The 461,373-nt window shown below is 58.9% G+C and carries 387 protein-coding genes, 4 tRNA genes, 3 rRNA genes, 2 pseudogenes and 1 riboswitch (2 of these 397 running past the window's edge); of the genes and pseudogenes, 186 read left to right on the top strand and 210 right to left on the bottom strand.

Features of this window, described 5'->3' with window-relative positions:
- Positions 1 to 72, top strand: partial view of an NAD-dependent epimerase/dehydratase family protein gene (locus AABC73_RS04110; RefSeq protein ID WP_341522572.1) — the 3' portion only. It extends 924 nt beyond the left edge of the window; the window shows 72 of its 996 coding nt (coding positions 925-996); the start codon falls outside the window, past its left edge; the stop codon is at positions 70 to 72.
- 60 nt (positions 73 to 132) lie between these two features.
- Here AABC73_RS04110 and AABC73_RS04105 read toward each other — a convergent pair whose 3' ends face one another.
- The 3 genes from AABC73_RS04105 to AABC73_RS04095 form a co-directional block, all read right to left on the bottom strand.
- On the bottom strand, positions 133 to 1,374 hold the full coding sequence (locus AABC73_RS04105; protein WP_341522571.1) for an OprD family porin: 1,242 nt from the start codon (positions 1,372 to 1,374) through the stop codon (positions 133 to 135).
- A gap of 272 nt (positions 1,375 to 1,646) precedes the next feature.
- Positions 1,647 to 2,573 carry a glyoxylate/hydroxypyruvate reductase A gene (locus AABC73_RS04100; RefSeq protein ID WP_341522570.1) on the bottom strand — a complete coding sequence of 309 codons (927 nt, stop codon included), beginning with the start codon at positions 2,571 to 2,573 and terminating at the stop codon, positions 1,647 to 1,649.
- Positions 2,570 to 3,346, bottom strand: coding sequence for a class II aldolase/adducin family protein (locus AABC73_RS04095; protein WP_341522569.1), 777 nt, complete (start codon positions 3,344 to 3,346; stop codon positions 2,570 to 2,572). Before AABC73_RS04095 ends, AABC73_RS04100 begins: the two co-directional genes overlap by 4 nt.
- Positions 3,347 to 3,468: 122 nt before the next feature.
- Between AABC73_RS04095 and AABC73_RS04090 the strand changes: the two genes are divergently transcribed.
- On the top strand, positions 3,469 to 4,440 hold the full coding sequence (locus tag AABC73_RS04090) for a LysR family transcriptional regulator (RefSeq protein WP_341522568.1): 972 nt from the start codon (positions 3,469 to 3,471) through the stop codon (positions 4,438 to 4,440).
- Between the two features lie 69 nt (positions 4,441 to 4,509).
- Here AABC73_RS04090 and AABC73_RS04085 read toward each other — a convergent pair whose 3' ends face one another.
- Complete coding sequence (locus tag AABC73_RS04085) at positions 4,510 to 5,484, bottom strand: LysR family transcriptional regulator (protein WP_341522567.1); 975 nt, start codon at positions 5,482 to 5,484, stop codon at positions 4,510 to 4,512.
- Between the two features lie 162 nt (positions 5,485 to 5,646).
- Here AABC73_RS04085 and argH point away from each other — a divergent pair, with 162 nt between their 5' ends.
- The 9 genes from argH (at position 5,647) to AABC73_RS04040 (ending at position 14,776) form a co-directional block, all read left to right on the top strand.
- Positions 5,647 to 7,074, top strand: a complete 1,428-nt coding sequence (argH, locus tag AABC73_RS04080; RefSeq protein WP_341522566.1) for an argininosuccinate lyase — start codon at positions 5,647 to 5,649, stop codon at positions 7,072 to 7,074.
- A 22-nt stretch (positions 7,075 to 7,096) separates the two neighbouring features.
- The gene (locus AABC73_RS04075; protein ID WP_341522565.1) at positions 7,097 to 7,972 is read left to right on the top strand and encodes an amino acid ABC transporter permease; all 876 of its coding nucleotides are present in this window, start codon (positions 7,097 to 7,099) and stop codon (positions 7,970 to 7,972) included.
- Positions 7,973 to 7,988: 16 nt separating this feature from the next.
- Positions 7,989 to 8,753, top strand: coding sequence for an amino acid ABC transporter ATP-binding protein (locus AABC73_RS04070; RefSeq protein ID WP_020293085.1), 765 nt, complete (start codon positions 7,989 to 7,991; stop codon positions 8,751 to 8,753).
- Positions 8,754 to 8,814: 61 nt separating this feature from the next.
- Positions 8,815 to 9,618 (top strand): ABC transporter substrate-binding protein, encoded by an 804-nt coding sequence (locus AABC73_RS04065; protein WP_229635578.1) that lies wholly within the window; start codon positions 8,815 to 8,817, stop codon positions 9,616 to 9,618.
- A gap of 66 nt (positions 9,619 to 9,684) precedes the next feature.
- Positions 9,685 to 10,533 carry a polysaccharide deacetylase gene (locus AABC73_RS04060; protein ID WP_341524169.1) on the top strand — a complete coding sequence of 283 codons (849 nt, stop codon included), beginning with the start codon at positions 9,685 to 9,687 and terminating at the stop codon, positions 10,531 to 10,533.
- On the top strand, positions 10,526 to 11,428 hold the full coding sequence (locus AABC73_RS04055; RefSeq protein WP_341522564.1) for a polysaccharide deacetylase: 903 nt from the start codon (positions 10,526 to 10,528) through the stop codon (positions 11,426 to 11,428). The genes AABC73_RS04060 and AABC73_RS04055 overlap by 8 nt, the downstream gene beginning before the upstream one ends.
- Positions 11,425 to 12,786, top strand: a complete 1,362-nt coding sequence (locus AABC73_RS04050) for an MmgE/PrpD family protein (RefSeq protein WP_341522563.1) — start codon at positions 11,425 to 11,427, stop codon at positions 12,784 to 12,786. The genes AABC73_RS04055 and AABC73_RS04050 overlap by 4 nt, the downstream gene beginning before the upstream one ends.
- Positions 12,787 to 12,824: 38 nt before the next feature.
- A complete protein-coding gene (locus tag AABC73_RS04045) occupies positions 12,825 to 13,640 on the top strand; it encodes a transporter substrate-binding domain-containing protein (protein ID WP_341522562.1) in 816 nt (271 codons plus the stop codon).
- A 146-nt stretch (positions 13,641 to 13,786) separates the two neighbouring features.
- Entirely contained in the window at positions 13,787 to 14,776 is a 990-nt protein-coding gene (locus AABC73_RS04040) for an NAD(P)H-quinone oxidoreductase (RefSeq protein WP_341522561.1), read from the top strand.
- A gap of 170 nt (positions 14,777 to 14,946) precedes the next feature.
- Here AABC73_RS04040 and AABC73_RS04035 read toward each other — a convergent pair whose 3' ends face one another.
- The 8 genes from AABC73_RS04035 to AABC73_RS04000 all read right to left on the bottom strand — a co-directional run bounded on the left by AABC73_RS04035 (position 14,947) and on the right by AABC73_RS04000 (position 21,920).
- A complete protein-coding gene (locus AABC73_RS04035; RefSeq protein WP_341522560.1) occupies positions 14,947 to 15,249 on the bottom strand; it encodes a DUF3077 domain-containing protein in 303 nt (100 codons plus the stop codon).
- A 762-nt stretch (positions 15,250 to 16,011) separates the two neighbouring features.
- Entirely contained in the window at positions 16,012 to 16,245 is a 234-nt protein-coding gene (locus AABC73_RS04030; protein ID WP_341522559.1) for a hypothetical protein, read from the bottom strand.
- Between the two features lie 26 nt (positions 16,246 to 16,271).
- The gene (locus tag AABC73_RS04025) at positions 16,272 to 16,514 is read right to left on the bottom strand and encodes a pyocin S6 family toxin immunity protein (protein ID WP_341522558.1); all 243 of its coding nucleotides are present in this window, start codon (positions 16,512 to 16,514) and stop codon (positions 16,272 to 16,274) included.
- 7 nt (positions 16,515 to 16,521) lie between these two features.
- Positions 16,522 to 16,761, bottom strand: a complete 240-nt coding sequence (locus tag AABC73_RS04020) for a pyocin S6 family toxin immunity protein (protein WP_341522557.1) — start codon at positions 16,759 to 16,761, stop codon at positions 16,522 to 16,524.
- A 14-nt stretch (positions 16,762 to 16,775) separates the two neighbouring features.
- On the bottom strand, positions 16,776 to 17,909 hold the full coding sequence (locus tag AABC73_RS04015; RefSeq protein WP_341522556.1) for a colicin E3/pyocin S6 family cytotoxin: 1,134 nt from the start codon (positions 17,907 to 17,909) through the stop codon (positions 16,776 to 16,778).
- Between the two features lie 115 nt (positions 17,910 to 18,024).
- Positions 18,025 to 18,912: a 3-hydroxyisobutyrate dehydrogenase gene (mmsB, locus tag AABC73_RS04010; RefSeq protein WP_047576922.1), complete on the bottom strand. Its 888-nt coding sequence runs from the start codon at positions 18,910 to 18,912 to the stop codon at positions 18,025 to 18,027.
- A 96-nt stretch (positions 18,913 to 19,008) separates the two neighbouring features.
- Positions 19,009 to 20,535, bottom strand: a complete 1,527-nt coding sequence (locus tag AABC73_RS04005; RefSeq protein WP_341522555.1) for a CoA-acylating methylmalonate-semialdehyde dehydrogenase — start codon at positions 20,533 to 20,535, stop codon at positions 19,009 to 19,011.
- Between the two features lie 56 nt (positions 20,536 to 20,591).
- Positions 20,592 to 21,920 carry an MFS transporter gene (locus tag AABC73_RS04000; protein WP_341522554.1) on the bottom strand — a complete coding sequence of 443 codons (1,329 nt, stop codon included), beginning with the start codon at positions 21,918 to 21,920 and terminating at the stop codon, positions 20,592 to 20,594.
- 150 nt (positions 21,921 to 22,070) lie between these two features.
- On the opposite strand from AABC73_RS04000, the gene AABC73_RS03995 reads away from it, so the two are divergent.
- Positions 22,071 to 23,018 (top strand): LysR family transcriptional regulator, encoded by a 948-nt coding sequence (locus AABC73_RS03995; RefSeq protein WP_341522553.1) that lies wholly within the window; start codon positions 22,071 to 22,073, stop codon positions 23,016 to 23,018.
- A 100-nt stretch (positions 23,019 to 23,118) separates the two neighbouring features.
- On the opposite strand, the gene hxsC is transcribed toward AABC73_RS03995, so the two are convergent.
- From hxsC to hxsA2, 4 genes are read right to left on the bottom strand one after another with little or no spacing between them, the layout of a single operon-like run.
- A complete protein-coding gene (gene hxsC / locus AABC73_RS03990; protein WP_341522552.1) occupies positions 23,119 to 24,282 on the bottom strand; it encodes a His-Xaa-Ser system radical SAM maturase HxsC in 1,164 nt (387 codons plus the stop codon).
- The gene (gene hxsB, locus AABC73_RS03985) at positions 24,276 to 25,733 is read right to left on the bottom strand and encodes a His-Xaa-Ser system radical SAM maturase HxsB (protein ID WP_341522551.1); all 1,458 of its coding nucleotides are present in this window, start codon (positions 25,731 to 25,733) and stop codon (positions 24,276 to 24,278) included. Before hxsB ends, hxsC begins: the two co-directional genes overlap by 7 nt.
- Positions 25,726 to 26,028, bottom strand: coding sequence for a His-Xaa-Ser system protein HxsD (gene hxsD, locus AABC73_RS03980; protein ID WP_341522550.1), 303 nt, complete (start codon positions 26,026 to 26,028; stop codon positions 25,726 to 25,728). Before hxsD ends, hxsB begins: the two co-directional genes overlap by 8 nt.
- Positions 26,028 to 26,312, bottom strand: a complete 285-nt coding sequence (hxsA2, locus tag AABC73_RS03975; protein WP_341522549.1) for a His-Xaa-Ser repeat protein HxsA2 — start codon at positions 26,310 to 26,312, stop codon at positions 26,028 to 26,030. Before hxsA2 ends, hxsD begins: the two co-directional genes overlap by 1 nt.
- 146 nt (positions 26,313 to 26,458) lie before the next feature.
- On the opposite strand from hxsA2, the gene AABC73_RS03970 reads away from it, so the two are divergent.
- Entirely contained in the window at positions 26,459 to 27,058 is a 600-nt protein-coding gene (locus AABC73_RS03970; RefSeq protein WP_341522548.1) for a GNAT family protein, read from the top strand.
- Between the two features lie 21 nt (positions 27,059 to 27,079).
- On the opposite strand, the gene AABC73_RS03965 is transcribed toward AABC73_RS03970, so the two are convergent.
- On the bottom strand, positions 27,080 to 29,038 hold the full coding sequence (locus AABC73_RS03965; protein WP_341522547.1) for an EAL domain-containing protein: 1,959 nt from the start codon (positions 29,036 to 29,038) through the stop codon (positions 27,080 to 27,082).
- A gap of 179 nt (positions 29,039 to 29,217) precedes the next feature.
- Positions 29,218 to 29,913 (bottom strand): helix-turn-helix transcriptional regulator, encoded by a 696-nt coding sequence (locus AABC73_RS03960; protein ID WP_341522546.1) that lies wholly within the window; start codon positions 29,911 to 29,913, stop codon positions 29,218 to 29,220.
- Positions 29,914 to 29,987: 74 nt separating this feature from the next.
- On the opposite strand from AABC73_RS03960, the gene AABC73_RS03955 reads away from it, so the two are divergent.
- On the top strand, positions 29,988 to 31,244 hold the full coding sequence (locus AABC73_RS03955) for an MFS transporter (RefSeq protein ID WP_341524168.1): 1,257 nt from the start codon (positions 29,988 to 29,990) through the stop codon (positions 31,242 to 31,244).
- Positions 31,245 to 31,659: 415 nt separating this feature from the next.
- On the opposite strand, the gene AABC73_RS03950 is transcribed toward AABC73_RS03955, so the two are convergent.
- The 3 genes from AABC73_RS03950 to AABC73_RS03940 are packed head-to-tail and all read right to left on the bottom strand — an operon-like array spanning position 31,660 to position 35,557.
- Entirely contained in the window at positions 31,660 to 32,886 is a 1,227-nt protein-coding gene (locus tag AABC73_RS03950) for a cytochrome c (RefSeq protein ID WP_341522545.1), read from the bottom strand.
- An 11-nt stretch (positions 32,887 to 32,897) separates the two neighbouring features.
- The gene (locus AABC73_RS03945) at positions 32,898 to 35,093 is read right to left on the bottom strand and encodes a molybdopterin cofactor-binding domain-containing protein (protein WP_341522544.1); all 2,196 of its coding nucleotides are present in this window, start codon (positions 35,091 to 35,093) and stop codon (positions 32,898 to 32,900) included.
- An 11-nt stretch (positions 35,094 to 35,104) separates the two neighbouring features.
- Positions 35,105 to 35,557: a (2Fe-2S)-binding protein gene (locus tag AABC73_RS03940; RefSeq protein WP_341522543.1), complete on the bottom strand. Its 453-nt coding sequence runs from the start codon at positions 35,555 to 35,557 to the stop codon at positions 35,105 to 35,107.
- 596 nt (positions 35,558 to 36,153) lie between these two features.
- Here AABC73_RS03940 and AABC73_RS03935 point away from each other — a divergent pair.
- From AABC73_RS03935 to AABC73_RS03920, 4 genes are all read left to right on the top strand, one after another.
- Positions 36,154 to 37,005: a TIM barrel protein gene (locus tag AABC73_RS03935; RefSeq protein WP_341522542.1), complete on the top strand. Its 852-nt coding sequence runs from the start codon at positions 36,154 to 36,156 to the stop codon at positions 37,003 to 37,005.
- A 15-nt stretch (positions 37,006 to 37,020) separates the two neighbouring features.
- Positions 37,021 to 38,082, top strand: a complete 1,062-nt coding sequence (locus tag AABC73_RS03930) for a 2-oxoglutarate and iron-dependent oxygenase domain-containing protein (RefSeq protein ID WP_331149263.1) — start codon at positions 37,021 to 37,023, stop codon at positions 38,080 to 38,082.
- Positions 38,083 to 38,166: 84 nt separating this feature from the next.
- Complete coding sequence (locus AABC73_RS03925) at positions 38,167 to 38,970, top strand: ABC transporter substrate-binding protein (RefSeq protein WP_341522541.1); 804 nt, start codon at positions 38,167 to 38,169, stop codon at positions 38,968 to 38,970.
- A 163-nt stretch (positions 38,971 to 39,133) separates the two neighbouring features.
- Complete coding sequence (locus AABC73_RS03920) at positions 39,134 to 40,645, top strand: amino acid ABC transporter permease/ATP-binding protein (protein WP_341522540.1); 1,512 nt, start codon at positions 39,134 to 39,136, stop codon at positions 40,643 to 40,645.
- Between the two features lie 110 nt (positions 40,646 to 40,755).
- Here the strand turns inward: AABC73_RS03920 and recD are convergent, their stop codons facing one another.
- The 9 genes from recD to tyrS form a co-directional block, all read right to left on the bottom strand.
- A complete protein-coding gene (recD, locus tag AABC73_RS03915; protein WP_341522539.1) occupies positions 40,756 to 42,855 on the bottom strand; it encodes an exodeoxyribonuclease V subunit alpha in 2,100 nt (699 codons plus the stop codon).
- Positions 42,852 to 46,559, bottom strand: a complete 3,708-nt coding sequence (gene recB, locus AABC73_RS03910; protein WP_341522538.1) for an exodeoxyribonuclease V subunit beta — start codon at positions 46,557 to 46,559, stop codon at positions 42,852 to 42,854. Before recB ends, recD begins: the two co-directional genes overlap by 4 nt.
- On the bottom strand, positions 46,556 to 50,041 hold the full coding sequence (gene recC, locus AABC73_RS03905) for an exodeoxyribonuclease V subunit gamma (RefSeq protein ID WP_341522537.1): 3,486 nt from the start codon (positions 50,039 to 50,041) through the stop codon (positions 46,556 to 46,558). The genes recB and recC overlap by 4 nt, the downstream gene beginning before the upstream one ends.
- Positions 50,042 to 50,220: 179 nt before the next feature.
- Positions 50,221 to 50,336, bottom strand: a 5S ribosomal RNA gene (gene rrf / locus AABC73_RS03900).
- A 151-nt stretch (positions 50,337 to 50,487) separates the two neighbouring features.
- Positions 50,488 to 53,381 (bottom strand): 23S ribosomal RNA (locus tag AABC73_RS03895).
- Positions 53,382 to 53,632: 251 nt separating this feature from the next.
- Positions 53,633 to 53,708: transfer RNA gene (locus AABC73_RS03890), tRNA-Ala, on the bottom strand.
- Between the two features lie 30 nt (positions 53,709 to 53,738).
- A tRNA-Ile gene (locus tag AABC73_RS03885) sits at positions 53,739 to 53,815 on the bottom strand.
- A 123-nt stretch (positions 53,816 to 53,938) separates the two neighbouring features.
- A 16S ribosomal RNA gene (locus AABC73_RS03880) occupies positions 53,939 to 55,477 on the bottom strand.
- Together the 16S, 23S and 5S rRNA genes with 2 tRNA genes alongside form the textbook arrangement of a ribosomal RNA operon.
- Positions 55,478 to 55,977: 500 nt before the next feature.
- A complete protein-coding gene (tyrS, locus tag AABC73_RS03875; protein WP_341522536.1) occupies positions 55,978 to 57,177 on the bottom strand; it encodes a tyrosine--tRNA ligase in 1,200 nt (399 codons plus the stop codon).
- 211 nt (positions 57,178 to 57,388) lie between these two features.
- Between tyrS and AABC73_RS03870 the strand changes: the two genes are divergently transcribed.
- Entirely contained in the window at positions 57,389 to 58,828 is a 1,440-nt protein-coding gene (locus AABC73_RS03870) for a peptidoglycan DD-metalloendopeptidase family protein (RefSeq protein WP_341522535.1), read from the top strand.
- 3 nt (positions 58,829 to 58,831) lie between these two features.
- On the top strand, positions 58,832 to 59,926 hold the full coding sequence (locus AABC73_RS03865; RefSeq protein ID WP_341522534.1) for an anhydro-N-acetylmuramic acid kinase: 1,095 nt from the start codon (positions 58,832 to 58,834) through the stop codon (positions 59,924 to 59,926).
- A gap of 77 nt (positions 59,927 to 60,003) precedes the next feature.
- Here AABC73_RS03865 and erpA read toward each other — a convergent pair whose 3' ends face one another.
- Together erpA and argC are read right to left on the bottom strand one after the other, a co-directional pair.
- The gene (erpA, locus tag AABC73_RS03860; RefSeq protein ID WP_020292766.1) at positions 60,004 to 60,354 is read right to left on the bottom strand and encodes an iron-sulfur cluster insertion protein ErpA; all 351 of its coding nucleotides are present in this window, start codon (positions 60,352 to 60,354) and stop codon (positions 60,004 to 60,006) included.
- Between the two features lie 168 nt (positions 60,355 to 60,522).
- A complete protein-coding gene (gene argC / locus AABC73_RS03855; protein ID WP_341522533.1) occupies positions 60,523 to 61,557 on the bottom strand; it encodes an N-acetyl-gamma-glutamyl-phosphate reductase in 1,035 nt (344 codons plus the stop codon).
- Between the two features lie 134 nt (positions 61,558 to 61,691).
- Between argC and hemJ the strand changes: the two genes are divergently transcribed.
- The 7 genes from hemJ to AABC73_RS03820 all read left to right on the top strand — a co-directional run bounded on the left by hemJ (position 61,692) and on the right by AABC73_RS03820 (position 66,508).
- Positions 61,692 to 62,114 carry a protoporphyrinogen oxidase HemJ gene (hemJ, locus tag AABC73_RS03850; RefSeq protein ID WP_065831810.1) on the top strand — a complete coding sequence of 141 codons (423 nt, stop codon included), beginning with the start codon at positions 61,692 to 61,694 and terminating at the stop codon, positions 62,112 to 62,114.
- Positions 62,115 to 62,152: 38 nt separating this feature from the next.
- The gene (locus AABC73_RS03845; protein WP_341522532.1) at positions 62,153 to 63,121 is read left to right on the top strand and encodes a nitronate monooxygenase family protein; all 969 of its coding nucleotides are present in this window, start codon (positions 62,153 to 62,155) and stop codon (positions 63,119 to 63,121) included.
- Between the two features lie 76 nt (positions 63,122 to 63,197).
- Positions 63,198 to 64,106 (top strand): DUF805 domain-containing protein, encoded by a 909-nt coding sequence (locus AABC73_RS03840; RefSeq protein ID WP_341522531.1) that lies wholly within the window; start codon positions 63,198 to 63,200, stop codon positions 64,104 to 64,106.
- A 58-nt stretch (positions 64,107 to 64,164) separates the two neighbouring features.
- A complete protein-coding gene (locus AABC73_RS03835) occupies positions 64,165 to 64,956 on the top strand; it encodes an SDR family oxidoreductase (RefSeq protein ID WP_341522530.1) in 792 nt (263 codons plus the stop codon).
- 104 nt (positions 64,957 to 65,060) lie between these two features.
- Positions 65,061 to 65,399 (top strand): histidine triad nucleotide-binding protein, encoded by a 339-nt coding sequence (locus tag AABC73_RS03830; RefSeq protein ID WP_331150500.1) that lies wholly within the window; start codon positions 65,061 to 65,063, stop codon positions 65,397 to 65,399.
- A gap of 126 nt (positions 65,400 to 65,525) precedes the next feature.
- Positions 65,526 to 66,173 carry a 2-polyprenyl-3-methyl-6-methoxy-1,4-benzoquinone monooxygenase gene (gene coq7, locus AABC73_RS03825; RefSeq protein WP_020292759.1) on the top strand — a complete coding sequence of 216 codons (648 nt, stop codon included), beginning with the start codon at positions 65,526 to 65,528 and terminating at the stop codon, positions 66,171 to 66,173.
- Between the two features lie 140 nt (positions 66,174 to 66,313).
- Positions 66,314 to 66,508: a hypothetical protein gene (locus AABC73_RS03820; RefSeq protein WP_341522529.1), complete on the top strand. Its 195-nt coding sequence runs from the start codon at positions 66,314 to 66,316 to the stop codon at positions 66,506 to 66,508.
- A gap of 70 nt (positions 66,509 to 66,578) precedes the next feature.
- Here the strand turns inward: AABC73_RS03820 and speD are convergent, their stop codons facing one another.
- Complete coding sequence (gene speD / locus AABC73_RS03815) at positions 66,579 to 67,373, bottom strand: adenosylmethionine decarboxylase (RefSeq protein WP_341522528.1); 795 nt, start codon at positions 67,371 to 67,373, stop codon at positions 66,579 to 66,581.
- 284 nt (positions 67,374 to 67,657) lie between these two features.
- Complete coding sequence (locus AABC73_RS03810; RefSeq protein WP_331150497.1) at positions 67,658 to 68,080, bottom strand: OsmC family protein; 423 nt, start codon at positions 68,078 to 68,080, stop codon at positions 67,658 to 67,660.
- A gap of 209 nt (positions 68,081 to 68,289) precedes the next feature.
- Between AABC73_RS03810 and crp the strand changes: the two genes are divergently transcribed.
- Positions 68,290 to 68,934, top strand: a complete 645-nt coding sequence (crp, locus tag AABC73_RS03805; protein ID WP_341522527.1) for a cAMP-activated global transcriptional regulator CRP — start codon at positions 68,290 to 68,292, stop codon at positions 68,932 to 68,934.
- Between the two features lie 29 nt (positions 68,935 to 68,963).
- On the opposite strand, the gene AABC73_RS03800 is transcribed toward crp, so the two are convergent.
- Genes AABC73_RS03800 through AABC73_RS03785 form a run of 4 tightly spaced genes read right to left on the bottom strand, consistent with a single transcriptional unit; the run spans position 68,964 to position 72,229 of the window.
- Positions 68,964 to 69,677 (bottom strand): lipoate--protein ligase family protein, encoded by a 714-nt coding sequence (locus tag AABC73_RS03800; protein WP_341522526.1) that lies wholly within the window; start codon positions 69,675 to 69,677, stop codon positions 68,964 to 68,966.
- Between the two features lie 47 nt (positions 69,678 to 69,724).
- The gene (gene trpC, locus AABC73_RS03795; protein ID WP_341522525.1) at positions 69,725 to 70,561 is read right to left on the bottom strand and encodes an indole-3-glycerol phosphate synthase TrpC; all 837 of its coding nucleotides are present in this window, start codon (positions 70,559 to 70,561) and stop codon (positions 69,725 to 69,727) included.
- Positions 70,558 to 71,607: an anthranilate phosphoribosyltransferase gene (gene trpD, locus AABC73_RS03790; RefSeq protein ID WP_331150510.1), complete on the bottom strand. Its 1,050-nt coding sequence runs from the start codon at positions 71,605 to 71,607 to the stop codon at positions 70,558 to 70,560. Before trpD ends, trpC begins: the two co-directional genes overlap by 4 nt.
- Before the next feature lie 22 nt (positions 71,608 to 71,629).
- The gene (locus tag AABC73_RS03785) at positions 71,630 to 72,229 is read right to left on the bottom strand and encodes an aminodeoxychorismate/anthranilate synthase component II (protein ID WP_331150493.1); all 600 of its coding nucleotides are present in this window, start codon (positions 72,227 to 72,229) and stop codon (positions 71,630 to 71,632) included.
- Between the two features lie 546 nt (positions 72,230 to 72,775).
- On the opposite strand from AABC73_RS03785, the gene AABC73_RS03780 reads away from it, so the two are divergent.
- Entirely contained in the window at positions 72,776 to 77,605 is a 4,830-nt protein-coding gene (locus AABC73_RS03780) for a glycosyl hydrolase family 28-related protein (protein ID WP_341522524.1), read from the top strand.
- A 53-nt stretch (positions 77,606 to 77,658) separates the two neighbouring features.
- Here AABC73_RS03780 and AABC73_RS03775 read toward each other — a convergent pair whose 3' ends face one another.
- Positions 77,659 to 78,441 carry a GntR family transcriptional regulator gene (locus AABC73_RS03775; RefSeq protein WP_341522523.1) on the bottom strand — a complete coding sequence of 261 codons (783 nt, stop codon included), beginning with the start codon at positions 78,439 to 78,441 and terminating at the stop codon, positions 77,659 to 77,661.
- Between the two features lie 252 nt (positions 78,442 to 78,693).
- Between AABC73_RS03775 and AABC73_RS03770 the strand changes: the two genes are divergently transcribed.
- From AABC73_RS03770 to estP, 13 genes are all read left to right on the top strand, one after another.
- Positions 78,694 to 79,707, top strand: coding sequence for an SIS domain-containing protein (locus AABC73_RS03770; RefSeq protein WP_341522522.1), 1,014 nt, complete (start codon positions 78,694 to 78,696; stop codon positions 79,705 to 79,707).
- Positions 79,708 to 79,709: 2 nt separating this feature from the next.
- Positions 79,710 to 80,564 carry a PfkB family carbohydrate kinase gene (locus tag AABC73_RS03765; protein WP_341522521.1) on the top strand — a complete coding sequence of 285 codons (855 nt, stop codon included), beginning with the start codon at positions 79,710 to 79,712 and terminating at the stop codon, positions 80,562 to 80,564.
- A gap of 66 nt (positions 80,565 to 80,630) precedes the next feature.
- A complete protein-coding gene (locus tag AABC73_RS03760; RefSeq protein ID WP_341522520.1) occupies positions 80,631 to 81,401 on the top strand; it encodes an ABC transporter substrate-binding protein in 771 nt (256 codons plus the stop codon).
- 439 nt (positions 81,402 to 81,840) lie between these two features.
- Entirely contained in the window at positions 81,841 to 82,908 is a 1,068-nt protein-coding gene (locus AABC73_RS03755) for an IS630 family transposase (protein WP_034136202.1), read from the top strand.
- A 229-nt stretch (positions 82,909 to 83,137) separates the two neighbouring features.
- On the top strand, positions 83,138 to 84,124 hold the full coding sequence (locus tag AABC73_RS03750; protein WP_341522519.1) for a glycosyltransferase family 2 protein: 987 nt from the start codon (positions 83,138 to 83,140) through the stop codon (positions 84,122 to 84,124).
- Between the two features lie 4 nt (positions 84,125 to 84,128).
- Positions 84,129 to 85,199: a dTDP-glucose 4,6-dehydratase gene (rfbB, locus tag AABC73_RS03745; protein WP_341522518.1), complete on the top strand. Its 1,071-nt coding sequence runs from the start codon at positions 84,129 to 84,131 to the stop codon at positions 85,197 to 85,199.
- The gene (rfbD, locus tag AABC73_RS03740) at positions 85,196 to 86,098 is read left to right on the top strand and encodes a dTDP-4-dehydrorhamnose reductase (protein WP_341522517.1); all 903 of its coding nucleotides are present in this window, start codon (positions 85,196 to 85,198) and stop codon (positions 86,096 to 86,098) included. The genes rfbB and rfbD overlap by 4 nt, the downstream gene beginning before the upstream one ends.
- Positions 86,095 to 86,979 (top strand): glucose-1-phosphate thymidylyltransferase RfbA, encoded by an 885-nt coding sequence (rfbA, locus tag AABC73_RS03735; protein WP_341522516.1) that lies wholly within the window; start codon positions 86,095 to 86,097, stop codon positions 86,977 to 86,979. Before rfbD ends, rfbA begins: the two co-directional genes overlap by 4 nt.
- Complete coding sequence (gene rfbC / locus AABC73_RS03730) at positions 86,979 to 87,524, top strand: dTDP-4-dehydrorhamnose 3,5-epimerase (protein WP_341522515.1); 546 nt, start codon at positions 86,979 to 86,981, stop codon at positions 87,522 to 87,524. The genes rfbA and rfbC overlap by 1 nt, the downstream gene beginning before the upstream one ends.
- Positions 87,524 to 88,342, top strand: coding sequence for an ABC transporter permease (locus AABC73_RS03725; RefSeq protein ID WP_341522514.1), 819 nt, complete (start codon positions 87,524 to 87,526; stop codon positions 88,340 to 88,342). Before rfbC ends, AABC73_RS03725 begins: the two co-directional genes overlap by 1 nt.
- On the top strand, positions 88,332 to 89,684 hold the full coding sequence (locus AABC73_RS03720) for an ABC transporter ATP-binding protein (RefSeq protein ID WP_341522513.1): 1,353 nt from the start codon (positions 88,332 to 88,334) through the stop codon (positions 89,682 to 89,684). Before AABC73_RS03725 ends, AABC73_RS03720 begins: the two co-directional genes overlap by 11 nt.
- A gap of 6 nt (positions 89,685 to 89,690) precedes the next feature.
- Complete coding sequence (locus tag AABC73_RS03715) at positions 89,691 to 92,501, top strand: glycoside hydrolase family 99-like domain-containing protein (protein WP_341522512.1); 2,811 nt, start codon at positions 89,691 to 89,693, stop codon at positions 92,499 to 92,501.
- Positions 92,502 to 92,725: 224 nt separating this feature from the next.
- Positions 92,726 to 94,645 carry an esterase EstP gene (gene estP, locus AABC73_RS03710; RefSeq protein ID WP_341522511.1) on the top strand — a complete coding sequence of 640 codons (1,920 nt, stop codon included), beginning with the start codon at positions 92,726 to 92,728 and terminating at the stop codon, positions 94,643 to 94,645.
- A gap of 79 nt (positions 94,646 to 94,724) precedes the next feature.
- On the opposite strand, the gene trpE is transcribed toward estP, so the two are convergent.
- From trpE to pbpC, 4 genes are all read right to left on the bottom strand, one after another.
- Positions 94,725 to 96,200, bottom strand: coding sequence for an anthranilate synthase component I (trpE, locus tag AABC73_RS03705; protein ID WP_341522510.1), 1,476 nt, complete (start codon positions 96,198 to 96,200; stop codon positions 94,725 to 94,727).
- 70 nt (positions 96,201 to 96,270) lie between these two features.
- Positions 96,271 to 97,089 carry a phosphoglycolate phosphatase gene (locus tag AABC73_RS03700; RefSeq protein WP_331150486.1) on the bottom strand — a complete coding sequence of 273 codons (819 nt, stop codon included), beginning with the start codon at positions 97,087 to 97,089 and terminating at the stop codon, positions 96,271 to 96,273.
- A complete protein-coding gene (rpe, locus tag AABC73_RS03695; RefSeq protein ID WP_065831794.1) occupies positions 97,086 to 97,760 on the bottom strand; it encodes a ribulose-phosphate 3-epimerase in 675 nt (224 codons plus the stop codon). Before rpe ends, AABC73_RS03700 begins: the two co-directional genes overlap by 4 nt.
- A gap of 98 nt (positions 97,761 to 97,858) precedes the next feature.
- Entirely contained in the window at positions 97,859 to 100,234 is a 2,376-nt protein-coding gene (gene pbpC, locus AABC73_RS03690; RefSeq protein ID WP_341522509.1) for a peptidoglycan glycosyltransferase PbpC, read from the bottom strand.
- 192 nt (positions 100,235 to 100,426) lie between these two features.
- On the opposite strand from pbpC, the gene AABC73_RS03685 reads away from it, so the two are divergent.
- A complete protein-coding gene (locus AABC73_RS03685) occupies positions 100,427 to 100,720 on the top strand; it encodes a hypothetical protein (RefSeq protein WP_020292721.1) in 294 nt (97 codons plus the stop codon).
- Between the two features lie 107 nt (positions 100,721 to 100,827).
- On the opposite strand, the gene AABC73_RS03680 is transcribed toward AABC73_RS03685, so the two are convergent.
- Positions 100,828 to 105,786, bottom strand: a complete 4,959-nt coding sequence (locus AABC73_RS03680; protein ID WP_341522508.1) for an alpha-2-macroglobulin — start codon at positions 105,784 to 105,786, stop codon at positions 100,828 to 100,830.
- 583 nt (positions 105,787 to 106,369) lie between these two features.
- Between AABC73_RS03680 and AABC73_RS03675 the strand changes: the two genes are divergently transcribed.
- Complete coding sequence (locus AABC73_RS03675; RefSeq protein ID WP_341522507.1) at positions 106,370 to 107,719, top strand: MATE family efflux transporter; 1,350 nt, start codon at positions 106,370 to 106,372, stop codon at positions 107,717 to 107,719.
- Positions 107,720 to 107,827: 108 nt separating this feature from the next.
- On the opposite strand, the gene AABC73_RS03670 is transcribed toward AABC73_RS03675, so the two are convergent.
- The 5 genes from AABC73_RS03670 to AABC73_RS03650 all read right to left on the bottom strand — a co-directional run bounded on the left by AABC73_RS03670 (position 107,828) and on the right by AABC73_RS03650 (position 113,814).
- Entirely contained in the window at positions 107,828 to 109,219 is a 1,392-nt protein-coding gene (locus AABC73_RS03670) for a contractile injection system protein, VgrG/Pvc8 family (RefSeq protein WP_341522506.1), read from the bottom strand.
- A 234-nt stretch (positions 109,220 to 109,453) separates the two neighbouring features.
- Positions 109,454 to 111,367 carry an arginine decarboxylase gene (speA, locus tag AABC73_RS03665; RefSeq protein ID WP_341522505.1) on the bottom strand — a complete coding sequence of 638 codons (1,914 nt, stop codon included), beginning with the start codon at positions 111,365 to 111,367 and terminating at the stop codon, positions 109,454 to 109,456.
- A gap of 138 nt (positions 111,368 to 111,505) precedes the next feature.
- Positions 111,506 to 111,877, bottom strand: coding sequence for a translation initiation factor Sui1 (locus AABC73_RS03660; protein ID WP_341522504.1), 372 nt, complete (start codon positions 111,875 to 111,877; stop codon positions 111,506 to 111,508).
- A 308-nt stretch (positions 111,878 to 112,185) separates the two neighbouring features.
- Positions 112,186 to 112,731, bottom strand: coding sequence for an NUDIX hydrolase (locus AABC73_RS03655; protein ID WP_341522503.1), 546 nt, complete (start codon positions 112,729 to 112,731; stop codon positions 112,186 to 112,188).
- Between the two features lie 3 nt (positions 112,732 to 112,734).
- Positions 112,735 to 113,814 (bottom strand): DUF2333 family protein, encoded by a 1,080-nt coding sequence (locus tag AABC73_RS03650; RefSeq protein WP_341522502.1) that lies wholly within the window; start codon positions 113,812 to 113,814, stop codon positions 112,735 to 112,737.
- 425 nt (positions 113,815 to 114,239) lie between these two features.
- Here AABC73_RS03650 and AABC73_RS03645 point away from each other — a divergent pair, with 425 nt between their 5' ends.
- The gene (locus AABC73_RS03645; RefSeq protein WP_341522501.1) at positions 114,240 to 114,755 is read left to right on the top strand and encodes a Bro-N domain-containing protein; all 516 of its coding nucleotides are present in this window, start codon (positions 114,240 to 114,242) and stop codon (positions 114,753 to 114,755) included.
- Positions 114,756 to 114,776: 21 nt separating this feature from the next.
- Here AABC73_RS03645 and AABC73_RS03640 read toward each other — a convergent pair whose 3' ends face one another.
- The 9 genes from AABC73_RS03640 to AABC73_RS03600 all read right to left on the bottom strand — a co-directional run bounded on the left by AABC73_RS03640 (position 114,777) and on the right by AABC73_RS03600 (position 120,298).
- A complete protein-coding gene (locus AABC73_RS03640) occupies positions 114,777 to 115,193 on the bottom strand; it encodes a hypothetical protein (protein ID WP_331150477.1) in 417 nt (138 codons plus the stop codon).
- Positions 115,194 to 115,202: 9 nt separating this feature from the next.
- Positions 115,203 to 115,763 (bottom strand): DUF4166 domain-containing protein, encoded by a 561-nt coding sequence (locus tag AABC73_RS03635; protein ID WP_341522500.1) that lies wholly within the window; start codon positions 115,761 to 115,763, stop codon positions 115,203 to 115,205.
- Positions 115,742 to 117,208 (bottom strand): TIGR01777 family oxidoreductase, encoded by a 1,467-nt coding sequence (locus tag AABC73_RS03630; protein WP_341522499.1) that lies wholly within the window; start codon positions 117,206 to 117,208, stop codon positions 115,742 to 115,744. Before AABC73_RS03630 ends, AABC73_RS03635 begins: the two co-directional genes overlap by 22 nt.
- Positions 117,205 to 117,702 carry a hypothetical protein gene (locus AABC73_RS03625; RefSeq protein WP_341522498.1) on the bottom strand — a complete coding sequence of 166 codons (498 nt, stop codon included), beginning with the start codon at positions 117,700 to 117,702 and terminating at the stop codon, positions 117,205 to 117,207. Before AABC73_RS03625 ends, AABC73_RS03630 begins: the two co-directional genes overlap by 4 nt.
- 25 nt (positions 117,703 to 117,727) lie before the next feature.
- Positions 117,728 to 118,057, bottom strand: a complete 330-nt coding sequence (locus tag AABC73_RS03620; protein WP_341522497.1) for a hypothetical protein — start codon at positions 118,055 to 118,057, stop codon at positions 117,728 to 117,730.
- 102 nt (positions 118,058 to 118,159) lie between these two features.
- Complete coding sequence (locus AABC73_RS03615) at positions 118,160 to 118,486, bottom strand: hypothetical protein (protein WP_341522496.1); 327 nt, start codon at positions 118,484 to 118,486, stop codon at positions 118,160 to 118,162.
- A gap of 75 nt (positions 118,487 to 118,561) precedes the next feature.
- Entirely contained in the window at positions 118,562 to 119,269 is a 708-nt protein-coding gene (locus tag AABC73_RS03610; protein ID WP_341522495.1) for a peptidoglycan recognition family protein, read from the bottom strand.
- 148 nt (positions 119,270 to 119,417) lie between these two features.
- Entirely contained in the window at positions 119,418 to 119,816 is a 399-nt protein-coding gene (locus AABC73_RS03605) for a hypothetical protein (protein ID WP_341522494.1), read from the bottom strand.
- Complete coding sequence (locus AABC73_RS03600; protein WP_341522493.1) at positions 119,792 to 120,298, bottom strand: Hcp family type VI secretion system effector; 507 nt, start codon at positions 120,296 to 120,298, stop codon at positions 119,792 to 119,794. Before AABC73_RS03600 ends, AABC73_RS03605 begins: the two co-directional genes overlap by 25 nt.
- Positions 120,299 to 120,607: 309 nt before the next feature.
- Here AABC73_RS03600 and AABC73_RS03595 point away from each other — a divergent pair, with 309 nt between their 5' ends.
- From AABC73_RS03595 to AABC73_RS03535, 13 genes are all read left to right on the top strand, one after another.
- Positions 120,608 to 122,257, top strand: coding sequence for a PleD family two-component system response regulator (locus AABC73_RS03595; RefSeq protein ID WP_341522492.1), 1,650 nt, complete (start codon positions 120,608 to 120,610; stop codon positions 122,255 to 122,257).
- 147 nt (positions 122,258 to 122,404) lie between these two features.
- Entirely contained in the window at positions 122,405 to 124,189 is a 1,785-nt protein-coding gene (locus tag AABC73_RS03590; protein WP_341522491.1) for a protein-disulfide reductase DsbD, read from the top strand.
- Positions 124,190 to 124,318: 129 nt separating this feature from the next.
- The gene (aroQ, locus tag AABC73_RS03585) at positions 124,319 to 124,771 is read left to right on the top strand and encodes a type II 3-dehydroquinate dehydratase (protein ID WP_341522490.1); all 453 of its coding nucleotides are present in this window, start codon (positions 124,319 to 124,321) and stop codon (positions 124,769 to 124,771) included.
- A gap of 81 nt (positions 124,772 to 124,852) precedes the next feature.
- A complete protein-coding gene (gene accB, locus AABC73_RS03580) occupies positions 124,853 to 125,305 on the top strand; it encodes an acetyl-CoA carboxylase biotin carboxyl carrier protein (RefSeq protein ID WP_020292703.1) in 453 nt (150 codons plus the stop codon).
- Between the two features lie 17 nt (positions 125,306 to 125,322).
- The gene (gene accC / locus AABC73_RS03575) at positions 125,323 to 126,666 is read left to right on the top strand and encodes an acetyl-CoA carboxylase biotin carboxylase subunit (RefSeq protein ID WP_341522489.1); all 1,344 of its coding nucleotides are present in this window, start codon (positions 125,323 to 125,325) and stop codon (positions 126,664 to 126,666) included.
- 128 nt (positions 126,667 to 126,794) lie between these two features.
- On the top strand, positions 126,795 to 127,673 hold the full coding sequence (prmA, locus tag AABC73_RS03570; RefSeq protein WP_341522488.1) for a 50S ribosomal protein L11 methyltransferase: 879 nt from the start codon (positions 126,795 to 126,797) through the stop codon (positions 127,671 to 127,673).
- Positions 127,674 to 127,697: 24 nt separating this feature from the next.
- Positions 127,698 to 129,077, top strand: coding sequence for a DUF3426 domain-containing protein (locus tag AABC73_RS03565; protein ID WP_341522487.1), 1,380 nt, complete (start codon positions 127,698 to 127,700; stop codon positions 129,075 to 129,077).
- A gap of 318 nt (positions 129,078 to 129,395) precedes the next feature.
- On the top strand, positions 129,396 to 130,409 hold the full coding sequence (dusB, locus tag AABC73_RS03560; protein ID WP_341522486.1) for a tRNA dihydrouridine synthase DusB: 1,014 nt from the start codon (positions 129,396 to 129,398) through the stop codon (positions 130,407 to 130,409).
- Complete coding sequence (gene fis / locus AABC73_RS03555; protein ID WP_020292698.1) at positions 130,406 to 130,726, top strand: DNA-binding transcriptional regulator Fis; 321 nt, start codon at positions 130,406 to 130,408, stop codon at positions 130,724 to 130,726. Before dusB ends, fis begins: the two co-directional genes overlap by 4 nt.
- Before the next feature lie 79 nt (positions 130,727 to 130,805).
- A complete protein-coding gene (gene purH / locus AABC73_RS03550; protein ID WP_341522485.1) occupies positions 130,806 to 132,413 on the top strand; it encodes a bifunctional phosphoribosylaminoimidazolecarboxamide formyltransferase/IMP cyclohydrolase in 1,608 nt (535 codons plus the stop codon).
- A 168-nt stretch (positions 132,414 to 132,581) separates the two neighbouring features.
- The gene (purD, locus tag AABC73_RS03545; protein ID WP_341522484.1) at positions 132,582 to 133,877 is read left to right on the top strand and encodes a phosphoribosylamine--glycine ligase; all 1,296 of its coding nucleotides are present in this window, start codon (positions 132,582 to 132,584) and stop codon (positions 133,875 to 133,877) included.
- Between the two features lie 144 nt (positions 133,878 to 134,021).
- Positions 134,022 to 136,811, top strand: a complete 2,790-nt coding sequence (locus AABC73_RS03540; RefSeq protein WP_341522483.1) for a response regulator — start codon at positions 134,022 to 134,024, stop codon at positions 136,809 to 136,811.
- 74 nt (positions 136,812 to 136,885) lie between these two features.
- Positions 136,886 to 137,482, top strand: a complete 597-nt coding sequence (locus AABC73_RS03535) for a MarC family protein (protein WP_020292694.1) — start codon at positions 136,886 to 136,888, stop codon at positions 137,480 to 137,482.
- A gap of 12 nt (positions 137,483 to 137,494) precedes the next feature.
- Here the strand turns inward: AABC73_RS03535 and AABC73_RS03530 are convergent, their stop codons facing one another.
- From AABC73_RS03530 to cobG, 9 genes are all read right to left on the bottom strand, one after another.
- Positions 137,495 to 138,160 (bottom strand): hypothetical protein, encoded by a 666-nt coding sequence (locus tag AABC73_RS03530; protein WP_341522482.1) that lies wholly within the window; start codon positions 138,158 to 138,160, stop codon positions 137,495 to 137,497.
- Positions 138,157 to 138,864, bottom strand: coding sequence for a hypothetical protein (locus AABC73_RS03525; RefSeq protein WP_341522481.1), 708 nt, complete (start codon positions 138,862 to 138,864; stop codon positions 138,157 to 138,159). Before AABC73_RS03525 ends, AABC73_RS03530 begins: the two co-directional genes overlap by 4 nt.
- A 52-nt stretch (positions 138,865 to 138,916) precedes the next feature.
- Positions 138,917 to 139,489, bottom strand: coding sequence for a hypothetical protein (locus AABC73_RS03520; protein ID WP_341522480.1), 573 nt, complete (start codon positions 139,487 to 139,489; stop codon positions 138,917 to 138,919).
- On the bottom strand, positions 139,464 to 139,712 hold the full coding sequence (locus AABC73_RS03515) for a hypothetical protein (RefSeq protein WP_341522479.1): 249 nt from the start codon (positions 139,710 to 139,712) through the stop codon (positions 139,464 to 139,466). The genes AABC73_RS03520 and AABC73_RS03515 overlap by 26 nt, the downstream gene beginning before the upstream one ends.
- A gap of 326 nt (positions 139,713 to 140,038) precedes the next feature.
- Positions 140,039 to 140,689: a hypothetical protein gene (locus AABC73_RS03510; protein WP_341522478.1), complete on the bottom strand. Its 651-nt coding sequence runs from the start codon at positions 140,687 to 140,689 to the stop codon at positions 140,039 to 140,041.
- A 162-nt stretch (positions 140,690 to 140,851) separates the two neighbouring features.
- A complete protein-coding gene (gene cobJ / locus AABC73_RS03505) occupies positions 140,852 to 142,555 on the bottom strand; it encodes a precorrin-3B C(17)-methyltransferase (RefSeq protein ID WP_341522477.1) in 1,704 nt (567 codons plus the stop codon).
- Positions 142,555 to 143,286, bottom strand: coding sequence for a precorrin-2 C(20)-methyltransferase (locus tag AABC73_RS03500; RefSeq protein ID WP_065831864.1), 732 nt, complete (start codon positions 143,284 to 143,286; stop codon positions 142,555 to 142,557). Before AABC73_RS03500 ends, cobJ begins: the two co-directional genes overlap by 1 nt.
- Positions 143,286 to 143,912, bottom strand: a complete 627-nt coding sequence (locus AABC73_RS03495; RefSeq protein ID WP_122521540.1) for a precorrin-8X methylmutase — start codon at positions 143,910 to 143,912, stop codon at positions 143,286 to 143,288. The genes AABC73_RS03500 and AABC73_RS03495 overlap by 1 nt, the downstream gene beginning before the upstream one ends.
- Complete coding sequence (gene cobG, locus AABC73_RS03490; protein ID WP_341524167.1) at positions 143,905 to 145,257, bottom strand: precorrin-3B synthase; 1,353 nt, start codon at positions 145,255 to 145,257, stop codon at positions 143,905 to 143,907. The genes AABC73_RS03495 and cobG overlap by 8 nt, the downstream gene beginning before the upstream one ends.
- 130 nt (positions 145,258 to 145,387) lie before the next feature.
- On the opposite strand from cobG, the gene cbiE reads away from it, so the two are divergent.
- The 17 genes from cbiE to ureC all read left to right on the top strand — a co-directional run bounded on the left by cbiE (position 145,388) and on the right by ureC (position 161,727).
- Positions 145,388 to 146,590, top strand: a complete 1,203-nt coding sequence (cbiE, locus tag AABC73_RS03485; protein WP_341522476.1) for a precorrin-6y C5,15-methyltransferase (decarboxylating) subunit CbiE — start codon at positions 145,388 to 145,390, stop codon at positions 146,588 to 146,590.
- Positions 146,590 to 147,684, top strand: a complete 1,095-nt coding sequence (locus AABC73_RS03480) for a cobalt-precorrin-5B (C(1))-methyltransferase (protein WP_341522475.1) — start codon at positions 146,590 to 146,592, stop codon at positions 147,682 to 147,684. The genes cbiE and AABC73_RS03480 overlap by 1 nt, the downstream gene beginning before the upstream one ends.
- Positions 147,684 to 148,409, top strand: a complete 726-nt coding sequence (locus AABC73_RS03475) for a cobalt-precorrin-6A reductase (protein ID WP_341522474.1) — start codon at positions 147,684 to 147,686, stop codon at positions 148,407 to 148,409. The genes AABC73_RS03480 and AABC73_RS03475 overlap by 1 nt, the downstream gene beginning before the upstream one ends.
- A 298-nt stretch (positions 148,410 to 148,707) precedes the next feature.
- Positions 148,708 to 149,205, top strand: a complete 498-nt coding sequence (locus AABC73_RS03470) for a copper chaperone PCu(A)C (protein WP_341522473.1) — start codon at positions 148,708 to 148,710, stop codon at positions 149,203 to 149,205.
- A 12-nt stretch (positions 149,206 to 149,217) separates the two neighbouring features.
- Entirely contained in the window at positions 149,218 to 149,673 is a 456-nt protein-coding gene (locus AABC73_RS03465; protein ID WP_341522472.1) for a DUF2946 domain-containing protein, read from the top strand.
- A gap of 97 nt (positions 149,674 to 149,770) precedes the next feature.
- Positions 149,771 to 151,159 carry a PepSY domain-containing protein gene (locus tag AABC73_RS03460; RefSeq protein ID WP_341522471.1) on the top strand — a complete coding sequence of 463 codons (1,389 nt, stop codon included), beginning with the start codon at positions 149,771 to 149,773 and terminating at the stop codon, positions 151,157 to 151,159.
- A 324-nt stretch (positions 151,160 to 151,483) separates the two neighbouring features.
- Positions 151,484 to 152,749, top strand: coding sequence for an urea ABC transporter substrate-binding protein (gene urtA / locus AABC73_RS03455; RefSeq protein WP_341522470.1), 1,266 nt, complete (start codon positions 151,484 to 151,486; stop codon positions 152,747 to 152,749).
- Between the two features lie 124 nt (positions 152,750 to 152,873).
- Complete coding sequence (gene urtB / locus AABC73_RS03450) at positions 152,874 to 154,454, top strand: urea ABC transporter permease subunit UrtB (protein WP_341522469.1); 1,581 nt, start codon at positions 152,874 to 152,876, stop codon at positions 154,452 to 154,454.
- Entirely contained in the window at positions 154,454 to 155,533 is a 1,080-nt protein-coding gene (gene urtC, locus AABC73_RS03445) for an urea ABC transporter permease subunit UrtC (protein ID WP_341522468.1), read from the top strand. Before urtB ends, urtC begins: the two co-directional genes overlap by 1 nt.
- Entirely contained in the window at positions 155,530 to 156,390 is an 861-nt protein-coding gene (gene urtD / locus AABC73_RS03440) for an urea ABC transporter ATP-binding protein UrtD (RefSeq protein WP_341522467.1), read from the top strand. The genes urtC and urtD overlap by 4 nt, the downstream gene beginning before the upstream one ends.
- A 130-nt stretch (positions 156,391 to 156,520) precedes the next feature.
- Entirely contained in the window at positions 156,521 to 157,219 is a 699-nt protein-coding gene (urtE, locus tag AABC73_RS03435; protein ID WP_065831826.1) for an urea ABC transporter ATP-binding subunit UrtE, read from the top strand.
- Positions 157,220 to 157,267: 48 nt separating this feature from the next.
- A complete protein-coding gene (locus AABC73_RS03430; protein ID WP_331151585.1) occupies positions 157,268 to 158,107 on the top strand; it encodes an urease accessory protein UreD in 840 nt (279 codons plus the stop codon).
- A gap of 46 nt (positions 158,108 to 158,153) precedes the next feature.
- The gene (locus tag AABC73_RS03425; protein ID WP_020293711.1) at positions 158,154 to 158,456 is read left to right on the top strand and encodes an urease subunit gamma; all 303 of its coding nucleotides are present in this window, start codon (positions 158,154 to 158,156) and stop codon (positions 158,454 to 158,456) included.
- Positions 158,457 to 158,482: 26 nt separating this feature from the next.
- On the top strand, positions 158,483 to 159,028 hold the full coding sequence (locus AABC73_RS03420) for an N-acetyltransferase family protein (RefSeq protein WP_341522466.1): 546 nt from the start codon (positions 158,483 to 158,485) through the stop codon (positions 159,026 to 159,028).
- A 10-nt stretch (positions 159,029 to 159,038) separates the two neighbouring features.
- The gene (locus tag AABC73_RS03415; protein ID WP_341522465.1) at positions 159,039 to 159,572 is read left to right on the top strand and encodes a GNAT family N-acetyltransferase; all 534 of its coding nucleotides are present in this window, start codon (positions 159,039 to 159,041) and stop codon (positions 159,570 to 159,572) included.
- A complete protein-coding gene (locus tag AABC73_RS03410) occupies positions 159,569 to 159,874 on the top strand; it encodes an urease subunit beta (protein WP_020293708.1) in 306 nt (101 codons plus the stop codon). Before AABC73_RS03415 ends, AABC73_RS03410 begins: the two co-directional genes overlap by 4 nt.
- 152 nt (positions 159,875 to 160,026) lie before the next feature.
- Positions 160,027 to 161,727, top strand: coding sequence for an urease subunit alpha (gene ureC, locus AABC73_RS03405; RefSeq protein WP_341522464.1), 1,701 nt, complete (start codon positions 160,027 to 160,029; stop codon positions 161,725 to 161,727).
- Between the two features lie 50 nt (positions 161,728 to 161,777).
- Here the strand turns inward: ureC and AABC73_RS03400 are convergent, their stop codons facing one another.
- Positions 161,778 to 162,137, bottom strand: a complete 360-nt coding sequence (locus AABC73_RS03400; protein WP_341522463.1) for a thioredoxin domain-containing protein — start codon at positions 162,135 to 162,137, stop codon at positions 161,778 to 161,780.
- 208 nt (positions 162,138 to 162,345) lie between these two features.
- On the opposite strand from AABC73_RS03400, the gene AABC73_RS03395 reads away from it, so the two are divergent.
- Entirely contained in the window at positions 162,346 to 163,479 is a 1,134-nt protein-coding gene (locus tag AABC73_RS03395; RefSeq protein WP_341522462.1) for a HAMP domain-containing sensor histidine kinase, read from the top strand.
- A 125-nt stretch (positions 163,480 to 163,604) separates the two neighbouring features.
- Here the strand turns inward: AABC73_RS03395 and AABC73_RS03390 are convergent, their stop codons facing one another.
- Both AABC73_RS03390 and cbpA read right to left on the bottom strand, forming a co-directional pair.
- Positions 163,605 to 163,910, bottom strand: a complete 306-nt coding sequence (locus AABC73_RS03390; protein ID WP_341522461.1) for a chaperone modulator CbpM — start codon at positions 163,908 to 163,910, stop codon at positions 163,605 to 163,607.
- A gap of 2 nt (positions 163,911 to 163,912) precedes the next feature.
- A complete protein-coding gene (gene cbpA, locus AABC73_RS03385; protein WP_341522460.1) occupies positions 163,913 to 164,860 on the bottom strand; it encodes a curved DNA-binding protein in 948 nt (315 codons plus the stop codon).
- A gap of 301 nt (positions 164,861 to 165,161) precedes the next feature.
- Between cbpA and AABC73_RS03380 the strand changes: the two genes are divergently transcribed.
- Positions 165,162 to 166,427, top strand: coding sequence for an Hsp70 family protein (locus tag AABC73_RS03380; RefSeq protein WP_341522459.1), 1,266 nt, complete (start codon positions 165,162 to 165,164; stop codon positions 166,425 to 166,427).
- A 121-nt stretch (positions 166,428 to 166,548) separates the two neighbouring features.
- On the opposite strand, the gene AABC73_RS03375 is transcribed toward AABC73_RS03380, so the two are convergent.
- From AABC73_RS03375 to AABC73_RS03360, 4 genes are all read right to left on the bottom strand, one after another.
- Positions 166,549 to 167,559: a hypothetical protein gene (locus tag AABC73_RS03375; protein ID WP_065833846.1), complete on the bottom strand. Its 1,011-nt coding sequence runs from the start codon at positions 167,557 to 167,559 to the stop codon at positions 166,549 to 166,551.
- A 173-nt stretch (positions 167,560 to 167,732) separates the two neighbouring features.
- Positions 167,733 to 168,017 carry a PsiF family protein gene (locus AABC73_RS03370; RefSeq protein WP_341522458.1) on the bottom strand — a complete coding sequence of 95 codons (285 nt, stop codon included), beginning with the start codon at positions 168,015 to 168,017 and terminating at the stop codon, positions 167,733 to 167,735.
- A 129-nt stretch (positions 168,018 to 168,146) separates the two neighbouring features.
- Entirely contained in the window at positions 168,147 to 168,392 is a 246-nt protein-coding gene (locus AABC73_RS03365) for a hypothetical protein (protein WP_331151575.1), read from the bottom strand.
- 60 nt (positions 168,393 to 168,452) lie between these two features.
- Positions 168,453 to 169,343, bottom strand: a complete 891-nt coding sequence (locus tag AABC73_RS03360) for a triacylglycerol lipase (protein WP_341522457.1) — start codon at positions 169,341 to 169,343, stop codon at positions 168,453 to 168,455.
- 209 nt (positions 169,344 to 169,552) lie between these two features.
- Here AABC73_RS03360 and osmE point away from each other — a divergent pair, with 209 nt between their 5' ends.
- Both osmE and AABC73_RS03350 read left to right on the top strand, forming a co-directional pair.
- Positions 169,553 to 169,891: an osmotically-inducible lipoprotein OsmE gene (osmE, locus tag AABC73_RS03355; RefSeq protein ID WP_341522456.1), complete on the top strand. Its 339-nt coding sequence runs from the start codon at positions 169,553 to 169,555 to the stop codon at positions 169,889 to 169,891.
- A 383-nt stretch (positions 169,892 to 170,274) separates the two neighbouring features.
- The gene (locus AABC73_RS03350; protein WP_065833851.1) at positions 170,275 to 170,808 is read left to right on the top strand and encodes a ferritin-like domain-containing protein; all 534 of its coding nucleotides are present in this window, start codon (positions 170,275 to 170,277) and stop codon (positions 170,806 to 170,808) included.
- Between the two features lie 92 nt (positions 170,809 to 170,900).
- On the opposite strand, the gene AABC73_RS03345 is transcribed toward AABC73_RS03350, so the two are convergent.
- A complete protein-coding gene (locus tag AABC73_RS03345) occupies positions 170,901 to 172,970 on the bottom strand; it encodes an AsmA family protein (RefSeq protein ID WP_341522455.1) in 2,070 nt (689 codons plus the stop codon).
- Positions 172,971 to 173,187: 217 nt separating this feature from the next.
- On the opposite strand from AABC73_RS03345, the gene AABC73_RS03340 reads away from it, so the two are divergent.
- The 7 genes from AABC73_RS03340 to AABC73_RS03310 all read left to right on the top strand — a co-directional run bounded on the left by AABC73_RS03340 (position 173,188) and on the right by AABC73_RS03310 (position 178,076).
- Entirely contained in the window at positions 173,188 to 173,406 is a 219-nt protein-coding gene (locus AABC73_RS03340; protein ID WP_341522454.1) for a hypothetical protein, read from the top strand.
- A gap of 83 nt (positions 173,407 to 173,489) precedes the next feature.
- Entirely contained in the window at positions 173,490 to 174,119 is a 630-nt protein-coding gene (locus tag AABC73_RS03335; RefSeq protein ID WP_341522453.1) for a TetR family transcriptional regulator, read from the top strand.
- 236 nt (positions 174,120 to 174,355) lie between these two features.
- Complete coding sequence (ureE, locus tag AABC73_RS03330) at positions 174,356 to 174,856, top strand: urease accessory protein UreE (RefSeq protein WP_341522452.1); 501 nt, start codon at positions 174,356 to 174,358, stop codon at positions 174,854 to 174,856.
- Positions 174,853 to 175,527 (top strand): urease accessory protein UreF, encoded by a 675-nt coding sequence (locus AABC73_RS03325; protein ID WP_341522451.1) that lies wholly within the window; start codon positions 174,853 to 174,855, stop codon positions 175,525 to 175,527. The genes ureE and AABC73_RS03325 overlap by 4 nt, the downstream gene beginning before the upstream one ends.
- 33 nt (positions 175,528 to 175,560) lie before the next feature.
- Positions 175,561 to 176,178, top strand: a complete 618-nt coding sequence (ureG, locus tag AABC73_RS03320; RefSeq protein WP_065833857.1) for an urease accessory protein UreG — start codon at positions 175,561 to 175,563, stop codon at positions 176,176 to 176,178.
- 26 nt (positions 176,179 to 176,204) lie between these two features.
- Positions 176,205 to 176,777 carry a HupE/UreJ family protein gene (locus tag AABC73_RS03315; protein ID WP_341522450.1) on the top strand — a complete coding sequence of 191 codons (573 nt, stop codon included), beginning with the start codon at positions 176,205 to 176,207 and terminating at the stop codon, positions 176,775 to 176,777.
- 162 nt (positions 176,778 to 176,939) lie between these two features.
- A complete protein-coding gene (locus tag AABC73_RS03310) occupies positions 176,940 to 178,076 on the top strand; it encodes an AGE family epimerase/isomerase (protein WP_341522449.1) in 1,137 nt (378 codons plus the stop codon).
- 139 nt (positions 178,077 to 178,215) lie between these two features.
- Here the strand turns inward: AABC73_RS03310 and AABC73_RS03305 are convergent, their stop codons facing one another.
- From AABC73_RS03305 to AABC73_RS03270, 8 genes are all read right to left on the bottom strand, one after another.
- Positions 178,216 to 178,980 carry an SDR family oxidoreductase gene (locus tag AABC73_RS03305; RefSeq protein WP_341522448.1) on the bottom strand — a complete coding sequence of 255 codons (765 nt, stop codon included), beginning with the start codon at positions 178,978 to 178,980 and terminating at the stop codon, positions 178,216 to 178,218.
- Between the two features lie 887 nt (positions 178,981 to 179,867).
- The gene (locus tag AABC73_RS03300) at positions 179,868 to 180,584 is read right to left on the bottom strand and encodes an ABC transporter ATP-binding protein (RefSeq protein WP_341522447.1); all 717 of its coding nucleotides are present in this window, start codon (positions 180,582 to 180,584) and stop codon (positions 179,868 to 179,870) included.
- Positions 180,581 to 181,456: an ATP-binding cassette domain-containing protein gene (locus AABC73_RS03295; RefSeq protein ID WP_341522446.1), complete on the bottom strand. Its 876-nt coding sequence runs from the start codon at positions 181,454 to 181,456 to the stop codon at positions 180,581 to 180,583. Before AABC73_RS03295 ends, AABC73_RS03300 begins: the two co-directional genes overlap by 4 nt.
- A complete protein-coding gene (gene livM, locus AABC73_RS03290; protein WP_341522445.1) occupies positions 181,453 to 182,772 on the bottom strand; it encodes a high-affinity branched-chain amino acid ABC transporter permease LivM in 1,320 nt (439 codons plus the stop codon). Before livM ends, AABC73_RS03295 begins: the two co-directional genes overlap by 4 nt.
- Positions 182,773 to 182,775: 3 nt before the next feature.
- Positions 182,776 to 183,690 carry a branched-chain amino acid ABC transporter permease LivH gene (locus tag AABC73_RS03285; protein WP_341522444.1) on the bottom strand — a complete coding sequence of 305 codons (915 nt, stop codon included), beginning with the start codon at positions 183,688 to 183,690 and terminating at the stop codon, positions 182,776 to 182,778.
- Between the two features lie 173 nt (positions 183,691 to 183,863).
- Positions 183,864 to 185,000: a branched-chain amino acid ABC transporter substrate-binding protein gene (locus AABC73_RS03280; protein ID WP_341522443.1), complete on the bottom strand. Its 1,137-nt coding sequence runs from the start codon at positions 184,998 to 185,000 to the stop codon at positions 183,864 to 183,866.
- Positions 185,001 to 185,357: 357 nt separating this feature from the next.
- Entirely contained in the window at positions 185,358 to 186,641 is a 1,284-nt protein-coding gene (locus tag AABC73_RS03275) for an FAD-binding oxidoreductase (RefSeq protein ID WP_341522442.1), read from the bottom strand.
- A 147-nt stretch (positions 186,642 to 186,788) separates the two neighbouring features.
- Entirely contained in the window at positions 186,789 to 188,279 is a 1,491-nt protein-coding gene (locus AABC73_RS03270) for an aldehyde dehydrogenase family protein (RefSeq protein WP_341522441.1), read from the bottom strand.
- A gap of 151 nt (positions 188,280 to 188,430) precedes the next feature.
- Here AABC73_RS03270 and AABC73_RS03265 point away from each other — a divergent pair, with 151 nt between their 5' ends.
- The 4 genes from AABC73_RS03265 (at position 188,431) to AABC73_RS03250 (ending at position 192,888) form a co-directional block, all read left to right on the top strand.
- On the top strand, positions 188,431 to 189,321 hold the full coding sequence (locus AABC73_RS03265; protein ID WP_341522440.1) for a LysR substrate-binding domain-containing protein: 891 nt from the start codon (positions 188,431 to 188,433) through the stop codon (positions 189,319 to 189,321).
- Positions 189,322 to 189,554: 233 nt separating this feature from the next.
- On the top strand, positions 189,555 to 190,754 hold the full coding sequence (pncB, locus tag AABC73_RS03260; RefSeq protein ID WP_341522439.1) for a nicotinate phosphoribosyltransferase: 1,200 nt from the start codon (positions 189,555 to 189,557) through the stop codon (positions 190,752 to 190,754).
- A gap of 47 nt (positions 190,755 to 190,801) precedes the next feature.
- A complete protein-coding gene (nadE, locus tag AABC73_RS03255; RefSeq protein WP_341522438.1) occupies positions 190,802 to 191,629 on the top strand; it encodes an ammonia-dependent NAD(+) synthetase in 828 nt (275 codons plus the stop codon).
- Between the two features lie 239 nt (positions 191,630 to 191,868).
- Entirely contained in the window at positions 191,869 to 192,888 is a 1,020-nt protein-coding gene (locus tag AABC73_RS03250; protein ID WP_341522437.1) for a DUF1338 domain-containing protein, read from the top strand.
- A 152-nt stretch (positions 192,889 to 193,040) separates the two neighbouring features.
- Here AABC73_RS03250 and azu read toward each other — a convergent pair whose 3' ends face one another.
- Positions 193,041 to 193,487, bottom strand: coding sequence for an azurin (gene azu, locus AABC73_RS03245; protein ID WP_065833870.1), 447 nt, complete (start codon positions 193,485 to 193,487; stop codon positions 193,041 to 193,043).
- 417 nt (positions 193,488 to 193,904) lie between these two features.
- Here azu and AABC73_RS03240 point away from each other — a divergent pair, with 417 nt between their 5' ends.
- Positions 193,905 to 194,102 carry a hypothetical protein gene (locus AABC73_RS03240; RefSeq protein WP_341522436.1) on the top strand — a complete coding sequence of 66 codons (198 nt, stop codon included), beginning with the start codon at positions 193,905 to 193,907 and terminating at the stop codon, positions 194,100 to 194,102.
- An 87-nt stretch (positions 194,103 to 194,189) separates the two neighbouring features.
- On the opposite strand, the gene AABC73_RS03235 is transcribed toward AABC73_RS03240, so the two are convergent.
- The 12 genes from AABC73_RS03235 to rnr all read right to left on the bottom strand — a co-directional run bounded on the left by AABC73_RS03235 (position 194,190) and on the right by rnr (position 212,638).
- On the bottom strand, positions 194,190 to 195,083 hold the full coding sequence (locus AABC73_RS03235) for a transglutaminase family protein (protein ID WP_341522435.1): 894 nt from the start codon (positions 195,081 to 195,083) through the stop codon (positions 194,190 to 194,192).
- A complete protein-coding gene (locus AABC73_RS03230) occupies positions 195,083 to 197,578 on the bottom strand; it encodes a circularly permuted type 2 ATP-grasp protein (RefSeq protein WP_341522434.1) in 2,496 nt (831 codons plus the stop codon). The genes AABC73_RS03235 and AABC73_RS03230 overlap by 1 nt, the downstream gene beginning before the upstream one ends.
- Positions 197,579 to 197,677: 99 nt before the next feature.
- Positions 197,678 to 200,968: a transglutaminase family protein gene (locus AABC73_RS03225; protein ID WP_341522433.1), complete on the bottom strand. Its 3,291-nt coding sequence runs from the start codon at positions 200,966 to 200,968 to the stop codon at positions 197,678 to 197,680.
- An 817-nt stretch (positions 200,969 to 201,785) separates the two neighbouring features.
- Positions 201,786 to 202,460 carry a hypothetical protein gene (locus tag AABC73_RS03220; protein WP_341522432.1) on the bottom strand — a complete coding sequence of 225 codons (675 nt, stop codon included), beginning with the start codon at positions 202,458 to 202,460 and terminating at the stop codon, positions 201,786 to 201,788.
- Between the two features lie 321 nt (positions 202,461 to 202,781).
- Positions 202,782 to 205,097, bottom strand: a complete 2,316-nt coding sequence (locus AABC73_RS03215) for a YgiQ family radical SAM protein (RefSeq protein WP_341522431.1) — start codon at positions 205,095 to 205,097, stop codon at positions 202,782 to 202,784.
- Positions 205,098 to 205,316: 219 nt separating this feature from the next.
- Positions 205,317 to 206,711 (bottom strand): replicative DNA helicase, encoded by a 1,395-nt coding sequence (gene dnaB, locus AABC73_RS03210; protein WP_020293666.1) that lies wholly within the window; start codon positions 206,709 to 206,711, stop codon positions 205,317 to 205,319.
- A gap of 124 nt (positions 206,712 to 206,835) precedes the next feature.
- Entirely contained in the window at positions 206,836 to 207,282 is a 447-nt protein-coding gene (rplI, locus tag AABC73_RS03205; protein WP_020293665.1) for a 50S ribosomal protein L9, read from the bottom strand.
- A gap of 19 nt (positions 207,283 to 207,301) precedes the next feature.
- The gene (locus AABC73_RS03200; protein ID WP_331149122.1) at positions 207,302 to 208,198 is read right to left on the bottom strand and encodes a hypothetical protein; all 897 of its coding nucleotides are present in this window, start codon (positions 208,196 to 208,198) and stop codon (positions 207,302 to 207,304) included.
- 37 nt (positions 208,199 to 208,235) lie between these two features.
- Positions 208,236 to 208,466 carry a 30S ribosomal protein S18 gene (gene rpsR / locus AABC73_RS03195; RefSeq protein ID WP_002551829.1) on the bottom strand — a complete coding sequence of 77 codons (231 nt, stop codon included), beginning with the start codon at positions 208,464 to 208,466 and terminating at the stop codon, positions 208,236 to 208,238.
- 28 nt (positions 208,467 to 208,494) lie between these two features.
- Positions 208,495 to 208,920: a 30S ribosomal protein S6 gene (gene rpsF / locus AABC73_RS03190; RefSeq protein WP_020293663.1), complete on the bottom strand. Its 426-nt coding sequence runs from the start codon at positions 208,918 to 208,920 to the stop codon at positions 208,495 to 208,497.
- Positions 208,921 to 209,225: 305 nt separating this feature from the next.
- A complete protein-coding gene (rlmB, locus tag AABC73_RS03185) occupies positions 209,226 to 209,987 on the bottom strand; it encodes a 23S rRNA (guanosine(2251)-2'-O)-methyltransferase RlmB (protein ID WP_341522430.1) in 762 nt (253 codons plus the stop codon).
- Positions 209,984 to 212,638: a ribonuclease R gene (gene rnr, locus AABC73_RS03180; protein WP_341522429.1), complete on the bottom strand. Its 2,655-nt coding sequence runs from the start codon at positions 212,636 to 212,638 to the stop codon at positions 209,984 to 209,986. The genes rlmB and rnr overlap by 4 nt, the downstream gene beginning before the upstream one ends.
- A 212-nt stretch (positions 212,639 to 212,850) precedes the next feature.
- Here rnr and AABC73_RS03175 point away from each other — a divergent pair.
- Both AABC73_RS03175 and AABC73_RS03170 read left to right on the top strand, forming a co-directional pair.
- Positions 212,851 to 212,937, top strand: a tRNA-Leu gene (locus AABC73_RS03175).
- A gap of 201 nt (positions 212,938 to 213,138) precedes the next feature.
- Positions 213,139 to 213,225, top strand: a tRNA-Leu gene (locus AABC73_RS03170).
- Between the two features lie 182 nt (positions 213,226 to 213,407).
- Here AABC73_RS03170 and AABC73_RS03165 read toward each other — a convergent pair.
- From AABC73_RS03165 to AABC73_RS03110, 12 genes are all read right to left on the bottom strand, one after another.
- Positions 213,408 to 215,342 carry a methyl-accepting chemotaxis protein gene (locus tag AABC73_RS03165; RefSeq protein ID WP_341522428.1) on the bottom strand — a complete coding sequence of 645 codons (1,935 nt, stop codon included), beginning with the start codon at positions 215,340 to 215,342 and terminating at the stop codon, positions 213,408 to 213,410.
- A gap of 151 nt (positions 215,343 to 215,493) precedes the next feature.
- A complete protein-coding gene (locus AABC73_RS03160) occupies positions 215,494 to 216,786 on the bottom strand; it encodes an adenylosuccinate synthase (RefSeq protein WP_020293659.1) in 1,293 nt (430 codons plus the stop codon).
- Positions 216,787 to 216,840: 54 nt separating this feature from the next.
- Entirely contained in the window at positions 216,841 to 218,028 is a 1,188-nt protein-coding gene (locus AABC73_RS03155) for an ATP phosphoribosyltransferase regulatory subunit (RefSeq protein ID WP_341522427.1), read from the bottom strand.
- Between the two features lie 305 nt (positions 218,029 to 218,333).
- Positions 218,334 to 219,203 (bottom strand): protease modulator HflC, encoded by an 870-nt coding sequence (gene hflC / locus AABC73_RS03150; RefSeq protein WP_341522426.1) that lies wholly within the window; start codon positions 219,201 to 219,203, stop codon positions 218,334 to 218,336.
- The gene (gene hflK, locus AABC73_RS03145; protein WP_341522425.1) at positions 219,203 to 220,369 is read right to left on the bottom strand and encodes an FtsH protease activity modulator HflK; all 1,167 of its coding nucleotides are present in this window, start codon (positions 220,367 to 220,369) and stop codon (positions 219,203 to 219,205) included. Before hflK ends, hflC begins: the two co-directional genes overlap by 1 nt.
- A gap of 96 nt (positions 220,370 to 220,465) precedes the next feature.
- Complete coding sequence (hflX, locus tag AABC73_RS03140; protein WP_020293655.1) at positions 220,466 to 221,767, bottom strand: ribosome rescue GTPase HflX; 1,302 nt, start codon at positions 221,765 to 221,767, stop codon at positions 220,466 to 220,468.
- A 12-nt stretch (positions 221,768 to 221,779) separates the two neighbouring features.
- Positions 221,780 to 222,040: an RNA chaperone Hfq gene (gene hfq / locus AABC73_RS03135; RefSeq protein WP_020293654.1), complete on the bottom strand. Its 261-nt coding sequence runs from the start codon at positions 222,038 to 222,040 to the stop codon at positions 221,780 to 221,782.
- Positions 222,041 to 222,127: 87 nt separating this feature from the next.
- Complete coding sequence (gene miaA / locus AABC73_RS03130) at positions 222,128 to 223,099, bottom strand: tRNA (adenosine(37)-N6)-dimethylallyltransferase MiaA (RefSeq protein WP_341522424.1); 972 nt, start codon at positions 223,097 to 223,099, stop codon at positions 222,128 to 222,130.
- Positions 223,100 to 225,055, bottom strand: coding sequence for a DNA mismatch repair endonuclease MutL (gene mutL / locus AABC73_RS03125; RefSeq protein WP_341522423.1), 1,956 nt, complete (start codon positions 225,053 to 225,055; stop codon positions 223,100 to 223,102).
- Entirely contained in the window at positions 225,052 to 226,470 is a 1,419-nt protein-coding gene (locus tag AABC73_RS03120) for an N-acetylmuramoyl-L-alanine amidase (RefSeq protein ID WP_341522422.1), read from the bottom strand. Before AABC73_RS03120 ends, mutL begins: the two co-directional genes overlap by 4 nt.
- Before the next feature lie 14 nt (positions 226,471 to 226,484).
- On the bottom strand, positions 226,485 to 226,955 hold the full coding sequence (tsaE, locus tag AABC73_RS03115; RefSeq protein WP_341522421.1) for a tRNA (adenosine(37)-N6)-threonylcarbamoyltransferase complex ATPase subunit type 1 TsaE: 471 nt from the start codon (positions 226,953 to 226,955) through the stop codon (positions 226,485 to 226,487).
- Positions 226,943 to 228,439, bottom strand: coding sequence for an NAD(P)H-hydrate dehydratase (locus AABC73_RS03110; RefSeq protein ID WP_341522420.1), 1,497 nt, complete (start codon positions 228,437 to 228,439; stop codon positions 226,943 to 226,945). The genes tsaE and AABC73_RS03110 overlap by 13 nt, the downstream gene beginning before the upstream one ends.
- Positions 228,440 to 228,501: 62 nt before the next feature.
- Between AABC73_RS03110 and queG the strand changes: the two genes are divergently transcribed.
- A complete protein-coding gene (gene queG / locus AABC73_RS03105) occupies positions 228,502 to 229,581 on the top strand; it encodes a tRNA epoxyqueuosine(34) reductase QueG (protein ID WP_341522419.1) in 1,080 nt (359 codons plus the stop codon).
- A 108-nt stretch (positions 229,582 to 229,689) separates the two neighbouring features.
- Here the strand turns inward: queG and AABC73_RS03100 are convergent, their stop codons facing one another.
- Together AABC73_RS03100 and orn are read right to left on the bottom strand one after the other, a co-directional pair.
- Positions 229,690 to 230,301: a trimeric intracellular cation channel family protein gene (locus tag AABC73_RS03100; RefSeq protein ID WP_341522418.1), complete on the bottom strand. Its 612-nt coding sequence runs from the start codon at positions 230,299 to 230,301 to the stop codon at positions 229,690 to 229,692.
- 75 nt (positions 230,302 to 230,376) lie between these two features.
- Positions 230,377 to 230,913, bottom strand: coding sequence for an oligoribonuclease (gene orn / locus AABC73_RS03095; RefSeq protein WP_331149704.1), 537 nt, complete (start codon positions 230,911 to 230,913; stop codon positions 230,377 to 230,379).
- A gap of 100 nt (positions 230,914 to 231,013) precedes the next feature.
- Here orn and rsgA point away from each other — a divergent pair, with 100 nt between their 5' ends.
- Positions 231,014 to 232,045, top strand: coding sequence for a small ribosomal subunit biogenesis GTPase RsgA (gene rsgA, locus AABC73_RS03090; RefSeq protein ID WP_341522417.1), 1,032 nt, complete (start codon positions 231,014 to 231,016; stop codon positions 232,043 to 232,045).
- A 129-nt stretch (positions 232,046 to 232,174) separates the two neighbouring features.
- Here the strand turns inward: rsgA and motB are convergent, their stop codons facing one another.
- Both motB and motA read right to left on the bottom strand, forming a co-directional pair.
- Positions 232,175 to 233,191, bottom strand: coding sequence for a flagellar motor protein MotB (motB, locus tag AABC73_RS03085; RefSeq protein WP_341522416.1), 1,017 nt, complete (start codon positions 233,189 to 233,191; stop codon positions 232,175 to 232,177).
- A gap of 3 nt (positions 233,192 to 233,194) precedes the next feature.
- The gene (gene motA, locus AABC73_RS03080; protein WP_020293643.1) at positions 233,195 to 234,046 is read right to left on the bottom strand and encodes a flagellar motor stator protein MotA; all 852 of its coding nucleotides are present in this window, start codon (positions 234,044 to 234,046) and stop codon (positions 233,195 to 233,197) included.
- A gap of 210 nt (positions 234,047 to 234,256) precedes the next feature.
- On the opposite strand from motA, the gene AABC73_RS03075 reads away from it, so the two are divergent.
- The 4 genes from AABC73_RS03075 (at position 234,257) to AABC73_RS03060 (ending at position 239,600) form a co-directional block, all read left to right on the top strand.
- A complete protein-coding gene (locus tag AABC73_RS03075; RefSeq protein ID WP_341522415.1) occupies positions 234,257 to 235,792 on the top strand; it encodes an HDOD domain-containing protein in 1,536 nt (511 codons plus the stop codon).
- Between the two features lie 46 nt (positions 235,793 to 235,838).
- Positions 235,839 to 236,654, top strand: a complete 816-nt coding sequence (gene rhdA, locus AABC73_RS03070) for a thiosulfate sulfurtransferase (RefSeq protein WP_341522414.1) — start codon at positions 235,839 to 235,841, stop codon at positions 236,652 to 236,654.
- A gap of 51 nt (positions 236,655 to 236,705) precedes the next feature.
- A complete protein-coding gene (asd, locus tag AABC73_RS03065; RefSeq protein ID WP_341524166.1) occupies positions 236,706 to 237,575 on the top strand; it encodes an archaetidylserine decarboxylase in 870 nt (289 codons plus the stop codon).
- A gap of 237 nt (positions 237,576 to 237,812) precedes the next feature.
- Entirely contained in the window at positions 237,813 to 239,600 is a 1,788-nt protein-coding gene (locus AABC73_RS03060; RefSeq protein ID WP_341522413.1) for a molecular chaperone, read from the top strand.
- Positions 239,601 to 239,681: 81 nt separating this feature from the next.
- Here the strand turns inward: AABC73_RS03060 and serB are convergent, their stop codons facing one another.
- A complete protein-coding gene (serB, locus tag AABC73_RS03055; protein WP_065833902.1) occupies positions 239,682 to 240,896 on the bottom strand; it encodes a phosphoserine phosphatase SerB in 1,215 nt (404 codons plus the stop codon).
- 130 nt (positions 240,897 to 241,026) lie between these two features.
- On the opposite strand from serB, the gene AABC73_RS03050 reads away from it, so the two are divergent.
- Positions 241,027 to 242,586: a histidine kinase gene (locus tag AABC73_RS03050; protein ID WP_341522412.1), complete on the top strand. Its 1,560-nt coding sequence runs from the start codon at positions 241,027 to 241,029 to the stop codon at positions 242,584 to 242,586.
- 125 nt (positions 242,587 to 242,711) lie between these two features.
- Here the strand turns inward: AABC73_RS03050 and AABC73_RS03045 are convergent, their stop codons facing one another.
- The 9 genes from AABC73_RS03045 to AABC73_RS03005 form a co-directional block, all read right to left on the bottom strand.
- Positions 242,712 to 243,404 carry a PqiC family protein gene (locus tag AABC73_RS03045; RefSeq protein ID WP_341522411.1) on the bottom strand — a complete coding sequence of 231 codons (693 nt, stop codon included), beginning with the start codon at positions 243,402 to 243,404 and terminating at the stop codon, positions 242,712 to 242,714.
- Between the two features lie 178 nt (positions 243,405 to 243,582).
- Positions 243,583 to 245,847 carry a DNA topoisomerase IV subunit A gene (gene parC / locus AABC73_RS03040; protein WP_341522410.1) on the bottom strand — a complete coding sequence of 755 codons (2,265 nt, stop codon included), beginning with the start codon at positions 245,845 to 245,847 and terminating at the stop codon, positions 243,583 to 243,585.
- 10 nt (positions 245,848 to 245,857) lie between these two features.
- Positions 245,858 to 246,379, bottom strand: a complete 522-nt coding sequence (locus AABC73_RS03035; protein ID WP_341522409.1) for a TIGR02281 family clan AA aspartic protease — start codon at positions 246,377 to 246,379, stop codon at positions 245,858 to 245,860.
- Positions 246,376 to 247,356: an esterase-like activity of phytase family protein gene (locus AABC73_RS03030; RefSeq protein WP_341522408.1), complete on the bottom strand. Its 981-nt coding sequence runs from the start codon at positions 247,354 to 247,356 to the stop codon at positions 246,376 to 246,378. Before AABC73_RS03030 ends, AABC73_RS03035 begins: the two co-directional genes overlap by 4 nt.
- Positions 247,356 to 249,260, bottom strand: coding sequence for a DNA topoisomerase IV subunit B (parE, locus tag AABC73_RS03025; protein WP_341522407.1), 1,905 nt, complete (start codon positions 249,258 to 249,260; stop codon positions 247,356 to 247,358). Before parE ends, AABC73_RS03030 begins: the two co-directional genes overlap by 1 nt.
- A 62-nt stretch (positions 249,261 to 249,322) precedes the next feature.
- Positions 249,323 to 249,940 carry a YqiA/YcfP family alpha/beta fold hydrolase gene (locus AABC73_RS03020; RefSeq protein WP_020293631.1) on the bottom strand — a complete coding sequence of 206 codons (618 nt, stop codon included), beginning with the start codon at positions 249,938 to 249,940 and terminating at the stop codon, positions 249,323 to 249,325.
- A 96-nt stretch (positions 249,941 to 250,036) separates the two neighbouring features.
- Positions 250,037 to 250,846, bottom strand: coding sequence for a 3',5'-cyclic-AMP phosphodiesterase (gene cpdA, locus AABC73_RS03015; RefSeq protein WP_341522406.1), 810 nt, complete (start codon positions 250,844 to 250,846; stop codon positions 250,037 to 250,039).
- Positions 250,847 to 250,944: 98 nt separating this feature from the next.
- Entirely contained in the window at positions 250,945 to 251,397 is a 453-nt protein-coding gene (locus AABC73_RS03010; RefSeq protein ID WP_065833909.1) for a DUF1249 domain-containing protein, read from the bottom strand.
- Complete coding sequence (locus AABC73_RS03005) at positions 251,388 to 252,005, bottom strand: NUDIX domain-containing protein (RefSeq protein ID WP_341522405.1); 618 nt, start codon at positions 252,003 to 252,005, stop codon at positions 251,388 to 251,390. Before AABC73_RS03005 ends, AABC73_RS03010 begins: the two co-directional genes overlap by 10 nt.
- A gap of 220 nt (positions 252,006 to 252,225) precedes the next feature.
- On the opposite strand from AABC73_RS03005, the gene AABC73_RS03000 reads away from it, so the two are divergent.
- A complete protein-coding gene (locus AABC73_RS03000; RefSeq protein WP_341522404.1) occupies positions 252,226 to 252,972 on the top strand; it encodes an RsiV family protein in 747 nt (248 codons plus the stop codon).
- Here the strand turns inward: AABC73_RS03000 and cytX are convergent.
- Together cytX and thiC are read right to left on the bottom strand one after the other, a co-directional pair.
- Positions 252,941 to 254,230, bottom strand: coding sequence for a putative hydroxymethylpyrimidine transporter CytX (gene cytX / locus AABC73_RS02995; RefSeq protein ID WP_341522403.1), 1,290 nt, complete (start codon positions 254,228 to 254,230; stop codon positions 252,941 to 252,943). The two genes, AABC73_RS03000 and cytX, sit on opposite strands and share 32 nt — an antisense overlap.
- 107 nt (positions 254,231 to 254,337) lie before the next feature.
- Positions 254,338 to 256,227, bottom strand: coding sequence for a phosphomethylpyrimidine synthase ThiC (gene thiC / locus AABC73_RS02990; RefSeq protein ID WP_341522402.1), 1,890 nt, complete (start codon positions 256,225 to 256,227; stop codon positions 254,338 to 254,340).
- 155 nt (positions 256,228 to 256,382) lie between these two features.
- Positions 256,383 to 256,487, bottom strand: a riboswitch (TPP riboswitch).
- Between the two features lie 158 nt (positions 256,488 to 256,645).
- On the opposite strand from thiC, the gene AABC73_RS02985 reads away from it, so the two are divergent.
- Positions 256,646 to 258,085, top strand: coding sequence for a TolC family outer membrane protein (locus AABC73_RS02985; protein ID WP_065833914.1), 1,440 nt, complete (start codon positions 256,646 to 256,648; stop codon positions 258,083 to 258,085).
- 110 nt (positions 258,086 to 258,195) lie between these two features.
- Here AABC73_RS02985 and waaA read toward each other — a convergent pair whose 3' ends face one another.
- Entirely contained in the window at positions 258,196 to 259,470 is a 1,275-nt protein-coding gene (waaA, locus tag AABC73_RS02980) for a lipid IV(A) 3-deoxy-D-manno-octulosonic acid transferase (protein WP_341522401.1), read from the bottom strand.
- Positions 259,471 to 259,484: 14 nt separating this feature from the next.
- A complete protein-coding gene (locus AABC73_RS02975) occupies positions 259,485 to 260,369 on the bottom strand; it encodes a LysR family transcriptional regulator (protein WP_341522400.1) in 885 nt (294 codons plus the stop codon).
- 93 nt (positions 260,370 to 260,462) lie between these two features.
- Here AABC73_RS02975 and AABC73_RS02970 point away from each other — a divergent pair, with 93 nt between their 5' ends.
- The 4 genes from AABC73_RS02970 to AABC73_RS02955 are packed head-to-tail and all read left to right on the top strand — an operon-like array spanning position 260,463 to position 263,828.
- Positions 260,463 to 260,795, top strand: a complete 333-nt coding sequence (locus AABC73_RS02970; protein ID WP_020293621.1) for an SMR family transporter — start codon at positions 260,463 to 260,465, stop codon at positions 260,793 to 260,795.
- A 49-nt stretch (positions 260,796 to 260,844) separates the two neighbouring features.
- Positions 260,845 to 262,020, top strand: coding sequence for an FAD-dependent oxidoreductase (locus tag AABC73_RS02965; protein WP_341522399.1), 1,176 nt, complete (start codon positions 260,845 to 260,847; stop codon positions 262,018 to 262,020).
- Complete coding sequence (locus AABC73_RS02960; RefSeq protein ID WP_341522398.1) at positions 262,017 to 262,832, top strand: aldo/keto reductase; 816 nt, start codon at positions 262,017 to 262,019, stop codon at positions 262,830 to 262,832. The genes AABC73_RS02965 and AABC73_RS02960 overlap by 4 nt, the downstream gene beginning before the upstream one ends.
- A gap of 36 nt (positions 262,833 to 262,868) precedes the next feature.
- On the top strand, positions 262,869 to 263,828 hold the full coding sequence (locus AABC73_RS02955; protein ID WP_065833919.1) for a metal ABC transporter ATPase: 960 nt from the start codon (positions 262,869 to 262,871) through the stop codon (positions 263,826 to 263,828).
- A 553-nt stretch (positions 263,829 to 264,381) separates the two neighbouring features.
- Here AABC73_RS02955 and hldE read toward each other — a convergent pair.
- From hldE to AABC73_RS02940, 3 genes and pseudogenes are all read right to left on the bottom strand, one after another.
- Positions 264,382 to 265,803 carry a bifunctional D-glycero-beta-D-manno-heptose-7-phosphate kinase/D-glycero-beta-D-manno-heptose 1-phosphate adenylyltransferase HldE gene (hldE, locus tag AABC73_RS02950; protein WP_020293617.1) on the bottom strand — a complete coding sequence of 474 codons (1,422 nt, stop codon included), beginning with the start codon at positions 265,801 to 265,803 and terminating at the stop codon, positions 264,382 to 264,384.
- A 175-nt stretch (positions 265,804 to 265,978) separates the two neighbouring features.
- On the bottom strand, positions 265,979 to 267,787 hold the full coding sequence (gene msbA, locus AABC73_RS02945; protein ID WP_341524165.1) for a lipid A export permease/ATP-binding protein MsbA: 1,809 nt from the start codon (positions 267,785 to 267,787) through the stop codon (positions 265,979 to 265,981).
- Positions 267,788 to 268,051: 264 nt separating this feature from the next.
- Positions 268,052 to 268,459: pseudogene (locus tag AABC73_RS02940) on the bottom strand (O-antigen ligase family protein); the annotation flags it as partial.
- Between the two features lie 625 nt (positions 268,460 to 269,084).
- Here AABC73_RS02940 and AABC73_RS02935 point away from each other — a divergent pair.
- Positions 269,085 to 269,690: a toluene tolerance protein gene (locus AABC73_RS02935; protein ID WP_341522397.1), complete on the top strand. Its 606-nt coding sequence runs from the start codon at positions 269,085 to 269,087 to the stop codon at positions 269,688 to 269,690.
- A gap of 18 nt (positions 269,691 to 269,708) precedes the next feature.
- Here AABC73_RS02935 and AABC73_RS02930 read toward each other — a convergent pair whose 3' ends face one another.
- From AABC73_RS02930 to AABC73_RS02865, 14 genes are all read right to left on the bottom strand, one after another.
- Positions 269,709 to 270,809 carry a glycosyltransferase gene (locus AABC73_RS02930; RefSeq protein WP_341522396.1) on the bottom strand — a complete coding sequence of 367 codons (1,101 nt, stop codon included), beginning with the start codon at positions 270,807 to 270,809 and terminating at the stop codon, positions 269,709 to 269,711.
- Between the two features lie 237 nt (positions 270,810 to 271,046).
- Positions 271,047 to 272,003: a glycosyltransferase gene (locus tag AABC73_RS02925; protein ID WP_341522395.1), complete on the bottom strand. Its 957-nt coding sequence runs from the start codon at positions 272,001 to 272,003 to the stop codon at positions 271,047 to 271,049.
- A 28-nt stretch (positions 272,004 to 272,031) separates the two neighbouring features.
- A complete protein-coding gene (locus AABC73_RS02920; RefSeq protein WP_341524164.1) occupies positions 272,032 to 273,441 on the bottom strand; it encodes a PIG-L family deacetylase in 1,410 nt (469 codons plus the stop codon).
- Entirely contained in the window at positions 273,438 to 274,334 is an 897-nt protein-coding gene (locus tag AABC73_RS02915; protein WP_341522394.1) for an antimicrobial resistance protein Mig-14, read from the bottom strand. The genes AABC73_RS02920 and AABC73_RS02915 overlap by 4 nt, the downstream gene beginning before the upstream one ends.
- Complete coding sequence (locus AABC73_RS02910) at positions 274,334 to 275,464, bottom strand: glycosyltransferase (protein WP_341522393.1); 1,131 nt, start codon at positions 275,462 to 275,464, stop codon at positions 274,334 to 274,336. The genes AABC73_RS02915 and AABC73_RS02910 overlap by 1 nt, the downstream gene beginning before the upstream one ends.
- Positions 275,448 to 277,205 carry a carbamoyltransferase gene (locus tag AABC73_RS02905; protein WP_341522392.1) on the bottom strand — a complete coding sequence of 586 codons (1,758 nt, stop codon included), beginning with the start codon at positions 277,203 to 277,205 and terminating at the stop codon, positions 275,448 to 275,450. Before AABC73_RS02905 ends, AABC73_RS02910 begins: the two co-directional genes overlap by 17 nt.
- Before the next feature lie 81 nt (positions 277,206 to 277,286).
- Positions 277,287 to 277,565: a hypothetical protein gene (locus AABC73_RS02900; protein WP_341522391.1), complete on the bottom strand. Its 279-nt coding sequence runs from the start codon at positions 277,563 to 277,565 to the stop codon at positions 277,287 to 277,289.
- Positions 277,566 to 277,606: 41 nt separating this feature from the next.
- Entirely contained in the window at positions 277,607 to 278,137 is a 531-nt protein-coding gene (locus AABC73_RS02895) for a hypothetical protein (protein ID WP_341522390.1), read from the bottom strand.
- On the bottom strand, positions 278,134 to 279,570 hold the full coding sequence (locus AABC73_RS02890; protein ID WP_341522389.1) for a hypothetical protein: 1,437 nt from the start codon (positions 279,568 to 279,570) through the stop codon (positions 278,134 to 278,136). Before AABC73_RS02890 ends, AABC73_RS02895 begins: the two co-directional genes overlap by 4 nt.
- Positions 279,571 to 279,626: 56 nt before the next feature.
- Positions 279,627 to 279,782 (bottom strand): PAAR domain-containing protein, encoded by a 156-nt coding sequence (locus AABC73_RS02885; protein WP_341522388.1) that lies wholly within the window; start codon positions 279,780 to 279,782, stop codon positions 279,627 to 279,629.
- Positions 279,783 to 279,839: 57 nt separating this feature from the next.
- A complete protein-coding gene (locus AABC73_RS02880) occupies positions 279,840 to 280,535 on the bottom strand; it encodes a hypothetical protein (protein WP_341522387.1) in 696 nt (231 codons plus the stop codon).
- Between the two features lie 9 nt (positions 280,536 to 280,544).
- A complete protein-coding gene (locus AABC73_RS02875; protein WP_341522386.1) occupies positions 280,545 to 282,548 on the bottom strand; it encodes a hypothetical protein in 2,004 nt (667 codons plus the stop codon).
- Between the two features lie 77 nt (positions 282,549 to 282,625).
- Positions 282,626 to 283,324, bottom strand: coding sequence for a hypothetical protein (locus tag AABC73_RS02870; RefSeq protein WP_341522385.1), 699 nt, complete (start codon positions 283,322 to 283,324; stop codon positions 282,626 to 282,628).
- 105 nt (positions 283,325 to 283,429) lie between these two features.
- Positions 283,430 to 286,171, bottom strand: coding sequence for a hypothetical protein (locus AABC73_RS02865; RefSeq protein ID WP_341522384.1), 2,742 nt, complete (start codon positions 286,169 to 286,171; stop codon positions 283,430 to 283,432).
- A gap of 773 nt (positions 286,172 to 286,944) precedes the next feature.
- Here AABC73_RS02865 and AABC73_RS02860 point away from each other — a divergent pair.
- Positions 286,945 to 293,118 (top strand): annotated as a pseudogene (locus tag AABC73_RS02860) (DUF6543 domain-containing protein).
- A gap of 149 nt (positions 293,119 to 293,267) precedes the next feature.
- Here the strand turns inward: AABC73_RS02860 and AABC73_RS02855 are convergent.
- The 8 genes from AABC73_RS02855 to glnE form a co-directional block, all read right to left on the bottom strand.
- The gene (locus tag AABC73_RS02855; protein ID WP_341522383.1) at positions 293,268 to 294,707 is read right to left on the bottom strand and encodes a lipopolysaccharide kinase InaA family protein; all 1,440 of its coding nucleotides are present in this window, start codon (positions 294,705 to 294,707) and stop codon (positions 293,268 to 293,270) included.
- Positions 294,707 to 295,486, bottom strand: a complete 780-nt coding sequence (locus tag AABC73_RS02850; protein WP_341522382.1) for a lipopolysaccharide kinase InaA family protein — start codon at positions 295,484 to 295,486, stop codon at positions 294,707 to 294,709. The genes AABC73_RS02855 and AABC73_RS02850 overlap by 1 nt, the downstream gene beginning before the upstream one ends.
- Positions 295,483 to 296,217, bottom strand: coding sequence for a lipopolysaccharide kinase InaA family protein (locus AABC73_RS02845; protein WP_341522381.1), 735 nt, complete (start codon positions 296,215 to 296,217; stop codon positions 295,483 to 295,485). Before AABC73_RS02845 ends, AABC73_RS02850 begins: the two co-directional genes overlap by 4 nt.
- Positions 296,217 to 297,023: a lipopolysaccharide core heptose(I) kinase RfaP gene (rfaP, locus tag AABC73_RS02840; protein ID WP_341522380.1), complete on the bottom strand. Its 807-nt coding sequence runs from the start codon at positions 297,021 to 297,023 to the stop codon at positions 296,217 to 296,219. Before rfaP ends, AABC73_RS02845 begins: the two co-directional genes overlap by 1 nt.
- On the bottom strand, positions 297,020 to 298,144 hold the full coding sequence (locus AABC73_RS02835; RefSeq protein WP_341522379.1) for a glycosyltransferase family 4 protein: 1,125 nt from the start codon (positions 298,142 to 298,144) through the stop codon (positions 297,020 to 297,022). The genes rfaP and AABC73_RS02835 overlap by 4 nt, the downstream gene beginning before the upstream one ends.
- Positions 298,144 to 299,211 carry a lipopolysaccharide heptosyltransferase I gene (gene waaC / locus AABC73_RS02830; RefSeq protein ID WP_341522378.1) on the bottom strand — a complete coding sequence of 356 codons (1,068 nt, stop codon included), beginning with the start codon at positions 299,209 to 299,211 and terminating at the stop codon, positions 298,144 to 298,146. Before waaC ends, AABC73_RS02835 begins: the two co-directional genes overlap by 1 nt.
- Position 299,212: 1 nt before the next feature.
- Entirely contained in the window at positions 299,213 to 300,247 is a 1,035-nt protein-coding gene (gene waaF / locus AABC73_RS02825) for a lipopolysaccharide heptosyltransferase II (protein ID WP_341522377.1), read from the bottom strand.
- Between the two features lie 214 nt (positions 300,248 to 300,461).
- A complete protein-coding gene (gene glnE / locus AABC73_RS02820) occupies positions 300,462 to 303,419 on the bottom strand; it encodes a bifunctional [glutamate--ammonia ligase]-adenylyl-L-tyrosine phosphorylase/[glutamate--ammonia-ligase] adenylyltransferase (protein ID WP_341522376.1) in 2,958 nt (985 codons plus the stop codon).
- Between the two features lie 382 nt (positions 303,420 to 303,801).
- On the opposite strand from glnE, the gene aceE reads away from it, so the two are divergent.
- The 5 genes from aceE to AABC73_RS02795 all read left to right on the top strand — a co-directional run bounded on the left by aceE (position 303,802) and on the right by AABC73_RS02795 (position 312,992).
- Positions 303,802 to 306,447 (top strand): pyruvate dehydrogenase (acetyl-transferring), homodimeric type, encoded by a 2,646-nt coding sequence (gene aceE / locus AABC73_RS02815; RefSeq protein WP_341522375.1) that lies wholly within the window; start codon positions 303,802 to 303,804, stop codon positions 306,445 to 306,447.
- A 154-nt stretch (positions 306,448 to 306,601) separates the two neighbouring features.
- On the top strand, positions 306,602 to 308,248 hold the full coding sequence (gene aceF, locus AABC73_RS02810; RefSeq protein ID WP_341522374.1) for a dihydrolipoyllysine-residue acetyltransferase: 1,647 nt from the start codon (positions 306,602 to 306,604) through the stop codon (positions 308,246 to 308,248).
- A gap of 415 nt (positions 308,249 to 308,663) precedes the next feature.
- The gene (locus AABC73_RS02805) at positions 308,664 to 311,357 is read left to right on the top strand and encodes an EAL domain-containing protein (protein ID WP_341522373.1); all 2,694 of its coding nucleotides are present in this window, start codon (positions 308,664 to 308,666) and stop codon (positions 311,355 to 311,357) included.
- A 234-nt stretch (positions 311,358 to 311,591) separates the two neighbouring features.
- Entirely contained in the window at positions 311,592 to 312,257 is a 666-nt protein-coding gene (gene msrA, locus AABC73_RS02800; RefSeq protein ID WP_341522372.1) for a peptide-methionine (S)-S-oxide reductase MsrA, read from the top strand.
- 276 nt (positions 312,258 to 312,533) lie between these two features.
- Entirely contained in the window at positions 312,534 to 312,992 is a 459-nt protein-coding gene (locus AABC73_RS02795) for a transposase (protein ID WP_341522371.1), read from the top strand.
- Between the two features lie 193 nt (positions 312,993 to 313,185).
- Here AABC73_RS02795 and rlmJ read toward each other — a convergent pair whose 3' ends face one another.
- Complete coding sequence (rlmJ, locus tag AABC73_RS02790) at positions 313,186 to 314,022, bottom strand: 23S rRNA (adenine(2030)-N(6))-methyltransferase RlmJ (RefSeq protein WP_341522370.1); 837 nt, start codon at positions 314,020 to 314,022, stop codon at positions 313,186 to 313,188.
- A gap of 332 nt (positions 314,023 to 314,354) precedes the next feature.
- On the opposite strand from rlmJ, the gene AABC73_RS02785 reads away from it, so the two are divergent.
- Positions 314,355 to 314,615, top strand: a complete 261-nt coding sequence (locus tag AABC73_RS02785; RefSeq protein ID WP_341522369.1) for a hypothetical protein — start codon at positions 314,355 to 314,357, stop codon at positions 314,613 to 314,615.
- A 122-nt stretch (positions 314,616 to 314,737) separates the two neighbouring features.
- On the opposite strand, the gene AABC73_RS02780 is transcribed toward AABC73_RS02785, so the two are convergent.
- The gene (locus AABC73_RS02780; RefSeq protein ID WP_341522368.1) at positions 314,738 to 315,841 is read right to left on the bottom strand and encodes a GlxA family transcriptional regulator; all 1,104 of its coding nucleotides are present in this window, start codon (positions 315,839 to 315,841) and stop codon (positions 314,738 to 314,740) included.
- Positions 315,842 to 316,284: 443 nt separating this feature from the next.
- On the opposite strand from AABC73_RS02780, the gene AABC73_RS02775 reads away from it, so the two are divergent.
- The 7 genes from AABC73_RS02775 (at position 316,285) to betA (ending at position 324,152) form a co-directional block, all read left to right on the top strand.
- Complete coding sequence (locus AABC73_RS02775) at positions 316,285 to 316,611, top strand: hypothetical protein (RefSeq protein WP_341522367.1); 327 nt, start codon at positions 316,285 to 316,287, stop codon at positions 316,609 to 316,611.
- A gap of 215 nt (positions 316,612 to 316,826) precedes the next feature.
- Positions 316,827 to 317,774, top strand: a complete 948-nt coding sequence (locus AABC73_RS02770) for a choline ABC transporter substrate-binding protein (RefSeq protein ID WP_341522366.1) — start codon at positions 316,827 to 316,829, stop codon at positions 317,772 to 317,774.
- A 67-nt stretch (positions 317,775 to 317,841) separates the two neighbouring features.
- On the top strand, positions 317,842 to 318,687 hold the full coding sequence (gene choW, locus AABC73_RS02765) for a choline ABC transporter permease subunit (RefSeq protein ID WP_341522365.1): 846 nt from the start codon (positions 317,842 to 317,844) through the stop codon (positions 318,685 to 318,687).
- Positions 318,684 to 319,862, top strand: coding sequence for a choline ABC transporter ATP-binding protein (gene choV / locus AABC73_RS02760; RefSeq protein ID WP_341522364.1), 1,179 nt, complete (start codon positions 318,684 to 318,686; stop codon positions 319,860 to 319,862). The genes choW and choV overlap by 4 nt, the downstream gene beginning before the upstream one ends.
- A 264-nt stretch (positions 319,863 to 320,126) precedes the next feature.
- Complete coding sequence (gene betI / locus AABC73_RS02755) at positions 320,127 to 320,720, top strand: transcriptional regulator BetI (RefSeq protein WP_341522363.1); 594 nt, start codon at positions 320,127 to 320,129, stop codon at positions 320,718 to 320,720.
- Between the two features lie 70 nt (positions 320,721 to 320,790).
- Positions 320,791 to 322,263, top strand: a complete 1,473-nt coding sequence (betB, locus tag AABC73_RS02750; RefSeq protein ID WP_341522362.1) for a betaine-aldehyde dehydrogenase — start codon at positions 320,791 to 320,793, stop codon at positions 322,261 to 322,263.
- A gap of 185 nt (positions 322,264 to 322,448) precedes the next feature.
- Complete coding sequence (betA, locus tag AABC73_RS02745; protein ID WP_341522361.1) at positions 322,449 to 324,152, top strand: choline dehydrogenase; 1,704 nt, start codon at positions 322,449 to 322,451, stop codon at positions 324,150 to 324,152.
- Positions 324,153 to 324,438: 286 nt separating this feature from the next.
- Here betA and AABC73_RS02740 read toward each other — a convergent pair whose 3' ends face one another.
- The gene (locus tag AABC73_RS02740) at positions 324,439 to 325,497 is read right to left on the bottom strand and encodes an IS110 family transposase (protein WP_341524163.1); all 1,059 of its coding nucleotides are present in this window, start codon (positions 325,495 to 325,497) and stop codon (positions 324,439 to 324,441) included.
- Between the two features lie 521 nt (positions 325,498 to 326,018).
- Between AABC73_RS02740 and AABC73_RS02735 the strand changes: the two genes are divergently transcribed.
- The 6 genes from AABC73_RS02735 to yccS all read left to right on the top strand — a co-directional run bounded on the left by AABC73_RS02735 (position 326,019) and on the right by yccS (position 335,657).
- Complete coding sequence (locus AABC73_RS02735) at positions 326,019 to 327,461, top strand: TldD/PmbA family protein (RefSeq protein ID WP_341522360.1); 1,443 nt, start codon at positions 326,019 to 326,021, stop codon at positions 327,459 to 327,461.
- Positions 327,461 to 328,786: a TldD/PmbA family protein gene (locus AABC73_RS02730; RefSeq protein WP_341522359.1), complete on the top strand. Its 1,326-nt coding sequence runs from the start codon at positions 327,461 to 327,463 to the stop codon at positions 328,784 to 328,786. The genes AABC73_RS02735 and AABC73_RS02730 overlap by 1 nt, the downstream gene beginning before the upstream one ends.
- 154 nt (positions 328,787 to 328,940) lie before the next feature.
- A complete protein-coding gene (mdtD, locus tag AABC73_RS02725) occupies positions 328,941 to 330,353 on the top strand; it encodes a multidrug transporter subunit MdtD (RefSeq protein WP_341522358.1) in 1,413 nt (470 codons plus the stop codon).
- A 190-nt stretch (positions 330,354 to 330,543) separates the two neighbouring features.
- Positions 330,544 to 331,923 carry an ATP-dependent RNA helicase DbpA gene (dbpA, locus tag AABC73_RS02720; RefSeq protein ID WP_341522357.1) on the top strand — a complete coding sequence of 460 codons (1,380 nt, stop codon included), beginning with the start codon at positions 330,544 to 330,546 and terminating at the stop codon, positions 331,921 to 331,923.
- A 107-nt stretch (positions 331,924 to 332,030) separates the two neighbouring features.
- Entirely contained in the window at positions 332,031 to 333,209 is a 1,179-nt protein-coding gene (locus AABC73_RS02715; RefSeq protein ID WP_341522356.1) for an NAD(P)/FAD-dependent oxidoreductase, read from the top strand.
- A 249-nt stretch (positions 333,210 to 333,458) separates the two neighbouring features.
- A complete protein-coding gene (gene yccS / locus AABC73_RS02710) occupies positions 333,459 to 335,657 on the top strand; it encodes a YccS family putative transporter (protein ID WP_341522355.1) in 2,199 nt (732 codons plus the stop codon).
- Here yccS and AABC73_RS02705 read toward each other — a convergent pair.
- Positions 335,638 to 336,375, bottom strand: a complete 738-nt coding sequence (locus tag AABC73_RS02705; RefSeq protein WP_341522354.1) for a transporter substrate-binding domain-containing protein — start codon at positions 336,373 to 336,375, stop codon at positions 335,638 to 335,640. The two genes, yccS and AABC73_RS02705, sit on opposite strands and share 20 nt — an antisense overlap.
- Before the next feature lie 279 nt (positions 336,376 to 336,654).
- Here AABC73_RS02705 and AABC73_RS02700 point away from each other — a divergent pair, with 279 nt between their 5' ends.
- Positions 336,655 to 337,113, top strand: coding sequence for a GNAT family N-acetyltransferase (locus AABC73_RS02700; RefSeq protein ID WP_341522353.1), 459 nt, complete (start codon positions 336,655 to 336,657; stop codon positions 337,111 to 337,113).
- A 15-nt stretch (positions 337,114 to 337,128) separates the two neighbouring features.
- Here the strand turns inward: AABC73_RS02700 and AABC73_RS02695 are convergent, their stop codons facing one another.
- From AABC73_RS02695 to AABC73_RS02685, 3 genes are all read right to left on the bottom strand, one after another.
- Complete coding sequence (locus AABC73_RS02695) at positions 337,129 to 337,425, bottom strand: winged helix-turn-helix domain-containing protein (RefSeq protein ID WP_341522352.1); 297 nt, start codon at positions 337,423 to 337,425, stop codon at positions 337,129 to 337,131.
- A 98-nt stretch (positions 337,426 to 337,523) separates the two neighbouring features.
- Complete coding sequence (locus AABC73_RS02690) at positions 337,524 to 338,036, bottom strand: M48 family metallopeptidase (RefSeq protein WP_341522351.1); 513 nt, start codon at positions 338,034 to 338,036, stop codon at positions 337,524 to 337,526.
- 54 nt (positions 338,037 to 338,090) lie between these two features.
- Positions 338,091 to 340,220, bottom strand: a complete 2,130-nt coding sequence (locus tag AABC73_RS02685) for an EAL domain-containing protein (RefSeq protein ID WP_341522350.1) — start codon at positions 340,218 to 340,220, stop codon at positions 338,091 to 338,093.
- 317 nt (positions 340,221 to 340,537) lie between these two features.
- On the opposite strand from AABC73_RS02685, the gene AABC73_RS02680 reads away from it, so the two are divergent.
- Positions 340,538 to 341,209: a polysaccharide lyase family 7 protein gene (locus AABC73_RS02680; RefSeq protein WP_341522349.1), complete on the top strand. Its 672-nt coding sequence runs from the start codon at positions 340,538 to 340,540 to the stop codon at positions 341,207 to 341,209.
- A 180-nt stretch (positions 341,210 to 341,389) separates the two neighbouring features.
- Here the strand turns inward: AABC73_RS02680 and putP are convergent, their stop codons facing one another.
- On the bottom strand, positions 341,390 to 342,880 hold the full coding sequence (putP, locus tag AABC73_RS02675; RefSeq protein WP_341522348.1) for a sodium/proline symporter PutP: 1,491 nt from the start codon (positions 342,878 to 342,880) through the stop codon (positions 341,390 to 341,392).
- Positions 342,881 to 343,330: 450 nt separating this feature from the next.
- On the opposite strand from putP, the gene putA reads away from it, so the two are divergent.
- From putA to AABC73_RS02660, 3 genes are all read left to right on the top strand, one after another.
- A complete protein-coding gene (gene putA / locus AABC73_RS02670) occupies positions 343,331 to 347,284 on the top strand; it encodes a trifunctional transcriptional regulator/proline dehydrogenase/L-glutamate gamma-semialdehyde dehydrogenase (RefSeq protein WP_341522347.1) in 3,954 nt (1,317 codons plus the stop codon).
- 499 nt (positions 347,285 to 347,783) lie between these two features.
- Positions 347,784 to 347,987 (top strand): DUF3077 domain-containing protein, encoded by a 204-nt coding sequence (locus tag AABC73_RS02665; protein WP_341522346.1) that lies wholly within the window; start codon positions 347,784 to 347,786, stop codon positions 347,985 to 347,987.
- 440 nt (positions 347,988 to 348,427) lie between these two features.
- A complete protein-coding gene (locus AABC73_RS02660; RefSeq protein WP_341522345.1) occupies positions 348,428 to 350,230 on the top strand; it encodes an acyl-CoA dehydrogenase in 1,803 nt (600 codons plus the stop codon).
- Here AABC73_RS02660 and AABC73_RS02655 read toward each other — a convergent pair.
- Both AABC73_RS02655 and AABC73_RS02650 read right to left on the bottom strand, forming a co-directional pair.
- Entirely contained in the window at positions 350,227 to 352,830 is a 2,604-nt protein-coding gene (locus tag AABC73_RS02655) for a DUF6543 domain-containing protein (RefSeq protein ID WP_341522344.1), read from the bottom strand. The genes AABC73_RS02660 and AABC73_RS02655 overlap by 4 nt on opposite strands.
- Before the next feature lie 95 nt (positions 352,831 to 352,925).
- Positions 352,926 to 355,553 (bottom strand): DUF6543 domain-containing protein, encoded by a 2,628-nt coding sequence (locus tag AABC73_RS02650; protein ID WP_341522343.1) that lies wholly within the window; start codon positions 355,551 to 355,553, stop codon positions 352,926 to 352,928.
- A gap of 204 nt (positions 355,554 to 355,757) precedes the next feature.
- Here AABC73_RS02650 and AABC73_RS02645 point away from each other — a divergent pair, with 204 nt between their 5' ends.
- A complete protein-coding gene (locus tag AABC73_RS02645) occupies positions 355,758 to 357,500 on the top strand; it encodes a potassium/proton antiporter (protein ID WP_341522342.1) in 1,743 nt (580 codons plus the stop codon).
- 35 nt (positions 357,501 to 357,535) lie between these two features.
- Positions 357,536 to 360,943, top strand: a complete 3,408-nt coding sequence (gene mscK, locus AABC73_RS02640; protein ID WP_341522341.1) for a mechanosensitive channel MscK — start codon at positions 357,536 to 357,538, stop codon at positions 360,941 to 360,943.
- Between the two features lie 144 nt (positions 360,944 to 361,087).
- Here the strand turns inward: mscK and AABC73_RS02635 are convergent, their stop codons facing one another.
- Positions 361,088 to 362,422, bottom strand: coding sequence for an IS110 family transposase (locus tag AABC73_RS02635; RefSeq protein WP_341520479.1), 1,335 nt, complete (start codon positions 362,420 to 362,422; stop codon positions 361,088 to 361,090).
- A gap of 333 nt (positions 362,423 to 362,755) precedes the next feature.
- Here AABC73_RS02635 and AABC73_RS02630 point away from each other — a divergent pair, with 333 nt between their 5' ends.
- Positions 362,756 to 364,219 carry a YdiU family protein gene (locus tag AABC73_RS02630; RefSeq protein ID WP_341522340.1) on the top strand — a complete coding sequence of 488 codons (1,464 nt, stop codon included), beginning with the start codon at positions 362,756 to 362,758 and terminating at the stop codon, positions 364,217 to 364,219.
- On the opposite strand, the gene AABC73_RS02625 is transcribed toward AABC73_RS02630, so the two are convergent.
- From AABC73_RS02625 to AABC73_RS02600, 6 genes are all read right to left on the bottom strand, one after another.
- Positions 364,158 to 365,075: a hypothetical protein gene (locus tag AABC73_RS02625; protein WP_341522339.1), complete on the bottom strand. Its 918-nt coding sequence runs from the start codon at positions 365,073 to 365,075 to the stop codon at positions 364,158 to 364,160. The genes AABC73_RS02630 and AABC73_RS02625 overlap by 62 nt on opposite strands.
- A 26-nt stretch (positions 365,076 to 365,101) precedes the next feature.
- The gene (locus AABC73_RS02620) at positions 365,102 to 365,923 is read right to left on the bottom strand and encodes a hypothetical protein (protein WP_341522338.1); all 822 of its coding nucleotides are present in this window, start codon (positions 365,921 to 365,923) and stop codon (positions 365,102 to 365,104) included.
- A gap of 773 nt (positions 365,924 to 366,696) precedes the next feature.
- Positions 366,697 to 367,512 (bottom strand): hypothetical protein, encoded by an 816-nt coding sequence (locus tag AABC73_RS02615; RefSeq protein ID WP_341522337.1) that lies wholly within the window; start codon positions 367,510 to 367,512, stop codon positions 366,697 to 366,699.
- 105 nt (positions 367,513 to 367,617) lie between these two features.
- Positions 367,618 to 368,061 carry a hypothetical protein gene (locus AABC73_RS02610; RefSeq protein WP_341522336.1) on the bottom strand — a complete coding sequence of 148 codons (444 nt, stop codon included), beginning with the start codon at positions 368,059 to 368,061 and terminating at the stop codon, positions 367,618 to 367,620.
- A 406-nt stretch (positions 368,062 to 368,467) separates the two neighbouring features.
- Complete coding sequence (locus tag AABC73_RS02605) at positions 368,468 to 368,872, bottom strand: transcriptional regulator (protein WP_341522335.1); 405 nt, start codon at positions 368,870 to 368,872, stop codon at positions 368,468 to 368,470.
- Positions 368,873 to 368,876: 4 nt separating this feature from the next.
- Complete coding sequence (locus tag AABC73_RS02600; protein WP_341522334.1) at positions 368,877 to 369,164, bottom strand: type II toxin-antitoxin system HigB family toxin; 288 nt, start codon at positions 369,162 to 369,164, stop codon at positions 368,877 to 368,879.
- A gap of 260 nt (positions 369,165 to 369,424) precedes the next feature.
- On the opposite strand from AABC73_RS02600, the gene trxC reads away from it, so the two are divergent.
- Positions 369,425 to 369,859, top strand: a complete 435-nt coding sequence (trxC, locus tag AABC73_RS02595; RefSeq protein WP_341522333.1) for a thioredoxin TrxC — start codon at positions 369,425 to 369,427, stop codon at positions 369,857 to 369,859.
- Positions 369,860 to 370,006: 147 nt separating this feature from the next.
- Positions 370,007 to 370,411: a PAAR domain-containing protein gene (locus tag AABC73_RS02590; RefSeq protein ID WP_341522332.1), complete on the top strand. Its 405-nt coding sequence runs from the start codon at positions 370,007 to 370,009 to the stop codon at positions 370,409 to 370,411.
- A gap of 101 nt (positions 370,412 to 370,512) precedes the next feature.
- Here the strand turns inward: AABC73_RS02590 and AABC73_RS02585 are convergent, their stop codons facing one another.
- The gene (locus AABC73_RS02585; protein ID WP_341522331.1) at positions 370,513 to 371,286 is read right to left on the bottom strand and encodes a ParA family protein; all 774 of its coding nucleotides are present in this window, start codon (positions 371,284 to 371,286) and stop codon (positions 370,513 to 370,515) included.
- Between the two features lie 264 nt (positions 371,287 to 371,550).
- On the opposite strand from AABC73_RS02585, the gene AABC73_RS02580 reads away from it, so the two are divergent.
- The 19 genes from AABC73_RS02580 to AABC73_RS02490 all read left to right on the top strand — a co-directional run bounded on the left by AABC73_RS02580 (position 371,551) and on the right by AABC73_RS02490 (position 389,200).
- Positions 371,551 to 372,270: a beta-ketoacyl synthase chain length factor gene (locus AABC73_RS02580; RefSeq protein WP_341522330.1), complete on the top strand. Its 720-nt coding sequence runs from the start codon at positions 371,551 to 371,553 to the stop codon at positions 372,268 to 372,270.
- Entirely contained in the window at positions 372,246 to 373,052 is an 807-nt protein-coding gene (locus AABC73_RS02575; RefSeq protein WP_341522329.1) for a lysophospholipid acyltransferase family protein, read from the top strand. The genes AABC73_RS02580 and AABC73_RS02575 overlap by 25 nt, the downstream gene beginning before the upstream one ends.
- Complete coding sequence (locus AABC73_RS02570) at positions 373,033 to 373,293, top strand: phosphopantetheine-binding protein (protein WP_341522328.1); 261 nt, start codon at positions 373,033 to 373,035, stop codon at positions 373,291 to 373,293. The genes AABC73_RS02575 and AABC73_RS02570 overlap by 20 nt, the downstream gene beginning before the upstream one ends.
- Positions 373,294 to 373,302: 9 nt before the next feature.
- A complete protein-coding gene (locus AABC73_RS02565; RefSeq protein ID WP_020291852.1) occupies positions 373,303 to 373,557 on the top strand; it encodes an acyl carrier protein in 255 nt (84 codons plus the stop codon).
- Positions 373,554 to 374,114, top strand: a complete 561-nt coding sequence (locus tag AABC73_RS02560; protein ID WP_341522327.1) for a hypothetical protein — start codon at positions 373,554 to 373,556, stop codon at positions 374,112 to 374,114. The genes AABC73_RS02565 and AABC73_RS02560 overlap by 4 nt, the downstream gene beginning before the upstream one ends.
- Before the next feature lie 5 nt (positions 374,115 to 374,119).
- The gene (locus tag AABC73_RS02555) at positions 374,120 to 375,814 is read left to right on the top strand and encodes an AMP-binding protein (protein WP_341522326.1); all 1,695 of its coding nucleotides are present in this window, start codon (positions 374,120 to 374,122) and stop codon (positions 375,812 to 375,814) included.
- Between the two features lie 437 nt (positions 375,815 to 376,251).
- Positions 376,252 to 376,986 (top strand): glycosyltransferase family 2 protein, encoded by a 735-nt coding sequence (locus AABC73_RS02550; RefSeq protein WP_341522325.1) that lies wholly within the window; start codon positions 376,252 to 376,254, stop codon positions 376,984 to 376,986.
- Positions 376,983 to 377,927: a glycosyl transferase gene (locus AABC73_RS02545; RefSeq protein ID WP_341522324.1), complete on the top strand. Its 945-nt coding sequence runs from the start codon at positions 376,983 to 376,985 to the stop codon at positions 377,925 to 377,927. The genes AABC73_RS02550 and AABC73_RS02545 overlap by 4 nt, the downstream gene beginning before the upstream one ends.
- Positions 377,908 to 379,455, top strand: a complete 1,548-nt coding sequence (locus AABC73_RS02540; protein ID WP_341522323.1) for an aromatic amino acid ammonia-lyase — start codon at positions 377,908 to 377,910, stop codon at positions 379,453 to 379,455. The genes AABC73_RS02545 and AABC73_RS02540 overlap by 20 nt, the downstream gene beginning before the upstream one ends.
- Complete coding sequence (locus AABC73_RS02535; protein ID WP_341522322.1) at positions 379,445 to 379,870, top strand: acyl-CoA thioesterase; 426 nt, start codon at positions 379,445 to 379,447, stop codon at positions 379,868 to 379,870. Before AABC73_RS02540 ends, AABC73_RS02535 begins: the two co-directional genes overlap by 11 nt.
- A gap of 248 nt (positions 379,871 to 380,118) precedes the next feature.
- Positions 380,119 to 380,703, top strand: coding sequence for an outer membrane lipoprotein carrier protein LolA (locus AABC73_RS02530; RefSeq protein WP_341522321.1), 585 nt, complete (start codon positions 380,119 to 380,121; stop codon positions 380,701 to 380,703).
- Positions 380,675 to 383,035, top strand: a complete 2,361-nt coding sequence (locus tag AABC73_RS02525; RefSeq protein WP_341522320.1) for an MMPL family transporter — start codon at positions 380,675 to 380,677, stop codon at positions 383,033 to 383,035. Before AABC73_RS02530 ends, AABC73_RS02525 begins: the two co-directional genes overlap by 29 nt.
- Positions 383,036 to 383,119: 84 nt before the next feature.
- On the top strand, positions 383,120 to 384,367 hold the full coding sequence (locus AABC73_RS02520) for an NAD(P)/FAD-dependent oxidoreductase (RefSeq protein WP_331150525.1): 1,248 nt from the start codon (positions 383,120 to 383,122) through the stop codon (positions 384,365 to 384,367).
- Entirely contained in the window at positions 384,364 to 385,098 is a 735-nt protein-coding gene (locus tag AABC73_RS02515) for a class I SAM-dependent methyltransferase (protein ID WP_341522319.1), read from the top strand. The genes AABC73_RS02520 and AABC73_RS02515 overlap by 4 nt, the downstream gene beginning before the upstream one ends.
- On the top strand, positions 385,095 to 385,604 hold the full coding sequence (locus AABC73_RS02510; protein ID WP_341522318.1) for a hypothetical protein: 510 nt from the start codon (positions 385,095 to 385,097) through the stop codon (positions 385,602 to 385,604). The genes AABC73_RS02515 and AABC73_RS02510 overlap by 4 nt, the downstream gene beginning before the upstream one ends.
- Positions 385,601 to 386,797: a beta-ketoacyl-[acyl-carrier-protein] synthase family protein gene (locus AABC73_RS02505; protein ID WP_341522317.1), complete on the top strand. Its 1,197-nt coding sequence runs from the start codon at positions 385,601 to 385,603 to the stop codon at positions 386,795 to 386,797. The genes AABC73_RS02510 and AABC73_RS02505 overlap by 4 nt, the downstream gene beginning before the upstream one ends.
- Positions 386,794 to 387,249 carry a hotdog family protein gene (locus AABC73_RS02500; RefSeq protein WP_341522316.1) on the top strand — a complete coding sequence of 152 codons (456 nt, stop codon included), beginning with the start codon at positions 386,794 to 386,796 and terminating at the stop codon, positions 387,247 to 387,249. The genes AABC73_RS02505 and AABC73_RS02500 overlap by 4 nt, the downstream gene beginning before the upstream one ends.
- A complete protein-coding gene (gene fabG / locus AABC73_RS02495; protein WP_341522315.1) occupies positions 387,246 to 387,974 on the top strand; it encodes a 3-oxoacyl-ACP reductase FabG in 729 nt (242 codons plus the stop codon). The genes AABC73_RS02500 and fabG overlap by 4 nt, the downstream gene beginning before the upstream one ends.
- Complete coding sequence (locus AABC73_RS02490; protein WP_341522314.1) at positions 387,974 to 389,200, top strand: beta-ketoacyl-ACP synthase; 1,227 nt, start codon at positions 387,974 to 387,976, stop codon at positions 389,198 to 389,200. The genes fabG and AABC73_RS02490 overlap by 1 nt, the downstream gene beginning before the upstream one ends.
- Before the next feature lie 93 nt (positions 389,201 to 389,293).
- Here the strand turns inward: AABC73_RS02490 and AABC73_RS02485 are convergent, their stop codons facing one another.
- Both AABC73_RS02485 and AABC73_RS02480 read right to left on the bottom strand, forming a co-directional pair.
- A complete protein-coding gene (locus tag AABC73_RS02485; RefSeq protein ID WP_341522313.1) occupies positions 389,294 to 389,890 on the bottom strand; it encodes a YceI family protein in 597 nt (198 codons plus the stop codon).
- 26 nt (positions 389,891 to 389,916) lie between these two features.
- Positions 389,917 to 390,465 carry a cytochrome b gene (locus AABC73_RS02480; protein WP_341522312.1) on the bottom strand — a complete coding sequence of 183 codons (549 nt, stop codon included), beginning with the start codon at positions 390,463 to 390,465 and terminating at the stop codon, positions 389,917 to 389,919.
- Positions 390,466 to 391,168: 703 nt separating this feature from the next.
- Here AABC73_RS02480 and AABC73_RS02475 point away from each other — a divergent pair.
- Positions 391,169 to 391,300, top strand: coding sequence for a hypothetical protein (locus AABC73_RS02475; RefSeq protein WP_331149511.1), 132 nt, complete (start codon positions 391,169 to 391,171; stop codon positions 391,298 to 391,300).
- A 328-nt stretch (positions 391,301 to 391,628) separates the two neighbouring features.
- Here the strand turns inward: AABC73_RS02475 and AABC73_RS02470 are convergent, their stop codons facing one another.
- On the bottom strand, positions 391,629 to 393,488 hold the full coding sequence (locus AABC73_RS02470; protein ID WP_341522311.1) for an FAD-dependent oxidoreductase: 1,860 nt from the start codon (positions 393,486 to 393,488) through the stop codon (positions 391,629 to 391,631).
- Positions 393,489 to 393,699: 211 nt separating this feature from the next.
- On the opposite strand from AABC73_RS02470, the gene AABC73_RS02465 reads away from it, so the two are divergent.
- Positions 393,700 to 395,106, top strand: a complete 1,407-nt coding sequence (locus AABC73_RS02465; RefSeq protein WP_341522310.1) for an adenosylmethionine--8-amino-7-oxononanoate transaminase — start codon at positions 393,700 to 393,702, stop codon at positions 395,104 to 395,106.
- Positions 395,107 to 395,244: 138 nt separating this feature from the next.
- Positions 395,245 to 395,964: a 16S rRNA (uracil(1498)-N(3))-methyltransferase gene (locus AABC73_RS02460; protein WP_341522309.1), complete on the top strand. Its 720-nt coding sequence runs from the start codon at positions 395,245 to 395,247 to the stop codon at positions 395,962 to 395,964.
- A gap of 85 nt (positions 395,965 to 396,049) precedes the next feature.
- On the opposite strand, the gene AABC73_RS02455 is transcribed toward AABC73_RS02460, so the two are convergent.
- Complete coding sequence (locus tag AABC73_RS02455) at positions 396,050 to 396,667, bottom strand: hemolysin III family protein (RefSeq protein ID WP_341522308.1); 618 nt, start codon at positions 396,665 to 396,667, stop codon at positions 396,050 to 396,052.
- Positions 396,668 to 396,819: 152 nt separating this feature from the next.
- Between AABC73_RS02455 and AABC73_RS02450 the strand changes: the two genes are divergently transcribed.
- Positions 396,820 to 397,737, top strand: a complete 918-nt coding sequence (locus AABC73_RS02450) for a LysR substrate-binding domain-containing protein (protein ID WP_341522307.1) — start codon at positions 396,820 to 396,822, stop codon at positions 397,735 to 397,737.
- A gap of 48 nt (positions 397,738 to 397,785) precedes the next feature.
- On the opposite strand, the gene madM is transcribed toward AABC73_RS02450, so the two are convergent.
- The 9 genes from madM to mdcA form a co-directional block, all read right to left on the bottom strand.
- Positions 397,786 to 398,550, bottom strand: a complete 765-nt coding sequence (gene madM, locus AABC73_RS02445) for a malonate transporter subunit MadM (protein WP_341522306.1) — start codon at positions 398,548 to 398,550, stop codon at positions 397,786 to 397,788.
- Between the two features lie 5 nt (positions 398,551 to 398,555).
- Complete coding sequence (gene madL, locus AABC73_RS02440; RefSeq protein WP_341522305.1) at positions 398,556 to 398,948, bottom strand: malonate transporter subunit MadL; 393 nt, start codon at positions 398,946 to 398,948, stop codon at positions 398,556 to 398,558.
- A gap of 71 nt (positions 398,949 to 399,019) precedes the next feature.
- Positions 399,020 to 399,955, bottom strand: a complete 936-nt coding sequence (mdcH, locus tag AABC73_RS02435) for a malonate decarboxylase subunit epsilon (protein ID WP_341522304.1) — start codon at positions 399,953 to 399,955, stop codon at positions 399,020 to 399,022.
- Positions 399,952 to 400,578, bottom strand: a complete 627-nt coding sequence (locus tag AABC73_RS02430; RefSeq protein WP_341522303.1) for a malonate decarboxylase holo-ACP synthase — start codon at positions 400,576 to 400,578, stop codon at positions 399,952 to 399,954. The genes mdcH and AABC73_RS02430 overlap by 4 nt, the downstream gene beginning before the upstream one ends.
- Positions 400,579 to 401,379 carry a biotin-independent malonate decarboxylase subunit gamma gene (mdcE, locus tag AABC73_RS02425; RefSeq protein WP_341522302.1) on the bottom strand — a complete coding sequence of 267 codons (801 nt, stop codon included), beginning with the start codon at positions 401,377 to 401,379 and terminating at the stop codon, positions 400,579 to 400,581. It abuts the gene before it with no gap.
- A complete protein-coding gene (locus AABC73_RS02420; protein ID WP_341522301.1) occupies positions 401,376 to 402,227 on the bottom strand; it encodes a biotin-independent malonate decarboxylase subunit beta in 852 nt (283 codons plus the stop codon). Before AABC73_RS02420 ends, mdcE begins: the two co-directional genes overlap by 4 nt.
- On the bottom strand, positions 402,220 to 402,519 hold the full coding sequence (locus AABC73_RS02415; protein ID WP_341522300.1) for a malonate decarboxylase subunit delta: 300 nt from the start codon (positions 402,517 to 402,519) through the stop codon (positions 402,220 to 402,222). Before AABC73_RS02415 ends, AABC73_RS02420 begins: the two co-directional genes overlap by 8 nt.
- 2 nt (positions 402,520 to 402,521) lie before the next feature.
- Positions 402,522 to 403,403, bottom strand: coding sequence for a triphosphoribosyl-dephospho-CoA synthase (locus AABC73_RS02410; RefSeq protein WP_341522299.1), 882 nt, complete (start codon positions 403,401 to 403,403; stop codon positions 402,522 to 402,524).
- Positions 403,403 to 405,079, bottom strand: a complete 1,677-nt coding sequence (gene mdcA / locus AABC73_RS02405) for a malonate decarboxylase subunit alpha (protein WP_341522298.1) — start codon at positions 405,077 to 405,079, stop codon at positions 403,403 to 403,405. The genes AABC73_RS02410 and mdcA overlap by 1 nt, the downstream gene beginning before the upstream one ends.
- Positions 405,080 to 405,418: 339 nt before the next feature.
- On the opposite strand from mdcA, the gene AABC73_RS02400 reads away from it, so the two are divergent.
- The 3 genes from AABC73_RS02400 to AABC73_RS02390 are packed head-to-tail and all read left to right on the top strand — an operon-like array spanning position 405,419 to position 407,648.
- Entirely contained in the window at positions 405,419 to 406,513 is a 1,095-nt protein-coding gene (locus tag AABC73_RS02400; RefSeq protein WP_341522297.1) for a TauD/TfdA family dioxygenase, read from the top strand.
- Between the two features lie 21 nt (positions 406,514 to 406,534).
- Entirely contained in the window at positions 406,535 to 407,104 is a 570-nt protein-coding gene (locus AABC73_RS02395; RefSeq protein ID WP_341522296.1) for a chromate transporter, read from the top strand.
- Position 407,105: 1 nt separating this feature from the next.
- Complete coding sequence (locus AABC73_RS02390; protein ID WP_341522295.1) at positions 407,106 to 407,648, top strand: chromate transporter; 543 nt, start codon at positions 407,106 to 407,108, stop codon at positions 407,646 to 407,648.
- Positions 407,649 to 407,665: 17 nt separating this feature from the next.
- Here AABC73_RS02390 and AABC73_RS02385 read toward each other — a convergent pair whose 3' ends face one another.
- The 8 genes from AABC73_RS02385 to pilG all read right to left on the bottom strand — a co-directional run bounded on the left by AABC73_RS02385 (position 407,666) and on the right by pilG (position 420,505).
- Positions 407,666 to 407,896 (bottom strand): DUF3077 domain-containing protein, encoded by a 231-nt coding sequence (locus AABC73_RS02385; protein WP_341522294.1) that lies wholly within the window; start codon positions 407,894 to 407,896, stop codon positions 407,666 to 407,668.
- Between the two features lie 928 nt (positions 407,897 to 408,824).
- Positions 408,825 to 409,961, bottom strand: coding sequence for a Fic family protein (locus tag AABC73_RS02380; RefSeq protein ID WP_341522293.1), 1,137 nt, complete (start codon positions 409,959 to 409,961; stop codon positions 408,825 to 408,827).
- Positions 409,962 to 410,480: 519 nt separating this feature from the next.
- On the bottom strand, positions 410,481 to 410,951 hold the full coding sequence (locus AABC73_RS02375) for a chemotaxis protein CheW (protein ID WP_331149536.1): 471 nt from the start codon (positions 410,949 to 410,951) through the stop codon (positions 410,481 to 410,483).
- The gene (locus tag AABC73_RS02370) at positions 410,944 to 416,958 is read right to left on the bottom strand and encodes an Hpt domain-containing protein (protein ID WP_341522292.1); all 6,015 of its coding nucleotides are present in this window, start codon (positions 416,956 to 416,958) and stop codon (positions 410,944 to 410,946) included. The genes AABC73_RS02375 and AABC73_RS02370 overlap by 8 nt, the downstream gene beginning before the upstream one ends.
- Positions 416,959 to 417,008: 50 nt before the next feature.
- The gene (locus AABC73_RS02365; RefSeq protein WP_341522291.1) at positions 417,009 to 419,051 is read right to left on the bottom strand and encodes a methyl-accepting chemotaxis protein; all 2,043 of its coding nucleotides are present in this window, start codon (positions 419,049 to 419,051) and stop codon (positions 417,009 to 417,011) included.
- Positions 419,052 to 419,130: 79 nt separating this feature from the next.
- Entirely contained in the window at positions 419,131 to 419,670 is a 540-nt protein-coding gene (locus AABC73_RS02360; protein ID WP_341522290.1) for a chemotaxis protein CheW, read from the bottom strand.
- Between the two features lie 13 nt (positions 419,671 to 419,683).
- A complete protein-coding gene (gene pilH / locus AABC73_RS02355; RefSeq protein ID WP_003316741.1) occupies positions 419,684 to 420,049 on the bottom strand; it encodes a twitching motility response regulator PilH in 366 nt (121 codons plus the stop codon).
- 45 nt (positions 420,050 to 420,094) lie between these two features.
- The gene (gene pilG, locus AABC73_RS02350; RefSeq protein ID WP_341522289.1) at positions 420,095 to 420,505 is read right to left on the bottom strand and encodes a twitching motility response regulator PilG; all 411 of its coding nucleotides are present in this window, start codon (positions 420,503 to 420,505) and stop codon (positions 420,095 to 420,097) included.
- 224 nt (positions 420,506 to 420,729) lie between these two features.
- On the opposite strand from pilG, the gene gshB reads away from it, so the two are divergent.
- From gshB to AABC73_RS02315, 7 genes are all read left to right on the top strand, one after another.
- Positions 420,730 to 421,683 (top strand): glutathione synthase, encoded by a 954-nt coding sequence (gene gshB / locus AABC73_RS02345; RefSeq protein ID WP_331149541.1) that lies wholly within the window; start codon positions 420,730 to 420,732, stop codon positions 421,681 to 421,683.
- Between the two features lie 185 nt (positions 421,684 to 421,868).
- A complete protein-coding gene (locus AABC73_RS02340; RefSeq protein WP_331149542.1) occupies positions 421,869 to 422,771 on the top strand; it encodes an energy transducer TonB in 903 nt (300 codons plus the stop codon).
- Positions 422,772 to 422,846: 75 nt separating this feature from the next.
- Positions 422,847 to 423,416 (top strand): YqgE/AlgH family protein, encoded by a 570-nt coding sequence (locus tag AABC73_RS02335; RefSeq protein ID WP_065831720.1) that lies wholly within the window; start codon positions 422,847 to 422,849, stop codon positions 423,414 to 423,416.
- Complete coding sequence (gene ruvX / locus AABC73_RS02330) at positions 423,416 to 423,856, top strand: Holliday junction resolvase RuvX (RefSeq protein WP_341522288.1); 441 nt, start codon at positions 423,416 to 423,418, stop codon at positions 423,854 to 423,856. The genes AABC73_RS02335 and ruvX overlap by 1 nt, the downstream gene beginning before the upstream one ends.
- Positions 423,857 to 423,969: 113 nt before the next feature.
- Positions 423,970 to 424,491, top strand: coding sequence for a bifunctional pyr operon transcriptional regulator/uracil phosphoribosyltransferase PyrR (gene pyrR / locus AABC73_RS02325; protein WP_341522287.1), 522 nt, complete (start codon positions 423,970 to 423,972; stop codon positions 424,489 to 424,491).
- A 26-nt stretch (positions 424,492 to 424,517) separates the two neighbouring features.
- Entirely contained in the window at positions 424,518 to 425,522 is a 1,005-nt protein-coding gene (locus AABC73_RS02320) for an aspartate carbamoyltransferase catalytic subunit (protein WP_047577007.1), read from the top strand.
- Positions 425,519 to 426,790, top strand: coding sequence for a dihydroorotase (locus AABC73_RS02315; RefSeq protein WP_341522286.1), 1,272 nt, complete (start codon positions 425,519 to 425,521; stop codon positions 426,788 to 426,790). Before AABC73_RS02320 ends, AABC73_RS02315 begins: the two co-directional genes overlap by 4 nt.
- Positions 426,791 to 426,908: 118 nt before the next feature.
- On the opposite strand, the gene AABC73_RS02310 is transcribed toward AABC73_RS02315, so the two are convergent.
- Together AABC73_RS02310 and AABC73_RS02305 are read right to left on the bottom strand one after the other, a co-directional pair.
- Positions 426,909 to 428,258 carry a hypothetical protein gene (locus tag AABC73_RS02310; RefSeq protein ID WP_341522285.1) on the bottom strand — a complete coding sequence of 450 codons (1,350 nt, stop codon included), beginning with the start codon at positions 428,256 to 428,258 and terminating at the stop codon, positions 426,909 to 426,911.
- A gap of 210 nt (positions 428,259 to 428,468) precedes the next feature.
- Positions 428,469 to 428,888 carry a TM2 domain-containing protein gene (locus tag AABC73_RS02305; RefSeq protein ID WP_341522284.1) on the bottom strand — a complete coding sequence of 140 codons (420 nt, stop codon included), beginning with the start codon at positions 428,886 to 428,888 and terminating at the stop codon, positions 428,469 to 428,471.
- A gap of 250 nt (positions 428,889 to 429,138) precedes the next feature.
- On the opposite strand from AABC73_RS02305, the gene AABC73_RS02300 reads away from it, so the two are divergent.
- Complete coding sequence (locus AABC73_RS02300; RefSeq protein ID WP_341522283.1) at positions 429,139 to 429,816, top strand: C40 family peptidase; 678 nt, start codon at positions 429,139 to 429,141, stop codon at positions 429,814 to 429,816.
- Between the two features lie 118 nt (positions 429,817 to 429,934).
- Here the strand turns inward: AABC73_RS02300 and AABC73_RS02295 are convergent, their stop codons facing one another.
- Positions 429,935 to 430,969 (bottom strand): type IV pilus twitching motility protein PilT, encoded by a 1,035-nt coding sequence (locus AABC73_RS02295; protein WP_020291795.1) that lies wholly within the window; start codon positions 430,967 to 430,969, stop codon positions 429,935 to 429,937.
- A 55-nt stretch (positions 430,970 to 431,024) separates the two neighbouring features.
- Here AABC73_RS02295 and AABC73_RS02290 point away from each other — a divergent pair, with 55 nt between their 5' ends.
- From AABC73_RS02290 to AABC73_RS02250, 9 genes are all read left to right on the top strand, one after another.
- A complete protein-coding gene (locus tag AABC73_RS02290; RefSeq protein WP_341522282.1) occupies positions 431,025 to 431,711 on the top strand; it encodes a YggS family pyridoxal phosphate-dependent enzyme in 687 nt (228 codons plus the stop codon).
- 24 nt (positions 431,712 to 431,735) lie between these two features.
- The gene (gene proC / locus AABC73_RS02285) at positions 431,736 to 432,554 is read left to right on the top strand and encodes a pyrroline-5-carboxylate reductase (RefSeq protein ID WP_341522281.1); all 819 of its coding nucleotides are present in this window, start codon (positions 431,736 to 431,738) and stop codon (positions 432,552 to 432,554) included.
- A 28-nt stretch (positions 432,555 to 432,582) separates the two neighbouring features.
- Entirely contained in the window at positions 432,583 to 433,173 is a 591-nt protein-coding gene (locus tag AABC73_RS02280; RefSeq protein WP_341522280.1) for a YggT family protein, read from the top strand.
- Positions 433,174 to 433,376: 203 nt separating this feature from the next.
- On the top strand, positions 433,377 to 434,516 hold the full coding sequence (locus AABC73_RS02275; protein ID WP_341522279.1) for a homoserine O-acetyltransferase: 1,140 nt from the start codon (positions 433,377 to 433,379) through the stop codon (positions 434,514 to 434,516).
- 7 nt (positions 434,517 to 434,523) lie between these two features.
- Positions 434,524 to 435,144, top strand: coding sequence for a methionine biosynthesis protein MetW (gene metW, locus AABC73_RS02270; protein WP_065831733.1), 621 nt, complete (start codon positions 434,524 to 434,526; stop codon positions 435,142 to 435,144).
- Positions 435,145 to 435,169: 25 nt separating this feature from the next.
- Entirely contained in the window at positions 435,170 to 435,607 is a 438-nt protein-coding gene (locus tag AABC73_RS02265) for a DUF4426 domain-containing protein (RefSeq protein WP_341522278.1), read from the top strand.
- Positions 435,607 to 436,200 carry an RdgB/HAM1 family non-canonical purine NTP pyrophosphatase gene (gene rdgB / locus AABC73_RS02260; protein ID WP_341522277.1) on the top strand — a complete coding sequence of 198 codons (594 nt, stop codon included), beginning with the start codon at positions 435,607 to 435,609 and terminating at the stop codon, positions 436,198 to 436,200. The genes AABC73_RS02265 and rdgB overlap by 1 nt, the downstream gene beginning before the upstream one ends.
- Positions 436,197 to 437,411, top strand: coding sequence for a radical SAM family heme chaperone HemW (gene hemW, locus AABC73_RS02255; RefSeq protein WP_341522276.1), 1,215 nt, complete (start codon positions 436,197 to 436,199; stop codon positions 437,409 to 437,411). The genes rdgB and hemW overlap by 4 nt, the downstream gene beginning before the upstream one ends.
- 9 nt (positions 437,412 to 437,420) lie before the next feature.
- A complete protein-coding gene (locus AABC73_RS02250; protein WP_020291786.1) occupies positions 437,421 to 437,744 on the top strand; it encodes a DUF3392 family protein in 324 nt (107 codons plus the stop codon).
- A gap of 134 nt (positions 437,745 to 437,878) precedes the next feature.
- On the opposite strand, the gene trmB is transcribed toward AABC73_RS02250, so the two are convergent.
- The 4 genes from trmB to AABC73_RS02230 all read right to left on the bottom strand — a co-directional run bounded on the left by trmB (position 437,879) and on the right by AABC73_RS02230 (position 440,514).
- Entirely contained in the window at positions 437,879 to 438,526 is a 648-nt protein-coding gene (gene trmB / locus AABC73_RS02245; protein ID WP_341524162.1) for a tRNA (guanosine(46)-N7)-methyltransferase TrmB, read from the bottom strand.
- A gap of 223 nt (positions 438,527 to 438,749) precedes the next feature.
- Positions 438,750 to 439,544: a thiazole synthase gene (locus tag AABC73_RS02240; protein ID WP_020291784.1), complete on the bottom strand. Its 795-nt coding sequence runs from the start codon at positions 439,542 to 439,544 to the stop codon at positions 438,750 to 438,752.
- A 53-nt stretch (positions 439,545 to 439,597) separates the two neighbouring features.
- Positions 439,598 to 439,798: a sulfur carrier protein ThiS gene (gene thiS, locus AABC73_RS02235; protein ID WP_020291783.1), complete on the bottom strand. Its 201-nt coding sequence runs from the start codon at positions 439,796 to 439,798 to the stop codon at positions 439,598 to 439,600.
- A 92-nt stretch (positions 439,799 to 439,890) separates the two neighbouring features.
- Positions 439,891 to 440,514 (bottom strand): 2OG-Fe(II) oxygenase, encoded by a 624-nt coding sequence (locus AABC73_RS02230; RefSeq protein ID WP_341522275.1) that lies wholly within the window; start codon positions 440,512 to 440,514, stop codon positions 439,891 to 439,893.
- A 149-nt stretch (positions 440,515 to 440,663) separates the two neighbouring features.
- Between AABC73_RS02230 and AABC73_RS02225 the strand changes: the two genes are divergently transcribed.
- A complete protein-coding gene (locus AABC73_RS02225) occupies positions 440,664 to 441,428 on the top strand; it encodes a DUF2059 domain-containing protein (protein ID WP_341522274.1) in 765 nt (254 codons plus the stop codon).
- Here AABC73_RS02225 and AABC73_RS02220 read toward each other — a convergent pair.
- The gene (locus AABC73_RS02220) at positions 441,422 to 442,390 is read right to left on the bottom strand and encodes an alpha/beta hydrolase (RefSeq protein ID WP_341522273.1); all 969 of its coding nucleotides are present in this window, start codon (positions 442,388 to 442,390) and stop codon (positions 441,422 to 441,424) included. The two genes, AABC73_RS02225 and AABC73_RS02220, sit on opposite strands and share 7 nt — an antisense overlap.
- Positions 442,391 to 442,491: 101 nt before the next feature.
- Here AABC73_RS02220 and AABC73_RS02215 point away from each other — a divergent pair, with 101 nt between their 5' ends.
- Both AABC73_RS02215 and AABC73_RS02210 read left to right on the top strand, forming a co-directional pair.
- A complete protein-coding gene (locus tag AABC73_RS02215; protein ID WP_341522272.1) occupies positions 442,492 to 443,076 on the top strand; it encodes a DUF6436 domain-containing protein in 585 nt (194 codons plus the stop codon).
- Positions 443,077 to 443,222: 146 nt separating this feature from the next.
- Positions 443,223 to 445,610: a penicillin acylase family protein gene (locus tag AABC73_RS02210; RefSeq protein WP_341522271.1), complete on the top strand. Its 2,388-nt coding sequence runs from the start codon at positions 443,223 to 443,225 to the stop codon at positions 445,608 to 445,610.
- A gap of 101 nt (positions 445,611 to 445,711) precedes the next feature.
- Here the strand turns inward: AABC73_RS02210 and AABC73_RS02205 are convergent, their stop codons facing one another.
- The 8 genes from AABC73_RS02205 to AABC73_RS02170 all read right to left on the bottom strand — a co-directional run bounded on the left by AABC73_RS02205 (position 445,712) and on the right by AABC73_RS02170 (position 455,009).
- Positions 445,712 to 446,596, bottom strand: a complete 885-nt coding sequence (locus AABC73_RS02205; RefSeq protein WP_341522270.1) for an ABC transporter permease subunit — start codon at positions 446,594 to 446,596, stop codon at positions 445,712 to 445,714.
- Entirely contained in the window at positions 446,593 to 447,513 is a 921-nt protein-coding gene (locus AABC73_RS02200; protein WP_341522269.1) for an ABC transporter permease subunit, read from the bottom strand. The genes AABC73_RS02205 and AABC73_RS02200 overlap by 4 nt, the downstream gene beginning before the upstream one ends.
- Entirely contained in the window at positions 447,510 to 448,652 is a 1,143-nt protein-coding gene (gene potA, locus AABC73_RS02195) for a polyamine ABC transporter ATP-binding protein (RefSeq protein WP_341522268.1), read from the bottom strand. The genes AABC73_RS02200 and potA overlap by 4 nt, the downstream gene beginning before the upstream one ends.
- Positions 448,653 to 448,707: 55 nt before the next feature.
- A complete protein-coding gene (locus AABC73_RS02190) occupies positions 448,708 to 449,802 on the bottom strand; it encodes a polyamine ABC transporter substrate-binding protein (RefSeq protein WP_341522267.1) in 1,095 nt (364 codons plus the stop codon).
- Between the two features lie 218 nt (positions 449,803 to 450,020).
- Positions 450,021 to 451,118, bottom strand: coding sequence for a polyamine ABC transporter substrate-binding protein (locus AABC73_RS02185; RefSeq protein WP_341522266.1), 1,098 nt, complete (start codon positions 451,116 to 451,118; stop codon positions 450,021 to 450,023).
- 188 nt (positions 451,119 to 451,306) lie between these two features.
- Entirely contained in the window at positions 451,307 to 452,671 is a 1,365-nt protein-coding gene (locus AABC73_RS02180; protein ID WP_341522265.1) for an aspartate aminotransferase family protein, read from the bottom strand.
- A 138-nt stretch (positions 452,672 to 452,809) separates the two neighbouring features.
- The gene (locus AABC73_RS02175) at positions 452,810 to 454,168 is read right to left on the bottom strand and encodes a glutamine synthetase family protein (RefSeq protein WP_341522264.1); all 1,359 of its coding nucleotides are present in this window, start codon (positions 454,166 to 454,168) and stop codon (positions 452,810 to 452,812) included.
- A 64-nt stretch (positions 454,169 to 454,232) separates the two neighbouring features.
- Positions 454,233 to 455,009 carry a gamma-glutamyl-gamma-aminobutyrate hydrolase family protein gene (locus AABC73_RS02170; RefSeq protein ID WP_331149833.1) on the bottom strand — a complete coding sequence of 259 codons (777 nt, stop codon included), beginning with the start codon at positions 455,007 to 455,009 and terminating at the stop codon, positions 454,233 to 454,235.
- Positions 455,010 to 455,291: 282 nt separating this feature from the next.
- Between AABC73_RS02170 and AABC73_RS02165 the strand changes: the two genes are divergently transcribed.
- Both AABC73_RS02165 and AABC73_RS02160 read left to right on the top strand, forming a co-directional pair.
- Positions 455,292 to 456,668: a glutamine synthetase family protein gene (locus AABC73_RS02165; protein WP_020291769.1), complete on the top strand. Its 1,377-nt coding sequence runs from the start codon at positions 455,292 to 455,294 to the stop codon at positions 456,666 to 456,668.
- A gap of 646 nt (positions 456,669 to 457,314) precedes the next feature.
- On the top strand, positions 457,315 to 457,971 hold the full coding sequence (locus tag AABC73_RS02160; RefSeq protein ID WP_341522263.1) for a TetR/AcrR family transcriptional regulator: 657 nt from the start codon (positions 457,315 to 457,317) through the stop codon (positions 457,969 to 457,971).
- Positions 457,972 to 457,975: 4 nt separating this feature from the next.
- Here AABC73_RS02160 and AABC73_RS02155 read toward each other — a convergent pair whose 3' ends face one another.
- Positions 457,976 to 458,863, bottom strand: coding sequence for a LysR family transcriptional regulator (locus AABC73_RS02155; protein WP_341522262.1), 888 nt, complete (start codon positions 458,861 to 458,863; stop codon positions 457,976 to 457,978).
- A 133-nt stretch (positions 458,864 to 458,996) separates the two neighbouring features.
- Here AABC73_RS02155 and AABC73_RS02150 point away from each other — a divergent pair, with 133 nt between their 5' ends.
- Positions 458,997 to 459,842 (top strand): alpha/beta hydrolase, encoded by an 846-nt coding sequence (locus tag AABC73_RS02150; protein ID WP_341522261.1) that lies wholly within the window; start codon positions 458,997 to 458,999, stop codon positions 459,840 to 459,842.
- Between the two features lie 57 nt (positions 459,843 to 459,899).
- On the opposite strand, the gene AABC73_RS02145 is transcribed toward AABC73_RS02150, so the two are convergent.
- The 3 genes in view from AABC73_RS02145 to ssuC are tightly spaced (at most 39 nt apart) and all read right to left on the bottom strand, a layout consistent with a single transcriptional unit that may run on beyond the window.
- On the bottom strand, positions 459,900 to 460,115 hold the full coding sequence (locus tag AABC73_RS02145; RefSeq protein WP_020291765.1) for a TOBE domain-containing protein: 216 nt from the start codon (positions 460,113 to 460,115) through the stop codon (positions 459,900 to 459,902).
- Positions 460,116 to 460,154: 39 nt separating this feature from the next.
- A complete protein-coding gene (gene ssuB, locus AABC73_RS02140) occupies positions 460,155 to 460,970 on the bottom strand; it encodes an aliphatic sulfonates ABC transporter ATP-binding protein (RefSeq protein WP_065835357.1) in 816 nt (271 codons plus the stop codon).
- Positions 460,967 to 461,373: the 3' portion of an aliphatic sulfonate ABC transporter permease SsuC gene (gene ssuC, locus AABC73_RS02135; RefSeq protein WP_341522260.1), read on the bottom strand. It continues 391 nt past the right edge of the window; the window shows 407 of its 798 coding nt (coding positions 392-798); its start codon lies beyond the right edge, outside the window; the stop codon is at positions 460,967 to 460,969. Before ssuC ends, ssuB begins: the two co-directional genes overlap by 4 nt.

Below are 461,373 nucleotides of genomic sequence, written 5' to 3'. Positions count from 1 at the left end.
GCGCGGGAGGCACTGCTTAAAAGCGGCAAAGAGTTCAGGTCGGGCGATTGGCCAACACCGCTGGCGCAATGAAAAAGCTCACTCCGTGATACGCGGAGTGAGCTTTGATTTCGATGGGGAAATCGAAACGGGTTACAGGATGCTCAGCGGGTATTCGACAATGACGCGGATTTCGTCGATTTCGCCGCCGCGATCCGAGCTGCGATAGCTGGCGTGACGCACGCGCAAGCTCAGGTCTTTGGCCGGGCCTGCTTGAACCACGTATTTTCCATCGAAATCGCGCTCCCACGCCTTGCCGTTGTCGCCGGTAGCCGTGGTGAAATCTTCACCCTTCACATAGCGTGCGAGGAACGTCAAACCCGGCACACCATAGGTAGCCATGTTGATGTCGTAACGGGCCTGCCAGGATTTTTCGTTGGCATAGTTGAAGTCGGAATACTGAATGGAGTTGCCGACGAAAACAGTGCTGTTGCCGTCAACGCCGTACTTGTAGTCGCCGGTGCCGTTAACTTGCTGACGACCGATCTGGAAGGTGTGCGCGCCGAAGGTGTAACCGGCGGTCAGGCTCCAGATGGTGTTGTCCAGCTCCCCGCCCAACTCCTTGCCGACGCTTTTGGTGTCGTACGCATTTAAGTCAAACTTCAGGGTGTCATTGGGAGTCAACGCCATGGCGTAGGTCAGGCTGCCGTAGTATTTGCGCCAGTAATCTTCAACGTCCGAGTAGTACAGGCTGCTGGACAGATTCTTGTTGAATTTGTACAGACCGCCACCGAAGTTGATGCTGGTCAGGTGAGCGCTGTCATGATTGCTCTGGTTACGGTTTTTCAATGCAGTGAAGTGGCCGCCTTGCAGCGTCAGGTTGTCGATTTCATTGCTGGTAATCAACAGGCCCTGAGCGGTTTCCGGCAGCAGACGGCTGTCGGAAGTTGCGAATACCGGGTTGTTGACATATTGGTCGCCGAACTTGGCCACGGTTTTCGAGACGCGCATTTTTACCGCTGCGCCGGCATAGCCGTAGTTGTCTTTCGCGCCGCTGCTGTCTTGTTCCAGCAAGCCCGTGCCGCCGCCGGTACGGCCGTCACCGGTATCGAGCTTCAAACCGTACAGGCCCAATGCATCGATACCGAAACCGACCACGCCCTGGGTGAAACCGGATTCGAAACTGCCGATGAAGCCTTGCGCCCATTCTTCTCCGTAAGCCTGGGTTGCGCTGGTGGCGCGGTTATCACGGTTCATGTACATGTTGCGCGCCTTGACGCTCAACTTCGAACCTTCGATAAACCCGGTTGCATCCGCCTGGGATTCAGCAAAAACAGGTTGCACAGTGCCTGCCGCCATCGCCAGGGCGAGGACGCTCAATTTATTCACATTCATTACAGCTGCTCCGTTGGTTATCGCATCCCGCCACCTTCGTTGGGCGACGGGAAAGTTATTGGCAGTTCAAAAGGTGTGTGGCTCGCCAATACATTCGCGATGGCTTTTCTTATTGGATGACTGTTTTAAAAACATGAACAAATGTCGCTTGCGTAGGAGGGGACTCGTCCCCGAAAATTTTCCGGACAAAGGCATAACTCGAACTTTGCACCGCTAGTGCAAACGCCTTCGGGGACAAGTCCCCTCCTACCGGTTTGCGGATTCAGCTTTCGTTAATAACCCTGCTCCGGATTGATCTCGTTGGCCAAAGGCGTTCCCGCTTCCAGGCGCGCGAGGTTCTCCAGAATTTGCCCGGCGATCACTTCATAGGAAGCCGATGATGCAATGTGTGGTGTCACGCAAATCTGCGGGTGATGCCAGAATGGATCGTTAACCGGTAACGGCTCCTGCTCGAATACGTCCAGCAAGGCGCTGCGCAACTGACCGCTGTCCAGCGCGGCGAGCAAATCTTCTCGGTTCAAGTGTTCGCCCCGCCCACAATTGATCACCACCGAATCCGCTGCCATGTGCGCAAAGGTTTCCTCGCCGAGAATGCCGACGGTCTCAGTGGTGAGGGGTAATAAGCAGACCAGAATGTCCAGCCCGCTCAAAAACGCCTTGATCTCGCCCGCTTGAAAGGTGGTCACGCCCTCGATCTGCTGCGCACGACGTGCCCAGCCACGTGTATCGAAATCCAGTGCGGCCAGTTGCGACGCAACCGCCCGCCCCAGCTCACCCAAACCCATCACGCCGACCTTGGTCTGTTTGGCCGGACGCTGTGCCGGACGATCCCAGAACACCCATGCCTGATTGCGCAGGACTTGATCAAAACCCCGGTGGTAATGCAGCACCCCCCAAAGCACGTATTCGACCATGCCCAGGCGATGATCCGGATCGACGATGCGACAGACCGGAATCTGCGGATTGCGACTCGGATCCTTGAAGATCTGATCGGCGCCGGCAGCGATGGAATGGATCAGCCGCAAGTGTGGATACATGCCCAGGCTGCCGGGTGCCGGATTCCAGCACAAGGCAATTTCCGCCTGTTGCGCATCGGCATTGTCGGGCCGGACGATGTTCAGTTCAGGCTCACGCGCCAGGAGCATTTCCCGCACGCGCTCCAGACCATTGCCAGTGCCCAGCAACACCAGCGGCTTCATGAACAGTATTCGCTGCGCTGGGCATCGATCATGGTCAGCGCCGCTTCCCAGGCCAGTTCGGTAATGCCTTCAGAGTCATCGGCCTCGAACTGTTGCGCGGTGTGTTCGCAGACCTGCGGGTCCGGTTGAACCAGCGCCGTGCCGCCGGCCAGCGCCTGAATCTGTGCCTGACAGGCTCGCTCCAGAAAGTAGATATTGGAAAATGCTTCGGCCGCCGATGCACCCGTCACCAGTAAACCGTGGTTGCGCAGGATCATCGCGCTGGTGCTGCCCAGGTCTGCCACCAGACGCTCGCGCTCGGCGGTGTCCGTGGCGATGCCTTCGTAAGTGTGATAACTCAGACGGTTGTAAAACTTCAGCGCGTGCTGGCTCAGCGGCAGCAAGCCTGCCGCCTGCGCCGACACCGCCATGCCTGCGGCGGTGTGGGTATGAATCACACAATGGGCATCAGCACGCGCGGCGTGAATCGCCGAGTGGATCACGAAGCCGGCACGGTTGACGCGATGATTGGGGAAGAACTCATCCACGACATTGCCCTGGCCATCGATCTTCACCAACTGGCTGGCGGTCATGCGTTCGAACAGCGTGCCGTAACGATTGATCAGAAAATGCCCGGCCTCGCCGGGCACACGCAGGGAAATATGCGTGTCGATCAAATCGCTCATGCGCAAATGGGCCAGCAGACGATACAGCGCCGCCAGTTCGCAGCGGGCGTTGCGTTCCGCCTCGGGCATGTGCAGCGGCAACGTCGTGGAGCGTGCAGAAGAGGACATGGTGCTTACCATCAAAAAAGGTCATGGCGTGTTTCGTGCAGTCTTTTTAAGAGCAAACGCTGCGCAAGCACAATGTGCGATTACTTATATTCATTATTTTTTTCACCAATAAAGGCCGCGAAGTGAACCAAACCACCAGCCAGACAGTGCCGATCCGCCCGTCTTCCAGACCCTTGGGCGAACGGCTGGACTGGAATCTGCTGCGCACCTTTCAAGTGGTCGCTCAAGAACTGAGCATCAGCCGTGCGGCCGCGCGCCTGCATCTGTCGCAGCCAGCTGTCAGTCAGGCGATCAAGCGTCTTGAAGAGCAATTGGGCACGGCGTTGATCGAGCGGCGCGGACCGCGCTTTCTGCTGACTCAATCAGGCATCGAAACCTTGCGCGTGGCGGCTGACGTGCAGGGGCATTTCACTCAGCTGGACGCGGCGCTGGAGCGCACGTCCGACCAGATCGTCGGCAAGGTTCGGCTGCTGACCGTGAGCGGCATTCATTGCGCTGTATATGACAAGTTTCTTGCGCAGTTGCATCGCGACTATCCCGGCATCACTCTGGAAATCGACGTGCAGTCCAGCGATGCGATCCTCAGCGCGCTGTCGCAGAAAACCGCGAGCTTCGGCCTGGCGGTCAATCGCGCCGCGCCTGGCTGGCTCGGTCAGCAATGCCTGACGCAGGAGCACTACGCCTTCTATTGCAGTGACCTGCATCCATTGTTCGGTCGCGAAGACCTGAGCCTTGATGATCTGCGCAACGAGCAGCTGATTATTTTCACCGGGGACTTGCTGGGCGGCACGCTGTCGTCGCTGGCCGAGTTTCGTGACCACCACGAACTCACCGGGCAGATCGTCGCTTCGTCGCCCAACACTCAGGAAATTTTGCGCCTGGTACTTGCGGGGTTCGGCATTGCCTGTCTGCCGCAGCACATCTGTCAGAACGAATTGCAGGCAGGTCGCTTATGGCGTCTGCCGCCAGAAGCTGGCGTGGGTTCGGTGGATATCAATCTGATGTGGAACCTGGATCAGCGCCTGACCAAGGCCGAATCGATTTTCCTGCAAAAGCTGCGCGAGGCCACCCGGGAAGGCGCAATCGAGCCTTGATGGGCAAATAAGGTGCACTTGTTACGGATATACGCAACATTGCACCGTTGCCGTGCATTTACTGTGAAGTTATGACCCGACGGTATTAACACCTGAACTTTCCTGCATGATCTGCAGGAAAACATCCACTAACGGGTTACGTGGCACCTGTTGTCTGTACAACAGTTTGAACGGCGTGGCTATGCTGAATGTCTGCGCCATTACGGAGCGCATCTCGCCGCGCTCAACGTAACTTCTGGCCCAATGTGTAGGCAAGTAACCCAAATAACGACCGGTCTTGATCAAGATAGCCACCGCTTCTACCTGGGTTGCAACGGCGGTCACGTTGCGCAATCCAAGGAGCTTTGGCTTTGCTGTATGCACGGCATAAGCATGCTCGACAAATTCGGCTTCAGCGAGGCACTTTTCATCAATATCCTCATCGGCCATTGCGAAAAAAGGATGATTGGAGGCGCAATAAAGCTCTGAAGTTTCGTCATACAACGGCATGACCTGAAAGTCATCTTTGCCGCTGTACACCGGCACGATACCGACGGCAAACCGGCCTTTGAGAATGCCTTGTTCGATCTCGTCCAGCGGTGCCACATTCAAACGCACCCTAGCCTTTGGGGCCTTGTCCTGCAAGGCTTTCAGGGCATCCACCAGCGGCGAGTACGGATCGGAAACGGTGTTATCGATGACCGCAATGTTCAGGTCACCGAGCAATTCCCCACGCACATTTCCCAACCGGTCGCGGAAGTTATCCAGGGCCATGAACAGGTCCAGACTGGCCTCGTAGATAATCTTGCCTTGCTCTGTAAGGCAGAACTTTTCCCGCCCACGCGTACATAAACGCATGCCCAGGCGTATTTCAAGATCCGATATCTGTTTGCTGATAGCGGCCAGGCTGATATTGAGTTCTACCTGCGCGGCGGTAAATCCTCCTGATTCAACCACGGCGCGAAAAACCTTGAACAGTTTCAAGTCCATGGCACTGGCCATTGAAATCGCCACATCACCACTTCGTTTGGGCAGGTTTCCACTTTCAGTAAGTTGACTTGTCATTTAAAACATTTCCCCGCTTGTTGATTTTTCCTAGCATCCCTCCCATCGAATCGATTCATTATTGATTGAAGCCAAACTTCCATTGCTCACATCTCTACAACCCGGCGATCTTCACATCGCTTGAAAGTGCTTGAGCAATCCACGTGCCAACGGAGAATTTACATGTCTGATGCTACTGATCGTCTTTGGGGAGCCCGCTTCAAATCCGGCCCGGCCGAAGCCATGGCCAACCTGTCCAGATCTCCCAAAGCGTACTTTCGCCTGACCCCGTACGACATCGCCGGCTCCAAGGCACACGCCAACGAACTGAACCGTGCCGGCCTGCTCGACGCTGCCGAAACCGCGCGCATCATCGAAGCGTTGCGCAGCATCGACGAAGATTTCGCCGCCGGTTCCATCGACCCGATTGCCGCCGATGAAGACGTGCACACGTTCATCGAACGCCTGCTCACCGAACGTCTCGGCACTCTGGGCGGCAAGCTGCGCGCCGGTCGTTCGCGCAACGATCAGTCGGCCAACGACATGCGTCTGTTCCTGCGGGATCAGGTACGAGTCATGACCCTGGCGATCCTCGAATTGCAAAAGGCGCTGGTGTCTCAGGCCGAGCAACACATCAACACCATCGCGCCGGGCTTCACCCACCTGCAACAGGCTCAACCAATCGTGTTCGCCCATCACTTGATGGCTCACGCCCAGGCGATTCATCGCGACATTCAGCGCCTGCAGGACTGGGACAAACGTTTCAATCTTTCGCCACTGGGTGCGGCTGCATTGGCCGGTTCCGCCATCGCTCGCGACCCGCAGCGCTCGGCCGCCGAGATGGGTTACGCCGGGCCGTGCGAGAACTCCATCGACGCCGTTGCCAGCCGTGACCACGTTGCTGAGTTCCTGTTTTGCAGCAGCATGCTGGGCATCAACATTTCGCGTCTGGCCGAAGAATTCTGCCTGTGGACTTCCCGGCAATTCCGCTGGGTTGAACTGGACGATGGTTATGCCACCGGCAGCTCGATCATGCCGCAGAAAAAGAACCCGGATATCGCCGAACTGGCGCGTGGCAAGTCGGGTCGCTTGATCGGCAGCCTGACCGGCATCCTTGCCGTGCTCAAGGCTCAACCGCTGTCTTACAACCGCGACCTGAGCGAAGACAAACACGCGATTCTCGACAGCCTGGAAACCGTACATCTGGTCCTGCCGGCCTTCGCCGGCATGGTGCAGACCATGAAAGTGCGCGTTGACGAGTTGCTGCGTCAGGCACCGCTGGGCTTCACCCTCGCCACCGAAGTCGCCGACTGGCTGGCGGTGCGCGGCGTGCCGTTCAAGGAAGCTCACGAGATCACCGGCAAGCTGGTGCAACTCTGCGAAGAGAACGACATCGGCCTCGACGAACTCACTACCCAACAACTGGCTGACACCGATTCGCGCCTGACGCCGGAAGTGCTCGACGCATTGACCCTGGAAGCTGCACTGGCCGCCCGCAGCGGTTGGGGCGGTACTTCGCCGGTCCGCGTTGCCGAGCAAATCGAGCGCTTCAAGCAGCAGTTGATCGCCCAGGAAAAATGGGCTCTGGATTACGCCGGTCCGCGCGGCTAAACCAATACCGGGAGCAAGGCACATGGCACAGATTCAAGCCCCAGGCAAAGACGAGCGCGTGTCGCTCGCCGCCAAGTACGACATCTCGGCCTACAAGGTCGTCCCGCGCCGCTACTTCGGCCGTTACGCCGCCGCCACACTGATTGCGGTGCTGTTGATCGGACTGGTTCAGGCGTTCATTCACGGCAACATCGAATGGTCGTTCGTTGCGCAGTTCCTGACCGCCGAATCGATCATGTTCGGCCTGTTGAACACCATCACCATGTCGATCCTGGCCATGGCACTCGGGGTCGTGCTCGGCGTAGTGGTGGCGGTGATGCGTATGTCGCAGAACCCGCTGCTGCGTTATGTGGCGCAGAGCTACACCTGGCTGTTCCGGGGCACGCCGCTGATTTTGCAACTGCTGCTCTGGTTCAACCTGGCGCTGATTTTCCCGACCTTAGGCATTCCCGGTCTGTTCGAGTTCAAGACCGTCGAAGTGATCACCCCGTTCGCCGCTGCGCTGCTCGGCCTGGGCATCAACCAGGGCGCCTACACCGCCGAAGTGGTGCGCGCCGGTCTGCTGTCAGTGGACAGCGGCCAGTACGAAGCGGCCAAGGCTATTGGCATGCCGCGCTTGCAGGCGCTGCGCCGGATCATCCTGCCCCAGGCCATGCGCATCATCATCCCGCCGGTCAGCAACGAGTTCATCAGCATGGTGAAAATGACCAGTCTGGCCAGTGTTATTCAGTACTCGGAACTGCTGCACAACGCGCAGAACATCTACTACGCCAACGCCCGGGTCATGGAGCTGCTGATCGTCGCCGGCATCTGGTATCTGGCGGTGGTGACCGTGCTGACCCTGGGTCAGGCGCGACTGGAAAAACGCTTCGCCCGTGGCGCTGGCAAACGTAATTGAGCCCAGGAGGCTGATCATGCTGAACATCGTCAAGGCAGTAGACGTGAACAAGTTCTTCGGCGACTTCCAGGCGCTCAAGAACGTCAATCTGGAAATCCCCCACGGCGAGGTGCTGTGCATCATCGGCCCGTCCGGCTCCGGCAAAAGCACGCTGTTGCGATGCATCAACCAGCTGGAAAAAGTCGACGCGGGTGGTTTGTGGGTCGATGACGAAATCGTCGGCTTTCGCTCCGAAGGCCACAAGCTGATCGAACTGAGCGACAAGCAGATCGCCAAGCAGCGTCTGAAGACCGGCATGGTGTTCCAGCGCTTCAACCTGTTCGCGCACATGACCGTGCTGGACAATATCCTCGAAGGCCCGGTGCAGGTTTTGCGCCAGCCGGTGGAAGAATGCCGCGCGCTGGCGTTCGAATTGCTCAAGCGCGTCGGCCTGGAATCCAAGGCCAACAGCTATCCCATCGAGTTGTCCGGTGGCCAGCAACAGCGCGTCGCTATCGCCCGCGCCCTGGCCATGCGCCCCAAATTGATGCTGTTCGATGAGCCGACTTCCGCCCTCGACCCTGAGTTGGTCGGTGAAGTGTTGTCGGTGATGCGTGACCTGGCCAAGAGCGGCATGACCATGGTGGTCGTGACTCACGAGCTGGGCTTTGCTCGCGAAGTCGCCAATCGCGTGGTGTTCATGGATGCCGGGCAGATCATCGAAACCGGCGCGCCGGAAGATGTGCTGATGAACCCGCGCAACCAGCGCACTCAAGATTTTATTGCTGCCGTTCTGAACTGAAACCCACCGCCTTTTTGAGGATGTCGATGTGAAAACTTTCGCGCTTACCGCTACCGCCGTATTGTCCGCCCTGATTTCGGTTTCCAGCTGGGCAGCAGACACTCACGTGTTGCCAAAATCCATCACCGAGAAAGGCTACATTTCGGCGGGCATCGCCCCGAACTATCCGCCGATGGACTTCAAGGACCCGGCCACCAATAAACTGACCGGCATCGACTACGACCTGGGCACTGAAATCAGCAAGCGCCTGGGCATCGAAATCCGCTGGCAGGAAACCGCCTTCGAACAAATGGTCAGCGGTCTGGCGACCAACCGCATCGACATCGTCATGTCGGGCATGACCGATACGCCGGAGCGCCAGAAGACCGTCGACTTCGTTGACTATTTCAGCACCGGCCCGCAGTTCTACACCCTTGAATCCCAGAAGGATCTGAAGGACATCGAAGACATGTGCGGCAAGAAAATCGGCACCAGCCGTCGCACCACCTTCCCGGTGGAGATCGCCAAATGGAGTGACGTCAACTGTGTCGCCAAAGGCAAGCCGGCCATCGTCGTGATCGGCACCGAAGGCAGCGCCGATGCCCGTGCGCAACTGCGTCAGGGACGTCTGGATGCCGCCGTGCAAGGCAGCGAAACCCTGCCGTACATTCAGGGCCAGGAGCCTGGCGTATTCAAGGTCATCGGCGGCACGCTCGCGCGTCAGCTGACCGGCCTGGGCGTGGCCAAGAACAATCCTGAGTTGAGCGCGGCGATCATCGCCACCCTCAACGACATGATCAAGGACGGCAGCTACGCGAAGATCCTCGACAAGTGGCAACTCAAGGATGGCGCAGTGGCTGAAGCGACCCTCAACGGCGCGAAGTAAGCCCTGTCACACCCGCCTGACTTCGCTCAGGCGGGTGCCTTGAATCAGTCCGCACTGGAGAAAACCATGCTCGGCACGACCGACCTGCGCTGGCCCGCAAATGCCCGCGCCAGCGTAGCCCTGGCCTTCGATCTGGACGGCCCGACCGGCGCCGCGATGCTCGACGGCTCGATCTGGCAAAAACCCGATTACTTCACCTTCGGCGGCTACGGCCCGTATCGCGCCCTGCCCCGTCTGCTGGACATGCTCAAGGCTCACGCCACGCCCGCGACATTTTTCGTCCCGGCCTGGGTCGTGGAGAACTGGCCTCGGCAATGTCAGGCCATCCTCGAACACGGCCACGAAGTGGCTTATCACGGCTATCGCCACGAATCTTTTTTTGCCCTGGACCTCAAGGCCCAGCGCGAAGTCATGCAGATCAGCGCCGATATCTTCAAGCGCTATCTGGGCATCACCGCCAGCGGTTTTCGCACGCCGTCCGGCGACTGGCACACGGAAACCCCGGCCCTGCTCATGGACTGCGGCGTGACCTATTCCAGCAGCATGCGCGGTGACGACCGGCCTTATTTCATCGACGTTCCCGGTCAGGCCAACGGTCTGGTGGAAATCCCCGGCCGCTGGGAGCTGGACGATTACGCGTCACTGGCCTACACCCGTGCGCCGAACTATCCGGCCGGTCTGGATCGCATCGCCAGCTACGACCAGACCCTGGATAACTGGTGTCGCGAGTTCGATGGCACGTATCGCGAAGGCCTGTGCATGACCACGCTGTTCCACCCCAAGATCAGCGGCAAACCGGGGCGCATCCTGTTGCTGGAACGCTTCCTGGAACACATGCACAGCCATCCGGACGTGTGGTTCGCCACGTGCAACGACGTCGCCAATTTCTGGCTCAAGGAGCATCGCCATGACTGAAGCGAAATCCGTCTGGCCCGCGCCGTATCGCTGCGCGGTGGTCATCACCATCGACTACAACGACATTCACGGCATCCTCACGCAGGTTCCGGCCATCGCCGGGCGCGACAAAAGCCTGTCGGTGTGGCGCTACGGCACCACGCGTGGCGTGCAGCGTCTGCTGGAAGTGCTCGACGATCAGCAGATCCCCGCCACCTGGTGCATTCCCGGCATCGTCGCCGAAGAGAATCCGCAGGTGGTGCAGGCGATCAACGCCGCCGGGCATGAAATCGCCTGCGCCGGTTATCGTCATGAAGATTTTTCACAGTTGGATCTGGCCGCGCAGCACGCTTCATTGAAGCGCGGCTGCGACGTCATCGCACAAATGACCGGGCAACGTCCCAGCGGTTTTCGTGCGCCAGCAGGCAGCTACGCGCCAGGTTTCGCCGATGCATTGCGCGCAGAAGGCATCAGTTGGTCGTCTTCGTGGGCGGGGGACGATTTGCCTTATCTGCACCCGGTCACTCAGATGGATTCCGCACCGCTGGTGGAATTGCCGCTGCATTGCGAACTGGAGGACGAACCTTATTTCGCCTTCAACCTCGCCCCCGCCGTGCCGGTCAGCCAGGCGCGCATCGCGTCTTACGCCGAGGTGCTGAAAAACTGGCAGCAGGACTTTGCAGGCTTCCATCGTTTTGGCCTGTGCTACGTCATGCGCCTGCACCCGGAAACCCTCGGCACCGTTGGCCGCAGCGGTTTGCTGCTGGAGTTGCTGACCTGGCTCAAGGCGCAGCCGGACGTGTGGTTTGCCACCGCTGAAGAAGTCGCCGACTGGTGGAGCGAAAGCAACAACAGCCTGCCTGAAGATCATCCCGCCGCTGTTTTCGAGCGCCATCGTCCGAGCCAGGCATCATGAACAATCCATTGCACACCCTCAGCCAATTCGTCACTCAGACGGATTACGCCGCCCTGCCCGCGCCTCTGGTGGAAAAAGCCAAGCGGCACTTTCTCGACACGCTGGGCGCTGCGCTGGCAGGCTCGCAAGCCGAGTTGACCCAACGCACCTTGCGCGCCATGAACGCCAGCGAATCCGACGGCGCGTCGGTGATCTGGGGTACCGAGCAAGGTTTGTCGGCGCGTAATGCGGCCTTGGTCAATGGCATCGCGGCCCACGCTTTGGAACTGGACGATGCCGGTGGCTGCGATCACTCCGGCGCGGTCGTCGTACCGGCGATGCTCGCGGTGCTGCCGTTGTGCGATCCGATGCCCAGCGGCCAAGAGCTGATCAACGCCATGGTCATCGGTTACGACGTTGCCCGGCGCGTACTCGAAGCCTGCGGCGGTTACTCGCCGCACAACGAAGCCGGCTGGCATTCCACCGGCACCTGCGGCGTCTTCGGCGCGGCAGCGGCATGCGCCCGACTGCTCAAGCTGGATGCCACGCAAACCGCTTCCGCGCTGGGTCTGGCGGCAAGCATGAGCGGCGGCTTGTGGGCGTTTATCCATGACGGCGCCGACAGCAAGAAGCTGCACGCCGGCCGCCCCGCTGAAGGCGGCGTGCTTGCGGTATTGCTCGCTCGCGAAGGCGTGACCGGACCCAATCAGGTGTTCGATGACGTGTGGGGTGGATTTCTGCGCACTTTGGCGCGGGACACGGCGCAACCCGAGGCGCTGACTGCGGATCTGGGCGTGATCTGGAAACTCGCCCGCTGCTCGATCAAACCTTACGCCGCTTGCCGAGGCACGCACTCAGCCATCGATGCCATCGGTGAATTGCTCAGCGAACTTGATATCAAGGCTGACGAGATCGAGTCCATCGACGTCAGCGCCAGCGAGTTTCTGGTGGGCATGTGCGCAGGTCTCGATACCACCACGCTGGCCGCCTCGCAAATGAGCCTGCCGTATGCGCTGGCCGTGCGTTGCCTGCTGGGCCATGCCGGGCTGGACGCTTACGAAGAGAAGTTGCGCGGCGACGTCGAAGTGCTGGGCTTCATGCAGCGCATTCGCATGCACAGCGATGCGTCCCTCGCGCCGCTGGATGAACCGCGCCTGACCCTGACCCGTAAAGATGGCCGCAGCGCTTCCCGGCAAGTCAAAACCCCGCTGGGCGGCCCGCTCAACCCGATTGGCGATGACGCCTTGCTGGAGAAATTTCGCTCACTGGCGACGCGTGCGTTGCCCGACGTACACGTCGAACGCCTCGTCGCGCTGTGCCTGAACCTGGATCAAAAAACAGACCTACAAGACCTGCTGGATCTTTTGCGCTTCCCTTGAAGCCTTGCTGCCCTTATCTCTGACGTAAGGAATTGACCATGCTGGATTTGAGCAATAAAGCTTCGATGCTGTTCGCGGCCTTGGGTATTGCGGCCTGCTGCAACGTGGCGCAGGCCCGGGAAACCTTGAACGTCGGCGTGGAAGCGACGTACCCGCCGATGTCGTACCGCGATCCGGCGACCAACCAGAGCGTAGGCTTCAACATCGACCTGTTCGACGCCCTGGGCAAGGCAATGAACGTCGAGATCAAGTATCAGGAAATGACCTTCGAGCAGCTGACCAGCAGCCTGAAAACCGGGCGCATCGACGTGATCGGCACAGCCATCACCGACCTGCCCAAACGCCGCACCGACATGACCTTTGTCGATTACCTGCAAACCGGCGCGCAGATGTTCACCACGGTGCGCAACACCAGCCTGGGCTCGACACCGGAAGCCTTCTGCGGGAAAAACATCGGCACCCCGCGCACCACCAATTACTACCCGGAAGTCATGGCCTGGAACGACACCAATTGCGTCGCCGCCGGCAAGCCTGCGGCTACCGTGCAAGGCACCGCTGGCGCTTCGGCGGCACGTCTGGACCTGCAACAGGAACGCCTCGCCGCCGTGGTCCTCGGCCCGGAATATGTGAAGTACCTGATCAGCCAGGAACCCAATACCTACGTGTTGATCGGTCAGCCGCTGTCCTTGCATCACTTCGGTTTCGCGGTCGATAAAGCCAAGACCGACGTGCGCGACAACCTGGTCAAAGGCCTGCAAACCGTGATCCGCGACGGCACCTATCAAACCATCCTCAAGAAGTGGAATCTGGAAAGCCAGGCGGTCAGCGAAGTGATGGTCGACGGCGGGAAGTAATGCTTTCCCTGCGATAAACATTGTAGGAGGGAATTTATTCCCGAAAAGGTCAGCACGAGCGCCACACATTTGTGCCGGGCTCGCTGACGCCTTCGGGAATAAATTCCCTCCTACGAAATTGCCTTGTTTTAACCGGAGGCCCTTTCATGAAAGTCGTCATCTTCGAACGCTTCGGCGATCCCGAGGTATTGCAACGGGTGGAACGCCCTGCGCCCGTCATCAAGCCCGGCGAGGTGCTGATCGACATACACGCCACGGCGCTGAATTTTTCCGACCTGCTCCAACGGCGCGGCACGTATGTGATGAAGACCGAGGGCGAGAACATCCTCGGCATCGAATGCTCCGGCGTCATCACTGAGGTGGGCGCAGGCGTCAGCACCTGGACGGTCGGTGATCGGGTCTGCGCTTTGCTGCCCGGTGGCGGTTATGGCGAGCAGGTTGCGGTCAACGCCGATCACGTGTTGCCCTGCCCGCAAGGCCTGTCGCTGCTCGAAGCGGCGGCACTGCCGGAAGCGGCCTGCACACTTTGGTCGAACCTGCGGGATATCGGACGCTTGCAACCGGGGGAAACCGTGTTGATCCACGGCGGCGCGGGCGGCGTGGGTTCACTGGCGATTCAATGGGCCAAACAATGGGGCGCACGCGTGCTGACCACGGCGGGTTCGCCAGAAAAACTGCAACGCTGCCTGGAATTGGGCGCTGACGTCGCCATCGATTATCGCAATGAAGATTTCGTCGACGTTGTGGCGCGGGTGACCGAAGGCCGCGGCGTGGACGTGATTCTCGACAACATGGGCGCCGCGTACCTGGCGCGCAATATCGAGGCGCTGGCAGTCGACGGCCGCATCGTCATGATCGGCCTGCAAAGCGGCCGCGAAGCGCCCATCCACCTCGGCAAGATGATGGGCAAACGCGCGGCGCTGCACACCACCTCGCTACGCGACCGCTCGGCAGCGGCCAAACAAACCATCGTCGCGGGCGTGCTGCACGACATCTGGCCGCATCTGCTGACTGGCGCGATCAAGCCAGTCATCGACAAGACATTCCCGCTGACCGACGTGGTGGCCGCGCATGCGTATATGGAATCGGGCGGGCATGTGGGGAAGATTGTGTTGCAGGTTAAAGACTCGCGGTAAGCACCGACTCCGCAGGAGCCAGGCTAGCCCGAAAAAAGGCCGTACATCCGCCCGCTTTTCCGAATCCCAAACACCGCCTTCGCGAGCAAGCTCGCTCCCACATAAGCTCGCGACAAGAACGGCGAAAATCCCGTTGGAGCGAGGCTTGCCCGCGATGAGGCCGGTACGAATCATCCTTCAGCGTATCGAGCCGCAGCGCTACTCGCCAACGCATCATCAACAATTGCCTTCGCCATCTCACTCAGATAGTGCGCAGCCCAGACACTCTGTTTGCCTGCATCGCCCAGCGCCGCGTCGAGGCTGATTTCGCTGGCACACGCCAATAAATTCGAGGCATGTTCCAGGGCGGATTCGATGGGGATTTCAGGGTTTATGCGGAACAGCGGCTGCCTGGTTTCACCGCAGGTGGAGAAGGTGATGGTGCCGAGGGTTTTGATGGTTTGTGGTTGGTTGGAAAAGAACGATTGCTTCATTTGCTGCTCCTGGAGTTGGGGAGCTGTCATCGTATTGCGGCCAAGCAAATCAGGGTGACAGCTGTACGCAGGTTGGCCGACCGGGACTCCAGGTACCCGGCACACCCGAAGATGTCCCGCGCACAGCTGCCATAACTCGACGCCGCAGGCGCAAAAAAAACGCCTGCTTATCGAATGGTTAGCGCTGGTGCGCCTGGTGGGACCGGATTTATCCGGGAAGGCGGTATTTCTGACGACGAGATGCAGTGAATGACCCGGCCTCTTCCCGGATAAATCCGGTCCCACATTTCCCGCACAGATCAAATACTTCTGCGGTGGTTTGATGAGAGCCAACTTGTTGGCGAGGCGTCAGTCCTGCTAAAACAAATGAATCGCCTCGCGAATAAATTCGCTCCTACAAGGACGGCGCAAATCCGTTGGAGCGAGGCTTGCCCGCGAAGAGGTCGGTACATCCGCCCACTTTTCCAAACTCAAAACACCGCCTTCGCGGGCAAGCCTAGCTCCAACGAGATGGTGTGACACCGCAATGATGAGTAGCCGAAATGCTGTAGGAGCCAACTTGTTGGCGAGGCGTTGGGCCTGCGAAAACAAATGAATCGCCTCGCGAATGAATTCGCTCCTACAAGAGCGGCAAATTCCGTTGGAGCGAGGCTTGCCCGCGAAGAGGCCAGTACATCCGGCCATTTTTCCGAATTCAAGACACCGCCTTCGCGGGCAAGCCTCGCTCCAACGAGAGGGTGTTGCACGCTGGCACCGACTGCCTCAATCGACATTGCAGGTCAGCTGGAAAACGTGGTTGCTGTCGTAAAACTGTTTGCCCGCCAAGGCCTCAATTGCCGCCGCTTGGTTAGGGGTAAGGTCATAACCTTCATCGCCACGCTGAGGTACCGACCAGCCCATGATTTGCGCGAGTTGCGAATCACTGCCTTCGGGCAGAATCACCTCAAAACTCAAGAGCTCCGATTCTTTGTTGAACGCTTCAATAATGTATTTCACGGACCAGATGCTCCTTCACTGGCGACCTACCTGCAAAGCCCGACGCTATACATCAAGTCAGACCTGACCGGCTCACCGAGCACTCTCAAGACCGCAGCCGCCTGTTCACTGGTTAGATCGTTTTCACCGACAGGTACATCCGCCGAGGACTCCCATCCAATTGCTGAAAGCACCCTCATCTCTAACTCTGGGGGCACATCTTTTTCATACTGCAATGAGTTATCCGGATTGGGTTCCGGATAAAAACCACTGATCAAGATAAATACCATCGCTTCGCTATGCCCGCACGCCAATGAACAAATCAAGATCCAGCGGCAGCGGCTCCTTTATCACGTGCGCAATTTCCTCAATTTGCGTGGTCGTCAAAGGTTGCTCACCAACGACCTCGGCCTCCATGCTTTCCCAACCCAAAACATCCATTACGGCTTGCTCAAATTCCGTTTTCACGTCGAGCGCAAATTTGATTGAATCGTCTTCGCTGTCGTCTATCAAAAAACCAGTGATTTCTAAGAGCATGGATTTCCCCTCGGTTATTTCGGTGTCGTACGCCCAGGCTCGGCGTCTTTTGTTCGTTCTCCCGTGTTGGGATCAAACTCTCCTAAATGCTTACCTTGGCTGTCGTATAGTTCAACCCTACCATTTTCATAATCCCACTCAAAAATACGGCCCTTACGGTCTTTCCATCGATTACGTTTTTTACCGCCGCCTTGAACACTAGACTTCTTTTTTACCGGCAATGCGTCCGGAAAGGCTGTCAGTCCTTTTGGCGCCGGATGGTAGCTATGATCCCCACCAAACGGCCGCGCAAACACCACATACATCGACTTCCAGCCAACCCCCGCTGGAAACACCACAATACAATCTTCAACGGTGATGTCCTCGCCGGGGAAGCCTTCGATCTGGCTGTCGGTGTCTTCCGGGATCGGGTGGACGAGGATGTTGTTGAGGTGTGCGCCGCTGTTGTCAGGGTAGATCAGCGGTGGCATGGGGCCGAGGCGTCCGTCTCTTGGCGTCCAGATGATCGTGATTCCGTTGAGTTTGGCTTCCATCGCCGTTCGGTCGGCGTTCCACGTGGCTTGCACTGTGCGAACCGAATCGTCGCCGGACGGTTTGCTGTGGATGCCGTAGACCTGCAACACGCCATCGGGATCCTGGCGAAACTGGAAGCGCACCCGTGTTGGCGCGCGCGTCATGCTGCGCAATTGGCCGTCGGTGTAGAGCGTGCCGTCGCCCATTTTCTCGGGAAGCATGCCGAGGACAAGAATGCTGGCCGGGCCGCCCAAGCCGCGTATCGCCCAGCTGTGTCGCTGTTGCATGATCCCGCTGCCGGCCATGTAGCCCAGGCCCAGGTCGGCGCCGAGTGCGAGGGCAGCCGCAGCGCTGGCATCGGGCAGGAGCATGGCGCCCGCGAGCATTACTTTGCCGAAGTTTGACGCCGGTTCTACGGAGGTCCCGGCGTCGGTGGAGCACCAGTTACCCGGCGCGCAGGACTTGGCGAAAACCAGATCAGTGCGGGGTTTTGGCGCGGGCCATTTGTCTTCCTGGATGTAAACCGGTTCGGGCTTTTTGGGTGTGTTCCACGCCGCCCACGAAGCACCTCCGTTGGGCAGTCGGCGGTTTCGCATATAACGTTCGAATGGGTCTTCTGGATCGTCCTTGCGCATGACTCCTCCCTGTAGCGCCTTTTGTCGGCGGGGAGGATGTCGACCCATTCGAGCCCAGTCAATTTAACGCGGTTACTGAAAGTTTCAGCCTGATCCATCTGGCTAATCCCTTCGGCTAGTCCTTCTTGCGATACCCCTCAATGATCGCCGAGAAGTCCTTGCCGCCCTCGCCGCGCAGGCTCATCGCTTGATACAACTGTTGCGCCACGGCGCCGAGGATGACCGGTTGGTGAGCGGTGCGTGCGGCTTCGGTTGCCAGGGCGAGATCCTTGAGCATCAGCTCCGCGCCGAAACCGCCGGTATAACCCCGTGCAGCGGGTGCCGTTTCGACGATGCCGGGCCATGGGTTGTAGACCTCGGAGCTCCAGCAGCGGCCGGTCGAGCTGTTGATGATGTTGGCCAGAATCCCGGTGTCGATGCCCAGCGCGTCGCCCAGTGCCATGGCTTCGGAAACGCCGATCATGGAAATGCCCAGCAGCAGGTTGTTGCAGATCTTGGCGATTTGCCCGGTGCCGATATCGCCGCAATGCACGATGTTCTTGCCCATTTTCGCCAGCACCGGTTTCAGCACTTCGAAATGCTCGGCACTGGCGCCGACCATGAACGTCAACGTGCCGGCCTGAGCGCCGCCGGTGCCACCGGAAACCGGCGCGTCGCCCAGGGTCACGCCCTGTCTGGCGGCGATGGCGGCCACGTCGCGAATGGTCTGCGGGTCGATGGTGCTGCAATCCACCGCTGGCACTCCGGAGCCGATGCCCGCCAATACGCCGTCGTCATTGAGATAGACGCTGCGCACGTGGGCCGCAGCCGGCAGCATGGTGATGACCAGCTCCGCGCCTTGCGCCGCATGTTTGGGCGATTCACTGATACGCCCGCCCAAGGTGGCGAGTTCGTTGAGCACGGCGGTGTTCAAGTCGAACAGATGCAGATGATGCCCGGCCTTGAGCAGGTTGCGAGCCATCGGCGCGCCCATGTTGCCCAAGCCGATGAAAGCGATTTTCATGTTGTTCTCCTTGGCAGAGGTTGGAATTCCTCGTTGGAGCGAGGCTTGCCCGCGAAGGTCTGAACGCCAATTCGCGGGCAAGCCTCGCTCTAACGGTCAACGCAAACTGATGGTGGTATTCACCCCATCATTGACGCTGTCGTCATCGAACCAGCGGCTGGTGACGGTCTTGGTTTGAGTGTAGAACTGCACCACCTGTTTGCCGTACGGGCCGAGGTCGCCGAGCTTGGAACCGCGCGAGCCGGTGAAGCTGAAAAACGGCACTGGCACCGGAATCGGGATGTTGATGCCCACCTGACCAACGTCGATTTCACTCTGGAATTTACGCGCCGCCGCGCCGCTCTGGGTGAACAGGCCGGTGCCATTGCCGTACGGGTTGGCGTTGACCAACTCGATGGCCTGATCGAGGGTGTCGACTTCCAGCACCACCAGCACCGGGCCGAAGATTTCCTGGGTGTAGATCTGCATGTCGGTGGTCACGCCGGAGAACAGCGTCGGGCCGACAAAATTGCCACCCTCGAAACCCGGCACCTTGATGTCGCGACCGTCCAGTTCCAGTTTGGCGCCTTCGCGCACGCCGCTTTCGATCAGGTCGAGAATCCGCTGTCTGGCGCGCCGGGAAATCACCGGCCCCACATCGGTGCCCGCTTCGCTGCCAGCATTGACCTTGAGCTTTTGCGCCAGGGTTTTCAGATCCGGCAACCACTGTTTTGCCGCACCCACCAGCACCACCACGGAGGTCGCCATGCAGCGTTGCCCGGCCGCGCCAAAACCGGCACCGACCAAGGCATTCAGGGTTTGCACACGATTGGCATCGGGCAACACCACCGCGTGGTTCTTCGCGCCCATCATCGCTTGCACGCGCTTGCCGTGTTCCCCCGTCAGCTTGTAGACGTGAGTGCCGACAGCAGTAGAACCGACGAAGGACACGGCCTTGATATCGGGATGGGTGCAAATGGCATCCACCACCGATTTACCGCCATGCACCACGTTGAGCACGCCCGGTGGAATACCCGCTTCGACGGCCAGTTCGACGAGGAGCATGGTCGACATCGGGTCTTGCTCGGAAGGCTTGAGCACGAAGGTATTGCCGCAGGCGATAGCCATGGGGAACATCCACAGCGGAATCATCGCCGGGAAGTTGAAGGGCGTGATCCCGGCACAAACGCCGATGGGTTGGCGCAGGGTGTATGTGTCGACGCCACCGGCGACGTTCTCGGAGAACTCCCCCATTTGCAGCGTGCCAATTGAACAGGCGTGCTCGACCACTTCCAGGCCGCGAAAGATATCGCCTTCGGCATCGGCAATGGTTTTGCCCTGCTCGGCACTGAGCACCGCAGCGATGCGCGGCGAGTGTTCACGAATCAAGGCCTGCAGCTTGAGCATGATGCGCATCCGCGCGCCGATGGGCGTCAGGCGCCAGGTCTTGAAGGCTTTTTGCGCTGCGGCGACAGCGGCATCGACTTCAGCATCGGTGGCAAACGGCACCTGGGCCAGCACTTGCTGGGTCGCCGGGTTGATGATGTCGTGCCATTCGCTGCTTTGCGACTCGACCCATTCGCCGTCAATCAGCAGTTTGACGCGTGCCACCGTGGTGTTGTTTTTTTGCAGTGAAACGTTCATCGAAATTTCCTCCGAGCGGCCCGGTTGACCGCTGACCATCAGTTATTCATTAAAGATCAGGAAGCACGATGCCGAGGCGGATCGCGCTTCATCAGCGCGGTGCACACCAGCGCCACAAGGCCCATGCCGATCAGGTAAACGATCACGTAACGCGGGCTACCATCGGCGTAGGTGAGTAATTTGGTGGCGATCATCGGCGCGAAACCGCCGCCCAGCACACCAGCCAGCTGTACCGAAACCGAGATGCCGCTGTAGCGAATTTCGGCGGGGAACTGCCGGGCGAACAGCAGTGATTCCGGCGCGTAGAGAATCGGAAAAACCACACCGACAGCGAGCACCATCGCCCACCAGACCAGCATCGGTTCGCGGGTGCCGAGCATGGCGAAGAATGGATAGACGAATGCGCAGAGCAGCAACAAGCCCGCAAAGTACAAGCGTCGCTGCCCGACCTTGTCCGACAGGTAGCCGCAAAACGGCATGGTGAACAACGACAGCGCCGCGCCGGCAGTGATTGCGTTCAGCACATCGGCGCGGGGGATTTGCAGCTGGTTGGCGGCGTAAGCGAGGGCGAAGGTCACCGACATGTAGAACCAGGCGTTTTCCGCCGTGCGCGCGCCAATGATCGTCAGGGTTTCCCGTGGATGTTCACGCAGCACTTTGAACAGCGGCACCTTGACGGCGATCTTGTCCTGCTTGAGCTTTTCGAAGTCCGGCGATTCCGGGACTTTCAGGCGGATCAGCCAACCGATGCCAAGCAAGACGATGCTGGCGATGAACGGCAGGCGCCAGCCCCAACTGAGCATGTCGGCCTCAGGCAGCTTGGCCACCATTCCCATCGCCAGCGTCGCCAGCACCAATCCCGCGCCAACACCGGTTTGCGGCAGGCTGCCGTAGAAACCTTTCTTGCCCTCCGGCGCATGTTCCACAGCCATCAACACCGCACCGCCCCACTCGCCGCCGACCGCCATGCCTTGCAGGAAACGCATGAGCACCAGAATCAGCGCGGCCCAATAACCGATCTGTTCGTAGGTGGGGATCAGGCCAATGATGATGGTCGGAATCCCCATCATCATCAGGGTCACCAGCAGCATCGATTTGCGCCCGATCCGGTCGCCGAAATGCCCAAAAATCACGCCGCCCAACGGTCGGCCGAGAAAGCCCACGGCGTAGGTGGCGAACGCAGCCAGCACGCCGGTGATCGGGTCCAGGGCGGGAAAGAAGATTTTGTTGAAGATTAGCGCGGCGGCAGTGCCATAGAGAAAAAAGTCATACCACTCGATGGTCGTGCCGGCCATGCTTGCCATGCCGGCAAGTCGATAGGATTTAGCATTCTTCGCAGGGCGGGCACCAAGTGCGCCAGCGTCCGCTGTCATTGCGTCCTTCATAAATTCCTCCGCTTATTATTGTTGTGCAGGGTTTTATGGCGTGGGGTGTTGCCTGGGATTGTTGTTGCTACAGCACGCTTGGTTCAGACCGTGCATTGGAGTATAGATGTGCAAACTTCTAATAAGAATGCTCATAAAAGCAGGACCAACATGCAAAAAAACATCACCTCCCTGGGCCTTCTCAACTGGGATGACTTGAAGTTTTTCCTTGAGGTCGCCCGCACGCGCAAGGCCAGCATTGCGGCCAAACGCCTGTCGGTGGATTACACCACCGTGTCGCGGCGCATCAGTTCTCTGGAAGGCTCACTCGGCACGTTGCTGTTCGAGAAGTCGCGCAATAACGGCTTTGTGCTGACTGCCGAAGGCCAGCGTTTGCTGGGTTATGCCGAGTCCATCGAAAGCACGCTGCACATGGCCTGCGAGCAGGTTTCGGGCTCCAGCGTGGCGTTGTCCGGGCATATCCGCATGGGTTGCACCGAAGGCTTCGGCAGTTTTTTCATCACGCCGCAGCTCAGCCACTTTCTCGATAACTACCCGGACATCTCGGTCGACATCCTGCCGCTGCCGCACTTCATCAGCCTGTCCAAGCGCGAAGCCGATATCGTCATCGCCCTGGAGCGCCCGGAACACGGGCCGTATGTCTGCTGCAAACTCTGCGATTACACCCTGCGGCTGTATGCGACTCAGGACTATCTGGACAACCACCCGCCGCTGCGCAGAACGGCCGACCTCACCGCACACACCTTTATCAGCTACGTCGACGATCTGGCGTTCAGCTCGGAATTGCTCTACCTCAGCAACCTGCTGCCCGGCGCCCAGGCGCAACTGCGCAGCACCAGCGTCATCGCCCAATACCAGGCCGCGCTGCAAGGCCGGTCACTGGCGATCCTGCCGTGCTTCCTCGCCGCACAGGATCCGCGTCTGGTGCCGGTGCTGGAAGAGGAAGTGAACATCACCCGGCATTTCTGGATGTACTGCCGCGAAGACCTGCGCAAGCTCAAGCGGATTACCTTGTTGTGGGATTACATAAGAGCAGTGACGGAGCTGAATCGGCCGCTGCTGCTCGGGGAGTCGCAGGCATTACGATTTGAGGATTGATCAGGTTCGATGTGACTGGAACCTCACCCATCTGCATTGCAAGGGTAAGCCAGTAACTTGCATCGACGACGTTTGGTGGCTTAAAGATCTGAAGCCAAAGTCAAAATGGGGTTAGGTGTTTGCTGTAGCCAAACTTAACACCTGATGCGAAAAAGCCTCCACATTCTCGCTGTTTTGTGCAGCCCTGGCATTCCGGCGCGTACTCATTCTTCCAGTCGCTGATTGATTTTCGGTAATAGGGCTGGATGTCCGAATTCACCAAGCACAGCTGATGGTTATAGACCGAGATATTCATCCCGTACTTGGCCAGAATGCCAACCGATTTGCTGAGCGTGTCTTTGTACTCGATTGGATCGACCCAAAGTTCATCGAGATTGGCCCTGGTAAAGCCCATCATCTCAAGGCCCATCAGCGCCACATGATCAACAAAAAGCAGGTTGCGTGCGATGAACTCACAAAGCTCAGGCAGGCGCTGCACTGACAGCTTGTGAATGACGACTCGGATCTCAACCTTCTGATTCAAGCGCTTCAGATTAAGAATGCCCCGTATGGTTTCATCGAACGCGCCTCTGGCTTGGACGATGTAGTCATGCAGAGTCGGATCGTCTGAATAGACAGGGATTCCGATCATCGCGTCCGGCAATTCAATCTGTGCATACTTTTCAGCGAACGCTTGGTCTTTGAAGCTGCGCCCGTTCGAGAGTATGTGGATTGCAGTTCTCGGGAGATAACTTTTTGTCAGGCCGATGATCCTAAGGAAGCGCTCCCGATTGGTCGTTGGCTCCCCCCCGGTAAAGCCCAGCTCACGAGTATCTTTTGGAATAAGCGGAATAAGACTCTCGATTTCGTCAAGTATCCACGAGTCATCAGCTGCCTTAGGCGGTTGTGAACACATGAGACAGTAATGATTACACTGCTCGGTGACCAGGATGCTGTTGTGCGGCGACGACGCTCGAAAGAGCACGCTAATACTCTGACGATCTGCCGAAAGCCGGATAACGTCGCCGCTACCAATGTAGCCGTAATCATTTGGCAGGATCGAGTAATCAGAATCGGAAGGCAGCACCTCAACTAGCTGTCGATACTTATCAAGCAGGAGGTAGTGCGCAAATCCTCGGGGGATCTGCTGATCGGAAACCAAGTAGGCGAGTTCCCGTCGCAGTACTTCAGGTAAATTCCGGTTGGTCGACACCTTTAGCAGGTTGAGATTCCTATGAACATCCACCGCATGGATGCGGATAACCTTTCCACCGAGTTTCAGCATCGGTTGGCCCAACCCATAAAAATCCGTTTTGTTTGCTCATCACTTCCCATCAGCTGAATGAGATGCTTGAAAATAGCCATATTTCGTTTGCAGAAAGAGGATTCCGGCTTCCGTGCCAATACGTCCTTGTGAATGGCGTGATGGTAGACGGGCTCCGCGCCGCAGTATGGTTCGAATGCACAGTCAGAACACATTGGAGCGCTCAGGGTAAAGGAGTTTTCCAGTGCATCCAAAAGCTGATCGGAGAGGATGATCTGCTCATACGAGTGCTCAAGAATGTTCCCCAGACGGAAGGTATGGTCGCCCATTTCGGCAAGCATACGGCTTTCATCTGAGGCATAGACAGATCCGTCGTAATTGAACACGATCGCTGCGATACCAGCACCGGCAGGGTTCATCAAATCAACAAACCCCGGGTCCCCTGACGTCAGCATTTTAGTCAGCACGAGCGAAGAATATTGCTCTACAAATCGTATGCCCGACTTGTTTAACTCAATGATGTACTCAAGGCCTTCCTTGTAAAATTCCAGCCACCGCTCCGTGTCATACGACATGAATTTTTTGGTCTTGATCGCAAAACCGTATGGGGAGAGCGTGCGGAGGAAGATCCCATCAAAACCCAGGCGTAAGTATTCATCAATTATGTCGCGTACTCTCGGCAGGCTCTTATCTGTGGTTGTCATCAGGGCTGACACTTGGTCATAACCGAGGGCTGCACGGGCTTTACTCAAGCCTTCCTCGAAACGCTGATGACTATCTCTGCCTGGACGTGGACGATTTGCATTATGCAGATCCATCGGCCCATCAAGCGAAGATGAAAGAACAATATTGTGCTGCTTACAGAAGTCGAGCACGTCATCGGTCAATAGCGAAAGCGTGGTCGCGATGACGAACTGCAGGTTGCGCCCTTCCTTGACGTTACGTTTTTTGGCCTCAAGAACAACGTACCTCACCATCTCGAAGTTCAGCAGAGGCTCTCCACCCTGAAATTCAATTTTGATGGCTGGATTGGGAGACATGAAGACGAAATCCAGAGACTTATCTGCCATCTCGGTGGTCATGTCGAATTCACCTTTGCTCTCCGACTGCCTTGAAACCTGGCAATACGGACAGCTGTGGTCACACCGAAGAGTCACTACAAAAATATGCAAATTAGTGAACTCGGCCAGCCTGGACAATCGCGTGCGAATCTTAAGTGCCAGAAGCTGAAGTGGTGCTTGCTCATTGGTGAAGCGAATGAACTGCTTGGATCGAAGTGTAGGGATCAGCTCTGATGTGAGCGAAAGTGTCTTGCTAATGATCGGTTCGAGCACCGCCACCGGTATGACATGAAATTCGCCGGCCATGTTGGTAATGACGTATTCGTTGTCATTCAGACGGTCGAACTTAAAGGGTAACAACTCGTAGGGACGTTGCTGCGCGTAGAATTCCAGCTTTTGGAATTTACTCACTTATCAATCCGGTTTTTGAAAAAGCCAGTCCGAGTATCAGGTTCTTGATCGGTTGCGTTTCAACTGCCAGTCGGTGTCGAAGCTGATAATCGAGTGCATCCTTCTTGAACTCTTGGACCGCCAACAGAAAGGACTGCTCGTCCACGCCAGTATTTGATGACAAAACGCAGACAAACTGCCCCCCATTAGGCGTGATATCGACCGTCAAGGCATTGATTGATCGATATGCTGCTTTCTGCAAGACCTGCGCATCATAAAGCCGCTCGTCAAAAACGAGCTGATGAGTGGAGTCCATTACCGACCCGAATAGTGAGAGCTGTGAGAACTGTGCGAAGAGTGGGAGCTATGGGAACTGTGGTAAGCCATCATCTGCCCTTGGTCCCCACGTTTGAGAACGAAGGCGAACAGATCGTTGCCATCACGAACCGAAATGCTCTCGCTTTGGGCTTCAGCATGAAATGTGTTCTTGGCTTCTGAGCTGGGCTCTACAACTTCATAACCGGGTAGAGCGAAAGCCTGTTCGGCAACGACGGCTGCAGCCAGAGTGGCCAAGGGAACCAGGAAGGAGCGCTTTTTCATTACAGATATCCCTATCAATTCGGTGGTTATTAACTTGAGTGTCGGCGAAGCTCCCTAGCGATGTCAATGTGAAATCAACTAATCGCTTTTTATTCACAGAAGACATCGTGATAGTAAAACCCTCTCACTCAGCAGCCTGACCGATCATGACCGACCACCTTACCGGCTTCAGCCAACCCGCACTGACGGGCAAATCCATCGAACTGTTGCCGCTCCAGGCGGCGCACGCACCCGCGCTGTTGCAAGCGGCGGCTGATGGCGAGTTGTGGAATATGAAGGTGACGGTCATTCCGGGGCCGGAGACTGTCGATAAATACATCGCGATTGCCTTGCAGGGTCGCGAAGCCGGGACGGTCATGCCGTTTGTGATCGTGCGCCGCGATACCGGGCAGGTGGTGGGCAGCACCCGTTTCTGGAAAATCGACCGGGCCAACCGCAAGATGGAAATCGGCCACACCTGGCTGAGTACGTCGGCCCAGCGTTCGGGCATCAACACTGAGGCGAAGTATCTGCTGCTGGAACACGCCTTCGAGGCCATGCAGGCAGTGCGCGTGCAGTTCACCACCGATGAACTCAACGAGAAATCCAGGGCGGCGATTCTGCGCATCGGCGCCATACAGGAAGGCATTGTTCGTCACGAACGGATCATGCCCGATGGCCGTAAACGCAATTCCGTACGCTTCAGCATCATTGATGATGAGTGGCCACAGGTGAAGGCCATGCTTCTGGACAAAATCCAGCAGTAAACCGATGGCAGAAGAATCCGCTCAGCCGGTTTGACCGGTCGCCGCATCGAGGCTTTCCTGCGCCAGCCACTCGCGAGTTTCGTCCGCAGATATGGGGCGCGAGAACAGATAGCCTTGCGCCCAGACACAACCCAGACGCCTGAGCGCGGCCAGTTCGTCTTCGGTTTCAACCCCTTCGACAATGCACTGGAGCTGCATGTCATGGCTCAAGGCGAGCAAAGATTTGACGATCTTGAAGCTGGCCGGATTGAGGTGAATGCCGGTGACAAAGCTGCGGTCGACTTTGAGTTTGGTCAACGAAAGCGCGTGAATCTGGCTGAGACTTGAGTAACCGGTGCCAAAATCATCGAGAGAAATGCCGCAACCCAGACTGCGCAGCAGGGCGATGGCGCGCTGGGTTTGCGCCAGATCCTGGATAACGGCGGTCTCGGTGATTTCCAGATCCAGAGACGCCGGGTCAAATCCGCTGTCGCTGATCACTTGGGCAATCTGCTGCACTGCTTCTGGAGATCCGCAGTCGTGGGCGGAAAGGTTGAAGGACAGGCGAACGCCTCGCGGCCAGCTGGCTGCGGCGTGCAGGGCATGTTTCAGGAGCGGAATCGTCAGCTTGTTGATCAAGCCGATACGCTCGGCGACGGGAATGAATTCGCAGGGTGGAACGTTACCCAGCTCCGGACTCGTCCAGCGCCCCAGCGCTTCAAAGGCGACCGTCAGTTGAGTACTGATGTCGATGATGGGCTGGAACACCACATGAAATTCTTCGTACAGATCCGCCCGGCGCAGTGCCTGCTCGGTGAGACCTTCGCGATTGAGTTGCCGACGGTATTCAGCGCTGAACAGGCTCAGGGTTCCAGGCCGCTGCCGCTTGCTTTGATACAGCGCGTAATCCGCGTATTCGTAGACTTCGGTGGCGCTGGAAGCGAGGTCCGGGAAGCTCGCGATGCCCAGTGACGCACTGATCTGGATCGGAATGTCCACCAGCTGGAAAGGCTCGCGCATCCTCGCGCAAAGGTTGTCGCCAAACGCCCGCAACTGCTGGTCGCTCTGGCCATCAGTGATGATCAAGGCAAACTCATCGCCACCCAGCCGGGCCAGATGCACGCCATCGTCGAGCAGGCCGGTCAAACGCTGGCCGACCTGATACAGCAATTTGTCGCCGACGCTGTGGCCGTAGAGATCATTGACCGGTTTGAAGCCGTCCAGGTCGATCAACCCCACCGCCAGGCGCACGTCCCGGTCGCGTGCCTGGATGAGCGTTGCATCGAGGTTGGAGAAAAACTGCCGACGGTTTGCCAGGCCGGTCAGGCTGTCCTGATTGGCGAGGCGGCGGTTCTCGTCGCTGAGCTTCTCGGTGCGCGCCTGCATGTTCACCAACTGGGTGAAGTCAGCGTACTGGGACCTGAGGATCGACAGCATGGCGATGGAAACCAGCAGCACGTTGATCGCGGTGGCAATGAAGGTGATGTTGTTGGTGGTGGCAAAAAACACCACGAAGGCAATGTTGACCACTGCCGCCGTGATCAACGCGGCCGGCAGCAGATGCATCATGCAAAAGATGCAGGCGATGACCGTAATTGCCATGTAGAACGCGACATGGGCCTGACTGTATACGTCGCCATAGGGGAATAACGCCAGCGACCACAGGGTGAAACCCGCCGCCACCAGTAGCGAAAGTCGATTGGTGCGCTTGAGGATGTCGAGCATGTTCGCAGGCGGCGGCAGCGTACGCCGACACGAACGCCACCACAGGGCCGCCCTTGTCACGCAAAAAACCGTCATGACCGCCGGGCAATAGACCACCAGCCAGCGGGGAGCCGAGACGTAATGGGTCGCCGCAAGGGCGAGGCTGTTGATCAGCAGGATGAAGTACATCATCGGCAACTGGCGCGACAGCGCAATGTACTGCGCCCGGAGCAAACCAGGGTTGTCATGGGGCGCGGACATCAACGCCCAAAAGCTACCGAACAGACTTCTCTTCATCAGGGAGGGTTGTCTCTGAATGCAAAACAGATGAAACCGGCTGGAGAGATCTTTCCAGTCAGGTACAGGAGCAGAATTGACAAGCTGCTCATCAATTCGTGTCGGCGGTACCCGGGGTTTCTTCAGTTTTTCCGACGGCGGACGCGATCCGCAGAAGAAGAAAAGCGTGGGCTAAGGCCTTACTTCCCGCTGTCCAGACCAAAGCTTCGCGCCAAACCGGCCAGCCCGCCGGCGGACAAACGTAGCGCCCGTGAGTCCAGATGCCGGACTAGCCAACCGCGCTTTAGCATCAATGCCAGCAACACCGCGCCAAGAGCGCCGCCGATGTGTGGTGAGCGTTCACTCCAGTCCATGCACGGGTAAGCGGTGCGTCTGCGCTGACGACTCAAGGCTTGCGGATCAATCCCGAGTTCTGCCAGCAACGACGCGCCCTTGTCGGTCACACGATAATCCTGACCCTGCGCTTCGATCCACTTCGAGGCGAGCAACGCATCGTGCAGCTTGACCGCCAGCTCGCCCGCGCAATGGTCGTAGCAGGTGCGCGCGTAACGCAGCGCCGAAGGGGTCGAAGGCTTGAAGGCAGGCGCCGGAGTGTCCGCCAGGAACAGCAACGCTTCCAGCGCGGCGGCCACTTTGGCATTGGCCAGCCGGTAATAGCGATGGCGGCCCTGAACCATCAATTCAACCAGGCCCTGCTCACGAAGACGGCTGAAATGACTGCTGGCGGTGGAAGCAACGATGTCGGCAACAACCGCCAGCTCCGTGGCGGTCCGCGCATGGCCGTCGAGCAGACTGCACAGCATCTTCGCCCGCGCCGGGTCGGCAATGGCGCCAGCGATACTGGCCAGGCTGGTATCCGCACTGTGTGCATCCATAATTCGTTCAACCCCGAAGCGTCCCGTGTTGCGCCAATCATACTGGGCGGCAATCCACAGGGAAGAACTTGATGATGGCTCAGAACGCTTTTTTTGGTCGCAAGGTCGTGGCCGCGACTTTCATATTGGCCATGTTCGGCTGGGGTATCGGTTTCTATGGCCCACCGGTTTTTATGTACGCAGTCATCCAGCGCACCGGGTGGAGTGCGCAGTTGTGTTCAGCGGCGGTCACGGTGCATTTCCTGGCGGGAACTCTGGTGGTCGTGAATCTGCCACGGTTGTACCAGTTTTTGGGTGTGGCACGCATTACGGTATCGGGCACCCTGTTGCTGAGTATCGGCGTGTATGGCTGGTCGATTGCAAGCCAGCCTTATCAGCTGTTCATGGCCGCAGTGCTCAGTGGATTTGGTTGGGTGACGCTGGGAGCGGCGGCGGTCAATTCGATCATCGCGCCCTGGTTTGTCGTCAAACGACCGGCGGCGCTGGCGATGGCCTACAACGGCGCCAGCATTGGCGGCGTGGTGTTTTCGTCGGTGTGGGTGTTGCTGATTACCGCGACGGGCTTCAGCAACGCAGCACTGATGATCGGGGTGCTGGCGGTTGTCGTGATCGGCACCCTGTCGTTGCGGGTTTTTCGCTACAAGCCTGAGCAATTGGGGCAATGCCCGGACGGCTCAGCAATGACCGCAGCCGCACCGACCATCACGGCGACGTCGGAAACCAGCGTCAGATTGTGGGGCAACCGCCAGTTCATGACCCTGGCGGCCGGCATGTCGCTGGGTTTGTTTGCCCAGATCGGATTGATCGCGCATTTATTCCTGCTGCTGGCGGCAACACTTGGCGCGCAGCAGGCAGGCCTGGCCATGGGCGTGGCCACCGCCAGTGCAATCGTGGGGCGAACACTGGTGGGTTGGCTGATGCCGATCAATGCCAATCGCCGCGCCGTCGCCTGCCTGAGTTATGCGGTGCAGTTGCTCGGCGGTATCGTCCTGATCGGCGCAGAAAGTCATTCGGCATGGGTGTGGTTGGGCGTGGCGTTATTTGGCGCAAGCATCGGCAACGCGACGTCGCTGCCACCACTGATCGCCCAGGCGGAATTTGCCCGGCAGCAGAGCCAGCGGGTAGTGGCGTTGATTGTGGCGATTGCCCAGGGTTGTTACGCCTTTGCGCCAGCGGTGTTCGGCGCAGTGTTCACGATGACCAACGGAGCGCAAGCGGGAACCTGGCTGTTTGTGTTGGCCGCAGTGTTTCAGGTGTTGGCGATTGGGGTATTTGCGCTGGGTGGCAGGTTGCGAATCGAAAGAGCGCCTGTTTTAGATGAGATGTTGTAGGACCGGCTTCAGCCGGGAGCAAGCCGGTACATTCGCAACGGCTGCGTCGTCAAAACTTTTGTCCTCCCGGCTAAAGCCGGTCCTACGGACCCTGTTAGCCATCAATGCAACGAACAACGGGAATACGCCTCGTAGGACCGGCTTCAGCCGGGAGCAAGTCGGTACATGCGCAACGGTTGCGTCGTCAAAACTTTTGTCCTCCCGGCTAAAGCCGGTCCTACGGACCCTGTTAGCCATCAATGCAACGAACAACGGGAATGCACCTCGTAGGACCGGCTTCAGCCGGGAGCAAGCCGGTACATGCGCAACGGCTGCGTCGTCAAAACTTTTGTCCTCCCGGCTAAAGCCGGTCCTACGGACCCTGTTAGCCATCAATGCAGTGAACAACGGGAATACACCGTAGGACTGATTGCCATCAATGCAGCGAACTTGCCCGCCCTTTCGCTACGTCTTGTGCCTTGACCTCGCCGTTGCTCTGCCCGAAGCGGCGCAGGACAAAGGTGCTGACGGCGGCGAGTTCGGCGTCGTTGTAGGCGCGAGCGAAGTCGGGCATGCGCTGGTCGACGCGGCGGGTGCCTTGGGTGTGACCTTCCAGCAACGTCGCCATCAGGTTGGTGCCCGCTGGATCGTTGACGGTTTTCAGGCCGACCAGTGTTGCGATGGGCGACTGATTGCCGGTGCCGTCCAGGCGGTGACAGGCTACGCACGAGTCGGTGAATACTTTGTGCCCCAGGCCTTTGTCAGACTGATCGTTGATCGCGACAGTCGGCCGTGCAATGCCTTCGCTGCGCGCTGGCGTGGATTTCAGGTAAACCGCAATCGCATTCACATCTGCCGGAGTCAGGAAGCGCAGGCTGTGTTCGACGGCGTCAGCCATTGGACCACCCGCACCGCCGTAACCTGGCGCGTAACCCTGGGACAGATAACTGACCAGCGCTTCCTGCGGCCAGGCGCCGATCCCGTGCTTGGCATCGGAGCTGATGTTGTAGGCGCGCCAGTTGCCCAGTTCGCCACCGGCCAGGGATTTTCCGGAGCTCATGGCCTGGAAAATATTGCGCGGGGTGTGGCATTCGCCGCAGTGTCCGGGCCCTTGCACCAGATACGCGCCGCGATTCCATTCTGCCGATTGTTTGCTGTCCGGCACGAAGCGCTCGTTGTCAGCGAATACGGCGTTCCAGAAGAACATGCCCCAGCGCTGGTTGAACGGGAACGACAGGTCATTTTCCGGCGGCTTCTGGCTGATCGGCTCAAGGCTGAACAGATACGCCTTGATCGCCAGAATGTCTTCGCGGGGCATCATGGTGTAGGACGTGTACGGGAACGCCGGGTAGTAATGCTTGCCGTCTTTGCCGACGCCTTTTTGCAGAGCGCTGACGAATTCGTCATCGGTCCAGTTGCCGATCCCGGTGTCTTTGTCCGGGGTGATGTTCGGCGAATACAGCGTGCCGAACGGCAGCTTGAATTCCAGGCCGCCCACAAACGGTTTGCCGCCCGGCGTCATGTGGCACGCCACGCAATCGGCGGCGCGGGTCAGGTATTCGCCTTTGCTGATCAGGGCCGGATCCGCCGGTGATTGCGCAGCCTGGGCCATCAGCCCGAAGCCTGCACCCAACAGCGCGAGCGCATAGTTAAACACTTTCATGACAGCGCTCCTTAAACAGTGAAATAGCCGAAGCGGCTCAGTGGAAGACGGCGCTCGCGCACTTTCGAAGCGGCGTGCAGCGCGTTGACCAATGCCGCAGCAACCGGCACGGCGCCGGTTTCGCCGACCCCGCCGGGGCTTTCGGCGCTCGGCATCAGGTGCACTTGCACGGACGGCGCGTCGCTCATGCGGATCTGGCGATAGGCGTGGAAGTTGTTCTGCACCACCTGGCCTTTCTCGATGAGGATTTCGTTGAACAGCGCAGCGGACAGGCCGAACAGCGTGCCGCCTTCCATCTGCGAAGCCACCGACGTCGGGTTGTTGACGAAGCCGCAATCGACCACGGTAATCAGCCGCTTGATGCGCATACCCTTGTCCCCGTGCATTTCCAGCTCGACCACTGTGGCAACGAAGCTGCCGAACACCGCGCTCACAGCAATGCCGCGACCTTGACCGGCTGGCAGCGGGGTTTTCCAGTCAGCCAGTTCCGCAGCTTTTTTCAGTACGGCCTGGGCGCGTGGCTGGTCCTGCATCAGGCTCAAGCGGTAGTCCACCGGATCGACCTTGGCGTTGTGCGCCAGCTCGTCGATGAAACATTCCACGGCATAAGTGCTGCGCAGCGGACCCACGCCGCGCCACCAGGAAACCGGGATGACGTCCGGGTCCTGACGGATGTAGCGCACTTGCAGGTTGGCCAGTTTGTAGACCGGATCAATCGCCACTTCCACGGCATCACCATCGACGCCGCTTTCCGGCAGCTTGCCGATATACGAGGCGACGACCGAAGCGCCGGCAATGCGATGCTCCCAGCCGACCGGACGCAGATCCTTGTCCAGCGCGGCGTTCAGGCGGTCGACGTAGTGCGGACGATAGCGGTCGTGGGTCATGTCCTCTTCGCGGCTCCAGATCAATTTGATCGGGTAGCTGAGCTGACGGGCGATGTCCACAGCCTGGAAGATGAAGTCCGATTCCAGGCGACGGCCGAAACCGCCACCGATCAATTGGTTGTGGATAACGACTTTTTCCAGCGGCATGCCGCAGACTTTCGCCGCGCCCATCTGGGCAAAGGTCGGCGCCTGGCATCCCACCCAGAGTTCGCACATGTCCGGACGCACGTGGGCGACGCAGGTCATCGGTTCCAGTGGCGAGTGGGACAGGAACGGCTGTTCGTAAACCGCTTCGAAATGACTCGACGCGTTTTTCAGCGCCGCGCTGATGTCGCCAGTCTGCTTGGCGAATACGCCGTCTTTGGAACTGGCGTCGAGCAATGCCTTGTCCAGTTGCGCCGAATCGACAGCGGCGTGCGGGCCCATGTCCCAGTCGATTTCCAGCGCCTTGAGCGCTTGCTGACACGACCAGAAATTCGTCGCGGTGACTGCAACGGCGTTGTCCAGACGAAGCACATCGAGTACGCCCGGCACCTTGCGCGCCGCGTCTTCGTTTTTCACGCCGCGCAGCTTGCCGCCGAATACCGGACAGGTCAGCGTCGAGGCGATAAGCATGTCGGGGATTTTCAGGTCGATGGTGAACTGCGCCGAACCGTTGACCTTGTTCGGCGTATCCAGACGCTGGGCTGGCGTGCCAAGCAGTTTGAAATCAGCGATGGCCTTGAGCGGCACATCGGTGGGTAATGGCAGCGCAGAAGCGGCTTGCACCAGCTCGCCATAACGTGCGGTCTGGCCGTTCGGGCCGAGCACCTGACCGTTCTCAGCGCGGCATTGGCTTGGCGCGACTTTCCAGCGAATCGCTGCGGCCTGGACCAGCAACACCCGAGCACTGGCGCCCGCACGACGCAGCGGCTCCCAGGTATAACGGGTCGACGACGAACCGCCGGTGGCCTGAAACTGCAACACGGTGTCGGTGTACAGCGCGGCATTGGGCGGCGCTTCTTCGATGCTGACCTGGCTGAGCGGCACTTCCAGTTCTTCAGCGACCATCATGGCGATACCGGTCTGAACGCCCTGGCCCATTTCGATTTTTGGCGAGATAACCGTGACATGGCCGTCGAGGCCGACACGCACGAACGCGCCAAAACCCGGCGACGCCGCATCACCCAGTCGCGCGGCACTGACCGCTTCTGCGGCGAAGCTGCGATTGACCATTGGCGGCAACCAGGTGCTGATTACCAGCCCGCCCAAAGACAGGGCGCCACCCTTGAGCAGCCCACGACGCGAGACCGTCGCGGCAGATCGTTTTACCTCTGACATGGTGACTTCCTTCAGGCTTGGCTGACGCTTTTGATGGCGGCGCGAATACGCGTATAGGTCGCGCAACGGCACAGATTCCCGGCCATGGCCGTGGTGATCTGTTCGTCGTTGGCATCCGGATGCGCCTGCAGAAGTGCCACGGCAGACATGATCTGGCCGGGCTGGCAGTAACCGCACTGCACGACTTCGTGGGCCAGCCAGGCTTTTTGCACTTGCTGACCAACCGGCAATTCGCCGACCGCTTCAATGGTGGTGATCTTGCGCCCGGCAACAGCGCTGACCGGCAGCACGCAGGAACGCACGGCCTGGCCATCCAGGTGAACAGTACAAACGCCGCACTGGGCAATACCGCAGCCGTATTTGGTGCCGGTCAGACCCACGATATCGCGCAGGACCCAGAGCAGCGGCATGTCGGGAGCGACATCCAGCTCATGTTCCTGACCATTGATCAGTAGTTTTTGCATCACAAAGCCTCTGGCATTCATCACGGTTTAGCGCTGATACGTCGCCAGGGGCGACGCTGGTCCACAGCGGTTTCGTTTCTATTCGGATAATTTTTCAGTATCCCCCCCAGGACATGGCCGGGGGTGATTTATAAACAGCACGCTCATGGTCGGCCTGGAGCTGATCCAGCCACATGAGCGAAAAAAGAAGTAAACGCACTGACGTCAGCGTCAGGCGTAGAACAGGGTGTGAATAGTACGCTTGTGCCACCAAGTGACGGAATGCCTATAACTCCGGTGTTTGCTGCGATCGCCGTAAACATCGATCCGTCGGACCGGCTTTAGCCGGGAGCACGCCCTCCCGGATAAATCCGGCCCTACGGATGGTTATAACGTCCATGATTAGTTTAGAAATCTCTGAACTATGGATTTGAGCTTTCCTATTCTTTCCCCGCGTGATGCACCCCTAAGATCGCCAACATTGAGACCGTTCCAAAGAGATCGGCCCGCAGATTACGTTCCCGTTTGCTACTGCCCGCTAATGATTTTTTTGCTCCGGTCAACCAACACCGCGGGCGAGTTGCGCCAGTCGCTTGAGTAATCTTTGAGGTCGATCGATGAAACTGGAAATTTTCCGCACGCTTTGGGGCTACACCGCCAGCAAGGCACAAGCACTGGAAGAACTGCTCAAGGTCGGCTTCGACGGCATGGAAGCCCGTCTGCCGCTGGGCACCGCCGAGCGCGCCGAGTTTGCCGCGTTCCTGCGCGCCAACCGCGTGGGCTATATCAGCACTGTATTCACCGCCTACGACGTGCTGCCGGAACAGTCGGCCACCGTTGCCGAACACTTGATCGATCTGGACAAAAAGCTCGGTTGGGCCGGTGAACTGACGCCGCGCTTCGTCAATGTGCTGGCCGGCAATGACCGCTGGCAGTTGCCGCAACAGGTGGATTTCTTCGGCCAGGCGCTGGATCTGGCGCGCAAGCATGGCCAGGTGGTTTCCTTTGAAACCCACCGTTCCCGCTCGCTGTTTAATCCGTGGATCACCCTCGAACTGATTCGCCAGCTGCCCGATTTGCTGTTCACCAGCGACATCAGTCACTGGATCGTCACCTGCGAACGCCTGCTCAACGACCCGGAAGACGACCTCGGCGCCTTCGTCGAACGCGTGCACCACATTCAGGCACGAGTCGGTTATGACCAGGGTCCGCAGGTTCCCCATCCCGCCGCGCCGGAATACGCCAAAGAGCTAACCTTCCATCAGCAACACTGGGAAGCCATCTGGCGCTCGCAACAGGCGCGTGGCTATCAAGTCAGCACGCTGACCCCGGAATTCGGCGCCGACGGCTATCTGCATCACTTGCCGTTCACCAATGTTCCGGTAGCCGATCTGTGGTCGCTGAACGTGTGGATGGGCCAGACCGAGCGCGAACATTTCCAGCACTTCACTCAATCGACCCGTCGTTAAAGGAGCGTTGTCGTCATGCCTGAGCACAATAAAAACGGAACTCAAACCGCCAATTTCAGCAGCATCCCGGTGGTGGACATCGCCGGGCTGTTCAGCGCCGACCGTGCCCAGCGTCAGGCCGTGGCCGACGAACTCGGCGCGGCGGCACGGGAAGTGGGTTTTCTCTACATCAAGAATCATGGCATCGACAAACAGCTGATCGACGATTTGCGGCAGGCGGCCAAGGATCTGTTCGCCCAGTCGCTCGACTACAAGATGCAGCATTACATCGGCACATCTCGCAGCCATAAAGGCTTCGTGCCGGAAGGCGAAGAGGTGTACGCCAAGGGCAAGCCGGATCACAAGGAAGCCTTCGATATCGGTTTTGAGGTCGGCGATGAAGACCCGCTGGTGATCGCCAAAACCCCACTGATCGGCGCCAATGAATGGCCGGACTTGCCGGGCTTCAAGCCGGCGGTTCAGGCCTACTACGCCGCAGTATTTGCCCTGGGTCGTCGGCTGTTCGATGGCTTCGCTCTGGCGCTGGGTCTTGAGGAGGGTTACTTCGAGGCGCTGGTCACGCGCCCACCTTCGAAACTGCGCCTGATCCACTACCCGTTCGACGGCGCCGCGCAGGACGCGCCCGGTATTGGTGCGCACACCGATTACGAGTGCTTCACGATCTTGCTAGCAGACAAACCGGGCCTGGAAGTGATGAACGATCAGGGTCAATGGATCGATGCGCCGCCCGTTGAAGACGCGTTCGTGGTCAACATTGGCGACATGCTCGAAGTGATGACCGCTGGTACGTTCGTTGCAACAGCCCACCGGGTCAGGACCGTCAGCGAAGAGCGCTACTCGTTCCCGCTGTTCTACGCCTGCGACTTCCATACCCAGATCAAGCCGTTGCCGCAATTCATTGAGGATGGCAAGGATTACGAAGAGATCACCATCGGTGAACACATGTTCGGCCAGGCGTTACAAACCTACTCGTACCTGCGCAAAAAAGTGGAGAGCGGCGAACTAAAGCTGTATGAAAAAGCCCGCAAGCCTTCAAGTTTCGGCCATTTGAAGAACCAGACAGCGGAACCGTCCTGATGATTTTCAAGACGCGCATTGCCTGACTGAAGTACCTGAATCAACCCAACCGTGCCCTACCTTCTGACCTCGGAGTCACCGACGATGCGCAATAAAAACAACCTTGCTGTCCGCTTGACCGTGCTTGCCGCCGCCGTGCTCGGCGCGGGCCTGGCACACGCCGCGACCACCGTGACGCCGGGCGTATTCAAAGTTGGTATGGAAATCACTTATCCGCCGTTCGAGTCCTATGACGAGAAGAAAAACGTTGTCGGCTCCGATCCGGAGCTGGCGCGCCTGTTCGCCAAGCACATGGAGCTGAAGCCTGAGTTCGTCGACACCAAGTTCTCCAGCCTGATCCTGAGCCTCAACGCCGGGCATTACGACGCGATCATTTCCGGCATGTACATCACACCGGAACGCCAGACCCAGGCGCAAACCATCGCTTACGCCAAGACCGGCGCAGCGATCATGGTGCTCAAGGACAGCCCGCTCAAACCCAAGGTGCCGGAAGACCTCTGCGGCCTGAAAGTCGGCCTGGAAAAAGGCACCACCTGGGTGGCGCAATTCAACAAGCTGTCGGCTGATTACTGCGTGCCGAACAAGAAAGGCGCGATCGCGGTAAGCGAATTCCCGTCCGCGCCGGAAGTCACCCAGGCATTGTTGTCGGGCAACGTTCAGGCCCAAGTGGAAATCGACGGCGCAGCCGGCATGATCGCCGAACGCACCAAAGGCCGCGTGGTGGTCAGCACCGAGCATTCGATCTATCAGCAAACCCTGGGTATCTACGTCAAAAAGGGTAACGACGAGTTGTATCAGGCATTGCTCAAAGCCTTCGACGAAACCAAGAAATCCGGTGAGTACGCGGCTCTGCTGAAGAAGTACAACCTGGAAGAACCGGGTAACTGATTCACAGCATTAGAGGCCACCTCGTACTGTGCGGTGTCTGACCCGACGTCCTCCCGGCTAAAGCCAGTTCTACGGATATGCATGCTCCGTAGGACCGGCTTCAGCCGGGAGCGCGTCAGACACGGTAGCTACGGGCTGTTGAGCGGCTGAACTTGAGGTGTACATGCAATTCGAATGGTCCTACTTTTTTTCTCTGTTTTCGATCTCGGACTTCTGGGAGTCGTGCATCACCGTGATCCAGCTCAGCGCGCTGGGCTGGTTCATCGGCATGCTGCTCGGCTTCCTGCTGGCGTCGGCCAAGCTGTCGACATCGCGTCTGTTGAGCATTCCGGCATCGATTTATATCTGGTTCTTCCGCAGCGTCCCGCTGTTGGTGTTGGTGGTGTTCGTCTACAACCTGCCGCAGATGTTTCCGTTTACCCGTGAAGTGCTGTCCAACCCGTTCTACTCCGGCCTGCTCGCTTTGGTGGTCACGGAAGCGGCATACATGGCGGAAATCCATCGTGGCGGCCTGATCTCCGTGGCCAAGGGCCAGAAGGAAGCCGGGCGTGCGCTGGGCGTGGGCTTCATCGGTTTGCAACGCTTGATCGTGATTCCGCAGGCCTTTCGGATTTCCCTGCCGACGCTGATCAACGAATACATCACCGTGGTCAAACTGACCTCGCTGGTCTCGGTGATTTCCCTCACCGAGCTGCTGACGGTTGGCCAACGCCTGTACGCGCAAAACTTCCTGGTCATGGAAACTCTTTCAGCGGTGGCGGTGTATTACGTGCTGATCGTGACCGTGTTCGGCTGGCTGTTCAGCTGGCTGGAACGGCATCTGGAACTGAACAACCGCAAGCCACAAACCCTGGACGATGCCAGCCTGACGCAACTGCGCACGCGCATTGCCTCGCCTGCCCTGCAAGCTTCCGTTGCCGCCGCTAACGGCTCAACTCCCGCCTTGCAGCTGCGCGGCATTCATAAAAGCTACGGCCATCACGAAGTGCTCAAGGGCATCGATCTGGAAGTGAACTGCGGCCAGGTGATTTCCATCATCGGCCCGTCCGGCTCGGGCAAGACCTCGTTGATTCGCACCGTCAACGGCCTGGAAAGCATCGACAAGGGCGAGATCATCCTGTTCGGCGAAAGCTTCATACAGGCCGGCGACAAGCCGAATAATCCACAGATCCGCCGGGGCGTGCAGCGCATCGGCATGGTGTTCCAGAACTTCAACCTGTTCCCGCACCGGACCATTCTCGACAACGTAACCCTGGCGCCGCGTTATCACGGCCGCGACAAAACCGTCAGCGAACAGCGTGCCTACGCGTTGCTGGATAAAGTCGGCCTGCTGGCCCACGCGCACAAGTACCCGCATCAGTTGTCCGGCGGCCAGCAACAGCGCGTCGCCATCGCCCGCGCCCTGGCGATGGACCCGAAGATCATGCTGTTCGACGAACCGACCTCGGCGCTGGACCCGGAGCTGGTGGGCGACGTGTTGAAGGTGATCAGCGACCTGGCCAGGGAAGGCATGACCATGCTGATCGTGACCCACGAAATGGATTTCGCCATGTCCATTTCGGATCGGGTGATCTTCATGGAAAACGGCGTCATCCAGGCCGACTCCGCCCCGCAAGCCATTCGCGATGGTCAGGCGGGAGAGCGGGTTGTGCAGTTTATGGGGTTGGGCAAATAAATCGATAAGATCAGTGGGAGCGAGCTTGCTCGCGAAGGCGTTCTTTCAGGCACAGGAATGTGTCGGATGTACTTGCCTCTTCGCGAGCAAGCTCGCTCCCACAAAGTGAATCAAACCCCCAACATCAACCCGCTCAACCGCTTCACCTTGCGCCGCAACGCTTCTTCAAACACGCCCTGACGCGGTTCGATCAGGCTGAACCAGTGTTTGGCGCGGGTGATGCCGGTGTAGACCAGCTCCTTGGTCAGCACCGGGTTCAGCGCTTCCGGCAGGATCAGCGCGGTGTGGGCGAACTCCGAACCCTGGGATTTGTGAACCGTCATGGCGTACACGGTTTCCACATCGTTGAGCCGACTCGGCAAGACGAAGCGCACCCCGCCGCTGCCGTCATTACGCGGAAACGCCACACGCAACACGTGCTTGGTGGCTTCGACGCCATCGCGCTCCGGCAGGCGCAAGGCGATGCCGATATCGCCATTCATCAGGCCCAGGCCGTAATCATTGCGGGTCATCAATACCGGGCGGCCTTCGTACCAATGCTGGTCGCCTTCGATCAGCCCGGCGCTGAACAGCGCACTGGTGATGCGCCGATTCAGACCCTCGACACCCCACGGCCCTTTGCGCACCGCGCACAGCAACTGGAACGCATCGAACGCTTCCAGCACCGCGCGCGCCCAGCGGCTCCAGCATTCATCTTCGAGGGCAGCGTCCACTGGCGGACGCTGCCCGGCCATCACGCCCAGATAATGCCGATAACCTTGCGGGCCTTCGTTGCCCTGGCTGTGCCCGTCGAGCAGCAGCCGCTCCAGGGAATGATCCTGCTCACCCTTGAGCGCAAGCGCGAACAGATCGCCGTGGCTGCGGGCGGCCAACAACGCCCGCGCTGCTTCCGCCTGCTGCTGATTGACCAGGCGCGACAGCTGACCAATGCCGCTGCCCTGCCCGAAGCGCCGCGAATGACGCAACATCACCACTTGCTGAGCCAATGGATGCTGCAGCGCATCGCCTTGTTGCAGGCCACTGTCGTTCAGGTTTTCACCACTGATTGCTTCCAGCCACGCCTGGGTTTGCGGGCTGTAAAAACCCGCCTCGGCATCGCGACACAAATCCCCCAGCACCGCGCCGGCTTCCACCGAGGCCAACTGATCCTTGTCACCAAGCAAGACCATGCGCGCGTGAGGCGGCAGGGCGTCGAGTAGATTCGCCATCATTTCCAGATCGATCATTGACGCTTCATCGACCACCAACACATCCAGTGGCAACGGATTGCCCGAGTGGTGGCGGAAGTGGCGCGTGCCCGGTCGACTGCCCAACAGCCGGTGCACCGTGGTCACTTCACTGGGGATTTTCTGCCGCACGTCTTCGCTGACATCCAGGGATTGCACCTGCTGGCTGATGGATTCGGTCAAGCGCGCCGCCGCCTTGCCGGTTGGCGCGGCGAGACGAATACGCAGCGGCTGACCACTTTGCACGGCTGGCGCTTGCAACAACGCCAACAACCGCACCACCGTGGTGGTTTTGCCGGTGCCGGGACCGCCGGTAATGATGCTGAACGCGCCACGAGTCGCCAATGCACAGGCCAGCTTCTGCCAGTCGATCAATGCATCCGGGGCAGGATCGGCCGGCCCGAACAAGCCATCAAGACGTTGCGCCAGATCCGCAGGCGCGGCTTCCTGCTGTGCCAGTCGTTGCCGCAAAGCCATATCGATGCGTCGCTCGTAAGCCCAGTAACGGCGCAGGTACAGACGCCGATCGGACAACACCAACGGCCTGCGCGCGGCACTTTCACTCTGATCATCGCCGCGTGCGACCAACGCGCTGCCGAGCAACGCCTGACACCAGGCTTCGCCGTCCAGCGCGACCAACAGCTGCGACGGCAGCAACATCGGCCCGCCTTGGGCGTCACCTTCAGGGGGCAGCGACAGCGCGAAGTCCGGCTCTTTCAGGGTTTCAAACAGGTCCAGGCAAACATGCCCGTGGCCCAACTGGTGACTGGTCAACGCGGCGGCCAACAGCACTCGTGAATCGGCCGCCGGATCAAGCTCACTGAGAAACGCCACGAAGGCTTTATCCAGCGCCCGCAACCAGCCGCGTTCGACCCAGCGTTCCAGCAACAGCAGCAGGTCGCTGACTTTGGTCAACGGCGCGAGGTCAGCAAGGCTTTGCGCGTCCAGCGGCGTCGGCAACAGTTCGGCGAATGAACGGCTCATGCGAAGTCTCCAGTCAGGGCGAATTCCGGCGTTAATGATTTGCCCTGGAACAGCAGATCCAGACTCTCGATCAGTTCTCGTGGCGGCCGGGTGAAGTACGCGCCCTGGCTGGCGGAATGGCTGCCGCGCAGGAACAGATACAGCGCGCCGCCCATGTGTTGGTCGTAATCGTAATCGGCAAGCCGCGCCTTGAGCTGACGGTGCAAAGCGAGCAAATACAGGACGTATTGCAGGTCGTAACGGTTGTCCAGAATCGAGGCAACCATCGCGTCCTGGGTATACGCCTCATCATTGACGCCGAGCCAATTGGACTTGTAATCCGCCACGTAAAAACGGCCTTCATGTTCGAAGGTCAAGTCGATGAAACCTTTGAACATGCCGTTCAGCGAGACCGTTTCCGCTGCCGCCCGTGGCGCATTGCCGTGGGTGTAGCGGCGCACCAGACTGTCCATCTGCGCGACATCGACCTTGTGGCAGGCGAACCAGAATTCCATCTCGATGCGGTACTGATTGGGCCGATCCATCGCCCCCAGGGAAATCGGCTGACTGTCGCCCGCCAGCGGCAGCGGCATGTTCAGCAAGTGTTGCAGCCAACCGGTCAGCGTGCCGATCCAGCCTTCCCAACCGCGTCGATTGCAGCGCCGGGCAATGGCGTCTTCCAGCAGTGTCGGGTTGTTCGCGGCCGAGGCAAAACCTTCATTACCCGCCCATTCCAGCAAACCGTGGAGGAAAGTGCCGGGGTTTGGCCCACGCGGAAAGCGATGGATATCACCGCCGCTGACCAGCACTTCCCGAGGCGCGTCGGGATCGAGGCGTTCGTCATCGAAGAGTTTTTGCGCTTGCGGGCTGTCAGGCGATTCATCACCGCTTGTGGTAATCGTGTCGCCAATTCGCAAAGCGCTGTAGGACGCAATCCACCAGTTCTCGGCAGCACGACGCTTGGGCATGCGCGGCGCGAGCAACGTCGCCTGGTTACGCGGCGGGCTGAATGTTTCGGCGGTTGGCGCGGGCAGGTTTTCAATGCTCAGCCCGGAGCAGCCTTCGCCCAGGTCGCGCAGCCATAGGCTCAAGCCGGCAGACTCGGCGAGCGGCAGGCCACCGCCCAACAGATAACCCAAGGCTGAGCGGTGCAGCGTCGAGCTGTTGGCGTTGCCGCGTTTCAGATCCGCGACGCCGAGCCAGCACGCCGACTCAGCGCGAGTCAGGGCGACGTAAAGCAAGCGCAGGTCTTCGGCCAGACGCTCGTTGTCCGACTGCTCGATCAACGCCGCCGTCGGTTTCAGACTGATTTGCGCTTTGCCCTGTTCGTCGTGGAAGTGCAACGGCAAGCGGCTGCCGTCCACGGGTTTGGAAGAGCAAATGAATGGCAGAAATACCAGCGGATACTGCAAGCCCTTGGACTTGTGAATGGTCACGACCTTGACCAGTTGCTCATCGCTTTCCAGTCGCAGGATCTGTTCTTCACCCGCCTGACCGGACAGCGCCAGATGCTCGCTCAGATGACGAATCAGCGCTTGCTCGCCGTCCAGTTCGGCAGCGGCCTGTTGCAGCAATTCGGACAAGTGCAGCAGGTTGGTCAGCACCCGTTCGCCGTCATTACGCGCAATCAATGTCTGCGGCAGATGAAAGTCATGCAGCAAGCGGCGCAGCATCGGCAACACGCCTTGGGTACGCCAGATCAAGTGATAACCACGAAACTGCATAACCCGCGCTTCCCAGGCCAGTTCGTCCTGATTCAGCCGCTCCAGCTCGGCCAGCGGCAGATTCAAGGTGATGCAGGCCAGTGCGGCACGCAAGGTGCGCTCGGAATCCGGCTCGGCGCAGGCTTTGAGCCAACTCAACAGGTCGTGAGCTTCCTGGGCGGCGAACACCGAATCCTTGTCGGACAGGTAAACGCTTCGCACACCACGGCCCGACAGCTCAGCGCGCACCGCCTGCGCTTCCTTGCCGTCGCGAACCAGAATCGCGATGTCGGCCGGCTTCAAGCCACGCAGCTCATTGGCCGGCGCTGCGAAACCGGCACGCCCTTGCTGGCCGCCATTGAGCAGCGCGACGATTTCACTGGCGCAGCTGGCCGCCAATTGCTGCCGGTAAGTCACGCCGGAAAGCGGCTGTTCGCTGGGCAGTTGCCAGATATTCAGCGCGGGCAAAGCTGCGCCGTCGACTTCCAGCGTTTCCTTGCGCCCTTGGGAACGCGCGGCAAGGAACGGCACGGGATTGGTGTCGCCATGACGGAACAGGAATGCGCCGCGCCCTTCTGGTCGCTGTTCGGCACGTAGAAACACATGATTGACCGCCTCGACCATGGCATGGCTGGAGCGATAGTTGGTGTCCAGCGTGTGCCAGCGCCCGGTAGTCGCCTGGCGCGCGCGCAGGTAGGTGTAGATGTCGGCGCCACGAAAGGCGTAGATCGCCTGCTTCGGATCGCCGATCAGAAACAGTCCGGTTTCCCGGTCGTTTTCTTCAAGGCGGTAAATGCTCTCGAAAATCCGGTACTGCACGGGATCGGTGTCCTGAAACTCATCGATCAGCGCCACCGGAAACTGCTCGCGAATCAACGTCGCCAGGCGTTCGCCGCCACTGCTCTGCAAGGCCGCATCGAGGCGCAGCAGCATGTCGTCGAAACCCATTTCCGCACGACGACGCTTTTCCTCCTCAAAGCGCACGCCAACCCAATGGGCGGCATGTTCCAGCACCGCAGCGTCGGGTGTGGGCAGCGTGTCGAGGGCGACTTTCAGCTCGACCATTGCTTCGAATGCCGGGTGCGCAGGCGGATTACTCTTCCAGGCCTCGGCAATGCCGTCCGGGGTCAGACGGGTGAAACCGGTGCCCAGATCCAGGTCTTCCTGTTCTTCATCGGCAGCCCAGGCGTTGAGCTTTTCAAACCAAGGCTTGAAGTAGCGCTCCTGCATCTTGCGACCGTCGACCACTTTGCAGGCCACGCCGTCCATGCAGATCACATGCAGTTCGTTGGCCCATTCGATCCATGGCGCTTTCAGGGTTTTGAGTGCTTCACGGCGCTGCTGCAACGAAGCGCCGATCAGCTCGGCGGGCTCTTGATCCGGCACGTTGCGTTCGCTGCCGAACAGCGAGCGCACCCGAGGCAACAACGCCGCCGGACCACCCCAATGCGCGCGAACCCACTTCAGCGCGTCGCCGTTCATGGGGTAGCAAAAACGCCGCCAATAATCGCGCAACACTTCGCCCAGCAAATCGCTGTGGTCGGTTTCCAGCGTCTGGGTAAACAGGCTGCCGCTGTCGAAGGCGTGCTCGCGCAGCATGCGCTGACACCAACTGTGAATCGTCGAAACCGCAGCTTCGTCCATCCACTGCGCTGCGATATCCAGGCGACTGGCGCAAGCTTGCCATTGCTCGGCGCTGAATTGATCGCGCAACTCGGCAATCAACTCGTCGGGGGCGGCGATTTCGTCACGGAAGAACCGCGCAGCCTCGGCCAGGCGGATACGAATCCGGTCGCGCAATTCTTTGGTGGCGGCGTCGGTGAAGGTCACTACCAGAATCTGCGGCGGTAACAATTCACGGCCGAAAGAGGAGTTTTCGTCGCCATGACCGAGGACAAGTCGCACATACAACGCGGAAATCGTGAAGGTCTTGCCGGTGCCAGCGCTGGCTTCAATCAATTGGCTGCCGCGCAGTGGAAAGCGTAACGCCAGGGATGCGGTTTGTTCTGAATTGACAGTCATGCGCTGGCCTCCTCGCTGGACAGAGATTGCCATGGGGCATCGAATATCGGTTTGTAGAGCGACTGGCACCAACCGCTGAATTCTTCGCTGTCGAGCAGCGCATTGAAATCCGGGAACTGCCGAGCCAGCGCAGTGCTTTCGCGTCGCTCGCCGTCGGTGGTCTGACCGTCACCTTCATAGGCTTTGCGGGCCATGGCTTCGGCTTTGACTTCGTCATTCTGACCAAGCCAGGCAAACGCGGTTTTCACGGCTACCGGCAGCGGCCGCTGCATGCCGCTTTGCCAGGCGCTGAGCAAATCATTCAGTGCCTCGGTGGCGAGGTTTTTATCCAGCGGCGCGAGCAGCAGGGTTTCGTCACTGGCAACCAGTGCCGTGCTCAGCGGCAAGTCGCAGGCGCACGCCACCAGATGCAGGACCCACGGGCGAATCAAGCGATGCCATTTACGGGTTTTCTTGCCGCCGATGGAATTGGGAATCGCGGTGACGATCAGGTACTCGCCTTTTGCGTTGCGATGCAGGCCGCCCAACCAACCTTCCAGCGCAATACCTTGATGGCTGTAGCTCACCGGCAAGGCGCTGCTCAACGGCTCCGGCCACTTGCGCAGCAAATCTTCATAGCGCTGCAATAAGTCCGGCAACGGCTCGATCAATTCCTCCTGCAAACTGGTGCCGAAACCGGCCATGGGCAGCAAGCCGCTGCCTTGCAGTTTTATCGCCTGAGCGTGCAGCGCGTTGTCGATATCGCCCGACTGCGTCAGCGCAGCATTGAGCAGGCTATCGCTCAGGCCGTAACGCTCCAGAGCGTCGAGCACAAAAGGTTCTTCATCGGCGAGCGGTGCTTCGGCAACTTCAAAATAGATCTTCAGGCGCTGACTGAAGAAGTGCTTCACCGGATTTCGCAGGAAATCCTGTAGTTGCGCCAGAGTGAGCGGTTCGTCCTGCTCGTGCTGCGTCAACGCTGGGGACTGCGTGGCTTCGGCGCGGGGCTCATGCAGCACCTGCCATTCCCGGGCGAAGCTGAAGAACTCGGTCCCCTCATGGAAATACTGCGCGCTGAACGGCTGCAACGGATGTTCCAGGGTCAGCTTGTGCAGCAGCTGTTGGCCGGGATCGCGCTTTTTGCTGTCCATCGGTTCGACCGCGTTGGCCAGTTTCCAGCCGCTGGCCAGATGATCACGCAATTGACCGATCAACACCGAAGACGGCCGCTCGCTGTTGTCGCGAATGCTGCGGCCCACCCAACTGATGTAGAGCTGATCGCGCGCGGAGAGCAGCGCTTCGAGCAGCAGGTAACGGTCGTCTTCGCGCCGGGAGCGATCACCGGGGCGGTAATCGCTGCCCATCAAATCGAAGTCCAACGGTGGTTGCGCGCGCGGGTAATCGCCGTCGTTCATGCCCAACAGGCAGACCAGCTTGAAGGGAATCGCACGCATGGGCATCAAGGTACAGAAATTCACCGAGCCGGCGAGGAAGCGCTGGGACAAGCGGCCTTGGTCGAGTCCTGCCAGCCAGGCTTCGCGAACCACGGTGAGCGGCAGCTGATCCTGTAAACCTACGGACTCGCAGGTCTCCAGCCAGGTTTCCCGCAGCTGCTCCAGTTGAGCCAGCAGGTAATCGTCATGTTCGCTGTCGGCGAGGAAGAACAGCTGCAACAGCGCCTGCAGGCGCGCGCCCCACTCTTGCGGCGTCGCTGGCAAGGACAGTTCGCTGTGGGCAACTTGCAGTGCATCAATCAAGGCTACCAGCGGGCCGATCAACGCCGCGTCGAGGCCGCCAATTTCGTCGTAAGGTTCGATACCGTCACACGCAGCGCCGGCACCTACGGCATAGCCGAGCAACATACGACGCAGGCCGAAATGCCAGCTGTTCTGCTCCAGTGCATTCGGCAAACCCAGGCCCGCGCGCTGCCCGGCATTGAGTCCCCAGCGAATGCCCGCGCCTTCGATCCAGCGATGCAAGGTTGGCAAGTCACGCTCGTCAATCTTGAAGCGTGCACGCAGTGCCGGAACGTCCAGCAGATCAAGAATCTCGCTGACCGGAAAACGGCTGTCGGGGATTTTCAGTAAGTGCTCGACGGCAATCAGCAGCGGCTCGCGACCGCGCTGACCTTGGTCGGCAAGGGTGAACGGGATGAAGCGCGGGTCGCTACGATCCAGCTGGCCAAAGACGGCGCGGATGTGCGGCGCATAACTGTCGATGTCCGGGACCATGACAATAACGTCGCGGGGACGAAGATTTGGGTCCTTGCTGAACCGCGCAAGTAATTGGTCATGAAGAATCTCGACCTCCCGCTGGGCGCTGTGGGCGATATGGAAACGTATCGAGCGGTCCGTATGTGGATCAACCCCTGGCCACAGTTCGCGGGTTTCATCGAGTGGGCGCAGTTCAAGGATGTCGTCCTGCAACTGATTGAGGATATTTTTTGGATCGCCGTCGGTGAACAGGTCGATGCGTTCGTCCTTGAATGAAGAACGGTAACTGCCCGGATCGTCATGGCTATCGAGGAGATTGATGTAGTCACGACCTTGCTTGCCCCAGGCGGCCAGAAGCGGATGTGCATGTTGATGCAAGGCGTGCGGATCGAGCACCACCGGCATGCCTGGCTTGCGCGCCTGACGCTTGTATTGGTGCCGTAACAGGTCCTTATCGGCGACGATGTCTGCCCAATGGTGACGACATGGATTGTGCACACAGAGCAGAACCTGGCTGAATCGAGCCAGGCCAGCCAAGGCTTCAAGCGCTTGCGCAGGCAACGACGAGATACCAAAAACGATCACCCGCGCAGGTAGTCCAGCGGGGGCTTCGCTCATTCCGCGAATCCGCTCAATAAAGCGCTGATGAACACCGGCGCGACTCTGAGCCATGCCTTCGGCACCGACGTCCCCCAGAAGCGCGCGCCACAGCTCGGCTTGCCAGCAGTTTGCTTGTGTCAGGGCTTTGGTTTCACCCCGGACATTACGTAATTGATGGCGACCCGCCGCCCAATCTTCCAGCCAGTCCGCGCGATACACCTGGTATTGGTCAAAGAGGTCCGCCAATCGCTCGGACAGTTGGTAGCGCTTGCGCAAGTCGGTATCGGCCGTGAGGAAGCGTCGCAGTGGTTCGAAATGGGGCTGGTCGATCAATGCTGGCAGCAGTCGCATCAAGCGCCATGTCAGCGGGGCTTTATCCAATAGGGAAGTGGCAGGAATCTCATCCTTGCCTAATACCAGACGGTACAGCTGCCACATGAAACTGCCGGGAAGCTGAACATCCACAGCGGCGGCAATACCGCAGCCTCCCAGATCGTCGTCATCAGTGTCTTCAGCCAAAGCCAGTTTGAGCCACTGCGCGATACCGTTGCTTTGCACCAAGGCTATTTCGTTTTCCAAAGGTGCAAGCGGATAGCGCCGCATCCATGAAACAACCAGGCTGCGCAGGTCATCCAGGCGGTTGCCGTGAACCACCATAAAGCCGGCGCTAAGAGAGGTTGTAACGGACATGGTTGCTTCCTTTGCCTTTAAATTCATGGCCCGAAGTGTAACCCCCGAAGAAGATTCTTTGGGATTCGATCATATGTCGGGTTTTAAAGGCGAAGAACTGTACCGGCAGGTTTTCGAATTTTCCGAGCAAACAAACAAAACCCCTGAACGCGTAAGCGATCAGGGGTTCTGGAATTCAATCTTGACGATGACCTACTCTCACATGGGGAAACCCCACACTACCATCGGCGATGCATCGTTTCACTGCTGAGTTCGGGATGGGATCAGGTGGTTCCAATGCTCTATGGTCGTCAAGAAATTCGGGTACCGACGCGTCTTTCGACGTTTCGGCAAATCGGGTATGTGATAGTCAGGTGTCATTTGTGTGCGTCCGAACTTTCGGTTCGTGTCGTCTTCACAGTCACCGCAATCTGTCTCTTTCGAGTCGCAAATTGCTTGGGTGTTATATGGTCAAGCCTCACGGGCAATTAGTACAGGTTAGCTCAACGCCTCACAGCGCTTACACACCCTGCCTATCAACGTCGTAGTCTTCGACGGCCCTTCAGGGGACTCAAGGTCCCAGTGAGATCTCATCTTGAGGCTAGTTTCCCGCTTAGATGCTTTCAGCGGTTATCTATTCCGAACATAGCTACCCGGCAATGCCACTGGCGTGACAACCGGAACACCAGAGGTTCGTCCACTCCGGTCCTCTCGTACTAGGAGCAGCCCCTCTCAAATCTCAAACGTCCACGGCAGATAGGGACCGAACTGTCTCACGACGTTCTAAACCCAGCTCGCGTACCACTTTAAATGGCGAACAGCCATACCCTTGGGACCGGCTTCAGCCCCAGGATGTGATGAGCCGACATCGAGGTGCCAAACACCGCCGTCGATATGAACTCTTGGGCGGTATCAGCCTGTTATCCCCGGAGTACCTTTTATCCGTTGAGCGATGGCCCTTCCATACAGAACCACCGGATCACTAAGACCTACTTTCGTACCTGCTCGACGTGTCTGTCTCGCAGTCAAGCGCGCTTTTGCCTTTATACTCTACGACCGATTTCCGACCGGTCTGAGCGCACCTTCGTACTCCTCCGTTACTCTTTAGGAGGAGACCGCCCCAGTCAAACTACCCACCATACACTGTCCTCGATCCGGATAACGGACCTGAGTTAGAACCTCAAAGTTGCCAGGGTGGTATTTCAAGGTTGGCTCCACGCAGACTGGCGTCCACGCTTCAAAGCCTCCCACCTATCCTACACAAGCAAATTCAAAGTCCAGTGCAAAGCTATAGTAAAGGTTCACGGGGTCTTTCCGTCTAGCCGCGGATACACTGCATCTTCACAGCGATTTCAATTTCACTGAGTCTCGGGTGGAGACAGCGCCGCCATCGTTACGCCATTCGTGCAGGTCGGAACTTACCCGACAAGGAATTTCGCTACCTTAGGACCGTTATAGTTACGGCCGCCGTTTACCGGGGCTTCGATCAAGAGCTTCGCGTTAGCTAACCCCATCAATTAACCTTCCGGCACCGGGCAGGCGTCACACCCTATACGTCCACTTTCGTGTTTGCAGAGTGCTGTGTTTTTAATAAACAGTCGCAGCGGCCTGGTATCTTCGACCAGCAGGGGCTTACGCAGTAAATGCTTCACCTCCACCGGCGCACCTTCTCCCGAAGTTACGGTGCCATTTTGCCTAGTTCCTTCACCCGAGTTCTCTCAAGCGCCTTGGTATTCTCTACCCAACCACCTGTGTCGGTTTGGGGTACGGTTCCTGGTTACCTGAAGCTTAGAAGCTTTTCTTGGAAGCATGGCATCAACCACTTCGCGCACTAAAAGTGCACTCGTCATCAGCTCTCGGCCTTAGAATCCCGGATTTACCTAAGATTCCAGCCTACCACCTTAAACTTGGACAACCAACGCCAAGCTGGCCTAGCCTTCTCCGTCCCTCCATCGCAGTAACCAGAAGTACAGGAATATTAACCTGTTTTCCATCGACTACGCTTTTCAGCCTCGCCTTAGGGACCGACTAACCCTGCGTCGATTAACGTTGCGCAGGAAACCTTGGTCTTTCGGCGTGGGTGTTTTTCACACCCATTATCGTTACTCATGTCAGCATTCGCACTTCTGATACCTCCAGCAAGCTTCTCAACTCACCTTCACAGGCTTACAGAACGCTCCTCTACCGCATCACCCGAAGGTGATACCCGTAGCTTCGGTGTATGGTTTGAGCCCCGTTACATCTTCCGCGCAGGCCGACTCGACTAGTGAGCTATTACGCTTTCTTTAAAGGGTGGCTGCTTCTAAGCCAACCTCCTAGCTGTCTAAGCCTTCCCACATCGTTTCCCACTTAACCATAACTTTGGGACCTTAGCTGACGGTCTGGGTTGTTTCCCTTTTCACGACGGACGTTAGCACCCGCCGTGTGTCTCCCATGCTCGGCACTTGTAGGTATTCGGAGTTTGCATCGGTTTGGTAAGTCGGGATGACCCCCTAGCCGAAACAGTGCTCTACCCCCTACAGTGATACATGAGGCGCTACCTAAATAGCTTTCGAGGAGAACCAGCTATCTCCGAGCTTGATTAGCCTTTCACTCCGATCCACAGGTCATCCGCTAACTTTTCAACGGTAGTCGGTTCGGTCCTCCAGTTAGTGTTACCCAACCTTCAACCTGCCCATGGATAGATCGCCCGGTTTCGGGTCTATTCCCAGCGACTAGACGCCCTATTAAGACTCGCTTTCGCTACGCCTCCCCTATTCGGTTAAGCTCGCCACTGAAAATAAGTCGCTGACCCATTATACAAAAGGTACGCAGTCACCCAACAAAGTGGGCTCCCACTGCTTGTACGCATACGGTTTCAGGATCTATTTCACTCCCCTCTCCGGGGTTCTTTTCGCCTTTCCCTCACGGTACTAGTTCACTATCGGTCAGTCAGTAGTATTTAGCCTTGGAGGATGGTCCCCCCATGTTCAGACAAGGTTTCTCGTGCCCCGTCCTACTCGATTTCATTACCAAGAGATTTTCGCGTACAGGGCTATCACCCACTATGGCCGCACTTTCCAGAGCGTTCCGCTAATCTCAAGATAACTTAAGGGCTGGTCCCCGTTCGCTCGCCACTACTAAGGGAATCTCGGTTGATTTCTTTTCCTCAGGGTACTTAGATGTTTCAGTTCCCCTGGTTCGCTCCATACACCTATGTATTCAGTGTAAGGTAACCATCTTATGATGGCTGGGTTCCCCCATTCAGACATCTCCGGATCACAGTCTGTTTGCCGACTCCCCGAAGCTTTTCGCAGGCTACCACGTCTTTCATCGCCTCTGACTGCCAAGGCATCCACCGTATGCGCTTCTTCACTTGACCATATAACCCCAAGCAATCTGGTTATACTGTGAAGACGACATTCGCCGAAAATTCGTACGCTTGCTCACTTAAGAGCAACTCACACATTTTACCTTAGCCTGATACCCACCAGTGAAAGTGGCTACCAGTCTATATTTCTATCACATACCCAAATTTTTAAAGAACGATCTAATCAAAGACTAGAAATCAACATTCACCATCACACGATGGAATGCTCATTTCTAAGCTTTACAGGCAACAGAAGCAGTAAGTGGTGGAGCCAAACGGGATCGAACCGTTGACCTCCTGCGTGCAAGGCAGGCGCTCTCCCAGCTGAGCTATGGCCCCGTATTTCTACAGGCGTTTCCCACACAAAATTGGTGGGTCTGGGCAGATTCGAACTGCCGACCTCACCCTTATCAGGGGTGCGCTCTAACCAACTGAGCTACAGACCCAATTTCGAGCTTGTAGCCGCTAGCCTGAGCTATCAGCGTGGAGCTTAAAGCTGCTTCTAATCGTCTTCTTCAATGAATCAAGCAATTCGTGTGGGAACTTACGCTACAGCTAAGGTCTTCGATTAAGGAGGTGATCCAGCCGCAGGTTCCCCTACGGCTACCTTGTTACGACTTCACCCCAGTCATGAATCACACCGTGGTAACCGTCCCCCCGAAGGTTAGACTAGCTACTTCTGGTGCAACCCACTCCCATGGTGTGACGGGCGGTGTGTACAAGGCCCGGGAACGTATTCACCGCGACATTCTGATTCGCGATTACTAGCGATTCCGACTTCACGCAGTCGAGTTGCAGACTGCGATCCGGACTACGATCGGTTTTCTGGGATTAGCTCCACCTCGCGGCTTGGCAACCCTCTGTACCGACCATTGTAGCACGTGTGTAGCCCAGGCCGTAAGGGCCATGATGACTTGACGTCATCCCCACCTTCCTCCGGTTTGTCACCGGCAGTCTCCTTAGAGTGCCCACCATTACGTGCTGGTAACTAAGGACAAGGGTTGCGCTCGTTACGGGACTTAACCCAACATCTCACGACACGAGCTGACGACAGCCATGCAGCACCTGTCTCAATGCTCCCGAAGGCACTCCGCCATCTCTGGCAGATTCATTGGATGTCAAGGCCTGGTAAGGTTCTTCGCGTTGCTTCGAATTAAACCACATGCTCCACCGCTTGTGCGGGCCCCCGTCAATTCATTTGAGTTTTAACCTTGCGGCCGTACTCCCCAGGCGGTCAACTTAATGCGTTAGCTGCGCCACTAAGAGCTCAAGGCTCCCAACGGCTAGTTGACATCGTTTACGGCGTGGACTACCAGGGTATCTAATCCTGTTTGCTCCCCACGCTTTCGCACCTCAGTGTCAGTATCAGTCCAGGTGGTCGCCTTCGCCACTGGTGTTCCTTCCTATATCTACGCATTTCACCGCTACACAGGAAATTCCACCACCCTCTACCATACTCTAGCTTGCCAGTTTTGCATGCAGTTCCCAGGTTGAGCCCGGGGATTTCACATTCAACTTAACAAACCACCTACGCGCGCTTTACGCCCAGTAATTCCGATTAACGCTTGCACCCTCTGTATTACCGCGGCTGCTGGCACAGAGTTAGCCGGTGCTTATTCTGTCGGTAACGTCAAAACCGATACGTATTAGGTAACGGCCCTTCCTCCCAACTTAAAGTGCTTTACAATCCGAAGACCTTCTTCACACACGCGGCATGGCTGGATCAGGCTTTCGCCCATTGTCCAATATTCCCCACTGCTGCCTCCCGTAGGAGTCTGGACCGTGTCTCAGTTCCAGTGTGACTGATCATCCTCTCAGACCAGTTACGGATCGTCGCCTTGGTGAGCCATTACCCCACCAACTAGCTAATCCGACCTAGGCTCATCTGATAGCGCAAGGCCCGAAGGTCCCCTGCTTTCTCCCGTAGGACGTATGCGGTATTAGCGTCCGTTTCCGAGCGTTATCCCCCACTACCAGGCAGATTCCTAGGCATTACTCACCCGTCCGCCGCTCGCCACCAGGTACAAGTACCCGTGCTGCCGCTCGACTTGCATGTGTTAGGCCTGCCGCCAGCGTTCAATCTGAGCCATGATCAAACTCTTCAGTTCAAACATCTTTGGGTTTTGAGAAAACCCTAAACTTGGCTCAGCAATCGTTGGTTATTTCTTTGATTTCTCGCGGAGTAACTTACGATGCTGATAATCAGTTGACTTCAGTCTGACAGCGCAAGCACCCACACGAATTGCTTGATTCAATTGTTAAAGAGCGGTGGGTTGATTCTTTCGTCTCAACCGAGGCGCGCATTCTACAGCAGCACCAGTTACTGTCAAGCGGTTATTTTTCGAAGTTTTCAAAGTTTCCTTTGCAACTTCAACCACTTGCGCTTCGATCAACTTCGCGTTGCTCGTGAGCGGGAGGCGAATTCTACAGCGTTACAATCTGCTGTCAACCACCTTTTTTCACCGCTTTCGATCAACTCATCGAAACCTCTTCCTCGCCAATCAAACCGGCTAACTACTTGATTACCAAGGAGTTTTCCGTTTCATCTGCTCCGGAAGAGGTGCGAATTATAGACAGATTCGAGAGGCCGTCAACCGTTAATTTACGCTTATTCCAAATTAAGCGTAATACGCCCGAAAGCCTTCTTCCCAGCCTGACAGACATGCGTCGCGCCCAGCTTGAATACGAAGGTGCGATCCACGACCTCACCATCTATACGCACACCGCCGGACGCCAACAGATCACGCGCCACCGCAGAGTTCTTCACCAGGCCTGCCTTATTAAGGACAGCGGCGATCGGCATATCGTCAGCAGCAGCCAATGCGATCTCCGGCAGATCGTCCGGCAGCTCACCTTCCTTCATACGGTTGCCCGCAGAACGGTGCGCGGAAGCCGCTGCTTCTTCACCATGGAAACGCGCCACTATTTCTTCAGCGAGCTTGATCTTGATGTCGCGCGGATTCGCACCCGCTTCGCAATCAGCCTTGAAGCCGTTGATTTCTTCCATGGAGCGGAAGCTCAGCAGCTCGAAGTAGCGCCACATGAGCGCATCGGGAATCGACACCAGCTTGCTGTACATGATGCCCGGCGCTTCCTGGATACCTACATAGTTACCCAGCGACTTGGACATCTTCTTCACGCCGTCCAGACCTTCCAGCAACGGCATGGTCAGAATGCATTGAGCCTCTTGCCCATAAGCGCGCTGCAACTCGCGACCCATCAGCAGATTGAATTTCTGGTCGGTACCACCCAGCTCGACATCCGCACGCAACGCAACGGAGTCATAACCCTGGACCAGCGGATAGAGGAATTCGTGGATGGCGATGGGTTGGTTGGTCTTGTAACGCTTGTCGAAGTCGTCGCGCTCAAGCATACGCGCCACGGTGTATTGCGAAGACAGCCGAATGAAATCCGCAGGGCTCAGTTGATCCATCCAGGTGGAATTGAATGCCACCTCGGTTTTGGCCGGATCAAGGATCTTGAATACCTGGGACTTGTAGGTTTCGGCGTAATCCAGCACCTGCTCGCGAGTCAGCGGCGGACGCGTTGCGCTTTTGCCGCTCGGATCACCGATCATGCCGGTGAAGTCGCCGATCAGGAAGATGACCTGGTGACCGAGGTCCTGAAACTGACGCAGCTTATTAATAAGCACGGTGTGACCCAGATGCAGATCAGGTGCCGTTGGGTCGAACCCGGCTTTAATACGTAGTGGCTGGCCGCGCTTGAGCTTGGTAATCAGCTCAGCCTCGACCAGGAGTTCATCCGCCCCGCGCTTGATTAGCGCCAGCTGCTCTTCAACCGACTTCATATAAGCCCCGTCATCGCCTATTTAAAGGGAACCAACCATACAAGATCAGGGCCCGTTTACAAAGTTTTGCCCAGCACCCGGCGCCGAATCATAAATTGAAACGTTTGGCAGGGTTGCTTCAGGCAGGTTTTGGTTATATTTTATACAGTTATTTCATCTTCATCATGTCATTCATCTTTTCCAATTCATCTTTTCAAAGTCAAAATTACCTATGAATACACCGCCTAAAGCGCCTCCGCTTTATCCGAAGACCCACCTGCTCGCTGCAAGCGGCATCGCCGCCTTGCTGAGCCTGGCTCTCCTGGTATTCCCTTCAAGTGACGTTGAAGCCAAAAAAACCACATTGAATCTTGATCTGGAAATCCCCACAGATCAGCTCACAGAACAACAAGACGCTCAAGAATCGATTCAAGCCACACCGGACACCACCGAATCGCCGTTTGCCCAGATCGACAATGGCGCTGAGGAATCGCAGGAAAACGCCACCGCAGAGTCCGCCAAGGAAGCTGCACCGCAGCCGAAGGCCCCTGCTGTCGCGGCCAAGAACGCGAATCACCGGGAAGTCGCCGTCGCCAGGGGCGATACGCTTTCCACGCTGTTCGAAAAAGTCGGGCTACCCGCCACGACCGTGCATGAGGTCCTGGCCAGCGATAAGCAGGCCAAGCAATTCAGCCAGTTGAAAAACGGCCAGATCCTGCAGTTCGAGCTTTCCCCTGAAGGCCAGCTGAAGCAGCTGCACAGCAAGATCAGCGAGTTGGAAAGCATCAGCATTTCCCGGACCGACAAGGGCTATACCTTTGGCCGAGAAATCAGCAAGCCCAACGTACGGAGCGCCTATGCGCATGGTGTGATCAACAGCTCGCTCTCGCAATCCGCGCAGCGCGCAGGCCTTTCTCATGCAATGACCATGGATATGGCCAACATTTTCGGTTACGACATCGACTTCGCCCAGGACATCCGCAAGGGTGACGAATTTGACGTGATCTACGAACAGAAAGTCGTGAACGGCAAGACTGTCGGCACCGGCAATATTCTGTCTGCCCGCTTCACTAACCACGGCAAGTCCTATTCTGCAGTCCGCTATACCAACAAGCAGGGCAATACCAATTACTATACTGCTGACGGCAACAGCATGCGCAAGGCCTTCATCCGTACTCCGGTGGACTATGCCCGCATCAGTTCGATGTTTTCCCTGGGCCGCAAGCATCCGATCCTGAACAAGATCCGCGCTCACAAAGGCGTTGATTATGCAGCCCCGCGCGGCACGCCGATCAAGGCCACCGGCGATGGCAAGGTGTTGCTTGCAGGTCGCCGTGGCGGCTACGGCAATACCGTGATCATCCAGCATGGCGAGACCTATCGGACGCTGTACGGCCACATGCAAGGTTTTGCCAAAGGCATACAAACCGGCGGCAGTGTCAAACAAGGCCAGGTGATCGGCTATATTGGTACCACCGGCCTGTCGACAGGACCTCACTTGCACTATGAGTTCCAGGTCAATGGCGTGCACGTTGACCCTCTGGGTCAGAAATTGCCGATGGCGGATCCAATCGCCAAATCCGAAAAACAGCGGTTCATGCAGCAGAGCCAGCCGTTGATGGCTCGCATGGAACAGGAAAAGGCCACCACGCTGGCCTCGAGCAAAAGATAAGCCATGGCCTTCTTCTATATTGGTGTGATGTCCGGCAGTAGCCTCGATGGGATCGATATAGCCCTGTTGGAGCAAGACGACCGGCCGAGATTGCTGGCAACCCACTACATTCCCATGCCTGACGACTTGCGTGCAGAACTGCTGGGCCTGTGTTCCAGCGGCCCGGATGAGCTGGCGCGCGCCGGCATTGCCGAGCAAAAGTGGGTACAGCTCGCAGCCAAAGGCGTGCTGACCCTGCTCAGCGAGCAGAACATGGTTGCGGGCCAGATCCGCGCCATCGGCAGCCATGGCCAGACCATCCGCCACGAACCAGCGCGCGGGTTCAGCGTGCAGATCGGCAACCCGGCGCTGCTTGCAGAACTCACCGAGATCACGGTCGTCAGCGACTTCCGTCGTCGCGACATCGCGGCAGGTGGCCAGGGCGCTCCGCTGGTGCCTGCATTTCACGAAGCGCTGTTCGACGACAACAAGGACCGCCGCGCAGTATTGAACATCGGGGGCTTCAGTAACTTGAGCCTCATCGAGCTGGACCTGCCGGTTACCGGATTCGATTGCGGTCCCGGCAACGTCCTGCTCGATGCCTGGATTCAATCCCAGCGCGGTCAGAGTTACGACAAGGACGGTGCCTGGGGCGCCAGCGGGCAAGTTGATCCCGCGCTGCTCAAGTCCTTGCTCAGCGATCAGTTTTTCCTGACCAAGGGCCCGAAAAGTACCGGCCGCGAAGTATTCAATCTTGGCTGGCTGCATCATCACCTGTTCCAGCTGCCGACTCTGGCCCCGGAAAACGTACAGGCCACGTTGATGGAGCTGACGGCCCTGACGATCACCGAATCCCTGCAGTCCGCGCAGTCCGAAACCAAGGAACTGCTGATCTGCGGCGGCGGCGCTCACAACGTGGCGCTGACCGATCGACTGGCGCAATTGCTGCCCAATACCAAAGTCAGCAGCACCGAAGCCTTTGGTGTTGATCCGGACTGGGTTGAGGCAATGGCCTTTGCCTGGCTGGCCCATTGCTGCCTGGAAGGCGTGCCCGCCAATCGTCCGACAGTCACCGGCGCCAAGGGCCTGCGGGTACTGGGCGCAATTTACCCGGCCTGATCGACCCGGCCTGAAACTGAGCCACGACGAAAAACGCCGCGCATATGCGCGGCGTTTTCATGTGTACAACCAGCCAATCAGATCGAGAAAGACGAGCCGCAACCACAGGTGGTGGATGCATTCGGATTCTTGATCACGAAGCGCGAGCCTTCCAGTCCTTCCTGGTAGTCTACTTCTGCACCGGCCAGATACTGGAAGCTCATCGGATCAACAACCAGACTTACGCCTTCGCGCTCGACAATGGTGTCATCGTCCGCAACGTCTTCATCGAAGGTGAAGCCATACTGAAAACCGGAACAGCCGCCACCCGTCACGAAGACACGCAGCTTCAGGCGATCATTGCCCTCTTCATCGACCAGGCTTTTCACTTTGTGCGCGGCACCGTGGGTGAATTGCAAAGCCGTTGGAGTGAAGGATTCGACGCTCATGTTAGATATCTCCCGGCGCTAAGCCGTCATAATGCGTAATGACGCGCATTATCCGCTTCTCCTACAAAATTGGTCAACTATTCTGGAGCAGCGGCAAGTTTCAAGCCTCAAGCTACAAGCACTTGCGCCTGACTCTTGCCGCTTGAAGTTCGCAGCTAAAAGCTGCTCTTAAGGCATCATCCCCGCATGGGAAAGACCCAGCTTCTCGTCCAGACCGAACAGGATGTTCATGTTCTGCACAGCCTGGCCTGACGCGCCTTTGACCAGATTGTCGATCACCGACAGCACCACCACCAGATCACCGCCCTGTGGACGATGCACGGCAATGCGGCACACGTTGGCGCCGCGCACGCTGCGGGTTTCCGGGTGGCTACCGGCAGGCATGACGTCGACGAACGGTTCGTTGGCATAACGTTTTTCGAACAGCGCCTGCAGGTCGATGGACTTGTCAGTCACCGTTGCGTAGAGCGTGGAGTGAATGCCACGGATCATTGGTGTCAGGTGCGGCACGAAAGTCAAACCGACATCACCACCCGCTGCGCGACGCAAACCCTGAGTGATTTCCGGCAAGTGACGGTGACCTTTGACCGCGTAGGCCTTGAAGCTTTCGTTGGCCTCGGAATACAACGAGCCCAGGCTCAAACCACGACCCGCACCGCTCACACCGGATTTGCAGTCGGCGATCAAACGTGTGTTATCGGCGATGCCAGCTTCGAGCAATGGCAGGAAACCCAGCTGGGTCGCCGTTGGGTAGCAACCTGGAACAGCAATCAAGCGAGCGTGTTTGATCTGCTCGCGATTGACTTCCGGCAAGCCGTATACCGCTTGTTCTAGCAGCTCAGGCGCGCCGTGGGGCTGGCCGTACCACTTGGCCCACTCCACCGGATCCTGCAGACGGAAGTCGGCGGACAGGTCGATGACCTTGGTGCCGGCGTCAAGCAGTTCGCCCGCCAACGCGTGGGCAACCCCGTGCGGCGTGGCGAAGAAGACGACGTCGCAGGCGCCCAGCGTCTTCACGTCCGGCACGCTGAAGGCCAGCCCGTCGTAATGGCCTCGCAAATTCGGGTACATGTCGGCGACAGGCAGACCCGCCTCGGATCGGGAAGTGATGACGACCACTTCAGCTTGCGGATGCTGTGCCAACAAACGCAGCAATTCGACTCCGGTGTAACCCGTGCCGCCGACGATACCGACCTTGACCATAACCCTGCCCTCTGCGTACCAACTGGAAAGCCGTCGATAATATGGGCGTAACGCGTCTGCGACAACCGACAACGTGACGTATGGACGCTCAAGCCACTACTATTTGCGCACCGTGAACCTGGGAATAACTAAAAATGCTTTTATGGATCAAAGCTTTTCACATCGTTTCAATGGTCTGCTGGTTTGCAGGCCTGTTCTACCTGCCGAGACTTTTCGTCTACCACTCCCTGAGCGAAGACGCCGTAAGCCGTGAACGCTTCTGCACCATGGAACGCAAGCTGTACCGGGGCATCATGGGCCCGGCGATGATTGCCACGCTGGTGTTCGGCATCTGGCTGATCAGCCTCGTACCGGGGTACATGAGCCAAGGCTGGATGCACGCGAAACTGACGCTGGTGGTGTTGCTGATCGGCTATCACCATGTCTGTGGCGCGCAGGTCAAACGCTTCGCCCGGGGCGAGAACGGCCGCAGCCACGTGTTTTATCGCTGGTTCAATGAAATCCCTGTATTGATTTTGCTGGCCATCGTCATATTGGTGGTGGTTAAACCTTTCTAGGCTTTAATAAAGACTCTTACAGCACCGGGGAACCGTTCATGTCACTGCCAGTTCTGCTTGAACAACGCTTGCGTCTGCCGCTGGTGGCTGCCCCGATGTTTCTGATTTCCAATCCCGATCTCGTTCTGGCCTGTTGTCGCAACGGGATCGTTGGCAGTTTTCCGGCCCTCAATCAGCGGGAAAGCAGCGGTTTTAAAAGCTGGCTGGAAGAAATCGAAGCCGGTCTGGCGCAGCTGGAAAAGCCCGCGCCGTACGCGGTAAACCTGATTGTCCACAACAGCAATCCCCGCCTACAGGCGGATCTGGCGATTTGTATCGAACACAAAGTACCCATCGTGATTACCAGCCTGGGCGCGGTAAAAGAGCTGGTGGACGCTGTGCACAGTTACGGCGGACTGGTTTTCCATGACGTGACCACGCGGCGGCATGCCGAAAAAGCGGCCGAAGCTGGCGTCGATGGATTGATTGCGGTGGCGGCCGGCGCTGGCGGACATGCCGGAACATGGAGCCCTTTTTCGCTGATTGCGGAAATTCGCCAGTTCTTCGACAAAACCCTGCTCCTCGCCGGTTGTCTGAACCATGGCCACGAAATCCTCGCAGCGCAGTTGCTGGGGGCGGACCTGGCGTATCTCGGCACGCGATTCATCGCAACCCGCGAGAGCCACGCACCGCAAGCCTACAAAGACATGTTGCTGTCGTCCAAGGCCGTCGATATCGTGCACACCGCCGCTGTTTCGGGGGTACCTGCCAGCTTCATGCGCCAAAGCCTGGAAAATGCCGGGTTCAACGTGGCAGCGCTGCAAGGCAAGGGGGACGCGGATTCCGGCTCGAAGCTCAAGCCCATCAGCGATGAGGCCAAGGCATGGAAAACCGTCTGGTCGGCAGGCCAGGGCGTGGGTGGAATTGCGGATCTTCCCAGCGTCGAGGAGTTGATCCAGCGTCTGGACGCGGAATACCGAAATGCACAACTCGCAAGCGCTCGACTGGCTGGCCTTTGGCCCCGCTGATTTATGACCGGGAGCCTCGCGCTTTCGCAAGCGTGATCGCCCGCGTCGCATTTATTTCAAGACAAGGAAGCCAACCATGGCCGATACCCTCTACAAGATAGTGTTCGACGGGCAGCTGCGCACCGGCGTTGACCTGCAAACTGCCAAGCTGAACCTTGCGCAGCTGTTCAAGAGTGAAACCTCGGCGGTGGAAAAGCTGTTCAGCGGCAAGCCGATTGCACTCAAGCGCGGCCTTACTCATTCCGACGCGCTGAGTTATATCAGCGCGTTGACGAACGCCGGCGTCGATGCACGCATTGAGGCGGACCCGGCGATCAGCCTCAGCCTGGAAGAAATCGAAGAACCACGCGCCTATGCAGAGCCTATCGGCGTCTATGCGGCCTCGCCCTATGCCCCGCCGCGCGCACCGGTTAGCGCGGCCCCGCTGCAATATTCGACACTCAAGGTGTTCAGCGTGCAGGGGCGCATCGGCCGCGTGCGGTATCTGGCCTGGAGCCTGGTGCTGATGGTTGCGGCATTACTGGTCGCGGCACTCTGCGCCGGCGTCATGAGCGTTTCACTGGTTGGCGGCGGGCTGCTTGCCACTCTGGCCTTTATCGCCTTCCTGGTCATCAGCGTCCAGATCGGCGTGCAACGCCTGCACGACGTCGGCTGGTCGGGATGGCTGCTGCTGTTGAACCTGATTCCCTTCGTCAACAGCATCTTCCCGATCCTGATCGTCGTGATGCCGGGCAATCAGGGCGCGAATCAATATGGCCCGCCCGCGCCGCCCAATAGCCAGTCGGTGAAGGTATTGGCGTGGCTGTGGGTCGCGTTCCTCGCCTTGATCATTACCGCAGGTATCGTCGGTGGCTTCAGCGCTATCCAGGCGGAGCTAGAAAACTCGACCGTCGAGTACGAGCAATCGCTGCCTTATGACGATGACGCCGCGACGCCGAGCGATGAAGACTCGGACACCGTCATAGAAAGTGAAGTAAAAAAATAGTCCGATTTTCATGTTTGATGATGAATCGTGGTTGGCTGCACGCTGAATGGAGAAATGCATGACCCGTTACGCCTTGATTACTGGCGCTTCCAGCGGCATCGGCCTGGCAATGGCTGAAGCGCTGGCACGGCGGGGGCGCAGTCTGATTCTGGTCGCACGGCAGCGTGACTTGCTGGAAACCGTCGCCATCGAGCTGACTCAGCGATTTGGCGTCGAGGTGCTGTTTCGCGCCTGCGATCTGGGCGAACCGTTGCGGTTGTCCGGATTTCTGCTGGAGCTGGAGGAAGAAGGCGCACATCAGATCGACCTGCTGGTCAATTGTGCCGGCATCGGCACCAGTGGCCCGTTCCTGGCGCAGGACTGGGGGCTTGAGCAGGACTTGATCGACTTGAACATTCTTGCCCTTACCCGCTTGTGTCACACCGTCGGCAATCTGATGGCGCTGCAAGGCGGCGGGCAGATCCTCAATGTTTCTTCCATTGCGGCCTTTAGTCCCGGCCCGTGGATGAGCGCTTATCACGCCAGCAAGGGCTATGTTCTGAATTTTTCCGAAGGCTTGCGCGAAGAAGTGAAGAAGACCGGGATAAAGGTTTCAGTGCTTTGCCCCGGCCCGACCCGCACGCCGTTCATGCGCACCGCCCAACTGCAAAGTGAAAAGCTCGAGCACAGCAAACGCATGATGAGCCCGGAGGAAGTCGCGCTGTATGCGGTCCGCGCCCTGGCGAAAAACCGTGCCGTGATCATTCCAGGTTGGCGCAACAAGCTGTTGGCGTTCTGCCCACGTTTCGGTTCACGCTGGTTGAACCGCAGTATCGTCGGCCTCATTAACAAATCTTACTGCCCACGCTGACTGACAAACGGCTGGGCGCGCCAAGGCTGCATCGATACACTCGAATGCGCTCGCTCAGTCAGTTAATCAGCGACTCAACATCCACCCACAAGGAGCAAATGGCTGTGGATACTTTGTTTACCAAGATCATCAACCGGGAAATACCCGCCAAAATCATCTATGAAGATGACCAGGTACTGGCCTTTCACGACATTGCGCCCCAGGCGCCGGTGCATTTTCTGGTCATCCCGAAAAAGGCGATCCGCACCCTCAATGACCTGACCGAAGACGACAAGGGTCTGGCCGGTCATATTCTGTTCACCGCCCAACGGCTGGCGAAGGAATTGGGCTGCGAAGATGGTTTTCGGGTCGTCATGAACTGCAATGAGTTGGGTGGACAGACCGTTTATCACATTCACATGCATGTTCTGGGTCAGCGCCAGATGCACTGGCCGCCGGGCTGATTGCCCCGAGTTCAAGCACTTGCAGCCCGCCGCAGGCCTTGATTGCCATGCAGCGGGCTGATCCAGCTCAAGCCTCTTACGCCTGATTACGGTAGACTGGCCGCCATGGTTTTTCCGGAGGTGCCCATGGCTACCGAACGTCACTACTCCCCGATTGATCGTCTTCTGTTACAGGCCGATGCCGCGATGCGCACTTTGCTGCCATCCAAGGGTTACTCCTATCGGCCGTCGCCTGCCATCGTGCAACCTGAAGCCGAAATGAGCGACGTCGACACCCGCCACGTCGCCGGGCTGATGCGCATCAACCATACCGGCGAAGTCTGTGCGCAGGCGCTTTATCAAGGCCAGGCCTTGACCGCCAAGCTGCCCAACGTTCGTGCAGCGATGGAACACGCGGCCGAAGAAGAAATCGATCATCTGGTCTGGTGCGAACAACGCATTCACCAGTTGGGCAGCCACACCAGCGTGCTGAACCCTCTGTTTTACGGCATGTCGTTCGGGATCGGCGCCGTGGCAGGCCTGATCAGCGACAAGGTCAGCCTGGGTTTCGTGGCAGCGACTGAAGATCAGGTCTGCAAACACCTCAACGAACATCTTGAGCAAATCCCCGCCGAGGATGAAAAGTCCCGCGCGATCCTGCAACAGATGCGTATCGATGAAGAGCGCCATGCCGAAAGTGCCCTGGATGCGGGTGGATTTCGGTTTCCCGCGCCGATCAAGTTTGGCATGAGCGTGCTGGCCAAAGTGATGACAAAAAGTACCTACCGTATATAACGCGTCATTAAAGGTGCCCATCCACCGGGCGCCTTTTGTTTCAAATTGTTACCTTTCCGATAATCACTATCATTTATCATTGGGTTTTAGGCTCGGCCTGGACTGCGTACCCTATCGGGACTTTTTCCAGGAGGGCCACAATGTCCAGCCGGCAAAGCACCGCTTCAACTGCCTCCACAGCGCCTTCCGAAGCACGGCATCACATCTTGCAAGAGGGTTATCAGCGCCTGGCGAAAACCACTACTGAAGAAGGACTGGAACTGTTGGCGTACTGCCTGTTCATCACCGGCAGCCTTCAGCACTATGTTCAGCAACTCAAATCCAGAAACCCGTAACCTGTCAAACTTCAAACATCACACATAAAAAAAGGCGCCTTTGAAGGCGCCTTTTTTTGCTGCTTGAAACTTAGAGGGCGACATTGCGCCCGTAAAAGATTTCCAGCATTTCGTGTTTGACCCTGGAGGTCACTTGCTCGCGTTGCTCAGTCGACAGATTGCTGGTCGCATCGCCGAACAGGTAATTATCCAGTTCGAAGTTCTTGAGCAGCATCTTGGTGTGGAACAGGTTCTCCTGGTACACGTTCACGTCGGTCATCTGGTAACCGTTGCGCGTGTCTTCCGAGAGGTAGTTCTGAATGGAGTTGATCTCGTGATCGATGAAATGCTTCATGCCCTCGACGTCACGCGTGAAGCCACGAACACGATAATCGACCGTCACGATGTCCGATTCGAACTTGTGGATCAGATAGTTCAGCGCCTTGAGCGGTGAAATAACGCCACAGGTGGAAACGTCGATGTCCACGCGGAACGTCGCGATGCCATCCACCGGATGGATCTCCGGATAGGTGTGGACCGTGATGTGGGACTTGTCGAGGTGCGCCAGTATGGTTTCCGGCAGCGGGCCCGGCGACTCTTCAATCTGGCTTTCGGTAGGCGTCACCGGCTGCTCGGAGATGAGGATGGTCACGCTGGCACCTTGCGGATCGTAATCCTGACGGGCGATGTTCAGGATGTTGGCGCCAATGATATCGACAACATCTGTGAGAATCCGCGTCAGGCGTTCGGCGTCGTACACACTATTGATGTACTCGACGTAAGCCTGCTGGTCCTGCGGAGTTTCCGCATAGCAGATGTCATAAATGTTGAAGCTCAAGGTCTTTGTCAGGTTATTGAACCCGTGGAGCTTGAGTTTGCTTTTCACCGTTAAAAACTCTCTATATATGTGCGGCCCAGGCCACGTGATCAAGCATGCCCGTCAGATGAGCCAGGCTCAGCTGCGTAGGACGGTTAACACCTCTTCGCGTTGGCGATTTTGGTTGTCAGTTCGGGCACGGTCGCAAAAAAAAGCTGCGATCTGCGCCCTGAAAAAGTGGCGCATTATGCAGACGTCAGAAGCTGTCTGCCAGAGTGTGCGCCGCTTTTATGATAATTGGATGTCTGAACAGAGCTTGCCACTGTTCGGCACAGTCGCGCCGACCACCGGTTTCAGCCCAATTCGATGATTTCGTAATCGTGGGTAATTTCGACGCCCGCATTGCCGAGCATGATCGACGCCGAGCAATACTTCTCGGCTGACAGCTCGATGGCACGCTTGACTTGGGCTTCTTTCAAGCCGCGACCCTTGACCACGAAATGCAGATGGATCTTGGTGAAGACCTTGGGATCTTCAGTGGCGCGCTCGGCTTCGAGAAAGGCTTCGCAGCTCTCGATCGGCTGGCGGGACTTCTTGAGAATGCTGACCACATCGAAGTTACTGCAGCCACCCAGGCCGATCAGCACCATTTCCATGGGCCGCACACCCAGATTGCGCCCGCCGCTTTCCGGCGGGCCGTCCATGACTACCACATGACCGCTGCCGGATTCACCGAGGAACATGGCTTCACCAGCCCATTGAATGCGTGCCTTCATCGCCGGGACTCCACTGCTAAAAAAGGGTCGCCAGCTTAGCACGCGGCAAGCGCCGGCTGGATGCAGGGCTAAATGCCTTTTCGAAATAAAAAAGTAGGAAATTTCCTAAATGTCGCTGAATCTCGGTGTCCGGGTTACGGTAAATGAGAGTTGCTGCCGATAACAATTGAAGTGCCCTACGGCGACGTACCTTTTTTCGGAAAATAAGCATGGTTGCTATCACGCTCGCGCCCAAAATAAAGAATCTGGATAAGCTCCTGTCCCACGCCCAGCGCCGCCGCTGCTCTGCCAAGACCAACATTATTTGTGCGGGCGACCCTGCGCAATCGCTGTTTTTCATCGTCAAGGGATCGGTGACGGTGGTCATCGAGGACGATGAACGGCGCGAGATGATTGTCGCCTACCTCAATACCGGTGATTTTTTCGGCGAACTGGGGCTGTTCGAAGCAGCGGGGCAAGAATCCGAGCGCAGCGCCTGGGTTCGCGCCAAGACCGAGTGCGAAGTGGCTGAAATCAGCTACAGCAAATTCCGCGAATTGACTCAGCAAGAGCCGGACATCCTGTACGCCATCGGCGGCCAGATGGCTCAGCGCCTGCGCAATACCACGCGCAAGGTCGGCGATCTGGCGTTTCTGGACGTCACTGGCCGCGTGGCGGGGACTTTGCTGGATTTGTGCAAGCAACCCGACGCCATGACCCACCCCGACGGCATGCAGATCAAGATCACCCGTCAGGAAATCGGGCGGATTGTGGGGTGCTCAAGGGAAATGGTCGGCCGGGTGCTCAAGGCACTGGAAGAACAGAAGCTGGTCCACGTCAAAGGCAAGACCATGGTGGTGTTTGGGACGCGGTGAGCGGGCGCGGGCGCAGCAAACACAAAACCCTACGGGAATACGCGGTGACCCAGCTGCGCAAGCATTGCCACATAAACATCCGCCAGCTTTTCCAGCACACCCTCAACCGCAAACGCCTCACGCAATGCAATATGGCTGTCAGCCCGAACCCGCTGTTCCAGCTCGCAGATCTCATTGAAGCGATTGACCGCCGCTGCCATTTCCTGGCGCTCGTTATCCACCAGCAGTGCGCCGTGGGCGAGAACAACAGGCCGTGTGCCGCCCTGGCTCTGCCGCCAACGCTGGGCCGTGCCGACCATTTTGCGGCCGTCGAGGTTGACGTTGAAACGTCCGTCGCAGAACGCGCCTTCGACCTCACCCAACGAAGCAGCTCCACCCAATTCACTCAAGACATCGAGAATCGGCTGACACAAACGTCGGTAGGCAATTTCGATGCGGTCGCGATCAAGGTCGCTGGCGGGTTGGGCGTACACCAGCGCGATGTTCACCGTGGCTGAAGATTGCGGCACCGGCTCGCCGCCGCTCTCGCGCAACAGGATCGGCCAGCCACTGTCGGCCAGTGTTTCGCTGGCTTCGGTAAACCCCGGCAGGCGACTCATGCGGCGTGGCATGACCAACGCGCGATCCAGCGGACGCCACAGCAACAGGCCATAATCGGCTTCGCCCGCGCACACCTTCGCCAGCAAATCCTGCTCAGCCTGCAGGCCCGCTTCGACGCAGATATCAACAACCAGGTCAGACATGGTGATCCTCTGTAACAACGGTCGAAGCAAGTCCCGCCAAGCGCCGATCAGTCAGCCGTGGAGGAATTGATCAGGGTGCCGCGTTCCGGGAAGAACAAGCGCTGCAATTCCGCGCCCGGCTGCTCGGCGCGCATGAACGCTTCGCCGACCAGGAAGGCATAGACATCGCTGATTTCCATCAGCTCGACATCGGCACGATTGAAAATGCCGCTTTCGGTGACCACCAGCCGATCTCGCGGAATGCGCGGCAGCAGGTCCAGCGTGGTTTCGAGATTGACCTCGAAGGTGTGCAGGTTGCGGTTATTGATGCCCACCAGCGGAGTGTCGAGGGTTTTCAGCGCCCGCTCCAGCTCATCGCCGTCATGCACTTCAACCAGAACGTCCAGACCAACGCTCTTGGCGACCGCTGCCAGCTCGGCCATCTTCACGTCGTCCAACGCAGACACGATCAACAGGATGCAATCGGCGCCCAACGCGCGAGCTTCGACGATCTGGTAAGGATCGATCATGAAGTCTTTGCGGATCACCGGCAGTTTGCAGGCGGCGCGGGCCTGTTGCAGATACAGATCGGCGCCCTGGAAATAATCGATATCGGTCAGCACCGAAAGACAGGTCGCCCCGCCCTTCTCGTAGCTTTTAGCGATGTCGGCAGGAATGAAATTCTCGCGAATCACGCCCTTGCTAGGCGAAGCCTTTTTGATTTCGGCGATCACCGCAGGCTGCTTGCGCTTGGCCTGCTCAATCAACGCCTTGGCAAAGCCGCGAGTCGGATCAGCGACTTTGGCCAGCGCTTCGACTTCGGCCAGACTGACGCGCGCGAGGCGCTCAGCAACTTCCTCGGCCTTGCGGGCGAGAATATTTTCCAGAACGGTTGGCACGCTCATCCTTCATTCTCCTGCTTGAACACCGCGGTAAAGGCGCCCAACTCATCCAGTTTTTCCCGGGCCAGGCCGGTGTGCAATGCATCATGAGCCAGCGCCACGCCATCTTTGAGCGTGTAGGCATGATCAGCAGCATAAAGCGCCGCGCCAGCATTGAGCACAATCATTTCCGCAGCTTTCTGACCGTTTTCGGTCTTGCGACGCCCCAAGGCGTCGCGGATCAGCTCCAGCGAAGCCGCCGGACTATCAACCGCCAGGCCAAACAGGCTTTGGCTCTTGATGCCCAGATCTTCGGGTTGCACCCAGTATTCAGTGACTTCGCCGTTTTTCAGCTCAGCCACGAACGTCGGCGCGGCGAGACTGAATTCATCCAGGCCGTCCTGAGAATGCACCACGAGAACGTGCTTGCTGCCCATACGAAGCAAGACTTCGGCCAACGGGCGGCACAATGCCTGATTGAACACCCCAACCACCTGATGGCGGACGCCAGCCGGATTCGTAAGCGGGCCGAGCATATTGAACAGGGTGCGCAGGCCAAGATCCCGACGCGGACCAGCCGCATGCTTCATGGCGCCATGATGGGACTGGGCGAACATGAAACCGATGCCAACGCTGTCGATGCAACGGGCGACTTGCACGGGCGTCAGGTTCAGATAAACCCCCGCCGCTTCCAGCAGATCCGCGCTGCCGCTTTTACCCGACACGGCGCGATTACCGTGCTTGGCAACGGTGCAACCGGCTGCCGCCACCACAAATGCCGAAGCCGTGGAGACGTTGAAGATATTTGCGCCATCACCACCGGTGCCGACCACGTCCACGACGCCATCGAGGGTTTTCAGCTCGACCTTGCTGGCCAGCTCGCGCATGACAGTCACGGCACCGACGATCTCGTCGATGCTTTCGCTCTTCATGCGCATGCCCATCATGAAGGCGCCGATCTGCGCCTCTGTGCATTGGCCGGTCATGATCTGGCGCATGACGTCACTCATTTCGTCAGTGCTCAGATCCAGCTGGTTGACCACACGACCCAGCGCCGTCTTGATATCCATTGGCTTAACCATAAAAGAATCCTTAACCCTGACGAGTGCCGCCGGTTTGCTTGAGGAAATTGGCGAACAGCTCGTGGCCCTGCTCGGTGAGAATCGACTCGGGATGGAACTGGATGCCCTCGATGTTCAGCGTCTTGTGGCGCAAGCCCATGATTTCATCCACCGAGCCGTCTTCCAGCGCGGTCCAGGCCGTGACTTCCAGACATTCCGGCAGAGTTTCGCGCTTGACCACCAGCGAGTGGTAACGGGTAACGGTCAGCGGATGGTTCAAGCCTTCGAACACGCCGCGGTCTTCATGAACCACCGGGCTGGTCTTGCCGTGCATGACCTGACGGGCACGCACCACATCACCACCGAACGCCTGGCCAATCGACTGATGGCCAAGGCAGACACCCAGAATCGGCAGCTTGCCCGCGAAGTGTTTGATCACTTCCAGCGAGACGCCGGCTTCATTGGGGGTGCACGGACCGGGGGAAACGACGATCCGTTCCGGGTTCAAAGCTTCGATCTGGGCAACGGTCAATTCGTCGTTGCGGATCACTTTAACGTCGGCACCCAGCTCGCCCAGGTATTGCACGACGTTATAGGTAAAGGAGTCGTAGTTATCTATCATCAGCAGCATTTTGGCTTCAACCCATTGATTTACTGACTATTTGTTCAAACTTCGAATTCGCTGCCCAAGTGCGCTCCGCTAGTTTAGCGGCCGGGGATTGTCCCAAAGAAGCGGCAGGGCAAGGATATAAAGGCGTATCAGGAGGAGTTCCGGACAGGGCCGGAAAAAGAATTAGTCAGGCGCGCCAACGCCAACGGGCGTGAGCCTTGATAACGCGCATCAAGAGTTTGCTGACGATCAACACAGGGGAGGTCTCGTTTCTACGTCCCGGCACATTAGCCCAGCTCGGTTTGCGGTGCAATATCACGGCAGCAAACTCAAGCGAAGCAAGCCTCGCACTCCGCTCTATATAGCCGCCTGATTTTGACGTCAGCAGCCTGTCACCCCGCCTCTCCCCCGCCACAATTACGACGGTCATTAGATTGACGCAGATGCCAGCTCATTTGCCGAAATTAAGCTGATTATCGCGCAACTTTCTCAAATGTCACGGTCATATGTTCGGGCGCTGTGATCTTGACTTTCCCACCCATACACCCCGCAGCCAGGAGTAACACCATGATTTTTAACGTAAAAGACTACGGCGCGCTGGGCGATGGCATCACCGATGACACAGCAGCGATTCAGGCAACAATCGATGCCGCTGCTGCGGCAGGTGGCGGAACCGTCGAGATGTCGGCCGGGACCTATATTGTCTCCGCTGGCGAAGAGCCTTCCGATGGCTGCCTGATGCTCAAAAGCAATGTCACGCTGAGCGGCGCGGGCATGGGTGAGACCGTCATCAAACTCGAGGATGGCTCCGACACCAAGGTGACGGGCATCGTCCGCTCGGCTTACGGCGAAGAAACCCACGATTTCGGCATGAACAACCTGACCCTGGACGGCAACCGTGACGCCACTACCGGCAAGGTAGATGGCTGGTTTAACGGTTACATCCCCGGTTCCGACGGCAAGGATTCCAACGTCACCCTCGACAGTGTCGAGATCGTCGATTGCTCGGGCTACGGCTTCGATCCCCACGAGCAGACCGTCAACATGGTGATCAAGAACAGCGTCTCCCACGGCAATGGGCTGGACGGCTTCGTCGCCGACTTCCTCAGCGACAGCGTGTTCGAAAATAACATCGCCTATAACAACGACCGCCACGGCTTCAACGTGGTGACCAGCACCCATGATTTCACCCTGACCAACAACGTCGCCTACGGCAACGGCAGCACGGGCATCGTGGTCCAGCGCGGCAGCGAGAACATTCCGTCCCCGGCCAACATCACCATCACCGGCGGCGCGGTTTACGGCAATGGCGCCGAAGGCGTACTGATCAAGCTGTCCAGCGAAGTCACGGTCAGCGGCGTGGACATCCATGACAACGCCAGCGCCGGCATTCGCATCTACGGCAGCGCCAATGTCGATGTGGTCGACAACACCCTGACCAACAATTCACTGGGCAATCCAGTGCCGGAAATCATCATTCAGTCCTACGACGACACGCAGGGTGTTTCCGGCAAATATTTCGACGGCAGTGACAACCTGATTCGCGGCAACACCATTACCGGCAGCGACAAATCGACCTACGGCGTGGCCGAGCGCGATGAAAATGGCACCGATGGCAACAGCATCGTCGGCAATACCATCAGCCATACCTCCAAAGGTCTGGTGCTGATTTATGGCGATGGCAGCTACGTCGGCGACGCCCTGCCGGTGGTGGCCGTGCAAGGTACGGCGGGCAACGACACGATCAGCGGCAGCGCCGCCAACGAACTGATTTTCGGCCTGGCCGGCAAGGACTCGCTGAACGGTAATGCTGGCGACGACATTCTGGTCGGCGGCAACGGGGCCGACAAACTGACCGGCGGTGCGGGTGCCGATACCTTCCGCTTCGACGCCGTGACTGACAGCTATCGCACTGCCACGGCCAGCTTCGCCGACCTGATCACCGATTTCGATATCAGCCAGGACAAGATCGACCTGGCGAATCTGGGTTTCAGCGGCCTGGGCAGCGGCACAGCTGGCACGCTGAATATCAGCTACAACGCCTCGCTGGACCGCACTTACGTGAAGTCCCTGACCACCGATGCCGAAGGCAACCGTTTCGAACTGGGCCTGAGCGGTAACCTGCTGGGCAAACTCGACGCCAGCCATTTCATTTTTCAGCGCGTCATCGAAGGCACTGCCGCCAATGACACACTGGTCGGCACCGAGGGCATCGACACCCTGAACGGCAACGGCGGCGCAGACCGAATTGACGGCGGCGCCGGGGCCGACCGTATCAACGGCGGCGCAGATGCTGACACGCTGACCGGTGGCGCGGGCGCTGACACTTTCATCTACAGCAGCCGCATGGACAGCTATCGCAACTACAGCGCCAGCACGTCGAAGCAGAGCGACACCATCACTGACTTTAACGTCAGCGAAGACCGGATCGATCTGTCGGCAATCGGCCTGCGCGGCCTTGGCGATGGCAGTAACAACACTGTTTACCTGTCGCTGAACGCCGACGGCAGCAAAACCTACGTCAAGACCAACGCCATCGACGACACCGGCAATCGCTTCGAGATTGCCCTGCAAGGCAATCTGCTGAGCAGCTTGAGCGCGGACAACTTCATCTTTTCCAGCGCCTCGACCATCAACCAGGCGCCGGTGTTGAACACGCCGCTGCTGGATCAGGCGACCAACACCCAAACCGCGTTTTCCTACACCGTGCAGGCCAACAGCTTTTCCGATCCAGACAAGGACACGCTGACCTACAGCGCCACTCTGGCTGACAACACGGCCCTGCCCGACTGGCTGAAATTCGACAGCAAAACCCTGACTTTCAGCGGCACGCCAAGCGTTGCTTCCGGCACTTATTCGGTGCTGCTGACTGCCAGCGATGCAGCCGGAGCTTCAGTCAGCGATAGCTTCGCCATCACCGTCGGTAACCCGACGCCCGGCGTGATTACCGGCAGCGAAAAAGGCGAGTCGCTTTACGGCACCACCGGCAATGACGTCATGCAAGGCCTCGGCGGCGCGGACACTATACGCGGCGATGCGGGCAACGACCTGATCAACGGCGGCGCAGGTCGCGACGCGTTGTATGGCGGCGCGGGCAACGACACCTTCGTCTACAGCGCAGTCAGCGACAGCTATCGCGACTACGACAGCGGCGGTCTGACGGCGACCGATACGATCTATGACTTCACCCCCGGCGAAGACAAAATTGACGTATCGGCGCTCGGTTTTCTGGGCCTGGGCGATGGTGAAAATCACACGCTGTACATGACGCTCAATGCCGCTGGCGACAAAACCTACATCAAATCCAGCGCGGCCGATGCCGACGGCAATCGCTTTGAGATCGCCCTGAGCGGCAACCTGATCGACAAAATCAGTGATGCCGACTTCGTCTTCGCGCAACGTGAGGCCCAGGAAATTCTCTATCTGCCAACCCTTGGTCAGTCCAACGCGCGTTTGCTGCGCATGACCGAGGATGACGATCAGTCGGGCACGTCGACGCTGGTCAGCGACCTGACCCGCTACACCGATTATGACGTGCGCAGCCAGTTCACCGATGCCGACGGCAATGGCATCGATCTGGCAGTGGGCGGCAGCACCGTGGCGGGTTATTCCACCTCGACGCTGGAAGAGCAGCGCTTGTCCTGGTGGCTGACCGACACCGATCAGCCAGGCCCGGCGCTGTTGCGCGCGGTTGAGTTGCTCAAGACTCAATTGGCGACCCTGACCGCTATCGACAATGTCACCACCGGGATCATTTGGGGCCAGGGCGAAGAAGCCGCCCAGGAAATCGCCCGCGCCACGGACAAGCAAGCCGCCGCCGATCTGTACAAAGCCTCGACGCTGAAAGTGTTCGACTACCTGCATGCGCAGATTGGCGACTTCAACGTTTACCTGATGGAAACCGGCCACTATCAAACTGACGCTGCCGCAGCTCGGGGCTTCTCGGCCGAGAAAATCGCGGGCATCGTCGAAGGCGTCGGCTATGTGCGCGCCGCACAGGAAGCCATGGCCACCGAGCGCAGCGACGTGAAGCTCGCCGTGGACTACACCGACCTGCCGCTGCGCTATGAAGTCGACCCGCTGGTCTACCCCGACGACGTCTGGCACTTGCACGAAGAGTCGGCGGAAATCGTCGGCCAGCGCCTGGCCGACTACATCGCCACCGATCTGGGCTACACCTCCGACAGCAGCGACAACAACAGCGCCGCCGACATTACCGAAGGCACGCAGAACGAAGGCGGCTCGATTTTCGGCACTGCCGATGACGACACCTTGATGGGCAGTCGCGGCAACGACACGCTGGACGGCGACCTGGGTGCCGACGCCATGAGCGGTGGCGATGGTAACGACATTTATGTGGTCGACAACGCGGGCGACAGCGTCACCGAAACCAATACTTCGGCCTCGCAAATTGACATCGTCATGGCGTCAGTGAGCTGGACGCTGGGGGCCAATACCGAAAACCTGACGTTGACCGGCATGTCGGCCATCGACGGCGTCGGCAATGAACTGAGAAACATCATTATCGGCAATGGCGCCAGCAACATTCTGGACGGTCAGGCAGGCGCCGACACCCTCAAGGGCGGCGATGGCTCGGACAGTTACTTCGTCGATGATGCCAATGACAACGTGATCGAAACCAATGCCGACAGCCTCACCGGCGGCGTCGATACCGTGTTCAGCGCGCTGGCGACTTATACGCTGGGCAGCAACGTTGAAAATCTGGCGCTGACTGGCACGGGTGCGGCCAACGGGACCGGCAACGCGCTGGATAACGTGTTGTATGCCAGCGCGGGCGACAACGTGATCGACGGCCGCGCGGGCGTCGATACCGTGTCCTACCTGTTCGCCACGGCGGGCGTGACGGTCAAGTTGTCCACCACAGCGCAACAGGACACTGGCGGTTCAGGCCTGGACACCCTCAAAGGCAACGAAAACCTGACTGGCAGCCGATTTGCCGATTCGCTGACCGGCAGTTCCGGCGACAACCGGCTCTCCGGCGGCGACGGCGATGACACCCTGTCCGGCGGTTCCGGCAACGACGTGCTGATCGGTGGCGCAGGCGCCGATATCATGATTGGGGGCACCGGCGCTGACACCTATGTATTCAACAATGTGTCAGACATGGGCCTGGGTTTGCTGGCGGACATCATTCAGGGCTTCAAGTCCGCCGAGGGCGACAAGCTGGACTTCTCCGGCATTGATGCCCGCCCGGAAACCGCCGCCAACGACGCATTCGTGTTCATCGGCAGCGCTGCGTTCAGTGCCAACAATGTCGGCGAACTGCGCTTCGCCGACGGCGTGCTGTACGGCAACATCGACGCTGACAACGAGGCTGACTTTGCCATCCAGCTGACCGGCGTGCAGACGCTGCACGCGGCCGACATTATTGGCTGAAACAGCCTGCCTACCGCCCGCAATGGGCGGCAGGCAGTCAACCCCCGGCGTTTTCAGCGATGTGAGTTGAACGCATCCACCCGGCTGTTTTCCAGCTTGAACACCACGCGCTGCGGATGGTTGATCGAAACCAGGTATTCCAGCGGTTTAGCCTGGCTGTCGAAAATCACCCCGCGATAGACCAGCGCTGCGGTCCCGGCCGCGACTTCCAGCAAGCGCGCTTCCTGATCGTTCATGCTGGCGATGCTTAACGTGCCTTCATCGCTTTCCACCTCAATCCCGTAACGCTCCAGCAGCAACGCATACAGCGAAGCGCCTGCGGCCAGATCCTGAGCCAGCAGATCCGGGGCGCGTGCCAGCGGGATGTAGCTGGTTTCGATGCAAAACGGCTTCTGATCCACCGTGCGCAAACGCCGGATGGTCAGCAGCCCATCGCCCTCTGCAATGCCCAGCAGTTTGGCAACGCGAACGCTGGCCTGCGCCTGCTCGAAATACAGCAGCTTGCTGCCCGGCCGCGAACCCGACTGCTCGACAACCTGAGTAATGCCCTTGCGCGACAGACTGACCGGCCGCTCGACACCGGGCGCCGTGACAAAGGTGCCGCGATTGCCCCGCCGCTCCAGAATGCCGCGCTCGATAAGCACCTGAATCGCCTTGCGCAGGGTCATGCGACTGATGCCCAGATGTTCGGCCAGATCCCGTTCCGCCGGAATGCGTTCATTGGGGCCGAACTCCGGACGTTCGAGCATTTCCAGCAGCACTTGCACAGCCTGCCACGCCACCTGTTTGCGCTGGGGTATGGGGAAGCTCGTTTCGAGGGTTTTTTCCGACGCCATTTGGTGGTCTACATCCAGAATTTATTTTTGTGGAATTCTCCGCCAGGTTCAACGCGGCGAAACTCCAGTGAATTCGCGGGTTTGCAGTCCTGCCCGTAATTACGAGACGTGAAAGGCCTACCAGATTGGTTTACCCGGTGATTAGACCACGAGCATAAACCCTTGAGATGGTATTTTCCATGGTATAGATTCTGGTCTAACAAAGGATCGACGAAGAGCCTCGATCCTCCTCCCGCTCACCAAGGAGCCAGCATGGCGATCGAGTTCAACCGGGAAGCTTTCGTGGCATCCCTTGCGCAGTCCATCCACATCGTTGACGACGCCCAGCGCTATGGCCGCGAGCTGGCGCCGAAGATTGATCGCATTTATTTCGTCAGCTGTGGCGCGCCCAATCGCATCATGCTCGGCCTGCAATACTGGATCGAACGCTTCAGCCATTCACTGGAAGTGCGCCGATATTTCCCGGCCGACTTCATGGACATCGATCCGCCTCGGCTGGATGAACGCACGCTGGTGATCCTCGCGTCCAAATCCGGCACCACTCAGGAAACCATCGCCGCCGCGCAATTCCTCAAAGACAAACCCTGCATGACCGTCGGCGTGACCCAGACTGCGGAGTTGCCGCTGGCCCAGGCCGTGCAGCATTGCTTCCTGCTCGGGCGTACAGACGAGGCGTACTTCGGCTGCTTCATGATTCTGCAGGCGTTGATCGGCGGGATTCTCGCCGAGCGCGAAGACTGGCCGTTGCTGGACAAACTCACCCGCTCCCTGAAAGCCCTGCCAGCAGCCTTGGCCGACGCCGCCATCAACAATGATCAGCGCGCCACCGAAGAAGCACGTCTCTACAAAGACGACAAGCTCATGTACTTCCTCGCCTCCGGCCCGATGTTCACCACGGCCTATGTGTTCGGCGTCTGCGTGGTCATGGAAAGCCAATGGTTGCACTGCTTGCCGGTTGAGGCTGCGGAGTTTTTCCATGGCCCGTTCGAAGCCATCGACGCGTCGACGCCGCTGCTTCTGTTTGTTGGCGAAGACCCGAGCCGCGCACAGATGAAACGTGTGGTGCGTTTCTGCCAGCGTTACACCGAACGCGTGATGGTCTACGACGCCAAGGATTTCCCTATGCATGGCATTGATCCGGAAATCCGCGCACTGGTCGCGCCTTACATTGTCGGCATCGCGGCAGAACGTATCGCGGCGCATCTGGCGGTCTGGCACCAACAACCACTGACCACGCGCCGCTACATGTGGAAAACGGAGTATTGAGCATGCCGCAACTGATCGCGGTCGGCGACAACACGGTTGACGTGTACCTCCACCGCCAAAAGGAATACCCCGGCGGCAATGCGTTGAACGTTGCCGTGTTCGCCGCCCGCCTCGGCGCCCGCAGCGCTTACCTGGGCTGCGTCGGCGACGACGACCACGGACGCTGGTTGCTGGAAGTGCTCAAGGCCGAGTCGGTGGATGTATCCCGCTGCAGAACACTGCCGGGCGCCAGCGCCTGGGCGTGTGTCGACAGCATGGACGGCGAACGGGTTTTTCTCGGCAGCGACTCCGGGGTTTGTCATCAACTGCACATCGACTCACAAGCCCTGGCCTGCATTGCGGCTTACCCGCTGGCGCACACCAGCCTGTACAGCGGGCTGCAAAACAGCCTCGCGCAGATTCGTCAGGCCAGCGGCGTGCTGTCCTTCGACTTTTCGGACAACTGGGATGAATACGATTGGCGCGCGTTGATCGCCCACGTCGACATCGCGTTCTTTTCTGCCGCCGATCTTGATTCCGAGGCCGCACGCCAGTTGGCCAGTTCTATGTTGGCGCTGGGACCAAAAGTGGTGGTTGTGACCCGTGGCGCGCATGGCGCACTGGCACTGGACGACTACGGCTTTCGCGAACAGGTCAGCCTGCCCTGTGAAGTGGTCGACAGCATGGGCGCGGGCGACGGCTTCATTGCAGCCTTCCTTTTGGCCTGGCAAGGCGGCGCAAGCCTGGCCGAATGTCTGCTGCAAGGCGTCGATTTCGCGGCGCATGTCTGCGCTGGGGAAGGCGGTTTCGGCCATGGCCAGACGCTAGACCCTGTGCGCTGTGAGCAATTGAAACAAGCGTTGAAGGCCCAAGGCTGACAACGGATGTGTGCCCTGGGCATCCGTCCCGGGCCGTTCCATCAACCCTGTCGTGGAAACCTGTCGATGAAAAAATACCTTCTCGGTCTGACCCTGCTGGCCTTTCCCTTCGTGACCTGGGCGGCCAGCACCGACCTGCGCTTTGGCGTCGATCCGACGTACCCGCCGTTCGAATCGAAAAACCCGAACGGCTCGCTGACCGGCTTCGATATTGAACTGGGCGAAAGTATCTGCGCTGAACTGAAGCGCCGCTGCGTCTGGGTCGAAACCAGTTTCGACGGCCTGGTTGCGTCTCTCAAGGGCCGCAAGTTCGACGGCATTCTCTCGGCGTTTTCCATCACCGAGGATCGCAAGAAAGAAGTGGCGTTTTCCGACACGCTTTACGACACCCCGGCGCATCTGGTGGCCGCTCAAGGCAGCGCTTTGACGCCCGCCGCCGAAACCCTCAAGGGCAAACGCATCGGTGTGCAGCAAGGCAGCGTGTTCGAAGTCTACGCACGGAAAATCTGGGGTTCGAAAAACGTTGAAGTCGTGCCCTATCAAAGCAGCGACCTGGCCTATCAGGACTTGATCAATGGCCGTCTGGACGCGGTGTTCGATGACGCCATCGCCGTTTCCGAAGGCATGCTGAAAAAACCCATGGGCAAAGGTTTTGCCTATGCCGGTGACGTGGTGAAGTCCGTTGAAGTGTTCGGCCCCGGCACCGGCGTCGGGCTGCGCAAGAACGATACGGCGCTTAAACAGGACATCGATAAGGCGCTGCAAACGATTCGCCAGAACGGAACCTATCAACGCCTGGCCGACAAATACTTCGACGTGGATATCGCGCCTGAATAACGCTGGATCAGGGCATTGTCGGAGAGCTCTATCGCGAAGAGCTCATCAGGACAAGCTAGCAGAGGCCTGCCGCCAGGCAGACCTCGATTAAGCTCAGACTCCCCAATCTGAGCATTAATCACCGCGCGCAGCGTATCGGGCAGACCACAAACATCTCGGGGCCCACATCTAAAACCTTTAGAAGCACCGACAGAAGAAAGAATTTTCCTACAAAAACCGTCCTCTCGGTCTGACTTTTTACTCCCACAAATATCGCTACCATCGCCGAAGATTTAATTCACCTGACACCGTCAGATACTCCTGATTATTTACGGGATCTATTCGGGGACGTTAAGAGACAACACTTAGAGCCTCAACTACAGCGCTAGTGTGCCGTCTCTGAAATAAGTTTCTAACCTGAGCTATGCTTCTGTGGTCAGTCAGTGCTTGGAGTGATCACATGAACTCTCAGGACATCGTGCTCAGTGAAGACGAACAAATTGAACTGAGTCGGCGCATAAGATCAGCCACGATCAGTCAGCGCGACGGTCGTCGGGCACGGGTGATTTTGCTAGCCGCTCGAGGTTGTTCTCGTAACGAGATTGCCCAGTTGACAGGTCTCTCCGTTGTTTCAGTCACCCGCTGGTGCAAGCGCTTTCAAGAGCTGCGTCTACAAGGCCTAGTGGATCTGCCCGGACGAGGTCGCAAGCCATCCCTATCGGCCGAAGCGTTGAAACGAACACTTGAGCAGGTCACTCAGCCGCGTATCGGTCAGCCTCGCTGGAGCTGTCGAAGCATGGCGCGAGTCGCCGGCATTTCACCGGCCAGCGTCCAGCGCATATGGGCCGCCAACGATATAAAACCGCACCTGACACGTACCTTCAAACTGTCCAAAGATCCAAACTTCGAAGAGAAGTTCTGGGACGTCATCGGGCTGTATCTGGATCCGCCGGATAAGGCATTGGTGCTTTGTTGCGATGAAAAAAGCCAGGTTCAGGCTCTGGAGCGTACCCAGCCTGGACTGCCTTTGGGGATCGGTCATATCCGTACGCAATCGCACGATTATGTCCGCCATGGCACCGTCACCTTGTTCACTGCGCTGGATTATCTTCAGGGGCGCTTGATCAGTTCCATAGAGCGCCAACACCGGCATCAGGAATGGCTGGAGTTTCTCAAGAAGATCAATCGAGAAACGCCCAAACAGCTCCAATTGCATCTGATCGTGGACAACTACGCCACGCATAAACACCCGAAAGTGAAGGCATGGCTTGAGAAGCACAAGCGCTTCCACATGCACTTCACCCCGACCTCCAGCTCGTGGATGAACATGGTTGAGCGCTTCTTTCGCGATATCACGGTGTACCTGCGTGACGGCAGTTTCAGCTCGGTTCGCGAACTGGAAAGCTCGATCACCACGTTCCTAGCACTGCGAAATGCGCAGCCGACTCGCTATGTCTGGAACGCCAAGGGGGAAGATATTTTGAACAAGATACAGCGAGCCCGTGAGGCAATGGCCTCACAGGCATGAGGAGCTTTATTTTTGAGACAGCACACTAGCTCCCTCCTGAGGATGGGAAATGTGCATCGTAGTAGATGCGATTCGCCGTGGCTTTTTTTTGCCCATTAAACGGCGGATGACTGATGTACCCACTTAGCCTCGTCAGCAAGGGATTCGTTAAGCGGCGCAAAGTGAAAGGCCCTTTGCAATAGACAATGGAAAGCAACGGCGATTTAACAGTAATTAGCGAAGTATATCTGTGACCACCTCAATTGCTGCCTCCTCTACCGCTATCCCCACATCCTTGTCGAAGGTCGACGACCCGCGCCACCATGTTTCCATTCTGATGTGCACTTACAACGGCGAACGCTTTATCTCTGACCAGCTGAAATCATTCGAGCGGCAAACGCATGCTAATTGGTCACTCATCGTATCGGACGACGGCTCAGAAGACGCAACCCTTCAGATCCTGGAACAGTTTGGCAAGCGATGGAATAGCCGTCGCCTGAAAATCGTTTCGGGTCCCGGACGAGGCTTCGCGGCAAATTTTCTATCCCTGACCGCCAGAGCAGAAGTAAAGAGCGAGTTCCATGCCTGGTCGGATCAGGACGATATCTGGCACGCGGACAAGCTCACGAGAGCGATAACCTGGCTAAAGACAATTCCCGAACATATCCCGGCACTTTACTGTGCCCGGTGCGAACTTATAGGTGCAACGGGATCCACCATCGGATATTCGCCTTTGTTCCGGCGCCCACCTCGATTCACCAATGCCTTGGTCCAAAGTATCAGCGGCGGCAACACCATGGTATTCAACGAAGCTGCCCGCGCTTTGCTGCAGGAAGCCGGTAGCAACATGAGCGTTCCATCCCACGATTGGTGGGCCTATCAGCTTATTTCTGGTGCTGGAGGCGCGATCCACTACGACCCTGAACCAAGGGTGCAATACCGCCAGCACGATGGAAATATAGTGGGCAGCAACGTCGCCTGGTCCGCACGACTGAAAAGATTACGCATGGTTTTCCAAGGGCGTTTTATCGACTGGAATTCGCAGAACATCCAGGCGCTTGAGGCCATGATTCATCGTCTAAAGCACGAAAACAAAACAATACTCTCCGAGTTCAAGTCTGCACGAAACCAAAGATTATTCACCCGGTTCGCTGGCGTTCGACGGGCGCGTGTGCACCGCCAGACCTTGTGTCAGAACCTTGGGCTGTTCCTCGCAATTCTTTTTAAAAAGATCTGACTCTATGACTATCTTGGTGACCGGCGGCGCTGGATTTATCGGTGCAAATTTCATTTTGGACTGGCTGGAACAATCGGATGAACCCGTCATTAATCTGGACAAGCTTACCTATGCGGGCAACCCGAAGACCCTCGATATTTTAAAGGGCGACGTTCGGCATACTTTTGTTAAGGGAGATATCGGGGACAGTAGTCTGATAACCAGACTACTGACAGCTTCTCAGCCCCGCGCAATTCTGAATTTCGCGGCAGAGTCCCATGTCGACCGATCCATTTCGGGCCCCAAGGATTTTATCGAAACGAATATTGTTGGCACTTTCCATTTGCTGGAAGCTATTCGGGCGTACTGGTCGTCACTCGCTCCAGACGCCAGGGATGAATTTCGCTTTCTGCATGTTTCGACCGACGAAGTGTATGGTTCGCTTTCCCGGAACGAGCCTGCATTCACAGAAAGCCACCAATACGCACCTAATAGTCCGTATTCGGCCAGCAAGGCAGCGAGCGATCATCTGGTCCGCGCCTATCATCATACCTACGGCCTGCCTGTTCTTACCACGAACTGCTCAAACAATTATGGACCTTTCCATTTCCCGGAAAAACTGATCCCGCTGATTATAGTCAACGCGCTTGAGGGCAAGGAACTCCCTATTTATGGAGACGGTCAGCAGATCCGTGATTGGCTCTATGTGAAAGATCACTGTTGCGCAATCCGAAGCGTGCTGGCCGCTGGCAGCCCCGGAGAAACCTATAACATTGGTGGTTGTAACGAAAAGACCAATGTCGAAATCGTGCATTCTGTCTGCCGGTTGCTGGATGAAATGAGCCCACGAGCCGACAGTCAACTTTATAGCGCTCAAATCGTCCATGTGAAAGACCGTCCGGGTCATGACCGCCGCTACGCTATAGATGCTCGCAAAATTGAGCGTCAGCTAGGATGGAAGCCGGCTGAGACCTTTGAATCCGGCATTCGTAAAACCGTCGAGTGGTACCTGAATAACGAAGACTGGGTAAGGGATGTCCAGTCCGGCGCCTACCGGGAATGGGTGAGTCAACAGTATGCCGGCCAGACAGCATGAGGATTCTTCTGCTCGGCAAGAATGGTCAGGTGGGGTGGGAACTGCAACGCAGTCTTGCACCTCTGGGAAACCTGATAGCGCTTGACTCCAGAAGCCTTGATCACTGTGGTGACCTAAGCAACCTCGAAGGACTTCGTTCGACCGTTAGAAGGGTCAAGCCAGACGTCATCGTGAATGCTGCGGCCTACACATCTGTTGATCAGGCTGAAAACGAACCTGATCTGGCGTACCAGATCAACGCTGAAGCTGTGTCCGTGCTGGCGCAAGAAGCGCTAGGTCTTGGCGCCCTGCTAGTCCACTACTCCACCGACTATGTATTCGCCGGAGAGGGTGAGAAAGCCTGGATGGAGCAAGATCCAGTTGCCCCGTTAAATATATATGGCGCCAGCAAGTTAAAAGGCGAGACGGCAATACAGACCAGTGGCTGCAAGCACTTGATTTTTCGCACCAGCTGGGTCTACGCAGCGCGCGGCAATAACTTTGCTAAAACAATTCTGCACCTGGCCAAGACGCGCAAAACCCTAAGTATCGTCGATGATCAAACCGGCGCACCCACGGGCGCCGAGCTGTTAGCGGACGTTACCGCACACGCTATCCGCTCAGTATTCCGGCAACCAGAGCTGGGCGGCCTGTACCACCTCGCAGCCGCTGGCGAGACTTCGTGGTTTGGCTATGCCCGGTTTGTTCTGGAGCAGGCGCAAGCATTTGGAGCAAAACACAATATCGCGGCGAACGAACTAACTGCGGTTTCAACAGCGGCGTATCCAACCCCGGCAGCACGCCCCCGCAACTCAAGGTTGAATACCCAGAAACTGGAAAGCGCGTTCGCCCTGCATTTACCTGACTGGCAAACCGGCTTGGTTCGAATGGTCAAAGAAACCCTTGAGAGAGCACTGTGAACAAACGCAAAGGAATTATTCTTGCTGGCGGCTCCGGCACTCGCCTGCATCCGGCAACGTTGGCAGTCTCGAAACAATTACTGCCTGTCTATGATAAACCCATGATCTATTATCCGTTGACCACGCTGATGTTGGCGGGCATGCGCGATATTCTGATTATATCGACACCACAAGACACACCCCGCTTTGCTCAATTGTTAGGGGATGGAAGTCAATGGGGACTGAATATTTCCTACGCCGTTCAAGCATCTCCGGAGGGCTTGGCACAAGCATTTCTTATTGGCGAAAAATTCATTGGCGACGGCCTGTCAGCATTAGTCCTCGGCGACAACATTTATCATGGCCATAACTTTCACACGTTGCTCCACAGTGCAACATCTCGCCAAGAGGGAGCCAGCGTTTTTGCCTACCACGTGAATGATCCGGAACGCTATGGCGTGGTCGAATTCAACGCCCAAGGCAAAGCCATCGCCCTTGAAGAAAAACCGCTCAATCCAAGTTCCAACTATGCAGTGACAGGCCTGTATTTTTACGACAACCAAGTCATTGATATTGCCAAGAGCATAAAGCCATCCCCCCGAGGCGAGTTGGAGATTACCGACGTTAACCAGATCTATCTGGAACGGGGTGACCTTTCAGTCGAAATCATGGGGCGCGGTTACGCCTGGCTGGACACTGGAACTCAGGATTCACTTCTCGAAGCCGGCAACTTCATAGCCAGCCTCGAACGCCGCCAAGGATTGAAAGTCGCCTGCCCGGAAGAGATCGCCTTCCGGCAAAAGTGGATAAGTGCGGAGCAACTGGAAACCCTCGCCGCTCCCTTATTGAAAAACGGTTATGGCCAATATCTCCAGCTTATTCTTACAGAGACGGTGTACTGATGATTGCAACATCCCTGGCTATTCCTGATGTGTTTCTGATCAAACCCCAAGTCTTCGCGGACGAACGCGGCTTCTTTATGGAAAGTTTCAACAAAGAGCACTTCGAGGCTGCGATTGGTCGCCGGGTCCACTTTGTTCAGGATAATCATTCCCTGTCAGTTAAAAACGTGATCCGCGGCCTGCATTATCAGGTCAAATGCCCCCAAGGCAAACTTGTCCGGGTCGTGTCGGGTGAGGTGTTCGACGTAGCCGTCGATTTACGTAAAACCTCAAACACTTTTGGTCGCTGGGTTGGCGCTTACTTGAGCGCAGAAAACAAACAACAGCTATGGATACCAGAAGGGTTCGCCCATGGTTTCCTGGTCCTTTCTGAAGCTGCAGAATTTGTCTACAAAACCACCGATTACCATTCGCCGAAGCAAGGGCGCAGCTTGCTGTGGAATGACAGTTCGCTAGCCATCGACTGGCCTCTGCAAGGCGAGCCGATCCTGTCAGCCAAAGACGCGGAAGCAAAAACGCTGGGTGCAGCCGAGGTGTACAGTTGATGCACCACTTTTCTGCTACCCCACGCGAAATGATCGCAAGCCTATGGCGCAATAGAAGTCTTGTTCGGGCCTTGATCAAGCGCGAGATACAGGGACGCTATCGGGGCTCCTTGATCGGTGTATTCTGGTCATTCTTGAACCCCCTTCTGATGCTCGCCGTGTATACATTTGTTTTCAGCGTGGTTTTCAATGCGCGCTGGGATACCACCAGCGACTCAAAAACCGAATTTGCGCTGATATTGTTCGCGGGCCTGATTATATTCAACGTCTTTGCTGAGTGCATTAATCGCGCACCGGGGCTAATCCTCAACAATCAAAACTACGTAAAAAAAGTGGTATTTCCGCTTGAGGTTTTGCCTTGGGTGACGCTGGGTGCGGGCCTCTTCCATGGCGCAGTCAGTCTCTCTGTCTGGCTGCTTGCCTACATGGTTTTCTTTGGCACACCTCACATCACCATTCTTTATTTACCCATCGTGATATTACCTCTCGTATTGTTCATCATGGGGCTCAGTTGGATATTAGCATCCCTCGGTGTATACCTGCGTGACGTTGCGCAGTTTGTAGGCATTACGACTACCACGCTTATGTTTATATCACCAATATTCTATCCAGCAACGGCGTTACCCGAAGAATACCGTGCATTGATTTACATGAATCCGCTGACGATAGTTATTGAACAAGCTCGCGACGTTCTTTTCAGAGGCAGCCCACCGGACGTAATAATGTCCAGCGCCTACTTTACTGCAGCAATAATTACCGCATGGTTGGGCTTTATCCTGTTCCAAAAAACACGCAAGGGGTTTGCTGATGTCCTCTGACATTTCAATTAAAGTCGACAAGCTGAGCAAATGTTATCAGATCTATGATCGACCGCAGGATAGATTCAAGCAGTTTTTTGTGCCTCGACTCCAGCGCGCCGTTGGAATAACTCCCAAGCAACGCTATCGCGAGTTTTGGGCACTAGACCGTATTTCCTTTGAGGTAAAAAAAGGTGAGACCGTTGGTATCATTGGCCGCAACGGTAGTGGAAAATCAACACTACTCCAGATGATCTGCGGGACGCTTCACCCTACTGGAGGCAGTGTCCAAACAATCGGCAGAGTGGCCGCTTTGCTCGAACTGGGTTCAGGATTCAATCCAGAGTTCAGTGGTCGTGAAAACATCTACATGAACGGCTCAGTACTGGGTCTAACTAACGCAGAAATTGATGAACGTTTCGATGCAATCGTCGAGTTTGCGGACATAGGAGATTTCGTAGAGCAGCCGGTTAAAACCTACTCCAGCGGAATGATGCTGCGCTTGGCCTTTGCAGTGATTGCCCACGTGGATGCAGATATCCTGATTATCGACGAAGCTTTGGCGGTAGGCGATGCGTTCTTTACTCAGAAGTGCATGCGTTTCCTTCGCAAGTTCATGACCACCGGAACGATCCTTTTCGTGAGTCACGACACCAGTTCAATCAGAAGTTTATGCAACAAAGCAATATGGCTGGAAAAAGGCAAGGTTCTCAAACAAGGCTCCCCAAAAGCCATATGCGATGACTACCTTGAAGCGTTTTACGAGGCTCAGCAGGGAACCGGCACGACTACTCGTATCAAGGTTACCGCTGAGAAATCTTCGGAACCTGGTCAAGATCAACGCCAATCATTTATCAATGCCAGCAACTTGCGCAACGACCTCGAACTGTTCGAATTCAACGCTGACGCCCCCTCCTTTGGTAAAGGCCATGCACAGATCACCGATGTGAATTTTTTAGACACTGAAAATCAACCTCTGTCGTGGGTGGTCGGTGGAGAAATAATAAAGCTGAAAATTGTAGCGGTGACGCATTCAAATCTCCAGTCACCGATTATCGGTTTTCACATCAAGGACAAACTTGGACAAGCACTGTTTGGGGACAACACTTACCTGACGTATGCCCAAATGCCTGTTCCATCTAAACAAGGCAGTAAAATCGTAGCTGAATTTACCTTTGTTATGCCAAGACTAGCCAAAGGTAATTACTCAGTAAGCGTCGCCATCGCGAACGGTACCCAGCAGGATCACATACAACATCACTGGATTCACGACGCCGTTTTCTTCAAATCAGAATCAACCAGTGTTGCTGCGGGCCTGATCGGCATCCCCATGTCAAATATAGAACTCAAATCTCTCAGGTAACTGCCCATGCACGAATCCGCGATGAAATATGGGCAGGTTTTTTTCCAGACCTATTGCTCGGGAGATTATTCTGGAAAAACGATAGTTGATGTGGGTTCGCAGGATGTAAACGGATCGCTACGAGACTTTTGCCCCTCTGGAGCAACCTACGTAGGTGTCGATTTTGTCGAAGGACCTGGAGTCGACATCGTCATCAATGACCCGTACCGCCTCCCATTTGAAGATGAGAGCGCTGATGTGATCGTGTGCAGCTCCGTTTTCGAGCACTCCGATTTCTTCTGGCTTCTATTTCTAGAGTGCCTTCGCATCCTTAGACCTGCTGGATTGATATATTTGAATGCGCCCAGTAACGGAATGGTGCATCGATATCCTGTAGACAGCTGGAGATTCTATCCAGATTCAGGACACTCACTTACAAAGTGGGCCAACTACAACGCGTATAACTCACTACTATTAGAATCCTTCGTGGGCGCCAAGCACGGTCCGATGTCCGGCGAGGGGATATGGAATGACTTTGTCGCTATTTTTGTAAAGGACAATACATCTTCATCGCAGCACCCACGCAGAATTCAAGATCTGGCGGGAGAATTCTATCAAGGCTATAGTTACGACAGAGATTGCAAAACTGTTCAATGCGCGCACGTTCCGGACCACAGCTTACTAATGGAACACGCCAAGCGAATCGATCATCTTGTGCAAACCGCTAATGTACAGAACCTAGCAATAGAAGAGCAGGAGCGTAAACTATCGACTTATATACACGAAATAACAGCTTTAAAAGACTCCACGTCATGGAAATTGACAAGCCCACTGCGCCTCATTAAAAAGACCTCAATGAATTTTTTTTTAAAAACCAAGCCTTTATTGTATATAGCATTAAGAAAATTATGGCACGCGGCGCCATTGCCGGGACACAGAAAAGTTGCTATTAGAAATTTTCTTTTGAGCTTGTGCGGGGGCGGAAGTGTAAAATTCGACATACCCACCGTTAAATTTGACCTGACCCAAGAGGCTTATACAGCATACAAAGTCAACCCACCTATAGACCCAACCGTCAAACTTATAGCCTTTTACCTGCCCCAATTTCACCCGTTCCCCGAAAATGATGAATGGTGGGGAAAAGGGTTTACCGAATGGTACAACGTTGGTCGGGCCAGCCAAAACTACATCGGGCACTACCAACCTCACTGCCCTATCCACAATGGCTATTATGATCTACGCATTCCGTCAGTGATGGAAGAGCAAGCACTGCTAGCCAAACAATATGGCCTACATGGCTTTAGCTATTATTTCTATTGGTTCGCCGGCAAAACCCTTATGGATACGCCGCTCGAGATGATGCTGAAAAACCCTAAAGTAGACATACCGTTTTGCTTAACCTGGGCTAATGAAAACTGGACTCGACGCTGGGATGGGCAAGATAATGATGTCCTTATTTCGCAGGATCATAGCAGTGAAGATTCAATAGCGTTCATTCGACACTTAGTTAAGTACTTCAAGGATCCACGCTATATAAAAATCAATGACCAGCCTTTACTAATTATATACCGAGCCAATATCATCCCTGATATCGAGCAATCGGCACGACTGTGGCGTGAAGAAATAAAGAAACATGGATTTTCCGATATTTATCTTGTTTGCGCGCAGAGCTTTGGTATTCGTGGACCTGAAGAGTTTGGTTTTAATGCATCGGTGGAGTTCCCACCCCACACGGTGAAAAGCCATGAAATTAGTGGCGAGTTGACAATTACCAACCCAGAGTTCAAGGGAAATATTTTTAGCTATGAACAGACGGTTTCTGCTTCTATCGCTGAGCCAGAACCTGACTACAAGCTTTTTCGAACGCTGATGTTGTCATGGGATAATACTGCCAGAAAACAGAATCACAGCCATAGTTTTCATGGATTCAGCTTGACACGCTACAAGCAGTGGTTGTCGGCGGTGTGTAGCAACGTATCACACTCCAGAAAATACAATAGTTACGAGAAACTGGTATTTATCAACGCATGGAATGAATGGGCAGAGGGCACCCATCTCGAACCAGATCGCAAATATGGTTATGGATACCTACAGGCTACCTACGACGTAATTTCCTGTTACGACAGAAATCTTAACAGCACCAAACGAGACTCGACCAAAATAAATAATTATGCCTTTGCGTTGCACATTCACTACCCTGAATTGTGGCCTGAAATCAAAACGAAACTAGACAATACTAGCCACTTCGGCTTTGATTTATATGTTACAACGACGTCCAAAGAGGCCGCCGACTTGGTACGCGCCGACTTCCCCGATGCGATAATTGAACTAGATGAAAACAGGGGGAGAGATATTTTCCCTCTTACAAAAATTATAGACCGAATTTATCAAAAATCTTATCGGGCCGTGTGTAAACTACATACGAAGCGGAGCATCTATCGCGATAACGGAAACGAAATAAGAGAAGAGCTTTTTGACTGTTTAGTTGGTGACAAGGAAACAGTCGCATCGATCATAAAAAGGTTTGAGCTCGACAGTACTCTTGGCATGATTATCCCTGAAAACTACCTAATTACTCATACCTATCGCAACATGAAATACAACCATGAAACGGTTAAGTATGCCTGTAAAACTCTTGATCTTAAATTTAAGTACGATACTTTTCCAGCAGGTTCCATGTTCTGGTTCAAGCCTGAAGCACTTCGTGATTTGAATAAGTTTAAATCTTCAGATTTCGACGTTGAACACGGTCTTGCAGACGGCACCTTGCCTCATGGGATTGAGCGAATTTTCTGTCTTCTGGCAAAAAAATCAGGCTACAGGGTCGAGACCTGCTAATAGCCAATCGTCTCGTATTGATCGTCAATAGGAGCTTAACAGAACCGTCAATCCAACAGGGTTGGCGGTTTTTTTATCCGGAATAAATTGAACAACCAGCAGCGCCACAAAAACTCAAACGACTAGTGTCCTTTCAGCAGTTGGAAACCAAATTGGATTGCATCGGCAGCAAGCTTTGCTACGGTCCTTAAAGCGTCTTTCAAACAATAATAAGGACCCTGACAATGCTCAAACCATCACGAATCAAACCTCTCGCCATTCTTCTAATCATTTTGGCAAACGCAACGGAGGCCGCCCCGTCCCCTTACTCAACCATGGTGGTCTTCGGCGATAGCCTGGCCGACGCCGGGCAATACCCGGACGCAGCCGGCCCGCAAGGTGCGACGCTGCGCTTCACCAACCGCACTGGCCCTACGTATCAGGACAACAGCGGCGAAATCTTCGGCCTGAATTCCTCTACGTTGCTAGGCATGAAGCTCAATGTTGCACCCTCTGAACTGTCGGCATCGACTTCTCCGGTGAACGCCGCCCTGGGCGTCGCCGATGGCAATAACTGGGCAGTGGGCGGGGATCGAACTGATCAGGTGTACGACGCCATCACTTCACAGTCCAGTGTCACCAACGATGGAACCGTTCTGCGCAGCCGCTCCGGTTATCTGCCCACCAACAACTTTCGCGCTGATCCCAACGCCCTGTATTACCTGACAGGCGGAGGTAATGATTTCCTGCAAGGTCGGGTGCTGAGTCTTGCGCAATCCCGGGCGGCCGCCAATCGCCTGGCTGACAGCGCGCAAGTGCTGCAGCAAGCCGGGGCGCGCTACATCATGGTTTGGTTGCTGCCGGACATCGGCCAGACGCCCGCTGTTTCCGGGACCATCCTGCAGCCGGTCACTTCATTGCTCAGCGATGTGTTCAACGCGCAATTGGTCAGTCGTCTGGCGCAAATCGATGCCGAAATAATTCCGCTGAATATTCCGCGTCTGGTGTCAGAAACCCTCGCCGATCCCGCCCGTTTTGGCCTTGCTGCCAATCAGAATCAGGTGGGTACTTGTTTCAGCGGTGACAACTGCGATGAGAACAGCGTTTATGGCCTGAACAGTTCGACGCCAGACCCGAGCAGGCTTTTGTTCAATGACGGCGTGCACCCAACAGTCACCGGGCAACGACTGATTGCCGATTACGCCTATTCCCTGCTTGCCGCGCCGTGGGAGATTTCTTTGCTGCCGGAAATGGCCAATGGCACTTTGCGGGCGCAGCAGGATGAATTGCGCGCGCAGTGGCTGGCGGATTGGGGCGATTGGCAGAACGTCGGTCAATGGCGGGCAATTGTCGCAGCCGGCGGTCAGAAAATGGACTTTGACGCGCAGGACAATTCAGTGGATGCCGACGGCCATGGCTACAACCTCACGCTGGGCGGCAGCTATCGCTTCGCCGAAAACTGGCGTGCGGGACTGGTTGCCGGGGCTTATCGACAGAAGCTTGAAGCCGGTCCGCGGGATTCGGACTACAAACTCAACAGCTACATTGCCACCGCTTTCGTCCAATACCAGGCCAATCACTGGTGGGCCGACCTCGGCGCTTCCGGCGGCAAGCTGGATTATGAGAATGCCGAGCGCAAGTTTGCCCTGGGCGTCAGCGAAGGCGCGGAGAAAGGCGACACGGATGGGGAGCTGTATGCGTTGAGCGCACGTCTGGGTTTTGATCTTGCCGGCAGCGGCAGCAGCTGGCATCTGTCGCCGTTCGTCAGCGCCGATTACGCGCACATTGAAGTGGATGGCTACTCGGAAAAAGGCACCCGCTCGACCGCGCTGACCTTCGATGATCAGACGCGCAAATCGAAACGATTGGGCGCGGGCTTGCAGGGCAAATTCCAGCTGACGTCATCAACCCGGCTGTTCGGTGAAGTGGCCCATGAACGGGAATTCGAAACCGATCAACAGGACGTAAACATGACCCTGAACAGCCTGCCGTTCAATGACTTCACCTTGCGAGGCTACACGCCGCAACGCGACCTCAATCGCGCCAGCCTGGGCATCAGCCAGAAACTGACCCCCGAACTGACCCTGCGCGGTGGCTACAACTGGCGCAAGAATGATGACGTAACGCAGCAAGGGGTGAACCTGGCAGTGAGTCTGGATTTTTGATTCGAAATGCGGGAGCCAACCCCTGAATATCTAACGACCGGTAGGAGGGGACTTGTCCCCTCCTACAAAACCGCGTTGCTTACGGCTCCTGCTCAGCCAGCGCCACGGCGCGGAACATGGCGCGGCGTTTGTTGAGGGTTTCTTCCCATTCCAGGACCGGTACAGAATCCGCGACGATGCCGCCGCCAGCCTGCACATGCAGTTCGCCGTTCTTGATCACCGCCGTACGAATCGCGATGGCGGTGTCCATGTTGCCGTTCCACGCCAGGTAACCCACCGCACCGCCGTAGACGCCGCGTTTGACGGGCTCCAGCTCGTCGATGATTTCCATGGCGCGGATTTTCGGCGCGCCGGACAACGTGCCCGCCGGCAGAATCGCGCGCAGTGCGTCCATTGCCGTGAGCCCGCTTTTCAGCTGGCCGGTGACGTTGGAGACAATGTGCATGACGTTGGAATAACGCTCGATGACCATTTTTTCCGTGAGCTTGACCGAGCCGATTTCCGAGACGCGACCGGTGTCGTTGCGGCCCAGGTCGATCAGCATCAAGTGCTCGGCGATTTCCTTGTCATCGGACAGCAGGTCTTTTTCCAGCGCCAGATCAGCTTCTTCATTGGCGCCGCGCGGACGTGTGCCCGCGATTGGCCGCACGGTAATCAGGTTGTCTTCGCAACGCACCAGAACTTCCGGCGAACTGCCGACGACATGGAAATCGCCGAAGTTGAAGAAGTACATGTAAGGCGTCGGGTTGAAGCAGCGCAGCGCCCGATACAGATCAATCGGTGCCGCCTTGAAATCGATGGACATGCGCTGCGACGGAACCACTTGCATGACGTCGCCAGCAAGGATGTATTCCTTGATGGTATCGACGGCCTTTTCGTAGTCGTCCTGGGTGAAGCTGGAACGGAACACCGGGTCAGCAGCCTGCGGTCGGGTCAGGTCCAGACCACGACGTGGCGTGATCGGCTGACGCAGTTTGTCCATCAGGGCTTCAAGACGCGCCCGGCCTTCTTCGTAAGCGTCCGGCTGCGCGGGGTCGACCAATACGATGGCGTGCATTTTGCCCGCCAGGTTGTCGAACACCACGACCGCATCGGAAACCATCAGCAGGATGTCCGGCACGCCCAGCGGGTCAGGATTCGGGCATTTGCCCAGGCGTTTTTCCACATAACGCACGCAGTCGTAACCGAAGTAACCCACCAGTCCGCCGTTGAAGCGCGGCAGGCCGGGGATGGTCGGCACGTTGTAGCGAGCCTTGAATTCTTCGACGAATGCCAGCGGATCGTCGGACTCAATGCGCTCGATTTCGACGCCGTCGTGGGTCACGCTGATTTGCTGCTCGTGGACCCGCATCACGGTGCGGCACGGCAAGCCGATGATCGAGTAACGGCCCCATTTTTCGCCGCCCTGAACCGATTCCAGCAAATAGGAATTGGGCTCGTCGGCAAGCTTGAGGTAGATCGACAGCGGTGTGTCGAAGTCAGCCAGGGTTTCGTAGGCAAGCGGGATGCGGTTATAGCCGGCAGCAGCCAAACGCAGAAATTCTTCGCGATTCATGATCAGCCTCGTGGTTTGAGGGTAAAACGGTCAGGTAGGCAAACGGTGCCGAAGTCTCGGCGAATTCAAGTCAGGCGCGCCAACGCCAGCGGGCCAGGGCCTTGATGACTTTCATCCAGAGTTTGCGAGTGACCACCACGATGGAATCTCTAAAGGAGGGAGATTTGATTTCCGGCAACAGTATCTCAGCGTCCAGATCCAGGCAACCGGGAATCAATCGACGCAAGTCATCGATCACCAGCGCCGGTGATTCTTCGGCGATGGGCCGACCGTGGTTGTATCCGTAACTCAGCGCCACGCAAGCCACGCCGGCAGCCTTGGCGGCCTGTACGTCGCTGCGGGAGTCGCCCACGAACAGCGCTTGCGAGGCCGGAACGTTGGCCATTTTCATGACAAAAAACAGCGCCGCCGGATCGGGTTTCTTTTGCGGCAAGGTATCGCCGCCGACGATCAGCCGAAAAAACCGCCCCAGTTTCATCTCATCCAGCAGCGGCGCGACGAAGCGCTCCGGCTTGTTGGTGATCAGGGCCATTTGCACGCCCTTCTTCTGCAGCCATTTCAGGGTTTCGCGCACGCCAGGATAGACCACGGTGAACTCATGCTTGTCAGCATAAGCCTCCATGAAAATCGCCAGGGCCTGCTGCGCCAGCTCATCATCCACCGCGCTGTGATCCAGATCGTTGGCCAGCGCCCGACGCACCAGAACCGGCGCGCCGTTGCCGATCCAGTTTCTGACGGAGCCCAGACCGACCGGCGCACGCCCGAGGGCGACCAGCATCTTGTCGACCGCCACGGCCAGGTCAGGCACTGAATCGACCAGCGTTCCGTCCAGATCAAACATGATCAGCTTGGGAAGACGCCCCGGGAACAGCTGCTCGAAGCCGCTCATGCGCGGGCTGACGCCAGTTCTGCGCGCATTTTGTCGATCACTTGCTTGTAGTCCGGCGTGTTGAAGATCGCCGAGCCGGCCACGAAGGTATCAGCACCGGCCGCCGCGATCTCACGGATATTGTTGACGTTGACGCCGCCGTCGATCTCCAGGCGAATGTCCAGGCCCGACGCATCGATCAAGGCCCGCGCTTCGCGCAGTTTGTTGATTGTGCCGGGAATGAACTTCTGCCCACCGAAGCCGGGGTTGACGCTCATGAGCAGGATCATGTCGACCTTGTCCATCACGTATTCCAGCAGGTTCAGCGGGGTCGCCGGGTTGAACACCAGGCCCGCCTTGCAACCGCCTTCCTTGATCAACTGCAGCGAACGATCGATGTGCTGGGTCGCTTCCGGGTGGAACGTGATGTAGCTGGCACCGGCTTCGATGAAGTCACCAATGATGCGGTCAACCGGGCTGACCATCAGGTGCACATCGATCGGCGCGGTAACGCCGTATTTGCGCAATGCCGCGCACACCATCGGGCCAATGGTCAGGTTCGGGACGTAATGATTGTCCATGACATCGAAGTGCACAATGTCTGCGCCAGCGGCGAGAACAGAGTCGACTTCCTGGCCCAGACGGGCGAAGTCGGCGGAAAGAATCGACGGAGCAATAAGAAAGGGCTGCATGACGCACCTTTGAGCAGAATCACAGTGGCGCGCATTGTACTCCAAGAGTTTCGGGAACGCCTTGGGCCAATTGATAGCGTCTGGCCGATGATTGCTGATCAATCCACCACATCGAATATCACTCTGGCGGTCTGGCCGCTTTCGTCGAGCACGCTGAGTTCATAACGGCCCAGGCGCGTCAGGGTCGGGCCGAAGCTGTCCTGATTGGCGGTATCGCCGGTGGGCGCGCCATCGATAAACCACCAGCGACGGCCGCTGCCACCCAGCGCAAAAAGTTTGAGACGCAGCGCCTGATGACTGCCCGCTGGCAGGCGCAAATGATCGCCATCGCGCACGCCGACAATGATCAAGGGCGCAGCCAGACTCAGGCCTTGTGGCGGGCAATCGGGATCGGCGGCAGGCAGGCGCGCTTCGCGGCGCTCGGCGCGGGGCAACCAGGGTTCCAGCGGCGCGGGCCAGAGCGCGATGTCCTTGAACTCTGAATCATGCAGCTCAGCGCCGGGACAACCGGAACCGACACGCAGCCCCTTGGCGTTGACGCGGATTTTTTCCTGCAAACCCAGGCCCAGCGGCTGGTCGGTGGCCTGCAAGGTGGGCGGCGTCGTGCCGTCCAGCGTCCAGGCAAAACGCTGGCGACGGCAGTTGGGATCGTTCTTGTCCATGGGTTGCCCCAACGGCCAGCAGATCGCCGCGACGCCGACATTCAGTGGCACTTGCTGGACCGGCGCGACGATGCCGCGCTGGCTGTCGCGATTGGTCAGCACATCATGAACCTGCAACATCAATGGTGCGGCCGAGGCGAGGCCGAACTGTCCCGGCACTGGTGTGCCATCCGGGCGACCGATCCATACGCCGACCAGAAAACGCGGCCCGACACCAATCGCCCACGCATCACGGAAGCCATAACTGGTGCCGGTCTTCCACGCCAGTTGCGGACGTTGCACCAGCTCGGCATGCGGGTCCAGATCGGGACGCGACTGACCGCTGAGAATCTTGCGCACGATCCACGCCGCACCCGGCGACATCATGGTTCGCTCACGCAAACGGTCGTCGGGTTGCAGGCGAATATCGGCGCTTTTTCCGCCGCGAGCAAAGGCGCTGTAGCCACCGACCAGTTCTTCCAGGCGACTGCCGACGCCACCGAGAATCAAGGCAAGATTCGGCTCGGCCAAGGGCGGCAAGGTCAAAGGCACGCCCCCGTTGCGCATTTCGGCGGCGAAGCGTTTCGGCCCGTAGGCTTCAAGCAGCTGCACCGCTGGCAGGTTGAGCGACATGGACAACGCGGAACTGGCGGCCACCGGCCCGCTGAAGCCTGCAGAAAAATTGCCCGGTCGGTAATCGCCATAACGACGCGGGACATCCTGCAGCAGCGATTCGGAATGAATCAGCCCAGCGTCCATGGCCTTCCCGTACAGAAACGGCTTGAGCGTCGAACCGGGCGAGCGCAGCGCACTGACCATGTCCACATGACCGAAACGTTTGGTGTCATTGATATCCACCGAACCGACGTAAGCGCGCACCGCCATGTTCTGCGCCTCGACCACCAGAATCGCCGCTGAGGTGCGCTCCGGCAGACGCGCGCGCCAGCCCAGCAGCAAATCTTCGAGCCGACGTTGCAACGCCGCATCGAGAGTGGTGCGAATCAACGGTGGGCTGTGCGGGCGATTCAGGCGTCGCGCCAACAACGGCGCAAGCGTCGGTTCCTGTCGCGGCGCCAACAGCAGCGGCTCTTCCAGGGCTTCGTTGACCGCCAGTTGTGGCCAGACCTGAAACTCCGCCAGACGCTTGAGCACTTTGTCCCGAGCCGCCTGAGCGCGCTGCGGATGGCGATCCGGCCGCAAGCGGCTCGGCGCCTGGGGTAACACGGCCAGCAACGCCGCTTCTGCACGGGTCAATTGTTGGGGGGATTTGCCGAGATACGCCCAGCTCGCCGCCGCAACACCCTGCAAGGTGCCACCGAACGGCGCGCGATTCAGATAAATGCCGAGAATCTCGTCCTTGGACAAGTGCCATTCCAGCTGCATCGTGCGCCACAACTGGCGCACCTTACCGGGCAAGGTTCGCGAATGTGGATCAAGCAGTCGCGCCACCTGCATCGACAACGTGCTGCCGCCCGACACCACCCGCGCGCCTTGCAGGTTTTGCCAGGCCGCTCTGCCCAGGGCGAGCGGGTTGACGCCGGGATGGCGATAGAACCAGCGATCTTCGTAGGTCAGCAGCGCTTCGATGTAATACGGCGACACCTGCGTCGTCGCCACCGGGTAACGCCACACCCCATTGGCATCGGCGAAACGCCACAAAGGCGTGCCATCTTCAGCCAGCACAACACGTGCCAGATCGTCCTTGGGCAAGGGCAACGGCCAGATGCGGTCGGCGAGCCAGAGCGCGACGAACAGAAACAGAATAGAGCCGCCGATGCCGGTGAACAGTTTTCGTGGGAGCGAATTTATTCGCGAAGGCGGCTTGTCAGTCATGGACATTTTCCTGGCCTGGCCCCTTCGGGAATGAACTCCCTCCCCCAGTTGCCGGACAGATTGAGCACCGGTCAGCTGACGATATTCGCAGTTTCAAGGCAAAGAGCCTTTATGATCCACGGAACTCGTTGCGCCAACGGACAGCCAAAGCGAACAGTTGCGTTTTTCCATGAATCTCATCAGGACGTACATATGCAGGTAGAAAGCTTTTTCGAATGGCTTGGCCAGGCGCTCGGCGCGGTAATTCGCTTCATCGTCGATGGGCTGGAATGGATATTCAATCTGTTCACTCACGCCGGCGGCAACTTCGTCGACGGCTTGTCACGCACGCTGGGCATGGACACTTCGCTGATCAGCATTCTGGCGCTGATTGTCGGGCTGATGTTGCTCTACTCGGCCGTGCGCGCCTTCATGCGCGCCTCGATCATCGCCGGCATCATCTGGCTGGTGCTGGGGTTGTGGTTGCTGAGCTGGATTATTCATTAAGCGCGACTCTGCTTTTGTAGGACCGGCTTGTAGGACCGGCTTTAGCCGGGAGGGGCGGCTAAAGCCGGTCCCACAAGCCGACCCCACAAGTCAGTTCCACCCGCTCCTTATTTCCCCTTCACCACCAACTGCGCCGGCGCTTCACCCAACGCCTGCCAGTTCGGCCGATACATCGACTCCACTTGTGGCGGCGGCACACGATAGATACCCGGCGTCACGGCGCGGGCCAGGTACAGCAAGTGGACAGTGTTATAGCCGTTCAGATCCAGGGCGGCGACGTAACGGTCGGCGCGGTATTCCTGGTGCTTGATCCCGGCGTTTTCCATCGATTGCTTCCATTGCTTGACCGACTCGCTGGCATCATCGAGGCTGGCCGCCGCTTGCGCCAGATTCTGGTTTTCCAGCTCCAGGCCCGCAGGCAACAGGTCAACCACCAATGCATCCGGCACCCGCTGTTTGGCTTTGACTTCGATGTGCACCAGTAGCAACTGCCCGCTTTTCAGGGCAGCCAGATTCGCCTCTTCACCGTTCAAGCTGAGGTATTCACGACGGATGCTCAGGTTTTCGCCTCCGGCCACAGGCGGCTGAGCGGGATACCCGGAGATGGTCAGTTGCTGATACAGCGTCTCGCTGCCAGCGTTTTGCAAGGACATCGGCGCAGCCAACAACGCACCTTCGAGCTTCAGGCCCGGATTGGCGTTGTTGATTTCACTGGTTTCGCTACCGCTGCTGAGGATCGCTTTCCAGTTTTTCTCCGGCTTACCCAGCAAACCACGGCCCGCGAGGAACAGCGAGTTGCGCTCCTGAGTCGACAGATAACGGTTGGCCGCCACTTCGTCAGCCAGGGCAAACAGGCGCTGATCGCGCTTGTCCGCCGCCAGATTGTTTTCTTCCAGCAGCGCCAGAATCAGCGCCTGATCGCGCAGCGGGCTGCCGTAATCGGCGAGCCATTCGTTGGCTTTGCGCCCCGCCGCCAGACCGGCCTGCATGGCTTGATCTGCACGAGGCTTGTCGCCCATTTTTTCCAGAGCGATGGACAACTGCACCAGCGGCAGACCGGAACGTGCGTCGTCACGCCGATCAAACAGGCTGCGCAGCGCACCCAACGGTGCCTGCTGGCTGCGGGACAACACCAGACCGGCGTAGGCCTGCACGGCAAAGCGCGTGTGTTCGGCGTTTTCGCTGTAACTCACCTCGATCTGGTTACGCTCCTGCAGATAACGCAGCAAACGTTCGTTGGCTTTTTTCAACGCTTCAGGCGGTACGGCGAAACCCTGATCGCGAGCGCGGGACAGGAAATCGGTCACGTAAGCCGTCAACCAATACTCCTCTTCGCCGTCCGAATTCCACAGCCCGAAGCTGCCGTTATAGCGCTGCATGCCCAACAGACGTTCGATGCCGATTTCGACGCTGCGCTTGCGAGCTGCGTCCGGCTCACCCTTGAGGCCCAGACGCGTGAGGGTTGCCGCGTCGGCATACAACGACGGGTACAAGCCGCTGGCGGTCTGTTCCAGGCAGCCATATGGATAAGCCTTGAGCGCACGAATCTGCTCGCCGAGGTTCAGCGGCGGACGACTCGACACCGCCAGCAAAGCTTCGCGCCCGGCGGGTTCGAAGGCTTCCAGTGCGCCTTCCGGCAGGTTCCATGGCTGATCGGTAATCGCTGCGCGGTAATGCTTGAGCATCGCCGGATAGGCCGGCCGCACACCAATGGTCCACTCGCGGGTGAACGGCGGCAGGTTTTCACCGGGCAGATCCAGACCTTGCACCAGCACCTTGATCTTGCCCTGGCCGAAACCGCCCAACGCCTTGACCGGAATGCGCAGCGTCTTGCGCTGACCCTGGGCCAATTGCACGCTCTGGGTGATCTCGCCATTGGCCAGGCTTAACTGGCCTTCGGCGCTGAGTTGCACGTTGAGTTTCTGCGCCTTGCCGGACAGGTTGGAGACGTCCATGGCCACGCTGGTCTGATCGCCGCCCGCCAGGAAACGCGGGGCCGACAGCTCGGCAATGATCGGCGCCGCCACCACGGTTTTCGCCTCGGCCATGCCGTAACGATCGCCGGTCCAGGCCTGCGCCATGACGCGCAGTTCGCCGTTGAAGTCCGGAATATCCACGCTGACTTCGCCTTCGCCCTGCTCATTGAGCGTCACGGGTGCGCTTTGCAGGGCAACAATCGTCACGCTGGTTTCCGGTCGCTTGCCGCCTTTGGCCAGCGCGGCGTCACCACCGAATGCCAGGGAAGCCAGCCGATTGCGTCCGGCCTCGATCAACTGCCCGTAGACGTCCAGCTGATCGGCGCCGTAGGACTTGCGACCAAACAGACTGGCGAACGGATCCGGCGTTACATAACGGGTGATATTGAGGATGCCAACGTCGACCGCCGACACCAGCACATGCACTTCCTTGGGCACGCTGCCGTCAGCGTTTTTGGCCAACACCTTGAGTTTCAGCGGTTGCTTGGGACGCATTTTTTCCGGCGCCGTGATGCTCAGCGCCAGCTTGCGTTGGCTGCGATCCCGCGGCAGGTGCAATACGCCGACGGCGCGTTTGGGCGTGACGTTGGCCTTGCGCTCGCCGGGACGAATCACCAGCGCGCTGACGTACAAATCGTGGCGCGCCCACTTTTTGTCCAGCGGGATATCGAACGCCTTGCCTTCGGCCGGCACGTCGATTTCCTGCCACCACAATGGACCTTCGCTGGATTCCACCAGCAGATAACCCTTGCCCGCTGATGGCGGCGTTACAGTGACTTTGACGTTATCGCCATCGGCATAAGCCGGTTTGTCCAGCGCCAGCTTGACCTGATCAGGCCGCACCGCGCCGCCTTCGGCGTTGTCCTGCCACTGATAACCAGCCCAGAAACGCATGCTGCTGACCAGACCGGTTTGCGGGTCTTCGACTTCGACGCGGTATGGGCCCCATTCCACAGGGAACGTGACTTTGGCGGTCGAGCCTTGCTTGATGCTGACGGTTTCTTCGTTGAGGTTCAGGTACTTCTCGTTGTAGTGATAGCTCCAGCCATCGTTGTCCGAGTAGTTCCAGTAATAGTCGCGACGCTCGCGAACCAGCCGCACCTTGACGTTTTCGGCGGCCAGCTTGTTGCCGGCGCTGTCAGCCACCAGCACTTCGAATTCAGCCGGGCCGTCGCCATCGGTCTGGGCCAGGCCATTGGTGTAATCGTCTTCACCTTCGCCACCGTTCTTGTCGGTGCCGAACAATGGACGCAAGCCTGGCAGCTGCTCTGCCGGCCAGACCGGTTGCACCAGACGCCGGGTGATCGGCCGCCCGCCCGACTCTTGCAGGCTGGCTTGCAGAATCAGCTGCAACGGCGACTTGGCCTTGGACCACTGGCTTTCTACATCGATACTCAGCTTGCCCTGTTCGTCGAGGGTGCTGGCTTCGATTTCCAGGTCCTGCTTGAGCTCTTCTTCAGTGATCGAACCGAACTGATAACCCGGCAACGCAGGCACCGCGTCGCGCAACGGACGCACATACAGCAAGCCGGTCAGGTTATTGCCGGAGGCTGGCGCGCCGTAGAGATAGCGGCCGGTAATCTCGAAGGTCGCGTTGTCTGCCGGCGCAATCGGCGTGTCGCTGGCCTTGATTTCCAGTGCCATGCGTTCCGGCAGGAAGTCCTCGACCTGGAATTCATACAGTTGCGGCTTGCCATCACCCAGGTCGAACACCAACTGCCAGCGCCCGGTCGGTGCTTCATCGGACAACTGCAGCTGATATTGATAAAGCCCGGTCTTGTCGGCTTCCCAGACAAACTTGCGACTGACCTGCTCGTCCGGGCGGCGCACCTCGACCGTGACCGGTTGCGGTTTCACATCCTTGCCATCGTTATCGCGCAGCAGGCCGTTGAGCAGCACGGTTTCGCCGGGACGATACAGATCACGCGGGCCGAAGATAAAGAATTGCAGCGGATGCGCACTTGGGCCAGTGATGTCGAATTCCGCCAGATCCAGCGCCGAGCTGTCCAGACGCAGCATGCTGGTCTGTTCGTCTTTGTGCGCAAGCACCAGCGCCGCCTTGGCCGAAAGCGGCAGCTCGGCGTGGCCCGCCGAATCGGTCTTGGCCTGACCGATCACCTTGCCGTCGCTGTCGTAGAGTTCCAGATCGATGCCGCTCAGGGCCTTGCCGCCTTCCAGCGCCTGGGTGAAAGCGTCCAGACGATTGGCGTAGCGATGCACCGATAAACCGATGTCGCTCAGGGTAAATACCGTGGCGGAATTCGAATAACTGTAGCTGCCCGCCGCTTTCATCACGGCCAGATAAACCCCCGGCTGCTGCAGTGCCTTGATGCCCGCAATAGGCAGCAACACGGTTTCCCGCGTGTTGCGCGCCGGGTTCAGGTCGAAGCGGCCACCGTAGACCAGATCGGCCTGGGCCAGCAGGTCTTCGGATTCGTAACTCTGCAAGCTGGAAGAGCCGCCCCAGTTGCTCAGAAAGGAAGGCAAGGCGTCAGATTTGACCCGGAAGAACTCGACGTTGACCTTGTCGACGTTCAGCGCGATCACCGGCAGGCCTTCGGCCAACCGTGTCGGCAGCAGGCTGCCGCGACTGGCGAAGCCGACGGTTGCCTGCAAATCCTTGGTTTCCAGGCGGCTGACGAACTCGGCGGCCAGCTTGGCCTTATTGACGCCCAACAGGCCGGGATCAACGGTCAGCACCAGTTTGCGCTGGGGCTCCAGATGCCGCAGCCGCAGCTCCATCAGGTTGTCCGAAAGCTCCCATGCGCCGTCAACCTTGCCGTTCTTGCTGTCCACCAGATGCAGTTTTTCAGCAAACTTCTGCTCCGGGTCCAGCGGTACGGAAAAGCTCACCGACAGAGTGCTGGCGCCGTCGACCTGGATTTCCGAAACATCGACAACGGTCAACTCACGTCCGGCGTAGCGCTTGCTCAACGCAGGAATGTCCACAGCAGGCTTGGGCTTGCTCGGTTCCACTGCCGCTGATTGCGCGGCGGGCGCAGAAACCGCAGCCGGCTTGTCGGAAGTGGAGGAATCGCAGGCACTCAGCAGCGCAAGCACGCAGGCCAGAAACAATCCTTTGTTAAGCATGGGGCACTCATATGGCAACGATTGAGAGGGACAGACTATATAGCAGGCGCACGTCCAATATGACGCGACGCGAAAATAGACCGTGGGATTGAGACTTTGTTCTCAGCGTCCCACAGGCCAAAAGCAACCACCTCTGTTGGAAACAACTTGTTGCCGAGGCTTAGGCCCTGCGTTATCCCGAATATCGCCTCGGGAATAAATCCCCTTCTACGTTATGTTTCATGTTTGCTGCGCGACAGCGCTAATGGCCGGTAGGAGGGGACTTGTCCCCGAATGCGATGGTCCTGACACCGAAAATCCGGAAAGTTGACGCCGCCTGAACTACCGCCTTCGGGGACGAGTCCCCTCCTACGCTGAAATGCGGTCAACCCGTGGGACCGGCTTCATCCGGGAAGGCGCCGGGAAGATCACCGACCGAATCCGGCGCCAACACAGAGCCCGTTGGCGGGGCTTGCCCGCGAAGGGGCCTGTTCATCCGTTGCACATCCATCACTCAAAAATAGCGTTCGCGGGCAAGCCTTTCTCCAACGGTGTTGCAGACCGCGGTTGGCCTCTACAATGCGCGCCTTGCCCGGGAGCCTTCATGTCCACTTTGTTCAGCGACTGGCGCCACCGCACGACCCATAAACGGGTCTGGGCGCTGGCGGCGCCGATGATTCTTTCCAATATTTCCGTGCCATTGGTGGCGCTGGTCGACAGCGCCGTAATCGGCCATCTGCCACACGCCCATCAATTGGGTGCCGTGGCCGTGGGCGCGACGTTGTATACATTTTTGGCCTGGACCATGGGTTTCCTGCGCATGGGCACCACCGGCTTTGCCTCGCAAGCGGCCGGGCGCGGCGACGGCGCGGCGTTGCGGCAGATTCTGGTGCAGGGCCTGCTACTGGCGATGGGGCTTGCGGTGTTGCTGGGCATCGTTGGCCTGCCGTTCAGTCATATGGCGCTGACCCTGATGCAACCGTCTGCCGACCTGCAACAGCTCACCGAGGAGTTCTTCCACACCCGGCTGTTCGGGCTTCCCGCCTCGTTGGCCGGTTATGCGCTGGTGGGCTGGTTCCTCGGCACACAGAACGCCAAGGCGCCGCTGGCGATTCTGCTGACCACCAATCTGGTCAACATCGCGCTGAATCTCTGGTTCGTCATGGGTCTGGACTGGGGCGTGGTCGGCTCCGCGCGCGCCTCTGTACTGGCGGAATGGACTGGCGCGTTGCTGGGGCTGGCATTGACGCAAAACACCTTGCGTCGCTGGCCAGGGCAAGTCGCCTGGAGCGCGCTGAAACTGTGGCACAACTGGCGGCCGTTGCTGGCCGTCAACCGCGACATCTTCATTCGCAGCCTGGCCCTGCAATCGGTATTTTTTCTGATTACCGTGCAAGGTGCGCGACTGGGTGATGCCACAGTGGCCGCCAATGCCTTGCTGCTTAACGGCCTGCTCCTGACGGCCCATGCGCTGGATGGTCTGGCGCATGCCGTCGAGGCGTTATGCGGCCATGCCATCGGTGCGCGTGATCGCCCGGCCCTGCGCCGCTCGCTGACGGTGGCCGGCGGCTGGTCATTGATCGCCAGCGTCGCGTTCGCCTTGCTGTTCTCGGTCGCCGGACATCTGTTCATCCAGATGCAGACCGATATTCCCGAAGTCCGCGAAACCGCTTTCATCTACTTGCCGTACCTGGCCGCGCTGCCATTGCTGGCGGTTGCGAGTTATCTGCTTGACGGCTTGTTCATCGGCGCCACACGCGCTCGCGAAATGCGCAACGCCATGTTGCTGAGCGTGGCCATCATTGCTCCCATCGCCTACGCCGCGCAAAACCTCGGCAACCACGGCCTGTGGCTGACATTGCTGCTGTTCATGCTGATTCGCGGGGCGACCTTAAGCGTCACCGCATGGCGCCTGAGCAAAACGGGTGAATGGTTCAACGGCCCGGCGCATTGAGCGGCGTCGTGCGTTGGATTTTCTAAAGATGTGCAGGAGCGAGCTTGTGTGGGAGCGAGCTTGCTCGCGAAGCTGTGCAGCGGATTCATCTCGCCAACAAGTTGGTTCCTACAGAGAATCATCCGACGACTCGCTCACCGCCGAAAACAGAATCCGTGGGCTGACCAGCTTCAAACCATCGGCATCCAGCTTGATACTGCTATCGCCGACACTGACTGACCAACTGCTGCCGTGTTCATAACGGATGCGCGGCCCGCCATCCACCTGGATGCACCGCTCGTCACCCGCAAACTGTTGCACCGGCAGACTCATTTCGATGCACTTGACCTGCGGCGCGCGGAGAGCCGCATCGACTGATGTATCTCCGGACTGCGGAAGACGTGCCGTTATCAGCGGACGGTCAGGGTCTTGATCCACACAGCTCACCATCACCTGCATACCGCCGCGCAATCTCTCCACCAGATGGGGCGCAACCGGCAACCAGCACTCACCGTATAAAGCGCCGTTACCCTGATCGCCCCAATCGAGTCGGGCTTTTACGCGTCCCGCCGAATCGTGGGCAACCGCTTCGTCCGCCGGGCCAACGATGCATGCCCGCTGGATATCCGGCATTGACGGGCGAGTCACGCGCTCAAGTTTGAACACGACTTCCCAGGGCGTTGCCTGAAAGTGGTTGATGTAGAGCGCCGCGTCATTGCTGCGCCGCGCGCCCAACTGCCGAGGATCGAAGCCGCGATGCTCCACGGCGGTGACCAGCCACAGATGATTGAATGCCTCATCGGGATGACCCTTGAGCGGCAACAGATGCCCGGCCGCGACAAACGGCAACGTGCTTTCGCCCGCCGCCACCTGTTGCGATCGATCAGCACCTGCAGTGCCCACGGAAAAACGGCTGACGCCGTCCTGCATGGGCATGGCCGAATAACGCGCCGTCGGCGTCGGTCGAAAGCCGCGCAAGCCATCACCAAAAATCAGTTCATGGCCTTGCGGCGAATGCTGGAAATGGTAGTGAATGCCCTCTTCACTGCACAGGCGCTGGACCAGCTGTAGATCGGTTTCACGATATTGCGCGCAGTATTCTCTGACCGGACATTCAGCCTTGAGATCAAAGCGATAGCTGTCATCGCGAATGCCATGCTCCAGCAACACCCGACTGATGATCTGCGGTGTCGTCATGTCCTGAAAGATGCGCGGGGTATAACGCTGGCCCAGACAAGCAAGGCGCGGCCCGATGCTCAGCCGATAGCAGGCGGGGCCGGGCCTGAAGTGGCTGCGCTCGACGCCGTGGATCTGCCCATGCACCCCAAGCGTGCGCCCCATGAAATGCAGAAAGACCGCCCGATACATCAGGCTGTGCATATCCAGTTCAGGGTCATCGATCAGCACTTCCAGCTCAAAGGCAAACAGCTGGCTGATCGCTTCGGTCCCGGCGAAAGACAGCACCTGCAAGCCGTCCAGCAGATTGGCGACGTCCAGGCGAAAGTGAGGTTCGTCATGCATGGGTCGGCTTCTCTTACGTGGTCGCGGCCGGGAATTCTGGCCGAGAACATGCGCGGGGTAGAGAGCCAAACGCAGATTAGGAAGTTGCCTACAGCGCAAAGGGGATGGGGATTACACATAGACGTGGTGGGAGCGAGCTTGCTCGCGAAGACAATATTTCCGATACGAACAATGCATCGGATCAACTGGTCTCTTCGCGAGCAAGCTCGCTCCCACCAATGTTTCAGCAGCAGATCAAGACGACAGGTAAGAAGACCGCGTCAAGCCCAGACGCAGCGCGTCCAGGTACTGAGTACGCTCGCGCGGGCTGATCTTGGCGCTGGCGACTTTGTCCCGGTAATGGGTCATCAGTTCTTCCGGCGACAAGTGTACGTAACGCAGCATGTCTTCGATGGTGTCGTGGGTTTCGATGCCCGCGTGGTAAACGCTGCCATCCGGATTCTGGTAGATGTTCACCGAGTCGGTATCACCGAACAGGTTGTGCATGTCACCGAGAATTTCCTGATACGCGCCGACCAGGAAGATGCCCAGCAAGTAGTCTTCGCCTTCGTTCAAGGCGTGGACCGGCAGGCTGGTTTCAATGCTTTGCTCGTCCACGTACTGCTTGATCTTGCCATCGGAGTCGCAGGTCAGGTCTTGCAGCACAGCGCGACGCAGCGGCTCTTCGTTCAAGCGATGCAGCGGCAGAATCGGCAGGACCTGGCCAATAGCCCAAGTGTCCGGCAGGCTCTGGAACACCGAGAAATTGCAGATGTACTTGTCGGCGAGCTTGTCGTTGAGTTCGTCCAGCACTTGGCGATGCGAACGCTGGCGTGCTTTGAGCGAATTGTGCAAACGGCGGCAAACCGCAAAGTAGCACTGCTCGGCCAGGGCTTTCTGGGCCAGACTGATCTTGCCATCGGCGTACTGGGTGGCGATGTCGCTCATGTAGTGCGTGGCGCGCCAGTAGGTTTCGGTGACCATTTCAATGTCGGTCGGACCCAGCAGGTCCACCAGCCATTGCACGGTTTCCGGCAGGCTTTCCTTGTCTTCGATCTTCGGCACTTCGTCGTTGTGCTTCTCGACGTCAGTGACCTGCACCACCAGAATCGCGTGGTGAGCAGTCAGCGAGCGGCCGCTTTCAGAGAAGATGTTCGGATGCGGCAGACCCTGCGCGTCGCAGAATTCCTTGAGCATGCCGACCACGACACCGGCGTAATCGTCCATGTCGTAGTTGATGGAGCTGGCATTGCGCGAGTGAGTGCCGTCGTAATCCACGCCCAGGCCGCCGCCGACGTCGATGTGATCCACCGGCAGGCCGAGGTTGCGCAGCTCGCCGTAGTAGCGAATCGCTTCCTTGAAGCCGTGCTGATAGTCAGCCAGGTTGGCGATCTGCGAACCCATGTGGAAGTGCAGCAGACGAATGCCCTGATCCAGACCGGCCTTGCGGAAACGCTCGACCACCGAAAGCAGTTGCGCGGCGGACAAGCCGAACTTGGATTTTTCGCCGCCGGTATCCGCCCACTTGCTGGAGGCCAGGGACGACAGGCGTACGCGCAAGCCGACTTGTGGGGCGACCTTGAGCTCGGCGGCTTCTTCAATCACCAGCTCAACTTCGGATTCTTTCTCGATCACGATGAACACGTTGTGCCCAAGCTTCTGGCCCATCAGCGCCAGACGAATGAACTCGCGGTCCTTGTAACCGTTGCAGACGATGGTCCCGCCTTTCGGCGCCAACGCCAGCACGGCCATCAGCTCAGGCTTGGAGCCGGCTTCCAGACCGATGGAAACGTTCTGCGTGGCGATGATGTTCTCGACCACCGCTTCCTGCTGGTTGACCTTGATCGGATACAGCGCGGTGTATTTGCTCTGGTAGTCCAGGCGGGCGATGTTCTCGTCAAATGCGCCGGTCAGCTGACGCACACGGTCTTGCAGAATGTCGGGGAAACGCACCAGCAATGGCAGGGACAGACCGCTTTTGCGCAGATTGTCGACCTGCTCGTACAAATCGATGGGCGAACTTTTCGGCCCATTGGGGCGAACTTCAACGCGACCCGCTTCGTTGATCGCGAAATAACCAGCCCCCCAATGGCGGATGCCATAAACACTGCGGCTGTCCGCAACGGTCCATTGGCTGCCATCGTCTTTGCGTGTGCGTCGTACGGACATCGAAGTCCCCTATAAAAAGTCAGATAGCGCCAGCCGGAAATCGGGCTGGGCGCAGTGTAAAGAGTGGAAATGACGATTTGGCGCCAACTCGCTACCGGCAATAGACCGGCAGCACGGGTCAGAGTTTAGAAACGTCGGTCAACCGCCGGATTTCTTGGCCTTGAAGCCCTGTTTGACCAGTTCGGCCAACAGCAACTCGACATGATCGCCCTGAATCTCGATCACGCCGTCCTTGAGCGAACCGCCGGTTCCGCAACGCTGCTTGAGCGTCTTGGCCAGATCCTTGAGGGCATCTTCGGCCAAAGGCACGCCGGTGATGGTCGTCACCGTCTTGCCGCCACGGCCTTTGCTTTCGCGGCGCAAACGAGCGATGCCATCACCTTCGGGGATGACAGTTTTTTTGCAGATGCAGGCATCGACGGGTTGACGACAGTCGGGACAATGCCGTCCTGCGTCGGTGGAAAATACCAGGCCACCCAGGGCGGCGAAGGAAGCGGCTTTTTTTGCCACCACAAATCCTCTTGTTGAGGACTGAAGATTGATCAAAATCCAGCCAAACGTCATGAAAACGTAGCGAGCGAAGGCAAGACAAGGCAAAAACAGGCGAGGAAGCGGAGTTTAGCCCGCTAAATGAGCATTCCGAGCCTGTTTTTAACGCAGTATTGCCGAGCGCAGTAGTTTTCGTGGCGCTTGGGGTTGATCGCGAAGCCCCACTCATGCAGGGGCAGCGCAGCGAGGCCGAACGATCGGCCAAGCTTGAAAAGGTCGCGCAGTGTAACGGCAAAAAGCCCGGCTGCTAAGGGCCAATGTGCGCCAATTTACTCAACATTTGCGACGTTACCCAGATAGCGTTTCAACGCCGCCAGCGAGTCCGGGCAATAACGCTTTTGCGCGGTTTCACGCAGCACCTCGGCGACCGGGATAAAGCGCGCCTGGAGCACCTCTTCGGGCTGCAGGGTCAACGGGCCGTCCCAGATCGCGGAAAACACCGCGCACCAGAGGCGATTGCCCGGCTGATCGAAGAAAAACCGTTCATGGCCACGCAGCGTTACACCGCTGACGCCCAGCTCTTCGGCCAGCTCACGAGCAGCGGATTCGGCATAACTTTCGTCGGCCTGGACCATGCCGCCAGCGGCTACGTCCCAATAACCGGGATAAATCGCCTTGCTCAAGGTGCGCTGATGCACGCACAGATCGCCCGCCGAATTGAACACCAATATATAAGTGCCCCGACCAATCAGGCCGCGCTCGCGAAGCTCGGCCCGCTGGATGGAGCCGAGCAGGTTGTCCTGCTCGTCGACCCAGGCGATCTGCTCGGCATCGGAGGCAGCGCGGTGCGCCGCCTCATTGGATGAAAACGGCATCGATCAGCCTTGTGACAGCAGTTGACGAAGGTCAATCACAGCCGCGTTGGCGCGGGAGATGTAGTTGGCCATGACCAGCGAGTGGTTGGCCAGTACGCCAAACGCGCTGCCGTTGAGCACCATCGGGCTCCACAGCGGTTCCTGCGAGGCTTCCAGCTCACGGATGATCTGGCGCACGCCGACCGTTGCATTCTTCTTGGCCAGTACATCGGCGAAGTCGACTTCAATGGCGCGCAACAGATGCGACAAGGCCCAGGCCTGACCGCGTGCTTCGTAGAACACGTTGTCGATCTGCAACCACGGCGTCTCGACGATCTCTTCATCGACCTGTGGCACTTCGCCCGGCTTCACATCACCCATCACTTCAGTCTTCAACGTGCTGTTGAGCTTGACGCGACCGACGCTGGCCGACAAACGCTGAGACAACGAACCCAGACGCGTACCGACGTCGCCCAGCCAATTGTTGAGGTTGTCTGCGCGGGCATAAAACAGCGCATTTTTTTGCGTAGGGTCGGACAGACGTGCCTGATAGCGATTCAAAGCCGCGATGCCATCGCGGTATTGCGACTCGCTGGACGGCAGCACCCAACTGCGGTTATCGAAGTTGAACAGCGGCTCGGCCTTGGCCAGATCGCCATCTTCGGCCGATTGCGACTGGGAACGGGCGAAGTCTTTACGCATGGCACGGCTCAGGTCACGCACCTGGACCAGCACGCCGTATTCCCAGCTTGGAATGTTATCCAGCCAGAGGCCCGGCGGCAGACGGTCGTTGGACAGATAGCCACCACGTTTGTCGAGCAGCGTCTGCGCAACGGATTTCAAGGTTTCGACGGTGGTGTAGCCAATCACCATCTGTTTGCCTTCACGCTGGGCCGCAGCCTGAGCGTTCTGCTGGACCGGGAACAACGCGGGCTCCTGGCTCCAGTACCAGCCGATCAACGCCGTGGCGATCAGATAAATCGCTACCACCGCGCCCAACGCACGACTGTAAAACAGCCCACCCAGATAGCCGCGACGCTTCACAGACGCAGGTTCATCGACGCGTTCACTCGCGCTGCCTGCGCGGTTCTTCCAATCCAGCATGGCCATATCCTTTCAATCACGGAGTTCAGTGCTCTGACCGCAACCTTACAGCATGGTGCCTTTTGCGGGTACGTGAGGTGGGAGGTTTTGTTGTTTCCAGACGGCCCGCTGGGGCGAGACAGCGGTTTACCGAAACGATCACAACAAAACCAGAAAAGCCCTACAGCATTGGGCATTGACCCAAATCCTCGGCTCTTTATCATTGGCGGCCTGAGCCTAAGAACTCATCAAGTACCGTACACCCGCCACGACAGATGCGGTTTTTCTGCGCCTGCGATAAGGTCGTCTTTATCGCAGGCGCACTGCGATTCTGCTCGTTTGTTATGTCGGGAGTCGGCTAATACAAGACCCTTCGGGGGAATAGGCCGGCACTGTACTTGGTGTTCTTAGCTCCCGACGCCTTTACTCAACAGAGAGCAGCCCGCATGGACGCCATCTATGAACCCCTCGTCTTCACCCGCCACAAACTGCCCCTTCATGCCTTGATCATCGAGCGCCAGGCCTGGTTCAGCGCCAGGGATCTCGGACGTCTGGTGGGTATGTTCTTCGAAAACCGCATCACCCGAAAACTCGACAGCGATCAACGGCGCACCGTGCGCCTGATCTGTTACGGGGAAGTAAAGGAAGTGCAGATGATCAGCGAATCCGCCGTGTACGCCCTGCTCATCTACCACCATCACCCCACCAACAGCCAACTGCGCCAATGGCTGACCTATGAAGTGATGCCCATCCTCAACCAAGCCCCTTCCCGCCACACCCACAACACCCCGACACCCGCACGCCTGGAATGGCAAGGCGCAGAACTCAGCGTGCTGCATTGGCAGAACGAACCGTGGATTCGGTTGCGGGATATGCCGAGTTTGTTGCCGGGGCGGGCGGAGTTGAGTGTTGGCAGCGGCGGTGACTGGTGTTCGCGGCTTAGGCAAGGGTTGGGCTGGTAAAGTCGCGATTGAAAAGTTTGCTCAGCGCTGGCAGGGCTGCAAACGCAAGCAATAGACAACAATCGCCCAAAATGGAATCCACCAGATCAGGTCATTGAATATCAACATGATGCCGCTATGCCAAGGAAGAACGCCGTTCAATGCAGAGGCCAAAAAACCAATAGGACCAAGCGTCTTGCCGACGATACCAACTGCAACCAACGGCCAATAACGCACCACATCTTGCGCGGCGATCCAGTAACCCAATGCGTAAACACCGACCATCATGCCAATGCAGCGAATCATCACATCCGGTGTTTCGGGCATTTTCAGCCAAGCGAACACTTGAGCTGGCCATGTAGACAACAGGATTGCGTAGAACAGGTTATAGACAGCCGCCACGCGTAATAACCATGGCATCCAGCTTGGTGTTTGATAATAGGGATATGAATAGCTCATTAGCATTCCTTAACGAGTTGATTGCTGTACGGACAATGCGCCTTCATATGAAAGCAACTTGCCAAAGTGGATTGAAGCCACAGTTACCCGGCAATGAAATCGCTGACTGTCGAGTGCGTGCTCGCTTGCGCTAATAACCAAGCCGGGCAATCGCAAACCAAGGCCGCGCAGATAAATCCGGTCACTTCGCTGCTGAAGACTGCCTTGCGCATCGACCCAGGTTTGCAAGTGCAGCCTGAGCAATCCAGTTCGTTCAATGATCATTTTTTGCCCACCCGCTTGCATGAAGCTCGTCAAAGCTACTCCCCCTATGCTCCGCTTCCAGCGCTCGGCACCGCGAGCGCAAGGAAAAATCCACACATAAGACACTGCCGCACCTGATTCATGGGGCATTCTCAACATTCGCAGCAACAGCCGCTTCCAGCACAACCCTGGCCAATACACGATCAAGCGACCGCTCACTGACGCGCCTTGCCCGTGATGCAGCATTTGCAACACGGGAGCGAGTTGTCGAAAGTCGTCCCCCAGAACCTTTTGGTACATGCCGATCATGAGGGCCTTTTGAAGCATATCTGCCTCAGTGCTAAGGCCAGAGTCGGATACCGAAAAGCGTAACCTTCCGTTAATAAACGAGCAGGCGTAACCCGCTGCCCATCAAGCAGAAGACAGGATTGCTCGCCCAACAACAAGCGAATCGGAGCAAGTGGGGTTTTGAACAACGCGGGACGCCCAAGCAAACTCGCCGCGACATCTATGAACTCTCGTTGACTCGGGTTTTCCGGAGCAACCAGATTATAAGTTGCAATTTCTGGCGACGAATGCTGGCGACGACACAGCCACGCCATGACCCCCACTACATCTTGCAAATGAATCCAGCTCATGATTTGTCGGCCGCTGCCAAGTGGTCCGCCCAAGCCAATGCGAATCGGCATAAGCATCGCTGGTAATGCACCCGCATGACGGTCGAACACCAGACCCATTCTAAGTAGCTTGAGCGGCACCCCCGATCCGACCACTTTGTGCCCCGCCTCTTCCCAGCGCTGACAAAGTTCAGAAGTGAAGCAGGGCTGCGCCTCACTGGTTTCATCCAGAGCGCGGACTTCATCCAGATCCTTTACGCCATAAAAACCGACCGCCGACGCAGACAGCATAAGCCTCGGCTTTGTCTCGGCCTTTTCGATCCACGCAACCAGCGCGTTTGTCACACGCACACGACTGCCAATCAGCCGCGCTTTGCGTTTAGCGCTCCACGGCAAGCCGAGAATCTTTTCCCCGGCAAGATTAACCACGACGTCCACTCTGGTCGAAACGCTGAGTTGATCCATCGACGCTATACAAGCCGCGCGTCCTTCGAACTGCATGGAAGCTTTCAATGGATCGCGCACTAACAAGATGGGCAAATGCCCCAGTTCAAGCAGGTGACGAACCAACTCCTGTCCGATAAAACCTGTTCCGCCACTAATCAGGAAGGTTTGCGCACCTGGTCCAAAGTCGAAAGGTTCTGCAGCACATCCACGATAAAGGGCGCGACTGGCGAAAGCATCTCGGACCCCTGATGCAAAAACACCAGCAGCCATGATGCTCAACACGATCCCCCAGCCTGAATAAGGCGTCGGGTACAGGCCGGTGTCGAGCTTGGCCCAACTGAGGGAGAGCCAGCCCAGTAAACCGAACAGCGCACCCGCATTAATCGCAAGCAATGTATGAGTAATGCGCTCACTTGCAGGTAATCGTCTGGTTCGGTCTTCTTCGACAAAATCCATCAAGGTGAGCACCACCTCAATCAGCACTATGCCCCATAGCAACCAAAGCCATGCACCACCCCAGACAAACCATGCCGATCCGGCGAACACCAAGCCATACAAACATGAACGGATTGCATGCAAGCGTAATTCATAGGCGGCAGTTTTTTGCTGCGGTAATGCGCACCGTAACTCGTGGTGATAAATCACATCAAAAGCGCCCATGGCGCCTTGGAGAATAAGTAGGGTGAGAATGGTTTGGTGGAGAGTCATCTTGTGCCTAAAAAACCAGGAAGAATGGGTAATTTTTTCGGAAATCCGACCGACATTAGCCTCACAACTTCGAGTATAAAAAATAAAACCGTCAAACAGCCAAGCCCGACCTTCCCACCCGTCGTCTTACTTGCGAACGTCGCCGTCCCCAACACGAGCAAGGCCAAAAGACGCAAAGGCAACTGCACAAACACGACATACCTGACATGCTTCCATTTAATAGAAAAAAGAAAGCATGAAACAACGTAGGATATGCTCAGCACCCAAAGCGCTGTTGCGATGGGAAGAGCCACATACTGCCAATCACTCGGCGAATATGTATTCCCCCACAACGCGGCAAACTGTAAATACTCATATATATATGGAATACGATCACCTACAGCACTATAGTAGTAATAAACCAGCATACACAGCCCATCAATAGCGCACCAAACTGCGCACCACCGCCCAAACTCAAGATTTAGAAAAGATGAGATTTGCACCATATCCTCCATAACAACTCATCGCCCATAAAATCATTCACTCTATCTGGTACTGCCGCCTGAAATGCAGAGGTGTGCTGCCATACTTGCATTGCTCAAGTTCATCTTCAGTAGATAGCTCAGTGATAATACCAAGCCGGAACTTGCAATAAGCAATGACCTTTTCCCTTTCATCAGACGAGAGCTGATCGAGCCGCTTTCCGTCGGACTGATTTGCGAAAATATTGTCAAATCTCACTTGCAGAGTCAGGTATTCTTTCTCAAAAAATACTGCCTCGGGGCTCGCATCTTCTAGATAATAATAGTATCCATAATTCGCAGCAAAATAGATAACAAGTGCCACATAGCAAAATAATAGCTTTTTCATGAGTGCAGTCCCCGCACAAGCCGTCGTTTTATCAACAATCGCGAGATAGTCAAACCCTGCGGCTCAAGCGAGCCCAAGAAGGGCCAGAACCGGTAGAAATGTTCAAACCTTCCGCGCACTACAGGTTTTTAGGTCATCGGCATGATCCAGATCAGTGACGATGCCCCAGCGATATTTGCAGTAATCAACCAACTCTTGCTTTTGCTCTATCGTCAGGGCGTCGTAACTCCACGTCCAATGGCTATACAAGCTTCTAAACTTCACCTGAAAGGTAAGTGCGCGCTTGATGAAATACTGTCGCCCTTCTGAATTCTCATCGACTTCAACGTAGTAGCCAACATTCAACACCAGAACCAAAACAGCCAACACTAATGGGACCAGGTATTTCAGATCTTTTTTTAATGCGCTGAACCCATGCTCCGCGACCATGACAACCCTCTTTTTTAATATTTTGGCCAACTCACCACCCGGCACAGGAACACATAACAATAACTGAAAACCTCTTTACGACGTAGGTGGTGGTAGAAAATTCGTTTGTACTCGTAGATTCCTGGCGAGTTCTAACCCCACCTTACCTGGGCATATCCTTTTACCTTGAAAAGGGTATTCTGAATGACCACCAAGTATAGAAATATTAAAAACACTTTTCACGCTCCTTACGAGCACAATTAGAGCATCCATTTGCCGAGGCGGAATTACCTGAACTGTGTCGTACCCAAAATCTTCCTCAGCAGCAACTCTGACATCAGCTATAAAATCCTCACCCTCCTCCGCAGCTGTCAAATTCTCTAGTAACACTATACCGACAACACCGGTATTATACCCTGCCAAATGATTGCCCTTGTAACGTATATCTCGCCCCTCAAGTATGAACCCGGAACAATCCACACCAAAATGATATCCAATGTCACCCCAGTTTTTCTTCTGATGCAGCTCTTGGATTTCTTTCATCTGTAAAGCACCTGGGTTACAGATGTATCCCCGCCCCGCATGATGAATCGCGATCATTGAATAATCCCAATCTGGCTCCAAGTCGGATTTAACCTTGTTCGCAGCCCAATCAGACCTCTCTATTGCCGGAAAACCTGCCCCCGTTATTCGCCTGAAGATCGTTGCCCGGGTCGCGGCCCTATCGTTGACGGTAATGCGGTGCGTAACGTTGCCGACCTGAACGATTTTGGAAGTCGTGTTCGTGACGAAATCCTCAGCCATGAGCTACCTCCTTAAAATCTTCAATTACTCCAGCCGGTGCGCTGAACAGGACATGCACTGAAATATCAACCCCTTCAGCGGCAGTTATATACGCAATACCCTTGGCATCTGTACGGCCCTTTATAGTTCTGCCATTGACTGTTGCAATCTAACTCCTATTGGACAATGGCAGTCCGGTTTCGCTACTCACTACTTCGAAGACCTGCCCATATTGTTTTTGCTGAACTGGCGGCGCCCGCAACAACTCCTGCACACGCTGATCAAACACTCGCTTACGCACGGGCTTATCGAACTGCCCCCAATCGAAGGCATAGGCATTGTCTTTGACCAACAGCCATTCGCCGCTTTCAACACGTTCCAATACTTCGCTGTCGAAGTTGATCAATTCACCACGGCGCAACTGACTCAAGCCTTCGATGCTTTCGCGACGCTCAAAAGCTTGACCCAATAGGCCTGCTGCCTCATCGGGCGGGTAAGCATCGCTGAGTTCTTTCGGTAGCGGAGACAGAGCGCTTATCAATTTCAAAGCTGACTGTCTCCGCTCCATTCGTCATAACCTGACGTTCCAGCAATTTCATGCCGCCAAGTGATGGTTTCGTAGGCAAAGTGCACTCGTTCAAGCTGGGTAAAATGAGCAGTGCTAAGATCCTGGCAATGAGGAAGGAGTAAGTCGACGCCGATAATGAGGGCGTTTTTCAGTTCAATTGTGTAGAAAAGCTCCTGCCCTCCGCGGCCCGAGTAACGAAAGAATTCAATACGACAGGTTTTCAGCGGTTCTCCATTACTCAAGGCGGTATTGATAAGAGGAGATGATTTATCGAGGGTTTTGGTGATGATTACCGGTTTGTGCATTCTTTGCCCGGTTTGCACGCCGCCGGGTACAGTGATTGCGTGGCTAATCTGCTGGACCAGAATCTGATCCTCATGGCCCTGCTGCCATGTGTTTCCTACCGAAGCTTTGCTCAGCGCCCCTTTGGTTAGAAGACCTTGCTGTGTTCCTTCAATAGTCATATAGGCGGGGGTAGGCATCGCAAACACTCCTTTGCAGTCAGTATTGCGCACCCTACCAGCCCACTCCCACCCTCAGATCACCCGCCAAAAAAATCAGAAATGCCTGACACGCCTGCAGCGTGAATTCCCGCATATGCCTGCAAGGATGCCCACACAAATCTACGAGACCTCGGTCGTGGCACGTATCGCGCATAGAAGAAGGAGGTGCCGCTGCCCGACTCGCAAATACTTGCCAATTAATTGACTTATGGCACGCTTGTGCCTGGCAGAGGTGCTAGCATAGCGCCAGCATTCGTCCTCAGTGAACATTCACTACGTAGTCAGCCCATGACCGAGTTGGAAGATCCAAGCCGAGACCGGCTCAAGCATCACTTCGCTCAACGAGTCATTCATCAGGCGCGTCAGATCCTTGAGGCTTGGCAACGGCTGCAACAAAGTGAATGGTCCGCCGATGACCTGGCCGAGCTCAAGGTTGCCAACGAGCGGCTGATGCGTTTTGCCGAGCGTTTCGAGCAGGTTGAGCATGTGGAACTGGCGCGGGCGATCAGCCTTACGCTGGATGGGGTCGCAGCCAATCGGGGTCGGTTGAGCAGCGACCTGATTACTGACCTCAATCGCGTCATGCAGCGTTTGTCGCGCACCGGGCTGCGGCATGGCGATCGTTTCGAGCAAACCTCGCTGCCGCCATTGCGCAAGCCAATCTACATTGCGTTGCAGGATTTCGAGCGGGCCGAGCGGCTGGCCAAGCAGCTGGAGTTTTTCGGGCTGTTCGCGCAGCCGCTGGGTGACTTGAGCACTTTTCATGAAGCCATGGCTGAGCGCCATCCGGCGGCGATCGTCATTGATGTGGATTTCGGTGGCCCCGGCGATGGTTTGAAGCTGGCTGCGCAGGTTCAGGAAGGGCTTGAGCAAAAACTGCCGCTGTTGTTCTTCAGCCACCAGGAAACGGATACGCCGACGCGCCTTGCCGCCGTGCGTGCCGGGGGCGAGGAGTTTCTCACCGGTACGCTGGAAGCCTCGAGCCTGCTGGAGAAAATCGAGATACTGACCTGCGTCGCGCAGTACGAGCCTTATAAAGTGCTGATCATCGACGACTCCCGCGCCCAGGCCACGCACACCGAACGCTTGCTCAACAGCGCCGGGATCGTGACTCGCACGCTGCTGGACCCGATCCAGGCGATGGCGGAACTGGCGGATTTCCAGCCTGACCTGATCATTCTCGACATGTACATGCCCGGCTGTACCGGCGTGGAATTGGCCAAGGTCATTCGCCACAACGACCGCTATGTCAGTGTGCCGATCATTTATCTCTCGGCCGAGGATGATCTGGACAAGCAGCTCGACGCCATGAGCGAAGGCGGCGATGATTTTTTGACCAAGCCGATCAAGCCACGTCACCTGATCACCACGGTGCGCAATCGTGCGGCCAGGGCGCGCAATCTCAAGGCGCGCATGGTTCGCGACAGCCTGACCGGGCTGTATAACCACACGCATATTCTGCAATTGCTTGAAGACTGCAGCTTCCGCGCTCGACGGGAAAACCAGCAGCTGTGCTTCGCGATGCTCGATATCGATCACTTCAAGAAGGTCAATGACAGCCACGGCCATCCCATGGGCGACCGGGTGATCAAGAGTCTGGCGCTGTTCCTCAAGCAACGGCTGCGCAAGACGGACTATATCGGGCGCTATGGCGGCGAAGAGTTTGCCATTGTGATGCCCGACACCAGCATCCAGAACGCCCACAAAGTGCTCGACGAAATCCGCCGCCGCTTTGCGGAGATACATTACCCGGCGCAACCGGCGGATCTGTCTTGCACCTTCAGCGCGGGTGTCGTGGCGTTGCGTGACACCGACGACAGCCTGATGCTCGCCTCCCGCGCCGACGAAGCGCTGTACCGCGCCAAGGATGCCGGACGCAATCATGTCAACTCCGAGCATGACGAGCCGTTTCTGGTGAGTTCCAACGAGCAGGCTTGAGGCCTGGAGTGAAAGGCGATCTTCCTTCGCAGGAGCCAACTTGTTGGCGAAGCGATGTGTGACGAGACGTCTCACCAACAAGTTGGCTCCTACAGTTCGTTGCCCTACTCCGCTATCATGCGCGGACTTTTGCGACCCGAGACCGCCATGCGCCGCCTGTTATGCCTGCTGTTGTTGATCCTCGCCCTGCCCGCCTTCGGCGCCGGGTTGCTGGACAGTCGCCCGAACTCGGTTCTGGGTGGTACGACGCTGGATAACAGCAAGGATTTCCTGCCGGTCCGTCAGGCGTTTCAGCTGAACCTGATTGAAACCACGCCCGATTCGATCAAGCTGCGGTTTGTCGCCACCGAAGGCTATTACCTGTATCGCCACCGTTTCCAGTTCCGCACCGAGCCCGCCGATATTGGCCTGGGTGCCGCGCAACTGCCGGCTGGCGAGCAGAAACATGACGAGTATTTTGGCGACGTTGAGGTCTATCACGGCATTCTCGACGTCGATTTGCCGCGCAAACCCGGCGACAACCGCCCTTTCACCTTGCTGGTTACCTATCAAGGTTGCGCCGACAAGGGTCTGTGTTATCCGCCGGAAACCGAGCGGCTGAGCATTGGCGATATTGCCGCCAGTCCCGCTGCCGTTGCCCCCGCAACCCCTGTCAAAGCCGCGTGGAGCTGGAAAGAGCTGGCGCTGTTTTTCCTCGCGGGCATTGGTCTGACGTTTACGCCGTGCGTGCTGCCGATGTTGCCGATTTTGTCCGGCGTGGTGTTGCGCGGGCAGATTGGCGGGTTGCGCGGTTTCAGTCTGTCGCTGGCTTACGTGCTGCCCATGGCGCTCTGTTTTGCCGCGCTCGGCGCGTTGATGGGCGTGTTCGGCGCCGGGCTCAATCTTCAGGCGCGGCTGCAATCGGCGTGGGTGCTGGTGCCGTTTTCGTTGTTCTTCGTGGTCTTTGCGATTGCCATGTTCGGCTTCTTCGAGTTGCGCTTGCCGCAGGCGATCAGCACGCGGCTGGATCGCATCGCGGGCCGCACCGAAGGCGGTTCGTTGTGGGGCGCGGCGGTGTTGGGCGTGGTTTCCAGCTTGCTGGTCTCGCCTTGCGTGTCGGCCCCGCTGGCCGGAGCGCTGCTGTACATCAGTGCCAGCGGCGATGCGCTCGGCGGTGCCTTGAAGTTGTTTGCCCTGGGCCTGGGCATGGGCGCCCCGCTGCTGCTGATCGCCACTGGCGGCGCGACCTGGCTGCCGAAGAGCGGGCCGTGGCTGGTGCTGGTCAAGAACGCCATTGGTGTCTTGCTGCTGGCATTGGCAATTGCCTTGCTCAGCCGCGTCCTGCCCGGTGAAATCACCCTGTTGTTGACCGGCTTGCTGGCCGCCGGAGTCGCGTTGTTTCTGGGTGCGCTGCAATTCACCGAGAAAACCACCCGCCAGCGTTTGGGCCAACTGCTCGGCCTGTTTTTGCTGGTCTATGCTCTGGCCTGCTGGTTCGGCGCGTGGAGTGGGCAAACCGATCCGACCCGTCCGCTGGGCCGCACGTCAGCCACGCAGATCAACGCCAGCGGCGTCGCGACTGGCGCCGAATGGCAGACGATCACGACGGCAGCCGAACTGGATCGCGCCTTGAGCGCAGCGAAAAACGCCGGTCAGCCGTTGCTGCTCGACTGGTACGCCGACTGGTGCATCAGTTGCAAGGTGATCGAACACGAAGTCCTGCCTGATCCGAGCGTCGTCAGCCAGCTCAAGGGTTATCGGCTGATCCGTTTCGACATGACCGACAGCAATGCCGAACAACGCGCGCTGCTTGATCGCTACAAGCTGTTCGGTCCGCCCGCGCTGTTGATCTTCGGCAAAAATGGCGAAGAACGCTCCGATGTGCGAGTCGTCGGCGAAATCGACGCAAACGGCCTTGCAGAGCGGCTGATTAGAGCAAATGACCAAATTTAGCGTCTGAGTCACAAACTTTTCGCGAATGTCGGTCATCGTGCTGGCTATTGCAGTTAACTGGACAGTCCAATGCGCTTTCCGGCATAGTCGCCGGGCATTAGTGCTCGCAACCATAACAAGGAACACAAGATGGCTACTTTCCTGGTCCTGCATGGCCCCAACCTGAACCTGCTTGGCACCCGCGAACCCGGGATCTACGGCGCGATTACGTTGGCCCAGATCAATCAGAACCTGGAACAGCAGGCCCGTGACGCCGGCCACCATCTGATGTACCTGCAAAGCAATGCCGAGTATGAATTGATCGATCGCATTCACGCTGCGCGCGATGAAGGCGTGGATTTCATTTTGATCAATCCGGCGGCTTTTACCCACACCAGCGTGGCAATACGTGACGCGCTGCTGGGAGTGAGCATCCCATTCATCGAAGTGCATCTGTCAAACGTGCACAAGCGCGAACCTTTCCGCCATCACTCCTATTTTTCAGATGTTGCTGTAGGCGTGATCTGCGGCCTTGGCGCCAGCGGTTACCGACTGGCCCTGGAGGCCGCCCTGGAACAAGTGGCCATCAGTTCGAAATCATGACCGCCCAGCCAGAGGCTGCGCTGCACGATTCGAACCGCTAACAACTTTTACCCCTGACCGACCCTTGGGAGTTGATGATTAATGGATATCCGTAAAGTCAAGAAACTGATCGAACTGCTGGAAGAGTCTGGCATCGACGAACTGGAAATCCGTGAAGGCGAAGAATCCGTACGGATCAGCCGTCACAGCAAGACTCCGGCCCAGCAGTATTACGCTCCTGCTCCAATGCCTGCTCCAGCCGCAGCGCCTGTTGCTGCTCCGGTTGCAGCCGCAGAAGCGCCTTCAGCGCCTAAGCTCAACGGTACCGTGGTCAAGTCGCCAATGGTCGGTACGTTCTACCGTACTCCTGCGCCGACTTCGCCAGCATTCGTGGAAGTGGGTCAGACGGTCAAGAAAGGCGACACCATCTGCATCGTCGAAGCAATGAAAATGATGAATCACATCGAAGCTGAAGTCAGCGGTGTGATCGAATCAATCCTGGTAGAAAACGGTCAGCCGGTTGAGTATGACCAGCCGCTGTTCACCATCGTTTGAACCGGGGAGAGTCTGCGATGCTGGAAAAAGTCCTGATCGCCAACCGCGGCGAAATTGCCTTGCGCATTCTGCGTGCCTGTAAAGAACTGGGCATCAAGACTGTCGCGGTTCACTCCACGGCAGACCGCGAGTTAATGCACCTGGGCCTGGCGGACGAAACTGTCTGCATCGGTCCGGCGCCCGCCAATCTTTCTTACCTGAACATCCCGGCCATCATCTCGGCTGCCGAACTCACCGGCGCCACGGCGATTCACCCGGGCTACGGCTTCCTTGCGGAAAACGCCGATTTCGCTGAACAAGTGGAAAAGTCAGGTTTCGCCTTCATCGGCCCGAGAGCCGAAACCATTCGCCTGATGGGCGACAAGGTTTCTGCCAAGGACGCCATGAAGCGCGCCAATGTGCCAACGGTTCCTGGCTCTGACGGCCCGCTGCCGGAAGACGAAGAAATCGCTCTGCGCATCGGCCGCGAAGTCGGTTATCCGGTGATCATCAAGGCCGCTGGCGGCGGCGGTGGTCGCGGCATGCGCGTGGTGCACAAGGAAGAAGACCTGATCGAAGCAGCCAAGCAGACCCGCGCTGAAGCGGCTGCCTGGTTCAGCAACCCGATGGTCTACCTGGAAAAATACCTGACCAACCCGCGTCACGTGGAAGTCCAGGTGATTTCCGACGGTCAGGGCCAGGCGATTCACCTGGGCGACCGTGACTGCTCGCTGCAGCGTCGTCACCAGAAGGTTCTGGAAGAAGCGCCGGCACCGTTCATCGATGAAGAAGCCCGCAAGGCTGTGTTCGCCAGTTGCGTCAAGGCGTGCATCGACATCGGTTACCGCGGTGCAGGTACGTTCGAGTTCCTGTACGAGAACGGCAGCTTCTACTTCATCGAGATGAACACTCGCGTGCAGGTAGAGCACCCGGTTTCGGAAATGGTCACCGGTATCGACATCGTCAAGGAGATGCTCAGCATCGCCGCCGGCAACAAACTATCGTTCACCCAGGATGACGTCGTTATCCACGGGCACGCGCTGGAATGCCGGATCAACGCTGAAGATCCGAAAACCTTTATTCCGAGCCCAGGCCTGGTCAAGCACTTCCACGCGCCGGGCGGTAATGGCGTGCGAGTCGACTCGCATCTGTACAGCGGCTACAAGGTCCCTTCCAACTACGACTCGTTGATCGGCAAGCTGATCACCTGGGGCGCGACCCGCGACGAAGCCATGGCTCGCATGCGCAATGCCCTGGACGAAATCGTGGTCGACGGAATCAAGACCAACATCCCGCTGCACCGCGACCTGACTCGTGATGAAGGCTTCTGCGAAGGCGGCGTCAACATTCACTACCTGGAACACAAGCTGGCCAATCAATAAGCCTCCTTGCTCCGGATCAACAAAGCCGCTTTCACAGCGGCTTTGTTGTTTGTGACGCATCACAGTAAACTTGCGCGTTTCCTGCTGCACTGAACCGCAGATCATTTTTCATTCGAAGGTAACCCGCCATGCCTTGGCTGCAAGTCCGTCTCGCCATCAGCCCAGAACAAGCCGAAACCTACGAAGACGCCCTTCTTGAAGTCGGCGCCGTGTCCGTGACGTTCATGGACGCCGAAGATCAGCCGATCTTCGAGCCGGAACTCAACACCACGCCGCTGTGGTCACACACGCACCTGCTCGCCCTGTTCGAAGCCGACACCGATGCCAACCATGTCCTGGCGCACCTGAAACTGCTCACTGGTGCAGAGCTGCCGGAACACATGAGCGAAGTTATCGAGGATCAGGACTGGGAACGCAGCTGGATGGACAATTTCCAGCCAATGCGTTTCGGTCAGCGCCTGTGGATCGTCCCGAGCTGGCATGCCGCGCCGGAACCTGACGCGGTGAACCTGCTGCTCGACCCGGGCCTGGCGTTCGGCACCGGCACGCACCCGACCACCGCGCTCTGCCTGGAATGGCTGGACGGTCAGGACCTGCAAGACTGCAACCTGCTGGACTTCGGTTGCGGCTCGGGCATCCTGGCCATTGCCGCCCTGCTGCTGGGCGCCAAACAGGCGGTCGGCACTGACATCGACGTCCAGGCGCTGGAAGCTTCGCGGGACAACGCTGGCCGTAACCACATCGAGGCCGAACGTTTCCCGTTGTACCTGCCGGAAGACTTGCCGCAGGAACCGGCCGATGTGCTGGTCGCCAATATTCTCGCCGGGCCGCTGGTCGCATTGGCACCTCAGCTGGCAACCCTGGTCAAACCGGGTGGCCGTCTGGCGCTGTCCGGCATCCTGGCCGAGCAAGGCGAAGAAGTTGCCGCCGCTTACGCCTCTACGTTTGATCTCGATCCGATTGCTAACCGTGATGGCTGGGTACGCATCACTGGCCGTCGCCGTTAACCGCCGCTTGAACCGGACAGTCGCATGACCGACAGCTTCGTCACCCAGTGCCCGCACTGCCAGACCAGTTTCCGAGTGAGCCACGCCCAACTGAGCGTGGCGCGCGGCGTGGTTCGTTGCGGTGCCTGCCTGCAGGTTTTCAATGCCGCCAAACAGCTGCTGGAGCAGCGCGGCGATAGCTCGGCTGGCGAGGCAGCCAAACCGCCTGCGCCAACGTTTGAGCCTGCGCCTGCGATCGTTGCGTCGCCAGCCGTGCAAGCCCCGCCGGCGCTCGTGGCTGTCGAACCTTTGCCTGAGCCTGCACCCGTTCCTGAATCGGTGGAAATCGTCCCGACGCCCCGAGCCTGGAAAGCCAACGCTCTGGACCTGGACGACATGGACCTGGACGAAGAGCTGGCGCGTCTTGAGCAGCGGGAAATTCAGCTGCCGGAAACCTTCGGTCGCGAAAGAAACCGCGCCGATGGCGATGCCAACCTGTCTGCCCATCGCGACAATGCCCACAGCGAAGAAGACGACGAATGGGTCACCAGCCTGCGCAATGACGACGTCAGTCAGCTACCGGAATTGCACGCCGAAGTCATACCCGAGCCTCAGCAATCACTGGAACTCGAACCTGAGTCCGAGCAAGAGCAGCAGGATTCCGGCAATGGCCGAACCGAACCTTCGCTGTCCTTGCACCCCGACGGACTTGGCGACGAGGAGCCCATGGCCCCTCTGCAGAGCCAGCGCAAGGCGCCGGGCAGCGAGAAAACCGAACGCTGGTCGGCGCTTGACGATGACGACCATGAACAAGACCACGAACCGCAACCAGAACCCGAAGTTCGCGGCCGACGCAATCGCAGCGAGCCTGCGATGCGCGACAAGACGCTGGTCGACCTGACTGACGAACCGCTGCAACTGGAATGGCAGCGACCCAAGTCTCACTGGGGACGACGCCTGATCTGGACACTGCTGGCGGTATTGGCCCTGGCCGGGCTGGCAGGCCAATACATCTGGTATCACTTTGACGAGCTGGCCCGCCAGGATCAGTACCGCCCGTGGTTTCAGCTGATCTGCCCGCAAATCGATTGCAAGGTTCCGTCCAAGGTCGATATCAAACTGCTCAAGAGCAGCAATCTGGTGGTGCGCAGTCATCCGGAATTCAAAGGTGCATTGGTCGTCGACGCGATCATCTATAACCGTGCGTCGTTTTCCCAACCGTTCCCGCTGCTGGAGCTGCGCTTTGCCGATACCAGTGGTCAGCTGATTGCCAGTCGTCGCTTCAAACCGGCGGAATACCTGAGCGGCGAGATGGCCGGCAAGGAAGAAATGCCACCGCAGACGCCGATTCACATCGCGCTGGACATTCTCGATCCCGGCGCCAAAGCCGTGAATTACAGCCTGAGTTTCCGCTCTCCGGAATGAAAGCCGCGCGCCGTCTGGCTCGCCGACATTTATAGACCTGGCGTATCGATTTCGATGCACTCATTGGCAGCCGCCGTTGAGGTATTTCAGAACCCGGACAAGAAGCACAAACGTTTCGCGATAAAAAATAACTGTTCAGATTTTATCCAATTCAGCCTTTATCCAGTCATCGAGAGCGGGTATCATGCCAACCCTTTTTCCTACTCTGGATTCGGTCTGAAAAGCGCTTGAGCACTTGGAAGACCGGTCCGGGCAGACCGTGAACATCGAGCAGTCATCACGGCCTGCGATGATTCGGCCCCCACAACAGGCACACCTATGTCGGCGGTACGCATCGGTCCGTATACATTGCACAATGGCTTGATTCTCGCCCCTATGGCGGGCGTCACCGACCAGCCCTTTCGTCAGCTCTGCCGCCAACTCGGCGCGGGCCTGGTGGTTTCGGAAATGGTCACCAGTGACATGAGCCTGTGGAACAGCCGCAAGTCGCGGCTGCGCATGATCCACGAAGGTGATCCCGAGCCGCGCTCGGTACAGATCGCCGGTGGTGACCCGCAAATGCTTGCCGACGCCGCGCGCGCCAACGTTGAACTGGGCGCGCAGATCATCGACATCAACATGGGATGTCCGGCGAAAAAAGTGTGTAACAAGGCGGCGGGTTCTGCGCTGTTGAAGGACGAGCAACTGGTGAACGAGATCCTGCAGGCAGTGGTTGCTGCAGTCGATGTGCCGGTTACCTTGAAGATACGCACCGGCTGGGACCGGGCGAACAAGAATGGCCTGACGATTGCGAAAATCGCCGAACAGGCCGGGATCCAGGCATTGGCCGTCCATGGACGCACCCGTGCCGACCTTTACACCGGTGAAGCCGAATACGACACCATCGCTGAAATCAAGCAGGCGATGTCGATTCCGGTATTTGCCAATGGCGACATCGATTCACCCCAGAAAGCCCGGCACGTCTTGCACGCGACCGGCGCCGACGGATTGTTGATTGGCCGGGCCGCCCAAGGGCGTCCCTGGATTTTTCGCGAAATAGAACACTACCTGCGAACCGGCGAGACATTGCCGACTCTGCAATTAAGTGAAGTGGAACGCATTCTGCTTGAGCATTTGGCAGCGCTTCACGTTTTCTATGGCGATGTGCTTGGCGTGCGAATTGCGCGCAAGCATGTCGGCTGGTATCTCGCAACCTTGCCGGGCGCCAGGGAGTTTCGCGCCCACTTCAATCGTTTGCAGGATACAGAAGCACAGTGCGCCAACGTCCGCGAGTTTTTCAGCGAACGCTACGAAAGCCCGGATGCAGGGAAAGAAGAAGAGGTGGCCGCATGACGATGATGACCGAGACTTTAGTGAGTGGAACAACACCCGTGAGCGACAACGTCAATTTGAAACAGCACCTCAACACGCCGAGCGAAGAGGGTCAGACCCTGCGCGGCAGTGTCGAGAAGGCGCTGCACAATTATTTCGCCCACCTCGAAGGCGCTCCCGTCACTGACGTCTACAACCTGGTGTTGTCGGAAGTCGAGGCGCCGCTGCTCGAAAGCGTGATGAATTACGTCAAGGGCAACCAGACCAAAGCGTCCGAGCTGCTGGGCCTGAACCGCGGCACCTTGCGCAAGAAACTCAAGCAGTACGATCTGCTTTAAGCATTCAAGACAAAAAGGCGACGCGCTTCGGTGCTGTCGCCTTTTTTGCTGACCACTTTCGCTTTTGATGGAAATTGAGATGACCGACCAGACCACACGCCTGCCGATCCGCCGCGCCTTGATCAGTGTTTCCGACAAGACGGGAATCCTTGAATTTGCCCGCGAGCTGGAAGCCCTTGGCGTTGAGATCCTTTCCACTGGCGGCACCTTCAAGCTCTTGAAGGACAATGGCGTCGCAGCGGTAGAAGTTGCCGACTACACCGGTTTTGCGGAAATGATGGACGGTCGGGTCAAGACCCTGCACCCGAAAATCCACGGCGGCATCCTCGGTCGTCGCGGCATCGACGACGCGATCATGAACGAGCACGGCATCAAGCCGATCGATCTGGTTGCGGTCAATCTCTACCCGTTCCAGGCCACTGTCGCCAAGCCAGGCTGCGACCTGCCGACCGCCATCGAAAACATCGATATCGGCGGCCCGACCATGGTCCGTTCTGCGGCGAAAAACCATAAAGACGTGGCCATCGTGGTTAACGCCAGCGATTACAGCCAGGTGCTGGAAAGCCTCAAGGCCGGCGGCCTGACGTACGCCCAGCGTTTCGACCTGATGCTCAAGGCATTCGAACACACCGCTGCCTACGACGGAATGATCGCCAACTATCTGGGCAGCATCGACCAGACCGCTGAAACCCTGAGCACAGAAGGCCGCAGCGGCTTCCCGCGCACCTTCAACAGCCAGTTCATCAAGGCGCAGGAAATGCGCTACGGCGAGAACCCGCACCAAAGTGCCGCGTTCTACGTCGAAGCCAATCCGGCCGAAGTGGGCATCGCCACTGCGACCCAGCTGCAAGGCAAGGAATTGTCATTCAACAACGTGGCCGATACCGACGCCGCGCTGGAATGCGTGAAAAGCTTCGTCAAGCCAGCCTGCGTCATCGTCAAACACGCCAACCCGTGCGGCGTTGCGGTTTGCCCGGACGCTGAAGGCGGCATCCGTCAGGCCTACGAACTGGCTTACGCCACGGACACCGAATCCGCATTCGGCGGCATCATCGCGTTCAACCGCGAGCTGGACGCTGCAACCGCCAAGGCCATCGTCGAGCGTCAGTTCGTCGAAGTGATCATCGCCCCAAGCGTCAGCGCCGAAGCCCAGGCCATCGTCGCCACCAAGGCCAATGTGCGCCTGCTGACCACCGGCCAATGGGCTGCCGAACGTGCAGCTGCCTGGGACTATAAGCGTGTCAACGGCGGCCTGCTGGTGCAGAGCCGTGATATCGGCATGATCGGTGCCGATGACCTGAAAATCGTCACCCAGCGCGCCCCGACCGAACAGGAAGTCCACGACCTGATCTTCGCCTGGAAAGTGGCGAAATACGTCAAGTCCAACGCCATTGTCTACGCACGCAATCGCCAGACCATCGGCGTCGGTGCTGGCCAGATGAGCCGCGTCAACTCGGCACGCATTGCCGCGATCAAGGCGGAACACGCCGGTCTGCAGGTCCAGGGTGCCGTAATGGCCTCGGACGCATTCTTCCCGTTCCGCGACGGCATCGACAACGCAGCCAAGGTCGGCATCACTGCGGTGATCCAGCCAGGCGGCTCGATGCGCGACAACGAAGTGATTGCAGCAGCTGATGAAGCGGGCATTGCGATGGTGTTCACCGGGATGCGCCATTTCCGCCATTGATCAATGGCCCCCGTGGGATGCGAGCTTGCTCGCGAAGAGGCCGGTACAGTCGACGCATGATTAAACGCCGACACATCGCCTTCGCGAGCAAGCTCGCTCCCACACAGTCAGCACAAGAACCGGTTGGCAGATCCCCTCTACAAAATTAGCGTCATCGAGGTTTTTGAAATGAATGTTTTGATTATCGGCAGCGGCGGACGTGAACACGCCCTGGCCTGGAAAGTTGCCCAGGACCCGCGCGTCGTGAAGGTTTTTGTTGCCCCCGGCAATGCTGGCACCGCCATTGAAGCCAAGTGCGAAAACGTTGCCATCGACGTGCTCGCTCTTGAGCAACTGGCAGATTTCGCAGAAAAGAATGTTTCGCTGACCATCGTTGGCCCGGAAGTGCCGCTGGTCGCAGGTGTTGTGGATCTGTTCCGCAGCCGTGGCCTGGATTGCTTCGGTCCAACTGCTGGCGCTGCCCAGCTGGAAGGCTCGAAAGCGTTCACCAAGGATTTCCTGGCTCGCCACAAGATCCCGACTGCCGATTATCAGAACTTCACTGAAGTCGAGCCCGCGCTGGCTTACCTTCGTGAAAAGGGCGCGCCAATCGTCATCAAGGCCGACGGCCTGGCTGCGGGCAAAGGCGTAATTGTCGCCATGACCCTGGTCGAAGCTGAAGACGCGGTACGTGACATGCTCGCCGGCAACGCCTTTGGTGAAGCGGGTTCGCGCGTGGTCATCGAAGAGTTTCTCGATGGCGAAGAAGCCAGTTTCATTGTCATGGTCGACGGCAAGAATGTCCTGCCGATGGCCACCAGCCAGGATCACAAGCGCGTCGGCGACGGCGACAGCGGCCCGAATACTGGCGGCATGGGTGCTTACTCCCCGGCCCCGGTGGTGACCGCCGAGGTGCATCAGCGCGTGATGGACCTGGTCATATGGCCGACCGTCCGAGGCATGGCGGACGAAGGTAATATTTACACCGGCTTCCTCTATGCTGGTCTGATGATCGACAAAGCTGGCAATCCGAAGGTTATCGAGTTCAACTGCCGCTTTGGCGATCCGGAAACCCAACCCGTGATGCTGCGCTTGCAGTCCAGCCTCGTGTTGCTGGTCGAGGCGGCATTGGCGCAGGCACTGGATAAAGTCGAAGCGCAATGGGACCCTCGCCCAAGCCTGGGCATTGTCCTGGCCGCTGGCGGTTACCCTGGCGATTACGCCAAGGGCGCAGCGATCAAGGGTCTGGACGACGCAGCGCAACTGTCGGGTAAGGTGTTTCATGCCGGAACGGCGTTGCACAAGGGTGAAGTAGTCACCAGCGGTGGCCGCGTGTTGTGCGCCACGGCGATGGGCGACACTGTTGGGCAAGCGCAGCAACAGGCGTATGCGCTGGCAGCAAAAATTGATTGGGAAGGTTGTTTCTATCGCAGTGACATTGGCTATCGCGCCATTGCACGCGAGCGCGGTGAAGAGCTGGAATAAGGCCGTCAGGCCACCAGAACCGGGCGTCATTCTGCGGGGCGAGACAGATGACTCGCCCCGTAATTCGTCCGAAGGTTCGAGTTCTTCTGGTTATTTCAGCACCGCGCAGGGTTATCTGGCATTCATCTACGAAGGGATTTCGCCGTGCGCTGGCTCAGGATTGCCAAAAGATTAACCGTCGGGGTGCTGACCCTGCTCTTCATGCTCACTGCGCAAGCCGAGCAGAGTGCGGGCTGGTCAACCTTGCTCGACAGCCAGGCAGATCTGCAATTGAGCGATATTCGCTCGGCACGCTTCGAAAACGCGTTCAGCCCCATCGATCTGTCGCACATCACCGCCGCGGATCGAAACAGTGCGCTCTGGCTGCACTATCGTCTGCAACCCAATAGACACGAGCAACTGCTGCGCATCTTCGCACCGGATCTGGCCAACCTGGACATGTATGTCCTGAACGGCGAGCAAATAGTCGACCATTCGCGCACCGGCAATAACGTTCCACGTCAAAACCAGCTGTTGCACTCTCGAGACTTCATGTTGCCGTTACCTCAGAGTGACGTGCCCCTGGATATTTACCTGCGCCTGGTTTCGACCCAGCAACTGCGCCCCAACATTACGCTGCAACCCGCAATCGAAAGTGCCGCCGACGAACGCGAACCTTTTCTGTTCGGGATTATGTTCGGTTCGCTGGCGATGCTGATTCTGCAAAATCTGACCCGCTACGGCCACACGCGATCCCCCAGCAATCTTTGGCTGGCAGCCTGCGAAGCGCTGCTGGCATTGAGTGCGATTCTGCTGCTCAACCTGCTGACGCCCTGGCTCAATACCTGGCATATCCCCCAGACACCCAGCGCGCACCTGACCCTGTTGCTCGCGGCCGTGACCGGCCTGATGTACACCTATTGTTTCTTCTACCACCGCAAAGTTGTGAAGCTGGACCGCTGGTTGCTGGGCAGCCTGCTGGTCATTGCCCTGGGCGGCTTGCTGATCCTGTTTGTCGACACCTTGCCGCTCAATCTGCTGACCTTCGGCCTGGTCAGTCTGGCGACCCTGAGCATCCTGTTTGTCTCGGCGTATAACTGGCAGAAAGGCTACCGGCCGGCGCGGTTGTTCATGGTTTCAATGATTGCGTTCAATATTGGCTGCCTGATCATTCTGCCAGCGTTGCTGTGGCTGACGGTGATTTCCCCGCAATGGCTGATTTTGACTCTGCTCGGCGTGTTCTGCGTGAGCGGTTTGCTCATGAGCATCGCGCTCAGCGAGCGTCATCGCAGCATCACCGAAGACAGATTCAGCATCAGTCGCGACCAGGCCGCCAGTACGGCTGAAATCAATGCCAAGGCGGAGTTCCTGGCCAAGATCAGTCACGAAATCCGTACACCCATGAACGGCGTGCTGGGCATGACCGAATTGCTGCTGGGCACGCCGCTGTCGGTCAAACAACGTGATTACGTGCAGACCGTGCACAGCGCTGGCAACGAACTCCTTACGCTGATCAACGAGATTCTGGACATCACCAAGCTGGAGTCCGGCCAGATAGAGCTGGACGACGTGCAGTTCGATCTCAGTGCGTTGATCGAAGACTGCATGGATATTTTCCGGGCCAAGGCCGAACAACAGAATGTCGAACTGATCAGCCTGATCCAGCCGCAAGTCCCCAGAGTCATCAGTGGCGACCCGACCCGCCTGCGGCAGACCGTCTTGAGCCTGCTGGAAAACGCCCTGAAGAAAACCGACGAAGGCGAAATCCTTGTGGTGGTCGCTCTCGACTCCCGCGCCGGCAAGCCGCGCCTGCGTATCGCCGTACAGGACAGCGGCGAACCACTGGCGCCGAGCGAGCGCGACGCCCTGCTGCATGCGGAACTGCACAGCAAGAACTTCCTCGCCGCGAGCAAGCTTGGCGGTCACCTGGGATTGGTGATTGCCCGGCAGTTGATCCTGCTGATGGACGGCGAGTTCGGCATCCAGTCCGGCAGCAGTCAGGGCAGCACGTTATGGCTGAGCCTGCCACTGGACGCTGATCGTCTGGAGCAACCGCCGCTGGACATGGACAGCCCGCTCAAAGGTGCGCGCGTGCTGGTGGTTGACGACAACGACACCTGCCGCAAGGTGTTGGTCCAGCAATGCACCGCCTGGGGCTTGAACGTCAGCGCCGTACCCTCGGGCAAGGAAGCGTTGGCGCTGCTGCGCACCAAGGCGCACTTGCGCGATTACTTCGATGTGGTCCTGCTCGACCAGAATATGCCCGGCATGACCGGCATGCAGCTGGCCGCCAAGATCAAGGAAGACCCAAGCCTGAACCACGACATTTTGCTGATCATGCTCACCGGCATCAGCAACGCGCCGAGCAAGATCATCGCGCGCAACGCCGGGGTCAAGCGCATCCTTGCCAAACCCGTGGCCGGCTACACCTTGAAGACCACACTGGCGGACGAACTCACCCAGCGCAACAAAGGCGCCAGCCCGCAGACCATTACGCCGGTACTCAATACTCCGATCAACGTGCCCAGTGACTTCCGTATTCTGGTGGCCGAAGACAACAGCATCTCGACCAAAGTGATTCGTGGCATGCTCGGCAAGCTCAATCTGCATCCAGATACGGCCAGCAACGGCGAACAAGCCTTACGGGCGATGAAAGCCCAGCGTTACGATCTGGTCCTGATGGACTGCGAAATGCCAATCCTCGATGGTTTCTCTGCCACTGAACAGCTGCGCGCCTGGGAAGTCGGCAATCAGCGTGTACGCACCCCCGTAGTCGCACTGACCGCGCACATCCTGACCGAACACAAGGACCGCGCGCGTCAGGCTGGCATGGACGGCCACATGGCCAAACCCGTCGAGCTGTCACAACTGCGCGAACTGGTGGAATTCTGGGTTGCCCAGCGTGCAAAGACGCATGCATTGACGTCCGACAGCGACCTTTATCAGCAAAACTGACAATCCACAGCAAGGCAGCGCTTGCCGCCTGATAGACTCCCCTCGTCCTTATTCTGCTGCCGCGAGCCCAAGCCATGCTCCACGTGTTGTTCAGCGTTTACCTGAAGATGCTGGTGCTCTATAGCCCGTTCTTCGTCCTGTCCTGCTTCATCAGCCTGACCCGCGGTCACTCACGCAAGGAGCAGCGGCGGCTGGCCTGGAAAGTGGCCTTGGCGACGCTGGTTTCCAGTGTGCTGCTGTATCTGTTCGGACGGGTGATCTTCAGTGTGTTCGGCATCACCGTCGACGCCTTTCGCATCGGCGCCGGCAGCGTGCTGTTTATCTCCGCGTTGGGCATGGCCCAAGGCAAGTCGGCCGTGCAGACCGACAATGTCCAGCAGGACATGACCATCGTGCCGCTGACCATTCCATTGACGGTCGGCCCTGGCACTATCGGCGCACTGTTGGTCATGGGCGTCAGCCAGCCGCACTGGGATGACAAACTCACCGCCATCCTCAGCATTGCCCTGGCCAGCCTGACGGTTGGCGTGGTGCTTTACCTGTCCAACCACATCGAACGCGTATTGGGCGACCAGGGTTTGCAAATTGTCAGCCGCCTCATGGGGTTGTTTGTCTGCGCGTTGGCCGCGCAGATTATCTTTACCGGAGTTCGGGGTTATCTGGTGCCGTGAACGCGCGGCCACTCAGAGCTGGATGAGCCCGATGGCTTCGGAGCCTTTGGCTCGTAATGCCTCGCGGATGCGCTCCCGGTGAGTGGCGTAATCGTTCACGTCGTAGACGAAACCGCCACCTCTGAGGGTCAAGGTCATCTCGTAGGTAAAAGGCCACGCAGGGAAAAATCCATTGGGAGGTTTTACCTTGGTGCGGGTCACCATCTGCAATCCGCAGGCGGCAATTTTTACCTGATTGAATCCGCCTTTTTCACAGGGCACAATCTGGAAGCTGTCGGATCTACCCGCGTTGAAATTGAACCAGCTGTCGAAGAACAGACGCGCATGAGCACTGTTGAACATGTCGTTCAACGCTACCTCAGCCACGTTCGCCAGCCCCGGCGGGTTTATGGTCTTGACCAGCTTCGTCGCCTCCCGCCGAAAATCGCTTTCATTGCTGACCTTTACCGGCTTTTGCGCGAGAGAGCTGCCGGGTTTAAAACTACTGTCGATCAGCACTGCCGTGTAGAGCTCGATCCACTGCTCCCACTGCTTTTCGGGATTGTAACGATCCGACGCGCTCAACTGCGCCCAGAGGAGCGCGTCCAGAATGTCCCCCCTGCTGAGTGGCGACAGTTCTGGAAAGAACGAAACCAGGTTGGAACCCCGCAACAGGGACCTCGACGAGTCGTCGCTCATGGCTCTACTCCCGCAATTTCCATGCACAGCGCTTCACGCCTGGCGCCCAGTTTATCGAGCAGGCCCTGCCGGAAGTAGCCAAAATCATGCTCATCCAGCTCTGCGCAAACTATGGCGACATGCAGGTCGCCGATGATCACGCGGGAAGAAAACAGGTCGGCAAGGGGAAGTCCGCTGACCGGGCTGGCGCTCTTGAAAGAAAACAGGACCAGATGCATGGTTGGCGTCGCGTCCATGAAACCTAATTGCAGCGCGACGTCGTAGACCTCCTTGCTTTCTTGAGTGCCGCTATCCGGATCGTTATGCGAATCAAGCTGCACCGTTTGCTTGCGCAATAACGCACTGGCTTCGTGGTTGGCATGGGTTGTCAGGTTGGTGATTGCTGTTTCTGCGGCTTCAATCAGCGACGGTGAAACCCGTTTACCAAGCATCCCTTTCAAGCGAGCCCAGATCGTTTCATCCGGATCGAGTGGGAAATTTTGCACATCGCGATAAACAATCGCGCAGCGAAAACTGGTCAGGGTATTGAAGTACCGCTGGCGCCAGTCGGCGGCTTCGCTGAAGGCTGAATGCTTGGCCGAGGCCGCCAACTGGCAGCACAAGGTGCTGATGAGAACATCCTCTTGAAACGCCGGGAGGGCTTGGATGCCAAAAAACAGCAGGCTATTGCCATTTACATAACTGGCTCGCAATCCATTGCGCATGATATCTCTCCTTTGGAAATGAAAAGTCGCGGCGAACCGCGACTCCTGGCTATCAGAATTCAATCTCGGCAATGTTCTGCCTGGCAGCGTCGGTTAGTTTTTCCCGAATCTTATCAGCGACGCTATCGAAATGACGTGAATTAAACTCCAGACGATCGCCGGCACTTTTGATACTTACCGATGAGCTGCTCCACTCCCAAAACAGGACGTTGGTCACGTTGAGCGATGTGCTGAAATCCATGGCCGCCATCACCATAACCACTTGTTTGTCTTTGGACTCGACCGCCGAACCGATGGCGAACTTCGCACCGTTATGCTTCTTGCTGGAGCTTTCGAAAATACGCAGTGGTTTTTCGTTTTTTTGAAGAACGCCTATGGCATCTTTCGCAACTTTCAACAGCAGCAAAGAGGTAGGGCCCGGCAAGGCCGCAGCGGTAATGGCCGATGCGAGAATCTCCAGACCCTCTTGTTCCATGGTGAACGTGCTCTTGCTGGCTGTGTATTTACTTAAGCCCTTTGATGAAGTCGTCCAACCGCCCCACCCCAAGAATTCTACGTACTTGTTGTACCACTCCACTCCGCCCGCCGGGACTTCCTTGTTAGCGGCCATACTGGCAAACAACATGCAGTCCTTGACGGCTTCCCTGTTTTTTTTTGCTCATGCCCGCAACGATGGAAATGATAGCGTCATTGGCAACGACAGCTTCCGGAGACTGCTCATCGATATCAGCCTTGAAGTCCATCGCCGTGCGTTTTGCAACATTGATTGGCTGGCAGTCACCCAGCTCACACATTTCAATGAAAGCACGACTTTCAGAAATACGATTTTCTAATTCATTAGCGTTCACAATAAAATCCTTTTTAATTGAGTGTCCGGACTGGACGACTTTCAAGTTAGCGCACCACCCGAAAAACGTCCACACGGCCAATAGCACCTGAATACTGCCATCACGGAAATACGCCGAATGACTTTTCTGCATGGCAATTGGCGAGTACCGCAGCATCGCAACATAGACAACTCAAGGCCGCCAGCCAGTAGATAGTTAAGTGGCCATTACCCTCCAATCCCGCCTCTTACATGAAACTGCTAAATTCTCGCTAGCTCTTAATGAAATAACAACCTCCATTACAGGACAATACCTAGACCAAAAGTAGATAAGTCCTACAGGCTTCGTCAGATACTAATCTGATTTATATTGAATCGCCCGATCTCCAGCAGGCGCGTGCGAATGCGCTCCCGATGTGCCGAGAAATCCTGCCGACGCAGTGAATAGACGCCGCCTGCCAGGCGCACTACCATTTCCCGGTCAACCCGCCAATCGCCGCCCCTGTCATCGGACGTGACAGTAGCGCTGGCATGCAGCCCACAGACCAGGAACGTGATTTCACCCTCAGCGAGGTTCTCGCAGGGCACTACCTGAAAAGTGCTGAGTGATCCAGAACCGCTGCCGTACTCAAAAAAATGCTTCGCATATTCGCTGAGCCGCGCGGCCTTGAAAGAGCGGCGGGTAAGCTCCAGCAGATTGGCAATCTGTACGGCACCTTTGAAACTGAAGCGGATATCTTCCAACTCGCTGGCGCTGTCGATGAGCATGGCCTCGTTTACAATCGGGTTGCGCAACTGACATCCGGAGTATTCCAGTTGTTTGCGGTAGTACAGCATCCAACTGATCCAGTTTTCCTCGGCCCGATAAGACTGATTGGCATATATATTGGCGTACATCATCAGATCGAGGAGATCATCACGGTCGGCAGCCGAAACTCCAGGAGCAAACGAGATCATATTATTACCCGCGACCAGCGCATTCGATTCAAGCTCATTCATCTTGAGCACTCCACGTGCATTAAAGGAGTGCTAAAACTAGCTAACTTGAATAACAACGCCTACAGGATTACAACAAACTCGGAATATCCTTACTTGTAATCAGGTCATGATCCCTAGTAGACGACTTTGCCAAAGATCATGACCCGCGAAACCGCAGAAACCTCAACCGCCCGGTTTTTCCCCATACCAACGCGGCGTATACACCCAGGTACCGCCGTCGGCACGCGGAAACACACAGGTTGTCGAAGAGCCGATCAACACCATGGTGCGCATGTCGACCTGCTCCGGAGTCAGATCGCCCAGGGTGATAATGCGCAAGGTCTGGCCCGGACGGCCGATGTCGCGACCCAGGGTTACCGGTGTTTCTGGCGTGCGGTGCTGGCGGACGATTTCCAGCGCGCGGCCCAATTGCCAGGGGCGCGAACGGGAAATCGGATTGTAGAACGCCAACGCCAGATCGGCTTGCGAGGCCAGGTCCAGACGTTTTTCGATGACGTCCCACGGCTTGAGGTTGTCGGAAAGCGACATCACGCAGAAATCATGGCCCAACGGCGCGCCTGCTTGCGCAGCGGTCGCCAGCGAGGCGGAAACCCCCGGCAGGATTTCCAGCTCGACGGTGTGCCATTGCGGGTTGCTTGATTCATGCAAGGCTTCCAGCACCGCCGAGGCCATGGCGAACACGCCGGGATCGCCCGACGACACGACCACTACGCTGCGCCCCGAAGCAGCCAGCTCAAAGGCATGGCGGGCGCGCTGCATTTCTTCGCGGTTGTCGGTGCAGTGCAGCACTTGATCGGCGCGGAACGGCCCGGCCATACGCACGTAGGTTTCATAACCGAGCACGTCATTGGCGCGGGCCAGTTCGGCCTTGACCGCTGGCACCATCAAATCGGCAGCACCAGGACCGAGGCCGATGACCGCCAGCCTGCCGCGCCCGCGACCGATCTGCTCGACATCCAGCGGCTGCGGGGCGACGACGATGGCCAGGTCTTCGCTGACGCAGATTGGCGGCAACAATTGCGGCACGGCCTGCGCTGCCATTTCGCTTGCGCTGGCCGGCGCGACGAAACGGATGGGCACCGCCAGTTCGGCAGCGGCCTGATGCAGCAGCGGGTCGGCCATTTGCGTGGCGGGCGCCAGCAGGCACGCCAGGGATTGCACGGCGATTCCGGCCTCATGCAGCGCGGCACGGACACTGGCGACCAGTTCCGGCAGTGTTGCACTCAAGGCCACTGCGACGCAGCGCGGGTAAATCAGCAGTTCATGCTCCGAAGGCGCGCGCTCGGCGCTGCCCACGTGAATCGCCAACTGCGCCTGATCGTCTTCCGGCAGTTGCGCCTTGGCCAGCCACGGCGCGGCACCTTCGATGCGTACACTTTCGCCGGAGAGCAAATCAGAGACGAAACGCTTGCCCAGCGCCAGATCGCCCAAGGCATAACCGGCGGGCGGATTGAGCAGGCAGGTGCCGAAGCGCAGTTCGCCGCTGGTGGTAATGGCCGCTGCAATACCCAAACCAGCGGCGATTTCCCGAGCCATGACGTTGACGCCGCCCAGCCCGCCCAACAGTGGCACGACGGCGCTGCCGTCTTCGGCGACGGCCAGCACAGCTGGCTCAGCGCCTTTTTCCAACAACAGCGGCGCGAGGGTGCGGATGACAATTCCTGCCGCGCACAGGGCAATGATCGGCGTGTCCTGTTGATAAATCTGACGCAAGGTGGCGCCGAATTCGCTGTAGGTTCGGTCTGCCCCCTGAACCCGATCCACGAGGCCGTAGATCACTGCGCCGGGGTAAACCTGCTGAATCCGCCGTGCCGTGGCGAGGCTGCCATTGCCGAGAATGACAATCGCCGGGGTGTTATGCGCCATCAGCCTTGCCACCTTTCGCCGGGAACAATAATCAGCGAGAAGTACGGCGAGGACATGGGTTCAACCTGATCCAGCGGCACGATTTTCTGATTGGCCATGGTGGCGCGCTCGACATACAGCGCGCGCTCGGCGAGGCCGAGTTCTTCCAGCACCAGGCGGACTTTCGGGAAGTTGCGGCCCAGCTTCATGATCACTGCGGCGTCGGCGTCGGCCAGTTTGCGCTTGAGTTCTTCATGGGACAGCACGCCGGACAGCACCGACAAACTCTGATTGCGGTACACCAATGGCGCGCCCAGCACCGAAGCGCCGCCGAGCATCGAGCACACGCCCGGAATGACCTGTGCTTCGTAACGGTCTGCCAGACGATCGTGCAGGTACATGTAGGAACCGTAGAAGAACGGGTCGCCTTCGCAGATAACGGCTACATCACGACCGGCATCCAGATGCGCGGCCACGTCGGCGCTGGAGGCGTCGTAGAAATCGCTGATCACCTGTTCGTAGGACATCGGCGCGGGCAGCGCTTCGGTGGTGACCGGATAGACCAGCGGCATCAGCGTCTGGGCGTCCTGCAAATGCCCCTCGATGATGCCGAAGGCGTTGCCTTTCTTGCCCTTGGCAACGAAGTAGGCAATTACCGGCGACTCGCGTAACAGGCGCAGTGCCTTGACGGTAATCAGTTCCGGGTCGCCGGGGCCGACGCCCAGGCCAATCAATCGACCGCGTGCCTGCATCATTCGATCTCCGTGGCCAGCGCGTTGACCGCAGCCACCGCCATGGCGCTGCCGCCGCGACGGCCCTGCATGATGACGAACGGCACGCCACGGCTGTCAGCGGCGAGCATCGCCTTGGATTCCGCCGCACCGACGAAGCCCACCGGAAAACCGAGGATCAACGCCGGTTTCGGTGCGCCCGCGTCGAGCATTTCCAGCAAATAGAACAGCGCGGTCGGCGCGTTGCCGATCACCACGACGCTGCCTTCCAGATGCGGACGCCACAATTCCAGCGCCACGGCGGAGCGGGTGTTGCCCAGCTCCAGGGCCATTTCCCGCACGCCTTCATCATGCAGCGTGCAGATGATCTGATTGTTGGCTGGCAATCGAGTGCGGGTGATGCCTTCGGAGACCATGCGCGCGTCGCACAGGATCGGCGCCCCCGCCGCCAACGCATCGCGCCCGGCCTTGCCCGCTCCGGGCGAAAAGCGCAGGTCTTCGATGACCTCGACCATGCCGCAGGCGTGAATCACGCGTACGGCGAGTTTTTCCAGATCCGCCGGGATCGTGTCCAGGCGCGCTTCCGCACGGATGATCGAGAAGGAATTGCGATAAATCTCCTGCCCGTCGCGGATGTAATCAATCATGGGTGCTGCTCCGTGAGTCGGCGGTCAACAACGCGCCGGCTGCTTCAATAGTGAGGTCACGCGCCTGCAGAACACCGAAACCGGATTGTTCTGCATCGCGAAAATAAAGGTCGTAATGGCCGGCGGACACCGCCAGCAAGGTCACCGGCGCGCGATGGGCCGCCGCGCAGGAACGCTGGCAGGCCGTCAGATGCACGGCTCGGCTGAGGCCATTGTTTTGCAAATGTGCGGCGAGGATTCGGGCATCACCCTTGGTATCAGCCAGGCCTTTGCTGCAATCAGTGGCGCCGGTGCAGGCGATCATGTGCGCCAAGGCCTGCTCGGCGGAACACAGCAGCCCCGCCGCTTCCAGCCTCGCCAGCACGTCTTGCGCCAGTTCTGCCGGGATATTGGGCAATAACACGCTTTGCCAGGGCGTCAGGCGCAAGCTGCCATCGCCCGTTTCAGCGGCCAGTTGCGCAATGGCGGTGAGCATTTCCGGGTTCAGTCGCCCCAACGGCGCCACGCCACCGACGGCTACTTTGCCGGTTTCACGCTGTGGATAAATGCCGATGTGCTGATCGGCTAGCACTGGCGCACGTCGCCAATCGGTTATTTTTTGATCAGCTCGCAACTCGACGCTCAAACGCGCCGCTAATTGTTCGAGCAACGGTTCAGCAGGTATTTCCGCCAACAACTGGCGCATCCGCACTTGCTCGGGCCGCGCAGTATCCAGAAACAGCTCCAGCACGGCCAGCACCAGTTCCAGCCCATGTTCAACGGGAACGGCAGCCAAGGGCGAATCCTGCGCCGGACAACCGGCAAAGCCGAAGGCCAGCAAGGTTTCACCTTCGATCTGCAATGCTGAGAGCCACAGATCGTGGGGATGCTCGAGCATCACCAGACCTTCGCCGCCATCCAGCGACAGGGCGAACTTGGGCGACAGGTCGTGAAAGCGCGGATTGCCTTCCAGTGCCGCGAGAATTTTCGCGGCCAACGGGCGCGTATCGAACAGCATCTGTGGATCAAGCCCGGCGCTGGGGCTGAGCATCAGGTTGCGTACGTCGTCGCTGTCCAGGTTGTTCGGCCCGAGGCCAGCACCCAGCAGTGTCTGGATCAACGCGTCCTGCTGCTCGCCGATGCCGCGAATTTGCAGATTGCCGCGATTGGTCGCTTCGATCACCCCGTGGGCGTACAGCTGCGCAGCCCGGGCAACGGCCAGCGCTTGCGGCGCAGTAATCGAGCCGCCCGCCAGCTTGATGCGGCAGATACCGCCATCCAGCGCCGGGACGATACGCAGCAACCCCGGACAGGCCGAGGGGCGTAGAGGTATCGAAGGCGGACGGACGGGCGTCGGCTCGGTCAATGGATCACCATGGCTGGAACTGGACTGCACGTGAATAGGCCACTTGTGCCGCTTGGGCGCGGTATTATGCCTGCTTTGTCCGCAGGCATGAAAAGCCGCTCTGTCGGAAGACGCAGATTGAGGGAATTAAATGTCGCCTTGGCTGACAGTCGTGGGAATCGGTGAAGACGGCTACAAGGGCCTGGGCAAGAACGCGCGGCACGCACTGCTGCGCGCTCATCAGGTATTTGGCGGCCCGCGCCAGCTGGCTTTGCTGCCCCCGTGCATCCAGGCCGAACGTCGCGCCTGGCCGAGTCCGTTTTCCCTGAATCCGGTGCTGGAGCAGCGCGGTGCCGAGGTCTGCGTGCTGGCCAGTGGCGATCCGATGCTATTTGGCGTCGGCGCGAGCCTGGCCCGCGTGGTGGATATCAACGAAATGCTGATCCTGCCCGCGCCCTCTTCGTATTCCCTGGCCGCCGCGCGTCTGGGCTGGCCATTGCAGGAGGTCGTCACGCTGTCGGTGGTGGCGCGTCCATTGGCCGCACTCAATGCGCAGTTTCATAACGGCGTGCGTTTGCTGGTCCTCAGCAATGATGGCAGCAGCCCCGCCGCCATTGCCGGTTTGCTGCGCGAGCGTGGCTTCGGCCCCAGCCACATGACGGTGCTGGAACATCTGGGCGGAACCGCCGAGCGGCGCATCGACGGACTGGCCAGCGAATGGGCCAACCCGGAAATCGCCGCGCTCAACGTGGTGGCCATTGACTGCCGCGCCGACGCGCAAGCCTTGCGGCTGTCACCGTTGGCCGGTTTGCCGGACAGCGCCTTCGAACATGACGGCCAGCTGACCAAGCGCGACGTGCGGGCGATGACCTTGGCGCGACTGGCGCCGGTACCGGGCGAATTGCTCTGGGATGTTGGCGCTGGCTGCGGCTCCATCGGCATCGAGTGGATGCGCGCCCATCCGAGCTGCCGCACGTTGGCGATTGAAGCCGATGAAGGCCGTCAGCAATTGATCGAATTCAACCGCGATGCGCTGGGCGTGCCGGGCCTGCAACTGGTGCGCGGCAGTGCGCCGACGGCCCTGGCTGGGCTGGAGCGCCCTGATGCGATTTTCATCGGCGGCGGCGTCACGCGTCCCGGCGTACTCGATACGTGCTGGCAGCAGCTGCGTTCCGGCGGGCGGCTGGTGGCCAATGCCGTCACTCTGCAAAGCGAAGCCACGCTGATGGCCTGGCGCGAACTGCATGGCGGCGAGCTGACCCGCATCCACATTGCCCACGCCAAACCCTTGGGCGATTTCGATACCTGGCGCCAGGCGCTGCCGATCACTCTTCTGGATGTGGTCAAACCCTGATGCGCGACGAAACCGCCGAACAACCCGCACCCCTGCGCAGCGGCTTGACCACCGGCAGCTGCGCCACGGCGACCAGTCTGGCGGCGGCGCGGTTGTTGCTCGCCGGTCAGGCAAACGACGCGGTGCACATCGTTCTGCCCAAGGGCAAGCAGGTGCAGATGCGCCTGGAATTCTGCCGCCTGTGCGCTGACGGGGCCGAAGCCGGAACCATCAAGGATGCAGGTGACGATCCGGACGTGACCCATGGCGCATTGGTGTATTCCAGAGTGCGCCTGCTGGACATTCCCACCGTGACTTTCATCGCGGGCCCGGGCGTCGGCACGGTAACGCGCCCCGGCCTGGTGTTGAAGGTCGGCGAACCGGCGATCAATCCAGTGCCGCGACGGATGATCATCGAACACCTGCAACGGCTGGCTGACGAGTTGGGTTACAGCGGCGGTTTTGAAATCACGGTAAGCGTCGAAGGCGGCGAAGCGCTGGCGCTGAAAACCATGAATCCGCGGCTGGGCATTCTCGGCGGGCTGTCGATTCTGGGCACCAGCGGCATCGTTCGGCCGTTTTCCTGCGCGGCCTACATCGCCTCGATCCATCAAGGCATCGACGTCGCCAAGACCAACGGTTATCTGCATATCGCGGCCTGCACCGGCAACGCCAGCGAAGACACCATGCGCCGCTATTATCAGATGCCGGACATCGCCTTGATCGAGATGGGCGATTTCATCGGCGCCGTGCTCAAGCACCTGCGCAAGGTTCCGGTGAGCAAACTGAGCATCTGCGGCGGCTTCGGCAAGATCAGCAAACTCGCGGCGGGCCATATGGATCTGCACAGCCGCCACTCCAGCATCGACCTGCCGCAACTGGCGCGCTGGGCCGCCGATGCCGGTGCCGATGATGCGCTGCAACAGGCGATTCGCGAGTGCAATACCAGTCAACAGGCGCTGGCCATCAGCGCCGCGCTCGGCATCAGGTTGGGCGATGTTGTCTGTCAGCACGCGCTGGATTTCGCCCGCAGCGTGGTGCCTGCGCAGGTTCAGGTCGAAGTGTTCGCCATTGATCGCCAGGGCGGCATCGTCGGTCAGGCGGGAGTTGTCTAATGCAGCGCTTGTTATTGCTTGGCGGCGTCGCCGACGCCTTGACGATTGCCCGCACGCTGGGGCCGCAACATATCTACAGCCTGGCGGGTGTCGGGCGGGTGCCGACTGATCTGACCTGCGAAGTGCGCGTCGGCGGTTATGGCGGGGCTGAAGGCCTCGCGCAGTTCATTGGCGAACAAGGCATTGATCTGCTGTTGGATGCGACCCATCCCTACGCCGCGCAAATCAGTCATAACGCCGCCAAGGCCGCGCAGTTGAGTGGCATTCCGTGTTGGGCCTTGCGCCGTCCTGCGTGGCAAGCCGGGCCGGACGATGACTGGCGCGAAGTCAGCGACTGGGCCGGATTGATTCAGGCGCTGGCAGCCTTTCATCGACCTTTATTTACCTTGGGCCGCGAGCCGTTGCAGCATCTGGATGAAATCCCCCCTCATCAGTTCTGGACCCTGCGCGCGCTGGAAAACACCTTGCGCGACTTGCCGGATCACCCGCGCTGCGAAGTGCTCGGCGCGCGCGGGCCGTTTTTGCTGGATGAAGAGCGTGCGCTATTTGTAGAACGCGACATCGACGTGCTGATCAGCAAGAACAGCGGCGGCAGCGCGACCGAGGCCAAGCTTGAAGTGGCGCGGGAGTTGAAAGTGCCGGTGCTGATAGTGAAGCGGCCGCCGTTGCCGGAGGTGGATCGGGAGTTTGAGTCGGTGGAGGCGTTGTTGAATGCTCGTCCGTAGGAGCGACTTCAGCCGCGAGCAATACTCTCCCGGCTAAAGCCGGTCCTACGCAGACTGTGTGAAAACTACTGCGCTCGACAATACTGCGTTAAAAACAGGCGAAAAATGCTCATTTAGAACACCTAGACTCCGCTTTTTCGCCTGTTTTTGCCTTGTCTTGTCATCGCTCGTGACGTTTTCACACAGCCTGCACGGGCCCGGGCTCTGCCATGCGACAGCGCGCCGCGCTCTGGGCTTTTTACATCTGCAGGCCATTCAGGCTAAATAGCGGCACTCTCCCCAGATAGGAACGGAACCCATGTCACAACCACGGACGACATCGGTCTGGATCGCCTGCGTTGCAGCGCTGGTGAGTTTTCTGCTGCCCGCCAGCTTCGCCAATGCCGATGACAGCAAAGTTGGTGAGTTGAGTGTTTCCCAGCCGTGGTCCATGGAGCTGCCGCCCAACGCGCCCACCGTGGCCGCTTATTTCGTGATCCACAATGGCGGCCAGCAGCCGGACCGTTTGCTCAGCGTCGACACGCCGATTGCCGCCACCGCGCAGCTTCACGAGCACGTGCATGCCAACGGCCTGATGAAAATGCAGCAAGTGCAAGCCGTGGAAATCCCAGCCGGTGGCGATGCGACGTTCGCGCCCATGGGTTATCACGTCATGCTGCTGGACCTGAAGGACAAATCGAAACTCACCGAAGGCGCGCACTTTCCGCTGACGTTACACTTCGAAAAATCCGGCGATGTGACCGTCGAAGTCGCGGTTCTCAAACAAGCGCCAACACCTGCAACGCATAACCATTGATGCCAATCTGATTTGAGTCACCTGCGCCCGCTTCGCAACAGCGTCACCTCGCAGCCTCGGAAATCCCGGGGTGCCTGGCTGAGCCTGTTTGCCATGCTGATGATTTTCATCGGCCCGCTGGTTTCGCAAGCGGTGCCGATGGATCAGCACGCGGGCATGAACATGTCCATGGACATGCCGATGTCGATGTCGGCAGCGTCAATGGACATGCCGGCCGAGCACGGGGCTCACCATCAAGCCGATCCGACAACTGAACAAGCCAGCGTCGATCATGTGTTGTGGGCCAAATGCGGCTACTGCACCTTACTGTTCAGCTGCCCGGCGATCACCAGCGCGCTCGCCGTCACGGCCCTGGCGCCGCCCAATCCGGCTGACTTCTACCACGCGTCCATTCAAACGGGCCACGCTCACCGCAGCATATTCCCCAACGCCCGCAGCCGCGCCCCGCCGCTCTTCGTCACGCGATAAATCCTATTCGATTACGCACCCGCTCAGGCGCATGAACACTCATGCAGGTTCTGGGCGGGCGGCGTCGTGTGTTATGCCTGATGAGAGCGCTGCAAAAATGTCCATACAGACCGCCTCCAAACCGACTGTGTCGTTTTATAACCTCGCCTGGCGCTGGCATTTCTATGCCGGTTTGTTCGTCGCGCCGTTCATGATCCTGCTGTCGCTGACCGGCATCATTTATCTGTTCAAGCCACAGTTGGACAACCTGATGTACAGCGATTTGCTGAACGTCACGCCGAGCCACCATCAACTCAGCGCCGACCAATTGCAGCAGCGCGTGCTGAGCGATTTCCCGCAGGCGAAAATCAGCAAATACCTGCCGCCGTTGAGTGCCCAAGGCAGTGCGCAATTTGTCGTGCAGCAGGCAGGTCGTGAAGTGAATGTGTTCATCAACCCCTATGGCGGCGAGATTCTTGGCACTCAGGATGCGAAGGACAACCTGCAAGCCATCGCTCGCGCGCTGCATGGCGAACTGATGATCGGCACGATTGGCGACCGGCTCGTCGAACTGGCGGCCGGTTGGGGCATCATGCTGGTGGTGTCCGGGCTTTATCTGTGGTGGCCGCGGGGCAGTTCAGGCGCAGGCGTGCTTTGGCCGCGCCTGAGCAAGCGCGGTCGGCTGATGTGGCGTGACCTGCATGCGGTAACGGGTTTCTGGGGATCGGCATTTTTGCTGTTCATGTTGATCAGCGGCATGACCTGGACCGGCATGTGGGGCAAGCAGTACGCCGACCTGTGGAACACCTTTCCGGCGGCGATGTGGAATGCCGTGCCCAAGTCCGACAAACAGGCGGGCGAGTTGAACACCGCAACCGTGCAGACCGTGCCCTGGGCGCTGGAAAACACGCCGATGCCGGTCTCGACCGGCGAGCATGCCGAACACATGAACCACGCGGGGATGTCCGCTGCGCCCGCCGCGCCGAAAGTGTCGCTGCAACAGGTGGTGGACATCGCCACCGAGCGCGGGATCGAGCCGGGTTACAGCATCACGCAACCGAAAACCGCTGATGGCGTGTTCACCGTTTCGGTGTTCGCCGACGACCCGCGCAACGACGCGACGCTGCATATCGATCAATACAGCGGCAAGGTTCTGGCCGACGTGCGCTGGGCCGATTACAGCACCGTTTCCAAAGCCACCGAACTGGGCGTGATGCTTCATGAAGGCAAGTTTTTCGGCTGGATCAACCAGCTGTTGATTCTGCTGGTGTGCCTGATGATCCTGCTCGGTTCGGTCAGCGGCCTGGTGATCTGGTGGAAACGTCGCCCCCAAGGCAAATTGGGCGTGCCGCCGCTGCGCCACGATTTGCCGCGCTGGAAATCGGCCATGGTCATCATGTTCGTCCTGGCCGTGGCCTTCCCGCTGGTCGGCGCTTCGCTGGTGGTGGTTTATCTGCTGGATCGGTTGGTGTTGGCGCGGTTTGGCAAGCAATCCGTGCCGGCCTGAGCCTGTGCACATACTGTAGGAGGGGACTTGTCCCCGAAGAGGCCAGCTCAGGCGACGCTAACCTCTGAATTTTCTTGTTGCCCGGCCAAGCGCATTCGGGGACAAGTACCCTCCTACCGATCGTTAGCCAGCCAGCGCACCAATATCGGTCGCCAGCCGCACCATGGCTTTTTAAAAGCGCCATCGCGGTGCGTCATACGCTTTCGCCAACCGCTCTGGGTCGCTAATTGGCTCCACTTGGCCGGCTGGGCATAGCCTTTGCTTAGAAGCTTTCAGGCAATTGACCCGCCCTCCTAAAAAAACCAAGTGAATGGAGCTAGCCCAATGAAGCGTCGCAGTTTGATCAAAGCTTTCACCCTGTCCGCATCAATCGCCGCCATGGGCATGACATGGACTGTCCAGGCCGCCGAGACGATCAAGGTCGGCATCCTGCACTCGCTGTCCGGGACGATGGCGATCTCCGAGACTTCACTTAAAGACATGGCGTTGATGACCATCGACGAAATCAACGCCAAGGGCGGCGTCAACGGCAAGATGCTGGAGGCGGTCGTCGTCGACCCCGCTTCCAACTGGCCGCTGTTCGCGGAAAAAGGCCGTCAGTTGCTGACCCAGGACAAAGTCGCCGTGGTGTTCGGCTGCTGGACTTCGGTGTCGCGTAAATCGGTCTTGCCGGTGTTCGAAGAACTCAATGGCCTGCTGTTCTACCCAGTGCAATACGAAGGCGAAGAAATGTCGCCGAACGTGTTCTACACCGGTGCAGCGCCTAACCAGCAGGCGATTCCCGCAGTTGAATACCTGATGAGCGATGACGGCGGCGCCGCCAAGCGTTTCTTCCTGCTGGGCACCGACTACGTTTACCCGCGCACCACCAACAAGATTCTGCGTTCCTTCCTGCACGCCAAAGGCGTAGCGGACAAGGACATCGAAGAGGTCTACACCCCGTTCGGTCATGCTGACTATCAAACCATCGTGGCCAACATCAAGAAGTTCTCGGCGGGCGGCAAGACCGCGGTGATCTCCACAGTCAACGGCGACTCCAACGTGCCGTTCTATAAAGAGCTGGCCAACCAGGGCCTGAAAGCCACCGACGTACCGGTCGTGGCGTTCTCGGTGGGCGAAGAAGAACTGCGCGGCATCGACACCAAGCCATTGGTCGGCAACCTTGCCGCCTGGAACTACTTCCAGTCGGTTGAGAACCCGGTGAACAAGAAGTTCGTCGCTGACTGGAAAGCCTACGCCAAGAAGAAAAACCTGCCGGGCGCCGACAAGGCCGTGACCAACGATCCGATGGAAGCCACTTACGTCGGCATCCACATGTGGGCGCAAGCGGTCGAGAAAGCCAAGTCCACCGATGTGGATAAAGTCCGCGAAGCCATGGCCGGCCAGACTTACGCCGCGCCGTCGGGCTACACCCTGACCATGGACAAGACCAATCACCACCTGCACAAGCCAGTGATGATCGGCGAAATCCAGGATGACGGTCAGTTCAACGTCGTCTGGCAGACCAAGGAACCGATCCGCGCCCAGCCATGGAGCCCGTACATCCCTGGCAACGACAAGAAGCCGGATCATGCGGTGAAGAGTAACTAACAAGCGGTTATCCCTTGTGGGAGCGAGCTTGCTCGCGAAGAGGCCGACACATTCAGAAAATCTCTGGATGTCTGGAATATAGCTTTCGCGAGCAAGCTCGCTCCCACACACCCAGGCCACCGACATGCCCAACGCCTTCTACCGCTTGATGTTCACCCTGGCCCTGCTGCTGCCGATGGCGGCTCACGCCAGCGATGCCGGTGATTTCGTCGCGGCCAGTTCCACGCAACAAGCCGCGCTGCTCGAAGCCTGGGCTGCCAAGCCTGTGCCCGAACGCATTGAGCTGATCAACGCCTTGCAGGATGGCCGTGTCGCGGCCGATGGCAGCAAGCGCGCCTATATTGAAACCGACGACAAATACGTCGCCGTCGATACGCCCGCCGCTGATGCTGCAACTCCTGATGAACCGCGCAAATTGCGCCTGAACAATCGCCTGCGCGGCTTGGTCGATACCGCGCTGGCCAGTCACCAACTGCTGGCAGCGGATGCAAGACTGCGTCTGGCCGCCGCGCTGCAATTGCAAAAAAGCGCGCGTCCGGCGCAACTGGCGTTTATCAGCCAGCAAGTCGCCGCCGAACAGGACGACGCCGTACACACCGCGCTGACGTTGGCGCTGGCTAATCTGCAACTGGTGGATTCCAGCCCGACCGTGCGTCTGGCGGCCGTGCGCCTGCTGGGCGAAACCGGCGATCCGCTGGCTCGCACGCGCCTTGAAACCCTGCTGACACCCGGCGTTGAAACCGACGCCAGCGTGCGTATGGCGGCGGAAACCAGCCTGGCGCAAGTGAACCGCAAACTGCTGATCGGCGAGATTCTCGGTCAGGCCTTCAGCGGCATGTCCCTGGGCTCGATTCTGCTGCTGGCGGCGCTGGGTCTGGCGATCACCTTCGGCCTGCTCGGCGTGATCAACATGGCCCACGGCGAAATGCTGATGCTCGGCGCGTACTCGACGTATGTCGTGCAGCTGATGTTCCAGCGTTATGCGCCCGGGGCCATCGAGTACTACCCGTTGATCGCGCTGCCGGTAGCGTTTTTTGTCACAGCGGTGATCGGCATGGCGCTGGAGCGCACGGTGATTCGTCACCTTTATGGCCGGCCGCTGGAAACCCTGCTCGCCACCTGGGGCATCAGCCTGATGCTGATTCAGGCGGTGCGTCTGGCATTCGGCGCGCAGAACGTGGAAGTCGCCAACCCGGAATGGCTGTCCGGCGGCATTCAAGTGCTGCCCAATCTGGTGCTGCCGTACAACCGCATCGTGATCATCGCCTTCGCGTTGTTCGTGGTGGTGTTGACCTGGCTGCTGCTGAACAAGACGCGGCTGGGTCTGAACGTGCGGGCCGTGACCCAGAACCGCAACATGGCCGCCTGCTGCGGCGTGCCCACCGGGCGCATCGACATGATGGCTTTCGGGCTCGGCTCCGGCATTGCCGGGTTGGGCGGCGTGGCCTTGAGTCAGATCGGCAACGTCGGCCCGGATCTGGGCCAGAGCTACATCATTGACTCGTTCCTGGTGGTGGTGCTCGGCGGTGTCGGGCAACTGGCCGGTAGCGTGATGGCGGCCTTCGGGCTGGGCATCGCCAACAAGATTCTCGAACCGCAAATCGGCGCCGTGCTGGGCAAAATCCTGATCCTGGCGCTGATCATTCTGTTTATCCAGAAACGTCCGCAAGGCCTCTTCGCGCTCAAAGGACGGGTGATCGACTGATGAATCAACCATTGATGGTCACTGCCGCACAAAAAGTCGGCCCCAAGGGCACGATTGCCGTGGGCGTGCTGGTACTTGCCGTGCTGCTGGCGCTGCCGCTGCTTTCGCTGCTGCCCGCCGACAACGGTTTACAGGTCTCGGCCTACACGCTGACGTTGGTGGGCAAGATTCTTTGCTACGCCATCGTCGCCCTGGCGCTGGATCTGGTCTGGGGCTACGCCGGGCTGTTGTCCCTGGGCCACGGCCTGTTCTTCGCCCTCGGCGGTTACGCCATGGGCATGTACCTGATGCGTGAAGCGGCGGGCGATGGCTTGCCCGCGTTCATGACCTTTTTGTCGTGGACCGAGCTGCCGTGGTACTGGGCTGGCACCGATAACTTCCTCTGGGCCATGTGTCTGGTGGTGCTGGCGCCGGGCTTGCTGGCACTGGTGTTCGGCTTCTTCGCCTTCCGCTCGCGGATCAAGGGCGTGTATTTCTCGATCATGACCCAGGCGCTGACCTTCGCCGGCATGTTGCTGTTCTTTCGCAACGAAACCGGCTTCGGCGGCAACAACGGCTTCACCAACTTCCGCAGCATTCTTGGTTTCAGCATCAGCTCCCAGGGCACGCGGGCGACGTTGTTTCTGGCCACGGTGATTTTGCTGGTGGCGAGCCTGTATGTCGGCTGGCGTCTGGCGCAAAGCAAGTTCGGCCGGGTGCTGACCGCCCTGCGCGACGCGGAAAACCGCCTGATGTTCTGCGGCTACGATCCGCGTGGCTTCAAGCTGTTCGTCTGGGTCTTGAGCGCCGTGTTGTGCGGGCTGGCTGGCGCGCTGTATGTGCCACAAGTGGGGATTATCAACCCCAGCGAAATGTCACCGACCAACTCCATTGAAGCTGCCGTCTGGGTGGCATTGGGCGGACGCGGCACGCTGATCGGCCCGTTGCTGGGCGCAGGTCTGGTCAACGGCATGAAGAGCTGGTTCACCGTGGCTTTCCCGGAATACTGGCTGTTCTTCCTTGGCGCGCTGTTCATCATCGTGACCTTGTACTTGCCCAAAGGCGTGATCGGCCTGCTCAAGAAAAGGAGCGAGCAATGAAAACCACACCGACGCCCGCGTTCATGCTCGAACCGATCCTTGACCCGAATTCCGACATCGGCACCAGCCGCGATGCCATCGGCCTCGGGCAAGCGGCCGGCCAAGGCCTGAACACCCGGCATGGCACGATCCTCACGCTGGAAGACATCAGCGTCAGCTTCGACGGTTTCAAGGCGCTCAATGACCTGAATCTGTACATCAGCGTCGGCGAACTGCGCTGCATCATCGGCCCCAACGGCGCGGGCAAGACCACGCTGATGGACGTGATCACCGGCAAGACCCGCCCCAGCCACGGCAAGGCGTGGTTCGGTGAAACCCTGGACCTGACACAGATGAGCGAAGTGCAGATCGCTCAGGCCGGGATTGGTCGAAAATTTCAGAAACCCACGGTATTCGAAGCCTTGAGCGTGTTCGAAAACCTCGAACTGGCACAGAAGACCGACAAATCGGTGTGGGCCAGCCTGCGGGCGGAACTCAATGGCGAACAGCGCGACCGTATCGACGAAGTGCTGGAAACCATTCGCCTGACCAGCTCGATGCAGCGCCCGGCCGGTTTGCTCTCCCACGGCCAGAAGCAGTTTCTGGAGATCGGCATGCTGCTGGTCCAGGACCCGCAATTGCTGCTGCTGGACGAACCTGTGGCGGGCATGACCGACGCCGAAACCGAATTCACCGCCGAGCTGTTCAAGAGTCTGGCGGGCAAGCATTCATTGATGGTGGTGGAACACGACATGGGCTTCGTCGGCTCGATTGCCGATCACGTCACCGTTTTGCACCAGGGCAGCGTCCTGGCCGAAGGCTCGCTGACCGATGTGCAGGCGGATGAGCGGGTGATTGAGGTTTATCTGGGAAGGTGAGTATCCCTCTTGCGTAGGACCGGCTTTAGCCGGGAGCACTGTGTTTCAGGCGCGAGAGATGTATGGGTTGTACTGGCCTCCTCCCGGCTAAAGCCGGTCCTACGGCGAACGCAATAGCGAGAACGAATTAATGCTCCAGGTCGAAAAGCTTCATCAGTACTACGGCGGCAGCCACATTCTGCGCGGTTTGTCATTCGACGTGAAAGTCGGCGAGGTGACGTGCCTGCTGGGGCGTAACGGCGTGGGCAAGACCACCTTGCTCAAGGTGCTCATGGGGCTGTTGCCCTCCAAGGAAGGCGCGGTGCAATGGGAAGGCAAGGCCATCACCGGTTTCAAGCCGCATCAGCGGGTGCATGCCGGTATCGCGTACGTGCCGCAAGGCCGGGAGATTTTCGGGCGGCTGACCGTGGAAGAAAACCTGCTGATGGGCCTGTCGCGTTTTCCGGGCTCTGAAGCGAAGGAAGTGCCGGCGTTCATTTACGAGCTGTTCCCGGTGCTGCTGCAAATGAAGCATCGACGCGGCGGCGATTTGTCCGGCGGTCAGCAACAGCAGTTGGCCATTGGTCGCGCGCTGGCCAGTCGCCCACGTTTGCTGATCCTCGACGAACCCACCGAAGGCATTCAGCCGTCAGTGATCAAGGAGATCGGCGCGGTGATCAAGAAGCTCTCGGCACGTGGCGACATGGCGATTTTGTTGGTCGAGCAGTTTTATGACTTCGCCGCCGAGCTGGCTGATCAGTATCTGGTGATGTCCCGTGGCGAAATCGTCCAGCAGGGACGCGGCGAAAACATGGAGGCCGAGGGTGTGCGCGGCCTGGTGACCATCTGACCTGCTGTCCGTTAAGGTGCAGGCCCACGACATTGCGATAGAACTCACATGAACCTTCCCGCCCACACCGCGTTGTTCACCCCCAGCTGGCATGCCGAGCTGGAGCTGGGCTATGGGCGTTTCGGCGACAGCACGCGCCCGGTCCAGCGCAGGCACAAAGGCCCGTTGCGGGTGCAAAAACATTTGTATGCCGAAGGCCCGCAAGTCTGCCAGCACATCATCGTGCATCCACCCGGCGGCATTGCCGGTGGTGATCGTCTGGATATCAGCGCCCACGTCGGGCCTGACGCCTGGGCGCAACTGACCAGTCCCGGCGCGGCCAAATGGTATCGCGCGGCCGGTCCGGCGTATCAGCAGCTTGATCTGACCGTCGCAGCCGGCGCGACGCTGGAATGGCTGCCGCAGGAAACCATCGTATTCAGCGCCGCGCAGGCTGAACTGACCACGCGCATCGAGCTGCAAGGCGACGCGAAGCTGATGTATTGGGACGTCGTGGCGCTGGGTCGACCGGCGAGCGGCGAACGCTTTACCAGTGGCCATTTTCAGGCGCATCTGGATATCCGCCGTGATGGCCGGTTGCTCTGGCATGAACGGCAACGCATCATCGGTGGCGACGGCTTGCTCGACTCGCCGATTGGTCTGGACGGCAAGACGGTGTTCGCCACGCTGCTGATTACCGGCGAAGTCGACAGTGAATTGCTTGAAGCCTGCCGCTCGCTGAGCAACCCGGTGCGCGGCGACCTGACGCAATTGCCCGGTTTGCTGGTGGCGCGTTGCCTGGCCGATGAAGCGCTGCATGCCCGGGCCTGGCTGATCGAATTATGGAAGCTGCTGCGCCCGGCTTTATTGGGCCGCGAGGCGCTGGCACCGAGGATCTGGAGTACCTGACTCAACTCGCTCCCACAGATAACTCATCGCTTATACGGATTGAACAATGGACCTGACACCCCGCGAAAAAGACAAGATGCTGATTTTCACCGCTGGCCTGGTTGCCGAAAGGCGTCTGGCCCGAGGTGTGAAGCTCAATTACCCGGAAGCCATGGCGTTTATTTCCGCCGCACTGCTTGAAGGCGCGCGTGACGGGCAGACCGTGGCCGACCTGATGCATTACGGCACGACGCTGCTGACCCGCGAGCAAGTCATGGAAGGCATTCCGGAAATGATCCCGGAAATCCAGGTCGAAGCGACATTTCCCGACGGCACCAAGCTGGTCACCGTCCATCAACCGATTGCCTGACCCCATAGGGAATTGTGGAACAGACCATGACTGACTTGATTCGCGATGCATTGGCGAGCGACTTGCCCGGCATCCTGACGATTTACAACGACGCGGTGCTCAACACCACGGCGATCTGGAATGAACAGCCGGTGGATCTGGACAACCGCCAGGCGTGGTTCGATGCACGCCAGGCCCAGGGCTATCCGATCCTGATCGCGGTCGATGCCGAGAGTGAAGTGCTGGGTTATGCCTCGTTTGGCGATTGGCGGCCGTTCGAAGGTTTTCGCCATACCGTTGAGCATTCGGTGTACATCCGCGCCGATCAACGCGGCAACGGCCTTGGTCCGTTGCTGATGAAAGCCTTGATCGAACGCGCCCACGCCTGCGACAAGCACGTAATGGTCGCCGCCATCGAAAGTGGCAATGCCGCCTCCGTGCGCCTGCATCAGCGACTAGGCTTCATCGTTTCGGGGCATATGCCGCAGGTTGGTACCAAGTTCGGGCGCTGGCTGGACCTGACCTTCATGCAACTTGATCTGACACCGGGCGCTTCGGCCCCGGCTTCGCTGGCCCCTACCTTAAACATCTAGAGAGGCGCTCATGAACCCTGCCCAGTTACGGCGCGTCAATGCCGAAAGCTTTGCACACTATCGCCATGGTTTAGTCGAGTTGCTATTGGACGCTGTGAAGAACGGCGCCTCGGTGGGTTTCATGGCTGACCTGGACGTCGAGCAGGCCTACGCCTGGTGCGACGGGCTCAAGGCCGACCTGGAAAGTAACAGCCTGTTGCTGTGGGTCGTGGTCGAGGACGAGAAGGTCCTGGCCAGCGCGCAACTGTCGCTGTGCCAGAAACCCAACGGCCTGAACCGCGCCGAAGTGCAGAAACTGCTGGTGCGCAATGACGCGCAGCGACGCGGACTCGGCCAGCAATTGATGCAGGCCGTCGAGAAGGCCGCCGCACAGTATCAGCGCGGCCTGCTGCATCTGGACACCGAAGCCGGCTCACCCGCCGAAGCGTTTTACCGCTCCCTGGGCTACGTTCGCGTCGGTGAACTGCCCAACTATTGCCAAAGCCCGGACGGTCGTTACACGCCCACCGCCATCTATTTCAAGACTCTGGGACAACCTGCATGATTCCTGGCCAATATCAGATTCAACCCGGCGAGATCGAACTCAACGCCGGTCGCCGCACCCTCAGCCTGAACGTCGCCAACAGCGGCGACCGGCCGATTCAGGTCGGCTCGCACTTTCATTTTTTCGAAACCAACGACGCCCTGACCTTCGACCGCGCCGCCAGCCGTGGCATGCGCCTGAACATCCCGGCCGGCACCGCCGTGCGTTTCGAGCCAGGCCAGTCGCGGGATGTGGAGTTGGTGGATCTGGCCGGCCATCGCCGGGTGTTCGGTTTTGCCGGGCGGGTGATGGGGGATCTTTGATCTCCGATCTCCCGTAGGACCGGCTTTAGCCGGGAGGGCGTCTTCTGCCCCCGCAAATACGGCGAATATACCGACCCTCTCCCGGCTAAAGCCGGTCCTACGGATCAAATCATGCGTGCGCCCCGATATATTTTTGTATTCAAGGAATCACTATGAAGATCAGCCGCCAAGCCTACGCCGACATGTTCGGCCCTACCGTTGGCGACCGTGTCCGGTTGGCCGACACCGAGCTGTGGATCGAGGTCGAGAAAGACTTCACCACCTATGGCGAAGAAGTGAAATTCGGTGGCGGCAAGGTCATCCGTGATGGCATGGGTCAGGGTCAGCTGATGGCGGCAGACGTGGTCGACACGCTGATCACCAACGCGCTGATTATCGATCACTGGGGCATCGTCAAAGCCGACGTCGGCATCAAGAACGGCCGTATTGCGGCCATCGGCAAGGCCGGCAACCCGGATATCCAGCCTGACGTGACCATCGCCATCGGCGCGGCCACCGAAGTCATCGCCGGTGAAGGCATGATTCTCACCGCTGGCGGCGTCGATACCCACATTCACTTCATCTGCCCGCAGCAGATCGAAGAAGCGCTGATGAGCGGCGTCACCACCATGATCGGCGGCGGCACCGGTCCTGCGACCGGCACCAACGCCACCACCGTCACGCCCGGCCCGTGGCACCTGGCGCGCATGCTGCAGGCGGCGGATTCGTTCCCGATGAACATCGGTTTCACCGGCAAGGGCAACGTCAGCCTGCCGGGGCCGCTGATCGAGCAGGTCAAGGCCGGCGCCATCGGCCTGAAGCTGCATGAAGACTGGGGCACCACGCCAGCGGCCATCGACAACTGCTTGAGCGTTGCTGACGATTACGACGTGCAGGTGGCGATTCACACCGACACGCTGAACGAATCCGGCTTCGTCGAAACCACATTGGCGGCGTTCAAGAATCGCACGATCCACACCTATCACACCGAAGGTGCGGGCGGCGGTCATGCGCCGGACATCATCAAGGCCTGCGGCTTCCCGAACGTGCTGCCCAGCTCGACTAACCCGACCCGGCCGTTCACGCGCAATACCATCGACGAACACCTGGACATGCTGATGGTTTGCCATCACCTGGACCCGAGCATCGCCGAAGACGTGGCCTTCGCCGAGAGCCGTATTCGCCGGGAAACCATCGCCGCCGAAGACATCCTTCACGATCTGGGTGCGTTTTCGATGCTCAGTTCCGACAGCCAGGCCATGGGCCGCGTGGGCGAGGTGATCATGCGCACCTGGCAAACCGCCGACAAGATGAAGAAGCAGCGCGGCCCGCTGCCTCAGGATGGGGAAGGTAACGATAATTTCCGCGCCAAGCGCTACATCGCCAAATACACCATCAACCCGGCGATCACCCACGGCATCAGCCATGAAGTGGGTTCGATCGAAGTCGGCAAGTGGGCGGATCTGGTGCTCTGGCGTCCGGCGTTCTTCGGCGTCAAACCGAGCCTGATTCTCAAGGGCGGCGCTATTGCGGCCAGTCTGATGGGCGACGCCAACGCGTCGATCCCGACCCCGCAGCCAGTGCATTACCGCCCGATGTTCGCCAGCTATGGCAGCTCGCTGCACGCGACCAGCCTGACGTTCATCAGCCAGGCGGCGTTTGACGCGGGCATTCCCGAATCACTGGGCCTGAAAAAGACCATCAGCGTGGTCAAGGGCTGTCGCAACGTGCAGAAAAAGGATCTGATCCACAACGATTACCTGCCCAACATCGACGTTGATCCGCAGACGTATCAGGTCAAGGCCGACGGCGTGTTGCTCTGGTGTGAACCGGCGGATGTATTGCCGATGGCGCAGCGCTATTTTCTGTTCTAGGAAACAACGGGGCCTTGGTTGAACGAGGCCCCGTTTGTAGATCAGTGGCGCTACTCGAACTCTTTAATCAGCTGCTTGTACCTCTTCGCCTCCGCTTCCACGTCCTCCTCAAGAAATCCTGTCTCTCTATGCACCACATTTCCGTTCTTGAAGAAAAACACAGTGGGAACACTTTCGACTCCATAGTTTTCAGCCGTGGCTTCACCGCTGTCCTTATGGATTCGCAATACCGGCACCCGCTCATCAAAAGCCAGCAGGTCCATGACTTCACCTGTTTTTGAGCTGTCGTTAGGATCGCCGTGCTCATCCATTCCCGGCCCGCTGAATTCGGCTATTACCAGCTTGTCCTTGTTCTTTTCAGAGAAAACTTTCTCTTGAAAACTGTCATCATCCACTTCGATTACGCGCATGGTTAACTCCTTGTAGTTGCTTCAAAATGGAGCGTCCCTTCCTGATCAAGCTCCGCGTCCAAACCTACAACTGCCCGAATGCCGCGTCTACCTGTCATAAATGACAGTAGCCGGGGCGAACGAATGAAACGGCGGTTTGTCGGGCCGGACAAAGGCGGTAAGATGCGCGTCATCTCTTCTCACCGCTCCCGCAGCAAGGTATTCGGCCATGCGCCTTTCCGACTTCATCGTTGCTCACGTGGATCGCATTGTCGATGAGTGGGAGAGCTTCGCCAAGACCATCAAACCGGCTGCCGATCTGATGAGCAGGGAAGAGCTGCGCGATCATGCCAGGGCGATTCTGCTCGCCGCCGCGCGTGACATGAATACTGCCCAGACCAAGAATGAGCAGGCCGCCAAAGCCAAGGGTGAGGAGCTGAACAAAACCCCGAGCCTGGACGAAGCAGCCGCCAGCCATGGTGAACTGCGGCACATTGTCGGCTTCGATCTGGTGCAGATGACCTCGGAATTCAGGCATCTGCGCGCCAGCGTCATTCGCCTCTGGGTTGAAAGCCTGAAAGAGCCCGAGCTGGCTTACTTCACCGACATGATTCGCTTCAACGAAGCCATTGACGAGGCACTGGCCGAATCAACCGCTGCGTATGCCGAACAGGTGGCACGCTCGCGGGATATCTTCCTGGCGATTCTCGGTCACGACCTGCGTGCACCGCTGCAAGCGGTGAGCATGTCCGCTGACCTGCTGGAGCGCAAAGCCAAGCTGGACGGCGCATCGCAAACCTATCTGACGCGCATCAAGAGCGGCACGCGGCATATGGGCGCGATGGTCAGCGATCTGTTGGAGTTCGTGCGTAGCCGACTGGGCGCCACCTTGCCCGTGGAGCGCAAGCACATGGACCTGGCCGCCGCCTGTCGCGAAGCGATCGAGGAAGCCTGCGCCGGGCAGCCCGAATGCAATCCGGTGCTGAACGTGCACGGCGATACGACGGGCAATTGGGATCAGGGTCGCATCAATCAGCTGCTGCAAAACCTGATCGGCAACGCCTTGCAGCATGGCTCGGCAAGCCAGGAAGTCTCCATCCGCATTAGCGGTGAAGACAACAACGTCGAATTGGTGGTGCATAACCTCGGCAACCCCATCGACGAAGGGGCAATCGGCAGCATATTTGATCCACTGGTGCGTAATCCCAGCGCCGAACAAGACGCCAAAGGCCCATCCACCAGCCTTGGCCTGGGCTTGTTCATCGTCAAGGAAGTGGTCAACGCCCACGGCGGGAGCATCACCGTTACCTCGAATGTCGATGACGGTACGACGTTTACCGTGGTATTGCCGAAAAGTATTTGAATGCGGCCGCACCTTGTGGGAGCGAGCTTGCTCGCGAAGACATAACTGGATCCGACACGTTTGCGTGCCCCCGAATATTGCCTTCGCAAGCAAGCTTGCCCACAGGGTTGTCGTAGGTGTTGGCCCTACTCCTGCAAAAACCGCCCCAGCCGCTGCTTGAGCATGCGGTTTTCCGCGCGGACCTGTTCCAGCTCGTTGAGCAGATCCAGCGCCAGGGCAACGCCTTCCCACTCCAGCTCCAGATCCCGTCGCAGTTTCGCCGCACGTCGGGCGACGATCAGCGCCTGATCGTCGAATAACCACTCATCCGGCTTTCGGCCCTGAGGTTCGAGAATGCCGTGTTCGACGATTTCGATCACGTAGGCGGCCGGGATGTCGGTCACCTGACAGAATTGCTTCATATCCAGCTCAACGATCAGGGTGTGACTCATGATCAGTTACTCCATTGGGCCCGCGGATCGAATGCCGCCTTGTCAGCCAGCGTTTGCCAGAGCGCCTTGGTGGCCTCGTCGGTGGACGGCGGCATGACAACCTTGATCTGCGCGTACAAGTCGCCGCGCTCGCCCTTCTTGCTCATCAGACCATTACCTTTGACTCGCAAGCGCTGACCGGTCTGGCTGTCAGGACGAATGGTCAGGTTGATCTTGCCGGTCAGGGTCGGCACGGCAACCTTGGCGCCCAGCGCAGCTTCCCACGGCGCAAGCGGCACGGTGATGATCAGGTCATGGCCTTCGACATCGAATTTAGGGTGCGGCGCCAGTCTGATAATCAGGTATAGATCACCATTCTCACCACCGGCAACTCCCGGTGCGCCCTGCCCTTTCAGACGAATGCGCTCGCCATCGACCACGCCCGCCGGGATCTTCACGTTCAAAGTCTTGGTGATATCAGCCATGCGCTGGCCAGCCGGGTTGTACTGCGGCACCTTGAAGCTGACCTGCTTGGATTCCGCCGAAAGCGTTTCTTCGAGGAAGATCGCGAGCTCCATTTCCACATCCTGTCCTCGACGACCGGTGCTGCGCGCACGACCGCCCTGCTGCGCCCGACCACCGAAGATCGAGCTGAAAAAATCGGAGAAATCACCCGTATCGTCGCCGAAACCACCCGCTCCTGCGCCAGCACGGCTCTGCCAGCCCGGCGGTCCCTGAAACGGTCGACCCTGCTGCCCGTACTTACGCAGCTCATCGTATTCAGCGCGCTTTTCCGGGCTTTTCAGCACCTCGTAAGCCTCGTTGGCCTCTTTGAATTTCTCTTCCGCGCCCGCTTCTTTGCTGACGTCGGGGTGATACTTGCGCGCCAGCTTACGGTAGGCGACCTTGATCGCCTTGTCGTCCGCAGTCGGCTCAAGCCCAAGAATCTTGTAATAGTCTTTGAAATCCATCTAACAGTCGTCCCCGGTTATCCAGCGCAGCCTGGTGCGCTCTATTCTGCGCACAGCATCCTCGCATTTGAGGCATCTGGATCAATTAACGTCTCGATATATCGGCCGCCGAACCTGCTGACTTGATACTTGAAGCGTTCGACGGCCTGTCGTAGCTGACAATTCCCTGAAGATTGGGGGTAACGCAGCACAGTTCAAGTCGTTGACGAAGATAACTGTGTATAACCGACGTTTCGCGCTACGCATCCGCGATGCACTGACATACACTGCGCGGCCGTTTTTTGACTGGAACGTAAAAGACATGAATGACCAATCCCCAGCCCGTGCCTGTGGTATCGACTTCGGCACGTCCAATTCCACGGTCGGCTGGCTGCGACCGGGCATGGAATCGCTGATTGCGCTGGAGGACGACAAAATCACCCTGCCATCGGTGGTGTTCTTCAACATGGAGGAGCGCCGTCCGGTGTATGGCCGCCTCGCGCTGCACGAGTATCTGGAAGGCTACGAAGGTCGCCTGATGCGCTCGCTCAAGAGTCTGCTGGGTTCCAGGCTGATCAAGCACGACACCAGCGTGCTCGGCACGGCCATGCCGTTCAAGGATTTGCTGGCGCTGTTCATCGGCGAGCTGAAAAAGCGTGCCGAGGACACCGCCGGGCGTGAGTTCGAAGAAGTGGTGCTGGGCCGTCCGGTGCATTTCGTCGATGACGACATCGGCGCAGACCAGGAAGCCGAAGATACGCTGGCCGAGGTCGCGCGCAAGATCGGTTTCAAGGATGTCTCGTTCCAGTACGAGCCGATTGCCGCGGCGTTCGACTACGAGTCGACCATTACCCGCGAAGAGCTGGTGCTGATCGTCGACATCGGCGGCGGTACGTCGGACTTCTCGCTGGTGCGTCTGTCGCCGGATCGTCGCTTCTATGACGACCGCCACGAAGACATTCTGGCCACCGGCGGTGTGCATATCGGCGGGACCGACTTCGACAAGCAACTGAGCATTCAGGGCGTTATGCCGCTGTTCGGCTATGGCAGCCGCATGAAAAGCCAGGCGTACATGCCCACCAGCCATCACATGAATCTCGCGACCTGGCACACCATCAACTCGGTGTACTCGCAAAAATCCCAGCTGGCATTGGGCAGCATGCGTTACGACATCGAAGACACCCAGGGCATCGATCGCCTGTTCAAGCTTATTGAGCAGCGCGCAGGCCACTGGCTGGCCATGGAAGTGGAAGAAACCAAGATCCAGCTGACCCACGCTGAAAGCCGCCATCTACCGATGGATCGCATTGAGCCGGGGTTGAGTGTCGATCTGAGCCGCGTGATGTTCGAAGCGGCCATCGATTCGCAACTGGAGCGGGTGCGCAACAGTGTTTCGGAGTTGCTGACCAAGGCCGGTGCGCGTGTCGATCAGGTTGATACGGTGTTCTTCACCGGTGGTTCCAGCGGCATCCCGGCGCTGCGCAACAGCATCTCGGCGATGCTGCCCAACGCCCGGCACGTCGAAGGCAATATCTTCGGCAGCATCGGCAGCGGCTTGGCGATTGAGGCGAAGAAGCGTTACGGCTAGAAATGTATTTGGATCGGTAGGACCGGACTTGTCCGGGAAAGCGGAGGGTCTGCTGAGTAACATCTTCAGCGTTCACACCGACCTCTTCGGGGACAAGTCCCCTCCTACCGGTTGTGTATGGTCAGACCAACCCTTCCTTCTGCAACTCGCTTTTCAGGTACGCGTAATAAATCGGCCCCGCCACCACGCCGGGCAGGCCGAACGCGGCTTCGAAGATCAGCATCGCCATGAGCAATTCCCACGACTTGGCATTGATCTGCCCGCCGACGATGCGGGCGTTGAGGAAATACTCGACCTTGTGGATCACGATCAGATAACCCAGCGCAGCCATCGCCACCCAGATCGACAGCGACATGCCGACGATGAAGATCAGCGTGTTGGACATCAGATTGCCCACCACCGGCAGCAGGCCGAGCAGGAAGGTCAGGATGATCAGGGTTTTGGTCAGCGGCAGGTGAATGCCGCACAAGGGCAGGACCACCGCGAGAAAGATCGAGGTGAACGCCGTGTTCAGCAGGGAAATCTTGATCTGGGCGAAGACAATATTGCGAAACGCGCGGCTCAGCAGGCTCAAGCGATTGAACAGCGCGGCGGCCAGCGGCTTGCGGGTGTGCACATCAGAGATCTGCTGCAGGGCAATGATCGCGCCCAGCACCATGCCGATCAGCAAGGTCACGAACATGTGCGCGGCGCCTTTGCCGAGCATCTGCAATTCGCCCACGTGCTTCTGGATCCATTCACCCAGGGAAACCCTGAATTCCGCCGCACTGGCCGGTAGATAGCTGTCGATGAACGGCGGCAACTGGCCGCGCGCCCGATCCACCAGCACCATGAACTTGTCCAATGAAGCGCCAGGGTTTTCGGCTTCATGCAGCACGAAGCTGATCGCACCGGCAAAGATCAGCGCCAGGACGCTGACCACCAGCGTGCCGAGCAATGCCACCGCAACCCAGCGCGCACGCGGGCCGGCGATGAGCCTTTGCAGCTGAGGCGTGAGCATGTTGACCAGTTCGTAAACCAGCAGCCCGGCGAGCAGACTCGGCAAGAGTTTGAACGGCAATACCATCAGCAGGCCGCCGAATACCAGAATCCAGCTGGCCAACAAAATTTGTCGTGCAGAAAACGTTGGCATATAGCCTCAAGACAGCGGCGCAAAGAGGGAGGCAGTCTGCCAGCGTTCTGAGTCGAGGACCAGTGGTCCGAGGTCTGACGACTCATCGCTGTGATTGCGGCCGACAGCATAGTCCGCAACCACAGGGTTTATCGCACTGAATAAGTGTTTTCTGCGCGCGAGGCGCAGGAAATTTATTTCTTCTTGAGACAATCACTCATGAAGGCCTTGCGCGCATCGCCTTTGAGCGCCTGAGTGCCGGCGGTTGCGTTGCAGGTTTTCATTTTTTCTTGCTGGGTAGGAGGCACGGAAGCCTTCAGACAGGTACTCATGAACGCTTTGCGCTCATCACCCTTGAGCGTTTTCGCCGAGGCGTCCGCGTTGCAGGTGGTCATTTTGTTTTGCTGGGCAGTGGCCGCAAAACCCTGGGCACACATCAACAGGCTCATGAGCAATAAAGGGACACGCAGGAATTTCATCGATCTTCTCTCCAGACTGGCGCACTGATGAGTACGTCCTGTCTGGCAGTGTAGTCAACCGAATGTGACTGCAACGGTGTCCTGCCGTGACAACGAGAAAACACCGTTGCATCAACTGAAAGGCATCAATCAGGAAGCGCCCGCCGATTCCTCGTTCTCGACACTGTGAATCGATACGTCGGTGATGCCCAGGGCGTGGGGCATGCCGTTGTAGGACTCACTGATGTCATGCAGGTCATCTTCCAGCGCAACATGATGCTTGAGCGCCAACTCATGGACGACCTCGATGATCGGCACATCCAGGTCCTCGATCACATCCACATGGTGCTCACCCGCCAGGGTGTATTCGATTTCATAGTGTTCTTTGTCGCTCATCGCATCACTCCATTGCCGACCTCTTTGATCGACAGACTACGAACCACGGCTCAAAACGAGCTAAAGACCGGCGGCCTTGAGGCGCGCGGCATGTTCAACAAACAACCCAACGGGATCAACACCCTTGCCGACCAGCCCGAAGGTCTGGTTGACGATGTCAAAATGGTCGAGAGGGTAGTTATCCCCAATGACAGTGCCCAGATGGGAACTGAAGCGCCCGACCATGCCATCACATTGACCTCGCTCTTTTGTGAACGTGCGAGCGAATATTCGACAGGTTACATTTGTGCCATCAATACGATTGCCACCCCTGTCACTGACCCCTTTCTGGATAGTCCCGGACCACGAGTAATAGCGCACGCCGTTGACCAGTTCTGCGCCCTGCCCGCCCCAGGTTTGCGGCAAGCCCTGGGGATACTGGCGGTTGAACAGTGCCACGCCGTCGCTGGTCAGCGAGTGGTGCGCGGCATCGACATCGGTGGGCAAACGGGTGCCGCGATAGCCGGTGTCCAGCAACGCCATGATCCACACCGTCAGGCGTATCGCGGCGTTGAGCAACAGACCGCGCAGGGTTCCGGGTGGGAAATTCTTCTCCAGGAAGTCGGCCAATTCCGAGCCATGATTCGGGCCGGCGACGGAAGTCACCGAAGCCACCAGCTCGGGATGTTTGGCAGCGGCGTAGCGAATGGTCAGTGCGCCCTGGCTATGGCCGAACAAATTGACCTTCTCGGCCCCGGTTTCCTTGAGAATTTCCCTGATCCGCTCGATCAACTGCTCGCCTCGCACTTCAGACGAGTTGACCGCCGAGACCATGACCGGAATCACCGTTGACCCGTCGCGACGTAACGCCCTGACAATGCCGAACCAATATGAATAAAACACCAGCCGGACAAAGCCCAGCAAACCGGGGACCAACACCAGCGGATAACGCGTCGCCTGTTTTTGCGTCATGAATAGCCTCCTCGTGCAATCGACGGTTGACTGCTTGAACCATAGCGGCAATTGACCAAAGAGCAGGCCCAGACTGGCGCGGCTATATGACAGGCAGTCATTTCCGCTGAGTAATGCCTGAAGGCCATCAAATAATCGAACTCTCGCCCTCCTCGAATGCTCAAAGCTGCAACGGGCCAACAATGGCTCAGTCATCTGGAGTGACTTATATGTTCAAGAAGAGCCTGGCGGCAATGTTTGTACTGGCAGCAGTGACCGGTTGCGCCAATACAACGCCGCAAAACCCTGTGGATTTCGTGACCTATCGCGACCAGCCACTGGTCAAGCAAGTCGAAAACGGCATGACGCAAACTCAGGTCCTGACCATCGGCGGCACGCCATCCACCCGCGTGCAGCGCAAGGTTCATCCCGGTATGTGCAACAACTACGTGCTCAACAAAGACGGGCATGAGCAAGTGTTCCACGTCAGCTTCGACGCCAACGGCCGTGTGGATAACAAAGGTTTCATGACCTGCGAACAACGCGAAGCCAACGAACGCGCGCTGTGATGTAACCCAGGCAGAAACGAAAAAGCCCGACTGCGTGAGCGTCGGGCTTTTTCTTGCGTGGCGTTTGGTGGCGCGCTTAGAAAACCAGCTTGAACAAGGCGATAACCACGACCAGGCCAATCAGAAAGATGATACCGATGGTGCTGCCCAGGAACTTAAGCATTGCGAATCTCCAGTAATTTTTCGTCTCAAAACTGGGACCGCGGCGTTTCACGCTCGTTTCGTTAATATTTGCCAATAGCGCTGATAGTTTTTGGCATAAAACTTTTTGCACCACAGGCGACTCACAACCTATGACCGATCCTGCCGGGCGTCAGCTACCGCTTTCCCACTGACGCATCAAGAGCGAGACGGATAACCGGATTAGCCTTTGGAGATTCAAGATGAACGATTCACAGCAACTCTCTGACGTCAGCACCCTGCGCCAGCGCGCCCGCCTGAACGTGGAAAACGGCGCCGTGACCGAAGGCTACAGCGCCGACCGGGAAACCGTCCTGCGTCTGCTCAACGAGTCACTGGCCACCGAACTGGTCTGCGTCCTGCGCTACAAACGTCACTACTACATGGCGACCGGCCTGAAAGCCGCGACCGCTGCGGCCGAGTTTCTGGAGCACGCCGAGCAGGAAGCCGAACACGCCGATTTGCTGGCCGAACGTATCGTGCAACTGGGCGGCGAGCCGGAATTCAATCCGGACCTGTTGTCGAAGAATTCCCACGCGCAGTACGTAGCCGGTAATACGCTCAAGGAAATGGTTTACGAAGACCTGGTGGCCGAACGCATCGCCATCGACAGTTATCGGGAAATCATCCAGTACATCGGCGAACAGGATCCGACCACACGGCGCATCTTCGAAACCATCCTCGCTCAGGAAGAAGAGCACGCCGATGACATGGCGGATATTTTGAAGGACCTGTAATTTTTGTAAGCGTTATGGGCAATCCGTAGGACCGGCTTCAGCCGGGAGGACGTTCTCCCGGCTGAAGCCGGTCCTACGGGTTCGCTCAGTCGTTACTGCACCGTCTTCGGCGCCTTGCCTGCGCGCATCTGCTCCAGCAACGGCGTGCATTGGTTGGGTACGTCACCGCTGCTGGGTGCCACCAGCGCCAGCAAGCCTGCCGCCGGGCCAATCGCTGCGCCCAGCAGCACCATGCCAGCACCGCGCAGCAGCAGCGGACCGGTTTGCACGCCGGCGCTCGGTTTGGCGAACGGGCCGCGCACGTACAACGGCGAACGCAGCGAGAAGACCCGGAAGCCCTTGGATTCCGGCTTGATTGCCAGGTCCAGTTGCTCGGTCTTGAAGTTCGCCGTGCCATCGATGTAGATGATCGCGTTCTCGGTATCGAACACAAACAGCCGCGTGCTCAACAGACCGTCCTTGATGCCCATGTCCGAAGCCGCGCAATTGATCTTCACGTCCTTGTCGCCGAACAGGCGGCCTACTACGTAATTACCCACGTTGAGCCCGGCGATTTCCATCAGGCTGCGGCTGATGGCGCCGTCGTTGACCAGCATCTTCAGATCACCATTGGCGCTGCCCAGCAACGCCGCGATGGAGTTGCCCCGGCCGCTGATATCCGCATCGCCGTTCAGCTCACCGAAACTGGTCTTCATCGGTTCAAAGGTCGGGAACAGCTGCTTGAGCTTGAGTTGGCGTGCCGAGATTTTGGCCCGGCCTTGCAATGGCTGATTCCGGCCATCGAGCCGCACATCCGCATCCAGCTTGCCGCCCGCGACGCCGAAACGCAGGGGTTGCAGGCTGAGCTGGCCGTCGTCGAGAACGACATGGGTATACAGATCAGAGAACGGCAGGTCCGGGCTCTGCACGATTTTCTTGCCGGTGAACTCGACGTCGGCGTCCATGGCACGCCAGCGATCCGTCTGGAATTCCTCGACGGGCAACACTTTGCCTGCCGGCTGCTTGCTGTCGCCGCCGCGTTTTTTCTGCGCGGCGTTGGAGTCCGCACCAATCAGCGGCGCCAGGTCGGTGAACAGCAATTGATTGGAAACCAGTGCGCCGGTCAGTTTCGGCCTCGGCTGGCTGGCAACGAAGCCGAGATCACCATGAATGTCGCTGTTGCCGATCTTGCCGTTGAAGCCTTCGTAGCGGAAGTTCGCGCCCGCCGGATCATGCAGCTTGGCGATCAGATGACCGTCAGTGGCGTACGCCGGCGAATCGGGCAAGGTCACGCCGGTCAGCGGATACAGATTGCCGAGGCTGCTGCCGGACAGTTTCAGGCGCAGATCCAGCGCACCGAGATTCTGCGGATCAGTCAAGGTACCGGCCACCGCCGCGTGGGTGTCGCCGATCTGCACGTCGGCCTGCACCGGGAACGGCTGCGCGGCATCCTTGAGCGCCAGCAGGCCACCGACTTTGCCGGTGCCGTTGAGTTTCTGGCCGTGATACTGCCCTTTGTAGCTGAGGCCGAACGCGTAATCCTGCGGCGTAATGCCCTTGTCCTTGGCTTTTTTCGCTTCGCCGCTGCCGACGATATCGCTGAACGGAATGGGCTTGCCCAGTGGATCGATGACCACATCCACCTGAGTTTTCAAGGTCTGGTCGTTGAGGCTGACCAGCCCTTGATCGAACTTGATCGCGCCGATATCCAGCACCCATTTCGACGGCTGTGCATTGGGGTCGGATTTGGGCAGGTCGAACGTCCAGTTGGCGCGGCCATCGGCCAGGCGCTCAAGCTTCGCGTCCGGCCCGGTCAGGTCGATACGCGGGATTACTACGTTTTGCCAAAGCAGCGGCAGCGGCGCCAGACGGAATTCGACGCGCTTCAACGTTGCCATTTGCGGGGTTTTCGACCATTCAGGATTACCCAGGCTGAGGTCTTCGGCGACGAAACGCGGCCAGGGCACCCACGCGCGCCAGCCACCTTGCTCCGGCTCACGCGCCCACAGCACCGCCAGATTGCCATTGATGGCGAAAGGCCGATGCAGCGCTTCACTGACTTTTTCGTTGAGGGTTGGCTTGATGCGGTTCCAGTCGAACGTGGCGATCACAATGACCAATACAGCCAGGACCAATATCAGGACAACACCGGTCCAGGCGAAAATTTTACGACTGCGCGTCATTGCACGACTCTCCAGATGACAACCACCCTCGCGGGCGCATTGCGTACGACTTTGCTGTTCGACTGATAAAAGTCGTGAGGGTTTGATTCGGTTCTACAAAAAGCAGCTTCAAGTGGGCTCAATCATTTTTAATGATTACCACCATTAGCCGTATGAAGTTCTCTCTGGACGACCGGAGCGGCATATTAGCGCCGTACCCAACCCGAGACACCTCATCATGAAACGCCCACTGTTGCTCACCCTGACCTTTTCGCTTCTGACCGCCAATGCTTTTGCCATGCCTGCGGCCGAGCAACCTGTGTCCGGTGAGGCGAAGATGGAATCCCAGGCCGTGCACAAGGCCGTGGCGCAGGACACTCCGCGCCTGATTCAGCAGTACCAACGCGTTGCCGAACATGGCCCCGAGCGTCTGGTGCAGCAATATCAGCGGGTTTGAAGCTTTATTGAATTCGCGTTCACGCCTGATCAGCGCATTTGTTAAAGTGCCGAACCGTCCCTTTGCAGAATTCAGCCCGCCCCATGTTGCCCCGCGCCGAACAGAAACAACAAACCCGACACGCCCTGCTCGACGCCGCGCGCAGTCTGATGGAAAGCGGGCGCGGCTTTGGCAGCCTGAGCCTGCGGGAAGTCGCGCGCACGGCCGGAATCGTCCCCACCGGGTTTTATCGACACTTTGATGACATGGACCAACTGGGCCTGGCGCTGGTCAGCGAAGTCGGCCAGACCTTTCGGGAGACCATCCGCCTGGTGCGGCACAACGAAATGGTCCTGGGCGGCATCATTGATGCGTCGGTGCGAATCTTCCTCGACGTCGTGGCTTCCAAGCCCTCGCAGTTTCTGTTTCTGGCGCGTGAACAATACGGCGGCTCGCAGCTGGTTCGACAGGCGTTGGGCGCATTGCGCGAAGGCATCAGCGCCGACCTCGCGGCGGATCTTGGCAAAATGCCCAAATGGCAGCATCTGGACCCGGCCTCCTTGTCGGTGATCTCCGATCTGGTGGTTAAAAGCGTTTTCGCCATGCTGCCGGAACTCATCGACCCGCCCGCCGCAACCCTGGCGCCGCACTTGACCCCGCAAGCCAAAATCACCCAGCAACTGCGCTTTATCTTCATCGGTGCGCGCCATTGGAAGGGCCTGGGCAGCATGTAGGAGCGGCTTCAGCCGCGAGGCTGTTTGTCCGCATTGAGGCCTGCTCGCGGCAAAAGCCAGCCCTGCAACGTAGCGCACCATTAATGACCACAGTTAAAATCACGCACCAAAAAGCATCACCGAAATCACCCTCACCTGAATAACGCCTCCTGTCTGTAAGCAATTTCCCACGCCATGCACTGTTGGCAAGCCCCTTGCTCTGCTTTGAAGCATCGTAATTAGCGGGAAGCTTCCTGATGCTGGTGATTCATCGCAGAATCGAACCTCAAGCCGAATGGGCCGCAGAGCTGCATTTGAATTTCGAAGCGCGCAGCAAAAGCCGGCTGCGCTGCTTCAGTGCCGAAGGCGAAGATGTCGGGTTGTTCCTCGAGCGCGGGCAACCACCGTTGCGTGATGGCGAGTGTCTGCAAGCCGAAGACGGCCGCATCGTTCGCGTCTGCGCTCGCCCGGAACAACTGATGCACGTGACCTGCAGCAGCGCCTTTGAGCTGACCCGTGCGGCTTACCATTTGGGTAACCGCCACGTGGCGCTGCAAGTGGGCGACGGCTGGCTGCGCTTGCTCGACGACTACGTGCTCAAAGCGATGCTCGATCAGCTGGGCGCTACCACCGAATCCATCGAAGCGCCGTTTTCCCCAGAGCACGGCGCTTACGGCGGCGGTCATCACCATTCCCGCGCGGGCGAAGAAGACTTCAACTATCCACCGCGCCTGCACCAATTTGGCGTACGCACGTGAACAGCGCCTGGGCGCTGCTGCGTCTGGCCAGTCCGCAATTGCCGATTGGCGGTTACAGCTACTCCCAAGGTCTGGAAATGGCCGTGGAACAGGCGTTGGTCAAGGATTCTCCCAGCGCACGCCGCTGGATCAGCGACCAACTGCTGCTCAACCTCGCCCGTTTCGAAGCACCGCTGCTGCTCGCCCATTGCAACGCTGCCGCCGAAGACGACTGGTGCCAGTTGCTGCAATTGAGCCACGAACATCGCGCCAGCCGGGAAACCCGCGAACTGCATCAGGAAAGCCGGCAGATGGGCTATTCCCTGCAGCAATTGCTCAACGGCTTGCCTGAGTTGGACCCGCCCGCCCGCAAATTTCTTGAACAGACTGAAGAACCACATCTGGCCCTGGGCTGGGCGCTGGCCGCGCGCGCCTGGCAGATCAGCCCGCAGGATGCGCTGGCCGCCTGGCTCTGGAGCTGGCTGGAAAACCAGTTGGCAGTGCTGATGAAGACCTTGCCGCTGGGCCAGCAAGCCGCGCAGCGCCTGACCAGCGAGTTGCTGCCGTTGCTGCAACAGGCGCAACAACAGGCCACGAGCGTTGATTTACAGCACATCGGCAGCGCGCCGTTTGGCGTGGCGCTGGCGAGCATGGCCCACGAACGTCAATACAGCCGACTGTTTCGGTCCTGAATTTTTATCGAATAGAGCTCAACGGAGAACTCAATGAACAGCCAACCTCTGCGCGTCGGCATCGGTGGCCCGGTCGGGTCCGGCAAGACCGCCCTGACTCTGGCGTTGTGCCTGGCCCTGCGCGAGCGCTACAACCTGGCGGTGGTCACCAACGATATCTACACCCGCGAAGACGCTGACTTTCTGGTGCGCAATGAAGCCTTGGCGCCCGAGCGGATCATCGGCGTGGAAACCGGCGGCTGCCCGCACACGGCGATTCGCGAAGACGCCTCGATCAATCTGGAAGCGGTGGATCAGCTCAACCGACGCTTTCCAGGCCTGGATCTGATCATCGTCGAATCCGGTGGCGACAACCTTTCGGCGACGTTCAGCCCGGAACTGTCGGACCTGACCATTTACGTGATCGACGTTTCCGCCGGCGACAAGCTGCCACGCAAAGGCGGCCCAGGGATATGCAAATCCGACCTGCTGGTGATCAACAAGATCGACCTGGCACCGCTGGTTGGCGCGTCGCTGGAGATGATGGACCGCGATACGAAAAAGATGCGTGGCGAAAAGCCGTTCGTCTTCAGTAACCAGAAAACCGGCGTCGGTCTGGAACAGATCATTGCCTTTATCGAGCGCCAGGGTCTGCTGACCGAAGCCGCGTGAATCCACTTCATCAAGGAAGCCTTTCAATGAATTACACCAAAGCCTTCGGCGCTCTCGCCCTGTTGCTGGTCCCGGCCCTGGCCTTCGCTCACCCCGGGCATGGCGATAACGGTCTGATCGCGGGGATCAGCCACCCCATCGGCGGTCTGGATCACTTGTTGGCGATGATCGCCGTGGGTTTGTGGGCTGCGCAGCAAAAAGGCGCGGCACGCTGGGCACTGCCGTGCACCTTCGTCGGCACCATGTTGATCGGCGGCTTGCTGGGTTTCGAAGGCATTGACCTGCCAGCGCTGGAAAGCGGGATTGCCGCGTCGGTGTTGGCCTTGGGCCTGGCCGTGGCGCTGGCGGTGCGTCCGCCGTTGTTCATGGCCGTTGGCGCCACTGCGTTGTTTGCGCTGTTCCACGGCGTTGCTCACGGCCTTGAGCTACCGGAAATGTCCAGCCCTTGGGCTTATGCGACTGGCTTCGTTGCCGCCACGGCTGCACTGCATGCCGCCGGTTACGCCGCCGTGCGCTTCCTGCCAACCGCCGCTGCGCCGTTGGTGCGTGTTGCCGGTGCACTCTCGGCTGCTGCGGGTGTCTGGTTGTTGGCCGCCTGAACCTCAACGCCCAACCGACGCCTTCGCGAGCAAGCTCGCTCCCACGGGATTACATCGGATCCTGTGGGAGCGAGCTTGCTCGCGAATGGCTCGACGCGGTGCATCAGATACTCCCCGCCTGCTACCATGTCGCGCAATTCGCCCTTGCCGTGACGTCAGCCGATGCCCGATGTTTCCAGCTCCGCCTCCCACTCCGCCTCGAACACGGTATTTGCCGCCCTTGAGGAGCATTTCCTGCGCGTGATCGTTCCGCTCTGGCTGGGTCCGGGCTGGAATGCAGATATGGCGTTGCCCTACGAAGCCGTGGACGCCGAGCATCGCCCGTTGCCGCCGCAGCGCTACCGAGCCATGGCCTGTGCGCGACAGTTGTTCGTGTTTTCCAGCCTGATTGATCATCCGTCGGTGCCTGAAGCTGCGGACCGCGCTGCGGCGTTGTTTCGCTCGCTGCAAGGTCACTTCCACGATGCTGAAAACGGCGGCTGGTTCTACAGCATCGATCCGCAAGGCGCGCCGCTGGATCGCCGCAAGGATCTGTACACCCACGCGTTCATCATTTTTGCCTGCGCACATTATTGGGCCAAGGTCCGCGAGCCGCTGGTGGAGTCAGTCTTCAATGCGGCGCTGACCGTCGTCGCCGAGCGTTTCGCCGACGGCACCGGGCTGTACGAAGCGATGCTTGGCGAAGACTGGACGTCACTGAACACGGGGCCACTGCAAAATCCGCTCATGCACCTGGCTGAAGCCTTCCTCGCGACCCTGGCCGTGCGTGAAGACGCCGCCACGGTCGGCGCGCTGGATGATCTGGTGCACGGCATGCAGGAACGCTTTGTGGATAACGCCCACGGCGTGATGCTGGAAAAACCGCTGGGAGCTGTGGATAACTGGTACGAACCCGGTCATCAATTCGAATGGTTCTTCCTGCTGGATTCTTCGTCACACCTGCGTGGCAGCCCGCTGCACACATCGCTGACCCAGGCGTTCGCCCATGCCGAAGCGCAAGGCGTCGACCCGCAGACGGGCGCGGTAGTGGCGATGCTGGAAGTGGACGGCACGGTTCGCGACGGCACCCAGCGCATCTGGGCGCAAGCGGAATACCTGCGGGCGCTGGCGTTGCGGCCTGACAGTGAGGCGGCGCTAGGTCGTGAGTTGCGCGCGCTGCAAACGCGCTTTCTGCACGCCAGCGGCTGGAATGAATGCCTGGACAGCGCCGGCCAGGTCAGCCGCAGCGACATGCCGTCAACCACGCCGTATCACCTGGCGACCTGTTATATCGGCCTGGCGGAGTATTTTCGGGGCTGATCGAATCGACCAAATCAAAACCTGTGGGAGCAAGCTTGCTTGCGAAGGCAATGTTCCGGCTCAGAAAATTTTTCCGGCTGTACCGTCCTCTTCGCGAGCAAGCTCGCTCCCACACGTTTAAATTCAGCCGCCTCCAGATTTACCCGCGATTACGATCAATCGCAAAGCCGGCCCAGGTCTGGCTTACCGGCATCAGCTCAAGGCTGTTGATGTTCACGTGCGCCGGGGTGTTCATGATCCAGAAGATCGTATCGGCAATGTCCTGCGGCTGAATCGGCTCGGCGCCCGCGTAAGTGGCGTCGTACTTGCTCTGATCGCCACCGAAACGCACCAGCGAGAACTCGCTCTCGCACAGGCCTGGCTCAAGATTGGTGACGCGCACGCCCGTGCCGATCAGGTCATTGCGCAGGTTCAGCGAGAACTGACCGACAAATGCCTTGGTGCCGCCGTAGACGTTGCCGCCCGGATATGGATAGTTGCCCGCAACCGAACCCAGGTTGACGATACTCGCTCCGCGACCATGGGCGATAAGGCGTGGCAGCAGCAAGCGCGTGCTGTAGACCAGACCCTTGATGTTGGTGTCGATCATGGTGTCCCAATCGTCCAGGTCGCATTTCGGCGCAGGATCGATGCCCAGCGCCAGACCGGCGTTGTTGATCAGACCTGTGATCTTGGCGAACTCCGCAGGCAGCCCCTCGATAGCGGCCTCCATGGCGGCACGATCACGTACGTCCAGCACCAGCGTGTGCACTTTGGTCTGTTTGGACAATTCAACGCTCAGGGCGTTGAGGCGCTCTTCACGGCGACCGGTCAAGATCAGCGACCATCCGGCTTCGGCAAAACGGCGCGCACAGGCTTCGCCAAATCCGGAAGTTGCCCCGGTAATGAACACAGTGGAAGTCATTTCGTTCTCCTGAAGTGGCACGAGGCAATGCTGCCCCTTGGAAGCGTTAAATCGAACAAGGCCAGCAGAATGCCCGCCCAGACCGGTTACCGGCAAGTCTGTGGATAAAACATTCATGCAGCTGTACAAAAAACAACCAGCCAGAGCCGAGCCAGTTCCCACATGGCCTGCACGCAGTTTTACCCACGTTATCCACAGCCAGACCCACAGTCTTTGGGAGTAAGTACAAAACAGTACAAGCTAGACATGGCGCGGCCTGCAGGACGAAAGACGACGTTTTTCCCTTGACGTCGCGCCTGGCATCTGTAAAGGCCGTGAAACAAGATCAGTCGGGTAGATTTCCAAGGGCTGCTGCGAGCCAGACCAACCGGCACTTTGCCGACTATTTCCAACGCTTGCCCACAGACTTATCCACAGGCTGGACCGTTCTAAAAGCTGTATGAAAAACCAGTCTTTAAAACGTTGACAAACCCCGGTAAAGGAACTGAAAAAACCACTGGTCAAAATTTGATCACATCGCTACAACCCGCAGAAACAAAGGGCTTCAGCCAGCTACTCCCACGTTATTCACAGGCACCTCCACAGTAAACCTGAACAAGTCAAAAGCGTGACAAAACAACTATTTGCAGCGTCTTTATGTCGCGGTTTAGCGGCACGTCAAAAATGTTTTCCACAATTGGCGAAGTGGCTTTAAAGCCTGGTATTTGTGCATTCCGAATAAGCGGGAATTTTAATGTGGGAGCGAGCCTCCTCGCGAGGAGGCAGGTGAATCAGCTAAATTTACCGCGACCTCGAAACAGCATTCGCGAGCAAGCTCACTCTCACAGACTCCAGAAAACCAAAAAAGAGGCCGAAGCCTCTTTTTTGTTCACACCGCTATCAAGCAATCAATGCCCGCCCAGATAAGCGTTCCTGACCTCTTCGTTGACCAGCAGCTCCTTGCCGGTGCCAGTCAGGCGGATTTCGCCGTTGACCATCACGTAGGCCCGGTCAGACAGTCGCAACGCGTGGTTGGCGTTCTGCTCGACGAGGAAGATGGTCATGCCGGTGGCCGCCAGTTCACGCAGGGTCGAGAAGATCTGTTTGACGATGATCGGCGCCAGACCCAGGCTCGGTTCGTCGAGCAACAGCAGTTTGGGCCGGCTCATCAGGGCGCGGGCGATGGCAAGCATTTGCTGCTCGCCGCCGGACATGGTCATGGCGCGCTGGTTACGGCGCTCCTTGAGGCGCGGGAACAACTCGAACATGCGCTGCATGTCTTCAGCCGAGTGTTTGTCGCCAATCGGGATGGTGCCCATCATCAGGTTTTCTTCCACCGACATGTCGGGGAATACCCGCCGCCCTTCCGGCGACTGCGCGATACCGTTGGACGCGATGTAGTGCGACGACTTGTGGGTGATGTCGGTGCCCTGATAGATGATCTGCCCGCTTGCCGCACGCGGCTGGCCAAAGATCGACATCAACAGCGTGGACTTGCCCGCGCCATTGGAGCCAATCAGGCTCACGGTTTCGCCTTCGTTGATGTGCAGCGAGACTTTTTTCAGGGCCTGGATAGGCCCGTAAAACACATCGATCTCTTTCAATTCGAGGATCGGCTTACTCATACCAACTCCTCTTCATCAGCGCCCAGATACGCGGCGATCACTTTCGGATCGTTGCGGATCTGTTCCGGCCCACCGGCGGCAATCACGTTGCCGTGGTCGAGCACCACAATATCGTCGGAAATTCCCATGACCATGCCCATGTCGTGCTCGATCAGCACGATGGTCATGTCGTGTTCGTCGCGCAGCAAGCGGATCATGCCGCTCAAGGCTTCGGTTTCCTGCGGATTGAGGCCCGCGGCCGGTTCGTCGAGGCAGATAACCTGCGGCCGCGTGCACATGGCCCTGGCGATTTCCAGACGGCGCTGCTGGCCGTAAGACAATTCACCGGCCAGACGATTGGCGCAATCCACCAGATCCACCACTTCCAGCCAGTAAAACGCGGTGTTGATCGCGTCTTCTTCGGCCTTGCGGTAGCCCTTGGTGTTGAGGATGCCGGCCAGCATGCTGCGGTTGACCCACATGTGCTGGGCGACCAGCAGGTTTTCCAGCACCGACATTTCCTTGAACAGGCGAATGTTCTGGAAGGTTCGCGCCAGCCCGGCACGGTTCACCAGATGGGTGCCACCGAACATCTTGTAGTACACGCGGCTGAGGAAGCTTTTTGGCGAGACAAAATCCGTGGCCTGGAAGGGTTCGCCCAGCAGCTTGATGACGTTGGTCGCTGTTCCGCGCGTATGCAGCTCGATACGCCCACCGGTGGCTTTATAGAAACCGGTCAGGCAGTTGAACACCGTGGTCTTGCCCGCGCCGTTGGGGCCGATCAGGGCAAAGATCGAATTCTTGCGGACCTTGATGCTGACGTCGCTGAGCGCCTTGATACCGCCGAAGTGCATCATCAGATGTTCGACAGAGAGAATGATTTCGCTGCTCATGGCGTAACTCCCTGTTTCCCAGTGGCATTGGGATCAACCAACACACCCTTGCGCGGGCGAACGCCGGTACGGCTGATGCGGATCAGGCCGCGTGGGCGCCAGATCATCATCAACACCATCAGGATTCCGAACAGCAGGACGCGATACTCCGAGAAGCTGCGCAGCAATTCCGGAGCAACGGTCAACACGAAGGCTGCAATTACAACGCCGACGGTGGAGCCCATGCCACCCAAAACCACGATAGCGAGAATCAAGGCCGACTCGAAGAAGGTGAACGACGTCGGGTTGACGAAGCCTTGATAACTGGCGAAAAACACCCCGGCCAGACCTGCCGTGGACGCACCAATAGTAAACGCCGAGAGCTTGACCAGTACGTGGTTTAGACCCATGGAACGACAGGCGATCTCATCCTCGCGCAGCGCTTCCCAGGCACGACCGATAGGCATGCGGGTCAAGCGGTGCTTGACGTACAGCACCGCCAGCACGACCAGGAACAGCACCGCATAGATGAAGATGAATTTCAGGTCCGGGTTGTAATCGAAGCCGAAAAACTCATGAATCGGCACCCCGCCATCTTTGGCACGGCGACCGAATTCCAGGCCAAAGAACGTCGGCGATGGCACCGGCACGCCGTTGGGTCCGCCGGTGAACGACAGCCAGTTGTTCAGCACCAGACGAATGATTTCGCCAAAGCCCAACGTCACGATGGCCAGATAGTCACCGTGCATGCGCAAGACCGGGAAGCCGAGAATGCAGCCAGCCAACGCTGCCGCCATGGCCGCCAATGGCAATGCCGACCAGAAACCCAGGCCGAGGTACTGATAACCCAGTGCCAGTCCGTAAGCGCCGATGGCATAGAACGCCACGTAACCCAGGTCGAGCAGACCGGCCAGACCGACCACGATGTTCAGGCCAAGGCCCAGCAGCACATAAATCAGGCCGAGAATGACCACGGTAAGGATGTATTTGTTGGCGAACACCGGGAACACGATGGCGATCACGATCAGCAGCGGGATGACCCAGTACAGCTTGCTCTTGTGGTCAGGCTTGAGCACATGCACGCCAGAGCCGGAACTTTCGAAGCTCTGGGAAATGGCGATGCCTTTGGGCGTCTGCAGGAACAGGCTCATCAGGAAGCGGCCAACCATGACGATTGCCACCAGCCAGGCCACGCGGGTCGGTTGCAGATTAAAGCTATAGCCGTCGAGGACAATGCCGACGATAGGACCGAACACAATAAGCGCCAGCAAACCGGCCACCACCGCGTCGATTATGCTTTGCTTGATATTGATGGGTTTAGCGATAGGAGCAGACATACTTTATACCTTCGCCACGAGTGGGCGACCCAGCAGGCCTTGAGGACGGAAAATCAGGATCAGGACCAACAGTCCGAAGCTGAACACGTCTTTGTAGTCGGAATTGACCAGACCGGAGAACTGCGACTCGGCAACCCCCAGGATCAATCCGCCCAGCATCGCACCCGGCAGCGAGCCGATGCCGCCCAATACCGCAGCAGTGAATGCCTTGATGCCAATGACGAAGCCGGCATAGAAGTCAAACGTGCCATAGTTCATGGTGATCAATACACCGGCCAGCGCCGCCATGGCTGCGCCGATGATGAACACGTAGGAAATCACCCGGTCGGTGTTGATGCCGAGAATGGATGCCATTTTTCGATCCTGTTGGGTCGCGCGGCACATCCTGCCCAGCTTGGTGTACTTGATGATGTAGGTCAGTACGCCCATGCCGACGAAAGCGGCAATCAGGATGAAGATCTTGGTGTAGGTGATCTGCACGAAACCCGTGCCGATCTCGATGCGCCAGGCACCTTCGAGCAGCGTGGGCACACCCTGCTGGCGCGCGCCCTGGCTGATCTGTGCGTAGTTTTGCAGGATCAGCGAGATACCGATGGCACTGATCAGTGGCGCCAGGCGTGTCGAGTTGCGCAGCGGCTTGTACGCCACCCGCTCGATGACAAAGCCATAGACCCCAGTCACCACAACGGTGAAGACCAGAGTGCCGAGAATAAGGAACGGGAAGGACTCAACCCCAAAGAAGGACAGGACCGCCAGGCCGATGGCGGCCAGGTAAGCGGAGATCATGTAAACGTCGCCGTGGGCGAAGTTGATCATGCCGATGATGCCGTAAACCATCGTGTAACCGATGGCGATCAAGCCGTACACCGACCCAAGGGTCAGCCCGTTGACCATTTGCTGCAGGAAAATACCATCCATCACGCACGCTCACGAATCTTGAAAGGCCATTTGAATACGGCCCGAATACTCCCTCGTGAGGTGCACCGGGCCGACATCATGTGGCAACAGAAGAACTCAAGGGGCGCGAAATCCACACCCCATTACGAAGACGAACCGGTGTCCTGAAACACCCGTTTGACTATGCGCGTTGCTTACTTCTGCTTATCGAGCTGATGGTATTTACCGTCTTTGTCCCATTGGTAAACCACGTAGTCGGAAACCTTCAGGTCGCCTTTGGCATCCCAGGTTTTCTCGCCCATGACGGTTTTGACCGGGTGGGCTTTGAGCCATACGCCAGCAGCGTCGCCTTTGTTGGACTTCGCACCGTTGAACGCCGCAGCCAAGGCTTGCACCGAAGCATAAGCGTAAAGGGTGTAGCCTTCAGGCTCGTAACCGGACTTGCGGAATTCTTCAACCACAGCCTTGCTGTCAGGCAGCATGCGCGGGTCGGCACCGAAGGTCATGTATACGCCGTCAACGTATTGCGGGCCGCCAGCCGTGGTGACCAGTTCATCAGTCACGATGCCGTCATCGGACATGAACTTGACGTCTTTCAGGCCTTGTTCACGCAGTTGGCGAACCAGTGGACCGGCTTCCGGGTGCAGACCACCGAAGTAGACGACATCGGCGCCAACCGAACGAATTTTGGTGACCAGGGCGCTGAAGTCTTTTTCGCCACGGGTCAGACCTTCGTACAGGACTGGAGTCACGCCGCGCGCGATCAGCTGCAATTTGGTCGCGTCGGCCAGGCCTTGGCCGTAGGTATCCTTGTCGTGGATGACCGCGACTTTCTTGCCTTTGAGCACGTCAACGATGTAGTCGCCGGCGACGATACCTTGCTGGTCATCGCGGCCGCACATGCGGAACATTTCTTTCAGGCCACGCTCGGTCACAGCCGGATTGGTTGAGCCTGGAGTGATCGCGATGATGCCTGCGTCACTGTAAATTTCAGAAGCCGGGATGGTCGACGAAGAGCAGAAGTGGCCTACGACTCCGATGACTTTGTCCTGGTCAACCAAACGGTTGGCAACAGCCACGGCCTGCTTCGGCTCGCATGCGTCATCGCCTGCAACCAAAACTATTTTTTCCCCGTTGACGCCGCCAGCCTTGTTGATAGCGTCGGCAGCCGCTTGAGCGCCTTTCATGTATTGCTGGCCAAACGATGCGTTGGCGCCAGTCATTGGACCCGCAACACCGATTTTGACATCAGCCTGAGCAAACGAAGACACGCCCAATGCAGTAGCAACTGCGATTGCCAGAAAGCCTTTCCTGTAAAACGTCTGCGACATGAGTGGTGCTCCTGAGGTTTTTTTTGATTAGCACTGCGACTACAGAGATTGCTCTGAGCAAGTGGCGTGCCATTCGTTTTTTATTCTGAAAAAACTCATGAATTTGTTGAAAGTCGTTCGTTTAGAGCCTTCGTTGCAGGGCGTGCAACCGTCTAGGACGCGCCAGGTGCAACCCACACAAAAAAAAGAGCAACCCAAGCAAACAAAACTAGCAACCCGTCCAATAAGCCACGTACAACCTTGCTGTAACAGCTTGCGTCACCGAAGTGCACACCGTAGGTGCGCTCGCGCTACGAGACGCACCATTTGAGGTTAGTGGATTAAGAGCAAAGCGCCTGATACAGCAGCGGTTTTTGGTCAGATCACGACGCGCAGGCACTGACCGGCGTGATAAAGGGAGAATCCCGCTTCATAAAATGCGCTACGCAGCCCGGCACCCGCCAGCGGCACCATGGGTGTAAACGGAATTGGCAGCACTGTGGAATCGCCACTGCACAGGTAATCGGCAAAGGCTTTACCAACCACGGTCCCGGTTGTATTCCCGCGACCGTTGTAACCTGTCACCGCGACCAGACCTGGGGCAGGTTCGAACATGCGTAACAGATGATCGGGCGTAAATGAGATGCAGCCGGTCCAGGTGCATTCCCATTCCACATTTTTCAGGTACGGGTAATAGTGCTGTTGCACACGATCAGCCCATGCCTTCAGGAACCAGCCCGGCTTTTGATTGCCATTGCCCAGGCTGCCCAGCAACAAGCGACCGTCGGCATCGCGGCGAATGCTGCTCAATACCTGGCGCGTGTCCCACGAACCCTGACCAAACGGCAGCACTTGCTGCGCCGCCTCGTCGTTCATCGGCGTTGACGCCACCTGATAGTAATAACCGGGGAAGAAGCTGCGCCGCAGTTCAGTCCACTGGCCTTCGGTGTAGGCGTTGGAGGCGATCACCACTTTCTCGGCCAGCACCGCGCCATGCTCGGTGACCACGCACCATTTATCGCCCTGGCGCTCAAGACGGGTGACCGGTGAATGATCGAACAACTGACCACCCAGACGACCCACCGCCGACGCCAGCCCGCTGGTGTACGCCATCGGATTGAAGGTACCGGCGCGCCGGTCCAGCAGCGCGGCGGTGATTTTCGTGGTGCCGGTGGCTTCTTCGCAGGCCTTGCCCGTCAACAACTCGACCGGTGCGCCGCGACGCGTCCATTGCTGCTCGCGACTGCGCAGATCGGCCACACCCTTGGCGTTATGCGCCATATGCAACGTGCCTTCACGGCGCAGCTGGCAATCAATGCCGTATTTGTCGATCAGGCTGAACACCAGCGCCGGCGCTGCGCCGAGCATCTGGTTCAACTGGCTGCCAATGGCTTCGCCAAAACCGGCTTCGATGTCATCCGGCGGGATCCACAGCCCGGCGTTTACCAACCCCACATTGCGCCCCGAGCCACCATGGCCGCTGCGATGGGCTTCCAGCACGGCAACGCGCTTGCCCTGTTCGAGCAAGTGAATCGCTGCCGACAAACCGGTAATGCCTGCGCCAATGACGCACACATCGACCGTCAACTCACCCCGCAACGCCTGGGCTTCAGGACGTTGGGGCGTCAGCGTTTCCCACAGACATTCTTCGCGTAGCGGCATCGCAAAACCCCGAAAGAGACAGCGCCTTTGATAACCCTGGAAAATTACCTCGACTGGCCGGACACCTTCGCGAGCAAGCTCGCTCCCACAAAACTGCGAACTCTCTGTGGGAGCGAGCTTGCTCGCGAATAATCTGCAGACATCCTCTTAATCGAAGGTAATCCCCTGCGCCAACGGCAATTCCAGTGAGTAGTTCACGGTTGCGGTCTGGCGGCGCATGTAGGCGCGCCACGAGTCGGAGCCGGATTCACGGCCACCACCGGTTTCTTTCTCGCCGCCGAATGCGCCACCGATTTCTGCGCCGCTCGGGCCGATGTTGACGTTGGCGATGCCGCAATCGCTGCCCAGCGCGGACATGAACTGCTCGGCTTCACGCACGTCAGTGGTAAAGATGCACGACGACAGACCTTGCGGTACCGCGTTGTTCAGGCGCAGTGCCTCGTTGAAATCTTCGTAGCCAACCACGTACAGGATCGGCGCGAAGGTTTCGGTGCAGACCACATCGCTCTGCTCAGGCATTTCCACGATGGACGGGGAAACGTAGTAGGCATTGGGGAATTTATCTTCCAGCTGACGCTTGCCGCCGAAAACCTTGCCACCTTCGCTCAACGCCTGCTCCAGCGCGTCCTGCATGTTTTCGAAGCTCTGCTTGTCGATCAGCGGGCCGATCAGATTGCCTTCCAGCGGGTGACCGATGCGGATTTTCTCGTAAGCGGTTTTCAGACGCGCGACGATCTCGGCCTTGACCGATTCGTGGGCAATCAGACGGCGCAGGCTGGTGCAACGCTGGCCGGCAGTACCGACGGCGCTGAACAGAATGGCGCGCACGGCCAGATCCAGGTCAGCGCTCGGGCTGAGGATCATCGCGTTGTTGCCGCCCAGTTCCAGAATGCTGCGGGCAAAACGTGCGGCGACTTTCGGCGCGACTTCACGGCCCATGCGGGTGCTGCCGGTGGCGCTGATCAAGGCCACGCGTGGATCATCGACCAGCGCTTCGCCCGCAGCGCGGCCGCCAATGATGACCTGAGCCAGATACGCCGGAGCGCCGGCGAAGTCCTTGGCCACTTTGTCGAACAGCGCCTGGCAGGCCAGACCGGTCAGCGGGGTTTTTTCCGAAGGTTTCCACAGCACCGAGTTACCACACACCAGCGCCAACGTGGTGTTCCAGGCCCAGACCGCAACCGGGAAGTTGAAGGCGCTGATCACGCCGACCACGCCCAGCGGGTGCCAGGTTTCACGCATGTGGTGGCCCGGACGCTCGGAAGCGATGGTCAAACCGTACAGCTGGCGGGACAGACCGACCGCGAAGTCGCAGATATCGATCATTTCCTGCACTTCGCCCAGGCCTTCCTGAGTGATCTTGCCGGCTTCCCAGGAAACCAGTTCGCCCAGGTCAGCCTTATGTTTGCGCAGCGCTTCGCCGAACAGACGGATCAGCTCGCCACGGCGCGGTGCCGGAACCTTGCGCCAGGCATCAAAGGCCGCGTCGGCACGGCTGATTTGTTGCTCGACTTCAGCAGCACCTTCCCAATTCACAGCGCCGATGCGGCTACCGTCGATGGGGGTGTGAACAGGCTTATCGCCCTTCTGATAAAGCGCGGGGTCGACACCGAGACGGGTTAGCAAGTCGGTAAGCATGTTCTCTCCTGATTTCGGGAATGCTGAAAATACGGGTAAATCCTCAGCCTCTAGTAATAGCTGGGTATACGCGCCTCAACAAACGACCATTAGGCGAGATATCATTCCGTTTATTCATGCTGAGCACCGGAACAGGCAAAAAGGCCCGAACATGCTGAACAAACGCCACTTACCGTCGATCACTGCCCTGCAATGCTTCGAAGCCGTCACGCGCCACCTGAGCTTCACCCGCGCCGCCGAAGAGATGAACCTGACGCAAAGTGCGGTCAGCAAGCAAGTGGCGCAGCTGGAAGAACTGGTGCAGCACTTGCTGTTTCGCCGGGTTCGCCGCCGCCTGCAACTGACGCCGGCCGGCGCGCTGTATCTGGGCGAAGTTCGCAAGATCCTCAGCCAGGTGGAAATGTCCACGCTGTTCCTGCGCTCTTATGGCGGCGAAACCGAGGTGCTGCGCGTTTCGACGCCGCCGACCTTCGGCGCCCGCTGGCTGGTGCCACGTCTCAAGGGCTGGCGGCTGCGGCATCCGCACATCCACCTGGATCTGGTCAACGAGCAGGAAACCGATGATCTGGCGCAAAGCCGCTGCGACCTGGCGTTCTATTTCGGCCAGGGAGCGCGGCCGGGGGCGGAAAGCATGAAGTTGTTCGGCGAAGAACTGATCCCGGTCTGCGCGCCGGGTTGCCTGCCGGACCAGCCATTCAGCGACCCGACGCAACTGACCGACCTGGTGCTGCTGCAAAGTGCTTCGCGCCCGCAAGGCTGGCACGACTGGTTCGAAAGCCAGGGTTATCACACCGAACACAGCTATCACGGGCCGCGCTTCGAAACCTTCTATATGTGCATCCGTGCCGCACAGGTCGGCTGCGGCGTCGCACTGCTGCCGCGCTTTCTGGTGGAAGAAGAACTGGCCGACGGCAAACTGGTCATCCCCTGGCAATACGCCCTGCCGAGCACCGATTCCTATTACATGGCCTACCCCGAACACGCCGCCGACGTGCCGAAGATCCGGGATTTTGTCGAGTGGATGATGGAGCAGTTGGGGTAATAGCGAGCAAATACCCGTTGGAGCGAGGCTTGCCCGCGAAGGCATATTTTCAAGCGAGCAATGTGTTGAATGGAAGTCCGATTCGCGGGCAAGCCTCGCTCCAACGGCGCCATGGCGTTGAATTCATTCCCCCCAATCCCGCCGCCACTGGCATTATGTCCGCCATCGTCAACCAACACTGATTCAGATTCGTTTTGGCCGCGTCTGGCGGCCGGTCCTGCTGGAGCGACCCAATGAGCGAGAGCGCATTCTCCAATCGCATCGTGCAAAACCTGCTCGACACCGATCTGTACAAGCTGTCCATGATGCAGGCCGTCCTGCATAACTACCCCAACGTCGACGTCGAGTGGGAGTTTCGCTGCCGCAATGGCGAGGATCTGCGGCCGTATCTGGGCGAAATCCAGCAGCAGGTCGAGCATCTGTGTGAGTTGTCCCTGAGTGCCGAAGAATTGGGTTTCCTGGAGCGCATCAACTTCATGAAGCCGGACTTCCTGAGGTTTCTCGGTCTGTTCCGCTTCAATACCCGCTATATCAAATGCAGCATCGAAGACGATCAGCTGTGCATCCGCCTGCAAGGGCCGTGGCTGCACGTGATTCTGTTCGAAGTGCCGGTGCTGGCGATTGTCAGCGAAGTGCGCAATCGTCATCGCCATCCGCAGATTCTGCTCAGTCAGGCCACGGATCAGCTGCACCGCAAATTCGACTGGCTGACCGCCAATGCGCAACCCGACGAGTTGGCCGCGCTGAAAGTGGCCGACTTCGGCACGCGTCGACGCTTTTCCTATCGAGTGCAGGAAGAAGTGGTCAGCGTCCTCAAGAAGGATTTCCCCGGCCAGTTCGTCGGTACCAGCAACGTGGATCTGGCGCGCAAGCTGGACCTCAAGCCGCTGGGCACCATGGCTCACGAATGGATCATGGCCCATCAACAATTGGGGCCACGGCTGATCGACAGCCAGATTGCCGCGCTCGATTGCTGGGTGCATGAATACCGTGGCCTGCTGGGCATCGCCCTGACCGATTGCATCACCACCGACGCTTTCCTGCGCGATTTCGATCTGTACTTCGCCAAGTTATTCGATGGCTTGCGTCATGATTCGGGCGACCCGGTGCAGTGGGCCGAAAAATGCATCACTCATTACCAGAAGATCGGCATCGACCCGATGACCAAGACGCTGGTGTTCTCGGACGGGCTGACTTTACCCAAGGCGCTGGAAATATTTCGCGCTTTGCGTGGTCGCATCAATGTCAGCTTCGGGATTGGCACTAACCTGACTGCCGACATCCCCGGTGTCGAGCCCATGAGCATCGTGCTGAAAATGACTGCCTGTGCAGGTCAGCCGGTGGCGAAGATTTCCGATGAGCCCGGCAAGACCCAGTGCAAAGACCCGAATTTCGTCGCTTATCTGCGACACGTGTTCAAAGTAACCGCTTAGTTTTTTCGCACGCGAATCGCCGTTCTTAACCTACCAAGGAGTGAATCATGCAAGGCGTACAACTCCAGATCGCTGAACAACTGAAGGTGCATCCCCCTTTCGCAGACGAAAGCGCGCTGCAGGCGGAAGTCGCCCGGCGCATCGTGTTCATTCAGGATTGCCTGCAAAACGCGCGGCTCAAGACGTTGGTGCTCGGTATCAGCGGCGGGGTTGATTCTCTCACTGCCGGCTTGCTCGCCCAGCGCGCGGTCGAAGAGCTACGTAGCACGACCGGCGACGACAGCTATCGGTTCATCGCGGTGCGCTTGCCGTATCTGGTGCAGCACGACGAGCATGAGGCGCAGGCTTCAGTGGATTTCATCAAGCCGGATGAACGGCATACGGTAAATATCGGCCCGGCGGTCAAAGCCCTGGCGACCGAGATCAAAGCGTTTGAAGACCAGAATGCCAGCGCCGTGGATTTTGTCGTCGGCAACACCAAGGCGCGCATGCGCATGGTTGCTCAGTACACCATTGCTGGCGCACACCAAGGATTGGTGATCGGCACCGATCATGCGGCCGAAGCGGTCATGGGTTTCTTCACCAAGTTCGGCGATGGCGCGTGCGATCTTGCACCGCTCAGCGGCCTGGTGAAAAATCAGGTTCGCGCGATTGCTCGTCACTTCGGCGCGCCGGAAGCCCTGGTCGAGAAAATTCCGACTGCCGACCTGGAAGACCTCGTACCCGGCAAACCGGATGAAGCCTCTCACGGCGTGACCTACGCCGAGATCGACGCCTTCCTGCATGGCGAACCGGTTCGCGAAGAAGCGTTCAAGATCATCTGCGACACGTACCGCAAAACCCAGCACAAGCGGGAGTTGCCGTACGCGCCATGAAGTGCTAGCGGTGACATGTAGGAGGGGACTTGTCCCCGAAGGCGTCATTTCAGACGGCAAAATCGGGTTATTTCGTTGCCTGACCGATTGCCTTCGGGGACAAGTCCCCTCCTGCCAGTCTGCGCGGATGGGTACTCGGCAATAGAAAACGGAATGACCCCGTCGTTTTTTTTCGCTTGTCGGGTTCGGGCATTGGGGCTTAGATAGCGTCCTAACTTTCACAGTCTGAGCCGCCACCCATGTCCTCGTTCGAAGGTCTCTTCTCTCTCGTTGCTCGCACCGTTGGCCAACCTGCTGCCGATTGGCTGGAACGCCACGTTGAAGTCCCCGCAGGCCTGCACGCCTTTGCCTGGAACGAGACAGCACTGCATCGCGCCTGGCTGGCCGAAGCGCTGAACCTGTGCCTGCTGCATAAGCTGGTGGAAGCGGTGCCGGCCGGTCGCCAGTATGTGGACGAGCAAGTCGAGCAAGGTCGCAAAGTGGTGTTCGATCACGGCGCCATTCGCACCGTGGACTGGCCGGAAAACGGCGAATTGCCCCGTGGACGTCAAGCCTTTATCCGCTTGCTGGAGCCGCTGGGTTTCACCGATGTTCGCACCTATCCGCTGACCAAACTCAACATGACCGGCTGGGCCTATCGCCAGCAGGACTTGCCGGAAGACATCGCGCAGTTCTTCGTCTCCGAACTGCACCCCGGCCGCTTCAGCGAAACCTTCCAGAGCGCCGTAACCCGCGTGGTCAGCTCCAGTCGCGATCCACTGCGAGCCCAACACCTGAGCATCCTCCAGCGCCTGCGCCTGACCCGACATTGCAGTCTTCAGGAAGCCGGCGAACTGTTACCGGCGCTGTATCAGGCGTTTGACCGCCAGCATGGCGTCGTGCAGCACGCCGACTATCAGCAATTGCTGAGCGAAAGCGCGGAAATGGCCTGGATTGCCACCGAGGGCAACAGCTTCAATCACCTGACCGATCGCGTGGCGGATCTGGAAGCCGTGGTTGCGGAGCAAAACCGCATCGAGCGCCCGATGAAAGCCACCGTCGAAGTCTCGACTTCCGGTCGCGTGATGCAGACCGCTTACCGCGCCTGCACGGTCAAACGCGGGCTGATTGATGCCGATGGCCGCTTGCGGGAGCACCAGGTTCCGGGATCGTTTGTGGAGTTCATTCAGCGCAAGACCGACCCGGACACGGGTCGCATCGACCTGAATTTCGACAGCAGCAATGCCCAGGGCATCTTCAAAATGACTGAGTCGAAATAACGCTGACTGGAATGAATTCCGTAGGACCGGCTTTAGCCGGGAGAATCCATTCGCCACATCTCTATCGTCGGAACGCTCGCCCTCCCGGCTGAAGCCGGTCCTACGGATCGCAAAAAACCCGGCAATTGCCGGGTTTTTCGTTCCTGACACGATTACTTAAGCGTCACAGAACCTTTCATCATGCTGATGTGGCCTGGGAACGAGCAGAAGAACTGGTACTTCTCAGCCGCGTCGAGCTTGGATACGTCGAAGGTCACCGAGTCTTTTTCGCCAGCGCCGATCACTTTGGTGTGAGCGATCACGCGAGCGTCGCCTTCCTTCAGGTAATTCTTGTCGATGCCAGCGCTCAGGCCATCGGTGGCAATTGGCTGCGCGTCAGCTTCTTTGCTCAACACCCAGTTATGGCCCATGACGGCTTTCGGCAAGCTGCCGGAGTGTTCGAGGTTGACGGTGAAGGTCTTGCAGCTTTTGTCGATTTCAATGGCTTTGGTGTTGAAGGACATCTGATCGGTAGAGTCGACGGTAACGCTGCATTCAGCTGCCAATAAATGGCCACTAACCAGGGTCAACAGCGAGGCAGCAACAAGCTTGCGAATCATGGGGAATCTCCAAGGCAGGTGTTCTGTATATTTCTGTAAAGATTGCCTTATATAGCAGCGAGTTCCAATGACCTGCGTCAGGCGCAGCTCATGTCCAGACGCCATCTATCGGGCTCATCGAGACAATCTAACAGTCAGGCTCTGTAAAACGAGCGAGCATGCCTCATCGTTACTTTTGCAGGAGCAAATTGCCATGCTACTTTCGAGTCTGTTTTGTAGTGTCTTCGCCGCTTATGCGTGTGGCGCCAGTGGCGGCTGCACCGCGCGCTCCCCTGCCGAGTTGCTTTAAACGGCGAAAAAACACGATTTATGGCCCCGCTGGCGGCGCACTTTGGACCGCCGGGTGCACAACGCCGTGTGCCGGCTGACGTTCTCAGGCAGAATGGCGGCATTTCCCGCCTAAACAGAGGATCGCCCATGGCTAAACCTAACTATTCCTTCGCCAAACGTCAGAGAGATCTGGCAAAAGAGCAGAAGAAAGAGGAAAAGCTGCAGAAGAAGAACGCTGCTCTGGCCGAAACTGGCGCTGAAGGCGAAACCGTTGAAGGCCAGGAGCCTGCCGACGAAGCGCCGGAGGCCGAGCCGACCGCTGCTGAAGACAAGCCCGCCAACTGATCATCGCAGGCATGTTCATTCGAACACGCCAGGCCCAAGTCTGCCGCCAACGCGGCAGACCCAGGCGCCCCACTTCCCCGCCTGACCTCAACCGCTGATTGGCATCACCGTCACCCGCACTTCCGGGTCATGGACGCCGCCGCCCAGAATGACCCCGCGCAACGGCGACACATCGGAAAAATCCCTCCCCCACGCCAGACTGATGTGCTCCAGCGCTGGCTGTACGTTGTTGGTCGGATCGAAATCGACCCAGCCCAGCACCGGACAAAACACCGACACCCACGCGTGGGACGCATCCGCGCCGATCAAGCGTGGCTGGCCCGGCGGTGGCTGGGTCAGCAAGTAACCACTCACATAACGCGCCGACAACCCGCGCGAACGCAGACACGCGAGCATCAGGTGAGCGAAGTCCTGACAGACGCCGCGACGGCTTTCCAGCACTTCCACCAGTGGCGTCGCGACTTGCGTGGCTTCGTCGTCGAAGGTGAATTCGCGGAAGATCTTCTCCATCAAGGCTTGCACGCACAGCATCAACGGCGCGCCCAGCGGGAAACACACGGCGGAGAAGTCCGCGAACGATTGCTTGAGGTGCACGTAAGGCGACTCGAAGCGATAACGACAGGCTTCAAGAATGTCCGCCGACATCGGCTTGGCGTTGTAGGTCATGCCGTTGCGGGTCAGGTCCCAGGCGGGCGACTGCTGGAAATCCAGATGCGGTCGCTTCAGTACTTCCACGCGCAGGCGCGCGTTGACTTGCAACTCATCATGCGGCCGTTCGAACGCCAGGCGGGTCAGCGGATTGCCGAACACATCGAGTTCGTCGCGACGGACCGTAGGGATCGGGCTGATCAGCAATTGCTGTTCAGTGCAGCGCTGCCAAGGGCTGCGGCGCGGCCATAGATGCGCAAGCTGCTGAGCCAGAGAAACCGGGCTGTCGTACTTGTAATGCGTATCGTGGAGGATCTGGTAATGGGCGCTCATCAGACGGACACCGTGCGCTGGCTGACATCATCGACATGGGCGAAATGGCGCAAGGCCAGTCGATCCGACACTTGCCCGCTGGCCTCGCCAATGCTTAGCAGCAGATCGGCCAGCCCTTCAAGTACCGCATCCACACTGCTTTCGCCGAACAGTGGATTCTCCAGCGTGCCGAGATCAAAACTCGACAGACGCCGCACCAGGGTCCCAAGGCTCGCATCCCGTGGCGCGCCGAAGTCTTCGTTCAAACGATTCAATGAGCGCGAGACCAGCTTGAGCTGGAACAACACGGCGTGGGGGTTCTGGTCGTCGAGCAGCAACAGGTCGAGCACCGGAATCAACTGCGGCACGGCCAGATAGCGCGACCGATAGGTGATGCTGCTGTTACCCAGCTCCAGCAACCATTCCAGCCCGGCCTGATCGGACACCGCGACACCGCGCAGGAACGCCGCCAGGCTATTGCTGAGGAACTTCAAGCGCTCGATCCGCCGGCCCATCATCAGGAAGCGCCAGCCTTCATCACGGGTCATGTCATCCAGCGCAAAGCCAGACAGCGCCGCCAGGGACATCACCAGCCGGTTGAGGAAATCGAGCAACTCGCCTAAATCCGGCTCCTCGCTTTCCAGGCTCATGGCTTCGCGTTGCAGCTCGACCAGCGCCTGCCAGTTTTCCCGGGAAAGCTTGCCGCGCACTTGCGAAGCGGCCCACTGCAAGCGTTGCAGGTTGGAACGCAGGCTGAATGGCCAGTCATCGCCCAGCAAGGCGGCCAGCAAGCGTTCGTGCAGTTCGCCGCCCTCTTCTTCGTCGGGCAGCAGGCCGAGGCTTTCACCCAGCGCCACAGCGGCCTCAAGGGCGACCGGATCGTCGCCGTCGATATAACGCGCGAGGATGATGCGCAGCAATCGCGCGCTGTCATCACAGCGCTCGCAATAGCGGCCGAACCAGAACAGGTTTTCCACGACCCGCGACGGCAGATACGGATCGCGGCGAATCAGGTCATGCACGCCAAGGGTGCGCTGGCTTTTCCAGGGTTCGCCGCCGTTGGAGCGATCGCCCAGCACCCAAGTGTCCTTGCTGGCGCCACCCCGTTGCATCGACACCACATCGGCGTCGGCTTCGGCCGCGACACGGGTCAGGCCGCCCGGCAGCACGCGATAGCCATCGGCGCTGGCCACGGCGTAGACGCGCATGCCGATGGCGCGCGGTTGCAGGTGTTCGCCATCCGGCTGCCAGATCGGCGCGTGGGACAGCTGGGCCAATTCCTGCGCCACGTAAGCATAAGGTCGCGCCTGCATACGCAGCGCGAGGGCCGAGCGCTGTTCTTCAGTCAGATCGCGACCGAACACCGGCGCAAAGCTTTGTGAAGGAAATGCCGGCTTGATCAACAGCTCGGACATTTTTTCCAGCGCCTGAGCCAGCACCGGCGGCTCGCCGCACCACCAGGTCGCCACTGAAGGCAAAATCAGTTCTTCGCCAAACAGGTGCTGACAGATTTTCGGCAGGAAACCCAACAGCCCCGGCGATTCCAGCACGCCGCTGCCCAGTGCGTTGGCCACCAATACCCGGCCCTGACGAACCGCCTCCAGCAAGCCGGGCACGCCCAGCGCCGAATCGGTGCGCAGTTCCAGCGGATCGCAGAAGTCATCGTCCAGGCGGCGCATGATCGCGTGAACGCGACGCAAACCGCTCAGGGTTTTCAGGTAAACCGTGGCATCGCGCACCGTGAGGTCGCCGCCTTCTACCAGCGGATAACCCAGTTGGCGCGCCAGATACAAATGTTCGAAATAGCTTTCGTTGAAACGGCCGGGCGTCAGCACCACGACCAGCGGCGCTTCGCTGCTGGACGGCGCCTGCCGGGCAAGGGTGTCCTGCAAGGCGCGGAAAAATCCCGAAAGGTGCTGAACCTGCAAGTCGCGGTAGGTTTCCGGGAACGCCCTGGAAACGATCTGGCGGTTTTCCAGTGCATAGCCCGCACCCGAAGGCGCTTGGGTGCGGTCGGCGGTTACCCACCAACGGCCATCCGGCGTGCGCGCCAGATCCACAGCGTACATGTGCAGAAAGATGCCTTCCGGCGGCAGAACGCCCTGACACGGCCAGAGAAAATTGTTGTGGCCGAACACCAGTTCGGCGGGCAGCAGGCCGTTGGCGATCAGGGTTTGCGGGCCATAAAGGTCAGCCAGCACCGCATTGAGCAGTCGCGCACGCTGGGCAATGCCGGCGGCGACGTGCTGCCATTCATCAGCGGGAATCAGATGCGGCAGCAGGTCCAACTCCCACGGCCGGTCCGCGCCCTTGGGATCGGCGTAGACGTTGTAGGTAACGCCGTTTTCCTGAATTTGCCGAGCCAGCAGCGCCTGACGCTGGACCAGTTGCGCCGGAGTGCTGCGTTGCAGATGCTCATATAAACGCTGCCAGTGCGGGCGCACGGCCCCGTCGGGCTCAAGCATTTCATGATAAGTACCCGCAGAAAGCGGGTAGCGGTCAAGCAAATCAGGCATGGAAGGCTCGGCAGAGACTAAAGAATTCAGATTAGTGCAGGCACGCAACATGCCGACGACTAAGTCATCGGCAGGTTACCGCGCGGGCATTAACACTTTTTAGTGCAGACGCATATCCAGCGTCATGGGCAATTCGTCATTGATGGTCAGCAGCGGCACTTCCAGTTTGCCGGGGGTGTGGCCGATCCTGAAGAATCGCGCCAGGCGCCGGCTTTCCGCTTCGTTGGCGTTGACCGGCAAGGTTTCGTAGTTGCGACCACCAGGATGCGCGACATGATACTCGCAGCCGCCCAGTGAGCGCTGCATCCATGTATCGACCAGGTCGAAAACCAGCGGCGCATGCACAGGAATCGTCGGTTGCAGGCAATTGGCGGGCTGCCAGGCGCGATAACGCACGCCAGCGACGAACTCACCGACGCGACCGGTCGGCTGCAACGGCACCGGAATGCCATTGCAGGTCAGCAGATAACGCTGCGGCGGCAGGCCGTTGATTTTCACCTGCAAGCGTTCAAGGGACGAATCCACATAGCGCACCGCGCCGCCCGCCGCGCCCTCTTCACCCAGTACATGCCAAGGCTCCAGCGCCTGACGCAGTTCCAGTTCGATGCCGCTTACCGCGTAGTCGCCGACTTTCGGGAAGCGGAACTCCAGATGCGCGGCGAACCATTCGGCCCGCAACGGATAACCTGCGCTGTTCAGCTCGACGATGACGTCGGCAAAATCCTGCTCGATGAAGTGCGGCAGCATGAAGCGATCATGCAGCTGCGTACCCCAACGCGCCAGCTTGGCCGGCGCGTAAGGCTCGCGCCAGAAACGCGCGACCAGGGCGCGCAACAGCAGTTGCTGAGCCAGACTCATGCGCGCGTGGGGCGGCATTTCGAAGGCACGCAGTTCCAGCAATCCCAGTCGGCCGGTTGCGCCATCGGGGGAATACAGTTTGTCGACGCAGAATTCGGCGCGGTGCGTGTTGCCGGTGACATCGATCAGCAGGTTACGCAGCAGGCGATCCACCAGCCACGGCGCGACTTCCTCGCCCGGTTTCGGCATCTGCGCGAAGGCGATTTCCATCTCGTACAGCGAATCGTTACGCGCTTCGTCGACCCGTGGCGCCTGGGACGTCGGGCCAATGAACAGCCCGGAAAACAGGTACGACAACGATGGATGGTTATGCCAGTAACTGAGCAGGCTACGCAGCACATCCGGGCGCCGCAGGAACGGCGAATCGGCTGGCGTGGCGCCGCCCATGACGAAGTGGTTGCCGCCACCGGTGCCGGTGTGACGCCCGTCGATCATGAATTTCTCGGTGGTCAGGCGCGTCAGGCGCGCTTGCTCGTAGAGAAACTCGGTGCGCTCGACCAGCTCGTCCCAGGTGGCGGACGGCTGCACGTTGACTTCGATGACGCCCGGATCCGGCGTGATGCGGAAATTGGCCAGCCGCGGATCGCTGGGCGGCTCGTAGCCTTCAAGCAATACTGGGCAACGCAGCTCTTCAGCACTGGCTTCGACAGCGGCGACCAGCTCCAGATAATCCTCAAGTTTCTCCAGCGGCGGCATGAACACGTACAGTCGGCCGTCCCGCGCCTCGGCGCACAGCGCGGTGCGGGTCAACCAATCGGCGGACTCGTCGATCTTCGGCATGCGTTCAGCATTGGCGTCCGGCTGCTCGATCAGGCCGCTGAGTTGCGACTGGACCTGTGCGCTGTCCGGCAACTCAGGGAAGTCCTGATTGTGATCAGTGGGATGAATAAACGGATATTCCGCCGCCTTGACCCACGGTTGGGACGCCAGCGGCAGACGATAGCCCAGCGCCGAATCACCCGGCACCAAGCGGCAATGGTTGTCGCGCAGGTACCAGCGACCGCTCTGCCAGCGGTCCCCGGCAGCATTGCGCGCGAGTGGCAGCACCTGGCCAATGATCTTGTCCAGGCCTTGGGCAAAGACTTTGCGCAGCCGCGCGCGCTCCAGCTCGTCGCCGAGCCGGGAATCCTCGGCGCTGACGTTGACCGGCAGCGCACCTTCGCGCCACAGGTAATAGAAATTGTCTTCGTAGGCCGGGAACACAAAGCGTTCCGGCAGCTTCAGGCGTTCGGCGACGCTGGCCAGGAAGCGGCCCGCCAGTTCACCGGTCGCGCCATAATCCTGGCTTTCATCGGCGATCAAGGCGTTGTTGTGCCAGACCGGTTCACCGTCCTTGCGCCAGAAACAGTTCAGCGACCAGCGCGGCAGTTGCTCGCCCGGATACCATTTGCCTTGGCCAAAATGCACGATGCCCAGCGGTGCGTAATGTTTGCGCATGCGCTGGAACAGCTCGGCGGACAGCTCGCGTTTTTTCGGACCCAGCGCCGCGGTGTTCCATTCATCACCGTCGCGGTCATCGATGGACACGAACGTCGGCTCGCCGCCCATGGTCAGGCGCACATCCTCGCGAACCAGATCGCTGTCGATCTGCCGCCCGAGGGCCTGAATCGCCAGCCATTGCTCTTCGCTATAGGGCTTGGTGACGCGCGGCGCTTCCCAGATGCGCTCCACGGACATTTCGTGCATGAACTCGGTTTCGCACGGTTCGACCAAGCCGCTGATCGGCGCGGCGGAAGAAGGCTCCGGGCTGCACGCCAACGGAATATGGCCTTCACCGGCAAACAGCCCGGACGTAGCATCCAGCCCGACCCAACCGGCGCCGGGCAGATACACCTCGCACCAGGCGTGCAGATCAGTGAAGTCCACATCGGTGCCGGACGGCCCGTCGAGGGCTTCGACGTCGGCCTTGAGCTGGATCAGGTAACCCGAGACGAAACGCGCCGCCATCCCCAGATGACGCAGCAGCTGCACCAGCAACCACGCCGAGTCGCGGCAGGAGCCGGACGCGTTCTCAAGGGTGAACTCCGGGGTTTGCACGCCGGGCTCCATGCGAATCAGGTAATCGATGTCCTGGCTCAGGCGCTGGTTCAGGCCCACCAGAAAGTCGATGGCGGGCAAAGGCGTGCGGTCGATGCTCGCCAGATACGCGGCAAACCTCGGCGTCAGCGGCAGCGTTTCCAGATAGGGCGCAAGTTCGCGCTGCTCGTCGCTGGCATAGAAGAACGGAATCTTCTCGGCGTAGGGCTCAAGGAAAAAGTCGAACGGGTTGAACACCGCCATTTCGGCGACCAGATCGACTTCAACCCGCAACTCGCTGGTCTTCTCCGGGAAAACCAGACGCGCCAGATAGTTGCCTTGGGGGTCTTGCTGCCAGTTGATGAAGTGGTTTTCAGGCAAGACTTTCAGGGAATAGGACAAAACCCGGGTGCGGCTATGAGCTGCCGGACGCAGGCGAACAATCTGCGGCCCCAGTTCCACCGCTCGGTCGTAGCGGTAATGCGTGACGTGGTGCAAGGCAATATGAATCGACACGGCGTGCCTCCTGCGAGCCTGGACGGTAATGCAACCGCGCAAGACTTATGCCATCCGGGCAAATACGGCGGTTGCGCGAGACAACGGCAGACCAAAGCACCATTAAAGCGCTCACCCTGCCCTGCGGTGCAAGCGTTGCACAGAAAAAGAGCGGGCGGAGTGAATTTTTCAAGTGTGCCAGACCGGGAGCGCCCCGTAGGAGCGAATTCATTCGCGAAAACTTTGCCAGGCGTAGCGGATCTGACGTCCGCCCAGACGCCCTCCCGGATAAATCCGGTCCTACGCAGACTGTGTGAAAACGTCACGAGCGAAGGCAAGACAAGGCAAAAACAGGCGGAAAAGCGGAGTCTAGGTGTTCTAAATGAGCATTTTCCGCCTGTTTTTAACGCAGTATTGCCGAGCGCAGTAGTTTTCACACAGTCTGTACGGATCCGGTGGGAGCGAAAATCCAATACGTACGCACTTTCACTGCACGCCGCCAATCGTTGCATAGCAAGAATCCAGAATGCTGTTACCTGCTGTGCAGGCGCGATTCCAGAATGGCGCCCTTGCCTGGCGACGAAGAATGAATGCCCGGCCTACATTTTCCCAAGCCGCTCCCATAGGCTGACAAGCCGGCCCGACACTCCGGGATGGCGCTCATTGCCGGACCATTGTCGTAGTATCTCCAGTCCGCTTTTGGCTCGTACCAGTTCAAGGTGCGGGCGAACCGCCTCTCCGGTAAATTCTTCCAGCGTATAACCAAGAGCTCGCCCCTTTTCAGTGAGGCGCGTCACTCCATTTTCAGTGATGAAATCCGGATCGGGTCGTTGGATTCTTACCGTATACCTTCCGCACCGTCCATGAATGGAGGCTCACGCCCGCCGTACAAGCGATCCAGCATTATCTGCCGGCCACGGGCATCGGTCGTTGACTCATCCGACTTGGACACCCGGACAAACGCCGCTTCAGGCAGCAGTCCTCGGACAATCTCCATTGGGCTCGCCGCCTGTGCATAGATGACCGGCGCATCGCTTGAATCAAGGTCGATTTTGCCCAAGAGATCGTCCGCGTAACCGGTCGGATACTGAGCTTGTTCGATAACGGGAAGAGACTTGAAGTGAGCAAGCGCCTCGCCGCAGAATCCGGTCATTTTGCCCGTCGAGCTGTACTCGTCCAACGCCCGCGTCGCCGCACTCTGGCGCCAGAGCTGTTCCTGTCTGGCGGTTTCCTGCCAGGCTGACACACGCTCTTCAACAGTGAACTCGCCGTGCTCAGCATAGGTAATCAGCGCAAGCTGATCCCGAGGCATACCTTCAAACGAGCGACTGTCCACGCCGCCGACGCTACCCGATAGCTCGGTTAAAACCTGCGACGCTTTTTGGCCAAGGAATTGCGGGTCAAGCGCTGCATCCCTTGTCTGCGCCCGCGCCGCAGCTGCGCCGAGCTGGCGGGCGAAACAATGAAACAGAGCTATCGGAAGGCGTTGGGCTAGTAGGTGTTGTTTCAGCATTCGCGGATGCTGAGGGCTGAGGTTTACCACCCGCGCTGATGGCAACGGGCTGAGTTCTCACTGGATTGTTATGGCTGCTAATGACGACCACGGCGACTCTCCCTGACTTAGGCTGCTGACAGCACTCGCGCTTTCAATGAAGAAAACGAGGATAGGGATTCATCGCCTGGGTGGATTTCGGAATGGAGCAGACGCGCGTGTGAAATGTCTTAGTTCTCTGTCAGCGTCTGCTGACCTGTCGCCGTGAGGACATAAAATCAGAACGCTGAAATGCAAAACGCCAACCCGGAGGTTGGCGTTTTGCATTTCAGGCAAACACTATCAGCGCGGAACAGCCGGCTTGCGCTTCGGCGGTTTCGGGCCTTTGCCCTTGGCCGCGTCAACGCGATCCTTGGCCGCTTGTTTGTTGCGGACCATCGCGGCCGCCTTGGCTTCTTCACGTTTGTCCCACGGCTTGCTGCCATCGCTGGCGCGCGGCGGCAGGCCGGTGTGCTGGGTCTGGATCAGCGTGGTCTTGGCTGCTTTAGGGCTAGCGACCTTATGACTGCCGGCTGGCGTTGAGTTCTTGCGACGTGCGCTCTGATAGCCGTCAGTTGCCGGCTGATGAGCCGGAATCAGCTGATCCTTGCCCGAACCGATCAGGTCGGCACGGCCCATGCGGATCAATGCTTCGCGCAGTGTCGGCCAGCCCTTCGGATCGTGATAACGCAGGAACGCCTTGTGCAGCCGACGCTGATCCTCGCTCTTGACGATGGTCACCGCGTCGCTCTTGTAGGTCACTTTGCGCAGCGGGTTCTTGCCCGAGTGATACATGGCGGTCGCGGTCGCCATTGGCGACGGATAGAACGCCTGCACCTGATCGGCGCGGAAACCGTTGCCCTTGAGCCACAAGGCGAGGTTCATCATGTCTTCATCAGTGGTGCCCGGGTGGGCCGCGATGAAGTAAGGAATCAGGTACTGCTCCTTGCCCGCTTCCTTGGTGTACTTCTCGAACATGCGCTTGAACTTGTCATAGCTGCCAATGCCCGGCTTCATCATCTGGTTGAGCGGACCTTCCTCGGTGTGTTCCGGGGCGATCTTCAGGTAGCCACCGACGTGGTGGGTCACCAGCTCCTTGACGTATTCCGGCGACTCGACCGCAAGGTCATAGCGCAGGCCGGAAGCGATCAGGATTTTCTTCACACCCGGCAACGCACGGGCGCTGCGGTACAGCTGGATCAGCGCCGAGTGATCGGTGTTCAGGTTCGGGCAGATGCCAGGGAACACGCAGGACGGCTTGCGGCACGCGGATTCGATTTCCGGGCTCTTGCAGGCGATGCGATACATGTTCGCGGTCGGGCCACCCAAGTCGGAAATGACGCCGGTAAAACCTGGAACCTTGTCGCGAATTTCTTCGATTTCGCGAATGATCGACTCTTCGGAACGGTTCTGGATGATGCGGCCTTCGTGCTCGGTGATCGAGCAGAAGGTACAGCCACCAAAGCAGCCGCGCATGATGTTCACCGAGAAGCGAATCATGTCGTAGGCCGGGATCTTTTCCTTGCCGTACGCAGGATGCGGGACACGTGCGTAAGGCATGCCAAACACGTAGTCCATTTCTTCAGTAGTCATCGGAATCGGTGGCGGATTGAACCACACGTCGACTTCGCCATGTTTCTGAACCAGTGCGCGAGCGTTGCCCGGATTGGTTTCAAGGTGCAACACGCGGTTCGCGTGGGCATAGAGCACCGAGTCGGCCCGGACTTTTTCCATGGACGGCAAACGAATGACAGTCTTGTCGCGGGTCATGCGCGGGCTGGCCAGGATCTGCACGACCTTGGCTTCGTTCGGATCTTCCACCGGCCCCTTTTCCTGCTCGATCGCACAGGCCTGGGTGTCCTGGGTATTGACGTACGGGTTGATGATCTTGTCGACCTTGCCCGGACGGTCGATACGCGTGGAGTCCACTTCGTACCAGTCTTTCGGTGTGTCACGACGAATGAACGCGGTGCCGCGCACATCGGTGATGTCTTCGATCTTGTGCCCATAGGACAGACGCTGGGCGACTTCGACAATGGCCCGCTCGGCGTTGCCGTAGAGCAGGATGTCGGCGCAGGCGTCGATCAGGATCGAGTTGCGAACCTTGTCCTGCCAGTAGTCGTAGTGCGCGATGCGGCGCAGCGAAGCCTCGATACCGCCGAGCACGATCGGCACATGCTTGTAGGCTTCCTTGCAGCGCTGGCTGTAGACCAGGCTCGCGCGATCCGGACGCTTGCCGGCCATGCCGCCCGGGGTGTAAGCGTCGTCGGAGCGGATTTTCTTGTCCGCGGTGTAGCGGTTGATCATCGAGTCCATGTTGCCCGCAGCAACGCCGAAGAACAGATTCGGCTCGCCGAGCTTCATGAAGTCGTCTTTGGACTGCCAGTTGGGCTGGGCGATGATCCCGACGCGGAAGCCTTGCGACTCCAGCAGCCGGCCAATGATCGCCATGCCAAAAGACGGGTGATCCACGTACGCATCACCGGTGACGATGATGATGTCGCAGGAATCCCAGCCAAGTTGATCCATTTCTTCCCGGCTCATCGGCAGGAAAGGCGCTGGCCCGAAACATTCGGCCCAGTACTTGGGATAGTCAAATAACGGCTTGGCTGCTTGCATGTCGATGACCGGTGTTGGTGTGCAGGAAGGCGATTCATGTTGATAAAAATCGCGGTCGCGGAATATAGCACAAAATTTGATCAAGTCCGACGGTGGTGGTCGGATTTGGGTGCACGCGGCAAATTGCCCCCGTGGGAGCTTGACGAGGTTACGAGGCCTGCGATTGCGATGTGTCTGATACAACGCTTTCGCGGCCGTCGTTACCTCCGAACGCTCCCACTACTCGTCGTCGAAGTTGTAGCTGCCCGGCGCGAGGTTTTCGAAGCGTGTGTACTTGCCGATGAACGCCAGGCGCGTGGTGCCGATGGGGCCGTTACGTTGCTTGCCGATGATGATTTCGGCGATGCCCTTGTGCTCGGTTTCCGGGTGGTACACCTCGTCCCGGTACACGAACATGATGACGTCGGCATCCTGCTCAATCGCTCCGGATTCGCGCAAGTCGGAGTTGATCGGGCGTTTGTTCGGGCGCTGCTCCAGGGAACGGTTGAGCTGAGAGAGCGCAACCACCGGGCAGTTGAATTCCTTGGCCAGGGCTTTCAACGAGCGGGAAATCTCGGAAATCTCGTTGGTGCGGTTATCGCCACCGGAACCTGGAATCTGCATCAATTGCAGGTAGTCGATCATGATCAGCGCGATGTCGCCGTGCTCACGCACCAGTCGGCGGGTGCGCGCGCGCATTTCCGAAGGGCTGATGCCCGCCGTATCGTCGATGAACAGCTTTCGATCATTGAGCAGATTGACCGCCGAAGTCAGGCGCGGCCAATCGTCGTCTTCCAGGCGACCGGCACGGACCTTGGTCTGGTCGATGCGGCCGAGCGACGAAAGCATACGCATGATCAACGATTCGCCTGGCATCTCCAGCGAGTAGACCAGCACCGCCTTGTCGCTGCGCAGCACCGCGTTTTCCACGAGGTTCATGGCGAAGGTGGTTTTACCCATCGACGGTCGACCGGCGACGATCACCAGGTCGGACGGCTGCAGGCCACTGGTCATGCCGTCCAGGTCGGTGTAACCGGTGGACAGGCCAGTGATGGCGTTATCAGTGTTGAACAGCGTATCGATACGGTCGATGGCCTTGGTCAACAGGTCGGTAACACTGACCGGCCCGCCCGTCTTCGGCCGCGCTTCGGCGATCTGGAAGATCTGCCGCTCGGCCTCATCAAGAATCTCGGCGGCGTTGCGGCCTTCCGGGTTGAAGGCGCTGTCGGCGATTTCCGTGCTGATGCTGATCAGCTGCCGCAAGGTCGCCCGCTCGCGAACGATCTGGGCATACGCCTTGATGTTGGCGACCGACGGAATGTTTTTCGCCAGTTCACTGAGGTAACCCAGCCCGCCGACCTGGGAAGTCTGACCTTCCTTGTCCAGCTGTTCGGCGAGGGTGACTACGTCGATCGGCATGTTCTGATCGGCCAGGCGCGCGATGGCCCGGAAGATCAAACGGTGGTCATGTCGGTAGAAATCGCCATCCGATACTTGATCGAGCACGCGTTCCCAGGCGTTGTTGTCCAGCATCAAGCCACCGAGTACAGCCTGTTCGGCTTCGATGGAATGCGGCGGCACCTTCAGGGCGGCGGTTTGCAGATCGTATTGCTCAGGTGCGGAGATATCGTTCATGACCACTCAGAATCAGGGGTTGTGAAAAAACCAGGGTACAGAAAGACAAAGGGCACGACCTGAAAACAGGTCGTGCCCGATGTTAATCCTCTAGCGAGCAAGTCGCCAGATGATCACGTACTGCTTAAGCAGCTACCACAACAACGCGTACGGTTGCTTCTACGTCGCTGTGCAGGTGCACGGCCACGTCGAATTCGCCAACGTTGCGGATAGTGCCGTTCGGCAGACGAACTTCGCTTTTTGCAACTTCAACGCCAGAGGCGGTCAGTGCATCAGCGATGTCGTGGGTGCCGATCGAACCGAACAGCTTGCCTTCGTCACCGGCGGTGGCAGTGATAGTCACTTCCAGCTCAGCCAGTTGGGCAGCGCGAGTTTCGGCAGAAGCTTTTTTGTCTGCAGCCAGTTTTTCCAGCTCGGCACGACGCTCTTCGAACGCTGCAATGTTGGCAGCGGTCGCGGCGGTAGCTTTACCGTATGGCAGCAGATAGTTACGACCGTAACCGGCCTTAACATTCACTTTGTCGCCCAGGTTGCCCAGGTTGGCGACTTTTTCCAGAAGGATCAGTTGCATGTGAAAATCCTCTTAACTTTTAACCTTCACCGTTCGCAGGGCCATTACCGGCGTCTTTCGACGCCAGGCGTCCGCGAAAATCAATCAGGCTGTCGACAATGGCTAACACCACGAGCAACGGATAGATCAGCTGCATGAACACCAGCAGCGTTATGTACATCCCCACCAGCCAGAATTTGGCCAGTCGCTTTTCAGCCACCAACCCGTGCATCAGGGCCAGCCCGGCGAATACCAGCGGTACGCTGCACAACGGTGTCAACATCGCCGCCTGCGAACCGAAATTCGGCCCTACAAGCATGCACACCAGCAGCATCAACGCTGATACCAGCGGGAGTCTCACAGCGCGAAACTCGCGCCCGAAACCTCCAGGGTTGTACAACAACGCTTGCCAGTAGCGCCCGATAACCAGGCTCAGCACACTGACGATTTGCAACAAGGCCGCTATCAGGCCATTCAGGACCGGTGCAATCAATGATCCCAGGCGCGCTCGCTCTTCTACGGACATCTGATCGTAGAGACCCGAGAGCATCGCCGGCAGGTGTTTCTGCAACTCCTGCGACATCGCCTCGATGGGTTCGCGGAAAACCGCGCCCAGAATCACTGCATACAACAGACCCAGTGCCACGCTGGCCAGCAGCGTGCGAACCCAGGACTCGCTGGCGCGAAGAACCATCGCCAACCCCAGCGAACCTGCCAACACCATGAAGGTGCGAGGTTCACCGAGATACCACCAGACCAAGGCCGGCAGCAGAGCCCAGGCCAGGACGCCAAACGCGTCTCTGAACCCGCGCCGCAGGAGCACAAGGCAACCTGCAGCAGCACTCAACCAGAACAACAACGGCAATGCCGCACAACCCACCACTACGAGAGTGGCCTGCACGCGGCCGCGCATGATGAATTCAGCCATGGCGCGCATGCGTCTATCCCTTACTACTTATGTCGACTGCCCGGTCTCAGCGGCCGTGGCTGTCGGTGTAGGCCAGCAGGGCCAGGAAGCGGGCACGCTTGATAGCGGTGGCCAGCTGACGCTGATAACGTGCTTTTGTACCAGTGATACGGCTTGGAACGATTTTGCCGGTCTCGGATACGTATGCTTTCAGAGTGTTGAGATCTTTGTAATCGATCTCCTTCACGTCTTCAGCGGTGAAGCGGCAGAATTTACGACGACGGAAGAAACGTGCCATGTAATTGGCTCCTCAAAAGGTCCGTGGATTACTCGTCAGCGTTATCGCTGGCGTCGCTGTTGTCACCGTCATCGCCATCGGCGCTGTCGGAGTGCTCAGGACGGTCACGACGCTCACGGCGCTCGCTGCGGTTTTCTTCGGCCTTGAGCATCTCGGACTGACCAGTTACGGCTTCGTCGCGACGGATGACCAGGTTACGGATCACGGCATCGTTGTAACGGAAGTTGTCTTCCAGTTCAGCCAAGGCCTTACCGGTGCATTCAACGTTCAGCATCACGTAGTGAGCCTTGTGAACATTGTTGATTGCATAGGCCAGTTGACGACGGCCCCAATCTTCCAGACGGTGGATTTTGCCGCCGTCTTCTTCGATCAGCTTGGTATAACGCTCAACCATGCCGCCGACTTGCTCGCTTTGATCCGGGTGGACCAAAAAGATGATTTCGTAATGACGCATGAATGCTCCTTACGGGTTGTAGCCTGCCGCCTCAAAAGCGGTCAGACAAGGAGTGAATGACACTGTTAGTCTTGCCCAGGGTCAGGCACATGAGCGCCTGCCGTGACAGCAAGGGGCGCAATTGTAGAGAAGGGGATGCGGGGGCGCAAGGCAATTGGTGAATATTTGAACAGATGCCATCCACCCCCAGAACGGACTGTGGGAGCGAACCTGCTCGCGAAGAGGCCAGCACTTCCAAAGCATCTACGGAAGCTGAACCAGATCTTCGCGAGCAAGCTCGCTCCCACACAGGCGTATCGGTGATATCAGACTTTTTTGCTGGCCGCTTTCACGCTGCGCTGACGCATTGCTTCAAACAGGCAAACGCCGGTCGCCACCGAAACGTTGAGGCTGCTGACGCTGCCCGCCATCGGCAGACGCACCAGGTAATCGCAGTGCTCCCGTGTCAGGCGGCGCATGCCTTTGCCTTCGGCACCCATGATCAGGATGGTCGGGCCGGTGAGATCCTGCTGATACAACTCTTGCTCAGCCTCCCCCGCCGTACCGACAACCCAGAGCCCGCGCTGCTGGAGTTTTTCCAGGGTTCGGGCCAGGTTGGTGACGGCGACCAACGGAATCACTTCCGCAGCGCCGCATGCGACTTTTCGCACGACCGGCGTCAAGGTTGCCGACTTGTCCTTTGGCACCAGCACCGCCAGCGCACCGGCCGCATCGGCAGTACGCAGGCAAGCGCCGAGGTTGTGCGGATCGGTCACGCCGTCGAGCACCAGAATCAGCGGTGCGCCTTCGGTGCGATCCAGCAGCTCGTCGAGCATCGCTTCGCCCCAGACCTGGCTCGGGCTGACTTCCGCGACAACGCCCTGGTGCACGCCCTCGACCCAGACGTCCATTTCGCGACGCTCGGCCTGACCGACAGACACCCGATTCTGATTCGCCAGTTCCAGCAGAACCTGAACACGAGGATCGTTGCGACCTTCAGCCAGCCAGACTTGCTTGACTCGCTTCGGGTGATGACGCAACAACGCTTCTACGGCATGCACGCCGTAGATTTTTTCCAGCTGACTCATGACTTGGCCTTAGGTTTACGCACTCCGCCGCTTTTCGCAGCCGGAGCAGAACCCGCTTTTGGCGGGCCTTTTCGGTGCTTACCGGATTTCGCCGGTTTGCCGGAACCGCTCGGGGCAGAATGACTCGGAGCAGCGCCCGAGTTACTCGACTTTCCCGACGGCGCCTTGCTACCGCCTTTCGCTTCTGCCAACAGGGCCTGCTTCAATTCACGACTTTTGCGCACTTCGGCGTTTTTCGCGGCGGCATCGCTTGGGCGATAAGCTTCGGGCTCGGCCTTGGCTTTAGCCTTGGCCGGGCGCTTGCTCGGCGCCTTGGACGGAGCGGCGGACTGCTTTTCAGCAGGCGCTGGCGTGGTTTCGGTACTGCCACGACGTTTACGACCAATCGGCGCGGTAATCGTTTTCTCGGCCATTTCGAAGTCGATCTTGCGCTCGTCAAGATCGACGCGCATGACCCGCACTTCAACGGTATCGCCAAGACGGAAGCTACGCCCGGTACGCTCGCCCGCCAGGCGGTGATGCACAGGGTCGAAGTGGTAGTAATCGCCCGGAAGCGCCGTGACGTGTACCAGTCCTTCAACGTAGATATCCGTCAGCTCGACGAACAGACCAAAGCCTGTCACCGCAGTGATGACGCCAGGGAACGATTCGCCGACGCGATCCTTCATGAACTCGCATTTGAGCCAGTTCACGACGTCACGGGTGGCTTCGTCGGCACGACGCTCGCTCATCGAGCATTGTTCGCCCAACTGCTCCAGCGCGGCTTCGTCGTACGGATAGATACGCGCTTTTGGAATAGTCATCGCACCGGCGCGGCGCACGTGTGGTGTGTCTTGCTTGGAGCGGATCACGCTGCGGATCGCGCGGTGTGTGAGCAAATCAGGGTAACGACGAATCGGCGAGGTGAAGTGCGTGTACGCCTCGTAATTCAGACCGAAGTGACCATGGTTGTCCGAGCTGTAAACTGCCTGGCTCAGGGATCGCAGCATGACGGTCTGGATCAGGTGGTAGTCCGGACGCCCGCGAACGGTTTCCAGCAACGCCTGATAATCCTTCGGCGAAGGACCATCCTTGCCCTTGTGCAGGGAAAGACCCAACTCGCCGAGGAAGGCACGAAGTTTTTCCAGACGCTCCGGCGGCGGACCGTCGTGGACGCGATACAGCGCAGGAATCTCGTGCTTCTTGAGGAATTCTGCAGTGGCCACGTTGGCGGCCAGCATGCATTCCTCGATCAGCTTGTGCGCATCGTTGCGGGTCGTCGGACGAATCTCGGCGATCTTGCGTTCGGTGCCGAAGATGATCCGGGTTTCCTGGGTTTCGAAATCAATCGCACCCCGGACATGACGCGCCGCCAGCAATACCTTGTACAGCGCATACAGCTGCTTGAGGTGCGGCAACACGTCAGGGTATTCGCCACGAAGCTGACGCGCTTCTGTGGTTTTCGGCTGCTCCAGCATCGAGCTGACCTTGTTGTAGGTCAGCCGCGCGTGGGAGTGAATGACCGCTTCGTAGAACACGTAGTCGGTCATCTCGCCGGTTTTGGAAATGGTCATTTCGCAGACCATGGCCAGACGATCAACATGCGGGTTCAGCGAGCACAGGCCGTTGGACAGCTGCTCAGGCAGCATCGGCACGACGCGCTCGGGGAAATACACCGAGTTGCCGCGCACTTGCGATTCTGCATCCAGCGCCGAACCGATCTTCACGTAGCTCGACACATCGGCGATGGCCACGTAGAGCTTCCAGCCACCGGAGAACAAGCGCAGTTTGCCCGGCTTGGCTTCGCAGAAGACCGCATCGTCGAAGTCGCGCGCATCTTCGCCGTCGATGGTGACGAACGGCAGATGGCGCAGGTCGACGCGATTTTCCTTATCTTTTTCTTCGACTTCCGGCTTGAGCTTGGCTGCTTCCTTGAGGACAGCTTCAGGCCAGACGTGGGGAATATCGTAGGTGCGCAGCGCGACATCGATTTCCATGCCGGGCGCCATGTAATTGCCCACCACTTCAACAATGTCACCTTGCGGCTGGAAGCGCGGCGTCGGCCAGTGAGTGATCTTCACTTCGACGAACTGACCGATCTGGGCATTGTTGTTGCGACCCGGCGTCACCAGCACTTCCTGCTGGATCTTCGGGTTGTCCGGAATCACGAAGCCGATGCCGCTCTCTTCGAAATAGCGACCCACCACGGTTTCGTGAGCACGGGAGATCACTTCGACGATCACACCTTCACGGCGGCCGCGACGATCCAGGCCCGACACCCGCGCCAATGCGCGGTCACCGTCAAACACCAGACGCATCTGCGCCGGACTCATGAACAGGTCGTCAGTGCCATCATCAGGGATCAGGAAGCCGAAGCCATCACGGTGGCCGCTGATGCGACCCAGGATCAGATCCAGCTTGTCAACTGGCGCATACGTGCCACGGCGGGTGTAGATCAGTTGCGCATCGCGCTCCATGGCGCGCAAGCGGCGGCGCAGGGCTTCGAACTGATCTTCAGTGGTGAGACCGAATTCTTCAACCAGCTGCTCGCGACTCGCTGGCGAACCACGGTCGGCCAGATGTTTGAGAATCAGCTCACGGCTGGGAATAGGGTTTTCATATTTTTCCGCTTCACGAGCGGCCTCGGGATCGAGGGACTGCCAATCGGCCATTAGAGAGTTTTCACCTTGTCTATATGCGGTTAGTTTGGCATACGCGTATTGAAACGGGAAATTTCAGACTCAGACAGCGCTAGAAAGCCACTGTTTGAGGGTAAAAAGCGTCAACTGGAAAATTTTTATGCGATTTTCGACAACAGGGGGTTTACAGTTAAAAACCCGCTCCGTATAGTGCGCGCCATCGATACGGTGACGTATTCGGTACTGCCCAGATGGTGAAATTGGTAGACACGCCAGCTTCAGGTGCTGGTGACCGCAAGGTCGTGGAAGTTCGAGTCTTCTTCTGGGCACCAATTCAGAGTCAGAGATTACAGCAATCTTCTGAGCCTCACAAAAACCCGCGAAAGCGGGTTTTTGCATTTCAGGGTTTGAGTTTAGTGCTTTTTATTTCCAGAAGCGGGAAAAGCATTTATTAAAACCAAAACAGGGGTTTACAGATTAAAACACCCTCCGTATAGTGCGCCCCATCAACGGCGAACATTGCTGCTGATACCGCCCAGATGGTGAAATTGGTAGACACGCCAGCTTCAGGTGCTGGTGACCGCAAGGTCGTGGAAGTTCGAGTCTTCTTCTGGGCACCAATTCAAATAAAACCGAGCCCCGTGCTCGGTTTTGTGCTTTCTCGGTTTGGCTTACTTATGGGGCCTGGTTTCTGTGGGAGCGAGCTTGCTCGCGAAGTGGCAGGTTCATACGACGCAGTGCCGCATCCTGAAATACCGTCTTCGCAAGCAAGCTTGCCACCCAGCAAAAATCGCCTCAGGCGTTATGCCCGGAACTGCCCCAGGCTCGCCTTCAACTGCGCCGCCAGTTTGTCGAGCACCTTGCCGCTCGCCGTGGTTTCCACCACGACCTGAGCCGCCCGCTGGGCCTGGGCATGAATCACTTCCACGCGCCCACGCACCGCTTGCGCGCCCTCGGCCTGATGCGCCGCTGCCTGGGTCGCAAGACCAATCGCCGCATGCACCTGCTCTACAGACTCCTGCACGATCTGCTGCGACTTCGCGCTGTCACGCAGCACGGCCAGCCCTTCCTTGGCCTGACGCCCCGCCACACCAATCGCCGCGACCGCTTCCTTGGCTCCGCGCTGCAAGGCGACGATGTGCTCCTGAATGTCACCGGTTGAGCTTTGCGTCTTGCTGGCCAATGCCCGCACTTCGTCGGCAACCACCGCAAAGCCGCGCCCGGTCTCGCCAGCACGAGCGGCTTCGATGGCTGCGTTCAACGCCAGTAGATTGGTTTGCTCGGCGATGCCGTGGATTACGGTCAACACCACTTCGATCTGCTGGCTTTGCTGCGCCAGGCGCTCAATGACTTTCGCGCCGGTGTCCACCTGCCCCGCCAGCGCTTCAATCAAACCACCGACCTGATTGGAGGTACGGGTGTTTTCGTCGGTGGCCTGACGAATATCCACCACCTGTTTCAGCGCAGCCTGCATCGCATGACTTTCCGATTGCGCCTCGTCAGCCATTTGCGCCAATGCCTTAAGACTTGCCGCCACTTCGTCGCGCTGCAACTCCGCCGCCGCATCAGCGCCAGCATTGCGCAGGCTCATGGCGTTGATTTCCACACCCGTACGCTGCGCCACATCGCCCGCCTCGCGAACAATCGGCTGCAATTTGGCGACGAAGCGGTTGACCGCCGCCGCCATGTCGCCGATCTCATCGTTGCTGTCGAGTTTGACGCGCTTGGTCAGATCGCCCTCGCCCGCCGCCAGATCATCCAGCGCCGCAATCAACAGCAGCAGTTTGCTGACGACCCGACGCCCCAGCACCACTGCCAGCAACAGCAACACGCCAAGGCCGACCAAAGCCAGGCCCATGCCGATCCGCCAGCGCAGGGTTTGTGCCGCCTCTTGAACCGCCGAAGTGGTATTGGCGCTCATGGCCGAGGCCGCGGTTTGCGCCGAACCCAGACGACTGCGCAACGCTGCCGAGCTTTCCTTGGCTGCGCTGCCCAGACTGTCGGACACCAATTGCTCGCCGCTGGTAATCAGTGTTGCGAAGCGTTTGTCGAGGGCCGCCAGATTCTCTTCGACCGTGGCGGTGGACACGCCCATTCGCACCTTGCCGATTTCCACGCCATTAGGGCTGATGGAAGCTTCGACGTAGTACACCGACGCATCATTCTTCGCCGCGTTCAGCACTTTATCCATGGCCCGCTCGCCCTCGCCCTTGTCCAGCAAGGCTTTGATCAGCGGGTTTTCGCGATTCAGATAGCGCGTGAGGTGCTCGCCCGTCGCATCGTCATAAACGACGAACAGGACATTGGGATTGCGCTGGGCACGACGGGCAAACTCCGACAGCGTGGGCGTGTCACCGTCCCACATTGCACGAGGAGCGACCGCTGCCAACAGCTCAGCCATATCCGTTGCGGAATCCTGAAGATCCTTTTCCAGCGTGCTGCGCAATTGCGCCTGCTCATCTTTCAGACGTGCGGCAAGGCCGACGCTCAGGCGCTGACGGGTATTGGTGGCCAACGCATCCAGGCTGGAAGTTACTTCGCGGCTTGCCTGCTCCAGCTCGGCAGACAAGTGTTGCGAATCTACACCCAGGCGCTTATCCAGATCAGCCTCAAGCGCGGTGACAGTGCTCCGGGTAAGAGCAACAGCAACCAGCACCTGCACCAAAAGGGCGATACCAAGGGCAATGAATACAGGCCGAAGCAAGCGACTGCGCAATAACGAGAGGACAGCTGACACGGGGGAATCCCTCCACCACCGGCGCCATTAAAATGATGGCACCGCTTCTGAGGTTTTCTACAGCAATCACCGTGCCGTGTTTGTGACTTGGGTCACAGCCAAAATAACAAAGGGCCGCATGAGCGGCCCTTTGTTATGTTTCAACGACTTATCAGGCGAACGGGTGACGCAGAACGATGGTTTCGTTGCGATCAGGGCCCGTCGAAATAATGTCGATTGGCGCGCCAACCAGCTCTTCCAGACGCTTGATGTAAGCGCGCGCGTTGGCAGGCAGCTCTTCCAGGGTCTTGGCGCCGAGAGTCGATTCCGACCAGCCCGGCACTTGCTCGTACACCGGCTTGAGGCCGATGTAGCTGTCGGAGTCGGTTGGAGCGTCGATCACCGCACCGTTTTCGTTCTCGTAACCAATGCAGATATTGATGGTTTCGAGGCCGTCGAGCACGTCCAGCTTGGTCAGGCAGATGCCCGAAATGCTGTTGATTTCGATAGCGCGACGCAGGATGACCGCATCGAACCAGCCACAACGGCGAGCACGACCGGTGGTTGCGCCAAATTCATGACCACGCTTGGCCAGGAATGCACCGATGTCGTCGAACAGCTCAGTCGGGAAAGGACCCGAACCGACGCGCGTGGTGTAGGCCTTGGTGATACCGAGGATGTAATCCAGGTACATCGGACCAAAACCCGAACCGGTGGCGATGCCGCCAGCCGTGGTGTTCGAGCTGGTGACGTACGGATAAGTACCGTGGTCGATGTCCAGCAACGAGCCTTGGGCGCCTTCGAACATGATGTCTTTGCCGGCGCGACGCATGTCGTGCAGCGCAGCAGTAACGTCGAGCATCAATGGCTTGAGCAGCTCGGCGTATTCCATGCACTCGTCGAGTGTTTTCTGGAAGTCGATTGCCGGCTCTTTGTAGTAATTGACCAGCACGAAATTGTGATAGTCCAGCAGCTCGCCGAGCTTGGCCGCAAAGCGCTCACGATGGAACAGGTCACCGATGCGCAGTCCGCGACGTGCAACCTTGTCTTCGTAAGCCGGGCCGATACCGCGACCGGTGGTACCGATCTTCAGCTCGCCACGGGCTTTTTCACGGGCCTGATCCAGCGCCACGTGATACGACAGAATCAGCGGGCAGGACGGGCTGATACGCAGGCGCTCACGCACCGGAATGCCTTTCTCTTCCAGCTTGATGATTTCACGCATGAGAGCATCAGGCGCAACCACCACACCGTTACCGATCAGGCACTGCACGCCTTCGCGCAAGACACCGGACGGAATCAGGTGCAATACGGTTTTTTCGCCATCGATCACAAGGGTGTGACCGGCGTTGTGGCCACCTTGGTAACGCACCACGGCGGTTGCATGTTCGGTCAGCAGATCAACGATCTTGCCTTTGCCCTCATCACCCCATTGGGTGCCCAGGACTACGACATTCTTACCCATAACACTTGTCCTCATTCACGCAAACTTGGTGCCGGCGGCGGCCGGCAGGGAAACTCAAGAGGCCAGCGGCACTACCTGCCAATGCTCGCCATGCTGAATCAATTGCCGATCACAATCGGCCTCACGCGCTGCACTCACCTGCTGTCCAGGCAACCCCTGAACCACACGCTGACCTTCGCTGCGCAGCTGGCAGACTTGCTGCCAGAGCGCTGCATCGGTGCTGTCCGGCATCCAGATGCCGCCGGTCGGCAACTGGATTTCTGCGCGACCCAGTGTCACCAGGGTTTTCAGATCCGTGGAGAAGCCGGTCGCGGGACGAGCCCGGCCGAAATCCGCACCGATATCATCGTAGCGACCGCCCTGGGCGATCGATTGACCGACACCCGGAACGAACACCGCGAACACCACACCGGTGTGGTAGTGATAGCCACGCAATTCGCCCAGATCGAAATACAACGGTAGCTCAGGGAAGCGGGCAGCGAGGCGCTCGGCAATCGTCAACAGATCATCGAGGGCGGCGAGCACCGGCGCCGGCGCATTGGCCAGCCGATCACGAGCCGCAGCCAACACTTCACGACCGCCGCACAAGTCGACCAGCGCACGCAGCATGGTCGCCAGATCGCTCGGCAGGTTTTCGGTCAGGACAATCACTTCGTCGATGGCCTTGCGCTGCAGCGCGTCGAACAGCTGCTGCTCGACTTCACCGGACAAACCGGCCGCACGCGCCAGACCACGATAGATACCGACATGGCCAAGGTCCATATGCACATCCGGCACATCGGCCAGCCGCAACATGGCCAGCATCAGGCTGATCACTTCAACGTCGCTGCTCGGGCTTGCATCGCCATACAGCTCCGCACCCAACTGGATCGGGCTGCGCGAAGATGACAGGGCACGCGGCTGCGCATGCAGCACGCTGCCGGCGTAGCACAGGCGGCTTGGACCTTCGCGACGCAGGGTGTGCGCATCGATGCGCGCCACTTGCGGCGTGATGTCAGCACGAAAACCCATCTGCCGACCCGACTGCGGATCGATCACCTTGAAGGTGCGCAGATCCAGGTCCGAGCCTGCGCCAGTGAGCAGGGATTCGAGGTATTCGATGTGAGGGGTGACTACGAATTCATAGCCCCAGCTCTGGAACAGATCCAACACCTGACGGCGCGCTATTTCTATACGCGCCGCTTCCGGTGGCAGTACTTCTTCGATGCCATCTGGTAGCAGCCAGCGGTCAACCGTTGCCATTACGCCATTCCCCTATGATCCGGGCGGCAAGCCATGGGGCGAGCCTTGAGTAAAGCAGACAGTGGTCAAGTCCTGCAGTCATTCTTGCGGGCACGACGAGCGCCCGAGAATGGCCTTGCGGACCACTGTCCTCGAAAATTCTTGTCGCATGCAGTCCTCGCGGATCTGCGCACTGCGACCAATCAATCGTGCAGACGCAAAAAAGCCGGGAATTTCCCGGCTGCCGCATCATACACACGTTTTACCGAGTGATCACCCCGCCAGACGGTTTTGCCGCCCGGCGGAGCTTTCAAATCACGCGTGAATCACGGCTTGGATTTTTGCAGATAGCGGAAGAAATCGCTATTTGGATCCAGAACCATCACGTCGCTTTTACTCGAGAAGCTTTCACGGTAGGCGCGCAGGCTACGGTAGAACGCGTAGAACTCCTGATCCTGACCGTATGCCTTGGAGTAGATCGCGGAAGCCTGGGCATCACCATCACCACGAGCCTCTTCAGACTCACGATAGGCTTCAGCCAGCAATACGCGACGCTGACGATCAGCGTCGGCACGAATGCCTTCAGCCAGCTCGTTACCCTTGGCGCGATGCTCGCGGGCTTCACGCTCACGCTCGGTGCTCATACGCTCGAACACGCTGCGGTTCACTTCCTTCGGCAGGTCGATGGCCTTGACCCGGACGTCGATGACTTCGATGCCCAGCTCCTTGGTTGCCATCGCATTCAGCGATGCAGTGATGTCAGCCATCAGCGCATCACGCTCACCCGACACAGCTTCGTGCAGGGTGCGCTTGCCGAACTGGTCACGCAGACCGGATTCCAGACGACGGGACAGACGCTCATCAGCGATCTGCTTCAGGCCGGAAGTCGCCGTGTAGAAGCGCTCCGCGTCCTTGACCCGCCATTTGGCGTAGGCATCAACCATGACCGCTTTCTTTTCCAGGGTCAGGAAGCGTTGCGTTGGAGCATCCAGCGTCAGCAGGCGACCGTCGAACTTGCGCACCTGGTTAACGTAAGGAATCTTCACGTGCAGGCCCGGCTGTACATCAGCCTCTACCACCCGCCCGAACTGGAGCATGACTGCCCGTTCGGTCTGGGACACGATGTAGAGACTGTTCCAGGCAACCACCGCCAGCACTACACAAACAATCAGGGCGATCAGCGATTTATTGCTCATCAGCGACTCTCCCTTGTACGCACATCGCGCTGCTGCAACTCGGCGGCACGGGTGCCGACGTCAGTTGCTGCTGCGGCTGCACCGGTAGTCGGGGCAGTGCCGTTACGACCACTCTCGATCATCTTGTCCAGCGGCAGGTAAAGCAGATTGTTCTGCCGCTTGTCGCCAGTTACGAGAACCTTGCTGGTGTTGCTGAACAGTTCCTGCATGGTGTCCAGATACAGACGCTCGCGGGTAACTTCAGGTGCCTTGCGGTACTCGGCGACCAGCTTGGTGAAGCGATCAGCCTCACCCTTGGCGCGCGAAACCACTTCATCGCGATAACCGTTGGCGTCTTCAAGAATACGCTGGGCGTGACCACGGGCTTCCGGGATTACACCGTTGGCGTAGGTTTCCGCCTGGTTACGTGCACGTTGCTCGTCTTCACGGGCGCGGATCACGTCATCAAAGGCTTCCTGAACTTCACGCGGCGCCGCAGCATTTTGCACGTTCACCTGAGTGACCGTGATACCGGTGCGATACGTGTCGAGGAAGCGTTGCAGGCGTTCCTTGATTTCACTGGCCATCAGCTCACGACCTTCAGTGAGCACCTGATCCATCGCCGTGGAACCCACGACATGGCGCAAGGCGCTTTCTGTGGCGTGTTGCAGGCTGACTTCAGGCTGGTCGACGTTCAATACGAAATCACGCAGATTGGAGATCTTGTACTGCACCGTCAGCGGCACTTCGACGATGTTCTCGTCTTCGGTCAGCATTTGGCCTTGCTTGCTGTAGGCACGTTCGCGAGTCACGTTTTCCATGTACTTGCGATCGAACGGCGGGAAGTAGATGTTCAGGCCGGACCCTACGGTTTCGTAGTATTGACCGAAACGCAGCACGACAGCCTGCTCCTGCTCATCTACAACGTAGATAGCGCTGTAGAGCCAGATCGCGACAAGCACGACCAGGCCGATGCCGAGCAGGCCTAAGCCACCACCCTTGCGCGGACCATCGCCACCGCCGTCACCGCCAGTACGTTTCTTACCACCGAACAACCCATTCAGGCTTTCCTGCAGCTTACGGAAGGCCTCGTCGAGATCCGGTGGCCCCTTGCGGTCGCCATTCTTGCGCTTACCACCCCAAGGATCCTGATTATTCGAGTTGCCACCCGGCTCATTCCAAGCCATAGCGCTCTCCATCTGATAAAGCAAAGACGCGCCCACGGCGCGCCGACCAATGCTACAGAATGCCCGGGAAACCCGTACAACGGGTTTCCCACGCTTTTATTGCAAAGTGTGTTGCTCGATGAATTCCAGCGGCTGCAGTCCTTCGCGACTCACCAGGCGATTGAATTCAACTCGCGGCAAACGTACGGCTAACAAGCTGCCGCCTTCATCGTCATGCTCTTCGCTTTGTACTGCACCCAATTCGAAGAATTGAGCGCGCAGTCGAGCAAAACGCTGAGGCAAGCGCAAGGTGCCGACAAACAAATCGTCACCCAGCAGTTCGGCTACGGCCTGTTTGAGCAGGTCCAGCCCACGACCGTCACGGGCAGACAACCAGACACGTTGCGGTTTGCCATCGGCATCGCGCTGTATCTGGGGTTCCACCCCTTCGAGCAGATCGAGTTTGTTATACACCTCAAGTATCGGCAAGCCCTCGGCGCCGATCTCCCCAAGCACCGCCATCACCTGTTCAATCTGCGCCATGCGCTCAGGCTCATGAGAATCGATGACGTGCAGCAGCAGATCGGAGTTGCTTGATTCTTCGAGGGTTGCGCGAAACGCCTCGACCAGCTTGTGTGGCAAATGGCGAATGAAGCCCACGGTATCGGCCAGCACGATTGGCCCCAGGTCGTCCAGTTGCAGACGGCGCAGGGTCGGATCGAGGGTGGCGAACAGTTGGTCGGCGGCGAAGACGTCGGAATCGGTGACCGCATTGAACAGCGTCGATTTGCCGGCGTTGGTATAGCCCACCAGTGAAACCGAAGGAATGTCGGCGCGCTTACGCCCGCGACGCGCCTGCTCACGCTGGCTGCGGACCTTTTCCAGACGACTCTTGATTTGCCGCAGACGCACCCGCAGCAGACGGCGGTCGGTTTCCAGCTGGGTTTCACCCGGACCGCGCATGCCAATGCCGCCGCCCTGTCGCTCAAGGTGAGTCCAGCCGCGAACCAGTCGCGTACTCATGTGCTCGAGCTGTGCCAGCTCGACCTGCAACTTACCTTCATGAGTGCGCGCGCGCTGCGCGAAGATATCCAGGATCAATCCCGTGCGATCAAGCACGCGACACTCGAAGACTTTCTCGAGGTTGCGCTCCTGACTGGGCGTGAGGATGTGATTGAAGATGACGATATCTATTTTTTCGGCTTTGACCTGGTCGCGAAGTTCTTCGACCTTGCCGCTGCCGATCAGATATTTGGCCGATGGCCGATGACGCGGCACGTTAACGAACGCGACGGTATCGGCGCCAGCCGATATGGCCAACTCCTGAAACTCCTGCGGATCTTCGCGCGCCTCAGGGTCCTGACCATCCAAGTGAACGAGGATTGCCCGCTCACCACCACTGTGGCGCTCAAAGAACAATGCAGACTCCTATCAGGCGTTACCTGGCTCAACGTCACCCGACTCGGATTCGGCGGCGCTAGGCAGACGAATTGGACGAACCGGTACAACGGTAGAGATGGCGTGCTTGTAAACCATTTGGCTGACAGTGTTTTTCAGCAAAATAACGAACTGGTCGAAAGACTCGATCGTGCCTTGCAGCTTGATACCGTTTACCAGATAGATCGAAACCCCAACCTTTTCTTTACGTAAAGTGTTCAGGTAAGGGTCTTGTAGCGAATGCCCTTTTGACATGTGCCGCACTCCTTTAAGGATCAATAATAATTCGAATTCAATGGGCTTTACCGTCACCCCCCAAGGATAGACGGCTATTGCAAGGACTCAGCTCAATATGGAGACCGAGCCCAGGTATTTCAAGGCACGTGGCAGATTGTCGCAAGCCAGGCTGTCCAACCAGTGTAAATCTTCCCAACTGCGTAGCCAGGTGAACTGCCGCTTGGCCAGTTGACGCGTGGCAATAATGCCCCGCTCCTGCATTTCAGACCATGTCAGCTTTCCATCCAGATGATCCCAGACCTGGCGATAACCAACGGCTCTGATCGATGGCAACCCCGAATGCAAGTCGCCTCGCGAACGCAATGCCAGCACCTCATCCAGAAATCCCTGGTCCAGCATTTGTGAAAAACGTAACGCAATACGGTCATGCAACACCTTGCGATCTGCCGGAGCAATAGCCAGGTTCGCGACAGTATAGGGCAATTGCCTACGTCCCGAAGCCGCTGCGTCGGTACTTTGCGCAGTTTGTTGCTCGCGGTGTGCCGTCATGCTCAGACCGCTGACCCGATAAACTTCCAGCGCACGTATCAACCGCTGCGGATCATTGGGATGGATTCGCGCCGCCGACACCGGATCCACGGCCGCCAGATCATCATGCAACGCCTGCCAACCATGGACCACCGCCCGGGCTTCAAGTTGCGCACGGACTTCGGCATCGGCGGCCGGCATATCCGCCAGCCCGTCCATCAGAGCCTTGAAATACAACATCGTGCCGCCCACCAGCAGAGGAATATTCCCCCGCGCGGTTATTTCCGCCATGGCCGCCAGTGCGTCGGTACGAAAATCCGCCGCCGAATAGCTTTGCGCCGGGTCGAGAATATCCACCAGACGATGGGGAAACTCGGCCAATTGTGCTTTTGATGGCTTGGCGGTGCCGATGTCCATGCCGCGATAGACCAGCGCCGAATCGACACTGATCAGCTCGCAAGGCAGGACTTTGCAGAGTTCGATCGCCAGATCGGTCTTGCCCGCGGCCGTGGGGCCCATGAGAAAGATGGCGGGAGGTAAAGCGCTCATTCAACGACCGCGCAAAAAGAGTTTGTCCAGATCGTCCAGACCCATCTGGGTCCAGGTCGGCCGACCGTGGTTGCATTGACCGCTGCGCTCGGTGTTTTCCATGTCACGCAGCAAACCGTTCATTTCCGGGATCGCCAGACGCCGATTGGCGCGAATCGCGCCGTGGCAGGCCATGGTGCCCAACAGCTCGTTCATGTGCGCCTGAACCCGATCACTGGTGCCGTATTCCATCAAATCCGCCAACACATCGCTGACCAGCCGATTGGCTTCTGCTTGCTTGAGCAGGGCCGGGATTTGCCGGATCGCCAGCGTTTCCGGGCCCAGGCGCTGTAATTCGAAACCCAGCCGCTGAAAGGTCTCGATGTGTTCTTCGGCACAATCCGCTTCGCGCTGGCTGACAGCGATGGATTCCGGCACCAACAAAGGCTGGCCGCTCAAGCCTTCGCTGGCCATGGCGATTTTCAGGCGCTCATACATGATCCGCTCGTGCGCAGCGTGCATGTCCACCAACACCAGGCCAATCGCGTTCTCGGCAAGAATATAAATCCCCTTGAGCTGCGCCAGCGCGTAGCCCAACGGCGGGATATCGCCCTGGGTTTCCGGCAGCGAGACGGGCGCCGCGCCCGGCAGCGGCGCGAAAAACTCGCGATAGGCGCTTTGCGCTTCGGCGGCGGGCAAGGTTGCGCCGGGCCGTGGCGTGTACTGATATTGATAACCCGCGCCCGCCCCGGAACCGGCCGGTCGCGCATAGGGCTCGCCTTGCGGCTGTTCCAGCAGATTATTGGCCAGGCGCATTTCGCCCTGAGGGCCGAATTCTCCCGCTTCCGGGCCGGTCGGCCGCTCGATGGCGGTGACGGGAGCGGAGCCGGACACTTGATCTTCCGGCCGCACATCACCCAAGGCGCGATGCAAGGTGCCATACAGGAAATCGTGAACCATGCGTCCGTCACGGAAGCGCACTTCGTGCTTGGTCGGGTGCACGTTGACGTCGACGACCGCCGGATCCACTTCGAAAAACAGCACGAAGGTCGGATGACGGCCATTGAACAGCACATCGCGATACGCCTGACGCACCGCGTGGGCGACCAGCTTGTCGCGCACCGCACGGCCATTCACGTAGAAATATTGCAGATCCGCCTGGCTGCGCGAGAACGTCGGCAGACCAACCCAACCCCACAAGTGCAAACCGTTGCGCTCGATCTCGATGGGCAGCGCCTGCTCTAGAAAGCCTGGGCCGCAAATCGCGGCGACGCGTCTGGCCCGGGCGTTGTCATCATGAGCTTCGTGCAGGCTGAGAATCGTCTTGCCGTTGTGCCGCAGGTGGAAAGCCACGTCGAAACGGGCCAGCGCCATGCGCTTGATGACTTCCTGCAGGTGATCGAATTCGGTTTTCTCGGCCTTGAGAAACTTGCGCCGCGCCGGGGTGTTGAAAAACAGGTCCCGCACTTCAACCGAAGTGCCCACCGGATGCGCCGCAGGCTGAACCCGCGAAGCCATGTCGCGGCCTTCGGTTTCCACTTGCCAAGCTTGATCGGCATCGCGGGTGCGCGAGGTCAGGGTCAAGCGGGCGACCGAGCTGATGGACGCCAGCGCTTCACCGCGAAAACCCAGGCTCATGACCCGTTCAAGGTCTTCCAGATCGCGAATCTTGCTGGTGGCGTGTCGGGCCAGGGCCAACGGTAAATCGTCGGAAGAAATGCCGCTGCCGTCGTCGCGCACCCGCAACAGCTTGATCCCGGCCTGTTCGACGTCGACATCAATGCGTCTGGCGCCGGAGTCGAGGCTGTTTTCCAGCAACTCCTTGATGACGGAAGCCGGTCGCTCGACCACTTCGCCCGCGGCGATCTGGTTAGCCAGTCGCGGACTGAGTAGTTCGATGCGCGCAGCGCTGAGCGAGACATTGGCGGTATCGGCGCTGACGTCCGTTTCAATGCTGTCGACGAGAAGATCAGTCATGGCTGCGTGGCTACCTCTGAGTTCGGGATTTTCAGATTCTGGCCGATTCGCAACTCATCAGAACTCAAACCGTTGGCATTGCGCAGCGCGCCGGTGCTCATATCGTAGCGCGCCGCCAGCATGGCCAGGGTTTCACCTGACCTAACCACATGATTACGCGGCCCCTGGGCCAGCTTGCCGTTATCGCGCAACCAGGCAATGTAAGTGCCTTGTGGCGGATTCTGCTGGAAGAACTGTCTGACTCCGGAGCTGATCGAACGCGCCAGCGCCTGTTGATGCGGCGAACCGGAAAGCTTGGCGGCCTCGGCGGTGTTCGAGATAAAGCCGGTCTCCACCAGAATCGACGGGATATCCGGCGACTTGAGCACCATGAAGCCCGCCTGCTCGACCCGCGCCTTGTGCAGCGAGGTGACGCGACCAATGTTGGTCAGCACTTTCTGCCCGACGTTAAGGCTCGATGACAACGAAGCGGTCATGGACAGGTCGAGCAATACGCCCGCCAGCATGCGGTCCTTGTCGTCCAGACTCACTGCGCCAGCGCCGCCGATCAAGTCGGAGCGGTTTTCGCTGTCGGCCAGCCAGCGCGCGGTTTCCGACGTCGCGCCGCGCTCGGACAAGGCAAACACCGAAGCACCGAACGCTGCCGAAGAAGGCGCGGCATCCGCATGAATCGACACGAACAGGTCTGCGCCCTTGGCCCGCGCGATCTCGGTACGTTTGCGCAGCGGAATGAAATAGTCGCCGGTGCGGGTCAGTTCAGCCCTGTAGCCTTTTTCGGCGTTGATCTGGCGCTGCAACTCCTTGGCGATGGACAGCACCACGTTTTTCTCTTTCTGCCCGGCCCCGCCCGAAGCACCAGGGTCTTCACCACCGTGGCCGGCATCGATTACCACCACGATATCGCGCTTGCCGTTCGGCACCGGCGTCAGTTTGATTGCAGGCTTTGCCGGGCTGATCGGTACCGCAGGTGCGGTATTGGCTGCGGTTTGGGCCATGATCGGCGCCGGGTTGGCATCCGACGCTTCGTCATACAGGTCGACCACCAGACGGTTGCCGTACTGCTGGTTAGGCGCGAGGGTGAAGCTTTTCGGCGTCACCGCTTTCTTGAGGTCGATGACCACCCGCAAATCGGTGGGTGTGCGTTGAGCTGAACGCATGCTGGTGATTGGCGTGTTGGCCATGGGGACGTCGAGCGGTCCGGCCAGGGTCGCACCATTGATGTCGATCACCAGACGATCAGGAGAAGTCAGGGTGAAAACGCTGTGTTGAACGGGCCCGGTAAGATCGAAAACCAGCCGCGTGTTATCCGGTGCACGCCATAAGCGGACACTTCGTACTTGTGTTTCGGCCAGCGCGTTGACAGACAAGGCCGTCAATAGCAGACCCACTACAGTAACCAGCGCGCGCATGCGCATACCTAACCCCATATCTATTTGAATTCCAAAGCCAAAGCGGCACACCAGGTCTCGCCACGCGAGCCACCAGGGCTCAAAGTCAGGGATCGACCTTCCGCATGCGGGCCAATGGTAATGGTCAGGTCAGGCTTTGGCAAAAAGCCTGCACCACGCTGGGGCCACTCGATCAGACAAAGGGGGTCATCTTCGAAGTAATCGCGGATCCCCAGGTACTCCAGCTCCTCTGGATCGACCAGCCGGTAGAGGTCGAAATGGAAAGCGCGAATCGAGCCGATCTCATAGGGTTCGACCAGGGTAAAGGTCGGACTCTTGACCGCCCCCACATGGCCCAGTCCCCGGATAATGCCCCGTGACAGCGTGGTTTTGCCGGCGCCCAGATCACCTTCAAGAAAGATCAGCCCGGCACCTTGCGTGACCTTGGCAATGCGCGTTCCGAGATCGGTCATGGCCTCTTCGCCTGCGACGTTCAGCGTTAGTGCAGACACGGTTGTTGCTCCTCCAATAACAGACGAATGGCTGGGATGACATCACTGGCCGCCAGCCCACGGCCGATCTTGCCGAGCTGTTCGCCGGCACTGGCGTGCAGCCAAACGCCAAGGCATGCCGCGTCGAACGGTTTCATTTTTTGCGCCATCATCGCGCCGATCAGTCCGGCCAGCACGTCACCCAGCCCGCCAGTCGCCATGGCGGGATGGCCGCGATCACATAAGACTAGCGCGCCATCGGCATCTGCGATCAGGCTGCCGGTGCCTTTGAGGACACACACTGCATTGAATTTTTTTGCCAGCGCCCGCGCAGCGGCTGGGCGATCCGCCTGAACATCCTTGGTGCTGATGCCCAGCAATCGCGCGGCTTCGCCGGGATGCGGGGTGATGACGCTGTCTTTCGGCAAGCTCGCCAGGCCTTCGGCCAATTGATTGAGGGCGTCAGCATCCCAGACTTGTGGCAGATCCGCGCTGGCGGCCGCCGACAGCAGACTGCGCCCCCAACTGGCCTTGCCCAGACCAGGACCAATCACCAGCACGCTGGCCGGCTCGATCAAGGCGCGTAATTGATTGGCGGAACTGATGGCCGCGCTCATGACCTCGGGGAAGCGCGCCAGGGCAGCAGAAACATGCTCGGCACGGGTCGCCAGAGTGACCATACCCGCGCCACTGCGCAGGGCGCTTTCTGCCGACAATAACGACGCGCCGCCAAAACCGTGATCCCCACCGACCACCAATACCCGGCCGTACTGGCCTTTATGGGCAGTGCGCGGACGTGGCGCGAGATGCGGCAGGTTCGAGCTGTTCAAACGAACGGCGCTGGTCGGCGTTTCCGAGACGATAGCCGGATCGGCCTGCAAGTCATCGAACACCAGTTCGCCGACCAGATCCGCTGCATCGCCGGTAAAAAGCCCCAGCTTCAGGCCAATAAAGGTCACGGTCAGGTCGGCGCGCACGGCAATGCCGAGGGTTCGTCCGGTATCAGCGCTGAGCCCGGAAGGGATATCCACAGCGGCAACCGGCGCGTTACAGGCATTGATGGCTTCGATGGCTTCCAGATAGGGCTGACGCACGTCGCCGCTCAAACCGGTGCCGAGCAGCGCATCCAGCACGATGCCGGTCAACGGTTGTCCGGCCCATCGTTCGACTTTTACGCCTTGAGAAACCGCTTGAGCATGGGCTGCGGCGGCATCGCCAGCGAGCGCGTCAGCATCGCCAACCGCCAACACCTGAACCTGCCAGCCGGCCTTGAGCGCCAATGACGCAATCAGATAACCGTCGCCAGCGTTGTTGCCGCGCCCGGCCAGCACAGTCAATGTGCCTGCATCCGGCCAGCGCCGACGCACCGCGGGCCAGGTGGCGTGGGCGGCGCGCTGCATCAATTCCATGCCCGGCGTACCGGCGGCAATCAGCCGGGCATCAAGGTCACGGACCTGTGCAGCGTCATACAGCGCGTCGGGTAATTGCGGTTTAGTGTCGACCATGCGTCTCTGGGCTCCGATGTCTGGCAGAATTATACGCACCTCCGCCCGGTTTCTCTCTGCGCATGCCTGCTATTACTGTAGATCCACTCAACACTGCCGACTTGATCACCCTTGCCCAGTCGATCAAGGCGTGGGGCCGCGAGCTGGGTTTTCAGCAGGTCGGCATCTCCGGGCTGGACCTGGCCGAGCACGAGCAGCATCTGCAACGCTGGCTCGACGCGGGCTATCACGGCGAGATGGACTATATGGCAGCGCATGGCAGCAAACGTTCGCACCCGGACGAGTTGGTGCCCGGAACGCTGCGCGTGGTTTCCCTGCGCATGGATTATCTGCCCGGCGATACCGAAATGACCCAGCGCCTGGCAGAACCGGAAAAGGCCTACGTGTCGCGCTATGCGCTGGGGCGCGATTATCACAAGTTAATCCGCAAGCGCGTGCAGCAACTGGCCGAACGCATTCAGCAGGACATCGGCCCGTTTGGCTTTCGTGCGTTCGTCGACAGCGCGCCGGTCCTGGAAAAAGCCATTGCCGAACAGGCCGGGCTGGGCTGGATCGGCAAAAACACCTTGGTGCTGAATCGCAAGGCCGGCAGCTTTTTCTTCCTCAGCGAACTGTTTGTCGATCTGCCGCTGCCGGTTGATCCGCCTCACGCAACCGAACACTGCGGGCGCTGCACGGCGTGCCTGGACATTTGCCCCACCGCGGCTTTCGTCGGCCCCTACGTGCTGGATGCCCGCCGCTGTATTTCGTACCTGACTATTGAATTGAAGACGGCAATCCCGGAAGAACTGCGGCCGCTGATCGGTAATCGGGTATTCGGCTGCGATGACTGCCAGATCGTCTGCCCGTGGAACCGCTTCGCCCGCCCTACGGACCAGAGCGACTTTCAGCCCCGCCACAACCTGGACAATGCCGGGCTGGCCGAGCTGTTCATGTGGGATGAAGAGAAATTCCTCAGCAGCACCGAAGGCTCGCCACTGCGGCGCGCGGGTTATGAACGCTGGTTGCGCAATCTGGCGGTCGGCCTGGGCAACGCGCCATCAACGATTCCGGTATTGCAGGCACTGGAAGCCCGCCGGGATTATCCGTCGGAATTGGTGCGCGAGCATGTGGAGTGGGCACTGCGGCAGCATGGTTGCTGATGTCGTGGGAGCGAGCTTGCTCGCGAAGACAATTCATCAGACACATAAGGATGTGTCGTATGGACAACCTTCGCGAGCAAGCTCGCTCCCACAAGTGGTAGCGCGTGCCTAATGCTCATCCTTATAGACAAACTTCGGCATGTTCCAGTTGAAGCGAATCGCCAGCAGCCGCAGCAGCAAGCCGCCAAACAGGGTGATCAGCACGCTCTGATCGGACGGCAACTGGAAGTGCAGGCACAGCAGGAAGCACCACGCGGCCAGGAAAGACACGCTGGCGTATAGCTCGCGACGGAACACCAGCGGGATGTCGTTGCAGAAGATGTCGCGCAGGATGCCGCCGAACACGCCGGTAATCACACCGCACACCGAGGCGACCAGCATGCCGTTGCCGGCTTCCAGTGCCGTCATGCAGCAGATCAGAGTGAAGGCTACCAAGCCCAGCGCATCGAGCACCAGAAACAGCGAGCGCAAATGACGCATCAGCGGCGCGATGAAAATCGTCAGCAAGGCGGCGACGCTGGTCAGGATCAGGTATTCCGGGTTTTTCACCCAGGTCAGCGGATAGTGCCCGAGCAGCACGTCGCGCACCGAACCACCGCCCAAGGCCGTCACGCAAGCGATCAACACCACGCCGAACCAGTCCATGCCACGTCGGCCCGCCGAAAGAGCGCCGGTCATGGCCTCGGCAGTAATGGCAATCAGATAGAGCATCAGCAACATGGCGGCAGTCCTTTGCGACAAAGCCGCGCAGTGTACCAAAAGAGGGCAGCGCCGAATGAGCTGCCCTCGATAGCGTTACGCCTTGATGAAATGTTCGCGATAGAAGCGCAGTTCGGCGATGGACTCACGAATGTCGTCCAGGGCCAGATGTGTGCTGCCTTTCTTGAATTTCAATTCAGGCGACCAGCGCGCAGCCAGCTCCTTGAGGGTCGAAACATCAAGGTTGCGGTAGTGGAAGTAATTTTCCAGGGCCGACATGTGGCGATACAGGAAGCGGCGATCCTGGCAAATGCTGTTGCCACAGATCGGCGAGCTGCGCTCCGGCACCCAGAGCTTGATGAACTCAAGCGTCTCGGCTTCGGCTTCGGCCATGCTGATGGTGCTTTCGCGAACCCGCTGAGTCAGGCCCGAACCGCCGTGCTGACGGGTGTTCCACTCGTCCATTTTGGCCAGCGTCTCGTCGCTCTGATGGATGGCGATGACCGGGCCTTCAGCCAAGGTATTGAGCTGGCTGTCGGTGATGATGGTGGCCATTTCAATGATGACGTCAGTGTCTGGGTCCAGACCGGTCATTTCCAGATCGATCCAGATCAGGTTCTGCTTGTTTTGCATATGTCGACTCCTCAGCGTAGGCGCGCAGTTTAGCTCACCCCGGCATGCTAGACTCCATCGCGTTTTATCTAATCAGCTGCTTTATCTACTCGGAACACCCATGGCCAAACGCCAACTCAATCGTCGTCAGAACTGGCGCATCGAAAAGATCCAGGGCGAGCGCGCTGCCCGCGTCGCCAAACGTGAGTCACTGACGCTGGAAACCCTTGAGGGCGGCGATCTTGGCCCCGAGCAGACCGGTCTCGTGATCGCTCACTTTGGTATTCAGGTCGAGGTCGAAGCGCAAGAAGGCGATCTGAACGGTCAAGTGTTCCGCTGCCATTTGCGCGCCAACCTGCCTGCACTGGTGACCGGTGACCGCGTCGTCTGGCGCGCCGGCAATCAGGGCATCGGCGTCATCGTCGCCCAGTTGCCGCGCACCACCGAGCTATGTCGACCGGACAGTCGTGGGCAGCTCAAGCCGGTTGCCGCCAACGTCGATCTGATCGTGATTGTGTTTGCGCCAGCGCCTGAACCCCACGCGAACCTGATCGACCGTTATCTGGTCGCCGCCGAGCACGCCGGGATTCGTCCGCTGTTGCTGCTGAACAAATTCGATCTGATCGACGAGCAGAACGCTCCGGCACTGAATGCACTGCTGGCGGTTTACCGCACGCTGGGCTATCCGGTGCTGGAAGTGTCGGCGCATCAAGGCGATGGCATGCAACAGTTGCAAACCCAGCTCGATGGGCATATCAGCGTGTTTGTCGGCCAGTCTGGCGTCGGCAAGTCTTCGCTGGTCAACAGCCTGCTGCCGGAAGTCGACACTCGCGTTGGTCCGTTGTCCGAGTGGTCCGGCCAAGGCACGCACACCACCACCACGGCGCGCTTGTTCCATTTCCCGGGTGGCGGCGAACTGATCGACTCCCCGGGGATTCGTGAATTTGGCCTCGGTCACGTTAGCCGCGCCGATGTGGAAGCGGGCTTTATCGAGTTCCACGAGCTGATCGGCCACTGCCGCTTCCGCGACTGCAAACACGATCGCGAGCCAGGTTGCGCATTGATCATCGCCCTCGAAGAAGGTCGCGTGCAGCAGCAACGCATGAACAGCTATCGCTCGATCATCGCCAGCTTGCCGGAAAACAGTTACTGATCGGGTAATACCGGAGCCGCGACGCCTACAGAGCGGGACCAGCTCCGCAAGGCGTCGGTTCCACCTCGCCCCGCAAGAGCGGGCTTTAGCCGCGAGCCCTCCCGGCTGAAGCCGGTCCTACAGTGCCAATCAGTTCTTCGTCTCGTCCATCTTCAGCGTGCCATCCTCGAAGATATTCAGCTTCTGCCGAAGCTCATGAGGCTGGGCGTACGCCTGCGGATCGGGCGGTGCCTTGTTCGATGCTCCGGGCGGCGCTGCGGGCGCGGCCGGTTTCGGAGTGGTATTGCCATCACCTACGCCGTGCGTGCCTTCGATACGCTGCTGCGCCTTTTTGGTCATCACCACGATATCGATCCGGCGGTTCACCGGATTGAACGGCTGGTCGCGGTCATACAACGCAGAGGATGCATAACCCACGACCCGGGCGACCTGGTTTTCCGGATACGTGCCCGCGATCAACGCTCGACGCGCCGCGTTGGCACGGTTGGCCGACAATTCCCAGTTGCCGTAATCGCCGTTGCCCACGAAAGGCTTGGCGTCGGTGTGACCGCTGATGCTGATCTTGTTCGGCACCGCTTTGATGGTGTCAGCCATTGCCAGCAGTATGTCTTCGAAATACGGCTTGAGACGCGCGCTGCCCGAGTCGAACATCGGCCGGTTGTCCGCATCCGTAATCTGGATGCGTAAGCCGTCCTGCGTAATCTCGAAATGGATCTGATCCTTGAATTTCTGCAGTTCCGGGTTTTCGTTGATCTTGTTCTGCAGTTCTTGCAGAAGCATTTCCAGGCGTTCCTGCTCGACCGCTTCGGCCTTGGCTTCTGCCGAGTCGGACTCGATGGGTACATTGTCCGGAGTCGGCGTGGACTTGATCTCGGGGTTCAGGGTCTGGTCCGGCGACATCTCCGGCGAACCGCCCAGATCGATCACGTAAGGCGAACCGCTGTCGGAAAACCCCACCGGGTCCTTGAAGTAACCGGCAATGGCCAGCAACTGCTCGGGTGTGGCCGACGACATCAGCCACAGCACCAGGAAGAACGCCATCATCGCGGTAGCAAAGTCGGCGAAGGCGATTTTCCATGCCCCGCCGTGGTGTCCGCCTTCATAGCGCTTGACGCGCTTGATGATTATCGGCTGATTATTTTCCATGGCTTAGCGACCGCGAACCGCTTGCTCCAGCTCACTGAAGCTGGGCCGATGCGCGGGATACAGGACTTTGCGACCAAACTCGACGGCCAGCGACGGCGGCATGCCGGACGCCGAAGCCACCAGCGATGCCTTGATGGCTTCGTAGACGTTCAGCTCTTCCTTGGCATCGTGGGCCAGGGACGTGGCCAGCGGGCCGAAAAAGCCGTAGGCCGCGAGAATACCGAAGAACGTACCGACCAGTGCCGCGCCCACGTGGTTACCGATGGCGGCCTTGTCGCCGTCACCCAGGGAAGCCATGGTCACCACGATCCCGAGTACCGCCGCGACGATACCGAAACCGGGCATACCGTCGGCAATACCGGTAATGGCGTGGGATGGATGCCCGAGCTCTTCCTTGATGCTTTGCAGTTCCATGTCGAACAGGCCTTCCAGCTCATGGGGAGCCATGTTGCCCGAGGACATGATGCGCAGGTAATCACAGATGTACGCTGTCATCCGCTCGTCTTTGAGCACGCCCGGATATTTGGCGAAGATCGGGCTGGCCGCGGCATCCTCGATATCCCCCTCAATCGCCATCATGCCTTCGCGGCGGCTCTTGTTGAGGATTTCGTACACCAGACCAAGGACTTCAAGGTAATACGCGTGAGTGAAGCGCGTGCTGAACATTTTCAGCGACTTCTTGAACACGTGCATTGTCATGTAGCCGGGGTTGGCTTGCAGGAACGCGCCCAATGCAGCGCCACCGATGATCAGGACCTCGAAAGGCTGGATCAGTGCTGCAATCTTGCCATGGGAGAGAACGTATCCGCCGAGCACGCTCGCGAAAACGACAATGATGCCGATAATTTTAGCCATAGGTAGGAACTACTTACCAAGTCGGATTCAGGGACATGTTGCGGAAGTTCGTGAAACTCTTCTTCTACTTATCGGCATATGTGGGCCAGACTATAGGCCACTATGAGGAAAAGCCAGCCGAGCCTTGAACGGCGGCCCGCGAACTGATGTCTTACCCTGAAATTTCGCAGTCAATACTGCCTAAAATATCCAGTCGTACAGGCCTGATGCATGCCTCCAGATACCTCGACACCGCTCCCTGTTCCCAAGACCCTCGACGCCTGGATCAAGCAGCTCGACAGCGTTGCGCTGCCAGTGCCTGCGGCCAATCACAAACGCGTCCGTTCCGCGCTCAACGACAGCCGTCGTTCGCTGCGTGATATCGCCGACATGGTTCAGGACAGCCCGGCGTTGGTGCTCAGCGTCATGCGCGAGGCCAATCACCACACCAACAAACTGGCTGAGCCGGCAGAAAGTCTTGAGGTGGCAATCAATCGCCTCGGCCTTGCGCGCACGGAAGTGCTGCTCAATCGCCTGCCGACGCTGGAAGCAGATGAAATTCCCGCTGCGTTTCGCCAACTGCTGCTGGTCAGCCAACACGCTACGCAGCAGGCCAGCGGTCTGTTCGCCGGGCGTCTGGCGCGGCTCTGGCAGGATATTCACCTGGGCAGCCTGCTGTTTCTCTCGCCTTTGTGGCCGATGGCGCTGACGTATCCCAAGCTGCTCGATGAGTGGGAAATGCGCGTCATCCATCAAGGCGAGTCTTCTCGCATCATTGAAAAGCAATTGTTTGGCGTCAGCCTGCTGGAGCTATGCGTCGCCATGGCCGAGCTTTGGCACCTGCCGCTGTGGGTGACACTGGGTTATCGCCTGCTGATCAGCGATCGGCGCCAACTGGTGAAAGCCATGCGCATCGCCCGCAACAATGACGACCCGCTGCTCCAGCAACAACTGATGGACGCCGATCCTCATTTGCATCGCTGGTTGAATCAGCCAGCCAATACGGTGTTACTGGGCAACGGTCTGGCGCTCGCGGCCCAGCAAGCCTGGGACAGCCCGCATTGCCTGCGCTGGGAGCTGCTGACCAGCCTGTATCTGCAACAACCGCTGGATGCCGTGCAACAACAGGTGCACCAGAACGCCGCCAGCAGCGCCCGACATCATGCTGCTGCGGGAATATGGCATCCAGCCGAAGCGCTGCTCTGGCCGCGGGACGCGCGCCGGGTCCATCGCGGCATGCTGCCCGCCCCGCCACCTTCTGCCGAAGCCCTGCAAGACTGGCGCAAACACTGTGCCGAGTTGTTGATTGACCCGAGCCCGTTCAATAACGCCATGCACTTGACCACCTCTTCGCGTGACGCCTTGCTGTCCTGCGGCATGCAGCGGGTCATGCTGATGATGACGGACAAGACGGCAACCATGCTGCGGGTACACCAGATCGGAGGCTTGCAGAGGGAAGCCGCAGAAACCGTGCTGTACATAAAAGAAAGCACGGTGTTGCAGCGTTTGCTCGCGCAACCGACTCAACTGCGCATGACGCCCGCCAACATCGATCAGTTCTCAGCGTTGCTGCCGGGCAGCATCCGAGGCCTGTTCAAGGGCCAGCATTGGTTGATTCGCTCCCTGAGCAGCAATGGCAAAGTGGTGATGCTGGTGTTCGCCGACCAGGGCGGCGGGCCGCTTTCGGAGATATCCGTACAAGCTTTCGGAAAAACCTGTCAGTGCATCGAGCGGGCGATGACCAGCTTTAGTGGTCGCAAAGCCTGACAGCTGGGCTACAATTCGCCTCTTTTTCCGATATTGGAGGCTGCACATGTCCGTCTTCTCTAGCCTGCCGCTGGTCATCGAACCCAGCGACCTGCTGGCACGCCTGGACGCGCCGGAGCTGATTCTGGTGGATCTGACCAGCAGCGCCCGATATGACGCCGGACACATCCCTGGCGCACGCTTTGTCGATCCCAAGCGCACGCAACTGGGCCAGCCTCCTGCCCCTGGCCTGTTGCCGGCGCAAGCGCAACTCGAAGCGCTGTTTGGCGAGTTGGGCCATAACCCGAACGCGGTCTACGTGGTCTATGACGACGAAGGCGGCGGTTGGGCCGGGCGATTTATTTGGTTACTGGATGTTATCGGCCACCATCAGTATCACTATGTGGATGGCGGATTGCTTGCCTGGCAGGCTGAAGGCCTGCAGCTCTCCACCGACGTCCCGCCAGCGGCCGGTCAGCCGGTGCCGTTGACGCTGCACAGCGAACCCACCGCCACCCGCGAATACTTGCAAAGCCGCCTTGGCGCTGCGGATCTAGCGATCTGGGATGCTCGCGGCCCTACGGAATACTCAGGGGAAAAAGTCCTGGCCGCCAAAGCCGGGCACATCCCCGGCGCAGTCAACTTTGAATGGACCGCAGGCATGGATCCGGCGCGCAATCTGCGCATTCGCAAAGACATCGCCGTCATCCTCGACAGCCTGGGCATCACCGCCGACAAGGAAGTGATCACCCATTGTCAGACCCACCATCGCTCCGGTTTCACCTATCTGGTGGCCAAGGCGCTGGGCTACCCGCGAGTCAAAGGCTATGCCGGCTCCTGGGGCGAATGGGGCAACCACCCGGACACACCGGTCGAACGCTGACAGCGGGCCGACTCGTAAAATCACGTTCAGCACACCTTTATCGTTTTAGGAATTTTGATGAAAAAGCGTCTGTTTATCTTCAGCCAGTATTTATTGCCGCATCACTTGCTGTCGCGTTTGGCTGGCTGCGTTGCCGAATGCCGGGTGCGCTGGTTCAAGAACGCCTTCACCGCATGGTTCGCCCGTCGTTATCAGGTGGATATGTCCCTGGCGCTGGTGGAAGACCTCACCGCTTATGAGCACTTCAACGCGTTCTTTACCCGCGCATTGAAACCCGACGCCCGCCCGCTGGACGTCACGCCGGGCGCGATTCTCTGCCCGGCCGATGGCGCGATCAGCCAGCTAGGCCCGATTGATCACGGCCGTATCTTCCAGGCCAAGGGCCACAGTTTCAGCGTGCTTGAACTGCTGGGTGGCGACGCCAGCCTGTCAGCGCCGTTCATGGGCGGCGAGTTCGCGACGGTTTACCTGTCGCCCAAGGACTATCACCGGGTCCACATGCCGTTGGCAGGCACCCTGCGCGAGATGGTTTATGTGCCGGGGCGGATTTTTTCGGTCAACCAGACCACCGCCGAGAACGTGCCGGAACTGTTCGCCCGCAACGAGCGCGTGGTCTGCCTGTTCGACACCGAGCGCGGTCCGATGGCCGTCGTACTGGTCGGCGCGATGATCGTGGCATCCATCGAAACCGTCTGGGCCGGGCTGGTCACTCCGCCTAAACGCGAGCTGAAAACCGTCCGCTACGACGAAGCCGCCCGGGCGCCGATCCATCTGGAGAAAGGTGCCGAACTGGGCCGCTTCAAACTGGGCTCCACCGCCATCGTTCTGTTCGGACCCAACCAGATTAAATGGGCTGAGGAACTGGCAGCGGGTTCACCCGTCAAAATGGGTGAGATGCTGGCCACGCCTGTAGAACTCTGAGTAAAAAGCGCAGCCGGTGTTGAACAGTGGCGAATGGAAGCGACACTGCCGTCCCTCGCATTTGTACAACACGGGCTGCGACCACAGGCCGATGCTGTTAAAGTCACGGCATCGGCGCTGTAGGAAACTTCGCTTTTTGTTGACGCAGATTGCATGACTTTCAACGAGTAGATGCTATTAACGCGTGAATCGAATGCAGCCGTTCGGGCCAGTAAGCAGTTGGAGTTTGCCTGTCACATGAGTATTTCAAGCCTTCCCGTGTTGTTGCGTGTGCCCACGCCGACGCAGTCGAGCCTGACATTCTGTGAAACAAACCCTCGCGACCTGAAACGCTGGATCTCGACCCTGCCCAAAGCCAACCTGGGCGAGATGGCGCGCCAGCTCTATCAGGGGCTCAGCGAACTCAATCAGTTACTCACCCCCAGCGACAATCGCCTGCAAATGCTTGAGCTGTTGCGCCCCGAGGTGTACTTCGTCTGCAAGCACCTGGAGCGGCACTTCCTCAATCAGGCCATCGTTCTCGACGAGCGCCCGCGCAAGGTCGCCAATCTTTGCCAGGCTCTGCAAAACCACCTCGCCGTGGGCTACAAGCTGATCATCCACCGCGTGGCCGCGCGCCTGACCAAAGACCGCATCTCGCTGCTGAGCACCGCGTTGCAACGGGCGCTGCATTGCCTTAACGGTCCGTTGATTCGCGCCAACCAGTTGTACTGCCCGGTCCAGGAAGGTCTGTGGCTGGAGATGCACAAGATTTATCAGATCGCTCGCCAGCACCAGTTGCATCTGGTCGCGGTGAACGATGAGCTGGCTCACAACGTCAAGACCCTGACCGTCGAACAGACCTACGTCGTCGCCTTGTTGATGGGTTGCTCACGCTGCAACCAGATGCGTCAGCTCAATATCGGTCGTCTCGCCGAGGTCCTGGATTCGTGGAGTTCGCTGGTCCGCCTGCAACTTCCGGCCGACGACAACAGCCTGTTCGCACTCGCGCCCGACCAGGACAAGCCGCCGCTCTATACCTCGCTGTTCACCGAACAACAGATCCCGCAGCTGGTGGGCATGCACACCCAGGCGCTGGCGGCGATGATCAATCGCTATCTGGAAACACCTGCTGAACTGCGCGCGCAATTGCCGTTGCTGATTCCCCATGGCGTCACCACCGATCTGTTGCAGCATCTCGCGGCGGCCTGGGGTGATGTGGCCGAGCGCACGTTTCAGCGCACGCCGGGCCAGGGCACGCTGAACCTGTGCATCGGCATGAGCGCGCTGCACTATTACCTCGGCGGCCAACGATCATTCAGTGAAATGCTGCAATTGCCGGTCATCAGCAAGGCCGCGCAATTCAAGATGGAACTGGTCGGTGACAAGCCGGACGATCCCTGGGCCAGCGCGTTCGATACCCAGCGCGGCAACACTTCGGAGGTGCTGCTGCCCTTCGAAGAAATCCAGTACCAGCAAACCGAGGCCGAAGGTGGCGAAGCGGCGTCCAATGCCCAGCAGACCTTTGCGACCTACGACCTGCATATTGTCAATCACAGCCCCGGCGGCTATTGCCTGGCATGGCCCAAGGAAGTGCCGCCGCAATTGCAGGCCGGCGAACTGGTCGGTATTCAGGATGACGCTTGTCAGGGCTGGAGCATTGCGGTTGTGCGCTGGGTGCGACAAGTGCGCAGCGGCGGCACGCAGATGGGGATCGAGTTGATAGCGCCATTCGCGCAACCCTGCGGCCTGCAGATGATCAGACCCGGACAGAACAGCCCTTACATGCGTTCGTTGCTGCTACCGGAAGTGCGAGCCATTGAACAGCCCGCGACAATCCTCGCCCCGCGCCTGCCTTTCCAGGAAGGCAACAGCGTGATGATCAACATTGGCGGTGAAGAGCGCCGCGGCGTCCTCAACAACCGACGCGCCAGCAGCGGCAGCTACAACCAGTTCGAATACGAAACCTTCGAAGCACCCAAGGAAACCGGCAGCGACCAGCCCAAGGCAGAGCAGGAATTCGATTCGCTTTGGTCGTCGCTGTAACACTGGACTAGAACAACTGTGGGAGCGAGCTTGCTCGCGAAGGCTTCGCGAGCAAGCTCGCTCCCACAAGATATCCATCACTCAGTTACGCCCATCCCGATCACGGAAACCCAGCAGGTACAGAATCCCGTCCAGGCCCAGCGTCGAGATCGCCTGTTTGGCTGACTGCTTGACCAACGGCTTGGCGCGGAAGGCTACGCCCAGGCCGGCGATTGCCAGCATCGGCAAGTCATTGGCGCCGTCGCCCACGGCAATGGTCTGCTCCAGGCTCAAGCCTTCCTTGAGCGCCAGCTCACGCAGCAGATCCGCCTTGCGTTGAGCGTCGACAATCGGCTCGATGGCGTTGCCGGTGCATTTGCCATCCACCACTTCCAGCTCGTTGGCGAACACATAATCAATGCCCAGCTTCGCTTGCAACTGCTTGGCGAAATAGGTGAAGCCGCCGGACAGAATCGCCGTCTTGTAGCCCAGACGCTTGAGTTCGGCGAACAGGGTTTCAGCGCCTTCGGTCAGACGCAACGATGCGCCGATCTCATCCAGCACGCTGACATCCAGCCCTTTGAGCAGCGCCAGGCGCTCCTTGAAGCTGGCGCGGAAATCCAGTTCGCCGCGCATCGCGCGCTCAGTGATTTCCGACACCAGCTCACCCACGCCGTGGGCCTTGGCCAGCTCGTCGATGACTTCGGCTTCGATCAGCGTCGAATCCATGTCGAACACTGCCAGACGCCGGTTGCGTCGGAACAGCGAATCCTGCTGGAAAGCGATGTCGACATTCAGGGCCTGGGCCACGCTGAGGAATTCCGCCTGCATCGCTTTGGGATCAGCCGGCTCACCGCGCACCGAAAATTCGATGCAGCCCTTGCCCTTGTCGGCGGGAGTGTCCAGCGGCATGCGTCCGGACAGGCGATCAATCTGGTCGATGTTCAGCCCGTATTTGGCGGTGATGGAACTGACGCGCTGCAACTGCTCGGCGGTGACCTTGCGGGTCAGCAGCGTCACGATGTGCCGCGACTTGCCCTGCCCGTCGACCCAGTGCTGGTAATCCTCTTCGGACACCGCCGTGAAGCGCACCTGCTGATCGAGCTTGTATGCCGTGAACAGAATGTCCTTAAGCACCGAAGAACCTTGCTCGGTTCCGGGGATTTCGACCAGGATGCCGAACGACAAGGTGTCGTGGATCACCGCCTGACCGATATCGAGGATGTTCACCCCGCCTTGCGCGAGCACGCCAGTGATGGCGGCAGTGAGACCCGGACGGTCAACACCTGTGATGTTAATCAGGACGATTTCGCGCAAGACGCACCCCAGCAGTGGAAAAAAACCGCATTCTAACCACTTTCAGTGACCATCGGGCACAGGCAGCGCTTTGCCGCTACTGGGTCGGTCGTTATACTGCGCGGCAACTTCACCGAAAGAGCCGTGCTCTGTGAACCGGCCCACGCCAGTTAAAACCGATAACTTCTTCCTGCTTATCTTCCGTGCACTGCGCCATCGCCGTGTTCCGATTGCTTTGCGCATTGCCAGCCATAACGTGATCCTCGTCGCCTTGGCGCTGGTGATTTACGCGGGCGTGATGGGTTTGCAATTCAAGCAGGCCATGCATGAGCAGGCCGATGCGCTTGGCCAGGCACTCACCACGCAGACCGCAACGTCAGCCACTGAACTGCTGGTGTCCAACGACATCCTCAGCCTCAACGTGCTGCTCGGCAATCTGGTGAAGAACCCGCTTGTAGCCCACGCCGCCATCTACAGCGTGGACAACCGCATCCTTGCCGAAGCCGGTCAGCGTCCGAAAAACGGGCTGCTGGGCGAAGCCGAAGGCCTGTATGAAATCAAGATCACCTTCCAGGATGTGATGGCCGGGCATCTGCGCATCAGCCTGGACATGAGCCAGTTCCAGCAGCCGATGACCATCAGCCTGCAAAGCATGGGCATTCTGGCCGGGATTCTGCTCGCGCTGGCCCTGGCTTTGAGCTTGCGCCTGGGTCGACACATTTCCACGCCGCTGCTGCAACTGCGCGTCTGGCTGCGCGATATCGATCCGTACACCCCAGCGGTGGATCGTCAGGACGAAATCGGTGATCTGGCCCGTCAGCTGCAGACATCGTTTGCCCCGCCAATGCCGGAGCCCGAGCCTGAACCCGAGCCGGAATACGTCGACGACGAAGGCGACGAAGGCGACGATCCGTATCTGGAGCAGGAAGAAGAAGCCGAGCCGGCGTTCAAGGGTCGCAATTCCCGCGAGCCAGGTTTCGATGAAGCACCCAAGCCACGCTTGCCGGCGCCGCCCGTGCAGCGTCGACTGGTTGCCGAGGAAGATGAAGAGGACGAAGACGATCCGTTCGCCGACCTGCGCGACAACGCCAGCCCGGCGCCCGCCGTCAGCAAGGCACCGGTCGCACCGAGCACTCCGCAACCGAGCGCCGTGCTTGCCGTGCAACTCGGCTCCCAGGATCAACTGCGCCGCCTGCCTCGCGCACGCCTGACTGATTTACTGCAACGTTATCGCGATTGCCTGGATCAAGCCTCGTCGCTGTATGAAGGCGAACTGCATACGCTCAACGATGGCAGCACGCTGATGTTGTTCCACAGCGAAGAAAGCGGCGACGACTACCTGACCAACGCCATTTGCTGCGGCGAATTGCTGCGGGCGTTGAGCCATGCCTTGCAGATTGAAGTCGCCGACAGCGGCATCACCCTGCAATTGCAATTGGGCCTGACGCTGGGTGAAGGTTTGTCCGGCCTGAGCCAGATCGATCTGCTGCTCACCGAAACGGCGCAGGATGCCCTGGCCCTTTCCCAGCACAGCCGCAACCTGCTGCTGGTCGAGCGCAAGATCAACGACGACGCGCTGATCCGCCAACGTGCGCGCATCCGCCCAATCGCCAGCCCGGAAGGCGCCTGCTGCGTCGAGCGCCTGATGGAACCTTATCCATCCATGCTCGAACGCCAACTCGCACGCATGCACGAGACGCGCAAGGCTTGATAAGCCTGTAGGACCGGCTTCAGCCGGGAGGCCATACTTCGTGGCTAAAGCTGCTCCTACGGATCGACGCCAATCTGAAGACAAAAAAAAGCCCGCATCGCTGCGGGCTTTTTTGATTCTGTCGATCAGAAGCGGAACACTTCCAGATCGGTACGGATCGGCAGGGCCATCGGCATCTTGGGTTTCTCCGGCTCTTTGGCGCGCGCAACCGGGGCTTTCTTTGGCTGTTCGACCGGCTGCCAGGAGATCGGCTTGACCGCCGAGCTCAGCTGATCGGCCAGACGCTGCAACAAGACACCCTGGGCCCGAACCTGATCGACCGAGGTTCCGGCATGCTGCTCCTGCAGATGGACAATACGACTGTCGCGTACCTGACCCTTGCGATCCAGCAAGCGCCATTGTGCATCAAGGATTGCAGGCTGTTTGGCACCGGAATCCAGGCGAGTGATGGAAAGCACCACCTGCACGTCAGGCGTGAAATCAGTGACTGCCGGCGCGAGTACCACGCGCTGGCTGTCCAGCTTCCAGGCCAATTGGCGCAGCAGAAGCTGATCAATGTCCGAAGACAGGCTGCCAGCCCAGCGTCCTTCCTCGGAGGCAGTCAGGCTGCCATCCGGCTGACGCTGCAACAGCGTTTCGCGTTGCAGGTAATCGGCCACGGTGACCGGACCAAGTAAAACAGCCAGCCCTGTGCGGGTAGGCTGCCCAGGTGTACCACTGTCCAACTGATAAAGCGCAGTCGGCTGATGCACACTGCAACCAGCCAGACCCAAAACGCTGGTCATCAACAAAACAACGGGAAGGCGTAGAAAATTCATCGTCCCATCCAGGTGGCAGCCGCGAAGCGAACCACAGTGTAAATACTCACAAATCATGAAGGCATTCAGCCACGCCGACGCCACAAGACGTCATATCATCCGTGAATATGCGCTATGACTCCAGCGATTATGCGGCGATCTTCATGGCAAAACGAAGACTAATAGCTCTAAACCGCCATTATCCGGCGTTTTCCACCAACAGCGCATCGACGCGCTGGAAGCCCCTTGGCAACTTATTACCCCGCCGACCACGCTCGCCCTTGTAATGTTCGAGGTCATCAGGCTTGAGCGACAGCGTCCGTTTGCCCGCTTGCAGGACCAATGTCGCCCCTTGCGGGATCACCGCCAGATCGGTTACGTACTCTTCACGACTCGCCACCCGATCTCCCGGAATGCCGATGATCTTGTTGCCCTTGCCCTTGCCCAACTGCGGCAAATCGCTGATTTTGAAAATCAGCAGGCGGCCTTCGGTGGTCACCGCAGCCAGCCAGTTCTGCTCACGGTCCGGCACTGCGCGCGGCAGAATCACCTTGGCACCGGCAGGCAGACTCAACAGCGCCTTGCCCGCCTTGTTCTTGGCTTGCAAATCTTCACCCTTGACCACAAAGCCGTAACCGGCGTCCGAAGCGATCACGTACAGCGCGTCATCTTCGGGCAACAATACGCATTCGAAGGTTGCGCCCGGCGGCGGCTGGAGCTTGCCGGTCAGGGGTTCGCCCTGGCCGCGCGCCGACGGCAGCGTGTGGGCCGCGAGGGAATAGCTGCGCCCGGTCGAGTCGATAAACACCGCGTATTGATTGGAACGGCCCGCAGCGGCGGTCATGAAACCGTCTCCCGCCTTGTAGGAAAGCCCGGTCGCATCGATGTCGTGGCCTTTGGCCGAGCGCACCCAGCCTTTTTCCGACAGAACAACGGTCACTTTCTCGTTCGGCAGCAGATCGTGCTCGGTCAGCGCCTTGGCTTCGGCACGCTCGACAATCGGCGAGCGGCGGTCGTCACCATAGGTTTCGGCGTCCTTGATCAGCTCGGTACGCACCAGCTTCTTGAGCTTGGCTTCACTGCCCAGCAACGCCATGAGCTTGGCGCGTTCCTTGTTCAGTTCATCCTGTTCGTTGCGCAGCTTCATTTCTTCGAGGCGCGCCAACTGACGCAAACGCGTATCAAGGATGTAATCGGCCTGGATTTCGCTGAGTTCGAAGCGCTCGATCAATCTGGCGCGCGGATGTTCTTCCGTGCGGATGATATGAATAACTTCATCCAGATTGAGGTAAGCGATGAGCAAACCGTCCAACAGATGCAGGCGGCGATCCACTTTATCGAGGCGGAACTGCAAGCGGCGGCGGACGGTATTGGTGCGGAATTCCAGCCATTCCACCAGCAAGGCGCGCAGGTTTTTCAGCTGCGGCTTGCCGTCCAGGCCAATGATGTTGATGTTGACCCGGTAGCTGGACTCCAGATCGGTCGTCGCAAACAGGTGCTGCATCAGCGCGTCATGGTCTACCCGGCTGTTGACCGGGATGATCACCAGGCGGCACGGGTTCTCGTGGTCCGATTCGTCACGCAGGTCGGCGACCTGTGGCGCCTTGGACGGCTTGGCCTGCATCAGCCCGGCAATCTGTTCGATGACCTTGGCGCCGGACACCTGATGCGGCAGCGAGGTGACGACGATATCGCCATCTTCAATGTGGTAGACGGCGCGCATGCGCACTGAGCCTTTGCCGGTTTCGTACATTTTCAGCAGATCGGCGCGGGGCGTGATGATTTCCGCTTCGGTCGGGTAATCCGGGCCGAGGATGTGTTCGCACAGCTCGGCGACCGTCGCCTTGGGCTCGTCCAGCAAACGCACGCAGGCCGTCGCCACTTCCCGCAGGTTGTGCGGCGGCACGTCGGTGGCCATGCCGACCGCGATGCCGGTGGTGCCGTTGAGCAGGATATTCGGCAAACGTGCCGGCAAAACCGCAGGTTCGTTCAGAGTGCCGTCGAAGTTCGGCACCCAGTCCGCCGTGCCCTGGCCCAGCTCGCTGAGCAGCACTTCGGAATAACGCGACAACCGTGCTTCGGTGTAACGCATGGCGGCGAAGGACTTGGGATCATCCGGCGCCCCCCAGTTCCCCTGCCCATCCACCAGCGTGTAGCGATAGCTGAACGGCTGCGCCATCAGGACCATGGCTTCGTAGCAGGCCGAGTCGCCGTGCGGGTGGAACTTGCCGAGCACGTCACCGACGGTACGCGCCGACTTCTTGTGCTTGGAATCGGCGTCCAGGCCCAGCTCGCTCATGGCGTAGATGATGCGCCGCTGCACAGGCTTGAGGCCGTCGCCGATATGCGGCAAGGCACGGTCCATGATTACGTACATGGAATAGTTGAGGTAGGCCTGTTCGGTGAAGTCAGCCAGTGATCGGCGTTCTACGCCATCTAAGCTGTCTGCAAGGATGTCGCTCATGCGGGCCTCATTATTTCGTCGTCTGGCGCAGCAGCATGTTGCCGCCGCGCTGGGTGAATTCAAGTTGTTTCATAGCGCTCATGCCCAGCAGCACTTGCTCACCGTCCAGCCCGGGCACCACCAGGGCGCGCACATTGTGCAGGACGATATCGCCGATTTGCAGGCGTTCCAGCGAAGTTCGAAAGCCTTCGGTACGCCCGTTCGCAGTACTCACCACCAACGGCACACCTCGCGGCAGTTGCAAGATGTCCGCCACCTTGCCCGGAATTGCCACGTCAGTGGCGCCGGTATCCAGCAAAAACTGCACGGCTCGACCATTGATCTTGCCCGTGCTGACGAAATGCCCCTGTCGGTTGCCCACCAGCTGCACTTCTATATAACCGTTACCGTGTTGCGAGGTGACCACCGCGTTGGGGTTTTCCTGACGCTGTTCCCACTCGCCAAAATAGCGGGTCGCCAGAAACATTCCCGCGCCCCACGCCAGCAACATCAACACCTTGCCCGCACGCTTGCCGGGCGGTTGTTGACTCATTGTTTCGCACTCCAGCCGCCTTTGGGGGCTGCGAAACGCCAGACCACCGGGCGTTTCTCGCCATCGGCGCGCTCGCCAAAATTGTTATCGGTGCCGACCCACGCCCCGGTTGCATCCACCACGAGCGCCTCGGTCAGGCCATAACTTTGGCTATAAAGACGATCAGGCCGCAACGCTTCCCTGGCAAACGACCAGCAGCGCTCGGTTTTGCCGGTTTCCAGCGTGCGCCGACAAATGCGATAGGCCGAGCGTTCCAGCGCGTACAGCTTGCCATCGAACAGCGACAGATCAGAGAAGTCCCGGGACACCCGCTTCCCGCCCACTTGCGTCGGCAGCACGTCTTGGCCCGGTTCGGTGCGCAAGACGCAGCTGCCCTTGCACTGCCACAAGTCGTTTTCCCGGCTCACGACCAGCAAACCGCGTTGCTCACGCTCGGCGGCCAGCCAAAGGCGATCACCGGCCGGATTGATCGCAATGCCTTCGAAAATGCCGTTGAAGTGCTGCAACATGCCGTTGGCGCGGGCCTGCTCCACCACTGTGGCGGGCAAGTCCAGCCAGACCGGAGCACCTTGTGCCGGCACCTTGAGGACCAACGCGAAGGCTTCGCTGACCAGATAACGATTGCCCGCTGCATCACAGGTCACGCCTTCAAAATCCAGGCTGCCGCCACGAACCAGGGCGGACACCTTGGCCATCGACTGCAACGTACCCGGCAAATAGCTTTCGGGAACCGGCGGAATCTGCAGCGCATTCGCCTGCGCTTGCCAGACGGTGGCGGCGATATCCAGGCTGTACAGCACGTCATCATCGCGGTCGGAAACCGTCCACAACTGGCCGCCACAGGACGCCAGGCCAGATAGATTGCCGCCCACCATGCCATCGACCGGGTGCTCGGAAACCAGGGTCAGCTCTTCCAGCGGGACTGCCAAAGCCGGTACAGCAACCATCAGCAACAGACCGGCAAGCCAGCCTCGCATCAAGTAAGAACCTCGGCCAGGTTGCCTTTGGATTCCAGCCACGACTTGCGATCACCGGCGCGTTTCTTGGCCAGCAGCATGTCCATCATTTCCGAAGTCGCCTCGAAATCATCCAGTGTCAGTTGCACCAGACGCCGGGTGTTCGGGTCCATGGTGGTTTCGCGCAACTGCGGCGGGTTCATTTCGCCCAGGCCTTTGAATCGCGTGACCTGCGGCTTGCCGCGTTTCTTTTCGGCGACCAGACGATCGAGAATCCCGTCACGCTCGGCTTCATCCAGCGCGTAATAAATGTCCTTGCCCAGATCGATGCGATACAGCGGCGGCATGGCCACGTACACATGGCCAGCATCGACCAGCGGCCGGAAATGCTGGACGAACAACGCGCAGAGCAGTGTCGCAATGTGCAGGCCGTCGGAGTCGGCGTCGGCGAGGATGCAGATCTTGCCGTAACGCAGCTGGCTCATGTCCGCGGCGCCCGGATCGACACCAATGGCGACCGCGATGTTATGCACTTCCTGACTGGCAAGCACTTCGCCACCATCGACTTCCCAGGTGTTGAGGATCTTGCCGCGCAACGGCAGGATCGCCTGAAATTCCTTGTCCCGCGCCTGTTTGGCCGAACCGCCCGCAGAATCACCTTCCACCAGGAACAGCTCGGAACGCATCGGGTCTTGCCCGGCGCAGTCAGCCAGCTTGCCCGGCAATGCCGGACCCTGGGTAATGCGTTTGCGTTCGACTTTCTTGCTGGCCTTTAGGCGACGACCGGCGTTGTTGATCGCCAGCTCGGCCAGTTGCACGCCAAGCTCGGAGTTGGCATTGAGCCACAAGCTGAACGCATCCTTGACCACACCGGAGACAAACGCCGCCGCTTCACGGGAAGACAGCCGTTCCTTGGTCTGGCCGGAGAATTGCGGTTCCTGCATTTTCATCGACAGAACGAAGGCGATGCGTTCCCAGACGTCTTCCGGAGCGAGTTTCACGCCGCGTGGCAGCAAGTTGCGGTATTCGCAGAAATCGCGCATCGCATCCAGCAAGCCCTGACGCAAACCGTTGACGTGGGTGCCGCCTTGTTGGGTCGGGATCAGGTTGACGTAGCTTTCCTGCACGCTGTCGCCCCCTTCCGGCAACCACAGCAACGCCCAGTCGATAGCTTCCTTGTTGCCGGCGAAACTGCCACAGAACGGCTCGTCGGGCAGGCGCAGGAAATCACTGACCGAATCCTGCAGGTACGAGCGCAGGCCGTCTTCGTAATGCCACTCGACTTTCTCGCCAGAGGCTTTGTCTTCGAAGCTGACCAGCAGGCCGGGGCACAATACGGCCTTGGCCTTGAGCACATGCTTGAGGCGGCTGACCGAGAATTTCGGGGTGTCGAAATACTTCGGGTCCGGCGCAAAGTACACGCTGGTGCCGGTATTGCGCTTGCCAACGGTGCCGACGACCGCCAGTTCCGAGGCTTTATAGCCGTCGGCGAAGGTCATTTCGTACTCATTGCCGTCGCGTTTGACCCGGACCTTGACCAGGGTCGACAGCGCGTTGACCACCGAAATACCCACGCCATGCAGGCCGCCGGAGAACTGGTAATTCTTGTTGGAGAATTTGCCGCCCGCGTGGAGCTTGGTGAGGATCAGCTCGACACCGGACACGCCTTCTTCCGGGTGAATATCCACCGGCATGCCGCGTCCGTCGTCGGACACTTCCAGGGAGTTGTCGGCATGCAGGATGACCTGCACCGACTTCGCATGACCGGCCAGGGCTTCGTCGACGCTGTTGTCGATGACTTCCTGGGCAAGGTGATTCGGCCGCGAGGTATCGGTGTACATGCCCGGCCGCTTGCGAACCGGGTCGAGGCCCGAGAGGACTTCGATGGCGTCGGCGTTATAAGAGCTAGCGCTGGGAGTGGCCATGGGGTCTCGTCATCAGATGTTCGTGGGATTACAGAGTTTCAATGGGTAATACATGTCTCGGGTTACAACGTCGAAACATCAATCGCCTGCAACAATTCAGGCGCGAACCCGGCAAAACTCAACAGCGCGGGCAATTGTGCGGCGAAACCCTGATAACTGTGGTCGCCGCCAGCCTGAATGCGCAGAGCGCAAGCGCGATAAAACGTTTCGGCGCGGCGGTAATCCAGGGTTTCATCGCCGGTTTGCAGCCAGACCTGAAAACGCTGCGGGTCTTGAGGCGCAGGAACTTCCAGCTCGCTCAGGGCCACAACGTGATCGTGAGTCAATTCCCAGGTTTCGCCGGTGTAAAGATTCTGCTGAGTGCCGACAAATCCGTCGAATAACTGGTGCGGATTGACCGCCGGATTGATCAGCACGGCCTTCAATCCATGGCGCTGCGCCAGGTGAGTCGCATAGTAGCCGCCGAGCGAGCTGCCGACCAGCAGCGGCCGACCCAGTGCTTCGACAGCTGATTCGAGCTGGAGCATGGCTTGGCGCGGATGGTGATGCAGTTCCGGCACGCGCAATTGCTCGCTCAAGCCAAGAGACTGCATCAAGGCGATCAACTGGCTGGCTTTCTTCGACTGAGCCGAGCTGTTCAGGCCGTGGATGTACAACAATGTGGGTTTTTCGCTGTTCACGTCGTCCCCTCCTGGAACACTGAGCCGTGCAAAGCCGCGCAGTTTACAGGGACTAGCGCCAGAAGACTCGTGCACAGGTGTTTCCAGGTGAAATGGTCAATAACCGTCGCCACCGTAATCCACCTCGAATTGCATGCCAACCACCCGGGAAACCCCGGTTTCAAGCCGTCCGTCATCATGCAGACGCAGCCAGCGATAACCCGGCGCGGCGGTATCGACCTTGAAGTCCGCGCTGCCCGGCGCGAACTGGATGCAGGTCGATGGCGAGGCCAGCAAGCGAATAGCACCACGCAGCTGATCGTATTCCTGATGCACATGCCCCCAGAGCACCGCCCGTACTTGCGGGAAACCCTCAAGCACCGCAAACAGCTCGTCTGGATTGCGCAAACCAATCGGGTCCATCCACGCGCAGCCAATCGGCACCGGATTGTGGTGCAGGCAAATCAGGTGATGCCGCTCGGGCGCAGCGCGCAACGACTGCGCCAGCAGCTGCAATTGGCTGTCCCGGAGCAAACCGGGTACCGATCCGGGCACCGACGAATCCAGCAAAGTGACGCGCCAGTTGCCGATATCAATCACCGGATCGAGCAAATCGCTGTGCTGCGCCGCCTGCCGCATTTCCACGGATTCATCGTGATTGCCGGGAAACCAGCGTTTGGCAGCGTCAATCTGCCCACTCAACTGCCGAAACGCTTCGTAGGACTCAACGCTGCCGTCTTGCGAGACATCGCCGCTGGCAACCACCAGATCAATCTGCGGCTGTTCGGCCAACACCTGTTCGATGACCTTTTGCAGGCTGTCACGGGTTTTCATACCCAGCAGCGTGCCGTCCGCCGAGGCGAACAAATGGCTGTCGGACAGCTGGACCATCAGGACCGAAGAACTGTTATCGGATGGGCGCGGCAAAGGCCGTCTCCTTGAGCGGATTCAGCGCGATTATGTGGCGACGATGAAGGCGGGTAAACCCGCAAGACGGGCCTGGATCACAAATGTGCCGACATCACTCAGCGCACCGCTTCAAACTCATGACCGCACGCCAGGCAATGGCTCAGCCATTCGCCGAGGAACAGATTGAGCTGGGCCTTTTCGTCGGGCTGGTGCATGTCGGCATTGGGATACGGATAGATGCCGCGAAAACGACGGGCGTGTTCAGCGCCGATGACTTCGGCCATGCGTGCATCGTGATAAACCTGCACTTCCAGTTTGGGCACTGGCAGCCAAGGCAGGCTGTGTTCCTGGCGGACCTGCAACGTGGTGGTGTACGGGCAATCGAGCAGAACTTCGACGGCCAGCACGCCCAGCATCTGGTCGCCCTGAGTGACAGCCACGCGCCGCGAGCGTTGCTCGTTGCGCATGTCCGGCAGCAATCGCATCAAGCGCGCATAGTTGGCCTCGCAGGCCGCTTGCAGGCCCACCAGATCAACTCGATAGCGCTCGCGCACAAGATTCACGACCATAACCCCCTGACTTCTATGCGATTCAACGCCAACCATTGCAAGGCAATGATCGCCGAAGCGTTCTTGATAGTGCCGTCGCGTACGGCTTGCAGTGCATCGTCCAAGGCCCAGACCGTCACGCGGATATCTTCACCTTCCTCCTCCAGTCCGTGCAATCCCCCGGCGCCCTCACTTTCGCAACGTCCCAGGTAAAGATGAACGAATTCATCGCTACCGCCGGGCGAAGGAAAATATTTGGTGATGGGCCACAACGCACTGAACACCAGCCCAGCTTCCTCTTCTGCCTCGCGGTGGGCAACCTCTTCCGGTTCCTCAACCTTGTCGATCAGACCTGCCACCAATTCGATCAGCCACGGATTGCCGGTTTTCTCCACGGCACCTATCCGGAACTGCTCGATCAAGACCACTTCGTCGCGTTTGGCGTCGTACGGCAGTACGCAAACGGCGTCGTGGCGTACGAAAAGCTCGCGACTGATCTGCTTGCTCATCCCGCCGGCGAACAGCTCATGGCGAAGGAACAGCTTGTCCAGTTTGTAGAAACCCTGGAAGCAGTTATCGCGCTGGGTAATTTCATAAGCCGTCGGGGTTGATCGGGTCGATTCAGTCATACAGTTCTCGCTTAAGGCAATCTTTGGCTTCGTGCCATCCTAGAGTCTGATGCCGTTTCAACACAAGCCGCGTCGCAGCCCCCTCGAATATGCAGGGTAGACGGGCGATAGCGAAACGAACTCTAATCCGCCAAGCGGCGAACCGATGGCCCTGTTTGCAGTCCAAGCAGCCTGCATACGAACAACGTAACCGCCTTAATTGCCACCGCAAAGGATCAACATGTCGTTACTGAGGATCGCTTCACTGGCTTGCCTGGCCTTGATGCTGGGCGCTTGCCAGAGTCTGTTCCAACCTAACTACCGTGCCCCGCTGCAAGTCCAGCGCGACGCTTCCGAGCTGATCAAGCCGGGCTGCACCACGGCCGATTGTCCGCTGGTCAACATCGATACCGTGCATTTCGCCGACGAGCCGAAACTCGATGCAATCGTGCAGAAAACCCTGCTGCAACTGACGCGCACCGATTCAAGCGCACCCGTGGCGCCGACGCTCAAGGCCTATCAGGAGCAATACCTGCGCGACACCGAAGGCCACAACGCCAGCTATCTGCAGGCCAAGGTACGCGAGCAGCATGACGGTATCGTGGTGATCGAACTGTCGAGTTATCTCGAGGGCGGCGCTGCCCACGGCGAACCGGGTCGGGCGTTCATCAATTATTCGCGGCCACAGCAGCGCGTGTTGACCCTTGCCGATATGATCATCCCGGGCAAGGAAAGCGAGTTCTGGCAGAAAGCCGAACTGTCGCACCAGGGCTGGCTGGTCTCGACCAAGATGAACGAAGATGCCGAGTTCATCAAAACCTGGCCGTTCAAGAAAACGCCAAACATCGCCCTGACCTATGGCGCGATGATCCTCAAGTATCCGGTGACGACCATCGCGCCCTACTCCATGGGCCACATCGAGCTGAAGATTCCTTATCCGCAGCTCAATGGCATCCTCAAGCCGGAACTGTTCCCCGGCCGCGGTTGAGGGTTTTCCCCAACAGCAATTGCAGCACGCCAGCGACGATGATCGCTGGCAGTGTTGCGCCAACATCCGGATACAGATTGGCCAGCAAGTGATACGTGCTGACCCCGCCCAGCCAGGCCAGAAGCGTCAGCCAGCGAAAGCCGACGGTTGCGACCTGACTGCTGCGCCCGCGCAGAATGAAGTGATCCACCAGCACCACGCCGAACAACGGCGCGAACACCGAGCCGATCAGCAACAAGAAGTTCTGGTACTGCGCCAGCGGTGCGAAACAGGCGATCAGCGTGCAGATCACGCCAATGGCCAAGGCCAGGTGTTCAACCTTCACCCGCAATAACATCCCGCTGGATACCGCCGCCGAGTGAATATCGGCAAAGGCGTTTTCCGACTCGTCGAGCAGAATCAGCAACAGCGGAATCCCCAGGCCAGCCCCGGCCAACGCCAGCAGCAGCGCATTGACTTCGCCACTCGGCGCGAACGCAAGCGTGTACGCGACGCCCAGGCTCATCAGCCAGAAGTTACCGATAAAGAAGCCCAACGCGGTACCGCCGAAGACGTTTTTCGCGCGCTTGCCGAAGCGCGAATAATCGGCAATCAGCGGCAGCCACGACAACGGCATGGCGATAGCGATATCAAACCCGACGGCAAATGGCAGCGATCCATCCCCGGCCCGGGACCAGAGCGCGGAGAGATCTGCCTTGGTAAACAGATTCCAGGTCAGCCAAATACAGGCGGCCAGCAATAGCCAGATGCCCCATTTGCGCAGAATCTGCCGCACGAAGGTCAACGGGCCGCTGACTGCGAGTAACGTGGCCAGCGCGCCGAAAACCAGCGTCCACAACAACGGACTGGTCAGCCAGGCGCCTTCACCGAAAGCCCGGGCGCCAAGCAGACTCGCGGCATCGCGCATGACGATGATTTCAAACGAGCCCCAACCCACCAATTGCAGCAGGTTCAGGACTGCCGGCAACGACGCGCCTTTGCTGCCCAGGCTGAGCTTGAGTGCGGCCATGGACGACAAACCGGTGTCGCTGCCGATGACGCCAACTGCCGCCAACAGCAAAACGCCGACCAGCGTGCCGAGGAAAATCGCCAGCAGCGAACCCGACATGCCCAGCCCCGGCGCCAGCAAGGCTCCGGTTTGCAGGACCATCAGGCCGATGCCGAGGGAGAACCACAGGGAAAACAGATCACGCCCACCGAAGACACGCTTGCCTTGGGGAACGGGGATATCGGGTGAATAGGTGCTGGGGGTGTTCATGGGGTGATCTCGAAGAGATGCGGATATCCCGTAGGACCGGCTTCAGCCGGGAGGGCGCCCTCCCGGCTGAAGCCGGTCCTACGGTCGGGTAACGATGCCTCGAACAATCAAACCTTCTTGTAAAGCTGGCTACCTTCCTGTTTGAAGCGCGCAGCCTGTTCCGCCAAACCCTTGGCAACCTCCGCATCCACCGTTTCAATCCGCTGGTTGGCCGCGTATTCGCGAACTTCCTGGGTGATTTTCATCGAGCAGAATTTCGGCCCGCACATGGAGCAGAAATGCGCGACCTTGGCCGAATCCTTGGGCAGGGTTTCGTCGTGATACGAACGCGCGGTGTCCGGGTCGAGACCGAGGTTGAACTGGTCTTCCCAACGGAATTCGAAACGCGCCTTGCTGAGCGCATTGTCGCGAATCTGCGCGCCGGGATGGCCTTTGGCGAGGTCGGCGGCGTGAGCGGCGATCTTGTAGGTGATGATCCCGGTCTTCACGTCATCCTTGTTCGGCAGGCCCAAGTGTTCCTTCGGCGTGACGTAACAGAGCATGGCGCAACCGAACCAGCCGATCATCGCCGCGCCGATGCCCGAGGTGATGTGGTCGTAGCCCGGCGCGATGTCAGTGGTCAGCGGGCCGAGGGTGTAGAACGGCGCCTCGTCACAGCATTCCAGCTGCTTGTCCATGTTCTCTTTGATCAGCTGCATCGGCACGTGGCCTGGGCCTTCGATCATGGTTTGCACGTCGTGCTTCCAGGCGATCTTGGTCAGCTCGCCGAGGGTTTCCAGCTCGCCGAATTGCGCAGCGTCGTTGGCGTCGGCAATCGAGCCCGGACGCAAGCCATCGCCCAGCGAGAAGCTGACATCGTAGGCTTTCATGATTTCGCAGATGTCTTCGAAATGCGTGTAGAGGAAGTTTTCCTGGTGATGCGCCAGGCACCACTTGGCCATGATCGAACCGCCACGACTGACGATGCCGGTCACGCGTTTGGCGGTCAGCGGCACGTAGCGCAGCAGCACGCCGGCGTGGATGGTGAAGTAATCGACGCCTTGCTCGGCCTGCTCGATCAGCGTGTCGCGGAACAGCTCCCAGGTCAGGTCTTCGGCCGCGCCGCCGACTTTTTCCAGGGCCTGATAGATCGGCACGGTACCGATCGGCACTGGCGAGTTACGGATGATCCATTCGCGGGTTTCGTGAATGTGTTTGCCGGTGGACAAGTCCATGACCGTGTCCGAACCCCAGCGAATGCCCCAGGTCAGCTTGGCGACTTCTTCCTCAATGGAAGAACCCAGCGCACTGTTGCCGATGTTGCCGTTGATCTTCACCAGGAAGTTACGGCCGATGATCATCGGCTCCAGCTCGGTGTGGTTGATGTTGGCCGGGATGATCGCGCGACCGCGGGCGATTTCTTCGCGGACGAATTCAGCGGTGATTTCTTTCGGCACGCTGGCGCCGAAGCTGTGACCGGCGTGTTGCTGGGTCAGCAGACCGGCGGCGCGGGCTTCCTGCAACTTCATGTTTTCGCGGATGGCGACGTATTCCATCTCGGCGGTAATAATTCCCTGACGCGCATAGTGCATCTGGCTGACGTTGGCACCCGCCTTAGCCCGACGCGGATTGCGCACATGGGCGAAACGCAGGCGCGTCAGCTCGGCATCGCCCAGGCGTTGCTGGCCGAAGCTGGAACTCAGGCCCGGCAGGCGTTCGGTGTCATTGCGCGAGTCGATCCATGGCGAACGAACATCGGCCAGGCCTTTGCGCACGTCGATGACCACATTGGGGTCGGTGTACGGGCCGGACGTGTCGTACACAACGACCGGCGCGTTGATTTCGCCGCCGAAGTCAGTCGGCGTCACGTCCAGGTGAACTTCGCGCATTGGCACGCGGATGTCCGGGCGTGAGCCCTCGACGTAAATTTTTTGCGAGCGGGTAAACGGCTGCACCGATCCGGAATCGACCTGGGCGGATTCACTCAAATTGGCGGCGTTTTTTAGATTTGTACTCATCACGGGCTCTCCAGACATCATCCAGCGGCGGATTAATTGTCGGAGCGAACCTGAAGACGAGAAGACGCACCTGGAGCGGTGCTGAGTGGCGAGCGAGGGTGTTGCGGTTCATGCTGAACCAACGACCCCGGACGACACTCAAGAGGACTCGCCGGGAGACGAGAAATCTTGTTCCCTACGCAGGCGCTAACCTGATCAGGTTCAACGGGATCCGGATTAACCGATCTCAGCCTCCTAACAAGGCACCCCGACAAGAACGTCGCCAGTCTAGTCGGGACGCGCCCGGATTACCAAGCCCGTTTTCAAACGCTCGATAAATGGCTGATATGCCGGATTGTTGCAAGCGAGGCCAACCTCTACACTCGCAGGCTGGTTTGACTTGCGAACCCGCAGAACAATTACCAACAGGGAATGCCTCATGCTGCGCAAACTTTCATTGGCCATCGCCGTGTCGTGTACGTGCAATGCAGTGGCCTGGGCAGCGGACTTGCCTCTTCCGACCAAGACCGGACTGGTCAATGTGTATCAGGAAGCGGTCAACAACAACGCCGATCTGGCGGCTGCCCGCGCCGATTACGCCGCCCGCAAGGAAATCGTGCCCCAGGCGCGCGCCGGGTTGCTGCCCAATCTGTCGGCCGGTGCCGATGTGAACAACACCCGCACCAGTATCAACCAGCCCAATATCACGGCGACCCGCAGCGGTACGGTATATCAGGCGACGCTCAGCCAGCCGATCTTCCGCGCCGACCGCTGGTTCCAGTTGCAGGCCGCCGAGGCGGTCAACGAACAAGCCGCGCTGGAACTCTCGGCCACGGAACAGAACCTGATCCTGCAAAGCGCCGAGGATTATTTCACCGTGCTGCGTGCCCAGGACAATCTGGCCTCAACCAAAGCCGAAGAAGCCGCCTTCAAACGTCAGCTGGACCAAGCCAATGAGCGCTTCGACGTTGGCCTGTCGGACAAGACCGACGTGCTGCAAGCCCAGGCCAGTTACGACACCGCGCGGGCCAACCGGATCATCGCCAGACGTCAGGTGGACGATGCGTTTCAGGCCCTGGGAACCCTGACCAATCGCGAATACAACGCCATCGAAGGCATCGTCCATACCTTGCCGGTGCTCGCGCCGACGCCCAATGACGCCAAGGCCTGGGTCGACACGGCCGCGCAGCAGAACCTGAATCTGCTGGCCAGTAACTACGCCGTCAACGCAGCCGAAGAAACCCTGCGCCAACGCAAGGCCGGGCACGCTCCGACGCTAGATGCGGTGGCGACCTACAAGCGTGGCGACAACGATGCGCTGGGCTTCAGTAACCCGAACTACACCGGGCAGAACTACAGCGGCGATGTGGAACAACGCAGCATTGGCGTGCAGCTGAATATTCCGATCTACAGCGGCGGGCTGACCAGCTCACAGGTTCGCGAAGCCTATTCACGGCTGAGCCAGAGCGAACAACGTCGCGAAGGCCTGCGCCGTCAGGTGGTGGAAAACACCCGCAACCTGCATCGCGCAGTGAACACCGACGTGGAGCAGGTCCAGGCGCGCAAGCAGTCGATCATTTCCAACCAGAGCGCGCTGGAAGCCACGGAAATCGGTTATCAGGTCGGTACGCGCAACATCGTCGATGTGCTGGATGCGCAACGCCAGCTGTATGCTTCGGTGCGCGACTACAACAACACCCGCTACGACTACATCCTCGACAACCTGCGCTTGAAGCAGGCCGCAGGAACCCTGAATCCGGGCGATCTGCAGGATTTGTCGCGCTACCTGAAACCGGATTACAACCCGGACAAGGACTTCCTGCCGCCGGACCTGGCAGCGGCTGCGCGCAAGAACTTTGAAAGGCCAGCGCAGCAATAATTGCTTACTGCCCACGTTGGAGGCTTGCCCGCGAGGAGCGACCGTAGGAGCGACTTTAGTCGCGAGAGCGTCAATTGCCCTCCCGGCTAAAGCCGGTCCTACAGAATGGGTTATTTAACCAACCGCCCAATCCCGTCCAACAACCGCTGCAACGCGCCTTGATTGGCGTTCATTACCTGCAACCCGGCATCGGCCATGGTGCGCGCCTGTTGCGGTTGATCGAACAGGCGTTGCACGGAAGCTGACAGACTTGCAGCGTCGGTGACTTCAGCCAGCGCACCGGCCTTGCGTAGCAGCGCGGCGATTTCCAGGAAGTTGAACAGGTGCGGCCCGCTTAACACCGGCTTGGCCAGCGCCGCAGGCTCTAGCAGGTTATGCCCGCCATTGGGCACCAGACTGCCGCCGACAAATGCGATATCAGCCAAGGCATAGAGAAACAACAGTTCACCCATGGTATCGCCGAGCAACACCGACGTTTGCGCGCTGACCGGTTGCTGCGATGAGCGCCGAACCGTCGCAAAACCTTGCTGCACACACAAGTCATGCACGCTGGCAAAACGTTCGGGGTGGCGCGGCACCAGAATCAGCAACGCGTCAGGATGGCTCGCCAACAACTGCCGATGGGCGGACAGCACGCTTTCATCTTCGCCAGCATGAGTACTGGCCGCGATCCACACCGGACGTTGCGTCGCTTGCCATTGCCCGCGCAGCTCTGCGGCGTCTTTGAGCAACTGCGGATCAATGCTCAGGTCGAACTTGATCGAACCGGTCACCGCAACGCATTCGGGACGCGCGCCCAGATCCCGGAAACGCTGGGATTCAGCTTCGGTCTGCACCGCGATCCAGCTCATTTGCGCCAGCATCGGCCGGGTCAGCGCGGCGAATTTTCCGTAACCCCGCGCTGAACGCTCCGACAAACGCGCGTTGGCCAGCACCACGGGAATGCCACGTTTGGCGCACTGATTGATGTGATTGGGCCACAGCTCGGTTTCCATGATGATGCCCAGCACCGGCCACACATGATCGAGAAAGCGCCCCGCCGCCCACGGCAAATCGTACGGCAGGTAGCAATGCTGAATGCGTGCTTCGCCCGCGAACATTGCCTTGATTCGCTCCGATCCGGTGGGCGTCATGCAGGTCACGGTGATCGGTAACTGCGGGTAACGCGCCAGCAGCGCCCGAATCATCGGTGCCGCCGCGATGCTTTCACCCACCGAAACCGCATGCACCCAGATTCCGCCCGGCTGCATCGGCGCCAGGCCGAAGGCGAATCGTTCACCGATCCGCTGACGGTAAGCTGGCGCCTTGCGCGCCCGCAGCCATAGTCGCAAGGCCACCAGCGGCAGGCCGAGATGAAACAGCAGGGTATATAGAGTTCTATTCATGGGCGCGGAGTTTATCAGCCAATTGCCTGCAAATGCCGGGCAAAACTTTGCGCCAGGCATTGCGCGGCAGGGCCAAGGGGCTCGTCGCGACGCCAGACCATTTCCACCACCAAGGGCGGCGGCGTCCATTCGCTGAGCAGTTCGGTCATCTGATTCTGGTAGGCCGGATACTGCACCACATGGCGCGGCAGCCAGGCCCAACCCAGCCCGCGCATGAGCAATTCGGCCATGACGTAAAAGCTGTCGGCCCGCCAGACCTGCGCACTGAGCTGCTCGCCGCCGGGATAACCGCTTTGCTGCGGCGCGATGAGCAATTGCCGATGGCGACCGAGCTGCTGGCGACTGACCCTGGCCTGATTCGCCAGCGGATGACCCACGGCGCAGACCGTGACCATCTCCACGCTGCCCAGGCCGCGACGCTCCAGGGCTTCGGGCATTTGCTCATGATGAAACAGCAATCCCAGATCGGCCCGGCGTTCCAGCAACTTGCGCGCGACGTCACCTTGAGCGGCGCTGGCCAGCTGCACTTCGACCACCGGGAAGCGCTCAGCCAACTCTTCGAGGCTGTCCAGCACCGGCTGATAGGGCATCGCCTCGTCATGGGCCAGACGCAATCGAGCTTCCTGCCCACGGGCCAGGGCCAGCGCGCGACCGTCAAGACGTTCGCATTGGCGCAGCAGCTCCCGAGCTTCTTCAAGCAGCGCAGTCCCGGCTTCGGTCAGGCGTGGCTGGCGACCGCTGCTGCGCTCGAACAGGCTGACGCCGAGATCGGACTCAAGCATGGCCACAGCGCTGCTGACCGCCGATTGCGCGCGACGCGTGTCCCGCGCCACGGCGGAAAACGACCGCTGTTCGGCGACGCTGACGAATAAACGGATCTGCTCAATATTCCATTGCATCGCACACCAACCTATCTCTATTGCAGATAGGTAATGACTTTACCGCACTTCAAGAATCTCTAGAATACGCAGCCTGTGAAGAGGAGTTATCCCATGTCTGCTTACTACCTGCTGGCCATCGCCATTTGCGCCGAAGTCATCGGCACTGTTTCCATGAAAGCAGTGAAAGGCTTGAGCACCCCGCTGCCGCTGTTGCTGGTCATTTGCGGCTACGCCATTGCTTTCTGGATGCTGATTCTGGTGGTACGCACCATCCCCGTCGGCGTGGCTTATGCGGTATGGGCTGGCATGGGGATTGTCATGGTCAGCGTCGCGGCGCTGTTTATTTACGGGCAGAAACTCGACCTGCCAGCGGTGCTGGGCATGGCGATGATCGTCGCGGGCGTGGTGGTGATCCAGTTGTTCTCGAAAACCGCCGGGCATTGAAAACGCGATCCTCTATAATGGCCGCATTCTTTCGGCCACTGAGGTGCTCATGCCTTCTGCTATTTCCACTGACGTTCTGATCGTCGGTGCCGGCGTTGCTGGTCTCTGGCTCAATGCCCGGCTGCGTCGTCAAGGATTCTCGACAGTTCTGGTAGAAAGTTCAGCACTGGGCGGCGGGCAAAGCCTGAAGTCCCAGGGCATCATTCACGGTGGCGCCAAATACGCGCTGCATGGCGCGCTGTCCGGCGCGTCCGAAGCCATTGCCGACATGCCGCGCCGCTGGCGTGAGGCGTTGTCGGGCAAGGGCGAGCTGGATCTGACCGGCGTGCGTCTGCTGTCCGAAGCGCATTACTTGTGGTCGCCTGGCACCCTGGCCGGCAATCTCACCAGTTTTTTCGCCAGCAAGGCGGTGCGCGGCCGCGTCGATCAAGTCAAAGGCGCCGACCTTCCCCCCGCGCTGCAAGACCCGAAATTCAAGGGCAAGGTGTATCGGCTGGCTGAACTCGTGATCGATGTGCCGAGCCTGATCGCACGGCTTGCGGAGCTGGCGGGCGACAGCTTGCTGGCCGGGCAGAACATCGAACCGCTGCACGACGGCGACCAGCTGATCGGCCTGTGCATTGACGGGCGCAACATCATTGCGCAACGGGTGGTGTTGAGTGCTGGCGCTGGCAATGCCCAATTGCTGAAGACGCTCGGCGTCTCGCAACCGACCATGCAACGCCGTCCGCTGCACATGGTGCTGGCCAAGGGGCCAACCCTGAAACCTTTGTACGCCCACTGCCTGGGCGGCGGACCGAAACCGCGCCTCACGGTCACCACCCATCCGGCGGCCGATGGCCAATGGGTGTGGTACGTGGGCGGCGACGTCGCCGAAGCGGACGGCGTTGCCCGCGAACCGGCCGCGCAAATCGCCGCGGTGAAAAAAGAATTGGGCACTTTGCTGCCCTGGATAGATCTCAGTCAGGTGCAATGGGCAACCTTGCGCGTTGATCGTGCAGAACCTGCGCAATCCGGCCTGACTCGTCCTGACAACGCGTTTCTTAACGTGCAGGGTCGATTGATGACGGGCTGGCCGACCAAGCTGGCTTTGGCCCCGGACTTTGCCGACCGGGTGCTGGCCGCGCTGTCTCACGATGAAATCCACCCAACGCCGCAGCCGCCGCTGGCAGGAATGCCACGACCGCCGCTGGCTGTACCAGTCTGGGATCAACTGCTGCCATGACCGTCAAAACACTGCACGACTTGCATCGCCCGCTGGGCGGTACCGGCCTGATCGTCTCGCCGCTGGGCCTGGGCACGGTCAAGCTCGGCCGGGATCAAGGGGTCAAGTATCCCAACGGCTTCAAGATCCCGGACGATCAACACGCGCAGATGCTATTGAAGATGGCCAAAGACATGGGCATCAATCTGATCGACACTGCGCCCGCTTATGGCACCAGCGAAGAACGCCTCGGCCCGCTGCTGCGCGGTCAACGTCAGGATTGGGTGATTGTCAGCAAGGTAGGTGAGGAATTCGAAGCTGGCCAGTCGAGCCATGACTTCAGCCCTGAACACACGCGCAAGTCCGTGGAACGCAGCCTGAAACGTCTGGAAACCGATTTTATCGATCTGGTGTTGGTGCATTCTGATGGCAACGATCTGGCCGTGCTCAACGACAGCGGCGTCTATCAGGCGCTGGCCGATCTGAAACGCGAAGGCAAGATTCGTGGATTCGGTTTTTCCGGCAAGACCGTCGAGGGAGGCCTGCTGGCGCTGCGTGAGGGCGATTGTGCGATGGTCACGTACAACCTCAACGAACAGGGCGAAAAGCCAGTACTGGACTACGCTGCTGCTCACGGCAAGGGCATTCTGATCAAGAAGGCTCTAGCCAGTGGCCACGTATGCCTGAGCCCCGGTGTTGACCCGGTACAGGCCAGTTTCCAGCTGCTGTTTGAGCATCCAGCGGTCGCCAGTGCTATTGTCGGGACCATTGATCCGCTCCATCTGGTCCACAACGTCGCCACTGCTGCTGCCGTGATTCGCCGTCAAGCCTGATGTAGGCGGCCGACCCCAACGCAAGAAGGAGCCGATATGCCGCGAACCCTGATTCGGAAAAACCCCAGCAACTTCAAAACCCTGCCGCTGTTCGTCGAAGCCACCCCCGAAGGCCTGAGTTACCAGAGCATCGGCATGCCACTGAATTTCGCCCAGACCCAGCAGCGCCGCCGCAAAATCGAAGTGGCAGACAGCTCGCGCTTTGACACGGAGTTAGCCAATCTCGGGGTTTCGGTACGTCTGACACTGAATTGGCAAAACCGCGATTACTGGGTGCTGGTGCGCCAGCGTCGGCAGGATCGCGGCGATATCGTGCTCAAGCTGATCTCCGGTTATGTGCCGGCCCACGAACTGAATCTGCCGCTGCACACCGCGATTCAGGAAGTGGCTGAAGAATGCCTGATCGAAACCCCGCAAGGCTGGCTTAGCGGGCGTTTCAACGACACCTGGCTACCGGCGCCCTACTCCGCCGCCCTGCACTATCGCGAAGCCATGCCGTTTCGCCTGACGCCTTTGTCCGGCGCGGCCCGGCCGGTCCGTTGCGGCAGCATGACGCTGATCGAACGGCCGCGCGCCTACGTGCATCTACCCACCGCTTCACTGCAACTGATCTACGACATGCGCCTGGAAGTGCCCAAGGAAGCACGGCCGCTGAGCCTGTTTCATGTGGATGAATGCCTTGAAAACGATGAGCTGGTGGCCCGCCTCAATCGCAGCAAGCCTGACCTGTACCTGATGCCGCTGGAAAACGGTGTGCCGCTGCCCGAGCTGTATACCCTGAAACGCGACAAGCTGACCCCAGCGGGCACGCGCGGGCTGTATCTGGCGGAGAGCTTTGCGGCTCAGGACGGCTGGGTGGTGCGTGACGAGCGGATTCGCTGGAAAGACTGGCTGCGCCAACAGGGCATGACCCCGCCGCCGAAAAAGACCGGCCTCAAGCGCCTGACCGGCAAGGCCCGGCAGTTGTTGCGGCTGGTGAAGGGTTTGAAAGGCTGAGAAGCCGAATCTCCGTAGGACCGGCTTCAGCCGGGAGCACGTCATTTGTGTCAGCGTGGGTCGTGGCTAAAGCCGCTCCTTGTATGTAGCCAGCAGACATCGGCCAGGCATTATTTATTCTGGCGCCGCGCTTCGAATCGGGTGAAACCAACAGCATTCGCGGTGCGGCTTATTGAGGTTTCGCCCTGACGGTCGAGTCCTTTTGTTTCGGCAAAAGGACGAAACCATCTGCGCTGACGTCCGGCCCCTGCTTCGCAGCGGTTCCTTCGACTCCGGTGCCGTGGTGTGGGTACGCGCCGACGCGCCATCCCTGGCGCAACGGCGCTCGACCGGCATCCATGCCGGTCGCCCCACCCCACGACACCTGCGCTCAGCCTCCCGACGCGCGTTTGTCGGCGTCTGCCAGAACGTGGCACGGAAAAGCAAAAATCAAAAGCCAGAGCAATTTTCCACGCTGGCCCTAAACCCGTTGGAGCGAGGCTTGCCCGCGAAGAGGTCAGCACATCCCCGCAACAGAGTATCTACGGAGTTCAGTCGTTGCAGGACCGAAACTTCACTGCCGCCGAATCTTCTCGACGATCGCCGTGGTCGAACTGTTTTCAACCAGGCCCAACACCTTCACGGTTCCGCCGTACGCCTGGACGATTTCCGCGCCGACCACCTGGTCGATACCGTAATCGCCGCCTTTGACCAATACGTCCGGTTTGACATGGCTCAGCAGGTTTTCCGGCGTGCCTTCGGGGAAGCTGATCACCCAGTCCACGGCGCCCAATCCCGCAAGTACCGCCATGCGGCGGTCGACGCTGTTGATCGGACGACCCGGTCCTTTCAGGCGGCTGACGGAAGCATCGTCGTTGACCGCAACGATCAGGCGATCACCCTGGGCGCGAGCCTGCTCCAGATACGTCACATGACCGGCATGCAGGATGTCGAAGCAGCCGTTGGTAAAAACGATCTTTTCTTTGTGCGCACGCGCGTCGTCGATGGCCAGCAGCAATTGATCCAGGCTTAACACGCCGCGCTCGGAACCCTCTTCGCGCTGAATCGCCCGACGCAGCTCCGGTGCGCTGATCGCCGCCGTACCCAGCTTGCCAACCACGATACCTGCGGCCAGATTAGCTAAAGCCACCGCATGGGGAAGTTCTTCGCCCGCAGCAATCGCCGCAGCGAGCGTGGAAATAACCGTATCGCCAGCACCGGTGACGTCAAAGACTTCACGGGCGCGGGCTGGCAAATGCAGCGCCGGGTGATCCGGGCGCAACAAGGTCATGCCGTGTTCGCCACGGGTGACCAGCAACGCACCGAGCTCCAGTTCGCTCATCAATTGCGCGCCTTTGGCGACCAGTTCGGCTTCGTCGACGCAATGGCCGACGATGGCTTCGAATTCGCTGAGGTTAGGCGTGATGACACTGGCGCCGCGATAGATGGCGAAATCCTTGCCCTTCGGATCGGCAAGCACCGGAATGCCGCGCTCGCGGGCCAACTTGATCAGCACCTGATGATTTTTCAGCGCGCCCTTGCCGTAATCAGACAGCACCAGCACTTTGATGCCATCGAGCAGGCCATCCACTTCAGCGCTCAAGGCTTCGGCATCGGTGGAGAACGGTTCTTCAAAGTCGATACGCAGCAATTGCTGGTGGCGGCTCATGACTCGCAGCTTGACGATGGTCGGCTGGTGGGCAATGCGCTGGAAACGTGCCAGCACGCCCGCAGCCTTCAGGCTATTGGCAAGACTTTCGGCAGCCTCATCTTCCCCGGTAACACCTACCAGAGAAGCGGGGGCACCCAGTGCGGCGATGTTCAAGGCAACGTTGGCGGCACCGCCTGGACGATCCTCGATCTGCTCGACCTTGACCACCGGCACCGGCGCCTCCGGTGAAATCCGCGAGGTACCGCCATGCCAATAGCGGTCGAGCATGACATCGCCCACTACCAAGACTGGTGCTTGATCGAAACGCGGCATGGACAACTTCATCGAACAACCCGTGACTAAATGAACAGGGCCGGAATCTTAGCACAGGGTTTGGAAAGGCTTGGAGTTGCGAAGCATTGCAAAACCCCTATTGCAGGGGCAGACCGGATTCGTAGGACCGGCTTTAGCCGGGAGAACGCTCTCCCGGCTAAAGCCGGTCCTACAAATAACGCTGCTTTTAGATCGCCCCAACCGGAGCAGGCTCGTCCAGACCCATGGCGTGCAGGCGGGCGTAGTAGCCGTTCTGCGCCAACAACTCGGCATGGGTGCCGCGCTCGACGATCCGACCGGCGTCCATCACCAGAATCAGGTCGGCCCGCTCGATGGTAGTCAGGCGATGGGCGATGACCAGCGTGGTGCGGCCTTTCATCACATGATCCAGCGCTGCCTGGATGTGACGCTCGGACTCGGTGTCCAGCGCCGACGTCGCTTCATCGAGGATCAGCAGAGGCGCGTTTTTCAGCAAAGCCCGCGCGATTGCCAGACGCTGGCGTTGACCGCCGGACAGCAACACGCCGTTTTCGCCGACTTGCGTGTCGAAGCCTTCCGGCAACTGATCGATGAACTCCTTGGCATAGGCGTCTGCCGCTGCGGCTTCAATATCGGCACGCGGAGCGCCAGCCAGATCGCCGTAGGCAATGTTGTTGGCGACGCTGTCATTGAACAGCGTGACACTCTGCGTGACCTGAGCGATGTGACGGCGCAGGTTACGCAGGGTGTAATCGCTGATTTCCACGCCATCGAGCAGGATTTGCCCGGTGTTGTGCTGATAGAAACGCGGAATCAGGTTGGCAAGCGTTGACTTGCCGCTGCCCGAGCGCCCGACCAGAGCAATCATTTGCCCCGGTGCCGCAGCAAAGCTGATGTCGTTCAGAACCTGACGTTCAGTGCCCGGATAGGTGAAGCTCAGATTCTTGACTTCCAGATGGCCGGTCACGCGCTCACGTTCAACCGAGCCGCTGTCGAACTCAGGCTCGACATCAAGCTGTTCGAATATGCTTTCAGCGCCAGCAACACCTTTTTGAATGGTTGAGCTGACTTCAGATAGCTGTCGGATCGGTTTCGGCAGCAAGCCCGCAGCCGTGATGTAAGCCACCAGATCGCCAGCGGTCGCATCGCCACGCAGGTACAAGACCAGGAACATCAATACCGCCATGGCGGTGTAGATCACCAATTGCAGCATCGGCGTGTAGACCGCGCCGGTCTTGGTCATGCGTAGCTGCTTGTCGGTGTTGCTCTGGCTGGCACCGGCGAAACGGTCCTGCTCGTACTTCTCGCCGCCGAAGCTGCGCACTACGCGATAACCCTGGATGGTCTCGGAAGCCACGTGGGTAACATCACCCATGGCGACCTGAATCTTCTTGCTCTGCTTGCGGAATTTCTTGCTGGCGCTGCCGACCATCGTGGCGATCAGCGGCAGGATTGCCAGCATCACCAGCGTCAACTGCCAGTTCATCCACAGCAGGTAGATGAACAGGAAAACAATGGTCAGGCCTTCACGAATGACGACTTTGATCGCATCGGTCGCCGCGCCCGTCACCATCGTCACGTTGAAGGTGATACGGGAAATCAGATGGCCCGAGTTATGGGTATCGAAATAACGATTGGGCAAGACCAGCAGTTTGTTGAACAACTCGACCCGCAGGTCATGCACCAGCCCCAGGGAAACCTTGGCCAGGAAATAGTTGCCCAGATACGAACCCAGGCCTTGCCACGCGGCAATCAGCACGATCAGCAGCGGCACCGCCTGCAGCAATTGCAGGTCGCGCAGGTACGGAACGTTCGGGAACAGCACCGCTTCCGGGTTGCTCAGGCCATCGACAAAGTATTTCAGAATGCCGGCCAACATGGGCTGGGTCGAAGCAAAAATGACGAAGCCAATGATGCTGAGCAGGAAGATCCCGATGTAGGGCCTGACGTAATTCAGCAGTCGAAAATAGATTTTCAGGCTGGAGCTTTGCCCGGCGTCGGACGCTTTGTCGCTCATCTTAAAGCTCGCTGAAGTAGAAGAACGCGCGATTTTATCACAGGCGTCGCGCTGGGCCCTGGCCCAAACCATGACAGTGGCCAGCCCGATCGGCAGCCAGCTGATAAACCACTCGGCACGCGGCGAACCCGTCAGGCTGGCCGCGTCGAACTGCATGGCCAGGGTGGAGAATAGCCACATGCCCATCAACCCGCGCCCCAGCGGCGTATCGCGACCGCGCCAGCCTTCGCGCAGCACCGCCAGCCAGACCACCGCCCAGAGCAGCATTCCCGGGACACCCAACTGGATGGCCGTGTGGGTGAACAGATTGTGCGAGTGATCAAAACGCAGGCCATCGGCGACCACCACGTCGTAAGGCGCTCCCAGACCGATACCGATCCAGGGGTGCTGGCCAATCATCTTGATTGCCGCGGCAAATATCTCGGGACGATACGATGAGCCGCGCGCCATCATCAGCGGCTCAAGCAGCCAGAACCCGACAGCGGCCAGCAACACCGCCGTCCCGGCAACCAGATAGGCGCGTCGATTGCGACACCAGATCGGCATCGCCACCACGGTAAAGAACAGCGCCAGCACTGCGCCGCGACTCTGGGACAGCACGACAAACCCGCCGGTCAGCGCCAGGGCCAGCAACCAGAGCCCGCGCAGTGGCAGCCGTTTCGGCGGCCACATCAGCATCCAGATGGCGGCCAGCCCGACCACATAGGCGCCGAGAATCGGGTGCGACAGCTCACCAATGCCTTCCAGACGCGCATGCCACAGGTTATGGCGAATGCCGAAGAACTCGATCATCGACACCAGCGCGGCCAGCGCCATGCCGATCCCCGCCCACTGCATCAGGCGAATCACCCGGTCCGGTCGGGCGTCGGCCAGGATCGGGAAAAACAGCACGAACAGGCCGATGTACAGCATGCGTTTGAATTCGCGACCCGGTTCCTCCGCCTGTGACCAATAAAGACTGATGGTCGACCAGAGCCCGAGCAGCAACAGGGAGACACACAGGACACGCTGCTGACGCCAAAACTCACCCAGTCGCGCACGCGCCGACCACGCCAGTAACAGGCCGGGCACCCAGACCAATGCCACAAGGCCTTGCTGGTAAATCTTGTTGGAGGGAGCGAAGGCAATTGCCAGCAAAAACCATAGCAGCCCGGCGGATAACCAGACTTGTGCCCAACGGCGTGCGTACATCCCGACTCCTAATTTTCAGACCAGACCAGCCCGGCATGGTGCAAGTGACAACTTTTCGGCATCATTGCGCGTCAATCCGCTCGCATTCCAACAAGGCTTTCTACTGATGCAATGCTTACGGCTCTCAAAGGCCGCTTTAAATCAAATGATCGTCGGCGCCAAAGTGCTGGAGGCCGACAGCTATGGCGCGAAAGTGTACATGTTGCAGGATGGCAAAATCCTTAAACTGTTCCGCCGCAAGCGATGGTTTTCATCGGCACTGCTGCGTCCCTATTCGAAACGCTTCATCGATAACGCCGCAAAGCTTGAAAAACTGGGGGTTCCGACCCTCAAGGTGACGCATTTCTACACCCTCGACAAACCCGGCATGACAGCCGTTCTGTATCGCCCGCTGCCGGGTGAAACCCTGCGACAGCTGGCCCGTCAACCGGGTTTCAGCTGGCAGCAGCAGCTCCCGGCGCTTATCGAGCTGGTGCGCAGTCTGCATCAATCGGGGATTTATTTCAGATCGTTGCACTTGGGGAATATCGTCGTCACACCGGATGAAAAGCTGGGCCTGATCGATGTGGCCGATATGCGTTTCTTCAAGGCGCCGCTTTCCGAGCGGTTGATCAAGCGCAACGTCCAGCACTTCTCCAGCTATATCAAGCGCGAGAACCTGGGGGACGAATTCCCTTTACAAGCGCTGGAACAGGCATTGCTCGCAGCCTGAAACACTTGCAGCGTCGATTCAGCGAGTCGACAGCAGTGTCCGGGAATCCTCGCAGAAGCGTTCCCAGGCCGCTGCCGGTGCAAGGGCCTGGAACTGGGAGGCGGAGACATTGGCGCCTTCCTGTGCGAGCAACGTTCCGATGGCTTTGACCCACGCGGCAACATCGGCGACCGGCACATAATAGCCAGCGTCGCCCAACTGCTCGCGGAACACTTCAAGATCGCTGACCAGCACCGGCACGCCGGCAATGACCGCCTCTTGCAAAACCAGGCCCAGGCCTTCTTCCCGGGAAGGAATCACCACCCAGTCGAAACCGCGATACAACTTGGCCAGCCCTGGCTTGTGGCCCGGCATGAACACCTTGCCGGTCAACCCCAGCTGTTTGACCTTGCGCTCAAGCACGCCGCGATCAGGCCCTTCGCCAATGATCACCAGATTGAGATCGGGATGGCGCGGCAGCGATTGCGCGAAGGCGTCCAGCAAATAGTCAAAGCCCTTGTCGGGAACCAGTCGCCCCACAGCGCCGAGTACGCGAATGCCATCTGCGGGCAAGTCCAGAACCTTGCGGGCTTGTTTGCGTTCCAGCAGCCGAATACAAAACGCCTCGGGTTCAAGTGCGCTGCGCAGTGCCTGCACTGGCAGTTTCAGATCTTCCTGCAACGCCACGGCGAGGGTTTGCGAGACGGCCGCCAGCGTCAGGCGCTCGGCCGGGAATTGACGAAACAGCGAGCGGTGCTGCTCGCGCAAGCGTGTGGCGCCGTGGAAAACCACGACGGCGCGTACGCCCGGCATGTTTTTCAGGATAGGCAGCATCACCCGGGCGACGCCGAGGCCATCCAGCAAGACGACTTTCGCGCCGCTTTCCAGCAGCGCCTTGCGTAACCGTGCATGCATCCAGGGTTTGAGCAAACGCCAGACATGCCGCTCTTTGAGCAACCGCGAGGAAAGACGCCATTCTCGGGCGTCTTTTACAGGCTCGGAACAGTCGCTGATGTCTCCTTGGAGAAACCAGGTCTTGATCTCGATGCTCGGGTCGAGTTGCGAGACGATCTGCTGATGTACCTTATGAACCGAGGAAAACGGCGAGCCGCTGGCCCACATCACATTTATGATGCTCATCTGGCGTTGAGCCCCGATGCAGGCAAGCCAACATCCACCACGGCGCGATCAATTATTGGTAAAGCCAATGCACACTCCAGACGGCAGCGTAAGCCCAGGTATTCACTCGTCCCGGTGGGTATTGCACCAGCGTGCAAGGCCGACGAGGGTACTCAGTGAAACCTGAAAATAATAGGTACAACCACAACATCAACAACACGCCGCATCAACAATCCGCAAGCAGAATCGTGCCTGAATTCAGAAGCCCAGCGTCGCCCGCAAGCGCTCAAACCACTTCAAAGGTGAAGGCGTTCGAAGCGCAGGCTCAAGCTCTTTGACAATACGTTGGCCAATCGTTGCAAAACTGAATTGCGACATTGCCAGATTACGGCCGTTGACGGCAATACGCGCCGCAAATTCCGGATCACCACGCAGTACGGCCAGCTTCTCCTGCAATTGCGGGATACTGCTGTAAAACACCACGTTTTCCATATCCTGCAGACCCAGGGCGCGGTTTTCGCCTTCGCCCTGATCATAGGCCAGCAACACGCAGCCGCAGGCCATGGCCTCGAAATTCTTGATCATGTACTCGCCCATGCCGACATCGGCACTGACGAAAAAACGAATCCGGTTGAGCGTCTCGCAATACTCTTCACCCGACTTGGTGCGCGTCACCACCAGATTTTCCACCTGGCCCAACTCATCCAGCAACGCCTTGCGCCCGCTGTAGGCCACGCTGTTGGTGCTGCCGACAAAGGCCAGTTCGATGTCGCGCTCGCGCCCCTGATCCTGCAACAGGCTCTGGTCATAACCTTTGGGCACGAACACCGCATCGAAACCTTCAGCCCGCAAACGCTCGCTCACTATAAACCCGGAGCAGATCACTCGTACCCATGGCAGCTTCCGATAATGGGCGCTGAATTTTCCGGTGTACTTACAGGAAATATAGTTCTGGTAAGCATCGTGTTCGAGGATCACCAGATTGGGGAGTGTGCGAATGAAAGCAACCTGACGGATTTCCTGTTTGAAGCGCAGGAAAAAGACAATGCGGTCGTACTGCGTGACATCCACTTCGCGCCGAAAGTAACCCCGCAGATTTCTCTGCTCGGCCGACGTCAACCAGCGCAGATCACACTCGCAGTGCGCGGCAATGCCTTCATACAAGCGATCCAGAATGGCTCGTTGTTCTTTCTGGACCAGAAGTAGAACTTTCATTATTTTCCTTGAACCGCAACCTGCTGAATCAGATGTCCTTGCGCCAGAACAGCTCGTGGCGGCGAACAGCCTTTCTGTAGAATTCGTTTTCACCTTCTGCCGGCCAGCGTCGGCCCGCCAATGCACCTTGCAACCAGCGCCGCACCTTGCGCTTGAGCGGCATGGGCGGTTGCAGGTCGTGCATCATACCCAGCGCCATGGCTTTGTCGCGCTGCTGTGCGACAGTCAATTGCAGGCAGTAAGGCGTCAGTTGCAACCCGGCGTCGAACACCGGCGGCAAACTGACGCCGCTATAGGCATCGCCCATCGGCCAGCGATCATTGTCATGCAGATGATTGGCGTAGCCCAGAATCACCTGTGGCTGCCATTCCAGGCCTTGCAACGCTTCGAGCACCGCAGCCTGGGCGCAGATATGGTCCGGATGAGGATCAATCGCCGGATGCGGCATCACCAGCACCTCGGGCCGAGCACGCAAGAGCAGTGCCCGCAGATCAGCGAGCAGGTTATTCCAGGTCGGCGCGCCATCGACATCGCCGGGCAACGGCAGCGAATTGAACTGGCGGAACAGCCGGGTATCACTCAGGTCGGCCTCGCGCGACGCGACGGGCTGATCCGGCGCAGCCTGCATGGCTGGAAGTTGCAGGCAGAAATAGCCTAGCTGCACGCACTGCGCTTCCGGAACGCCGCCCCAACGTGGCACGGCAATGCTGTCCCAGGCACGCAGCCGGCCCTTGATCCGCGCGGCTTCGGCACGTTCCATGCCCATCTGCTGATAATGCTCGGCTTCGATTTCCCCGGCGGTCAGCGTCACGATCCAGGCATCCTGCGCCTGACTGTACAAACCGAACGCCGCCAATTCGGCATCGTCGGCATGGGGCGCGATCACCATGACTTTTTGCTGGCGGGCATCCGGCTGACGAAACACCCAAAGCCTGGGCGTGCCGTGAAGACGACAGAAACGACCTTGCACATGTAGCGAGCCGTCGACCAGCGCAGCACCGAGCCCGCTGAGATTCAGGTAACGCACGCCGTCGACGCCACGCTCAAAGGCCTGGCGGTCCGCGACTTCAGCACCCAGCATTTCAACGACCGGGTCCAGAAAACGTCCGAGCCAGGTACTTTTGAGCTGTATCGCGAGGATCAGGGTTTCATCGCCAGCCAGGGTCAGCGGCGAGTCGATGCGCAACTGCTCGCCAATCAGGCTGACGCCTGCCACTTCGGCATCGACCGGAAAGTTGTACTGATAATCGTCTTGAGGCGAGTAAAACAAGTGATCGGCAAACCAGGCTTCGTGAGCGACCCAGCCGACCAACGCCAGCAGCAGCGGCAACCACCACGCCACCCCCACGCCAACGACAATCAGCAACAGCAAGCCGATCAGCAGCGCCACACGCTTGTTACGGCGATGGCGCTTGAGCAGCTCCTGTTTACGGCTCAAATCTGGAATACCGGCACGGGGTTGCACCAACGATCCTTGTACTCGCGGTCGGCGCGACCGAACGAGAAACGCAGCGGTTTGCCCAGCGCGCGGGCATCTTCCCAGGCGCTTTGGGTGTTGAGAAAACTCAGCACGCTGCCGGGGCTGAAATCCCGGGTTTCGGGGTCGACGCCGCCGTTGACGTACTCGACGCTGATCCACTCGGGTGCTTCAACGCGATACACCAGCTGGATCGCGATGGGCGCGTCATTGAGAAACACCACCGAGCCGGTCAGGAACTCACGCAGCAATTCGATGACTTCGCCCATACGTTCAGCGCCTGTCGCCGGGAAACCCCAGCGGCGCTGGAACAGGTCGCAATACATGCGGGCCATTTCGGCGCTGCTGAACTCGCTGACCGGACGCACGATGCCGCCCGCCTCTTCCAGCAGACGCAATTCGCGGCGCTGGTTGTAACGAAATTTTTTCGACAGCTCTTCCGGGGTTCGCGCCATCGCCAGGGATTCAGCCTGCGGCTTGAAGGTGCTGACGCGGCCTTCATTGAGCGCCGACAAGTAGCGCCCGCGATGCCGGACGGGCACCTGAACATCGGCGGCAATCGGTAGGATCAATTCGGCGTTGCCCAGATCGAACAGGCCTTTCTTGCCTCGACTTTTCAGCACGTCCTTGGACAGCGCCAGCGAGCGACCCCAGGTCGGAATCGCTGCCTTTATATCGCCGTCTTGCTCCCAGGCCAGATAACGCACGGGAATTTCAGCCAGGCCGGCAAGGCGCTCGACCACCAGAGGATGCGTCGCCACGCTGCCACCGAAACGCTGCCAGGCCTGTTGATAAGCGTCGGCGTCGATCAGGTTCCAGCCACGCTCACGCCAGCCTTGCAATCGATTGAGCATCAGGATTGCGCCGTCACGCTGATGACTTGCGGCAGACGCCAGAACACATCGCGCACGGCCTGATCGGAGAAGCGCTCACGCAGGCGCAGCAACATCAAATCAGCACACGCCCGGCGTTGCTCGGCATCCAGCGCAGACAAGTGCAGCAAGCCTTGGGCCAAACGTTCGTCATCACCCAGCGGAAACAGCACGCCAACGCCTTCGACCACTTCCTTGGCCCCGCCGCACGACGTGGCCAACAGCGGCACACCGGCCACCATGGCTTCCAGCAGGACCATGCCGAATGGTTCGTGGTCCGAGCTGAGGGCAAACAAATCAAAGGCCTTGTAGTAACGACGCGCGTCCTGGACCTGCCCGAGAAACAGCACCTGAGAACCGATACCCAGTTCCAGCGCCAGCTCCTTGAGATCCTGTTCAAGACGACCCTTGCCGAGAATCACCAACTGGCTGTTCGACGGCAGATCAGGCAGCGCCTTGGCGAAACCGCGCAGCAGCGTGGCCTGATCCTTGTCCGGATGCAGACGCCCGACATTGCCGACAATCCAGGCGGATGGCGACAGGCCCAATTCTTCACGAGCCTGTTCGGCGGAAAACTGGCTGGCCTGCAGTTGTTCGATATCGATGCGGTTGTACAGGGTCTGAATGCGTCCGGTCGGCCACTTCGGCAGGCTGCTGCGCATGTCGTCGCGCACCGCATCGGACACACCAAGCAGACTCAGACGCCAACGGAAAATTTGCGCGAAGAGTTTGCGGCTGCGGCGTTGATAATCGCCAAACGCGTGGTGCACACCAATCACCGGCAAGCGTGTTGCCAGCAGGGCGATGTACACCGGTTTGAAGCGATGAGCGATGCAGAAGCTGAAATCCCGCGACGCGACGATCTTGCGCAGGTCGCGGATCGCGCGGATTTTCAGGCCGCGAATGGCCTTGGAGCTGTGCTCCAGAAACAGCACTTCGTCCGAGGCGCAACCCGCCGCAACCTCGGCATCAGCGGCGCCGGTCAGGAATACCGTGGTGACACGATAACCCTTGCTGGCGAACAGGCTGGCGTATTGCCGGGCACAGTCCAGAAACGGGCCATCATAGCCGTGGCAGAACTGCAGCACATGGCGCTCAGCCGAGCGTGTCATAGGTTTCCACGCCGTCTTTGACCACCAGAATGTCTTCCATGATCAGGTATTCCAGATCCGAGCCGAAGAACATGTTCAGCGCGTCGGTCGGCGAGCAGATCATCGGTTCGCCACGACGGTTCAGCGACGTGTTCAGCGACACGCCGTTGCCGGTCAAGACTTCCAGAGCCTTCATCATGTCGTAGTAACGCGGGTTGTATTCGCGTTTGAGCACCTGGGCCCGGGAAGTGCCGTCTTCATGGACAACTTCCGGCACGCGGGTTTTCCACTCTTGCGCCACTTCAAAGGTGAAGGTCATGAACGGCGCAGGGTGATCGATCTTGATCATCTGTGGCGCTACGGTGTCGAGCATCGACGGGCAGAAAGGCCTCCAGCGCTCGCGGAACTTGATCTGATGGTTGATGCGGTCAGCCACACCCGGGATGCTTGGGCAACCAATGATCGAACGACCACCCAAGGCGCGCGGACCGAACTCCATCCGACCCTGGAACCAGGCCACCGGATTGCCTTCAACCATGATCTTGGCGATGCGCTCAGGGGTGTTTTCGATCTGGCGCCACACCGGTTTGCTCGGGTGACGGGCGCAGGCTGCGATAACGTCTTCGTTGCTGTAGGACGGGCCGAGATAGACGTGTTCCATCTTCTCCACCGGCACGCCACGCGCGTGGGACACATAAGCTGCCGCGCCCACCGCCGTACCCGCATCGCCGGAAGCCGGCTGCACGAACAGCTCTTTGACTTCAGGGCGCGCGATGATCTTCTGGTTCAGCTTGACGTTCAACGCGCAGCCACCGGCGAAGGCAATCTTGCCGGTTTCCTTGAGAATGTCGCCCAGGTAGTGATCCATCATCTGCAACGCCAGCTTCTCGAACAGCGCTTGCATGCTGGCGGCGTAATGGATGTACGGCTCGTCGGCGACGTCACCGACGCGTTTCGGGCCCAGCCACTCGATCAGTTTCGGCGAGAAGTAGAAGCCTTTGCCGTTCTCTTTATAGCGACGCAGGCCGATCACGTTGGCCAGCTCGGTGTTGATCACCAGCTCGCCATTCTCGAAGGTCGCCAGACGCGAGAAGTCATACTTGCTGGCATCGCCATACGGCGCCATGCCCATGACCTTGAACTCGCCATCAAGCATTTCAAAGCCAAGGAATTCGGTGATTGCGCCATACAGGCCGCCAAGGGAATCCGGATCGAAGAATTCCTTGATCTTGTGGATCTTGCCGTTTTCGCCGTAGCCGAAGAAGGTCGTGGCGTACTCACCCTTGCCGTCGATGCCCATGATCGCGGTTTTCTCTTGAAAACCGGAGCAGTGGTAAGCGCTGGAAGCGTGGGCCAGATGATGCTCGACCGGCTCGATCTTGATTTTTTTCGGATCGAAACCCAGTTGCTCAAGGCACCAGACAATCTTGTTGCGATAGCGCTTGTAGCGGCGGTTGCCCATCAGCAGCGCATCGAGCGCACGATCCGGGGCGTACCAGTAACGCTTGGCGTAATGCCAGCGCGCCTTGCCGAACAAGCTGATAGGCGCGAAGGGAATCGCCACCACATCCACGTCCGAAGGCTTGATGCCCGCCTGCTCAAGGCAGAACTTCGCCGACTCGTAGGGCATGCGGTTCTTTGCATGCTTATCGCGAACGAAGCGCTCTTCTTCAGCCGCCGCGACGAGCTTGCCGTCGATGTACAGGGCAGCGGAAGGATCATGGCTAAGGGCGCCGGACAGGCCAAGGATCGTCAATGCCACTAGGGTCTAGCCTCTTTAGTCTGCATGCAGGCGGCAGGCGCCTGAGAAAAATATGTGCTCTCGCACGCGGGCGAGGAACAGCTAAAGCGCGGGATTATAGCGTAATGACCCGGGGTTTGGCTTGGGGCTGATAAATCCGGCACAGCGTCGTTCGAACGGGATAACAATCGATGCGCAAGTGCAACGCTTCGCTGAGAGGCTTGTCGCGAGCAGGTAAGAGGCCAGAAATTTGCGCGGCACTTCGCAATTGAAGATGACGTCATAACCTACCCAAGGGGTTACGCCCACTTCCTCGCGGACCCAGCCGTCGAGGAGTTGAGGGTCGATATGGCCGATCAGATCCCCAGCCTTGATAGGCATGGGATTTTCCAGCATCACCACTTGGTTAAGAGGCTGCAGAGTCAAGGCTCTTGACTTGTGCTGTTTGTGCCGTCGATCGGCGGAAATAGAAATTTGTTATCTCTAACTACGCTGTCTTCTACATCCCTGATTGCTTCGCTATCCAATTTTTTTTGCCCGAAAGAGTTTTCAATGCAACTGCGCTCCATGATGGCCTTGTCATTTTTAGCGACCTCTAAAAAAGCTCTAGCACCATATCTTTCTTGGGGGACACCAAGAACGTATGCATGCTCATTGACTCTGAACCCCAGATAAGTTGTAAAGGTCCACTTGTCTACCCAGCGACTCATGGGGGATACCAAAGAGAACTTCCTACTTAGATCAATTTTCGATTTTGTACCAAATCTATAAAAAACGATTTTTTTGTCTGCGCTAGAGCAGAAGGATAAAATCCTGCTTTTTTCTTCATTCAAAATACATGATGCAATCGTTATCTCTCCGAAACCACATAGCGTTTTTTGCGATCCGAACGCATCAACGCTTAAGAAAAACAACACATAAAGGTTGCTGAATAATATATTAAGCCTCTTCACTTTAATACTCCCTCAATTAGTTCATATGCACTCCTTCGCTCTTCAAACCCCATTTCTCCGCCGTTAACTTTTTTTGTTAAAAACCTCACATCCGAATAACCTCCACCGCGCTCCTCAGTATAAACTTTAGATGCTAGCCAGAACCACATGACACTTCTTATAGCTGTAGGCATTTCATTGATCAGATCTGGATTATCCACAGTCTGCGGAACAGATCCCTGCCAGTACTTACCGTAATCCCGCATAAAGCCATTATATTTTTCGTAGCCGGTAATTTGTATCAGTCCTCTCCCTCGGAAATCATATCCATCATCCGGATGTGAAGCCCGATTTCCATTAAGCCTCTGAAAATGTTTTCGCCCTATGTCCTGTTGATTGGCCCTGCGAATGATCCGGCCGCTCGAATCCTTCAAATATCCATCCTGCTCTGCCTCGGTGGGGTGTGCACGATAGTAAACACTGAACAGTTTCAATGCGGCAGGTGAGTACTCCCAGCTTTCGGAAATACCTTTCATGGCCGCTCCAACTTCACCCTTGATTTGAGCAAAGAAGTGACGCTGCCTTAGCCGCGTGTCTAGTTTGAATTCAACAAGGCGTCCATTGATTTCATTCAATACTATTTCGATATCCCAATCGTCCGCGGCGGGGAATATTTGCTTCAGTTGAGCATGAGTGATCTCTAGCGGATGAGCAGTTAAGAAACACCCCACCAACCCCACCGGATGAAAGTGACAAACCTTCGCCCACGAATCCAGCCCCACTTTCTCCGCAACTTCATCCCACCAACTCAGTTGTTTGATGCGCTCTTTTTCCGCTAGCCAGTTCAGGTGCGGGGTTGAGCCGCTGTGGCCGAGCATTTCGTCCATGGCGTCCCACTTGCGTGGCCGGTGTACCCACTCGGTTTCGTAGTCGATGATCAGTTGCGAGATGGATTGGGCGTGGGCCGGCAGGTTGAGGGCCGCCTGTATTTCGTCACCGGACATTTTGCCGTCGCGGTCGCGGTCGATGATGGCGAACAGGCGGCTCATGACCGGCCCTTGGTCCACATCGTCGGCCAGGGCACCGTATTGCGCGAGTTGCGCTTCGCTGAACTGGTTGACGGCGCGCAGGTAGGAGGCGAGGAATTTGCGCGGCACGTCGTAGTTGAAGATGACGTCGTAACCTTCCCATGCCCACGGACTGAACCATGGGGTGACGCCCACTTCCTCGCGGACCCAGCCGTCGAGCAAAGTGTTGTTGGCGTCATGCAGCAGACCATCGAGGCGATACCAGTTACAGGCCTTTTTGTCCGGGGTGGCCGCGACCGCGATTTTCTTTTCAGGGGGCAGCCCGTCGAGCAGGCTTTTTGGAACGAGCAGGTCAGCGTCGCTGAGGGCGTGGGGCGCGTTTAGGGTGGGTGGCTGTTTGGCGTTGAAACGCTCTTGATGGGTCACCACGGCGGTGCATTTAAGGCGATAGGTACGCCGTTGCCCTTGAACACAAAATGCCCTTAAGCAATCACGGTCGGGCCGTGGCCCGGAATTAGGCAAGACACCGGATCGCCCTCGCGAGCAACAACAATGCCTTCGAACTTGGTGTCGGCAGAGCCGGAGAGGACGATGCCGCCTCCCGTAGTCATGTCGACGATACGTATGATGTTTTTCATTTGTTAATCCGAATTAAAATTTTTATGCGATGAACCGCCGAAAGACAATTACCACTTCTAATAGAGATTTCCTGACACCCTCATTATCGCTTTTAATTTTTCAAAGTTAACAAAATCACCATCTTTCCCAAGCAAAACCATCAACTCCCCATAAATAGCTACATTTTCTTTGCGAGGAGGATCGCACGCCAACAAATTATCAAACGACGTTCCTTCCGGAAAATAAGCAAGAATTTTCGGTGCCGACACTTGGACAGTGTCCTTACTCCCAGAAATATAATCTTCATATATTTTATCCACAGTTATCGGATGCCGCGGGAGATGTCCGTCATTACTTTCAATCGAGCTGTTCCAGCGCCCAGCTTCATCCCATTCACCGTCACATTGCTGCCCTGTTTCTACGCTGAGTACGCAACCGTCGGCCATCCTTACAAATGCGCAGAGGTAATACTTATATTCCTTCCCTTTCGCATCATTATCGCCAGATAGAAAACCAGATTCAGTAAAATACACAATTGAGTAATTTTTATCCGGCGACAAATTACCTTCATCATAACGGCCATCATAGTCAAACTTAAGCCCCTCATCAAAAACATGCAAAAGCATACCATTTCTGCTCTTATAAACTAGAGAGTTATAACTCCCCCCCGCCCCTTCTGAATAGATCAACGTCCCAGACACTCCTTCAACCACAGAGGCATGCAGCTTAGTCACAGCAAAAATACCAGCCACGAATATTAATACATTCTTCATGAAATACTCCTAGAGCAAACCTTTAAGGTGATTGTGGCGCTCAGCCGGTGAGTTCATATTGCGGGCAGGTCCGTAAATAGCAATTAACTTCCGTTCATACTCTACTCGATCAACACCCCATAGATTGGGATCGACACTTATCTCAGGGTGGATTTCCCGTAAGGCATCAATTGCTTTTTGAAGGTCACGAGAGACATGACCAGGCGCATTTACATCCTGATCTAGGACCAGCGCTCGGCCAAGTCTTGATTGAAAGAAATCGCCTGCCGTATTGGTATACCCGCGAGGTCGTTTTAAAAGAGCCATTCTCATACGACCGATGAAATCGATCACTTGTTTTTTTTGATACTCCTCATCAATCATGGCACTTGCAATTGAAGCCAGAGGTGTGGAGTTTTTAGGAAAGCCAGTGTCTGCTTGCTGAAAGCCTTGTTTTATGAAAGCGTACAGCTCTGCACCTGTAATTTCCTTTTCTTGCGTCCCCTTAGCGGAGTAGTAAATTCTTGGACCGTTAGCCTCTTGCCGGATAGACCAGCCGCATTGTGTAAAAAGTTTATTAAATAAATCCGGATTATCCACTCCAAACTCGCTGATTTGCGTAGGAAGCTCACCGTAACCTTCTGGAGTAACCGTTTTTTGCATGGCCCCAGCCCTAAATGTTTGCCAGTCCCAGGCTTGAACCGCATCCATTGCACCTTCATTCGAAGACATCGCAATGACCACAGCCTTTTCATCATCCGTTGCCTTGCCCTCTCTGATCAGGTCAACCCAACCTGTGAATTTATTAAGTTTTTTTGTTCCGTGGTACATAGGTCCGTAATAGGTCATATCGGAATGTCCCCCTCTACTTCTGACCCATTTGTACCTTGAAAATTGAATGCCCAAGCAGCAACCGCATGCGCACTCATCTATCACCCGAAATTGCCCCACCAACCCCACCGGATGAAAGTGACAAACCTTCGCCCACGAATCCAGCCCCACTTTCTCGGCCACTTCATCCCACCAACTCAGTTGTTTGATGCGCTCTTTTTCCGCCTGCCAGTTCAGGTGCGGGGTTGACCCGCTGTGGCCGAGCATTTCGTCCATGGCGTCCCACTTGCGTGGCCGGTGTGCCCACTCGGTTTCGTAGTCGATGATCAGTTGCGAGATGGATTGGGCGTGGGCCGGCAGGTTGAGGGCGGCCTGTATTTCATCGCCGGACATTTTGCCGTCGCGGTCTCGGTCGATGATCTCGAACAGGCGGCTCATGACTGGCCCCTGGTCCACATCGTCGGCCAGGGCACCGTATTGCGCGAGTTGCGCTTCGCTGAACTGGTTGACGGCGCGCAGGTAGGAGGCGAGGAATTTGCGCGGCACGTCGTAGTTGAAGATGACGTCGTAACCTTCCCATGCCCACGGACTGAACCACGGGGTGACGCCCACTTCCTCGCGGACCCAGCCGTCGAGCAGGGCGTGGTTGGCGTCATGCAGCAGACCATCGAGGCGATACCAGTTACAGGCCTTTTTGTCCGGGGTGGCCGCGACCGCGATTTTCTTTTCAGGGGGCAGCCCGTCGAGCAGGCTTTTCGGAACAAGCAGGTCAGCGTCGCTGAGGGCGTGGGGCGCGTTCAGCGTGGGTGGCTGTTTGGCGTTGAAACGCTCTTGATGGGTCACCACGGCGCTGCCCTTGGCGAGCTTCAGCCAGGTCTTGCTGCTGGCGGGTAAACGCTGCGCCCAGGCGCGACTGGCGGCGATATACGCTTTGACGTTATCGCCGCTGAACACCTCCAAATGCAGTTTCTGTTCCGGCTGGTCCGCGTAGCAGTCCTGATACTGACCAATGTGGCCGATCAGGTCGCCGGCCTTGATCGGCACGGGCTTTTCCAGCACCACCACCTGATGGCCGGGGATCAGACAAGACACCGGATTGCCTTCGCGAGCGACACCAATGCGCTCGAACTTCATGTCTGCAGAACCGGAGAGGACGAAGCCGCCTCCGGTGGTTAGGTCGCCGATGCGGATGATGTTTTTCATGTCGTGCTCCGGCTCAAATTGACACAACTTACTGTCAAGCCCGAATTATAAGGCCTACATGTTCTGAATTATTTGTATCACCAAGCGAGCGTGCGAAGTTCTTCTGGGATTACATAACGACCTTGCACATAACTTAGTATGAATGTTTTCATCTCGCGCTCATTTCTTATATCCTCACATCCGCCTTCTGTCTCGTGATAAACAATTTTTTCTACCTTTTCCTTTACCACCAAATCTGCATATAGCTCTGTAAGCGGCATCACGTTCACCGTCATCTTTCGCTTAGCAAAACTACCTGCGCATCGGGTATCCCACTCTCCAGAATATTCATATGTAGTCAACCCATTTAGGTGGCTCAAAAGTTCACCGCCATTCGTGGTGTACAGCCTCAAAGACTCCGAGCTGTAGGGATTTGCCTGCGAAGACCCTTTCCATAAAATCCGAATCCCGAATGCCAAATTAGTTTTGTCTAGCCGGTATTCGGCCGTATCGATAAGAATCCCGGAACTGTAGATAGCATCACCATTCAGCGCACTCAATTCTCGGACCCGACCAATGACACTATTCGATTTAAGATCATACACCTGAACATCCAGATCAATATTTTCCGCGCGGCCAATCGACGCTGCCACTATCAAGTTTCCGGTTGCCGGCCATATTTTACAAACTGTGCTGCCACGCTCAATACTATCTTCTTGATAGAGACCATCTATGATTTTTTTATAGTCTTCCAAGCAACCAGCGCTGGTTAAGCCGGAGAGAAAAACCAACGACATAAAACACACACATGCTCTGGCTTTTGACATTCAATTACACTCACTAATCCAAATTTAAAACTTGCACTGCAAACAAGATAGCCAGTGCGCCATTAGATGAAAACTTCACTCTAATGTTTTTTTGCTCCAGTGATACTTGAAATGCTCCTTGCGATCAGATCTACTACCAGTACCTTTATTAACAAGGTCTGTAATCAAGTCTACAACCTCCGGAGCACTACCACGGTCCGCAATATCAAAAGCTCTTTTATCGAGCCAGAAACTAACCGCAGAGCGAACGGCATACTTCATATCCAACAACATATCTGGATTCGTAACGAAATCCACGTTATCCATGGGCCACCTATCTTGATTTTCAGCATGCCACTTGTTAAATGTTTGATAATTGTAGCGCCCCGTAAGTTGCTTCAGCCCACGGCCTCGATACCTCCATCCATCGGCGCTCGAATGTCCTCTATTCCCTAGTTCGGCGCGGCCACCATATGCTCCATTAGCGATTGCTTCATAGTCAGACTGGCCCATAGGCAAGCCATTCTCCTTTAAGAATCCTTGCTTTGTGACATACCCATGCATCCTAGCTTCATCTGGATGCGCCCTGAAATAGCTAAACAATGCCGTTAGCGCAGTAGTCTTATAGGTGAAATTCTCTTCTACTTGTAGTACTTCCCCGGTCTCTTCCAATATCTGAGCAAAAAAATGAGTCCGACGTAATGGTGTGTCTAGCTTATAAAAATCGATATGATCATTAAGCTCATCAGCGATTGCCTTTAAATCGGAATGGCGACTGGTTGCTAGTTTCGGATACAACTCCTTCATGATTTCAAGGGTAAATACAAATCTATTTCCTTGAAAACACCCCACCAACCCCACCGGATGAAAGTGACAAACCTTCGCCCACGAATCCAGTCCCACTTTCTCGGCCACTTCATCCCACCAACTCAGTTGTTTGATGCGCTCTTTTTCCGCCAGCCAGTTCAGGTGCGGGGTTGACCCGCTGTGGCCGAGCATTTCGTCCATGGCGTCCCACTTGCGTGGTCGGTGTACCCACTCGGTTTCGTAGTCGATGATCAGTTGCGAGATGGATTGGGCGTGGGCCGGCAGGTTGAGCGCGGCCTGTATTTCGTCACCGGACATTTTGCCGTCGCGGTCGCGGTCGATGATGGCGAACAGGCGGCTCATGACCGGCCCTTGGTCCACATCGTCGGCCAGAGCACCGTATTGCGCGAGTTGCGCTTCGCTGAACTGGTTGACGGCGCGCAGGTAGGAGGCGAGGAATTTGCGCGGCACGTCGTAGTTGAAGATGACGTCGTAACCTTCCCATGCCCACGGACTGAACCATGGGGTAACGCCCACTTCCTCGCGGACCCAGCCGTCGAGCAAAGTGTTGTTGGCGTCATGCAGCAGACCATCGAGGCGATACCAGTTACAGGCTTTTTTGTCCGGGGTGGCCGCGACCGCGATTTTCTTTTCAGGGGGCAGCCCGTCGAGCAGGCTTTTTGGAACGAGCAGGTCGGCGTCGCTGAGGGCGTGGGGCGCGTTTAGGGTGGGTGGCTGTTTGGCGTTGAAACGCTCTTGATGGGTCACCACGGCGCTGCCTTTGGCGAGTTTCAGCCAGGTCTTGCTGGTGGCAGGTAAACGCTGCGCCCAGGCGCGACTGGCCGCGATAAACGCTTTGACGTTATCGCCGCTGAACACCTCCAAATGCAGTTTCTGTTCCGGCTGGTCCGCGTAGCAGTCCTGATACTGACCAATGTGGCCGATCAGGTCCCCGGCTTTGATCGGCACGGGCTTTTCCAGCACCACCACCTGATCGTGAGCCTGGGGTTCAAGGGCACTTAGCAAGGACTTGAAATGAACGTACTGGTTAACGCGCTCCAGCTTGCGGTAGTGGCCGGTGCCGCTGACGGTGACTTCCGTGCCGTGGGGCAGTTCGCCGATGACCTTGCTGTCAAAGTTCGCTTCGGCCCGGACCCTGAGCGAGCTGTCGCATCTGATCCGATACTCGCCTGCGGCCAGGGGCTCCAGATAATGGCTGGCGAGGTAGCCGAGCAATTTCCCGTCACCATCTTGCAGAAAGGTCGGCCCCGGGGTGTTTTCCAGTTTGCGGAAGTCACCCTGGCCGCTGATCGTGACCTCTGCACCTCTTGGCAGCAGGTCGAGCACCTTGCCTTGCCAGTTCTTGTTGCGCACGTTCAAGCCCACCTGCTCCGGTTGACCGGGACGGGGGTCTTTGACGTCAGACTTGACCCGTCGAATCGCCGCTTCGGGCCAGAACGGCGGGCGGGTGATGGCAGGATCATCCCGGTAAACGGCCCAGTCCTGCAGGTGCATGTACAGGCTGAAGAAGGTCAGGCTGGGCGGCGTATCGGCGCTGCCGTCGATCTTCGGCGCCTGAAGACGGTGCCGCACCAGCACAAAATTGCGCGAGAAAGGTTTCTGCACCGAGAGCTTGTTGACGAAAAACCCCGTGGTCGGTGAATGCTGATCAATGCGGTAGGCCACCACCTCGCCATCGGCCAGACAATGCACGCTGGACTGATCGAGTGTGCCAGCGGTACCGCCATCGAAATGCACCCCGCCGTGCCACAGGCCGCTGCGGCCCAGCGGATAAAAGCCGGCCGCCGCTTTGGCCATCTGGGTCAATTGCAGCAACGGGTCGCGCTTGTCCCTGAAGGGGTGGCTCCAGTTCTTCACCGCAGGCAGTGCGGCGATAGCGGCATCGACGGGTGAAGAAGGGCGAACCGGGCCTGCGTCGGGGGTGGGCAGGACAGGGCGAGGATGGGTTTCTGACCTCGTTTTTCGATCAGGGGCGGGATGCCAAAACAGCCAATCGAACCATTTAGCCATAACGTATTTGCTCCTTGCATAAGGTCAGCCAGAGAAGTGCCGAAGTCCTTGGGATTCGGTGTCGTGTTTGATTAGGGAATTGCGGATTTTTAAACAACATTTTTAAATTAAACGGAAAAATCAAACAATTAATGAAAGCACTCGACCCGATAAAGTCCTGCCAGGGCCTGTACCCGGGACACACAGAATAATTGCCGTGTGTATTTGTCTTTAAACAACTTAAGTGAAATACAGCTGAAACTCAGCTTAGATTCGCGGAACAGGACAATGAGTTATTTCGATCTGTCATTCCAGCCCCCGAGAAGAGACTCGGAAAATTCCAGATGATTATCGGAAAGAACCTACAACCTGAGCTCGATCAGTGTTAAATAAGCAGCGCCACCTGTGATCGTTGGTCATTTTTGATAGACAATTTTTCAAAAAACGGCGCCAACGGGATTTTGTAGAAGTCGTAATAGACATCACTCTCATAGCCCGCAACGCGACTGACTGCATGACTGATCACCTGCCGGTTCAAGCTCTCAGTAATAAAGAAGTTCTCACGAACAAATTGTGTTTGTCGGCGCCTATATCAGGCGGCAATAATCGGATCTAAGCCCTCCGTAACTTATGGAACATTTCCGGAACAGAAAATCCGCGTCACTTACCATCCAATAACTATCTACCCCCCAACCCCCCTCCGCTTCTGATTGATTGAACCAATCCATAACGGCCTGACGGCCCTCAATCATGTCGGCGCTCTTTCAAGGTGCCTATCGAGAAGCAGAAATCAGATGCAGACACTGACCCCGGTTCCGCAATTTCCCACCGTCACTTTGCCCATGGCCACGGCCGCGCTGAAAAGGCTTGGCGAGCTGAGTGCCAGCCTGACCCATGAGCTCAAGGCATTGCCTGTGCCTGATGAGGCGTTATTGAACGCTATCGCCGCGCCGAACTCCGCTCAGCGGGCGTCGGAAGTTTCCCGGCTGCTGCAGCGAATCAATGACTATTGGGATGCGCCCAGCCAAACCGGCGAGAGTCGTTACGAATATTTCATCACCGGTATGAAACGCGCCTTGCGTGACGAGGTGAGCGTCAAGATTCACGAGCGCGACCTTGCTACGGATTTCGCCGCTTGCCTGCCCGTCTCGCCTGCCCGCCTGGAAAACCAGCCAGCCTCCACAATCACGACCTACTCCCTGCACTTGCAGCTGGATGATGACGAGCGAGTTGAAGTCGCTGGCGCGCTGGTCATCTCCCTGGCGCAGGGCCAAACCTTGCTTATGCTGCCGGGCCTCGGGATAACGGGCTTTGCTACCCAGGCCGCGTTGCGCGAAACGCTTGTGCAGTGGCTCAATGCCCCGCAGTTCAAGGACGCATTATTCAACAATCTGCGGCAACGTCATCAAGACCAACTGGCGGATATCAACAAGGATCCGGACCTGCACCTGGAGCCGTTCATCGACGCCGACGTGCAGTTGCAGCCACTGGCCCAGGAACCTTTCACCCACGCCCTCGACAGCCTGCTCAACAAACAACGCGACGATGTCCTCTACGCTTGAGCCAAAGAACACTCCGAAGGTCCACAAAAAAGTCGCACGCTGATTCAAGGCGCTATGGACATGCGCGGTCTGTTCGGACCGACTGCGATGCTGGAATTGCGCGAGCTGGCTTACCTGGAGAGCCGCTATCGGCAAAGCCTGCCGGACTGGATCAAGATCGCCAGCCCGGATGACCTCAACACGTATGCCGAACACCTGCGGCATTACGATGAGGCTCGTGCAGCCACGTTCAGCGCGCTTGGGGCGGCGGCTTCGCCGGAGCGCTTTGCCGAAGCGAACCTGCGGACCAGAATGGCTGATGATCTCGGCTTTGAGCTGGACCCCGGCGCCATCATGGTCAGCACGCGGCGCACGCTGCCCTTGACGGGCGAGCCGTATACCGTGACTCGCAGCCTGCTGGAGCTGGCCTTGTATGGCCTGCATCCGGGCGATCGCCAGGACGGATCGCACTTTCTCAACCAGACCGCCCTGAGTTTCCAAGGTGCCTCGCTGGACGCAACGTACTCCGCGCTGAACCCCGCATGGATTGCCCGACTGGTCGATGAACTGAATGTGCGAATGGTCTTCGGTGAGTTCCAGCGCACGGCTTATCAACAAGAGCACAACCAGCAATTGATGCGCGGCCTGACGCGCAGACAGATCACCGCACTGGCGTACGCGGCGAAAATGCAGGGCCATCTCCAGCCAGGAGATTTCGCGCTGCTCGAGACTGTTGTGGACCCGGCCCGAGCCGCTGCCGATCCGACGCTGCGCGTCCAGCAGATCCGACTGAACAATCGTAGTGTGCTGGGTAAACTGCTGATTGTGCGCAAAGAGAACGATCGTGGGCAGCTTGATCGTCTGCTGATGTTCGCCGCAGACGCGCCGCGCTCCCGGCGCTTTATAGCCGTCAAAAATGAAACCCAGTTGCTGAATGAACTGGTCGGCTGGCTGGCCTCGGATGAACTCTGCGAGTACCTGATCAAGCAAGTCGAGTTTTCCGCGCGCCTGGAGTTGCGCCAGCAATTTGCCGCGCTCAGGCTAAGACCTTCCTTGCCGGCCGACTTCCTCCAGCTGATTGATCTGCCGAATTTCGACACCGCCTTGCGCCTCTTCGCCGAGGAGCATATACGCGTGGCGCTTTCCGAACAGGCCGGCCACACGCCTCAATGGTTCGTGCAGGCCAGCGCGGCGCAACGCCAGGAACTGGTGGCGCTGGAAGATGCCGTTGCGGGCGCGTCAGACAATTACGAGGCCAAACCTCACACCCGCGTGCAACCGTTCAAGGATTACGTGCATGAACGGGCCAGCCAGAAAATCAACCAGTTGCTGAACAAGCCGGTTGGCACAGTAGACCCCGACCTCATTGTGATCAGCAGTGAGCGGGAAACCATCACTTACACGGACATGTTGCTCAACGGCTACGACGACAGCATCGATTTCATCCACTCCAGTGCCGACACCCAGGCCGAATTCAGCGGCCCGGAAGGCGTGGACCTGAGCGCATTGTCACCGGCCAGAGTCGCAGGTTCGGTGCGCGGCAAGTGGTTGGGCGACGACTACATCGCCCTGATCAACCGCACGTTGCTCAACGCTGACGGCGAAGGCTATGAATACCGCCGAAAGACCAGCGTACTGATGACCCAGTTGCAGATGACAGCGGCGGCGCTGCGCAGCTACCTGAAAGGGCATATCAACGGGCAACAATACGCATGGCTGCGAGCGTCGCTTGATCGCGCTCATCTGAACGACGTCGGCACTCGCGAACAGCATCCGCTTTATCCGTTGCAGATCCATGTCGACAAACCCTTCATCGCCTCCGGCCTGCCGGGCGTGGATCAACTGGTCATTCCCAGCACGCAGCTGACCCATGTGGAGACCGTGCAGGGTTGCCTGGTGATCCTGCCGACCACCGTCAGACAACCCGCCCTGCTGTACACGCCGCAAGCACCCGACGGCATCGAGTTCCGTCCGTTCGGCGACTTCACCGAGTCGCTGAAGACTTCGGGCATGATCGATTACTACAAGGATCGCTGTCGCATCAAGGCGCGCAAGAACCTCTCGTTCTTCCTCCACGACATGCGTGAGGGGAACGCCAGCAAGTCGCCCTTCATCCCCAAGGAATCCATCGCAGACTTCGCTGATGTGTGTTTCAACCGACCGCTCATGCGCCGGCTGCGTGACGTTGCAGAGACCACGACCGGACGCAACGAGATGATCGCTCGCCTGACCTGGAGCACAGTCGAAGTGATCGCCACGGTGGTCACCCTGCCGTTCCCGCCGGCGAGTTTTGCCGTCGGCGCATTGCTGGCCGTGCACGACACGGTGCGCGCTTTTCAGGCGTTGAGCGAAGGCGACAGCGAAACCGCCAGCGTCTACATCCTGACCTCGATGCTCAACAGTCTTGGCGCCGCAGGCGATGCAAGCGTCGGTCTGAAGGGTTTTGGCGGCGTGTTACGACGGCTCAACTATCAGACAGGACGCCAATCGGTGCTCAAGCCTGTCGAGCACACGGCCGATCTGCCCAAGTATTCCGATCTGTTCCCGATGCGCGTGGACAACGAAACACTCTGGATCGGCCGCGCCAACGCCAACGGTCACGCGCCGGTCTTCCGAAGCACCCATTTATCCGATGAACCGCAAGTGACCGGCCAGTTCGTCGGCCAGAGCGCCGCCGGTACCTGGCAACCACTGGCGCACGAGTTCGACGCCACGACAGCAGGCCCGCACAACGGGCTCAAGCGCGAACTGATCGTCGACGTCTCCCTGCACGACGTGCAACCCAGCGCCAGCGGTCATGCAACGGGCGTGAGCCAGGTGAACGGCCAACACTACATCGACCTGAACGGCTCCACCTATCAAGTGCAATTCGATGCCCGGATGAGGGTCTGGAACATCATTGATCCGGCCAATCCCTTTGCGTTCTTCGGCAAACGTCCGGTGACGCTTGACCCGCACGGCAAGTGGCAACTGATCGAACGCACACACCTGCGCGGTGGCGGTGTCGACGGCTTGGCAGGCTTCACGCTCTTGGATGAGGAAGCAGCTGTTTTGCCTGCAATGGGCGACTATGAGCTGCCTGAACACATGCGCATCCACCTGCAAGACATCGTCAGTGACAAGATGATCGACCCTACCGGGCTGGGCCTTGAAGGCTATTTCACCCACCATTTCGCCGAGATGCGCAGCACTTACCTCACGTTGCGCCAGAATCTCTATCGCGACGCCAAGGCTTTCTTCGAGCAGCCGACACTTCCGCCACGCCCCGCATTGCCGACGCTGGATGCTTCGACCAGCGTGGAAACCCTGTTGCAAAACGTCTACGCCAACACTCATGGCCTGGTATTGGGCGAAGCGCCGAAGTCGGTGGCCAGCAAGCGCCTGCTCATCCTCAATATGCCGCTGCTGGCCGAGCAGCGGGTCGAGGTGCTGTACATCGAGCACCTGTTCACCGATCAACATATGGAAAAACTGGCCAAATATCGCAAACTCACACGGCACTCCCGTGCAGGTTCTCACAACATCAAACATCACCTGCGCTATCTCAATGACGGCGAATTGGTTACCGACGTCGCCGAATACGATTACTACCATCTGGTCAAAGCCGCCCATCGCTACAACATAGAGGTTCGCCCGTTCAGCTCATCGGTCAGCTACCCCTATAGCGAGCACGCCGTGTCGACGGCCGTCGGCGATCTCGCAGCCGCGCAGAAAATGAGCAATTTTTTCGGGCACAAACTCATCAGCGGCGACGTCGCGGCGCACCCGTCCCGCCGCTGGGTGGCACTGCTCGACCAGAAGCTCGCTACCACCTACAACAACCTGCCCGGCATCGCCGAGCTGCAAGGCGTTATCAGCATACGGATCGAGGATGCGCCGCTGGGAACCTCGACGCGGATTACTTCCGATGTCGCCGGCTACATTCCCGGCGACCCGGTTGCCAAGGCTGACTTCCGAATGCAGGTCGCCAACCCGGTCATTATCGAACCGGCTCCGGCGCAGGTGTTCGCGGCAAGCCATACCCAAAGCATGGATGACAATCTCTACCTGTATCTCACCGGCGAGGCCCCGGTGGAGCTGCACATGGACCCCTCCACCTGGAAAACCTCGACCACCCGCAAACCGGGCAGCGACCGCTACGCCGGCGAGCACGGCTTTCGCTGGGACGCTGCCAGCGGCTGGCAGCGGGTTGAACCGCACGCCTGGGCCCGGGAATACTCACCAACCGCCATCGCGCTGTCGCTCGGCGATCCTGTCTACGAAGTGCCCGTGGCGCAGCGCAGCAACGTGCACCGACTGGCGACCTTTGAGCGGCGCGGGCTCGACGCCCAATACTTCCTTGGCGATCCTGAACAGCGGGCATTACAGGAAGAGTTCTTCAGGCTGCGCAGCACGCTGCAAAAAGATGCACGCGCTATCGTTTCCGCAGATCTGCCGCCACGACCCGACTTACCTGTGATAGCGGCTGACACCAGCGTGGCAGACTTTCTGACCCGTCTCTACGCAACCGCCGACAGCGTGATAGTGGGCGAGTCGCACGCCTCGATTGCCAGCAAGAAACTGATCCTCGACAACCTGCCACTGCTCGCGCGGCAAAATGTCAGAACGCTGTACATGGAGCATCTGCTCACCGACCTGCATCAGGCCGATCTGGATCGTTTTTTCGAGACCGGGGAAATCACCAAGACATTGCTGCACGACCTGAAGCGCTTGGACAGCGGCCATAAAACAGATCCGCGCAAGCTCTACACCTTCGAAAACCTGGTGATCAAGGCTCGCGAAAACGGTATCGAAGTGCGTGCCCTGGACTGCGCGGCGAGCTACCACGTCAAAGGTATCGACAACGAGGCTCTTACCACGCGTCATCAAATGTTCAGCTACTTTGCATCCCGAACGATTCGCAAGCATCAGGAAGTCATGGGCACACATAGGTGGATCGCGCTGGTTGGCAACACGCATTCCAATACGTTCGAAAAGATAGTCCCGGGCCTTGCTGAACTGGAGGGCGGCATCGGGCTGCGGGTGACCGATGTCAGGCCGGGGCTGGCCAGGCCGCCAGCCTTTGATCCGGGTGCTACGGTGAGTGATCAGCTCAGCAACCAATCAAGTTTTCTCAAGGGCGATTACCGGGTGGAACTGGACACCGCGCTCATGTTGGAAAAGCTGCAAATGCCGAAGCCGCTGCCCATCGAACAACGCCTGCCACGACCCGGCATGTTCGCCATTGAAGCGGGCCAGGACGGGCAATTGACGATTGTTCACCGCTCCAGAGACAGCACAATTCTGCAAACCCCGGTGCAGGTGAACGCTGAAGGCAAGATCTACGTGGAACGCCCGACCTGGCGCGCGGTACACGCCCAACCCTTCGACGACATGGACGCGCTGGTCGGAGCACTGGAGGAAATGAACCTGACGCGGATGGCTTGATATTCGCGAGCGGACCACTGTAGGAGACTTGCTGTAGGACCGGCTTTAGCCGGGAGGGCGCAAGGTCTGACGACGCAACTGCTGCGGATGTACTTGCCTCCTCCCGGCTAAAGCCGGTCCTACTGATCCTGTTTGCTGGCCTACAAGCGTTATGCGATCTTCGGCAAGCGCTGCTCCAGCAACTGGTGCAGCGCGCTTTGCGCTGGCCAGTTGCGCATGAAGCGTGCGCGGTCGCGGGCGAAGGCGCTGGCGAACGACGCTGCCGAGTTGTGCTGGCACATGGCATCCAGGTCGATCAACGCCCAGCGATCCCGATCCCAGAACACGTTATGCCCTTTCAAATCGCCGTGACTGATGCGCTCGCCAACCAGTTGCGCGAACAGGTTATCCAGCGCCACCAGTTCCGCTTCCGGCGCTGCACCTGAGTCAACATAAGGCGCAAATCGTTCGATGATGTCCGGCCCCGGCAGAAACTCGGTCACCAGATAAGCCTTGCGCCGCAAGCCAAGGAAACGTTGTTCCTGCACCGCCAGCGGTTTGGGCGTGGCGATGCCGAGGAACATCAGCCGATTGCCTTCGCGCCAGGAATGCCATGCCCGACTCGGCCGCCAGAAGCGTTTCAGCCAGTGGGCAAAGTCCTTGATGTTGTAGCGCTTGATGACCAGCGCGCGGCCATTGACCTCGACTTTGCCGACACTCGCCGCGCCGCCGGTCTTGTACAAATGGCCTTGCTCCAGCAGCGCATCGGCCTCAGCCAAAACGGGCAACATCGCCGCTTCTTCTTCGCGACGAATCGCGCGCAGTTCGGAAGCGCCGTCAACCACGCTGAACAGGCTGCAATCACGTCCGGTCTTGTCGAGAAAATCCTTCAGGCGCCAGCTGCGCACCTTGTCGATCTGCTTCTGCAAGGCTTCCATGGGCAAGCCATGCTCACCATTGCTGAGCAAATAATGCACTGACAATTCTTCGATGAATGGCTCAAAAGCCTTGGGCAACTGCGCGAAGAACACGCCGAGGTTTTCCAGCACCTTTTGCCGGGACAACGGCTTGCCAGCTTCTTCGGCGCGAATCCCCGCGCCATCGATCAAGTACAACTTGCCGTCGTGGCGCAGCAGGTTGTCCAGATGCAGGTCTTCCTGCCACAGGCCTTTGGCATGTAACTGCGCGATAGCGGTCAGTGCTTCGGCCAATACGGTTTGCTGGTCATCGCTCAGCGGCGTCTGATTTTCCACTTCGGCCCAGGCATCGCCCAGGCTTTGCGCGTGTTCCAGCAGCTCGAACAACAGCCAGCCGCCCTCGCCTTCCTGCAGACCGTCGGCCAACAGCAGCGGCGTCGTCAGACCTTGTTGCGCCAGCAGCCGGACACCGGCCAGTTCGCGTTGAAAATGCCGCGCAGCCTTGGACCCCACCAGCAACTTGGCCAGCACCGGACGCCCGCGCCACACGCCAGCACCGACATAACGTTGCCCCGGCAGAACGCGCAAAAAGCTCAACAGTTGCAGTTCGGCCGGGCCTGCGGCGTCGGCCAGTGCCAGATTCATTGGCGTTGCGGGCGTACGTCCCGCCGCCTTGAGTTCAGACAAACGCATCAGCGGATCTCTTTCTGATCATTGCGGTGCAGACCGCGCTTGTGGCTGCCGCGCTTGCCCAGGCGAACACACCATTGCTCGACGACCGGACTGTCGACACCTGATTGCAGATACGCCGCCAGCAGTTCGCGAACATGGGCTTCGCTCCACATCGGCGCGCGACGCAGCAACGGCTCCAGATCCTTGACCCGATCCCGCTTGCCGAACAGCAGCGGCCGGGTTTTCTCCAGGTCGATCAGCTGCGCCAGGTAAGCATCGGCCTTGGCCTTGAGGAAAATATGCTTGGGATAAAAACAGCCATGCACCTGCCCCGCGCTGTGGACCGTGCGCGCCAGCTGGCCGCAGGCTTGCAGGATCGCCGATTGCTGGCGCGTGGTCAGTTCCGGCCATTGCTGCAACAAGGTATCCAGATCGGTCCAGCTGTCCAGCGCACGGGTCAACAGGATCGCCCGACGCTCGGGACCGATTTTGACTTCGCCGTAAAACACCGCGTGCAGTGCCGGAATACCGAGCTTTTCGTAGCGGCTGATATTGCGGAATTCCCGGGAGAACGACGGCTCGCCAAACGGGTGATGCCAGGTGTGCATCAGGTAATTGCTCTGGCGCTTCAGATAGAAGCCCGAGCCTTCCAGCTCCAGACGAAACACGCTGCTCCAGCCGCCGCGTCCAGTGTTGGGCTCATCGACGGCATCCAGCTGGACTTCCCACAGCGACTGGAAATCAGCCAGGCCGTGGCGTTCCAGCAAAGGCCGGTCGCTTTGTGCAATGAAATCGGTCATTCGCGTCCCTCAAAAAAGCTGACGATATGGCGGATACGTTTCTTGTCGGAAGCGTTGAGCCGCGCTCGCTGCCGATACTGCAAATAGAAGCGCAGGCGTTGGGTGGCCGACAGATGATATTTCGCCACTTTGTCCAGGCACGCCAGATCCTTGGTGATCCGGTAGCGCAGCATGAAGCTCCACCAGAAAGCGCCGTTGGGGCAGTCGATCAAAAAGAGTTTGGCCTGATCGTCCACCAGCAAATTGCGCCACTTCAAATCGTTATGGGTGAAGTGCTGGTCGTGCATCGCGCGGGTGTAACGCGCCAGTTGGCGGCTGACACCATCGACCCACCGGCGATCCGCCAGCAACGGATCGTTCCGCAGCGCCAGCGCTGACAAGTCTTCGGTGTTGGGCAGTTCGCGGGTGATCAATGCGCCACGATCATAGGACGCGCCCTTGCGCTCCAGCCCCCAGGCGATGACGTCCGCCGTGGGAATGCCCCATTTGGCGAAGCGCTTGAGGTTTTGCCACTCGGACTTGACCCGAGGTCGGCCCAGATAGCGACGCAAGCCTTTGCCCGCGCCGACGTAGCGTTTGACGTAGTAATTCACACCATCGCGCTGCACGCGGATCACTTCGGACAATGGGTCGCGAGTCAGGCGCTCGCCTTGCAAGGCGAACACGGCGTCCAGACTGCCGAAGTCCTCGGCGAGAAAGGCGTAAGCCGATTCCAGGTTCCAACCCGCCATCAGAGCGCATCCCCGTAACGCACTTTGCGCTGATACAGCTTGTCGGCTTTCATTTCCAGCCAGCTCAGCAGCCTGGCTTCCTCGGCGAGAATCTGGCGCAGCGGCTGCTGGAAATAGCCTTTGAGGAAACGCAGTTTGTCGCGTCGGGTCAGGCCAATGTCCAGTGCCGAAAAATACAGGGCGGCCAGATCCTTGTTGCGCCAGCGCGGGGTAATCACCCGGCGCGTCTGGGCGCGATGCAGGTCGATCACCGACAAGCGGAAATCGTCAGCGGTCACGGGCGTGTCGGTGTGCAACAGGAAGTGGCAGATATAACAGTCGCGATGGTTGACCCCGGCGCGGTGCATCATGCCGACCATGCGCGCGACTTCGGCGATGAATGCGCGTTTCAGACGCGGCTCCGGCGGCTCGTTGCGCCAATTGATGCTGACGTCTTCCAGGCTTTCGGTGGGCGCCAGCTCTTCAGTGACGATAAACGAATGCTGCGCTGCCGGATTGCTGCCGCGCTCGCCGTAAGCCACGGCGGTCATGGTCGGCACGCCGACTTCTTTCAGGCGCGCGATGGCTTGCCATTCCTTGCCCGCGCCCAGCACCGGCAATTTGGCAGTAATAAGATTCTTGGCGACTTCGCCCCAGCCGATGCCGCGATGAATCTTGACGAAATACCCGCGCCCTTCGACTTCGGTGCGCAAGGTGCGCCGACCTTCAAGTTCGCGATACACCTGACCGTCCAGACGCTCGACTTCGGCGAACGCATCGCGTCCGGCCCAAAGCGTCTTGAACGGTTCAGCAAGGAACAACTTCATGGGTAGTGCTCCGCCAGAATCACATCGGCCGCGTGCTGCGGCATGCTGTACAGGTCTGCTGAATCGGCGAAAGCCAGACCGTTCTTGCTCCACGCTGCACGCGTGGCGTCGTCGGCAAGCATCGTTTTCAGGTACTTATTGAGCTGAGCCTGATCGAACGGCTCGTCCAGCACCAGCCCGCTGTCGGCTTCGGCAATGTAGTGGGCGTAACCGCATACCGCGCTGACCAGCACCGGCAAGCCGGCAACCAGCGCTTCAAGCAGAACGGTGCCGGTGTTTTCGTTGTAGGCCGGGTGAATCAGCACGTCGGCCCCCATCAGGAAACGCGGGATATCGCTGCGGCCTTTCATGAAGGTCACGTGATCGCCCAAGCCCAGAGTGGCGCTTTGCAGCTGGAATACTTTGGGGTCGTCCTGGCCGATTACAAACAGCCGGGTGCGTTTTTTCAGCTCGGCGGGCAATGCGGCCAGCGCCTTGAGGCTGCGATCCACGCCCTTGGTCTTGAACCCGGAGCCGATCTGCACCAGCAGCAAATCGTCGTCGGCCAGGCCGAACTCCTTGCGGAACTCAGCACGAATCTGCGGCGCTTCCGGCGGTGCGCGACGATCCTGAGCAATACCCGGCGGCAGCAGATGAAAGCGCGACAACGGCGTGTCGTAGTACTTGATGAACAGCGGCTGCTGCACTTCGGAAATCATCAGCACCTGGGTTTTCGCGTCTTTGGCGAACACCGCGCGCTCGTACTCGGCGAAGTGGCGATAGCGGCCCCATTGGCGATACAGCGAGTGACGCAGGTTTTGCGCCTTGTCCTCGAAACAGCCGTCAGCGGCGTAATACACGTCCAGGCCCGGCATCTTGTTGAAGCCGATCAGGCGATCCACGGGTCGCTTGGCCAGGTCCGCAGCCATCCAGGCGCTGAGCTTTTCATTGCGGCGATGGTTGAAGAACGCCTTGACCGGCGCAACCAGCACTTCGAAACCCGGCGGCACTTCGCCTTCCCAGATCAGGGTGTAAACGCGAATCTGATGCCCGCGCTGCTGACATTCCAGGGCGATGCGCATGAAGTCGCGTTGCAGCCCGCCGAACGGGAAGTATTTGTAGAGTACGAAAGCCAGTTGCATCAGACGGGTTCCTTTGCCAGCAACAGCGCGCCCAATTGGCTCGCTACTCGCTCGGGATTCAAGCGAGTGAAGCACACTGGCCACTCGCGTTTCAGATCCAACTGACGGCGGTCTTCATCCGTCGGTTGATAGGTGCATTTCTTTTGCAGGCAAGGCGCGCAGCCTGGGTAATCAGCAGCCAGATGCACTTGCGACTTGCCGTAGGCGCCGGTCAGGCCGGGGTTGGTCGGGCCGAACAGCGACAAGGTCGGCACATCCAGCGCAGCGGCCAGATGCCCGATGCCGGTATCGACGGCGACGCACGCCTGAGCACTGGCCAGCACTTTGGCGACGCCAGCCAGATTAAGTTTGGGCAGGACCACCGCGTGAGCCAGCCCTTGGGCGATACGTTCGGCCCGGGCTTTTTCCGCTGGATTGCCCCACGGCAGACGCACTTGCAGGCCGCGCTCGAGCATGCGCTCGGCCAGTTGCCGCCAGTACAGCTCCGGCCAGTGTTTGGTGGCCCAGGTCGTGCCGTGCAGGAACAGCACGAACGGTGCCTGATTCGAATCCGCGTCCAGCAATCGTTCGCGATCCAGCCCGTAATCGCCCAAACCGGCAGGCACTTGATAGCCCAGCGCCTGAGCGAACAACTGCCGCAAGCGTTCCACTGCGTGCTGGCCGCGCGCCACAGAATAGGCCCGATCATAAAAGCGGCTGCTCAGCGGCTCGCGTGCAGAATTTTTGTCCAGCCCGGCCACTGGCGCGTTCACATAACGGGTCAGCCAAGCGCTTTTCAACAGGCCTTGGGCGTCGATCACCAGGTCATAACGGGTGTCGCGCACACGCTGTTTGAATCGTCGCCATTCGCCGCTTTTGAACGTCTGCCAAAGGTTCTTGCGCCAGCGGCGAATCGCCACCGGGATGACCTCGCCCACCGCCGGATGCCAGGTCGGAATTTCCGCGAAACCTTCCTCGACCACCCAGTCGAACTGAATGCCGGGCAGCGCCCGCGCCGCGTCGGTGATCGCCGGCAAGCAGTGAATCACATCCCCAAGGGACGAAGTTTTGATCAGCAAGACCCGCAAATCAGACAACCTCCACCGGCGTGCCGCCCATGTGCGAGAGCGCATTGATTACGGACTCAGGCTCCAGCAGGCGCAGGCAATTGTAGTGACCGAAACGGCAGGTGCGGTCAAAACACGGGCTGCATTCGATGCCCAGACGCACGATTTCCACTTCATCGGCCAGCGGCGGCGTGAAAGCTGGCGATGTGGAGCCGTAGACCGCGACCAGCGGGCGGTTCAACGCCGCAGCCACGTGCATCAGGCCGGAATCGTTGGACACCACGGCATCGGCGCAGGACAGTAAATCGATGGCTTCGGCCAGGGAAGTGTCGCCGCTCAGGTTGACGGCTTCTTCGCGCAGGCCAGGAATCAGGCGCTCCAGAATGCTTTCGCCCACCGGATGATCTTTTTTCGAACCGAACAGCCAGACCTGCCAGCCTTCACGAATCTTGGCTTCGGCGACTTGTGCGTAATGCTCGGCAGGCCAGCGCTTGGACTCGCCAAACTCGGCGCCGGGGCACAAGGCCAACACAGGGCGATCCAGAGTCAGACCGAACTTGCTCAAGGCCGCGTCGCGGGTGGCGAGATCGATACGCAGGCTCGGCCTCGGATACGTCAGCGGCAAGTCCGCGCCCGGCTCGTACGCCAGGGCCATGAAGCGCTCGATCATCAACGGATAACGTTCTTTATCGAGGGGGCGCACGTCGTTGAGCAGCACGTAGCGGAACTCGCCACGCCAGCCGGTACGCTTCGGGATGCCGGCAAAAAACGGCACCAATGCCGACTTGAGCGAGTTGGGCAGCAGGATTGCCTGATCGTATTGGCCCTTCAGGGACCGACCGATGCTGCGCCGCGTGCCCAGTTCAAGCGCGCCGTGGCCCAGTGGAAAGCTCAGCGCCGCGCGCACTTCTGGCATGCGCTCAAGAATCGGCCGACTCCACTCAGGCGCCAACACGTCGATTTCGCATTCGGGATAACGCTGTTTCAGGCACTGGAACAGCGTTTGCGCCATCACCATGTCACCGACCCAGCTAGGCCCAACGATCAGAATTCTCATGCTTCTTCCAAAAACGACCAGGGAGGCCGGTCAGACTGCGTGACATTCCCACACAACCTGACGCCTCCCTGTCTTAGCTTTATATAGTTGGAGCGAGGCTTGCTGCAGGACCGGCTTTAGCCGGGAGGCAATTGAGGCTCTCGCGACTAAAGTCGCTCCTACGGGCGCTCCTACGGTCGATTCGCGGGCAAGCCTCGCTCCAACAGATTCGGGCTTAACCCAACCCCAACTCACCCCAGATCCGCATCACTTCACGCCGTTCAGGCTCGAACTGATCACCCCGGACCACGCCGGCTTCATTCTGCAACGCCTGGCGATGAGCGGCCGAGCGGTAGACTTTATACGCCTCACGCAACAGGTTGGCATCGGTGGCGGGCAGCAGCCCGGCCTCTTCAAGCCCTTCCAGAATCCTGATGTTATCGGTGTAACGCAGCAGTGCCGGATGTTCCCGGGACCACGCCAAGGCCGCGTATTGCACCATAAATTCGATATCGACGATACCTCCGGCGTCCTGCTTGAGGTCAAACGGCACTGCCGCCGAAAAGGCATTGGCGCCGGTTCCGGCTGTGCTGATCCGCGTGCCGAGCGTGCCGCGCATCTTGGCGCGCATCTCGCTGACCTCCTGGCGCAGCTTGGGCAAGTCGCGCTCGCGACCGAGCACCGAGGCGCGGACACTTTCGAAGGCTTGCCCGACTTCACGGCTGCCGACCAACACCCGCGCGCGCACCAGCGCCTGATGTTCCCAGGTCCAGGCCTCGTTTTCCTGATAGCGGGCAAACGCGCCCAACGAACTGACCAGAAGGCCCGACGCGCCGGACGGTCGCAGGCGCATGTCGACTTCGTAAAGCTGGCCCGAGTTGGTCTGGGTGGTCAGCAAATGAATGATCCGCTGGCCCAGACGCGTAAAGAACTGCGCGCTGTCGATGGGTTTCGCGCCATCGGTTTCGGCCTGTGGATCACCGTCGTGAATGAACACCAGGTCCAGGTCCGAGCCATGACCCAGCTCGATTCCACCGACCTTGCCGTAACCGACAATGACAAAGCCGGGATCGCACAGGCTGCCATCCGGACGCGAAGGCGTGCCATGACGGGCAACCGTGTGCCGCCAGGCCAGGGCCAGCACTTGTTCAAGAATCGCCTCGGCCAGCCAGGTCAGGTAATCGCTGACTTTCATCAACGGCAAGCTGCCGCTGATTTCCGACGCGGCGACCCGCAAGCGATGCGCCAGCTTGAAATGGCGCAGCGCTTCCATTTGCTGTTCGAGATCATCCTCGGGAATGCGCGTCAGGCGCTCGCGCAACTCGGCCGCCAACTCCGGCGCCAGCGGCGGGCTGAACAGCCGGCCTTCGTTGAGCAGTTCGTCGAGCAACAGCGGAAAGCGGGCGATTTGCTCGGCAATCCACGGGCTGGCCGCGCACAGCGTCAACAGCCGACGCAGCGCGTCAGGATTTTCCGTGAGCAGCACCAGATAAGCAGAACGCCGCGCAACGGCTTCGACCAATGGCAGCACACGTTCCAGCACCAGATCCGGATTCTCGTGTTCCACTGCCTGGGCCAGCAATCGGGGAATGAACGCATCGAGCCGTTCACGACCCAGGCGCTGCATGGACCGCAGCTGCGAGCTGTTGCGCAGGTCGGCCAGATGCTTCAGCGCTTTGCCGGCATCGACGAAACCGCCGGCCAATAACTGACGGCAAGCGGCGTCTTCATCCTGGGATTCCTCCCACAGCGGCAACCATTCCCCGCCGACAACCACTTCACCTTCGTCCTCTTGCTCATCGTCAGGATCGGAGTCCGGATCAGCGATGACTTGCCGGAAGTGCCACGACACCCGGCCGCGCCAATACATAAGCTGCGCGTGGAAACTCTGCCAGTCGGCAAAACCGAGCATGAATGCGATACGCGCCTTGTCCTGCTCGGCATCGGGGAGCATCTGCGTCTGCCGGTCGGCAATCGCCTGAATCGCATGTTCGGTGTAACGCAGGAATTCATAACCCTCGCGCAGCTCGTCGGTCACCGCCGCAGGCAGATAACCTTGGCCTTCAAGGGTTTTCAGCACTTTGAGCAGCGGCCGCTGTTGCAGGCTCAGGTCGCGCCCGCCGTGGATCAGCTGAAAAGCCTGGGCGATGAATTCCACTTCGCGAATGCCGCCCGCGCCGAGCTTGATGTTCTCGGCCATGCCTTTGCGGCGCACTTCCTGCTGGATCAGCTGCTTCATGGTGCGCAGCGCTTCGATGGCGGAAAAATCCAGATAGCGCCGATAGACGAACGGCCGCAGCAGGTCGAGCAATTGCTGGCCCGCAACCTGATCGCCGCCCACCACCCGCGCCTTGATCATGGCGTAGCGTTCCCAGTCGCGACCCTGGTCCTGGTAATACTGCTCCAGCGCATTGAAGCTGAGCACCAGCGCCCCGGATGAACCGTAAGGCCGCAGGCGCATGTCCACGCGAAACACAAAACCGTCGACGGTGATCGGGTCCAGCGCCTTGATCAAACGCTGACCCAGGCGAATGAAGAATTCCTGATTATCCAGCGGCCGTTTCACGCCGACGGTTTCGCCGCCTTCGGGGTAGGCGAAGATCAGATCGATGTCCGACGACAGGTTCAGCTCCACCGCGCCCAGCTTGCCCATGCCGAGAATGACCATCTGCTGGACTTCGCCGCTGCGCCGCCCGGTGGGCGTGCCGAATTGTTCGCAATGACGCGTGTACAACCAGCGACAGGCCAGATCAATGCTGGCGTCTGCCATCTCGGAAAGGTCGCGACAGGTTTCCACCAGATCGGCCTGGCGGGTCAAATCACGCCAGATAATCCGCACTTGATGACGCGTGCGTTGGCGACGTAGATTACGCCCCAGCTCATCTTCGCCAACGGCTTCGGTCAGTGCTCCGGCAATCTGCTCGCGCAGTTCGCCAGGAACAAAGCTACGCTCCAGTTCGCCGGAGTCAGCCAGGTCCAGCAGCATCTGCGGGTCGCGACAGATTTGCTCGGCAACAAAATCACTCGCCGCGCAAACCCGGTCGAACGCTTCGCGACGCGACTCCGGCCAGGCGTTAAAAGACTCGGCACTGCCTTCGGGCAGCGTTGCTATAGATGTACGAAACGACTGCTGTGCCCGAGTGACTAAAGGCAGCAGGATGGCCGGCAAATCGGCCAGCGAAGGTAGGCTCATGGTCTATCCTTGATCGGCGTGCGTGGGGCTGGGTGCCGTGAGGTCAAGATCCACGTCACTTGCAGGACTGTCGAACAAAAGTCATAAATTGCTGCAATAGTGATTTTTGTAGCAGCCAGCATCGGTTTTTAGTCCAAAAATATTTGATTATCACTAACGGTAACGATTTATCTCACAACCTGACAGGAGCGTTTTAGACGCTTACCTGTAGTTTTACTACTGCCCTTACAACTCGAAAGGCTGAAATGGTCGACGATTTGTAGTAAAACTACACGCCACCGGAACAATCTCCGGTCATCCAAGAATTTATGTCGTCTGCCCACAAGGCCAGTCGCAAACTCAGGCAACCGATTCTGGAAGCCTTTCCGCCCTGGAGCAAGCCATGCAAGACCTCGATCCCGTCGAAACCCAGGAATGGCTGGACGCCCTGGAATCGGTTCTCGACAAAGAAGGCGAAGACCGTGCTCACTACCTGATGACCCGTATGGGTGAACTCGCTACTCGCAGCGGTTCGCAACTGCCATACGCCATCACTACGCCTTACCGCAACACGATTCCCGTAACCCACGAAGCACGCATGCCTGGCGACCTGTTCATGGAACGCCGCATTCGCTCGCTGGTACGCTGGAACGCGTTGGCCATGGTTGTGAAAACCAACTTGAATGACCCTGACCTGGGCGGTCACATCTCCAGTTTCGCGTCCAGCGCCACGCTGTATGACATCGGCTTCAACTACTTTTTCCAGGCTCCGACCGACGAACACGGCGGCGACCTGATCTACTTCCAGGGTCACGCATCGCCAGGCGTCTACGCCCGTGCGTTCATGGAAGGCCGGATCACCGAAGACCAGATGAACAACTTCCGTCAGGAAGTCGATGGCAAAGGCCTGTCGTCTTATCCACACCCGTGGCTGATGAAAGATTTCTGGCAGTTCCCGACCGTTTCCATGGGTCTGGGTCCGATCCAGGCGATTTACCAGGCGCGCTTCATGAAGTACCTGGAACACCGCGGTTACATTCCGGAAGGCAAGCAGAAAGTCTGGTGCTTCCTGGGCGACGGCGAAACCGACGAACCAGAATCCCTGGGCGCGATTTCCCTGGCTGGCCGTGAAAAGCTCGACAACCTGATCTTCGTCGTCAACTGCAACCTGCAGCGTCTCGACGGTCCGGTACGTGGCAACGGCAAGATCATCCAGGAGCTCGAAGGCGTGTTCCGTGGCGCTCAGTGGAACGTGACCAAAGTGGTCTGGGGCCGTTTCTGGGACCCGCTGCTGGCCAAGGACGTCGACGGTATCCTGCAACGTCGCATGGACGAAGTCATCGACGGCGAGTACCAGAACTACAAAGCCAAAGACGGCGCGTTCGTGCGTGAACACTTCTTCAACTCGCCTGAACTCAAGGCCATGGTTGCCGATCTGTCCGACGACGAAATCTGGAAGCTAAACCGTGGTGGCCACGACCCGTACAAAATGTACGCGGCGTACCACGAAGCCGTTAACCACAAGGGTCAACCGACCGTGGTTCTGGCCAAAACCATCAAAGGTTATGGCACCGGCGCCGGCGAAGCGAAAAACACTGCGCACAACACCAAGAAAGTCGATGTGGACAGCCTGAAAAGCTTCCGCGACCGTTTCGACATTCCGGTCAAAGACGACCAGCTCGACAGCCTGCCGTTCTTCAAGCCTGAAGAAGGCAGCGCCGAAGCCCGTTACCTGAGCGAGCGTCGCGCCGCACTGGGCGGTTTCGTGCCACAGCGTCGCGCCAAGAGCTTTAACCTGCCGACTCCGCCACTGGAAACCCTCAAGGCTATCCTCGACGGTTCCGGCGATCGCGAAATCTCCACCACCATGGCCTTCGTGCGGATCCTTTCGCAGCTGGTCAAGGACAAGGAAGTTGGCCCGCGCATCGTGCCGATCATCCCGGACGAAGCCCGTACCTTCGGCATGGAAGGCATGTTCCGCCAGCTGGGCATCTACTCTTCCGTCGGCCAGCTCTACGAGCCAGTCGATAAAGAACAAGTGATGTTCTATCGCGAAGACAAGAAAGGCCAGATTCTCGAAGAAGGTATCAACGAAGCAGGCGCCATGTCCTCCTTCATCGCTGCCGGTACTTCGTACAGCAGCCACAACCAGCCGATGATTCCGTTCTACATCTTCTACTCGATGTTCGGTTTCCAGCGTATCGGCGACCTGGCATGGGCCGCTGGCGACAGCCGCACCCGTGGCTTCCTGGTGGGCGGCACCGCCGGCCGGACCACGTTGAACGGCGAAGGCCTGCAGCACGAAGATGGTCACAGCCACATCCTGGCTTCGACCATCCCGAACTGCCGCACCTTCGACCCGACTTACGGCTACGAGCTGGCAGTGATCATCCAGGACGGCATGCGCCGGATGTTCGAAGAACAGCAGGACGTTTTCTACTACCTGACCGTGATGAACGAATCCTACGTCCAGCCAGCCATGCCGGCCGGTGTCGAGGAAGGTATCGTCAAGGGCATGTACCTGCTCGAAGAAGACACCAAGGAAGCGGCGCACCACGTCCAGTTGCTGGGCTCGGGCACCATCCTGCGTGAAGTTCGCGAAGCAGCGAAGATCCTGCGCGAACAGTTCAACGTCGGCGCTGACGTCTGGAGCGTTACCAGCTTCAACGAACTGCGTCGCAACGGCCTGGCCGTAGAGCGCAGCAACCGCCTGCACCCTGGCCAGAAGCCAACGCTGAGCTACGTGGAAGAATGCCTGAACGGCCGTAAAGGTCCGGTGATCGCTTCGACCGACTACATGAAACTGTTCGCTGACCAGATTCGTCAGTGGGTTCCGACCAAGGAATACAAAGTCCTGGGCACTGACGGTTTCGGCCGCAGCGACAGCCGCAAGAAACTGCGTAGCTTCTTCGAAGTCGACCGCCATTTCGTAGTGCTGGCCGCTCTGGAAGCCTTGGCTGACCGTGGCGATATCGAACCTAAAGTGGTGGCTGAAGCCATTGCCAAGTTCGGCATCGATCCTGAGAAACTCAACCCACTGGATTGTTAAGAGTCTGCTTCGAGATCGTATAGCGCGCTGAAAAAGGAGCGCCAGGGCAGCTGAGGATGCGGAATTTACGAACGGTAAATGAGCATCCGACGCTGTTTTGTCGTAACTGCCCACAGCGCACACGAATGAACAGGTTCTCCGAAGGAGAGACATTGTGAGTGAGCTAATTCGCGTACCCGACATCGGCAACGGTGAAGGTGAAGTTATTGAGTTGATGGTCAAGGTCGGCGACCGCATCGAAGCCGACCAGAGCATCCTGACGCTGGAATCGGACAAGGCGAGCATGGAAATCCCTGCTCCCAAGGCCGGCGTCATCAAGGCCATGAAAGTGAAGCTGGGCGACCGTCTGAAAGAAGGCGACGAACTGTTCGAGCTGGAAGTCGAAGGCGAAGCTGCCGCTGCACCCGCCGAAGCTGCTGCTCCTGCTGCTGCCGCACCTGCTGAAAAGCCGGCCGAAGCCGCTGCTGCTCCGGCACCTGCTGCCGCTCCAGCTGCCGCCGCTGCTGAAACCGTCCAGGACATTCATGTTCCGGACATCGGTTCGTCGGGCAAGGCCAAAATCATCGAACTGATGGTCAAGGTCGGCGACACCATCGCCGCCGATCAATCGCTGATCACCCTGGAATCCGACAAGGCCAGCATGGAGATTCCCTCTCCAGCCGCAGGCGTTGTGGAAGCCATCAGCGTCAAGCTGGACGACGAAGTCGGCACTGGCGACCTGATCCTGAAATTGAAAGTCGCAGGCGCCGCTCCGGCAGCCGCACCTGCTCCAGCGGCGGCCGCTCCTGCTGCCCCGGCCAAGACAGAAGCTGCTGCTCCAGCCGCTGCGCCTGCGCCAAAAGCTGAAGCTGCGGCTCCTGCTGCACAAGCTCCGGCCAAAGACGGCGCCAAGGTTCACGCAGGTCCAGCGGTTCGTCAGCTGGCTCGCGAGTTCGGCGTCGAGTTGGGCGCGGTCAGCGCTACCGGCCCACACGGTCGCGTTCTCAAGGAAGACGTGCAGGTTTACGTCAAATCCATGATGCAGAAAGCCAAGGAAGCTCCAGCTGGCGGCGCAAGCGGCGGCATGGGCATTCAGCCGATTCCGGAAGTCGACTTCAGCCGTTTCGGCGAAATCGAAGAAGTGCCGATGACGCGCCTGATGCAACTAGGCGCGACCGGCCTGCACCGCAGCTGGCTGAACATCCCGCACGTCACGCAATTCGATCAGGCCGATATCACCGACCTGGAAGCTTTCCGTGTTGCGCAGAAAGCCGTGGCCGAGAAAGCTGGCGTCAAGCTGACCATCCTGCCGCTGCTGCTCAAGTCCTGCGCCTTCCTGCTCAAGGAACTGCCAGACTTCAACGCCTCGCTGGCCCCAAGCGGCAAAGCGATCATCCGCAAGAAGTACGTGAACATCGGCTTCGCCGTGGACACTCCGGAAGGTCTGCTGGTCCCGGTCATCAAGGACGTCGACAAGAAAAGCCTGCTGCAACTCGCTGCCGAAGCCGCTGTTCTGGCCGAGAAAGCCCGCAGCAAGAAACTTTCGGCGAACGAAATGCAAGGCGCCTGCTTCACGATTTCCAGCCTCGGTCACATTGGCGGCACCGGCTTCACGCCGATCGTCAACGCGCCTGAAGTGGCGATCCTCGGTGTTTCCAAGGCAACCATGCAGCCAGTCTGGGATGGCAAAGCCTTCCAGCCAAAACTGATGTTGCCGCTGTCGTTGTCCTACGATCACCGCGTGATCAACGGCGCCGCAGCTGCACGCTTCACCAAGCGCCTGAGCGACCTGCTGGCCGATATCCGCACGATTCTGTTGTAAGGCAATACCGTAGGACCGGCTTCAGCCGGGAGGGCAATATTCCACGCGACACGTTTGCGTGGAATGAACCGACGCCTCCCGGCTGAAGCCGGTCCTACGGAAACGCAACCTGTTTTTTCGAGCTGCCACGCTCGTACCTCAACCCCGCCAATTGGCGGGGCTTTTTTTTGCCTGGCGTTTGTAACGTTTCTGATAAGTCACTTGGGTATTTGTGTCATACACAACACAAATACGTTGATTTAGAACAATCTGACCAGCTGCATTTAAGAAGAGTGTTAATCAGCCGAAACATTTATAGCACTAAGCCATACAGCCTGCTTGTCAGCCCGCGCTGCATGATGCAACCTTGCCATACGCGACAATTCAAAAGGGTCAGGGTCCGTGCGCGATCAGTATTACGGAAGCGAGTTTCTTCATGAAGAGCCAACCTGATGCTGCCGGTAGATCGGTGGTCGAGGTAGTGACGCAGTTGCCCGTGCCATCGCGGCTCGGCATGCTGCGTTTCGAAAGGCTCAATGAGGCCAATTGGGCGTTGCTGTATCTGGATCCGAACTGCGAAAAACAGCTCGGTCTGGCAGCTATGGATCTCTGCGCCTTGGTGGGATCGCCTTACGCCAGCCTGATGGAACCTGAAGCTCGCTACCAACTGCACGACGCCATTCAACAACAGCTGTCCGACACGCCGCATTACCTGGTGCGTTACACGCTGCACACCTCTCGCGGGCCGTTGGGTCTAATCGAGATCGGCGAAGGCTACAAGCAGCACAATCGCCATTTGTTGCGTGGTTACCTGATGGTGCTGGGCGATGCCTCGCTGGACAGCGAAACCGTTTCGGCACCCGATCTGGAAACCCAGAACTCCCAGCTGCAGATTGCCCTGCAACTCAACCAACACGCCCAACAGGAACAACTCGAGCACCTGGAGCGCGTCCGCGCCCAGCAGGGTTTGATCCTGCACCTGGCACGCCACCGCTACAGCTCTGCCAACTCCTTGCTGGAGGCGGCGCAGCTGATTACCAAAAGCGCCTGCGAAATCTACGACATCGCTTGCGCGAGCATCTGGAACCTCAACGACAAGTGCCTTGAGCCAATCGCCGAATTCCGTACCACCACGGGTGAATACCGGCTGCCGGATGTCATCGATGCCAGCCCGTATCCGAGCTATCTGGAAGCCTTGCACAACAGCCGGGCCATCGACGCCAATGACGTCCAGCATGACCCTCGCACTCGGGAAATGGCTGCCAACCTCAAGCCGCGTGACATCAGCGCCATTCTCGACGCCAGCATTCGCATCGACGGGCAAGTGGTGGGCGTGCTGTGCCTGGAGCAGATCGGCAACCCGCGCCCCTGGCAGTCCGATGAAATCGCCTTTGCTGGCGAATTGGCCGACCAGTTCGCCCAGGTCATCAACAACCACAACCGGCGCACCGCCACCAGCGCGCTGCATCTGTTCCAGCGTGCGGTCGAGCAAAGCGCCAGTGCGTTCCTGCTGGTCAACTGCGACGGCGTGGTCGAATACGTCAACCCAAGCTTCACCGCCATCACCCAATACACCACCGAAGAGGTTCACGGACAAAAACTGTCCGAACTGCCTGCGCTGGAAAACCTCAACGGATTGCTGCAGGACGCCAACTCGGGCCTGGCCAAAAGCAACAGTTGGCAGGGTGAGTTCAAGAGCCGACGCAAAAACCTGGAACCGTACTGGGGCCAGTTGTCGATCTCCAAGGTGTACGGCGACGACCGTGAGCTGACGCATTACATCGGCATTTACGAAGACGTCACCCAGAACAAACTGGCCCAGCAGCGCATCGAGCGCCTGGCCTACACCGACAACCTGACCAACCTGGGCAACCGTCCGGCGTTCATTCGCAACCTGGACGAACGCTTCGCCCGGGACAGCGACACGCCGATGAGCCTGCTGCTGGTGGACATCGACAACTTCAAACGCATCAACGACAGTCTCGGCCACCAAACCGGCGACAAGTTGTTGATCAGCCTCGCGCGTCGCCTGCGCAACACGCTGAACGCCAGCGACATCCTGGCCCGTTTCGCCAGTAACGAATTCGCCGTACTGCTTGATGATGCGAGTATGGAAGCCGGGCAGATGGTCGCCACTCAGGTGCTGGCGACGCTGGACAAACCGATGTTCGTCGACAACCAGCTGATCAGCGTCACTGGATCGGTGGGCCTGGCCTGTGCGCCGCTGCATGGCCGCGACCCGCAAACCCTGATGAAGAACGCCGGGCTGGCGCTGCACAAGGCCAAGGCCAATGGCAAACATCAGGTTCAGGTCTTCACCGAAGCATTGAACGCCGAGGCCAGCTACAAACTGTTCGTCGAAAACAACCTGCGCCGCGCTTTGACTCAGAACGAGCTGGAGGTGTTCTATCAGCCCAAGCTGTGCCTACGCACCGGGCGGTTGCTGGGCATGGAAGCGCTGCTGCGCTGGAACCATCCCGAAAAAGGCATGATCCGCCCGGACCAGTTCATCAGCGTTGCCGAGGAAACCGGCCTGATCATCCCGATCGGCAAATGGGTCGCCCGCGAATCGTGTCGCATGAGCAAAGCCCTGACCGCTGCCGGTTTCGGCAACCTGCAAGTGGCGATCAACGTTTCGCCCAAGCAGTTCGCCGACCCGGAACTGGTCAGCTCGATTGCCGCGATCCTCAAGGAAGAACAGCTCGACGCTTCATTGCTGGAACTGGAATTGACCGAAGGCCTGCTGCTGGAGGCCACCGAAGACACGCGCCTGCAGCTTGATTCCCTGAAAAAAATGGGCCTGTCGCTGGCCATGGATGACTTCGGCACCGGCTATTCGTCGTTCAGCTACCTGAAGAAATTCCCCATCGATGTCATCAAGATCGACCGCAGCTTCATCCGCGACATTCCGGATGATCAGGACGACATGGAAATCACCTCGGCAGTGATTGCCATGGCCCACAACCTCAAGCTGAAAGTTGTGGCCGAAGGCATCGAAACCGCCGCGCAACTGACCTTCCTGCGCCGCCATCGCTGCGACGTGGGCCAAGGCTACCTCTTCGACCGCCCGATCCCCGGCGAAGAGCTGATCGCAAAACTGCGCCGCTATCCACGCGGACCGCTGGCCTGACAAGCCCTTCCCTGTTCCCGGATGTTTCGGGCACACTAGCGAACCCCTGACAAACATGGATTCGTGGGACCGGATTTATCCGGGATGACTTTATTCCTGTTGGTAGAAACGCATTGGCTGCCTTGGCCTTTCGCGAATAAATTCGCTCCCACAGAAATGCGCTCCAACCAAATTCATTCGTCCTGACCCACCTTTACGGACCACGCGTCCGTGCCTACCAAGAGGAAAAGGTTCATGGCTCTGCGCTCGGAAATTCTTGTGAACAAAAACGTACTCCCTACCGCTGATCAGGCGCTGCCCGGTCGCGAAACGCCTATTTCGGTTCCTGAACACCACTTCGTCAACGGCAACCCGTTGCTGGGTCCGTTTCCTGGCAGCGTGGAGTTCGCGATCTTCGGTCTCGGCTGCTTCTGGGGTGCCGAACGGCTGCTGTGGCAGCAAGAAGGCGTGTTCAGCACTGCGGTCGGTTACGCGGGCGGCATGACGCCGAACCCGACTTACGAAGAAGTCTGCTCGGGTCTGACCGGGCATAGCGAAGTCGTGCTGGTGGTCTACGAGCCGGAAAAAATCAGCTACGAGCAATTGCTCAAACTGTTCTGGGAAGCGCACAACCCTACCCAGGGCATGCGTCAGGGCAACGACATCGGCACTCAATACCGCTCGGTCATCTACTGCACCAAACAGGACCAGCTCACTGCCGCCAAAGCCAGCGAAGCCGCATTCCAGGCTGAGCTAAATAAAGCCGGCCTGGGCTCGATCACCACCGAAATCGACGAAGCGCCGACCTTCTTCTACGCCGAGGCGTATCACCAGCAATACCTGGCGAAAAACCCGCAGGGCTATTGCGGCATCGGTGGCACCGGTGTGTGCATGCCGCCGAGTCTGGCGAACAACTCGTAAGGGCACCACCGTAGGAGCGGCTTCAGCCGCGAGCAGCGTCCACCGCCAGGTTATGCGCGGCTGCGAATGACGCCCTCCCGGCTAAAGCCAGTCCTACGGGCACCACTACCCCGCGTTCGCCGCCGAGATATATGCCGTTGCAAATGGCTAAAGCCAGTCCTACGGCCGATCCATGGCGTTCAAGGCGCGCCGGAAATTTTTCGACAACCATCCGGGATGCCTGTGTAGTTTGCCCCTTCTATTGTTTCCTTCTTAATCAAGAAAGGGAGCAATGGAATGCAAAATCAGGAACATGGCCGCCTTCTTCGCGTCGGCCGATTCTCCATGCCAGGGCACATCTATCTCGTCACCTGTGTTGTAAAGGATCGCCAACCAATATTTAACGATTTTCATATTGGCCGCAGGGTCGTCCGCGAAATGAGGTGCCTACACGACTCTGGAGTGGTGAATTCGTTGGCTTGGGTGGTGATGCACGATCATCTGCATTGGTTGTTTGAATTGCGCTCAGGGTCACTGGCCGCGCTTATGCAATTACTAAAAGGCCGCAGCGCCTGCGGGATCAACAAGGCGTTCGGCAGCAAAACGATTGAATGGCAAAAAGGTTATTACGACCACGCGGTCAGGACTGAAAAAGACCTTGAGGTGATGGCGCGCTACGTTATTGCCAACCCAGTACGGGCCGGACTGGTTACAGGTGAGGGTGAATACCCGCTGTGGGATTCGGTGTGGACGTAGGCGTCAGCAACCGCCATCTCGTAGGAGCGGCTTCAGCCGCGAGCAGCGTTCACCGCCAGGTTATGCGCGGCTGCTAATGACGCCCTCCCGGCTAAAGCCAGTCCTACGGGCACCACCACCACCACCACCACCACCACCACCACCGTAGGAGCGGCTTCAGCCGCGAGCAGCGTTCACCGCATAAAGGGTGCCATCACTCCGCAATCAACCAATCCATCTTCCAGTCGCCCTTGGTCTGCCCGAGTTTTTTGGCCAGATACGGCATCAATTCGCGCAATTCTTCTTCCAGGCCCCATGGCGGGTTGGCGATGACCAGACCTGAGCCGTTGAGGCTCGCTGGCGTATCCAGCGGATGTACATAAAGCTCAACGCGCAAAAGCTTCGGCGCGCCGGTTTCGGCCAGGTCTTGATAGAAACGCTTGAGCAACCGCTGATCCTTGATCGGATACCAGATCGTCGCGACAGTCTGGCGCATGCGGCTGATGGTCTCTTTCAAGGCCACGGCGCAGCGTTTCATCTCATCAAGCTGCTCAAACGGTGGATCGATCAGCAACACTGCACGTTTTTCCGCAACCGGCAGCAAGGCGCGCGGCACATGCCAGCCTTCGCCCAGATGCACCGCCACGCGACGGTCGCCGCGCATGTTTTCCTTGAGCAAGCGACCGTCTTCCGGGTGTTTCTCATTGAGCAGAATGCGGTCGCGCTCGCGGGTCGAACGGCGGGCGATTTCCGGGGAGCCGGGGTAATAGCGCAGCTCGCCATTGGGGTTCATGTCGTGCAGCAGCTGCATGTAATCCGCCGCCATGGCGGGCAGATCCGGCGCATCCCACAGGCGCGCAATGCCTTCGAGGTATTCGCCGGTACGACTGGCCTGATCACCCTTGAGGTCATACAAACCCAGCCCGGCGTGGCTGTCGATATAGGCGAACGGCTGCTCCTTGCGCGCCATCAAGGCAAACAAGCGAGTCAGGACAAGGTGTTTGAACACATCGGCGTGGTTGCCAGCGTGGAAGGCGTGACGGTAATTCATGGCAACTCCTGGAAGGCAGCGGAGTTTAGCAAATCGAGTGGGGATTATCAGATCGCCGCCACGCAGCAGGAACCAGCCGGTCATTTTTCGCACAAAAAATACCCGGTGAAGCCGTCGCAAAAACCGGGGCTGAAGATACCGCGCAGCCAAGAGGGTGACCAAACCATTGGCTGCGCATTCGAGCCAGGCCAGTTTGCCCTGTCGCCGGGCAGCGGAGTTGCCCGAAAACGACATGCTCGTAGGCACCCCGGACATTGCCGCCCCCGCCCCTTGCCGACAGCCGCGAGCGCCACCAGAATCAGACCCTACCTCACAAATAAGGAGCGCACGGGATGATGCATGCAGACTTGATTGACCAGGAAGATTTGATCAGCCAGCTCAGGGCAATCGGTTTCGAGATGCCTTCCGGCGCCACTGCCGAACAGGCCTGCTCCCAAGCCGTCTGCGGCCTGACCGAAGAGCGCGCCACCGCTCTGCGCCGTTTGGTAGAACAAATGCTCACCGGCAGCGCGACGATTTTGCCAGCCGTGCGCCAGGCAATTGATAAGCAGCTGTTGCCCGCGCTGGCGGCTTATAAGAAGAACCACGGGTAATTTGCTGCTTATGATCCGGATCGAGCATCAGCGCTAATACCGCCTCCGTAGGAGCGCACTTGTTCGCGAGAGGACGTACGCCTCGCCAACAAGTTGGCTCCTACAACAAACAGCCACCCGACTTACAACCTCACACTCGCAAACGTCGACTCGTTCCTCGCCTGGCTCAACGCCGACAGCGGGCCTGACAACGGGGCCAGTACGAGGGCTTGCGGGATTGGCATCATGGCCACTTGCTGGGTGGTGTTGGAACCGACGCGTTCGTCGCGCGGCGGGATGCCGAAGTATTCGCGGTAGCACTTGGAGAAGTGCGGCGTGGACACGAAGCCGCAGACCGACGCCACTTCGATGATCGACATCGGCGTTTGCTTGAGCAGTTGCCGGGCGCGGATCAGGCGCAGCTTCAGGTAATAGCGCGATGGCGAGCAATGCAGGTATTTCTGGAACAGCCGCTCCAGCTGACGCCGGGAGACCGCGACGTAAACCGCCAGCTCGTCGAGGTCGATAGGCTCTTCGAGGTTGGCTTCCATCAGCGCGACGATTTCCTGCAGCTTCGGCTGATTGGTGCCGAGCATGTGCTTGAGCGGCACGCGCTGGTGATCCTGCTCGTTACGAATGCGCTCGTAGACGAACATCTCCGAGATTGCCGCCGACAGTTCACGGCCGTGATCGCGGCTGATCAGGTGCAGCATCATGTCCAGTGGCGCGGTGCCACCGGAGCTGGTGAAGCGGTTGCGGTCCAGAGTGAACAAGCGGGTGCTCATCGCCACACGCGGGAAAGCTTCCTGCATCGACGCCAGACATTCCCAATGCACGCTGCAATCGAAACCATCGAGCAAGCCAGCGCACGCCAATGCCCAGCTACCGGTGCAGACCGCACCCAGACGCTTGGACTGCCGCGCCTGGCTTTGCAGCCAGCTCACGTGTTCGCGGCTTACAGTGCGCTGAATGCCGACGCCGCCGCAGACGATGATGGTGTCCATCGCCGGGGCTTTTTGCATCGCGGCATCAGGGGTGATCTGCAAACCGTCGCTGGCCCAGACCTGGCCGCCATCGGCCGTCAGCGTGGTCCAGCGATACAGTTCGCGACCCGACAGCTGGTTGGCCATGCGCAGGGGTTCAACCGCTGATGCGAGGGAGATCAGCGTGAAGTTGTCCAGCAGCAGGAAGCCGATGGATTGTGGTGCACGATTCTGGGGTTGGGCCCCGGAGTTGAACGAATTCATCACGGTAATCTCCTCACACGAAGCGATGGTTGGCCCAGGCACAGGCTCTTGTTATTGCCCCATGTTCAGCAGGGCTTTGTAATGACAACGCAAATGCCATGCCTAAAGTTGAATGGCTATTCAATAACCCCTGAAAACGACGTCGTGATGCGTCTAGTCAGCAGCGACCTGAGTTGTCGATTCGCGACACGGGGGATTTACAAGCCTTGCCAGCGCTGGCCGGGTGAGCAATTCGGTAGCACTTGTGAGAACGGAGAAACGGGCTGCCGGATCCGAGTGTCACTCAAAGCACGGGGTCATCAAAGCGGGGTCGATTCAGCCCGTGGATACATGGCTTAGCGCCATGTTCCGGGGCTTTCGCGCCAAAAGGTGGCGACAATTGTGCGGGGTGTTCGATAAGTGCGCAGTGTCAGTCTTCAACACGATTCATCGTGGGAGCGAGCTTGCTCGCGAAGAAGCCAATAAGGGTTCGGCACATCAGGGGAAATACGCCGCTCGCTGCCACAGGTTTGATGCCTGACGCCTTGCACATTGAACGGAACATCCAAATAACCATCCAAAAACTGCGTGCTGCAGCTGCTACGCTGATTGCGATCCGCCGATCAAATCGCATCATCAGGCTTTTTTCCGATACGACGGCGTCTCACACCGACCACCCCATGCCCACCAACGTCGCGAATGTCGTGCAGCGTATTTGCACACTGGCTTATGCCGGTTTTAGCCCTATTCCTGTAGGAAAATGGCGCTTACAGCGGAGAAAAAATCCATAAGCGACGTTACCAACACTGGATGCGACCCTGTATGTACTGGTTACGACGCCCCCTGTAGGCGTTTGATTTGGGCTGTTACATGATCGGTGTCGACTCGATCGCCAGCCGCAGTGAAAGAGCTTTTGCTTTACGCCTTTTCGTTAAGCCGAAAAAACATAAATCGCGTCAGGCTTGCACAGGCTGATAGCGGGAAGAAAAACCAAAGGAGTCCACCCATGAAAGGTCCAAAATCACTGCTACTGGCTGTCGCGCTGGGTTTGCCAATGCTGGCGCAAGCCGCCGAGCCCGCGCAGTGCAGTACCGTCAACTTTTCCGATGTCGGCTGGACAGACATCACGGTCACCACCGCCGTGACCAGTGCTGTGCTTGAGTCCCTGGGCTACAAGACCAAGACCACGATGATTTCCGTGCCGGTGACCTACAAGTCCCTGGCCGACGGCAAGAACATGGACGTGTTCCTCGGCAACTGGATGCCGACCATGGAAAACGACATCAAGGCTTATCGTGAAGCCGGCACTGTCGAAACCGTGCGCGCCAACTTGGAAAACGCCAAGTACACCCTGGCTGTCCCGCAAGCGCTATACGACAAAGGCCTGAAAAGCTTCGCAGATATCGCCAAATTCAAGAAAGAACTCGACGGCAAGATCTACGGCATCGAGCCAGGCAACGATGGCAACCGTCTGATCCAGAGCATGATCGACAAGGACGCCTTCGGCCTCAAGGCCGCAGGCTTCAAAGTCGTGGAGTCCAGCGAAGCCGGCATGTTGTCGCAGGTTGATCGCGCTTCACGTCGCGGCACCGATGTGGTGTTCCTGGGCTGGGAACCGCATCCGATGAACACCCGTTTCAAAATGCAGTACCTGACTGGTGGTGACGATTACTTCGGCCCGAACTTCGGCCAGGCGACCATCTACACCAACGCCCGCAAAGGCTATACCCAGGAATGCAGCAACGTCGGCCAACTGCTGAAAAACCTGTCGTTCACCCTGAACATGGAAAGCTCGCTGATGGGCAATGTTCTGGACGACAAGATGAAGCCTGACGTAGCCGCCAAGGCATGGATCAAAGCCAACCCGCAAGTGCTCGACACCTGGCTTGCCGGCGTCACCACTGTTGACGGAAAACCAGGCCTGGAGGCCGCAAAAGCCAAGCTGACGAAGTAATCCGACAGGCAGGCGGGCTTGTCCCGCCTGTTGTCCCCATTCCTCCCGCAAGCGGACAATCGAAACCATGTTCACAGATCATAAAATTCCTCTTGGCGAGTACATCGCGGCCTTCGTCGAATGGCTGACCCAACACGGTGCCAGCACTTTCGATGCGATCGCGTCTACGCTGGAAACCATGATCCACGGCCTGACGTTTTCGTTGACCTGGTTCAATCCACTTGTATTGATCGGCCTGATTGCCTTGCTCGCGCACTTCATCCAGCGCAAGTGGGGCCTGACGGCGTTCGTCATCATCTCGTTTCTGCTGATCCTCAATCTGGGTTACTGGGTGCAGACCATGGAAACCCTGGCGCAGGTGCTGTTCGCTACCTTCGTCTGCGTATTGATCGGCGTGCCGCTGGGCATCATTGCCGCGCATAAACCGATGTTCTACACCATCATGCGTCCGATTCTGGACTTGATGCAGACGGTTCCCACCTTCGTCTACCTGATTCCTACCCTGACGCTGTTCGGCCTGGGCGTTGTGCCTGGTCTGATCTCAACGGTGGTCTTCGCCATTGCCGCGCCGATCCGCCTGACGTATCTGGGTATCCGCGATGTCCCCCACGAATTACTCGATGCCGGCAAAGCCTTCGGCTCATCGCGACGCCAGTTGCTGACGCGCATCGAACTGCCTTACGCCATGCCGAGCATCGCCGCCGGCATTACCCAATGCATCATGCTTTCGCTATCGATGGTGGTAATCGCCGCACTGGTAGGTGCCGACGGCCTGGGCAAACCTGTGGTCAACGCATTGAACACCGCTGACATCGCCCTGGGCTTCGAAGCCGGTCTGGCGATCGTACTGCTGGCAATCATGCTCGACCGTATCTGCAAACAACCCGACGCCAAGGTGAGGGCTGACGCATGAGCATCATCAAATTCGATAAGGTTGACGTTATCTTCTCCAAGGATCCGCGTGAGGCCCTCAAGCTGCTGGATCAAGGCCTGACGCGTGACCAGATTCTGAAAAAAACCGGCCAGATCGTCGGCGTGGAAAATGCCAGCCTGGACGTTGAAAGAGGCGAAATCTGCGTGCTGATGGGCTTGTCCGGCTCCGGCAAATCCAGCCTGCTGCGCTGCATCAACGGCCTCAACACCGTGAGCCGGGGCGCGCTGTACGTCGAGCATGAAGGTTCGCAGATCAACATTGCGTCCTGCACCCCCGCCGAACTGAAAATGATGCGCACCAAACGTATCGCCATGGTTTTCCAGAAATTCGCCTTGATGCCGTGGCTGACGGTGCGCGAGAACATCAGCTTCGGCCTGGAAATGCAGGGTCGTCCTGAAAAGGAACGGCGCAAACTGGTCGACGAAAAACTCGAACTGGTGGGCCTGACCCAATGGCGCAACAAGAAGCCCGACGAACTCTCCGGCGGCATGCAACAGCGTGTCGGCCTGGCCCGGGCGCTGGCCATGGACGCCGACATTCTGCTGATGGACGAACCTTTCTCCGCCCTCGACCCGCTGATCCGCCAGGGTTTGCAGGACGAACTGCTGGAATTGCAGAACAAGCTGAGCAAGACCATCGTCTTCGTCAGTCACGACCTTGATGAAGCCCTCAAGCTCGGCAGCCGAATCGCGATCATGAAAGACGGCCGCATCGTGCAGTACAGCGTGCCGGAAGAAATCGTCCTGAATCCGGCCGATGACTATGTACGCACGTTCGTCGCCCACACCAATCCGCTCAATGTGCTGTGCGGTCGCAGCCTGATGCGCACGCTGGACAATTGCACCAAAATCAACGGCTCGGTCTGCCTCGATCCGGGCGATGATTCCTGGCTCGATCTGGCCGAAGGCAACACCATCAAAGGCGCACGCCAGGGTCCCGGGCAGCTTGACCTGCAGAACTGGACGCCAGGCCAGCCGATGGACACCCTCAACCGCCGCCCGACCCTGGTGGACTCCAACATCGGTATGCGCGACGCCCTGCAAATCCGCTACCAGACCGGCAACAAGCTGGTGCTGCAGGATGGCAATCAAGTCGTCGGCATCCTGGGTGACAGCGAGTTGTATCACGCACTTTTGGGCAAGAGTCTGGGTTAAACACAGCGCTGCTCGCGGCTAAAGCCGCTCCTACGGATCGCGCACGAGGCCCGTAGGAGCGGCTTTAGCCGGGAGGGCGTTCTGACCGATAAACGCGGCTAAATACCTCGCGGCTAGAACCGCGCCTACTATCCGCTCACTGATTTTCATCTCTTTCCGCACGCCCCTCATTTTTTATTGATTGAACGTTCAATAAAAAATCTTTAGACTGGCCAAGCCTTTTCGGCACCGCGATCAGTCCGGCGAACCAGGAGATTTAACGATATGCCCAAGGTCGGTATGCAACCCATTCGACGTCAACAGCTGATCCAGGCCACGCTCACTGCGGTCGATCAGGTCGGAATGGGCGACGCCAGCATCGCGTTGATCGCCCGTCTGGCGGGCGTCTCCAACGGCATCATCAGCCATTACTTTCAGGACAAGAACGGCCTGATCGCAGCCACCATGCGGCATCTGATGAACGCCTTGATCGCCAATGTCAGCGAACGCCGACAGACGCTGACCGATGACAGCCCGCGGGCGCATCTGCAAGTGATCATCGAGGGCAACTTCGACGCCAGCCAGGTCAACGGTCCGGCAATGAAAACCTGGCTGGCCTTTTGGGCCACCAGCATGCACCAACCGTCTTTGCACAGGTTGCAGCGGATCAACGATCACCGCCTGTATTCGAATCTGTGCTGTCAGTTCCGCCGCGTCCTGCCGCTGGAGCAAGCGCGTAGCGCAGCCCGTGGCCTGGCGGCCCTGATCGACGGCTTATGGTTGCGCGGCGCGCTGTCGGGCGATGCCTTCGACACCGAACAAGCGCAACAGATCGCGTACGAATATATGGATTTTCAACTGGCGAAATCGGTGAGCTGAAGCCCTGTAGCGGCCACTCACCAACCTGACATCAGTCATCGCCAACCACTCAAGAATTTGCGAGGACTTTATGGCCCGTTTCGAACAGCAAAAACTCTACATCGACGGCGGCTACGTGAACGCCAGCAGCGACGCGACATTCGACTCCATCAACCCGGCGAACGGCGAAGTCCTGGCGCAAGTCCAGCGCGCCACCAAAGACGACGTTGAACGCGCCGTGGTCAGCGCCGAGAAAGGCCAGAAAATCTGGGCCGCCATGACCGCCATGGAGCGTTCGCGCATCCTGCGTCGCGCCGTGGACATCCTGCGTGAACGCAACGACGAACTCGCCGCGCTGGAAACCCTCGACACCGGCAAATCCATCTCCGAAACCAAATACGTCGACATCGTGACCGGCGCCGACGTGCTGGAGTATTACGCCGGCCTGGTGCCTGCCATCGAAGGTGAGCAAATCCCGCTGCGCACTTCCTCCTTTGTCTACACCCGCCGCGAGCCGCTGGGCGTGGTGGCCGGTATTGGCGCGTGGAACTACCCGATCCAGATCGCCCTGTGGAAATCCGCACCGGCGCTGGCCGCTGGGAACGCGATGATCTTCAAGCCCAGCGAAGTCACTTCGCTGACCACCTTGAAACTGGCGGAAATCTACACCGCCGCTGGCGTGCCGGACGGCGTGTTCAACGTGCTGACCGGCAGCGGCCGTGAAGTCGGCACCTGGCTGACCGAGCACCCGCGCATCGAGAAGATCTCGTTCACTGGCGGCACCGACACTGGCAAGAAAGTCATGGCCAGCGCGTCGAGTTCGTCGCTCAAGGACGTGACCATGGAACTGGGTGGCAAGTCGCCGCTGATCATCTTCGACGACGCCGATCTGGATCGTGCCGCCGACATCGCGATGATGGCCAACTTCTACAGCTCCGGTCAGGTTTGCACCAACGGCACCCGAGTCTTCGTCCCCAACGCGTTGAAAGCCGCGTTCGAAGCCAAGATAGTCGAGCGTGTGAAACGTATTCGTATCGGCAATCCTGAAGACGACAACACCAACTTCGGCCCGCTGGTCAGCTTCGCCCACATGGAAAGCGTGCTGGGCTACATCGCCTCCGGCAAAGAGCAAGGCGCGCGCCTGCTGTGTGGCGGCGAGCGACTGACCGAAGGTGAATTCGCCAAAGGCGCTTTCGTTGCGGCCACGGTATTCACCGATTGCACCGACGACATGAAAATCGTCCGCGAAGAAATCTTCGGCCCGGTGATGAGCATCCTCGGTTACGACACCGAAGAAGAAGTCATCCGCCGCGCCAACGACACCGAGTTTGGCCTGGCCGCCGGTATCGTCACCAAAGACCTGAACCGCGCCCACCGCGTGATTCACCAGCTCGAAGCCGGCATCTGCTGGATCAACGCCTGGGGCGAATCGGCGGCAGAAATGCCGGTCGGCGGCTACAAGCAATCGGGCGTGGGCCGTGAAAACGGCATCAGCTCCCTGGCGCAGTACACGCGGATCAAGTCGGTGCAGGTTGAGCTTGGGGATTACGCGTCGGTGTTTTGATCAGGGAACTGATTATCCCGACTGACGCCCTCGCGGCTGAAGCCGCTCCTACGTACCTGGTGCATCGTCGTAGGATCGGATTTATCCGCGAGGAGGCCTCCAGGCTAGCGCACATGCATGGGGTGCAAGGGGTCGAGTGAGCAAATCATTCCCCCGCTCCAACTATTTTCAAAGAGGGTGCAGTAATGTCCCAGGAATTCGATTACATCATCATCGGCGCAGGATCGGCCGGTAATACTCTGGCAGCCCGTCTCACCGAAGACGCAGGCGTCACCGTTTTGCTGCTTGAAGCAGGCGGCCCGGACTATCGTCTGGATTTCCGCACACAAATGCCCGCCGCACTGGCATTCCCGCTGCAAGGCCGTCGCTACAACTGGGCCTACGAAACCGATCCAGAACCGCACATGAACGGCCGCCGCATGGAATGTGGCCGTGGCAAAGGCCTGGGGGGTTCGTCGCTGATCAACGGCATGTGCTACATCCGTGGCAATGCGATGGACTACGACGGCTGGGCGAAAAATCCGGGGCTGGAAGACTGGAGCTATCTGGACTGCCTGCCGTATTTCCGCAAGGCGGAAAGCCGCGACACCGGCGCCAACGATTATCACGGCGGCGATGGCCCGGTCAGCGTGACCACGCCGAAAGCGGGCAACAATCCGTTGTTCCACGCCATGGTTGAAGCCGGCGTACAAGCCGGTTATCCGCGCACTGACGACCTCAACGGTTATCAGCAGGAAGGTTTCGGCCCGATGGACCGCACCGTGACGCCCAATGGTCGTCGCGCCAGCACCGCTCGCGGCTATCTGGACGAAGCGAAAAAGCGCCCGGCGCTGACCATCGTCACCCACGCCCTGACCGACCGTATTCTGTTCGACGGCAAGCGCGCGGTTGGCGTGGCTTATCTGGTGGGCGACAACGACGCACGCGTCGAAGCCCGTGCACGCAAGGAAGTCCTGCTGTGTGGCGGCGCCATCGCTTCGCCGCAGATCCTGCAGCGCTCCGGCGTCGGCCCGGCTGAAGTGCTGAACAAGCTCGATGTACCGATGGTTCACGATCTACCCGGCGTTGGTCAGAATCTTCAGGACCATCTGGAGATGTACCTGCAATACGCCTGCACCCAGCCGGTTTCCCTGTATCCATCGCTGCTGTGGTGGAACCAGCCGGCTATCGGCGCGGAATGGATGTTCCTCGGCACAGGCATCGGTGCGAGCAATCAGTTCGAAGCAGGCGGTTTCATCCGTTCCAGCGAAGCCTTCGAATGGCCGAACATTCAGTACCACTTCCTGCCGGTCGCGATTAACTACAACGGCAGCAATGGCGTGAAAGAACATGGCTTCCAGGCCCACGTGGGTTCGATGCGCTCGCCCAGCCGTGGCCGCGTGCAGATCAAGTCGAAGAATCCTCGCGAATATCCGAGCATTCTTTTCAACTACATGGCCTCCGAGCAGGACTGGCAGGAATTCCGCGACGGCATCCGCCTGACCCGGGAAATCATGCAGCAACCGGCGCTCGACCCATACCGTGGCCGTGAAATCAGCCCCGGCATTGAAGTGCAGTCCGATGAGGATCTGGACAAGTTCGTGCGTGACCATGCCGAAACCGCGTTCCATCCTTCCTGCTCGTGCAAGATGGGCACCGACGAGATGGCGGTGGTTGATGGCGAAGGTCGCGTACATGGCCTGCAAGGCCTGCGGGTTGTCGACGCGTCGATCATGCCGCTGATCACCACCGGCAACCTCAACGCGCCAACGATCATGATCGCCGAGAAAATCGCCGACAAGATCCGTGGCCGTGCCCCGTTGCCACGCAGCACCGCCGATTACTTCGTCGCAGGCGACAAGCCAGCGCGCGGCAAACCGGCCCGGGAAGTGAGCCGTACGGCGCAGTAAATGCGTCACACCCCTCCCGGCTAAAGCCGGTCCTATGTATGGACTCGCCCACACTTTCAACCTGCTTTTGAACACTGCTACCCGGTTGCATCTATGTATAAGGCCTGTTCGAGGAAGCGTTACGGCTTCTGGCCAACATTGGGTAAGCTCGCGGTATGCCGATTACGTTAAGGCCTCAAAGGGCCAGTAGGACCGTAGGCATCTATCCGCGACGGTCTGACCTGGGGTCAATGTTCTTCAGCAGCGGTTGAGGTGACTCAGCACCCCGGTGGCAGAACTCTGTTGATTAATGATTCATCGTCGCCTCCTGGCAACCTGCAGGCTGACGACGATAGGTCTGATTGTTTTGCAGCAGCACCCAGACGATGCGCAGGTTTCTATTGGCCAACCTTACGGCTGCTCCTTTTTGACCATGCTGACTTAGCCAGCGTCGTAGCCGGCGATCATCGGGATGCTCCGAATCAGGCTTCACCTGCCTTAACACGGCGTGCGCTCCTTGAATCGACAGGCTGCGAATATAGCCATCTCCGCGTCTGCAAATTCCTCCCAATCGGATTTTTTGCCCGCTGCTGTGCTGCTCGGGCACCGTGCCGAAGTAGGCAGCAAACATTCGGGCATTGGCGAAACGCTCAGGCTCAGTCTGTTTGGCCAGCAAGGCCGTGGCGATGATTGGGCCGATGCCGCGCACTGTCATCAGACGCTTTGCTGTCTCATCTTCGCGCGCTGCTGCTTCCAGACGGCCCGTCAGTACATCGATGCGCTCACCCAGATGGCTCCATTCGCCCAGCATTTCATCAATCAGCTCGCGCAACATATCCGGCAATGGCTGGATGGCATCTTCCAATATACGTGGGACATTTCGGCTGAGGGTCACCGCCCCTTGCGCCATGGCAATACCCTGTTCCAGCAACAGCCCGCGTATCTGATTACCCATTGCAGTGCGCCGCCTTACATACCCTTGTCGAGCACGATGCAGAGCCTGCATGGCCAGTTGTGCGGTGCTTTTGACTGGCACTGGCGCAATGTTTACATCTCGTCCTGAACGCAATATCGCCAGCACATCGTTGCGATCATTTTTGGCACCGCTACGATGTTTGGCGACATGTTGCGCCGGTAAAATTCGCGCCTGATTGCCTTGTGCTTGCAACAGCCGCGCCCAAGCCTGCGCGCCAGGGCCGGTCTCCATCAGCACCGTCACGCCTGCCGGCAGTTTTTGTAAAAAGGCCACAAAGGTTTCGCGTGACTTGATCCGCTCTTCGTAAATGACCTGACCAAGGGCATCTTCCCCGGCCACCTGGAACACATTCTTGGCAAGATCTACCGCCACTGTCGAACAAGCCGACACGTCGGCTGAAGACAAGGCGTTACTTTTGGTCGTATGCTTTTTCATGGACTCGCCCTCGCTGTCGTTGGCTTCTTAAGAATGCCACCGTGGCGCTACAGACGCCTCGGCTTGGGCGAGTCCATCCAATTACAATGCGTATACCCGTAGGACCGGCTTTAGCCGGGAGGGATTCATTTCGAACAGAGCAAAATCCCACCTGCACCCGCCGCGCTTGATCAAGAGCAGGCCACCGGCCTAATCTAGCGCCACGCAAACGATCAACCCCATACCCGCGTGTTTCATTCGCGAGCAAGCTCGCTCCCACAAATTCCGTGCAGACTGTGTGAAAACGTCACGAGCGATGACAAGACAAGGCAAAAACAGGCGAAAAAGCGGAGTCTAGGTGTTCTAAATGAGCATTTTTCGCCTGTTTTTAACGCAGCGCAGTAGTTTTCACACAGTCTGCGTGGGAGCGAGCTTGCTCGCGAAGGCGTCGGACCACCCACCGACACCTCCTGACACGCCATTTAAAGAGGTCCTGCATGTTCGATCTTTCCGCTCAGCTCTCGCAGCGGTTTGCCGCTTTGCAGAGCCGCGCCCAATTCTTCTCCCTGCGGTATGTCCGCCAGACCAGCCAGCACTTGTGCGTGCGCAAGAATGTCGCCGAGCCGCCCTATTTGAGCAGCGATGAAGGCGCGATGCTGACCGTGCGCCTCAATGGCGTGGAAGCTTACGCCGCAACTCAAGACATCTCCCAACGCGGCCTGCAGGCTGCGCTGGAACAGGCCGAAACCCATGCCCGTCGTCTGGCGCCCCACGCGCTGCTGGACTTGACCGACCAGGCCGTCGCCACCGCTCGCGCCGACTATGTATCGCCGCACCTGAACGATGCCTTCCCGCCCTTGAGCGACTGTCTGCACCTGTTGATGAGCGAGTCCACGGCCGTGCCGCAGGATGAACGGCTGGTGAACTGGCAAGTCAGCCTGGGCCTGGAAAACGTCGAGCAGATCTACCTCAACAATGCGGGCGCGCAGATCCGTCGGGCGCAGCGCTTCGTCTATCCAGGCATGACCGTGACCGCCTACGACGGCAGCGACAGTCAGACCCGCAGCCTGGGCCGGGACAACTTCGGCCAGCAAGGTGGCGCGGAAGTCATCGCCAATTGCGGGCTGATCGGCGCAGCCGGTAACGTTGCCGATCAAGCGCTGCAACTGATCATGGCGCCCAACACGCCGCAAGGCCCGCGCGACCTGCTGTTGATGCCGGACCAGATGATCCTGCAAATCCACGAATCCATCGGCCATCCGCTGGAACTGGACCGCATTCTCGGCGACGAGCGCAATTACGCGGGCACCAGTTTCGTCAAGGCCAGCGACTTTGGCAGCCTGCAATATGGCTCGAAGCTGCTCAACGTGACCTTCAACCCGGAAATCCCCGAGCAACTGGCGAGCTATAGCCACGACGACGATGGCACTGCCGCGAGCAAGCAGTTTTTGATTCGTGAAGGCAAGCTGGAGCGTCCGTTGGGCGGCGCGCTTTCGCAACATCGGGCCGGCATGGACGGCGTCGCCAACAGTCGCGCCTGCGGCTGGAATCGCCCGCCCATCGACCGCATGGCTAACCTGAACATCGAGCCCGGCGATCAACCGCTGGAGCAGCTGATCGGCAATATCGAGCACGGCATTCTGATGTCCACCAACCGGTCGTGGTCCATCGACGATGCGCGCAACAAATTCCAGTTTGGCTGCGAATGGGGCCAGCTGATCGAAAACGGCGAACTCAAGGGCGTGGTCAAGAACCCCAATTACCGGGCGATTTCCGCGCAATTCTGGAAGAACCTCAGCGCCGTGGGCGACGCCAGCACCTTCAAAGTGCTGGGCACGCCAAACTGCGGCAAGGGCGAACCCAATCAGGTGATCCGCGTCGGTCACGCATCTCCGGCCTGCGTATTCAGTCAGGTCGACGTATTCGGAGGCGATGCCTGATGGCGCATCAACAGCAATTCCAGGCACTGGTCGAATCCCTCAAGGGCGCGCTCACGCATCAGGAGCAATTCACCCTCGCCTACAACGCCGAGGAATCGGATTTCATTCGGTTCAATCACGCCAAGGTGCGTCAGGTCGGCCATGTGCAGCAGGCCAGCGTGTCCTTCAAGCTGATCGACGACGAGCGTCACGCCAACTTGCGCCTGACGCTGTCGGGTGAGGCCGACATCGACCAGCAACGCCTGAGCGAAGCACTGCATCAACTGCGTGAAACCCTCACGTTGCTGCCCAAGGACCCGTACCTGAAACCCAATACCGAGGCCTGGCAAACCAGCAATGTCCAGGCGCAGCCGTTGCCCGACAGCGCTGAGGTGGTGGAGCAGATCGCTCGTCTGGCGCAAGGGCTGGATCTGGTGGGTTTCTATGCGGCAGGTCCGCTGTATCGCGGCTTCGCCAGTTCGTGGGGCGCGCTGGGCTGGCACGAAGCCAACAGTTTCAACTTTGACTGGAGTCTGTTTCACGACAACGGTCAGGCAGTGAAAGCCAATTATGCCGGGCACGACTGGAGCGACGCCGCGTTCGCCCGCCGTTTCGAACAGGCGCGCGAGCAACTGGAGTTTCTCGGTCGTCCGCTGAAAACCCTCGCGCCGGGCCAGTACCGCGCGTATCTGGCGCCGGCGGCCATGGACGAAATCATCGGCATGCTGTGCTGGGGCGGTTTTTCCGCGCAATCCCTGGCGAACAAGACCAGCCCGTTGCAGCGCCTGTACAGCGGCGAGACACACTTCAGCCCGCTAGTGAACATTGACGAGCAGGTCAGCGGTTCGCTGTCTCCGGCGTTTTCCGGCGAGGGTTATCCGCGCAAGGATCTGGCGTTGGTCGCCAGCGGGCAGGCCCGCGAGCAAATGGTGGATTCGGCCAGCGCCGCCGAGTACGGCCTGGCCACCAATGGCGCCGATCCGGGCGAATCGCCGAACGCCCTGAGCATGGCGGGCGGTTCGCTGGAGCTTGAGCAGATCCTGGAGAAAATCGGCACCGGCCTGTACATCGGCAATCTCTGGTACCTGAACTACTCCGATCAAGCCGCCGCGCGCCTGACCGGCATGACCCGTTTTGCGACGTTCTGGGTTGAAGACGGCAAAATCCAGGCGCCGGTCAGCACCATGCGTTTCGACGACAGCGCCTACAGCCTGCTGGGCAGCGCGCTGGAAGATTTGACCAAAGAGCGGGAACTGATTCTCTCGACAAGTACCTATAGTGAGCGCCAGACAGCGTCGAGTCAGCTGCCGGGGGCTTTAATCAGCCGGTTGACGTTGACGTTGTAACGGTTGAAGAGCGGCCCGTACCTCCGTAGGACCGGCTTCAGCCGAGAGAGCATTATTCCAGGCGATGAAGATGCCTCAGGCAGGTTGCCGCCCTCCCGGCTAAAGCCGGTCCTGCAACTCAACCCGTTTTTTGCGCACAACAACAAGGACCCCCATGCCGATCACCGCCCCGCTTCTGGATGAAAAAGCCCTACGCTGGTTGCCTTGGGTAGTTGCCATTGCGTTCTTCATGCAGAGCCTGGACGGCACGATTCTCAACACCGCGCTGCCTTCAATGGCGCGCTCGCTGGCCGAAGATCCGCTGCGCATGCAGTCGGTGGTCATCGCCTACATGCTCACCATTGCCTTGCTGATCCCGGCTTCGGGCTGGATCGCCGACCGCTTTGGCATCAAGCAGATTTTCTTCAGTGCGATCCTGCTGTTCAGCTTCGGCTCGCTGCTGTGCGCGCTGTCCAATTCGCTGACCATGCTGATCGGGGCGCGTGTCGTGCAGGGCCTCGGCGGTGCGTTGATGCTGCCCATTGGGCGCTTGATCGTGCTGCGCGCTTATCCGCGCTCGGAGCTGGTGCGGATCATGAGTTTCATCACCCTGCCCGGCTTGCTCGGCCCGTTGATGGGTCCGACCATGGGCGGCTGGATGGTGGAATACCTGAGCTGGCACTGGATCTTCCTGATCAATATTCCGGTGGGCATCGTCGGCTGCTTCGCGGTCAAATACCTCATTCCCGACCTGGCTGGCGGCGGCCGCACGCGCTTTGACGGAGTGGGTTTCGCGCTGTTCGGCGCAGCGATGGTGCTGATCACCATTGCGCTGGAAGGCCTCGGCGAACTGCACCTGCCGCATCTGCGCGTGGTCTTGCTGCTGTTCGGCGGCTTCGGGTGCCTGGCCGCCTATTGGCTAAGGGCCGGGCATGTGGATCACCCGCTGTTTTCACCGTCGCTTTTTCGCACCCGGACTTTTGCCGTGGGTATTCTCGGCAATCTGTTCGCCCGCCTGGGCAGCGGCGCATTGCCGTTCTTGATGCCCCTGCTACTGCAAGTCGCATTGGGTTATTCGCCTTCCCAAGCGGGGATGAGCATGTTGCCGCTGGCGGCTGCAGCGATGTTCGCCAAGTCCGTGGCGCGCTGGCTGATCGAACGCCTGGGTTATCGCGTCATTCTCACCGGCAACACCTTGATGCTCGGCATTCTGCTGTCGAGCCTGGCCCTGGTCGGCACCGAAACGCCGTATTGGATGTTGCTGGTGCATCTAGGCTTGCTGGGCGCGGCGAACTCCCTGCAATTCACCGCCATGAACACCGTGACGCTGATCGACCTCGATGACGCCAGCGCTGCCAGCGGCAACAGTCTGTTGTCGGTGGTCGCGCAGCTGTCCCTGAGCTTTGGCGTGGCGTGCGCGGCGGCATTGCTCGGCGGCTTTACCGATCAGGTCGCGACGGGCGAAGTGAGCAGCGTGCTGGGCGCCTTCCAGCTGACCTTCCTGACGGTGGGCGTCATGGCGATGTTCGCGGCGGGGATTTTCCTGCAATTGCCGTCGCGTGAGGTGAGGCCGGTGGTTGCGCCCTAGATCGTGGGAGCGAGCTTGCTCGCGAAAGGGCAAATGCATCCGCCACATGTTTTGGGTCTGCACAGCCGCCTTCGCAAGCAAGCTTGCTCCCACAAGTTTCAAGCAAGCGTTATGCCCACCCGGCGGGAGTCAGCCAGGCGTGCTCGGGACCTGATACACTGCGCGACATTTTGTTTTGCAGGCCCATCCCGTGACTAACACCGCTTTCAATACTTTGCCCCTGTCCGCCGCCATGCTGGCTAACCTGGAGTCGCTTGGTTACGCCGAAATGACGCCGATTCAGGCGCAGAGCCTGCCGGTGATTCTCAAGGGCATGGACCTCATCGCCCAGGCTAAAACCGGTAGCGGCAAGACCGCTGCATTCGGCATCGGCCTGCTCAATCCGATCAACCCGCGCTATTTCGGTTGCCAGGCCCTTGTGCTGTGCCCGACCCGCGAGCTGGCTGACCAGGTGGCGAAAGAAATCCGTCGTCTGGCCCGCTCGGAAGACAACATCAAGGTTCTGACCCTGTGCGGCGGCGTGTCCTTCGGCCCGCAGATCGGCTCCCTGGAACACGGCGCGCACATCATCGTCGGCACGCCGGGTCGCATTCAGCAGCATTTGCGCAAAGGTTCGCTGGTGCTGGATGGCCTGAACACGCTGATCCTCGACGAAGCCGACCGCATGCTGGACATGGGTTTCTACGACTCCATCGCCGACATCATCGAGCAGACGCCGAAAAAGCGTCAGACCCTGCTGTTCTCGGCGACGTATCCGGTGGGCATCAAGCAGCTGTCGTCCAAGTTCATGCGCGATCCGCAGACCGTCAAGGTCGAAGCGCTGCACGCCGACAGCCAGATCGAGCAGATTTTCTACGAAATCTCCCCGGAAGATCGCCTCGACGCCGTGGTGAAAGTACTCGGTCACTTCCGTCCGCAGTCCTGCGTCGCGTTCTGCTTCACCAAGCAGCAATGCCAGGAAGTGGTCGATCACCTGACCGCCAAGGGCATTTCCGCCGTCGGCCTGCATGGCGACCTGGAACAGCGTGATCGCGATCAGGTCCTGGCAATGTTCGCCAACCGCAGCACTTCGGTTTTGGTCGCCACTGACGTTGCCGCTCGCGGCCTGGATATCGATGCGCTGGACATGGTGCTCAACGTTGAGCTGGCCCGTGATTCGGAAATGCACATTCACCGTGTCGGCCGTACCGGTCGTGCTGGCGAGAAAGGCATCGCGGTCAGCCTGGTCGCCCCCTCGGAAAGCCAGCGCGCCCGTGCCATCGAAGAAATCCAGAAAGCCTCGCTGCGCTGGGATCAACTGGACAACCTGAAAAACGCTGGCGGTTCGCAGCTGATTCCGACCATGAGCACCTTGTGCATCGGTTCCGGCCGCAAGGACAAACTGCGTCCCGGCGACATTCTCGGTGCGTTGACAGGTGATGCCGGTATCCCCGGCGCTCAGGTCGGCAAGATCGCGATCTTTGATTTCCAGGCGTACGTCGCAGTCGAGCGCGGCGTCGCCAAACAGGCGCTGGAGCGCTTGAACAACGGCAAGATCAAAGGCAAATCGTTGCGCGTGCGGATTTTGTAACCAACCACTGAAACCCTCGCGGCTAAAGCCGCTCCTACGGATCAGATTTTTCTTGTAGGAGCGGATTTATCCGCGAGGGCGTCATTCAGACACCCGAGGAAACCGCTGTGCCCGTTACTGACGTTGTGATTATTGGCGCTGGCGCCGCAGGTTTGATGTGCGCGCTGACCGCTGCCAGTCGCGGGCGCAAGGTGATGCTGATCGATCACGCCAACAAGCCCGGCAAGAAAATCCTCATGTCCGGCGGCGGGCGCTGCAATTTCACCAACATGTACACCGAACCGGCCAATTTCCTGTCGCAGAACCCGCACTTCTGCAAATCGGCCCTTGCGCGCTACACCCAGTGGGATTTCATCGCGCTGGTCGCCAAGCACGGCGTGCCGTATCACGAAAAAAAGCTCGGCCAGTTGTTCTGCGATAACAAATCCAGCGACATCCTCGAACTGCTGCTGGACGAATGCCGGCAAGCGGGCGTCAGCCTGCACATGGACACGTCCGTGCAGCAGATCGAAAAGACCGAGACCGGCTACACGCTGGCAACCACCCTCGGCAACCTGAGCTGCGAATCACTGGTAATCGCCACTGGCGGCCTGTCGATCCCGACGCTGGGCGCGACCGGATTCGGTTATCAGGTCGGCAAGCAGTTCGGCCACGCATTGCTGCCGACTCGCGCCGGCCTTGTGCCGTTCACCATCACCGATCAGCTCAAGGAAATCTGCACCGAGCTGTCCGGCACGTCGGTGGATTGTCTGGTCAGCTGCAACGACACGAGCTTTCGCGAGAACATCCTGTTCACCCATCGCGGCCTCAGCGGCCCGGCGATCCTGCAAATCTCGTCGTTCTGGAATCCCGGCGATGCCGTTGAGATCAACCTGCTGCCGGATCACGACGTCGCCAGCTGGCTCAACGAGCAACAAGCCGAGCGCCCCAACAGCGAGCTGAAAACCCTGCTGGGGGAAATCTTCACCAAGAAGATGGCCAACCTGATTGCCGAGCACTGGTTCGTCTCCAAGCCCATGAAGCAGTACACCCACGCCGAACTGGCGGATATCGCCGGCAAACTGGCGAGCTGGCAGGTCGTCCCGGCAGGCACTGAAGGCTATCGCACGGCGGAAGTGACGCTGGGCGGGGTCGATACCCGCGAAGTCTCCTCGAAAACCATGGAATCACTGAAGTCGCCGGGTTTGTACTTCATCGGCGAAGTACTGGACGTCAGCGGCCATCTGGGCGGTTTCAACTTCCAGTGGGCCTGGGCTTCAGCGTATGCGGCGGCGCAGTTTGTTTGACGCGCTCGCAATATTTTGTGGGAGCGAGCTTGCTCGCGAATACGCCAGTACATCCGACTAATTCCGAATCTGAAACTCCGTCTTCGCGAGCAAGCTCGACTCCCACAGGACCGGATCAGCCGTGCGAGAGTGCGGCCCCCACTAGCGACACGGAATAAATTTTGCGCAGCGGATGTACAGACCTCACTCAGGCCTGTACATATCCGTGTGCAGGATTGATCAATCGCGAACAAGGCCGTCAGCTCTTCTATGGCATCGAAATCTCTTCGTCACACGTTCCGTCGTCTGTGGGCGCTGGATAAATTCAGTTACAGCGTTCGAGTCTTCATCGCGCTGACCGGCAGTATGGCGCTGTGCTGGTATCAGAATGAGATGGGCTTGTTGATCCCGTTGTTCCTGGGGATTATCGCCAGCGCGCTGGCCGAGACCGATGACAGCTGGCAAGGCCGCCTCAATGCGCTGGCCGTGACGCTGGTGTGTTTCAGCATCGCCGCACTGGCGGTGGAACTGCTGTTTCCCTACCCGATCCTGTTTGTCTGCTCGTTCGCCCTGGCGGCGTTTTGCCTGACCATGCTCGGTGCCTTGGGCGAACGCTACAGCGCGATCGCTTACGGCACGCTGATTTTGTCGGTGTACACCATGATCGGCGTCGATCAGCGCGGCGGCGAAGTGCTGGATTTCTGGCATGAGCCGATGCTGCTGGTGGCGGGCGCGGCCTGGTACGGGTTGTTGTCGGTGCTGTGGCAAATGCTGTTTTCCAACCAGCCGGTGCAACAGGCGCTGGCCCGCCTGTTTCGCGAGCTGGGGCAATACCTGAAGCTGAAGTCGAGCCTGTTCGAACCGATCCGCCAACTGGATGTCGAGGCCCGACGCCTTGAGCTGGCGCAGCAGAACGGCCGCGTGGTCGCAGCCCTGAATGCCACCAAGGAAATCATCCTGCATCGCGTCGGCAATGGCCGACCCGGTTCGAAAGTCAGTCGCTACCTGAAGCTGTATTTCATCGCTCAGGACATCCACGAGCGCGCCAGCTCGTCGCATTACCCGTACAACTCACTGGCCGAAGCGTTCTTCCACAGCGACGTGCTGTTCCGCTGTCAGCGCCTGCTGCGTCAACAAGGCGTGGCCTGTCAGGCGTTGTCCGAATCCATCCAGCTGCGTCAGCCGTTCGTGTACGACGACAGCTTCGCCTATGCCATGGAAGATTTGCAGGCCTCGCTGGAACACCTGCGTATCCAGAGCAATCCGGCCTGGCGCGGGCTGTTGCGCTCCTTGCGCGCCCTGGCCGCCAACCTCGGCACACTTGATCGCCTGATCAAGGACGCCAGCAATCCTGACGCCGTGGCCGATGCCACCGACAGTTCGCTGCTGGACCGCTCGCCGCGCAATTTCAAGGACGCCTGGAATCGCCTGCGTCTGCAACTGACACCAACTTCATTGCTGTTTCGTCACGCCTTGCGCCTGCCGCTGGCGTTGACGGTCGGCTACGGCATGGTTCACCTGATTCACCCGTCCCAGGGCTACTGGATCATCCTGACCACGGTTTTCGTCTGCCAGCCCAGTTACGGCGCGACCCGGCGCAAGCTCGGTCAGCGGATTATCGGCACCGCCATCGGCCTGACGATCGGCTGGGCGCTGTTCGATCTGATCACCAGCCCGATCCTGCAATCAATGTGCGCGGTGCTGGCCGGCGTGGTGTTCTTCGTCAACCGTACGACGCGCTACACCTTATCCACCGCCGCGATTACCGTGATGGTGCTGTTCTGTTTCAATCAGGTGGGCGACGGTTACGGGCTGTTCTTGCCGCGTCTGTTCGATACCTTGCTCGGCAGCCTGATCGCCGGGCTGGCGGTGTTCCTGTTCCTGCCGGACTGGCAAGGGCGACGCTTGAACAAGGTGCTGGCCAATACCCTTACGTGCAACAGCATTTATCTGCGCCAGATCATGCAGCAATACGCCCATGGCAAAAGCGACGATCTGGCTTATCGCCTCGCTCGCCGCAACGCCCACAATGCCGACGCGGCGCTGTCCACCACGCTGGCCAACATGCTCATGGAGCCGGGGCATTTCCGTAAGGAAGCGGATGTCGGCTTTCGCTTTCTGGTGCTTTCGCACACCTTGCTGAGTTATTTGTCAGGGCTGGGCGCGCATCGGGAGACTCAATTGCCAAGCGAAGTCCGCGAGCATCTGATCGAAGGTGCGGGGGCGACGCTGGCCGCAAGCATTGACGAAATCGCGCAAAGCCTGGCCGAGAAGAAACCGGTCGCGATTCAAAGTGACGCGGAAGAACACCTGGCGGCTGAACTGGAGCAGATGCCTGACGAACTGGACGAAAGCCAGCGTCTGGTACAAACCCAGCTGGCATTGATCTGTCGTCAATTGGGGCCATTGCGAACCCTGGCCGCGCACCTGATCAAAGCCCCGGAAGAAGCTACAAGCCATGCTGCCTGAATAACTGGTCGTAACTGCCGTCAGCTTTCATCGCGGCAATCTCGCGATTGAAGTTGGCGACGATCTCTTCCCGATGCGGGTTTTTCAGGCTGACCATAATGTGCAGGCTGTTCTCGCTCAATGACTTGGGCAGGAACTCAATGGAGTCGCGAACAGCCTTGGACTCCCGGGCCAGGTAGAAACGGGCGACGAATTCATCCTCCACGGCCAGATCGACACGTCCGGCAACCACCATGCGTACGGCCATGGAGAAGTCGTTGACCGGGACCTTTTCCAGCATCTCGTCGTTGTCGAATTCCGGGGAATAGGTGTAACCGCGCACCACGGCAATCGGCCGTCCATAGAGCTGATACAACTCCCGATACTCAACGCTGGACCGGCTGCGTTTCACGAAACGCACTCGGTTGAGCAAATACTCGGCGGAAAACAAGCCCAGTTTGGTGCGTTCCTGGTTGAACCAGGCGTTGACCAGTACGTCGTAGCGTCCTTCGCTCACACCGTTCAACGCTCGGGCCCACGGCACCTGCCGGTAATCGGTGTCATACCCGGCGCGCTTGAGGGCCGTACTGACCAGATCGGTCGCCAGCCCGCCATTGAGCAAGGTGCTGTCCGTGAACGGCGGCCAGATATCGGCCACCAGACGAAGCTTTTCTCCTGCGCTGGCCTGCGCCACCAGCAAACATCCCAGCAAACCCACGGCTCGAAGCAAACACGGCATGCTCATTTCCCTGAGATAGGCGAGGCAATCACGCTAAATGTGCGCCCGGATAGCGATGCACAACTAATGGCGAGTTGCCTGTATTGAAGACTGATTCAAGCCTTTGCACAACCGATATGAATGCTGCATTTGTGCGCTTGTTCAATGAATATTCTGCGCAGGTATCTTGCAAAAACCTGCGCATCGGGCAGGGGCCAGGAGGTTTTTTGGGTAACTTTATTGGGCAACCCCGCGGATGCGTTTAGTATTCGCGTCAGGTTTCTTCTTCGAGTCAGCCACATGTCTATCAAATGGATCTGCAAACATCACACCGACCTCGGCAAAGAACAGCTGTACGCGATCCTGAAATTGCGCGCCGAGGTGTTCGTGGTCGAGCAGCAATGCGTGTATCTGGACGTAGACGGGCTGGACCTGATGGGCGATACCTGCCACTTGATGGCCTGGCAAGAGGACAAGCTGGTGGCGTATCTGCGCCTGCTCGACCCGATTCAGCAAGGCGGTGACGTGACCATCGGCCGGGTCGTGACCGCGCCTTCGATTCGTAGCCGGGGCATTGGTCATGAGTTGATGGAGCAAGCGCTGGAGAATGCCGAGAAGAAATGGCCCGATCAGCCGATCTATCTGTCCGCGCAAGCTCACCTGCAAGGCTATTACAGCCGCTACGGCTTCGAGCCGGTGGGCGAGGTGTATCTGGAAGATGAAATTCCGCACATCGGCATGCGTCGCGATCTGGAATGACAGCCGCCGTCGCCTTCAGGGATAGCCAAGCACGGCTTTGATCTGCCCCAGGTGCTGGGTGATCCAGTCCCGGTCAATGGCGCCCCAGTCACGAATCCGGTAATGCCCGGCGTGATTGCGCGCGCCGTCCTGCTGCTCGAACTCGCACTGGATATCCAGATCGGCCAGCGCCGCAATGGTGTCCTGCGCGGTGCGACGCGGCATGCCGGTGGCCTCGATCAACGCTGGCACGCTGCTCGCGAGCTGGCTGTCGATCAGATACGCCACGTAAAGCCTGCGGTAGAAACTGCTTTTGGTCTTGCTGACGTCCATGGTTGGAATCCTTGCTCTATAAAATCGAATATCCGCCCGGTAGGAGCGAACTTGTGTGGCCACTTCGCGAGCAAGCTCGCTCCCACACACGTTGGCTCCTACAACGGTCCGCGCTGCATATCCCGCCACGTCAGGTAAATCCGCAGATCGAACTCCAACTGGTGATACCCCGGCTGCATGTGTTCGCACAGCTGGTAGAACGCCTTGTTGTGATCCGATTCCTTGAAGTGCGCCAGTTCATGCACGACGATCATTTTCAGGAACTCCGGCGCGGCGTCCTTGAACAGCGCGGCGACGCGGATTTCCTTCTTGGCCTTGAGCTTGCCGCCCTGGATGCGGGAAATCGTCGAATGCAGGCCCAACGCGCGATGGGTCAGGTCCAGGCGATTGTCGAACAGCACCTTGTCGATGTTCGGCGCGTTGCGCAGATGTTCCTGCTTGATTGCCTGAGCGTAGGCGTAAAGCGCCTTGTCGCTCTGGATCGCATGGCGTTCGGGATAGCGCTGCTGGAGATATTCGCCGAGTTTGTCCTGGGCAATCAGCTGCCGCACCTGCTCCTGAAGAGCGGACGGATAAGCCTGAAGGTATTTGAGCGGAGCTGAAGCTGTCATGAGCAGTGCTACTGATCTCAAGGGCAAAATGCAAAAGACGGCAGTGTACAGAACTCAGCGGAGTTTTAGCCCTTGCCAGTCAAACGGCTGCGGGAAGAGCAAGGCGTCTTCGGCGATCATCGGATGCGCTACCAGAAACCCTTGAATCAACTGGCAGCCATTGTCCTTGAGCCACTGGTATTGCTCGATGGTTTCCACGCCTTCGGCAATGACCAGCACATCCAGATTGCGACACAGCTCGATGATGCTTCTGGCAACCGCCAGGTCGCGCACCGAGCCAAGCATGCTGGCAACGAAATGCCGGTCGATCTTCAAGGTGTCGATGTCCAGATTGCGCAAATGCGACAGCGAGCACTCGCCCACGCCGAAGTCATCCAGCGCCACGCGAACGCCAATGTCATGCAGCAACTGGATCTGCATGCGACTGTGATTCAGGTTATGCACCAGGGAGCTTTCGGTGATCTCGACCTCAAGCTGACCCGGTTTCAGATCAAAACGCTGCATCGCCCGCTGCAACTCGGACGCCAGGTTGGGCATGCTGAACTGCGTGAAACTGACGCTGACGCTCAGCACCAGATTGGCATCGAAGATTTCGTTCCAGCGCTTACGCTGCGCCGCGCCCTGCTCGAAAATCCAGCCACCGAGCTTGGTGATCAAACGGGTTTCTTCCAGCAACGGGATAAACAGCCCCGGCGGTACGTCGCCGGCACTCGGATGCTGCCAGCGCAACAGCGCTTCGAAGCCCCGCAGGCGGCCACTTTCGATGAAGACCTGAGGCTGATAGACCATGGAAAAATCTTTGCCATCGATGGCCGTGCGTACGCTTTCCTCCAACATCAGCCGTGAACGGGCGCGGCCGTTCATTTCCTGGTCGAAGAAACGGTATTGCTGACGTCCGGCGCGCTTGGCTTCATACATGGCGATATCCGCCGCACGCAGCAGACCGTCCAGATTGGCGCCGCAGTCCGGGAAAGTCGCAATGCCGATGCTCGCGCCCAGGGTAATGTCCAGGCCGTCGACCTGTCGGCGCAGCGATACGCGCTCAATGAGTTTTTCCGCGACTTTGGCGGCGTGCTCGGGGAAGTCCAGACCGTCGATGACCACGGTAAACTCGTCGCCGCCCATGCGCGCCAGCACGTCATACGGGCGCATGCATTCCTTGAGCTGCTGGGAAACCCAGAGCAGCACCTGATCGCCAGCATCGTGACCAAGGGAATCATTGATGCGCTTGAAGCCATCCAGATCGAGGTAAAGCAGCACCAGAAACTTCCCGGCCTGCTCGTTGCGCAACAGCATGCCTTCGACGGTCTGGTAGAAACCACGGCGATTGAGCAGCCCGGTCAAGGTGTCGGTGACCGCCTGCTGTTCCAGCTGGCGATACAGATCGCGTACCACAGACATATCCCGAATGCTCAATACCATGGCTTTGCGCTCCACCGGCAATGGCGCGCATGACATCGCTACTGGCAGCTGGCAACCGGATGTCGTGCGCAGGCTCGCGTCATGCAATCGATAGGATTCGCCGCTGCGGTAGTGGCGATAAAAACCCGACTCGTGCCAGTCCACCACCTTCGGCTCGGTCAGGTAGTCGAGCAGCGAAGTCCCGCACAATTGCTCGGCATCGGCGCCGAGCAAACCGCAAATCGCAGGGTTGGCGAAGTTGATCAGGCCTTTCTCATTGATGACCAGGATGCCTTCGTCGATATTGTCCAGCACCGACGCATTGAACGCCCTGGCCTCCTCCAGCTCCAGCGACAGCTTTTGCAGGGCGCGGCTATTTTGCTGCTGCTCCAGCAATGCCTGCACTTTGGGCTTGAGGACGTGGGGATCGAAGGGTTTGAACAGGTAGTCCACCGCGCCACTGGCGTAGCCCTTGTGGACGGCATCCCGTGACTGCTCATTGGCGGTAAGAAAGATAATCGGCGTCAGCCGCGTTCGTTGGCTGCCGCGCATCAGGCGTGCCACTTCGAAGCCATCCATTCCGGGCATCTGAACGTCGAGCAGCACCAGATCCACCTCTCTTTCGAGAAGGATCGACAGCGCTTCTATCCCGGAACTTGCAGTAACGATGCACCAATCCTGACGATTGAGGACGGCACGCATCGTCACCAGATTTTCCGGATAGTCATCAACGACTAACAAAACCGAACAGCCATCACCTGGCTTGGGTTGCGCGCATTCCATGCTGCTTCTCTTTTGTGGCCTGACGCCAGGGAATCGGGAGTTCCCCTCATCCGAATGACTTTCACTCTAGCCCCGTCCGGGAAAAACCAGAAGCAAGATAGCCAAATGCCACCTCTAAACTGAACGCCACCCGACTAACGGTAGATCTCTGGAAGCCTTACCCAGTCGGCCGCGCGGCAAAAATGGCGGCACTTTGACGTCAGACGTTCGACAAAATTCCATTAACAAACAGTTTTTCAGACCGTATAACCAATAACCCCAAAGCCGCGAGCTAGACGCTTGGTGCTGGCAATGAGACATAGTGGACGACTGAAAAAATGATTGATCTTTCCTCTTGGAATCTGAGCATCCCGGTAGGCTCGCCGCCGAAGACCATCGAAACTGCGCAGCTGGTCAAAGGCTACGACGGCAAGTATTTCAACTCGGGTTCCGGCTCGATTTTCTTCTGGGCGCCGGTCACCGGAGCACGCACCGCCAACGCCATTTACCCGCGCAGCGAATTGCGCGAAACCTGGTCGGACGGCTCGCTGCATAACTGGCTATATCCCGACGCCGACAACTATTTGAACGCCACTCTGGAAGTCAATCAAGTTCCATCCTCGGGCAAAATCGTTATCGGCCAGATCCACGCCTATAACAGCACCGAGCCCATGCTGAAGGTCGAGTATCAGTACAAAGAGAGCACCGGATCGGGGAACATCGTCGCCAAGGTGCGCAACCGCTTCGACGACAAGAAAGCCCGTGTCGTCCAGATCGCCGAAGGCGTGCCGCTGAATGAGAAATTCAAATACATCATCCACCTCAGCCCCGGCGGGCAGCTGAGCATCAGCGCCAGAAACATGAACTGGAACACGCCCATCAGCGCCACCTGGCGCGACAAACCGTTGTATTTCAAAGCGGGCGTGTATACGCAGGATCATTCCGGCTATAGCAATGAAGGCGGTAAAGCGACCTTCTATAACCTGGATATTGATCACAACAAGACTTGAGAAACTGCGGTTGTGGGAGCGAGCTTGCTCGCGAAGGGGCCAGTGCAGCCAACTCTGAAAATGTGAGTTGGCTGCACTGGCCTCTTCCCGGATAAATCCGGTCCCACGTTGGAATTGCGGCGCTGCTGCTGAAACGGTAGGAGTCAACTTGTTGGCTCCTACCGTTTTTACGTCAGCGGATTAACGCGTTGCATCCCGGAACTCTTTTTCGGCCAGTGCAAAACGCGTCTGCATGCCAACCGATGGACCTTTGCCCATCAGGCTGAAGACGACGATGGCGATGCTGGCGAAGAGGAAACCGGGGATGATTTCGTACAAGCCCCAGATGCTGAAGTTCTTCCAGACGATCACGGTGATGGCACCCACCAGAATTCCGGCCAGTGCGCCGTTGCGGGTCATGCCTTTCCACAGTACCGAGATCAGCACCACCGGACCAAACGCAGCACCGAAGCCAGCCCAGGCGTAGCTCACCAGGCCCAGCACGCGGTTTGCCGGGTTGGCCGCCAGCAGAATCGCGATCACTGCAATCAGCAGCACCATGGCGCGGCCGACCCATACCAGTTCGGTCTGGGAAGCTTTTTTGCGCAGGAAGGCTTTATAGAAGTCTTCGGTCAGGGCGCTGGAGCACACCAGCAACTGGCAGCTCAACGTACTCATGACAGCGGCAAGAATTGCCGACAGCAGCACACCGGTGATCCACGGGTTGAACAGCAGCTTGGCCAGTTCGATGAATACCCGCTCCGGGTTTTCAGCGACTGGACCGGCAACTTCCGGATGCGCCGAGAAGTAAGCGATACCGAAGAAACCAGCGGCTACGGTGCCACCCAGGCACAGGATCATCCAGGTCATGGAGAGGCGACGGGCGCGGGCGATGGACTTCACCGAATCGGCAGCCATGAACCGCGCCAGGATATGCGGCTGACCGAAGTAGCCAAGACCCCAGCCCATCAGGGAAATGATGCCGATGAACGTGGTGTTCTTGAACATGTCGAACGCGCCCGGGTCCTTGGCTTCGATGGCCAGGAAGGTCGCATCAATGCCACCGGTGGCCAGCAAGACGATGATCGGCGTGAGGATCAAGGCGAAGAGCATCAAGGTTGCCTGAACAGTGTCAGTCCAGCTGACGGCCAGGAAACCACCCACGAAGGTGTAGGCAATCGTCGCCGCAGCGCCCGCCCACAAAGCAGTTTCGTAGGACATGCCGAAGGTGCTTTCAAACAACCGCGCGCCAGCCACAATCCCGGAAGCACAATAGATAGTGAAGAACACCAGAATCACCACCGCCGCAATGATGCGCAGCAGGCCACTCGTGTCTTCGAAACGGCTGGTGAAGTAGTCCGGCAGGGTCAAGGCGTCGCCGTTGTGTTCGGTCTGCACGCGCAGACGACCGGCCACGAACAGCCAGTTCAGATAAGCCCCGACTATCAGGCCAATGGCGATCCAGCTTTCCGACAGGCCGGACATGTAGATGGCGCCAGGCAAGCCCATGAGCAACCAGCCGCTCATGTCCGATGCGCCAGCCGAAAGTGCAGTAACGAAACTGCCCAGGCTGCGGCCACCGAGGATGTAATCCGAGAGGTTATTGGTGGAGCGATAAGCCATAAGGCCAATTAATACCATCACCGCGATGTAGATCACGAAGGTGATGAGGGTGGGATTGCTGACACTCATTGAATTCTGCCCTGGCATTGTTTTTATAGACGCCGACTGATCTCGTGACCAATGCACCAGCTTCAGAACATTGATTGCAGACGGCTGTACTGACTGCGTTCTCCACAGGAAAACGACGGCCGTTCGTGCGGCTTCAAGTGCGATTGCACCGAGACAACGAATCCTATTCAACAAGGGGAATCAGGTGCAACCCTTATTTTCAGATAAGTTGCACCTTTTCGACCAGCCGGCAATTTACATATTTTCGCCCTGCTTTGGCGCAAACAACGGGTTTCCCCTGGCAAAAAGCCTCGAGATCGTGCACCGGGATGACCAGAAATTTCATTTACTGGCAAAGGAAGAAATAATCAATGGAAAAAGGGTTGCACCCGGTTGCACCTCGACCATTGCATCGCTAATCTTGTCCGACAACCACGGCCACACCCAAAGTGGCGAAAATGAGGACAGCACATGGCGACCACCACTCTGGGTGTCAAACTCGACGACCCGACCCGCGAGCGATTGAAAGCCGCCGCCCACTCCATCGACCGCACGCCGCATTGGTTGATCAAGCAGGCGATTTTCAACTATCTGGAAAAGCTCGAAGGTGGTGCAACCCTTTCTGAACTCAACGGCTTGATCAGCAAAGACGGCGACGACCATGGCGAACTGCCAATCGACGCTGCGCATCAATGCTTCCTTGAATTCGCTGAAAGCATCCTGCCCCAATCCGTGCTGCGAGCCGCGATCACCTCCGCTTATCGCCGCCCTGAGCAGGAAGTCGTACCGATGCTCATCGAGCAGGCGCGTCTGCCGGTGTCGATGGCTGAAGCAACTAACAAGCTGGCGGCTTCGATTGCTGAAAAACTGCGCAATCAGAAAAGCGCTGGCGGCCGTGCAGGCATTGTTCAAGGTCTGTTGCAGGAATTTTCCCTGTCGTCCCAGGAAGGCGTGGCGCTGATGTGCCTGGCCGAAGCGTTGCTGCGCATCCCGGACAAAGGCACCCGCGACGCGCTGATTCGCGACAAGATCAGCACCGGCAACTGGCATCCGCACCTGGGCAACAGCCCGTCGCTGTTCGTCAACGCGGCAACCTGGGGCTTGCTGCTGACTGGCAAACTGGTCGCCACTCACAATGAAACAGGCCTGACTTCCTCCCTGAGCCGCATCATCGGCAAGAGCGGCGAGCCGATGATCCGCAAAGGCGTGGACATGGCCATGCGCTTGATGGGCGAGCAGTTCGTCACCGGCGAAACCATCGCCGAAGCCCTGGCCAACGCCAGCAAGTTCGAAGCCAAAGGCTTCCGTTATTCCTACGACATGCTTGGCGAAGCGGCGCTGACCGAACACGACGCGCAGAAGTACCTGGCGTCCTACGAACAAGCCATCCACTCCATCGGCAAAGCGTCCCATGGCCGTGGGATTTATGAAGGCCCGGGCATTTCCATCAAGTTGTCGGCACTGCACCCGCGCTACAGCCGCGCGCAGTACGAGCGCGTGATGGAAGAGTTGTACCCGCGCCTGCTGTCGCTGACCCTGCTGGCCAAGCAATATGACATCGGCCTGAACATCGACGCCGAAGAAGCCGACCGCCTTGAGCTGTCGCTGGATCTGCTGGAGCGCCTGTGTTTCGAGCCGCAGCTGACCGGCTGGAACGGCATCGGCTTCGTGATCCAGGCCTATCAAAAGCGTTGCCCGTATGTGATCGACTACGTGATTGACCTGGCCCGTCGCAGCCGCCATCGCCTGATGATTCGTCTGGTGAAAGGCGCGTACTGGGACAGCGAAATCAAACGCGCCCAGGTTGAAGGCCTGGAAGGTTATCCGGTCTACACCCGCAAGGTGTACACCGACGTTTCCTACATTGCCTGTGCGCGCAAACTGCTTTCGGTGCCGGAAGTCATCTACCCGCAGTTCGCCACGCATAACGCCCATACCTTGTCGGCCATTTACCACATTGCCGGTCAGAACTATTACCCCGGCCAGTACGAATTCCAGTGCCTCCACGGCATGGGCGAGCCGCTTTACGAACAGGTTGTAGGCAAAGTCTCCGATGGCAAGCTGAACCGTCCGTGTCGCGTGTACGCTCCGGTCGGCACCCATGAAACGCTGCTGGCGTATCTGGTGCGTCGTCTGCTGGAAAACGGCGCCAACACCTCGTTCGTCAACCGCATCGCCGATCAATCCATCTCCATTCAGGAGCTTGTGGCCGATCCAGTGAACCAGATCGAGCAGATGGCGACGCAGGAAGGCGGTTTCGGCCTGCCACACCCGCGTATCCCGCTGCCGCGTGATTTGTACGGTGCAGAACGCGCCAACTCCAGCGGCATCGATCTGGCCAACGAACACCGTCTGGGTTCGCTGTCCTCGGCGTTGCTGGCCACCGCGCACAACGACTGGAAAGCCGGCCCGATGCTGGGCATCCCGGCGAGCGAAGGTGTATCGGCTCCCGTGCTGAACCCGTCCGACTTGCGCGACGTGGTCGGTCATGTGCAGGAAGCCAGCCTGGAAGATGTCGACAATGCGCTGCAATGCGCGCTGAATGCCGGCCCCATCTGGCAAGCCACGCCGCCTGCCGAACGCGCCGCGATTCTCGAGCGCGCCGCCGACTTGATGGAAGCCGAGATCCAGCCACTGATGGGCCTGCTGGCCCGTGAAGCCGGCAAGACCTTCGCCAACGCCATCGCCGAAGTACGCGAAGCCGTGGATTTCCTGCGCTACTACGCCGTGCAGGCCCGCAACGATTTCACCAATGATGCGCACCGCCCGCTGGGTCCGGTGGTTTGCATCAGCCCGTGGAACTTTCCGCTGGCGATTTTCAGCGGTCAGGTCGCCGCAGCGCTTGCCGCCGGTAACCCGGTCCTGGCCAAACCTGCCGAACAAACTCCGTTGGTGGCCGCACAAGCCGTGCGTATCCTGCTCGAAGCCGGGATTCCTGAAGGCGTCGTGCAGTTGTTGCCGGGTCGCGGCGAAACCGTCGGCGCGCGTCTGGTCGGTGATGATCGGGTCAAAGGCGTGATGTTCACCGGCTCCACCGAAGTGGCGCGGCTGCTGCAACGCAACGTCGCCGGTCGCCTGGATTCACAAGGTCGCCCGATCCCGTTGATCGCCGAAACCGGCGGCCAGAACGCGATGATCGTCGATTCCTCGGCGCTAACTGAACAAGTGGTCATCGACGTGGTGTCCTCGGCGTTCGACAGTGCCGGGCAACGCTGCTCGGCCCTGCGCGTGCTGTGCTTGCAGGAAGATTCCGCAGATCGCGTCATCGAAATGCTCAAAGGTGCCATGGCCGAATGCCGCCTTGGTAACCCGGAACGCCTGTCCGTGGACATCGGCCCGGTGATCGACGCCGAAGCCAAGGCCGGCATCGACAAACACATCCAGGCCATGCGCGACAAAGGTCGCACGGTCTATCAGGTGGCCATCGCCGACAGCGCCGAAATCAAGCGCGGCACTTACGTGATGCCAACCCTGATCGAGCTGGAAAGCTTCGACGAACTGCAACGGGAGATCTTCGGCCCGGTGCTGCACGTGGTGCGTTACAAGCGTAAAGAGCTGGATCAACTGATCGGTCAGATCAACGCTTCCGGCTACGGCCTGACCCTCGGCGTGCATACCCGCATCGACGAGACGATCGCCAAGGTCATCGACAACGTCAACGCCGGTAACGTCTACGTCAACCGCAACATCGTGGGTGCCGTGGTCGGCGTGCAGCCGTTTGGCGGCGAAGGCTTGTCCGGCACCGGTCCGAAAGCTGGCGGGCCGTTGTATCTGTATCGCCTGCTGTCGACGCGCCCGGTGGATGCCATCGAGCAATCCTTTGTGCGCGGCGACGCCCTGACGGCGCCGGATACGCGGATGCGCGAAGTCCTGAGCAAACCGCTGCAAGCCTTGAAAGCCTGGGCTGCCAGCAATCAGCAGCCGGAACTGGACGCGCTGTGCAGCCAGTTTGCCGAGCAATCGCAAAGCGGCATCACCCGTTTGCTGAGCGGCCCGACCGGCGAGCGCAACAGCTACAGCATCCTGCCTCGGGAACACGTGCTGTGCCTGGCGGACGTCGAAAGCGATTTGCTGACCCAACTGGCTGCGGTTCTGGCAGTGGGCAGCACGGCGATCTGGCCGGACAACGAGCTGAGCAAAACCCTGCGCACTCGCCTGCCCAAAGACGTGCAAGCGCGGATCAAGCTGGTTGCCGACTGGACCAAGGACGAGGTGATCATCGACGCGGTTCTGCACCACGGCGACTCCGATCAACTGCGTTCGGTTTGCCAGCAAGTGGCCCAACGCGCTGGCGCCATTGTCGGCGTCAACGGCCTGTCCCACGGCGAAACCAACGTGGCACTGGAACGTCTGGTGATCGAACGCGCATTGAGCGTCAACACCGCTGCGGCGGGTGGTAATGCGAGCTTGATGACGATTGGGTAAAGCGTTTGAAAAACCCTCACCGCTGGGTGGGGGTGATCCCTGGATCCGTTGGAGCGAGGCTTGCCCGCGAAAGCAATTGTTCATCCGGCAGAGATGCAGCGGATGTATTAGCCTCTTCGCGGGCAAGCCTCGCTCCAACGGGATTCGAGCCCGACCCGAAAAAATCGTTACCTCAGCTAACAAAACACCCTTTCCTACACCGCCCTGCCGGTGTCTTTTCCCTTTCTTATGCGTGAACTTTCCGAGAGAATCCTGACCGCTTGCGCCGGGGATTTTGAGGCTCTAGTCTGCGTCGGTCGCTGAACATCAGTGATCGGGTTTAGCAGCCTGTCCAATATCCAAGGCTCGCAAGTGCCGCTCTATGGCGGCTTTGCGCGGGGCACTTTCGAGTGCGCTGGGTTGCCTTGGATACCTGGTCTGCTAACCCGCGACAAAGCCGCCACCTCTATTCGGTTAGCAGCGAATATCCGGTGGCTCCGCTAAATCCAAGGAGCAAACAATGAACAAAGCATCATCCGAAACAACACTCGAACAATCCCTCCTCCACGTCAGCGACCTGCTGCGTTGCGCTGCGGCAACCGCCTACGAAACCGGCGACAGCCTCAACGGCCCGAAACGCGACCTGGCCTTCTCGGCCGTGCACCTGATTGAAATGGCCAGAACGGAGCTGGATCGGTCGTTGGTAAGTGTCGAAGCGCGCTAACTCGAACGACATGTACGAGCCAACTGCTAAAGATCGGTAGGAGGGGACTTGTCCCCGAATGCGATTGTCCTGACGAAGAAAATCCGGAAAGTTAATGCCGCCTGAGCGACCGCCTTCGGGGACAAGTCCCCTCCTACGCTGAAATGCAATCCAACGGGTTTGATGTTCTACACCGCCATTCCGGGCCGTGCACCTGATTGAGATGGTCGTTGGTTACTGTCGAAGCGCGCTGAAAATGCGATTCGTAGGACCGGCTTCAGCCGGGAGGGCGGTATTTCTGACGATGCAAACGCGCTGAGTTGCCTACCCCTCCCGGCTAAAGCCGGTCCTACGGGAACTCGGTTACAACCGTTTCCCCACCATCACCCAAATCAATCTTCCTGTTCACCCCTGCCCTTCAAACCTAGACTCGACGCATTCCCACAAAAGGTTTTGTCGCCATGTCCGAGACGCTGCTCTGTTCGCGCAATCTGGCTTTCGAGCTGTATGAAGTGCTCGACGCCGAGGCTTTGATCCGGCGAGAGCGGTTTGCCGAGCACACGCGTGAGACGTTCGATGCGGCCATTGGCACGGCGCGCACGATTGCCGAGAAGTATTTCGCGCCGCACAACCGCAAGGCGGATGAAAACGAGCCGCGTTATGAAGATGGCGAGGCGGTGCTGATTCCTGAGGTCAAGCCAGCCGTCGATGCGTTTCTCGACGCCGGGTTTCTCAACGCGACGCGCAGTTTCGAGGATGGCGGCATGCAGTTGCCAACGCTGCTGTCTCAAGCCTGCTTCGCGCATTTTCAGGCAGCGAATGCCGGATCGACGGCGTATCCGTTCCTGACCATGGGCGCCGCCAACCTCATCGAAAGCTTTGGCAGCGACGCGCAGAAACAACGCTTCCTGCAGCCAATGATCGAAGGCCGGTTCTTCGGCACCATGGCGCTGACCGAACCTCACGCCGGGTCGTCGCTGTCGGACATCCGCACCCGCGCCGAGCCCGCTGAAGACGGCACGTATCGCCTGCGCGGCAACAAGATTTTTATCTCCGGCGGCGATCACGGCCTGTCGGAAAACATCGTGCACATGGTGCTGGCCAAGCTGCCGGACGCGCCAGCCGGAGTGAAGGGTATTTCGCTGTTCATCGTGCCCAAGTTTCTGGTCAACGACGACGGCAGCCTTGGCCCGCGCAACGACGTGCTGCTGGCCGGGCTGTTTCACAAGATGGGCTGGCGCGGCACGACGTCCACGGCGCTCAACTTCGGCGATAACGGCGCGTGTGTCGGCTATCTGGTGGGCAAGCCGCATCAGGGCTTGAGCTACATGTTCCAGATGATGAACGAAGCGCGCATCGGCGTCGGCATGGGTGCGGTCATGCTCGGCTATGCGGGTTATCTGTATTCGCTGGATTACGCCCGGCAACGCCCGCAAGGTCGCCTGCCGGACAACAAAAGCCCGGACAGCGCGCCGGTGGCGATCATTGCGCACGCGGACGTGCGGCGCATGTTGTTGACCCAAAAGGCCTACGTCGAAGGCGCGTTCGATCTGGGTTTATATGCCGCGCGTTTATTCGATGACACCACCACAGGCGAAACCGAAGAGGCTCGCCAGCAGGCGCAGGAACTGCTCGACCTGCTGACGCCCATCGTCAAATCCTGGCCGTCGGAGTTCTGCCTGAAGGCCAACGAGCTGGCCATCCAGATTCTCGGCGGTCATGGCTACACCCGCGAATACCCGGTGGAGCAGTATTACCGCGACAACCGTTTGAACCCGATTCATGAAGGCACGCACGGCATCCAGTCCCTGGATTTGCTGGGCCGCAAGCTGGCGCAAAACGGTGGCGCCGGGCTCAAGCAATTGATCCGGCTGATTGCCGAAACCTGTGAACGGGCCAAATCCCACGAAAACCTGAATGCATTGCGCGCACCGCTGGAGCAACTGGTGACACGCCTGCAAACGGTGACGCTGGGTTTACTGAGCGATCTGGCTCAAGGCAAGGTCACGTCGACGCTGGCGAATTCGGCGCTGTACCTGAAGGCCTTCGGCCATGCGGTGATTGGCTGGCGCTGGCTGGAGCAAGCCATTCGCGCCGAGCAGGGTCTGGCGGCAGGTAACCCGGCAGATGCGGATTTCTATAAAGGCAAGTTGCAGGCGGCCCGGTACTTCCTGACGTGGGAAGTACCGGGCTGCCATCACGAGTTGGCGCTTCTCGAAGCCCGTGATGACACGTGCCTGGCGATGCAGGATGAATGGTTCTAGACGCTCAACCCTCGCGGATTCACCGGGAAGAAACGGTCGACCAGCTTCCTGCCCTCCTCGCCCAGTTTGGCGACAATGCGTTCGCGACTGAAGGGCTCGCCGGTGCGCAGGTCATAAAGCCTGTGCCAGGCTTTGGGTTCTGGAATTTCGGTCAGGCGCACCTTGACGAACTTGTAGTTGAGGCCCGACACCTCCTGAATGCCATCAATCAGGAAATAGCGACCGGGCATGAATATAGATTCCACTTCATCCGGCTCGTTGGAAAAAACCGCAACCGGCGTTGCACCCAGGTAATGCCTGGCAGGCAACTCGAAAACCACAGAGGAGTCGTCGAACCCCGCCGAAGCCCCAAGGGTCGCGTAACCCGCTGAATGATGACCGGCCTGGCTGCTGCAAAAGGCACGGGCGATATACGGATTTTCACTGAACGAGGCGATATCGGTGCTGACCAGCACGTCCCCGGCCTTGATCTGTCCGTTGCGAAAGAAACGCCCCGAAGTGCCACGCATATCGCTGCCACCCCGATACAACGTGACGCTGTTATCCAGCCCGATTACCTGCAGGTCATCCGCCAGTTCGTCGATGAGGTCAATCTGGCTCAGAGCCTCGACAACCCCGGTGCGCAAATACTGGTTGAAGCTCGAATCCCGGGTCGTATACAGCTCTATGCGCCCGCCGACATAGGTGCCGTCAGCCTTCTTGAACACATGATGAACATCTCCCCACTCGTCGATGAAGAACCGGGTGCCTTGGGGGTCTTGCATGACCTGATCATCAGGGCCCAGCTCCGGCAGGTGCATGGCTGCCTTTTGCCGGGCCAGGCCAATCTGTGAAAGGCGTTCTTCTTCCTCAAGATTGAACGCCATGTGCACATCCCAGAAAGACGAGCGAACGGTCAGCAACGGGCTGGGTGTCAGCTCATTGCGCACATCGCTCTCGATCAGCGGCGGCGGGCGCGGGCCGGATTCGAGCAACTCCCATTCGCCCCTGGCATTCAGGCGCACCGCCCGCCCAGTTTCGCTCGTCGAAGGATCGGCAGGATCGGTCAGGGTCCAGTAGCGCAGCTCTTCGTTGAAGATGACCCGATGCGGCATGTCGTCGAGGCTGATCCAGGATTCACCATTGCTCAGCATCTGAATGCCACGCATCGCTGCATCGGCACTTTCAGTCTCCGGCGACACCGGATTAAGCTCGACCATTGGAATGTTTTCGGCGGAGGCTGGCGTGCCGGCAGGCAATCCGCCGCCACCAGGCCCGGTCGACCCCGAACGTGCGGCCCTGATCAACCCCAGCAGAATCGGCAGGTTGAACACGACGAATATCGCATTGAACACAGAGCCGATCAGTCCGGTCTTGCGCTGCCGGGCATCACGACCATGGAGCGCCTGATCAATATTGAGGGCAAGGTTGGCGACACCCGCGCCCACCAGCGTCAATGCCATCGGCCAACCCAGCGGGCCCAACGTGCCGAATACATTGAGGAAGGCATTCAAATAGCCGATCCAGATTTGCTTGCGCAGACTGGCGTTGGAAGTCAGCAGAGTCTGCGCGTCGTCCTGCATTTGTTGTCGGGCGATCCCGCGTAGATACACGAATACATCGCCGCGAATGACCACGTCCTGCTGATTGATCAACGATTGCCCCGCGACCCAGGGCGTGTTGACGATCTGCTCGGCCGCGCCGACAAATGCCGCGCCCTGCAATTGCCGGCTTGCAGCAGAGCGAATGAACAACGCCGTGAACGCCGCCCTTGCCGCCGCGTCGCTCAGCCGGCCTTGAACCCAGGTATACAGCGCCTGCTCGGAAGCAAACACATGAAAGGCCGCGGCCTCACCCGGCAAATAAACAAACTGGCGCCCGCTGCGATCCACGATGCGGACGCTTTCGGCGCACACATAACCGCCAATATCAAAGGTATGCACGGTCAATCCTGAATCCGGCGCCGCAGCGGATTGCAGGGTCTCCAGCGTCATGACCGGTCGCAACCCGGCAATGACCGCCTGGTGGACGACCTTGAACTGCTCGACGCTCAGGCCGCCTCTGCGTAACTGCAGCGCGGCGGCGGCGAGAAATCCGCTGCGCGCCAGGGTCAGGAAATTTTCACTGTGCAGCGTCCAGAAACGCTCCATCCTGGCCGAGAACCTGGCGCTGAAATCCAGCGCCCAGAAGTCATCGAGAATCTGCCGGGGAAGCAAGGCAACTTCGTTGCGCTCGTCGAACGCCTCATGCCCAGGTCCGTCAGTGTAGAAACCGCCATACAGCTGCAATTCATCGGAGACGATCTGATCCTGCACGTTGAACCGGTGCAGCATCAACTCGACAAAAGTCATCGACTCAATCGGCGGCCCAAGGTGTCGCCAGCCAGTGAACGTGGCCAGGCTGGTGGCCGCGCTGGAAAAGCGATGCCAATAAATGCGATCCGGATCAAGCCATTTGCCGGTGTGCCTGAATAACAACTGTCGGGCTTCGGCATAGGCCAGGCCGTGAATATCCGGGTAGTCCTTGATGAAGGCGCGGGCGATTTTCTTGAGTTTTTCCTGGTCAGTGGCGTAGCGATTGGCAACGGTGTTCTGACGAAAATTTTGGTTGGGTGTCTGCATGACTTTGCTGTCCTGATGGAGAGAAAGCCATGCACGTGAGCAGGTCTGAAATAACCGCAGGGGCTAATTATTTATTCCGAGTCAATCGGCGGACTTCAATCAGGGAAGAACAAATCGAGCAAGGTCGCGCCTGACGGGCCGAGCTTCGCTGCATAGAGTTCACGGCTGAAAGGTTCGCCCGTGCGCAGATCGAACATCTTGCCTGCCCACTGACCGGCTTTGCCTTGCGCCGGGTGATTTTCCGTCATGCGGACCTTGATGAATTTGAAATGCTCGCCCGACACTTCCTCGATGCTGTCGATCTGGAAGTAATTGCCGGGCTTGAAAAGTGATTCAGCCTCTTGCCAGTCGCCGGAAAACGGGGCAATCGGCGTTGCACTGCGGTAGGCCTTCTTCGGCAGTTCGAACACCACGGAAGTGTCGTCAAAGGTAATCGCCGCGCCTTCGAGCATTTCGCGCTCAAATGCGTCGGATTGCGTACCGGCCTGACTGCTGGAAAAGACTCGCGCCAGGTAGGGATTTTCGCTGAACGAAGTGAAATCGGTGTTGACCAGAATATCGCCGACCTTAAGTTTCCCGGAACGAAAAGCGATCCCCGAAGTGCCGCGAAGACCGCTGCCGCCGCGATACAAGTCCACATCATTGTTGTAACCGACGCTGTCGATATCCTCGACAAGCTCTTCTATCAACTGCACCTGCGCGGCTGAAGCACCTTCGCCAGTGCGCAGGTAATTGTTGAACATCCCGTCATATTGCGTGTAGTCCGCAATACGCCCGCCGACATATTCATCTCCGGTCTTGAACAAGCGGTGCTCATCGCCCCAGGCATCGACGAGGATTCGTTCCCCTGCGTCGCTGGTGGTGATGACCTCATCTTCCTCAAGGTCTGAATCGGAGTCCGAATCGGGGTCGAAATCCCGAATCGTTTCATCCACCACCGCCTCTTGCCGGGCACGGGCGAGTTTGGACAGACGCAGCTCGTCCTTCAAATCGAAGCGCATGTAAACGTCCCAGAACGAAGCGGTTGTGCTCGCCTGAGACGTGCCAGAGGTGCCTTGTGCTGACGACGGGCCAGGCGCTTCCTGCATCGGCGCGCCGCCTTTCAGTCTGGGCGGCTCAAGCAATTCCCACTCGCCAAACGCATTGAGCCGCACCGGTTTGGCGCCGTGGAAGGCAAAGGGGTTTTGCGGATCGACAATGCTCCAGCTGCGCAGCTCCTGGCGGTAAAGCACGCGATAAGGCACGCCACGCATTTCGATCCAGGTTTCGCCGTTGGCGAGCAAATGCACGCCTTGCAAGTCGCCAGCGGCCTTGGGTGCTTCAGCGGGCAAAATCAGATTGCCCTCCAGCCCCCCGAGCGACTCGTCGCTGTCGGCCACCGGCACCCAGTCTTCAATAGACATCTCGGCACCGATTGCGCCGAGCATTGGCAGGTTGAACGCCACAAACACCGAGTTGAACACGGCACCGAGCACACCCGCCTTGCGCAGACCCGGCGTATTGCCATTAACGGCTTGATCAATGTTCAAGCCGACATTGGCCAACCCAGCGCCCACCAGCGTGAGCGCAACCGGCCAGCCCAACGGTGCGGCGGCACCGAATACGCGGATGAAGGCATTCAGATAACCGATCCACATCTGTTTGTTCAGGCTGGCGTTGGAAGTCAGCCGCTGCGCCTGCACGCGCATGTTGTGTTGCGCCCCTTCGCGCAGGTGGTCGAACACATCGCCCGCAATGATTTTATCAAGGCTATTGATGACCTTTTCGTCAGACCATTCATTGCGTTGCAACTGGCCGATCCAGCGATCAAACGCGCCGCCATCCTGATCCTTGGCCGTTTGCGAAGGGAAAAAATGCAAGGTGAAGGCCGTTCGTGATGCCTCGGTTGCGCAACGCTCCAGCACCCAGGCGCGCAGCTGGTCGGCGTTGGCAAAACGCTGAAAAGCCGGTGCCTGACCCGGCACGTAGAGAATCTGCGCGCCCTGGCTGTCGACAATACGCACCACGTCATGGGCGACATATTTGCCAATATCGAAGCTGCGCAGGCTGATGCCCGCTTGCGGCACAACCCGCGCCTGCAAGGTGCTCAAGGTCATGACGGGCGGCAGCGAACCGGCAATCGCGCGCGTGACCGTTTGATAGTCAACATCCGACAACGCGCCACTGCGTTGCGCCTGCCCAGCCGCAGCCAGGAAGTGCGCCTTGCCCAGCGTGCGAAAGTTCTCGCTGTGGGTGGTCCAGAACTGGTTGATCCTGCGCTCATAAACTGCACGGAAGTCCAGCTCCCAGAAATCCCGCAAGACCACCTGCGGCAGCATGGCCACTTCGTTACGCTCGTCATAGACCCCGTATTGCGGGCCGTCGGTATAGAAGCCGCCGTAGAGTTGCAACTCATCGGAGGCTTCCTGATCCCTGGCACTGAAGCGATGCATGACCAATTCGACGAGGGTCATCGATTCGGTGGGCGTGCCTGAGTGCTCCCAACCGGTGAACGTTCGGCTGCTGCTCACGGCGCCGCTAAATCGATGCCAATAAACCTTGGCGGGGTTCAGGCGTTTGCCCGTATGTTTTTTCAGGATATGCAGCGCGGCGGCGTAAGCCAGGCCGTGGGCATCCGGGTAGTCCTCGATGTACTGGAGGGCAATTTTCTTCAGGCGCAGCTCATCGGTGAGTGCTGGATTCCCGGCAGTCGCAGTCGGGGTAGAGGTGCCAATCGCAGGCATGACATTTGTTCCTTGGGTAAAGAGAAGTCATGCACGTGATCAAAAAACAGCGGATGCGGGCCCCTATATATTTACTGCGCTTTAATGTTGTAACCTTTTTTGACAGCCAGCCAATTCAACAGGTTAGAATCCTTGGCACGCGGACTGCATGGTCATTTCGCGCCCTCATCTTTTTTATCGTCATATTTGTCTGGAGTACCGCCCTTGGATGCTGTGACCATCAACAGCGTGTTCTTGATCGGCGCGTTGCTGGTTGGGGCAAGCATCCTGGTCAGCTCGCTGTCGTCACGCTTGGGCATCCCGATTCTGGTGATCATCCTGGCGGTAGGGATGGTCGCGGGCGTCGACGGCGGCGGCATCATTTTTGACAACTACGCCACGGCGTATCTGGTGGGCAACCTCGCGCTGGCAGTGATCCTGCTCGACGGCGGGCTGCGTACGCGGGTGTCCAGTTTCCGGGTCGCGCTCTGGCCGGCGCTGTCGCTGGCCACGGTTGGCGTGCTGATCACCACCGGCCTGACCGGCATGATGGCCGCGTGGCTGTTCAACCTGAACATGATTCAAGGCCTGCTGATCGGCGCCATTGTCGGCTCGACCGACGCCGCCGCAGTGTTCTCCCTGCTGGGCGGCAAAGGCCTGAACGAGCGGGTCACTGCTAGCCTGGAAATCGAATCCGGCAGTAACGACCCGATGGCGGTGTTTCTGACCGTCACTTTGATTGGCATGCTCGCCAGCGGCCAGACCGGTCTGGAATGGAACCTGCTGACTCATCTGATTCGCGAATTCGGCATCGGCGGCATCATCGGCCTGGGTGGCGGCTGGCTGATGCTGCAACTGGTCAACCGGATCAATCTGGCCAACGGCTTGTATCCAATCCTGGTGATTGCCGGCGGCCTGGCGATCTTTGCCTTGACCAACGCCATCCACGGCAGCGGTTTTCTCGCGGTGTACCTGTGCGGTCTGGTCATGGGCAATCGCCCAATCCGCAGCCGCCACGGCATTCTGCATATGCTCGACGGCATGGCCTGGCTGGCGCAGATCGGCATGTTCCTGGTGCTGGGCCTGCTGGTCACACCCCACGATTTGCTGCCCATCGCCCTCCCCGCCTTGGGCCTGGCGCTGTGGATGATCCTGGTGGCGCGGCCGTTGTCGGTGATGGTCGGCCTGCTGCCGTTCAAGGCCTTTCATGGCCGCGAAAAAGCCTTTATCGCCTGGGTTGGCTTGCGTGGCGCGGTGCCGATCATTCTCGCGGTGTTCCCGCTGATGGCGAACCTGCCCAATGCGCAGCTGTACTTCAATCTGGCGTTCTTCATCGTGCTCGTGTCCTTGCTGCTGCAAGGCACCAGCCTGCCGTGGATGGCCAAACTGCTGAAAGTCACGGTGCCACCAGAACCCGCGCCGATCTCCCGTGCGCCGCTGGAGGTTCATCCGACCAGCGAGTGGGAGCTGTTCGTTTATCGCCTTGGCGCGGAAAAATGGTGCATCGGCGCCGCCCTGCGGGAACTGAAAATGCCCGAAGGCACGCGGATCGCGGCGCTGTTTCGTGGTCAGCAACTGCTCCATCCGTCGGGTAGTACCACGCTGGAAGTGGGCGATCTGCTCTGCGTAATCGGCCACGAACATGACTTGGCAGCGCTGGGCAAACTGTTCAGCCAGGCTCCACAACGGGGTCTGGATCTGCGTTTCTTCGGTGACTTTGTTCTCGAAGGCGACGCCCAGCTGGGCGCGGTCGCGGCTTTGTATGGTCTGAAGCTGGACGGCCTGGACTCGAATATGCCGCTGAGCAAGTTCATCGTGCAGAAGAATCGCGGCGAGCCAGTGGTCGGCGATCAGATTGAATGGAATGGAACTATTTGGACTGTTGCCGTGATGGAGGGGAACAAGATCCTCAAAGTCGGCGTCAGATTCCCGGAAGGAAGCCGCCCGGGTCCCGGGTTGTTCCTCTAAACTGCCCTTCTATTCGATCAGCTCGACCGGTGTCTATGTTGCCCCTGCGTACTTTCTTTGCTGCCATTCTGCTCGGCCTGTGCCTGTCTTCACTTCCTGTTCTGGCTGCTGACCCGCCCACCAGCGAAGCGGTGCAGCAAAGCCTGGATAAAATCGCCGACCGCAAACTGCCGGACGCCGATCAAAAAGCCTTGCAGCAGGTGCTTGAACAGACCCTGACGTTTCTGGCCAACAAGCGCGAAAGCGAGCAGAAGCTGACGTCGCTCAAGCAGCAACTGGCTGAAGCGCCCAAGCAGACCGGCGAAAACCAGCGTGAACTGGTGCGCCTGAAGGCCAGTAAAGTTATCCCCGTCGCGCAGCGCTATAACAATCTGGACGTGCCGCAGCTGGAACAGCTGCTGAGTCAACGCAGCACCCAGCAAAGCGATCTGCAAAAAGCCCTGAATGACGCCAGCAGTCTGGTGATCACCGCCCAGACCCGTCCCGAGCGCGCCCAGGCGGAAATCAGCACCAACCAGACGCGCATCCAGCAAATCAACACGCTGCTGAAAATGGGCAAGGACAACGGCAAAAGCCTCAGCGCCGAACAGCGCAACCTGCTCAATGCGGAACTGGCGGCGATCAATGCGCTGACGGTATTGCGTCGCCAGGAACTGGCGGGCAACAGTCAGTTGCAGGATCTGGGCAACAGCCAGCATGACTTGCTGACCGAAAAGGTCGCCCGTCAGGAGCAGGAAATCCAGGAGCTGCAAACCCTGATCAACGACAAGCGTCGCGCCCAGTCGCAACAGACCGTGACGCAGCAATCCCTGGCAGCGGAAAAAGCCGGCAGCAGCAGCCTGCTGGCCACCGAAAGCGCCGCCAACCTCAAACTCTCCGACTACTTGCTGCGCGGCACCGACCGCCTCAATGAGCTGACCCAGCAGAACCTCAAGACCAAGCAACAGCTGGATAACCTGACCCAAAGTGATCAGGCACTGGACGAACAGATCAACGTGCTGCGCGGCAGTCTGCTGCTGTCGAAAATCCTCTACAAGCAGAAACAGGCACTGCCGCATCTGCAACTGGACAAAGGCCTGGCCGACGAAATCGCCGACATCCGCCTGTATCAGTTCGAGGTCAATCAGCAGCGCGAACAGATGAGCAGCCCGGCGTCCTACGTCGAAAAACTGTTGGCCACTCAGCCGCCTGAAGATGTCACCCCGCTGTTGCGCAAAACCCTCATGGACATGGCGACTACGCGCAGCGATCTGCTGGAGCGCCTGAACCGCGAGTTGAGTTCACTGCTCAACGAATCCATCACGCTGCAGCTCAATCAGAAGCAGCTGGTCAGCACCGCCATGAGCCTGCGCGAAACGCTGGACGAGCAGATGTTCTGGATCCCCAGCAACAAACCGCTGGACATCGAGTGGTTTCAAGGCATCTGGCCGCGCCTGCAAAAACAGGTCACGACTTTACCTTGGGCATCGAGTGTCAGCGAGCTGAGCGACGGCCTGACCCAACGTCCGCTGCTGTTTCTGCCGCTGCTGCTGTTGATCGGCGTACTGACGTGGAAGCGCAAGGCGCTCTACCACAAGCTCAACCGCTTGCACGCCGACATCGGCCACTTCAAGCGTGACAGCCAGTGGCAGACGCCGCTGGCGATCCTGATCAATATTCTGCTGGCCATGCCGCTGGCGCTCGCTTTGGCGCTGTGCGGCTATGCGCTGCAGATCGACGCACGCGGGCAAAACGCCAATCTGGGCGCGGCATTGCTGCAAATTTCTTTGGCCTGGCTGGTGTTCTACACGGCCTACCGGATATTGGCGCCGGGCGGCGTCGCGCAACTGCATTTCCGTTGGGAAAAGGCGCAGGTCGAATTCCTGCAACGCTGGATTCGCCGCCTGGGTCTGGTGGTTCTGGCGTTGGTGGCGGTGGTTGCCGTCGCCGAACATCAACCCGCCGCGCTGGCCGACGACGTACTGGGCATCGGCGTGGTCCTGGCCTGTTACGGTCTGATGGCCTGGTTGCTCAGTCGTCTGCTGCTGGTCAGCCCGACCCACCACAATGCTTCGCTGTTTCGCAGAGCCGTCGGCCTGGCGTTTACCGCCCTGCCCATCGCGCTGTTTGTCGCGGTGTGCTTCGGCTATTACTACACCGCGCTGAAACTCAGCGATCGCTTGATCGACACCCTGTATCTGCTGATGTTCTGGCTGGTCGTCGAAGCTGCGTTCGTGCGCGGCCTCGGGGTTGCGGCGCGGCGCCTGGCGTATCAGCGCGCCCTTGCCAAACGCCAGGCCGCCAAGGAAAGCGGCGATGGCGATATGGTCGTCGAAGAGCCGACGCTGGACATCGAGCAGGTCAACCAGCAATCCCTGCGCCTGATTCGTCTGGCGCTGCTGGCCGGCTTCATCGGCGCGCTGTATTGGGTGTGGTCGGACTTGATCACCGTGTTCTCGTACCTGGACAACATCACCCTGTACGAATACACCAGCGGCACCGGCGCGACCATGAGCATGGTGCCGATCAGCCTCGGCGACATGATTGGCGCGCTGGTGATCATCGTCATCACCTTCGTCCTGGCCAGCAACTTGCCCGGTCTGCTGGAAGTCCTGGTGCTGTCGCGCCTGAGCCTGGCTCAGGGCAGCGCTTATGCCACGACCACGCTGCTGTCCTACGCCATCGCCGGCGTCGGTTTCGTCTCGACGTTATCGGCACTCGGCGTGAGCTGGGACAAATTGCAATGGCTGGTGGCGGCGCTGTCGGTCGGCCTGGGTTTCGGCATGCAGGAAATCTTCGCCAACTTCATCTCCGGCATCATGATCCTCTTCGAGCGCCCGGTACGTATCGGCGACACCATCACCATCGGCAACCTGTCGGGCACGGTCAGCAAGATCCGCATCCGCGCCACGACCATCACCGATTTTGATCGCAAGGACATCATCGTCCCGAACAAGACCTTCATTACCGGGCAACTGATCAACTGGTCGCTGACCGACACCATTACCCGCGTAACCCTCAAGCTCGGCGTCGATTACGGCTCCGATCTGGAACTGGTGCGCCGCCTGTTGCTCAAGGCGGCACAGGACAACCCGCGCGTCCTGAAAGACCCGGCGCCGATTGTGTACTTCCTGAGTTTCGGCGAAAGCACGCTGGATCACGAGTTGCGCATGCACGTGCGCGATCTGGGCGACCGTAACCCGGTGCTCGACGAGATCAACCGCTTCATCAGCAGCGAGTTCAAGAAGCAGCACATCAACATCTCGTTCCGGCAGATGGAGGTTTACCTGAAGAACCTGCACGGCCAGGAATACAAACTGGTGCCAGTCGAGGACGAGCCGTCGAATCCAAACGGGCCGCTCAAGCTCGATCAGGAGTCTACCGACGAACCGGTCAAGACCACCACGCCGATAAAACCGGCACCGAAAGACGCGCCCGAGCCACCGGAACTGCGCCTGGACTGAAGAGGCGTTTTACAAAACAATCCCCGTAGGACCGGCTTTAGCCGGGAGCACACGCTCGCGGCTGATGCCCTCGCGGCTAAAGCCGCTCCTACGAGCCACTCTCTCATCAAACATAAAATAACCCACTGTTTTGACTAAGAAAAATCACGCAGCTTTCACCAGTTCCAATCCCAACTTGCGGGCCTTGCGCAGCAAGGCCCGCATCTGCCTGTCTTGGGTCTTGGCTTCGTAAGCCTCCATTCCTTGTTCAACGTAAGGCTGGCCTTTGGTCAGCATTGCGTAGATCAAGCGGGCAAGTTGGTGGGCGGTTGCCTTGATCGCACAGCTGGTGTCCATCCTTGCCAAACGCGAACGATGGCTGGCACCGATGAAGCTTTTGTCATTGCGCGCATTGGAGGCGGCTTGCTTCAACGCCTGGGCTGCTCGATTCAGGACTTTGGGACCACTGCCGGGCAGCTGTCTACCGCCTGATATTCGGGTCGGGGGCGCAAGACCCAGCCAGGAACAAAAGTGTCCCGATGTCGGAAAACGTGACAAGTCAGGGCCGATCTCACTGGCGAGCACCAAGGCCGTATCTACGCCGAGGGTCGGAATAGCCGTCAGATCAACTCCCATGATTTTCCAGAGAGCCTGATGCAAACCGGCTTGCTCCGATGAAGAACGATGCGGACTGCGCAGCGCCTTGGTCGAGGGCTGAGGCTTGTCGTTGAGTGTCGGCAATTGTTCAAGCACCTGTCTGATCGCTTGGTCGCACTCAGCGATCTGCCCTTCAAGAAAGTCGTAGCAAGCCACTTCCTGAGCCAGGGCATGCAGGTGTTCCAGGCGCCAGTTGCCTCGTAAACTGCGCTCAATGGTTTCGTGATCAGCCTTGATGCGCCGATCTCGAAAAGCGGCCAGCTTTTGTGGATTACGCTCACCCTCGATAATGGCGCGCAGGATTTTCATTCCCGTCACACCCGCGATATTGCTGATCACATTGGCGAGCTGGATATTCATCTGGCTCAACGCCTTCTGCATACGGTTGAGCGTTTGAGCCTGATCGCGAACTTTATTGGCGCGCTGGCGCACTATCGAACGCATGGAGCAGATGGCGTCCGAAGGTCGGAAGGCCCCCCGCAGAAGGCCATAGCTCATGAGCTGCCAAATCCACTGGCAATCCAGCACGTCAGATTTACGGCCCGATATCTGGCGTGTGGCCCGGGAGTTGACCAGATAGACGTCGAATCCGCGGGCATCCAGAATTTCGAACAGGGGAATCCAGTAAACCCCGGTCGCCTCCATCGCGACCACGCTGATACTTAGCGATTCGAGCCAGTCGGCCAAACCGAGCAAGTCGTCGGTAAAGGTGGAAAAACTGCGCACCGGGTTATCGCATCGATCAGGGTCGACGCCAACCCAATGCTCACGACTGCCAATATCGATGCCCGCACAGTCATCGTGAACAATTCGTAAACGTTTCTGCTGGTTCTTGCGCGCCATGAGAATTCCTCGCAGGATTAAGGGGCGCGCGGGGTACACGGTGGCGAAAAGATTCACTCTCTCATACGTGGTCACAGCAAGCTGTGCCGACAATGACTCCACGCCGATACCGTGCGGACCACTCTCCTACTCGGGTGCTGTCACACCAGTGCGGGCTACGGTCTCTGCCCCGCGCGCACCTTCAACGCTAGACGCATCCCCCGTTTGCTGCGCGACAGCGCGGCGTCTGGACGACGGGGGATCTCCTACGAGCCGGTGCCACGGGTAACCTCGCAACTGGACTCATGACAAATAACCTAGCAAACTAGTCGGACATTCTGCTGGAGATGGCCCTTGAAAGCCCTCGACGAACTGACCTTCGATAACCGCTTTGCCCGTCTGGGCGATGCGTTCTCCACTTCGGTACTCCCCGAGCCCATCGCCGACCCGCGCCTGGTGGTTGCCAGCGATGCGGCGTTGGCCTTGCTCGATCTCGATCCTGCACAAGCCGAACAGCCGGTGTTCGCCGAAATCTTCAGCGGCCACAAATTGTGGGCCGACGCAGATGCTCGGGCGATGGTGTATTCGGGGCATCAGTTCGGTTCCTACAATCCGCGCCTGGGCGACGGGCGCGGCCTGCTGCTGGGCGAGGTCTACAACGACGCGGGCGAGCATTGGGACTTGCACCTCAAGGGCGCTGGCCAGACGCCGTATTCGCGCATGGGTGATGGCCGCGCGGTGCTGCGCTCCTCGATCCGTGAATTTCTCGCCTCCGAAGCGCTGCACGCGCTGGGCATTCCCAGCAGCCGCGCCGCCTGCGTGATCGGCTCCAGCACGCCGGTCTGGCGGGAAAAACAGGAACGTGCGGCAATGGTTCTGCGTCTGGCGCCGAGTCATATTCGCTTTGGCAGCTTCGAATATTTTTACTACACCAAGCAGCCGGAACAACTCAAGGAACTGGGCGAGCACGTGTTGGCCATGCACTTTCCGCAGTGCCTTGAACAGGCCGAACCCTATCTGGCGATGTTCCGGGAAATCGTCGAGCGCAATGCCGAACTGATCGCCAAGTGGCAGGCCTATGGTTTCTGCCACGGCGTGATGAACACCGACAACATGTCGATTCTGGGCATCACCTTCGATTTCGGGCCGTTCGCGTTTCTTGATGACTTCGACCAGAACTTTATCTGCAACCATTCCGATCACGAAGGCCGCTACTCCTTCAGCAATCAGGTACCCATCGGCCAATGGAACCTCAGCGCGCTGGCCCAGGCATTGACGCCATTCATCAGTGTCGAAGCCCTGCGCGAAACCCTCGGCTTGTTCCTGCCGCTGTATCAGGCGCACTACCTGGACCTGATGCGCCGCCGCCTGGGCCTGACCAGCGCCGAAGAGGCTGACGAACAACTGATCGGAAAACTGCTCAAGCTGATGCAAAACAGCGGCGTGGATTACACCCTGTTCTTCCGCCGTCTGGGCAACGATCCTGCCGCTCAAGCCCTGGCTTCACTGCGCGACGACTTCGTCGACATCAAGGGCTTCGACGCCTGGGGCCAGGAATACCTGGCCCGCAACGCCCGGCAAGACAACGGCACAGAGCAACAGCGCCAGACGCGCATGCACGCGGTCAACCCGCTGTACATCCTGCGCAACTACCTTGCACAAAAAGCCATCGATGCCGCCGAAGACGGCAACTACCAAGAAGTCCGCCGCCTGCACACCGTGCTGTGCAACCCCTTCACCGAACAACCCGGCATGGCTAACTACGCCGAACGCCCGCCGGAGTGGGGGAAACATCTGGAGATAAGCTGCTCGTCTTGAGGGTTGCTGTTTCTGGAGCGGCAGCAGCCTGAGTGGCTGGCGTGTCGGCCTTGGCTTTGGCTGGTGTCTCGACGGTGTCAGCGGCGTCCCTGGCGGGCTGCTTCTCAGGTTTCTTCTCTGGCCGCTGAAGGCCGGCGAGAATTTCGAACAGATTGGGCAGGTGGTCGTCCTGCTTGGGGAGACCGCCGTCGTTTTTGATGTTGTCCAACAAGCGGGTTTCATAACCCTCGTCGTATTGCGCCTGCTCGATTGCGGGCAGGGCTCGGTAATGGGCAAGGACTTCGGTGAAAAACTTGGGAGCTTTACCGGTGACACTAGACTCTAATGAGCCTTGCACCACCGTGTTGCGCCCCCATTCGAACTCCAGTTTTTGCGCATCCCCCCACGCCACACGCCTCTCATTGACGGTATACGGCCCTTTGTCGTCATAGGCGATCAGCACCAGCTGTTCCCTCGACAATCCGGAGAAAGGACTTTTACCGCCCTCGTCACCCGAGAATCTCTTGGCCAGAAACGCTGTGGCCTGTTCAGCCCGATTGAGCAGGTCAGGGTCGTCAGTCTTGGGCACTTCGCGATTGTGGACGTCTTTCAGCCCCTCGTAATTATCCACCAGCGACACCAGTATCCTGTCCGCCTCTGTACCCAACTCACTGCGGCTGAGCGCTTTATCACGGGTTTCGGCGCGAATCGCGCTTTCACCCAGTTGGCGGGAAAGGGCAGACATGCTGGCCTTGTCTGAGTTTTCGTTGAACACTCTGACTGGGCTAGTTGATTTTCCGGTCGACAGCATACTTTCAGTTGCAGGCGCTGGCCTGGAAACAGCAGACGTAGCTGGACCTTGAACTTGAATGACCATACGCGACACCTCCGTAGATTTAATATCTAGTTACTGGTCGTCGTGACCGAGGTCGCGCCAACTGCCGGACTGGCTTCGTCAGCCGTCTCTTGGTTGTCAAATTTTTTAAGCTTGGCCAGCACTTCGAACAGGGTCAGGAGTTTGAATTCTTTGGGCTTCTTGCCGTTAGGATCACTGTCTTCCTTGATCCTGGCCAGCAGACGCGTTTCGTACTCCTCGGGATAGTCGGCCTGCTCGATAAGAGGAAGGGTTTTATAGTGGTTTAGCACTTCGGTGTAGAACCCTGGAGTTCGGCCATCATTCATCGCAGACTCGATATCGGCAGGCCCCCATAACGTTTTGTTCCACTTGGATTCGACACCATTGATTTCGTAATAGGCAGCACGCCTTTCGTTAATCGTATAAGGTCCATGTTCGTCATGGACGATCAAGTTAAGCTGCTCCCTCGACAACTCCGCAAACGGATTCTTAAGGTTGCGACCCTCCAGATGAAAGCGAGCCAGATATTCGGTTGCCTGTTCGGCTCTTTTCGACAAGTCCTGATCATCCGTATCAGGGACTTCGCTGTTGTGCAGACTTTTTTGGGCCTCGTAACTATCGCCCATAATCTGACCCCGCAGCCTGCGCGCCTCATCACCAAGCTGTTGCCGGTCCAGAGTCCGATCCCGCACTTCAGCGCGCGAAGCACTTGCGGCCAATTGGCGAGAAAGGCTTGATAATAGTGGAGCACCTTCAGAACCCACAGGCGATGCCAACTCAGGTTGACTGGAAGCTACAGCGGGAGAATGACCAACTTGTGAAACCGAGGCATGTGTAACGCGCATGCCGCCAGGAATACTGTTTATCATAAGCACACCTTTATAACGGACAGAAAAAGAAGTCCGAATAGCCCGCCGGCATGAACCTATACACTTCTATGAGGCTACGGCTATTCGGACTGCATGACGCAAGGCTTATTTCATTGAGAATTCGACTGCCCAATCGTGCGTGGCGAAATTAGTGCCGGTAATCCTTGCTTCGCAACGCGCGCCACCCAAGGGCTGTCCGGCCCGGCCTAGGCATAACCCCCCATCGCAAAAGCAACAGCAGCAACACCCACGTTCAACGATTTTTCATTTTTCATTTTTCATCTCTGAGTACCTTTCAAATAACAATAAAAAAACAGTACTCATCTTAAAAACAACTGACAACTGCCCGAAAGGATAGGTTTTTAGCAAAACCCTGTATTTACAGGGAGAAAGCTAAAAACAATTTTTTGATTTTCAGATAAGCATCCATTCATCGTAAGAACAGTCCTACAGAAATATAATTAATTAACTCTCAGCCACCGGGAAGAAGTTGATAATAGAGTTGAAGTTGGTGGGAAGGCCTTGCCGTGTGTTAAACGGGCCTTTGTGGGAGAGGACTTGTCCTCGATAGCCAGCCCAGACGCCCCTGATACGCCTGACCCACATGCAGTACCGAATTACAGCCATCGTGGACAAGCGCCATCAATGCCGCTGAAGACGGCAACTACGAAGAAGTACGCCGCCTGCACAGCGTGCTGTGCAACCCCTTCACCGAACAACCCGGCATGGCTAACTACGCCGAACGCCCGCCGGAGTGGGGAAGCATCTGGAGATCAGCTGTTCTTCGTGAGGGTTGGTGCGTTACCCACTGGATTGGCGTCTTCTGACTCATTTTTGCCAGGCCTTTTCAGCTTCGCCAGGATTTCGAACAGGGTCAGGAGTTTGAAGTCTTTGGGCTTCTCGGCGCGGGGGTCGCTGTCTTCTTTTATATTGGCCAGGAGACGTGTTTCGTACTCTTCAGGGTAGTCGGCCTGTTCGATAAGAGGAAGCGTTTTATAGTGGTTTAGCACTTCAGTGTAGAACCCAGGCTTGCGGCCGCCCGTGGCGGCTTTTTCTGCTTCTGCTGGCCCCCAAAGCCCCTTATTCCAGTGAGTTTCGATATTACTTACTTGATACCAGGCAGCGCGTCGTTCGTTGATGGTGTAGGCACCTGATTCATCATAAACAATAAAATTTAACTGCTCTCTCGACAAGTCCGCAAATGGATTTTTGACGCTTCGATCATGTCTATCAGAGTGGACCACATGGAGGGTTGCCTGTTTGGCCCTTTCCAACAAGTCCGGGTCAGTCGTCTTGGGAATCTCCGCATTGTGTATTTCTTTTTGTGCCTGATAGGCGTCGCCCAAAATTTGATGCCTTAGTCTTTGCGCCTCGACTTTAAGCTGCTGTCGGTCCAGCGTCTGCTCTAGCACTTCGACGCGCTTGGCACTCGCCGCCAACTGAATAGAAAGGCTGGACAGTACTGGAGCACCTTCAGAACCCACAGGCGATGCCAACTCAGGTTGACTGGAAGCTACAGCGGGAGAATGACCAACTTGTGAAACCGAGGCAAGTGTAACGCGCATGCCGCCAGGAATACTGTTTATCATAAGCACACCTTTATAACGGACAGAAAAAGAAGTCCGAATAGCCCGCCGGCATGAACCTATACACTTCTATGAGGCTACGGCTATTCGGACTGCATGACGGAAGACTTATTTCATTGAGAATTCCACCGTCCAATCGTGAGTGGCGAAATTAGTGCCGGTAATCCTTGCTTCGCAACGCGCGCCACCCAGCGATTGTTCGCTTTTGTTCCACTTCGGCACGGTCCCGCTACGACTCGGCAATTTGACATAGCTGGTTTTGAACTTGCAGATCTTAGCCCCCATTTTGTATTGAAAAACGACTGTTGCCACATCAGGAGACTGCGCCCCTTTTACACCATAGACATCTGACTCACCGGGGTTGATTTCAGCTTTGGGCTTTGGGCGAGCTTCCGCATAACTGTACGCACTGCTGCCAACTACGTCATAGCTCGCTGCAGCAGTACCGTTATTCTTGAACGTAATCGTCACCTCGGGCCCTGCCTGAGCATAACCCGCCATAGTCAAAGCAACGACACCACCACAAATTTTCAATGCATTTTTGTTTTTCATCGCTGAGTACCTTTCAAATAACAATGAAAAAACGGTACCCATTTTAAAAATGGCTGACAACTACTCGAAAGGATAGGTTTTACGCAAAGCCCTGTATTTGCAGGGTGAAAGCAGACAAACAATAATGGATTTTCAGATAAGTACCTAACCGCAGTAAGAGAGGTCCTACAGGAATATAATTAAGTAACTCTCGATCACCAATCTCTAATGGAGTAGGCGTTCAGCCCGAACGTGGCCCTTGGCGAGGTTTGCTGTAGGACCGGCTTTAGCCGGGAGGGCAGTTGACGCTCTCGCGACTAAAGTCGCTCCTACAGTCGCTCCTGTGGCCGGTTCGTGGGCAAGCCGCACTACAACGTACGGCGTTTCACAAGCGGTGCTTATTCGGTATTTTATATATCGTGAATAGTCAGTTAAAAAATACCGCCACGGGAACAGAAAATCTCTCCGCCAGAAGCTTTATCTGTCTAACGTTAAGTTGACGTTTCCCGCTCAGGATTTCGGAAATAACTGATTGGGTCCCGACTTCCGGTAGATCCCCTTGAGAACAACCGTGTTCACGCATCAAATAGCGCAATGTTTCAACACCTGAGACAGCAGGCAAAGGCCGATGCTCATGGTCATATGCTTCAATCAAGTCCCCGATCAGCTCTGTCAGGCTGCCCAGCGGGTGAGTTTCGTCTTCGCCAATAATTGCCAGTAGCTCGTCCAGCGAGCCAGCCAAGGCATCGTAATCCGCTTCATTAACCGGTTTGCGCAACAGGGGGGATACAAACTGCCAATGCTCAGCGGCCTGTTTGATGAGAGCACTCATTTGTTTACTCCTTCCATTTGCCCTTGTCGTATTCAGAATGGTCGAGGACATGCTTGATATAGAGCCGCTGAGCGGAGTAATGCACCCATGCAATCAAGCGCACCTTATTGCCTCCGATGTCAAAAACGTGCAGTGGCCCGACCTTATCCACAGAGGGAAACACCGCCTTCATCGCAGCAAAGTCGTCTGGCCTACTGACCTTGATGACTCGATACCAAGTATCCAGGGCGATAGCTGAGCGCGGCCATTTGGCCTTCGCTTTCCATATTCGCTTTTCAGTAATTACCCGCATCCGCTATTCCATCTCGCACCTCACGGCAGGATGCTAAACGAGAAAACAAGTATCGCAAATTGCGATAGCCAAAAATAGACCTTTCCTACACCTTCCACAACCCCATGGCCAAATGACCCTAAGCGCCGTTAACCGCGACAGCGGGCTATTGCCACCTCCGGCAGCAGCCCGATTTCGGCCTTCGTTTCGGATGGCAGTTACAGCTGAACGCCAACTGGACGGTACAATCGGCGCACTGCTATTCAATGACTGGAGCCGTCATGTCCGAATCAATGATGATCCCCTGCCCCCACTGCAACGGGCTGAACCGCATCCCTGCCGAGCGCCTGGGTGATCAGCCCAAATGCGGGCGCTGCAAACAGCCGGTGCTGCTGAGCAAACCGTTCAATCTGACTGAAGGCGATTACGCCAGCCAGATCAAGGGCGATCTGCCGCTGCTGGTGGATGTCTGGGCTGAGTGGTGCGGGCCGTGCAAGTCGTTTGCGCCGATCTTCGAGCAGGCGGCTGCCGAATTGTCCGGACGCTGCCGTCTGGCCAAGCTGGACAGCGAAGCCAACCAGCAGCTCTCGGGGCAACTGGGCATACGTTCAATTCCCAGCCTGATCCTGTTCAGGAACGGCAAGGAAGTCGCCCGCCAAAGCGGCGCGTTCCCGTTACAGCAGTTGCTCGCCTGGCTGAAAAGTCAGGGCATTTGAGCGTCTGTGAAGGACTGCGCCAACCCAGCTTGTGATGGCTTGCCGAATTTGCCGTAGGACTTGTCCTAAACGCAATCTGGATGCCCCTGACACGCTTTTTTCGACCTAGCATTCGCATTCCAGCCAGCGTCGAGAGAAGTACAAGCCATGTCATATGTAGTCAGGGAAGGCGATCCAACCACCAGCGGCGGTTTTGTCCTGAGCGCATCCGCCACGGAGTTGATGGAACTGCGGCGGTTTGCCCGCATGGGCGATCCGGTCTGGTGCTCGGCGTGTGCACGCGTCGGGTACATCGCCGAAGGCAACCCCACGTACATTGACGAATTCGTTGCCGTCGCCACCCACGGCCATTTGGTGCAATGCGGCTGCAAGCCGGGGTCCAACACGCTCATCGCGACCCAGCAGATCATTCAGGCTGATATGGACGCCGCCATCACGATTCCTGCCGAACTCGCCGAGCAGGCGCAAGCGAAAGCCGAGCGGATCAACCGCTCAATCAAGGACGGAACCATACGCTGCAAGTTGTTTGCGCCGATTCCGGATGTCATTTAGGCGCACGCGGCGGTAGGAAGAATTTAACGTCTTCGGGGACAAATCCCTTCCTACCGTTGAATTCTTACCTTGCCTTCGCTCGTGACGTTTCTCGCACCCTCCTACGGCTTCGCTTCAAGCAGCGTATGCAACTCCACAAACTGCTGGGTCAGTTTGTGCCGCGCATCGAGGTAGATCAGTGGCGTGCTCGCCTGATGCGACTCACGCATTTTTACCGAAGCGTTCAAATACACCGGCAAGACCGGTAATCCTTCGGCAATCAGTTCATCGAGAATCTGCTGCGGCAGGCTCGCTCGGGGCTGGAACTGATTAACGATAATCCCCTCCACTTGCAGCTCTTCGTTGTGATCCTCTTTCAGCTCGTCGATTTCCTTGATCAGGCCATAAAGTGCCTGTCGGGAAAAGCTGTCGCAATCGAAGGGGATCAGGACGCGATCAGCCGCGATCAGCGCTGAAACCGCATAGAAGTTGAGCGCTGGCGGTGTATCCAGATAGATGCGTTCGTAATCGCCGTCCAGCTCGTCGAGCAATTTCCTGAGCTTGTTGATCTTGTGCTTGGCCTCGAGCTTGGGCTGCAGGTCGGCCAGCTCTGCGGTGGCCGTCACCACATGCAGGTTGTCGAAGGGCGTCTCGTAGATATCGACATGGTTTTTCTTGGCGAAAGGCCCGGAAGACAGGGTGTTCTTGAAAAAATCCGCGATTCCCATAGGGATATCGTTGCCGGTCAGGCCAGTCAGGTATTGGGTTGAATTAGCCTGGGCATCAAGATCGACCAAAAGCGTCCGATAGCCTTGTTGGGCGCTGACCGCAGCCAGATTACAGGCAATGCTGGACTTGCCAACGCCGCCTTTCTGATTGAATACCACCCGACGCATGGACGGACCTCCTGGTAGGTTGAAGAAAACCGATGAATGGAACGAGTCTATGCAATGCGTGTGACAAGGGCGAGCGCTTCACCAAATCAGACATAGAATTACGACGAAACCTACACTTCAAATGGATATTTCTTACTTAACAAATTGCTACTCATCACCCCCACCGGGATAATGCCAGCCATTCGGCCAATGTCGCACGCAGGTCGGCAATATCCCTGGCAGTAACGCAGCGAGAAGTAGCCCGCAGGGGCGGGAAGAGAATTTTTGATCACGTTCAACATCGCACAATGGCGCGCCTGGGCCCCCGGCCTGGCGGACGTCGAAAAGTGGCAGCAGTGGAGCCAACAACCGACGCTATTACACAGCAGCGATGAGGCTCCGGACGTGTCATTTCTGCCGGCCATGCAGCGTCGGCGGCTGGGGCGTATGGCCCGCATGGCCTTTGCGGTGGGCTGGCCATTGGCCGAAGGGCATGAACGTCTGCCGCTGGTGTTCGTGTCACGCCATGGTGAAACGCCTCGCACCTTTGAAATTCTCTGCGATGTCGCGACCGAGCAGCCGCTGTCACCCACCCAATTCAGCTTGTCGGTACACAACTCGGTGATTGGCCTGTGGTCGATCATGCGTGGCGAAACCAGCGAAATGACCGCCTTGGCGGCCACCGGCGATGGCCTGGAGCACGGCGCATTCGAAGCCGCCGCCTTGCTGGCCGAAGGCGCGCCTGCGGTATTGCTGGTGATTACCGAGGAACAGCCTCCCGAAGCCTATGCCGACTGGATCGACGACGTGCCGTTTCCCTATGCCGTGGGCCTGCTGCTGACACCCGGCGACGACTGGCAGCTGTCATTGAATGCCAATGCCGAAGAACTTCCGCGTAGCCCGTGGCCCCATGCTTTGAATCTGTTGTGCGCGCTCAACACTGCCCAGACAGCCTGCCAACATCCCTGGAAGAACCGGTTATGGAATTGGCAACGCAGCCGCTGAATAGAGGCCGCGACGCCTACTATTGGCGTCTGCTGGCCACCGCGATGTCCTTTGCCCTGTTCGGGGTGGGGGGACTGTGCCTGCGCCTGGTAGTTTTCCCGATTCTGGGCTGGTTGCCGGGCGATGCCCTCGCCCACCGGCAACGGGCCAGACGCACCATTGGCTGGTTATTCTGGCTGTTCATTCGCATCATGGCCCGCCTCGGCGTGCTGACCTATGACGTTCAAGGCGCAGAAAGGCTGGGCCGTCCGGGCCAGATGATCATCGCCAATCATCCTTCGCTGATCGATGTGGTGTTCCTGATCGGGCTGGTGCGCGACGCCAACTGCGTGGTCAAACGCAGCCTCTGGAAGAACCCGTTCACCTGCGGCCCGGTGTGTGCCACCGAGTACATCAGCAACGACGGCAACGTCGACATGCTGGATAACGCCGCAGACGCCTTGCGCAGCGGGCAGACACTGATCATTTTCCCGGAAGGCACCCGCACCCAGCCGGGTCAGGCTCCGGAATTTCACCGTGGCGCGGCTTCGATTGCCCTGCGTGGTGCCCGCGTGATCACGCCGGTGGTGATCAAGGTCAGCCCGACAACATTGACCAAGGCCGAGCCCTGGTACCGCATCCCCCAGCGTCGCGTGCATTTCAGCCTGTGCGTCGGACCCGATATAGATCCACAAGCCTTTGCTGCCCTTGGCCCGGCGCCCGTCGCCTCGCGCAAGCTCAACGATTACCTGCATCACTATTTCATCAAGGAGCTCGCCTCAGATGAGCGATCTGCACCGTGACATCAAACAGTTGATCATCGACGCCCTGGGCCTGGAAGACATCAGCACCCACGACATCGGCAACGATCAAATCCTGTTCGGCGAAGGCCTTGGACTGGACTCCGTTGACGCCCTGGAGCTGGGCCTGGCCATCCAGAAGCGCTACGGCATCAAGATCGATGCCGACGCCAAGGACACCCGCGATCATTTCACCAGCGTGGACAGCCTTGCGGCGTTTGTCAGCGCCCGGCAAGTGGCCTGAGGACTGAACATGCAAACCCGTGAAGACATCTTCGAAATCCTGCGCGAGGCGCTGGTTGAGCTGTTCGAACTTGAGCCTGAGCGAGTCAGTCTGCAAGCCAATCTCTATCAGGATCTGGAAATCGACAGCATCGATGCCGTGGACCTGATCGATCACATCAAGCGCAAGACCGGCAAAAAAATCGCAGCTGAGGAATTCAAGGCCGTACGCACCGTCAACGATGTGGTCGAGGCGGTTTACCGTCTGGTCAACGCCGCCGCATGAAGCGGCTGATCGGCGTAGGGCTGCTGCTGGTGGGCGCGGTGTATCCGTTTGCTGTTTATTACGGCACCGAACACTTCGCGCCGTGGCAGTTTGCCTTGCTGCTGGGCAGTCTGTGGCTGGGTCGTGCGCTGACATCTGAAAGGCGTCCCGGCAGCCTGATCACCCCGCTGGTCGCCATTGGTTTTTGCCTGCTTCTGGGCGCGTTCAACAGTCCGCTGTTGCTGCGTTGGTATCCGGTCCTGATCAGCGCCTCGATGCTTGGCCTGTTTGGCTTGAGCCTGATTTATGGCCCACCGATAGTCGAGCGTCTGGCACGGATGCGCGAGGCGGAGCTGCCCGACGTCGCGGTGCGCTACACGCGCCAGGTCACTGAAGTCTGGTGCTGGTTCTTCCTCGGTAACGGCTTGATGGCTGCGGGTCTGACCCTGTGGGCGCCGCTGTCGTGGTGGACGCTGTACACCGGACTGATTTCCTACGGGTTGATGGCCTTGCTGTTTGCAGGCGAATGGATAGTCCGCCGGCGCGTGCGCAGCGGCGAACTCAAATGGAACACTTGAACCCCATGAACCCGATCGCCCTCAACTGGATCAAGCCTGAGCAACTGCTGCTCGAACCCCACGCCGAACGCGAGCTGACCCAGGCACCCGCGCTGAACCACGCGCAATTCTGCACCCAGGCCTTGAGCCTCGCCGCCGCACTGCAAGCCCGGGGCATCGAGCGTCTGGCGTTGCATCTGGAAGATGCCGGGGAACTGGCCGTCGCGTTGTTCGGTGCCTGGCGCGCTGGCGTCAGCGTGCTGCTGCCCGCCGACCTGCAAGCGCAGACCCGCGAACGCTGGGCCGAGCACGTCGATGGCTGGTTGACCGATCAGCCCGACGACCTCCACTTGCGCGAGCTGCACGCCGACCCGCTGCCGCCCGCCTTGCTGGATCTGGACGAATGCCGCCTGAGCCTGTGTACCTCCGGCTCCAGCGGCGAACCCAAACTGATTGAAAAGCGCCTGCGACAACTGGCCAACGAGATTCAGGCGCTGGAATCGCTGTGGGGCGCGGAACTCGGCCAGGCCTGCATCATCGGCAGCGTGGCGAGCCAACATATTTACGGCCTGCTGTTTCGCGTGTTGTGGCCGCTGAGTGCCGGACGTAGTTTTGTGCGCCAACAATTGCCGTTCCCTGAAGACTTGCAGCGCGCCAGTCGCGAACACCCGGCTTTTGCCTGGGTCGCCAGCCCCGCGCTGCTCAAACGCATGGGCGATAACCTCGACTGGTCGGCCCTGAGCGCGGTGCGCCGGGTATTTTCCTCGGGTGGCGCATTGCCCGGCGATGCCGCCACCAGCCTGCATGAACGGCTCGGGCAATGGCCGACCGAAATTCTCGGCAGCTCGGAAACCGGTGGCATTGCCTGGCGTCAGGGAGAAAACCACTGGCAGGCGTTCGACGGCGTGCGCCTGGAGCAGGATGGCGACGGGGCGCTGCTGATCAGTTCGACCTACATGCCACCGGGCCATATCGAACACAGCGCCGATGCCGTGCGTATGAGCGAGGACGGCCGCTTCGAATTGCTGGGTCGTCTGGATCGCATCGTCAAACTCGAAGAAAAGCGCATATCTCTGCCGCTGCTGGAACAGGCGCTGGCCGCTCATCCTTGGGTGAACGAAGCGCGCTTCGGGGTCATTCAGGAAAAACGCGCATCGCTGGGCGCCTTGGTGGTGCTCAACGCTGCCGGGTTGAATGCGTTGCGCAATCAAGGCCGACGCAGCCTGACTCAAACCTTGCGCGAGCATCTGAGCCCGCACTGTGAAGCCATCGCCCTGCCCCGGCGCTGGCGTTTGCTGCGGCAATTGCCGCTCAATGCCCAGGGCAAATTGCCTCAAGCGGATGTGCAGGCCGTGCTGTTGGCGCCGCGAACGCGCCAGCCGGAGATGATCAGCCAGCAGATGATCGACGGCGTGTTGCATCTGGACCTGCATATCCCGGCCGACCTTGCCTATTTCAGCGGCCACTTCCCGTCTGCGCCGGTGCTGCCCGGCGTGGTTCAGGTGGACTGGGCGATGGCACTGGGGCAGCGCTTGCTGGATCTGCCGCCGAAATTCGCCGGCATGGAAGTGCTCAAGTTCCAGCAACTGGTCCGCCCCGGCGACGACATCAGCCTGACCCTGCGCTTCGACGCCGAACGCGGCAAGCTCTACTTCACCTACCGCAACAGCGACGCCGCGTGCTCCAGCGGACGGATATTGCTGGAGGTGACGGATGTTTAAGCGCAACAAAATCTGTGGGAGCGAGCTTGCTCACGAAAGGGCCGGTACATCCGCAGCTTTCTTTGAACCAGAAACATCGCATTCGCGGGCAAGCCTCGCTCCCACAGGCTCCGGCGTTCGATCTCATAACAGCTGCATCAATCGGCCGACTTCGCAGGCATCACCCAAATCCGTTGGAGCGAGGCTTGCCCGCGAAGAGGCTGGTACATCCGCAGCTTTCTTTGAAACAGGAACATCGCATTCGCGGGCAAGCCTCGCGCCCACAGACTCCGGCGTTCGATCTCATAACAGCTGCATCAATCGGCCGACTTCGCAGGCATCACCCAAATCCGTTGGAGCGAGGCTTGCCCGCGAAAGGGCTGGTACATCCGCAGCTTTCTTTGAACCAGAAACATCGCATTCGCGGGCAAGCCTCGCTCCCACAGGCTGTTCAACCCATGCATAACCCCTGCGCAATCATTCCGGTGTTCGACCATGAACCCGCCGTGTCTTCCGTGGTAGCGGCGGTTTTGGCGGCGGGGTTGCCGTGTGTGCTGGTGGATGACGCCAGCAGTCCCGCCTGTGCGGCGGTTTTGCGCACGCTGGCTGAAATCGAAAACGTCCACCTGCTCACACTGCCGGTCAACCAAGGCAAGGGTGGCGCCGTGATGGCGGGTTTGCGCGAGGCCCAGCGCATGGGTTTCAGCCACGCCCTGCAAGTCGATGCCGACGGTCAACATGATCTGAGCGATATCACGCTGTTCATCGAGCGTTCCCGGCTACAGCCGAATGCGGTGATCTGCGGCTACCCGCAATACGATGCCAGCGTGCCCAAAGGCCGGCTGTACGCCCGTTACCTGACGCATTTCTGGGTCTGGGTGAACACGCTGTCGCTGCAGATCAAGGATTCCATGTGCGGCTTCCGGATTTACCCGCTGCGGCCGGTGGTGCAGTTGATCGACACCGTGCAGATCGGCAGACGCATGGATTTCGACTCGGACATTCTGGTGCGCCTGGCGTGGCGCAATCTGCCGATGCAGTGGTTGCCCGTCAAAGTGCATTACCCGCAGGACGGCGTGTCGCACTTCCGCCTGTTTCACGACAACGTGCTGATCACGAAAATGCACACCCGATTGTTCTTCGGCATGCTGGCACGTTTCCCGTTGATCCTCTGGCGACGGTGGTTGCCATGAGCAATCAGCAGCCCGACAAACATTGGGCCGATCATGAAGAGCGCGGCAGTTTCATGCTGATGCAGCTCACCGCCTGGGCCGCCAAGCGTCTGGGCCGCCGCGTATTGAGCCCGCTGCTGTATGGCATCGTCCTGTACTTTTTTCTGTTTGGTCGTCAGGCGCGCCAAAGCGCATGGGAATACCAGCGGCGTCTGTCCCAATGGAGCGCCCGCCCCGAATTGCTGCCGACCCAACGGCGGGTGTTCGGCCAGTTCATGGCATTTGCCGACTCGTTGCTGGACAAGCTGGACGTGTGGAACGGCAAGCTGCGTCTTGAGCAAATCGATATCGTCGACCCCGCCGGATTGCGCACCCAATTGCGCGGCCAGCGCGGACAAATGCTGGTCGGCGCGCACCTGGGCAACCTTGAAGTCTGTCGCGCCCTGGCCGAGCTGGGCGAAAAAGTCACCATGAACGTGCTGGTCCACACCAAGCACGCCGAGCGTTTCAATCGCTTGTTGGGCGAAGCCGGGGCCACCCACTTGCGGCTGATTCAGGTCAGCGAGCTGAACCCGATGATCATGCTCCAATTGTCCGAGCGTCTGGATCGCGGCGAATGGCTGGCGATTGCCGGTGATCGCGTCGCGCTGCATGGCGGGCGCAATGCCAAGGTGGATTTTCTCGGCGGCAAGGCAGCGTTTCCCCAAGGGCCGTGGTTGCTGGCCGGGCTGCTGAAATGTCCGATCCATCTGATTTTCTGCCTCAAGGACGCGAACGGCTATCGGGTGATTCTCGAACCTTTCGCCGACGCGATCGAATGGCGGCGCAGTGATCGCCAGCAAGTGATCGGCCAATGGGCCCAGCGTTACGCCGACCGCCTCAGCCACTATTGCCTGCAAGCCCCGCAACAATGGTTCAATTTCTATCCTTTCTGGAAGTCCGATGACGAATCAAGTTCCTGAGCCGGTTACCTTCGGCGAACGTGCATTGCAGATTGAAGACGTGCTGGCCCTGGCCAATCGCCAAGTGCCCACGACTCTGCAAAGTGACAGCGCCTTTCGCCAGCGCATCGCCAAGGGCGCGCAGTTTCTCGATTCGCTGCTGGACAAGGAAGGCGTGATTTATGGCGTAACCACCGGTTACGGCGATTCCTGCGTGGTGGCCGTGCCGCTGCATCATGTGGAAGCCTTGCCGCGTCATCTGTACACCTTTCACGGCTGCGGCCTGGGCAAACTGCTCGACGCGCAAGCCACCCGCGCGGTACTCGCCGCGCGTTTGCAGTCGCTGTGCCAAGGGGTTTCCGGGGTACGCGTCGAGTTGCTGGAGCGCTTGCAGGCATTTCTCGATCAGGACGTGTTGCCACTGATTCCGGAAGAAGGTTCGGTGGGCGCCAGTGGCGATCTGACGCCGCTGTCTTATGTCGCCGCGACGCTGTCCGGCGAGCGCGAAGTGCTGTTCCGTGGCGAACGCCGCCAGGCCAGCGACGTGCATCGCGAGTTGGATTGGCAGCCTTTGGTGCTGCGCCCCAAGGAAGCCCTCGCCTTGATGAACGGCACGGCGGTAATGACCGGCCTGGCTTGCCTGGCCTTCGCCCGCGCCGATTACCTGCTGCAACTGGCAACGCGCATTACCGCGATGAATGTCGTGGCGCTGCAAGGCAATCCCGAGCATTTCGACGAGCGCCTGTTCGCCGCCAAACCGCATCCGGGGCAGATGCAAGTTGCCGCCTGGTTGCGCAAGGATCTGGCCATCGACGCGCCCACCGCGCCCTTGCATCGCTTGCAGGATCGCTATTCCCTGCGTTGCGCGCCGCATGTGCTGGGCGTGCTGGCTGACAGCCTGAACTGGCTGCGTTCGTTCATCGAGATCGAACTCAACAGCGCCAACGACAACCCGATCATCGACGCCGAAGCCGAGCGCGTGCTGCATGGCGGGCATTTCTACGGCGGGCACATCGCCTTCGCCATGGACAGCCTGAAAAATCTGGTCGCCAACGTCGCCGATCTGCTGGATCGCCAGCTCGCGCTGTTGGTCGACGAACGCTACAACCACGGCTTGCCAAGCAACCTGTCCGGCGCCACGGCCGAGCGGGCGATGCTCAATCACGGCTTCAAGGCGGTGCAGATCGGCACCAGTGCCTGGACCGCCGAAGCCCTGAAAAACACCATGCCGGCCAGCGTGTTTTCCCGCTCCACCGAATGCCATAACCAGGACAAAGTGAGCATGGGCACCATCGCCGCCCGTGACGCGATTCGTGTGCTGGAGCTGACCGAGCAAGTCGCCGCCGCCACCTTGATCGCCGCCAATCAGGGTGTCTGGCTGCGCAGCAAGGCCGCCGATGCGCGCCCGCTGCCGCCGGCGCTGGCCGCCATGCACGCACAATTGGCCGAGGATTTCCCGCCGGTCATCGAAGACCGCGCGCTGGAAGGCGAGCTGCGCCTGTGCCTGCAACGTATCGCCGATCGCCACTGGAGGTTGCATGCGCAGTAAAGGCGTCATTCATGCGGATACCGAGTTCGTCGTGCCGTTTTTCGACATCGACATGATGAACGTCGTCTGGCACGGCCATTACGTGAAATACCTCGAAGTGGCGCGCTGTGCGCTGCTCGACCAGATCGGCCACAACTACACGCAGATGCTCGCGTCAGGTTACGGCTGGCCGGTGATCGACCTGCAATTGCGCTATGTACGCGGCGCGACCTTCGGCCAGCGGCTGATCGTGCGCGCCAGCCTTGTGGAATGGGAAAGCCGTTTGAAGATCAACTACCTGATCAGCGACGCCGAAACCGGCGAACGCATGACCCGCGCCAGTTCGATTCAGGTCGCCGTGCATATCGACAGCCGCGAGATGCAGCTGGCTTCGCCGAAAGTCTTCATCGATGCCGTGGAAAGGGTTTTGCCATGAAAAGTCAGCAGCCATATTACTTGTGCAGACTGTGTGAAAACGTGACGAGCGAAGGCAAGACAAGGCAAAAACAGGCGGAAAAACGGAGTCTAGGTGTTCTAAATGAGCATTTTTCGCCTGTTTTTAACGCAGTATTGTCGAGCGCAGTAGTTTTCACACAGTCTGTGTGGGAGCGAGCTTGCTCGCGAAAGCGATGGACCAGCCTCACTGGCCTCTTCGCGAGCAAGCTCGCTCCCACGGTATTCAGCTTGCTCGCACTGATCTGCCTGTCGCCCCTGGCCCAGGCTTTCGACCTGCAACAGCTGAGCGAGCAACTGGCGAAACCGGTGGTGGTGCGCGGCAGCTTCATTCAGGAAAAACACCTGCGCGCGCTGCCTCAGCCGCTGGTGAGCAAGGGCAAGTTCGTGCTGGCCAAGGAGTTCGGCCTGTTGTGGCTGCTGGATACGCCGCTCAAGCAGGATTACCGAATCAGCCCGGTCGGCATTGCCCGACGGGAAACCAGCGCGAATGGCGGCTGGCAATTGCTGCCGAACAAGAGCGCCGGTGCTGAACAGAACCGTTTGTTCCTCGCCGTTTTGCAGGGCGACAGCAACGGTTTGCAGCGCGATTTCGAGCTGCAACTCAAGGGCGATGCAAGCGCATGGCAACTGACGCTGATCCCGCGTTCGCTATTGCTGCAGCAAGTGTTCAAGCAGATCAATATCGACGGCGGCGCCTTGGTGCAGCGTATCGAACTGCTGGAAACCCAGGGTGACAGCACCCTGTTGAAGATGCTCGACAGCCAGAGTGTGCCAGCCTTGAGCGATGCGGAGCGCCACGACTTTGCCGACTGAACGCTTGTTGCCGCGCTTTTTCCTGATTGTCCTGCTGGCGGTTCTGGCCTTGGCGGGCTGGCAATGGCGCGACGGTGCGCCGTTGTCCGCCAACCTCATGGAGCTGGTGCCGGGCACCAGACCGGATGCGCTGGAATTGCGCGCCGAACAGCGCATGCAGGAACCGCTCAATCGGGAAATGCTGGTGCTGGTCGGGCATGCCGATCGTCAGCAAGCCATCGAGCTGGCGAAACGCCTGAGCGAGCAATGGCAGGCCAGCGGCCTGTTCGAGAAGGTGCAATGGAGTCTGCAAGCGGACTTGCCCGCGTTGCGCACGCAATTGCTGCAAGGTCGGCTGGCGATGCTGCCCGCAGCAAATCGCATGCAATTGATCGAACATCCCCAGGCGTTCATTCAGCAGCGCGTGCAAAGCCTGTTCGATCCGTTCACCGGTTTCAGCCTGGTGCCGAGCCAGGATGACTGGCTGGGGCTGACCGGCCGTATCCAGAACGGCATGCCGCAACACGGCTCGGTGCAGCCGGATATCGGCAGTGGCGCGTTGATTGCGACCGCCGACGGCAAAAGCTGGGTGCTGTTGCGCGCCCGCACCCAAGGCAATGCCTTCGACATGCACTTGCCGCTGCAAGTCGCCGACCTGCTCAGCGATGCGCGCCAACAAGCGGCGCAGGCCAACGGCCAGTTACTCGCCGCCAGCGGTTTACTGTACGCCGCTGATGGTCAGCGTCAGGCCAGCCGCGAGATCACTTGGGTCGGCGGCGGCGCGACGGTCGGTATTCTGTTGCTGCTGTTGCTGGCATTCCGCCGCTGGCGCGTGTTGCTGGCGTTCGTTCCGGTGATGGTCGGCATGCTGTTCGGCGCCGTGGCCTGCGTGGCGCTGTTCGGCCATATGCATGTGATGACGCTGGTGCTTGGTTCCAGCCTGATCGGCGTGGCTGTGGATTACCCGCTGCATTACCTGTCGAAAAGCTGGAGCCTCAAGCCTTGGCGCAGTTGGCCGGCGTTGCGCCTGACACTGCCGGGCCTGACGCTAAGCCTGGCCACCAGTTGCATCGGCTATCTGGCGCTGGCCTGGACGCCATTCCCGGCGCTGACCCAGATCGCGGTGTTCTCGGCGGCGGGCTTGATCGGCGCGTACCTGACCGCCGTTTGCCTCCTGCCCGCCTTGCTCAACAACGTCGAGCTGCGCCCGGCGCAATGGCCGCTGCACCTGGCCGAACACATGCTGGCCTGCCGCGAAGCCCTGTTGCGGCGGATCTGCACGCCGATTCTGCTGGCGCTGCTGCTGGCGTTCTGCGCGGGCGGCCTGTGGCAATTGACCACCAAGAACGACATTCGCCAGTGGGTTGCCGCGCCGCAATCATTAACCGACGAAGCCCAGGCCATCGCGCGCATCACCGGTTTCCAGCCCACCAGCCAGTTTTTTCTGGTGCGCGGCAAGGATCAGCAGCAATTGCTCGAGCGCCAGACAGCGCTGAGTCAGCGTCTTGATCAGCTGGTGAGCATGGAGAAACTGCAAGGTTACAGGTCGCTCAATCAGCTGGTCGCGGCACCTTCCGATCAGGAAGCCACCCGCCGCGCGCTGGGCCAACTGGCGAGCCAATGGCAGCCACTGGTTGATCTTGGCGTACCGGCCGCAGCGTTGCAGAGCGAATTGAACCGCCTGCAAGCGCTGCCCAATGCCGACATCGAAACAGTATTGGCCGGACCGCTCGGCGAACCCTGGCGCACCCTTTGGCTCGGCACCACCGACGATGGCGTGGCTGGACTGGTCAGCCTGCAAGGCTTGAACAACCCGGCGCTGCTACGCGTGCAGGCACAGGATCTTGAAGGCGTGCAACTGGTGGATCGCCTGGGCGAACTGAACACGGTGTTTGCCGCGACGCAAATCAGCGCCGCCGAACTGAAACTGCTGTCCTGTGTGTTGATCGTCTTGCTGTTGATCCTGCCCTTCGGCCTCGGCGGTGCGCTGCGCATCGTCGCCTTGCCGCTGCTGGCGGCGCTGTGCAGCCTGGCGAGCCTCGGTTGGCTCGGTCAACCGCTGACGCTGTTTAGCCTGTTCGGCATGCTGCTGGTGACAGCGATCAGCGTCGATTACGCGATTCTCATGCGTGAGCAAATCGGCGGCGCGGCCGTCAGTCTGTTGGGTACGTTGCTCGCCGCAGTCACGACCTGGTTGTCGTTTGGCCTGCTGGCGGTGTCCGGTACGCCGGCCATCAGCAACTTTGGTTTATCGGTCAGCCTCGGCCTGGCGTTCAGCTTCATTCTCGCGCCGTGGGCGGCGAACCGCGCCGGGCACGAGCCAGCGGTTAACGAAGGCGAGACTGCCTCATGATGATCCTCCTCACACTGGCGACTCGCCTGGGTCATGTGCCGTTGCGAACCTCCTTGAACACTGCTGAACAGGTAAGGAAATCTTGTGCCAATAACTGATATGGAACGTCGCACGGTCGTCGTCATCGGCGCGGGTCCTTCCGGGGCTATCGCGGCGGCATTGCTCAAGCGCAATGGTCATGACGTGCTGATCATCGAGCGCCAGCAGTTTCCGCGTTTCTCCATTGGCGAAAGCCTGCTTGCCCACTGCCTGGATTTCGTCGAGGAAGCGGGCATGCTCGAAGCGGTGCAGGCTGCGGGTTTCCAGAAGAAGAACGGCGCGGCGTTTGCCTGGGGTGAGCGTTACAGCGCCTTTGATTTCGGCGAAACCTTCAGCAATGGCAAGCCATCGACCTTTCAAGTGCTGCGTGGCGACTTCGACAAATTGCTCGCCGATCAGGCCGAACTGCAAGGCGTCGAGATCCGCTATCAGCAGGAAATCATCGCCGCCGATTTCAGCAACGCCGAGCCGATCCTGCGCGCCCGTCGCGAAGACGGCAGCGAATACAGCGTGCAGGCGAAATTCGTCCTCGATGCCAGCGGTTATGGCCGCGTGTTGCCACGCCTGCTCGACCTTGAAGCGCCGTCGAACTTCCCGGTGCGCCAGGCGGTGTTCACCCATGTGGAAGATCACATCGACAGCACGCGTTTTGACCGGGAAAAAATCCTCGTCAGCATTCACCCCGAGCACCGCGACGTGTGGTTCTGGTCGATCCCGTTCAGTAATGGCCGCTGCTCGGTCGGCGTGGTCGCGGCAGCCGAGCGTTTCGCAGATAAACCCAAGGATCTCGACGCCTGCCTACGCGCGTTCATCGACGAAACCCCGAACCTCAAAGGCCTGCTCAAAGATGCCGTATGGGATACCCCGGCGCGGACCATCGGTGGTTATTCGGCCAACGTCAAAACCCTGCACGGGCCGGGTTTCGCGTTGCTGGGTAATGCGGCGGAATTCCTCGACCCGGTGTTCTCATCCGGCGTGACCATCGCCATGCGCTCGGCAAGCATGGCGGCCGCCTCGCTGCACCGCCAACTGCAAGGTGAAACGGTGGATTGGGAAGCTGAATTCGCCGTCCCACTCAAACGCGGCGTCGATGCATTCCGGGCGTATGTCGAAGGCTGGTACACCGGCATATTTCAGGATGTGATCTTTTACGCAGGCGGCACCCCGGAAATCCGCCGCATGATCTGCTCGATCCTCGCCGGTTATGCCTGGGACGAACGCAACCCGTTCGTCACCGAACCCAAGCGGCGCCTGCGCATGCTGGCTGAAGTCTGCGGCGGCATGGAGCCATGAGCGGTCCGTTCCTGAGTGAGAGCTACGTCGAGGAAACCCGCTTCGGCCTGTGGTTTCTGCGCAGCTACACCTGGCAACACCGCGTGTTGCGGGTGGCCATCGACGATCTGCGCAGCCTGTTCGACAACGCGCCGCCGAGTCAGCCGGTATTGCTGGATGCCGGTTGCGGCCAGGGCAAGTCGTTCCAGCATTTGTGTCGAGTGTTCGCACCCTCGCGCCTGCTGGGCGTGGACGCCGATCCGCAAAGCCTGACCACCAGCCGCGCCGAAGCCCGCCAACTGGGCATCAATATCGAGCTGATCGGCAGCGACTGCGCCGCTTTGAACGTGCCGGACGCCAGCGTTGACCTGTTGTTCTGCCACCAGACGTTTCACCATCTGGTAGAGCAGGAACAAGCCCTCGCCGAGTTCTATCGTGTGCTGAAACCCGGCGGTTATCTGCTGTTTGCCGAGTCCACCGAAGCCTATATCGACACTTGGGTGATTCGCTGGCTGTTCCGCCATCCGATGCACGTGCAGAAAAGTGCCGGGCAATATTTGCAGATGTTGCGCGAGCAGGGCTTCGAGTTCGGCGCGCAGAACGTTTCGTACCCTTACTTGTGGTGGAGCCGCGCCAAGGATTTCGGCCTGCTCGAACGCCTGAAGCTGCGCAAGCCAGCACCGGTGGGCCAGCGCGAAGAAACCCTGGTGAATGTCGTGGCCCGCAAACCCTTGAACGGTGCCGCCCAATGATCCGCGCGTTGTTGATTGCCTGCGTACTGCTGCTGAGCGCGTGCGCCAGCCAGGCACCGCTGCCCGACGCCATGCCGCGCCTGCAACTGCCGATGCAATTGCACGTGCAGCGCCAGCAGGGCGAGCAACGTCAGGACTGGTTGCTGGTGATTCAGCAGGAATCGGCCGGGTTGCGCTGGTCGCTGATGGATCCGCTGGGCATTCCGCTGGCGCGGCAATTGTTGATCAACGGTCAATGGCAGGCCGATGGCTTGTTGCCGCCCAACGCCGAAGCTCGGGAGTTGTTCGCCGCATTACTGTTTGCGCTGACCCCCGACACCGAGTTGCGCGACGCGTACCCGAGCGCCCGACGTCAGGGGCTTAGACGCAGCCTGGGCGACCGCTGGGGTATCGAGTACCGCACCGCCGACGTCTTTACCCTTGGCGTGCACGCTGATGCCGACACCAAAGACGCAGACACGCTGATTTTTCATATCAGCCCGTTGAACACCGAGAACGCTCCATGACTGCCTACCTCAACGCCCTGGGCCTGATTTGCGCCCTGGGCAACGACCGCGAAGAAGTCGCCCGTCGGCTGTTTGCCGGTGACGGCAGCGGCATGCGCAACGAAAGCGGCTGGGTGCCCGAGCGCGTGTTGCCGGTGGGTGCGGTCAAAACCGAGTTGCCGCTGATTCCCGGGCATCTGGCCGCTCATGGCAGTCGCAACAATCAGTTGTTACTGGCCGCAGCGCTGCAAATCGAAGGCGAGATTCGCCAGGCAATTGAGCGCCACGGCCCGGAACGTATCGGCGTGATTCTCGGCACCAGCACGTCGGGCATCGACGAAGCCAGCGACAGCATCGCTGTCTGGCTGAGCAACCGGCAATTCCCCGAATCATACGATTATCAGCAACAGGAACTCAGCGCCCCGGCCAACTTTCTGGCCGACTGGCTGCAGCTGAGCGGCCCGGCTTATGTGATTTCCACCGCCTGCACCTCCAGCGCCCGCGCCCTGCTCAGTGCCCGCCGCGCGCTGGATCAAGGCCTGTGCGACGCGGTGTTGTGTGGCGGCGTGGACAGCTTGTGCAAACTGACCTTGAACGGCTTTTCGGCGCTGGAAGCGATGTCGACCCAGCGCTGCAATCCGTTCTCGCGCAATCGTGACGGGATCAACATTGGCGAAGCCGCTGTGTTGTTTCTCATGACCCGCGAAAGCAACGGCGAACATGCCATCGCCTTGCTCGGCGCGGGTGCCAGTTGCGACGCGCATCATATTTCCGCACCGGAACCCACCGGGCGTGGCGCGCGCCAGGCCATGCAGCAAGCGCTGGATAACGCCGGGCTCAAGGCACAGGACATTGATTATCTGAATTTGCACGGCACCGCGACGCCACTCAATGACGCCATGGAAAGCCTTGCCGTCCACGCGATCTTCCCCGACGGCGTGCCGTGCTCCTCGACCAAACCGCTCACCGGTCATACGCTGGGCGCAGCGGGTGCACTGGAAGCAGCGTTCTGCTGGTTGAGTCTGGCGCCCGAGAACACTGAGCGTGCAGTACCGCCGCAATTATGGGATGGCCAGGCCGATCCGCAATTGCCCGCGCTGCGCTGGACCGCACCCGGTGAACGCCTGGCGCACACTGACCGGCGCTGCCTGATGAGCAATTCGTTTGCGTTCGGCGGCAACAACATCAGCCTGATTATCGGAGATGCCCCTTGAAGCAATGGCCCCTCGCCGAGCTGATCCCCCATGCTGGCGACATGATTCTTATCGATGAAATCCTCAGCTTTGATGAGGAACAGATTCAAACGCGCCTGACCGTGCGGCCCGGCGGCCTGTTCAACCGCGAAGACGGCAGCATCCCGGCATGGGTCGGCATCGAACTGATGGCGCAAAGTGTCGCGGCCTACGCGGGCTATCGCGCACGGACCCGAGGCGAAAACGTCGAACTCGGTTTTCTGCTCGGCAGCCGCAAGTTCGAATGCAACGTTGACTGTTTTCCCGCAGGTAGCGAACTGACCATCCACGCTCTGCGTTCATTGCAGGACGAAAGCGGCATGGGCATTTTCGAATGCCGCCTGACCGGCCCCGACATCGAAGCGTTCGCCCGCCTGAACGTGTATTGCCCGCCGCAACCTACGAAGTACCTGGCCGAAGGAACCGCAACATGACTGACTCGATACTGGTCACCGGCTCCAGCCGTGGCATCGGCCGCGCCATCGCCGTGCGTCTGGCCCAGGCGGGTTTCGACCTGATCCTGCATTGCCGCAACGGGCGCAGCGACGCCGAAGCCGTGCAGGCCGAAATCCTCGCGCTGGGGCGTCAGGCGCGCATCCTGCAATTCGATGTGTCCGACCGCGCCAGCTGCAAAGCCATTCTCGAAGCCGACGTGGAAACCCACGGCGCGTATTACGGCGTGGTGCTCAACGCCGGCCTGACCCGCGACGGCGCATTCCCGGCGCTGACCGATGACGATTGGGACGAAGTGTTGCGCACCAATCTCGATGGTTTCTATAACGTCCTGCACCCGGTGATGATGCCGATGATCCGCCGTCGCGCGGCCGGGCGTATTGTGTGCATTACCTCGGTTTCCGGGCTGATCGGCAATCGCGGGCAGGTCAATTACAGCGCGTCCAAGGCCGGTATCATCGGCGCCGCCAAAGCGCTGGCCATCGAACTGGGCAAGCGCAAGATCACCGTCAATTGCGTCGCGCCGGGTTTGATCGACACCGCCATGCTCGACGAAAACGTGCCGGTGGATGAACTGATGAAAATGATCCCGGCCCAGCGTATGGGCACCCCTGAAGAAGTCGCGGGTGCCGTGAATTTCCTGATGTCGGCCGAAGCGTCGTACATCACTCGCCAGGTATTGGCCGTCAATGGAGGCCTGTGCTGATGAAACGCGTCGTCGTCACCGGCATGGCCGGCATCACCTCACTGGGCAGCGACTGGGCCAGCATCGAAGCCAACTTCAACGCCAATCGCAGCGGCATTCGGCGCATGAACGAATGGGACCGTTTCACCGAACTCAACACTCGCCTCGCCGGACCCATCGATGACTTCGTGGTGCCATCGCACTGGACCCGCAAGCAACTGCGCAGCATGGGCCGGGTTTCGCGACTCGCCGTGGGCGCGGCGGAACAGGCGTTGATCGGCGCGGGGCTGTTGAACGACCCGATCATCCGTGACGGACGCATGGGCACTGCGTGCGGTTCGTCCACCGGCAGCACCGACGAGATCAAGGCGTTCGGCAATATGCTGCTCAACTCGGTCGCGGAAGGTTTGAACGCCAATTCCTACGTACGCATGATGCCGCACACCACGGCGGCGAATATCAGCATCTTCTTCGGCCTGACCGGGCGCTTGATTCCCACTTCCAGCGCGTGCACCAGCGGCAGCCAGGGCATCGGTTACGCCTATGAATCGATCAAGTTCGGCCGTTTGCCGTTGATGCTGGCGGGCGGTGCGGAAGAACTGTGCCCGACCGAAGCCATGGTCTTCGACGCGCTGTACGCCACCAGCCTGAAAAACGACGCGCCACAGACCAGCCCGCGCCCTTATGACGCAGGCCGTGACGGCCTGGTGATCGGCGAAGGCGGCGGCATGCTGGTCCTCGAAGAACTGGAACATGCGTTGGCGCGGGGTGCGTATATCCACGCCGAGCTGGTCGGTTTCGGCAGCAACGCCGACGGCGCCCACAGCACCCGACCGGAGCAAAGCACCATGCGCCGCGCCATGGAGCTGGCGCTGGAAGACGCCAACCTGCCGCCCGAAGCCATCGGCTACGTCAACGGCCACGGCACCGCGACCGAACAAGGCGACATCGCCGAAACCCTGGCCACCAGCAGCCTGTTCGGCCCACGCATGCCGATCAGTTCGCAGAAAAGCTTCCTCGGCCACACCCTCGGCGCATGCGGTGCGCTGGAGTCCTGGTTCTGCATCGAAATGCTCAACCGCGACCGCTACATCCACACCATGAACCTCGACCAGATCGACCCCCAATGCGGCGAACTCGACTACCTGCGCGGCGAACCTCGGGTCATGAGCCATGAATACGTGATGAACAACAACTTCGCGTTTGGCGGGGTGAATACCTCGTTGATCTTCAAGCGGTGGCGGTGATCCGTGAAATGCGATTTCGCAACGCGCCATGCCTGGCGCACCACATACAAAAACGCCGACCCAGAGGTCGGCGATTTTTCAAGCAGCCAGTAATTACTTGGCTTTGACGCCTTCGAAGCTGATGTCCAGGTCCAGCGTGTCAGATTGTGGACCCAGGTCCATCATCTTGCCGAAATCGGAACGTTTGATCGAAGTGGTGCCTTCAAAGCCAGCGCGGTAGCCGCCCCATGGATCCTTGCCTTCGCCCAGGAACACGGTCTTGACCACAACCGGCTTGGTTACGCCGTGGAAGGTCAGGTCGCCGGTGACATCAGCAGTCACTTTGCCGTCAGCATTTTTGCCGGTAGTCACGACTTTGGTGGACACGAACTTGGCGTCCGGATAGGTCGCTACGTCCAGGAAATCCTTGCTGCTGATGTGCTTGTCACGTTCAGCATGGTTGGTGAAAACGCTGGCGGTTTTCAGGTCGATGCTGATTTTGCTGTCTTCAGGCTTGGCAGCGTCGAAGCTGAACGTACCGCTCCAGTCCTTGAATGTGCCGTAGATGAAGCTGTAGCCCAAGTGGCTGATTTTGAAATTGATGAAAGCGTGTTGCTGCTCTTTGTCGATTGTGTAATCAGCGGCCATCGCCTGTCCGGCGGACAATAGTGCGGTACCCAGAGCCAGAGCGGCGAGAGTCTTCTTCAACATGCTGTATTCCCTTTGTGGTTGAACAATTAAGTGCGGCCCAACATACGTTTGATGGTCACATCGCGATCAATAAAGTGGTGTTTCAACGCAGCAAGACCATGAAGCCCCGCGAAGATCACGAGCACCCAGGCCAGATACAAATGAACCGTGCCCGCGTTGTCCGCCTGATCGGGAAGGCTGCTGATCAAAGCAGGGATCTCGAACAAGCCAAACACCGGAATCCCCACGCCGTCGGCGGTGGAAATGAGGTAACCGGCGAACATCACGGCAAACAGACCGACGTACAGAAACAAATGACCGAATGTCGCGCCGATCCGCGTCCACTTGCCATAACTGGCCAGGGCAGGCGGTGGTGGGCTGAGCAAGCGCCACACGATGCGGATCAACATGACAGCGAACAACGTGATGCCAATACTCTTGTGCAGATCAGGACCGGCCTTGCGCCAGCCGTCGTAATAATCGAGGCCGACCATCCAGAGCCCAAGCGCAAACAGACCAAACACTGCGACAGCTACACCCCAGTGCAGCGCCATGCTGACCAGACCGTAGCGAGAGGAAGAGTTGCGTAGCTGCATTGCCATTACCTTGTAGGAAGTGATACCAGACTAACTTTTTATCTATCGAATGAAAGCGCAAAATTTCGCTCGGAAATATCGAGAAATACGATTGTTACCTGATTCGCATTTTCGTTTCCAGGGCTTCCCTGACTCGACCTACCACCTTCACACCGCTAAAACCGCTTCAGCGTTGTTACAGGGCCGCAGCATCCTGATAAATCCCATCCAACAAAACCACGTCATGACCATCGGCCAATCGGCCCAGATGAGCGGCAGCGCGGGCCAGTTTTTCCCGGGTTGTTCAAGCCAGGGACCAGCACGCCAATCAAGCTGTAACTCTAATCAACACAGAGAAAAGTCAATTTTATGGCGTAAACCTGTAACGCCAAAATGACGCCCTCCAGCAAAAGCAATAATAGTGACGTTATTCCGACGGATGGAAGCCTTGGGCCATTGTTCGGCCACTTGATAAGCCTCAGCATTCTTCCCAGGACTGCAAAGGGAGCGCCTGTCACCGCCCTTCACGTGCCAAATCAATCACTGCTATCAGTGCCTCAGACAGTTAACGAGGACCGGCGCAGGACGTTTAGATCGCAGCGATCAATGGAGCAACACCGCGATGATGACTGTTTATTTTGTCGTTATGACAATGTGCAGTGGAATGGAAGGTTGTGTGGATGAACGTAGGCCTGGCGAGGCTTATGCGTCGAAAGAAGAATGTATGGAAACAGTCAGCGCCATGGCGCGTCGCAAGGGCGTGAAATACAAATGCCGAGGCGAGCCACAGTGGATGTTGAAAGAAGCGCGGCGCACTGAAGGGCATAAAAGCTTTATCACCACCGAAGCCAAATGATGCTGCAATTCAAGCCGTACAGACTGTGTGAAAACTACTGCGCTCGACAATACTGCGTTAAAAACAGGCGGAAAATGCTCATTTAGAACACCTAGACTCCGCTTTTCCGCCTGTTTTTGCCTTGTCTTGCCTTGTCTTGCCTTCGCTCGTGACGTTTTCACACAGTCTGCGTAGGAGCGGCTTTAGCCGGGAGGGCTTCGTTGCGGACGAAGCAAATATGGCAGATGTACTCGCCGTCTTCCGGCTAACGCCAGTTCCACGCAAAAAACAGACAAAAAAAGGGCGCGGTATAAAAACCGCGCCCTTTTTCATTGTTGCCCCAGCAGGATCAGTTTTTCGGATCTGCCGCTGGCGCCGGTGCTGCTTCGGTCTTGGCTTTCACCGGGGCCTTTTTGGCGGGCTCGGTCTTGGCCGCAGCCTTGTGCGTCACAGGCTTGGCCGGTGCTTTCTTCGCAGGCTCTTTGGCCGGCGTCTTCTTCACTGGCGCTTTTTTCGCCGGTTCCACCTTGGCAGGCTCAGGCTTGGCCGGTTCAACCACTGGCGCAACTACCGGAGCTACCACTGGAGCCGGTACCGGCTCTGGCGCTTTCTCGACAGGCTGTGCAGCCGGCTCGTCGGAACCGCCGAACAGACGCGAGAAGAAGCCCTTCTTCTCTTGCGGCTTGGCGGTGTCGGCTGGTTTGGCCGGTTCTGGTTTCTTCGCTTCAGCCTTGTCAGACGAACCGCCAAACAGGTTGCTGAAGAAGTTGCCGCCGGATGCTTTCGGAGCAGTCGGTGCCGCAGCCGGAACGACCTTGACCGGTTCGAACGACTTGCCAGCCGCCAGATCCTGCACCTGGCTGGCTGCACGCTGACCCGTGCGCAAGGCACCTTCCAGCGTACCCGGGAACATTGTGTCGGTGTGCTCGCCAGCGAAAGCTACACGCTGAACAGGCTTTTCCCACAGGCGCCAGTACTTGCTGATCTGCCCCGGACCGAATGCCAGGTAAGCGCCGCCTGTCGAAGGATCGACGCTGTAGCGACGGATTTCGTAACCGGTGTAAGCGCCACGCGCCTGCGGGTAGAACGCGTGCAGACGAATCAGTACCTGGTCCACCAGTTGTTTGTCGCCGAACGACTGCATGATCCGCGCGTTATCGCCGGACAGGTTGATCACCACATTGGCGCCACCTTTAAGTGCAGGCTCGATCCAGAGCATGCCCAGGCCGGTGTTGCTGTAGATCTCGCCCGACAAACGCGCCTTGCTGTCCCAGACTGGCGTCTTGAACTTGAGCATGATCTGGTCGCGCCAGCCATAGTTGGTGCTCTTGATCGCGCCCAAGTGCTGAGCGTCCAGCGCCGGGGTCATCTGGATCTTGTTCAACGCCCGCAATGGCACGGCGACCACCACGTAGTCAGCGCTGTAACCGACTGCGCCAACCTTGACTGTCACGCCATCCTTTTCCTGGATGATCGCGGAAACCGGCGAGTTGGTTTTGATCGCCTTGATCTGCTTCACGAACGATTCGACCAGCACAGCGCTGCCGCCAGGCAGACGAGCGGCGCGGAAGTCACGGTCTTCAATGTCGCGATTGACCCGTGATTGCTGTGCGAAATACAGCAGCGACAGGCGCGAAGGCTCGTCATAACGGGTACGAATCTGCTGATTGATCAGCTGACGCGCGGTGGCCGGCAAGGAAAGACGATCCAGCCAGTTCGCCACGTTGATCTGGTCCAGGGCAAACAGCGTGCTGTTGGCGGCCGGGTTTTCCGGATCGCTGATCGAACGCGCGAGGTTATCGAGGGTTTCCTCGTAACGCTTCATCGCTTCGGCGGTGGCCGGTTGCTTGAGGGCCAGTTCGGCCTTGGTGAAATAAACACCGTCGATCAGATAACTCGGCGTGCGCACAAACTCAGGCGCGGGCACGCTGGCGAGCTTGAACTGGTTCAGGTACTGGTTCAGCACTGGCTGAGCCTTGCTGTTGCCGATCCACTCGCTGGTCGCCAGACCGGAGCGGCCGCCCAGGTTGGGTTTGGCTTCCAGCAGCGTGACTTGCCAGCCTTTGCCTTGCAGCTCGTAGGCCGCCGTCAGGCCCGCCAGTCCGCCACCGACGACGATGGCTGTATGTTGTTTTTCAATAGCGAGCGCCGAAACGCTGACCAGCCCAACTACCACTAGCGCACAGGCGCGCAGCCAACCAGAAAGCATTCAGCGAACTCCGAAATAAAACGTAGGAAGTTTCGGAAAACCAAGCCCGAGACGTCGAAGAGCCGCGAAGGATACGCCAGCCATTGCGGGCCTGCCAGCGCTCTAAGCACGAGGCCATTACGCACAAGAGGTTGTCCCGCAGCCGGGCATTGCATAGGCTTGCGCGATTGTTCGTCCTCGCGCCATGCGAGCCGTCACTCGGAGATAACCAATGGGCTTGAATAATCAGTGGATGCAACGCGACCTCGCGGTCCTGTGGCACCCCTGCACCCAGATGAAAGATCACGAAAACCTGCCGCTGATCCCCATCAAGCGCGGCGAAGGCGTCTGGCTGGAGGACTTTGAAGGCAAGCGTTACCTGGACGCCGTGAGCTCCTGGTGGGTCAATGTGTTCGGCCATGCCAATCCGCGCATCAATCAACGCATCAAGGATCAGGTCGACCAGCTGGAGCACGTGATTCTGGCGGGTTTCAGTCATCAACCGGTGATCGAACTTTCCGAGCGTCTGGTCAAAATGACGCCGGACGGCCTGACTCGTTGCTTCTACTCCGACAACGGTTCGTCCTGCATCGAAGTCGCCTTGAAAATGAGCTTTCATTACTGGCTCAATCGCGGCAAACCGGACAAGAAGCGCTTCGTCACCCTGACCAACAGCTATCACGGCGAAACCATGGCCGCGATGTCGGTGGGCGATGTGCCGCTGTTCACCGAAACCTACAAGGCGCTGCTGCTGGACACCATCAAGGTGCCGAGCCCCGACTGTTATCACCGCCCCGAAGGCATGAGCTGGGAAGAACACTCGCGCAACATGTTCGCCGCCATGGAACAAACCCTCGCCGAACACCATGACACGGTTGCAGCGGTCATCGTCGAGCCGTTGATCCAGGGCGCGGGCGGCATGCGCATGTACGACCCGATCTACCTCAAACTGCTGCGCGATGCCTGCGACCGTTACGGCGTGCATCTGATTCACGATGAAATCGCCGTGGGTTTTGGTCGCACCGGCACCATGTTTGCGTGCGAACAGGCCGGCATCCGCCCGGATTTCCTGTGCCTGTCCAAGGCGTTGACCGGCGGTTATCTGCCGTTGGCGGCCTGCATCACCACCGATGATGTGTACGACGCGTTCTACGACGACTATCCAACCTTGCGGGCCTTCCTGCATTCCCACAGCTACACCGGCAACCCGCTGGCGTGTGCGGCGGCATTGGCTACGCTGGATATCTTCGAGCAGGACAACGTCATCGAGAACAACAAAGCCTTGGCCCAACGCATGAAAACCGCCACGGCGCACCTTGCGGACCACCCGAACGTGGCCGAAGTGCGCCAGACCGGCATGGCCGTGGCCATCGAAATGGTGCAGGACAAGGCAACCAAAACCGCCTATCCGTGGCAAGAGCGCCGTGGTTTGAAAGTTTTCCAGCACGCCCTGGAACGCGGCGCGCTGTTGCGACCGCTGGGTAGCGTGGTGTATTTCCTGCCGCCGTATGTGATCACCCCGGAACAGATCGACTTCCTCGCCGAAGTGGCGACCGAAGGCATTGATATCGCGACGCGTACCAGCATCAGCGTTGCCGTGCGCGAGAATTTTCATCCCGACTTCCGTGATCCGGGTTAAAGGCAAGTTCTTCGCCGCCTTCGCGAGCAAGCTCGCTCCCACAGGAAAAGCTGACCTTTGTGGGAGCGAGCTTGCTCGCGAAAACATCATCAAAGCCACCCAAATAACGCAGACGTTCACATCATTCAGAGACCCACCATGAGACTGTCACGCTTTTTCATCGACGCCCCCCTGAGCCTCGGCGAACACGAATTGCCTGAAGCCCAGGCGCATTACATCGGGCGCGTGTTGCGCATGGCCGAGGGTGATGCGCTGCAACTGTTCGACGGTTCGGGGCAGGAGTTTCGCGGCACCTTGCTGGAAGTCGGCAAGAAACGCGTGCGGGTGCAGCTCAACGAAACCTTCGCCGGCCAGACCGAATCCCCGCTGCTGATCCATCTGGGCCAGGGTTTGTCTCGTGGCGAACGCATGGACTGGGCGATTCAGAAAGCCACCGAACTGGGCGTCACGCAGATCACGCCAATTGTCAGCGAGCGCTGCGAAGTGCGTCTCAAGGACGACCGCGCGGAAAAGCGTCAGCTGCATTGGCAACAGATTGCAATCAGCGCCTGCGAGCAATGTGGTCGTTCAGTGGTGCCGGTGATTCATCCGCCGATGGCGCTGGCCGACTGGCTCAAACGTACCGAAGCCGACCTGAAACTGGTGCTGCACCCGGTCGCCGAACCGCTGACCAGCCACAGCAAGCCGAACTCGCTGGCGTTCCTGATCGGCCCGGAAGGCGGCTTGAACGACGCTGAAGTCGATCAGGCCAAGGACGCCGGCTTCCACGCCGCCCGCCTCGGCCCGCGCGTGCTGCGCACTGAAACTGCACCGATCGTAGCGCTGAGCGTGGCGCAGCAGTTGTGGGGGGATTTTTAAAAATATCTTCCAGCAGCCAACTGCAGGACCAGCTTCAGCCGGGAGGGCATTTTCCCGGATGAATCCGGTCCCACGGTTGCGCGATTCAAAGCACATAAAAACAAATCGCCACAAAGTGCAGCAGGCTTCCGGCGATGACAAACAGATGCCAGATCCCGTGCCAATGGCGAAAGCGTGTGTCATAGGCGAAGAAAATGATGCCGATGGTGTACAACGCGCCGCCCGCTGCCAGGAAGCTAAAGCCTGCTGTGCCCAATGCCGCCAGCAACGGTTTGACTGCCACCAGCACAATCCAGCCCATCACCGCATAGATGACGATGGACATCACCCGCGCTTCGGAGCGCGGTTTGATTTCCTGCAGGATGCCGATGATCGCCAGGCCCCAGACGATGCCGAACAACGTCCAGCCCCACGCGCCGCGCAGCGTGACCAGGCAAAACGGCGTGTAGCTGCCGGCAATCAGCAGATAGATCGAAAAGTGATCAACCTTCTGCATGATCTGTTTCGCCCGCCCGCGAACGCTGTGGTACACCGTTGACGCGCTGTACAAGGTCACCAGCGTTGCGCCATAAATCGCCATGCTGACGACTTTCCACACATCGCCGTACAAACTCGCATACACCAGCAACCAGACCGCGCCAACCAACGCCAGCACGGCGCCGACCAGATGCGACCAGGCGTTGAATTTTTCTCCGTAATACATCCGCACACTACCTCGCTGAGCAGAATCGCTGCGCAAGGCTCTAGGTTAAACACCCGCAGCGCAACCCGCGCATGCGCCGACCGGGAATTTAGTGCAGCCAGCAGCTCATGACTTGGGCACAATCGCTAGCATTCGAACAAGAAACCTCAGCCATGCAAATCGACGATGAGTTGACCCTCAAGAAGCTGGAAATTTTCCTGGCCTTCATGCGCACTGGCAACCTCGCCCGGGCGGCCGCCGAGTTGCAGACCAGCAATGTCAGCGTACACAGGGCGATTCATTCTCTGGAAAGTGCCTTGCGCTGCCCGCTGTTCAAACACGAAGGACGCAATCTGACGCCGCTGGAAAGCGCCTATGTGCTGGAAGAGCGCGCGCAGAAGCTGATCCAGGACGTGCTCGCCACTGTCGAACTTACGCGGCAAGCGGCCGGTTTCTCGGCGGCGCGTTTCAAGCTGGGCGCGCTGTATTCGTTGACAGTCAAGACTGTGCCGCAATTGATCATGGGTCTGAAAATCCGCCGCAGCGAGCTGAATATCGACTTGATTCTGGGCTCGAATATCGACCTGTTCTACAAGCTGAAGAACATGGAAGTGGACGCCATCCTGGTGTCGCTGGACGAAAGCGTCAACGACCCGGATTGCGAGCACTTGCCGCTGTTTTCCGACGACATTTTCCTGGCGGCACCAGCCGATTCGCCGTTTTCGCAACACAGCGAAGTCGACCTCAGTGATCTGCGTGAGGCGACGTTCATCACCCTCACCCAAGGCTTCGCCACCCACCGCGATGGCGCGCGGGTGTTTCAGCGGGCGGGGTTTGAACCGAAAGTGGCGATGCAGGTTAACGACATTTTTACTCTGCTGAGCATGGTCAGCTCAGGCGTGGGTTATGCCCTGCTGCCGGGACGCATCGCGGCCGTCTACGAAAACCGCGTGCGCCTGATCCCGCTGCAGGCGCGTTATCACATGCAGCAGCACATCGGCCTGGTGTTCCTCAAATCCCGCGAGCGAGACCCTAATCTGCTGGCGTTGGTCGCGGAATGCCGGATGTACAGCAATCGGCAGCTGTCATGACGCGCGATAACCGCCTTGGCCCATGGCTGACCAAGGCGGACTGGCTGGCTAGCCGAATAATCCGCGCATGATCATGAACAATAGCGAAGGCCCCAGCAGACAGCCAAGTGCGGTATAGAAAGCCGCAGTCAGGCATCCGTAAGGCACCAATTTAGGGTCAGTTGCCGCCAGACCGCCAGCCACCCCGCTTGAGGTTCCCATCAAGCCACCAAAGATCACCGCACTGCGCGGGTTGTTCAAGCCAATGAACGGTGCCACAAACGGCGTTGCGACCATCACCAGAATAGCCTTGATCAAACCGGCTGCAATCGACAAAGCCATCACTTCGGAGCTGGCGCCAATGGCCGCTCCCGTGACTGGTCCGACGATATAAGTCACAGCTCCTGCGCCGATGGTGGTCAGGCTGACCGCATCCGTGTAGCCGAAAGCACTGGCAACCCCGACCCCGGCGATAAACGAAATACCAATGCCGACGAACAGCGACAGCACGCCAACATACCCCGCACGCTTGAGTTCGTTGACGTTGACGCCGAACGCGGTAGCGACAATTGCAAAGTCCCGCAGCATCGCACCGCCAAGCAGGCCAATGCCCGACAACAAAGGTAAATCGACAATCCCCTTCTGGCCGCCCGTCATTGCACCGCCAATGTAAGACAACACCAACCCCAACAGAATGGCGATTGCAGAGCCATGCAATCGCCCTTTAGTGAAGGTGTCCGAGATCCAGTAAGACACCCACATGGTGATGCCAATCACGGCAAAACCGCTTAACAAACCATAGCTACTGACGACTTTAACCAAAGACTCGTACATGGCGCTCACCCTACTGTCTTGGTGGGGACGGTCACTTCAGGCTGTCCTTTGCCCATGCGTGTCAGGACCGGAACCAGCGCGAAAGCGATGGCCACTGCCAATGTTCCTGCGAGGATCGCCATAGGTCCGCCCTTAAGCGCCCCGTAGACATTTTGCTGCGCAGCCATCGCAACTACGATGGGGATGTAGATTGCACTCCAGAACTCGATGCCCTGCTCGGTCTTCCCCTTGAACAGACCCTTTTTGCTCAGGTAACTGCCAAGCCCGATCAGCAGCAGCATGGCAATACCGACGCCGCCGACATTCGCGGGCACGCCGATCAACTTGCCGAGCACTTCACCGATAAAAATACCTGCCAGCGTACAAAACGCCAGAAACGCCACACCGTAGATAATCATTATTGTTATTCCTCTGTTTGCATTGCTGAAGTTGTTGTTTTTGTCCTTCGTAGCAGCTGCACGGGCGCTCTCTATGGGTTGCGGCGGCCCTCCTCACGCGACAGCGCGACCAGACTGTCCAGGCGAGCGCCTTGAAAGGCGATTGCCGTGCCTTGTTCGAACACTTTGCGCGCCAGCCCCGTCAACACGGTGCCCGGCGGTAATTCGATGTGCAGGCGCACGCCGCGCTCGTAAGCGGTCTGCACGGTGCTGCGCCAGTCGATGACCCGGCACATGTTGAAAGCCAGATCATCGCGCAGCTTGTCGGCGCTCAGAATCGGCCGCGCGGTAGTGCCGCTCAGATAACGAATTCGCGGCGCGTTGACCGTGACGTCAGCCAACGCCGCCGCCAGGGTTTGCGCCGGTTGTTCGAGCAACGCGCAGTGGGACGGCACGCTCACCGCCAGACGCTTGGCCGCTGCCGCGCCGCTGGCTTTGGCCCGCTGCGCCACCGAGGCCATGGCCTCGACACTGCCGGCAATCACGAACTGATTGTCGGCATTGAGATTCGCCAGAAAAACCGGCGTTGAAGCGCTGTGAATCTCGGCGATCAATGTTTCAAGCGCGTGTTGATCGAGGCCGATGATCGCGGTCATGCCGTAGCCTTCGGGATACGCGTCCTGCATCAACTGGCCGCGCAAGGCGACAAGCCGCACGGCATCTTCGAACTTCAACGAACCCGCTATTACCGCCGCCGGATAAGCCCCGATGGACAACCCTGCCAGGTAATCCGGCTCGCAGCCCTGCGCCTGCAACATCCGGGCATAGGCCACGCCAGCGATCAACAGGCACAGCTGAACGGCGCGGGTCGATTGCAGCGCCAGTTCTGAGTCGAGCAGCAAAACGTCTTCATCCAGTGCAGCGCTGGCTTCGCTCAAACAATGGCGTACGGATTGTTCGTCGGGCAATTGCTGCAACATGCCGTTTTGTTGCGCGCCCTGACCGGGGAACACCCAAAGGCTGCTCATGCGCACACCTCTTGCAGCAGCCAAGGCTGAGCCACCAACTCGGCACCCCTGGCAGATTTGAGCAACACCTGACGCGATGCGCCCGCCCATTCGCGCAAGGCGACTGCCCCGAATGGGGTTTGCAGTTGCACGTCGACGTGACACACCGCGACATCCAGCTTTTGCACCAACTCGGCAGCCCAACCACGGCTGACGAAATCCGGGGTGCGCAGGATCAAGTCCAGATCGCTGTGCTCGTGCAATGCAGCAATGCCGCTGGCCAGTTCGAATCCGGCACTGCCGCTGACGCCCCAGATCAGGCCCAAGGCGTTCATCAGCGGGAGGATCTGCGCCAAGGCCTGCAACGCGGGCCAATCGTTTTCGCCGACCGCATCTGTCAGTTGCTCGGGCCGCACGCAACGCTGCACATCAGCCAGCGCCATGAACGTCGCATAGCGCTGCTCGCGACGCGGCCCGCGCACGCCGACGGCAACATGCCCAACCGGCGCCAATGCCCGGCGCACCACAACCGGATGCCCGAAGCGCGCAGCTTCGATCACCCAATCCGGCGCGTCGTCCGCCAGCGCGGACACGGGCAGGCCCCACAACAAATCATGGGCCAGCACCGTCCGTTCAGCGTTCATTTACCACTGCGCCCGCAGCAATTCGCGCACTTTGCTCGACGCCTGGCGATTGCTCGCGCCAAGACGGCTGCGCAAGTCGCTGCCGGTGGTTTGCACGTCTTTGATGGCGCTGCGCAGCACGTCCTGAACCTGAGTCAAATCCTGTGCGGTGGGCTGTTCGATCTGGCTCACCGACAAGGTTTCCCAGAGCAGGCCGAGGCTGGCGAAGTTCTCGATGTCGTAGGCCATGGGCGGAATGCTCGCGGCGAGTTTTTCCAGCTCCTCGACGCTGCGCAAGGTGACGCGCGCGGCGGATTCCTTGCCCATGGCATGCACCATGACGCCCGGATCGCGCAGGGCAATCAGCCGGTTGGCCTGATAACCGTGGGCCAAAAAGGCACCTGACATGGCTTTGCCCACCAACAGGCCAATCACCGGATGCCCGGCCAGACGTGCGCGGGCATAACTGTCCACTGCGCCCGCCAGCGCTTGATGAATGCCCAGCGCTTCTTCGCGTCGACCGTAAGCCTGGCTCGGCACATCGACGATGGCAATCAGCGCGCGTTTGTGTTCGTTGTCACGATCCAGTTCGATGGCAGAATCCACGGCCTTGGCCAGGCCCCAGCCTTCCAGCAGGCCGACTTCGCCGTTGCGCGCCCGAGGGAAGCGATTCTCGACATCGGCCACCACGGCCAGAAAACGCACCGGCTGATCACCCAACACACCATCGGCGGCCTTGATCGAATGTGGCAAGCCCGCCACTTCGACGGCGTTGGCGCTGAGCGCCTTGAACCAGTTCAAACCACGTGAGGAAGCGCTCATGATTGGGCTCCTTGATACAGATCGCGCACGGTCAACGGGTCGATCTGCGCTTGAGTGTCGAGCCGCGCCAGTCGCTGCAAAAACAGCTCGTGCTGGCCGCTGCGGTTTCCGGTCGGCACGCCTTGCTTGATCCAGGCGGTCACTTGAGTACGAATGTCCTGCACGTCATCGGCGGCGAAACCGTCTACCAGGTGACTGGCAAAGCGCTGCTCGCCTCCGGTCAGGCTCCAGATGAAGGGCCGGTCGCGAGAATCGTATTCTTCGATCCCGGCTTCCTGCTCGATGACCTGCGGGCCGTTCAGGCCCAGTCGTGCTTCCTGAGTCACCAGCAGATAACTGCACAAACCCGCTGCGATGGACATGCCACCAAAACAACCCACGCTGCCCGCCACCACGCCAACCACCGGCTGGTACTGACGCAGGTCGACAATCGCCGCGTGAATCTCGGCAATCGCGGCCAGTCCGAGATTGGCTTCCTGCAAGCGCACGCCGCCGGTTTCCAGCAGCAGGATCGCTGCGGTGGGGATGCCGTTGCGGTTGTCTTCAGCGGCCAGTTCCAGAGCACCGGCCATTTTTGCGCCGCCGACTTCGCCCATGCTGCCGCCCTGAAATGCGCCTTCAATGGCGGCAATCACCACTGGCAAACCGGCAACGGTGCCTTTTGCGACGATCACGCCATCATCAGCCTGGGCGACGATGCCTTGCTTGATCAGCCAGGGCGACATCAGGCGCTCGAACGGGCCGACCAGTTCGCGAAAGCTGCCCGGATCGAGCAGCGCTTGCGCGCGCTGGCGAGCGCCCAGTTCGATGAAGCTGTGTTGACTCAACAAACGCGCGACATCAGTCATGACCGACCTCCTCGAAACCCTGTTCCAGACGCAAGCGCACCACACCAGGCGTAGCGCCGAAATCGTGAATATCGACGGTCATGGCAGGCGGCGTCTGGCCGTCGAACATGCGCTGAAACAGATGCTGCCAACGGGCCGAAGCACCATTCACCGAGGTCACCACATTAATCGACAACGTGCCCGGCACACCGGGCTCCAGCAGCACTTCCAGATCACCCGAACCGACGCAACCGACCAGCGCGCGGTTGATGGGCGGCTGGCCGGCGGTGAATTCAAAAGACAAGGTTTCCATGATCAAACACTCCTCGATGGATGGCCGAGCGCGGGCTCCAGGCTATCGATGAACAGGCAGGCGGCGAGCAAATCAGCCGCGCCACCGGGCGATGCGTTGAGCTGCAACAATTGCTGATCCAGTTCGTGCAGGCAGCGCCGACCGCTGAGGCTCGCGCTGCCACCGGCGTCCAGCACCCGTTGCGCGCCGTGTTGCATGACGTTCAGCCCTGCGGTGCCGGCGCGATACAGCACGCAGGTATCGCTCAGGGTGGTCATGATCGCCAGCAAGGCATCGAGTCGCGCGTTTTGCTCGCCATGGCCGGTGGCGCGGCTGCGTTGCAGCTGCGGCAGACCGAATTGCATGACCGCCGGAAAGCCCAGTTGCGCCTGTTCTTTCGCGCCCATGGCGCCATAACGACGGGCAACCTGTTGGCCGTGACTGGCTTGGGCGATGACATGGCGATCATCGATCAGCGCCAGCTTGGCCGCGCGCAGGCTGAGGCTCGCGGCGCTGCAGTTTTCCGGTTCCAGTGCCGCTGCGGTCACCAGCAAACCCAAGGCCCAGATCGCGCCGCGATGAGTGTTCACGCCTTCGGTGGTGTGCAGCATGGCGGCTTCGCCTTCGCGACCAATGCGCCCCAAGGCTTCGCGCAAGGGTTGGCCGATGACGCCAAATTCCATGGCGGCTTCGGCCATTTCCTTGAACGCGGGCCACAGCGACAACGCCGATGCGTGCATCAAACCCAGATGCAAATCGCTGTGGGCGCCGCTGCCACGTCGGTCGACCAGCGCGGGTTTGGGTGACAAGTCAGCTTCGTCGATCAGCGCTTCCACGGCGAGATCCGCCAGGTGATCGGCGAGCGACAGCCGCTCAGATTCGGTATTGCGGGCGAGTGCGCTCATTACCAGCTCCTGAATTTGGCGGGCGGGTTGTACAAACCGCCTGACCACTGGACCAGATCGCCGATGCTCTTGGCAGCGAGCAATTCGCGGCTGGCGTCGGTGCGACGAATCCCCAGGTCTTCGGGCAACGCAATCAAACCTTCACGGCGCATGCGGGCGGTGTCTTTGGGGTTGTGGCGCAGGCCGATCACGGTGACGCCAGCGACGGCGGCGATCATCGCCTGGCGTTCTTCCAGGCTGCGCGCCTTGTACAGATAAGCGATGCCTTCTTCGGTGAGCAGGTGGGTGACGTCATCGCCGTAGATCATGATCGGCGCCAGCGGCATGCCGCTTTTCTTCGCCACTTCCACGGCATCGAGGGTTTCGACGAAGGTGGGTTTGCCGCCTTCCTGGAAGGTTTCGACCATCTGCACGACGAGCTTTTTGCCGCGTTCAAGATAAGCGTCCGGGCCATCGCCGCTTTGCTGGCGCATGTCCAGCCAGGCGGGCGTCGGATGGCGACGACCGTGGGGATCGTGGCCCATGTTTGGCGCACCACCGAAACCCGCGAGACGTCCGCGCGTCACGGTGGAGGAATGCCCGTCGCCATCGACCTGCAAGGTCGCGCCGATGAACAGATCCACGGCGTATTGCCCGGCCAGCTGGCACATCATGCGGTTGGAACGCAGCGAACCGTCACGGCCGGTGAAGAACACATCAGGCCGCGCGGCGATGTAATTTTCCATGCCCAGTTCGGTGCCGAAACAATGCACGCTTTCCACCCAGCCGCTTTCGATGGCGGGGATCAGCGTCGGGTGCGGATTGAGGGTCCAGTTGCGGCAGATCTTGCCTTTCAAGCCGAGGGATTCGCCGTAGGTCGGCAGGATCAGCTCGATGGCGGCGGTGTTGAAACCAATGCCGTGGTTCAGGGACTGGACGTTGTGTTTTTCGTAGATACCACGAATCGCCATCATCGCCATCAGCACATGCACCGGCTTGATATGGCGTGGGTCGCGGGTGAATAAAGGCTCTATGTAGAACGGCTTGTCGGCCACCACCACGAAGTCGACCCAGGAGCCGGGAATATCAACCCGAGGCAGCTCGCTGACGTCATCCACCAGCTGATTGACCTGGACGATGACGATGCCGTCGCTGAACGCGGCAGGTTCGATCAGCGCAGGCGTGTCTTCGGTGCTCGGCCCGGTGTAGATATTGCCCGCGCGGTCGGCCATGAAACCGGCCGACAACACGACGTTGGGGATAAGGTCGACCACCAGCCGCGAATACAGCTCGATGTAGGTATGAATTGCACCGATTTCCAGCAGGCCGTCTTCCAGCAACTGGCTGATGCGCAGGCTTTGCGTACCGGCGAAAGAGAAATCGAGCTTGCGGGCGATGCCGCGTTCGAACAGATCCAGATGCTCGGAACGGCCGACGCTGGGCATGATCATGTGCAGGTCGTGGAGCTTGGCCGGGTCAACCTTGGCCAGCGAGCGGGAAAGGAAATCCGCCTGTTTCTGGTTGTTGCCCTCCAGCACCACGCGGTCGCCGGGCATCATCAAGGCTTCCAGCGCCGCGACGATCTGATCGGTCGGCAACACCACACCATCGGCAAGATGCCGCACCTGTTCGAGCCGCCGCTGTTTTTCACTGCGACGACGCGACCAGCGCGCGTCGGGGTTCGTTATTGTTGTCATGGTCACTCCACGAATTCGCTGTCGTGGGTCACCTTAGAAGCGAAGGGTGTCGGGCATCAATCAAGCAAACGGTGGAATTGTTACGGTTGGAGTAATGAATAACCCCGTTGCAGTGAGGCTTTGTGTAGGAACCAAAGTGCAATTTGCGGTTGTAAGCAGTTGCCTACAACAGTTCAAGAAACATCGTTCATCATGGCGACGAGGTTGCGTTGACAAGTGATAGAGAAAAATCCGGAGACTTCGAAACCAGCGGCTAGTGGCAATGGTCATGACGCGCTCAGCGATCGCCATCCCGTGGAACGAATTTCTGGATCGTTATGCTTTATCGGGAGATTAGCGATGTCCCATGAAAATTCTTTGTCACAAGCGTCTTCTCTGATTTCAAACTACCCATGGACTGCCAAAGACTTGCGCAGCTCTTCATCGCAATGGATTCATAACTTAAAACCCGCAGAAGTCATTGAAGTCGAGCAGGCACTGGCCAAGTTGATTAGCTGCGGTAAACCGCTGTTGCAATGCTCGCCGCAGGATTTTCCTTTGCCTACGCTGCACAAGACACTTCTGCGAGCAATGCTGATATGTGAAACACGAACGGGCGTTGCTCTGCTGAGAAACCTTCCGGTAGAGCAACTGAGCGAAGCGGATGCTCGCTTGCTGGCCTGGGGAATCGGCATGCATTTAGGTGTGCCACTGATTCAAAATTCAGCCTCCCAGTTGCTGGTTGATGTTAGAGATAGCGCAACCGGGGCGCAGGGTTTACGCAAGCACACCACGAATGCCGCCATGGAATTTCATGTTGATTCATCTGATCTGGCGACGGTCCTGTGCCGTCGTGCGGCAATGCAAGGCGGCCAGTCACGTATTGCCAATATGCTGACCATTCACAACCAGATGGGGGTGGAAAATATCGAATGGCAACAAGCCCTTTACGAGCCGCTTCCATTTTCCGCACTCGCCGACGATCCAGACACTCAAGACCAATTCTTCATGTGCCCTGTATTTAGTTGCGAACACGGGATCTTTGCCGCGCGATTCTACGAGCAGCGCATATTGGCCTGTCGCAACTTTCCAGAAGCACCGCCACTTTCCGGCGTTGTCACTGATGCCTGCGAGGCGTTCCAGCGAATCGCCAACGATCCAAAAAACTGCTTTGAATTCACTCTGAGGCCAGGCGACCTTCAGCTTTTGAACAATCATGTGGTGTGTCACGCTCGACGCAGTTTTGCAGACCATGCAGCAACGGATCGCAAAAGGCATCTATTCCGTCAATGGTTCGCGACACCCTTTAGCCGACCGCTGCCAGAGTCTTTCCGAGAGGCTTACGGGAGAATTGAACCGGGAAGCTATCGAGGCGGCTACAAAGCCTGGACAGCCACGCCCGAAATAATTTCCTGCCAAAAAACAATCGCAGAATTCACCGGCGTAAATTTCTGACACCGTTTCGTGGAGCCGACCATGACCCAGCCCGAGCAAGACAACCTCGTTGTACCCAGCGTGTGGCAGATTTTCTATAACTTTGCCTTGGTCGGGCTTTGCGGTTTTGGCGGGGTTTTGCCTTGGGCGCGGCGGATGATGGTTGATCGCAGGCGCTGGGTCAGCGAGCAGCAATTCAATGAGCTGCTGTCCACCGGGCAGTTTTTCCCGGGGCCGAACATTGCCAATGTCGGGATCATCTACAGCCGCAAATTGCATGGCCTGCGTGGCGCGAGCGCGGCGGTGATCGGGCTGTATTTGTTCCCGTCGATCATTACCGTGCTGGCCGGTTTCGCCTATGCCAGATGGTGGGATCACGATGCAGTGCAGCAGGTATTCGGCGCCATCACGCCGATCGCCACCGGGCTGATGTTGGGCGTTACCTTGCGCATGTTGCGTGCCTTACCGCGCACGGTGGCGCAATACAGCGCGTTCGCCCTGACCTTCATATTGATGGCGCTGCTGATGCTGCCGCTTTGGGCCGTGCTGTTGATTTGCATCCCGTGTTCGGTAGCGCTCAACTCCATTCGCTCACCCAGCGCGCAACGCTGATATGCAGAACGTGCTGCTGCACCTCATGCTGCAATGCGCCCTCTGGTCATTGATGGCCATCGGCGGAAATACCGTCGCGTTGAGCGATATCCACCGCTACACCGTCAATGAAATGAACTGGATCAGCGACGCGCAGTTCGTGGCGTTCTTTGCGCTGTCCCAGGCATTGCCCGGTCCGAACGGGATGTTTCTGGTGTTCATCGGCCAGCAGGCGGCGGGCTTTCCCGGCGCCATGGTGGCGTTGTTCGCCAAGCTGCTGCCCTGCTCGGTGCTGACCTGGTTCGGTGCAGGCTGGCTGGAAAAACACGCCGAGACGCCTTGGGTGAAACGGGTCCGGCACAGTCTCGTACCCGTTTCGGTGGGGCTGATTCTGGCTGCCAGCTACATCCTCATCAAAAGCCTGGAAAACACGACCCTGAGTCTGATGCTGACCTTGATCAGCGCAGCAGTGATGTACTTCAGCAAGATCAACCCGATCTGGCTGATTGCGACGGGCGTGGCTCTGGGTTTGATCAGCTCCAGCTTAGGAGCCGGATGGTTTTAGCCCTGATGCGCGGGTTATCAGCGCAACGAGCGCTCGACCATCACATTGGCCATTTCAACCAGATGCACAACGGAGAACGCCAGATCACGCTTGGCGCCGGAAAGACTGTCGCCGCATTCATAGGCGGCGGCCATGGCGCAACGCAGAAGATCGGAGGCGTGGATCAGGGCTTGTTCCTGGGTCAGGAATTGGTTGGCGGTGAAGTGAGCGGCCGGGGCAATGGGTAAAGCGGGGGTGGTTTTAATCATCTTTCATACAGTTCCTGCAGAACTTATAAGGAGCCGTTAACTCGCTACCAAACGATGGTGGTGGCCGTACGCAAGTTGGTAGAACCGGTCACAGGTACCCGGCTCGTCCGAAGACGCCATGCGCACGGCCACCATAAAATGCGGCCCGCAAAAAAGCGCCTTGCAGAAGGTGGCGCCTCGCGCCTGCGAACTCTAGGTCTACCAAACCTGATCGCTGATTTTGCAGCGACGGCGGGAGGGTAGTGATCCAAAACACGGGGCACAAGCAGTCGGAGAAAAATCGGAAATTTCACTCAAGGGGAAGGGAAGTGTCTTGCTGGCGCGTATTGAATTTGCCGACCCATTCGCGGGCAAGCCTCGCTCCAACGGACTGGGTATATCAACCTTCACGCGAACATGAGACCCGTAGGACCGGCTTCAGCCGGGAGGGCGAGAGTTCTGACGACGCGGCTATTGCGAATGGACTGGCTTCCTCCCGGCTAAAGCCGGATTTCATTCCAATTCAAATGATTGACAGGCCGGCTACCCCACCCGCACCTGAAAACTCCTCTTGCGATGCCGCAGTTTATTGGCCTTGCCTTCGACCTTTGGCGTACAGGCCGCATCGCTGATCCAGCACAGCAAGCGCACGTCGCCGCTCATGCGGTTGAGGGTCGCGGTGTTTGGCTTTCATCTGTCGCCAGATAACACTTGCTGGAAGGCAGGTGGCCAGCAAACAGCAATTGTCCCTTAACGCTCTGGGCCGACCTGACCGGGCGATCCTGAGGTGCGAGCGATGCTGGCCAGCACCGACGTTTCCCATGCGCAATTGAAATGCACAACGGCCACATCGCCGCCCACAACATGGACGAAGGTGGATTCATGGTGGAGATCAGGTTGCCGAGGTGTGTTTGAGCCTGCCTGAAAACGGCGTTAGCGCTGCCTTCGATTACAGCGATATTTGATAGCGGGTGCTTCGGCCTCCCCCCGGGAGTTTCTGCAAGCAGCCCTTATCCAGTAAGTCGGCAAGATGCCGGGTTGCCGTGGCCTTGCTGACTTTGGCGACTGCTTGATACTGCGCGGCACTGATCCCGCCTTCGAAGCCCGGTTTATCACCCAACAGACTGCCGTCCAACAGACGATTGAGCACTTTGATCTGCTCGGGCGACAACTCTTTGGCCCGATGTTGCTGCCAGAAACGCGCGTTGGCCAGAATCCGATCAATCCGTTGGGTCGCCAGTTGCAGCGAGTCGAGCAATGTCTGAAGGAACCACTCAAGCCAAGGCGTGACGTCCAGTCCATCCTTTTGGCTGACTTCCAGAATGCGGTAATAGTCCGGTCGAGCGGCCAGGATGCTGGCGGACATGGCGTAAAAACGAATAGCCTGATTCTCTGCCTGCGCCAACGCCAGATCAGTAATGGCGCGGGTCAGCCGCCCGTTGCCGTCGTCGAACGGGTGAAGGGTCACGAACCAGAAGTGCGCCAGGCCAGCACGCAAGAGTGGGTCGAGGCTGGCATCCGACTGACTGCGATTGAACCAGTCGAAGAATGCGTCCAGCTGGGCTTCCAGTCCCTCGCGCGGCGGCGCCTCGAAATGCACTGTCGGCCGATCAATACGACCGGAGACCACTTGCATCGGCTCATCACCCCGCAAGGCGCCTACTTGAATGCGCTGGGATAAAAGGGTTTCCTGCGCCGGAAACAGTAACGTATGCCAATGCAATACCCGTTCAAGCGTGAGCTTTGTCTGGTGCTGCTGCGTAGCGTCCAGCATCAGCTCTGCCAGGCCTTCACTACGCGGGCTGACCTTCTGACCGTCCGCAAGACCGAGGCGTTTGGCGAGCGATGATCGCACCGAGCCTACATTGAGCTGCTCACCTTCGATTGCCGACGAGGTGATGATGTTTTGCAGCAGCGCATCAAGTTCCGTCTGCGCGCTGGCGTCAGTACCCACTGCGCCGAGCATGCCCAGCAGCTGGCCTTGCGCTCGCGAGCATGCGCGTAACAGCCCGGCCAGCCGATCCCCCTGCCAGTCAAAATTCGGCCAGTCCGGTTGCTGCCAGATCCAGTAAGGTAATTCGCTCATCGACAAGTCCTGTGGGTATGAGCCGAATAATAGCCGTATTCGGCTCATGTGGTGAGCTGAATACGGCTTTTATTCGGCTCACGCCAGCATCACAATCAGATTCCTTGGAGCGAGGCTTGCCCGCGAATGCGTCGTTTCAGGCAATGAATCAGAAGCACAATCCAGGGTTAGACCATTTCCGTAGGAGCCGAGCTTGCTCGCGAAAAATTTGACGCGGTATACCTGATGAACCGCGTCAGCCCGGTTCGCGGGCAGGCCTCGCTCCAACGGGAACTGCGGCACCTCCTTTTATTCCTTGGGTGCCCCTCCCCCAGTCAGTGTTTTGGATTCCGTTATAACCGCCTTCTACCTCCCAGACCACGAAGTACCGCAATCCCGGCCTCTCTTTGAACAAGGTACAAAGTTCTGTGCCATGCAAGCCTCCAATTCAATGCCGTCATACCGGACTCTGCTTGCCGCTTTCACTACGGGAAATAGCGCCAACCGCACCTCGCAAAGACGTCGGTACGGTTGCGATGATTAAACCAACCCCGCCTCCACCACCCATTGTTCCAGCCCGACCAGATCGGGAATCCGCGCCAGGGTTTCGCCGACTTGCACGGCGGCCAGTTCCAGCTCGGCCAGTGGCACGTCGACGTAGCTGAGTTGGCTGTCGAGTTTGCAGGAGCGGGGAATGCCCTGGATCAGCAGGGCAATGAATTTGAGGTCGTCGTGATCGCCCAGGGCGTTGAGTACGACGATGCGCGCGCGGCCGCCCACGCGGGTGCGGCTTCCGCAGGCGGCTTCAAAGCTGAGCAACGGCAAGGTGCGTTGACGCCAACTGATCGGCCCCAGATACCATTCGGGCGCATCGAGGTCGGCCGAGCTGTCCTGATAGTCGATCAGCTCGGCCACGGCGACGTTGGGCAGGACCAGGTTGCGGTCGCTCAAGGGCAGGATCAGGCCGGTCAGGGTTGCCAGATGGCTGGAGTTGGCGGCGGCGCTAGGCATTGATCTGGCTCCAGTGGGCGATGCTGTCGAGCAGCACCGATTCCTGATAAGGCTTGCTCAGGTAATCATTGACGCCGCTGGCCATGGCGCGGTCGCGGTGTTTCTGGCCGGAGCGTGAAGTGATCATGATGATCGGCAGCTCCTTGAGGCGCTCGTCGTTGCGGATATTGATCGCCACTTCGAAGCCGTCCATGCGCGGCATTTCGATATCCAGCAGCATGATGTCCGGCGTGTGGTCCTTGAGCAGCGCCATGGCGTCGACCCCGTCCTTGGCGGTCAGCACGGTCATGCCATTGCGCTCCAGCAGCCGGCTGGTCACCTTGCGCACGGTGACGGAGTCATCCACCACCATCACCAGCAAACGTCGAGCGGGTTCGATTTCGCTATAGGCCGGGGTGCTCAGGCCGGAATTGCGCCGGGACTGCAAACGGCCATGCAAGGCGCGGATATGCGCGAGCAAGTCGAGAATCAGCACCACGCTGCCGTCGCCAAGAATAGTTGCGCCGGAAATACCCTGCACGCCGGCGAATTGCGGGCCGAGGCTTTTCACGACGATTTCCCGCGAACCGGCCAGCGCATCGACCTGCACCGCAACCCATTGGTCATGCACATGCACCAGCAGCACCGGCAGCGGTTGGGTCTGGCCGATGAGTTTGGGTGGCTGGCCGTAGTTGAGCAGTTCGCCGAGATAACGCAGCTCGTAGACGCGCTCGCCGTATTGGTAACGCGGCGGGATCGACTGGTAACACGCTTCCAGCTCGCCGGGCAGGACCCGCACGATGCCTTCGACGGTATTGAGCGGCACCGCGTATTGCTCTTCGCCACACTGCACCATCAGTGCGCGGTTGACCGACACCGAGAATGGCAGGCGGATGCTGAACTGGGTGCCTTGCCCGGACGTCGACTGAATCGCCATGGTGCCGCCCAATTGCCTGACCTCCGCGTGAACCACGTCCATACCGACGCCGCGCCCGGAAATCTGGGTGATGGTCTCGGCCGTGGAAAACCCCGGCTGCAGGATGAACTGCAAGGTTTCGTAGTCATCGGGCTGGGCGTCAGCAGCGATCAGGCCGCGTTTGTGCGCCTTGCGCCGTACCGCGTCCAGATCGATACCGGCGCCATCGTCGTGCATCTGGATGACGATATCGCCGCCTTCATGGTTAAGGCTCAGGCTGATGGTGCCGTACTCCGGCTTGCCATCCGCCAGGCGCTTTTCGGTGGTTTCCAGGCCATGGTCGATGGCGTTGCGCAGCATATGTTCCAGAGGCGCGACCATGCGTTCGAGCACGCTGCGGTCCATCTCGCCTTCTGCGTCGCCCACATCGAAGCGGACTTTTTTGTGCAGCTCGCCGGAGACCTGGCGAACGATGCGTTTGAGCCGTGGCATCAGTCGCTCGAACGGCACCATGCGCGTGCGCATCAGCCCTTCCTGCAAATCGGTATTGACCCGCGCCTGTTGCAGCAACAACGTTTGTGCGTCGTTGCCACGGGCGTCGAGGGTTTCCTTGAGGTCCATCAAGTCCGACGCGGACTCGAACAACGCCCGCGACAGTTGTTGCAGCTGCGAATGGCGGTCCATTTCCAGCGGGTCGAAATCTTCATAACCCAGGCGCTCGGCTTGCACTTGTTCGCGGCTGAGCAGGCTGCCCTGGGTTTCGACATCCAGACGGCGCAGCTGGTCGCGCATCCGTTCGATGGTCGTTGCCATTTCCGCCAGTGCCGCTTGAGCGTCTGTGACCTGCTGCTCGATGCGCCCGCGAAAGATCGAGGTTTCTCCCGCCAGGTTCACCAGGTTTTCCAGCTCCTCGGCGGCGACCTTGACCATTTCCGGCGCTGAACGCTCGGAGTCGCTTTCCGCGCCGGGAGTTGGTAGCGGGGTGACGAACGGTTCGGGCTGCGCCTGCACCGCATCGGCTACCGGCTCAGAAGTCGTGTCGGGGTTGGCGTGCTTGCGAATGTTGTCGATCAGCAACGCTGCGCTGGGCAAGGGTTTGTCGGCGCGCACGGCATCGAGCATGTCGGCCAGCAGATCGTGACCGCTTTGCAGCAGGCTCATGATCACCGGGTCAGCGCGCAGTTGCCCGGCGGACAGCCCTTCGTACAGCGATTCCATTTCGTGGGACAAGTCGCCGATAGGGGCGATTTCCACCATGCGCGCGCCCCCTTTGAGGGTGTGCAGATCGCGCAGCAGGTTTTCCACTTCCAGCATGTTGTTGGGATCGGCCTGCCAGCGCGCCAGCGACGCAGCCGAGCTTTCGCTGATGTCGAAACCTTCTTCGAGGAAAATTTCCAGCAGCTCGGGATCGCGCTCTTCGGCGACCGCCACTGATGGGGTCTCAGGGATTGGCAGCGGCGCCGGGACATTGCCCAGGCGCAGGAGGCTGATGGCTTCGATCAAGGCGGCAGGATCAGCCAAGGGTTGCTGCTTTTGCAGTTGTTCCAGCATCAACGCCAGCTGGTCGTGACTGCTGACCAGCAGCTCGGCCATTTCCGGGGAATAACTGTAACGACGGTCGATCAGTCCTTCATACAAGGCTTCCAGCTCGTGGGCCAGGTCGCCGACGGTGCTGATTTCCGCCATCCGCGCGCCGCCCTTGAGGGTGTGCAGATCCCGTTGCAGGGAAGACAGCGGCTGGGCGTTTTCCGGGTCGTCGAGCCAGCGTTGCAGGGCTTGCCCGGCGCTGTCGAGAATATCCACGGCTTCTTCGAGGAAGATCTCGACGATTTCCTCGTCCAGGCCGGAGAAGTCGTAGCGCGCGTCGCCGCCCTCTTCAACCGCCAGTGCGGTGGTCAGTTGCTCGGTTACAGCGTGCAGATCGGTGATGCTCGACGCGCCGCCGTCATGGCTTTTGATCAGGCCCATGGCGCCGGGGTCCAGCGCCTGATCCAGCAGATCGCGCAGAGCCAGCACGCGCTCGGGACGCGCCTCGACTTCCTGCCCGGCGGCGACTTGATCAAGCATGTTGATCAACGCTTCGTGCGCGTGTTCGGCCTCATCGAAAAACAGCTCGCTGACCGCCAGGCTGCTTTCTTCCACTGCGCCATACAGGTCGAGCAAGGCTTCGCACAGTTCATCGACTTGCGGCAGATCCGCCAGGTGCGCGCCGTGCCCCAGAGTGGTCAGCTCTTCCAGCAAGGCGCTGAGTTCCTGGCGCTCGCCGGGGTGCTGGCGCCAGCGCTGCAACAGGCTTTCGGCGTCGAGCAGGATGTCCATGCCTTCGGCAAGGAAGGTAGCGATCAACTGCGGATTGTGTTTGATCCGCAAACCGTTGTTGGACGCACTGAGTGCTGCGGCCAGGCGTTCATTGAGCTGCTCAAGTGCCGCTTCGATCAGGCTGTCCGCGCCAGGAATCGGTTTCAGCGGCTCGCTGCCCAGTTGCTCCAGGCCATGGCGGAACAACGGCTCGGCGCTGCGCAGCAGATCGAGTTCATCCTGGCCCAGCGCGATGAGGTTGGCCTTGAACTCCCGGGCCAGCTGGTCAAGCGGGTTGGCCAGCTCGGCAATCGGCACCACGCCGGCCATGTAGGCGCTGCCTTTGAGCGTGTGCAAGGCGCGCAGCAATTCATCGGTAATGGGCGGCGATGGATCGTCGGCGGCGTTATCGAGAAAACGTTGCAGGTTGTCCAGATGGCTGCGGGCTTCCTGACGGAAAATCTCCAGCAGTTGCGGATCGAGCGCTTCATTGTCCGTTTCAGCAGCGTCGGCTTCGAAGCTCAGCGGCCCTTTGCCCTTGGCCAAAGCGTGGGCGCGTGCGGCCAGCAGGTCGACATCGTCACGCTGGCGCTGGGCATTTTCGGCAAAGTCGCGAATCACTTGCGGCAGCAGCGCCAGCACTTCAGTCAGCAGTTGCTGCACGTGCTGATCGGGTTTGACGTTGCTTTCCAGAATCCGGTTGAGCAGATTTTCCACCGACCACGCCAGCTCGCCGAGAATCAGCGCCCGCACCATGCGCCCGCTGCCCTTGAGGGTGTGGAACGCGCGGCGTATTTCGGTCAGCGCGCTCGCATTGCCGGGGTCGCCATTGGCGTTGTCGTTATCGATGGAGGCAAACCAGCGCGGCAGGTATTCCTGCAACGCCGCCAGCACTTCTTCGGTTTCTTCGAGGAAAACTTCCAGCAGCTCGTCGTCGACGCCCTCTTCATCGGCCGGCGGCGGCAACAAGCTGGTGGGCATATTGCGCGCGGGCGGATTGACTGCGGAAACCGGGCTGGCCAGCACGTCGGCGATGGTTTGCGTCGGGCTGACCAACGCCTGTCGCGCTTGCAGCTCAAGGATTTCGTCCTGGCTGATGACTTCATCCAGCAGCGGCACTTCCATGGCATCGGGTGTGGGTGAATAGCCCAACAACGCGAGGCTTTCCTGTGCCATGTCGAGCACCTGCTCGCCCGGCGCTTCGGGGTCTTCGCCCATGCGTTCCAGGTAATACTCGATGCCGGTCAGGGTATCGGCCAGGCTGTCGAGTTGGGTCCACGCGGGTCGATTCTCGTCGACCAGCAAGTGTTCCAGGATGTATTCGTTGCACGCCGCCAACAGGCTGGCGGCACGCGCCAGCGGGATCATCGCCAGCGCGCCACGCACTTGCACCAACAGCGCGGACAAGGGTTCGAGTCGCTGCCGATCCCATTCGCCGTCGATGTAATCGATGATCACATCCTTGGCCTGCTGCAAACCGATCCGGGCTTCGCGGATCACCAGTTGATGAATCTGCGTCAGGTCGGTGGTGGGCAAGCGGCTGTCTTCACGACGCGCTTGTTCCACGGTGCCGACCATGCCCGCCAGCGTTGCCTCGACGTACAGCAGCGCGCCCGCCACGTCCATCAGTGCCGCATCGCTGGGCTCGCGTTGGCCCTGGGCCAGGCCTTGCACGACACTCAGCTGATCGATGATAACTTTGCGCGGCTGTCCGAAACCCAATACCGCCAAGGTGTCGGCTACCTGACGCAACGGCGGCAGCAGCCCATTGAGTTCGCTGACATGCAGGCGGTCGCCACGCACGAAGACGTCCAGCCGCTCCTTGACCCGCACCAGTTCTTCGCACAGCGCCATGATCACCGAACGCATCGCGTCGCGATCCGGTCCGCCAATGTTGGCGCTCTGCTGATCGGCCAGCGACGTGTCGGGCAAGGCCTGATCCAGGCCGTATTGGTCTTTCAGGTCGAGCATGCGCGGCGCCTGGCTGTCGGACTTGGCGATATAAAACAGCAGGCTTTTGAGCAGTTCGTCCGGCGCCGGTTGATTGATGGCTTCGATGCCTTGGTCCAGCAGGCGCTTGAGTTCCTTGTCGGCGTCCTTGAGCAGGCTGCGCAAGGCCGGGCTGTTGGTGAAGTTGCCGTTGACCATGGTTTCCACCAACGCCGAAGCAATCTGCCACAGCGGGCCGAGCGGTGCTTCGTTGCACAGCAGTTCCAGACGGGCGAAGACCTTGCCCATGTAGCCAAGCTGCACCTGCACATCCTGTTCACGGAGCAAGCCGACCAATGCGGTTTGCAAGGTCTGGCGCAATTTGCGCAGCAGGCTCGGCAGTTCGGGGGTGTCACGTTGCGCCAGGGCTTGTGCGCCCAGCGGCGGCACGCTGACCAGTTGCGGGGCGAACAGGCTGGTTTCCGAGAGCAGGCTTTCGCCACGGGCGCTGCGCAAATCGTTGAGCAGCGGCAAAACCACCAGCGGCAGATCGCGGCGCGCTGAATGAATGCGGTCCAGATACACCGGCAGCTGAGTCAACGCCTGGGTCAGCAGTTGCACGGCTTCGGACCGCTGGGTGACGCGACCCTGCTGCAGGGCCAGCGCCAGTTGCTCGATTTCTTCGGCGAGCAGGGCCGCGCCGTAGAACTCGATCATCTGCAGGCTGCCGTGGACCTGATGCACGCCATCCAGACAAGCGTCCATCGCCTCCGTTTGCGCCGGGTCGGCGACAAACAGTTCCAGGGCCTGGCGGGCCTGCTTGAGTGTTTCGGCGATTTCGCCCTTTACCCACTCCAGCGCCACATAGTCGTGCCGATCAGCCATGACGACTCCAATCCCCTCAACCATTGCTCATCGCAACGTCGTTCGTTTATTTAGCCGCGGTCTTTCGAGGACGGCAAGGTGAACCCGGATACCGAGCGACGCATCTCGCTGGCCATTTTCGCCAGATTGCCCATGCTGCGTGCCGTGGCCGCCGTACCCGAAGTGGTTTGCGACGTGGTTTGCTGGATCACGGTCATGGTCTGGGACAGCTGTTGTCCCAGCACGGCCTGTTGTTGCGCAGCCTTGGTGATGCTTTCGATCAACGCGGCGAGAATTTTCGAAACGCCTTCGATTTCTTCCAGCGCAACCCCGGCATCCTGCGCCAGTCGCGCGCCACGCACCACTTCGGTGGTGGTCTGCTCCATGGAGATGACCGCTTCGTTGGTGTCGTTCTGAATGGCCCGCACCAGGGTTTCAATCTGCTTGGTCGCCGAGGACGAACGCTCGGCCAGACGCTGCACTTCATCGGCAACCACGGCGAAACCGCGACCCGCGTCACCGGCCATGGAGGCCTGGATCGCGGCGTTCAGGGCGAGAATATTGGTCTGATCGGCAATATCATCGATCAGGCTGACAATATCGCCGATCTCCTGGGAAGACTCGCCGAGGCGCTTGATCCGCTTGGACGTGTCCTGAATCTGCTCGCGAATGGTGTCCATGCCGTAAATGGTGTTGTGCACCACTTCGTTGCCTTTATTGGCGATGGTCACCGAGCGCTCGGCCACCGATGAAGATTCCAGCGCGTTGGCGGACACCTGATCGATGGAAACCGCCATGTCATTGATCGCGTTGGACGCCGCTGCGATCTGCAACGCCTGATGCTCGGATGCGGCGGCCAGTTGGGTCGCGGTGGTTTGCGTGTCCTTGACCGCGCCGAAGACCTGCTCGGCAGTCAGGTTGATGGTTGCCACCAGTTCACGCAGCTGGTCGACGGAATAGTTGATGGAGTCGGCGATGGCTCCGGTGAAATCTTCGGTCACCGTGGCGGCAACGGTCAGATCGCCATCGGCCAGATTCTCGATCTCATCGAGCAGGCGCATGATCGCGGTCTGGTTGCGCTCGTTCTTCTCGGCGGTTTCCCGCAGTTGACGGTTGGTTTCGCGGACCATCACCAGGCCGATCAGGATGATCGACATCAAAGCCAACAGGCCAAGCACGTAACCGCCGATGGTGTTGGCCGAGCGCATGTTGGCCAGATGCTCAAGGCTATTGGCCAACACCGACGATTCATCCAGCAGGGTTTGCGAGGTGCTGAAAATCCTGCCGGACGACTCGCGAACCTGGAATAACTCCGGGGACGTTTCGAGAATCTCATCCACGGAACCGGAGACGAACTCAAACAGCTCGGAAATCTCCGCCAGGCGTGTCCGGGCGTCACGATCTTCGACCTGGGTGATCTTCAGCGTCGCATTGCCTTCGAGCATGCCGCTCAACACCCGGCCAAACTGGCTGGCATCGCGACCAAACGAGTCGGCAGCCTGCACCGCGCTGTCGTCGCCGGACAGGACCTTGTTGACCGAACCGAGAATCCGCTCAGCCAGCAGCGACTGACGCTGGGCCAGCGCAATCTGGCTGGCCGGCGCGTGGCTTTGCAGCAGGATTTCGACGACTTTGTCGTACTCGACCTGCAATTGCGGGATGGTTTCGGCCAGAGTCGCGGCGACCTGATGCAACGAGAGCACGGTCTGCTCGCTGGCGAGGATCACATCCGTGCTCTTGCGCAGGGTTTCCCAGTCGTTTTGCACCGCTTGCAGCTCGTCGCGCACTTCGTGAGGCGCGGGCGGCAGGCCGGTGGCTTTGTCGCCTTTGCGCAGGACACCCCAGCGCAGGTCGAAATCGTTGCGCGCGTCGGCCAGCAATTTGAACGCGGCCGCTTTACCGGCGGCGGCTTCAGTGGCGTTCTTGGCGATCCGCTGGGACAGCACGCGCAGCTCGCCAGCATGCCCGATGTACTGCTTATCGTAATTCGACTGAGTGTTGAGGTAGGCGAAATTGACGAACAGCAACATGATGGAAATGATCAGCGCGACGAACAACACAATGATCTGCGAACGGCTACGCGCGCCTTGTAATGATCTGCCTGTCTTACTCATTAATCAGGCCCCCGCCTGGACCAACTGCGATTGTTCATCCGCACAACAAGATGCCAGGTTTACCGGCCTGCCGGGATGCCTATGAAGCCACGTCCATGAAACCTGGAGACTGCGCCAGCGCCCAGGGGCTGAAAACCAGCCAGGCCTGCTCGCGCAGGAACTGACCGCGAATGTACGGCGCGATGACACTATCGAGCTCACCCGACTGCGGCGGCATCAGGCTCAGCTGGCTGAAATGCTGCAGGCCAAGCACCTCGTCGACGATCAAGCCGGCGAACACGTCCTGATGTTCGACTACCAATACCCGCCGCTGCCTGCGCACTTGCGACAACTCGTGACCAAAAAAACTGCACAGGTCCATGATGGGCAACAGCCGTCCGCGCAGATTGGCGATGCCGCGCACCCAAGGCTTCACGCCGGGCAATACCGCGTAACGCGGCTCATGCAGGATTTCGCCGATTTCGCCCATGGGCGCCACGTAGCAGCGGCCGCCCATGCGAAAGCCGATGCCGCTCCATTCCTGCTGCCGGGCTTCCTGGGAAGGCAAATCGGCGGCAAGCGAACGGCAGCGCTGGTCGATATCGAACAGCAACTGGAAAGCAGTTTGCGACTCAGCCATGACGAACCGGCAATCAGCCGGCCAGTACCGCGTTCAGGGTTTTCATCAGGGTTTCTTCATCCACCGGCTTGGTCAGATAGTCCCGCGCGCCCTGGCGCTTGCCCCAGACCTTGTCGGTTTCCTGATCCTTGGTGGTGATCATGATCACCGGGATCATGCTGGTGTCGGCGTCCTTGGTCAGCTGGCGCGTGGCCTGGAAGCCATTGAGGCCGGGCATCACGATGTCCATCAACACCGCATCGGGTTTTTCCTGACGGGCAAGTGCCACGCCGTCGGCACCGTTTTCAGCCTTGAGGACTTCATGGCCATGCTTTTCCAGCATACCGGTCAGTTTGTACATTTCGGTCGGCGAGTCATCGACGATCAGGATTCGAGCCATGGTGTTCCCCATAAGGATGGATGCCCGCAACCGTAAGGCCGGGCATCACGATATCTGTTGTTCTACCGCAACGAACCCCGGCACATGCGCCTTGATCGCATCGAGCAGTTCTTCCTTGCTAAACGGCTTGGTCAAAAACTGGTCCGAGCCCACGATTCGACCCTTCGCCTTGTCGAACAGACCGTCCTTGGACGAAAGCATGATCACCGGCGTCGACTTGAACGCGCGGTTATTCTTGATCAGGGCGCAGGTCTGATAGCCATCCAGGCGCGGCATCATGATGTCGACGAAAATGATTCGCGGATGGTTATCAGCAATCTTGGCCAACGCGTCGAAGCCATCGATTGCGGTAATGACCTCACAACCGACATTCTTCAACAGCGTCTCGGCGGTGCGGCGAATGGTCTTCGAATCGTCAATGACCATGACTTTCAATGCTGCTGGATGCTGTTCCATATCTGCTCTTCCCTCGCCGCGGCGAACATTTTTCGCGTCCTTTCCGGCACTGGGGTTGCTAAACGACCGATGGTCCAAGCGCCGAGCCTTTTTAGCACACTCCTCCCCCTCAATCCATAAAGCCTGCCGCCGCGTGCCTGCCTCTTGACCCGGAGCATGCAGAGCGCCACCCTGACGCCTATTTCAAGGCCGCCGCGCCGTTATCGACCAGAGGATATTTGCCCATGAGCGTTCGCCTAGGGATTGTCATGGACCCCATTGAGCGCATCTCCTATAAAAAGGACAGCTCACTGGCCATGCTGCTTGCCGCCCAGGCGCGGGGTTGGTCGCTGTTCTATATGGAACAGCAGGATCTGTATCAGAACGCCGGTCAGGCCCGCGCACGGGTCAAGCCGCTGAAAGTGTTCGCCGACCCGGCCAAGTGGTTCGAACTGGACGCCGAGGAAGATATCGGCCTGGACGACCTCGACGTGATCCTGATGCGCAAGGATCCGCCGTTCGACATGGAATTCGTTTACGCCACGTATCTGCTGGAACAAGCGGAAACCGCCGGCGTGCTGATCGTCAACAAGCCGCAGAGCCTGCGTGACTGCAACGAAAAACTGTTCGCCACGCTGTTCCCGACCCTGACCCCGCCGACGCTGGTCAGCCGTCGCGCGGACATCCTGCGTGGTTTTGCCGAGCAACATGGCGATGTGATCCTCAAGCCGCTGGACGGCATGGGCGGCGCGTCGATCTTCCGCCATCGCGCGGGCGATCCGAACCTGTCGGTGATCCTCGAAACCCTGACGGCCCACGGCACCCAGCAAATCATGGCGCAAGGCTATTTGCCGGCGATTAAGGACGGCGACAAACGCATCCTGATGATCGACGGCGAACCGGTGCCGTATTGCCTGGCGCGCATTCCGGCAGCAGGCGAAACCCGTGGCAACCTGGCGGCGGGCGGCCGTGGCGAAGCGCGTCCACTGACCGAAAAAGATCGCTGGATCGCTGAGCAGATCGGCCCGACCTTGCGCGAAAAAGGCTTGATCTTCGTCGGTCTTGACGTCATCGGCGAGCATCTGACCGAAATCAACGTCACCAGCCCGACCTGTATCCGGGAAATCGACAACGCCTTCGGCACGGACATCGGCGGGATGTTGATGGATGTGATCGAGAAGAAATTGAAGGCAAGGTGACTCTTGTGGGGGCGAGGCTTGGTGTAGGACCGGCTTAAGCCGGGAGGGCAATTGACGGCCTCGCGACTAAAGTCGCTCCTACGGTCGCCCCTACAGTCGCTCCTACGGGCGATTCGCGGGCAAGCCTCGCTCCAACGGGGTTATGATGCGCGCCTTGCAATACCTGAAGAGACGCTGAACCGCTGATGACATCCCTGGCCGACAACGACCTCCCTTACGAACTCTCCCGAGCTGGCGTGCGACCCGCTGATCGTCTGGGGTTTACCCTGATGATTGCGGCGTTGATCCACCTCGCGGTGATCCTTGGCGTGGGCTTCACCTACGTCAAACCCGAGCAAATCAGCCATACGCTGGAAATCACTCTCGCGACCTTCAAAAGCGAAACCAAGCCAAAACAGGCGGACTTTCTCGCTCAGGACGACCAGCAAGGCAGCGGCACCCTGGATAAGGCCGAAATCCCCAAGACCACGGAAATCGCGCCGTTTCAGGACACCAAGATCAATAAGGTGACACCGCCACCGGCCAGCAAGCCCGTGGTCAAGCAGGAAGCCCAGAAAACCGTGGTTGCCACCAAGGCGCCAACGCCGCAGAAGACCGTTGCCAAGCGCGAAGAGGTCAAACCTGATCCTGCGCCCAAGAAAGCCCCGACATTCGACAGCGCCGAGCTGAGCAGCGAGATCGCCAGCCTCGAGGCCGAACTGTCCAACGAACAACAGCTGTACGCCAAACGGCCGAAGATCCACCGCCTGAGTGCCGCATCGACCATGCGCGATAAAGGCGCCTGGTACAAAGACGACTGGCGCAAGAAAGTCGAGCGGGTCGGCAACCTCAACTACCCCGAGGAAGCCCGACGCCAGCAGATTTATGGCAATTTGCGCCTGATGGTCTCGATCAACCGCGATGGCTCGCTGTATGAAGTGTTGGTGCTGGAGTCTTCCGGGCAGCCTTTGCTGGATCAGGCGGCCCAGCGCATCGTGCGGCTCGCGGCGCCATTTGCGCCGTTCACCGGCGATCTTGCCGACATCGATCGACTTGAGATCATTCGCACCTGGAAATTCGCCAGGGGCGACAAGCTTTCCAGTAACTGACCTGTATTTATCCACCCGCGGCACTGCGGCAAACGCCAGTTGTCATGCCTGCCGCGCAGCGCCACACTAGGGCTCATGAAAAACGTATCCGCCGGTTATCTCAAGCATCAATTCCTGATCGCCATGCCCCATATGGTGGACCCGAACTTTGCGCAGACGCTGACCTACATCGTCGAGCACAACGCCAATGGCGCCATGGGTCTGGTGATCAATCGTCCGCAAAGCCTCACGCTTGCCGACATTCTCGAACAATTGCGTCCCGACGTTCCGGCACCCAAGCGCTGCGCGGACATCGCCATCCATACCGGCGGTCCGGTGCAGACAGACCGGGGCTTCGTCCTGCATCCCAGCGGGCCGATCTTCCAGGCCACCGTCGAGCTGGGCGGCCTTTCGCTGTCCACCTCGCAAGACGTGCTGTTTTCCATCGCCGACGGCTACGGCCCTGATCAAAATGTGATCACCCTTGGCTACGCCGGCTGGGAAGCCGGGCAACTGGAAGCCGAAGTCGCCGACAATGCCTGGCTGACATGCCCTTTCGACCCGGCCATCCTGTTTGAAATGGAAAGCGAGCAGCGCCTCAATGCCGCTGCCAAACGCCTGGGCGTCAACCTCAGCCTGCTGACCAGCCAGGCGGGCCACGCCTGATGGCCGCATTGCGTCTTCTACTGGGTTTTGATTACGGCACCAAACAGATCGGCGTTGCCGTGGGCCAGGTGATTACCGGCCAGGCCCGGGAACTCTGCACCCTCAAGGCTCAGCAAGGCGTGCCGGACTGGAGCCAGATCGAAGCGTTGATCAAGGAATGGAAGCCGGATGCAATCGTCGTTGGCTTGCCGCTGAACATGGACGGCACGCCCAGCGAGATGAGCGCCAAGGCGGAAAAATTCTCCCGACGCATCAATGGCCGCTTCAACCTGCCCGTGTATACCCACGACGAACGCCTGACCACCTTTGAAGCCAAGGGCGAGCGCATGAGTCGCGGCGGACAGCGCGGCAGCTACAAGGACAATCCGGTGGATGCCATCGCCGCTGCGCTGCTGTTGCAAGGCTGGCTTGATGCCAATTCCGAACTGTTCAATGTCTGACATGCTCAGGCTGTACAACATCTTCATGTGCGGCACCGTGACACCCGAAATTCCCGTTTCAGCCTGAGCAGCGCCGCGCGCATGAACCTCGGGCACTTCTTAGGAGCACTTTCATGAGCCTGCCCAACCCCGCTGAACTGATCAGCCATATGGCCGCTGATCTGAACGCTCATCTGCACAAGCGCGGCATTACCGATCCGCGCTTTATCGGTATCCGCACTGGCGGCGTCTGGGTCGCGCAAGCGCTGCTCAAGGCGCTGGGCAGCGAAGCGGCGCTGGGCACGCTGGACGTGTCGTTCTACCGCGACGACTTCAGCCAGAACGGCCTGCACCCGCAAGTGCGCCCTTCAGAGCTGCCATTCGAAATCGAAGGCCAGCATCTGGTGCTGATCGATGACGTGTTGATGAGCGGCCGCACCATTCGCGCAGCCCTCAACGAGCTGTTCGATTACGGTCGCCCGGCCAGCGTGACGCTGGTCTGCCTGCTGGATCTGGATGCTGGCGAGTTGCCGATTCGGCCGAATGTGGTCGGCGCAACCCTGTCGCTGGCCGATCACGAACGCGTGAAGCTGACCGGCCCCGAGCCGCTGGGCCTCGAAATGCAAAACCTTTCCACTGCCTCCGCCGCCCTTTAGCCGCCCTTTTTCAAGAGTCCTTTGCGATGACGCCTCTCCACGCCAAGCGCCCGCTGCAGCTCAACCATCAGGGTCAGCTGCGCCACTTCCTCTCTCTCGACGGCTTGCCTCGCGAGTTGCTCACCGAAATCCTCGACACGGCGGACTCCTTTCTGGAAGTCGGCGCGCGAGCGGTGAAAAAAGTCCCTTTATTGCGCGGCAAGACCGTGTGCAATGTGTTCTTCGAGAACTCCACGCGCACCCGCACCACCTTTGAACTGGCGGCCCAGCGTTTGTCGGCCGACGTCATCACCCTGAACGTCTCAACCTCGTCCACCAGCAAGGGCGAGACGCTGTTCGACACCTTGCGCAACCTGGAAGCGATGGCTGCCGACATGTTCGTCGTACGCCACGGCGACTCCGGCGCCGCGCATTTCATTGCCGAGCATGTGTCGCCGGAAGTGGCGATCATCAACGGTGGCGACGGCCGCCACGCGCACCCGACCCAAGGCATGCTCGACATGCTGACCATTCGCCGCCACAAAGGCGGTTTCGAGAACCTCTCGGTGGCCATCGTCGGCGACATCCTGCACTCCCGCGTGGCGCGCTCGAACATGATCGCCCTCAAGGCGCTAGGTTGCCCGGACATCCGCGTCATCGGCCCGAAAACCCTGCTGCCCATTGGCATCGAGCAATATGGCGTCAAGGTTTACACCGACCTGGATGCAGGCCTGAAGGATGTCGACGTGGTGATCATGCTGCGTCTGCAACGTGAACGCATGCAAGGCGGTTTGCTGCCCAGCGAAGGCGAGTTCTATCGGCTGTTCGGCCTGACCACCGCACGGCTGGCCGGCGCCAAACCCGACGCCATCGTCATGCACCCCGGCCCGATCAATCGCGGCGTGGAAATCGAATCGGCCGTCGCCGACGGTGCTCATTCAGTGATTCTCAACCAGGTCACCTACGGCATCGCCGTGCGCATGGCCGTATTGTCCATGGCCATGAGCGGCCAGACCGCGCAACGCCAATTCGAGCAGGAGAACGCCCAGTGAAGCTCAGTATTCTCGGCGCTCGCGTCATCGACCCAACCAGCGGTCTGGATCAAGTCACCGATCTGCACATCGAAGCGTGCAAGGTGCTCGCCATTGGCGCGGCACCGGCCGGTTTCGAACCGGTTCAAACCATCGACGCCACCGGCCTGATCGCCGCGCCGGGTCTGGTCGACCTGAACGTTGCCCTGCGCGAGCCGGGTTACAGCCGCAAGGGCACGATTGCCAGCGAAACCCGCGCCGCAGCGGCGGGTGGCGTGACCAGCCTGTGCTGTCCGCCACGTACCAAACCGATTCTGGACACCTCGGCGGTGGCCGAACTGATCCTCGACCGCGCCCGCGAAGCCGGGCACGCCAAGGTGTTCCCGATTGGCGCCCTGAGCAAAGGCCTGGAAGGCGAGCAACTGGCGGAACTGGTCGCCTTGCGCGACGTGGGCTGCGTGGCGTTCGGCAACGGTCTGGAGAGCTTTCGCAACACGCGCACGCTGTGCCGTGCGCTGGAATACGCCGCGACGTTCGACCTGACGGTGATTTTCAACTCCCAGGACCGCGACCTGGCCGAAGGCGGCCTGGCCCACGAAGGCCCGACCGCCAGTTTCCTTGGCCTGGCCGGGATTCCGGAAACCGCTGAAACCGTAGCCCTGGCCCGCGACTTGTTGCTGGTCGAGCAAAGCGGCGTGCGCGCGCATTTCAGCCAGCTGACCAGCGCCCGTGGCGCGGCGTTGATCGCCCAGGCGCAGGCACGCGGTTTGAAAGTCACGGCGGATGTGGCGTTGTATCAGCTGATCCTGACCGACGAAGCCTTGATCGACTTCTCCAGCCTGTATCACGTGCAACCACCGCTGCGCAGCCGCGCGGATCGCGATGGCCTGCGCGAAGCGGTGAAATCCGGGGTGATCCAGGCGATCTCCAGCCATCATCAGCCCCACGAACGTGACGCCAAGCTGGCGCCATTCGCGGCAACTGAACCCGGGATCAGCAGCGTTGAGTTGCTGTTGCCATTGGCCATGACGCTGGTGGAAGACGGCTTGCTGGATTTGCCAACGCTGATAGCCCGCCTGAGCACCGGCCCGGCGGCAGCATTGCGCCTGCCTGCAGGGCAACTGAGCGCGGGATCGGCAGCGGATATCGTCCTGTTCGATCCGGCGGCATCAACAGTCGCGGGCGAGAAGTGGTTGTCCAAAGGCGAAAACTGCCCGTTCCTCGGCCATTGCCTCCCGGGCGCGGTGCGTTACACCTTGGTGGATGGACGGATTAGTTATACGGGTTAAGAGACGACGTGTAGGACCGGCTTTAGCCGGGAGAGCGCTCTCCCGGCTAAAGCCAGTCCTACAGGTAATTGCAGCACCCTTAACGAGGGTCCATCTCCTACAAGTTACGGATTACCAATCAACCATTCAAATAACGCAACAAGGTTCCCTTGCGGAGACTGTTGGCATTGACGCCTACCAGTATCCTGCCGTCTGTCTGTTGGCGCATTTCGAGCGGAATATCATTGAAACCGCCCACGGGTGTTTCAACTCTTCCAGTTTCAGAATCACCGAAGTTTATATCCGGCGTCCCGTCGCTGTTAAACCGTGCTACATATACATAACTGTCATGAATAGCAACCAGACGCATTGAACGCCCCGCCACCAACAACTTCCCATCACGTTGAAACTGCGCCGAAACCCAATCTGCCGAATAACGCTCATTAATCGGCGTCAACAACAGTGTTCCGTTATTAAAGCCAACATCGGAGAAACCTTCAGCGGTAATACCGATGATAAATCCCTGATCAATCAAACCTTGATCTGCAATAACCGCCGACGCCGCACCCACTCCCACCAGCGAGCCATCTGGACTCATCGCGATGGAGTTGATGTGCAGCTGGTAATCCTCCAGTGAGAACTCGAAAAATCCCGTACCCAGCGGGCCGAAGGTTTCATCCAGCTGTCCCGCTTCATCCAGGCGAACGAACATGCCGCTGGTTGAGTCGCTGCCTTCATGGGTCACCTGTCCGGCGAGCACCATCTTGCCATCAGGTTGGACCACGAAACCGCTGACCCGCAACGACGCACCTGGCGGGGCAAAATCCTTGATGCCATTGCCATTGAACGTCCCGTCCAGCTCGCCCTGAGTGGTCAGCCGGTAGACAATCGCGCTTTCCATCGCGCCTTGTGCAGTCGTTCGCACGCCGGTCGTGCTGGCAAGAATCCGCCCATCCGGCAACTGCTGCAGATCGCCGACGAAGGACCTGAGGAAACCGGGTTTGCCAGGCGGCAAGTCCTTGCGCATCAACCCCTGCTCACCGAATTCGACATCCGCCGCACCGGTCGCGAGGAACCGCGCCACCAGCAGAACCGGATCAGCCAACTCCGGACTACCGGCATAACCAAGGGCTTGCATAAGAATCTTGCCGTCATCCTGCACCACCAGCCGGGTCGGGATGATCATCTTGAAGTTGATCGGGAATGTGCCTCTGATCACTCCATCGCTGCCAAATGCGCTATCTCTTTGACCATTGCCTTGCAGGCGGGCGATAAAATATTCCACCGGGTGGCTGACTGTTTCGGCGAAATAGCCGCACGCATAAAGATGACCATCAGGTGTCGGCGCAACTGAAGAAAAGAACAGATCCCGACCCGCCGGCCAATCCAGCGCTCGCAAAATATCCACCCAGCCAGGGATATCCGGCTGTTGGGTGAATTCCGGGTCCAGTTGTCCCGCATAACGCGGAGAAGTATTAATGTTTTCCATAACAGCATCCTTGTTCGAAAGTTTGAGATGTGATGCCCTGCCCTTTTCCAAAGAGCAATTTCATCCATGGGGAATCACAATTTTCGGTTTACTCTGATTTAAATGCGGATGCAAACCCAATTGGATGTTTAATATCGCCATCCATGTTTCACATGCAGGAGGGGACTTGGTTCGCCGCCCGAACGACGGCGAATGTCAAAGACTCCGCAATCACCCGCGCTGGGCGTTTTTTATCGATATCTGGTCGTTCAGCGTCCAGAAGTCATACAGCACGCCCACCAGGAACAGGCCGCCGGTGCACAAATAGATAAGCCCGGTGATCCACTTGCCCATGTACATGCGATGCACACCGAACACGCCGAGGAAAGTCAGCAAGATCCAGGAGAGGCTGTAGTCCGTCGAACCGGCAGTGAAACGCAGGTCGGCTTCGCGATCCATTGCCGGAATCAGGAACACGTCGATCAGCCAGCCGATACCCAGCAGGCCGAGGGTGAAGAACCAGATCGTTCCGGTGACCGGCTTGCCATAGTAGAAGCGATGCGCCCCGGTGAAGCCGACGATCCAGAGCAAATAGCCCATGATTTTGCTGTGAGTGTCTTGAGGTTGTTGGTCATGCCGATAGGTGTTCATTGCTGCCCTCATTTGGATTGATAGAAAAAAATATTCGTAAATTCTGTGACTTTTTCGTGTCCATCCGACGTATGGCGGGAACCTCCTATCGATCGGGCAAACCCTTGTAACTAAAGGGATTGGAGCGGGTTTTGAGACAGTTTGTCGCATAAATCGCAACGATGAGGCCGTAATTGAATCGACAAATGGGGTCAGAAATTCACGAAAAGCTGTTATAAAGTTGCGCGCTTACCCACAAGAGCCCTGCCGAATGCGTCCATTTTTCAAGTCATGGCTAACCATCTGCCTATTATTGCCCCTGGCCGCTCATGCCACCAATCGTGAGCAATCCTTACCTGCGAGTTTCTCTGGCTACACGGCGAAAAGTCACTCTTCGCCAACCCTCGCAACCAACCGCACCGAGCCTGCGCCGGTCATTTCTCCAAGAGAGCGCAGCACCAAGGCAGCTATTCGTCCAGCCGCCCTCAAGAACTCGAAGAAGACCAGCAGTGTTGCAGTGATGGCGCCTAACGCCAAACAAAGCAACTCGGTGGTCAGCCGCGCGCTCAGTGCTGTCGGCACACCTTACCGTTGGGGCGGCACCACCGCTGGCAAAGGTCTGGATTGCAGCGGCCTGGTCAAATACGCGTTCAACGGCGTCAGTGAAGTCAATCTGCCGCGCACATCCAATGCCATGGCCGAAGGCCACGGGCAGAAAGTCGATCGCAAGGATTTGAAGCCGGGCGACCTGCTGTTCTTCAACATCAAGAGCCGCAAGGTCAACCACGTCGCCATTTACCTGGGCAACGACCGCTTCGTCCACGCCCCGCGCCGTGGCAAGGCCGTGACTGTCGATACGCTGAAAAAGCCGTATTGGGACAGCCACTACATGGTCGCCAAGCGCGTCCTGCCTAAGCAGAAAGAGCCGCTGCGCATCGTTCAGCGCTGATTGGTTGTGGGACCGGATTCATCCGGGAAGGCGTCGTATCTGACAACAGAGATGCATCGCCCTATTCCCGGTTTGAACACCGATTCGCGGGCAAGCCTCGCTCCAACGGGCCGTCTACTCAGAAATTATCCGGCACCTTGGCCTTTTCCCGCGCGCTGTCGCGGGTAACCAGGCCGCGGGTGACCAGATCCTTCATGCACATATCCAGCGTCTGCATACCCAGCGAGCCTCCGGTCTGAATCGCTGAGTACATCTGTGCGACCTTGTCTTCGCGAATCAGGTTCCTGATCGCTGGCGTACCCATCATGATTTCGTGCGCAGCAATCCGCCCGCCGCCGACCTTCTTCAGCAGGGTTTGCGACACCACGGCATGCAGCGACTCGGACAACATCGAACGAATCATGGATTTTTCCTGCGCCGGGAACACGTCGACGATCCGGTCGATGGTCTTCGCTGCGGACGTGGTGTGCAGCGTGCCAAACACCAGGTGACCGGTTTCCGCCGCCGTCAGCGCCAGGCGAATGGTTTCCAGGTCGCGCAGCTCGCCCACCAGAATCACGTCCGGGTCTTCACGCAGCGCCGAGCGCAAGGCTTCCGAAAAGCCGAGGGTATCGCGGTGCACTTCGCGCTGGTTGACCAGGCACTTCTTGGACTCGTGAACGAATTCGATCGGGTCTTCGATGGTCAGGATGTGGTGATGTTTGTTGCAGTTCAGGTAATCGACCATCGCTGCCAGGGTCGTCGACTTGCCGGAACCGGTCGGTCCGGTGACCAGGACCAGGCCGCGCGGCACGTCGGTAATCTTGCGAAACACTTCTCCCATCCCGAGATCTTCCATGCTCAGGATCTTCGAAGGAATGGTCCGAAACACCGCGCCCGCGCCACGGTTCTGGTTGAACGCGTTGACCCGAAAGCGTGCAACGCCCGGCACTTCGAAGGAAAAGTCGGTTTCCAGCAGCTCTTCGAAGTTCTGCCGTTGCTTGTCGTTCATGATGTCGTAGATCAGCTCCTGAACCTCTTTGGCGCTCAGGGCTGGCAGGTTGATCCGCCGCACATCGCCATCGACCCGGATCATCGGCGGCAGGCCAGCAGAGAGATGCAAGTCCGATGCGCCTTGCTTGGCACTGAAGGCCAGCAGCTCGGTAATATCCATACAGCTCCTCAATCACATAGAATGCCGCAGACTTTAGCCCTGCTGGCGCAAATCAATGTCCACGATAGCAGCGAACATTTCAACGCTCGGCGCACGAATTAACGCAGCCGCCCTTGCCGCCCAACGCGATCCAGCCGCCATCGGCCTGCTCGCGGTGAGCAAGACCAAGCCGGCCAGCGCCTTGCGCGAAGCCTATGCGGCGGGTTTGCGCGACTTTGGCGAAAACTATTTGCAGGAAGCCCTGAGCAAACAGCTCGAATTGGCCGACCTGCCCTTGTGTTGGCATTTCATCGGCCCCATTCAGTCGAACAAGACTCGCGCAATTGCCGAGAACTTCGCCTGGGTGCATTCAGTGGATCGCTTGAAAATCGCACAACGTCTGTCTGAGCAACGTCCTGCGGACTTGCCGCCGCTCAATATCTGCATTCAGGTCAATGTCAGTGGCGAAGCCAGCAAGTCCGGCTGCACGCCCGCTGATTTACCTACGCTGGCCGCGGCGATCAGCGCTTTGCCGCGCCTGAAGCTGCGCGGCCTGATGGCGATTCCCGAACCGACCGAAGACAGCGCGGAACAAAACGCGGCCTTTGCGGCGGTCAAGTCGCTGCAGCAACAGCTGAATCTGCCACTCGACACCCTTTCCATGGGCATGAGCCACGACCTGGAGGCCGCCATCGCACAAGGCGCAACCTGGGTGCGGATCGGTACTGCCCTTTTTGGCGCCCGTGATTACGGCCAGCCATAACCTTCCCCTCTCAAGGAACCCGACATGAGCGAGACTCGTATTGCCTTTATCGGCGCCGGTAACATGGCCGCCAGCCTGATCGGCGGGCTGCGCGCCCAGGGCGTGGAAGCCGACTCGATCCGCGCCAGCGATCCCGGCGCCGAACAGCGCGGCAAGATCGCCGCTGAGCATGGCATCGTGGTGGTTGCCGACAACGCCGAAGCCATCGAAGGCGCGGATGTGGTGCTGATCGCGGTCAAGCCGCAGATGATGAAAGCCGTCTGCGAAGCCCTGCGCCCTAGCCTCAAACCCAATCAATTGGTGGTGTCCATCGCCGCCGGGATCACTTGCGCGAGCATGGCCCAATGGCTGGGCGAGCAACCGATCGTGCGCTGCATGCCCAACACACCAGCGTTGTTGCGTCAGGGTGTCAGCGGCTTGTACGCCACGGCTTTGGTGAGCCAGGCGCAGCGCGATCAGGCCGAGCAGTTGCTGTCGGCAGTCGGCATTGCCCTGTGGGTCGATGAAGAACAGCAGCTGGATGCAGTGACGGCGGTGTCGGGCAGCGGTCCGGCGTATTTCTTTCTGTTGATCGAGGCCATGACGGCAGCGGGCGTGAAACTGGGCCTGCCGCAGGAAGTCGCTTCGCAGCTGACGCTGCAAACCGCGCTGGGCGCCGCGCTGATGGCCACTGGCAGCGATGTTGACGCTGCCGAGCTGCGTCGTCGGGTAACCTCGCCTGCGGGCACTACAGAAGCTGCAATCAAATCATTCCAGGCCGGGGGCTTCGAAGCTCTGGTCGAAACCGCACTCACTGCCGCCGCACAGCGCTCGGCAGAGATGGCCGAACAGTTGGGCAAGTAACTTTCCAGGCCTTTGAGGAACAGAACCGATGATCGGACTGAACACCGCTGCAATCTACATCCTGCAAACCATCGGCAGCTTGTACCTGCTGATCATTTTGCTGCGCTTCGTGCTGCAACTGGTGCGGGCAGACTTCTACAACCCGCTGAGCCAGTTCGCCGTACGCGCCACCCAACCGCTGCTCAAGCCGCTGCGCCGGATCATTCCCAGCCTGTTCGGCCTGGACATGTCGTCGCTGGTGCTGGCGATCATCGTCCAGCTGATCCTGATGGCGCTGACCTTGCTGCTGGCCTACGGCACCACCGGTGATCCGTTGCATCTGCTGATCTGGGCAATCATTGGCGTGACCGCGCTGTTCCTGAAGATTTTCTTCTTCGCCCTGATCATCAGCGTGATCCTGTCCTGGGTCGCCCCGGCCAGCCACAACCCTGGCGCGGAAATGGTCAACCAGATCTGCGAGCCGATGCTGGCCCCGCTGCGCAAGATCCTGCCGAATCTGGGTGGCCTGGATATTTCGCCGATCCTGGCGTTCATGGTCCTCAAGCTGCTGGACATGCTGGTCATCAACAACCTGGCGGCCATGAGCATGATGCCGGATGTGCTGCGTTTGTTGATCTGACCTGCACAACTGCGTAGGACCGGCTTTAGCCGGGAGGGCGTCAATGCAGACGATGTACATTTATCGTCTGAGATAATGCCCTCCCGGCTGAAGCCGGTCCTACGGAGAATGCGGGTGAGCCGCCGATGCCCGAATTATTACTTGGTTGCCCCTCCCCCCGTCGGTCTTTAGACTTACGCCTCATTTAAGCGAGAGCAGGGTCGATGTCCACGGTCTTTCCCGAAGATTCTGTCGGTCTAGTCACGCCGCAACTGGCGCATTTCAGCGAGCCTCTGGCCCTGGACTGTGGTCGTTCCTTGCCTGCCTACGACCTGATTTACGAAACCTATGGCGAGCTCAATGCCGCGTGCAGCAATGCCGTGCTGGTGTGCCACGCCTTGTCCGGCCATCACCACGCGGCGGGTTTCAATAGCGTCGACGAGCGCAAGCCCGGCTGGTGGGACAGTTGCATCGGCCCCGGCAAGCCCATCGACACCAACCGCTTCTTCGTGGTCAGCCTGAACAACCTGGGTGGCTGCAACGGCTCTACCGGCCCGAGCAGTATCGATCCGGAAACCGGCAAGCCATTTGGCGCGAACTTTCCGGTATTGACCGTCGAGGACTGGGTTCACAGTCAGGCGCGTCTGGCTGATCGGCTCGGCATCGAGCAATGGGCCGCAGTGGTCGGCGGCAGTCTGGGTGGCATGCAGGCGCTGCAATGGACCATGACGTACCCCAATCGCGTGCGCCATTGTCTGGCTATCGCTTCGGCACCCAAGCTGTCGGCGCAGAACATCGCCTTCAACGAAGTGGCGCGGCAGGCGATCCTCTCCGACCCGGAATTCCATGGCGGCGACTTCCAGGAATTCGGCGTGATCCCCAAGCGCGGCCTGATGCTGGCGCGCATGGTCGGCCACATCACGTATCTGTCCGACGATTCCATGGGCGAGAAATTCGGCCGTGGGCTCAAGAGCGAGAAGCTCAACTACGACTTTCACAGCGTCGAGTTTCAGGTCGAAAGCTATCTGCGTTATCAGGGTGAAGAGTTCTCCGGGCGTTTCGACGCCAACACTTACCTGCTGATGACCAAGGCGCTGGACTACTTCGACCCGGCCAGCGCGTTCAATGACAATCTGGCGGCGACGCTGGCCAACGTCACCGCCGAGTTCTGCGTGATTTCGTTCACCACCGACTGGCGCTTTTCCCCGGCCCGTTCCCGGGAACTGGTGGACGCACTGATGGCGGCGAAGAAGAACGTCTGCTACCTGGAAATCGACGCGCCTCAGGGCCACGACGCCTTCCTGATCCCGATCCCGCGCTACTTGCAGGCTTTCTCCAGCTACATGAACCGCATTGCACTTTGAGGAAGCCATGAGAGCTGACCTGGAAATCATCCAAGAATGGATCCCTGCGGGCAGCCGGGTGCTCGACCTCGGTTGCGGCGACGGCGAACTGCTGGCCTGGCTGCGGGACAACAAGCAAGTCACCGGCTACGGCCTGGAAAACGACGCCGATAACATCGCCCGCTGCGTAGGCAAGGGCGTCAATGTCATCGAGCAGGATCTGGACAAGGGCCTGGGCAACTTCGCCAGTAACAGTTTTGACGTCGTGGTCATGACCCAGGCGCTGCAAGCGGTGAGCTACCCGGACAAGATCCTCGACGAAATGCTCCGCGTCGGCCGCCAGTGCATCATCACCTTCCCCAACTTCGGTCACTGGCGCTGCCGCTGGTATCTGGCGACCAAGGGCCGCATGCCGGTGTCGGACTTCCTGCCTTACACCTGGTACAACACACCCAATATCCACTTCTGCACCTTCGAAGACTTCGAAGACCTGTGCCGGGGTCGCCACGCGCGGGTCATTGATCGGCTTGCGGTAGATCAACTGCATCGACACGGCTGGGCCAGTAAGCTATGGCCTAACCTGTTAGGTGAGATCGGCATCTATCGGGTCAGCAGTCCGGGCCTGCAAGAGCACCAGATTGCGATTTGAGTCACTTCATGACAGGAGAATGATCATGCGCCGCCTAGCCGTCTTTTTATGCACCTTGTGCCTGGCATTGCCGCTGATGGCTGCCGACAACGCCAAGCCCGAGCGCAAAGAACAATTCGGTGAGCTGACCGTTCACTACAATGCGTTCGCTTCCAGCGTCTTGCAACCGGCCATCGCCGAAGGCGAAGGTCTGATTCGCAGCAAGGCTCAAGGGGTCCTGACTATTGCCGTGCTCAAGAGCGGCAAGGCCACTCCCGCCAATGTCACCGGCAACGTGAAAGACCTGACCGGTCGGGAAAAAACGCTCACTTTCAAACAGAGCAAGGACGCGGTCTACTACATCGCGCAGTTCGCTGTTGATCCGAACGCGTCAGCGATTTACACCTTCACTGTCAACGTGAAGGCCGGCAACGAGGACGCACACTCGTTCAGCTTCAACCAAGAAATCTATTCAGGCGACTAATGACTTTCCCGCAGCTCGTATTGGCCAGCCATAACGCTGGCAAACTCAAAGAACTCCAGGCCATGCTCGGCGACAGCGTGCAATTGCGCTCGATTGGCGAGTTCAGTCAGGTCGAGCCGGAAGAAACCGGTCTGTCGTTTGTCGAGAACGCGATCCTCAAGGCGCGTAACGCTGCGCGCATCTCCGGAATGCCTGCCCTGGCGGACGACTCAGGGCTGGCGGTGGATTATCTGGGCGGGGCGCCGGGGATTTATTCGGCGCGTTATGCCGACGGCCAGGGCGACGCGGCGAACAACGCCAAGTTGCTGGAGGTGCTCAAGGACGTGCCCGAAGACCAGCGCGGCGCGCAGTTCGTGTGTGTGCTGGCCTTGGTCCGTCACGCTGATGATCCGCTGCCGATTCTGTGCGAAGGCCTGTGGCACGGGCGCATTCTGACCGCAGCAAGCGGCGCGCACGGTTTTGGCTACGATCCGTTGTTCTGGGTGCCGGAGCGCGATTGCTCCAGCGCCGAACTGAGCCCCGCCGATAAAAATCAGCTCAGCCATCGCGCCCGCGCCATGGCGATTCTGCGCCAGCGCTTGAGTTTGAAATGACCCACGACTCACCCGCACAACCGCTGTTTCTCGGTGAAACCGGTTTTTCCTCGACCGGCCCGCGAGCAGCGCTGCCGCAACTGCCGCCTTTGTCGCTGTACATCCACATTCCGTGGTGCGTGCGCAAATGCCCGTATTGCGACTTCAATTCCCACACCGCCAGCCCGGTGTTGCCGGAAGCCGAATACATCGACGCGCTGCTGGCCGATCTGGATCTGGACCTGCCCAATGTTCATGGTCGGGAGCTGAGCTCGATTTTCTTCGGCGGCGGCACGCCGAGCCTGTTCAGCGCCGAGGCACTGGGCCGTTTGCTCACGGGCGTCGAACAACGCATCAGGTTCGCCAGCGACATCGAAATCACTCTGGAAGCCAATCCGGGCACCTTCGAGCAGGTCAAGTTCAGCGCCTATCGCGGGCTGGGCATCAATCGGCTGTCCATCGGCATCCAGAGTTTTCAGGAAACCAAGCTCAAGGCGCTGGGGCGGATTCACAACGGCGACGAAGCGATTCGTGCCGCTGACATGGCGCGCCAGGCCGGTTTCGATAACTTCAATATGGACCTGATGCATGGCTTGCCGGATCAGTCGCAAAGCGATGCCTTGGGCGATCTGCAACAAGCCATCGATCTGGGACCGACGCATTTGTCCTGGTATCAGCTGACGCTGGAGCCGAACACCGTGTTCTGGAACCAGCCGCCCGTGCTGCCCGAAGACGACATCCTTTGGGACATCCAGGAAGCCGGGCAACTTCTGCTCGCCGAAAACGGTTACGCCCAGTACGAAGTCTCGGCCTATGCACAACCCGGCCGACCGGCGCGACATAACCTCAATTACTGGAGTTTTGGCGACTTCATCGGCATTGGCGCGGGCGCTCACGGCAAGCTCAGCCATCCGGACGGGCGTATCGTGCGTACCTGGAAAACCCGACTGCCCAAGGATTACCTCAACCCGGCCAAGCCCTTCAAGGCCGGGGAAAAGCTGCTCAGCGTCGAAGAGCTGCCGTTCGAATTCCTGATGAATGCCCTGCGCCTGACAAATGGTGTGGACGCTGCGTTATTTCGCGAGCGCACCGGTCTAAGCCTCGATTCGCTGGCCAGCGCCCGTCAGCAAGCCGAACAACGCGGCCTGCTGCTGCCTGATCCGACACGATTGGTCGCCACGCCCCAAGGCCAACTGTTTCTCAACGACTTGCTGCAATATTTTTTAATCTAAGGACCCTGCATGGATTTCATCTTCGACCTGCTCGCCACTGCCTCCCGCTGGAGCCGCAGCAACCTTTCGGAAATCGCGCTCGCGCTGGTGGGCTGTTTGCTGGTGTTGTTTGGCGCGGACTTCAAGGGCTGGGTCGAACAACGCATCAGCAGCTTCGCAGGCGCGTTGCGCATCCCGCTCATGGCATTGCTGGTCACCCTCGGCAGCGGCGCCGCGCTGATCTACGCCACGCCGTGGGTGATTCGCGGGCTAAGCCAATTCAACAACTACAGCCTGGCGCCAGTGTTGGTGGTGGTGCTGGTGTTGATCGGGGTTGTTGCGGACAGGAAGTGAGGAAAGGATACCCGGTCCCGTAGGACCGGCTTCAGCCGGGAGATGCCAGCACAGTCGCAGCTTCTCATTGGTCAGAAATGACGCCCTCCCGGCTGAAGCCGGTCCTACGGTTCAAACGGGTCAGGCGGCATTACTCAGTCCAGCTTCTCAAACTTCAAATCCCAAACCCCATGCCCCAGACGTTCGCCGCGGCGTTCGAACTTGGTGATCGGGCGTTCGGTTGGGCGCGGGACGCATGTACCGTCTTCGGCCAGGTTGCGATAACCCGGCGCGACGTTCATCACTTCCAGCATGAACTCGGCATAGGGCTCCCAATCGGTGGCCATGTGCAGCACCCCGCCGATCTTGAGCTTGCTGCGCACCAGTTCGGCGAATTCAGGCTGCACGATACGGCGCTTGTGGTGACGGCTCTTGTGCCATGGATCGGGGAAAAACAGCATCAGGCGATCGAGGCTGTTGTCGGCGATGCAACGGTTGAGCACTTCGATCGCGTCGCAATCGTAGACCCGCACGTTGGTCAGGCCTTGAGTCAGCACGCCATTGAGCAACGCACCGACGCCCGGATTGTGCACTTCGACGCCGATGAAATCCTGATCCGGCGCAGCCGCCGCCATCTCCAGCAAGGAATGGCCCATGCCGAAGCCGATTTCCAGGGTGCGCGGCGCAGAGCGGCCAAACACCTGATCGTAATCCACCGGCGCATCGGTCAGCGACAGAACGAACAGCGGACGGCCTTGATCCAGGCCACGTTGCTGGCCTTCAGTCATGCGCCCGGCGCGCATCACGAAACTCTTGATGCGCCGGTGTTGGCGTTCTGCGCCTTCTTCTGCAACAGGCGACTCGGGTGGAACGTGCGAATCAGTCATCAACGAGCTCTATATCAAACGACACATTATCTATTTGACCGTAGGACCGGCTTTAACCGGGAGAGAGCCAGTACATCCGACGAAATTCCTTGATCAGAATGACGCCCTCCCGGCTAAAGCCGGTCCTACGATAGGAGTCCTACCGAATCAGCCCATCCAGCGGCGAGGATGCGCTGGCATAGAGTTTTTTCGGCATGCGCCCGGCAAGGTAGGCCATACGGCCAGCAATGACGGCGTGTTTCATGGCGGCGCCCATCAGGATCGGATCCTGCGCGTGGGCGATGGCCGAGTTCATCAGCACCGCTTCGCAGCCCAGTTCCATGGCGATGGTGGCGTCGGATGCGGTACCGACACCGGCATCGACCAGCACCGGCACTTTGGTTTCTTCAAGGATGATCTGCAGGTTGTACGGATTACAGATCCCCAGGCCGCTGCCAATCAGGCCAGCCAGCGGCATGATCGCGATGCAGCCGATCTCCGCCAGTTGCCGGGCAATGATCGGGTCATCGCTGGTGTAGACCATCACGTCGAAACCTTCCTTGACCAGCACTTCGGCGGCCTTGAGGGTTTCGATCACGTTGGGGAACAGGGTCTTCTGGTCGGCCAGCACTTCGAGCTTGACCAGATTCTTGCCGTCGAGCAGCTCACGGGCCAGGCGACAGGTACGCACGGCCTCGATGGCATCGAAGCAGCCAGCGGTGTTCGGCAGGATGGTGTAGCGGTCCGGCGGCAGGATATCCAGCAGGTTCGGCTCGCCCGGATTCTGGCCCAGATTGGTCCGGCGCACCGCGACCGTAACAATCTCGGCGCCCGAAGCTTCGATAGCCAGACGGGTTTGTTCCATATCGACGTATTTGCCGGTACCGACCAGCAGGCGCGACTCGAAAGTCCGACCGGCCAGGGTGAACGGCTTGTCGCTGCGAACGTTGCTCATGGGAAATCCTCTTGGAAGGTTTCTAGCAGATTGAAATCACTGCGTGCCGGGGACTAGCCGCCGCCGATGGCGTGGACCACTTCGACCTGATCGCCGTCGCTCAAGACCGTGGACACATGCTGGCTGCGCGGCACGATATCCAGGTTCAGCTCGACTGCGACACGACGCCCGGCAAGGTCAAGGCGGGTCAGCAGTGCCAAGACGGTTTCGCCATCCGGCAGCTCAAGGGGTTCGCCGTTCAACTGAATGTGCATGCGCGAGTGCAGCCATCATTTTAGGGGCGAGCATTCTAGCCCGATCAGCCGGTATGACCAAGGCAAAGCCACGCCATTCGTCTCGGGGCCGGTCAGAACGGCTCGTTGCCCCGGCGCCGGAACCATCCGGTCAACGATAGCCGCTCGCGGGTCGAAGGCATGACTTCGTGAGGGATTTCACCGGACAGGAACACCACCAGACAACCGCCGGTTGGCTGCACGTCGTATTGCACCTCATCCTTGAGATACATGCGCAGCTGGCCGCCATGTTCGGGCAACCAGGCCTGATTCAGATAAAGCACTGCTGAAACCATGCGCCGATCATCGTCGCGGAAACGGTCGACATGCTTGCGATAGAAAGCGCCGGGCGGGTACAGCGCGAAATGGCTTTCGTAGTCTTCAAGGCCGAGAAACAGCCCGCGATTGAGCGCCAGACGCAGGCTGTCCATCAGTTCCAGATAGCGGTCGCAGACCTCGACCTGCCCGGCTTCGAGCCACTGGATATGATCGCCACGAATGCCTTCGCGCACTTCCTGAAAGGGTCCGCGACCCACGCCAGCCGGAGCCAGCTCGCCCTCGGCGGCGCGCTTGCGGCACTCACCCGCCAGCTCGCGGGTCAATGTTTCAGGCAGGAAGATATTCTGCTGCGACCAGCCGTGGGCAGCCAGGTCGTCAACGATTCGCAGCAGCAACGGGTGATCAGGGGCAATTCGCATCGCGCATAGTATCCATATGCCCGCACATCCAACAGTACCGGCGATGAAGGGATTGCCAACTCAATTAATTTTCACGTGCCAAGGGAAGTCATAACTCGACAAATCCCCGCCAGCACCCGGAGAATAGCGACCTGCCGACAGGAGTCCCTATGCGCCGTTTGTTTGTTTTGCTGTTGATGTTCTGCACATTGCCCGCTTGGGCAGACAGCTATGACCAGTTATACAAGGTCGCCGGTTGGCCAGAACAACGCGCACATTTCAACGATGCCCTCAAAGCAGCCCAACAGCGATATCGCAATAGCCTGCCGCCAGCGGTCTATCAGGCGCTGGTCAATAACAGCAATCAGCGCTTCGGCCCGCAGGCCATGGATCAACGTGCCGAGAAGCGCTTGCGCGAGACCCTGCGCGATCCCAACCCTGCCCTACAGTTCTTTCAATCGCCCTTGGGCATGAAAATCGTCAACGCCGAGCTGACCGCAACCCGCGCCGATCAACTGGCAAAAAACGCCCAGGGCCTGCCGCATATCGAAGCCGACGCCACCCGCCAACTGTTGATTGGCCATCTGGCGCAGGCTTTGCCCGCCAAGGAAGCAGGCGCCGAAATCAGCCTGGCGATTGCCGGTGTCGCGGCTGACAGTTTGAGCCAGATGATTCCCGGCTTGATGGGTGGCGCGCAGGGCCAGGGTCAAAGCATGCTCGATGGCCAGCGCGAACGCCTGATGGCGCAAATCGCCGCCGACATGAACAACACGCTGCTGTACGTCTACCGCGACCTGTCCGACCCGGAACTGGAAGAATTCTCCAGCTTCGCCGAATCCCCCGAAGGCAAAGCCTATTATCAAGCCGCACTGGCCGCGATCCGCGCGGGACTGGCGGTCGGGCAAAGCGCTTCGAGTCTGGCGCCGGGTCAGTAAACCTGACTGCTTGAAGCCGCCAGACCCATCTTCTGCTCTATCGAAGCAAAATACCGCGCCCGCAATTCCGGCAGCTCATTGGCCAGATGATGGCGGGCTTCGCTGAGCATTAGGATTTGCGGGTGGTCGAATTTTTTGTTGAGCACGTCGAGGTTGTGATTCCAGTCAACGGTCATGTCCGCTTCGCCCTGGATGATGATCGGGCTGCGGGTGCTGCGCGGTGCTGATTCGATGCGTTTGATCCAGCGTGCCAAAGCGCCAACCCAGGCGGTGGGCAATCGATTGGGTTGCAGCGGATCAGCCAGCAGAAATGGCAGGAACGCCGGAGCATTGGAGTTTTCGCTGAAGCGCCGGGCGATGCCTTTGACGAAGGGTTTAAGCAGGTAATAGCTGAGCTTTGACCAACCCCAGGCGCGCGGACGCACCAGCGGCGCGAGAAGAATCACTTGGCCTTGGGCCGGACTTTTCTCGCCCTGATTGAGCAAGTGATCGATCACAATCGCCCCGCCAGTGCTTTGCCCGAACAAATGCCAGGGCTGGGGTAACTGCAAAGTGGAGGCTTCTGCGAACAAACGCTGCAACACCAGTTGATACTCCGCGAAATCCTTGATGCTGGCGCGCGGGCCGCCGGACAAACCGTGGCCCGGTAGATCGCAGGCGATTACTGCGAAGTTCATGCTCAGCGCCCACTCGATCACATGCGTAAACAGGCCCATGTGGTCATAAAAGCCGTGCAGCAGGAACAGCGTCGCCACCGGCTGCTCGGGAAGCCAGACCTGACCGACGATTTCATAACCTGCGACGTCCATACGGCCCAGCCAACTGCGCGTCGGGCCGTTCGGGCCCAGTTCGGCAAGGCTGTAAAAGCGCTGGTAGGCGAGTCCCTCGACTGACAGCGGCTGCATCACGCTCAACGGTTGCAGGCTGGCACGCAGGGAATTGGGGTCGAACGCGGCGGTCATGAAAATTCCAAAACAAAAAGCATGGCGAAATGCGCTGCACCGATATTCATCTGTATCCCTTGGCGTGGCAAGCTACGCCACCTCAAACAGAAGCGTCTGACATGAAACTTATCCGCCGCAACACGTTGTTCAGCTGGCTGCTCGCGCTGGTTTGCGTAGCCGGGCTGTGGGCGGCGTACGACTGGTTTCAGGGACGCTACTTGCGCCCCTTCAGCGATCAGACCGCGCTGTTCGCCGGCGACGCATTACGCCTGCCCGCCGAACTGGCCGGGCCGGGGCGCATCCGGCTGGTGCATTTCTGGGACCCGGCATGCCCGTGCAACGTCGGCAATCAGCAGCATCTCGGGGAATTGATCGAGCGCTTTGGTGGCGACGTTGTTGGCAGCAGTGGCGTGGATTTCTATTCAGTGCAGAAACCCGGCAGCCATGGCCAGTTGCCGGAAACCCTGAGCGCCATCAAGCCATTGAGTACCCTGCCCGGCGCCGAGCAAATCACCGCCAGCCCGGCGGTTGCCATCTGGGATCGGGACGGCAAACTCGCGTATTTCGGGCCGTACAGCGAAGGGCTGACCTGCAATTCCAGCAACAGTTTTATCGAGCCGATCCTGCAAGCCCTGAGCTCCGGGCGCCCGGTGGATGCCACGCACACCATGGCGGTTGGGTGTTATTGCCCGTGGTTGCCATAAAAAACCTGTGCAGACTGTGTGGGAGCGAGCTTGCTCGCGAAGAGACCAGTACATTAGGCACATTTCTGTTGTCTGACATACGGTCTTCGCAAGCAAGCTTGCTCCCACCAAGTTCGCGCCCGCCCAATTATTCATAGAGAAGCTGGATGAAACGCAGCCTGACTATCCTTGTGTTGATCATTGCCATCGTTGCAGGCGGCGGTGCCTGGTTTATCCATCTCAAGCAGCCGGTGCGCGACGGCGAAATTGTGCTCGCCCATCTGCAAGCGCCGGTCAGCGTGCGTTATGACGAGCGCGGTGTGCCGCATATCCGCGCCGAAAATGAGGCCGATCTGTATCGCGCCCTGGGTTATGTGCATGCCCAGGACCGCCTGTTCCAGATGGAAATGATGCGCCGCCTGGCCCGTGGCGAACTGGCCGAGGTGCTTGGGCCGAAACTGGTGGACACCGACAAACTGTTCCGCAGCCTGCGCATCCGCGAGCATGCCGATGAATATGTCGCGCGCCACGACCAGAACACGCCCGCCTGGAAAGCCTTGCAAGCCTATCTGGACGGCATCAATCAATATCAGGACGGCCACGCCAAACCGCTGGAATTCGATTTACTCGGAATTCCCAAGCGACCGTTCACGGCTGAAGACACGCTGAGCGTCGGCGGTTATATGGCCTACAGCTTCGCGGCGGCGTTTCGTACCGAACCCTTGCTGACTTACGTGCGCGACCAGCTTGGCGCGGATTATCTGAAAGCCTTCGACCTCGACTGGCAGCCGCAAGGCGCACTCGGTCAGGCACCGGCCCTTGCTGCCAGCGACTGGAAGTCCCTCAACCAATTGGCGTTCCTCAGCAATCAGGCGCTGGAACAGGCCGGCCTGCCGCAATTCGAAGGCAGCAATGCCTGGGCGGTTTCCGGCAGTCGCACGCAAAGCGGCAAGCCGATCTTGGCGGGCGATCCGCATATTCGCTTTTCCGTGCCGGCGGTGTGGTACGAGGCGCAGCTCTCTGCGCCGGGTTTTGAGTTGTACGGCCATCATCAGGCGCTCAACCCGTTCGCATCGCTGGGCAACAACATGGATTTCGGCTGGAGCCTGACCATGTTCCAGAACGACGATCTGGATTTGATCGCCGAAAAGACCAATCCCGAAAAGCCCAATCAAGTCTGGTACCACGGTCAATGGGTCGAGATGACCAGCAGTCAGCAGCAGATTGCGGTCAAGGGCGAACAGCCGGTGACGATCACTCTGCGCAGCTCGCCCCACGGCCCCATCGTCAATGACGTGCTGGGGGCGACGGCGGGCAAGACGCCGATTGCCATGTGGTGGTCATTCCTTGAATCGGAGAACCCGATCCTTGAAGGCTTTTATGAAGCCAATCGCGCCGACACCCTGGAAAAAATGCGTGCCGCTGCCGAGAAGATCCAGTCGCCGGGGCTGAACATCGTCTGGGCCAACGCCAAGGGCGATATCGGTTGGTGGGCGGCGGCGCAATTGCCGATTCGCCCGGAAGGCGTCAACCCCAACTACATTCTGGATGGCAGCACTGAGCAGGGCGACAAACCGGGCTTTTACCCGTTCAGCGCCAACCCGCAGGAAGAGAACCCGGCGCGCGGCTACATCGTGTCCGCCAACTTCCAGCCGACTTCGCCGACGGGTATGTCGATCCCCGGCTACTACAACCTCGCGGACCGTGGCCAGCAGCTCAATCGACAGTTGAGCGATTCGGCGGTGAAGTGGGATGTGGACAGCAGCAAGAAGCTGCAATTGGGCACGCAGACCGAGTACGCCTCGCGCATTCTCACGCCATTGATTCCAGTATTGCGCAGCGTCATCAGCGACCCGGAAGAAGAGGCTCTGGTAGAACGGCTGGCCAGCTGGAAAGGCGACTATTCGCTGGATTCGGTCGGCGCGACGCTGTTCAACCAGTTCCTGTTTGATCTCACCGAAGAAACCTTTCATGACGAACTGGGCGATGGGCTGTTCGAAACCTTGCTCTCGACGCGGGTCATCGACGCCGCTTTGCCTCGTGTAGCCGCTGACGCCAGTTCGCCATGGTGGAACAATCGCAGTTCCCCAACGCCGGATAGCCGCGCCAACACCGTGAAAGTCGCCTGGCACGCCAGCGTTTCACACCTGAAATCCACTTATGGCGTGAACGCGGATGAATGGCTGTGGGGCAAGGCGCACACCCTGACGCATGCCCATCCGCTGGGTTCGCAGCCGTTATTGGGGCAATTGCTGAATGTCGGGCCATTCGCTGCGCCCGGCACTCATGAAGTGCCTGACAACCTGTCCGCGCGCATCGGCCCCGCGCCATGGCCGGTGACTTACGGGCCATCGACCCGGCGCATCATCGACTTCGCCGACCCGGCGCATAGCGTGGGTATCAACCCGGTCGGGCAAAGCGGCGTACCGTTCGACAAGCATTATTCGGATCAGGCACACGCCTACATCAATGGCGGCTATGTGCAGCAATATTTGAGCGGAGGAGATGTTGCGGGGCATACCGAAGGGACGTTGCGGTTGGTGCCGAATCTCTAAGCGCCGTTGGAGCGAGGCTTGCCCGCGAATCGTTCTATCATCAATATTTCATTGACTGACCTGACGTTTCGCGGGCAAGCCTCGCTCCAACAGGACTTAAATCAAACCGGCGCAGCCGCCCGGCGTGGATCGGGTTGTTTGTAGGTATCGGCGGCGCTTTCCTCGATGGCTTGCTGGATGGCTTTCTTACGCAGGTTTTCCGCGCGGCGGCTGAAGAACCAGACCAGGAAAGTTGCCATGGAAACCGCCAGCAGGATCAGGCTCGCCACGGCGTTGATTTCCGGCTTCACACCCAGACGCACGGCGGAGAAGACTTCCATTGGCAAGGTCGTCGAGCCGGGACCGGAAACAAAGCTCGCCAGCACCAGATCGTCCAGCGACAAGGCGAATGACATCATCGCCCCCGCGGCCAGCGACGGCGCGATCATCGGGATGGTGATCAGGAAGAAGACCTTCCAAGGCCGCGCGCCGAGATCCATTGCCGCCTCTTCGATGGACAGGTCCAGCTCACGCAAACGCGCCGATACCACCACCGCGACATACGCCGCGCAGAACGTGGTGTGAGCGATCCAGATCGTGACGATGCCGCGCTCCTGCGGCCAGCCGATCAATTGCGCCATGGCCACGAACAGCAGCAGCAATGACAGACCGGTGATCACTTCCGGCATCACCAATGGCGCAGTGACCAGGCCGCCGAAGAACGTGCGGCCCTTGAAGCGGGTGATGCGCGTCAGCACGAACGCTGCCATGGTCCCCAGCGCAACCGCTGCAATCGCTGTGTAGCAGGCGATTTCCAGCGAGCGCATCACCGAACCCATCAGTTGCGTGTTATCCAGCAGGCCGACGTACCACTTCACCGACCAGCCGCCCCACACCGTCACCAGCTTGGAAGCGTTGAACGAATAGATGACCAGAATCACCATCGGCGCATAGATGAACAGCAGGCCGAGGACCAGCATCATGTTCGAGAATCGAAAGCTTCTCATGCCTTGCCCTCCAGCTCTTTGGCCTGACTGCGGTTGAACAGAATGATCGGCACGATCAGGATCAACAGCATGACCACCGCCAGCGCGGACGCCACCGGCCAGTCGCGGTTGTTGAAGAACTCTTGCCACAGTACGCGGCCAATCATCAGGGTTTCCGGGCCGCCGAGAAGCTCAGGGATGACGAACTCGCCCACCACCGGAATGAACACCAGCATGCAGCCGGCGATAACCCCGTTCTTGGACAGCGGCACGGTGATTTTCCAGAAGCTGTTGAAGGTGCTCGACCCCAGGTCCGACGCGGCTTCCAGCAGGCTCGGATCATGTTTCACGAGGTTGGCGTACAGCGGCAGAATCATGAACGGCAGATACGAATACACCACGCCGATATAGACCGCGAGGTTGGTATTGAGGATCTGCAAAGGCTCGTCGATCAGGCCCAGCCACATCAGGAACGCATTGAGCAGGCCGTTGTTGCTGAGGATGCCCATCCACGCATAAACCCGGATCAGGATCGCGGTCCAGGTTGGCATCATGATCAGCAGTAGCAGGACGGTCTGCATTTCCTTGCGTGCCGTGGCAATGCCATAGGCCATGGGAAAGCCGATCAGCAGGCACAGCAGCGTGCTGAAGAACGCCATTTTCAGCGAGCCTAGATACGCCGAAATGTACAGATCGTCGCCGGTCAGCAGCGCGTAGTTGGCGAAGTTGAGGATCACTTCGAACTTCTGCTCGGCGTAACTGAAAATCTCGGTATACGGCGGGATTGCGACGTCAGCTTCAGCGAAGCTGATCTTGATGACGATGATGAATGGCAAGGCGAAGAACAGGAACAGCCAGAGGAACGGCGCGCCGATCACCAACTGCCGGCCACCGGGCGTTATTCGATTGAGTGCTCTTTTTATTTTTCGGATTTTCATGAGCGCAATACCACGCCGCTGTCGTCTTCCCACCAGACGAAGACTTCATCGCCCCAGGTAGGCCGCGTGCCCTGACGCTCGGCGTTGGCGACGAACGATTGCACCAGCTTGCCGCACGGCAGTTGCACGTAGAACACCGAGTGGCCGCCCAGATACGCGATGTCGTGAACCTTGCCCCGGGACCAGTTGTACTCGAAGGTCGGTTGCTCGGTGGTGACCAGCAGTTTTTCCGGACGCAGCGCGTAGGTGATGCGCTTGTCTTCCACCGAGGTGGTAACGCCGTGGCCGACGTAGATGCTGCGCTCCAGCTCCGGGCTGCTGATCAACGCGTGGCCTTCGGCGTCGTCGATGACCTCGCCTTCGAACAGATTGACGTTGCCGATGAATTCACAGACCAGACGGCTGGTCGGGGTTTCGTAGATGTCGATGGGGCTGCCGATCTGCGCGATCCAGCCCAGGTGCATGATCGCGATACGTTCGGCCATGGTCATGGCCTCTTCCTGATCGTGGGTCACCATCACGCAGGTCACGCCGACCCGCTCGATGATTTCCACCAGTTCCAGTTGCATCTGCGAGCGCAGTTTCTTGTCCAGCGCGCCCATGGGTTCGTCGAGCAGCAGCAACTTCGGCTTCTTGGCCAGGGAACGCGCCAGCGCGACCCGCTGCCGTTGACCGCCGGACAATTGATGCGGCTTGCGACGCGCGTACTGGGTCATCTGCACCAGCTTGAGCATTTCTTCGACGCGAGCCGTTACTTCAGCTTTCGGCAGTTTGTCCTGCTGCAAGCCGAAGGCGATGTTCTGCTCGACGGTCATGTGCGGAAACAACGCGTAGGACTGGAACATCATGTTGATCGGACGTTCGTACGGCGGCATGTCGGTAATGTCGACGCCATCCAGGTAAATCCGGCCTTCGGTAGGTCGTTCGAAACCCGCCAGCATGCGCAACAGCGTGGACTTGCCCGAACCCGAACCGCCCAGCAAGGCGAAAATCTCACCCTTGTTGATTTGCAGGGACACATCGTCCACCGCAATCGTCTCGTCGAATTTCTTCGTGACCCGATCGATCTTGACCAGCACCTGCTTTGGTTGCTGACCGCCTTCGAGTGATTTCTTGTAGGCGCCGGAGGCAACTGCCATGGGTGAAACTCCCAACAGATTCGCAGCCCGACCAATGCAGCCGGGCGCTGGATTTTTATTTGCCCGACTTGACCTTGGTCCAGCTGCGGGTCATCAGACGTTGCACCTTGGGTGGCAACTCGCTGTTCACGAACAACCGGTCCAGCACTTCCTGCGAGGGGTAAACCGCCTCGTCGTTGCGAATATCCTGATCCATGAACTCACTGGATTTCGGGTTCGGGTTGGCATAACCGACCTGATCGCTGACCTTGGCGATTACCTCAGGCTTGAGCAGGTAATTGATGAAGGCGTGAGCTTCCTTGACGTTCTTGGCGTCCGCCGGAATCGCCAGCATGTCGAACCACAGGTTGCCGCCTTCTTTAGGCACAGCGTAGGCAATGTTCACGCCCTTGCCTGCTTCGGCCGCACGGGCCTTGGCCTGGAACACATCGCCGGAGAAACCGGCAGCTACGCAAATATCGCCGTTGGCCAGGTCGGTAATGTACTTGGAGGAATGGAAGTAAGTGACATAAGGACGTACCGCCATCAGCTTGGTTTCGGCCTTTTTGTAGTCGGCTTCGTTGGTGCTGTTGGGGTTCAGGCCCATGTAATTGAGCACCGCCGGGAGCATTTCATCGGCGGAATCGAGGAAGGCCACGCCGCAACTCGACAGCTTTTTGATGTTCTCCGGCTCAAACAGCATCGCCCAGGAGTCGATCTTGTCGACACCCAGCACAGCTTTGACCTTGTCGACGTTGTAACCGATGCCGTTGGTGCCCCACAGATAGGGCACGGCGTATTGATTGCCGGGGTCGTTTTTTTCCAGACGCTTGAGCAGCGCCGGATCGAGATTCTGATAGTTGCTCAGCTGGGCTTTATCCAGTTTCTGGAAAGCGCCGGCCTTGATCTGTTTGCCGAGGAAGTGATTGGACGGCACCACCACGTCGTAGCCGGTGCGCCCGGCCAGCAACTTGGCTTCCAGGGTTTCGTTGGAGTCGAATACATCGTACATCGGCTTGATATTGCTGGTGGTTTCGAAGTCCGCCAACGTTGTCGTGCCGATGTAATCGGACCAGTTATAAATATGCACGACGGATTCTGCCTGAGCGCCGACCGTGAGGGTCAGCGTCGCAGCGGCGAGCATGGATTTGGCAAATAAGGAAATAGACACGTGAACAATCCTTTTTCTGTATGGGGTCTGGTGCCCGTGTCGCTGAGCTGGACTGTGTGGGGACAGAATAATGCAGGAGCGAATCAATTCGTGCCTACACACTCAAGCGTAGGAGCGGATTTATCCGCGAGGATGTCGGGAAAGACACGAGATTTCATGTCAGCCTTAAGGACGCCCTCCCGGATAAATCCGGTCCTACGCAATTCAATCGAGCAAACTTACTTACCCGATTTAATCTTGGTCCAGCTACGGGTCATGATCCGCTGGGTCGCTGCTGGCAAATCGGCGATGGCGTACAGTTTCGCCAACACATCAGCTGGCGGGTAAACGCCCGGGTCGCTGGTGATGTCTTTGTTGACCAATGGGGTCGACGCTTCGTTGCCGTTCGGGAAATGCACTTCGTTGGTGATTTCGGCCATGATTTCCGGCTTCATCAGGAAGTTCATGAACTTGTAGGCGCCTTCGACGTTTTCGGCATCCTTGGGAATGGCGACCATGTCGTAGAAGCTGCCAGCACCTTCTTTAGGAATGTTGTAGCTGACCTTGACCTTGCCACCGGCTTCTTCAGCCCGGGATTTGGCCTGGTAAACGTCGCCCGAATAACCGACCGCTACGCAGATGTTGCCGTTGGCCAGGTCGGAGATGTACTTGGAGGAATGGAAGTAACCAATCGATGGACGAACTTTCAGGAACAGCGCTTCGGCTTCGGCTAGCTGCTTCTTGTCCTGGGAGTCGGTTGGATAACCCAGGTAATGCAGGGCAATCGGCAGCATTTCGGTTGGCGAATCGAGGAAGCTGATGCCACAGGATTTCAGCTTGGCAGCGTTCTCAGGCTTGAACAGCAAGTCCCAGGAGTTGGTCGGCGCATCGGCACCCAACGCAGCCTTGACCTTGTCCGGGTTGAAGCCGATGCCTATCGAGCCCCACATGTACGGGAAAGCGTGTTTGTTGTCCGGGTCGCTGACCGATACGGCCTTGAGCAGCGCGGTATTCAGGTTTTTGTAGTTAGGGAGCTTGGACTTGTCCAGCTCCTGATAAACGCCGGCCTTGATCTGCTTGGCGAGGAAGTTGTTCGACGGCACGACGATGTCGTAACCGGATTTACCGGCCAGCAGCTTGGCTTCGAGGGTTTCGTTGCTGTCGAACACGTCGTAGACGACTTTGATGCCCGACTCTGCTTCGAATTTGGAAATGGTGTCCGGCGCGATGTAATCGGACCAGTTGTACACGTGTAGCACTTTGTCATCAGCCTGAGCGGCGGCGGCCACAACGCCCATCAGGGACAGTGCCAGGAGGGTCTTGCCAAATTTTTTCATGTATAGCTCCAATGTTGTTAGGTAGCGGCTTCTAGCCATAGTTTGGCAATTGCCTGACCGATGTTTCAAGCGGACGCTCATCCCGTAGGAGCGGCTTCAGCCGGGAGGGGGCCGGTACAGCCGAAATATCTCCGTCATCAGATATATCGCCCTCCCGGCTAAAGCCGGTCCTACGGAGTTATCAAAGCCTAGCTCTGCAACTTCGCCAATGTCAGATCAAGACACTTGCGAGCTTTGTCGATCAACTCATCAATTTCCGCAAAACTGATCACCAGCGGTGGCGCAATGATCATGGTATCGCCAACTGCCCGCATGATCAGGCCATTGTCGAAGCAGAAGGTTCGGCAAATCATGCCTGCGCCCCTGCCGGTGTAACGCTCGCGAGTCGTCTTGTTCTTGACCAGCTCGATGGCCCCCAACAGGCCCACGCCCCGGACTTCACCTACCAGCGGATGGTCGTTGAGCTCACGTAAACGCTTTTGCAAATACGGTGCCGTTTCCGCTTTCACTCGCTCGACGATCTTCTCGTCGCGCAGAATGCGAATGTTCTCCAGCGCCACCGCTGCCGCAACCGGGTGCCCGGAATAAGTGAAGCCATGATTGAAGTCGCCGCCCTCGTTGAGCACCTTGACGATTTCATCACGCACAATCAGGCCGCCCATGGGGATGTAACCCGAGGTCAGGCCTTTGGCGATGGTCATCATGTCCGGCTTGAGGTCATAGAAATCACTGCCGAACCATTCGCCGGTCCGCCCGAAACCACAGATCACTTCATCGGCGACAAACAGAATGTCGTACCTGGCGAGGATCTCCTTGATCTTCGGCCAGTAGGTCGCAGGCGGTACGATCACGCCACCGGCACCCTGGATCGGCTCGGCAATAAAAGCACCAACGTTATCTACGCCCAGTTCGAGGATTTTCTTTTCCAGCTGCTCGGCGGCCCAGACACCGAACTCGTCGGGGCTCATGTCGCCACCCTCGCCGAACCAGTACGGCTGCGGAATGTGCACGATGCCCGGAATCGGCAGGTCGCCCTGCTCGTGCATAAAAGTCATGCCGCCCAGGCTGGCGCCAGCCACGGTCGAGCCGTGATAGCCGTTGACCCGACTGATAATGGTTTTCTTGTTCGGCTGGCCCTTGATCGCCCAATAGTGGCGAACCATGCGCAGCATGGTGTCATTGCCTTCCGAGCCTGAACCGGTGAAGAACACGTGGTTCATGCCTTGCGGGGCAATTTGCGAGATGACCTTGGCCAACTCCAGCACCGGCGGGTGGGCGGTCATGAAGAACAGGTTGTAATAAGGCAGCTCGCGCATCTGTTTGGCGGCGGCTTCGGCCAGCTCATCGCGGCCATAGCCGATGGCCACGCACCACAGGCCGGACATGCCGTCGAGAATCTTGTGACCCTCGCTGTCCCAGAGATAAACCCCGTTGGCGCGGGTGATGATGCGCGGGCCGACTTCTTTAAGCTGTTTGTAGTCGCTGAACGGGGCCAGGTGATGCTCGCTGCTCAAGGCCTGCCATTCGCGGGTTTGCGGGTTGTTTGAACTCATACATAACTCCATATCAAATTTGTTGGAGCGAGCGGGCGGCGATCCGACTTGCCCGCGAATCCGACGACGCGATGCATCAGGCATAACGCGTTATCGTTCTTCGCGGGCAAGCCTCGCTCCAACAGGTCGTGTCTCGCATCAGACGGCGAAGAGCAGGAATTCCCGCTCCCACGAACTGATCACGCGCTTGAAGTTTTCGTGTTCGGCACGTTTGACGGCAACGTAGCCGACGATGAATTTCTTGCCGAGGTATTTCTCGATGGTCTTGCTGTTTTCCATCCGCTCCAGCGCGTCCTCGATGGTCAACGGCAAACGCAGGTTGCGCCGTTCGTAACCACGCCCGACCACCGGCGCGCTTGGATTGTGCCCTTCGACCATGCCAATGAACCCACACAGCAGGCTGGCAGCAATCGCCAGATAAGGGTTGGCATCGGCGCCAGGCAAGCGGTTTTCCACGCGACGGTTCTGCGGACCGGCATCCGGCACGCGCAGGCCCACGGTGCGGTTTTCTTCGCCCCATTCGACGTTGACCGGCGCCGAGGTGTCGGGCAGGAAGCGGCGGAATGAATTGACGTTGGGGGCGAACAGCGGCAAGAGCTCGGGAATGAATTTCTGCAGACCGCCCACGTGATGCAGGAACAGCTCGCTCATGGTCCCGTCTTCGTTGGAGAAGATGTTCTTGCCGGTCTTGATGTCGATGATGCTCTGGTGCAAATGCATGGCGCTGCCTGGCTCGCCGGTCATCGGCTTGGCCATGAACGTGGCGGCCACATCATGCTTGAGCGCGGCTTCGCGCATGGTGCGTTTGAACACCAGAATCTGGTCGGCCAGGGACAAGGCATCACCGTGACGGAAGTTGATTTCCATCTGCGCGGTGCCGTCCTCGTGAATCAAGGTGTCCAGATCGAGGTTTTGCAGCTCGCACCAGTCGTACACGTCTTCGAACAGCGGGTCGAACTCGTTGGCTGCTTCAATCGAAAACGACTGGCGACCGGTTTCCGGGCGACCGGAGCGACCAATCGGCGGCTGCAACGGGTAATCCGGGTCGTCGCTGCGCTTGGTCAGGTAAAACTCCATCTCCGGCGCGACAATCGGCTGCCAGCCTCGATCGGCATACAGCTTGAGGACTTTCTTCAAGACGTTGCGCGGCGACAGCTCGATGGGGTTGCCCTGCTTGTCGTAGGTGTCGTGAATCACCTGCGCCGTGGGCTCGATTGCCCAGGGGACCAGATACACCGCGTTCTGGTCAGGACGACAGAGCATGTCGATGTCGGCAGGGTCGAGCAGTTCGTAATAAATGTCGTCGTCGACGTAATCACCCGTGACGGTCTGCAGCAATACGCTCTCCGGCAAGCGCATGCCCTTCTCGGCAATGAATTTGTTGGTGGGTGAGATTTTGCCGCGAGTGATCCCGGTAAGGTCGGCAATCATGCATTCGACTTCGGTGATCTTGTGTTCTTTCAACCAATCGGTGAGCTGGTCGAGGTTGGTACTCATAAATACCTCAGGTTTATAAAGCGTCTGCTGAGGCTCAACAGACCCGCTTGGTCCCGATCAAGGATCAGGAGTTGTGTGACGCATCGGCGTCGCGTTCAATCGCTCGTTTTCGACAGGCATCGCCAAACGCCTGAAAGATCGCCAGATAATCCGGATTGGAAGTCACCTGCCACTCGGGATGCCATTGCACACCCAGCGCGAATCCTTCGCTGCCTTCAACCGAAATGGCTTCAATCAGGCCGTCCGGCGCCGTTGCCTCCACGCGCAAGCCCGGCGCCAGACGCTCAATGCCTTGCCCGTGAATGGAATTGACCTGGATCTCGCTGGACAACCCAAGCCCGGCCAATACGCCGCCTGGTTGAACATGCATTGCGTGGCTCGGCGCGTACTGCACTTCGACAGGTTCGTTGTCCGGTTCACGATGGTCCATGAAGGTTCCGGTTTCGTGAACACGCTGATGCAGACTGCCGCCGAAGGCCACATTCATCTCCTGAAATCCGCGGCAAATGCCCAAAACAGGAACACCAGCTGCCACGGCGGCACGAATAAGCGGTAAGGTGGTGCTGTCGCGATCAGGATCGTGCTCCGTACCCGGAGCGCTGGCAGGACCACTGTAGTGCCAGGGTTCGACATTGGAAGGCGAGCCGGTGAACAGCAGTCCATCAAGGCTGGCGAGAATTTCGGCGGGATCAAGCAAGGGTCCGAGCGCAGGCAGAATCAGGGGCAGGCCTTTGGCCGCCACGGCTACCGCACGGACATATTTGTCGCCGCTGATGTGATAGGCATGGTGACCGATCTGCTTGTTGCAGGCGGTGACGCCGATCAGTGGCAGGCGAGACATAGGACCCCCGTGTTGTTGTTGTCGCTGTTATGGGTTGCAATCGAGCTTAGCCTTGTTCATTTTTTTCCACAACTGTGCGGTAAAAAATTGAACACTGCCCGCCAAAGCCTGACGTACCGGGCCCTTCCAGCGTCCAATACTTGCCCCCAATTGCGGCAAAAACGGCTTTTCGGCGCCCTTTTAGGGCAAAAGAAGGCTCTATTGACTTAATCATGGCTTTCGGATTGACTGAATCCCGTAAGGCTCGATGATTGATATTTTTAACAACAAAGGTGTTGCATCATGTCGGTACCCCCGCGTGCCGTTCAGCTTAACGAAGCGAACGCGTTCCTTAAGGAACATCCTGAGGTTCTGTACGTTGACCTTCTGATTGCAGATATGAATGGTGTGGTGCGCGGCAAGCGCATAGAACGCACCAGCCTCCATAAGGTTTACGAGAAGGGCATCAATCTGCCTGCCTCTTTATTTGCCCTGGATATCAATGGCTCGACGGTGGAAAGCACCGGCCTGGGTCTGGACATCGGTGATGCTGACCGAATCTGTTATCCAATCCCTGACACCCTGTGCAATGAGCCCTGGCAGAAGCGCCCTACTGCGCAACTGTTGATGACCATGCACGAAATCGAAGGTGAACCCTTCTTCGCCGACCCGCGTGAAGTCCTGCGTCAAGTGGTCAGCAAGTTCGATGACATGGGCCTGACGATCTGCGCCGCCTTCGAACTGGAGTTCTACCTGATCGATCAGGAGAACGTGAATGGCCGCCCACAACCGCCACGCTCGCCGATCTCCGGCAAACGCCCGCACTCGACACAGGTCTACCTGATCGACGACCTCGACGAATACGTCGATTGCCTCCAGGACATTCTGGAAGGCGCGAAAGAACAAGGCATTCCGGCTGACGCCATCGTGAAAGAAAGCGCCCCGGCTCAGTTCGAAGTGAACCTGCATCACGTCGCCGACCCGATCAAGGCCTGCGATTACGCAGTACTGCTCAAGCGACTGATCAAGAACATCGCCTACGACCACGAAATGGACACGACCTTCATGGCCAAGCCCTATCCGGGTCAGGCAGGCAATGGTCTTCACGTCCACATCTCGATCCTGGATCGCGATGGCAAGAACATCTTCACCAGCGAGGATCCCGAGCAGAACGCCGCATTACGTCATGCGATCGGCGGTGTGCTCGAGACCCTACCGGCGCAGATGGCGTTCCTTTGCCCGAACGTCAACTCATACCGCCGGTTCGGTGCTCAGTTCTACGTACCGAATTCGCCAAGCTGGGGTCTGGACAACCGGACTGTCGCCTTGCGCGTGCCGACCGGTTCTGCCGATGCAGTGCGTCTGGAACACCGGGTTGCCGGTGCCGATGCCAACCCGTACTTGCTGATGGCTTCGGTCCTGGCAGGTGTGCATCACGGCTTGACCAACAAGATCGAACCGCCGCCGCCCGTCGAAGGCAACTCCTACGAGCAGAACGAACAAAGCCTGCCGAACAACCTGCGCGATGCCCTGCGCGAGCTGGACGACAGTGAAATCATGGCGCGCTATATCGACCCGAAATACATCGATATTTTTGTCGCCTGCAAGGAAAGCGAGCTGGAAGAGTTCGAACACTCCATCTCCGACCTTGAATACAACTGGTATCTGCATACCGTTTAATCAGGTGTGAAGAATAAAAAACGCCGCTGGACCGTGAGGTTTGGCGGCGTTTTTTGTTATCTGCATGTGAGCCTGGCAATGATCCCGTAGGACTGGCTTTAGCCGGGAGAGCATTTTTTCTGATCAAGGAAATGCAGCGAATGTACTGGCCCCTCTCCCGGCTGAAGCCGGTCCTACTGCGCCCATAATTAGTATCTGCATACCGTTTAATCAGGTGTGAAGAATAAAAAACGCCGCTGGACCGTGAGGTTTGGCGGCGTTTTTTGTTATCTGCATGTGAGCCTGGCAATGATCCCGTAGGACTGGCTTTAGCCGGGAGGGCATTTTTTCTGATCAAGGAGATGCAGCGAATGTACCGGCCCTCTCCCGGCTGAAGCCGGTCCTACTGCGACCATAATTAGTATCTGCATACCGTTTAATCAGGTGTGAAGAATAAAAAACGCCGCTGGACCGTGAGGTTTGGCGGCGTTTTTTGTTATCTGCATGTGAGCCTGGCAATGATCCCGTAGGACTGGCTTTAGCCGGGAGGGCATTTTTTCTGATCAAGGAGATGCAGCGAATGTACCGGCCCTCTCCCGGCTGAAGCCGGTCCTACTGCGCCCATAATTAGTTACAATCCCCGCTGCCCCGCCCAAGAGACCACTTCATGACCCGCCCCGCTACCGCCCGCAAACCTCGTGCACGCAGTCAGGCCCGGATCGATTCGATCCTTGATGCCGCACGCGAGCTGCTGGCGACTGAAGGTGTGGCAAGTCTGTCGATCTACAGCGTCGCCGAACGGGCGCAGATTCCGCCGTCGTCGGTTTATCACTTCTTCGCCAGCGTCCCGGCCCTGCTTGAAGCGCTGACTGCCGATATCCACGCCGCCTTTCGCGCCTGCCTGCAAGCGCCTATCGAACATGCACAACTGAGCAGCTGGCGCGATCTTTCCCGACTGGTCGAAATGCGTATGCTGGACATCTACAACGCTGACGCCGCCGCTCGCCAACTGATCCTCGCCCAGCACGGCCTTACAGAAATCAACCAGGCCGACCGCCAGCACGACATCGAACTGGGTCACCTGATGCTGGAAGTCTTCAATCGCCACTTCCAGTTGCCAGTCCTGCCCGACGACGTTGATGTGTTTGCCCTGGCGATGGAACTGGGCGACCGGGTTTACGCACGGTCGATGCAACTGCACGACGAGATCACACCGCGCATGGCCGAAGAAGGCATGCGCGTGTTTGATGCGTATCTGGGTTTGTATCTGCCGCCCTTCCTTGCGCGCAGAGAGCTGTCGAAAACAGCGCTTTCGACGGATTAAAGCGTCAGCCTTGCACCCCTGCGACTTCAGGGGTTCGCGTCAACGCCTGCGCCAACATCTGCTGCAATGCCTGGAGGATCGGATCGTGCTTGCGCTGGCTGTAGCGCAACACGTTGGCGACTTCCGGCAGCGGCATGCTGCGCTGGAACGCCCGACCTGTTTCGACGCGCAGGTCAATATTGCCCCCGGCCACGATCCCGATGCCCAAGCCGGCCGAAATCGCCGAAAGCACGCCATCCGAATACGGGCACTGCACCGCCACCTTGCAACGTATGCCCGCCGCTTGCAGTCGGTCTTGCGCCAGGCTGCCGTAAAAACATCCCGGTCCATAAGTCACCAACGACACCGTGGCATCAGGCGTGTATTGCCATCCGGCCGGCACACACCAGTGCAGGCGCTCGCTCCACAACAGGTGATCCTCGGCGCTCAACGCGTGGGAAAAATCCTGATGCAGTGCCAGATCCAGATCGCCCTGCACAAGGGACTGACGCAAGGCCTGACTCTGCTCGACCACGACCTGGACATCGACGTTGCCGTGTTGCCTGGCGAACCGGGCCAAAATCGGCGCGAGTTGCGGCAGTGATGCCTGTTCGGTGACCCCCAAGCGAACCACGCCTTCCAGCGTCGACGGAGCAAACAGCGCCAGCGCTTCATCGTGGGAATTGAGAATGCGCCGCGCATGAATCAGCAGCTCAGCGCCTTCGTTGGTCGCCACCAGGCGTTGGCCCTCCCGGCGAATCAGATCGCGGCCCAGCTGTTTCTCCAGGCGTTTGATCTTCCAACTGACCGCTGACTGACTGAGATTCAGGCTTTCCGCCGCCCGCGTGACACTTCCCAGTTCAACGATGCTGCGCAACGCCCGCAACACATCGATTGGCAATCGCTGGTTCATCACCACCTCCATGACAGCTCTCTATGTAGCCAACTATGACAAGAATCGAATTTAACAAGCATAAGTTGTCATTGGTGTCATGGAAAGCCCTTGGATAGGCTTGAGGTTCGAACACACCTGAGAGGACAGACTCATGAACGCTATTTCGAATCTGCTCAACCAGCACGTCATCATCGAGGGTCGACGCATCGCAACCGGCATTCATGGCGAAGGTTTACCAGTCGTGCTGTTGCACGGCACACCGGCCCATTCGTTTATCTGGCGTAATGTCGCGCCGCTCCTTGTAGAAGCAGGATTCAAGGTGCATTTATTTGACCTGCTCGGCTTCGGCGCCTCGGAATTCCCACGGGACCAGGACACTTCGATCGCAATGCAGCGCCTGTTGCTGGAGCAGCTGCTGGATCATTGGGACCTCCCTAACGCGCACCTCATCGCCCATGACATCGGCGGCGCGACCGCGCTCAGGCTCGCCATCGAAGCACCGCAACGCGTGCGATCACTGACCATTGCCGACATCTGCAGCTATGACTCGTGGCCTTCCATCACCTGGCGCGACATCCGCGACCATCATGCCGACTACGCCGCAGCGGACGCCGAACAGCATCGGGTCTTGATGACCCGGCAACTCAGCATGGCGGTCTTCAACAAGAGCGTCATGCAAGGCGAGGTGCTGGAGCATTATCTGGCGCCGATCACCGGCCTGATCGGTCAGGTCAGCTTCTACAAGAATCAGGTGGCGCACTACAACGCCCGCTACACCGAGGACCATGCCGAACGCCTGCCGGAACTGCGCGTCCCGACGCAAATCCTCTGGGGAGCGAATGATGAATGGCAATCGGTGACTTACGCTCATCGCCTGCACAGCGACATTCCCGGCTCAACCTTACATATCCTCGAAAGTGCCGGGCATTTTCTGATGGAGGACGCGCCGAACGAATTTGCCGCCAAGGCCATTGCGTTTATCCACAGCCAGGCCTGAAAACGAAAAAACCCCGGAGGGTCGTCACCGTCCGGGGCCGTGGTTGTTGCTCATCGATCACAGCTTGGCGATGGAAACCTCGGTGGATTTCACGAACGCGATAACTTCGCTGCCCACCACCAGCTCCAGCTCTTTGACCGAGCGGGTAGTGATTACGGAGGTCACGATGCCGGACGCGGTTTGCACGTCGATTTCGGAAAGCACGTCGCCTTCGACGATTTCCTTGATGGTGCCTTTGAACTGGTTGCGAACGTTGATGGCCTTGATAGTCATGATGAGTTTCCTGTGTGGGGTTAAAAGTCGTTGATTCGACTAGTTAGCCCAGCGCAATTGCGTGGGCAGCGGTGAAACAGGTTCGGGTTCCGGCGGCGTGCCGGGCAGGGACAGGACGCGTTCCAGCACCTGGGTTTCCAGAGCGGCCAGGCGATGTGAGCCGCGCACGCGCGGACGCGGCAACTCCACCAGCAAGTCCAGGCCAATGCGCCCTTCTTCGATCAAAATCACGCGGTCGGCAATCGCCACCGCTTCGCTGACATCGTGAGTCACCAGCAGCACGGTGAAGCCATGTTTGCGCCACAGGTTTTCGATCAGCTGCTGCATCTCGATGCGGGTCAGGGCATCCAGCGCGCCGAGCGGCTCATCCAACAGCAACAGGCGCGGTTGATGGATCAACGCCCGAGCCAGCGCCACGCGTTGCTTTTGCCCGCCGGACAATGCCGCCGGCCATTCATCGGCGCGCTCGGCCAGCCCCACCGCTTCGAGGGCTTCCAGCGCCTTGCTGCGCCAGTCGCCACTCAGGCCGAGCCCAACGTTGTCGATGATCTTTTTCCAGGGCAGCAAACGCGCTTCCTGGAACATCAAACGGGTATCTTCCCGGGCGTCGACCAACTTGCCCGAACCGGCCAGCAATTCGCCGCCAGTGGGTTTATCCAGGCCCGCCAACAGACGCAGCAAGGTGCTCTTGCCACAACCGCTGCGCCCGACCACGGCGACGAATTGCCCGGCCGGAATATGCAGATCGATGTCCTTGAGGACTTCGCGACTGCCGAAGGTTTTCTTCAGGTTGCGCACTGCCAGTGGAATGCCGCGCAGCAGATGGGCCGGTTGTTGCTGTTTCAAGCTGCTCATGCCGCACCGCCTTTATTCACTTGATAGGCCGGATGCCAGCGCAGGCAGACCCGCTCCAGGCCGCGCGCAGCCAGATCCGCCAGCTTGCCCAGCACCGCGTAAAGCACGATAGCCAGAACCACCACATCGGTTTGCAGGAATTCCCGGGCGTTCATGGCCAGATAACCGATGCCGGAACTCGCGGAAATGGTCTCGGCGACGATCAGGGTCAACCACATGAAACCCAGGGCAAAGCGCACGCCGACCAGGATCGAAGGCATGGCGCCCGGCAGAATCACGTGCCAGAACAGGCCAAAGCCGGACAGCCCATAGCTGCGCGACATTTCCACCAGCGCCGGATCGATGTTGCGAATGCCGTGATAGGTGTTGAGGTAGATCGGGAACAAGGTACCCAGGGCCACGA

Source organism: Pseudomonas sp. G.S.17, assembly GCF_038096165.1.
Taxonomy (GTDB): Bacteria; Pseudomonadota; Gammaproteobacteria; order Pseudomonadales; family Pseudomonadaceae; genus Aquipseudomonas.
This window is presented reverse-complemented; position numbering and strand designations above follow the sequence as displayed.

What these genes read in the sequence shown, in the direction of transcription:
- AABC73_RS03955 (WP_341524168.1), top strand. Translation starts at nt 29,988, where the DNA reads ATGGCTCAGAACGCTTTTTTTGGTCGCAAGGTCGTGGCCGCGACTTTC.
- AABC73_RS02370 (WP_341522292.1), bottom strand. Translation starts at nt 416,958, where the DNA reads ATGGCTGATCGGCACGACTATGTGGCGCTGGAGTGGGTAAAGGGCGAA.
- hfq (WP_020293654.1), bottom strand. Translation starts at nt 222,040, where the DNA reads ATGTCAAAAGGGCATTCGCTACAAGACCCTTACCTGAACACTTTACGT.
- AABC73_RS02605 (WP_341522335.1), bottom strand. Translation starts at nt 368,872, where the DNA reads ATGAGTGCTCTCATCAAACAGGCCGCTGAGCATTGGCAGTTTGTATCC.
- mdcH (WP_341522304.1), bottom strand. Translation starts at nt 399,955, where the DNA reads ATGAGCAGCCTTTGGGTGTTCCCCGGTCAGGGCGCGCAACAAAACGGC.
- erpA (WP_020292766.1), bottom strand. Translation starts at nt 60,354, where the DNA reads ATGAGCGTCGAATCCTTCACTCCAACGGCTTTGCAATTCACCCACGGT.
- AABC73_RS02650 (WP_341522343.1), bottom strand. Translation starts at nt 355,553, where the DNA reads ATGCCTGCGATTGGCACCTCTACCCCGACTGCGACTGCCGGGAATCCA.
- AABC73_RS03625 (WP_341522498.1), bottom strand. Translation starts at nt 117,702, where the DNA reads ATGGAGGATATGGTGCAAATCTCATCTTTTCTAAATCTTGAGTTTGGG.
- pbpC (WP_341522509.1), bottom strand. Translation starts at nt 100,234, where the DNA reads ATGACTGACAAGCCGCCTTCGCGAATAAATTCGCTCCCACGAAAACTG.
- urtC (WP_341522468.1), top strand. Translation starts at nt 154,454, where the DNA reads ATGAATCAACCATTGATGGTCACTGCCGCACAAAAAGTCGGCCCCAAG.
- mdtD (WP_341522358.1), top strand. Translation starts at nt 328,941, where the DNA reads ATGCCGATCACCGCCCCGCTTCTGGATGAAAAAGCCCTACGCTGGTTG.
- AABC73_RS04020 (WP_341522557.1), bottom strand. Translation starts at nt 16,761, where the DNA reads ATGCTCTTAGAAATCACTGGTTTTTTGATAGACGACAGCGAAGACGAT.
- AABC73_RS02515 (WP_341522319.1), top strand. Translation starts at nt 384,364, where the DNA reads ATGAGCGGTCCGTTCCTGAGTGAGAGCTACGTCGAGGAAACCCGCTTC.
- AABC73_RS03930 (WP_331149263.1), top strand. Translation starts at nt 37,021, where the DNA reads ATGCCTGAGCACAATAAAAACGGAACTCAAACCGCCAATTTCAGCAGC.
- AABC73_RS03345 (WP_341522455.1), bottom strand. Translation starts at nt 172,970, where the DNA reads ATGACGCGCAGTCGTAAAATTTTCGCCTGGACCGGTGTTGTCCTGATA.
- AABC73_RS03340 (WP_341522454.1), top strand. Translation starts at nt 173,188, where the DNA reads ATGAAACGCCCACTGTTGCTCACCCTGACCTTTTCGCTTCTGACCGCC.
- AABC73_RS02525 (WP_341522320.1), top strand. Translation starts at nt 380,675, where the DNA reads ATGCGGAGCGCCACGACTTTGCCGACTGAACGCTTGTTGCCGCGCTTT.
- AABC73_RS03110 (WP_341522420.1), bottom strand. Translation starts at nt 228,439, where the DNA reads ATGGTCGACACTAAACCGCAATTACCCGACGCGCTGTATGACGCTGCA.
- tyrS (WP_341522536.1), bottom strand. Translation starts at nt 57,177, where the DNA reads ATGAAGTCGGTTGAAGAGCAGCTGGCGCTAATCAAGCGCGGGGCGGAT.
- AABC73_RS03865 (WP_341522534.1), top strand. Translation starts at nt 58,832, where the DNA reads ATGGCCTTCTTCTATATTGGTGTGATGTCCGGCAGTAGCCTCGATGGG.
- AABC73_RS03530 (WP_341522482.1), bottom strand. Translation starts at nt 138,160, where the DNA reads ATGAGCGACGACTCGTCGAGGTCCCTGTTGCGGGGTTCCAACCTGGTT.
- glnE (WP_341522376.1), bottom strand. Translation starts at nt 303,419, where the DNA reads ATGAGCCTACCTTCGCTGGCCGATTTGCCGGCCATCCTGCTGCCTTTA.
- AABC73_RS03425 (WP_020293711.1), top strand. Translation starts at nt 158,154, where the DNA reads ATGGACCTGACACCCCGCGAAAAAGACAAGATGCTGATTTTCACCGCT.
- AABC73_RS03725 (WP_341522514.1), top strand. Translation starts at nt 87,524, where the DNA reads ATGCACCACTTTTCTGCTACCCCACGCGAAATGATCGCAAGCCTATGG.
- AABC73_RS02185 (WP_341522266.1), bottom strand. Translation starts at nt 451,118, where the DNA reads ATGAAAAAATTTGGCAAGACCCTCCTGGCACTGTCCCTGATGGGCGTT.
- AABC73_RS02975 (WP_341522400.1), bottom strand. Translation starts at nt 260,369, where the DNA reads ATGCAATGGAATATTGAGCAGATCCGTTTATTCGTCAGCGTCGCCGAA.
- mdcE (WP_341522302.1), bottom strand. Translation starts at nt 401,379, where the DNA reads ATGAGCGCTTCCTCACGTGGTTTGAACTGGTTCAAGGCGCTCAGCGCC.
- AABC73_RS03935 (WP_341522542.1), top strand. Translation starts at nt 36,154, where the DNA reads ATGAAACTGGAAATTTTCCGCACGCTTTGGGGCTACACCGCCAGCAAG.
- argH (WP_341522566.1), top strand. Translation starts at nt 5,647, where the DNA reads ATGTCTGATGCTACTGATCGTCTTTGGGGAGCCCGCTTCAAATCCGGC.
- AABC73_RS03460 (WP_341522471.1), top strand. Translation starts at nt 149,771, where the DNA reads ATGTCCATACAGACCGCCTCCAAACCGACTGTGTCGTTTTATAACCTC.
- AABC73_RS04035 (WP_341522560.1), bottom strand. Translation starts at nt 15,249, where the DNA reads ATGAAGCAATCGTTCTTTTCCAACCAACCACAAACCATCAAAACCCTC.
- AABC73_RS04100 (WP_341522570.1), bottom strand. Translation starts at nt 2,573, where the DNA reads ATGAAGCCGCTGGTGTTGCTGGGCACTGGCAATGGTCTGGAGCGCGTG.
- AABC73_RS02230 (WP_341522275.1), bottom strand. Translation starts at nt 440,514, where the DNA reads ATGCGAATTGCCCCTGATCACCCGTTGCTGCTGCGAATCGTTGACGAC.
- AABC73_RS03480 (WP_341522475.1), top strand. Translation starts at nt 146,590, where the DNA reads ATGCGCGACGAAACCGCCGAACAACCCGCACCCCTGCGCAGCGGCTTG.
- hflK (WP_341522425.1), bottom strand. Translation starts at nt 220,369, where the DNA reads ATGGCTTGGAATGAGCCGGGTGGCAACTCGAATAATCAGGATCCTTGG.
- AABC73_RS03835 (WP_341522530.1), top strand. Translation starts at nt 64,165, where the DNA reads ATGACCCGTTACGCCTTGATTACTGGCGCTTCCAGCGGCATCGGCCTG.
- AABC73_RS04015 (WP_341522556.1), bottom strand. Translation starts at nt 17,909, where the DNA reads ATGCGCAAGGACGATCCAGAAGACCCATTCGAACGTTATATGCGAAAC.
- AABC73_RS02380 (WP_341522293.1), bottom strand. Translation starts at nt 409,961, where the DNA reads ATGAGCGAATTACCTTACTGGATCTGGCAGCAACCGGACTGGCCGAAT.
- rpsF (WP_020293663.1), bottom strand. Translation starts at nt 208,920, where the DNA reads ATGCGTCATTACGAAATCATCTTTTTGGTCCACCCGGATCAAAGCGAG.
- rfbD (WP_341522517.1), top strand. Translation starts at nt 85,196, where the DNA reads ATGAGGATTCTTCTGCTCGGCAAGAATGGTCAGGTGGGGTGGGAACTG.
- AABC73_RS02850 (WP_341522382.1), bottom strand. Translation starts at nt 295,486, where the DNA reads ATGACCGATTTCATTGCACAAAGCGACCGGCCTTTGCTGGAACGCCAC.
- AABC73_RS02165 (WP_020291769.1), top strand. Translation starts at nt 455,292, where the DNA reads ATGTCGGTACCCCCGCGTGCCGTTCAGCTTAACGAAGCGAACGCGTTC.
- rfaP (WP_341522380.1), bottom strand. Translation starts at nt 297,023, where the DNA reads ATGAAGTTGTTCCTTGCTGAACCGTTCAAGACGCTTTGGGCCGGACGC.
- mmsB (WP_047576922.1), bottom strand. Translation starts at nt 18,912, where the DNA reads ATGAAAATCGCTTTCATCGGCTTGGGCAACATGGGCGCGCCGATGGCT.
- AABC73_RS02220 (WP_341522273.1), bottom strand. Translation starts at nt 442,390, where the DNA reads ATGACCGCCGCGTTCGACCCCAATTCCCTGCGTGCCAGCCTGCAACCG.
- AABC73_RS03685 (WP_020292721.1), top strand. Translation starts at nt 100,427, where the DNA reads ATGCAGGTAGAAAGCTTTTTCGAATGGCTTGGCCAGGCGCTCGGCGCG.
- AABC73_RS03640 (WP_331150477.1), bottom strand. Translation starts at nt 115,193, where the DNA reads ATGAGCTATTCATATCCCTATTATCAAACACCAAGCTGGATGCCATGG.
- AABC73_RS03720 (WP_341522513.1), top strand. Translation starts at nt 88,332, where the DNA reads ATGTCCTCTGACATTTCAATTAAAGTCGACAAGCTGAGCAAATGTTAT.
- AABC73_RS02590 (WP_341522332.1), top strand. Translation starts at nt 370,007, where the DNA reads ATGTCATATGTAGTCAGGGAAGGCGATCCAACCACCAGCGGCGGTTTT.
- AABC73_RS03595 (WP_341522492.1), top strand. Translation starts at nt 120,608, where the DNA reads ATGACCGAGTTGGAAGATCCAAGCCGAGACCGGCTCAAGCATCACTTC.
- AABC73_RS03600 (WP_341522493.1), bottom strand. Translation starts at nt 120,298, where the DNA reads ATGCCTACCCCCGCCTATATGACTATTGAAGGAACACAGCAAGGTCTT.
- AABC73_RS02935 (WP_341522397.1), top strand. Translation starts at nt 269,085, where the DNA reads ATGCAATGCTTACGGCTCTCAAAGGCCGCTTTAAATCAAATGATCGTC.
- madL (WP_341522305.1), bottom strand. Translation starts at nt 398,948, where the DNA reads ATGATTATCTACGGTGTGGCGTTTCTGGCGTTTTGTACGCTGGCAGGT.
- AABC73_RS02200 (WP_341522269.1), bottom strand. Translation starts at nt 447,513, where the DNA reads ATGAAAATCCGAAAAATAAAAAGAGCACTCAATCGAATAACGCCCGGT.
- AABC73_RS02795 (WP_341522371.1), top strand. Translation starts at nt 312,534, where the DNA reads ATGCAAAATCAGGAACATGGCCGCCTTCTTCGCGTCGGCCGATTCTCC.
- AABC73_RS02540 (WP_341522323.1), top strand. Translation starts at nt 377,908, where the DNA reads ATGACGAATCAAGTTCCTGAGCCGGTTACCTTCGGCGAACGTGCATTG.
- AABC73_RS02620 (WP_341522338.1), bottom strand. Translation starts at nt 365,923, where the DNA reads ATGATAAACAGTATTCCTGGCGGCATGCGCGTTACACATGCCTCGGTT.
- AABC73_RS02365 (WP_341522291.1), bottom strand. Translation starts at nt 419,051, where the DNA reads ATGAGTAAGACAGGCAGATCATTACAAGGCGCGCGTAGCCGTTCGCAG.
- AABC73_RS02805 (WP_341522373.1), top strand. Translation starts at nt 308,664, where the DNA reads ATGAAGAGCCAACCTGATGCTGCCGGTAGATCGGTGGTCGAGGTAGTG.
- AABC73_RS02485 (WP_341522313.1), bottom strand. Translation starts at nt 389,890, where the DNA reads ATGTTGAAGAAGACTCTCGCCGCTCTGGCTCTGGGTACCGCACTATTG.
- AABC73_RS02570 (WP_341522328.1), top strand. Translation starts at nt 373,033, where the DNA reads ATGAGCGATCTGCACCGTGACATCAAACAGTTGATCATCGACGCCCTG.
- AABC73_RS02180 (WP_341522265.1), bottom strand. Translation starts at nt 452,671, where the DNA reads ATGAGTTCAAACAACCCGCAAACCCGCGAATGGCAGGCCTTGAGCAGC.
- AABC73_RS03470 (WP_341522473.1), top strand. Translation starts at nt 148,708, where the DNA reads ATGTCACAACCACGGACGACATCGGTCTGGATCGCCTGCGTTGCAGCG.
- AABC73_RS03155 (WP_341522427.1), bottom strand. Translation starts at nt 218,028, where the DNA reads ATGGCAACGGTTGACCGCTGGCTGCTACCAGATGGCATCGAAGAAGTA.
- AABC73_RS04105 (WP_341522571.1), bottom strand. Translation starts at nt 1,374, where the DNA reads ATGAATGTGAATAAATTGAGCGTCCTCGCCCTGGCGATGGCGGCAGGC.
- AABC73_RS03420 (WP_341522466.1), top strand. Translation starts at nt 158,483, where the DNA reads ATGACTGACTTGATTCGCGATGCATTGGCGAGCGACTTGCCCGGCATC.
- AABC73_RS02390 (WP_341522295.1), top strand. Translation starts at nt 407,106, where the DNA reads ATGCAGAACGTGCTGCTGCACCTCATGCTGCAATGCGCCCTCTGGTCA.
- trpC (WP_341522525.1), bottom strand. Translation starts at nt 70,561, where the DNA reads ATGAGCGTGCCAACCGTTCTGGAAAATATTCTCGCCCGCAAGGCCGAG.
- AABC73_RS02785 (WP_341522369.1), top strand. Translation starts at nt 314,355, where the DNA reads ATGATGCATGCAGACTTGATTGACCAGGAAGATTTGATCAGCCAGCTC.
- AABC73_RS02930 (WP_341522396.1), bottom strand. Translation starts at nt 270,809, where the DNA reads ATGAGCATCATAAATGTGATGTGGGCCAGCGGCTCGCCGTTTTCCTCG.
- rfbC (WP_341522515.1), top strand. Translation starts at nt 86,979, where the DNA reads ATGATTGCAACATCCCTGGCTATTCCTGATGTGTTTCTGATCAAACCC.
- AABC73_RS02915 (WP_341522394.1), bottom strand. Translation starts at nt 274,334, where the DNA reads ATGCTCAATCGATTGCAAGGCTGGCGTGAGCGTGGCTGGAACCTGATC.
- AABC73_RS03200 (WP_331149122.1), bottom strand. Translation starts at nt 208,198, where the DNA reads ATGCGCGCCATGGCTGAATTCATCATGCGCGGCCGCGTGCAGGCCACT.
- AABC73_RS02965 (WP_341522399.1), top strand. Translation starts at nt 260,845, where the DNA reads ATGCCTTCTGCTATTTCCACTGACGTTCTGATCGTCGGTGCCGGCGTT.
- cbiE (WP_341522476.1), top strand. Translation starts at nt 145,388, where the DNA reads ATGTCGCCTTGGCTGACAGTCGTGGGAATCGGTGAAGACGGCTACAAG.
- AABC73_RS02175 (WP_341522264.1), bottom strand. Translation starts at nt 454,168, where the DNA reads ATGAGTACCAACCTCGACCAGCTCACCGATTGGTTGAAAGAACACAAG.
- AABC73_RS02475 (WP_331149511.1), top strand. Translation starts at nt 391,169, where the DNA reads ATGGAAACAGTCAGCGCCATGGCGCGTCGCAAGGGCGTGAAATACAAA.
- AABC73_RS02875 (WP_341522386.1), bottom strand. Translation starts at nt 282,548, where the DNA reads ATGAAAAACATCATCCGCATCGGCGACCTAACCACCGGAGGCGGCTTC.
- queG (WP_341522419.1), top strand. Translation starts at nt 228,502, where the DNA reads ATGCCTGCTATTACTGTAGATCCACTCAACACTGCCGACTTGATCACC.
- AABC73_RS02510 (WP_341522318.1), top strand. Translation starts at nt 385,095, where the DNA reads ATGATCCGCGCGTTGTTGATTGCCTGCGTACTGCTGCTGAGCGCGTGC.
- hxsA2 (WP_341522549.1), bottom strand. Translation starts at nt 26,312, where the DNA reads ATGAAAAAGCGCTCCTTCCTGGTTCCCTTGGCCACTCTGGCTGCAGCC.
- AABC73_RS03700 (WP_331150486.1), bottom strand. Translation starts at nt 97,089, where the DNA reads ATGAGCGGCTTCGAGCAGCTGTTCCCGGGGCGTCTTCCCAAGCTGATC.
- fis (WP_020292698.1), top strand. Translation starts at nt 130,406, where the DNA reads ATGACGATGATGACCGAGACTTTAGTGAGTGGAACAACACCCGTGAGC.
- mscK (WP_341522341.1), top strand. Translation starts at nt 357,536, where the DNA reads ATGTTGCCCCTGCGTACTTTCTTTGCTGCCATTCTGCTCGGCCTGTGC.
- AABC73_RS03300 (WP_341522447.1), bottom strand. Translation starts at nt 180,584, where the DNA reads ATGAGTAAGCCGATCCTCGAATTGAAAGAGATCGATGTGTTTTACGGG.
- AABC73_RS02900 (WP_341522391.1), bottom strand. Translation starts at nt 277,565, where the DNA reads ATGCCTATCAAGGCTGGGGATCTGATCGGCCATATCGACCCTCAACTC.
- AABC73_RS02835 (WP_341522379.1), bottom strand. Translation starts at nt 298,144, where the DNA reads ATGCAACTGGCTTTCGTACTCTACAAATACTTCCCGTTCGGCGGGCTG.
- AABC73_RS04040 (WP_341522561.1), top strand. Translation starts at nt 13,787, where the DNA reads ATGAAAGTCGTCATCTTCGAACGCTTCGGCGATCCCGAGGTATTGCAA.
- AABC73_RS02585 (WP_341522331.1), bottom strand. Translation starts at nt 371,286, where the DNA reads ATGCGTCGGGTGGTATTCAATCAGAAAGGCGGCGTTGGCAAGTCCAGC.
- mutL (WP_341522423.1), bottom strand. Translation starts at nt 225,055, where the DNA reads ATGACTGATCTTCTCGTCGACAGCATTGAAACGGACGTCAGCGCCGAT.
- AABC73_RS03390 (WP_341522461.1), bottom strand. Translation starts at nt 163,910, where the DNA reads ATGAGTCACACCCTGATCGTTGAGCTGGATATGAAGCAATTCTGTCAG.
- AABC73_RS02960 (WP_341522398.1), top strand. Translation starts at nt 262,017, where the DNA reads ATGACCGTCAAAACACTGCACGACTTGCATCGCCCGCTGGGCGGTACC.
- putA (WP_341522347.1), top strand. Translation starts at nt 343,331, where the DNA reads ATGGCGACCACCACTCTGGGTGTCAAACTCGACGACCCGACCCGCGAG.
- AABC73_RS02735 (WP_341522360.1), top strand. Translation starts at nt 326,019, where the DNA reads ATGTTCGATCTTTCCGCTCAGCTCTCGCAGCGGTTTGCCGCTTTGCAG.
- aceE (WP_341522375.1), top strand. Translation starts at nt 303,802, where the DNA reads ATGCAAGACCTCGATCCCGTCGAAACCCAGGAATGGCTGGACGCCCTG.
- AABC73_RS02465 (WP_341522310.1), top strand. Translation starts at nt 393,700, where the DNA reads ATGGGCTTGAATAATCAGTGGATGCAACGCGACCTCGCGGTCCTGTGG.
- trpE (WP_341522510.1), bottom strand. Translation starts at nt 96,200, where the DNA reads ATGAATCGCGAAGAATTTCTGCGTTTGGCTGCTGCCGGCTATAACCGC.
- AABC73_RS03510 (WP_341522478.1), bottom strand. Translation starts at nt 140,689, where the DNA reads ATGAATGAGCTTGAATCGAATGCGCTGGTCGCGGGTAATAATATGATC.
- AABC73_RS03995 (WP_341522553.1), top strand. Translation starts at nt 22,071, where the DNA reads ATGCAAAAAAACATCACCTCCCTGGGCCTTCTCAACTGGGATGACTTG.
- parE (WP_341522407.1), bottom strand. Translation starts at nt 249,260, where the DNA reads ATGGCCACTCCCAGCGCTAGCTCTTATAACGCCGACGCCATCGAAGTC.
- urtE (WP_065831826.1), top strand. Translation starts at nt 156,521, where the DNA reads ATGCTCCAGGTCGAAAAGCTTCATCAGTACTACGGCGGCAGCCACATT.
- motB (WP_341522416.1), bottom strand. Translation starts at nt 233,191, where the DNA reads ATGGAAAATAATCAGCCGATAATCATCAAGCGCGTCAAGCGCTATGAA.
- AABC73_RS03410 (WP_020293708.1), top strand. Translation starts at nt 159,569, where the DNA reads ATGATTCCTGGCCAATATCAGATTCAACCCGGCGAGATCGAACTCAAC.
- AABC73_RS02505 (WP_341522317.1), top strand. Translation starts at nt 385,601, where the DNA reads ATGACTGCCTACCTCAACGCCCTGGGCCTGATTTGCGCCCTGGGCAAC.
- AABC73_RS03060 (WP_341522413.1), top strand. Translation starts at nt 237,813, where the DNA reads ATGAGTATTTCAAGCCTTCCCGTGTTGTTGCGTGTGCCCACGCCGACG.
- urtD (WP_341522467.1), top strand. Translation starts at nt 155,530, where the DNA reads ATGAAAACCACACCGACGCCCGCGTTCATGCTCGAACCGATCCTTGAC.
- ureE (WP_341522452.1), top strand. Translation starts at nt 174,356, where the DNA reads ATGCTGGTGATTCATCGCAGAATCGAACCTCAAGCCGAATGGGCCGCA.
- AABC73_RS03305 (WP_341522448.1), bottom strand. Translation starts at nt 178,980, where the DNA reads ATGACTTCCACTGTGTTCATTACCGGGGCAACTTCCGGATTTGGCGAA.
- AABC73_RS03650 (WP_341522502.1), bottom strand. Translation starts at nt 113,814, where the DNA reads ATGCTGGATTGGAAGAACCGCGCAGGCAGCGCGAGTGAACGCGTCGAT.
- AABC73_RS02480 (WP_341522312.1), bottom strand. Translation starts at nt 390,465, where the DNA reads ATGCAGCTACGCAACTCTTCCTCTCGCTACGGTCTGGTCAGCATGGCG.
- AABC73_RS02150 (WP_341522261.1), top strand. Translation starts at nt 458,997, where the DNA reads ATGAACGCTATTTCGAATCTGCTCAACCAGCACGTCATCATCGAGGGT.
- AABC73_RS02225 (WP_341522274.1), top strand. Translation starts at nt 440,664, where the DNA reads ATGCGCCGTTTGTTTGTTTTGCTGTTGATGTTCTGCACATTGCCCGCT.
- AABC73_RS02280 (WP_341522280.1), top strand. Translation starts at nt 432,583, where the DNA reads ATGATCGGACTGAACACCGCTGCAATCTACATCCTGCAAACCATCGGC.
- fabG (WP_341522315.1), top strand. Translation starts at nt 387,246, where the DNA reads ATGACTGACTCGATACTGGTCACCGGCTCCAGCCGTGGCATCGGCCGC.
- ruvX (WP_341522288.1), top strand. Translation starts at nt 423,416, where the DNA reads ATGGCCGCATTGCGTCTTCTACTGGGTTTTGATTACGGCACCAAACAG.
- orn (WP_331149704.1), bottom strand. Translation starts at nt 230,913, where the DNA reads ATGCAAAACAAGCAGAACCTGATCTGGATCGATCTGGAAATGACCGGT.
- AABC73_RS03500 (WP_065831864.1), bottom strand. Translation starts at nt 143,286, where the DNA reads ATGCAGGCACGCGGTCGATTGATTGGCCTGGGCGTCGGCCCCGGCGAC.
- hemW (WP_341522276.1), top strand. Translation starts at nt 436,197, where the DNA reads ATGACCCACGACTCACCCGCACAACCGCTGTTTCTCGGTGAAACCGGT.
- trpD (WP_331150510.1), bottom strand. Translation starts at nt 71,607, where the DNA reads ATGGATATCAAGACGGCGCTGGGTCGTGTGGTCAACCAGCTGGATCTG.
- AABC73_RS02865 (WP_341522384.1), bottom strand. Translation starts at nt 286,171, where the DNA reads ATGGCTAAATGGTTCGATTGGCTGTTTTGGCATCCCGCCCCTGATCGA.
- pilG (WP_341522289.1), bottom strand. Translation starts at nt 420,505, where the DNA reads ATGGAACAGCATCCAGCAGCATTGAAAGTCATGGTCATTGACGATTCG.
- dnaB (WP_020293666.1), bottom strand. Translation starts at nt 206,711, where the DNA reads ATGAACGATATCTCCGCACCTGAGCAATACGATCTGCAAACCGCCGCC.
- AABC73_RS04050 (WP_341522563.1), top strand. Translation starts at nt 11,425, where the DNA reads ATGAACAATCCATTGCACACCCTCAGCCAATTCGTCACTCAGACGGAT.
- AABC73_RS02690 (WP_341522351.1), bottom strand. Translation starts at nt 338,036, where the DNA reads ATGACAGCTTCAGCTCCGCTCAAATACCTTCAGGCTTATCCGTCCGCT.
- AABC73_RS03215 (WP_341522431.1), bottom strand. Translation starts at nt 205,097, where the DNA reads ATGCAAGCAGCCAAGCCGTTATTTGACTATCCCAAGTACTGGGCCGAA.
- AABC73_RS03925 (WP_341522541.1), top strand. Translation starts at nt 38,167, where the DNA reads ATGCGCAATAAAAACAACCTTGCTGTCCGCTTGACCGTGCTTGCCGCC.
- AABC73_RS02700 (WP_341522353.1), top strand. Translation starts at nt 336,655, where the DNA reads ATGTCTATCAAATGGATCTGCAAACATCACACCGACCTCGGCAAAGAA.
- proC (WP_341522281.1), top strand. Translation starts at nt 431,736, where the DNA reads ATGAGCGAGACTCGTATTGCCTTTATCGGCGCCGGTAACATGGCCGCC.
- AABC73_RS02555 (WP_341522326.1), top strand. Translation starts at nt 374,120, where the DNA reads ATGAACCCGATCGCCCTCAACTGGATCAAGCCTGAGCAACTGCTGCTC.
- AABC73_RS03870 (WP_341522535.1), top strand. Translation starts at nt 57,389, where the DNA reads ATGAATACACCGCCTAAAGCGCCTCCGCTTTATCCGAAGACCCACCTG.
- AABC73_RS02395 (WP_341522296.1), top strand. Translation starts at nt 406,535, where the DNA reads ATGACCCAGCCCGAGCAAGACAACCTCGTTGTACCCAGCGTGTGGCAG.
- AABC73_RS03785 (WP_331150493.1), bottom strand. Translation starts at nt 72,229, where the DNA reads ATGCTGCTGATGATAGATAACTACGACTCCTTTACCTATAACGTCGTG.
- coq7 (WP_020292759.1), top strand. Translation starts at nt 65,526, where the DNA reads ATGGCTACCGAACGTCACTACTCCCCGATTGATCGTCTTCTGTTACAG.
- AABC73_RS03295 (WP_341522446.1), bottom strand. Translation starts at nt 181,456, where the DNA reads ATGAGCAGCGAAATCATTCTCTCTGTCGAACATCTGATGATGCACTTC.
- prmA (WP_341522488.1), top strand. Translation starts at nt 126,795, where the DNA reads ATGCCTTGGCTGCAAGTCCGTCTCGCCATCAGCCCAGAACAAGCCGAA.
- AABC73_RS04045 (WP_341522562.1), top strand. Translation starts at nt 12,825, where the DNA reads ATGCTGGATTTGAGCAATAAAGCTTCGATGCTGTTCGCGGCCTTGGGT.
- AABC73_RS02215 (WP_341522272.1), top strand. Translation starts at nt 442,492, where the DNA reads ATGAAACTTATCCGCCGCAACACGTTGTTCAGCTGGCTGCTCGCGCTG.
- AABC73_RS03035 (WP_341522409.1), bottom strand. Translation starts at nt 246,379, where the DNA reads ATGAGTCAACAACCGCCCGGCAAGCGTGCGGGCAAGGTGTTGATGTTG.
- AABC73_RS03920 (WP_341522540.1), top strand. Translation starts at nt 39,134, where the DNA reads ATGCAATTCGAATGGTCCTACTTTTTTTCTCTGTTTTCGATCTCGGAC.
- cytX (WP_341522403.1), bottom strand. Translation starts at nt 254,230, where the DNA reads ATGAACACCCCCAGCACCTATTCACCCGATATCCCCGTTCCCCAAGGC.
- AABC73_RS03715 (WP_341522512.1), top strand. Translation starts at nt 89,691, where the DNA reads ATGCACGAATCCGCGATGAAATATGGGCAGGTTTTTTTCCAGACCTAT.
- trmB (WP_341524162.1), bottom strand. Translation starts at nt 438,526, where the DNA reads ATGCGCGCCGGGCGCATGACTGAAGGCCAGCAACGTGGCCTGGATCAA.
- AABC73_RS02470 (WP_341522311.1), bottom strand. Translation starts at nt 393,488, where the DNA reads ATGCTTTCTGGTTGGCTGCGCGCCTGTGCGCTAGTGGTAGTTGGGCTG.
- AABC73_RS03845 (WP_341522532.1), top strand. Translation starts at nt 62,153, where the DNA reads ATGTCACTGCCAGTTCTGCTTGAACAACGCTTGCGTCTGCCGCTGGTG.
- AABC73_RS02925 (WP_341522395.1), bottom strand. Translation starts at nt 272,003, where the DNA reads ATGAAAGTTCTACTTCTGGTCCAGAAAGAACAACGAGCCATTCTGGAT.
- AABC73_RS03770 (WP_341522522.1), top strand. Translation starts at nt 78,694, where the DNA reads ATGGCGATCGAGTTCAACCGGGAAGCTTTCGTGGCATCCCTTGCGCAG.
- hxsC (WP_341522552.1), bottom strand. Translation starts at nt 24,282, where the DNA reads ATGCTGAAACTCGGTGGAAAGGTTATCCGCATCCATGCGGTGGATGTT.
- AABC73_RS02340 (WP_331149542.1), top strand. Translation starts at nt 421,869, where the DNA reads ATGACATCCCTGGCCGACAACGACCTCCCTTACGAACTCTCCCGAGCT.
- AABC73_RS03780 (WP_341522524.1), top strand. Translation starts at nt 72,776, where the DNA reads ATGATTTTTAACGTAAAAGACTACGGCGCGCTGGGCGATGGCATCACC.
- AABC73_RS02660 (WP_341522345.1), top strand. Translation starts at nt 348,428, where the DNA reads ATGTCCGAGACGCTGCTCTGTTCGCGCAATCTGGCTTTCGAGCTGTAT.
- AABC73_RS03100 (WP_341522418.1), bottom strand. Translation starts at nt 230,301, where the DNA reads ATGTTGCTGATGCTCTATCTGATTGCCATTACTGCCGAGGCCATGACC.
- AABC73_RS02490 (WP_341522314.1), top strand. Translation starts at nt 387,974, where the DNA reads ATGAAACGCGTCGTCGTCACCGGCATGGCCGGCATCACCTCACTGGGC.
- AABC73_RS02455 (WP_341522308.1), bottom strand. Translation starts at nt 396,667, where the DNA reads ATGTATTACGGAGAAAAATTCAACGCCTGGTCGCATCTGGTCGGCGCC.
- AABC73_RS02300 (WP_341522283.1), top strand. Translation starts at nt 429,139, where the DNA reads ATGCGTCCATTTTTCAAGTCATGGCTAACCATCTGCCTATTATTGCCC.
- AABC73_RS03590 (WP_341522491.1), top strand. Translation starts at nt 122,405, where the DNA reads ATGCGCCGCCTGTTATGCCTGCTGTTGTTGATCCTCGCCCTGCCCGCC.
- gshB (WP_331149541.1), top strand. Translation starts at nt 420,730, where the DNA reads ATGAGCGTTCGCCTAGGGATTGTCATGGACCCCATTGAGCGCATCTCC.
- betI (WP_341522363.1), top strand. Translation starts at nt 320,127, where the DNA reads ATGCCCAAGGTCGGTATGCAACCCATTCGACGTCAACAGCTGATCCAG.
- AABC73_RS02600 (WP_341522334.1), bottom strand. Translation starts at nt 369,164, where the DNA reads ATGCGGGTAATTACTGAAAAGCGAATATGGAAAGCGAAGGCCAAATGG.
- purH (WP_341522485.1), top strand. Translation starts at nt 130,806, where the DNA reads ATGACCGACCAGACCACACGCCTGCCGATCCGCCGCGCCTTGATCAGT.
- AABC73_RS02845 (WP_341522381.1), bottom strand. Translation starts at nt 296,217, where the DNA reads ATGGCGGGTTGGAACCTGGAATCGGCTTACGCCTTTCTCGCCGAGGAC.
- AABC73_RS03380 (WP_341522459.1), top strand. Translation starts at nt 165,162, where the DNA reads ATGAATGACCAATCCCCAGCCCGTGCCTGTGGTATCGACTTCGGCACG.
- AABC73_RS02560 (WP_341522327.1), top strand. Translation starts at nt 373,554, where the DNA reads ATGAAGCGGCTGATCGGCGTAGGGCTGCTGCTGGTGGGCGCGGTGTAT.
- AABC73_RS02400 (WP_341522297.1), top strand. Translation starts at nt 405,419, where the DNA reads ATGTCCCATGAAAATTCTTTGTCACAAGCGTCTTCTCTGATTTCAAAC.
- hemJ (WP_065831810.1), top strand. Translation starts at nt 61,692, where the DNA reads ATGCTTTTATGGATCAAAGCTTTTCACATCGTTTCAATGGTCTGCTGG.
- AABC73_RS03230 (WP_341522434.1), bottom strand. Translation starts at nt 197,578, where the DNA reads ATGCCTGATTTGCTTGACCGCTACCCGCTTTCTGCGGGTACTTATCAT.
- accB (WP_020292703.1), top strand. Translation starts at nt 124,853, where the DNA reads ATGGATATCCGTAAAGTCAAGAAACTGATCGAACTGCTGGAAGAGTCT.
- AABC73_RS03840 (WP_341522531.1), top strand. Translation starts at nt 63,198, where the DNA reads ATGGCCGATACCCTCTACAAGATAGTGTTCGACGGGCAGCTGCGCACC.
- AABC73_RS03005 (WP_341522405.1), bottom strand. Translation starts at nt 252,005, where the DNA reads ATGACTGAATCGACCCGATCAACCCCGACGGCTTATGAAATTACCCAG.
- hldE (WP_020293617.1), bottom strand. Translation starts at nt 265,803, where the DNA reads ATGAAGTTGTCCATGCCGCGTTTCGATCAAGCACCAGTCTTGGTAGTG.
- recB (WP_341522538.1), bottom strand. Translation starts at nt 46,559, where the DNA reads ATGACTGTCAATTCAGAACAAACCGCATCCCTGGCGTTACGCTTTCCA.
- AABC73_RS03265 (WP_341522440.1), top strand. Translation starts at nt 188,431, where the DNA reads ATGCTGAACAAACGCCACTTACCGTCGATCACTGCCCTGCAATGCTTC.
- cbpA (WP_341522460.1), bottom strand. Translation starts at nt 164,860, where the DNA reads ATGGATTTCAAAGACTATTACAAGATTCTTGGGCTTGAGCCGACTGCG.
- AABC73_RS02565 (WP_020291852.1), top strand. Translation starts at nt 373,303, where the DNA reads ATGCAAACCCGTGAAGACATCTTCGAAATCCTGCGCGAGGCGCTGGTT.
- AABC73_RS02885 (WP_341522388.1), bottom strand. Translation starts at nt 279,782, where the DNA reads ATGAAAAACATCATACGTATCGTCGACATGACTACGGGAGGCGGCATC.
- AABC73_RS03775 (WP_341522523.1), bottom strand. Translation starts at nt 78,441, where the DNA reads ATGGCGTCGGAAAAAACCCTCGAAACGAGCTTCCCCATACCCCAGCGC.
- AABC73_RS03820 (WP_341522529.1), top strand. Translation starts at nt 66,314, where the DNA reads ATGTCCAGCCGGCAAAGCACCGCTTCAACTGCCTCCACAGCGCCTTCC.
- AABC73_RS02680 (WP_341522349.1), top strand. Translation starts at nt 340,538, where the DNA reads ATGATTGATCTTTCCTCTTGGAATCTGAGCATCCCGGTAGGCTCGCCG.
- AABC73_RS02910 (WP_341522393.1), bottom strand. Translation starts at nt 275,464, where the DNA reads ATGACACGCTCGGCTGAGCGCCATGTGCTGCAGTTCTGCCACGGCTAT.
- AABC73_RS03610 (WP_341522495.1), bottom strand. Translation starts at nt 119,269, where the DNA reads ATGGCTGAGGATTTCGTCACGAACACGACTTCCAAAATCGTTCAGGTC.
- choW (WP_341522365.1), top strand. Translation starts at nt 317,842, where the DNA reads ATGTTCACAGATCATAAAATTCCTCTTGGCGAGTACATCGCGGCCTTC.
- AABC73_RS03635 (WP_341522500.1), bottom strand. Translation starts at nt 115,763, where the DNA reads ATGCTTCAAAAGGCCCTCATGATCGGCATGTACCAAAAGGTTCTGGGG.
- rnr (WP_341522429.1), bottom strand. Translation starts at nt 212,638, where the DNA reads ATGGCCGATTGGCAGTCCCTCGATCCCGAGGCCGCTCGTGAAGCGGAA.
- AABC73_RS03765 (WP_341522521.1), top strand. Translation starts at nt 79,710, where the DNA reads ATGCCGCAACTGATCGCGGTCGGCGACAACACGGTTGACGTGTACCTC.
- msbA (WP_341524165.1), bottom strand. Translation starts at nt 267,787, where the DNA reads ATGAGCGACAAAGCGTCCGACGCCGGGCAAAGCTCCAGCCTGAAAATC.
- AABC73_RS03645 (WP_341522501.1), top strand. Translation starts at nt 114,240, where the DNA reads ATGGACGCCATCTATGAACCCCTCGTCTTCACCCGCCACAAACTGCCC.
- AABC73_RS02160 (WP_341522263.1), top strand. Translation starts at nt 457,315, where the DNA reads ATGACCCGCCCCGCTACCGCCCGCAAACCTCGTGCACGCAGTCAGGCC.
- recD (WP_341522539.1), bottom strand. Translation starts at nt 42,855, where the DNA reads ATGAGCCGTTCATTCGCCGAACTGTTGCCGACGCCGCTGGACGCGCAA.
- cobJ (WP_341522477.1), bottom strand. Translation starts at nt 142,555, where the DNA reads ATGGCGCATAACACCCCGGCGATTGTCATTCTCGGCAATGGCAGCCTC.
- AABC73_RS02295 (WP_020291795.1), bottom strand. Translation starts at nt 430,969, where the DNA reads ATGGATATTACCGAGCTGCTGGCCTTCAGTGCCAAGCAAGGCGCATCG.
- AABC73_RS02970 (WP_020293621.1), top strand. Translation starts at nt 260,463, where the DNA reads ATGTCTGCTTACTACCTGCTGGCCATCGCCATTTGCGCCGAAGTCATC.
- AABC73_RS04060 (WP_341524169.1), top strand. Translation starts at nt 9,685, where the DNA reads ATGCTCGGCACGACCGACCTGCGCTGGCCCGCAAATGCCCGCGCCAGC.
- AABC73_RS02420 (WP_341522301.1), bottom strand. Translation starts at nt 402,227, where the DNA reads ATGACTGATGTCGCGCGTTTGTTGAGTCAACACAGCTTCATCGAACTG.
- AABC73_RS02730 (WP_341522359.1), top strand. Translation starts at nt 327,461, where the DNA reads ATGGCGCATCAACAGCAATTCCAGGCACTGGTCGAATCCCTCAAGGGC.
- AABC73_RS02240 (WP_020291784.1), bottom strand. Translation starts at nt 439,544, where the DNA reads ATGAGCAACGTTCGCAGCGACAAGCCGTTCACCCTGGCCGGTCGGACT.
- AABC73_RS03395 (WP_341522462.1), top strand. Translation starts at nt 162,346, where the DNA reads ATGCGCCTTTCCGACTTCATCGTTGCTCACGTGGATCGCATTGTCGAT.
- AABC73_RS03760 (WP_341522520.1), top strand. Translation starts at nt 80,631, where the DNA reads ATGAAAAAATACCTTCTCGGTCTGACCCTGCTGGCCTTTCCCTTCGTG.
- AABC73_RS03535 (WP_020292694.1), top strand. Translation starts at nt 136,886, where the DNA reads ATGCTCCACGTGTTGTTCAGCGTTTACCTGAAGATGCTGGTGCTCTAT.
- AABC73_RS02705 (WP_341522354.1), bottom strand. Translation starts at nt 336,375, where the DNA reads ATGCCGTGTTTGCTTCGAGCCGTGGGTTTGCTGGGATGTTTGCTGGTG.
- AABC73_RS03335 (WP_341522453.1), top strand. Translation starts at nt 173,490, where the DNA reads ATGTTGCCCCGCGCCGAACAGAAACAACAAACCCGACACGCCCTGCTC.
- waaF (WP_341522377.1), bottom strand. Translation starts at nt 300,247, where the DNA reads ATGAGAATTCTGATCGTTGGGCCTAGCTGGGTCGGTGACATGGTGATG.
- betB (WP_341522362.1), top strand. Translation starts at nt 320,791, where the DNA reads ATGGCCCGTTTCGAACAGCAAAAACTCTACATCGACGGCGGCTACGTG.
- AABC73_RS03275 (WP_341522442.1), bottom strand. Translation starts at nt 186,641, where the DNA reads ATGCCGCTACGCGAAGAATGTCTGTGGGAAACGCTGACGCCCCAACGT.
- AABC73_RS03940 (WP_341522543.1), bottom strand. Translation starts at nt 35,557, where the DNA reads ATGCAAAAACTACTGATCAATGGTCAGGAACATGAGCTGGATGTCGCT.
- AABC73_RS02410 (WP_341522299.1), bottom strand. Translation starts at nt 403,403, where the DNA reads ATGAGCGCACTCGCCCGCAATACCGAATCTGAGCGGCTGTCGCTCGCC.
- AABC73_RS03520 (WP_341522480.1), bottom strand. Translation starts at nt 139,489, where the DNA reads ATGTTGTTTGCCAGTATGGCCGCTAACAAGGAAGTCCCGGCGGGCGGA.
- AABC73_RS03615 (WP_341522496.1), bottom strand. Translation starts at nt 118,486, where the DNA reads ATGGTCGCGGAGCATGGGTTCAGCGCATTAAAAAAAGATCTGAAATAC.
- AABC73_RS03620 (WP_341522497.1), bottom strand. Translation starts at nt 118,057, where the DNA reads ATGAAAAAGCTATTATTTTGCTATGTGGCACTTGTTATCTATTTTGCT.
- AABC73_RS02880 (WP_341522387.1), bottom strand. Translation starts at nt 280,535, where the DNA reads ATGAAGAATGTATTAATATTCGTGGCTGGTATTTTTGCTGTGACTAAG.
- AABC73_RS02545 (WP_341522324.1), top strand. Translation starts at nt 376,983, where the DNA reads ATGAGCAATCAGCAGCCCGACAAACATTGGGCCGATCATGAAGAGCGC.
- livM (WP_341522445.1), bottom strand. Translation starts at nt 182,772, where the DNA reads ATGTCTGCTCCTATCGCTAAACCCATCAATATCAAGCAAAGCATAATC.
- AABC73_RS03240 (WP_341522436.1), top strand. Translation starts at nt 193,905, where the DNA reads ATGGCTAAACCTAACTATTCCTTCGCCAAACGTCAGAGAGATCTGGCA.
- AABC73_RS03315 (WP_341522450.1), top strand. Translation starts at nt 176,205, where the DNA reads ATGAATTACACCAAAGCCTTCGGCGCTCTCGCCCTGTTGCTGGTCCCG.
- AABC73_RS02665 (WP_341522346.1), top strand. Translation starts at nt 347,784, where the DNA reads ATGAACAAAGCATCATCCGAAACAACACTCGAACAATCCCTCCTCCAC.
- AABC73_RS04055 (WP_341522564.1), top strand. Translation starts at nt 10,526, where the DNA reads ATGACTGAAGCGAAATCCGTCTGGCCCGCGCCGTATCGCTGCGCGGTG.
- AABC73_RS03565 (WP_341522487.1), top strand. Translation starts at nt 127,698, where the DNA reads ATGACCGACAGCTTCGTCACCCAGTGCCCGCACTGCCAGACCAGTTTC.
- AABC73_RS02385 (WP_341522294.1), bottom strand. Translation starts at nt 407,896, where the DNA reads ATGATTAAAACCACCCCCGCTTTACCCATTGCCCCGGCCGCTCACTTC.
- AABC73_RS02870 (WP_341522385.1), bottom strand. Translation starts at nt 283,324, where the DNA reads ATGTCGTTGGTTTTTCTCTCCGGCTTAACCAGCGCTGGTTGCTTGGAA.
- AABC73_RS03250 (WP_341522437.1), top strand. Translation starts at nt 191,869, where the DNA reads ATGTCCTCGTTCGAAGGTCTCTTCTCTCTCGTTGCTCGCACCGTTGGC.
- recC (WP_341522537.1), bottom strand. Translation starts at nt 50,041, where the DNA reads ATGTCCGTTACAACCTCTCTTAGCGCCGGCTTTATGGTGGTTCACGGC.
- AABC73_RS03675 (WP_341522507.1), top strand. Translation starts at nt 106,370, where the DNA reads ATGTCCACTTTGTTCAGCGACTGGCGCCACCGCACGACCCATAAACGG.
- yccS (WP_341522355.1), top strand. Translation starts at nt 333,459, where the DNA reads ATGGCATCGAAATCTCTTCGTCACACGTTCCGTCGTCTGTGGGCGCTG.
- AABC73_RS02210 (WP_341522271.1), top strand. Translation starts at nt 443,223, where the DNA reads ATGAAACGCAGCCTGACTATCCTTGTGTTGATCATTGCCATCGTTGCA.
- AABC73_RS03370 (WP_341522458.1), bottom strand. Translation starts at nt 168,017, where the DNA reads ATGAAATTCCTGCGTGTCCCTTTATTGCTCATGAGCCTGTTGATGTGT.
- AABC73_RS02955 (WP_065833919.1), top strand. Translation starts at nt 262,869, where the DNA reads ATGCCGCGAACCCTGATTCGGAAAAACCCCAGCAACTTCAAAACCCTG.
- AABC73_RS03350 (WP_065833851.1), top strand. Translation starts at nt 170,275, where the DNA reads ATGAACGATTCACAGCAACTCTCTGACGTCAGCACCCTGCGCCAGCGC.
- choV (WP_341522364.1), top strand. Translation starts at nt 318,684, where the DNA reads ATGAGCATCATCAAATTCGATAAGGTTGACGTTATCTTCTCCAAGGAT.
- AABC73_RS03970 (WP_341522548.1), top strand. Translation starts at nt 26,459, where the DNA reads ATGACCGACCACCTTACCGGCTTCAGCCAACCCGCACTGACGGGCAAA.
- potA (WP_341522268.1), bottom strand. Translation starts at nt 448,652, where the DNA reads ATGGCAGTTGCCTCCGGCGCCTACAAGAAATCACTCGAAGGCGGTCAG.
- AABC73_RS03030 (WP_341522408.1), bottom strand. Translation starts at nt 247,356, where the DNA reads ATGCGAGGCTGGCTTGCCGGTCTGTTGCTGATGGTTGCTGTACCGGCT.
- AABC73_RS02265 (WP_341522278.1), top strand. Translation starts at nt 435,170, where the DNA reads ATGCGCCGCCTAGCCGTCTTTTTATGCACCTTGTGCCTGGCATTGCCG.
- metW (WP_065831733.1), top strand. Translation starts at nt 434,524, where the DNA reads ATGAGAGCTGACCTGGAAATCATCCAAGAATGGATCCCTGCGGGCAGC.
- AABC73_RS03375 (WP_065833846.1), bottom strand. Translation starts at nt 167,559, where the DNA reads ATGCCAACGTTTTCTGCACGACAAATTTTGTTGGCCAGCTGGATTCTG.
- AABC73_RS04025 (WP_341522558.1), bottom strand. Translation starts at nt 16,514, where the DNA reads ATGGTATTTATCTTGATCAGTGGTTTTTATCCGGAACCCAATCCGGAT.
- AABC73_RS03220 (WP_341522432.1), bottom strand. Translation starts at nt 202,460, where the DNA reads ATGCTGAAACAACACCTACTAGCCCAACGCCTTCCGATAGCTCTGTTT.
- AABC73_RS02635 (WP_341520479.1), bottom strand. Translation starts at nt 362,422, where the DNA reads ATGGCGCGCAAGAACCAGCAGAAACGTTTACGAATTGTTCACGATGAC.
- AABC73_RS03755 (WP_034136202.1), top strand. Translation starts at nt 81,841, where the DNA reads ATGAACTCTCAGGACATCGTGCTCAGTGAAGACGAACAAATTGAACTG.
- AABC73_RS03525 (WP_341522481.1), bottom strand. Translation starts at nt 138,864, where the DNA reads ATGCGCAATGGATTGCGAGCCAGTTATGTAAATGGCAATAGCCTGCTG.
- nadE (WP_341522438.1), top strand. Translation starts at nt 190,802, where the DNA reads ATGCAAGGCGTACAACTCCAGATCGCTGAACAACTGAAGGTGCATCCC.
- ssuB (WP_065835357.1), bottom strand. Translation starts at nt 460,970, where the DNA reads ATGAGCAGCTTGAAACAGCAACAACCGGCCCATCTGCTGCGCGGCATT.
- AABC73_RS03475 (WP_341522474.1), top strand. Translation starts at nt 147,684, where the DNA reads ATGCAGCGCTTGTTATTGCTTGGCGGCGTCGCCGACGCCTTGACGATT.
- AABC73_RS03800 (WP_341522526.1), bottom strand. Translation starts at nt 69,677, where the DNA reads ATGTCTGACCTGGTTGTTGATATCTGCGTCGAAGCGGGCCTGCAGGCT.
- pncB (WP_341522439.1), top strand. Translation starts at nt 189,555, where the DNA reads ATGAGCGAGAGCGCATTCTCCAATCGCATCGTGCAAAACCTGCTCGAC.
- AABC73_RS02450 (WP_341522307.1), top strand. Translation starts at nt 396,820, where the DNA reads ATGCAAATCGACGATGAGTTGACCCTCAAGAAGCTGGAAATTTTCCTG.
- purD (WP_341522484.1), top strand. Translation starts at nt 132,582, where the DNA reads ATGAATGTTTTGATTATCGGCAGCGGCGGACGTGAACACGCCCTGGCC.
- dusB (WP_341522486.1), top strand. Translation starts at nt 129,396, where the DNA reads ATGTCGGCGGTACGCATCGGTCCGTATACATTGCACAATGGCTTGATT.
- pyrR (WP_341522287.1), top strand. Translation starts at nt 423,970, where the DNA reads ATGAGCCTGCCCAACCCCGCTGAACTGATCAGCCATATGGCCGCTGAT.
- AABC73_RS03365 (WP_331151575.1), bottom strand. Translation starts at nt 168,392, where the DNA reads ATGAGCGACAAAGAACACTATGAAATCGAATACACCCTGGCGGGTGAG.
- msrA (WP_341522372.1), top strand. Translation starts at nt 311,592, where the DNA reads ATGGCTCTGCGCTCGGAAATTCTTGTGAACAAAAACGTACTCCCTACC.
- AABC73_RS02155 (WP_341522262.1), bottom strand. Translation starts at nt 458,863, where the DNA reads ATGAACCAGCGATTGCCAATCGATGTGTTGCGGGCGTTGCGCAGCATC.
- thiC (WP_341522402.1), bottom strand. Translation starts at nt 256,227, where the DNA reads ATGAGTACAAATCTAAAAAACGCCGCCAATTTGAGTGAATCCGCCCAG.
- AABC73_RS04000 (WP_341522554.1), bottom strand. Translation starts at nt 21,920, where the DNA reads ATGAAGGACGCAATGACAGCGGACGCTGGCGCACTTGGTGCCCGCCCT.
- AABC73_RS03495 (WP_122521540.1), bottom strand. Translation starts at nt 143,912, where the DNA reads ATGATTGATTACATCCGCGACGGGCAGGAGATTTATCGCAATTCCTTC.
- AABC73_RS02375 (WP_331149536.1), bottom strand. Translation starts at nt 410,951, where the DNA reads ATGCCTAGCGCCGCCGCCAACTCCAGCCATCTGGCAACCCTGACCGGC.
- AABC73_RS02575 (WP_341522329.1), top strand. Translation starts at nt 372,246, where the DNA reads ATGGAATTGGCAACGCAGCCGCTGAATAGAGGCCGCGACGCCTACTAT.
- hxsD (WP_341522550.1), bottom strand. Translation starts at nt 26,028, where the DNA reads ATGGACTCCACTCATCAGCTCGTTTTTGACGAGCGGCTTTATGATGCG.
- AABC73_RS03285 (WP_341522444.1), bottom strand. Translation starts at nt 183,690, where the DNA reads ATGGATGGTATTTTCCTGCAGCAAATGGTCAACGGGCTGACCCTTGGG.
- AABC73_RS02305 (WP_341522284.1), bottom strand. Translation starts at nt 428,888, where the DNA reads ATGAACACCTATCGGCATGACCAACAACCTCAAGACACTCACAGCAAA.
- rlmB (WP_341522430.1), bottom strand. Translation starts at nt 209,987, where the DNA reads ATGAGTCAGCTGGAAAAAATCTACGGCGTGCATGCCGTAGAAGCGTTG.
- betA (WP_341522361.1), top strand. Translation starts at nt 322,449, where the DNA reads ATGTCCCAGGAATTCGATTACATCATCATCGGCGCAGGATCGGCCGGT.
- AABC73_RS02615 (WP_341522337.1), bottom strand. Translation starts at nt 367,512, where the DNA reads ATGATAAACAGTATTCCTGGCGGCATGCGCGTTACACTTGCCTCGGTT.
- AABC73_RS04070 (WP_020293085.1), top strand. Translation starts at nt 7,989, where the DNA reads ATGCTGAACATCGTCAAGGCAGTAGACGTGAACAAGTTCTTCGGCGAC.
- osmE (WP_341522456.1), top strand. Translation starts at nt 169,553, where the DNA reads ATGTTCAAGAAGAGCCTGGCGGCAATGTTTGTACTGGCAGCAGTGACC.
- AABC73_RS02430 (WP_341522303.1), bottom strand. Translation starts at nt 400,578, where the DNA reads ATGAACGCTGAACGGACGGTGCTGGCCCATGATTTGTTGTGGGGCCTG.
- AABC73_RS02780 (WP_341522368.1), bottom strand. Translation starts at nt 315,841, where the DNA reads ATGAATTCGTTCAACTCCGGGGCCCAACCCCAGAATCGTGCACCACAA.
- AABC73_RS02335 (WP_065831720.1), top strand. Translation starts at nt 422,847, where the DNA reads ATGAAAAACGTATCCGCCGGTTATCTCAAGCATCAATTCCTGATCGCC.
- AABC73_RS04085 (WP_341522567.1), bottom strand. Translation starts at nt 5,484, where the DNA reads ATGACAAGTCAACTTACTGAAAGTGGAAACCTGCCCAAACGAAGTGGT.
- AABC73_RS02655 (WP_341522344.1), bottom strand. Translation starts at nt 352,830, where the DNA reads ATGCAGACACCCAACCAAAATTTTCGTCAGAACACCGTTGCCAATCGC.
- parC (WP_341522410.1), bottom strand. Translation starts at nt 245,847, where the DNA reads ATGAGCGACATCCTTGCAGACAGCTTAGATGGCGTAGAACGCCGATCA.
- AABC73_RS02360 (WP_341522290.1), bottom strand. Translation starts at nt 419,670, where the DNA reads ATGGCTGAGTCGCAAACTGCTTTCCAGTTGCTGTTCGATATCGACCAG.
- pilH (WP_003316741.1), bottom strand. Translation starts at nt 420,049, where the DNA reads ATGGCTCGAATCCTGATCGTCGATGACTCGCCGACCGAAATGTACAAA.
- argC (WP_341522533.1), bottom strand. Translation starts at nt 61,557, where the DNA reads ATGGTCAAGGTCGGTATCGTCGGCGGCACGGGTTACACCGGAGTCGAA.
- waaA (WP_341522401.1), bottom strand. Translation starts at nt 259,470, where the DNA reads ATGAATAGAACTCTATATACCCTGCTGTTTCATCTCGGCCTGCCGCTG.
- estP (WP_341522511.1), top strand. Translation starts at nt 92,726, where the DNA reads ATGCTCAAACCATCACGAATCAAACCTCTCGCCATTCTTCTAATCATT.
- AABC73_RS03360 (WP_341522457.1), bottom strand. Translation starts at nt 169,343, where the DNA reads ATGACGCAAAAACAGGCGACGCGTTATCCGCTGGTGTTGGTCCCCGGT.
- rlmJ (WP_341522370.1), bottom strand. Translation starts at nt 314,022, where the DNA reads ATGAATTACCGTCACGCCTTCCACGCTGGCAACCACGCCGATGTGTTC.
- accC (WP_341522489.1), top strand. Translation starts at nt 125,323, where the DNA reads ATGCTGGAAAAAGTCCTGATCGCCAACCGCGGCGAAATTGCCTTGCGC.
- AABC73_RS02170 (WP_331149833.1), bottom strand. Translation starts at nt 455,009, where the DNA reads ATGTCTCGCCTGCCACTGATCGGCGTCACCGCCTGCAACAAGCAGATC.
- AABC73_RS03680 (WP_341522508.1), bottom strand. Translation starts at nt 105,786, where the DNA reads ATGCTTAACAAAGGATTGTTTCTGGCCTGCGTGCTTGCGCTGCTGAGT.
- speA (WP_341522505.1), bottom strand. Translation starts at nt 111,367, where the DNA reads ATGTCCGTACGACGCACACGCAAAGACGATGGCAGCCAATGGACCGTT.
- AABC73_RS02855 (WP_341522383.1), bottom strand. Translation starts at nt 294,707, where the DNA reads ATGCGTTTGTCTGAACTCAAGGCGGCGGGACGTACGCCCGCAACGCCA.
- AABC73_RS02610 (WP_341522336.1), bottom strand. Translation starts at nt 368,061, where the DNA reads ATGAAAAACAAAAATGCATTGAAAATTTGTGGTGGTGTCGTTGCTTTG.
- mdcA (WP_341522298.1), bottom strand. Translation starts at nt 405,079, where the DNA reads ATGACAACAATAACGAACCCCGACGCGCGCTGGTCGCGTCGTCGCAGT.
- AABC73_RS03120 (WP_341522422.1), bottom strand. Translation starts at nt 226,470, where the DNA reads ATGCGCATGCGCGCGCTGGTTACTGTAGTGGGTCTGCTATTGACGGCC.
- thiS (WP_020291783.1), bottom strand. Translation starts at nt 439,798, where the DNA reads ATGCACATTCAGTTGAACGGCGAACCCCTTGAGCTGCCGGATGGCGAA.
- AABC73_RS02625 (WP_341522339.1), bottom strand. Translation starts at nt 365,075, where the DNA reads ATGGTCATTCAAGTTCAAGGTCCAGCTACGTCTGCTGTTTCCAGGCCA.
- AABC73_RS03630 (WP_341522499.1), bottom strand. Translation starts at nt 117,208, where the DNA reads ATGACTCTCCACCAAACCATTCTCACCCTACTTATTCTCCAAGGCGCC.
- AABC73_RS02685 (WP_341522350.1), bottom strand. Translation starts at nt 340,220, where the DNA reads ATGGAATGCGCGCAACCCAAGCCAGGTGATGGCTGTTCGGTTTTGTTA.
- AABC73_RS03045 (WP_341522411.1), bottom strand. Translation starts at nt 243,404, where the DNA reads ATGAATTTTCTACGCCTTCCCGTTGTTTTGTTGATGACCAGCGTTTTG.
- putP (WP_341522348.1), bottom strand. Translation starts at nt 342,880, where the DNA reads ATGAGTGTCAGCAATCCCACCCTCATCACCTTCGTGATCTACATCGCG.
- rpsR (WP_002551829.1), bottom strand. Translation starts at nt 208,466, where the DNA reads ATGGCACGTTTCTTCCGTCGTCGTAAATTCTGCCGCTTCACCGCTGAA.
- AABC73_RS03960 (WP_341522546.1), bottom strand. Translation starts at nt 29,913, where the DNA reads ATGGATGCACACAGTGCGGATACCAGCCTGGCCAGTATCGCTGGCGCC.
- urtB (WP_341522469.1), top strand. Translation starts at nt 152,874, where the DNA reads ATGCCCAACGCCTTCTACCGCTTGATGTTCACCCTGGCCCTGCTGCTG.
- AABC73_RS03310 (WP_341522449.1), top strand. Translation starts at nt 176,940, where the DNA reads ATGCCCGATGTTTCCAGCTCCGCCTCCCACTCCGCCTCGAACACGGTA.
- motA (WP_020293643.1), bottom strand. Translation starts at nt 234,046, where the DNA reads ATGGCTAAAATTATCGGCATCATTGTCGTTTTCGCGAGCGTGCTCGGC.
- crp (WP_341522527.1), top strand. Translation starts at nt 68,290, where the DNA reads ATGGTTGCTATCACGCTCGCGCCCAAAATAAAGAATCTGGATAAGCTC.
- AABC73_RS03235 (WP_341522435.1), bottom strand. Translation starts at nt 195,083, where the DNA reads ATGAGCGCCCATTACCAGATCCTCCACGATACGCATTACAAGTACGAC.
- rplI (WP_020293665.1), bottom strand. Translation starts at nt 207,282, where the DNA reads ATGCAACTGATCCTTCTGGAAAAAGTCGCCAACCTGGGCAACCTGGGC.
- AABC73_RS03000 (WP_341522404.1), top strand. Translation starts at nt 252,226, where the DNA reads ATGTCGTTACTGAGGATCGCTTCACTGGCTTGCCTGGCCTTGATGCTG.
- AABC73_RS03605 (WP_341522494.1), bottom strand. Translation starts at nt 119,816, where the DNA reads ATGGAGCGGAGACAGTCAGCTTTGAAATTGATAAGCGCTCTGTCTCCG.
- madM (WP_341522306.1), bottom strand. Translation starts at nt 398,550, where the DNA reads ATGTACGAGTCTTTGGTTAAAGTCGTCAGTAGCTATGGTTTGTTAAGC.
- ureG (WP_065833857.1), top strand. Translation starts at nt 175,561, where the DNA reads ATGAACAGCCAACCTCTGCGCGTCGGCATCGGTGGCCCGGTCGGGTCC.
- rdgB (WP_341522277.1), top strand. Translation starts at nt 435,607, where the DNA reads ATGACTTTCCCGCAGCTCGTATTGGCCAGCCATAACGCTGGCAAACTC.
- AABC73_RS02250 (WP_020291786.1), top strand. Translation starts at nt 437,421, where the DNA reads ATGGATTTCATCTTCGACCTGCTCGCCACTGCCTCCCGCTGGAGCCGC.
- AABC73_RS04095 (WP_341522569.1), bottom strand. Translation starts at nt 3,346, where the DNA reads ATGTCCTCTTCTGCACGCTCCACGACGTTGCCGCTGCACATGCCCGAG.
- AABC73_RS03160 (WP_020293659.1), bottom strand. Translation starts at nt 216,786, where the DNA reads ATGGGTAAGAATGTCGTAGTCCTGGGCACCCAATGGGGTGATGAGGGC.
- AABC73_RS03415 (WP_341522465.1), top strand. Translation starts at nt 159,039, where the DNA reads ATGAACCCTGCCCAGTTACGGCGCGTCAATGCCGAAAGCTTTGCACAC.
- urtA (WP_341522470.1), top strand. Translation starts at nt 151,484, where the DNA reads ATGAAGCGTCGCAGTTTGATCAAAGCTTTCACCCTGTCCGCATCAATC.
- rpe (WP_065831794.1), bottom strand. Translation starts at nt 97,760, where the DNA reads ATGCAGCCCTTTCTTATTGCTCCGTCGATTCTTTCCGCCGACTTCGCC.
- AABC73_RS02415 (WP_341522300.1), bottom strand. Translation starts at nt 402,519, where the DNA reads ATGGAAACCTTGTCTTTTGAATTCACCGCCGGCCAGCCGCCCATCAAC.
- AABC73_RS02550 (WP_341522325.1), top strand. Translation starts at nt 376,252, where the DNA reads ATGCATAACCCCTGCGCAATCATTCCGGTGTTCGACCATGAACCCGCC.
- AABC73_RS03280 (WP_341522443.1), bottom strand. Translation starts at nt 185,000, where the DNA reads ATGTCGCAGACGTTTTACAGGAAAGGCTTTCTGGCAATCGCAGTTGCT.
- AABC73_RS02145 (WP_020291765.1), bottom strand. Translation starts at nt 460,115, where the DNA reads ATGACTATCAAGGCCATCAACGTTCGCAACCAGTTCAAAGGCACCATC.
- AABC73_RS03430 (WP_331151585.1), top strand. Translation starts at nt 157,268, where the DNA reads ATGAACCTTCCCGCCCACACCGCGTTGTTCACCCCCAGCTGGCATGCC.
- AABC73_RS02695 (WP_341522352.1), bottom strand. Translation starts at nt 337,425, where the DNA reads ATGGACGTCAGCAAGACCAAAAGCAGTTTCTACCGCAGGCTTTACGTG.
- AABC73_RS03945 (WP_341522544.1), bottom strand. Translation starts at nt 35,093, where the DNA reads ATGTCAGAGGTAAAACGATCTGCCGCGACGGTCTCGCGTCGTGGGCTG.
- AABC73_RS03965 (WP_341522547.1), bottom strand. Translation starts at nt 29,038, where the DNA reads ATGAAGAGAAGTCTGTTCGGTAGCTTTTGGGCGTTGATGTCCGCGCCC.
- AABC73_RS02460 (WP_341522309.1), top strand. Translation starts at nt 395,245, where the DNA reads ATGAGACTGTCACGCTTTTTCATCGACGCCCCCCTGAGCCTCGGCGAA.
- rsgA (WP_341522417.1), top strand. Translation starts at nt 231,014, where the DNA reads ATGGCCAAACGCCAACTCAATCGTCGTCAGAACTGGCGCATCGAAAAG.
- AABC73_RS02275 (WP_341522279.1), top strand. Translation starts at nt 433,377, where the DNA reads ATGTCCACGGTCTTTCCCGAAGATTCTGTCGGTCTAGTCACGCCGCAA.
- rfbB (WP_341522518.1), top strand. Translation starts at nt 84,129, where the DNA reads ATGACTATCTTGGTGACCGGCGGCGCTGGATTTATCGGTGCAAATTTC.
- AABC73_RS02290 (WP_341522282.1), top strand. Translation starts at nt 431,025, where the DNA reads ATGTCCACGATAGCAGCGAACATTTCAACGCTCGGCGCACGAATTAAC.
- azu (WP_065833870.1), bottom strand. Translation starts at nt 193,487, where the DNA reads ATGATTCGCAAGCTTGTTGCTGCCTCGCTGTTGACCCTGGTTAGTGGC.
- AABC73_RS02985 (WP_065833914.1), top strand. Translation starts at nt 256,646, where the DNA reads ATGCTGCGCAAACTTTCATTGGCCATCGCCGTGTCGTGTACGTGCAAT.
- AABC73_RS02535 (WP_341522322.1), top strand. Translation starts at nt 379,445, where the DNA reads ATGCGCAGTAAAGGCGTCATTCATGCGGATACCGAGTTCGTCGTGCCG.
- AABC73_RS04075 (WP_341522565.1), top strand. Translation starts at nt 7,097, where the DNA reads ATGGCACAGATTCAAGCCCCAGGCAAAGACGAGCGCGTGTCGCTCGCC.
- trxC (WP_341522333.1), top strand. Translation starts at nt 369,425, where the DNA reads ATGTCCGAATCAATGATGATCCCCTGCCCCCACTGCAACGGGCTGAAC.
- AABC73_RS04005 (WP_341522555.1), bottom strand. Translation starts at nt 20,535, where the DNA reads ATGAACGTTTCACTGCAAAAAAACAACACCACGGTGGCACGCGTCAAA.
- AABC73_RS02770 (WP_341522366.1), top strand. Translation starts at nt 316,827, where the DNA reads ATGAAAGGTCCAAAATCACTGCTACTGGCTGTCGCGCTGGGTTTGCCA.
- AABC73_RS03810 (WP_331150497.1), bottom strand. Translation starts at nt 68,080, where the DNA reads ATGAAGGCACGCATTCAATGGGCTGGTGAAGCCATGTTCCTCGGTGAA.
- AABC73_RS03075 (WP_341522415.1), top strand. Translation starts at nt 234,257, where the DNA reads ATGCCTCCAGATACCTCGACACCGCTCCCTGTTCCCAAGACCCTCGAC.
- AABC73_RS03670 (WP_341522506.1), bottom strand. Translation starts at nt 109,219, where the DNA reads ATGCATGACGAACCTCACTTTCGCCTGGACGTCGCCAATCTGCTGGAC.
- AABC73_RS02205 (WP_341522270.1), bottom strand. Translation starts at nt 446,596, where the DNA reads ATGAGAAGCTTTCGATTCTCGAACATGATGCTGGTCCTCGGCCTGCTG.
- aroQ (WP_341522490.1), top strand. Translation starts at nt 124,319, where the DNA reads ATGGCTACTTTCCTGGTCCTGCATGGCCCCAACCTGAACCTGCTTGGC.
- AABC73_RS03950 (WP_341522545.1), bottom strand. Translation starts at nt 32,886, where the DNA reads ATGAAAGTGTTTAACTATGCGCTCGCGCTGTTGGGTGCAGGCTTCGGG.
- AABC73_RS03655 (WP_341522503.1), bottom strand. Translation starts at nt 112,731, where the DNA reads ATGCCGTTTTCATCCAATGAGGCGGCGCACCGCGCTGCCTCCGATGCC.
- AABC73_RS03010 (WP_065833909.1), bottom strand. Translation starts at nt 251,397, where the DNA reads ATGGTCGTGAATCTTGTGCGCGAGCGCTATCGAGTTGATCTGGTGGGC.
- ureC (WP_341522464.1), top strand. Translation starts at nt 160,027, where the DNA reads ATGAAGATCAGCCGCCAAGCCTACGCCGACATGTTCGGCCCTACCGTT.
- hflC (WP_341522426.1), bottom strand. Translation starts at nt 219,203, where the DNA reads ATGAGCAATAAATCGCTGATCGCCCTGATTGTTTGTGTAGTGCTGGCG.
- AABC73_RS02310 (WP_341522285.1), bottom strand. Translation starts at nt 428,258, where the DNA reads ATGGAAAACATTAATACTTCTCCGCGTTATGCGGGACAACTGGACCCG.
- rhdA (WP_341522414.1), top strand. Translation starts at nt 235,839, where the DNA reads ATGTCCGTCTTCTCTAGCCTGCCGCTGGTCATCGAACCCAGCGACCTG.
- AABC73_RS02320 (WP_047577007.1), top strand. Translation starts at nt 424,518, where the DNA reads ATGACGCCTCTCCACGCCAAGCGCCCGCTGCAGCTCAACCATCAGGGT.
- miaA (WP_341522424.1), bottom strand. Translation starts at nt 223,099, where the DNA reads ATGAGCGCTTTACCTCCCGCCATCTTTCTCATGGGCCCCACGGCCGCG.
- AABC73_RS03270 (WP_341522441.1), bottom strand. Translation starts at nt 188,279, where the DNA reads ATGCTTACCGACTTGCTAACCCGTCTCGGTGTCGACCCCGCGCTTTAT.
- AABC73_RS03400 (WP_341522463.1), bottom strand. Translation starts at nt 162,137, where the DNA reads ATGCGCGTAATCGAAGTGGATGATGACAGTTTTCAAGAGAAAGTTTTC.